The following is a 461,373-nucleotide window of genomic DNA, read 5'->3' as shown; positions in this document are numbered from 1 at the left end:
TGTGAGGTTACCTGATAGTGATGGTATAGAATTGTTAAAGCATATAAAGGCAACTTGTATTTCTACACAAGTAATTTTAATGACAGGGTATACTGAGATTAAAACAGCAGTTAACGCAATGAAATTAGGTGCTTTTGATTATGTTGCTAAACCTATTAATCCTGACGAGATCTTACTGACAATCAAACAGGCTTTAGATAAAAAGAACATTGTGGTGCACGATGTAAAAGATCTTTCACCTGATAATAACGCTAAGACTAAGGAAACAGTTACAAATGAAGATGAATATGTAAAAGGAAATAGCAAGGTTTCTAAACAATTGAATGAATATATTGAATTAGTTGCTCCAACCAATATGTCTGTACTAATTATTGGAGATAGTGGAACAGGGAAAGAGCATATAGCGCATTCTATACATTTAAAAAGTAAACGCAAAGACAAACCGTATATAGCAGTAGATTGTGGTGCGATTCCAAAAGATTTAGCTTCAAGTGAGTTTTTTGGTCATATCAAAGGATCATTTACAGGAGCTGTAACGGATAAAGTTGGACATTTTGAAGCTGCAAATGGTGGTACTATCTTTTTGGATGAAGTGGGTAATTTGTCCTATGAAGTACAAGTTCAATTACTGAGAGCACTTCAAGAAAGAAAGGTTAAGCCAGTAGGTAGTAGTACGGAGATTGACGTTGATATTAGAGTTATTGCAGCTACGAATGAGGATTTGCCTAAAGCAGTGAGAGAAGGTGAGTTTAGAGAGGATTTGTATCACAGATTAAATGAATTTGGTATCGTTGCTCCAAAGCTTGCAGATAGAGGAGAAGATATTTTGATGTTTGCAAATTACTTCTTGAAGAAATCAAATAGAGAGCTCGAAAAGAATGTAAACAAATTTTCTGGTGAAGTAGAACGTGTTTTCTTAACTTATGAATGGCCAGGAAACCTTAGAGAGATGAAGAATATAATTAAGCGTTCTGTATTGTTAACTCGTGGTGATGTGGTAGAAGAAAATGTGTTACCTGAAGAGATACTCAATCCTCGAATTAACACTCATTCGACAGATATTGTGTCTGCAGGACAGGAAGAAGATTTGAAGCTCTTTTCATCTCGCAATGAAGAACAAGCTATTCGAACAGCATTGGAAAAGGTTAAGTTTAATAAGACAAAAGCAGCTCAAGTACTTGGCATAGATAGAAAGACATTGTATAATAAGATGAAATTGTATAATATCGAATTATAGCATTAAAAAAGGCGTTTGAACCAAGTTCAAACGCCTTTTTTGCGTTAAAGTGTATAGTAATTATTGTAAAGGGTTTGTTTCATCAGCTATGCTAACTGTTTGCGAGGTCGTTTTGAACGATTTGTCAAACTCGAATAAAGCAATATCACTTGCTTTAGCTCCTCCTGCAAGTTTTAGTCTGTCTAATAACTCAAGAGCAAGTTTTTCTTCTTCTCTTTGTTCTGTTACTAACCATTGTAGAAAATTCCAAGTCGCCCAGTCTTTTTCTTCAAAAGCAAGTGTCACTATATTGTATATAGCATCTGTGTTTTTTACTTCTTGAGCATATACCATTTCGAAACATTCTAATACGTTTTTTGGCTCTTTTCCTGGAGCTCCAATAGCTTCTATTTTTACAGTAGATCCTCTTTCTTGTACATACTCAATTATTTTAGCCATATGTATTCTTTCTTCATGCGAATGTTTCATTAGAAAGTCTTTTACTCCTGCCATTTTTGCTTCATCTGCCCAACAAGCAAGCATTAAGTAAATTTGAGCAGACACTGCTTCTAAAGTAATTTGTTTGTTTAAAGCTTGTGTTAGTGCTGTAGATAATCGATTTGTTTTCATAATTCTTTCTTTTTCATTTTTAAATTATACTGTAAAGGTATAAAATATTAGTTTTTTTTATTCGTTAATGTGTTGATTTTTAGTTAGTTTTAATTCGTATTCATTAAAAATAAGTTTAATTAGATTTTTAGACCATTATTTCTTTTTTACCTTTGTGTAAATTCAAAACGTACTATGGATATAAAAACACTGATTCATCATAATTTAGATGAACTATTGTATTTGGCAGATAAGAAAGAAATTTTAAATACTGATCTTGTAGTTGAAATAGGAGCTTATGTTGGAGCTGCTGTTTTAAGAGGTAGATTCGCAGATAAAAAGGAGGTGACAGTCGATGAAATTAATGGTGTTTTTGGGATTATTGGGGATTTTTGTAAGATGAGTTTTGGTAGAAGCTTTACAGTTGTTCACTATAGAAAAATGACCAAATTAGCTAATGATTTACTTCAAGAAACTACTTTTGATGCAGATCTTGAAGATTTTATTAATCGCATAAGAAATTAAAGGATCGTAATCCTTTACATTATACTTTTATCAGAGCTTAGGGACGTTGTCTTTAGGCTCTTTTATTTTGTGCTAAACTATCATTATTTGTAATAGCTGAGTTTTAGAAGTGTTTTTTATTAAATATATAAGAGAAATATAGCTGTGTTGCTAATGTTTTACAGAAAATATGTAAACTTAAATAAGTAGATTTTTTTTTATAAATTGTGAGTAACCAAATACTTATAATTATGAAAATTAAAACCATACCGAGTGCAAGTAATGCGCATCATTACCAGCTACTGATAAAAGACCTTCTGGAAAACTCGTTAAGAGTCAATCCCAATCATGAAATTGTATACAAAGATCAGGAGAGGTTAAACTACTATCAATTGTATGATCGAATTAAACAATTGTGTAATATGTACGGTGTGCTGGGGCTTGATGGTGGAAGCGTTGTAGGAGTTATTGATTATGATAGTCATCGTTTTTTAATGAATTACTTCGCTGTGCCTATAACAGGAAACGTGTTACACACAGTGAATTGGCGTTTAGCACCTGAGCAGATTTTGTATACAATCAATCATGCCGAGGATGAGGTTTTAATTGTCCACGAAGATTTTTTACCTGTTGTTGAGACATTTTTTGATCGATTGGAAACGGTAAAAAAGATTATTGTCATTAAAGAAAAGGGAAGTAAGATAAATACGACTATTGTTATTGATGGTTTCTTTGATGAGTTACTATTAGAACAATCTACGATATATGAGTTTCCAGAGTTTAGTGAGGAAGCTATAGCGACCTTGTTTTATACCACTGGGACGACAGGGAATCCAAAAGCTGTTTACTTTTCACATCGACAGTTGGTATTGCATACGATGGTGGAGAGTAGTGTACTATCAATGATGAATGAAGCTTTCAAGATAAAATCATCAGATGTCTATTTGCCATTAACACCAATGTTTCATGTGCATGCTTGGGGTCTACCTTATTTAGCAACTACTTTAAGCCTAAAACAAGTGTATGTAGGTAAATTCGAACCTCAAAGCTTTATTGATATATTTAGAAGAGAAAAGCCTACAATTTCGCACTGCGTTCCTACAATCCTAAATATGTTGTTATCAAGTCCTGCTGCAAGAGATATTGACTTGTCGACTTGGAGTGTATTAATCGGAGGGTCGGCTCTAAGCAAACCTTTAGCTAAGCGAGCGTTAGATAGAGGAATTTCTGTTGTGACTGGATATGGAATGTCGGAAACTTGTCCTTTGTTAACTTCGTCATACTTGTCCTTAGTAACAATTAAAAATGATATAGAATCTCAGTTAGATATTCGTACAATGACGGGTAGAGCAGCTCTATTAGTCGATCTGAAAATAGTAGATGAGGAAGGTAGGGAAGTGCCTAAAGACGGAAAATCATTAGGGGAAATTATTGTACGTGCTCCTTATTTGACAATGGGGTACTACAAAGAAAAAGAGAAAGGAGAAGAACTTTGGCAAGGTGGTTATTTGCATACAGGTGATATTGCTTGGATAAATGAGAATAACGATATTAAGATTGTAGATCGTTCTAAGGATGTCATTAAAACAGGAGGGGAATGGATGTCTTCTTTGGCTTTAGAGGAAATGATTGGCAGTTACCAAGGAATTAATGATGTTGCTGTTATAGGAGTTCCTGATGTTAAATGGGGAGAACGACCTTTTGCTCTTGTTGTATGTAAAGAGGGCTTTACACTCAGCGAACAAGAGTTGAAAGACCATATGCAAAAGTTTGTAGATCAGAAGAAAATTAATAAATGGGCTATACCTGATCGATTTGTATTTGTAGAAGTAATTCCAAAGACAAGTGTTGGCAAAATAAGTAAAAAGAAAATTAGAGAAATGTACGCAAGTCACGAAATATAAGGATTTTTTGAAATGCTTGTAAAAATAAGGTATCTTTCAGCCGACAAAATAACTACCTTAAAAATGAAATTAAAACAAGAACAAAACAATCAATCAAAAAGGCAGACTAAGAAGTTTTTTAAACAACTTAGCTTTGCTTTATTAGCCTTTGGTTCTCTGTCAGTTCATGCACAGAAGAAGCCTTTAGATCACAGTGTATACGATAGTTGGGAATCTATTGGAACCAAACAGTTTTCCAATAATGGACAATGGATATTATATCAAGTAACTCCTCAAGAAGGTGATAAGACTTTATTTATCAAAACAACAGACGGTCAAAAAGAATTAAAAGTAGAAAGAGGTGAGAAACCTATCTTTACAGGAGATTCTAACTATGCACTATTTTCAATTAGACCTACTTATGCTGATCTAAAAGCTGTGAAAGTAAAGAAGAAGAAAGAAGATGAAATAGCAAAAGATTCGTTGGGTATTTTTAACTTAAAGTCAGGTGCTGTAGATAAAATAGCTAATATTAAGTCGTTTAAAACACCAGATAAAAAAGGTGATTTTGTAGCGTATTTACTAGAGAAAGTAAAAGATTCTGCTAATGCTAAAGATTCTAAAGCTCCTAAGAAAAAAACAAGTAAGGACGCTCCTTTAGATTTAGTTTTAAAGGACTTGGTAAATAACGATGATACCGTATTTACAGATGTTGTTGATTACTACTTTGATGATAATGGACAGTATTTGGTTATTGTAACAAAAGACCCAAAACAAAAGGAGAAAGAGGATAAGGCTAAGAAAGAGGTAGAATCTAAAGAGAAAGAGAATATTGAATCAAGCGATGTGGTAAAAGTGACTGAACAGACTTCTGAAGTCGAAGAAAGTAAAGGACCTTTTGGCGTATTTGTCGTTGATTTAAAGACGAAAAAGAAAACAACCTTATTAGAAGGTAAAGGAAAGTATACGCAGTTTAATTTTGATGAGAGTGGTAAACAATTGGCATTTGTAGCAAATGACGATGAAGAGAAAACACTTGTCAAAACATACAAGGTTTATTATTCTACGTTGCCTCGAGAAGCAAGTGAAATAGCTACTGATAAAACAACAGGTGTACCAAATAACTGGGTAATATCAGAAAATTATAAACCTCAGTTTAGTAAGAATGGAAAGCGTATGTTTCTTGGAATAGCACCTACTCCAGTAGCTAAGGACACTACTTTAATAGCAGAGGATCATGCGGTAGTTGATATCTGGCATTACAAAGAGGATTACATTCAGCCACAGCAATTAGTCAATTTAGAGAAAGATTTAAAAAAATCATATTTAGCGACAATTGATTTAACTCGTAATAAGGGAATTTTAGCTTTAGCGGATCAGACATTAGATAGAATGCAGTTAGTGGACGAGGGAAATAGCAATATTGTCTTTGGTTCTACTGATTTTGGTAAAAGAGTTGAGAGACAATGGAATATTTCTGGATCAGCCTCTTATTATATCGTAGATGTTAATACAGGTAAAAGAACAGAAGTTGTTAGTGATTTACCTGGTTTAGCGTGCATCTCGCCTAAAGGAACTGCTGTTGTTTATTATAATAGTGAAGAAGGTAATTGGTACGCTTATGATGTTAAAACGAAAATTACTAAACATTTGAATAAGCAATTGTCTGTATCTTTTGCAGATGAGCAGTTTGATATGCCTGATAATGCAAGTGCATACGGAATTAAAGGCTGGACAGATAATGATGAGTCAGTATTGATTGGAGATCGCTACGATATTTGGGAGTTTTTCTTAAATAGCAATAAGGCACCACGTATGGTTACCAATGGTTATGGTCGTGAACATAAAGTTAGTTTTGATATATTGAATTTAGATTCGGATAAGAAATCGTATAACCGATCAGAACATTTAATATTTGCTGCTTTTAACGAGTTGAATAAAGATGCAGGTTATTATAGCGGAGTGATTAAAGGTAATAAGATTCCTGAGAAGTTGTGGATGCAACCGTATAGTGGATTTAATTCTCTATTTAAAGCTAAAAATGCCAAAGTCTATGGTTATGTGAAAGGATCTTTTAAAGAATCGATTAATCTATACGTGACTAAAGATTTTAAAGAGGAAGTAAAGTTGAGTAATCTAAATGCGCAACAAGCTAATTATAATTGGGGAACAAATGAATTAATTCACTGGACAACTCCAAAAGGCTACGAGGCCACAGGTGTATTGTTTAAACCAGAGAATTTTGATCCAAATAAGAAGTACCCAATGATCGTGTATTTCTATGAGAAGTTGTCTGATAATTTGCATCGCTATGAAGCTCCTGCACCTACACCTTCAAGATTGAATATTCCATTTTATGTTAGTAATGAGTATTTGGTGTTTACACCAGATATTAGTTATGTAGATGGATATCCAGGTAAATCGGCAGAGGAGTTTATTAATTCAGGAGTAGAGTTTTTAAAGCAAAATTCTTGGGTTAATCCAGATAAAATTGCAATTCAAGGACAGAGTTGGGGAGGTTATCAAGTAGCACATTTAATTACAGTAACTGATATGTATGCTGCTGCTTGGTCTGGTGCTCCAGTTGTCAATATGACATCTGCTTATGGAGGTATCCGTTGGCAAAGTGGTATGAGTCGTCAATTTCAATATGAAAAAACACAAAGTAGAATAGGACAGACTCTTTGGGATGGATATGATTTGTATATTGAAAATTCACCATTATTCAATATGCCAGCTGTTACTACACCTGTGGCAATTATGCATAATGATAACGATGGAGCTGTGCCTTGGTACCAAGGAATAGAAATGTTTATGGCTTTGCGCCGTTTAGGTAAACCAGCTTGGTTACTTAACTACAATGGCGATGAGCATAACTTGATGAAACGTCAAAATCGAAAGGATATTCAAATTCGACAACAACAATTTTTTGATTACTATCTAAAAGATGCTAAAGCACCTGTATGGATGGTTAAAGGAATACCTGCAACAATGAAAGGTAAAGATTGGGGATTTGACCTTGTAGAGGATAAAGTGGAATAGTTATTTTAATTATAAAGTTTAAAAGAGCAATACTTCGAAAAGTATTGCTCTTTTACTTTTATATATTTAGGTGGTTTGGCGTATTTTTTTGAAAAGAAAAGTTTAATTGACTCTCAAGCCATATAAAAGTTGTTGAATCAGTTTTAAGCTCTCCCTCAAACCAATTGCACCAGGCCATTTCAATGTAAAGGTTGTTTTTTACTAATAAATAATAATCGTAATCAATTCCCTTGTCAAATGCCATTATGGGATATTGCTTTTTGATTTTCCACTTGTTCTTTTGTAAGAAGTCTACGATAGCATTCCAACTTGTTGTCGGTATATCCGTTACTATTTCCACTAATTGATTTTCTATGGTTAAGTTTTACAAATGTAATAGAAGTTATGAGTTTTTTAAAAAAGTAGTTATTTATAGATAACTTTTATGTTCACTTAAAAATCAAGTAAATTTGCTTTAAGCAAAAGATATAGTTTAAAATAGATATGAAAGAAATAGAAGGAATATACAAAGCGCAATTAGTTATACAAGAAATGTCTTTAGCACTTATAATGAAAGTGGCTTTAAAAGGTGATAATCTTGAAGTTAGTATAGATTTACCAGAACAGGGAGCTGTTGGTTTACAAGCTACCCAAGTATCTTTTGAGAATAGTACCCTTGTCTATCAAGTGAAAGAGATTGGAATGCTGTACCAAGGGATTTACAGTGAGCAAAAGTTTAAAGGAAGTGCTAAACTACAAGAACAAGAAATAGAAGTAGAATTTGAAAAAACGGAGATTAAATTGCCAGGGGATACAACTTTAGTGAGTACTGAGGATGAACTCAAAGAATTGGCTGCTCAAGAAAAAGGGGCGTTTAAGTATCAAGTTAAAGACTATTTTCAAAGACCTAAATCTTCTGGTTTTCAATTGTCTCCTAATGGTAAATATCTTTCTTACAGAGAAAAAGATGAGCGAAATAAACGTCACGTTTATGTGAAAGAGATTGAAACAGGTATTGTAACTCGTGTAATAGAAGAAGCAGGGGAGCTTGTACGTGGATATGGTTGGATAAATGATGATCGCTTGGCTTATGTGATGGATCAAGGAGGGAACGAAAATTATCATATTTACGCTGTAGATGTTGACGGTTCAAATAATATAGATCTAACGCCTTTTGATAATGTTCAAGCTGGTATTCTAAATATGCTGAAAGAGCAAAAGGATTATATCATTATTACAATGAATTTAGAAAATGCCCAAGTATTTGAACCTTATAAAATTAATATCAATACAGGAGAGTATGTAAAGTTATTTACAAATGATGATCCTACAAATCCTGTTGCAGACTACGATTTTGATAAAGATGGTGTGCTGAGAGGATATTCTAAAATGCTAAATGGGATTCAAACACAATACTTTTATAAAGCTATAGGGGAGAATGAGTTTACATTGTTCCATACTGTTAATTGGTCAGATACTTTCTCTTTGTTGGCTTTTAATTATGCTTCAGAGAATAAAGATGAGGCTTATGTGCTTACTAATTTAGATTCTGACAAACAGCGTATAATTCTCTATGATTTTAAAACTAAATCGATACTCAAGGAAGTTTATTCAAATTCTGAATATGATGCTTCTATTATAGGTCTTTCACGTAATAGAAATTGGGAAATTGACTATTTAGGTTACGAAGGTGATAAAGTTGTTATTGAGCCAGTCAGTGATACTTTTAAGAAAATCGACCAAGACCTACAAAACCATTTTGGAGGTTACGAATATTCTATTGTTGCCAAGACAAAGAAAGAAGATCGCTATCTGATTATTGTTCAAAGCGATAAATTGTATGGTAAATATTATAATTATGATAGAGATACTGGAGCAATCTCTTTATTGTATGATTTAATGCCTCAGTTAAAAGAACAAGATATGGCTGAGATGAGGCCTATTTCTTTTCTAAGTCGAGATGGAGTTAAGTTGCATGGCTATATTACCTTGCCTAAAGAAGTGCATCAAGGTCAACGTGTTCCATTAGTGGTTAATCCTCATGGAGGGCCACAGGGAATTAGAGATAGTTGGGGGTTCAATCCAGAAACACAATTATTTGCAAGTAGAGGATATGCAACTTTGCAAGTTAATTTTAGAATCTCCGGTGGATATGGAAAGGAATTCTTTACTTCAGGGTTTAAACAAATTGGGCGAAAAGTGATGGATGATGTAGAGGATGGTGTACATTATGTTATTACAAAAGGATGGATAGATGCTTCAAAAATTGCTATTTATGGTGCAAGTCATGGTGGATATGCAACATTAATGGGATTGGTCAAGACGCCCAACTTATATTGTTGTGGAGTTGACTATGTTGGTGTATCAAATATTTTTACTTTTTTTGAATCGTTCCCCGAATATTGGAAACCATACAAGGAAATGGTTAAAGAGATCTGGTATGATTTAGATAATGAACAGGAAAGAGAAATAGCTAAAGAAGTTTCACCTATTTTTCAATTAGACAGGATATCTAAACCGTTATTTGTCGTTCAAGGAGCAAATGATCCACGTGTAAAGATTGCAGAATCTGATCAAATAGTAAGTGCATTAAGAAAAAGAGGATTTGATGTTCCTTATATGGTAAAATATGATGAAGGACATGGGTTTGCTAAGGAAGAGAATAGTATTTCTTTTTATGAAACAATGATGGGGTTTTTGTCAATGCATTTAAAGTAAGTATAACGAGTGAAATTTAAAATTGTAAGGAGATTACGCAATAGAACATTGCTGTAATTATTTAGTTTTGAGTTTTATCAATTTGTTTTCTTAATAGAGGCTTTTTAGTAGATTAGATTCTAAAAATATAGAGTTATTATTTATAATGAATGTAAAGTATTAAAAACTATTATTTTTATTTAAAAAAAGTGATGTTGTAAAAAGTAGTAAAAAATATAGACTATAAAAATTTAATACAGTACGATTGATAAAAATATATTAATTGGTTTTGTTTATTGATATAACGCTAATTGGTGGTTATCATCTTAGCAACATATAAAATGGAGAATGTGGTTTTCCGTAAAAAGGTGTATATGAAAATTTTTAAATTTGTCTCAACATTCAAAAATGCTATGAAAAAGAGATTTCTTAGTTGATTTGAAGTTATTTTTTTCAAATTACTTAAGACTGAATTGATAGCTACTTAGTAGCTATAGAGTAAAAAAAGCTAACTCAAGAGTTAGCTTTTTTATCTACAATCTTATTGATTACTTTACAGGTAAGTATTTCTTTATAAACTCTACTGCAGTTTTATTTTCTTTTACTATGGCTTCTGTATGAGAAGCTCCTTCTACTAATAATAAAGTAACATTTTCAGATCCTTTTGCTTTTAGTCCTTCTACCATTTTTTCAGTAACAGTGTAAGGTACATTAGTATCAGCTTTACCTTGAATTACAAGAATAGGTTTGTCTATTTTCTTTGTTCCGGGTTGGCTTTCTAATAAGAACTTTTGAACAATTGGGTCATTTTTAAAGGCATCTTCGTTTAATCCTGGATAATCCATTACTTTATTGCCTTGTTTTTCATTCATGAATTTAATTATATCATCTTTGAACGCAGAGCGAATTTCATCAAGGCATTCTCCGTTGTTTCCCTCTGAAAGCAAAGCGAGGTCTTTAGCGCGTTCTTCAAATAGGTTTGTATAATCAAATTCTTGCTCATATGCCTTAATTCCGGCTCCTGCAAGCCCAGCATAGGATAACAAAGTCGCATAAGAACCAACGGAATTTCTTTTGTCTAATGGCACGTTATTTTTAATTTCAAGCTGTTCTATTTGCGCTAATGCTTTAGGGGCAACTTCTAAAATGATTTCTCCAAGACTTGAAGCTGGTGCTCCTGCAACTGCTCCCTTGAAAAAAGGGTCATCATTAGCAAACTCTGCTACTCCCAAAGAAGCTTGTCCTCCCTGTGATTGTCCTGCGGACATCCAACCACCTTGTAATTCGTCTTTGTATTGCTCTTTTATGGCATGGATAGCATAAATAGAGGACAGTGCTTCGCTTTTTAAATTTAGATATGGATGTATTCCTTTTGTACCTAATCCTTCGTAATCTGGGGCTACAATAATATAGCCTTCTTCAAGTAAACTTTTAGCCATTACTTTGAAATTGGCTCCTATCATGTTGTTGCTTGGAGCACACGCATCACCAACTCCTACAGTTCCATGAGCCCATACAACTACTCTCCATCCGTCTTTTGGTTTTTCTGTTTTTGGATAAAAAATTAAAGCAGTTGCCTGCGTTGGTTGACTTAATACATTAGGCATTGTATAAGTCATAATAGTTATCTGTGATGCCTCATCTAATTTATCTATTGCGTAAGCCTCTTCTTTTATGTAAGTTTTTATAACTGGATCAGTTATAATGATTGATTTATTGCTATCATCATTATTACAAGCCGTAAATAGGGGAATGCTCAATGTTGTAAGACAAAACATAGCAATCAAAAGATTCTTTCTTTTCATTTAATTATTGTTTAGGTTAGTTTTCATTATCTCAAATATAGAAATAAAGCGAAGTCTACAAAGTTTTATTGCATAGTATAATACATTTTTAACGTTATATGGAGATTCATTTATATTGATGATTTCTTGTCTGTTCAATTTTTCTGATGTTCTTTTGTAAAAAAAGATAATATGATATTTCCCGCAGAGCAACCGATTGTAACAATTGGAGATTTAAGGTTAAGACCTTTAAAAATAAATGATGATAAAGATTTATACGCGTATTTTTCAAAAGATGAGGTAACTGAGTTTTATGATTTGTTTACTTTTAAATCTACTGATGAAGCTACTCAATTAATCCAAACCTGGATTGAGCGAACTGTTTTAAAGCAAGGAATTCGTTGGGCAATAACGTATAAGGAAGAAGATAAGTTAGTAGGAACTTGTGGGTTTCACAATTTGTCTGAAGAAAATAATAGGGCAGAAATCGGGTATGATTTGCATCCTGATCTCTGGGGAAAAGGTTATATGACACAGATCGTTAGCTTCTTAATCGAATATGGGTTTAAGAATATGAATTTACATCGTGTAGAAGCTTTTATTGACCCAAGTCATCATGCTTCTCGTAAGGTTCTTACTAAGAATGGTATGCAAACAGAAGGAATTTTACGTGATTACTTCTTTGAAAAGGGGAGATTTGTTGACGCTGAGATGATAGCAATATTGAATAAATAAAAAAGCCAGCAATTTTGCTGGCCTTTTTTTTACTGACTATTTTGTAAAACCTGAGTATTTTAATAAAGCATCTATTGAAGGGTCTTTTCCTCTGAAATCTTTGTACATAACTTCAAGTGGCATTGAATTTCCTTTAGAAAATACTTTGTCTCTTAAGATTTGACCATTTTCTCTTGTCATTCCTCCATTTTGCTCTAACCACTGGTAAGCATCATAGTCTAACATTTCAGACCATTTATATGAATAGTAACCAGCTGCATATCCTCCAGCGAATATATGACTAAAGTAAGTTGATCTGTATCTTGGAGGTACAGTAGCTAAGTCTAAACCATATTTTTTAAGAGCTTCTTGTTCAAAAGCTATTGCATCAGTAATTTTGGTATTGCTATCAATGATGTGCCATTCCATATCAATAACTGAAGCACCTAACAATTCTGTTAAGCTATAACCTTTGTTGAAGTTAGAGGCTTTCTTTATTTTATTGACAAGCTCATCAGGAATTACTTCTCCTGTTTGATAGTGTTTTGCATAATTCTTTAAAATAGACGGTTCAAATGCAAAGTGTTCGTGGAACTGAGAAGGAAATTCTACAAAATCACGAGATACGCTTGTTCCTGATAAAGTAGGGTAAGTTTGATCTGCAAAAAATCCGTGTAAGGCATGACCAAATTCATGATACATAGTTATTACATTATCAAGCGATAGAAGTGTAGGTTGTCCTGCTGCTGGTTTTGGAAAGTTACCTACGTTATAAATCACAGGTAATTGATTTAATAACTTAGATTGTCCAACAATATTGTTCATCCAAGCTCCCCCACGTTTACTATTTCTTTGATAGTAATCAGCATAGAATAATCCTACTTGGCTTCCATCTTCATTAAATATTTCATAAACTTTCACGTCTTCTTGCCATACTGGAATATCTGTTCGCTCTTTAAATGACAAACCATAAAGTTGTTTAGCCATATAAAAAACACCGTTTTCCATCACAGAGTTCATTTCGAAATAGGGTTTTAAATCGTTTTGATTCAAAGCGTATTTTTCTTCCCTAATCTTTTCTGCATAATAGTTCCAATCTGCTGCAGTTAGAGTAAATGGATCGGCTTCTTTGTTTATTAAATCTTGGATTTCTTTTGCTTCTTCTTTTGCACTATTAACAGCAAAAGGACTTAAATCTTTTAATATCTTAATAGCATTATCAGGAGTTTGTGCCATCGTTCCTTGTAAGCTCCAAGCAGCATAGTTATCAAAACCTAATAATTTTGCTTTTTCAGCTCTTTTGTGTGCAAGCTCTATAAGAGTAGAACGAGTGTCATTTTCATCTCCTTTTTCAGCTCTAATCCATGCTTGTTCAAATAGTTTTTTACGAGTTTCTTTATTGGTTAACTTATCTAAGTCTGGTTGTTGAGTTGTATTATTTAGGTCTATTAGATAAGTTCCGTTTTCTTGTTTTATTGCGTCTAATTCACTAGTACTTAAGCCCGAAAGCTCTTCTTTTGTAAAAGATACTCCTCCTTGTTTAGTTGCAGCCAATAATTTATCTCCAAATTGATTATTTAATGTTGCAATAGTTTGATTTAGTTCTTTTAGTTTTTCTTTATCTGTTTGGCTTAAGTTTGCTCCAGCTTTTTCAAAGTTTTGATAATAAACCTCCACAAGGCGTTCTTGTTCCGAAGTAAGATTCAAATCTTTTAAATTATCATGTAATTTTTTAATGCGTTGAAATAAAGCATCATTTAAGTATATAGCATCATTATGGGCAGCAAATTTAGGAGCTAATTCATTGCTAACAGCCTTTAATTCATCGTTTGTATGTGCTCCTGTTAATAGATAAAATACAGAACTTACTCTATCCAATAATTCACTTGATTTTTCTAAAGCTACTAATGTATTATCAAAGGTTGCTTCATCAGTAGTGCTTGTGATTTTGTCAATTGCTTTAATTTGACGACGCATTCCTTCAAGTAATGCTGGTTTGAAATCTTTGTTTTTGATTTTGCTGAAATCTGCTGTTTGGTAAGGTAGCGTACTTGGATTATAGAAAGAATTGTTTTCGTTCCAATCTGTTACCTCTGTAGTGCCTTTTTTTGTGTTGTTACATGAGACTGAAAAAACAGAAGCTCCTACAACAACGCTTAAAATAGCTTGTTTTGCGTACATATTATTATAAGTTAATGTTAGTTATTGTCAAATATATTGAAATATTAGGTAAAAACAGGAAAACTGCTATTAAATGAGGTTGATTTGAAATGATAAAGTGAGAATATAGGTATGTATTTGTAATAATTATTGATAATAATTAGTAAAAGAACTGGAAAAAGATGAAATTTACATTTGAATTAGTGTATGACAGGTATGAGAATTGGTATAGGGATTTTATTATTAATGACAAGTAGTGTTTTTGGACAAAATACTGCCTTGAGAAGTGAGATTGGAAATAAGTATGATGGCGAAAAAGTAGATCTTTTTATTTCTACTTTAGATCAACAACATAAAAGTGATTCACTTTCTATTGTTCAATTTGAAGATTTGTATACTGCTGAAAAGAAAACGAATTTTACTCATTCTTTTACTTCTTTGCGCCGAATAGAGCAACAACAATTTCCGATTTATTATAAACTAGGGAATGTTGTAGCCAGACAAGTTAGTGGCGTGAATAGTTTGAATATGGATAGTCGCACAAGTAATTTGTTGGGAAACAATATGATAGTGGCTGTTGTTGATGGAGAAACTGCTTTAGCTAAACATATTGAATTTAAAGGGGATAAAGATGCTTGGCGTGTGGTGTTAGGGGAAGAACAAAATGATATTTATTCATTTGATAAAGCGATTCAAAAGAAAAGGGAATCGGCAAGGCTACACGCTACACATGTGACAGGTACTATATTAGCAAAGGGATTGAATCCTAAAGCAAAAGGTATGGCTCCGATGGCAAATGTGGTTTCTTTTGGTTGGGATAATGATATTCTTAAAATAACTGATTTAGCCAAACAAGGAGTATTGTTGTCTAATCACTCTTATGGTATCGCAGTAATAGATGATGATAAAAGGCCTCTATTACCTGTTAATTACTTTGGAACTTATAATATTGATGCGCATAATTTTGATAGAGTTTGTTATTTGTTTCCCTACTTTCAACCTGTAATTGCAGCTGGTAATGATTTAGGTGTGGCGGATATTGTTAATCCTACAAAGAATGGGGTGAATCTATTAGTTGGTTATTCTACTGCTAAGAATCCGATTGTTGTAGCTGCATTGGATCCTGGGGTTCCTGAACAGAATTTTCAAACAAATTTTAGTAGTACAGGGCCTACAAATGATTTTAGAGTAAAACCTGATATAACAGCTGATGGAGTGAATATTTTCTCTACTGCCTTTGTCAACCCTTTGGTTAAAGGTATTTCAATTCAAGATAATCTATATACTAATTTGAGTGGAACATCTATGGCTACACCTGTTGTTACTGGAGTATTGTCGCTTTGGCAACAATGGGCTATAGAAAAGAAAGGTTTTCCTCTAAAGGCGGCAACTCTAAAGGCTGTAATGATTCAATCCGCTCAAAAAATAGAACTTTACGATGGACCAAGTTACCGATATGGATGGGGATTGTTAAATGCTAAATCTGGAGTAGAATTACTTAATAATTCTCTATCTAAAGAAGCTTTAGTTTTGGAGAGTAATTTATTTCAAAATAGAGAGTTTAGAACTACAGTAAACTTAAATTCAGATAGCGAGAAAATGTTGTTTACATTAGTTTGGACGGATAAAGAAGGTGTTAATAAAATAGGTGTAAATAATGAATATTATGGAAGAGATTTGGTCAATGATTTGGATTTGCGCGTTTTTTATAATGGAGAAGAGTATTTACCTTGGATGTTAAACCAAGATTTTTTAAATCCAAAGGCGGTTAAGGGGGATAATTTAGTCGATAATGTTGAGAAAATAGAGATTGAAAATGCTTCCAAAGGAGAATATGAAATAGTAATTAGACATAAAGGTGCGTTGGTAGGTTCTGTACAAGACTTCTCTCTAGTGGTTAGTAATTCGTCTTTTAATGGGATTTCATATAATCAAAATAGTATCACACTTGATAATAGTATTGCTATTTGGCCTAATCCTGCAGAAGATTACTGCTATATTGAAATTGATCAGGCTTACGTCTTTGATAAACATACTGTAGAGTTGTATAGTATAAATGGACAACTATTAAAAGAACAAGAAATTGTTGGGTCTAATCGTGCTATAATTAACGTTTCTGATTTACCGAAAGGAATTTATCTGGTTTATGTAGAGATTGGTGGAGAACGATATCGTAAGAAATTAATTAAGAAGTAAAACGATTTTGAGTATAGTTAACAAAGGTTCTATTATAATAAATATAGTAGAACCTTTGTTGTTTTTAATATTGTACTTACGAGTAGGTGCTATACTATATATAGTATAAAGAATCTTGTTAAAGGAAGTAAATGCATTATTACTGGTGTAAGTAAGGTAGGAAAGGGGGTATGATATCATTAATCCAAAAAAAAGTTTCACTTGTAAAGTGTACCATAATAGGTAGTTATCGTTACTCCGAAAAAAACCTTTAAAAAAAGGCGTTATAAAGTTTGGAAGTAGCGTAAAAGATACTATTTTTGCATCCGCATTAGAGAAGTAATAACGACTCTAGAGGCAGACGCTCCTAAATATAAAGAAAGCAGCAAAGAAGAATTAATAACTTTGAAAAGCTTTAAAAACTTTAACAAAATAAAGTTTGGATAAGTAAAAGATAAGGTGTTATCTTTGCGGTCCGCTTCAGTAAATACTGTAGCTCGCAAGAAAAAAAGAAAAAGAAATTTTTCAAAAAAAAAGTTTTGGGAGATTAAAAAATAGTTTTACTTTTGCACTCGCTTTGAAACACAAGTGGAAAAAACAAGAAGAATACGTTCTAAGACATATTGGACAACAGCATACAAAAAGAGAGTAAGGCAAGTCGAAAGATTTGAATTAACGCGCTAATCGAAAATATAAAAAATATACGATGAAGAGTTTGATCCTGGCTCAGGATGAACGCTAGCGGCAGGCCTAACACATGCAAGTCGAGGGGTATAAGAAGCTTGCTTTTTAGAGACCGGCGCACGGGTGAGTAACGCGTATGCAACCTACCTTTTACAGGGGAATAGCCCGAAGAAATTCGGATTAATGCTCCATGGTTTATTTTGATGGCATCATTTGAATAATAAAGATTTATCGGTAAAAGATGGGCATGCGTGTCATTAGCTAGTTGGTATGGTAACGGCATACCAAGGCAACGATGACTAGGGGTCCTGAGAGGGAGATCCCCCACACTGGTACTGAGACACGGACCAGACTCCTACGGGAGGCAGCAGTGAGGAATATTGGTCAATGGAGGCAACTCTGAACCAGCCATGCCGCGTGCAGGATGACGGTCCTATGGATTGTAAACTGCTTTTGTACGGGAAGAAATGTGCCTACGAGTAGGTATTTGACGGTACCGTAAGAATAAGGATCGGCTAACTCCGTGCCAGCAGCCGCGGTAATACGGAGGATCCGAGCGTTATCCGGAATTATTGGGTTTAAAGGGTTCGTAGGCGGTCAGATAAGTCAGTGGTGAAATCTCATAGCTTAACTATGAAACTGCCGTTGATACTGTTTGACTTGAATAGTATGGAAGTAACTAGAATATGTAGTGTAGCGGTGAAATGCTTAGATATTACATGGAATACCAATTGCGAAGGCAGGTTACTACGTACTTATTGACGCTGATGAACGAAAGCGTGGGTAGCGAACAGGATTAGATACCCTGGTAGTCCACGCCGTAAACGATGGATACTAGCTGTTCGGTTTTCGGACTGAGTGGCTAAGCGAAAGTGATAAGTATCCCACCTGGGGAGTACGTTCGCAAGAATGAAACTCAAAGGAATTGACGGGGGCCCGCACAAGCGGTGGAGCATGTGGTTTAATTCGATGATACGCGAGGAACCTTACCAGGGCTTAAATGTAGATTGACAGGTTTGGAAACAGACTTTTCTTCGGACAATTTACAAGGTGCTGCATGGTTGTCGTCAGCTCGTGCCGTGAGGTGTCAGGTTAAGTCCTATAACGAGCGCAACCCCTATTGTTAGTTACCATCGCGTTAAGGCGGGGACTCTAGCAAGACTGCCGGTGCAAACCGAGAGGAAGGTGGGGATGACGTCAAATCATCACGGCCCTTACGTCCTGGGCTACACACGTGCTACAATGGCAAGTACAGAAAGCAGCTACCTGGCAACAGGATGCGAATCTCCAAAGCTTGTCTCAGTTCGGATTGGAGTCTGCAACTCGACTCTATGAAGCTGGAATCGCTAGTAATCGGATATCAGCCATGATCCGGTGAATACGTTCCCGGGCCTTGTACACACCGCCCGTCAAGCCATGGAAGCTGGGGGTACCTGAAGTCGGTGACCGCAAGGAGCTGCCTAGGGTAAAACTAGTGACTGGGGCTAAGTCGTAACAAGGTAGCCGTACCGGAAGGTGCGGCTGGAACACCTCCTTTCTAGAGAATTAGTTAAGTGTTAATTCTACTTACTCTCGCTGCTTGTTCAAAAAATAAAAAAAGGTATTATACAGAGTCTCGTAGCTCAGCTGGTTAGAGTACTACACTGATAATGTAGGGGTCGGCAGTTCGAGTCTGCCCGGGACTACTAAAATACACAGGAAATACTAGAGGTTAAACTAACCGCCTAAAAGTTACTGTTAACTGTAAGCTGTTAACCAAACACTAGAAACGGGGGATTAGCTCAGCTGGCTAGAGCGCCTGCCTTGCACGCAGGAGGTCATCGGTTCGACTCCGATATTCTCCACAAGGACTAAAGTCCAACCGTTCATTGACATATTGATAAAACTTAACTAACAAAACAGTTAGAAAGAACAAAAAATATAGAAATATATAGAAAGTACGATTCGAAAGAATTGTAAGCACATAAGCAAAATAAGGGCGTATGGGGAATGCCTAGGCTCTCAGAGGCGAAGAAGGACGTGATAAGCTGCGAAAAGCTACGGGGATTGGCACACACGAATTGATCCGTAGATATCCGAATGGGGCAACCCAATATGTTGAAGACATATTATCCTGTATAGGAGGCGAACCCGCTGAACTGAAACATCTAAGTAGGCGGAGGAGAAGAAAACAAAAGTGATTCCGTAAGTAGTGGCGAGCGAACGCGGAATAGCCCAAACCAAAGTTGTTACGGCAATTTTGGGGTTGTAGGACCACGACATTTCTTGCGGCTTGAATTAGAAATACCTGGAAAGGTATACCAAAGAGGGTGACAGTCCCGTATAAGTAAGAAAAGATAAGAATAGTGGTATCCTGAGTAGGTCGGGGCACGTGAAACCCTGATTGAAACTGGCGGGACCATCCGCTAAGGCTAAATACTCCTGAGAGACCGATAGTGAACCAGTACCGTGAGGGAAAGGTGAAAAGAACCGTGAATAACGGAGTGAAAAAGATCCTGAAACCATACGCCTACAAGCGGTCGGAGCCCCTTTGTGGGGTGACGGCGTGCCTTTTGCATAATGAGCCTACGAGTTACCGTTGCTGGCAAGGATAAGGACTTCAGGTCTGGATCCGTAGCGAAAGCGAGTCTGAATAGGGCGCTTTAGTCAGTAGTGGTAGACGCGAAACCGTGTGATCTACCCATGGGCAGGTTGAAGTTTAGGTAACACTAAATGGAGGACCGAACCGTTTAACGCTGAAAAGTTTTCGGATGACCTGTGGGTAGGGGTGAAAGGCCAATCAAACTCGGAAATAGCTCGTACTCCCCGAAATGCATTTAGGTGCAGCGATGATCATAGTTACTTAGAGGTAGAGCTACTGATTGGATGCGGGGGCTTCACCGCCTACCAATTCCTGACAAACTCCGAATGCTAATTAATGATAATCATCAGTGAGGGCATGGGTGCTAAGGTCCATGTCCGAGAGGGAAAGAACCCAGACCATCAGCTAAGGTCCCCAAATGTATGCTAAGTTGAAAAAACGCGGTTTGATTGCCCAGACAGCTAGGATGTTGGCTTGGAAGCAGCCATTCATTTAAAGAGTGCGTAACAGCTCACTAGTCGAGCGATCGAGCATGGATAATAATCGGGCATAAGTATACTACCGAAGCTATGGATTTACGTTTTATAACGTGAGTGGTAGGGGAGCATTCTATCGGCAGAGAAGGTGATTTGTGAGAATTGCTGGAGCTTATAGAAAAGAAAATGTAGGCATAAGTAACGATAAGGGGTGCGAGAAACACCCCCGCCGTAAGACTAAGGATTCCTGAGCTATGCTAATCAGCTTAGGGTTAGTCGGGACCTAAGGCACACCCGAAGGGGGACGTCGATGGCCAACGGGTTAATATTCCCGTACTACTTATAACAGTGATGGAGTGACACAGTGATGAAAGCACCGCGAACTGACGGAATAGTTCGTTGAAGCACGTACCTATAGGTTTGATAGTAAAATGCGTCAGACTTGGAGAAATGCGATAGTACTCAGCGTCTACGGACAAAGAGATAGTGTGCCTAAGGGCTGTCAAGAAAAGCTTCTAAACATAGGTTATAAGTACCCGTACCGTAAACCGACACAGGTAGTCGAGGAGAGTATCCTAAGGCGCTCGAGAGATTCATGGCTAAGGAACTAGGCAAAATAGACCTGTAACTTCGGGAGAAAGGTCGCCAGCGCAAGCTGGCCGCAGTGAAGAGGTCCAGGCGACTGTTTATCAAAAACACAGGGCTCTGCAAAATCGTAAGATGACGTATAGGGCCTGACACCTGCCCGGTGCTGGAAGGTTAAGAGGAGATGTTATCGATGAGTAATTGTTGAGAAGCATTGAATTGAAGCCCCAGTAAACGGCGGCCGTAACTATAACGGTCCTAAGGTAGCGAAATTCCTTGTCGGGTAAGTTCCGACCTGCACGAATGGTGTAACGATCTGGACACTGTCTCAGCCATGAGCTCGGTGAAATTGTAGTATCGGTGAAGATGCCGATTACCCGCAGTGGGACGAAAAGACCCTGTGCACCTTTACTATAGCTTAGTATTGTTCTCGGATAAGTGATGTGTAGGATAGGTGGGAGACTGTGAAATGGCGTCGCTAGGCGTTGTGGAGTCATTGTTGAAATACCACCCTTTGCTTATTTGAGATCTAACTCCGCAATTGTGGAGGACATTGCTTGGTGGGTAGTTTGACTGGGGTGGTCGCCTCCAAAAGAGTAACGGAGGCTTCTAAAGGTTCCCTCAGCACGCTTGGTAACCGTGCGTAGAGTGCAATGGTATAAGGGAGCTTGACTGAGAGACTAACAAGTCGACCAGGTACGAAAGTAGAGCATAGTGATCCGGTGGTTCCGCATGGAAGGGCCATCGCTCAAAGGATAAAAGGTACGCCGGGGATAACAGGCTGATCTCCCCCAAGAGCTCATATCGACGGGGGGGTTTGGCACCTCGATGTCGGCTCGTCACATCCTGGGGCTGGAGAAGGTCCCAAGGGTTGGGCTGTTCGCCCATTAAAGTGGCACGCGAGCTGGGTTCAGAACGTCGTGAGACAGTTCGGTCTCTATCTACTGTGGGCGTTAGAAATTTGAGTGGATCTGATTCTAGTACGAGAGGACCGAATTGGACCAACCTCTAGTGCATCTGTTGTCTCGCCAGGGGCATCGCAGAGTAGCTACGTTGGGCAGGGATAAGCGCTGAAAGCATATAAGTGCGAAACCCACCACAAGATGAGATTTCTTTAAAGGGCCGTGGGAGATTACCACGTTGATAGGCTATAGATGTAAAGGCAGTAATGTCATAGTCGAGTAGTACTAATAGCCCGTAAGCTTATGTGAATCTCCCCTTGTTTAAATACAAGGGGAGGGCAACTTTCTAAGTGATAGTTAAGTTACAATATCAATATAGTTAACAATATTAGTTACGTTAAAGTAACAACCGATTTAGGGTGGTTATTGCGGCGGGGCTCACCTCTTCCCATTTCGAACAGAGAAGTTAAGCCCGCTAGCGCAGATGGTACTGCTAACCAGTGGGAGAGTATGTCGTCGCCCTTCTTTTAAGAATCCCCAATCTCATATGAGGTTGGGGATTTTTTTGTTTATATACTTCATAAGAATATCGTTATATTAAGTTTGTCGGAATATAATTAACAGTATTTTTTTCTCTTGTATTTACTTATTAGTATTAATTTTTGTTTTTTTTTTAGTTCTAATGAGTTTTTGTTGAAGCTTTAAATTTTATTATGAGTTTTTTTTACTTTATCTTTGCTTTGGGAAAAGAAAAGGTTACAAGTGATGTTTTAATAATTGTAGTATGAATAATGCCTTAAGAAAGCAGTTGAAACGAGATACACCTCGTGGGATTGTTTTTTTTATCGACCTTCTAATAGTTTTGTTTACTTATTTAGTATCAAATTTATTTTTGACTAATTTTTTTGGTAACTTTTCTATGGAATTAATAATGAATAAACTCCCAATAGTTTTTATTTGTTATATCGTTAGTTTTTATATTTTCAAACCTTATCGTGGAATAATCAGGCAAACTAGTTTGAAAGATGTGGAGAATGTCTTTTTTACATGTCTGTTTGCATCTGTCTTGTTGACTATTTGTAGTTCTTTACAGCGTAATGGTGTTTTTAGCTATGAACTAGAAGATTATTTGCGATATTCTTATTCCTTTATTTTATTTCATTTATTGTTCACAAGTGTAATGATGATTTTGGCTCGCTTATTTTATAGTCAGTTTTATCATACTTATATTTTAGAGGTAAGAAATCAGCGAAGAATACTTATTTACGGAGCTGGTGATTCTGGTATTATAACTGTACGAGCTTTGCAATCTGATACCAAGATGCGTACTGAAATAATTGGTTTTATAGATGATAGTAAAGGGAAGATAGGTACTAGAATTTCTGGTTATAAAGTTTATAGTCCTGGAGATATTACCAAAGAGTTTATTCTGAAGAATAAGATTGATGATATTGTAATTTCAATTCAGAATATTTCGCGTCAACGTTTAAATGAAATATCTGAATGGTTAGAAACCCTTCCAGTTAGTATAAAGATAATTCCCGCTGCAAGTGATTGGCTTGAGGGTAAATATACTAATAAGCATATCAAAGAACTTAAAATTGAAGATCTATTAGGCCGTAAAAGTATAGAATTACATAATCCTATTATAGCCCAGGAAATTGATAGAAAGGTTGTGTTGATTACTGGGGCTGCGGGATCTATTGGTAGTGAGATAGCAAGGCAAGTTGCTAACTTTAATTTTAAGACTTTAATTTTAGTTGATCATGCTGAATCTGCTTTGTACGATGTTCAACAAACAATGAAATCTTGTAGATGTGAGGATATTTATTATATTGTAGCTAATATTAGAGATGAAAAGTCAATGCAAAAGCTGTTTGAATTTTATAAGCCTAATATGGTTTATCATGCAGCAGCATATAAGCATGTGCCTTTGATGGAAGCACTTCCTTATGAAGCTATACATACAAATGTAAAAGGTACAAAAGTTATAGCTGATTTATCTGTTAAGTATAAGGTAGGCAAGTTTGTTATGGTTTCCACTGATAAAGCTGTGAATCCTACAAATGTAATGGGTGCTACAAAACGTGCGGCAGAGATTTATGTATCTACTTTGGCAGGTAATGGTATAACAAATTTTATAGTAACTCGTTTTGGAAATGTCTTAGGGTCTAATGGTTCTGTTATACCTTTGTTTAAGCGACAAATTGATCAAGGAGGACCTTTAACTGTTACTCATCAAGATATTACTCGTTATTTTATGACAATTCCTGAAGCTTGTCAATTAGTTTTAGAAGCTTCAGTGATGGGTAAAGGTGGTGAGATATTTGTATTTGATATGGGACAATCAATGAAGATATTTGATCTTGCAAAGCGTATGATTCGATTAAGTGGCTTAAGTTACCCGGATGACATTGATATAAAAATTACTGGTCTTCGTCCAGGTGAGAAGATTTTTGAAGAGCTTTTAGCAAATGACGAAAATACTGTTAAAACTCATCACGATAAAATAATGATTGCTAAAGTTCGTTCTCAAGATCTATATAAGGCCAAAGGTCAAATAGAAGAATTGTGTCAGATTATATGTGATTATAATAGTGAGCAAGAGGCTTATATTTTAGTTAAGCATTTAAAAGATATTGTTCCTGAGTTTAAGTCTCAAAACTCTATATACGAGAGTCTAGATAATATAGTTGAAGAAAGTTCAGTTGTTTAATTGAATTTTTATTTTGAGTGTAATAGTTAAAGGCTGTCTATAAGACAGCCTCTTTAAATTATTTTCCAAAATAATGATTCATTAATTGCTTTGTTCTGAGTTGTTTTGTTTTTTCGAATTTGTTTTTCGCTTTGTCATTCATCGCTTTATTTGATAGACCAAGTGATCTGTTTTTGTTTATATCGTGATCAACAAATTGTAGTTTACTGCTGTAAGATGCCGTGATTTTGTTTTCTCTGTCGTCAATAGCATCGATTGTTATGGTATATGTGTCATTGTTTTTAGAAACTTTTACTTTACCAGTTTTTAGAGGAGCGTATTGATTCATATCTCCATTAAGAACGTTGTAGTACCATGTTCCCCAGTCAAGTCCAGGTTCTGAACCACCACCTTTGCCTATAAAGCCAACTTCTTCTTCCCCGATAGTAAATTCGCCAGTCGGAATATCAGTTGTCATACTTACATCTGTGTACATCGTTAAGCGTAGGTAATCTCCTGACCCTTCTATTTGCCAGTAATTTTCCGGGTAAGTTTTAAGCTTGTTGTTGAATAGAAATATATTCCAACGGTTCAACTCTTTACCTGTAATTGGTGACTTTCCTTTGTACTCTAAGTATCCAAAGTCTAATTGTTCAACTTGTTTATCACTTTTCAATGTTGTAACTGTGAACTCATCGCCTTGTCTAACATTTCCACTGTATTTACCAATGTGACGAGTACCATCTTCTAACTCTACATTGAAGCGTACTTCTTGCTTGCCATTTTTATCTAATACTTTAATACTACCATCTATGATATACAGTTCCGCCTTTATATTCTCTGCCTTGTTATTAACTTGAAGAGTAGCAACATTGTAAATTTGTTCCCCTTCTTTAAGTTCTTCTAATTCCTTTTTAGAGATAACTTTGAATGTTCCCTTTTCAAATTCGCTTGAAGATTTGAAGGTCTTGTTAGGTATTTTTGCCTCCCATGCTTTACTTGCCATTTCGTCAAAGAATGTAATTGTAATAGCATGTCCATCACCTTCTAAATCACCATATTTATCTTTTTCTCCAAAAGAGAAGAAACTTAAATATTCTCCAATCCCTGGATTGTCAAACGGGTTATCTCCCCAGTACCAACCATTTTGAAAATCGTAATTTACTTGATATACTGGTTCAATATCAATATCAGAGTTGTACTTAATGGTATAAGTTTGTTTATTGTTGTCCACTAAGTAACCTTCAATCGAATAGCTCTGATCATTGTTTTTAATGTCTAATTCTCCACTAAGTATTGTTAGCTTTTCATTTTTGTGTGTAATTGAGCTTTCTTGTGTTAGTGAATAAAGTGATTGGCTATCAGAAACCAGATACTTTTGTGAGGTTAATCTTGCATCTAATAAGTCTTTTTCTTCTACTTTGTTTGAGATTAAGTTTAAATTGACAGAGGTATCTTTTGCATCTAAAACGATATTGAATACTCCTGCTTCTTTATCTGTTTTTAAATAAGTTCCCTTGCTGTTTTCAATTGTTAAGTTAAGTGATTTGTCTTCTTCTGTTGGAACTTGAGGAGAAGAATCATCACTGCTACATGAAGTAGTCATGCTTCCTAAGCATAAGCAACTTGCCATAAAGATCAATTTTTTCATTTAGGTGTAATTTGGTTAGTTATAATTTTGTTAGTTCAAAATGTTAAAATGAATTAACGTTTAAATGAGGCTAAAATATAAAAATATTTGATTATTTGAAGTTTTATTGACAAAAAATGTCTTTTTTATATTTACATATTGTTATTTTCTGTTTTTAAAATGTTAAAATATGTACTTATTGAGAATATTTGCTTTTGTTTGTTTCGACTATTTCTACTTGAAACTCTATTTTTTATGTGACGTATTGAAAAAAAAATTAACAGAAATATTTTTATTACATAGTTATTTGACAAATTTGTGTGCGCGTTTACACAAGTAAAAATACCCTCAAACTATAACGTTGAGGGTATTGATATTGTGTATTTTTTAGTTGACTAATTATTGTCCCAAATAGCGATTAAGTACTCTTAAAGCTTTTTCTTGTTTATACTGCTCTAAGAAGTTTTTGGTGTTCTTGTTATACTTAGCTGAATGAATATCAAAATTTTTGTTTTTATCATTGTTCTTAAAGATCAATTCTCCTGTATATTTAGCCGTAATTATATTTTCTCTGTCGTCTTCAAATTCTACAGAAATAGTGTAGACATTGTTTTGGTTTGTAACAATTATTTTTCCACTCTTGGCTGGAGCCGCATCTTTAAAATCGCTATTTTTTAAATCAAAGTACCAAGTACCCCAATCAAAACCTGCTTCAAATCCCTCTCCAAAACCTGCCATATTTGGTGCTTCTGGTCCTATATTATAAGTACCTGATGGAATAGAAGTTTTTTGGTTTAATTCCGTATATAAAGCAATGCGCATATATTCCCCTGAGCCACCTACTGCCCAATAGTTATCAGGATCTGTTTTTAAGTCTTTATTGTACAAGTAAATATTCCATCTGTTATTCTGCAATCCATTAATAGGCGAAGCACCTTGAAATTCTAAATAACCAATATCTAAGTTGCCAACTGTCCTATTCTCTTTTAATGATGTTATAGTAGCTTCATCTCCTTGTCTAATAGGTCCATTGTATTTTCCTAAATGACGAGTTCCATCAGATAACTCAAGATTAAATCTCACCTCTTGACCTTTTGGTGTTTCTATGACTTTAATGAAAGAATTATCTCGTATATACACCTTTCGATTTATTTGTTTGTCGCTATCTCTGTGTTCAAAATAGGCATATCGGTACACAGGTTCTTCTTTTTCAATGTCTTTAGATGTTGCAATATAGAAGCTTCCCTTATCAAAAGTTGTAGAAGCTTGATACGTCTTATTAGGTATTTTTGCTTCCCATGCTTTAGGTGCTTTTTCGTCATAAAGAGATAGTGAAACGCGGTAGCCGTCCCCGTCAAGTTCACCATAGTTATTTGTTTTTCCAGCAGCAAAAAATGTCATGTACTGTCCGATATTGGGATGTTTGTATTCATCATCTCCCCAATACCAACCATTTTGCAAGGTATATTCGGTGTGATAAAGGGGCTGAATATCAATTGCATCATTAAATTTTACAGTGTAAGTTAATTGATTGCTATCGACAATTGTACCTGTAATACTGTATTTATTCTCTTGATTGATAATTTCTAACTCTGCAGATTGAATAGTTAGTTTTTCATTTTTATTGATTAGATTGCTTTCAGGTGATAAGGTGTAGAGTAGTTGATCTGTTGAGAGTATATATTTATGAGATTCAATGTTAGGTTCTAACAAATCTACACTCTCAATTTTTTTAGAAATTAAACTTAATTCAAGTTTAGTGTCCTCTCCACTTAAAGTTAGATTGAAAAAACCTTTGTCATCTAATGTCTTTAGGTAAGTTCCTTGACCTTTAGTTAGGGCCAATTCGTTTTTTGTTTCTTCTTCTTTCGAAGGAGTTGATGAGTCGTCATTACTACACGAGCTCGTAATACTTGCCATGGAAATAAAGCAAGCTAATACAAATAGTTTTTTCATTTTTCAAGTTTTTAGTTTTGGGTTAGTTTAATTGTTAATTTATTTAACAACACAATATTGCTAAAATATAAAAATATTTGATTGTTTTAAGTTTTATTGATAAAAAATGTCTTTTTTGTATTTTTGTTTAAATAATTGTTTTCGATGTAAGTGTCGAATACAAGATTTAGATCAAAAAATAGAATTGATTTGCCCAAAGAATAATGGGTGAAAATAGGAAGTAGGATGAGTATTCGGTAGAGAAGTGGGGGACGTTTTTGTTTTGATTTAACAAAGTAGAATAGAGGATAAAACAAAAAATCCCTTGAATTATATTCAAGGGATTAACAAAGGCAGTAAGTTACTGTATAAATTTATAATAACGAGCACCTATCAAATGAGGTATCTCTTGTTCTATCCTATCAAGTATGAATTCATTACAAGCTTGTTTTAATGGAGATTTTCTCTCTTTTTTGTGCAGTGCAATATAGGTGTCAAAATCGATTGCTTCAGATTCTTCAATCGCAGTGAAAATGGACTTTGAAGGCATTCCCTGCAACCATTCTGATTGTACTTCTCCCTCAAATACCTTTGATTTAGAGCCTGATCCATAAGCGACAAATCCAAGTTTCGAGTTTTCGATATTTTCACTTGTCTCAGCGAAGTGAGTCAGTGTTGACAAGAGTCCTAAAAAAATAGAGCCAGTATAGATATTTCCCACGTTTCCAGAAGCTATTTCTGAAGGGGCAATTTTGTCTTTGACCAATTCCATGTACTTTTCTGATTTGGCAAATGCTTTAATTTGATCTTTAGCATCTTCCGCTGTGATATCAATTAAATCAGGATTTTCCAACAATACAATTTCATGAAAAGTTCTACGGCCTTGGTAGCAGTAAGGTAGGTGCATTAAGATAGCCTTCCAGTGTTGATATACTTTTTCACTTTGTCTATTGTTTAATTCTTTAAAGTGGGTGTAGGCCTCTGTAATTCTATTGATATAACACTGATTTGAATACTGACCTTCAAATACAGGTTGATCTTTGTGCAAAGTTATTTCCCCTTCTTCAATACCGTGCCAAACTTGATTTGTATCCTTTCCTGTTATTAGCTTTTTCTCGAGTGTGCGATACGGTTTAAAGAAGTCAAATACACTCTCAGTGGCTACACCAGTTTGTGAGCTAAATGCAATCATACGTGGATTTGTACTAATAAGTAGGGCAATAGCACCAGCACCTTGTGTGTACTCTCCTGTAGAAGCTAAGTCATACTTGGCATAATCCGTAGCGATAACGATGGCTTTTTTTGTAGGATTTGCTTTGATGAAGTCTATCGCATTCTGCATAGCATCCACTGCTCCTATACAAGCAAAAGTATGATCAACAGCATCGCAGTTTCTAAAAGTTCCTTGTCCGTATACTTGTTCTAATAATCCCAGTGTATATGATGCAATAGGTTTAGAGTTATCTATCCCACTTTCTGTTCCAACATAAATCTTAGCTATTTCTTTCGGAAGTATATTTGGATTGTCTTTAAGTAGATTATGAGCGGCATTTGCAGCCATCGTCACTACATCTTGAAAAGTATCTAACAAAGCCATCTTTTGTAAACCTAAACCTTTGGTAAGTTTCAGAGGTTCAATATTTCTCGCTTTGGCTAAGGTCTCTATAGGCAAGTGAATTTTAGGGATAAAATATGCTAAACTATCTATTCCAACTTTCATTTTAATCATTGATTTTTGTGAATGGTAAAATTACAGGCTATTCGAATAAATAACTAAATTAATTGGATTAATTTTTTCTAATAATGCTATGTTAATGGTTTAGAGATGATAATAGTGCTGATTTTTATTGATGGGTTAAAGTACTAATCTCCTACTCGTAAATTAACATAGGTATGGTTTCTATTTATTTTAGTTTGTGTCTGTTTAGTTCTTTAAATAATCTAATTTTGTAGCAAATCTCAAGATAATGAAAGATAGCAAGAAAACACAAAAGAAACTACACCAACGCAACAAGCATCACAATTTATATGATTTTGATAAATTGAAACAAGTAGTACCTGAGTTAGGAAATTTCATTATTAAGAATCCCTCTGGTGTTGATACCATTGATTTCGCCATTCCAGAAGCAGTTCTTTTGTTGAATAAAGCGATATTGATGAAGGATTACAAGATAACATTTTGGGAAATGCCAAAGACAAATCTTTGTCCGCCAATACCTGGTCGTGCAGATTATATCCATTATATAGCAGATTTGTTAGCGGAAGGAAATCAAGGAAAGATTCCTACTGGTAAGAGTGTCAAAATATTAGATTTGGGAATAGGAGCTAATGTTATTTACCCTATTATAGGCGTAGCCGAATATGGATGGGAGTTTGTAGGTTCTGAGTTAGACGTTGTTTCTATCAAAACTGCGAGTCATATAGTAGAGCATAATCCCCACTTAAAAAGCCATGTTAGTATTAGACAACAAACATCAAAGCGAAATATTCTTAAAAACATTATAGGAGAGAAGGAGTACTTTGATGTTGTTATTTGCAATCCTCCTTTCTTTAAATCAAGAGCAGAAGTAATGGCAAAGACCACCCAAAAACTAAAGAATTTAGGAAAAGAAGTGGTTGGAAAACCTATTCAAAATTTTAGTGGACAGAATAACGAACTTTGGTGTGAAGGAGGAGAGAAAGCTTTTATAACGAATTATATCTACGAAAGTAAACACTTTAAAAGGCAAGCTGTATGGTTTACTACTCTTGTATCAAATAAGGATAATTTAAAGCCACTTGAGTCATTGCTTAAACGCTCAGAAGTAAAAGAGGTGCGTATTATCAATATGGAACAAGGAAATAAAGTAAGTCGTATCTTAGCTTGGAAGTATTAAGCTACTTCATAATTGTGATTTATGATATTAAAATATTTATCTTTAGTGTGTTAAAATTAACATACTATGCAAAATATTGAGCGAAAATTAAAAGAATACCTGGATTCTTCTTCGGTTACAATACAAGAGATTTTGATGGTTTCTAATATAGAACATCCAAAATGGGAGGACAACTCTCACATTATCAAATTAGCTATTGAGCAGATTTTACAACCTGTTGGGGCTCTCCCAGATGAGTATGTATATAGCTATGTTGGAATGCACTTGAAAATACCAGTTGTAGGTAAGCGCCATAGTATTGGTTTTATAGTAACAAATTTAAGAGTGTTGGTACAAGGTGATGTTTCATTTGTAGGAAGAAATACAGGGGCTTTGGGATATCAGTTTACTCAAAACCAAGATGCGAAGGAACTCTTTAACAAAGTATGGAATGACTTTACTGTAAAGTTTAAACTTGATATACCAAAAGAACAGCTGAAAGCCATGCAAGTAGCTTTGCGTGAAGTTATCCAAATCATTTTGCCTGAAATTCAGAGCCTTAATATTTTGCCTGACGAAGTTAAAAAAGCAACAACAATCAAGGGTAGGATAATGGAGTTGGGAATTAAAAGCGAATTAAAGCCATTTGAAGATAATAAGAAAAACTTTGTAAAGTTTATGGATAAGTACCATGTTGCAGATGTTTTGTACGGTGTAGTCATGAAGCCGCTTTTGGCCTCACCTTATGGATTGGTGATTACTCCTACAGGTATTACAAGTCGCGACTTAATGGAAGAATGCGTTTCGAGTACATGGGAAGAAATAAAGGATAACCCAGCCAGAATGGGGAGCAAAGAAGATATGATTCTCATTGGTGAAAAAGAACACTTTATAGCTAATGTCGAGAAGAGTACAACTCCAGCAATGGTTGTTTTGTTGAACGAAATAGCGAATAGTGAGATTGCGTTATAGAATAGTAATATAAAAACGATAAGCATGGGTTCAGTATCCATGCTTTTTTGTTTAGGAGTACAATATCGCTAATATTTATCTTGTAAATATGTCCTAATTTGCAAATTATGAAATGCCACTTAACCAGAAGATTTGTCAACTACATATTGTTGCACTTGACTTCTTGTTAGCTATTGCTTTTAACTTAGAGTGAATATTGAGTTAACTACATAAACAACAAGTTAGTTTGGAATGGTATCATTTCATGCTTATTGTAACTCTTTGATTTTGTTAATTGATTACTTCTAATTTTGCATTTGCTCTATTCTCTATGAGAGATAAATAAGATCCCTTTAGTTTAGTGTCGAAGGTTCCCTTGTAAACGTCTTATTGGAAGATTGTTCGGATATTGTTGGGTAAAAGCCCTGTTTTCCGCACTATATCCGAACAATCTCCGAACAAACCTCCTACAATCTTTGAACAACGTCCATATTTAGTGGCCTCAGAAGCTGTTTTGTAAAATGTCGAAATAAGTTGAATGTGTGTTAAGTTGGTGGTAATGAGGTGTTTTGTGTTTTTTAAGCAAAAGTAGGAGATATAGGTAATATTAGATCATAGATTTAGGGGAGATAGAAGTCGTGTGTTTAAGGTTTACTTAACTATAATTATCCTGGATTACGCATTAGCCAAATACTATAAAGCAATTCTATTTCATATCTCTTTCATTAGTTATAAAACCATACTATAGTATGCTTCACTCACTAATTCAGAGCTATTTTGTATAATTACTTTTCGTTTATATGTCTATCGCGTAATCTGGGATTAATATATAATTTCATAGATAAAGGGAGAATAGAAATACAGTTTCAGAAGTTAAATCTCAATGGAACACCTCCAAGAGTAAAACAAAAAAGAGAGAGTAAACTATTGGTTTTCTATGCGAAGTTTAGAGATTTTGTAACTACCTTTATCAAGGTCAGACACTGGATAGTGAAATGCTTCAGCATTCAACGACTCCTTAATTTAAAATAATAAAGAGGGAGTTAAACTGGACTGGCATATAACCGATTCCGTTACTACGACCCTGAGGATGGGAATTATATCTCACAAGACCCGATAGGTCTTGCAGGTGGTAACCCTACGCTGTATGGGTATGTAGTGGATCCGAATAATTGGTTAGATGTGTTTGGACTTAATTGTCAAGAGCCAACAACTGGTACACCTACAAATCAAGAAGTTAATACGGGGGCAAATGCACCTGAAGGAGGAGGAGTATATTCATTTAATGATAAGAATGGTAATACATATGGAGGTTCTACAAATGATTTTCAATCTAGAATGAATGATCATGTTGGAACAGGAATGCTTCCTGCAGGAAATACAGTTGAGTTTACACCAGTAAATACTGGTAATAGATCTGATAAAGGAGCAAGAAGATTCTTTGAACAGCAAAAAATTGGATTTGATGCAGACGGTGTTCCATTGGCTAATAAATCTACAAGAACTAGAGCAGTAAGTCCCCAAAAGTGGAAAAAGTATGCTCCAAATGGGAAAATAAATTTTAATGATAAATATTTTGATTAATGGTAACAATTTATAATGACTTTATTAAGAATCACACTAACTATGATTTCTTTGACCAAGAAAAGGTGAAAGAATTTCTAGACTTACCTATTATTTATTCACTTGATAGTATACTTCCTGCTTTTAGTAGAGAAATAGGGTATAATGAAATTATGAATATTAGAGTTATTTTAAATTATAAGTATAGAGAACAACGCAATAATCTATACCCTTATTTAGCTGCAAGTTTGGAGACAGTTGTTAGTGAGTTTTTTGTTAATTTATTTGGAGATAAATCAGAAATTATAGATTGTACTAAGCTTGAAGGAGACGTAAAAAAAATAAGTCTTGTAGCTTGTAGAAAATGTGAAAAAGTAATTACTAAGCCGAATTTAGAGATGCTTTTTATAGATACTATGCCAAAAATGACTGAGATAGAAGGGTTGTCTAAACTAATAGACCTAAAAGACTTAACTATATATAGAACACCAAAATTTAATAACTTTGATGATATTAAAGTATTGAAAAATTTATTGTTTTTGAATTTGGATAATAGCAAAACATTGGTAAATCTAGATTTTTTAACAGAAGAGCATAATTTGATATTTCTGGATGTTTCGTTTTGCCCTAACCTAAATATTATGAGCAGTATAGAAGTTTTAAAAAAATTAAAAAATCTAAAACAAGTAAATATAACGTTGAAAAAGAAGGAATTAGAACTTGTTTTAGAAGCTCTACCGAATGTTTACATTAATTCGAATAAATTTAAAAAAGAGAATTAATATTAGATAATATTTGTACATTGTTTTAATTTAAAAGGATTCGTTTTTTCGAGTTGCATGATTTTTACATTGGATGTAAAAAAAATAGAAGAGTTATGTTATGAATCAGAAATATATCCTATCAAAGAGTTTTTAGATGTATATTTAAAAACAAATGACAGCTTTGAAGTATTAATAATTATACAAAAAACCTAAGAGAGTTAATCTTTCTTAGGTTTTTTTGTATAAGGCTATTGCGGACGAAATTATCACTTGGGTATTTGAAGAAGGTAACTTCGCTCCAATGTATCCACCCTAGCAAGTACATCTTGTGAGGTATAAAAATTATTCTACAGCGTCAGAGATTGCCTTTTTATAGTTATGAGGATATAAATCTGTAATATTCTTATGATTGATAGATTGAATATTTTCTAGAACATATTTAAGCCATTGATATGGATTAACATCGTGTTTTTTGCAGTTAGCAAAAAAGGTATAAGCCATCGCTGCTCTTTGCGCTGCATCGTGTGATCCTGCGAACAAGTAATTTTTACGACCAAGCGCTACAGGTCTAATAGCGTTTTCTACAAGATTATTGTCAATCTGTAGATTTCCATCATATAAGTACGCACTAAGATTATCCCATCTAGTTTGAGAGTAAGCAAAGGCCTTGCCTATTTGACTTTTAGGAAGTGTAAGTTTCATTTGAACAAACATATATTTACCCAATTCATTGATGATAGGTAAACTCTCTTTTAGACGAAGCTCTTTGATTTGATCAGGTGTTAAGTTTTGTTCCTTCGCCTTTTTTTCCACAGCATATAGTTTCTGTATTTCTATAAGTACATGCTGTGCTTTTGTCTTATCATTGTCAAGAGCTCTTTCAAACTCACGACGAGCATGTGCCCAACAACCAAGATGCGTTACATCTGACTTAGCTCCATAGGCTTTGTATCCGCTATAACCATCGGTTTGCAGATATCCTTTGAAGTTTTCTAATACAGGTAGTGCAGCGCTACCACTACGTGTGGGACTGTAATTGAACATTACGAGTTTGGATATAGGTGCGTGATACACCCAATAATACCCAAGATGAGATTTATCTTTCTTTTTCTCATCTAAGACTTTGATGGTGGTTTCATCAACTTGAAGATATCCTTCATTTTTGATGTCCAGCAGAAGCTTTTCATATAGTGGTTTTAAAGCATCCATGCTTTGAGTTGCCCAGCCATCTATAGTAGAAGAAGCTATATCGATATTTTCTCTTGAAAAGCGTTGCTTCTGGCGATATAGTGGAAGGTGATCTACATACTTGTCAACAAGTATTGTAGATAATAATCCTTCTGAAGGTATTCCTTTATCTATAATTCGCTCTGGAAGCAATGCAATACTAATTTGAGTGTTGTCTTTATCTTTCGTGGCGTATTTATATCGGATGTACCGTTTGATTTTAAAGTAACCTGGAACATAATCTAACACATCTGTAGTTTCTTTACCAATGCAAATCTTATCAGATAAATCTCCCTCTGGGTAGATTTCTATTTCTTCTACTGGTAAATGATCAGGTAGTTTAGCTCTTCCTGGATGTTTTTTCTTCTGACGAGAATAAGTGATCTCTTGTTTGATTACTTCTTCTTGTTCTTCTAAGACTGCTTGCTGAACCTCTAAAGGTAACTGTGTTTGATTAGGGTCTTCGAAACGCTCGCGTTTTTGTCCAAATTGCATGCGTCGTAAAAGATCTACTAAGCGTTGGAGTTCTTGCTTTTCTTGTTCTAGCTTAGATGTCTTTTGCTCTAACTTAGATGTCTTTTGCTCTAACTTAGTATTTACTTTGTCTTGTTTGGAAATAGTCTTGGACTGCTTTTTTATAAGCGCCAAAAGTTGTTCTTTCGATAAGTTTTCTAAGTCTATTTCCATGAAGTAAAAATACGTCAAAAGCCTTAAATATACAAGGTTTTAACCTGTTTTACTTCAATGAAAAACGCCTTTTTTGGTTACTTTTGATAACCTGGATTCCCTCTACCATCAGTACTAAATCACTCCAACTTATTTGAGCTTTACTATGGGTGGGAAAAGCAAAAGTTCCTTGTTCTAAGCGTTTGTGGTATAGTACAAAGCCTCCTGCTTCCCAATGCAAGAGCTTCATTTGATTACAGCGTCTATTGATAAATATATAGACTCTCCCGTTATGAGCTACTTGATGAAGTTCATTCTGGACAAGTCCACAAAGGCTATCAAAACTCTTGCGCATATCACAAGCTTGTCTATACAAATGAAATTGATTAGAACTACTCAAACTAAACATTATACTAAGTTTACTAATGAATATAGTTCGCTAAGATTGTCTGTTTGTACACGTAGCTTTACACCATTGGGATATACGATTTCATATTCTTGACTATTGCTTACTTGGTCTTTTGTCACAGTTATAAAATTATTGTCTAATTGTGTTGACTCTGACTTTGCCTTATACTTAACCACCCAATAACTAAAGGTTGCTAATTTAATTCCTACACTTTCACAGTATCTTGATTGCGTTAATCCACTTGTTCTCCAATCCTCTACATGAGAATACATTATTTCTTGTTTGCTCATCTATTTATTATTTGAAACAAACTTACTACCTTAAGTTAGCTTATGAAATATGTGGTTGCTCGCGTGGATACTTACACTTGAGTATATGTGTGATGCTACAGGAGAGCTAGTTTGGCATGGTGTGTTAGATATCTACGAACGTATCGATATGAAACTTGACAAGCGGACAGACTGTCCGTTTCGATATCAGGGGCAGTACTATGGTAAGGAGACTCAGTTAGCCTATAACCGTTTTAGATATTATGACCCTAAGATAGGTATGTATATTTCACAAGACCCTATAGGTCTTTCTGGTGGTAACCCGACGTTGTATGGGTATGTACATGACATTAGTTTATGGATTGATCCTTTTGGGCTTGATGTAAAAACAGGGAAAGACAGAGCACATGTCACTTATAAGGGAACTAAAATTGTAGACGGAGTACCTAAACCTTATACAGGTTATGCAAGTGCACCGAAAGATATGAATTTGAAACCTGCAGAGATAATAGCATATCGTTATAATAATGATTTCAAGGATTTTGGAGGAGTTTCTCCTGTAGCTGAATATTATGGATTAGATGAAATTGGAAAAAATACGACACGAGGATTAGAACAACATTATTATGAAGTAGATTTAGCAAATAATGGTAATGATAAAACAAAAGTGGCAAATAAACAAAATCCTGTCGGTGAAGGAAACGGGAAAAAAAATGACTATAGAAAGGTAGCAGATACTCACTTACAAGAAAAACAGTCTGGCACAGGAGGTTGTTCAAAAATTAAAAAATAAAAATATGGCGAGAATAGTTTGGAAAGAAGGGAAGTTTATTAGTATAGAGACAAGGAAAGGACTTTATGTCTTAGCACAAATGACATTAAATATATATTTAGTAGTCTATAATAATTTTAGATTTGATGAGAACTGGGAAGAATCAGATTTATCAAATTTAGAAGTATTGTGCTGTGTACCTGTTACAAGACAGTTTATACAAAAGAGTACAATTACTAATTTAAAATTTAAAATAGAGCTTCCTTTAAACTTACCGAAATATTGGTTGATTTCTGATCATATTTCAAACAAAAGAATCATTTTTGAAAACACAAAAAATGAAATCGAAGTTCTTTTATTAGGATTAGGAGAAAATTTAATTTATGATGATATTAAAGATAGAAGTAATTTTGATAGACCTATTGTACAAAAGGTTGCCTTTAATGATAATGATATTATTGATAAATATGAAGTAACGAATATCAGAATATATGCTGAATTCAATGAACGTCTTTATTTATGTTATAAGATCGGAAAGAATGTAGATCCATTAAAAGATTTAATTTTTAATAGAGATATACCTATCGAGTATGAAGTGTATTTGAAAATAATTTCGGGAAAAATTACAGAAGAGGAATGGTTAGCATTACCAATATAAGTTAATATAGATTTGAACAAGGTGGCTTTGTGCCATGTACCAAGATAAAAAAAGCAAAAAAACATAGTATCTTAGTAGACCACTTAGGTACTCCTACTCAGATGTATGACGAGGAAGGACTAAGTACATGGTATGTAGAGTTATACAGCCTAGGTAAGGTCCGGTTAAAAAAATTTTAGAAATAGATCCAAGTCTAAAAGCCTTACCAGAAATGCATATTAATGAAAGTATGTTTAGAAAAAATAAAGAAGATATATGGCAAAAGTTCTAAAAGAAAGTATTGAAGATTTAAAATTATTATTAGAATCTTCCAAAGCACCTGAAAGAAGAAAAGCTGCTAAATTGATAGGTGATTTTGGAATAGTTGACCTTGGTGATTCATTATATCAAGCATATCTGAAAGAAAGTAAGAATTTAAAAGCTTGGGAAACACAGTGTATAATGATAAAAGCTTTGGGTAAAATTAAGTATAAAAACGTTTTACCTCATTTAGAGCGTATTCTAGAAGAAAACCAGGTAGATGATATGATTACGCATGAAGTAGCTTTAGCATATGTGAGAATTAATAGAAAATCTATTAAAGATATTTCTCCAATATTGAAATTATTAAAAGAAGGTAATTTATCTGTTCTTTCAGGAGCTTTAGCAGTATTGGCGTTTGACGATATTATTCCTGAAAAAGAAGATATGTATACACTTATTGATGCAGTTAATTTAAAAAAATCTCTTATAAAAGAACAGCATGAGGTTGGAAGTTTTGATCCAAGGGAGTATTTGTTATCTGCAATGTCTAAGTGGGATAGAAAAGATCCTAAAATTATTAATTTTATAGAAGAATGTTCTAAAGATGAGTATTTAGGAAAAAGACATAATCTAATTGAAAAAGTTAGAAAAGGTAAGAAAGTATATTCTGAGTAAGGTGAAGAATGGATTAATTACATAACAAAAGACTTAACTATTACAGTTAAGTCTTTTGTTTTATATATGCGATATAATAAATCAGATCCTAGTGGTTATATGACTAGTTATATTGCTGGTTTTGAATTACCAGGAGTAATCCCATTTAAATGGGAGGCTAACTAGTATAGTGACAGTTGCTTATAAAATATGCAGTTGCTTGGGGCATACGTACGAAGTAAATTCTTTTGTACCTTGTGGTAAGATTGTAGGTGGGGAGAGTTTTAGTATTGTATCAGATTACTTGGGCATTCCTACGTATGCTTATGATAAGGAAGATAAGGAAGTTTGGCATCGTGAACTGGATATCTATGGGAGATGTATTAAGGGTAATAATGATTTTGTACCATTTTTATACCAAGGTCAGTACTATGATAAGGAGACTCAGTTAGCGTATAACCGCTTTAGGTATTATGACCCTAAGATAGGTATGTATATTTCACAAGACCCTATTGGTATTATAGGAGGTATGGTACTATATGGGTATGTACATGATGTGAATGGATGGTTGGATGTTTTTGGGTTGGCTGGTGAAGGAAGAGGTTGGCTTAATTGGGCTAAAATGTGGCATGATAAAAGGGCAGATGAAATTTTTGGTGTAGAAAATAAGGGAAGGTCTATAGGAGGTAGAAATTATGATAAATATGTAGATGGTAAAGATATCGAATTTAAATCAGACAATTTTTCAAAAGGTCCTAGAACAAAAGAATCATTAGAAAGAATGAATAAACAATTAGATAAAGATATAGCAAATAAATTAAGTGGAAAAGCTAATCCTCATTGGCATTTTGATCATGATCCTACAGAAGCTCTTGATATGAAAGAGTTTTTAAAGAAAATGGATGATAATGGAATCACTAGAAGTCATGGTAAAAATTATCCACACTCACATTAAAAAAAATAAATATGTCAGATTTTCATAATGTTGTTAACGACTTTGACAACTTAATTAAAAAATATAATTTTAAATGCCCTAAAAAGTTGTGGTATAATGAATTGGTTGCACTAACAAAACACCTTGAAGATGATTTTTATTGTTATATCATTGCACGAATTCATAAAAATAATGGGGCATTAGAAACCACATTATGGGTAGGACCTATTGATCGACCAGATGATGGGCTAGATAGTTTATCCGCTCATATTGAAATTAAAATTGATTATAGTCAAATGCTTGATAAAAACTTCTTTTTGAATTGTCAAAAGAAAATTACTAATATTATAGAATCCGGAGTTTTAGAGTCTTTAGTTTATGCATCAAAAAAAGAACTAATAAATCCTTCTATATTAAATACTAGATATGATGTATATACTAGTTACATAATACCTTTTTATCATTTAGTTTTAGAGAGTATTAATTATGATAAAAGTATTCTAAAAGATAAAAAGAAATGTCAACCATTTATAGAAGCTTTATATAATAATATAACAAATGATGATATGAAATCTTTTTTTAATAGAATTGGTTTAAAAGAAACAATTAATATGATTTGGGATTTTTGTTATCTCTATTCTATGTAACAAAAGTTTTTATAAATAAAAGAGGGTGTACCTATGGACTGACTAGATACAGCCCTTTTTTGTTTACCTAAATGGATTTTATTTCTCTATCCATATTTGAGGATCAGTGACCTTTCAATTCATCTAATTTTAGCGGTATACCACAACTTTGGCAAAGATTCATATTTTTTATTTTAGCGTATTTAGATAGAAAGTTAGCACAATTGTAGGCTTCCCCATTTTAGGACACCTCTAAATTCGACAAATAATTCTTATTATGTTCAGATTTGATGAATAATTTTTATTCATATTTAAAGGATGTAAATATTTAGGTAGATATTTTTGGATTAAAAGGAGGGGAAATTAACGTCGGAGATGCTGGTTATCATGTCCCTTCTGTAGTAGGCTTACAAGACTAAAGATGAAATACAGTGTTTCATCTCTCTGTCGGCTACATATAAAATGATTATCGTTTTTATATGAATCTATGTATAGGATGTAAAATGTCTAACTGTGAGATACTTTGGTTTAGACTATAGAAAATACGAACAGCTAATTAATCGATATGATACAATCGGTATAGTTTTTGTAAATTTTGTTTACATTTACTTTTATTTTTTAGATTATTATCTACGATGAGGACTCGTTTTTTTATCTTATGTACAGCCTTATTTCTGACGTGTTCAGCATGGGCAAAATTTGAAGATACTGCACAAAGACAAGCGGTTGATACAATACATACAGACTCCTATACCATGGAGTATACTCCCGTTATTTCATATGGTGACACACTGTTTAATGTCTATGGAAATATTGGGTCTTTTACATCAAAACAACGCGCTCGATCAATTGAGCAAAAAATCGATATACTTGCTGATAACTATTTGTTTCAAGGTGATTCAATTAAATTAGTAGATACAGGTACTTATTTGAATCTTGTCTATAAGAAAGAAGTTATCATGAGTGTCGATACGCTCCAGGCTGCTCAAGAGCACAAGAGTAAATTGGAAGCTGCTGAGTTTTACAAGGCAAAAATTGTCTCCAGTGTAGAAATGAAGTTGCACAACACAAGTTGGCAACAGATATTAATGCAAGTAGCAGGAGCAATTCTAATTGTAGTCATTGAGTATTTTATTTTAAAAGGAATACGCTATGTTTACCGCAGATCTCGTGTTGCTATCTGGAGACAGAGAGGAAAGAAGATAAAAGGACTTTTTGGCATCATAGACGATCAAAGAGCTATGCTCACAACAATGTCTATAGCAAAAGCTGTAAAAATATTAATTGTATTGATATTTCTATACTTTGGATTATTGGCAGTATTTAAATTATTTCCATATACTAAGCACCTATCAGATCAGCTTTTAGATTACGTCTTATCTCCACTAAGTGTAGCAGGAAAGAGTGTAATATCTTATATGCCAAAACTATTTACGATATTAGTTATCGTAGTTATTTTTAGATATATACAGAAATTTGTAAGGTCATTAGCTGACAAGATAGCTCATAATAAGATTACGATCAAAGGATTTTATCCCGATTGGGCATTTCCGACTTATAACTTAGTAAGTGGACTATTGTTCATTTTTATGTTTATCTTGATTTTTCCGTATTTACCTAATTCAGATTCTCAGATATTCCAGGGGGTTTCGGTATTTGCTGGTATTATGTTATCACTGGGGTCTACTTCAGTTATTGGAAACTTGGTAGCAGGATTAGTCATAACTTATATGAGACCTTTTAAGTTAGGAGATCGTATTAAATTAGGGGAATTTACAGGGGATGTATTAGAAAAAACGGCATTAGTAACGAGAATCAAAACGCCAAAGAATGAGGTTATTACTATACCTAATTCGAATATAATGACTGCTCAAACAGTGAATTACTCTCAGTCAGCTAAAGAACACGGTTTGATTTTATACTTGACCATTGGAGCGGGTTATCACGTGCCTTGGCAAAAGGTACACGAGATGCTATACGAGGTAGCTAATAGAACTGAAAACGTCTTGAAACGTCAGAAGCCTTTTATATTACAGGATCAATTCAGAGACTTTTATGTCGATTATCAATTGAATGTGTATATCAGAGAGGCTAAGTTATCAGCAAAGGTATATTCTGATTTGCGTCAGCATGCACAAGATGTATTTGCAGAGAATAATATCGAAATGGTAGCTCCTCACTATAGCTTTAATAGAATTGTAGATGGAGAAGATTCAACTGTTCCTCCGAAGTATGTGAAGGAACAACCCGAAACGAAATAGAAGGATATACTGATTATAAATGCAAAAGCACTGTTATATACTATAGCAGTGCTTTTTTTATTTCATTATCGGCCTATTGTATCACATAGTTCTTGTAAGGTGTTTATGAATTTGGCTACGTGTAAGCCATCACAAGTAGCATGGTGCACTTGAATGGAGATAGGCATTAGGATTTTTGAATTGTCAGTGTAGTATTTTCCTAAGGTAAAAATAGGAGCAAAGTAATCTCCGAGGTCAGGTAGGTTTAAATTAAAACCATCAAAACTAACCCAAGGTAGCATAGAGATATTAAAAGTGTTTTCGAGACGCTGTTGAGCAAACATATTATAATTCCCTTTGTTTTCGAGTTCTACTGAGTTGTAGTGTTCCATGAAAGTGTTGAGATCATCGCAATACAACGAAGTAAACTCAGAAAAGGTTTCTGTCTCTGGGTGGAGTACTGTGTAACTTGGATTCAATGTCTCCCAAAGAATCAATTCACCATCTTTAATTGCAAATCTGAATTCAGGATGAGTGTTTACTGCTTTGGCTAGTAAGTGAATAATTACGGGGTAAAACTTGTGTTGTTTACTTTTGGTAAAAGAGATTAGCTCAGTGATATTAATTTTTGTACTTAAACTAAAACTACACCTTACTTGATTTTTGTAAAAATTATAGTGCTCTTTTCTATTCCAAGTGCTTATGTCGAATACTTTATAACTCATTTTAATAGTGTTTGATAGCAGCAAAGATAAGGTTATTCACTATAGAAAAGAGCAGTCCTAATTCAACTGTAGTTCCTGTAACGTTTGTGGATGTCATATTAATGTAGAACCTGTATAAACTGATGAGTCAAGGTGATTAATTTACTTATGTTAAAGGAGAAAAAGGTTAGATGTTGTATCTTGTTTTTTTGAATATTGACCTCAGTTATACAATCGTATTTATGCTTTTCAAGTTGTTTTATTTATTTACTAAAATAGGAGTTTTTACCATAGGCGGAGGATATGCCGTTATCCCTTTAATAGAAAAGGACATTGTTTCAAGACAGTGGTTGAGTCAAGATGAGTTTTATGAGCTTCTGGCTATTACAGAATCATTGCCTGGCGTTTTTGCCACTAATATTGCTGCTTTAGTAGGTTTTAAAATAGCGGGAATAAAAGGTGGACTATTAGCCGCCTTAGGTACAATATTGGCTCCTTTTGTAATTATATTACTCATAGCTGTTTTCTTTAGTCGTTTTCAGGAGAATATCTATGTTGCTAAAGCTTTTAAAGCCTTAAGACCTGTAGTAGTCGCACTGATAGCAGCACCGTGTTATACGGCAATAAAGATGAATAAAATGACAGTGAAGACACTTATTTTGCCCACTATAGCCTTATTGTTAATGTGGGTGGGAGGTGTATCTCCAGTTTGGATTATCATTATGGGATGTGTAGCAGGTATTTTGTATCACCAAAGTATAAAGAGTTAGGTATGATATTTTTGAAGATTTTTTGGGTATTTATCAAGATCGGTACTTTTGGATTTGGAGGGGGATATGCCATGCTATCTTTTATACAAGAAGAAGTAGTCGATAAGAATCAATGGATTTCGAAGAGTGAATTTACGGATTTGGTAGCTGTTTCACAGATGACTCCTGGTCCGATAGGTATAAACTCGGCGACATACGTGGGCTATAGTGCTTTGATTAATCAAGGATATTCGACGCCACTTGCTGTTTTAGGAGCGGTAGTGGCTACAATAGCGCTGTGTTTACCTTCCTTTATAATGATTTGTTTTATCTCTTATTTCTACTTTAAATTTCGTACGAATAGATATTTCTCCTACGCTCTTTTAGGGATCAAACCGTTGAGTATTTCACTGATTGCTTTGGCTGCTTTAACGCTTGTCAATAAAGAGAATTTCATAGATTATATCAGTATAATTCTCTTTGTACTGACACTTATTTGCTCGATACGATTTAAAATACATCCAATTTTGATTTTGTTTGCAGCTGCTCTTTTAGGAATGTTTATTTATTAGGTAGCGCAATACACACGCTCCTTAGTTGAGGAAGTGTATTGAGGTCAGTACTATGCTTATTTTTATGGTGTTTGTTGGTTGATATTGTGTTTTGAGTAAGCTTATCTTCTTTAAACTTTTTTAATTTATACTGATCGAATATTTAGTTCTTCTATCAGTTAATTGCATTTGTAATTTGTTTTAATGCTTGTCTTGTCTTTGTATCTTAGCCATTTGGTAAATACTCAAAACAGCAAGAATTATGATCGCGATAATCGGAGCAGGTATAGCAGGGTTAACTATGGCAATTGCCCTTAAAAGAGCAAATATTCCATTTGTCGTTTATGAATCGACAAAGGAGATTAAGCCTGTCGGTGCTGGAATTGCTATTGCTAATAATGCCATGCAGGTTTATCGCCACTTGGGAGTATCTGATCTCCTAAGTGAGAAGGGAACCCGTATCTCTACTGTTATGCTTAGTGATATGGATCTAAATGTATTGACGAAATCAGACTTAGCTCCATTCGAAGATAAATATCAGTTGGCCAATATCGCTATTCACAGAAGTGATTTGCACAAAGTACTCGTGGATGAGGTAGGAATGAAACATATTCTACTGAACAAGCGTCTTGCACATCTTGAGAAAAACAGTGATGCTCAGTATACATTATCGTTTACAGATGGAAGTACCACAACTCATGAATATGTAATAGGTGCTGATGGGATTCACTCACAAGTTCGCTCAGGTTTATTTGGCCACTATCCATTGCGCGATGCCAGACAGGTGTGTTGGCGTGGTGTGTTAGATTATGATCTCTCAGACGATTATAATAATATCGCTTTAGAAGGTTGGGGGAGAGGAGAGCGTTTTGGATTCGTTAAGTTAGAAGGCAGACAGGTTTATTGGTATTTCTTAGTTAATGAGCATAAATACTTAAAGCATAAAGAGCTAACTGCCTTAATACAGGATTGTAATCCTTTGGTAAGGGATATGATTGTACAGACAGCAGATGATGATATCTATTTGAACAAGATCTATGATTTGCCTCTTATTAAGGAGTGGTCTAAAGGCAGGGTTTGTTTAATAGGTGATGCTGCACATGCTACCACGCCTAATTTGGGACAAGGAGCTTGTCAGGCGATTGAGGATGTGTATATAATCAGTGAATTATTAGAGAAATATTCTATTGAAGAATCTTTTCAGCGATTTACTTCTATTCGACGCAAGAAGGTGTCTCAGATTGTTCGAGATAGTTGGCGCATGGGGCAAGTAGCTCAGTTGAGTAATCCCTTGATTACTTCTGTTCGAAATTTGGCTTTTCGCTTAGCTCCTTCTTTTTTAAAGGATAAGCAAATTAGTATGATGTTTGAATTGCAAAAGGTGTAAGCTTAGCAAGTCTTTCATTCCCCCTTATTTTCTGCGTTTTATTTGGGAATGATATCCTGTTATTTAAGTGATGTACTGTTCAGATAAGAGTGGAGATATAATGCATAGCCACAAGCTGTTTTATCTTGTACCTCAGTTGCTCCAAGTTTCTTTTTGACCTACATCTTAGTTTATCAGAAGATGAGGTAATAAAGTACTTAGATGTAGTTCTTGGGTGAAGTTTCTTTTTTAATAGGGAGATAAAATTTTAATTAATCAATATATCCCTTTGCTTAAAGAAACAAAAGTAAGCTTATTCCATTTTGATAAGCTTACTTCTGTCAAACACAATGCAATTTGTATAACAGTCTATAAGGATGGCAAGTCGCTTACACAGACTGTATTGGTTATTTTTCCGATGCCATCTACTTCTAATTCTACGATGTCACCGTGGCTCAGTTTCTTTCCTAATTCTAAACCACACCCAGTTCCCACAGTTCCCGAACTCCAAACTTCTCCTGCGTGTATTGTTCTTCCTTTACTTATTCCAACGATAATTTGTTTAAAAGATTGTGTATGTTCACTCGTATTTCCCATAGACCACAGTTGCCCATTTACATAGGCTTTCATCGTGCAGTTGTTTAGATCTATTTCGTCTTTTGTCACAATGCACGGTCCTAAAGTCACTGACTGATCAAAATCTTTGGCATTATCTGCCCAACCTTTTCCACTTAAAATATTTTTGATCTGTAAATCTCTTAAGGTCCAATCATTAAAGATGGTGTATCCAAATAGGTAATCGGTAGCATGCTCTATTGCAATATCCTTTCCTGTCTTACCGATGACACATCCTATTTCCAATTCGTAATCTAATTCTCTTGTACCTAATGGTGTAGCTATAGTTTCTCCAGTATGTGAAATATAAGTGTGATCGCGCAGTTCGTAGAGCGTTTCTGTACTATTTTTAATTCGCATAGTCATTTTGTTGAACTGCTCGGTCAAGGCACTGCTATCCATATTGGTCTCTTGAGTGATGCGCTCAACAAGTCTTTTGGAAGCAGTTGCAAGATGGTTATCGGGGTTCATAAACATAGTTCCCAGTATTCGCTTAGGGAAAATAGGAGCCAGTAATTGAACAGTGTGAAGAGGAATACTTTTATATTCTTCTTCATTAGAAAGTATCGTTCTAACAGTTTCTAATCCCTCATCACCCGATTCTATCAGGTGTTGCATAGAATTAAAAGCGACATTATACGGGGCTATAGATTTTAGATCTAAGATAGCGGTATTTGAGGTGTTTATCACGCCAAGTCTTGCTTGGTTGTTGTTTTGGTAAGTTACGAACTTCATGGATTATAGATTTAAAAGTTTAAGTGACTCAGACCATGAGCTATAAGGATCCCATGTCGGAATGCTGTTGTTGTATTTTTGATCAAAATGTATTTTCATCTCTTTTAATACAGCAGGGATATCGTTCCACTGTGGGATAAAGTGCCCTTCTTCTTTACTTTTTACCACAGCCAGAATACTCATATAAACGCGCTCAGGTTGTATCCAATGCAAGTATTTAGCTATGTCAATTTTTCGTGTGATTTCCTCAGCAGTAATCCCTTTGGTATAGTATTTATCTACTTGTTCTAAGATGAAAGTCAAGTATTGTTTTTGCTCCTCAACAAAGTCCACAGTGCACAAACTACCATGACCAGGAACGACTAATTTAGGTTTTAGATCCTTTATGATATAGTCTAATACCTTCACCCAGTTGTGAATGCCCTGTTCACTATATGCTGTACATCCATTGAACACAACATCGCCAGCAAATAAGATTCTCTCTTTCTCTAACCACAATAGGACATCACTATTCGAATGAGAAGGAGCTACGTCTATAAGTTGTACTTCTGTAGTGTCTAAATGAATAGTGGTATTGCTACTAATCTCTATATCCGGAGTGATCCATTCTACACCAGTTAAGTCAAAACCTTCAAATTCGTTTGCAAAGAATCGCTCACCAGCTGTTGATTCAGTAGAGTCTTTTCCTCTTTTAATAACAGCGTCCATCCATTGTATATTTTCGGTCAAACGCTCTTGTTTGGCATTGTGATGCATGATAATACACGAATCCTTAAACACTTTATTTCCCCATGTATGATCACTGTTGTAGTGGGAGTTTACAACATATTGTGGCAGCTCTTGATTACTCACTTGCGTGTAAATATCTTTTAACTCCGATGCGTGGAATAAGTTAAAAAACGTATCGTAAACCAATCCTTTACCTCGATTTATAAAGGCTGCATTTGCCCAGCTAATTCCGCGATAAGGCGAAAGGGCGGCAAATACATTATGATCAATTTCGATTACTTTAAGACGTTTAGAAGTATAAATTCTATTCTTGTTCATGGCAAATGTTTTAATTATTAATAGTGTAAAGGTATTTATAAAGCACTTTTTGATTGTAAACAAATAAAAGTAATAGATGTTCATTTCTTAAGATTATTTATTTTTGTAAGAAAGATTTGTTATGAAGGCAAAACAGCATACAATAGAATCTATAGTGCAGGATAGGGGATTAGATTTAAATCAAGCAATCTATATTTCAAGAGATGCTAAGGAAATAGTAGATTACTTTGCCAAATATCCTCATAGCATTAATGCTTTTGTGATAGGACTTTGTGTAAAAGGGAATGCGAGGATTAAGATAGACTTAAAAGAATATAGTATTCAGTCGGGAAGTTTAATCAGTCTGATACCTAATTCGCTTGTATCCCCAATAGAAGTTTCTGAAGATATCGAAATCTACTCATTGATGTTTTCGTTTGATTTTATAACAAGATCAGCTTCTTTTTTTAAGATTGAATTGTTAGAGGCTTTAAGGGATCTATTTGTCATTCAATTAGGAACTTCTCAAATGGCTTTATTACAGGAGTTGTTTGCAGTAGCAAGTCGGTATAATTACTCAGAGAACCCCAGTTCAGAGGTACGTACTCATTTGTTTAGTGCGCTATTGTTAGAAATCCAAAGGATTTATCTACACAAAAGTGTAGAGGATAGGGTAGAGTCGCGTTATGAATACTTGACAAGAAGTTTTTTTAAGCTTTTGTACAACCACTTTAAGACAGAGCGCTCTCTACAATTCTACGCCGACGCGCTCTGTGTCACTCCTCAACATCTATCTACTGTCATTCGAAGTGTCACCCAGCATACTATTTCGCATTGGATTAGTGAATTAGTCATTCTCTATAGCAAATCTCAGTTGAAAAATACTAATTCAACAACGAAAGAGATTGCTTTAGCCTTAAATTTTACAGAGCCTACTTTGTTCTGTCGCTATTTTAAAAAGAACACAGGTATGACACCTATAGAATATCGCAAGAGTTAGGTTGTACTTAGCTTTAGAGTAGTGAAGGATTGATAGTTTAAACAAGTTTTTAGAAAAAGCATAGAGCTTCCTGGTTAAGTTGATCTTTGTTAAAAATCAACAAATAGTTGTGAGGATGTATATTTCACTAATCACGATGGAAAAATCTGTTATCTTTGAGATCGATAAATACGGTGGTTTAGTGGATTATGTGATTCCAATAACAAATTAAATATGAAAAAATTAAAAGATAGATGGAATGATGTGGAGTTTACTACTACTTTACAGAAGGAAATAGAATCACTACACTATAAAAATGTAACAGATTTAAAAGATATCGATTTAGCAGGTATTCACTTAGGTAATAAAATAAAGCTACTGGAACACTCATCATTGTCTAAATCGAAGTTGTATAATGTTAACTTATCTTATTCCTTTATAGACGTTGATGCTCATGAAAGTGTATGGGAATTAAGTAATTTTACTAAAGCAAAGCTCAATCGAAGTGTTTTAAGTAAATCTATAATCAAACAGTGTAATTTTCAGCAAGCTAAATTGGTATTTAAAGCTGATGACACTGTTTTTGAAGATTGTTCTTTTGTTGGTGCTAAAATAGGTATAGGAACATACGGGTATGAGTATGGAGGTAGGAGAACGAAGTTTTATAATTGCGATTTTACTGATGCACAATTTGTTCGAGTAGAATTTAGGGCTTCAAGATTCTATAATTGTAATTTTACAAATACTGCATTTGTTGCATGTGATTTTAGAGGGGTGAAAATGGAAGGTTGTTTTCTTCCAAAGTTATCTCAATTTTCGGACATGGATATACCTGATTATATAGAAGAGTAGGAGATGTAGAAATAAAAAGCCTTATTATGACACCTTTAGGTGACATAAAATTGAGAATAGAAAAGAATCAACCAATATTTACTGGAGTATTATTTTATAACAACCACACTGATGTATCTATTCTATTAAAGCAAATAATTAATCTACTTGATGAAATTCAACTGTCTTATTCATTTTATGAGTTAGATGAAGAAGTAATAGAATTAGATGAAAATCAAAAAATCACTAAGCATGTATTATTTAGAATTCTAAATAGTCAAGATCAAGAAATTTAAAGACAATAAAATACTAATTTCTAAAAAGAAATAGGTAACATTGTAAGGTTTGGTAGTATCTTACATATCTATTAAAGAGTTTATGTTTGGCTATCCGCCATTAGAAAGACGAAAAGTACTTCTTGCTAGTATATAAAAATATGTGTGAATATGGCTTTATTTATAACCCTTGATAATGTTTATAGTCTATATGATCTTGATTCGGCTAGGAAAATAGATGGTATTGTTGTCTTTCATCAACACAGTAAGGCAAATCAAAACTATAAGAAACATAGTCGTTTGTTTGAGGGACTGTTATTAGGTGTTGTATTAAAAGGGACAATGAAAACCCAAATTCATTTTTCTGAGTATGAAGTCAAAAATGGAGATATAGCTGTTGTTCCTCCACAGGTTATGATAGAGACAAAGTCTTTAAGTGAAGATGCAGAAATAGTAACTATTGGTCTTTCATTAGACTATATTTCAACTTTTCCCATATTAAGAGAATTTGTAATGAATGATCAGATTCGTTGGCAACCGATTATAAGATTGGATCCCGAAGAGCTTCTTTTACAACAGGAGTTAATCAGGCTTATTGAGAAAGTATACAATAAGAGGCAAAGCTCTAATAAAATAGAAATGCTCAAGCACCTTGTTATGGCATTGATTAATTTGATTATAGAAAAGTATCAAGATGTGCCTAATACTAAAAGCCAAACAAAGAATCGAACACACGAAATTATCGATAACTTTTACTCTTTGGTTTCTAAATATGCTCATAAGCAAAGAAATGTACAGTTTTATGCAGATGAACTACATTTAAGTACGCAGTACCTCTCGTCGTTTCTAAAACAAAATACAGGTAAGTCTACTTTGCAATGGATTGATCATGTACTCATTTTACACGCTAAAACACTACTTAAATCATCAAGTTTATCAGTAAAAGAAATTAGTAATGAGCTGGAGTTTACAGATACTAGTGTGTTTTGTAGATATTTTAAACGAAATACTGGGATGTCTCCTAAGTTATATCGAGAGGAAGAGTAATCATCAAGAAGGCTTAGAAATAGTACTTAAAACCTCTTAAATCGTCAATATCTCATTCTGGCACTCTGTTTACTTTTACCACATGAAAAAAATAGATAAAAAAGCTGCAGTAGGGTTTATCTTTCTTACTCTATTGCTAGATATAACAGGGTGGGGTATTATACTTCCTGTCGTTCCGAAACTGATTGGTGAGCTTATTCAAGGTGATATTAGTGAAGCTGCTACGTATGGTGGATGGCTTGGTTTTGCCTATGCATTTACACAGTTTGTATTTTCACCTGTAGTAGGTAATCTTAGTGATAAGTATGGTAGAAGACCTATTTTACTTATTTCTCTTTTTGGCTTTTCGATAGATTATATTTTATTAGCTCTCGCACCTTCTATAGGATGGTTATTTGTAGGTCGTATCATAGCTGGACTGACAGGAGCTAGTATTTCTACGGCAAGTGCTTATATTGCTGATATATCTACTGATGAGAACAGAACAAAGAATTTCGGAGTAATAGGAGCTGCTTTTGGTCTAGGGTTTATAATAGGACCTGTTTTGGGAGGTTTATTAGGACATTATGGAGCGCGAGTACCTTTTTATGTAGCAGCTGTGTTATGTCTTCTGAATTTCCTTTACGGGTACTTTATGCTTCCAGAGAGTTTAGATAAAAGTAAGAGAAGATCATTTGAGTGGAAACGTGCTAATCCGATAGGTTCTTTTCAGTTTTTATTTAAACATCCTAAAGTTTCCAATTTAGTATTTGCTTTAGTGTTCGTCTATATTGGGCTACATGCAGTTCAGAGTAATTGGCATTTCTTTACGATGTATAAGTTTAGTTGGACGGAAAGGCTAGTGGGGATCTCATTAGGGATATTGGGATTATTAATAGGATTGGTACAAGGAGTATTAATAAGATGGAGTGTGCCTAAATTAGGAGAACAAAAAAGCATCTATTTAGGACTTTTGTTTTATGCATTAGGACTATTATTGTTTGCTTTTGCAAATCAGGGATGGATGATGTTAGTCTTTTTAATACCGTATTCTTTAGGGGGTATTTGCGGCCCTTCTCTTCAGTCTTTAATTAGTAAGAGTATACCTTCTGATCAACAAGGTGAATTACAAGGTGCTTTAACAAGTTTAGTAAGTGTTACTTCTATTATTGGACCACCTATTATGACTAACTTATTCTATTATTTTTCCCATGAGAGTGCACCTTTTGAGTTCTCGGGAGCTCCGTTTTTATTAGCGTCGCTATTGATGTTTATCAGTGCTGTGTTTATCTATTATGGTTTTAGAAGAAAAAACAGATGATTATTTTTTTATAACTTACTCACTTTGTTTTATCAACTAAATTAAAAGAACTATTACCATATTGTTTAATTGTAGAGCAAATAATTTTGTATACTTTCTTATAGCTTAAAACTAGAGCTTACCTGTTCAAATTAGTGTTTCAAAATATGTTTTTGACTATTAAAGTAATAGTACAAAGGGCAATACTTCTTTGTTTTTTAGGTATTCTTCTTTTAATAATTTAGTTAAATCTTCACTTTGTAGCATCTGTATAAACAATGCTCCTTGAGCACGAAGTAACATTTCCTTTTTATCAATTCCTAAGTTAAGCTTATAGATTTCCTTTACTGCATTTATAAAATATGGATAAACATCATACTTTTTATTTTTAAGGTTCTTCATTAAAGTATTAAAGGCAAAAGCTTCTAAAAAAGGTTTGCGATTAGCTTCTGTACTTTTAAGATCGTTAGACCCCACACATACCTTTACAGAATACATCCCTTCTTGTGTAACTTTGTCTATACTAAAAAATTTTACAGCTATGTTTAGTAACTCGTCAATAGATACCTGATCTTTACTTTTAGTTTTTGAAAATGCCTTAGAGATATAATCTGATACAATTGGCGTTAAAATCTCATCTTTGCTTATGTATGATACATAAGTATCTTGTAAGGCAATTGTATCTTTGACTTTTTCTAAAGGTGTATACTTAATCTGGTCTGTATAATTAGTAAGCAAATAATCCCAAAACAATATTTGGTTATTTATATACTCGGCACCCTTTATATTTACATCGACATAAGTAATCTGATGCACTAATAACTTTGTTTTATTAGGTAGTTCTATATATCTAATTTTCAGAAAATCTTTGTATGCAACAAAGGTGTCTTCTTGAGCAATTGCTTGATTTAAGTTTAATATAAAGAGAGATATTATCAAAGTAAAATACTTTAGTACATGGGAGTAGGTAGCGTTAAGGTATATCATTGTAAGCTATTTTAATTTGATTGGTAAAGTGAACTTAGAGGGAACTGATTCTCCATTGTGTTTAGCTGGTGACCAGGGAGGTAAATTCTCTAATATAGATATTACTTGATCTCCAATGCCTAATGGATCTTTTAATATATTAAAGTCTTCAAGAGTACCCTCTCTTGTTATTGTAAATTGGACTATAATCATTGAATTTTCAATTCTATTGCTATGTAATTGTTTAGGAACTTCTAGTCGACTAACAAAATCTTGTACAAATTGATTTATACCCCCTTTATAGGTAGCAGGAATTTCTGTTGCTGTATATATTTGTTGTTTATTAATTACTTTCTGGGGTGAAGGTGCTGCTTGCGTGTTGATTGTAAATACTCCAATACCAAGAAATAAAGTACTAGATAATGCAATTGCTGCTAAATCATACATTGGTTTTTTATCTTTAGTTATCATCACAAAGCGTTTTTTAGTCAAATTAAAGTTGAATGAACTTATAATATTAGTTTCTATTTTCTTACAAGTTTGGTTTAATAGTAATTCTAAATATGCATTAGTTTCTTCTTTAGAAGCGATACTACCTTTATCAGCTAAAAACTCATGATTAAGTGCAATACAGGTTTTGTAATAGTAAAATAATGGATGAAACCAGAACACCACTTTTACTATTTCAATAAACAAAATATCCAATGTATGATACTGTACTATATGAGTTTTTTCATGTAAGAGTATCTTATTTGTTAGGCTTAATTCTTGAGATAGTGGTAAGTAAATGTGTTTTCCAAAAGAAAAAGTATTGTTTAACTTATCTAAAAGTATTATTGTCATACCTTCAAACTCTACTTTTGTTCCTTTTCTCTTTAACTTTTCTATTTGATATACTTCTGCTATCAAGAATGTAAAACTAGTAATAACCCCTATTGTATAAATGGCAATCAGTAAGCTTTGCCAGTCATATGAAGCTAATTTTTGAGTATTAGGTAAGACAATAATAGTTTCACTGAATGTTGTTAGAGTATCATTTACGACAGTTGGTCCTAATGGGACAGATAAAGTAATTAGTGGTAGTGTAAAGGATATCACTAAGCCAACTAATAAATAGTATCTTTTAAAATGATGAGCCATTGTATTCTCTAAAATTAACTTATAGATTAATAAGGCAACTGCTAGAATAATTGTAAGTTTGGTTAGGTATAGTAACATAATCTATTATTTTTGGAGTTGTTCATCTACAATTTTCTTAAGCTCTTCTAGTTCCTCCTTACTCATCTTGCTATTTTTAGTAAAAAAAGAAGCAAAACGCAAAGCTGAATTATCAAAGAAGTTCTCAATCATATTATTGATATGTTTTTCAAAATAATCATCTTTTTTTACCAAAGGATAATATTCTCTCGAATTCCCATATAATTTGTAGTTTATAAAGTTCTTTTCAGTCAATCTCTTTAATAGAGTAGCTAAAGTAGTCTGAGCAGGTTTAGGATCAGGGTATTTATCCATTAAATTTTTAGTGAAAGCCTTCTTCATTTCCCATATATACTCCATTAATTGTTCTTCTGTTTGTGGTAATTTTATCATTTTTTTACAGTTACAATATGTTCTAATATTCCTTTGTTATAATGTTTTACTTGTATTAACTTCCCTTTTATATCATATATAAACCAAGACCCTGTATAGTAATAATGTAATCCTTCGTTGTTCTCGATAAAAACAGTCTTTCCAAAAGATTCAATTTTACTATTAGGATAATAGTAAGTAGTAAAGGATACTGAATCATGAAATTCCTCTTTTTTATATAGTTTACCATTGCGTTTATATCTCCAAGTTCCTTTCTGAAAACCATCTTTATTGAATCGGCCTTTGTGAATCTCCACTTGCCCTTCTACGGTATTTTTAAATATCCATCGACCTACTTTTTCACCGCCTACTTTTTGATTAGTCTTACAAGAATTAAAAATAAAGACTAAAGTAAATATGGTAATCAATTGAATATATTTCATTTGTTCTATGTTTGAAGAAGTTGTTCTACAAATATAGAATAAAATAAAAACAAATGACTACTTTATTTAAAAATGTCTAAAAACTAAGTAATCTCCATTTCTTTTTGAAACTCTTCTAGAAACTGAATCAAGTTAAAAAAATTGGTTTGAAAGGAGAGCTTTAAAGTGGAATATGCTGGGGTATCAAATATATCATGAGGAAATGTGATGATAAACTCAATATCTTCTTCAAAAAGAGGGGAAAACATACTGTTGATTTCATCATAGGGCATATCGATAATTTCTCCATTTTCATTGCTTACTTTTATCGATGTATTGCTTCTTGTAAGGAAAGCGTATTCAAAATGATCTGTTCATTGGGAATAGTTTCAGAAACCCCATTTAATTCAGCTAATGCTTTGTTAGCTGCTATTCCTTTTTTTAACACTTTTTTAGTTTCTAAGTCAGTAGCTAAAGGCAAAGGTGGAATTATATAATTAGTCATGTTTTTTGTTTTTAATATATCTTGAGCTACTTAGAAATGAATGGAAACTGTTTTGTCTTTTCCACGCTAATTTCTTTGTTGTGCATTTAGATTACTATAAAAATAGGGTAAAGGAATGAGATAGTAACTTTTAATTGATTAAAAATTAATTAAATCGCATAGTAAATAGCTTCTCTTTTTATAATTCAATAATCAGTTCTTTATCAAACCCATTATCTCTTTCATCTAAATAGCCATGTGGATTACAAATAATTTCTGTTTCGCCAATTTTATACTGGCAAGGTGTATGAATATGACCGTGAATCCAAAAGGTGGGTTGATGTTCTAAAATAAAATCGTCCAAGTTGGAAGCATAAGCGGCGGTTACAGGATCATTTTTATAGCTTTCGGGAATGGATAAAATACTAGGAGCATGATGAGTGATAACTACATTTTTTTTAGCAGTAGACTCTTTTAAACTTTGATTTAACCAAGCTCTTGATTTTTGATGGATTTGATAAACATCAATTGTTCTCAATTTGGAATAGGAGGGATCTCGTTTAATTTGCTTGTAGTCGTTCATTTTGCTTTGGCAAATCATTCCATATTCTATTGGGCTACCAAAAATTGAAAAATCCGTCCATAAGGTACAGCCGTGAAAGCGAATATCTTCTATATCAATAAAACTATTTTCAAGTACGTGAATGTTTGTATCTTTTGCGGCATCGATTATTTTGTTTAAAGTCTTTGGGTATGAACCCTTATAATACTCGTGATTGCCCAATAAGTACAGCACTTTTTTATTGGGAATGTATTTTTTAATCCACTCGATTCCCTTGCTACCCAAATGGGTATCTCCAGCTAATATAATCAGATCAGCCTTGTCAAAAGACAAAGTGGCACTACTGCCAAATTCTAAATGTAAATCACTGATTATCTGTGTTTTCATGGTGAAAAAAAAGGAGTTAAAAAAAAGTTTAGTAAAGGTACGAGTTTTATGCTAGGTATGAAGGTTAATATAAAACAAAGTTAGTTTTCCATTCTTTATAGAAGTAAGAAGCGATGGATCTACTAAAAACCGCAACCTCAATTAAATAATGACATCAGCTACCATTCTTTTTTATTTACACTCAAAGTAGAAAGAGTCCCATAAAAAATACTTTGGTATATTTACAAATGAGTAAAAAACTATTTTAAAAAGTGTAAATAGATGCCATTTCCAATTGAACTTAAATATATTGTACAAACCGAAGACGAATTAGGTGTTTTGTTTCCTACGCGTTTTAAAGAGAAGATGATACAAGAGAATGGGGGAGAGTTAACAACCAAAGAGGATGATTGGCAGTTGTATCCTTTTTTTGATCGATCTGATAGAAAAAGAATGAGTCGCACGTGTAATCATATTGGTTTAGAAACGAAACAAGCCAAAGAATGGCGTAATTTTCCTGCTAATGCAATAGCGATTGCTTCCAATGGGAGCGGCGATCATTTAATTCTACTACCAGAAAATGATAATGAAAAACAACTGAGTGAGGTTATTTATGCATGGTGGCATGAGGAGGGAATTCCTAATAAAGTGGCGGATAGTATTGAGGATTTATTGAATCAATAAAAGATATTATACTTAGGGTTTTAAAGGTCTCCTATATATCTGTTTTTGTTATGAGGTGCTTGACATTGACAATTGATCTGATCAAGAGTATATAGCTAAACAGATAATGATAGTTATAAAACTACTATTGTAAAATGAAAAGATTAAAAAAAATTAATAGGAGGACTATCACTTTTGCTAACTTCTTGTTTTTTTACATAAGGAGTATTGTGATAGGATGACAAAAATCACTAATGAAGAAGATTATCAAATTATATTAAGTGGATATCCTTATAAAAGTTCTAAAGGTGGTGAGTTTCATTATCTCTTGCAAGGAAAAGACTTACAAACATCAAATGATACTTTGATTAAACTACTAAATCATCGTTGGACAGAGTCTTTCAATTTTTTTGGTCAGTATGAGATACAATTATAAAACATAACGATTCTATGATTACCGAAATTCATTCAAAAGATACTATATATTATATGAAGTGGGATTGTGATAATCGTTTAATAAATGGAATGACAATAGATCAGGTAACACAGACTCTACCTTTTTTAAAATTAAAAGAAGACTATTATAAGAGAACTAGGTAAGATAAATTTTGCTGATAAGGTCTTAGTGTAATAAAAAAAGGTTGAAAAAAGAAATATTTATAGTTTGTTTTGAAAGTCTTGTCATATTATTTTATCAATTCTCTTAGTACTTAATACTGTGTAAAAAAACAAACAAGTATGCAAATTTATAAAGCTAAACTAGATTATTCAGTTATTCTCTTTCTTGTGATAGGTATTTCAGTTATAGGATACTTTATAGACATGGAAGCCCTTAATATTATTATCTTAAATATAGTAGTTCTAGGGCTACTAGGTATTTCAAATTTTATTTATTCAGATATTGAGTTTATTATAGACTCAAGTAACCAAACAGTTAGTTATAGTTTTGCAAGATTCGGCAAAGTTATTAAAAATACTTATAAAGTAGCGGAATTAGAATATAGATATAAAAATGTGGTAACAAGCTCTGGTAAGTTTAATAAATTTAGTTTGCTTCAAAATGGAAAAACTATAGTTAAAACACGACCAAACATATATTCTTTGACAGAGAATCAAATTCAAGATATAATTAAAAGTTTAAGTGACTTACAGGTTAAAGATAGTATTTAGTGGTCTGCATATTAAAAACTAAGTCACAAAAAATGAAAGATAAACATTACTTGCTGTTTTTGAGTTTCCTTATAATTAGTGGATGTAATAATTATAAGTAGATTGTGAGTGATTAACTAGTGATGAGTTAAAGACAGAGTGTATAGTAATAGTTAAAAAACTTCCTATTCAAAAAGGACGCCACTATTTTATAGTAGAGGGGGACAGATCCATATACTAATGTAGATAAAACTATTACTGATCCAGGAAGAAGATGGAGTCAGTATGTACAAAACATCGAAATAGGTGATACTTTGATTAAAAGAACAGGTGAGCTCACTGCTTATATTCATAAAATAAGGACAAATCCTTATTTTTCAATAGAAATGTGGTGGTAAGGTGTGTCAAGATTAAGTTGGGAAAAATAGACCAAGAGGATTAGAACAATATTATTATGAAGTAAATGTAACTGATAATGTAACTGATAAGATCAAAGTAGCAAATAAACAAAATCCTGTTTGTAGTCTGATCATTCACACCATTACACAACGATGCTAATTCTTATGTTGATGGTGCAACTCAAGCGGTTTCAGTAAGATCAAAGTATACTTCGGTTAAATTGTAGATTAGAATTATGACAAAAGAGTTAGTAAAAAAATGTAGAAAAAATAAAGAAGATATATGGCAAAAGTTCTAAAAGAAAGTATTGAAGATTTAAAATTATTATTAGAATCTTCCAAAGCACCTGAAAGAAGAAAAGCAGCTAAATTGATAGGTGATTTTGGAATAGTTGACCTTGGTGATTCATTATACCAAGCATATCTGAAAGAAAGTAAGAATCTAAAAGCATGGGAAACACAATGTATAATGATAAAAGCTTTAGGTAAAATTAAGTATAAGAATGTTCTTCAAGAGTTATCTATTATCATAGAGAATAATATAATACATGACATGATAACTAATGAGGCAACTTTAGCATTTATAAGAATAAAAAGGGAAAATAAAAATGATATAATTCCTATTCTGGAATTATTGAAAGAAGGCAATTTATCAGTACTTAATGGAGCATTAAAATCGTTGGCATTTGATGATGTTGTCCCTGAAATAAAAGATATTTATAAACTTATAGATGCAGTTAATTTAAAAAAATCTCTTATAAAAGAACAACATAAGGTTGGAGTTTTTGACCCAAGAGAGTATTTGTTATCTGCAATGTCTAAGTGGGATAGAAAAGACCCTAAAATTAGTAGTTTTATAGAAGAATGTTCTAAAGATGAGTATTTAGGAAAAAGACATAATCTAATTGAAAAAGTTAGAAAAGGTAAGAAAGTATACGCAGAGTAAGCTTTGAATCCTTTCTTTGTATAGTAAGGCTGCGTATCAAACTAGGTTTACTGTTTTTTGCTTACTTTTATAAAAAAGAAAAACAAAGGACGAGTTCACTTGTCTTTTTTGCTTGCTGTTATGAAACAAGAAGAAGAAATATCCATCTGTATCCAATTAATCAATTGGATGCAAGACTATACCTTGTCCAATGAAGTGGTTATATCGTGTATTGATACCCAAGACTTTCTGGCTAAAGCCCTTATTCTCGATCAACAAAGAAAGGGAAAAATGTTAGGAAAATCCTTACAACAGCTCGTTAGACAAGCACTTGAAGCGCTTGAGCAGGCGGATCCAACACTTGAGGTACACAATCAACGGTATCCGTATTCCTTTCTCGATGTGGTCTATCACTTGTTGCAAGTCTGTGAAAATGAGAACGTATCTACCCAGTCTTTACAAGGCTATATAGAAGCGGCAACAGATGAAATTTTGCAGAGTCGATTGGTCAATTTTACCATTGAAAAACTAGTGTTGGAGGACAATATTGAAACAAGTCTAGCTCTAATTCCTAAAATAAAGGACAAGGCGTATCACTACCGCAGTTATCGATTACTCGCACACTATTATGCTAGTCGTGGAGATAAAGCAAATTTTCTTCAGGTCTTAAAAAAATGTGATGCCCGAAAAGATATTGATGACTTAGAGGAAATCAAGACCATTTTTATCGAAACCTCTGCTACTCAACATCCTTTAGAGGAGGTAATGGCGTTAGTTCAAAACAAACCCTTTGGACCTGCATATTATGTCGCCGCTTTCTTGCCTTTAGTGAAAAAGGAATCGTTTAATGCTATTCAAACACTATTGAATGCTCTAGCGTTTGAAGCTCCTAATTTGTACGTGCAGGAAATAATTCTGGCCAATGCTTTTCGCTATAACAAAGCCAATCAAACACATGAGAACTTTGCCTACTTACAACAACTGTTGGATGCAATTCCAGCTAGGGTGAGATGGGCTCCGTCAGACTTTAGTTTAAAAGATAATTTGTGGTCCTTTATAGCTGATGCGTTACTAGCCAATCAACAGCTTGATTTTACTGCTGAATTACTGTATTGCAGCAAGAAAATTAGTGCTAAAATAATCAAAGATAGTCTCAAACGACAACTGAAAACTTACCGTAAAGAAGAAGAAAATGAATGAGTTTTTTCCTTGTATTTTACTAGAGTACTCCACGTGTTTTCTCCATCATTTACACGAATTTTCACTACTTTGATTCCTATTTTGGTAAAAAAGGCGCGGTGGATATTCTGTTGAGCAATTGGCAAGAAAATTGGCAAAAGAACATCAGTTGACTCGCGACATTACCTTTGATAGTGAAGTCGGCGTTTAGTGCGTCAGCGTCTAATCAGGCTGTTCTGTTGAAATTGAGACTGCTTTTGAGCGAGATAACTAGGGGAGAAGAACAACATAAGAGTTGTGATAGTTTAATGCCTAGCATAGCGCTAAAGAAAGGAGAAGAACTCTTGTTGGCTGGTTTTGTATTGATCGTAGATGAACATAAACAAACGCAATTTAATTGACAAGTACCTTACCCCGCACTAACACCTATACACCGCCAATACATCCAAGCGATGATTTCGTATGTAAAACCTAGAGGGTAAAACAAGAGTATTGACCAAAGATAGGTCTAAATAGAGATTTACATTTAATAGTATAATAATGAAACAAAGACTTTTTTTTCAAAGATAAACCAAGGTAATGTTTTAACCTTAGAGGAAAAATTGATTACTTCATCAAGTGTCTATATCAGTAATAAAGAGTTTGATAGTAAATGCTTGAGCATGTTAAATGAACTGCTTGTCAATTATTCTGACTTATTAGTACTGTACGAAATAACAACAGAAAAACTTTTAGAAGAAGGCGATTTAAGCGCATTACAATACCTAAGTAATGTTCGAAATTTAAGTATTATAGTTACTATGGGAATAATAAGTTCCCTTGATCCACTTAAAAATATTAATGTAGGCTTCCCCATTTTAGGACACCTCTAAATTCGACAAATAATTCTTATTATGTTCAGATTTGATGAAGAATTTAAATTCTTTATCAAATCTGGGCTTATATTCTTTAGGCGATTTATTCCCTAATGCTTTATGAGGATGGTGAAAATTGTAATCCTCTCTCCATTTATCAGCCAATCTTTGTAACTGGTAGATATCATTGAAGTAAAAAGCATCTAATATATCCTCTCTAAAAAATCGATTAAAACGTTCTATATATCCATTCTGCATTGGTTTGCCAGGCTGGGTATATTTAATTTCTATAAAATTATTCTCACACCAATTTACAAAGGTTTTAGAGATAAATTCAGGGCCGTTATCACATCTAATGTACTTTGGAGTACCTATTTCTTGTTTTAAGTTTTCTAATGTTTCTATTACCGCCCTTGCAGGATAACTTAATCCAGCTTCAATAGCTATTGCTTCTCTATTACAGTCATCTAATACATTAAAAACTCGTACTTTTCTGCCATCTGTAAGTAAGTCACTCATAAAGTCCATACTCCAACACTCATTGAGTACTTGTGGTGTTTCTAAAGGCTGTTTAACTCTTGTTATTAAACGTTTCTTATGTTTTCTTCTTAGACTTAGTTTCATTAAGCGATAAACGCGTAGAACTCTTTTTCTGTTCCATATAAGTCCTTCTCTGCGTATCTTATTGTAGTACTCATCAAAGCCGCGAGTAGGATATTGTTCTGCTAATTCGCTTAGTTTATCAATAACCTGTGTATCATCTTTTTTACTTTGATAATACCACATTGATCGGCATAATCCAACTAATAAACAAATACGAACAATGGATAACTTATATTGCTCTAACAGATACTTTGCTCTTTCTATTTTATCTGCTGAGCTTAGAACTTTTTTGACAGAATATCTTTGAGCATTTTATTGTCTAAACTAACATCTGCATACATCTGTTTAAGCTTGCGATTTTCTTCTTCAAGTTCTTTTAAACGTTTCAACTCTTGTTTTTCCATTCCACCATACTTCTTTCTCCAATAGTAGAATGTACTCTTATCAATACCTAATTCTCGAGAGATTTCACTTACTGATCTTCCCTGTTCATTTTCTTTGAGAGCTTTAATGATTTGGCTCTCACTAAAATTACTTGTTTTCATACTTGACAGTTTTGTTTAAAGTTAATAATTTCGAATTAACAACTGTCCCATTTTTAGGGAAGCCTACAACTTATTTGTTTTAGCTTAGTCAAAAGATGGAATTTTTCAGTTAGAAATTTTTTAGTCAACTGCAATATTTCATTTATAAGTCAAAGTATTGACTCAATGGAAACATTCAATTTCGAATTATAGATGGAGGAAATGTAACTGTTTGGTTTAAAAGCCAAGTGCGCCTAATTCAGATGAAATCAATTATTGTCTTTTCTAAGTTATAATGTTTGCTAACAATTTGTCTGTTCTTTGTAATATAATATCAGTATACAGGCGGACCTTTATCTGCTTTTGTTTAAAAACTAAAGTAGGATATGTTCAGTTAGATTTAGCCTTAAATACAAGACTATAGAATGTCTTTACATTAAGAGCTTCATTCAGTTCGAAATTTTCTTCATTCTCAAAAGCAGGTAGTCTGCGTCAATATTTTTTTCTAAATGTAAATTTTCAACATCTTTAACCAGTCATTAACCCTTACCACCAAAGTCCTTTAACTTTCTGCCTCAACATTTAAAACCTCAAAAATCAATCTAAAATTCCTTCTTTTTCAAGACATATTCGCGTGCTTTTGTCTGAATTTGATCATCAGATAAATACTTGTTTTTTAGCAGCCACTCATTGATTTCAGATTTCTGAAAGAACAAGTAATTACCATTCGGTTTAGAGTAGGGGATTTTACTGTAGTGAACCAGGTGATAGATATACGATTTTTTAAAACCAGTATATTTTTCTAGTTCTTCCACAGATAGGATTTCTTTGTGATTAGCAATGATGAGTTGCTCTAAGTAGTCAAGTTTTTCTAGAATAAGTGTGATAGTTTCCATAGTCAATTACTTTTAGATTTAGAAGCAAACTACAGTTAACTAGTCAAGAATGTATATCAAGTGTAATTTAGGGTAGTACTTGGCCTATTTGGGATGCTTTCAGAACTTTTAGATCATACCACGTATTTCGAGTAAAACAAGCGACTAGATTTTCGAGTATAATTAGCAGAGGAAGTTAAGTATAAAAAGGTAACTTTGAAACAGAACGAAACGGCAAATGACAAGGAGTCAACATAAAAAAATACGACAAAACGATGAAAACAACGGAAGACCTAGCCTTACAGCTATTTGCAACTAGATTAATGACGAGTGAGGAAGAAGTGGAACAATTTGAAGAAGCCTTAGCCCTCTTGTATCAACAAGAAAAAATAGAGTATCTCCCGTTATTTCTAAGCGTATTAGATGATCGAACACAACAGGAAGAAGTCATGTATGGCGTACTCCATGCGATCGAATCCTATGTAAGCACTTTAGGGTTTTCCAAGTATATTGAGCTTATTTTAGCCGCTATGGATTCGTTTCAGGAACAGGCTGAAGAATGGAAAGAACTGATTTTTCTTCGAATGATCAATAGCGAGGCGTGTTTTGATGATTTATTGCGCATTGTCAGCCACCAACATAAGGATGAACTAAATGAGGAATTACGACTCATTTTCTTGCGAATTATACAAAGAGATGACGCTAAATTTGGTTTACCATGTCGCTTGCTGTTAAGTGCATTAGGCTATTCGAACTAAGGTTCTTTTATAGAAGTACACACGGCAAACCTTGAATTTTTTGATTCCAAAGTAAGATAAAAGCTTACCTTGGTTATCCACGGGGACGGTTGTTAAAGTGCCAGAACTACTTGATAATTAGTATTTTTTAATCCAACTAGATGTTTCGATAAACGGTTAAAAAAAGTATATTTGAGTAAGGACCCAATAAAATAGTTTGATTCCTTGTCTGACTATTTCTCTGATTCTAAAAACCGAAGTAGAAAACCCTTTACTCTCTAGCTATGAAGTTTACGCTTAAATCGTTTCACTATACCGTATTCCTATTCTTTATTCTGGTCAAAATGACTGCACAACCCAAGGTAGTTTCTACCTATGATAGCCTTATTGCTGAATCTTATCAAAAGGATCAACAAATCAGAGTGGAATTGGATTCCTTATTGGCAAATGAAAATAGGAGTAATCAAGAATTAGTAGACCATTTTGCTAAGGCTGAGAAAATTGATCTAGACAATCAACGTATCGTACTGCCTATTTTGGATCAATATATAGCCAAGGAAATTAAACTAACGGATGTTTCACTAGCTCAGCTGTACTATATCATTCAACATGCCGATGGAAAAATTCAAAGTAAGTATGCCTCTTTTATAACAACATTGTTTGATAAAGAATTAATTAGCAATCAAGAGTTCGCTTGGTTTAGCGATCGCTTGGCTGTTAGAAAAAACAACTTTATAACTAGTTTATTGTTCACAACATTGGTGTGCTTAGACACTCATTTCTACTCCTCTTTGATCCATGTCCAATTAATTCCATAGTTAATAGCGTTCTATACTCATCCCATCTTGTCACTCATTCTCCCTTTTAATTAACAGGTTTTCCTTCACTTTTGCTCGAAAGGCTGCTTCGGATAGCTGTAAATCAGCAGACTTAAATAGCTCATAATGCATTAGGTTGTTATCTTGTGCGATTTCATAGGCATAGGAGATTTTTCTCATATCTTCCAGCGAATCACACAGGTTTTTACGCTTTACTTTTTTAGTAATACCAAATTTTTCATCCGTTAGATGAATACCTTTTTTAGTTATTTTGAAGGTAATACTATCCTGTTTGTGTATGTCGCTTAGAGGAATGGATACATTTCGCAATTGCGCATAGGATCTGGAATACCAGTGATTAAATAGTTCGTATTTCAAGGTGTCATTTTGAACCGTTATGGTGATATCGTAATGACCAGGTAAAAATTTGGGACCTTTACGAGAGGTAAAAACCTGTTCTTGCGCCTGTAGCGTAAATGTACCAAGTAGGGTTAGAAGTAAAATGTAGTTTTTCAATGGTGAGGGTAATGAGGTTTAGTATAGGTTAATTTACTAAAGTTCGCTAGGATTCACAAGAACGATAGGGATCATTTACAGCGATAATTTTCTCTACTACATCCCGAAACGTCAGTATAGATCCCGTCTCTAATGCAACTGGAGTGAAGGGTAAATTTAAAAAGGATTTATCCAAATGCGCTGCTGAAGTAAAATCCTATATTTCAAAGACCTTATTTCCTCGAGCTAGGATTCCGATTTGTTCAATCATAGCAGAAAAATCAGTATGGAGATAAGGGGCAATAGTGGTGGAGGGCTTTAGTTCATCCACTTGAACTCCTCTGCGCGCTAAATATTTTTTTAGGGTGATAAAAACAGATGCACTTAAACAGGAATTTTCCAGTAATTGAACGGGAGTAACCGAGGTAAAAGTACAATGCTGAGCAATTAATTCACATACGTCTCTCAACGTTCTTTTTCGGGCAGGGGTAAGAACCGCTTTCCACTGTTGTTCGGATACGGTGAGATTAAATTCGACATTCAAAAAACGAGACAGTGGTCTCCAAGGCATGAGGTCTCTAGCACATCTCCAATCGCTGATTGTGGTATTAAAGTTTAAAATAAAACTTACATCGGCTTCAAAGTCTAAAGGACTACAAATGCGATGTTCCTCTATAAAAATGTTAAGGATATCGAGCGCATTCAATTGTTGAGGTAGGGTGTTCATGACCAAGTTTACCATATAGATTATAGGCTAAGATAATCAATAGTTATTTCAATAAAAACAGAGTTTATAAAAATAGGAGCTAGTAGATCGAACCATGATACATACTCCTTTCGATATGCTAAAACGTATAGTCCTCTGGAAGTTTAAAACCGAATTTCTTTGCACTGACCCATAGCGGAGGAAGAAAGATAGCTTTTCTTCTTTCATCGACTTTTTTGATATCTTGAATCGAAGAAATTTGTTTTGGCGTATTTCTATACTTTTCAATATTCCCATCAAAGGCTACGGGATCCGTGATTGTTCCATAGCGTTGAGGATTGCCCAATCTTCGCTCAACATCATCGATGATTGTGGCATATTGGTAAGGGGATAAGTTGCCCAATTTCACCATGTCAAATAAGAATGTTTGATATTCTTCTTTTTTATAGGTTGGGGTTTGGGCTGAGTGAATAAGGCAATTTAGAAATAGATCATCATTCCAAGTATCGGTTTGTTGTCTGCTGATATCCTGTCCCGCGTGATATAGATTTAAAAACAGGTCTTTGGTACTACTCCATAAGGTATTTTGTAGATATTCTCCCTGAGATTGATTTGCAGTAGCGTTAGCGTATTTTCGGGTGTAGGTAATTAAAAATTCGTGTGACTTAAACATCGACAGGTATTGATCTTTTGCAAAATCAACGTTTTTGAGGTAGGCTTGTCGATGGAGTGGATAAATAGTATCCAACTCGTCTTGATACTCGGGAATAGCTAAATAGGTGTCTCTGCGATGTTTAAAATACTGCTGATCTTCTTCGAGGTATACTGCAATTTCATTGTCTTTTTTATAACCACTTAAAACCAATAATTTCAAGAGTTGCTCAACTTCAGCTTTGTTGTTTAGTTTTCCGTTTAATTTGATGGCATCTATAATATCGTCCGGAAAAGGAAAAGCCGTTTCAAAGGCGCTGTTGTAGGCTTGAGTAGCACGCTTATTTTGTTGCTCTGCAGCTAACTGTTTGGCCTTATTGATCGCCGTGTAATAATCGGTATAGGTTGTGTTTTGTGCAACTACAGCAGGGGCTAAAAGTAGAAGGAGAAAGGGTAAAAAAACAAGAGTGTATTTTGCTTGATTTTTCATATAACTTAGTTGTTTGGGTTAGGTTTTGTTGCTTGGTGCTTTCTTTCTTGATGTGCCAAGAGAACGACGTAGAACGAACAAAGCGTGCTGCAGGATAAGACGTGTGTAAATGAAAAAGTTACAACATGCTGAAAAAAAATAGAAAAATAGCGGTGATTTCGGTTTGCTAAAAAAAGCGGAGGAATCGCCTATTTGCTAGTTTGTCAGTTTGTTTCTCTACTTACATTCAACTGTGTTCAGAGCCGTATTAAACGGAAACACTATGTTAAAATAAACATAACCCTGTTACTTGTTAAGATGTAATTAACTAAGTTTATTTCCCTATTAAGTGAAATATATACAAATCAAATAAAATAAATAACTATGAAGATGAGAACTCTCGGGGCTTTTCTTTTACTAACGCCCCTTTGTTTTGGACAAAATGTAAAAACTCCATACGAATCCTTTATCACTAAAAAGAACAACTATTCTTTTTCCACGATCAATTTTAATGTGCCTGCCTTTGATTATAAACAAAAAGTGGACAGTGTGTCTTTTGAAGGGAGTTTAATTCTTCCCAAAGATGGTTTTGATCAAGTGGTGATTATTAAACCCGGAACGGGTTATAATACGCGCAATACCCATAGTCCTTTAGCGGAAGCTTTATTGGATAATCACATTGCTGTGTTTCGATATGATGAACGTGAAATGGGAAATTCTAAAGGAGAAGGAGGAGGTAATATGCTTTACACGGCGACAATGATGGGGGAAGAGTTGGCTAGTGCGTTTAACATGCTAAAGAAACATCCAGACCTACAGGGTAAAAAAATAGGAATTATTGGTCATAGTCTAGGGGGTGTAGCGGTTATGGATGCCTTAGAACACGAGATTAATCCGGACTTTTTAGTGCTTTTAGCTGCTCCCGTTGTTACAGGTAAACAACTATTCCTCTATCAATTACAAAACAGTGAAAATATATTTAATGATTACTTTCTCTACGATACACGCGAAGAAAAAGAGAATATATGTTCGGAGTTAATTGATTTTGCCATTGCCCATCAAGAAGAAAAAAGGTTTTGGAAAGTGTATAGAAAAGAAGTAAAGAGAGTCGGTTACACAAAGAAAAGACATGCTACTCGTTTCCCTTTTTTACTTGGCTATCTGGAGCGTGATTTAGTGGCAAAAGACCGTATTGATGTATTGAAAAACACCAACATCCCCGTTTTTTATATGATTGGTTCAGAGGATGTGATTGTTGATCCGGTAGCGAATATCAATCGTTTAAATAGCCTCGAGAATCCTGCGATAGCTGCGATAGTAGTAGAGGGTGAAAACCACTTTTTCTCGGATGGAGAAAGTACGCCTTATGACATTCACCAACAACCGAAACAACAAATGGTAGATTGGATTAAAAGACAATAGGATGTCAATCTTCTACCATTTAACTTAGTAACAATCAAATCACTTATATTACGTATGATCAAAAGTATTACGACCTCTTTGCTTGTAGGTACTGCCTTGTTTTCAAGCGCTCAAGAGGCAACTGTCGAAAAGCAAATAGCTTCTTATATGATTCCATTCGAGCAAGTGGATCAAGCTTCGTTTGAAGCAATTGCCCACCGCATTGGGGATAGCGAAATTGTTATCTTAGGAGAAGCGGGGCACGGAGATGGTAAAACCTATGAGGTTAAAGCGGAACTTGTTCAATATTTGATGAAAGAAAAAGGATTTAATACACTAGCTTTAGAAGGGGAGGGATTTATTGATTTAGAATTAAAAAATAATGCCTACCCCGATCTTTTTCCCACTGCTGATTTAAGTAAATGGAAGCCACATTGGGGAGATGTGGTGCAGACCAAGGGGATGGTACTCGATATTTTACACAATGAGGACCTCAATTGGAAGTACATCGGCATTGAAGGATATAATCGCAATGTTCCCGTGGAAGATTTCCTTTATACCGCTTTAGAAAAAGTGGATATTGATGCAACTACCAAGAAACAGTTTAAGGAAACCTATGAAAAAATGAATCGGTTTGACGAAGAGATAACCGTGGAAGAAATGGATTTTATCTTACAAATAATAACGGCTATTATTGAAAAAGGAAAAGATGAAACTAAAAATGGATTTACTACCCAGGCTTTAGTCAATATTAAAGGAGGGATAGAGGATTATAAATACAGTCTTGTTTTAGGTGGATATGAAGGTGAAAATCAATATGTTAATATTCGAGATAAACGCATGGCTGAAAATGTTATTTGGCATAAAAAGAACAATCCAGGCGCGAAGATTATTGTTTGGATTGCCAATTTTCACGGAGCAAAACACGTACAAAACGTGCGCTATAGAGAAGAGGATCCGACGTTGTATCAAAACTTTAAGTTGTTTGCGGAATATTTAGTCGATGCGTTTCAGGATAAGGTCTACAGCATGGCTTTTATATCTTCTTCAGGAGAGGTAAAGGATATCTTAACAACGAGTGAGCTGCATCAAATTTACACCCCTGAGAACTCCTTAGAACATTATTTACATCAGAGTAATACGCCCTTTGGTTATCTCGATTTTAATGAAATAAAAAACAAAGAACCTACACTTAAGCAAACCACATTTGCTAGTATGATACTCGGTTATGACAATAAACCGGGTACGTGGTTGGATGTCTTTGATGGCGTTTTTTACATTAAAACGAATGAGCCTTTAAAAATGGCTGAGTATAAAATCTGGTAAGAGACAGGTTGATATAAAACGAATTAATACCCTTGTATCATCTACTTCATCCTGTAATTTTGTGATAAAATAAGTATGAAATATAGAATAACCTTAAATAATAATTACCCAAATAAAATGCATGGAATGCTTTTATGTGAAGAAAGCCCATTACACTATGTGTTTTTTATTAAACCTGATCCGTTAGAGCTAACTATGCGTATAGATTTTTTAGATTTTCATACAATTGAAAAGAAATGGGATTGTATTCCAACAGACAAAGTAAATATATATTTAATTAATCAAAAAGTAATAGATTTACTTCACTTACATTATCAAAATGCCTTTGAATTATTAGATGCTTCAATATATTCAAATAATGTTTTTGTTGAAACGGAATATAAACTATTACATATTTTAAATCATATAGATCAGGATAAAATTAGTTATAAAGATGGTATTTGGGTAGATCAAGATTTTAGTAAAGCCTATAAGAAACACAAACTCAAAGGTTGGGTTTTTGATCGTGTAGATGAATGAAGTTTTATAGATAATAAATCAAATATACCGACGATTTCTCGCTTGAAATAGCTAGTAATTAGGGGAGGGAATCTAAATAGGACTTATTGCTCAATCAAAAAAAGCCAAGGGATGCTTTTATCCTTGGCTTTGGTGTAATTATTTAATAATCAAAACTTCAGTTTAACGCTCAAATCAAAGTTCTGGAATGCGAACAGAAGTAACATTATAAAATGAATGTGACAAATACTAAGATTTATTGCATTGTATTCAAAATACGATGAACTACTTCCTTGTTAACTCCCAATTTTCCACGCCAAGCTGAAAGAGGAAAATTGACTTCTGTTCGGTGATTTGGCGCTTCTTGATGGAGTTGTTTCTCCCAAGAAAGTAATTGATGGTAGGGCGTAAAACCATTGAGCATACTGTAATCCTCAACGAGCTTATTGTGTAAAATACCCAAAGCAGCTAAAATACGCAATAACCAAGTTCGGGAGGTATTGTTGCTATTTGGGAGTATCTTTGCTTTTGAAATTCGGTTTAATAGATCTGTAGGTGTTTCATTTTCATTGGCTTGCTCGATACAGGCTATAAGATTTTTAAATACCTCTATATCATTTTTATTCGCTTTAATTGGAGCTAGTGTTGAGATTTCTCTTAAATCTAAAAGGATTTCTGTATAACCACCAATACGACAATAGCCGATGTATAAATCATGGCTGTTCTTGCCATCATTCTCCCAGTTTTCTTTGGGCAATCCACATATTTTACAAGGATTTCGAAAAGTGTCTTCTTTAAAAGGTTCGAAAATATGATCGGGTAGATGCTTGGCGTAGGCATAGCTAATGATGGGCTGTAAACCGCGGTGAAGTCCTGTGCCAATAGCCTTGATAAATAAATGATAGATTTTATGTTCTAATCCTTCTTGATTGACGATTGTTCTTAAATCCTGTACAACTTGATTGTGCTGATAATGTTCAATTTGATTGATTGAATACCCACTAGCAGTCAATAAAGAAAGATCTTTTTCTTTTATATTATCAGGTTGTAGTTGATAGGTATAGAACTTTTTATCGCTATCATAAGCTACTGTATTTTGATGTAAATAAACTTTAGATAGAATCTTGGTTAGTTTTGGATCGATCATGATAGTTGGTTTGTACTAGAATAGTGCTAAGGTATTTAAAATTTCACTTGCTCTACTTTTTAATCCGATCATTTCTGCTGAATCATTTTGTTTGTAGCTATTTGCTCCATTCTAAATTTAACCGCTTCAATTGGATTTGGTAAATCCATAGGAAAATGTTCTTTTTCATATTTTTCAATCAACATGCCCAAAATCTCCAATTCATAACTGTCTTCTGTTCCAGGAAGTGCATCAAAAATCAACGCTAGTCGTTCTAAAGCTGCTTTGTAATCTTGTTCTGATTTTATAGGTTTCAATTTCATAATTTAAATGGTTTATACAGAGTTACAATTTATTTTTCAATTTGTGGACTTTCTTTTAATACTTTATTGAATCACTTACTAAGAAAAAGAAAGTATAAGTATTGTGGTAATATATTCACCTGGTATTTGTTCAATAACTGGTTTAGTTTGCTGTTAAAGTATAAGTATTGTGGTAATATATTCACCCCTAATTTATCTAAATTTCAATAATGAGTTCAAGATTAAACTCTATTCTTTTGAGTAATATTTTTCTTTTTCTGTAAGAATAAAGCGTTATGAAATTAAACACTAGGATAAAATCAAAGTTAAGTGTACTTTCAAGTACTACTTGGCTTTATTGTAATTATAATCAGTAATTAAAGTTTAGTTTAAAACCCAAACTTAAGTTCCGGAATAAGCTCAGATGCTTCTTTCATTTTCTCATCTACTATCTTAGCATAGATAGCAGTAGTGTATCCACGCGAGCAACCACATATTTCATAAGCTAACTTAAGGTAGTAAGTTTGTTTCAAATAATAAATAGATGAGCAAACAAGAAATAATGTATTCTCATGTAGAGGATTGGAGAACAAGTGGATTAACGCAATCAAGATACTGTGAAAGTGTAGGAATTAAATTAGCAACCTTTAGTTATTGGGTGGTTAAGTATAAGGCAAAGTCAGAGTCAACACAATTAGACAATAATTTTATAACTGTGACAAAAGACCAAGTAAGCAATAGTCAAGAATATGAAATCGTATATCCCAATGGTGTAAAGCTACGTGTACAAACAGACAATCTTAGCGAACTATATTCATTAGTAAACTTAGTATAATGTTTAGTTTGAGTAGTTCTAATCAATTTCATTTGTATAGACAAGCTTGTGATATGCGCAAGAGTTTTGATAGCCTTTGTGGACTTGTCCAGAATGAACTTCATCAAGTAGCTCATAACGGGAGTGTCTATATATTTATCAATAGACGCTGTAATCAAATGAAGCTCTTGCATTGGGAAGCAGGAGGCTTTGTACTATACCACAAACGCTTAGAACAAGGAACTTTTGCTTTTCCCACGCATAGTAAAGCTCAAATAAGTTGGAGTGATTTAGTACTGATGGTAGAGGGAATCCAGGTTATCAAAAGTAACCAAAAAAGGCGTTTTTCATTGAAGTAAAACAGGTTAAAACCTTGTATATTTAAGGCTTTTGACGTATTTTTACTTCATGGAAATAGACTTAGAAAACTTATCGAAAGAACAACTTTTGGCGCTTATAAAAAAGCAGTCCAAGACTATTTCCAAACAAGACAAAATAAATACTAAGTTAGAGCAAAAGACATCTAAGTTAGAGCAAAAGACATCTAAGCTAGAACAAAAGACATCTAAGCTAGAACAAGAAAAGCAAGAACTCCAACGCTTAGTAGATCTTTTACGACGCATGCAATTTGGACAAAAACGCGAGCGTTTCGAAGACCCTAATCAAACACAGTTGCCTTTAGAGGTTCAGCAAGCAGTCTTGGAAGAACAAGAAGAAGTAATCAAACAAGAGATCACTTATTCTCGTCAGAAGAAAAAACATCCAGGAAGAGCTAAACTACCTGATCATTTACCAGTAGAAGAAATAGAAATCTACCCAGAGGGAGATTTATCTGATAAGATTTGTATTGGTAAAGAAACTACAGATGTGTTAGATTATGTTCCAGGTTACTTTAAAATCAAACGGTACATCCGATATAAATACGCCACGAAAGATAAAGACAACACTCAAATTAGTATTGCATTGCTTCCAGAGCGAATTATAGATAAAGGAATACCTTCAGAAGGATTATTATCTACAATACTTGTTGACAAGTATGTAGATCACCTTCCACTATATCGCCAGAAGCAACGCTTTTCAAGAGAAAATATCGATATAGCTTCTTCTACTATAGATGGCTGGGCAACTCAAAGCATGGATGCTTTAAAACCACTATATGAAAAGCTTCTGCTGGACATCAAAAATGAAGGATATCTTCAAGTTGATGAAACCACCATCAAAGTCTTAGATGAGAAAAAGAAAGATAAATCTCATCTTGGGTATTATTGGGTGTATCACGCACCTATATCCAAACTCGTAATGTTCAATTACAGTCCCACACGTAGTGGTAGCGCTGCACTACCTGTATTAGAAAACTTCAAAGGATATCTGCAAACCGATGGTTATAGCGGATACAAAGCCTATGGAGCTAAGTCAGATGTAACGCATCTTGGTTGTTGGGCACATGCTCGTCGTGAGTTTGAAAGAGCTCTTGACAATGATAAGACAAAAGCACAGCATGTACTTATAGAAATACAGAAACTATATGCTGTGGAAAAAAAGGCGAAGGAACAAAACTTAACACCTGATCAAATCAAAGAGCTTCGTCTAAAAGAGAGTTTACCTATCATCAATGAACTTGGTAAGTATATGTTTGTTCAAATGAAACTTACACTTCCTAAAAGTCAAATAGGCAAGGCCTTTGCTTACTCTCAAACTAGATGGGATAATCTTAGTGCGTACTTATATGATGGAAATCTACAGATTGACAATAATCTTGTAGAAAACGCTATTAGACCTGTAGCGCTTGGTCGTAAAAATTACTTGTTCGCAGGATCACACGATGCAGCGCAAAGAGCAGCGATGGCTTATACCTTTTTTGCTAACTGCAAAAAACACGATGTTAATCCATATCAATGGCTTAAATATGTTCTAGAAAATATTCAATCTATCAATCATAAGAATATTACAGATTTATATCCTCATAACTATAAAAAGGCAATCTCTGACGCTGTAGAATAATTTTTATACCTCACAAGATGTACTTGCTAGGGTGGATACGCAGTAGTGCGGATTTCACGATGTCCCCTACGTTTAGAAACCGTGTAAATATCAGCCCCATTCTCCAGGAGTAGTTCCGTATTGGTATGTCTCGCACTATGGAAGATAATATGCTTGTAAGTATCCGTAATCTTTACTAAGCCAAAGACAAAAGACTACAACTCAAGGCGACGCAGTAAAAAACAAAAAACCAAGGGTACTATAATATACACCTTGGTTTTAGTTAAATATAATTTGAAGTAAGTAGAGATCTACTTTCCGATACAATAATTCAGATCCTAGCATTCATAGGGGTTCATTGTCAATTTGCATGTTTTTGTACAACACTTTTTTCAAAATAATTCAAACGAAAATCAACTGTTTCTTTTTAACAGATTTATCGGAGGGAATAGGGGAGTTTGGTGAGGAATTAGTAATTGGGGAATCGTCTATTTTTGAATGTAAAGAAGTTAGACAAGGTTATTAATTGTTCGTTTTTTTATAGTTATTATTTAAGGTTGATATTTAGAGTAGATTAAAAAACTATTTAGTAGTTGGATACTTTATATCAAGTTACTTTTTTCTATTTAGTCATAAAATAAATTTAAAATTAAATACTTTTTATTGCTTTTACTCAAAATAGTAGCTAGTTCACATGTTTTCTGCAGTATCTTACATTATCTTATAGTATCTTTATTTGTTATACGGACTAATATTAATGATGTGTTTTTTCGTTGTAATTTTAATGTTTGACTCATTCTCATGAGAACAATCAAATGAGGTATATTTTGCTATGATTGAGTCTAGCAAGAATAATTAATAAGAATAAGGCATAAATTAGTAGAGGATATCATAGCTGAATTGAAGGGATTTGTAGGTAAATAACCAAGAGCTCACTCTACTACAATTGTTGTTGTAAAGCCGATTTGAGAGGTTAGGACAAATATAACTAATAAAAACAATTATAAAACTTAGAAAATAATGGAAAGACAAAGAGTATCATCATGTAATACCAGATCTATTGGATATAATAACTCAATTTTAGAAGTAGAATTTAATAAAAGAAGAGTTAACCAATATAATAATACTCCTCAAAATATTTATCATGGAATAGTGAATACATCTTCTCATGATTCTTATTTAGTTTCAAATATTGTTAATAAATTTAAATATCAAGAATTGTAATGTATTTAGAAGAGATAGTAATTATCAATTACAAAAGCTGTAAAGTAGTCGATTTCAAATTAAAAGAAAATAACCCTAATATTTTTATTGGATTAAACGATTGTGGAAAATCTACTTTGTTAAAAGGAATAGAGTTATTATTTAATAGAGTTAATTGTTCATTTAGTCAAGAAGGAAATAATAAAAGTGATTTATCTAATTCTACATTAGCTCTGGAAGAATTTGAATCTATTTTCCAAGAAAGGAATTTACCTTGTTTTGACGAATATGATAATACTAGTATCTACGTATTAGGTAAATTAAGATTACAAGAAAATGAGTTAGATTCATTTGAAAATATAGATTTTTCTAATAGTTTAAGTTGGATGTTAGAAAATTTGATTGATAATTCCATTTGGTTGATCAAGAAAATTAATGCTAATACTGTAACTGGATATTTAGCTCAAAATTCAAATATAGAATACAAACATATATACACTGAGACAGCGGCAAAATTAAATACAATAAAAAAAGAGTTGAATATTACTTCTGATGATATTATTAATTCTAATGCTACGGGAAGATTTTCTAATTTGGAGTTAATAAGAGCTATTAATAGTAAAATAGAATTAGAAAGATTATGGATTGAATATAAACCTGCAAAAAAGGATTCTGATATTTTTCCTGAGTATAAATATTTTGATTGGAATTGTTCTATGGAAGAAGTTATTTCTATAGCAACGGGTTTAATGAAAGACAAAATTGAGGAATTCATTCAACCAATTAAAACAACTGCTCAAGAAAAAGCACATTTAGCAGAGGAAGCAATAAATGAAGAATTTAACCGAATTCAAAAAATTATATCTTCGGTAGCACCAGAGATTCAGTCAATCACTAGTAAAATTCATTTTGAGGTAAAAGAAAAGGTTTCTGATATAATGGTACAGAAACTACAAAGTGATGGATTGATTCATTTAGATAATCAAGGAGAGGGTTTAAAAAGAAAAATATGGTTTTCTTTAATAAAAGCAAAAGCAGAAAGCACAGATCAATTAGGTATTAAAAAGCATATTTGGGCATTTGATGAACCAGAAACACATTTGTACCCTGGTGCACAAAGAGAGTTTTTTGATATTTTAAAAGGATTGTCTCGTGGAAATGTTCAAACTTTAATAAGTACCCATTCAACCATATTTATTGATAAAGCTAATACTAACGATATTTTAAATACATACAAATTAGAGTCTGGATATACAAATTTATCAAGTTGTGATAGTGTAGAAAGTATTTTTGAAAGTTTAAAAGTTAAAAATTCGGATTTTTTATTTCACGATAAGTTCTTAATCGTTGAAGGAGATACTGAACAATATATAATACCAGCATTATATAAAATATATACAGGAAGAACTTTTATTGAAGATAATATTCAATTAATTAATATCGAAGGTAAGGACAAGTGGAGATTAAATAAAGGAGTATTAAAATCAATAACTCAAGGGTTTAACAAGATTGAGGATTCAATGATACTTCTTTTTGATAATGATATGAGTTTTGAAATGGATGCTATTGATAAAACAGAGAATGTTTTTTTCGTAGGAAAACAAGATATTGAAGATTCGATTGCCGTTAATTTATGGACTGATATAGTTAATCAATTTTACGATGGATTGTTTGAAGTTGATGAAGCATTTATTCAAAAGGTTTTTGATTCTATTCCCGAAGGAGCAGGCATACAGAGTAATAAAAAGTTCTTTAAAAAATTATCATCATCATTAAAAACAAAATGGATGGAGGATGGAAATGAAATTGATGATTTTATTTCAATTCCAGATAAAGGTAATGAATCTTCTGATTTTATTTTAAAAGTAGTGAATCATCGCGACCATATTCCTTCAAAGATTAAAGAAGCGTTTGATAAACTTATAGCTTTAAACTAACACATAAATTTACCGAATACCACTTATGACAGACTTTTATACATCTTCTGGATACAAATGGTATCGCTATGTTAAATGAGAAGATAAGGATAACTTGCTATTTCTACAATATTATTTATTTCATTTACAGCTATCACTTTAAATTTTCTTGGTCTCTACTTTTAAAAGGTTTAATTTGCAAAGCTGAGAAAGAGTTTGATGTTTTTGTTGTTTTGCGGAAGGATTTGACTACTGAGTTTTTGTTTGATAAGTAAGATGTAATACGTTTTAAATCAGTTTGTTATGTTGTGTTTTATGATGGGGGTTCTTTATCTTTGTATTACTTAAGTAATACAAAGATAAAGAACCCCCACGCGATAAACAAATATTTTGATTAACTGAAAGAGATATTTGTCACAAATATTGATTAAATTTGTGACAAATGTAAATCTTTTTTTATGAATGAATCTATTAGTAATCAGATAGTAGAGAAGATTTCTAAATCTAAGCGTGGAGAAATTTTTTTCGCTAATGATTTTGTTAAATATGGCACATCTGACAATATTCGCCAAGTACTCTCTCGTTTAGAAAAAGAAAATCTTATTGAACGATTAGCCCATGGTATTTATATAAAACCAAAGCAAGATTCTTTATTAGGAACAATTTATCCTAGTATAGAGGAAATTGCAAATGAGATTGCAAAAAGAGATAAGGTGCGTATAGCGCCAACTGGTGTATTAGCGTTGTATTTATTAGGACTAACAACCCAGATCCCCTTGAAGACTGTTTATTTGACTGAAGGGTCTCAAAGAGAGATTAAGGTTGGAAATAGGAAGATTAATTTTAAGAGGACTGTCCCTAAAAATCTTATGATAAAAGATAATCTGTTACATTTAGTAGTACAGGCTTTTAAAGAGAAGGGGCAAAAAGAAATTACAGATTCTTTTTTAAATACTATTAAATTAACTATTGATAAAATAGATCAACAAGTGATAGAATCTCAATTGAAATTTGCTCCAGTTTGGATTCAAAAAGAAATTAGAAAACTTTATTATAAACAGGATTATGTGGGTTAATTTATCTGAAGAACAAAAAGTTACTGTATTAAAACAAGCTGAAGCTGTTTATGGACTACCAGCTTTTGTAATAGAGAAAGATTGGTGGGTTTGTATTCTTTTAAAGGCAATCTTTCAATCTGAGTATGCAGGTTCTATTATATTTAAAGGAGGAACTTCTCTGAGTAAGGCTTATAATTTAATACAGCGATTTTCAGAAGATATTGATTTGATTATTGACAGAAGTTTACTGGGGTTTGGTGAGCTTGATTCTAAAACACAAATTAAAAAACTTAGAAAGGCTTCTGGTGGATTTATTATTAATGAATTTAGAGAAGAGTTAATACATCAATTAACTGAGTTGGGAGTAGATCCGAGTTTATATGAAATTAAGTATAATGACCATGTTGACGACACAAGTGATCCCAATACGTTAGAGGTTTATTATCAATCATGTGTACCTGTTACTAATGAATATATTCAACAGCGTGTTTTACTTGAAATGGGAGCTAGATCGTTAACTGAGCCAGCTGAGTCAAAACCTATTATTTCATATATTGATTCGGAATTTTCAAAATCGACTTTTGCTATGCCTGAATTTAATGTAGAAGTTGTTGTTCCTACTCGTACTTTAATTGAGAAAGTATTGTTATTGCACGAAGAATTCTCAAAGCCAATTGAAAATATTAGGACTGATCGACTAACTAGGCATTTTTATGACATAAGTAAAATTATGGATTCAGAATTTGGTGAACTAGCAATAGTTGATGATAATTTGTTTACTAGTATTGTTGATCATCGAAAAAAAGTAACGCCTTTAAGAGGGATAGATTACTCAAATCATAAAAAAGGTAAATTGAGTATTTTACCTCCGGAGGAAGTACTTGAAAAATGGGAAGAAGACTATAAAACAATGCAAGAGCATATGATTATTGGTGATAGTTTAAACTGGACTGATTTACTGAATTGTTTGAAAGAGATAGAAAATAAATTTAATATGATTTAAAATCAACTTAGCTTTGTTAAGACAGTAATGAAAAGCAATATTTTAAATAGAAGTATATCAAGTGGATTAAGAGTTTTTAGGTAATTCGATTATGTGTGGGTTCCTAATTTTTTTGTTATTAGAGTAATAATAATCGTGTATATCTCTACAAAATTTAGAATAGGCTTTGTCGTTAAAATTTGAAGGTAGAAAACGAACATTAAATTCTTTTTCATACCATTGTACATAACTATCTTCTATTTTTAAATTCCTTGTGAGTATTTTAAGATATTTATTTATGTGGTTTATATTGGAATAAGTTGCATTTAATGTTTTTAGAATTCTACTTGCTAAATATTGTTGATCATCGTGTTTTGAACGTATTTTAAATACATTGAGATTTCCTTCTTTACCTTTTTCAACTAAAGGTTCATTAGTGCCATTTATTTTTTTATATAGGTCAGTTTTTTTATTTTCAGAAATATTCAATTGAATTTTATTTACTTCATAGGAAGTGTTCAATCCAATAGGTTCAAAATTGATAGATTCAGTGTAACCAGATAAATAAGGGTTAAGGTGGTATTCATCAGTAAATAAAATATCTTTTTTGTTTATTGCATTGCAAGTTTGATCACTTGGTATTAAATTGAAAAGACTATAAGATAGCAGAGGGAATTTTGCTTTGTCATAAAAATGATCTAATTGAAATGACTCTACAATTTCTTTTGAAGAGTTAGTTTTTTGATGAGCTTTTTTAGTATTGCAGTAAGGGCAAATCTCCACAAATTTTTTTTCTATAAAGTACTTTCTAATTTTAGAAGAGATGTTTTTTTCAAATCTTTTATAATCAAAAGCCAGTTTTATTATCGCCAAATGATTATTGGAATTTAAGTCATAATCGTGGATTATTTTATTGTTTAGAAATATTAATTTAGAAGGTTCACAAGTCAATAATTTAGCTAGTTTTTTGTTGTTATCTGCTAGTAAATCTTTACAAAAATTAATTAATGATTTAATATTTATGGTCATTAAGTTGTTGTTTTTACCAATATAATCTTGAATTGCTTTTATATATTCTTGTTGACCATTTTGTATATTAATAGAACCTCCTGTAATTTTCACTATATCTTTTGTTATTGCTTTAAAACTTGTAACTGGGGCTGAATTAAAATCAATGGACTCTCCATTTAAATGAGATAACGATGCTTGTAAAATTTTAATTCTATTTGCTACTAAATGAGCTATCGAATTAATAAATTCTTTTTTTGTGTCTTGGAGATTATTTATCTGAATTTTTATCATGTTTATTACTATATAGTTCTATACTTGTTTTTAAAAATGTATCACCTATTAGCTGCAACAATAGTTTATCATTTTTTGTGATATTTTGGTTTTTAATATTGTTTATTAATTCCATAATTTTTTTGTCAGCAAGGTTTCCAATTAACGGCCCTGTTAAGAAAAAATTGTTAGCTAATAGATCATGAATATTTGCTCCAAAAGATTGTTGTTTACGTTTAATCATTTTACTCTTACCTGTTTTCTTATCAATTGTCATTTGTATGGTATTTTGACTAGGTATATCAGAGAGAATAAAGGGAGAATGTGTCAAGAAAATTATATTTATATTTTCAATAAATTTAAAGTTAGAGATTCGAATTAAATCAAGTAAGCTATGAATAGTTTCTTTTTGATATTGTGGATGATAATACAATTCTACTTCATCAAAAATTAAATTGATTGATTGATATGAAGAAACATTGTTTATTAAGTTTCGTGTTTTATTTTTATTAATAGAGTCTAAGTTTCTCAAATGATAAATAATGGAGTTAAGTGAGTAAATTTTTTGTTTCTCACCTGAACTTAAATCATCGAAATAGCTTCCATCATTAAATTTTATTTTACTTATCAAAAATGGAGGAGGAAGATAATCAAGAGGGTCTGTAAACCACTCTTGTTGCCTTAATTGATTCATTTTTTTTACAACTGATTTTATGTCAAATTTATTTGCTGAAAAATCTTGAAAAGAGAGATCATATAGATCTTCCCTAAGGAAGTTTAATGTCTGTCTTACTTTTAATGTTATATGACTTTTATCTTCACAAAGTTCTTCTACAAAAGCATTTGCTAATTTTTCGGTTATTTTATAATTGTTTATACGTTCTTTATCTTTCTCAATTCTTTTATCAAAGGCTTCAAAAGTTTTATATTTTGTTGGAATTGTAATAATCTTATTTATAAGATAAATTTCCGCTAATTCTTTTATTTGAGTGTCTATTTTAGGGTACTGGAAATTGCCTTTAAACATGTAGTTAAATAGTGGAGACAGAATGGAGTACCTAAATTTATCAATAAAATTTTGGCTGAATCTTTTTTTTCCGTTTGATAAGAAATTGTTATATTTTTCTTGATTAATATACAATTCAATATTTTTAATTGGTGATTTGTAATTAATCTTTTTATAATTTGGAATACTTAAAATATTTGATAGTAATCTAGAATTCGTTAATAGAGTTTCTGTATTTATATCTACTTTACCTTGGTCTCTAAAAGGATTGATTACTAATGGCATTTGGTAACCATCATTTTTGTGAAAAAAGGATTTAAGCCAAATACCACTATGGTTAGAATTATATGCGTAGAATGAATAATTTACGATTATTGAATAGAAAAAATTATTTACTGCGTTATAATCTTGTACTGTGATTTTATCAGGTTTAAAACTAGCTTTTTTTTCTAAACTAGAAAATGACTCTAAAATTGAATTGCCATCATTAATACTTAGTTTATAATAGTTATTATTTAACAAGTAATAGATGTCAACTTTTAATCCTTTTTTTAGTTGATTTAAATCTTTTTCATATCTTTTTCTTTCGTACTGTGCTTGTTCTTGATCTTCAGATTCAATGAATTTATCTGTGTCTACTAAGCTTAAGTTATCAGATACAATAAATAGGGTATATAACAATAATTCGATTAAGCTACTTTTTCCTGCTCCATTTTTACCAACAACTGCAGATATATTTATATTAATATTCTTTTTTGCTGTTTGAATTGTGTATAGGTTATCAGGAACGGTCTGTTTGTATTTGATTGTAAAAACTTGATCATTATATAAAGCAGGTTTTAATTCAGAGTTTAAAAACTTGTAATCATTGCAAAAACTGTAGATTTCACCTTCGGTAAGATTTCTTAAAAATGTTTGGTCTATATCAACGCAAGGTCTTATTGCTAGTAATTTAAAGCTCATGATTTATTTGTAATTAAATGAGATATAAACATAAAGAAGTATTTCTTATTATTTATATGAAAATAGGTAAACTATTTCAAATTTTGAGTGAAGGGATACTTGGGTGATATTAAATAGCCTTAGTTATTTTTTGTAGTCTTAAAGTTATAAAAGCATCATAAGACGCCTTGATCTGCAAAAGAGTAATAATTCTCAGAAGTTATTATTAAATGATCTAAAAGAGCGATATCTAGTATTTGGCTTGCTTGTTTAATCTTCTGCGTGATTTGTCTATCTGCATCACTTGGTTGTAATTTTCCAGAAGGATGATTATGGACTAAGATAAAAGCTGTGCTTTTAGATTTTAGTAAAGCTGCAAATATCAATCGAAGATCAACGATTGTTCCAGTAATACCACCTGATGATATTTCAAGTACACCAAGTACTTTATTATTGTTTGAAAGCATAAGTACTTTAAATTGCTCTAATAATTCAATCTGATTCTCATCCCATGCTTTTAAAGCTACTTCAAAAGCGGAGTAAGAAGAGTCAATTCTAGGTCTTTCAGACGCTTTAACTTTAGATTTGTAGATTAGCTCTATCTCTGATGCCACTAACCAATTGCTGTTTAAATCTTTAGATTCCATACTATTATATTTTTAAATTAATTATGGAGTAGCTATAGGCAATGCTTTAGCAAGCGCAAAAAGCAATTCCTTAATAGTCATTGGTGTTTTTGAATGATAATATCCTTTAGAGGCATGAAAGTAGTGGTAACACATTATAAATAAAATTAGAAGGTTTACTAGCCCGTTTTTCAATCGTTTCATGGAGTAAAATATTATACCTCGTGACACAATAATTCAGATCCAAGCATTCATGGGGGAGCCTATTTGTGTGATTTTTCAATAATAATTCAAAGGAAAATCAACTGATAAATTTTAACAGATTTATCTGGAGAAATGGGGGAATGTATGAGGAATTGGTAAATCGTCTATTTTTGAGGTAAAGAAATTTAAAAAAAACTATTTAGTAGATGTATACTTTATATCAAGTTACTTTTTTCTATTTAACCATAAAATAAATTTGAAATTAAATGTTATTTATTTCTTTTACTCAAAATAGTAGTTACTTCACATGTTTACTGTAGTATCTTAGATTATCCTATAGTATCTTTATTGGTTATATGGACTAATATTTAATGATATGTTTTTTTCGTTGTGAGTTTAATGTTTGACTCATTCTCATGAGAACAACCTCGAGGCATATCATTGGAATATATTTTGCTATTACTGAATCTATCAGGAATAATTAATAAGAATAAAGTAAATGAATCAAGATGTATATAAAGATTGCTTTTTACAGCAGTTAGATCAGATCAATACAGGGTATAATTTATCTAACTATAATCAGTTTAATATCTTTCGTGTGATGTTTAAGTTACATGACGAGAAGTATCTACATTCTCGACTCATTTCTTTTTTGTTAGACCCTAATGGTTCACATGGACAAGGGACAAAGTTTTTAACATTGTTTCTGGAAGTAATTGGAGTATCAAACTATAGTTTAGAAGAGGTAACTGTTAATCCTAATGAGAGAAGCAGAGGAGAGATACACAATATAGATATTCTGATTAACAATAAGTGTAAGCAAGCTATTATAATAGAGAATAAAGTATTTGCTAAAGATCAGACTAAACCAGATGAAAAAGATCCATACTTAAAATATCAATTGCCAAGGTATTATCATAAGTTAGTTATTGAACCAACAAATGATAAACACGAAGTGGTGAGTATGATATACTTAACCATTAATGGTAAGGATCCTGAGGGTTATGAGCATTTTCGACCAGAGGTGAAAAGACTGCTTAATAAAAAAGATCATCTCTCAGATATTGCGAAGTGGTTGGATATGTGCTTAAATAGTTTATTAGAAGATAGTGATCTAAAAAGAAGTATAGAACACTATAAACAAGCGCGATTTGAGTTCTTAAATGATGTGAAATTAGCTTTGGAGTTAAAAAAGACCACATTAAAGAACTATGAATACGCTAAAGTATTTTGGCAAGCAGAGTATAAAGATATAGATGTAAAGTATCATAGGATTAAAGATCAATTCATACATCTCAAATGGCATACTGTCTATGAGTTTTATGCCAAGCTAAAAGAAGTGATAGAAGTTACTTTTGGTGCTAAGGTAGGTGATATTGATAAAGAACAGATAACTAAGCTAACTCATGGTAGCAAAAATAGAGTTATAACAGTTCTGGTGTTTGAAGTAGATAATATTCCATATTATGTGTGTAATGATGCCAATGGTTTTAGTATTGGTAGAAATGTAAAAGAGAAAAGTAGTACTGATTTTAAACTACTTTTTCAAAAAAATAGATATGAGTACTTCGACTTTTCAGAAGATACTGTCTTTGAATTAATCAAACCTGAAAAAAGAGATGAATTGGTAGGGGGTATTGTTGATGAGTTGAAGGGGATACATAAACATTCTATGTAAATAAACTGAACAAAAAAACTAACTCAAGAAAAATAACTGTTAAGTAAAATAGGAATTATGTCATATATAAGAATTCAAAGATTGTCAATTGAAAATTATCGATCGTTTGGGGATATTCAAGAATTTGAATTCCCTAATACAGATTATCTAAAGCCAGTTTCTATTATTGGTTATAATAATGCTGGTAAAAGCAATTTATTAAATTCTTTACTTTATGGGATTGGTGAGAAATTCGTTAGTGCAAAGACTTTTGAGTTATTAGATCTTCATAATTTAAGTTATGATAATAATGTTCATATCCGAACAAGTATTGAAAGTTCAGATTTTGCTCAACCAAATCAATGGGGATGTTTTGACCCCTATAAACCTAGAGTATTTTTAAATTTTTAAAGTATAATGTTTTAGGCTACTTTTTCTCTGCTACAAATCAAGTGTTTGTCCTTTTCCCATTTCTCCATTGGAGTGATTTTTCCAAGCAAGCCATGTAGTCTTTTGTTATTATAAAATACTACGTACTTCTTTAATATTTGTTCTATTTGTCCAAAAGTAAAGTATTCAAATTTAGTAAAAACCTCTCTTTTTAAAGTACCGTGATAGGCTTCTATGTGAGCATTTTCCTCTGGTGTTGCTACGTGTGTAAATTCTTGTGATACACCTACTAAGGAAAGATATTTTCTTACATTCTTGGCAATAAATTGACTACCATTATCCGATCTAATAACCACATTTTTAGGGTAATCTAACTCTTCAAAAAGCCCTGACAATAATTCTATTACCTGCTTCTGCTTAATATTAAAGCTGAAGTAGTCTTTTAATATTCTACGACTGTGTACATCAATTACAGAAAGTAAATAAGCATTTTTACCTTTTTGTGGTATCCATACCATCTTAATATCCATTTCAATACACTCTAAGGGTCTCGTAGTCTTTACTTTACGATGCTTAACGTACTTCTTATCCGAATGATCTCTAGTTATACGAGTTTGTAAAAGCTTGGCGTTTTTCATGATACGATATACTTTTTTATGGTTAATGGTGTACCCTTCGCGTTTAAGATACTCGCTCATCATACGGTAGCCACAATCCATAAAATCACCCCTTAAAAGCTCTTTAATTGACTCTACAACAGTTTGTTCATTAACCCAACCTTGGGTTTTATGATAGGTTAATAAAGTAGCTTTATTACCTTTTGACTTGCCAGAACCCTTGAAGTAGTACGTGCTTTCACTTAAGCCAACCCAATGTATTAGTTTAGCTTTACTTTTTTGATATTTACTATAAAAGTATTCTACCAGATCTTTTTTGGATCGGATGTCCCAAACTTTTTTTTTAGAAGTTCACGTTGAACTTCTAATTCTATTTCTTTATCACTTAGTAGTTTACGGAGAATCTTATTCTCTTCTTCTGCTTTTTTAAGTTCTTTTGATTTGTCAGAAACAGCAGGTCTTAATCCTGATTCTCCTTGAGAATCGAATTTCTTCTTCCATGAGTAGAAAGTACCTGTACTTAAACTGTGTTTACGACAAGTTTCTATTACCCCATTTTCTTCTGCTTCTTCTAAAATTGATAGCTTCTCAGATAAGCTCCATTTCTTGTATTTCATAAGTCCAAAGTTATGTAATTAATTTACTAGTTTCACTCCAGCTTATTTAGGGGCTAAGATAGGGGACATAGGCAAGCTATAGCAGGAGATTATCACATTTATACAAGTATTGAAAATGAAGATTTAAAAAGTAATTGTGAACCTTCTTTTTTTGGAAAAGGAAAGTATTATAATATTTTTTATATTAACTTCCATAATATCAAGGAGGAAATTTCCACGCAAAAAACAAGTTGGGGGAATTTGAAATCTTTTTTAGCGAAACATATTCAGAAATTAGTGGATTTAGATGCTGTTATGAAAGCCAAAAAGGCAGATTTCCAAAATGAGGTTAAACAGTCAACAGATAAGGTATTGAATGATTCACAATTAAAGCATTTTATTGAATCTATCGAAAAAAATTATCATCAAAATCTTAGAAATAATAGTTGTCATGTAGAGTTTGGTTTACCTCATTATGAAGATATTTTTTTAAAAATGATGTTTAAAGTAGGCTTAAACGGTGATTCTAAAAATCTTATTCCAATAGATCATTTTGGAGATGGTTTCATTTCTATGTTTGTGATGGCTGTTATTCAAGCTATTGCTGAAACAAATATTGAAGATAGGTGTTTGTTTTTATTTGAAGAACCAGAGAGTTTTTTACATGAGAATCATCAAGAGTATTTCTATAAAATGGTTTTGTGTACACTGGCAGAAAGAGGGCATCAAGTAATATATACTACTCATTCAGATAGAATGATAGATGCTTTTGATACAAAAGGGATTATTAGATTAGATACAGATGAAAATAATCAAACTATTAAAGCATATAATAACGTTGGGAATTTTACAAATCCTTTTAATGACTTGGATCCTAATGATTTTGAAGAACCGATAAATGTAACTCGTTTTAATGAATATATTAAGACCGTAGAGCCTAATTTAAATAGAATGCTTTTCAGCAAGAAAGTAATTCTTGTTGAAGGACCTAATGATGTATTAGTTTATAAAGAAGTAATTCGAAGAAAAGTCTTTGAATCAATAGCTGAAAGGGATGATATTATTGATAAACTTAAATTTGCAGATACTTATCTCAATTTTGAAAATATCTCTTTTGTTTGCCATCATGGTAAAGCTACAGCTTTGTACATTGTTGAATTATGTAAACATTTTCAAATAGATTATTTTCTAATTAATGATTGGGATTTTGATTTAGCTGATGTATCTATTGAACAAATACGAGGTTTTGCAGATTTAGCAAGCCTTAAAGCAAATGTGATTTATACAGGAGGGGGTAGAATAAAAAAAGGTATGCTTACTACAAATAGGAATTTAATTGATAGTACAGCTATAGAAAAAATACACTTCAACGTAAAGAAATTGGAAGAAGTTATTGGTTACAATAGTGATGATAAATGTGGTTTGAAAATATGGAATATAATACAGAACCAAAATTTCGTTATCTCAAATCTGTTGTTTCCTGATAACTTAGCTGAATTTATTGGTTTAAATAGTTTAATAGTTGCAGGATAAAGTAGGGGCGAATTGCAATTCGTCTGTATGTAATGTTACCACATTTTAGAAGTCAAAAATATTTTAATTAACCAAAATAGCAATAAAATTATGGCAAGATGTACAGCACCAGTTAATGGTCATCGCACAGAAAGTGCAAGACAAAATTGTCCTGCATGTGGAGGAAGTTCAAGAGGTTACAGTTCATACTCTTCTTATAGTTCTTCCTCGTATGGAAGTAGTACAAGTGGAAGTAGTAGTACTGGACAAAATAAAGTTAAAGCAAAATGGTCTCCAGTTTCATCAAGTATTTATTATACACCAACAGAAATAAGAACACTTACACCTGTTCGTGAAAATATTGAGAAACGTTCAGGTGTTCCTGATTTAAGAGATGTCTTTCTATGTCATGCGTGGGATGATAGAAAAGAAGTAGCAAAGGAATTACACGATTTATTGGAATCGAAAGGGGTGACAGTTTGGTTTAGTGAAAAAGATGTCTTGTTAGGATCATCACTATTACGTGAAATTGATAAAGGTCTTGCAAAATCTCGTGTTGGAATTGTATTAGTTACTCCAAATTTTCTAAAACGAATTCAGGGAGAGGGTATTGCGGATAAAGAACTTTCTGCTCTTTTATCTCGTGATCAACTTGTTCCTATTGTGCATAATACAACATTTGATAATTTGCGTGATGTGAGTCCATTACTTGGGTCGAGAAGTGGTTTAAGCACTGGTGAAGATACTATGTTAAACATAGTATCTAAATTAGCAGAATTAGTATCACTTGAGGAGTAAAATTCTAAGTATTGGTGGAAATAAAATGATATAAGCTAAAATCTACATCTTAACCTAAAACTACTATCTCTATGAATCACTTTGATCCCGATAAGAATAAGCGTCGTTTTATATGATTAGAAGGGTATGATAATAGCCAAGCTGAGTTGTACTTTATTACGATTTGTTGTCAAGGTGGAGCACATTTGTTTGGAGAAGTGTTTAAGAGCAAAATGCGATTGAATATATTTGAAGAGATTGCATTGGAAGAATGGCTGAATACAACTAATGTGAGAGATAATATCCGACTGTATGAGTGTATAGTTAAGCTAAATCATATTCATGGTATTGTGGAGATTCTATTTAAAAAGAGAGAGAATATACAAGGAAGTTTTAAATCTTTAAGTCAGTCTATAAGAGCAGTAGTGAGGAGATATAGAAATGCAGCGATAAAAAGAATAAAAGTAGGGGGCGAATTGCAATTCGCCCCTACAAGATGAATCTGATAGAAAAAGATGTAATTCTTTTTTAATTGAAATTATCCAATCGTTAGATTATAAAATATGACAATGTAATTATTATGATTATATGATAAGAGATGAAAAAGCCTATCAGGATATATCAAATTATACCATCAATAATCCATCTCGATGGCATAATGATAAATGTAATAGGTAGAAGACTTAGCAAGGTTTGCAAAGAAAATACATGTTACAAAAACGCTTAAAATGTAATACGTTGTTATTTCATGTTGCAAAAAGCGAAAAAAACTTGAATTAGCAGTAGGGTATTATTATAGCAAAATATGTAATAGTTTAAATATAGGAAGAATCATAACCCTTAGTGATACTGGAGAAAAGAGAGAAATTGATGTGGAAGCAAATTTCGAAGATAAAATAATTTTTCGCGAATGTAAAGCTTATAAAAATATGGTTTCTAAGGATATAGTTGAAGAGAGGTTCTCTAAAAAAGTCTCTAAGATTTTTAAAAATCATCATCAAAATAATTATGATAATAAAAGATGTGTTTTTGAATTTTGGTCAGTGTCAGGTTTTACAGAACAAGCCCTATCTTTTTTAAAAGAAAAAAAAGGAAATACAAAAAAGTACGATATTGAATTTTATTCTGAAAAGGAAATTATGCAGAAAGCAAAAGATTCAAGAGCAAAGAAAATTACGAATATAATGAGAGATTATTTTTCAGATGGTGTGTAGTTTTTTAGATAAAACGTATAATGTATTAGGATTTGAGAAAATTACTTAAACAAGGGTGATTACTTAAAAAATATTCCACTGAATTAGTATGTCATATTAATTCGGTGGAATATTTTTTCATATTATGTTTTATCCATATACTCCTCTAATACTTCTTTTAACTTATCCAAATAACAAGTCTTGGATTTAGCTCTTGTTTTCATACGGTGAAAAGCATGATGTATATCTAAGAGTTTTATACCAAATAACTGCTGAAACAGTATTGCTATCTTCCGTATTTCTCCCTTACCATTATTAATAGATCCTGATAGGTAAAGAGCGTAGATAAGCTCTATGAGTGCATTTTGAGATTCTGACCACACTAAGTTAGATGATGATATTGAATTGTTACCAATATCATATTCCTGTATTTTCTCATGAAGATAATTCTGAAGTAAGTCATGAGCTATTATACGAGCTATTTTATAATCATAATAGGTGGAGAAAAGAGCGTCTAATTCAAAGATAAAGCTGTTTATACCAATGAGTAAATCAGTTTTTCCAAGGGTAAAGTACTCGATGTCTTTATCTATTCGTTTGGCATTATAGTATTTATAAAATTCATTGTAAGCAAAATACTTCTTATACTCAAGGTTTAATTCTTCCAAATGCTTATGATAGTATTTATTCTTAACAACAATATCTATTGGGCAACTTGTTTCTATAGAATAGAGTTTGTTGTAAAAGATTAGTTTGCCTAAGACTTGAGGCTTAATTACTTTAAAAAATTCAATCTCATCTATTTGATTTTTGAATCCCACTTGAAGTATTTCTTGCTTTAGGTTCATAAGTAGAAGTCTTAAAAATTGAATCATTTCATAAGCCTTTGAAATAGAAGTTGAGTCAAGTAAGTTTAGTTCAATTTCCTTGTATCCACGCGAGCAACCACATATTTCATAAGCTAACTTAAGGTAGTAAGTTTGTTTCAAATAATAAATAGATGAGCAAACAAGAAATAATGTATTCTCATGTAGAGGATTGGAGAACAAGTGGATTAACGCAATCAAGATACTGTGAAAGTGTCGGAATTAAGTTAGCAACCTTTAGTTATTGGGTAGTTAAGCATAAGTCAGAGTCAACACAATTAGACAATAATTTTATAACTGTAACAAAAGGCCAAGTAAGCAAAACTCAAGAATATGAAATCGTATATCCCAATGGTGTAAAGTTACGTCTACAAACGGATAATCTTAGTGAACTATATTCATTAGTAAACTTAGTGTAATGTTTAGTTTGAGTAGTTCTAATCAATTTCATTTGTATAGACAAGCTTGTGATATGCGCAAGAGTTTTGATAGCCTTTGTGGACTTGTCCAAAATGAACTTCATCAAGTAGCTCATAACGGGAGTGTCTATATATTTATCAATAGACGCTGTAATCAAATGAAGCTCTTGCATTGGGAAGCAGGAGGCTTTGTACTATACCACAAACGCTTAGAACAAGGAACTTTTGCTTTTCCCACGCATAGTAAAGCTCAAATAAGTTGGAGTGATTTAGTACTGATGATAGAGGGAATCCAGGTTATCAAAAGTAACCAAAAAAGGCGTTTTTCATTGAAGTAAAACAGGTTAAAACCTTGTATATTTAAGGCTTTTGACGTATTTTTACTTCATGGAAATAGACTTAGAAAACTTATCGAAAGAACAACTTTTGGCGCTTATAAAAAAGCAGTCCAAGACTATTTCCAAACAAGACAAAGTAAATACTAAGTTAGAGCAAAAGACATCTAAGCTAGAACAAGAAAAGCAAGAACTCCAACGCTTAGTAGATCTTTTACGACGCATGCAATTTGGACAAAAACGCGAGCGTTTCGAAGACCCTAATCAAACACAGTTACCTTTAGAGGTTCAGCAAGCAGTCTTAGAAGAACAAGAAGAAGTAATCAAACAAGAGATCACTTATTCTCGTCAGAAGAAAAAACATCCAGGAAGAGCTAAACTACCTGATCATTTACCAGTAGAAGAAATAGAAATCTACCCAGAGGGAGATTTATCTGATAAGATTTGCATTGGTAAAGAAACTACAGATGTGTTAGATTATGTTCCAGGTTACTTTAAAATCAAACGGTACATCCGATATAAATACGCCACGAAAGATAAAGACAACACTCAAATTAGTATTGCATTGCTTCCAGAGCGAATTATAGATAAAGGAATACCTTCAGAAGGATTATTATCTACAATACTTGTTGACAAGTATGTAGATCACCTTCCACTATATCGCCAGAAGCAACGCTTTTCAAGAGAAAATATCGATATAGCTTCTTCTACTATAGATGGCTGGGCAACTCAAAGCATGGATGCTTTAAAACCACTATATGAAAAGCTTCTGCTGGACATCAAAAATGAAGGATATCTTCAAGTTGATGAAACCACCATCAAAGTCTTAGATGAGAAAAAGAAAGATAAATCTCATCTTGGGTATTATTGGGTGTATCACGCACCTATATCCAAACTCGTAATGTTCAATTACAGTCCCACACGTAGTGGCAGCGCTGCACTACCTGTATTAGAAAACTTCAAAGGATATCTGCAAACCGATGGTTATAGCGGATACAAAGCCTATGGAGCTAAGTCAGATGTAACGCATCTTGGTTGTTGGGCACATGCTCGTCGTGAGTTTGAAAGAGCTCTTGACAATGATAAGACAAAAGCACAGCATGTACTTATAGAAATACAGAAACTATATGCTGTGGAAAAAAAGGCGAAGGAACAAAACTTAACAGCTGATCAAATCAAAGAGCTTCGTCTAAAAGAGAGTTTACCTATCATCAATGAATTGGGTAAATATATGTTTGTTCAAATGAAACTTACACTTCCTAAAAGTCAAATAGGCAAGGCCTTTGCTTACTCTCAAACTAGATGGGATAATCTTAGTGCGTACTTATATGATGGAAATCTACAGATTGACAATAATCTTGTAGAAAACGCTATTAGACCTGTAGCGCTTGGTCGTAAAAATTACTTGTTCGCAGGATCACACGATGCAGCGCAAAGAGCAGCGATGGCTTATACCTTTTTTGCTAACTGCAAAAAACACGATGTTAATCCATATCAATGGCTTAAATATGTTCTAGAAAATATTCAATCTATCAATCATAAGAATATTACAGATTTATATCCTCATAACTATAAAAAGGCAATCTCTGACGCTGTAGAATAATTTTTATACCTCACAAGATGTACTTGCTAGGGTGGATACATTTCCTTTGATTCAATTGTTTTGAATACACTTGTGTAAAGAGCATTTTGTGTCATAATTATTGAGTTTTGGTTGGTTAATTATTGACACGTTTAACCCCAATATTTTTTTGATTTATTGCCTTTTTAAAATAAAGCAAAGCCTCTTTAAAAATCAATACGTCTATTCTGAATAAATATGCGGAAAACACGTATTGTTTATTGTTTGAAAATTATAAACATTTACATAATTAACTTTTAAATGTTTAGTTTTATGGAAATTAACAAAAATTCAGGCACGATAATTAGCCTTGAAAAGGCAGTTGAGCTGACGTATTCTTATCAAGAACAAAACAGTGAAAAACCGAATAGTTATTTTGTTGGACTTGATAAGTTAGATGAGTTATTAGAGCAAAAAGGATGCGTAGGATTACGTGTTTATCCTGGTCTAAATGTGAAAACAAATCAAAGTAATGTTGTTTTAGTTGGAGTTGATGAAAGTGGAGAAGATTTAACTAGTGGAATCATGCTTGATGAACTAGTGACTTGTCCGCATTTATGTCCAAAGAAAAGTCAATTAGTTAGAAAAATAGAGTGATATACAGTCTGATATTATATATAGCCTTATTTGCGGGAGTAATTCCAATGCTGCTTTTTCTTGTTATGAGAAAGGATATTGTATGTAATAAATCCATTATACCAATTATAGCATTAATTGCATTTTCGTCTGTGTATGAATATGTTGTAATTATTCAACTCCAAATGAAAGTGACACATTGGTATCAGATACACTCTTTATTCGAATTCTTGGCTGTATTTTATCTATTTAAGAATCTAATTACACAAAGACCTAAGTGGTTTTTTACAATTAGCTTAGGTCTTTTTCTAGTAGTTTACATTTTATCATTTATCTATTTAAACAATGAAATGATTCTTGTGTCGAAGAGCCTTAATAAATCTTATATGACTTTATTTGTTATCAGTTGTAGCTTTCTTTGGGTAAAGCAAGTGTTTGATCAAAAGCTAATCTTACGATTATATCAAGAAAGTACTTTTTTTATTGTTATAGGACTTTTCTTCTATTATAGCACAACAATTTCTTTGTTTGTATTGTCTAATTATTTGTATAAGAGCGAATTGTTTTTTTATGATTATTGGCTTGTTAATGTTATTGCCAGTTTAATATTAAGAATTTTATTATCTATAGGCGTATGGAAAATGAATTAAAAATACTTTTTTGGCTGGGAACTTTTATTATGATCTCACTTTGTATGATGGTGGTAATATTAGTTATTGTCTATCAGAAGAATCTAAATAAATACCGCAATGAACAACTTGCCGAGCAGCTCCGTACTAATTTACTAGTAGAGCATAAAGAAAGAGCGAGAATTGCAAAAGAATTACATGATGGACTTTGTGGTGATTTAGCCACTTTGAAAAACTTTGTTAGTGTTCTGAAGTTGATAAAAGATAAGGATTTAGTTGCTACAACGATTATAGATATTCAAGAAAGTGTTTCTCAATGTTATGACGAGGTATTGAGAATTAGTTATAATTTATCTCCACCGCTAATTAAGGATAATCCAATCAACTTAATTCTAAGTAGTTATTTAATTAGAATATCCAGAGTTACATCTATAGATATAACTTTTACTTCAGATCATCAGACTTTTAATCTTAGTGAGCTTGAACGATTAGAAATCTATCGAATCGTACAAGAATTGATTCAGAATATTATAAAACACAGTCAGGCTACTTATGCAGAAGTCTCTTTACAATGGCATGAACAGTACATGATATTATCAATTAAAGATAACGGTATAAAATACGATTTTAATGCTGATTTAAAAAGACAAGATGTAGGTTTAGGACTAAGTAATATTAAGACAAGAATACAACAAATAAAGGCTGAGTTTATTAATCAATCCAATGATTCCAATAATATTATTCAATTAAAAGTTAAGAGGAAAGATGGCAATTAAAATAGGTGTTATAGATGATCATAAGCTTTTTAGAAAGAGCTTTTCTTTTCTTCTTTCTCAGATAGAGGGTGTTGAAGTAGTTTTTCAATGTGCCAATGGTATTGAGTTGTTTGAATCATTGAAAGCTAAGAAGGTGGATATTTTATTCTTAGATATTCAGATGCCTGTTATGGATGGTTTCCAAATTGCACATCGATTAAATGAAAAATATCCTGATTTAAGAGTTCTTATACTTAGTAGTTTTAATGATTCCTACAGTATTGAAAGGATGCTTAGGTACAATATTTCGGGGTATTTAACTAAGAATATTGAGATTGCTCAGTTAGAAAAAGCGATACATTCTGTTTTTAACGGAGGTGTATATTATGATAAACAAATCAGAGAACTAGTAAAACATTTACAGACTCAACAGCAGACCAAAGATGTTACTATCACAGATAAAGAAGTAGAGATTATTAGACTATTTGCTAATCAATACAATGGTCGAGAGATTGCAAAAAAGTTAAACGTTAGTATTCGTACTATTGAGAAACACAAGGAAATACTCATGCAAAAGACAGGTGCAAGTAATTTCATTGGTGTAATCATCTTTGCCATCACTAGACACTATATTACTGAGGATGATTTGTTTTAGTAGTGTATCTACTATCAATACGTAAAAACACGTATTTTTTAAGTGTTTACCATGTGGTAGTTTGGCCTTGTTTAATATTATTAACCAATCAAAACTATTTTTATGAAAACACTTAAAAATGTTACAGGAGAGAATTTAGTTGTAGGCTCATTCTCAGAAGAATTAGCTAGCAACAAATTATCGTTTCAAGATTTTCAACAAAGACTTGCGACTTTAGATTTCAATGATGCAGAAGCATTACAGAAAGAAACTGCTAGATGTAGTAATAGATGTAATGGCAATGATGTAGATGTTGAGTTAAAAACGATTCAAACATTAGAGCCAATGAATCCAAAAGTTGGAGATGTGGCACAATCATTTAGGTTGCAATTTAGAATTGAAAACTAGTTGTTAATTATTCCTCCAAGGATAGTATTATGATAGTAGTTCTTTGGAGGAATTTTTTGTTTTTTAAAGATGGTATATATAGTAGCCAAGTGTATTAGTTTTCAGATTTTAGAGAAAGAAGTTATTGTAGAAAATAAGATAACTCTTAAAAGATGCGCTTTAAATTTTGAATCATATTCAATGATTAGTGCTTTAAAAAAAATAGGTTTTACTTATGAAGATTTTTGTAATCTAAATAGTAGCACAATAGAAGAGAAGCAATCTTTTTGGAGTTTTTTACTTAACAATCAGATAATTATTTCGAAGGACAACTATAAAACAGAACCATTAATGCGCCTTTATAACCAAAATTATTTTGGACTTCAAGCTCAAGAATATATAGAAGTAAGGAATAAAATATGTTTGATGGGTATTCCTTATGCTATGGGAAACATCAATTCATTAAGTATAGAAAAAGCACCTTCATATCTAAGGGCAATTTCATCTCGATTTAATCTGTCTCATTTAAATACAAATCTGCTGGGACAATTATTAGGAATGGATAAACAGCTTTTAGAATCTAATAAAGAAGCTTTGATTGATAATACAACAGATATTGGGGATTTGTTTTATTATTTGACAGAATCACCAAGTAATTATTTCAATAAAATAGATAGGTTGATTAGCCAGTTGGTAAAGAATCAGAATATTCCTTTTTCAATAGGAGGAGATCATTCAATAAGTTATCCGATAATAAAGGCAGTAAGTGAAAATCATGATATAGGAGTAATTCATTTTGATGCACATTCGGATACTTATTTCAGTGAAATTGACGAGTTCTATGGAGATATTACGGTAAATCATCATGGTAATTTTTTAACTAAGGTATTAGAACTTGACAGAATAAAACAGGTAATTACACTTGGTCCCAGGGGTTTGAAAGGTTGTCAACTAACAGGAGAATTAAATAAGAAACATATGTTTTTTAGTTCATTTGAGATTCAACAAAATAATGATTGGCTAAGTGCTATTAATCCTGATTTATCATATTATCTAACTTTTGATGTTGATGTATTTGATCCTAGTTTATTAGCGGGTGTTTCAGATCCAATTAGTAATGGCCTTTCTTTTAATAAGGTTATATCTATGCTTGATATCTTATTTAAAAAACTAAACATAGCAGGTATAGACCTTGTCGAAGTTGATCCACAAAGAGACCAAACAGGTGTAACAGGAGACATAGTGTTACAACTAATACTGCATCTCTTAACCAGAGCAGTAAATAACAAATACAAGAATTAAGATGGACAAGAATATATCAGAATTTAAGCTGCCTTATAGTTATTACGAGTGGGTTATAGGTGCACGTTCATACTTTATGGAAACTGATTTTAAGAGCAATCCAACATTAATGCAATACTTCTATCAGATAGATCAGAATTTAAACAAAATCTCTTTTACTGTAGAAAGTCATGAGAACTTTGCAAGAGAGGTTAAGTATTTTCAAAGTTGGGCAAGTTTTGATCAAAAATATGTAGAGCTATTAGATACAATTGATGTAGTATATGATAAAAATAGTAAAGAGCTGTTAGATAATAAACAGTCAACAATCTATTGTACTTATCATGTCGGTTCTTATCGAATACTTAATATGTATTTACTTTCAAAACAAATACCTTTTGTCTTAATTACAGATAAGCAATATATTGAAAAACAGGGTGATGAAACCTATCAGGATATAGAAAAACTAAATAACCAAATAAATAAAGGAACATTTAATTTTGATTTTCAAATTATAAATGCGGAGAATAGGAATTCAATTTTACAGATTAGAGACTATATAAAAAGAGGATATTCTTTAGTTTTTTATATCGATGGAAATTCTGGTGTACCACTTCGCGATAATAAGAATTTAGAAGAGGTTGTATTTTTAGATAGGATTATACTGGCAAGAAAAGGAATAGCCTATATTTCATCTCGTTTTGAATTGCCAATTATTCCAGTTGTTGCTCCAAGAGAAGACTGGGGAAAAATAAAGCTGATATTTAAAGCTCCAATTTTACAAGTAGATCAAGATTCTACATCTTACATAAAACAGACAACTAAAAAACTGTTTTTGATCTTGGAGCATTATATCAAGAAATCTCCTTCGCAGTGGGAAGGATGGCTATATTTAGAAAAGTTTTTACCTCAAGAAAAAATAGAAAACAAAGATTTAAAACCAAAAGAGAATTCTTTGTCATTTAATTTTCAGCGTTATCATATTTTAAAATTCAATACGGTTAATGTTCTATTTGATAAATTAACCTTAGCAAGTATTGAAATGTCAAAAGAGCTCTTCACATTATTAACCTATATCCAAAACAACCAAGTGAAAGTCATGGATAGCTATTGTATTGATAATATTACGTATCAACAAAAAGCAATCGATGACCTATTAGAAAACCAAATTATACTAAAGTAAACCAATTATGAAATTTAAAATCTATATGAGAAGTCTTTTTTTACTTTTTTTCTCATCAATTACAGGATGCACAAAGGCTAATGAAACACAAGAGTGGCCTACAACGTTAAAAATGAAAGATATTGGTGTTGTACAAACCCATTTTGATTTTTCATTTAATAAACAAGAGAATACTTTTTTTGCTGAGAGCCCAAAAGGAAGTGATAAACTTATTTTAGGGGGGATGAAAGCAGGTGTGGCTCGTCTGTTTAATAAAAAGTTAGAGGGAGGAAGTTTAATAAAGATTCAAAAGGGAGAGATTAAGGGGGACTCTTTGAAAGGAGTTATGACCACAATGTTTGGTAATTTCTATTTTAGAGCTATTAAAACAAATGATAGGATAGAGGGAAAATTACTCAATGGAAAAAAAGAAACAGTTGGTTTATTTAATTCAGATTTGAATCTAAAGATTAAAAAGAAAGATTATAAAACAATTTGGAATGATATAGAAAAAATAACTCAAGATAAGATATATAATAGATCTGTTTTAGATTCCAAGAAATGGCAGTCCTTCAAAAAACAGATGGATAATTCTTGTGAGAAGTTCAGAGATGATTTAGAATTTTTAATGGGGTTTTATTATTTCAGCAATGATTTAGGTTTTTCGCACTACAGTGCTTTTATTGCGTGGGAAGATTGGGATAAATATATAAAATATCAAACTACAGATTTTCCACATAAGTTCTTAGATAGTGATACGTATTACGTAAAAATAAGCTCTTTTTCGGGCACTTCAGAAGATATGAATAAGGTTTTAGATCAAGTAGCTCAAAAACAGTTTAAAAACCTTGTAATTGACTTAAGAGATAATTCCGGAGGAAGTATTGAGGCAGGAATGACTTTCGCAGAACGACTTGTGAAACAGGATATAGTAGGAGGGGTGTTTCTTACAAGAAAATACTACAATACAAAAAACAGTTTACCAACAAAGCAAGAACTGAATCAATATGATGTTTTTAGCAAAGCAAATTATGAGTTACTCTTAAAGGGAATTTCAGAAAAAGAAGGTATTGTTTTAAAGGTTGAAGCTAAAAATACAATACCTTATCAAAAGCTTTATTTTTTGGTAAATCAAAAAACAGCAAGTACTTGTGAGCCTATTCTACAAGGCTTTAAAGAAAATAAAATGGCTATAATCATTGGCGAGAAATCAGCTGGTAAAATGCTAAATGCAGAGGAATTTAAAATCAGAGATGGTTATACACTTTTTTTACCCACTGCAATGTATGTTACAAGTCAAGGAAAAGTACTTGATCAAATAGGTGTTGAACCTAATATTTTGGTTAAAGAAGAGCTTTCAGAAGATATCATACTAAAGTATATTAAAAATTAGGTAAAAACACGTATTGTTTTGGTATTTAGCTATTTGTAGGTTTGGGTATCCCAAAATGCCAATACTATGAAAGCCAAATACACTCTTATTATACAATATTTCTTTGTATTACTTTTTGTCTATGCAGCCATAAGTAAACTCATTACATTTGAAGCATTTCAAGTTCAACTTACTCAGTCCCCACTATTAAGCGCTTATGCTAATATAATAGCCTATTTGGTTATTATTGTTGAACTTGTTATTGCTTTACTCTTAGCATTAAAACAAACGAAGACTTTAGGATTGTATCTCAGTTATGGCTTAATGGTAGCTTTTACTATTTATATCTACTTGATATTAAACTACAGTGATTTTATTCCTTGTTCTTGTGGAGGTATACTTGAAAAGATGGGATGGAGTGAACATTTTTGGTTTAATATTATCGTATGTGTTGTGGGATTACTGGCCATCTATTTTCAGGAAGGGAAAAACAAAAAAAGATTCATCCTATCTTCTGTATTGCTAACTGTATTAAGCACAGGTATTGTTGTTCTACTTTTTATTTCTTCAGAATACATCATCAAAAAAGAAAATCCTTTTGTAAGAAGATATTTGCCTCATGGAGTAATAGAGGATCAAACTCTTGATTTACAGGTTAACTCTTTCTACTTTTCAGGATACTATAACGATACTCTATATCTGGGGAATCATACATCACCACTTCGTTACATTTCTATTGATCAAAATCTTCAAAGACAAGATTTTCAGATACAGATTGATTCTTTGCATTTGCCTTATTCTCAACTAAAATTCAAAACACATTATCCTAATTTCTATTTAGCTGATGGAACTCTGGCTATGGTGTTTAATGGTAGAGTGGATAATTCAAAAGAACAAAAAGTAACAAAAGTATGGAGTTACAAACAAGCTTATTTTTCGGACTTTATTCCAATAGATTCAACTACTATTGTCTTTAAGGGACAAAGTAGTAAGAACTTCCAAAATGTACTTGGAGTAATTGATCAAAAAAGTACTACGAAAGTAAAACTCAATTCTGATCTACTACAAAGTGATTCAGATGGAGTGTTTGATACAGATGGAATACTCACTTATAGCAAAGAAAAACAGCAACTAATCTATACTTACTACTATAAAAATCAGTTTATTCAAACTGATAATCATCTTACTTTATTAAGCAGACAAAACACTATAGATACAACTAAAACCCAAGGTATCAATTCAGCTAAATTATCAACAGGAGAAAATAAAATGACTTCTCCTATAAAAGCTATTAATTCAAAGGTGATAGCTCATCGCAATCTCTTGTTTATAGTATCAAACTCAATGGGGCAAAACGAGTCTCAAAAGATGTGGAAACAAGCCAGTATTGTAGATGTCTATGACTTTACAAGTAGCAGTTATATAGGAAGCTTTTACATCAACCACCTAGGGGAAGATAAGTTATCTGATTTAATTGTTACAGACCATTATCTCTATGGTCTATTTGACAAGAACCTTGTTCGTTACAAAATGGCCATATCACTAACAAGCAAGTTTCAGTAAGGTTTAGCTCAACCTTAAAAAAAGCTAACTAACTAAATAAAAACATTAAAGTCATGAGAAAATTTTTAAAATCAGCAGGTTTGCCAATCGGAGTATTCGCGCTTGCTATCGGTAGTGCATTTGCTACAAATGCTTTTAAGAATCTAAACCCAAATGATAGAGTAGGGTATTATTTTGATGCACAAGCACCTATTCAATGTATGCCTAAAGTGGACTGTACAATTGAAAATACTGGTGAGATATGTACTTGGTCTGAGACTCCATTGTTACAGCACCAGGTTTACGAACTTAATGGAACTTCTGAATGTAGTGGAATACTATACAAGAAAACAAATTAATCATAGAAGTGGACGCCCTCTTTAGGGCGTCTTTTTATAATCCTTCATTTATCCAATCACAATCTTTATTGTCTTTTAAAAAATAATCAAACCAGTTAATGATTCTGAAAGTAAGATCCTTTGATGAGTCTTTATTTGCAATTGCATGTCCATCATTTTTATAAAATAAAGCAATTTGCTTTTTGTTATATCGTTTTAAAGCAGTGTAGAAATGTCTTGTGTTTTCCCAATGTACATTATGATCTTTAAGTCCTGTAAATAATAACACTGGCGTTTGAACGTTTTGAGCGTATAAAATTGGATTGTTTTTGATGTATAGGGAAGGGTTGTCTTGTAATGATATATTGAATCCATATTGACCATTTTCATATTTGTAGTAAGACGGCTTAGGAAAGTTATAATTATAAGAATAGTAATCCCATACTATATCGCTGATTGCTACACCACTAATGGCTGTAGAAAAAATATTTGTTTGAGTAATTATATAATTGACCAAATACCCACCATAAGAATTTCCAATAATACCTATTTTGTCTTTGGCAATACTTTTCTCTTTGTTAAGGACTATACGAATAGCGTTTTCTACACAATTAAGAGCAGAGACTCCTGGACCTTGTTGATTAATTTTTGTGTCAGGAAGGAAAACAAAATATCCTAACGAAGTTAATAAAGGAATATTAAACCCAGTACTTTCATTTATTGAAGGAACATAAAATGTATTTTGTTTAAAAAATTGACTTTCATAAACATTAACTACCATAGGATATGATTTTTTAGAATCATAGTTTTTCGGATAGTATAGAATACCTTTTAGATCATTACCTAATTCATCTTTGAATTCAATTATTTTTTGCTTACGCCAATTGTAAAGTTTTTTTGGCATTGGATTTTCGAAGATTGTACTTGTTTTTTTGTTTTTGATAAGCTTTATTTTTGGAGGACTATTAAAGTTTTCTTCAGAGAAGGTTATAGTATTTAGCGTATCATTCCATATTATTTGAGTTATTTTCCTTGTAGTGGAGTATAAAGTTGAGGTTTTATCACCCTGTATCAGAATCAAGCTATTAGTATTATCCTTTAAGTTTATTGTTTTAAAGAGCATTCCTTTTTTAGAATCTATGTAATAAGGTATTAACCCGTCTCCTTGATTTATTGCTATGGAGTTGCTATGTTTATTTAGTAATTGAATAGTAGTAGCATCTTTTGTTTTGAGTAGTTGTTTTATTGAGAAATCTTTTAAATCTAATTGTAATATTTCCTTATTAGAAATTAGATAAGCAGTTAGAGAATCAGTGTTCCAAATAATTTCAATAGCTGTTTTAAAAACACCTATTTCTTTTGTTAGGTGAAAATAACTATCATAGATATAAAGTTTATTCTCTTTAGTATAAGATAGATACCTTCCATCTAAACTGAAAGATAGATATTTGTTGAAAAAGGGAAGAGAGTCTACTATTGGTTTGATTGATTGTGTTGATATATCATATATTGAAAGTTCAATGTTAGGAACATAAGTAGTATAATCTTTATATTTTATATCATCATATATTAAAATGGAGTTTGGATTTCTTGTGTATAATGTCTTTAAGCTATTTGGAATATCAATAGGCGTAACTTGCTTGCGAGTCCTATTAAATAGATAACCTTTTTGTATTGTTTTACTGTTTTTTGTTCTTTCTGTTTTGTTTTCTAAGGTCTTACTATTTCCATTCCAAATATCAAGGTAATCATCAAACTGTTTATGAGTATTGTTATCAAGAACTTGATTCACTACAATGATAAGATTACCATTGTTTAAGAAGATAGGGTGTACTAAGGTATTTTGCTTAAGTTTATAATCTAAAGGTATTTTAATCTCAGTTGATTTTGAAAGAATATAATCAATAAGTACCAAGTGTGCATTTTCAAGGCTTAGAATAATGTCTTTGTTATCACCCCAGAAAAGTATCCACCCGACCAAGCCCATATTTCATAAGCTAACGTAAGGTAGTAAGTTTGCTTGAAATAATAAAGAGATGAGCAAACAAGAAATAATGTACTCTCATGTAGAGGATTGGAAAACAAGTGGATTAACGCAATCAAGATACTGTGAAAGTGTCGGAATTAAATTAGCAACCTTTAGTTATTGGGTGGTTAAGTATAAGGCAAAGTCAGAGTCAACGCAATTAGACAATAATTTTATAACTGTAACAAAAGGTCAAGTCATCAATACTCAGGAATATGAGATAGTATATCCCAATGGTGTAAAGTTACGTCTACAAACGGATAATCTTAGTGAACTATATTCATTAGTAAACTTAGTGTAATGTTTAGTTTGAGTAGTTCTAATCAATTTCATTTGTATAGACAAGCTTGTGATATGCGCAAGAGTTTTGATAGCCTTTGTGGACTTGTCCAAAATGAACTTCATCAAGTAGCTCATAACGGGAGTGTCTATATATTTATCAATAGACGCTGTAATCAAATGAAGCTCTTGCATTGGGAAGCAGGAGGCTTTGTACTATACCACAAACGCTTAGAACAAGGAACTTTTGCTTTTCCCACGCATAGTAAAGCTCAAATAAGTTGGAGTGATTTAGTACTGATGATAGAGGGAATCCAGGTTATCAAAAGTAACCAAAAAAGGCGTTTTTCATTGAAGTAAAACAGGTTAAAACCTTGTATATTTAAGGCTTTTGACGTATTTTTACTTCATGGAAATAGACTTAGAAAACTTATCGAAAGAACAACTTTTGGCGCTTATAAAAAAGCAGTCCAAGACTATTTCCAAACAAGACAAAGTAAATACTAAGTTAGAGCAAAAGACATCTAAGCTAGAACAAGAAAAGCAAGAACTCCAACGCTTAGTAGATCTTTTACGACGCATGCAATTTGGACAAAAACGCGAGCGTTTCGAAGACCCTAATCAAACACAGTTACCTTTAGAGGTTCAGCAAGCAGTCTTAGAAGAACAAGAAGAAGTAATCAAACAAGAGATCACTTATTCTCGTCAGAAGAAAAAACATCCAGGAAGAGCTAAACTACCTGATCATTTACCAGTAGAAGAAATAGAAATCTACCCAGAGGGAGATTTATCTGATAAGATTTGCATTGGTAAAGAAACTACAGATGTGTTAGATTATGTTCCAGGTTACTTTAAAATCAAACGGTACATCCGATATAAATACGCCACGAAAGATAAAGACAACACTCAAATTAGTATTGCATTGCTTCCAGAGCGAATTATAGATAAAGGAATACCTTCAGAAGGATTATTATCTACAATACTTGTTGACAAGTATGTAGATCACCTTCCACTATATCGCCAGAAGCAACGCTTTTCAAGAGAAAATATCGATATAGCTTCTTCTACTATAGATGGCTGGGCAACTCAAAGCATGGATGCTTTAAAACCACTATATGAAAAGCTTCTGCTGGACATCAAAAATGAAGGATATCTTCAAGTTGATGAAACCACCATCAAAGTCTTAGATGAGAAAAAGAAAGATAAATCTCATCTTGGGTATTATTGGGTGTATCACGCACCTATATCCAAACTCGTAATGTTCAATTACAGTCCCACACGTAGTGGTAGCGCTGCACTACCTGTATTAGAAAACTTCAAAGGATATCTGCAAACCGATGGTTATAGCGGATACAAAGCCTATGGAGCTAAGTCAGATGTAACGCATCTTGGTTGTTGGGCACATGCTCGTCGTGAGTTTGAAAGAGCTCTTGACAACAAAATCGCAAAAGCACAGCATGTACTTATAGAAATACAGAAACTATATGCTGTGGAAAAAAAGGCGAAGGAACAAAACTTAACACCTGATCAAATCAAAGAGCTTCGTCTAAAAGAGAGTTTACCTATCATCAATGAACTTGGTAAGTATATGTTTGTTCAAATGAAACTTACACTTCCTAAAAGTCAAATAGGCAAGGCCTTTGCTTACTCTCAAACTAGATGGGATAATCTTAGTGCGTACTTATATGATGGAAATCTACAGATTGACAATAATCTTGTAGAAAACGCTATTAGACCTGTAGCGCTTGGTCGTAAAAATTACTTGTTCGCAGGATCACACGATGCAGCGCAAAGAGCAGCGATGGCTTATACCTTTTTTGCTAACTGCAAAAAACACGATGTTAATCCATATCAATGGCTTAAATATGTTCTAGAAAATATTCAATCTATCAATCATAAGAATATTACAGATTTATATCCTCATAACTATAAAAAGGCAATCTCTGACGCTGTAGAATAATTTTTATACCTCACAAGATGTACTTGCTAGGGTGGATACGTTGCTCGGGTGCATACAAACTTACTATCTTACATCATCTTATGAAATATGTGGTTGCTCGGGTGCATACTTTCTAAACGTAACTTCACTCCATTAGGATACACGATTTCATATTCTTTACCTTCTGTTTTTGATGTTTTACTTATTGCTATAAAGTTACTTGAATATTCCACTGAAAGTGAACAGCCTATTCCGGTGTGAAAGTGAACAGTGTATTCCAGTGTGAAAGTGGACAGTTCTTCGCCTTGTTTTTTAGTAGTATAAATATAGCTAAAAAGAGTTATTATTTTTTGATTATTTTTCTGAGAGATTCTCCTTCTAATTCAAAGCGAATAGCAGAGTGAATTATTCTATCTAAAAACGCATCTGCAATTGTTTTTTCTGAAAATAAATCATGCCATGCTTTTACAGGTAATTGTGAGCAAAAGATAGTTGTCTTATGATGATTACGATCCTCAATAATATCCATTAGTATAAGTTGCTTATCACCAGTAATGGGTTGTAATCCAAAATCATCTAAAATAAGTACATCAGTGGCGCTTAATTTTAGCAATTCTTTTAAATAACTACCATCAGCTTTAGTCATAGCCAAACGATGTAATAATTTACCTAAATTGTAGTATTTTACTTTATAACCAGCTACACAGCTTTGGAAGCCTAGTGCAGTAGCTAAGTAGCTTTTCCCTGTTCCAGTACAACCAGTAATAATGATATTTTGATTTCGATCAATAAAACTACAATCAGATAATCTTATAAAAGTGTTTTTATCTAAGTTTCTCTCAGCAGTAAACTTTACCTCTTGTAAACTAGCTTGATAGTGGAATCTAGCATTTTTTATAAGCCGCTGAGTCTTATCATTATTTCTTTGGTTATCTTCTGCCTCAACTAACCAGGCTATAAACTCGTCATTGGTAAAAGAGTCTATAGCTTTAGTTTCTAAGGATGATTCATAGGCTCTTTTCATACCATTAAGCCTAAGTTTTTGCATTTTTTCAATTGTTGCATTAACATTCATAAACATAAAGATTTAGTTAAAATAATTATTCCCTCTGATATTCTCATGTTGGGGTATAGCTTGTAAGTTTTGTTCTAATTCCTGTTGATCTAATCCGTTTTTTAAAATATTTTCAATAGCCTTATAGCTTATATGTTCATAAGCTAACGCTCGTTTACAAGCTAAGTTTAGTCTAGAATTCCCTACTTTACTAGCAAAGGACAAAACAGCTATACATGATTTAAAGCTCTGTTCTACAAAGGTTTGTTTGTGCAGTATTTTCCCAATAAAAGCTTTTGTTTCAGGGCCTATTTTATTGGCCCAACTAATAAAATACTCTTCACTCCAACCTGCATTATATTGACTTTTTGGCGGTAAATGCTCCTTTAAGGTTGAGTATCCACTAGTTCTCCTATTACGAGGATGAACAGCAATGCGTTGATAGTTATGATAGATTTCAACAATATTTTGATCTACAATAAGAGTTACTTTCTTTCCTAAGTACTGATATGGAACACTGTAGTGGTGTTTATCCTCTCTAAAATCAACGTGATAGTTTTTTAATACAGTAGCTGTTTTATAAGTTTTAATTGGATATAAATCGATTGGTAAAGCTTTAAGAGCTTGTTTTTCAAAATCCAAGAACATCTCTGTTCGGCTGCTTTGTTTCTTCTGAAAAGGATAGTCATTGTAAGGCTTTAAAAGTTTTTTAATAGCTGTGTTTAGCTGATTTATACTGAAAAATATCTGACCATGTAGTTTGGTGTAGATTCGGCTATAGGTAATATTAACTGCCATTTCCACTGGAGATTTATCCTTAGGTTTTCTGACCCTAGCAGGCATTATAGTGGTATCATAATGCATGGCAAATTTTAATAGTTGCTGATTTAATTCTGGTTCAATACGGTGTGGTTTAATTACTGCTGACTTTAGGTTATCTGGTACAATACAATTAGGTACACCACCAAAATAGTGTAATGCATTTTCAATACTTTTTATAAAATCAGGGGCTTTTTGACTTGCACAAGCCTCTACATAAGTATATTGACTAGCGCCTAGAGTGGCTACAAAAACTTCTACTTTACTAATATTTCCTGTTTGTGGGCATACAATTTCTAATTTTTTGCCAGCATAGTCAATGAATAGCTTTTCACCTGCTTTATGTTCAATAGGTACATAACCTTTTCCTTGAGCACACCAATTACTATAAGCCTCACAAAACCTACTATATTGGACCCCTTCAGGGTATTTCTCTTTGTATTGCTCCCATAGTATTAATCTTGTAAAACCTACTTGTGGTAACATTCTATCTACATAGGGAAAATACTCTAGTAGATCTGTAGTAACCTTATCGTTTTTGATTTCTGTCAGCAGATTAGGAGTATGGAATAAATCTGCTAAATCTTTTTCACTTAATTTGTCTAATTCACCAAAACTAAGCCCTGATTTACAAATATTATCTACATATTTAATCAATGTAGTTCTTGAAATTCCTAAACTAGATGCGATTCTAGAATTAGAAATTTCTTTGATTTTCATCTTAATGATACTTTTTATCATGGTCGTTGAGATAGGTTTATTAGCCATAACTTTGTGATTTTTAATCACAATTTACACTAAAAAACTAAGCTCAGAACTGTTCAGTTTGCACCGGAATCATCTGTTCAGTTTGCACCGGAAATACCTGTTCAGTTTGCACCGGAATTACCTGTTCAGTTTAGACCGGAATTACCTGTTCAGTTTAGGCCGGAATTACCTGTTCAGTTTGCACCGGAATTACCTGTTCAGTTTAAACTGGAATTACCTGTTCAGTTTAAACCGGAATTACCTGTTCAGTTTAGACCGGAATACCCATTACTTGAGCCTTCTTGCTCTGTTTCACCCTTAAACTTTACTACCCAATAACTAAATGTCGCTAGCTTAATTCCAACACTTTCACAATACTTTGATTGTGTTAATCCACTTGTTTTCCAATCCTCTACATGAGAGTACATAATTTCTTGTTTGCTCATCTCTTTATTATTTGAGGCAAACTTACTATCTTACATCATCTTATGAAATATGTGGTTGCTCGGGTGCATACACTACAAACTCATTACAAGAATTTAAAGCTGAGCTTTTAGATCATGGAATAAACGTTGTTTTATTCCAAAACAAAGACAATCGTATCTATGGCGTAACTTTTATCGATCACAATTCAAAAAGTGTTTATAAAGGCTCTGATTTAGGTAAAGAGTTATCAGCTAATATATTGAATCAAAAATGGAGTAGTACAGAAGATTATCCTCGTTCAATTTTAATACCTTCTCAACAGGCTAATACCAATGAATCAGACGAGTTACATCCAATGTTTGAGCACTTATATTCTGATACTTCCAATTTTAATAATGATGAGTTTTTATCATTGTTTAATCTTTTAAACAATAACCAAGAGATAGATTATGAGGAGTTAAGTTTTGAGAAAAGGATCAAAAGAAGAAAAAAAAGATCTTTCTGATACAGTGCACCTAATTAGACATTCATATTATGAGCACTTTTAAAACAAATAACTATTTAAGTCAAATAGAAAAGCCTACAAAAATAATTAATTTGCAGGCTTTTGTTATGTTTTGAATTCTTTATAAGGTAATAATTCTATTTATATTGTGGAGAAAGAGGGTTAGCCTCTTTTACTTCGTATGCTTTATATATAGGGATGTTCACTTTTTTCAATTGTAGCGAGCACCTTATTCCGAAAGTTTTGGACTATGATTGGAATCATTTGATTCTATATCAAATATACAAAAATTATAAATATTCTATTAGTATAATCCTATTATATAGTTTTATACTGTTTCTAAAATTTTATAAGTATCTAAAATCAATTCTGATTTAGAATTATCATTATTTTGTAATAATGCTTTTTCTTCTGTACCATTTCCTATACAAATCATATAAGCATTATCCTTAAAGATATTTTTTTTATATTGTTCAATCCGTGAATCAATATTCTTATCATCTGCTATTGAAAGAATTGTTTGCGTATCTTTTGGAAAATTTGAATTAATAAAATTTAAAATCTTTTCTTTATTTCCCCCTTCAATATCCTCTTTAAATATACTATCTAAAATAAATGGTAATCTATGAATTTCTTGAGTTTTAGTTAAAAGTTCATTGAAAGCAAAATGATAACTTAATAAAGCTAAATGTAGTTGAACTCCTTGAAAAGGAAAACTAGAAATATCATATACTTTATTAAATCTATCTTCTTCTAACAATGGAACACCTAAACTAGTATTGTTTCTATTATATATTAATTTAAATGAACGATTCTTCTTATCTCTCTCCTTGTAAATATCCTCTTCAGTCTTAAATTCTTTTAAATTCTCTTTTACTTCTTCAATATCTAATTTTAATTTACCTATCTGATTAATTAAATTATTATATAATTGAATATTAGCTTTATTATTAATCAAGTTTTCTATTGAAACATTGCTTTCAGTGTAATGGGAAAAAATTTGATACTCTTTATTAATCTCCTTTTGTATTTGCTCTATTTGCTTATTTAAAGAGTTAATTCTAGACTGTGATTTTTTTATTTTTTCTTTTAATTCGCTCTGCAAAGAAACAGTATCATTTTCTTCTTGATAAAAGTCATAAATACTATTAATATCTACAGGTAATAATTGAGTACACGTCGGACAAGCATCTTCTCCGGGGACTTGTCTATCATGATTTCTTTTAACTTTAGAAACAACAGATAATCTTTGACTATAAAAAGTTAATTTATTAGATTCATTCACATAGTCTTTTTCTAAAGTAGTTAATGAATCTTTATGTGAAGATAGAGTTATCATTAATTCATTTGCCTTACCTAACAATGAATCATTTATAATTTGTGATATTTCTAGTTCTTCATTTTCTCTTTCAACATCAGAAAAGAATTTTATTTGTTGTTGCAAACTTCTTAATTCATTTTCCAACCTTCTCTTTTCTTCTCTATCTATTACATTTTCAATACCTAAATAATAATCTAAAAAATCTTCTTTAAAATTTTTATAGAAATGTAAGTTGCTAAAAGATTTACGTAAGTAAACCCACCCTACATCTTGTGAAATATAATATGGTAAAAATAGGGTCTCTATTGGAGCCTCAGTAATTCCACTGTTAGATTCTAAAAGAAGCCTGAAATTAAATAGGTGATTAAAATATTTTTTTAATTTAATATGCTCGGCAGATTGATCACTTCCAATTCCATTGAAACGAATTATTTTAGATTCATTATTTTTTATAAAAAGAGTATCATCTTGTCTTACAAAAGTAAATTTATGTGTTTTATGATCTTTAGTTATTATACAATCTAATCTAATAAATATTTCTTCTCGTAAAATTTCAGAAAGTTTAATTTTATTATCGTTTATTCCAAAAGCAAAAAGAATGAGTTGAATTAAAGTACTTTTCCCTGCTGTATTTTTTCCATATACTACATTTATCTTATTACCGAAATAAGTATGAAAAAATTTATTATTTTTTTCGCTATAAATTAATATCTCTTTTATATCTAATTTAACATTCATAATGTATTATTTATTTCTACAAAAGCAGCTGATATTACAGCTTTTAATTGCAAATCTCTAAAAGTTGTTGTGGTTTGTTTATTAAATTCTTCGATAAATTCCATGATGCAATCTTTTTCATCAAAATGCTTGCCCATTATTGTTTTATTAGATAGTACAAAATCATATATTTTTTTATGCTCACTTTCTTTTAAGTCTTTGAAATTATCAAAACTATTTAAATAATGAAGTTTAAAATTAGTTCTATCTAGAAAACTTATTTTTAAGTGTTTACAAATATCTGCTTCTTTTTCTCTCCAAAAATCATAAGCCAACTTTTTTGTTGTGAGTATATTAAAAATTTGATTAATTTCAGCTGATTCTATTCTTTTTGTAACATCGCCTAGAAGTGCGATTCCGCCTTGATTAAATTTTGAATCAATGGTATCTAAATATTTTAATAAAGTATCTATACTTGCTTTGTGGTCCTGTATTGTTTCTCCAAATACAACTTTAGATTTCCCATATAAATGTTCAATTTGACTTTTAGGTGTTCTGGCTAAATCAACAAATTGTAACGTGAGAGTTTCTAAATTTACTTTATCTAAATCACTGAAAGTAATATTAGTATTACCTTCTAAGATTTTGTTTTTTATATTAGAATCTAAATCTGAATATTTAACACTTATATTCGTTTCGTTAATTACTTCTTTATAAGTTTTTCCACTTATTTTGTTGCTTTTCAATTCAATCGTATTGTTAGTAGCAAAATAATTTGTTTGGAAAAAAGTTGATGATTTAGGAAGTGGATCTTCTAAAATTGTTTGACTCACTTCTGCTATTTTCTTTAATATTTCTAATATCTTATTTAAAGACCATTTGTTTGTAGATTTTTTGGCTTGAAATGTTTCTATTTCAGTTAATAAATTCTTTTCATCTAAATAACCAAAAATAATGTCCTCTAAATGTTCTAAAATAATAAAGTATTTTCTTTCTTTGATTGAATGATAGTTCTCTAATAATAGATACAATGTACAATGCTTTTGGAATCCCATTCCAACATTATTCTCTACACCTGAATTAATTGCTGTATTATTTTTTTTTGCCATTCTATTATACGTTTCTTTGATATTATCAGAAGAGAACCCTTCTTAATATAATCAAACATAATAAACTTTTCTTTTAATAAGTTTCAAAATATGCGAAATGGTTGTTTTTTTATCAACTTTGCTGATTTTTAAGTAATCCTAGATTTCATTCATGCTGAATATAGAAACTTTCGATTAAATCTAATATCAAATCTGAGGGTTGTTCACCTCGTTCCTGCATAATTAACATCTCCTTTAATTGATCTTTAGTAATAAACAATATAACCTTCTGCTCTTGAGAATAAACTGAATTTCTTTGTAAATGTGCCGATTCATTAGGTATTTTACTACAAATCATAATTGCTAAACGTCCCATAGGAGTACTCATATAGTTTCTTGTTTGATTTACTTCATCCTTACCTATATCTGTTTTATCATAGTTTTTAAACTCAAAAAGAATCATCCTAGCTCCTAGTTCTAAAAAAAGGTGATACCAATTTTTACAGTTAAGGTTGTTTGTTGCAACTATATTTCTATTAGGTAGAATTGCATCACGTCTATTTATTCCTGAATGAGTTCTTGCTTGACGTTGTATGGTACTTAATGGTGGTATAAATAGGAATTCTAAAATTTCACAACACAAATCTTCAAACTGACTCCATCCAGTATTTCCTAGAGGACAAGAATCTAATCTTTGAATAAAATTATTGACTTGATTCATTTTGAAAATATTTATTAAACAATTTTGTTTTTTTAACAATTAGTTTCTTTAGTAATATACCATCTATAACATTAATTTCAATTGGATATGTCTGTTTTAAATTTTCAATATAATCCTCAATTACTGAATTAAATTGACTGTTAGTTATTAAAAGAATTTTAGCATTTTTGTTATTATTTCTTTCGTACATATTAACTATTTGATTAATAGATTTTATATCAAATCTTGAGTGTGAGTAAAACTTAACCTCTATTAACCAAGTTTCCTTGTTTTTTTGTCCAAAAGGATTTGTAGAAAAATAATTAGCTTGAAAGTCAAAACCTCTATCTATAAGTTCTTGTTCTCGTATAATACTTTTAAATTGATAATTAACTAGAAGATCATATATTAAATTTTCAAATTTTAATGGAGTATAATTATCGAATGTTATTTCAGGAATTCCATTAATACGTTTTAATATTTTATCGAATTCTTTGTCGGAATTTTTTACTATATCAAAAACTTCATACTCTAAGAATATATTAGGTATATCTATATCACATTTTTCTATTTTTGTAAATAATAAGCTGATTTTTCGTTGTTTAATTGAATGAAAAAAATCTAAGTAACTTTCTTGATTGCTAATAAATGAATCAAAAAAATTTTGTGTCAAAAGGATTAATATAAAATCCCCAGTTTGAATTGAATATTTCATATTTTCAAACTGATTATGTAGAGATATATTAACAACTTGTAAATTTTTATCCAATAATTTATATTTAACTAAATTTACTTTCTGCTGATCTTCATTTACATATGAAAGAAATACTTTGTTTCGAGGATGTTTCATTTTTTATACTAAAATATATTATTTGTCAAATTCTTTTAGATATTTTATGATATCCGAATTTAGTTTGTTCTTTGTTGTCATTCTAATAAAAGTATCAGGTTGTCTAAGCAGCAAAAATTCAATCATAAACCAATAGTTATTCAAATGAATTGGTTTTAAATCATTCATTAAATCACAAGGACAAGAGTGATTAGTCTTAAAAACCTTATTATAAACTTCTTTATAGTATTCCAAGCTAACATTGTTTTCATCTTCCATTTCTGGCACAGAGATATTTGTTTTTATTTTTTCATCAATAAAAATAGCAATTTGCTTATTCATTGAATAAGCAATCATAATTTCTGTTATAGTTCCAAACTGTTCATTATCTTCTAAATAAGCAATGAGGATATCTGATTGAGCTATCATCCTAAAATCTGACTGGACAGTTTCAGATAGATAAATTCCAGTATGATCGCACCCAGCAAATTCTGGGTGATAAAAACCAAATTTACTGCCTAATATAGAAGAGCCAATTTCTAGGTTATTTCTCCATTCTGTTATTTCCCCTCTAATTGCATTTGAAGGCATTTTTCCTGCTGTATAAATTTGTAATTGAGTATTGTTTTTAATTGAATAAATCACTTCATTTCTAGAAATGTTTTCAAAATAATATTTATACAAACTTGGCTCTCTTCTTAGCTGATTTTCCAACCAATCAATATCATTTATTAATATTTTAAAGGAATAATCTTTTCTAACTCCATCAATCCAATCTACTAAATTAGATTTTAATGTATTACTTAAAATTAATAAATAGTAATCCACCTTATGCATTCTAACTTTATTTAACTCTGATGACAAATCATCTATAGTTAAATTAGATTTAACTAGTCTTTTACATTGAATTATCCAATTCTGTATTTCATTTGAACCAAAAAACAACTGAGTTTGCTTTTGAGCAATAATATCTCTTCCTCTATCTCCACTACCTCCCATTCTTCTAATATTGTAAAAACCTTCATTTCTTATAATTTCAGTGCATAATTGTTCAAATCTCTCTGGTGAAATTTTATTCCAGTCTATATTCATTAGTAAGAACTTTAACTTTATTAATAATAATTATATTTACTTTTTTTAAAAAAAATAAATCAAACATATTAAAACTTTCTCTAATTCTAATACGGAAATCCGTAAACCACACAATATTTTGAGTCTACCTACTATTTCCACAAAAAAACTAGCGACTTCGGAGTAGTTTTCTAGCCCTCTGCAAGAGCAAGTTGTTTTGATGGCTCGAACCTTATTTCGAGTGCCTCAAAACATAACTTGCTGTTACTTTTCGGTAACTAAATCTATCAATTTTACAAAGTAAAACTTATAGTGATTTCATATTAGTAAATCACCCACTATTTGACACTAAAGTGCCAAGTACAACCATAAAATTCCATTTAAAGTTTTCAATCTGTATATATACTTTCTTTGTCGTAAGATAGTAAAGTAAGTTTTGCAATTGTCTTTTAAATAGCGCTTTAAAGCTTTTTTATAGTGATTTTTTAGTAAAAAATTAAAAGCGTAAAGTTTGAAAACGATAAAACAGTTTTTACAGTTTATGCTTTTTAATAGAACCTGTTTACAAGGTTGTAAAAAAACGAAGAAGCTAAAGCTTAAAGTAAAAATTGTTTTTGTAAAGTAAGAGGTATCATTTTGAATAAGCTCAGTTAATTGATAAATATTGTTTATTTAAAACAAGGTTTACAATATTACTGTAACGAAACAGTGAATCAAGTATTACTTAGTAAAAACAAAACGCTATGTTTTAAACGATCTAAAACTTACAACTATCCATAATGTAAAACGTAAACCATTAAAAATGTACAATATGGAAACAGTAAAACAACCTTTAAAAATTAGCTTTTATACACAAAAAGGCGGAGTAGGTAAATCTACTTTAACAACACTCTTAGCTAGTCAGCTTCATTATCGATTAGGCTATAATGTTCTTGTTATGGATTGTGATTTTCCTCAGAACAGTTTGGTTAATATGAGAGAGCGTGACAAGGATAGTATCATGCAAAATGAATATTACAAACAAGCTGCTATTAAGCAGTTTCAAACATTAAAAAGAAAAGCATACTCGATTATCAAATGCAAGGTTGAAGAAGCCTTAGAAGTTGCTGAGGCTACTATGAAAGAATTAGATCAAACTTTTGATGTGGTACTCTTTGATTTACCTGGGACAGCTAACACTAAAGGAGTATTATCCACCTTAAATCAAATGAATTACATCTTTAGTCCAATTATCGCAGATCGATTAGTTGTAGAGAGCACGTTAGGTTTTACTAAAGCTTTTGCGGAATTACCAAAAAGTAAAGAGAACTCGATTAAACAACAGCTCTGGCTTTTTTGGAATCAAGTAGATGGAAGGGAGAAGACTGAATTATATAATAGCTATGAGGCTGTGATTAAACAATTGGATCTTCCTATTATGAAGGCGAGAATAAAAGACAGTAAACGCTTTAGAAAAGAAACAGAAGCTAAAGGTAAATATGTGTTTCGATCAAGTCTATTACCTGCGGATAACAGCCTTATGAAGGCTACGAATTTATCGGAGTTTGCCGATGAGTTTTTACGTATTACTAATCTTTAAATCTAGCATGTAATGAAAGAGCAAAACACATCAAAAAAGGGGACTCAAAATGAATTACTCGATGAAGACTACCTAATGAATATTATGAGTGGTGATATAGAAGTTAAGTCTGCAAAACAAGTTAAACCTATTGTAGAGGAAAAAGAAGAACCAGTAACCCAAAAACAAGTACCACAGAAAAAAGAGAAGAAACCAAAGAAAGAAGTAGCAATTACTAAATATCAAGAACTCTTTTTGATTAATGACTTCCTATCAACAAGAGCTGGCAAGGTGGTTTATATAAGGCCAGAGTATCATGAAATACTGCTTCGTATAACGCAATTAGCTAAAGAAGAGAAAACAACGCTGTATTCATATTTAGACAATATTTTAAAGCAACATCTACAAGATTACAGCCAAGAGATTACCCAATATTTTAATGACAAATTCAAACCTATTTTATAATGAGAAAATTTAAACACTTTAGGAAAGCAGCTCAAGTACAAACAACTAAGAGCAAAGAGAATTATGTTGATACTTTTTTAAAAGAAACATCAACCAGAGCCAGAGATGGAAAAACGGTTTACATCCGACCAGAGTTTCATGAAAAACTCACTCGTATTGTTCAAGTCATAGGAGAGGACAAAGTTTCTATTTATGCATACTTAGATAATCTGCTTGATAATCACTTTGAGGAGTTTTCACAGACGATTGTAGAAAAGTTTAACCAAAAGTATAAACCTATTTTTTAACCCATGAAAATAGTTATAATAATCAGTCTGGTTCTTGTAATTGCTCTTTTGTTATTAGATAAAAATAAAACCATTAAACAAGAGAACCATTCTAAAACAGAAGAGCCACCTTTTAAACAAGATGTACCCATCAGCATTATAGGAGAAAGTAAACCAGTCATCCTAAAGCAATCGCTAATGAGTCAAACAGAAGAGAAGCTTGACTTAGAAGAGGAAGAAAAAGAACTAAGTGAGAGTTTACAACCTGTAGATCATGAATTTACTCAAAGTGTTAGTATGGATGAGCTTAATAGGTTTGTGAACTCTATTGAACAAGAGTTAATCAGTGAGACTACAGTAAAGACAGCTAAAAAAATAGAAGGCTCAGAGTTATTGGAATTACTTCAACAGGCGATACCTGATTCTGCTGCAACCATAGCAAAGTTATTAGATCAATCATTAAACGAAAAATCACCAAAAAAAGAAGAAGAAGTAATCGATAATGAAGATTTTAATATCAATGATTTTATATAACAAAGAGAGTGTTTAGTTTTAAAAATTAAACACTCTCTTTGTTTATTACCAACTTCTTATGTAGATTTAAAAGACATTTATTCCTCTACCATTTCACACTATCATAATCAAATGTATCATCATCCAATTCCAGGTTCGGAGCTATGGTATTTAATTTTTTCGCGTCTTTTTCTAATTCAGTTTTGTATGCTAAATATTCAGATGTTCCAAAACAAGCTTTCTTTAATAGTTCAGGTAATTGTCTAAAGGCTTTTTTACCTCCATTTAATAAGAAATAATCGAGGTTAATCCTTCTCATGTAGATATACAAGCAATCATTAGAAGCGTCAATACCACCTGTTATGTAATGAGACAAGTTAACTGCTCCATTAGGATCATAACTATACATCGCTTTTTCTAACCAATATTCTAATTGCAATAGATTTGATAATTGAAGTTTATTGATGTTAAAATAACGTGCGTTGTATCGAACAGCATGCAGAAAGAACAGTCCATGTATCCAAGATATTCGACATCCAAAATAAGATGTATCATTAAAATGGAAATGAGTGCCTGTACGCTTTAATCTATTGCCTTGAAAAGCCTTTCGGATTTCATATAGCATACTTGTTATAATAGATTCTCTTGAGTTAAAATCTGGCTGATCTAAGTACTCTTCATTATTCCATAATCCATCAAAGGAATTATATAAAGAAGATAAATCTTCATAAGATCCCCACAATTCAAAACCAATACCGTTTTTGGTTGCTAATAGATAAAACATATTACACCCTTAGTTTAAAAATAAATACCCCACTTGTTGCTTGTTCTCTTACAATGACTACATCAATCCTTATACCTGTTGCTGAAAAAACAGCATTATTCTTTTTGTAATTAAAACAAAGTAAGTGATAAACAAACCTACAAAAAAAGATTGACCTGTAATTATAGGACTACCTAAAAGCCAAACATAACCCCAAACTTCCACAATCAATCCCTCAAACAGTTTTCCAAAGACATTTACCAAAGTATCATGCAAAGGGCATGATTATAACTTACTAAATGTCATTCTTATGAAAACAAAAACAATCAAACAAAGGCTTTTCTTATTACTTATCGTACTAAGTAGTCTGCCACTCTTAGCTCAAGGAAACGGAGCTGCAGGAATCACAGAAGCTACCCAAATGGTTACTTCTTACTTTGATCCAGCCACCAAGCTTATCTATGCTATTGGAGCGGTAGTAGGGCTTATTGGAGGAGTGAAGGTATACAACAAATTCTCAAGTGGTGATCCCGATACAAGCAAAACAGCTGCAAGCTGGTTTGGAGCTTGTATCTTCTTAATTGTAGCCGCTACCATTTTACGTTCATTTTTCCTTTAAAAGCTACGCTTATGAAAAAGTATAGTATCAATAAAGGTATTGGAGCCAGCGTAGAATTTAAAGGACTCAAGGCGCAGTACCTGTTTTATTTTGCAGGTGGACTTTTGGGGAATCTTATTCTTGTTATGGTGATGTATATGGCTGGGGTAAACAATCTTATTTGTTTAGCCTTTGGCCTTAGTACATCAGGCTATCTGATCTACAAAGTATTTTCACTAAGCAAAAAATACGGTCAGTACGGGCTTATGAAACTTCAGGCAAGAAAATACTTTCCAAAATATATCATCTCAAGAAAAAAGGTAAAAGGGTATTTCAATAGAAACTTAAAACTAAGAAACTATGAGAAATACAGCTAAGACAAACACCCTTGAGCGGATGTTTCCGATTCTATCGGTAGAGAACAACTGTATTGTTTCCAAACAGGGAGATATAACGGTTTGTTATAAGGTAATCTTACCAGAGATATTCACTATCTCAGATAAAGAATATGAGACCATTCACAGTGTATGGCATAAGGCGATTAAAACATTACCCGAGTTTACTGTGATACACAAACAGGATTGGTTTGTAAAAGAAAGCTATGAGGCTGATTTTAAAGATGAACAGCAGAGCTATTTAAGTAGAAGCTTTGAAAGGCATTTTAACGAGCGTCCCTATCTGAATCACAGCTGTTATTTGTTTATCACAAAGACTACCAAAGAGCGAATTAAAAGTCAGAGTAACTTTTCTTCTCTTACAAGAGGGGAGCTCATTCCAAAAGAAATCAGAGATAAAGACATCATTCAGAGCTTTTTAGAGGCTACTACACAATTGGGGAAAATTGTCAATGATAGTGGACTGATTCACCTAACTAAATTATCGGAAGAGGATATCATTGGCTCAGAGGATAAAAGCGGACTCTTGGAACAGTACCTGACTCTTAACTCAACTAAAAGAGGAAGCCTTCAGGATATTGCCATCAGCGCTGAGGAGGTTAGAGTAGGAGATAATAAACTCTCTTTACATACCCTTTCAAGTACAGATGACTTGCCTACTGAGGTGTCTTATTTATCTCGTTATGAAAAACTATCAACCGATAAAAGTAGTATGGCTTTATCGTTTGCCTCGCCTGTTGGACTCTTGCTTAATTGTAATCACATTTATAATCAGTATTTGTTTATAGAGGATAGTGATTCTAATTTAAAGCAGTTTGAGAAGTCAGCCAAGAATATGCATTCCCTTGCCAGATATAGCAGAGCTAATCAAATAAACAAGCAGTGGATAGAAGAGTATCTAAATGAAGCTCATAGTAAAGGATTAACATCCATTAAGGCTCACTTTAATGTAATGGCATGGTCAGATAATCTAAGTGAGCTTAAACAGCTTAAAAACGACACAGGAAGTGCAATTGCTTCTATGGAGTGTGTGCCAAGACACAATACAGCGGATGCTCCCACACTTTACTGGGCAGGTATGCCAGGGAATAGCGGGGATTTTCCAAGTGAAGAAAGCTTTTATACGTTCATTGAACCAGCACTTTGTTTTTTTTCGTGGGAGACTAATTATCAAAACTCCTCATCGCCTTTTGGAATAAAGATGGCGGATCGCTTAACTGGTAAACCGATTCATTTAGATATTTCGGATCTCCCCATGAAAAAGGGAATTATCACTAATCGCAACAAGTTTATCTTGGGACCATCGGGAAGTGGTAAGAGCTTTTTTACCAATCACATGGTAAGGCAGTATTATGAGCAAAATGCGCATGTCTTGCTTGTTGATACGGGAAACTCCTATCAAGGTTTATGTGAATTAATTAAAGGCAAAACAAAAGGGGAGGATGGAGTGTACTTTACCTACACCGAAGAAAATCCAATTGCTTTTAATCCTTTCTACACAGATGATGGGGTGTTTGATATTGAAAAAAGAGAGAGTATTAAAACGCTAATTTTAACGCTTTGGAAACGTGATGACCAGCCGCCCTCACGAGCTGAGGAAGTAGCGCTTTCAAACGCAGTTAGTGGATACATCCAAAAGCTTCAAACAAGCCACATAAAACCAAGCTTCAACACTTTCTATGAGTATATCAAAACAGATTACAAAGCTGAGTTAGAAAACAAACAAGTTAGAGAAAAAGACTTTGATCTGGCGAACTTTTTAAATGTGCTTGAACCCTACTATACAGGAGGTGAATATGACTATTTATTAAACTCCGAAAGCGAGCTTGATTTACTTAACAAACGCTTTATCGTCTTTGAAATTGATAGCATCAAGGATCACAAAATTCTGTTTCCCATAGTTACTATTATCATTATGGAAGTGTTTATAAATAAGATGCGTAGACTTAAAGGTCAGCGCAAATTAATCTTAATTGAAGAGGCTTGGAAAGCCATAGCCAAAGAGGGGATGGCATCGTACATTAAATATCTTTGTGCGCCCGTCAAGGTGGCTTAGTAAATATCTCTTTGGCAAGAGATTAGGTTAGTGTTCTTTGGAAAACCTATCATCAACCGACTTATCTGAAAGGGAAACTGGACAGGGAGTGAAGCATGTCGGTAAAGTCATAAGTCAGTCAGCTATCAAACTGCTACTGAATGGCGAGATGAAAAGATGGATATGAGGATAAAATCCGAATTGATTAAACGATAGTCCAAGCGATTCCACTTGAAGTTATGGCGTAAGATAGCTATCAATCGTCATACTGTAATACTCCACCAGTGAATTGGTATGGTTGGAGCTTGAACTTATTACAGCGCAGTCGCAGTAAGCGTACAAAGGACGGAAGTCGTATCCGACAATCCATCGTGCCAATAGTTATTAAGTCGCAAACGGGGATTACCTAAATCGGAATGCCGAAAGGCTATGAAAGTTAAGTTTTCTGAATATCCGACATGGTAACGGAGCTTCCGTAGTAGTTTGAGCAAGGGAAAGCCTTGTACATGGCCAAGGGAAGCAGCTAATTTTTATTAATACAATTAAAGGAAAATGTGAGAGACATTATGAGAAATCCAGAAAGAGTATTAAACAGTCTAGTGGAACACAGTAAAACTTCAAGCTATAGGTTTGAAAGGCTTTACAGAATTCTGTTTAATGACGAGATGTTCTATGTTGCCTATCAGCGCATTTATGCAAAAGAAGGTAATATGACAGAAGGCTCAGACGGTCAAAGTATTGACAATATGAGCTTGTCACGCATTGAGAAACTGATAGCTTCATTGAGAGATGAAAGCTATCAGCCCCAACCATCGAGGAGAATTTACATACCGAAAAAAAACGGTAAGGTTAGACCTCTTGGCATACCTGCTTTCGATGACAAGCTGGTGCAGGAAGTGATAAGAATGATTTTAGAAGCTATTTATGAAGAGAGTTTTGAATATTCTTCACATGGTTTTCGTCCAAATCGTAGTTGCCATACTGCACTAGCTCAAATCAAGAAATCGTTTAACGGAGCTAAATGGTTTATCGAAGGAGATATAAAAGGATTCTTTGATAATATTGGTCATGATATATTGATAAGTATCCTTAAAGAACGTATCTCTGACGATAGATTCATAAGGCTAATTAGAAAGTTTCTTAAAGCAGGTTATATCGAGGATTGGAAATTTCATAAAACGTACAGCGGAACGCCGCAAGGAGGTATTGTAAGCCCAATATTAGCAAATATTTACCTCGACAGATTAGACAAATACATGAAAGAATACATCACAAACTTCGATAAAGGGAAAAAACGCAGACCAAGTAGAGTTCGTATGGACTTTGACAATGCAAGAAAGAGAACTGTGAGAAAACTAAAGTCGGTAGAAGACGAAAGTGAAAGAACAATTTTAATCCAAAGGATTAAGGCAGAGGATAAGCAGCGTGCAATGTTTCCAAGCTGTGACGAAATGGACACGGAATACAAAAGATTGAAATACGTCAGATATGCAGATGATTTTCTAATCGGGATAATTGGTAGTAAGCAAGATGCGAAAGAAGTTAAGGAAGATATTAAAAATTTCCTTGACCAAAAGCTCAAACTGGAACTGTCAGATGAGAAAACACTCATTACCCACACGGAAGATTCGGCACATTTTCTCGGCTATGAAATCTTTGTGAGAAAGTCAAACGCACAGAGAAGAGATATTGCAGGTCGTTTGAGAAGAACCTATGGTAAAAGGGTATATCTTAAATTGAGTACGGAAACGATAAGGAACAAATTACTTGACTATGGTGTATTGGAATTCCGATACCAAAACGGAAAGGAAATTTGGAAACCGAAATGCAGATCTGGACTTATATTCAATGACGATCTTGAAATTCTTGACCGATACAATCGGGAAATAAGAGGATTCTACAATTACTTTTCTATTGCTAATAACTGTTCTGAATTGCACAACTTCAAATTTATCATGGAGTACAGTATGTACAAAACCTTTGCTGGGAAATACAAAAGTTCAACGAGAAAGATAAATTCCAAGTATCGTAGAAATGGAAAATTCACAGTAAGGTTTACCACTAAATCTGGAGCGGTCAAAGAAAGATACTTCTATGACTTGGGGTTTAGGAGAAAGAACCCAATGACAGACGCAGGCTTTGACATTATGCCTTACTCCATCTTTGATGCAAGTAGGACAAGTCTTGTAGATAGGCTCAAAGCTGAAAAGTGTGAAATGTGCGGAGCTACGGAAAAGCTTGTCATGCATCATGTACGAAAACTCAAAAACCTAGAAGGTAAAAAGAGTTGGGAAAGACATATGATTGCAAGAAGAAGAAAAACTGTCGCTGTATGCCATAGCTGTCATCAGAAAATCCATAATGGAACATTAGACTGACAAGATTAGTGGAGAGCCGGATACGCGGAGACGTGTAAGTCCGGTTCGGGGGCGAGCATTTGGAAACCTACCATAGAAATATGATAAGGCGCTGGGTGCTTAGCCTACTTAAAACCGTTAGAAAGTTTTTTGGAGAAGCCATTATTGTAACCCAAGAGGTGGATGATATTATTCAATCTCCTATTGTAAAGGAGAGTATTATCAATAATTCAGATTGTAAAATCTTACTTGATCAGCGCAAGTACATGAACAAGTTTGATGATATACAGGCGATGCTTGGCCTAACCGATAAAGAAAAAGCCCAGATACTGTCTATCAACTTAAACAACAATCCAAAGCGTCTTTACAAAGAAGTGTGGATTGGTCTTGGAGGAACTCACTCAGGGGTGTATGCTACAGAGGTGAGCTATTCAGAATACCTCGCCTATACCACAGAGGAGACTGAAAAACTACAAGTCATGAACTTGGCTAAAGAACTTGATGGTAATGTAGAGATGGCCATAAAACGTCTGGTGCAAGAAAGACAGAAAGAATAATACAAAATAGTACTCTAATTCAACTTCTATAAGGATAAAAAAGAGTAATAAAACAATCATTAAAAACATATTATAATGAAAAAACTATTACAGGTAGTTGTGGTGGCTATGCTATTTATTCTACCATTACAGATGAATGCTCAGTGGGTGGTAACGGATCCCACTAATTTGGCATCAGGCATATTAAATAGTGCCAATGAGATTATCCAGACTTCTTCAACAGTAAGTAATGTCATTAAAAATTTTAAAGAAGTAGAGAAGGTCTATAAACAAGGGAAGGAGTATTACGATAAGCTCCAAGCAGTAAACAATCTTGTCAAGGATGCGAGGAAAGTACAACATACAGTGCTTTTAGTAGGAGAAGTATCAGAGTTCTATGTCAAGAACTTTGGTAAAATGCTCAATGATCCAAATTTCTCTGCTCAAGAACTTGTTGCTATTGCCAATGGTTACGCCATTCTTTTAAATGAGAGTACAGAGCTTTTAAAAGAACTTAGGCAGATTATAAGCGCTTCGAGTCTTTCCTTAAATGACAAAGAGCGAATGGATGTAATAGACAGAGTTTACAAAGAAGTAAAGGACTATCACAATCTGGTTAGTTACTACACTAGAAAAAATATAGGTATTAGCATCTTAAGAGCAAAAAAGAAAAATAATACTCAGAGAGTACTTGATCTCTATGGAACCTCAAATCAAAAATACTGGTAGCTATGGAAGATAGCAATTTACATGAGGTACTTCAGAATCTCTACTACGATATGATGCCACTTTCGGCTGAGATGGCAGGAGTGGCTAAAAGCTTAGCAGGTCTTGGCGCTCTATTTTACATTGGCATTAAAGTATGGCAAGCCTTAGCCAGAGCAGAACCCATCGATGTGTATCCAATGCTCAGACCATTTGCTTTGGGCATATGTATTATGTTTTTTCCAACCCTTGTTCTTGGAACATTAAATACCGTTTTAAGTCCTGTAGTTAAGGGAACACATCAGATACTAGAAAATCAAGTAATTGATATGACTTCTTTACAGCAGAAAAAAGATGTTTTAGAAAAAGAGGCAATGCTACGAAATCCAGAGACCGCTTATTTAGTTTCAAAAGAGGAGTTTGACAAAAAAATCGATGAGCTTGGATGGTCTCCTTCAGATTTAGCTACCATGAGCGGGATGTACATAGAAAAGGGAATTTATGAAACGCAGAAAGTAATTAGAGATGCTTTTAGGGATTTCTTAGAAATGGTCTTTCAAGCCGCCGCCCTTGTTATTGATACCATTCGTACGTTCTTTTTAGTGGTGCTTTCTATACTTGGTCCCATTGCCTTTGCAATTTCAATATGGAGTGGTTTTGAATCTACACTTACCCAGTGGCTCACAAGGTACATAAGCGTGTATCTCTGGCTTCCAGTAGCAGATCTATTTAGTGCGATGCTTGCTAAGATTCAATCACTAATTATCGAAAGAGATATGCAGATGCTTTCAGATCCCAGTTTTATTCCCGATACCTCTAATACCGTTTATGTCATATTTATGATTATTGGCATTGTAGGATACTTTACGATTCCAACGGTAACAGGTTGGGTTATTCAAGCCGGTGGAGCCGGAAACTTTATGCGCAACATGAATCAAACGGTGATGAAAACAGGAAATATGGCAACAGCAGGCGCAGGTGCAGCAGTTGGCAATATTGCAGGTAAACTCATGAAGAAATAGACACAATAAATTATTAAAACTAATAAAAACCATGGAATTTAAATCACTTCGAAATATAGAAAATAGCTTTAAACAGATTCGGCTTTATGCCATTGTATTTGCTACAGTTTGTTTGCTAATTGTAGGACTCTCTATTTACAAAAGCTATGACTTTGCTAATGAGCAACGAGAGAAAATCTATGTTCTTGACAAGGGGAAATCCCTTATGCTTGCCCTATCTCAAGATGCGAGTATAAATAGACCAGTAGAGGCAAGAGAACACGTAAGACGTTTTCACGAGCTTTTCTTTACCCTTTCACCTGAAAAAGCTGCTATTGAGAGCAATATGCAACGAGCGTTTAATCTCTCTGATAAAACTGCCTTTGATTACTACAAAGATCTACTTGAAAAAGGGTATTACAGTAGGGTTATCTCAGGAAATATTCAACAGCGAATTGAGGTAGATAGTATTAAAATAGATTTTAATGCCTATCCCTATAAAACAACGACCTATGCGACTCAGTACATCATCAGGTCAAGTAATCTAACCAAAAGAAACCTTGTCACAAGTAGTCAGCTCATATCTGCTGTTCGGTCAGATAATAACCCTCAGGGGTTTATTATCGAAAAGTTCACTGTTGTAGAGAACAAAGACTTAGAAGTTGTTAAACGCTAAAAAAACATGACTATGAATAAGCTACAATTTTTAAGACATAGTTATTCCAGTAGGTTACAGATCTATTGGAATAACCTCTCAGTAAAAAGGCAGCGAGTTTTATTACTTACTGTATTTACATTCTACAGCCTTGTTTGCCTTTTAATTGTAAAGACAAGTTTTATAAGAAACAGCTCAAACAATCAAGAAAGACAAAGCAATATAAAACCCGTAAAGTATTTGCTTGAGAGGCAAAAGATAGAATCAAAATCAACTATTAAAACCAAAAATTATGAATCACAATCAATCAGATAAAACCCATCAGATAGAAAAAATACCCAAAGAAAATAAGGTATTCCAAGGCATCATTGAAAAACACAAAAAACATATTGTTTTTGCTTTAATGGGGATTGTGTTTTTAGGGGCCATGTATCTTTTGTTTAAACCAAAAGACAAAGCGCTTATCACTCACAATGATTCAGTTCCTGAAGCGATAACACAAGGGATGCCCACAGACAAGGTCAAAGCCTATGAAAAAGAATTATGGGAACAAAAGCAGCAAGAAAATGAAAACCAGATGCACTCCTTAGCGGATTATTGGAATGATTCTCAAGAAGAGTCTAATAATAGTTATACTCATCAAGATTATAATGTAGAGCCTACATATGCACCTTATGAGAGGTCTTATCAGAACTATAAGCAAAGCCAAGATGTACTGAATAGTTTTTATGATAATACAGAAAATAAAGAAACCGATAAGCTTAAAAAACAGATTGAAGAGTTAGAGCAAAGATTAGAAGAAAAAGATACGCCAACTGCTCTTACCATGGATAATCAATTAGAGCTTATGGAAAAGTCGTTTCAGATGGCAGCAAAGTATTTACCAGGTGGTCAAAACCAAACTGAATTACCACCTTCAAATGAGACTACAAATACCAAAACTATCGCAAGTAAAAAGCAGACTATAACAGCGCTTGATAAAACAAGTAAAGAGATTGTCTCCTCACTTGTAAAACCAATGAGTTTACAGGATTTTTTGCCTATCAATCTAGAAAATAATTCAACTTTTTATACAGCCGAAGGAGAACGTAAAACACAAACTCATAAAAATAGCATACGAGTTAGTATCAAAGAAGATCAGGTTATTATAAATGAAGGTTACATCAAACTAAGACTCTTAGAGAGCATCGTTATAAACGGAGCTCTGTTACCTGAAGCAAGTACGCTGATTGCTAAAGTCAAAGTAAGTAACGCTAGATTAGAGCTTAGTGTAAACTCTATTAAAATTGACGATAGCATCATTGATACAGAGCTTATCGGTTATGATAACTATGGGCAGAAAGGACTTGAGGTATTAGACCTTCAAGAAATAAGCGCCTCAAAAGAAATCATCGCTAATATGGGACAAACAGCAGGAACGAGTATCTCGATGAGTAGATCAGCTTCTGATCAAATCGCAGGGGATCTAACTAAAGGACTCATTCAAGGGGTATCAGGATACTTTTCAAAGAAAGTAAAAGCCCAACGAGTAACTTTAAAACAAGGACAAGAACTGTTTCTTGTTTCGAAAGAATAACAACTAAACACATAAAGCAAATCATTATGAAAACAATTATTAAATATATGTTACTATGCTTACTAACAGTAAACACAGTAACCGCCCAAAATAATACCAAGTCTATCAACTTATCTAATGCTGAGGTAACGCCATATGAAATTGAGCTTACCCATAACAAAACGACTCATATTCTGCTTCCAAGTAGTATTGAATACGTGGATTTAGGTAGTAGTGAAATTATAGCCAATAAAGTAGAAGCTACATCAAATGTACTTCGATTAAAAACCGTAAAAGAAGATATTTCATCAACGAATTTTACAGTAATTACAAACGATGGCAAGTACTATAGTTTCAATGCTACTTACAAAGAGCAGCCAATACAACTAAGTTATGACTTAACCAAGTTTGACAAACAGAATAGTAAACAGCAAAGCGAAGTATTATTTAAAAACTTAGGAAACACTAGTCCAAGTTTAGTTGATCTTTTTATGAAAGCTATTATCAAAAAGAATAAGAAAGAGCTAAACATTAAAAGCAAAAACTACGGGGTAGAAGCAAGGTTGAAAAGTATTTATATCCAAGATGGTAAACTCTACTTTCATATCTCTATTAATAACAAAAGCAATTTACCTTATACAGTTGACTACGTCAGTTTTAAAATTAAAGACAGAAGAACCTCAAAACGAATGACAATTCAGGAAATGAGTTTAAAACCAATTAGAAGTTATTCTGACTATCAAACGATAAATAGCCAAAGTAAGCAAGATAATGTTTTTATGTTTGATCAGTTTACTTTGTCTGATAAGCAAGTACTTCTAATTGAAGTTATTGAGAAGAGTGGTATTCGAAATCAAGTACTAAAAATTAAAGGAACTATAATATTAAAAAGTAAGCAAATAAGAAAAATTCATTTTGAATTAAGATAAAAAGTAGTATGTTTATTAAACAACAGAAGAGGTCTTTAAATGAGAACATTTCTGTTGTTTTTTTATATAAAAGACTTAGTTATGAAAATTAATGATTTAAAAAAAGGAGATGTATTGTCAAACGTGGAATTAATGCAACTTTTTGAATGTGATAATAGTAAGGGGATAAGATATGTGAAGGAACGCAATCATATAGTATTAATAAGTAATCACACCTCAGATATTGTTAATAATCCTTATCAAGATAAATGGGAGGACGATTTATTGTATTATACAGGCGAAGGAAAATTAGGAGATCAAAAATTAGAAAAAGCAAATTTAAGGTTATTGAAATCTAAAAACGAGAGAACTAAAATCTACTATTTTGAAGTCTTTGAACCTTTAAAGTATACTTATTTTGGACGACTAAAACTTGCAGATACCAAACCTATTGAATCTACACAAAAAGATGTTGAGAATAATGATAGACGTGTTATTATTTTTAAGTTAAAAGAAATAGTGTAAAGTACTTAATTAATTATATATGTCACAGGATTTAGTAGATTTATCAGAAGATGATTTAAGGACTAAAATTGTTTATCCTTGGTTAAGAGAAAATGGAATATCAGATAAGGATATAAGAGTAGAACATTCTATAAATATTCAACTAGGAAAAGGTATAAGAAATATTAATTCTAGAGCAGACGTTTTAGTTAAGAATTCTCAAGGTCAAAATTTATTTATTATTGAGGTAAAGAGACCAAAACACAAATTAAATGATGAAGATAAAACGCAAGCTATTTCGTATGCAAGGTCATTATCTGATTCAGATGGAGGAATAGCTCCCTTCTCAGTTTTGACCAATGGAATAGAATCAAAGATTTTTGATTCTATTTCAGGAGAAAGAATTGATGGAGACATTGTAATTAGTAATCATCCTTATCTTAAGGAGGGTTTTAAGATATCTGCGGATGCTATAAAAGAAAAAGCGGCAGAAGCATTAGAGTATTTAATATCAGTTTGCCCTGAGAATCTTTATGTTTTTTGCAAAGCACAAGTAGATGATAAAATGCAATTATTAAAAAGTGATGATATCTATAGTGGGAGAAAATATATCCCTGAACTTTATGTACAAAGGGAAAAAAATAACCAAGAATTAGATAATAGAATTTCTGATAAACTAGATAACCCTAATGTTGTCTTAGTTAATGGAAGTCCTCAACAAGGCAAAACATGTTTTGTATGTAACCGTGTTGAGTATTATCTTTCAAAAGGATATTTTGTTATGTTTTATCCTGCAATATCTTTGAAAAAGGGATTGCTTTATGAGATCTTGGAGGATTTTCAATGGGAATTTAAACAAGAATTTACTGCGCAGTCTATTATTAACAAGATTACTAAAATTGTTAAGCAAACAGGAAAAAAAGCTATTTTGTTTATAGATGGTTGGAATGAAATGTCTCAAAATGCTATAGAGCTTAATAATGAATGTAAACGTATTGATAGTAAGGAAATTAAAATTGTATTAAGTACTACCTCTAGTTCATTAGATCGCTTGTTGATAGATCAAGCAGATAATATTACTCATATAGGAACTTCGGTTAATCTGAATCATGCTGCGATCGAAAAAGTAGCTTCACGTTTGTTGGTTGAGACAAGTAAGTATAATATTGTGCAGATCGGAGAATTTGAAGAAGATGAAGCTATTAGAGTAATAGAATTATATGAAAAAGCTTATAATACCAAACTTAAGCGAACTTTTGATTGGGCAAAAAATCCATTTTATATACGTTTGGCTGCTGAATTAAATGCTAATAAGCAAGATATTGAAAGTGTTACGCAAAGCAAGTTAATAGAGAAGAGTTTAATAAGAAAAGCAAAAAGAAGAAATATTGATGATATTACTTTATTTACAACTTTAAAAAAGGTAGCAAATATAATTATAGAGCACGATACACCTTTTAACTGTACAGAATTACCAAGTAGTTTAATGATTGATGAGAAGATGCAGGCATGGATAGAGAGTGCTATTTTAATTAAAATAAAGGAGGATGAGATTCCCAAAATAGATTTTTACTATACACATGATAAAAATTATTCTCTAGCTATTTTGAAATTGAAATTGAATGAAGTATTATCAAATAGCGAAAACAAGAATATTAAAAAAACTTTGAGTTTAATTTTAGAAACTGAAAGTGGACAAAATGCTTTTCGCTGGTTTTCACAATGTGAAGAATATCATCAAATGATGCTGAATTCAGTTAAGTTTTGCATTAAAAATGATTTTTATAATCAGGATTTACTATCCGTATTAGCAGTGTTTATATTCAAACAATCAGAATTAGATCCAAGTTTTTATATGAAAGACTTAGAAAAGATTGTTGAATATATTATTAAGAATAAATATTTTGATGGGGGTAAATATAAAACAACTTTAGGTAATTTGTTGCTTTCATTTGTTTATAATGACTCTGATGTGTTTAAAAAAGATGATACGTTTGAATTTTGGATGCGATTGCTAGTTAAATATGATTCTAATATTGTTGATTTAGATGTCAGAGAATCTTTAGTGATTGAGTACTTTGGTATAGAAGAGTATTCTGAAATAATACCTAGTAATTTCGATAAGACTCTTTTTGATAGGTTTATTTTAGATAAAGACATTGACGTAGCTACTAATGCTGCAACAATTTTAGCATATGTTTTACCTGATTATTATTTAAAACAGATACCAAGTTATTATAATTATTATACTCAGTTTAATATGCCAAGCTTTGAAAATGTAATTGATTTAGGATGTAAGAATATATTAAGAAATCTAAGTTATTCTTATTACGGCGAAATGTGTCCTGGTTGGTTAATGGATAAAAGAAAAGGAGATTTGGAAGTAGTGGATGAATTTGAAACACAATATATTAAGTGGAAACCAATTACTGTGTTATTATCATCAGAATCAGAGTTGCTAGATAGGATCAAAGAAATGCTAGATAGTTTGTACGAATATTTAGAAGAGAAAGATAAAAAACATATAGAAAAAATAAAGTACTTTAATGATCCAGATCAGTTAAAATTAGATTTATAATTTACTTGCTTTTTATTATTCTCGCTTTACTAATAAAATATAGAGATTTTCTTGTTTATGTTTTCTTGCTCAATAAAGTTTCCCTAATTTAGGAGAGATAAAAAAGACCTTTAAAACTTAGTGTTTTTCAATTTAAAAAGAAGATATATGGAAAACCGTAAAAGAGTTTGATATTATACCATTATTTTTGTTTATAGAGTCTTGAATTAGGTTTTTGGCCGTGTTTTAAGATAAAATGTATTTGAGATTTTAAGTCTTTAAAAATCAAGAAAGGATAGAAGCAAATGAATTATTTAGATAATGCTGCTACAACAAAAGTCTCTGTTGAAGTTTTAAATGAAATGTTACCTGTGTTTATGGATGAGTTCTATAATGCATCGAGTAACTATGAAAAGAGTAAGATAATTAGTGAAAAGATTAAAACAGCGCGTGAGAATTGTGCTAAAATTATTGGTGCTAAGAGTGAAGAAATTATCTTTACTTCAGGATCCACAGAATCCATTAATTATGCGCTTAAAGGCTACCTTGAAGAGAATTTTGAACAAGGAAATCATATTATTACTACCAAAACAGAACATAAGGCCATTTTAGCAACCTTAGAGTATTTAGAATCTAGAGGTGTTGATGTCACATATCTTGATGTGAATAAAGAAGGTCTTATTGATTTAGAACAGTTACATAAGAGTATTTTACCTTCAACTTGTTTGATTGCAATTATGTTAGTCAATAATGAGACAGGGGTAGTACAGAATCTAAAGAAGATAGGAGAGATTGCTAGAGTAAATAAGATTAAGGTCTTTTGTGATGCCACCCAAGGAATTGGTAAAATGCCAATTGATGTTGAAGAATTAGGAATTGATATGTTATGTGCAAGTGCGCATAAATTATACGGACCTAAAGGTGTCGGCTTTTTATATAAAAGGAAAGATATTCAGTTAACTCCTTTACTTCATGGAGGTAGTCAAGAAAAAGGACAAAGGGGAGGGACTTATAATTCACCGCTCATTATAGGTTTTGGAAAAGCTTGTGAGCTGGCTTTAGGCCGTTTAGATAAACATTTGGCCTACGTGAAGGAATTAAATAAGTATGCTAGAGAGCAACTTAGTAAAAGAGCTGATATTCATATTATTTCAAAAAATGAAATCTCTACTCCTTATATATTAAATTTTGCAGTTGATAATTTTGACGCCAATATTTTTATAGACAAAAACAAAGATTTAGCCGTTAGTAACGGTTCTGCTTGTACATCTAGAATTATTGAACCTTCACATGTGTTATTAGCTATGGGATATGACAAAAATCAATGCCAAGGAGCAATTAGGATATCATTTAGTTATGAGAATACTAAAGCAGATATTGATGATTTGTTGAATTTGATAGACGTTAGATAGATTCTATTTTATTATAGATCAATAGTTAAATGAAGTTTAATAGTATGCATTATGTATATATGGAGTTTACTTAAAAATAAAATTTAAATAGTAAATGGTTATAAAAAAAATATAAAAAATTTATGTTAGAAATTGATCAGGCCTTTAATACGACAGGAACAAGTGTTTATGAGTTTTTTCAAAGACCAGGAATAGGTTTGTATATTCCTCTTTATCAGAGAGAGTATAGTTGGGATAATGATAATGTGGAACAATTACTCGATGATATTACAAGAGGAATTGAACGTTTAACAGAGGTAAATAGTGATGATGAAATTAGATTCTTAGGTACTATTATATCTGTTACTGAAAAAAATAAAAGTAATATTGAACCTGTTGACCATCGAGGGCTTCCTACTGCGATAGAGAAGATTATTGATGGACAACAACGTTTGTCTACAATATGTTTATTTGCTACTCAATTATATAAAAATATAGATGATTTAAATAAAAAAATTACTGCTAAAAGTGATTATAAAGATGAAGTTGATGAAATTTGTAAATCTTGGAAAGAGAAATTACTAGATATTTTTTCATTAGATTTAAAAAGAGGTATACCAGAGAGAAAACCACAGATAATTAGAGGACATGATGACAAGTGGATTAAAGATGGAAATTTAGAAGAAGCTTATAAGTCTGATTTAGCAAATTATTTAGCATTATTTATTAATTATATCTATATAGATGGAGCAGAATTACCTAAACCAAATAAAGCAAATGTAGGTAGAAATACAAAAGATATAAATAAATGGTTAGAGACTAAAGTTGTAAAAGCCAATCAGAATGAAAATGATGATTTTCCATCTGCTCTAACTTTAATAAGTAAAATCAAAGAGTCTGATATTTGGCAATATGAGAGACCTGAGCTTAAGGAATTGATAATAAATAGTAATGAAGACAATAAACATGAAAGTGGTATTGTATCTTCTTTAGTGCGATTGTTTACAGTGTGTCATTATTTATTAGATAGATGTTGTTTTACCTTAATCCAACCTTTAAATGATGATTGGGCTTTTGATATGTTTCAATCATTAAATGCATCAGGTACTCCTTTAACTGCTATAGAAACCTTTAAACCATTAGTTGTTAATACTACAAACTTAAATGAAACTAAAACAACTTTTAAAGGAAGTTCATCAGATTTAAGTTTTGAAAAAATTGATAAACTTTTTGAAAAAATTAATAGTGCAGCTCAGAAAAGCAAGTTAACTAATGACTTTTTAACTTCGCTGGCTATTGTTATTGAAGGATATAAATTAACAAGTCATTTTAGTCAACAACGTAAATGGTTAGATCGTATTTATGAAGATTTAGGTGAATATGAACTAAAGAAAAAGTATATAAACTTTGTTGGTAATTATGCGGTTTTTTATAAAGATGTATGGCTTGATTATGAAGGTAAGGATAATCAGGTTTCGTTATTGATTTCTTCTAATTCAGATGCTGAGTTAGCATCTGTTATTTTACTTTATTTGAAAAAAAGTAATCATAAAATGGCTGTAACTATTTTAGGGCCTTTTTATAATGCCGTTCTAGAAGGTAAAGAAGATTCTATTAAAAACTTTGTAGATGCATGTAAAGCTATTGGTGCTTTTTATACAATTTGGAGAGCAGCACAAAGTAATGCAGGCTTAGATACTGTTTATAGACAGTTTTTTAAAGGTGAACCTAATGTAATAGATCCCAAAAACTGGTTAAACAATAAAGAGTTTTGTATTAATGATTTAAAATCTTATTTAAAAGATGTATTAAAAAATAATGATCTTTATGATAAAGATACATGGATAAAAAAATCAGGGAAATTTTTAAATTATAAATCAAAATCACTAATCCAATTTTTACTTATTTTAACAGCGCATGATACTATAGCAGATCCAAACAAACCTGGTTTAATGAAAGCTTCTACAAAAGGTGTTTCGAATTATTTGAATCTTGAAAAATGGAATAGTAAAGGAGTCGCTACTATAGAACATATAGCACCTCAAACTAAAGATGGCTCGTGGGATGACAATTTATATGACGAAAATGACCTGTATCAATCAATAGGGAACTTGACATTGTTGCCTACAGAAGTAAATTCTTCAGCGAGTAATAAAGGTTGGAAGGAAAAGTTACTTTACTATAAGCATTTAAGTGAACAAGATCCAGATAAACTTAAAGAGTTAAAGACAAAAGCAGACAATGAAGGTATTTCTTTAAATCAAGATACTATTCAATTATTAGTATCTGCTAAGTATAATGATCACATTAAATCATTAGTCACTGTTGGAGAGGATAGTGAGTGGAATTCTGCTCTTGTGAGTCAAAGAACAGAACGAATTCTTTCTATCGCTTGGGATAGATTGGAGGAGTGGTTATAAAAAAACAAGAGGTTGAATAAATTTATTCAACCTCTTGTTTTTTTATATTTTGAATACATACTAAATTCTATTAACAGTATGCTTTTATATGAACCATAATTTTTCAAAGTCTTTTATTCTTCTGTTTATATAAGGAATCTTTTCTCGAAAATTGCTTTTTTCAATTTTTGTTAGTAATTCCTTCCAATCTTTATTCTTTATTAATAACTTCTCAAAGTCTGGATTATTTTTTATATTATCTATTTTATCATTAGTGTCGCTATCAAGATTACTTAAGACATCTATTAAATTTGTAAGTATAATTTTTTGCTTGCTTGTCAAATCATCTGAAAAATTATGGCTATAACTTCTTAGTTTGGTTAGTAATATACTCACATCTTTATTATAAAGGTATTTGAGTGAATGACAATATTTTATTAAATCATTTTTAGTGATATATTCTTTTATAAAAAAAACAGTCATTAAGTCAATAGAATTGAGTATTTGACCTATAACATTAATATGATAGAAGTGATTAAAATCATCTTGTGCTGGAGTATCATCTGTTATGAAATGTGTTTTTAGTAGAAAATCACCAAGATCATTACCTTCAAATCGACTAGTATTTAGAGTGTAACTAACAGAGTGTGATTCTCCATTTTCTTTAAAACAACTAGCATTATGCTTCTTTGTGAAATCTAAAAAATCTGAACCTTTTGTATTGTCAATATATTTTGGTATTTGTTTAAAAATTATTTCATCTAATGCTAATTTGTTAGAGTCATTTATAACATTAGTGAATCTATTAGCTCTTAATTCTTCAAAAACTATTGGCGCTAGTCTAACTTCTTTAAATGATTTTTCAAGGTATTTAATATAGAGATCATCATAATTAATTTGAAGTAGATTAAGAATAGTACAGGTGTCCAAATAAGCTATCATAATTAATTTTCGAATGAAGGAATTTCATCCTTTATAGATTCAATGAATTTAATATCAATTTCATCATTGTCCGTCAGCATTGCTAACTCAATTATTAAGGAAAATACTTCATTTATTTTTCTAACAGATAAATTTCCAATGCCTGTTAGAACATGTTTTATTACATCTATATCCTTAAAAGGACCATATGTGTTTGATGGATCTTCTAGTTGAGAAGAAATTAGTTCTTCTAGGTACTGAATTGCATCATCAATAGAAGGTGGTTCAAAAGAAATTCGAATTTTAGCTCTTGTAGACAATGCTTCACCTAAAACAATTGATAAATCTTCAATGTTAAAGAAGGTTTTAGGTGTAAAGTTTAAAAATAGTAAAAAATTGTTAGGTGTTTTATCGAATAGTTGTCTTAAAAAAGTTGTAACCCTATCTTGACTTTGTTTATTTAAAGTATCAATATCTTCAAATTCATCAAGCCAAATAATAAAAGTCGAAAAGCATCTCTTTTCAAAAGTTATACTATTTATATAAGTACTTAAAAAATTTACAATTTGTTCATCGTCTTTTAGTCCAAAAGGTAATCCTAATTTTCCTAAAGTAGTTTTTGTTGAATCTCCAAATAGATATGTTTCAATGTCTTGGAATTTATTAGGGTCATCAGCTTTTATTATTAATTTAAATAAATCAGAAATGATGATATCATTTGAATTTACCTCAATAATAGCTTCTATTGTTTCATCAGCGGTTAAGGTGTTTTTTAGCAAATCAAAATCAGCTTTAATATCGGATAAACTAATTTGCCCTAGAAAGCTTCTAAAAAAAGCTTGTACAGGATCTTTTGAAGTACGAGGTAAGTTTATTTTTACACTTTTTACCGGTTTAGCTGCTAAATCTATACTAAGATCATCTATTCTACTTGTTTTAGTATAAAAATTAGCCGCATGCGTTTTTCCGCTACCATATCTGCCCCAGTTTAATACTATTCTAGAAGGTGACGTCTTCATAGAGAAGTTTATACGTTCTTCTATTTTTTCTTTTAAAACAGGAAAACCTGCCCAGATCAAATCTTTAGGATTGATTGAAGGACCAGTTCTAAAAGGATTTTCTTTAAGCTTTAAATCTGATAATTCCATAATTGTATTTATTTTTTTAAATATAGAGCTCCATCATTTTCTGTTCTAAACCAATCCATTGAAAAATTGTTATTAAAACCTTGTAAGTGTTTTTTTATGTCTTCAAATTCAAGAATTAAGTTGTCTTTTAAAAATGAATTAAAACACACATAATCGATAGCTTGAGATGCTGCTATTCTATTCGGAGCTTCAGTTTTAAATATCTGAAAAGCTTCCAAAAGATACTCATCTATCTTATTAATATTTAAATTTGATTTCACTTTATTAAGATCAAAGGTACTATTAAAAATTAAAAAGTAGTTGTTATTTAGAATAGATTCAATAACTAAGCTTTTGTTTAAATTTTTATCTGAGATTTCAGATAAAATATTGACGAAATTAAACCCAAAACTTGAGAGACAATATTTTTTTTCTTTAGTGTCTAATTTTATTTCTAAAATACCTAAATCTACTAACCAATTTATTCTTGGTTCGATAATGTGTTCAAGATAAGTTATTGGTTTTTTCCAAGATAAAATTCTGATTTTTAATTCCATTATTTTTCTCTTAGTGACATTGTTGTCTGTATTTTGTTGATTTAAATCTAATTCTTTTATTATGTAAGCAACAAATTGTTCTTTAATCTTTATTGTACTTAAAGGTTGTTGCGAAGTATAGATAATATTAAGAATTCCTAAAATGTATAATGAATCGACCTTTAGTATTTGTCTTAAGAAGAACAATTTGTCTAATGTATTAAGTTTAAATATGTTATCATTCTGAGTCACTGTTTTATTTAGATGAAAGTATATTTTACTTTGCTTTGTCAATATATAAGAATGATTTATTTGAGTTAATAGATTCAATTGTTCTAATAATTCGATATAGGGTTTTGCTGACGATCCATTAGATGTTAATTTGATTAGACCTTTATCATCACCTTTTTTTGTTCCATAATCTTTAAGTTCATCAATATATTTAAAACAGATGTTTTCAACATGCCTATTTAAGTACGTTGTTGGATAGTAATTCGATGTTTCAAATAACTCAATAATTATTTTTAAATAACCTAACCTTCTAGTTTTAGTATTAGTTTGTAATATTGATATGTTATTACTTTCTAGGTACTTTAATTCCATAGTGAGTATATATCTATATAAAACAACTAGCACAACCTTCTGCTTCTGCGGCTAGAATTTGATCTTTCCAAGAGGTAGCTTGATTTGCTTTTTGTTTGTTGGTTCTTAAGTAATGTTCTTTTTTAATAGCATTGACTCTTTCAGGCTTTTTAAGTTCAATAAGAGATTCTTCCATCCAGGTATAACCTTCTTTTTCATACTTAATGGCTTCTTCGTATAATTCTGGATGCTGTTCTAATAACCATACCCATTCAATGTTTTGTTGATAAAAACAAAAGAAACAACCTGATCTACTTCGGTAATAAGTCCCTTGGTGAATTTCTCCATCTATTTCAACCTGGTATTGTATTGGATTGTAATAAGCTGGAATACCTACTCCTGAGTCTTCTAAAATTTGGAAGATATCATTGATATCTAAATTATCATCATTATCTAAAAGAGGAAATTCATCTAGTTGACCAACTGGGTATTCTGTTGTTTTAAGCCAAGCAAACACAACGTGATTAAACACTTTGGTATTTGCGTCTAATAGAGAATTAAGTTTCTGTTTTTGAGTGTATCGAAGCGATATAGGCTGAGATACATATTCTAAGATAAGCTCTAGATTATCAGGATTTAAGTCTTTGTATACTTGTGTTATAAAATCAATATTAGCATTGTTTAAAAACTTTCTAATTACATCTTCACTCCAGATATTCTTTCTAAAAGGAAATATAGTTTGTATATTTTCTTTAGTTGATATATACCCGTCACGATTTTCGTCTCCTCTAATACCTACATAGGAAATAGTAGGCGCTGTACCTACATGTTGTTCAAAAGGTTCAAGTTTCATTTTAGCAGTACACCATCTAGCTGTAGCAGAGGGCAGGTACCCTCCGTACATTTCTAAAAAGTGATCAAATGGATTTTTCATTGGAGAATTTTCCTCATCCATTGATTTATATAACTTTATGTCTTTTCCTAAAACAGAGTTCAGCTTATTAATTAAATCATAGGTCTCTTGTAGTTCTTTACCTGTATCACAAGTATAATACTCAATATCTAACTCAGGATGTCTTTGACTCATATAGATAGATAGTGCAGCACTGTCTTTTCCTCCTGAGATTCCTAAAAGATGATTTACTTTTGACATATTATTTTAATTTAATTCGTTTTCTAGCAATTCATATAGTAATTGCATTTTTTCTTGCTTTTCTAAGTTACTAATTAAATTGGTAACTTCTTGTTTTGTAGGATTAAGTTTATCACTTAATTTTTTATCTACAATTATCGTCTCTCCTAAAGGAATAGATGATTTATACATGATATTTATGGATACCATTTCTTTATTTTCCTCTTCAAATTGATGAAGATCAACAACAGATAGTATATTACTAGAATACTTTTCTAAATTCGACAATAGAATACTTTCTTCATTGTCAATCATTCGATTAATATCTTTGTTTAAAGCAACATCTGCTACTGATTTTAACCATGAATCTCTATCAGGTATTGCAGAGGTTAATCGTCTATAGAAGATAGCACTTTGTTTTTCAAGTAATTCTACTTTAACTCCTTTGAGTCTATTTAGAATAATGTCTTTATATACAGGGAATTCTTCTTCACAACTAAAGCTTAATTTTAGTTTTGTTTCAATTCTATTTAAAAGTTCATCATAAGCCCCTCTAAGCTGCTTGATAGCATCCTGAATATGGAATATATATGCTTCTAGTTTTTCTTCATCTTTTTCGAAATCAATACTAGTAAAGCCTAAAGCTTGAGGAAATAGATTAAACAGAGCGTCTTCTGGGTCTTTTGCATTGTCAATAGATTCTCTAAAGGCAATTGCTTTAGTGCTAATATTCTTGGTTTTCTTACTAAAGTCATTAAGCGAATTATAGAATCTTAAAAAGCTCGCAAATACTGTTAAGAAAGATGATTTTGCCCCTAGGTTATCATCGTTGCTTACTTGAATAAGATCCTTATAACTTTCTAATAAGTTAAGTTTTAACCCTTCTATTTTATAATGTTTAATACTAAATTTACTTGGGTTTTTGTGAACTAGTTCAAGTATCTCTTCATCTATATATGGGATAAATCCTGATTGTTCGTGAAACAAAGCATAATCTTCTTTTTTAATGATTAAAAAAGCAGGTATCCATATGTCTCTAAAACCTTTTTTAAGTTTATAAGGAGCCTCGCTTAATACATCATATAATTCAGCAAGATTTCTCCTTGAGTTAGTTGCACTTGTAAGGAAACTTTCACATTCTTGCCATAGTGTAGTAAACTTCTTGTTAGTGGTCTCACTGCCTTGTGTTTCTTTTGGTGTATAGTACTGAAAATACCCTAAATTAGAATCTAATCTATGTATACCAGTATCTTTAAAAAGAGATAAATAGATTGCCTTTTCTGGGGGGAACTTATTTTCCTCAAATCCAAGATCTTTTTCTGTACTATTGTTTAGTAATGCCTTAATTAATCTTTTTCTTGCAGTAGAGATTTGTGAACTAATAAACTCTCTATTGATTAGCTCATTCTTAAGTATAGGTTCCTTGCTAAAAACCTCAGTACAAATATCTGATAGTTGCTTGTTTAATGCTTTTTTATCTTTGATGCTAATTTGCTTACCATTGAAGAACCATTGATTATTATTTTGTGTTTCAAATAGGTTATTTAATACTAAATTCTCTAATTGATTAATATAGTATTGTATTTCTTGATCGATAATTTTTTTAGCTGTAAAATCTTCTTTTTTCTTGATTTTAATAGCTTGCAGTTTTTTTAAAGTAAAAAGATTTTCATGTATCTTTTTAGTGTTATGGTAGTAAACAAATAGATTAGCTCCTGTATTTTCAGAAGTTTCTTTAATATGCTTTTGAGCAATTTTCTCATCAAAAATTAGGTTGATGTAACCATCAATTGCTCCTTGAGCAGCACTAATCTCATTTAAGTTATTTAAAACTCTAAATTCAAAATATCTATTAGATCCATGTATAAAGGAGTATCTCTTAGCAGATAGTACTGGGAAGCTAATGTTATTTACTATTTCTTGTTCTATTTTAAAATTTGGGTTAACCTCTTTTGAGATATCACTTAATTCTTGGTCAATATCTAAATCAGTACCTTCTAAAAAGTTTAATTTCCCACTGTGGTTGAAAAATCTAATTACTGCGGCTTTATGAAGTTTTTCTATACAAAATTCTATAGCAGAATTAGAGTAAGAATTATTTGTCTTAGAGATATATAGAGTTAGAATGTCTTTGTCTAAATTACTGTTAGTTACAGCAAATAGGTTTAATAAGCATATTGTTTTGATACATTTACTTGCAATTTCAAAATCAAGTTTGTTTTCAAATAGTAATTCAGCTCTATCAAGTGCTCTAAAGGCAATTTGCCATTGTACTCTATGAGGATTTTTATAACTGTGTATTTCAGTAGCTAAGTTTTTAATTAAATAATCAAAGACTACATCTACTGAGTAAAAAGTGTGTTTTTTTTCTGTATTAAGATCAGATAGAAATGTGAACAATGATCTTTCATTTTGTCCATATCGCTGAAGGCTACTAACAAGTGTATTAATTGATAAATAGTCTAGAGGATAGATTGAATCTAATAATTGATCTATAGTCTGATCTTTGTACTTAAAAAGGTTAGTCGTCTTAATAAAGCGATTTAGTTTTTTTGCTTTTACACTGTTTTCTTTGCTAATAGTAATGCTTTTTAAAGCTTCACTAGCAAAGAATATAAGCTGTTCTATAGGCTCATTAAAAACAAGCTCTTTAAACCTTCCTTTTACTTTTTCCCATTCTCTTTTCTCTAGTTGAGATAGATTGTTACTGTATTCAGAAAAGTTCTGGTGTAACGTAATAATAAAGAAAACATTTTTTCTTTCGTCATTAGCCCACTCAGCAATTAACTGAATAAGGTATAAATCATCTGCATTTCCGGTTTTATTTATTTGTTCTAAGAATTTACCAAACTCATCTATTACAACAATAAGCTCTTTTCCTTTTTTGCTTGATTTAAGACGTAGAGACTCAAGTGATTTCATAATTGATTTATGATCACTTTCTTCTATGTTTAAGCTTGTAGAAATACTTTGACAAATAGATGTGCTTTCCCCCACAATTTTAAAGAAATCGTAACCGTTAATATTAGCAGGAGTAGGCGTAAAATAAAAAGTTTTTTTTTCTAAATTTCTCTCAACAGCCCATAAAAAAGTTGATTTACCAGTTCCGTAGTTTCCAACTATAGTGAATGACTTTGTAACTGAGTTTTGTTTATGAAATATATTATTGAATATTTCAACGGCGTTTTGAGTAACAATATAGTTTAGATCTTTATCTTGATCTCTAAGTATATTAGTTGAGATATTATTGTATTTCATAATAGTTGTTTAAAAGTGATTTTTTTAAATCTTCTGAGTTGTTTTTGATTGAAACATTGCTATTGCCAGCTGTGTCGCTATATGTCATTGAAAGCTCTTTAATTGCGTTTAATCCAATAAGATGATCTTGCAATGATTCATTAGTCATACAAAAGTAATTAGCAATTGTATTTTGAATATCATTAATATCTATAACATTCTTGTCTAGTGATGTAGCAAGCTCTGAGATACAGTATGCTAAAATTGGTAAAGGAATTTCTCTTTCAGTTTTATTTATTCTGTATAGGTCGCTTTTGCTATCTACTTTTTCTACTAAATTTAGTTCAAGTAGAGGAGAGTTAAGATCATCTTCTATGTTTTTTGCATCTTTTTTAGTAGCAATATAAGATCTAATAAAAACTTTGAAATCAGTAGATAATGTGTTTTCACTTGTTCTTCTTACATTTCTATCATCTCCAAACTTGTTAATGAAACTTATTACTTTTTCTTCATTAAATTCATAAGAAGCCTTGTCTATAAAATACTCTGTAAATATTAAGTTATAGATACTAGCATGTTTAAAATGACAAATATAAAATTGCAATAACCATAAAGTTCCTTCATCCTCTAGGTATCTATCTACCCCATCTTTTTCAGAAAATATGTAATCAGCAAATTCAGTTAGAAGCCCATCTTTAGTTATATTAAAGGCATCTAACCAATACTTTAAAGAAGAAACCATATTTCGACCAATACCTAAAAGTTTTATTGCTTTTTCTGTTTGATTAAACTCTTTATATCCTTGATTTTCAGTGAATTCGTAACCTTTTAATAACCATTGTTGCTTACAATGAAACGTATCGTGACCTGAAAATTTTAGTGTCATAGTTGTATATTTTTGTATATTTTGCTAAATTAAGGAATAAATGGATAGATTCATCCATTTATAATACTAAAAACCGAATTTGCTAATATTTAGGGCAGTAAAGACTAATTGTTAATTTTATTTTTATGTTTAAATTCCTGAATAACAAGTGTTTGTATTTAAGTTTATTTGCTTTTATAATTAGCTTATAGTGCACTAATAAATAGTATGGTTTCACTAAATTCTATAATTGAGTGTATTTGGTTTTCACTAAATTTGTTTGAAACACACAGTTAGACATTTTAGTAAGAAAAATTATGGATAGCAATAATAAGCGATTAGGGATAATTGAAATTGTATTACCTAAGATTGATTATCGGAATTACATTTCAGGATGGATCAAGACATGTAATAATGAAAAAATATATTTTCATGAGAATTCTTTTTTAGAAGAGGGAGCAAATAATAAAAAGATAGAGAAAGGTATTTTTGTAAGGTTTGTAGATAAAATATCAAATACAAAAAAAGGAGAAAGAAATGACGCTACTTGTGGTTTTTTATTATTTGAAGACACCCTGATTAGTGAAATTGTTGAGTATACAAAGGAGGAAATTGAATTTATCTATAATAATGCTAGCTTAAGTTTAAAGAAAAGAATTGATGCTTTGGGTATAGAGACTCTATCATTAACTAATAGAATAAGTGACAAACAAAAAGATGTTGGAGATAAAAAATGTATAAAGAGTTTTATTGAAGAAAAATCTTTTTTAGAAAATCTTTTTAATGCAAATTCTGATGAGTATAATGAAATACTATTTAAAACTATAATTAATGGTATCCATAAAATTGATTCAAAGGAGGTATTTACACAATGTGAGTATTTACTACAGATAAATAGGGGTAAAATAGAAAATAGTTTAAAGGATTTAAATTCGGTTTTTTATAATATAGCTAGTGATGAATATAAGTTTCTTTTTTGGTTTAAAGGTTATGTAGAGTATTGTTCTACAGATATATTAAGAAGATTCTTTGAAGATTCTGATTTGAGTCTTAAACAGGATATAATAAAGAGATGTAACGGTGATGATTTTGGATTTTTAGTATATAGTGTCAAGAATATTAAGTCAAATGTAGTTGAAGAAGTATATTTTAAAGGAATTGAAGCAAAGTTGTTAGAAGAGTTAGAACTTGCTGAAAAAAGTATTTCTATTGCGGTTGCCTGGTTTACTAAGGATAGTTTATTTAATATTCTTTGTGAGAAATTAAAGAGTGGTGTGAAAGTGGAGTTGATTATTATAAATGATTATATTAATAATTGGGAACTAGGATTACCATTTCAAGAATTTATAGATTTAGGAGGAAGATTATATCTAAGTGAATTACCATATGTGATGCATCATAAATTTTGTATCATAGACAATAATGTAATTTTTAATGGATCATATAATTGGACCTATTTTGCTGAAAAGTATAATGATGAAAATGTTATGTTCTTTAAAGGAAATGAAATATTAGTTGGTAAGTTTAATGAAGAATTTGAATTATTGAAATCTAAATTGTAAATCGTCAGCAAAAAGTGGACAATTAAGATACTATAAATAAGATAGTGTTTTCAAAAAATGATAACTTTATAATTATGGGAAGAGTCAGTAAGAAAACACCAGAAAGTATGGTAAAAGATATCCGTAAAAATACGCGTAGACTATTTACCTCAGAACAGAAAGTATTGATTGTAATAGAAGGATTACGAGCAGAGCTATCTGTATCAGAACTATGTAGAAAATACTCCATTAGTCAAACTCAGTTCTATAAATGGAATAAAGAGTTTTTAGAGGCAGGTAAAAAACGATTATCAGGAGATATTACAAGAGAGGCTACCAGTGATGAAGTAGCAGAGTTACGCAAAGAAAATGCAAAACTAAAAGAGGTAGTTGCAGATTTGGTATTGCGTTACGATATTGTAAAAAAAACCTTAGACATGCTGGAATAAATGAATTATATCGCAAGTATATGAGACTAACAGCAGCAGAGAAATATGAGCTAATCCAAAGTGTAACCACAAGTGAATTGGGAGTTAAAAAGACTCTTGAAGAGTTTGGTATTCCTAAAAGCAGCTTTTATAAATGGTATAAACGTTACTTAGAAAAAGGATATGATGGATTAGAAAAAAGTAAGCGAATAAGTAATAGGCAATGGAATAGTATTCCTGAGAGTCAACAGAACTTAGTTGTTGAGATAGCTTTAGAATATCCTGAATTATCTTCACGAGAATTAGCTTATAAAATTACAGATGAACAAGGTATCTATATCTCAGAGTCCAGTGTTTATAGAATATTAAAGAAGAGAGATTTAATACCCGCTCCAAATCATATTCTAATAGAAGCATCTAATGAATTTAAAGATAAAACACAGTTTGTACATCAAATGTGGCAAACAGACTTCACGTACTTTAAAATTATTGGATGGGGTTGGTATTATTTAAGTACGATTTTAGACGATTACAGCCGTTATATTATTCATTGGGAACTATGTGACTCTATGGAAGCTAATGATGTAAAAAGAACCGTAGAAACAGCTATAAACAAGGCAAAACTCAAATCAAAAGCAAAACCTAAGTTGTTATCTGATAACGGACCTTGCTACATCGCAAAAGATTTAAAGATCTTTTTAGAGAAGGATATGAAAATGAAGCAAGTACATGGGAGACCTCTACATCCTCAAACACAAGGAAAAATTGAGAGATATCATAGAACAATGAAAAATGTTGTAAAACTTAATAATTACTATCATCCTGAAGAGCTAATAGATGCTATTGAGGTTTTTGTAGAAAACTACAATAATAACAGATATCACGAGGCAATTGGAAACTTAACTCCTAAGGACGTATATTATGGAAAATCAGATAAAATATTAGAAAAAAGAGCTGTTTTAAAACAAGAAACTTTAACTAAAAGAAGACAGTTGTATAATCAACAAAAATTAATAAATTTATAACTAAAACACTATCTTATGCTTACGTCCTAAAAGTCTACATTAGTTTGAAGACATACAATAACAAAGTCTCTTCTAATTCGATAATTAGTTTTGAAAGTGCAATTTTTAAGCAATCCTTGGATATATCAAGAGCAAATTTTTGGTGTAAACTTACTTTTTGGAACTCAGAAATAGAGAATACTATACCTAAAGAAATAGGATTGTATTGTACTGATGATATCGAGAAAGTATCTGTATTAGAACCTAAAAAGGAGGCTTATAAAAAAATACGAGAATCTTATCGTATAATAAAGAATGAATTTACAAAAGAAGGAAATGCGATTGACTCATTAGATTTTTTTAATTATGAAATGATTGCTTATAAAGAAGAAAAAAGAAGAGATATTGAGAGAGAAGAAAAAAGAAGAGATATTGAGAAAAAATTAAGTGAATTTTTTATTTGGTTAAGATTTACTAATGATAGATTCTTAATTTGGCTCAATAAAATTTCAAATGATAATGGAACTAATTGGTTTAGAGGAATCTGTTTTACATTAATTATCACTTTGATTTTTTATCTTATTTTTTTATTGACTATATCAGGTGAATTAATGTTTTCTACATCTAAGCTAGCGTTAAAATCGACTTTGAAACATTTCGTGGAATTTTTAAATGTCTCAAAATGGGATATTAAACCTTTTGGTATAGATAGTTATGACTATGGATACGTTGTACTATTTATCGGGAGACTATTTATTGCATATGGATATTATCAAACGATACAGGCTTTTAGGAAGTATGGTAAGAAGTAATTTTTTTGCCTATTTAATATGAAAGTCGCTATTTATAAGACATACGGAGTAGGGGTTAAAACGCTCTTTAATATAGACTTGAAAACCGATAGCTCATGCTATCGGTTTTTTTATGTTTACAATATTCTACTTTTTTACAACTCTGTGCTAACATTTTTTTTCAAATGTAAATTTCAGATGTACTACATTCTCCGCTACTCCTCACCACTAAAGACCCATAACTTTTTGTACCGACATTTTAATTCAAGAAAAACCACCTAAATATTCCTCTTTTTCAAAACATATTCACGCGCTTTTTCCTGAATTTGATCATCAGATAAAGACTTGTTTTTTAGTAACCATTCATCAATTTCAGACTTCTGAAAGAATAAGTATTTACCATTAGGTTTAGAGTAGGGGATTTTACTGTAGTGAACCAAATGATAGATATACGATTTTTTAAAACCAGTATACTTCTCTAGTTCTTCCACAGATAGTATTTCCTTGTGATTAGAGATAATAAGTTGCTCTAAATAATTAAGTTTTTCCAGTATAAGTTTAATAGTTTCCATAATCAATTATTTTTAGATTTAGAAGCAAACTACAGTTATATCATAAACGACTAAAGCCAAGTGTACTTTCAAGTACCACTTGGCTTTAGCATAATTATAATCTGTAATTAATCCTTAGTTTAAAATCCAAATTTAAGCTCTGGGATAAGCTCAGAGGCTTCTTTCATTTTACTATCTATGATCTTAGCATAGATTTGAGTAGTTCTAATTTCACGATGTCCCAAACGTTTAGAAACCGTGTAAATATCGGCGCCATTCTCTAGGAGTAGCACCGCATTGGTATGTCTCGCACTATGGAAGGTAATATGCTTGTGAATACCCGCTCGGTTACACCAACGGACAATTTCATTATTGTAAATAGCAGAATATTTAAGATTAGTAAAAACGAGTTGATTTAGTGATTCTCTTTCTCCTAAGAGTTCTCTTGCTTGTTTGGAGATATAAAGATATTCAACACCTTCTGTTTTTTCTTGTCTATAGATGACTCTACAAACATCATCTTCGTCTCTTACCTCAGACCAAACAAGTTTGTTAATATCCGACCAGCGTAGACCAGTTAAACAAGAGAATAAAAAGGCACGTTTAAGTACTTCGTATTTACAATCTGTTTTTACAAGTCTTTGAACTTCATTAAAAGTAAGATACTCTCTTTGACTTTCTGCCTGTTTGAAACTCTTTACCTTTTGAGCATAGTTAATTGTTAGATACCCCTCTTCAAAGGCTAATCGAAGAGCTGCTCTAAATTTATTGAGATAGGAGTATTTTGAGTTTAATGAAAGCGGAAGTTTACTTTTAGTAAGGGCCTTTGTATCAAAGTAATGTCTGACCTTTTTTAAAAAGTCATCATCTACTTCATCAAAAGTAAAAGTAGTAGAGATACATTTTTTTAAGTGAAGGAAACTAGCAGTCCAGTTTCCATAGTTTTTAGGACTTTCGTATTTCTCTTCCATTTTTTCGTGAAAGAAGTCTAGGAAGCAACGTTGTCCTTTATGTTTGTTTTTAATTCCGTATTTACCTCGAAGGTCTTCACTTTGTCTGATGGCTAAGATATTCTCAGCCATTTGTAGCGCTTCTTTGTTTTCCTTTCTCTCCTTTGGGCTATTAGGAGCGCCATGTAGGAAGAGTTTGAGGTTTTCGAATTCTCTGATATGTTTCCTTTTACCATCAGCCAGAACTTCAGTTCCTTTGAGGTATTCTATATGGAGACTAATCTTACCACTTGGTAATTTTCGTTGTTTAAGTGTGATTCTCATAATTTTCTATATTAGGTTAGGGAGACTCAATTTGTACAACATTTGTACAACACTTTTTAATTATGTTGTACAAATGCGGTACTAAATATAGAAAATAAGGACATCTTATAAAAATATTTAACACTCAACTATTTGATTTTCAAATCATTTCAAACAAAATAAAAGTATTAAAAAGACAGGTTATTTACCGATACAAAAGTTCGCAAAAATATTACCTAACAATTCGTCATTCGTAACTTGCCCTGTTATTTCACCGAAGAAATATAAAGCCTGACGAATATCAATAGCCATTAAGTCTGCAGGTAAATTAGTCTGAAGTCCCCATTTCACTTTTTCGATTTCCTCCAAAGCTTTTAGAAGAGAATCGTAGTGACGCGTATTGGTTACGATTGTTTCATTATTGCGTAGAGCACCAGTATTAACAAAGCCTAATAGAGCCTCTTTTAGCTCCTCTACACCTACATTCTCCTTTGCAGACATCAACATCAGATTATCAATGTTTGCATGATATAAAGCGATTTGTTCTTCTGATAATAAATCCTTTTTATTACAAACTACAAGTAGTGGTTTTAGTGGATACTTGTTTTTGAGTTTTTCTAACTCAACTTTTATTTCATCTAAAGAACTACTGTTTAATTTAGCTCCATCGATTAGGTATATAACAACTTGAGCCGCTTCAATCTTCTCAAACGTCTTTTGGATACCAATGCTTTCTACCACATCTTTTGTTTCGCGGATACCAGCGGTGTCTATAAATCTAAAACCAATACCATCGATTACTAATTCATCCTCAATCGTATCACGGGTTGTCCCTGCAATATCAGAGACGATAGCGCGCTCTTCATTTAGTAAAGCATTTAATAAAGTTGATTTCCCTACGTTAGGTTCTCCAACGATAGCTACAGGGATTCCATTCTTAATTACATTACCTACTGCGAAAGAGTCGATAAGGCGTTTTAGCACAAATTCTATGCGGTCGATTAGTTCTTTAAACTGCGTACGATCTGCAAATTCCACATCTTCCTCTGAGAAATCAAGTTCTAATTCAATCAACGAGGCAAAGTTCAACAACTGCTCGCGTAGTTTAGCAATCTCACTTGAGAATCCCCCGCGCATTTGCTGCATTGCGATTTGATGACTTGCTTCGTTATCAGAAGCGATTAAGTCAGCGACAGCCTCGGCTTGTGATAAATCTAACTTACCGTTTAAGAAGGCACGCATGGTAAACTCCCCAGCTTGGGCCATCTTAGCACCTTTGCGCAGACACAATTGGATTATTTGTTGCTGGATGAAGGTAGAACCGTGGCAAGATATCTCTACTGTATTCTCTCCTGTATAGGAATTAGGACCTTTAAAAATAGAGATTAACACCTGATCCAAAACGCGATCTCCATCTACGATATGCCCCAAGTGTAGCGTATGTGTTTTTTGTTTTGTCAGGTCTTTGTTTTTAATCGATTTAAAGATACCGTTTACTAATGTGATAGCATCTTTACCCGAAACTCTTATGATGGCAATAGCACCTGCACCAGATGGGGTTGCCAATGCTACTATTGTATCTTGTAATATCATATATGCTGAATTATCTGGCAAAGATAATATTAATTCAGTAAACTAAAATTAGCTGTAGATCACTGCAAGGCTCGCTACTATTTATTTGTATATTTGAGTATTAAGATAAAAGGCAAAATGAGAATAGTAGCAACAATAGTTTGTTTGTGTATGTGTTTTTGGGGACAAGCTCAGACATTTCGAATGACTGAGAAGGAACAAACTCAAGTAAAAAAGACTTCCAATAAAGCCCTTCCTTATTTATTGAAAATTGAGCAGGTATTAGATAATAATGCCATATTGTTACAACAGCAAGATCCCAATATTCAGAATCCTGCTATTAATGAGCTTGTCAAGCAAAGTTTGACAATGGCTACGACAGAGAACCAAATTCGCTTAAAGAAAATTATATGTATTGCCTGTTATAAGGAGGAGTGGCTGAATCAAATTACTGCAGCTGAATTATTACTTGATGTTGACATAGAGGGGAGAGAAGGTATTTCTTTAGCCCAAGAGACCAATCAAAATCAGGCAGTTTACAGTACGGAAAACACTCAACAAAGAAATGGACAGGTTCCAATTGAAAGCAATAGGGAACTGACTGCTCAAGAAAAGTCAAAACGGGGATATGACAATCTTGCTAATGCTCTTAAGGGGCATTTTGGTCAAGATTATTTTACCGTTTTTCGAAATCTTGATTACAATTTTGTGACAATGAATTTTACTTCCTTCTTACAAGGACAAATGCGCATGGCTTACAAAGAACAGCTAAGACAAAAAAGTAAAATTATCGAAAAATACGTACCAGGGATTTCAACGCGTCAAGGTGAGTATTTAAACGTTACTTATCACATAAAGCGAGATAATAACATCTACGGTGCGTATTCAGAAGGCGCAACCCTTGTTCAATCAGTTGAAATCGTTGGGAATTCTGATCTTGTGGCAAACTTGTTTACAGCGTATTGGCAGGTAACGCCCAAATTAGAGGGATATAAGAAAGGAGAAGTCATTTCAAAGCAATTTTGGAATGACTACGTAGTGTTAGAGGTTCTCTCCTTAAGAGAGAGTAAAATTACAATTAAAAAAGGAAATTTTACCTTGGATTATGAAGCTATCTTTGGCTTACATCCCCAAGTGGAATCTAAATAGTAAACAACAACAATCAAACGCAGAATCTTGAAAAAATAGAATAAACTTATGACAAACAACAATTTTAACCCCACCTTGGACTATGCTAAGTCACTTGATGAAAATGACTCTTTAAGTAGTTTTAAGAAGCGATTCTACCCACTTGAGAACAATCAGATTTACATGGATGGCAATTCATTAGGCCTTGCCTCGATTGATGCAGAAAAGGCCTTGTTAAGAGTCATGGAGGTATGGAAGAAACAAGGAATATTGATTTGGAATACAGATGAAGGTTACTATTTTAATTACGGCAAAAAGTTAGGTGCTCGATTGGCAAAACTGATAAAGGCAAATAGTGATGAAGTAATTGTTACGGCTAATACAACTTTGAATATTCATCAGATAATAGCAACATTTTGGAAACCAACCAAACAGCGCTATAAGATATTAGTAGACGATTTAAATTTTCCAACTGATCGTTACGCGATTGATAGTCAGATTAAGCTAAAAGGGATGCAGGTCGAAGATGTGATTAAAGTTGTAAGTAGTAAAGACGGGATGTTTTTAGACGAGCAAAGTATCATTGATGCCATGACAGAAGATGTAGCGATTGTTTTGTTGCCTTCTGTTCTCTATCGCAGTGCACAGCTTTTGGACCTTGATAAGTTGACAAAAGAGGCTCATCGAAGGGGAATTATCATTGGTTTTGACTTGTGTCATTCTATTGGAGCTGTAGAACATGACTTCAATTTAGTCCAACCTGATTTTGCGATCTGGTGCAATTACAAATATCTTTCAGCTGGTCCTGGTGCGACAGCTGGTATTTATGTAAATAGGAAGCACTTTGGAAGAGAAATAGGACTTGCTGGTTGGTTTGGAAATAGCGATGAGACTCAGTTTGAGCTGAAACACAATTTTGAACAAGCTGCTGATATCAAAGCTTTTCAAACAGGAACACCTAATATGTTTTCAATGGCACCCTTGGAAGGCATATTGGATATTTACCAAGAGGCAGGTATGGATCGCATACGCAAGAAATCGCTTATGTTAACCGCCTATTTGATGTATTTGATAGACCACAAGTTAAGTCAGTGGGGCTACAGTTACATTAGTCAACAGCAGGATGAATGTAGAGGAGGACATGTTGCTTTGGTGCATAAACAAGCCTATAGAATCTGCCTGGCTTTAAAAGAACGCAATTTTATTCCTGATTACAGAGAGCCAGATATTATTAGGTTGGCCCCTGTTGCCTTGTACAATACCTTTGAAGAGGTTTACTTGTTGGTGGAAGAATTGGCGCTAATTGCCCAAGATCAAGTGTGGGAAAAGTACAGTACACACAAGTCAATCGTTACTTAATCATTTCATTCCATAAATCGAAAAGCAAGCTAAGAAAGAATCTTTATTAGCTTGCTTTTTTGTATGTGCTACAGTGAAATCTCAAATAAACTGACTATAGCATTGTCGTAATGCTTGGGTAAACCTTCCGTGTCATTTAGTTTGGATAAGCCTAAGAAAGCAAATCCGCATCGTTGGTAGTAAGTTATAAGATTGGTGTTTTCTCCTACGGTATCCATTCGGATGTAGGCTTTGTCATTTGCCGAAGCATAGTCTTTGGCCCAATTTACGATGTGTTGTACTAACTGCCTACCTCTGAAATTGGGATGAGTCGCAATTCGGTGGATATAAACAGCAGGATCGCTATTTTTCTCTTGCCATATTTGAGGATCGCTAAAAGTCGTTGCCCAAATACAAGCTATTTGCCCATCTATCACAAGTTTCCATTGTCTGTTTTGCTTAATTTCACTTTCGATGAGGCTGTCTTTAAAAATAGGCCAATGTACAGTATATCGCTCTTTCTGAAAGTTAGTAGCCAGTTCGTATAACTTGAAGATCTCCTCTTTGTCATTTAGATTGCTATTTTGTATCATCATTTTATTGTGGTTTGGTTTGAAAGCTAAAAATAAGGTAAAGCTTTCTCAATTAAAGTTTCCACTGTGATTGATCCAGAGTATCTATAGAGTTTATACGACAAGAGCATATTGCATTGACAATTCGTCCATTGACACTGAAGCAACTGTGTGGTATGCTTGTGTGATAGCGAATGCCTAATCTGAGCTCATTGTTTTGAGTTAACCAAACTTTTTACTCCCAGCTACACATAGAATAACACCTAATGTTACTAAGATCATACTGGAGCTTACGTGTTCGTTCAGAAGATAAGCAGCTAAAGCTAATCCGAAGAAAGGCTGTAACAACTGCAATTGACCTACAGAAGCGATTCCTCCCTGTGCCAACCCTTTATACCAAAAGATAAAACCTACAAACATGCTAAATACTCCTAAATAAGCAACTCCTATCCAGGCATCTATGCTGATGAACTCTGGCGTGGCAGGTGCTGTAATAAACATAATTGGCAGTGAGATAGGTAGTGAAAGCACCACAGCCCATGAAATTACTTGCCATCCACCAAGGGATTTGGATAATTTAGCTCCTTCAGCGTAGCTAAGACCACACAGTAGAATAGCGATAATCATGAGTATGTTTCCAAGGGGCGAACTTGTTCCTCCTTGCAGAACTGCAAAGCCAATGACTAACAGACTACCCAATATGGAGAATAACCAAAAGATGCCTTTGGGCTTTTCTCCTCCTCTAATTACTGCAAAAACCGCTGTACACATAGGTAAGATCCCTAAGTAAACCAGAGAATGCGCTGAGGTGATATACTGTAGTGCTAAAGCCGATAGTAAGGGGAAGCCAATCACCCCGCCGATTGCTACAATACCCAAGGGAAGAAGTTGTGCTTTAGTTGGCTTTATTTCTTTGAAAATCAAAAGACAGATCAGAGCTAAAACACCAGCAATACCCGCACGGGAAGCCGTTACAAATAGCGGGTCCATTTCTATGACAGCTACCTTTGTTGCGGGCATAGACCCACTAAATAAGAATACTCCTATGAATCCATTGATCCACCCGTTAGTTGAATTTGAAGAAGGCGTAATATCTATTACTGTTGTCGTTTTCATTTCTATGTTTTATTTACCAGACAAAAATCCGTTGAATCTTTAATAAGTACAGTATCAATTTTGTAAATTTACACGGGTACAGTTAAGATAGTTATGGAACACAGTTATATTTATGTCACGATTGCTGATGCGATTGCCAGTCAGATTCGAAGTAGTGTATTACAAGAAGGAGATCGTTTACCTTCTATTCGCGCACTTTGTAGTGAGTACAAAATTAGCATGAATACAGCCAAGCGAATTTATCAAGAGTTAGAAGCAAATGCCTTAATCGAAGTAAAGCCTCAATCAGGCTATTTTGTGAGTAATTTGTTTTATGCAGAAGTCCCTATACCTGAGGTTAGCAAGCCTGTACTGTTAGCCAATAATAAGGAACCTAAGGAAATTATCCGAAAAGTTTACTCTAATATGGGAAACAGAGATTTTACGCTATTTTCGTATAGTACTTTATACGACGGTTTTTTACCTTCTTCTAAGATGAAAAAGGAAATAGTAGCAGCCTCGCGTTTACTTGTTGATGGGGGAATAGAATATGATTCTGTACAGGGCAATTTGCACTTGAGAAGAATGATCGCACATAGAGCAATGACTTGGGGAGGTACGTTGAAGGAAGAAGATATCATTACCACTAATGGCAGTATGAGTGCGATTTCGCTGTGTATGTTAGCTTTGGGAAAACCAGGGGATACTATAGCAATTGAAAGTCCGTGTTATCCAGGTATATTCCAATTAGCCATTGACTTAGGCTTCAAAGTATTAGAACTTCCAACTGATCCAATCACGGGAATAAAGGTAGAGGCATTAGAAGAAGCAGTTGAGTATATCGACTTGTGTTTACTGATTTCTAATTACAATACGCCATTGGGAAGCTGTATGCCAGAGGAAAATAAAAGGGCAATTGTAGCCCTATTGGACAAACACAATATTCCTCTGATTGAAGATGATGTGTATGGGGATCTTTATTTTGGCAATCATCGCCCCAATTGCTGTAAAGCTTTTGACAAGACAGGTAATGTGCTTTGGTGTAGTTCTGTATCAAAGACTTTAGCTCCTGGTTATCGTGTAGGATGGGTCTGTCCTGGAAAATACAAGGATAAGATTCTCCATCAAAAATTAGTTCACGCGATATCTACGCCGGGGCTAATGCAAGAGGCAGTCGCCAGCTTTATGAAATCCGGCAACTACGATAAGCATTTGAGAAAACTAAGACAAAACTTGTATAGTAACTACCAAAAATACCTCAATACAATCATCACAAGTTTTCCCATTGGTACTAAAGTAAACCGACCACAAGGAGGCTTATCACTTTGGATTGAGTTTGACCAAAGAGTGCAAGCAATGAAACTTTATGACTTAGCTATTGCTGAAAAGATAAGTATTGCACCAGGACGCATGTTTACGGTTCAAGAGCAATTCGAAAACTGTATTCGCCTGTGTATAGGCTTGCCGTGGTCTACTGAAGTAGAAGACAAACTTGTGAGAATTGGTGAGTTGAGCAAGCAACTTTTACAGGAATCAAGATAGAAGGCACCTAAAAACGAGAGGTGCTCATTCTTATCGATATCAGGAGCTAATTGAGCTACTATTGGGGATTTTCTTGAATATACTTGATGTATTTTAAGACTTGATTAGCCTCTGATGTATTGACTTCCAATTCCAATTGTTTTCCCAAATAAAGTTGCAACTCATAGAAATAAGTCGTCATAACGGTCAGTGCATCCCAAGTGCGTTGCACATTAGCATTGCTATATGTGCGTAGGACGCGATTGTAATCTTCAGCACTGAGATATTGTTTGATAAACTTTCCCGATTTTCCAATGGATACTTCAAAATTGTGTTCACAGCCAATTTTCCAAGAAAGCAATTCTGTAAACATGGGGCGGACGACAGTTTCCATCATATCTTTAGCGTAGAGTCTTTCTTCTCTTGCCAAGCCTTTTGCAACATTAGTTGTGCACCACCAAAATTCATTACACACTTCTGTAAAAGCTCTTTGAGTTGGTCGATTTACGTGGTAGTCACGGTCTGACGGCTGAGGTATATCATCAAACAAATGGTCTTTATCTAACCACACTACAGATAGACTATCTCGCTTGTATTTGGCCAGTTCTCCTATGGGAAATAAAGTCAAGTCTATTCTGCTGTAGTCTTCGAAGATCATAAGGTAAGTGTACGAAATAGGAGTGTTGCCAATCTCGTTGCCTAATTCCATATCGTCAGGACGTTGTTCTATAATTGGTTCGCCAAAGGCTTGGTGAATGACTTCTTCTATCTTTACAGTTTCAATATCTGTGACAAAGTACACAATATCGTAGTCTTGATATTTATCTGGTTTAACTAAAGAATTAGCTCTCGACCCGTTGAGAATTACTGCTCGGATTCGATCGTCTTTTTCAGCTGTTTTTACAATTGTAGTTTGGTAGTTTACGTGCATAAGGTGTTGTTTGAATGTTAGAACAATATAATAAAATTAACCAAACCTATCCTTAGATATGGTTTATTGTATAGGAAATTATACGAAAATATTTTAATAGTATAACTTTTGAAAAGCGACTCTCTCTTTGGTGATTTGTGTAGTGGATTACAAGGTGTCGATCTCAATGATTCTCTTATTCTGCAAATACAAGAGTTGTCCATAGGACTTAATCGATATCGAACAGGTTAATTAGAGATAGTCTATAATGTGTTTAAAATTAGTTTTTTACAAGTGTAAGGTGTACTTTGGATGAGCATGTTAAAAAAAATAAGCTACGACTATAAAATAGTAAAAAAAGTAAGCGTTTTTAGTTTATTTTTGCGCCTTTAATTTTTATTTGCTTTATAACAAAATGCCACAAGAATTACAGTTACAAGTTCTTCCAGAAGTAGCAGCAAAAGCTGATCTATTGACACAGTACGTTGCGAACCACGTGAAGTGTTCTCCTAAGGATATTAAGCATATTACTATCCTAAAGCGATCTATCGATGCCAGACAGCGCACCGTGAAGATCAATTTAAAAGTTGCTGTTTTCTATGCAGATGATGATGTTGTACACAGAAAAATTGATTTCCCTGAGTATAAGAACGTAAGAGATGCCGAGCGAGTAATTGTTGTCGGAGCAGGTCCTGCAGGGTACTTTGCTGCTTTGCAATTAATCGAATTAGGAGTAAAGCCAATCGTATTAGAAAGAGGAAAAGATGTAAGAGGTCGTCGTCGTGATTTGAAGGCAATTAACAGAGATCACATTGTGAACCCTGATTCTAACTACTGTTTTGGAGAAGGAGGAGCAGGTACCTATTCTGATGGTAAATTATATACGCGTTCTAAAAAACGCGGAGATGTCAACCGCATCTTAGAGTTGTTAGTCGCTTTTGGTGCTACTCAAGATATTTTAGTAGAGGCTCATCCACATATTGGAACTAATAAGTTGCCAAAGATTATGCAGGATATGCGCGAGAAGATCATTGAGTTTGGAGGAGAGGTCTTGTTTGAAACACGCGTAGAAGACTTTGTAATCAAAAGCAGTGCAATCCAAGGAGTTGTTGTAAATGGGGGTGATATTATTGAAGCAAAAAAAGTCATTTTAGCCACAGGGCACTCCGCTCGTGATATATACGAATTATTAGATCGCAAACAGATATTGATAGAGGCAAAACCGTTTGCCTTAGGGGTACGAGCAGAGCATCCCCAATCTCTTATCGACAAGATACAATACTCTTGTGACTACAGAGGTGAATTTTTGCCGCCAGCACCTTATTCTATCGTGAAGCAGGTCAATGGACGCGGAATGTATTCATTCTGTATGTGTCCTGGAGGGGTTATTGCGCCTTGTGCTACTGCACCAGGGGAAGTAGTAACGAATGGATGGTCGCCGTCTAAACGCGATCAGCCAACAGCCAACTCTGGTATCGTAGTAGAGTTGCGCTTAGAAGATTTTAAACCTTTTGAGAAATTTGGTGCCTTGGCGGGTATGGAATTTCAAAAGGCAATTGAACAAAGGGCCTTTTTATTAGCAGGAGAGACACAAGCTGTACCAGCACAGCGCATGGTGGACTTCTCACAGTCTAAAGTATCTGAATCGATCCCTAAGACTTCTTATGTGCCCGGAACGACTTCTGTTGAGTTAGGAGAAGTATTCCCAGGGTTCTTAACCCAAATTATGAGAGAAGGTTTTCAAGAGTTTGGCAAGTCGATGAAAGGGTATTTTACCAACGAAGCTATCCTTCATGCACCAGAGAGTAGAACATCATCACCAGTGCGCATTCCACGCGAAGATTTGACGTTAGAACACCCACAGATTAAAGGATTGTATCCATGTGGAGAAGGAGCAGGTTATGCAGGAGGTATCATCTCTGCAGCAATAGATGGAGAAAAATGCGCCATCATGTGCGTAGAAAGTTTACTGTAGGGGTGAATTGCAATTCGCCCGTTTGCTATTTGAGCGAATTGCAATTCGCCCATAATTTTTTTAAAAAAATAGTCAATATATATAAGCCTAATTACAAGAGTAGTTAGGCTTTTGTGTATCTTTAACTGCAAAAATGATATGATTAAGAAGATAATCTTTGCAGTTCTTTTCTTGATGAGCTTTGTTCTCTCAGCACAAGAAGGTAGTTATAGTACTCAAGTTGAAGAGCGTTTGACCAGTCAAATAAAACCTTATTCATCTAAGGACTTGACTCCTTATTATGACAAGAAATCCCAAAAATGGGGTTATATGCATAGAATCTCAAAAAAGAAATTATCCCAACCTTTTATCGCATTTCCTATATTCTTTTGCCCAGATTTGGACTTACATGTCTATCAGATGACCAGAAATGACTTTGGACTTTATGGAAAGATTAAAGGGAGTTATGCTGGATATGATTCGCGTTTTTTTGATCAAATAGCATTTTTAGAACCCGAAATTGGCGTGTATAATCCTATGGAGTATAGCTATTTAATAGATACTACAATCAAGGGGTTTCGCGTCAATCACTTGGGAGAGCTCACGGGAATTAGTCCTACACTTTACGACGAAGTTTCCAAGAGAGCTAAGGTATTTACTCCCTTCTCGTATCGCGATCAGTTTTATGCAGTCATAGTCAATGGGGATCACGCTGAAAGGAACTATGCTATCATTCATCAAAATGGAGCAGTTGTAGAGGGATTTGCTGATAGCAAAGAATATCCTGATATCTTGCAAAAGTACAGTTCACAGTCAGACTTGTGGGTTGTTGTAGGCGTAGACAAAGAAAGGTATCGCATAAAAGGTTTGTTATCTGGAAAGACTATTAGTGAAGTTGATACGCAAATTATCCATCAGCTTCCCGAATTAGCTTACGGTATTGTCAGTCAAGATGGAGAAAAGGGAATTTGGGATTTTTTGACGATGCAATGGGTGATTACCCCTTCAAAGAAGAATGACTTTATCAGTTTGTACTATAGTTCTTCTGAAGAAGTAGATACATTTGAAAATGTAGAAGTAATCGATGCTGACCTGGTAAAGGAGAATAGGGATAAAGTGTATCTTTATATCCTCAATAGTAAAAATACTTTTTACGACCTAAGTAAGAAAGAATACAAACCCAAAGGAGATCGTTTTTTTTAAAAGGATCCTGTTATTCTTGATAAAAATGACTCTTTATTTTGTGCGTTTGTAGTCTTTAATAAAGGTGCTTATCCAAAAATAAATGATGTGAATTGCCGTTGTACAATTACCAAGAGTATTGTTTTGGTCCCTATTTAAAGCCAATCTTAGCGGAGTAGTATTGTAGAGATAGCTATTTTGACAAAAAGGATTTAAGCTCATGGATTGGCAAATTAAATCAAGTTTAATGCGTCTATTCGCTTTAGTTAAAGAAAAGCAATAGCCTATCAAATTATAGAATTACAAGATATGAAAAGAATTTTGTGCTTATTACTTTTTTCCATTGTATCAATGAATTGTACAAGTCAAGAGAAAGAAGTTAATTTTAAAAACCTTCAAGAAAGAGGAGGAGTGTTTTATGAGGTCAATTCTGATAAAGGATTTACAGGTATCGCAAAGAGTTATTATGGCAATGGCCAATTAGAAGTAGAAGATAGTTATGTGGATGGCGTGCTACATGGAATGACTAAGGGGTATTACGAGAGTGGAATAGTAAAGGCTGAAGCTGTTTATAAGGAAGGGAAATTAGAGGGTATACTGAAAGAATATAGCCAAGAGGGGAAGATTATCTCTGAAACAAGTTATAAAAACGGAAAGATAGAGGGGGTTAAAAAGAGTTATTCTGCAAAAGGACATCTTGTAACGGAAGCAGACTATAAGGATGGGGTACTGCATGGACAGATTAAGGGGTACTACGAGAATGGGCAGTTATCTGGCGAAGCAAGTTATGAGAATGGATTAGAAAATGGGATAGTGAAAGGATATTATGAAGATGGGCAAGTGCAAGTAGAGGCAAATTATGAAAGTGGGGTATTAGATGGCGTGGTTAAGGAGTATGACAAGAACGGACAACTAAAAAAGGAAGCAAACTATGAGCACGGGTTACTTCACGGACTTACCAAAGAGTATGATGACAAGGGAAAACTGATAATAGAAACGGAATACAAGTACGGAGAATTGAAAGGATAGGTCAAACGGTATTAGATATGCGCCATGCCAATCATTTTTCTTCATGTATGATCTATAGTGTATAATCATATACAAGCCTAATTACAAATGTAGTTAGGCTTTTTTTGTGCGGTATATTCAGGCAATTGATCGGTAAGTGATAACAAGGTGGTCGCATAGTGGTCGCATGAATTTGACTGTAAAGTATGCGACCACTATGCGATCACTATGCGACCACAAGCCGACCACCCCCTTTTAGGTCTGTCTCGTCCTAATATAGCTGTACAGTTATTGTTTATAATCCTGCTTTTAACTGTACAGTGTTTTTAGGGAGGGGCAGGTAGTCTAACAAAAAGGTTTAAATCTTTTTGACCATTGGAGCTTAACTTTTGACAAATGTAGTTGAAGAAAGGAATGTTTAGAATAGAAAATGACACACAAATGAATAGAATATTTTTCCTTGTTGTAAGGACAAGAATTTTAGACTCAAGCTAAAGGATAAAACTGATTTTTTATTGATTGCACTCTTTGATATTTGGGTTGCTAATGAAGATAGAAACCTCAATAATTATAATCTCTTACTAAATACATCTAAAGGCAGTAGTTTTTTCTTTTATACAATTGATCATGAAACTATATTTAATTCGTGCTTTTTAGAAAGAGAACTTGTGGAAATAACAGAAAATGAGTCAATTATAAATACAGAGATTGCCAAGATATTGTTTGCTAAGAACAAGAAAATAAATGAGATAGTAGATGAGTTGATTGGAAATTTTTATCTTTGTACCGGACAATGCGAAGATCAATCAAATAAACATTAGAATGTAAAAAAATAAGTCCCGTTCTAAAAAGTAAGGGACTTATCTTTTTTTTAAAACTAATATACTTCAAAGTAACCATATTGTCTAAAACCTGTCTTACGATTAAAGATAATATATTGGTCTAAGTTGCATGATTTTAGTGATGTCTGCAATTCAGGAAAAATCTGTTCTCCTATTTGCATAAAAATGAATATATCATCAGCAGTTAATTCTGATAATTGATTTGATTCAATAATCGCAACCTGCTTACCTCCCAAAAAAAGTTGATTTGCATTGTTTCTGGAAGTGTATGTCTTCAAACTAATGTAGACTTTTAGGACGTAAGCATAAGATAGTGTTTTAGTTATAAATTTATTAATTTTTGTTGATTATACAACTGTCTTCTTTTAGTTAAAGTTTCTTGTTTTAAAACAGCTCTTTTTTCTAATATTTTATCTGATTTTCCATAATATACGTCCTTAGGAGTTAAGTTTCCAATTGCCTCGTGATATCTGTTATTATTGTAGTTTTCTACAAAAACCTCAATAGCATCTATTAGCTCTTCAGGATGATAGTAATTATTAAGTTTTACAACATTTTTCATTGTTCTATGATATCTCTCAATTTTTCCTTGTGTTTGAGGATGTAGAGGTCTCCCATGTACTTGCTTCATTTTCATATCCTTCTCTAAAAAGATCTTTAAATCTTTTGCGATGTAGCAAGGTCCGTTATCAGATAACAACTTAGGTTTTGCTTTTGATTTGAGTTTTGCCTTGTTTATAGCTGTTTCTACGGTTCTTTTTACATCATTAGCTTCCATAGAGTCACATAGTTCCCAATGAATAATATAACGGCTGTAATCGTCTAAAATCGTACTTAAATAATACCAACCCCATCCAATAATTTTAAAGTACGTGAAGTCTGTTTGCCACATTTGATGTACAAACTGTGTTTTATCTTTAAATTCATTAGATGCTTCTATTAGAATATGATTTGGAGCGGGTATTAAATCTCTCTTCTTTAATATTCTATAAACACTGGACTCTGAGATATAGATACCTTGTTCATCTGTAATTTTATAAGCTAATTCTCGTGAAGATAATTCAGGATATTCTAAAGCTATCTCAACAACTAAGTTCTGTTGACTCTCAGGAATACTATTCCATTGCCTATTACTTATTCGCTTACTTTTTTCTAATCCATCATATCCTTTTTCTAAGTAACGTTTATACCATTTATAAAAGCTGCTTTTAGGAATACCAAACTCTTCAAGAGTCTTTTTAACTCCCAATTCACTTGTGGTTACACTTTGGATTAGCTCATATTTCTCTGCTGCTGTTAGTCTCATATACTTGCGATATAATTCATTTATTCCAGCATGTCTAAGGTTTTTTTTACAATATCGTAACGCAATACCAAATCTGCAACTACCTCTTTTAGTTTTGCATTTTCTTTGCGTAACTCTGCTACTTCATCACTGGTAGCCTCTCTTGTAATATCTCCTGATAATCGTTTTTTACCTGCCTCTAAAAACTCTTTATTCCATTTATAGAACTGAGTTTGACTAATGGAGTATTTTCTACATAGTTCTGATACAGATAGCTCTGCTCGTAATCCTTCTATTACAATCAATACTTTCTGTTCTGAGGTAAATAGCCTACGTGTATTTTTACGGATATCTTTTACCATACTTTCTGGTGTTTTCTTACTGACTCTTCCCATAATTATAAAGTTATCATTTTTTGAAAACACTATCTTATTTATAGTATCTTAATTGTCCACTTTTTGCTGACGATTTACAGTTATGTCTAAGTACGTGTTTTCTGTTTTCGCAAGTAAAAATATTGAAACACAAATAGACATTTTTACCAATCCAGATAAGTCTAAATTTGGTTATAAATATATAGAGCGTTGGAGAGAATTTTATACAGAAGAAGGAGGAATGGACACAAATAGACTTAATGGGATAGAAGAAACTCAATTTTTATAACAATGTTAATTAACGCAACACATATCAACCTATATCACGTATGTAAACGCGAATTATGGCTACACTTTCACGGTGTGCGTATGGAATTCAATTCAGATCTTGTAGCCGATGGTAAATTGATAGGAGAAACATCTTATAAAGATAGGTCAGAAAAATATACCGAACTACAATTAGGTAACATAAAAATAGACTTCTATGATGCAAGAAATCATGTAGTACACGAAGTAAAGAGGTCAGACAAGGTAGAGCATGCTTATACGGCGCAGGTTAAATATTATTTGTATAGATTGTTGTTAGCAGGGATAGATGATGCTACAGGTATAATTGAATATCCTACTTTAAGGCAACGTGAACAAGTACTATTAAGTAAAGAAGATATTGATGATATAAAAATGTGGGAAGAGGATATACAACAGATTTGCGAAAGTGAAGAATGTCCAAAAGTGATAAATGCAAAGATATGTAAGTCTTGTAGTTATTGTGATTTTTGCTATATAAAGGAAGAGTATTAAACTATAAACGACTATGAAAAAGACTTATTATTTATTCAATCCAGGACGCTTAAGTAGAAAGGATAATACCCTAAAGTTTACCCCTACAGATGCAAATGGTAATGAGGGTACACCAAAGTATATTCCCATAGAAGGAATTGCTGACTTGTTTTGTTTTGGAAGTTTAGACGCTAATAGTGCTTTATATACTTTTCTTGGCAAGCAAGGTATTGCGGTTCATTTTTTTGATTATTATGAGCATTATTCAGGTTCTTTTATGCCTAAAGAATACCTTTTGGCAGGTAAGATGCAAATAGAACAAACTAAGAATTATATAGATAACAAGAAAAGATTGATTTTAGCAAGGAAGTTTGTGTCAGGAGCCTCATTTAATATGGTTAAGAATCTTCGTTATTATATTAACAGAGATAGAGATTTGCAAGATATTCAAGATGCAATAGAGAGATATAATTCACTTATCGAAAGCAGTAATGAAGTGGATGAGTTGATGGGAGTAGAGGGGAATATTAGACAAATGTACTATTCCGCGTTTAATGATATCATTACTTCTGATTTCACAATGGATACTCGTAGTAAGCGACCTCCACAAAATGAGATAAACGCATTGATCTCGTTTGGCAATATGATGTGTTATAGCCTTTGTTTAAGCCAGATTTATCATACACAGCTTAATCCTACAATAAGCTTTCTTCATGAACCAGGTTATAGACGTTATTCTTTAGCTCTTGATTTAGCAGAGATATTTAAACCACTTTTAGTAGACCGTTTAATATTTAGATTGTTAAATAAGAAAGAGATACAAGCGAAAGATTTTGATCATCAGTTAAATAGTTGTGTTTTAAAGGAATCAGGGAGAAAGATCTTCGTAAAAGCGTGGGAAGAGAAAGTAACAGAAACTTTTAAACACCCAGTCCTAAAACGCAGTGTTAGCTATAAGCATTTAATAAAGTTAGAATGTTATAAGTTGAGTAAACACATTTTAGGAATAGAAGAGTATAAACCTTTTAAATCACGTTGGTAATGTATGTAATATTGGTCTATGATATTGGTGACAAGAAAGTAGGAAAGATGCTTAAGCTGTGTAGAAAATACCTGAATTGGATACAAAATTCAGTATTTGAAGGAGAGATTACTGAAGTAAAATTAAAAGAACTATTGTCAGAAGCTAAATTAATTATAGATAAAGAAAAAGACAGTATTATTATATTTAAAAGTAGACAAGAGAAATGGCTTGAAAAACAAGTAGTAGGGAAAGAGAAAAATGAGTTGGATAATTTCTTATAGTCGTCGATAGCGCTACTTTTAGATGGTTCGTTCTTTGAAATATTGTAATAACGTAAATTAGGTGTTGATTTTCAGATAATTATAGGGTAGTCGAACCTAAGAGGAAAATCGGTTATTATAGGTCGACTAATTTTGGTAATCAAAAAGGAATAAATATATTTGCTTAGCCTTCAAAAAAGGCTTTTTTATGTCGTGCAATTCACGGCTTTTAACCGCACCATATAGGTATTGAAATAGCTGTTAGAGATACTGTGATTGATATTTTGAACGACCTTTTAACCGCACCATATAGGTATTGAAATGTAACAAAGTATAAGTTAAGTGAGATTAAGCCTTTCTTTTAACCGCACCATATAGGTATTGAAATTGCTGAAGAAGATGTATTACGACAAGAACGTGAACTTTTAACCGCACCATATAGGTGTTGAAATCGGATATGGAAATATTGAATCGACTTTAGATTATTTCTTTTAACCGCACCATATAGGTATTGAAATTGATTCTATTGGAACTATTAATAAAGATGTAGTAAACTTTTAACCGCACCATATAGGTATTGAAATGGGTTATTACTCGCCCCTGCGTATTCCCCCATTAATCTTTTAACCGCACCATATAGGTATTGAAATACAACTAATAAAGTCGCAAGCTAATAAGGAAGCACAGCTTTTAACCGCACCATATAGGTATTGAAATACAACTAATAAAGTCGCAAGCTAATAAGGAAGCACAGCTTTTAACCGCACCATATAGGTATTGAAATGCATTATCTGCAACTATTAAATCGTTAGGCCTATCCTTTTAACCGCACCATATAGGTATTGAAATCCCACTTTGATATGCACAGCCTTAGGTAGCTTTGCAACTTTTAACCGCACCATATAGGTATTGAAATGTATTTCTTTCTCTTTCTCTGTTAATCTATACTTCTTTTAACCGCACCATATAGGTATTGAAATTAAGTATAGATAGACCTTTCTTAGCAAGATAACTTGCTTTTAACCGTACCATATAGGTATTGAAATCACGAATATCTCACGATCTCTGGAGATACTTGAATACTTCTAAACACACCATAGTGGAACTAAAAACATTTAGGGCCTCGACTATATTCGGGGCATTTTTTTTGCACTAATATTTCGCAAACTAATTGTAGGGTGTATTGGAAAATAAAATACCTTTCTACCTGTAAATTAATGTGTGATGAAAGATATACTACTCGATATACGTCAGACCTTACAAGACTTTGCTGAGCCTGCTCTGGTCTCTGCTTCTGCGCGTTTCTTTAAAGAAGGAGAGCAACCCAGAGAATATGGAGTTTCTAAGGAAATACTAGCTAAGATAGGTAAAGAGTTGTTCAACGATGTAAAGGAGAAACCAAAGGAGGAAGTGTATTTTTTGTGCGAGGAGCTATGGAAGTCCTTGTATTTTGAAGAAGCTTATATTGCTTGTATAATAACCAAACGCTTGCACCGTCATTATACTGCGAAAGATGTCAATCTGTTTGAACATTGGTTAGCTAATTATGTCAGTAATTGGGCGAGTTGTGATACTTTGTGTACTTCTACTGTTGGGCCAATTCTCATGCAATTTCCTCAAGAGGTAGATCGATTAAGTCAATGGGCAATATCAACTAATAGGTGGATGCGCAGAGGGGCAGCAGTTAGTCTTGTCGTACCTGCTAAAAAGGGATTGTATTTAGCTCAAGTTTTTACAATTGCGCGATTACTAATGCAAGATAAAGATGATTTAGTGCAGAAAGGCGTTGGTTGGATGCTAAAGGAAGCAAGTCGATTGCATCAAGAGAAAGTGTTTGACTTTATTCTTCAGCACAAAACTGTTTTGTCGCGAACCACGTTGCGATATGCCATTGAGAAAATGCCTTTAAATTTAAAAAGAGAGGCTATGTTGAGGTAAATAGTGCCGTTTCTACCTTTTGCTTCTATGCTTATTTTAATTCTATTTCAATTGTCGAAATATGGCGATAAATCCTGTCATGGCATGTGTTCATTGGTTTGTGGATTATTCAAAAAGGCATTAAGTGACTTTTGGTAAATTAGAGTGAACTATATTTCATTGTAGAAGTACTTAGGTGTGTTAAAATTTTAATATATTTACTCTCGAAATGTCAAAAAATAGAAATAAAATGTCTACAAAAGGTATTACCTATAAACAAAGAAACAAGGCAAAAGGAGTTTTGTTTGGAATCAGTTACGTTGTAATAGCTATTGGAATACTTACTTATTTTTTCAGTATTATTGACATTGTCAAATATGTGAACGACCAGATGTATATGGCCGTTATTTATGCTTTTTTAGGAGCAATTCCTCTTTTTTTAATGAAACCTCTTTATAGTGATTCGGCATCGATTACCTATTCCAATGATGTGATGTATGTAAAGATTGGCAGCAGAAGTTATACTGTGAGGTATAGTGAGATAGACAAGATGATACATGATCAAGGAGTCAAACAATGTCTTGATTTTTACAATCAAAGAGGAGAGAAAATTTTGACAATTGCCCCTGTTGTAAGTAAAGAGTCTACTGACGATTTTTACGATGGAGTGATTGATCACATTTACACGAAGAAGGACTTCGAGGCTTCTGAGAAGTGGTATACGATCAAGCGTCAAAAGGTGTGTATTGTTACTTATAAATCAAAATAATATGATTGTATCAGAGAATACTTTTTACATCATTATAGGTGTATTAGTTTTAATAGCTATTGGCGTTTATTTGTATTTTCGCTGGAAAGGCAAAAGTGTAAGTGGCAGTTGGATTACATTGATTATGCTGATGGTGGTGTTTTTTGTCTACCTCTATACTCCGAGAAAATTAGTGGTTGAATCTTGTGAGAATTATACTGTAGAGGTAATCTTGTTACCTACGCAAATAGAAGACGTAAATACTTCTTATGGCTACAAGAGTTATGTGGTTAATAATACTTCAAATACACTGAGTTTTGAATATGTTTATTATGGGAATAATGTTCCAAAAGACAACGAAGTTTCTGTTTTTATTGAGCCTGGAGAAGTTAAGTCCGTTCGAGGTTCGAAAATAGATTATATATTGTCAAACCCCGATAGTAATATTCGAGTTAAAGGCAAAGGGGCTACAAAGACAGTCTTGTCCTGTGATGTAGAACAATAATATAAAGAAAGCAATAGTAAGTACTATTGCTTTTTTCTTTTTAGGGAAGTTTCTTTTTTTTCTTTTTGAAAGTTCAGTCAAATAAAGTGGTAGAATTGAAGAGAATATTTTTTTACCTTGCTGAAAAGTGGATAGGTAACAAAACAGAGCTGATTTGATTAAGTGCATTTAGTGTTTTTGTACGCTAATAGATAGATTATGAGTGCTTTGATTTTCGTGCTATATCCTGTTTTAAACAAACTGAATAATGAAAAGACTATATTTTAGACCTCTTGTCATAGAGGATAAAGAACAACTGCTGTATATCTACTCTGACAAAGAGGCAATGAAGCACAGAGCCAGTAAACCATTAGAAACTCTGGAAGATGCAGAGAATATGGTGAAGCAAGCTCATCGTGAATGGGAGAGCAAAACGAAAGTAAGGTTGGCTGTTGTTCAACAAGAAAATGATGTGCTAATCGGTACAGCGATGTACTTTTTCGAATCGCCTACAGTTGTCGAGATAGGTTTTTCTATCGGTAAAGACTTCTGGAAGTACGGCTATGGACAAGAGGGAACAGAAGGATTAATGGAGTATATTAAAGCTAATGAGCCCAATGTCACTACCATAGTAGGAATTGCCCGCAGTGCCAATGACAAGTCTATTAAGATGATGCAAAACATCGGTTTTACAGAAATAATGGATTACGATGGGGAAGACAAAAGAAGATTTGAATTTATAGTTAACGGTTAACAGTTAACAGTTAACAGTTAACAGTTTTTGTATTCAACTATTGGGATGACATATCACACAATAGAGATTATATGTTGTGCGAAGTCGATTGATTTCGTATCTATCCTATTGTAATGGTAGATAGCCCATTTTTACATGATTAATAAAAACACCTTACCTTTACCACCACAATAAAATACACCCCAATGAAGTATTACTGGAAAGATATTGTAGATGATAACCAACAGTGGAAAGCACTAGAACTAACAGTAGAAGGTTTAACTAAGCCAACTATGCAGTTGTTAAGTGGTCATAATTTGAAAACTAAATTAGTTTATAATCAAATACCTCTTTTTTGGGCAAAAAACAAACAGTACTATTATGTGGATATTATTCGGACTTTTAGTAATGATAGCCGTTTATTAGGCAGTATAACCTCTCAAGATATAGAACAACGTAAAGACCTAAATAATGCAAATTACTTTAAATCATGGATTGTTTATTTTATAGAGAGAATGCTTGCTACTAATACACATTTCTTTAATAATTCATTGTGGCAGTTTAAAGGATATTCAAAGTTTATATCTCATTCCTGCTATTGTGAATCTATTGTAAAAAGTAGTTCCTTTAGTATTTATGATAAAGTGTATTGGGGAAATGATTTGATTTATTCACGTCAAGTCGATGAATACTCAGGACGCTTCAAGTGGTGGCGAAAGAAAGCCATAGAAGGAACTTTACCACCTGTATTTGCGTGGTATATCCCTTCGTTAGGTGGGTACTGGATTATAGACGGTAACTATAGACTAAGAGCTGCTATCTTAGAAAAGAAAGAAATTTCAGTAGTTTTAGCCTATTCAGGTGAATATAGAGAAACTGTCGTTTATGAGGAATTTCAAAAGGAAATACTTTCTACTTTCGATATAATAAAGAAAAATAAAGGAGAAGTAAGCTATTCTACTGCATTAGCACTAAATCAAAGATTAGCAGAAGCCTTTGATGATAGACCTTATTTTAAGAATCAGACTTTTGCTCGTGCCAATATTAAATCAGATCAATCGTGGTTAGATGAAATAGATAATTATCTAAAGAGTATTAATTATAGTGAAAGAGAAGAGCTTATTGAGCAGTTTAGAGATGAATTGTCAGGAGAACATTATACCTTGATGGGAGAATAAAGTTTTTTTCGTTAAACTAAATTGTCATATATAAACTAATACCTTTACCACCACAATAAAATACACCCCATGAAATACTACTGGAAAGATGTTGTGACAGATAATCAACAATGGAAAGCATTAGAGTTAAAGGTAGAAGGTTTAACCCCTCCGGCGATGCAGCTGTTAAGTGGTTCGAATTGGAAGATGAAGTTGGTCTGTGAAGATAAACCAGTGATGTGGGGACTGATCAGTAGAGACTTCTGTGATATAGGATTAGTAAGAACCTTTGAGGAAGACAGTAGGCTGATTAAGAATATCAATTCACAAGAAGTAGAGAAACGCAAGGGCTTATCCAGTGAAGAAAGACTAAAGTCGTGGTCTCGCTATTTTGCAGAAGAGATGGTACAGGCTAATAAGCACTTCTTTTATGATTCTATCTGGTTATTCGAGGGGTATAAGGACTTCGCATCCCCTCCTAATTATGGAACTACTGTAGCCGCAGAAGATGATTTTGACGCCTTTACTTATGCACATTGGGATAGAGAACTATTGTACTCACGCAGAGTAGATGAGTATTCTGGTCGTCTAAAATGGTGGCGTAAGAAAGCGATAGAGGGATCACTACCACCTGTATTTGCCTGGTATATTCCCTCACTTGGAGGGTACTGGATTATCGACGGAAATTACAGACTAAGAGCGGCTATCTTAGAAAGGAAAGAGATACCTGTGGTGTTGGCATATTCAGGAGAATACAAAGAAGCCATTATGAATCCAGATTTTCAGAGGGGAATCTTACACTCATTAGCAAAAGCTGAGGGACAACCTGTGAGTCCTAAGACAGCGGATTCGATGAATCAACACTTGGTAGCTGCTTTTGACGATAGACCGTACTTTCAAGGAAAGACGGTGGCTCGCGTGAAGATAAAGTCTAATGAAGAGTGGTTAGCAGAAGTAACAGATTACCTTACGACTATTGATTATCCCGAAAGAGAGAAGTATATTAAGCAATTGAAGGATGAGTTGTGATTTGAAGTAAGGATTGTGCCTTAGGCAATGGTTTATATCTGACGAACTACCTTGCGATTTATTGATATACAATTGCTACACAGTACATTTCTTTTACTTTATAAAGAGAGCTTATTTGTATTCTGGTGATTATTAAAAAAACGAAGTAGAACAATTTTATTATCTTCAATGAAGATATAGTAGAGTGTAATTTGCTTTACAATAGTAATTTGGTAAGTGTTTTTATAACCAGTTGACTTGAATGTTACTTGGCCCTGTTTTAGTAGTTCAATAGTCTTCTCAACTGCATTGATAAAGCGAATACTTTCTCTTTTTGTCCATCTTCGCAATAAGAAATCAATATTATCCCAATAATCATCTTGAGCAGTTTGTGACCAAACAATACTATTCATCTTTTACTTCTGAAATAGATGAGGGAACTTTAATTTGGTTTGTTCCATTACAGTATCATGTGACTCAAGAACTTCTGTATCTATAGAAACAAGTGCTTCATCAATGGCTTTTTTTTGAGCAAAGGATAAGTCCTCTTTCTGAATTGTATTCATCATAGATTTAAGTCTTGCAATTACAGTATAGTCATCCAATTCATTTATCCAATGAATTAGATCTAATTTGTCATTTTGTAATTTATGTGTGCTCATAATCTATTGGTTTGTCTATAAAATAGGAGGGCTGTTTATTAATAAAAAGGTACAGCATAATTTCTATTTTAATCAAAATTAAACTATTACGACTGTTCTTGCAATAGATTAAGGAATTTTTAATTGTAACTATTCAATTTGTTTTATCTTGATTTTATCAATCTTAGTTCAAGATATTTCACATTATCAGAGTCTATTAATGCGGTAGTCAAATACAGAATAACAAAAATAGTACTACATTTATCACTTGTTAATCCAATGTTTTCTATGCGGTTACACCTTGTAATTTTAGGGTTGCTATTCTTATCCTTGTTCTCTTGCCAACAAGATAAGTATGAGCATGACTATGTTATTTATCACTGTGATCCCACTAAGGAGCATATCAAGATGTATTGGAAGGATGAACAAGGAGAGAGAATACGCAGTTTAGGAAAGCTAAAAGAAGTATCAGAAAACAGAGGAGAAGAGTTAGTCTTCGCGATGAATGGTGGAATGTTTGAACCGAATTATACTCCTAAAGGCTTATACATCGAAAACTATCAATTACTTCAATCTTTAGATACTTTAAAAGAAGGTAAAGGTAACTTCTACCTGCAACCTAATGGTGTGTTTTATCTTACTCGTGATAATCAAGCGAAAGTAGTATCAACATCAGCATATAGTCATAATACCCCGATTAAGTATGCTACACAGTCAGGGCCTATTTTACTATTAAATAGTGAGATTAATACAGTCTTTACACCAGGCTCTGTGAATCTCAATATCCGCAATGGCGTAGGTGTAAAAGAGAACGGAGAAGTAGTCTTCGCGATGTCTAAAGAGAAAGTAAATTTCTACGACTTCGCTAAGCTATTTAAAGAACTAGGGTGTACAGACGCACTGTATTTAGACGGTTTCGTGTCAAGAGCATATCTCCCTTCTAAGGAGTGGGAGCAGACTGATGGTGACTTTGGAGTGATAATAGCCGTTTCACGGTACCCTTCGAGGAATTAAGAAAAAGGAATATGTGCCTTCGGCGATAGGTTATATCTGACGAACTACCTTGTGGTTTATTGATTTCCACAGCATTTTTTTTCATTAAAATCCCTTGATTCCATTATTTGTCATAAGTTGTAAAATTGTATCTTTCGGTTTTAAAACAAACAACAAAACCACACAAGAGCCATCATGAGTAAAGATATATTTTATACTGAGTTAGAACAGTTAGTAGAAGCTGGGAATTCGGCGGGAGTACTTGCATTACTTAAAAATACACCATTAGAGGAACGAGTGAAATACACGAAGAAGATCTCTAAGTTAGGAAAGTATTATCAAGAGTACATATTAGAAGAAGGTCACCGAAATGTATATGGATATAGAGGGAGTGATGAACAGCGATTAGCAGTGAACTTGGCGGTACTGACGAGTTGTACGTATAAAGACTTTACGGGAATATGGGGAATAGGAGAAAAGGAGTTTAAGCAAGTATTAGATTGGTATGTGCCAGATTGGTTAGGGGATTATGTTAATGATACAGCCAGAGAAGGATGGATAAGAGCGCCTTTTAACGAGATTAGCTTTGTCTATGAGTTAAATGAAAAAGGAGGGTTTAAGACTCCATTGACTGAGGCTACTTGGGCGACTATTATGGTGAGCTTTAGTACTGTAGAGATATTCGATCAATACCCTGCGTTGTTAGAGCAGCAGTTTTGGTATCTATTTGATCACGAGGTGAGTATTAATTACAATCCTTGGGATGAGGTTATCGTTACCTTAATAGAACAAGGGCGATTAGATAAACAGCGTATTGTGCAGATTGCAGTACAGAGTGCCTTAACACATACAAATCAAGCATTGAGTGGGTGGCATGCTAACTTACTGAGTAAACTTCCCTTGACGGAGCAAGAGCTATTAAGTTTTCAAGAGGAGCTATTCCAACTACTGAATAGCCCTATCTCGAAAGTGGTCAATACAGCTTTGGATATCTTGTTTAAGATAGCGAAAGATAAGGCCTTCCAGGCAGAGACTTTTGTTAATCATCTTCCTATATTGATGAGTAGTACAGTGAAAGCGACTATTAATAAGGTGTTGCGTATCGTGGCTGTATTTGATAAGGCACATCCTGCATATAAGGAATCTAGTGCAATGGCTATCGTAGGGACTTTTCACATTCAAGATCAAGCATTGCAAACGAAGGTAGGAAAGCAGATTATCAAATATGTGAAACCGAATGAGGAGCTCACAGCACAGTTGTCAGCGTACCAAGATATGCTGATGAGTGAGACAAAGACTTTGTTAGCAGACTATATTACTGTGGAGAATATCACTTTGGGAGAGGTAGTAGAAGAAGGCGAAGTAGAGCTTATGCCTATTGCTTCTATTGATACCGTAGAAGACTTGATATTCTATTTGTCGGCTTGGAAGAATGCAGAGAGTCACTATGCCTTTGAGCAAATGATAGACGCGATTATCAGACTTCAAGGAGAGCTACAAGCAGCTCATATTGAGCAATTACTACCTGCTTTTGACAAGGTGTTTAAGACTTTTAAAGATTTGTGGTCAACGACAACAGTACAGAACGCTATGGCTTTTTGGCTGTTGGAATGGGCGCGTATGTTGATTGCAGAGGAAAATATAGAAACTAAGGAATTAGAAAAATTATATAACAAATATGCTAAGGCTGAACTATATACTAATAGTGGTATTACCTTAGGAGAGGTAAAGTTAGAGGCGAGTAATCGCTTTAGTTATTACTATGCTGCTCTACGTCCATATTTGACACTGTATTACTATAGCTTACAATTGGTACTGGAAAAACGTGTCTTGCCTATCTTGAGTTTGCCTACACACAATCCTTTTTATATAGATAGTACTGTATTGGTAAACCGATTAGTAGCGTATCAAGAGCAAGGAGAATTAGTAGATGCATTAGATTTACAGATTGCATTAGCACGTATAGATAAAAATACAGAAGAAGCAGGATTAGCTTTAGCTCAGAAACATCTGAAAGGAGAGATGCTTTCTATCATTGAATTTTACTTAGGCAAGGGTGAGGTGAAGGAAGCGTCAGTAGATTATTATGACGTATGGAGAGGAGCGGCAGCGTTAAAGTACCCTCATCATCCTTTAGAAAGTTTGACTAATGATCGTTATACTAAAGAACAACAAGAATACTGTGCGGGTTGGTTAGGCAATTGGGAAGTGATAGAAGAATCTCATACGTATAAGGATTGGGATCACAAGACAAAAAAACAAATAGACAAGGTGTTTACGCATAAGAAGTTAAAGTTAAAACAGATACCTTATGATATTAATTCGTCTTTAATCTTTAGCCGTGTCAATAAAGCGATGCCTAAGACAGCGATAGGTGCTCGCATGGGATCAGTGAATTTAATGGAATTGATGAAGTATCAAATTATCGATACAAAGGTAAATGTAAGTGAATCACTGTTGGCTCTTAATCCAAGACAGGCTGATGCTATCTATATGGCGGTAGTGGAGAAGTGTCTGCATTATGGCGGTAGTGCGACGTTCGAAGTTGCTGAGAAGAGATTGTTGCAAGGAATGTTTACGTACTTATTACAGATGAACAATGTGGTGTTTTCAGAGCAATTTTACTTGTTCTTTGGGTTGGCATTGATATGTGATGACAAGGTAAGTCGTGCTTTCGTAGCGGAGTATTGGATCAAGGAGGCGCTTCGTTTAGATCAACAAAAGGTAGGTAATATAATAGGTAAGGCAGAGGCTAAGGAGTATGTGACGATTAAGCGTTTGACAGACTCTATACAAGGGTTTATGATGAATGTAAGTGTACAACACAACCGAGCGTTGCAATTGCTAATCGAGGGGATATTAGAACAGTTAGAGCCTATTCCTATTAAGGGATTGAAGACTTTGTTAGAGCAGTATGTAGAGGTGCTTCATACTAATAATGCTAAGGTGACGAATTCTGCTGTTATCGCCTTAATAGAGGAGTGGAGTAAGGTGAGCGCTACTAAGAAAATAGCAGTGACGCTACGCTCTTTTAATTAAGAATTGTTTGCCTTCAGTATGGGGTATACACGGCACAGATTACAAATCTGCGCCAACGCAGTAGAGGCATTGTTTGCCTTCAGTATGGGGTGTAGACGGCACAGATTACAAATCTGCGCCAACGCAGTAGAGACGTCAATATTTTGCGTCTCAGTATAAAATGAATGATATGAGTTTAAGAAGTGAAATAGCTCCTCAAATGAAGGTAGCAGAAGAGCGTTACCCCATAGTATTAAAGGCTGTATTAGGATATACTGACTTCTGTGATGAGTATGGAGATGATGATCTTATAGAGTATAAAAGAGTAGAAGAAGAGTTACATCAGTTGACAGGGAAAGATATGTCTAGGTATGACTTATGGGAGTATTGGGAAGGAGAAGGGGCAGAAGTACTTAGCTTTAGAATAGCATTACCTGATCCTTTAGTGGTAAAGGATATTAGTAGACAAGAGATAACTGAGATAGTGACTATTCTCAAGGTATTGGATGTTTCTGAAGAGATAGAAGGTACTACTTTTAAACAACAGTTTAAGTGGTATTTAAGTGATTATTATTACTCTTTTTTGAAGCTAAACTGCCCTAAGTATTCTAATAAGTTCTTTATGCGTAATAAAAATAAGCTAGGAGAGTATTTTGAATATTCTATAGAAGATACTGTAAATGAATTAATGAAGAAATAAACTAAAGCCTCAAATACTTGAGGCTTTTTTCTTTTACAAGAATTGGTTACTTTAGAAAGGTTAAACTAATGACTATGGCTATAATTATATTTGAAGCACTAATGCAATTAGGAGCATTACTTCCCCTTATGATCTTGTTTATGAAAGACAGGGGGAAAAAAGATTTTATGCGTATTGGCATATTTTGCTTTGTATTTGTGCTTTATAGTTTTGCATTAAGGTTAGCTCATGTGTTTGATAGCTTTTATATAATTAAAGGGAATTGGAATTGGAATGGGAAACTATACGGTGTATTATGTGGGGGAGTTTGTTATTTTGCTTTTCGCTCTTACTTTAAACAACACAATTTCTTTACACTGAGGCAAGCACCTGATAGTCAAAAGGGAGTTAGGATAGCTACTTTTAGTATTGCCTTATTGGCTGTATTAGTGTGGTGGTATGCAGGTAATGGAGGAGAGTGGAATGTAGAAACATTGGCATTTCAGTTGACCTTGCCAGGTATAGATGAAGAGATAATGTTTAGAGGGGTATTAATGGGATTGTTGTTGTCATCTTTAAAGTCAAATGTGAAGTATATAGGTAATCCAAGTAATTTAATTATAGCTATGCTGTTTGGTTTTGTTCACGCTTTTGTATTATCTAGAGAGTATGCGGTGTCTTTCGATATTGTTTATTTCATACAGACTGGTTTTGCAGGTTATATTTATGGATGGATAGCGATAAAGAGCAAGAGTATCTTGTTTCCTATAGTAGCACATAATGGGAGTTGGATATCCAAACGAAATCTGGACAATTAGTTAAGCAGCTTTATTACTATTTATTATTTGATTAAATTCGTTGATTGTCTGGTAGTTTAAGTAGGAGTGTCTGCGTCTTTTATTATACCACATTTCGATATATTCAAAGACTTTAGACTCCATTTTCTTTGTACTTAGTTGTAAATTTCCATAAACCATCTCCACTTTTAAGGATTTAAAGAAGCTTTCCGCTACGGCATTATCCCAACAATTTGCTTTTCTACTCATACTTCTAACAACCTTAAATGACTTCAGGTAGTTGGCAAATTTGTAGTTTGCATATTGTACTCCTTGGTCAGAATGGAAAATTAGTCCTTCTTCAAAAGCTCTGTTCTTTTTAGCCATTTTAAAGGCTGCTAAGGTGGTGTTTTCTGTTGACATATCTTTACTCAAACTCCATCCAATAACCTTTCTATCATATAAATCTATTATTGTAGTTAGGTAAATAAACCCTTCTTTAACAGCGATATAAGTAATGTCAGACACCCAGGCTTTCCCTGGTTCAGTTTGTTTAAATTGTCTATCTAAAATATTATCAACCACTAAATAATTGTGTTCAGAGTCTGTGGTTATTCTATATCGTCGAGCTACTTTACTACGTAATCCTAACTCTTTCATATACTTAGCAACGGTAGGTTTTGATATCTTATATCCTCGTGCATTGAGTTCTATTGTAAGACGAGGACTGCCATAACGCTGTTTAAATTCTAGATAAACTTCTGTAATAACACGTTTTAGATTTGCTTTGGCTTGTTGTCTTTTATTAACAGGAGACCGTTTCCAATGATAATAACCACTTCTACTTACCTCTAAAACCTTACACATAATCCCAATCGGAAATTCATGTTCATGATCAAATATGAACATGTAAATCATTTGCCGGTCTTTGAGAAAATGCCGATTGCTTTTTTTAATATTTCATGCTCTAATTCGACAGCTGCTAACTTCTTCTCTAACTCTTTAATTCTTGCTTGTTCTGGAGTAAGTTTTTGTTTCCCATTGCCTGGAAAACTAGCATCGCCTAACTCTTGAGCTTCTTTACACCATTTATACAATAATGTAGGTCTGATTCCAAGCTCACGAGCCAATTCTGATTTGTTTGTTCTTTCCTTAGCCAGTTCAACGGCTTGCTGCTTAAATGCAGCATCGTAGGCCTTTCTAATTCTTTTCATAATTCAAAGATAAGTTTTTATGCTTAACTTAATGTCCAGGCTAAGTTACCAAGTCCAAGTAACTTTTTTGGGACATTGACGATGATGCTGAAGTAGGTATAGATTTAATAATTATTTAATTGGGCTTTGACTTGATAAGTGGAATTTGTGTTGTATTTTGTCATTGTTATATAGACAAAATAAAATATGGAAAAAGTAGCTTGTAGAATATGTGGAAATATGGTTTTACCAACAACTTCACAGAAAAATGATGGTTGTTGTGCTTTATGTGTTAGGGGAATTTTCGCAGAGCAATGTGATGTATGTCAAAAGGCTGTGAATGGTGTGAGTAAGATGCCTGATGGAACAAAGATGTGTATTCGATGTAATATTGAAAGTAGTAAGCAGATGAGTAAACAATGGAGGGAACTGTGTCAACAAACTTTAGAGAGAATAGATATTACTACTTTAAAAGTAAAGCTGTTCCCAGCGTATAACGAAGTGTTTGTCAATAATCAATGTCAAGGGTTTTACTATCCGTTATGCAGTTTGAAGTTTTGCAATGTAGGTAATGAAGTAGAGGAAACTGTTCACATTGTTTCTCATAATGGTTTGTGGTTTGCACAAGAAGGAGAACCTAATAATCCTTATGAATCTTTTACTGTTTTTGAGAAAGTGAAAGACAAGTATAAGTTTCACGGTTCACTTACTAACTTTAGTGGATGGAAATACGTTCAGTTGCTATTTCAGTATTTGGAAGAACACTATACTTCATTGATTAACGGTTGCAATTCTTCTGATGCTTTTTTACAAAAGGTATTAAACGAGTATAAAGGTAAATTAGGTGATTTTGATAAAGAATATTACATCACCACCTATTATGAGTTTAAGAAAAAGAGAAGTAAGCTAAAGAGTGATCAATTTGTGCCCTATACGAGTATTTCTTCAGAGGTCTTTGCTCCATTTACGGATACTAACTTTATTAGTGTAGGAGAGGAAATTGTAGATTATAGACAAGAAAGAGGAATAGACTGGCCTATTGGTGTATGTTGGTCAGAATCTTTTTTTGGTGATGGCAATCACGTTTTTCTGTTTTTAGATGAACAGCAAGAAAGAGCTTATTTAGTAAATCAATATTCTTAGTTATGAGAAAGCTTGCTTTTTTTTTAATGTTTATTGCCTCTGTACAAGTTATAGGCCAGACAAAGGATACTTGGACTACTTTCTACAATGAGAGTGAAGAACTATTAGGGTATAAAAATAGTCAAGGTGAAGTAATGATTACTCCTCGTTTTACCCCATATATGACTGCTTATCGATTTGATGATATTGCTGGTGTAAATGAGTTGGTTAATGAAAGCTATGAGAGTTATTACCTGCTTAAGGACGGGACAAAAATAGGTCAGGATTCCTTATATATATTTGATAATACTTTTGATTGTGAACAGGAGGGACTAATCCGATTTGTAAACAAAGAGACTAATTTAGTAGGAATGTTTGATGCGAAAGGAAATGTGGCTATTCCTGCTGTTTACAGTGCGTTAAGTAAGAGCAATAATAGCTTGATTATCGGGTTAAAGAATGCTACACGAGAGTATTGGGATGAAGGAAATCACAGTGGATGTAATCACTATAGCTTAGTAGGAGGCGAGACTGTACTGCTGACTAAAGAGAATAAAGTGTTAATAGAAAACTTCGATATTGGCGATAAGTCTATCGATTTATATAACTATAAGGTGAGTGAAAACCCTGAGGAGCACAAGAATACAATTATGTTTCAGGGAACAGATGGTCAGTATTATTACTTTACGGATTTAGAAGCTGCTTTTGACGATTTTGTGCATCAGGAGTTGTTAGATGATCCTACTATTGAGAATCTATTGAAGCACAGTTATCTTTCTTATTACAGCTACGATTACAATAAGCAAATGCCTAATTCATTGGTTCCTACAGCATTTTTAAAAAGTAATAAGAAGACTATAGAGAAATACCTTAAAACGATCAATGGTGCAAAAAAAGAGGACTATTATATTAGGTCAGAAAGTAGTGCTCCCTTTAGTTTCGCTGAGGTCAAGGAGTTAGAGCAGTACTTTAATAACTGTAATGAGTGGCGTATGGCAAAGTATCCAATTTTGGTATTAGGGATAGACTCTGCCTCTGCGTTGAATAAAAAATGGAGAAATAAGAATCTGACGTTTATTTATCTCAATGGTCAATTCCACTTGATACAAGTGATTTTATAGATCTATTTTATTCTCTAATTAGCTGCTTGAATACCTTTAGGGGGATGAATAGATGAAACGGCTAAATTTTATCACCGTAATTTGGTGATGTATTCTAATTTAAATCAGATCCCACTGACGAAAGATGATCGCGTATTTATCTTAATGGGAGGAACGCATACGGCCTTCTTTAATATGTGGTTAGAGCGCAGTCCTAAATACCAACTAATGAATACACTGGATTATATAGAGGAGTTTAAGTAATAAGTATTCTATTGAAGTTAAGGTAAACATTAGGATTGGCAACAGAATATCAACAGTACACAGGGAGTTTAGAAGGTCAAGATATTTGACTTTTTAAACTCTTTGTGTATATAGAGATTGCGATAAAGTGAATAGTAAAGGAGGATAATCGTATAATAATTGCTTTTTTTATCTATTTCTTAATGATTTGGTAACATTGGTTATTGATGGATAGCCTATGTTTGCATCCGCTTTAATTAAATAATAAACAAATGTCATTAAACAATATTTTTCAGTTTTTAGTTCCTAAGGACAAAACATTTTATCCTTTGTTTGAAAAGGCAGCTAATAAGATTAAAAAGCTTTCACAGACTCTTCATGAGGCTGTAAATGCACCAGCCAAAGAAAGAGAGAAGCTTTTGAAGGAAGTTGAAGTTATCAAGCAAGAGATTGAGGTAATTGCTCAGACGACTCGTGTTGAATTAGGTAAAAATTTCATTACTCCTTTTGATAGAGAAGATATTCACAATTTGATAACAGCAGTGGATGCCATTGCAGATAATTTATCAGATGCTGCTTCGCGTATGCGTTTATATCACATTGATAAAATTACAAAGCCTTTACATAAATTGACAGAGGCAAACTTGGAAGCGTGTAATGAAGTAGCTAAGGGATTGTACACACTGGAGAACATGAAAAATCTTGAAGTATTATCTGGTGTATGTAAAAATATCTCGAGATTAGAACGCAAAGCAGATAAGGTATTTGACAAAGCTGTTGCAGATATTTTTGAAAATGAAAATAATGCCATAGAAATTATTAAATATAAAGAGGTAATGACTGCTTTAGAATCGGCAACGGATAGCTGCCGTGATGTTGCTAATGTATTAGAGGCAATCACGGTGAAGTACTCTTAATAAATATAATGGTTTAACTATGGAGTTTTTATCAGAGTTACTGAGTAATCAAGCTGGGATAATGCTGATTATCATTATCATTTTGGCACTTGGTTTTGATTTTATTAATGGGTTTCACGATGCTGCTAATTCAATTGCTACAATTGTTGTAACACGTGTGTTAACCCCATTTCAAGCTGTCCTTTGGGCTGCGTTTTTTAACTTTGCTGCCTATTTTATTTCCTTATACATTGTAGGTGAGTTCAAGATAGGTAATACAATTGCTAAATCTGTAAATGAAGATTTTATAACATTAGAAGTTATCTTCTCTGGATTGATTGCGGCTATTATATGGAATTTATTGACGTGGAAGTTAGGTATTCCTTCTTCTTCATCTCATACTTTGATTGGAGGTTTTATAGGTGCAGCTTTAGCACATGCAGGAAGTTTTGCACCAGGAGGGATAGATGTAATTGTGTACTCAAAAGTAATTCCAATATTCTTATTTATTTTTGGAGCTCCTTTTCTGGGAATGTTCTTGGCTTATTTCATTACGATTGCCATATTGTGGATTTGTAGAAAAATGAATCACCACAAATGCGAGGTGTGGTTTAAGCGTTTACAACTTGTTTCTTCAGCTTTGTTTTCTTTAGGACACGGAGGAAATGACGCTCAGAAAGTAATGGGAATTATAGGTGCCGCTGTTATATTCTATCACGTGCACATTGATATGGATCCTGCTTATACTGTAGAAGGAGTAAATACTTTCTCTGTGTTCGTTGAACATTGGTGGTGGGTCCCTTTAGCATCTTTTATTTTCATTGGTTTGGGAACCTTATCAGGAGGATGGAAGATCGTCAAGACTATGGGGTCAAAGATTACAAAAGTTACTCCATTAGAAGGAGTGGCAGCTGAAACGGCAGGAGCTATGGCTCTATATGTTTCAGAACACATGGGAATTCCCGTGTCAACTACGCATACTATTACTGGTTCAATAATAGGTGTTGGTATTACTAAACGCGTTTCTGCAGTTCGCTGGGGAGTAACAATTAATTTGTTGTGGGCGTGGATATTGACTATTCCTGTTTCAGCTGTAATGGCAATGCTTGTGTATTACTTAGTTTCATTATTTACATAAAAACATTACCTTACTAATGTTTTAGGCCACATAGAAATATGTGGCTTTTTTTGTGTCTTATGCTCATAGTATAATTCCTTGAATAAAGACTTATTAATTAAAAAAAGGAGATGAGTTAAAAACTTATATTGTTTTTAACTCATCTCCTTTTTAGTTTTCTATTTATTAGCTAAGGTGATTGTTGTCCCTTTGTTTATTTTAGATATGATCTTAAAGTCCGCTTTTATCGCTTGTGCTCTTTCTTTCATACTGTTTAAACCTAAACCATTAATTCGGTTTCCTTTAATTCCTATGCCATTGTCTTTTACTTCAAAGACAATCTTGTCATTTGTTGAGGTCACATTGATTTGACATTTTGTAGCATAGGAGTGTTTGTTTATATTTTGGAGTGTCTCTTGTAGGATATGGTAAATATTTACTTTTTGCAAAGTAGTTAAATGCTCAAAAGACAAGTCATCCTCTAAGGTAATGGTAAATACAGTCTTAAAGTTATTACTCTGTTTATTCACCAACTCAACCAATAGATTCTCAAAACTTTTATTCTTTAAAAGGCTACTTTTCGCTAAAGAGTGAGAAATATCCCTTACTGTTTGTTCAAGGTTTACTATTTCTTTAATCAACAATTGTTGCATCTCTTTATTGGCAGAGTCCATTTGTTGAAGATTAAATCTCAGCGTAAAAAGACTATTAATTACTCCGTCGTGTAAATCTTTTGATATTCTATTTCTCTCTTTTTGTATTGATTTGTGTTCGATATTATTGTTCTCGATTAAAAGATTTAGAATTTTCTCATTCTTAGATTTCTGAATATTGAGATTAAAAAGCTCTTTGTTTTTGTTTTTCAACCTAAAATAAAAGATAATAAAAGCTAAACCGATGGTAACCACTGTCGAAATCGCTAAAATAACAGCAATTTTCTGTCTTAAGGATTGGTTCTCCTTCACTAACAGAAAGGTTTCATATTCAATCTTGGCAAACTTTTCTCTCGTTTCTTTTTGTTCAACTTCCAGTACTTTATTTAAGTCGATAAGCTCTTTTACTAATGCTGGAGTAGGATAATCTTTATCGTTTAATAAAATGAGTTCGATTGCTTCTTTTTGCTTCTTAAAGAATTTGTCTTTCTTGGCAAGATTATAAGAAGTCCATGCCCATTTTAGAGAGTTACTTTTATCTCCTAACTCACTATATATATTAGAAATAATCTTTGCAGTATCTGCTTGAAAAAAGATGTGCTTTAGCTTGTCAAATAAATTATACGAAATAAGTAAACCACCAATTACATCGGGGTTAGTGCCATTATAGTGCTGTGCAAGTTGATGTTCTAAATTGATGAAGGCAAAACCTAAATCAGTATAGTTATATTGTATGTATTCGATTCCCTTTGTGGAGTATTCTACTGCTTTGCTATATTCTTTCGTTTCAATGTATAAAAAAGATATGTTGGCATACAATGCTGAATATGCTAAATAAAACTTATCACGGGGTAGCACTTCGAATTTTCCTTCATCATCTTGAAGTATTTTCTCGGCCTTTTTTAAGTTAATTAATGCTTTGTCAAATTCCCCGTGTTCTATATTGTATAAAGACATTAATTGATAAGCTTCAATTAATAATGGGTTTTTAGGGAAATCTTGTAGTATTTTAAGTGATTTAGAAAGTTTAACTTCAGACTCCATTTGAAGTCCCAGTTCATATAATAACCGTGATTGATAAAAATTGTTTTCTGCAACAGGTAAACTATCTCCATTTTTTTTAAAGATGTTTTCTGCTTTCAGATAGTAATAATATACACTGTCTAATTGGCCTTCATCGTGGTAGAAAACGGCTAAGTCGTGGTAAGTATTCGCTAACCTTGTTTGATCGTTTTGTTGTATTGCATCGTCATGAGCAATACTATTCAATTTTAGAAAGGCTTTCTTTTCATTGGTCCAACGTAAAACATCTATAACACTGTCAATTAATTGGGCGTCTTTCTTTGTATTTTTCGAATTTAACGCTCGCTTTGTCTTGTCTTGAATGGATTGTGCAATCGAATCTTTATCTTGTATGTCGCGTTTGATAGCATACAGATTATCTATATCCGTTTTGTATACAGTGTGCTTTTCATGACAACTTATTACAGTGAACAAGATTAGAAATGTAATAGGATAATAAATAAAATTGCGAATTTTATTTGCCATTAGTTTTTCGAAACGATTAAAATGAAATACAAAAATACTATATATTATTTATATACTAAAAAGTTCTTAATAGTTGTATAATCTTGAGTTACTTATCTTTATTGCTTTCTATTAACAAGAATTGGTTAAAAAGAAAAGAGAAGATATTTATTATTAAACAACTTCTCTTTTCTTTGCATTTTATTCATTAAAGTATTTGTTGAATATTTTTATACTATCAATGGGATCTGGCATGCCCATTGGCGCGTTTTCTCTTTCGTAATGTTCAATAAGTATGTTTAATACTTCTAACTCATCAGCTTCAGGAGTATCACTTTTAGCATCTTCTAAAAGCTTTATCCTAATTAATGCCATATGGTAATCTTCTTCAGTTCGAATCGGTTTTATTGTCATAATTGAATTAATTTGGATATAATTTGTACTTGCCTCTGTTGAAGGAGGTTCTATAAAGCTACTAATAAAATTGCGACTTAGACGTCTTTTTACAAAAAAAAGAATATTACATACGTCTTATTGTTTAGGTTAGGTTTTGGAGTCAAGTGAACTTTTTACAGTATAAATTGCTTTGAAGTCTTATAAATAGTGATTTTGGAAGTATATTTTTTTGTTAAAAACAGGTTTTGTGTTCTTATTCTTCTAATTTTGTGTTTATAAAAATTAAAGTAAAAAATACCATGAAAGAATTATTAGAAAAAATCTCTGCTGAGTACGACGCATTCCAAAAAGATGCAGCATTACAAATTGAAAACGGAAATAAAGCTGCTGGAACAAGAGCTCGTAAAGCTTCTTTATCTTTAGAAAAGTTAATGAAAGAATTTAGAAAAGCTTCTTTAGAAGATTCAAAAAAATAATTTTATAGCATATATTGCTTCATTAGAAGTCTTACCATTAATTTGGTAAGACTTTTTTGTTTGTATAGCTGTTAAAATAAGTATCTTTGATATGTAAAAAATATATTATGAAAAAGAAATTATTTGTATTGAGTTTAGCTGCTATGTTGACATTTTCATGTTCAAAGAGCACTAATTATAATGAAACAGTTGTAAATACCTATGAAGCTTATACATCCGAAATGGGAACGATAATGGATGCTGTAGTGAGTAAGGATGAGAAATCTAAAGCAGAAGTTGGCAAGTCAATTGAAAGATTGGAGTTCTTGACAGATAGCTGTTCTACGGTGATGAGTAAGTTAGAACCAAGTGATGCAGCTAAAGAATTTCACGGGGCAGTAGTTGATTTATATAGTACTGTAAAAACTGATTTTATACCAGTATTTAAAGAATTGATGAGTTTAGACGAAAAGAACTTAAATGACGATCAAATTATTCAGTACAACGATCTTGCTGATAAAGTTAATGTTGTTTTTGATAAAATTGACAAGTTAGAGGATAAAGCAATTAGCGCTCAAGAGAAGTTTGCTAAAAGTGAAAACTTAGAACTGAGAAGATAGTAAGATTAAAGCCTTGTATTTCACAAGGCTTTTTTATTGAATATCTTGTTGAACTAATTGTGGTATAGTGTTTAGAAGATTTAGTCGATCTACGGCCGTCATTGTATTTAATGGACCAATGAAAGATTTGCTTATCGGAGCTATTCCACAGTATTCAAGAATACCTTTTTCTAATTGAACGATACCGCTGCTCTTGTATACAGTTTCGTATACAGAAAAGCTAAGATCTCCAGCAGTGTTGATTATCCTTGCACTTTTTCCTTGTAATAATCCTTCTGAAGTGGTCGCAGAGGTGTGTTTAAATGTTATACTCGGTAGAAATGCTCTATCAAAAAATCCCTTTAGTATGGCCGGCATACTTAACCACCATATAGGATGAATAATAACTAAATGATCACACCATTTAATGTCATGGATAGCTTGCAGTAAATCTGGTTCCAGCTCCATTCTTTTTCGGTATCCATTCTTTAAATTAGGGTTGAAATCCAATTCTCTAATAGCAATTAATTTTACCTCGCATTTTTCTGCTAAGGCCTGCGCTTTGTATGTATTTGTTATGGCTTGATTAAAGTTTTCATAATCTGGATGCCCATTTATTATTGTTATTTTGTTCATCTTATTTAATTATTTCTTTGAATAATGATATTTGTAAGTCGAAGTAGTTTTGTGTTAATTGACAATCAAAAAAGTCAAAGGCATGTACTGCACCTTTAACTTCAATTAACTGTGTCTTGATTTCTTGGCTTTGCAGTTTTTTTGCATAGTTAATAGCTTCATCTTTAAAAGGGTCTAATTCACAATATACAATTGTAGTATTGGGTATTCCTTGAAAATGAGTGTGATTTAAGGGAGATGCCTTCTCTTTTTTACGACTATTCTTGGTGTAATTCTCCCACATATAAACAGCTGATTGTTTGCTTTGCATTGGTGCATTTGCAAGTTGTAACATAGACTCTGTTGACAAATCATCACTTAAAGGGGGATATAGCAGATATTGATGAGTAATGCGTTTGCTCAGGTTATATGGAAGGTGTAAGCATATACTCGTCGCAATAGTTGCACCAGCGCTACTACCTCCTATAATCACTTTATCTTTATCGATATTTAATGTTATACAGTTATCTAAGAGGTAATTTAAAACGTCAATTCCATCGTTTATAGCTGCTGGATAAGGATGCTCAGGAGAAAGGCGATAATCTACATTGACAACCGTAATATTTAGTTTGTTAACTAAATTTATTAACTGTGAGTCGTATTGTTCAGGGGAACCAAATATAAATGCGCCACCGTGAAAGAATAAGTAGACAGGTTGCCTTTCGGTTACAGCATTATTGTGGTAGGTTCTTATTCTGATCGATCTGTCTTTCTCACGAGAGGGAATCCATGCGTTTTTGATTGTGAGATTGGGGCTTTCTAATTCGCTGCTATCTTCTTCAAATAAGGTTTTCTCTATTGCTCTAATTTGTTTGGGATTATCTTTCAATAGCGTTTCATAGTCTATGCTATTCCAATTATTTTCATGCATGCTAATCTGCAGGTCAGAGGCCATTAGTTCAAATATTTGTTGCGTAGTCTTCATATCTTTATATTACTTTTGTGCAAAATTATACTGATAAATAGGATGTTTGTAGGTATAATTAAAGTATAAAAAAGTAAAATTGCATTATGGTAAGAGAAAACATATACCGTGACTTAGAAGTTTTTTATGAACAAATAGGAGCGTGTCCAAGTAGAAACAGAACGTTTAACTTTTTTGAATTGGTCTATGTTATTTCTGGAAAAGGGGTTTACGTAGTAAATGAGAATAAGATAGCTTTTAAATCGGGTGATTTATTTATCACTTCTCCGAAAGACACTCATGAATTTGATTTAGAAGGAATTTGTGAGTTTATTGTTGTTCAGTTTACACGTACATTCATCTGTGATTACGAATCAAAGTCAATCAACCATTTAGAGTGTTTGCTATATCACGCGAGTCATTTGTCTGGTACTTTAATACAAAATAAAAGCGATCAAGGTATTCTGGAGCGTTTAATGACAATAATACAGGAATGTATAAATGAAGATAAAGTATATCAAAGTGATTTGCTAAGACAGTTAATAAACTCAGTTATTGTTTTAGCTGCACGCAATATTGCATTTAATCGACCTTTGAATGAACAAATGTCAAAAGAAGATAGAATTTTGAATATTATATCCTATATACAAGAGCATATACAGTATCCAGGGCTTTTGAAAATAGCTGTCATAGCAAATAAATTTGGTATTTCTTCCACGTATTTAGGTGCCTATTTTAAAAAGCAATGTGGAGAGAGTATTCAAGATTTTATATCAAAGTACAGGCTTCGCTTAATAGAGCATAGACTTCTTTTTAGCGCTAAGCGAGTTAGCGAGATTGCGGATGAGTTTGGTTTTATAGATGAGAGTCATATTAATAAGTTTTTTAAGCGACACAAGGGAGTAACTTTAAGTGAGTTTCGAAAAAAATAATATGAAATATCGTTTTTTATTAAATTAAATAATTAATTTAACCTTATCTAAAAGTTAAAATTGGTAAACTTTTATTAGGAAACGCTTTTTTAAGTGAATAAGTCATAGTTTTGTTCGCTTTTTTAAATAGCGGCAAGTAATATATTTCTTAGTATGGGATCACAAAAGGATATAAACCTTTCAGTTTCAAAGTATTTACCTTTTTTGGGCGCATTAGTTATTTTTATGCAGTCCTTAGATGGTACGATTTTGAATACAGCGCTATCTACTATAGCCAGAGATTTTGGTGAATCTCCTTTAGAAATGCAAAGTATAATCGTTTCTTATACTTTGACTGTTGCACTTCTTATTCCTGTTAGTGGTTGGTTAACTGCAAAGTATGGAACAAAGAGGGTGTTTATAAGTGCTATTGTGCTTTTTACCTTAGGGTCTTTATTTTGCGCCTTATCGTTTTCTTTGAATCAACTTATTTTATCTCGTATATTTCAAGCTTTTGGCGGGGCTTTAATGGTTCCTGTAGTTCGCTTAACTCTTTTGTATACTTATCCTAAAGCGCAAATTCTAAAAGTGATAAATTATATTACTATTCCTGCCTTAATTGGTCCAATGCTTGGTCCAACAGTAGGTGGTTTTTTAGTTGAACAGTTAAGTTGGCATTGGATTTTTATTTTGAACATTCCTATAGGGTTAGCAGCAATCGTAATGGCTAAGCGAATTATCCCTAATTTCACCAGTGAAGTTGGTCGATTTGATATCATGGGATGGTTGTATATAAGCGTAGGGTTAACGGCAATAACTTTAGTGATAGAGAAATGGAATAATCCGCACTTTACACTTTTGGGACTTTTTGCTATGCTGGTGCTGGGAGCCTTATCTTTAGCAATCTATATTTTACATGCAAAAAGGAAAACATACCCTTTGATTAATTTGGGTATTTTTTCTTTAGTTAGTCTTAGGGTGGGTGTAGTAGGTAATCTTATTTCAAGACTGGGTACTGGTGGCATGCCCCTAATGATTCCGCTGATGCTACAAGTAGGATTTGGTTATTCTGCGTTTCATGCTGGTTTAATGATGATACCTCAAGCTTTAGCAAATATATTTTCGCGTACACTTGTATTGCCAATAGTGCGAACGTATGGATATCGAACAACTCTGATTTTTAGTACGATTTTGACAGGTCTTATCATTGGTAATTTCTTTTTCATAACCTTAGCCACATCGTATATTACGGTAATTTTATTAATGGTTTCTTTAGGAGCAGTAACAGCTATACAATCTACAGCTATGAATACCATCACAATGGCTGACTTAAATGAAGAAACGTCAAGTGATGAGAATAGTTTGATCTCTGTGACACAACAGCTTGCTGTTAGTTTGGGAATTTCACTTGCCTCGATGTTGTTGTTGCTTTTTGAGAATAAAGAATTCATTCAAACGAATAATCAAATCGACGCATTTCGATATGCATTTTTAGTAATGGGAATACTAACGGTACTGTCGAGTTATACCTTTACTTTCTTAGATTCAAATGCAGGAACAAGTATTACGGGTAAGGTAATGGTGGACGAGGACGCTTAAGTAGTATCACATTAACTCAAATACTGTTTATAATTAATTAAATGTTAATTAGGCTTTTGTTGTTGAATCTATAACCACAACAACTGTATCTTTAAATTTAGTAATGAAAAAATAGTTTTATGCGTATAGCTCTGTGGGTTTATATAAGTCTTGTTTTAGTAGGAAGTTTGATTACTTTCATACCTTCAATCATGTCATTAGGTTCACCAAGTTTTGGTTATGCAACTAAAAAAGAAAAGATTAAAGTAAGAGTTTCAAAAACGTTCTTAATTGGAGCCTTAGTGTATCCTATAGTGTTTATTATCTCTTTATTTATAAAGCATTTTTTTGATATTGATGTATTGTATTTCTTGACGGGATATGCCACAGTTTTAATTGCGTTATTGGCATTTTGGTTTTTTAGTGAATAGCGGTTTAAAGGTATTTGTACAAAGTGTATTTTAGTTCATTTTGACGTATACTTATTGTATTACTAATCGTACATTATCACCTTGCTTTTATACAATAATAGTTTTAGTAAATACCTGTTTTGTCAAGTAAAAACATTAAATATTTCGGTTGTTTTGTATTGTTTTTTTACATTTTATAATTGAATTGGCACAGTGTTGATAATCTTGTGAAAATCCACTTTACTTTTCTATAAATATCTTATCTTGCTACTATAACTGATTTACAAATTATGAAGAAATTTATTTTTCTGTTTTTACTTGTCATATCTTCTTCGATTAGTCATGGGCAAGGAATTGAAAAGGATATTTTTGAAGACCTAAAGTACCGTTCACAGGGGTATTCAGCTACTTTTAAAAAGAATATATTCGATGATTTAGTTTTTTCTGACAATCAAAAGAATAAAATAGAATTTACGAAGAAGTATTTAGACCTACAGTTTCCAGGTATTCACGATAGTGAAGGAAAGAAGATTTCTTTATTCGAACAACTTCTTTTAACGCATCAAAAAGATAATGGGTATGTAGCAACATATAAAGTTGATATTTTCGATACTGTTATTTTTGAGGATAATAGAGGGAATAAGACTGAAATGGGAAAAGATATTCACGGAAACTCTACCTTTAAAGAGAATAGAGGAGGTAAGAGCTCTTCTATTAGTACTAATTTTAGAGGAGAAGTGGAATACTCATCAGGTGGGGTTAAGGCAACTTTAAAGAAAACATTTAAAGGTACTTGGATGTATGAAGATACAGACAAGAATACAATAGAATTTAGCAGTAAGGCTTGGGACAAAATGTTAGAAAAATTTGGTAGGAAAGAAGATGTTTTATTTTTCTTTGTACAGGAATTTTTATACTAACAGTTATAATACAAGAAGGCTTTGGAATACTCCAAAGCCTTTTCTTTTAATATTTTTTAGCAAAAAATAATGTTTTAGGTGTAGCTACTATAGTGTCCATTGTTTTTAAATTGTAGTAGTCGTAAACAATTTTAACTAAGTAATGTTTATAGTCATATGTTTTCACCGTTTCTTTTATTTTGAGATTAATAGGGTTTAAATCACTTTGTGGAAAACTATCTTTGAATAGATCTTCATATTTGAAAACAAGTTCTTCGTTCTGAGACAGAAACTCTAAGTTTGATCCAGAATAGAAAAGCATGTGATCAATGTTAGAGTAAGCGACATTTTCATCTTTTAAGGGATTGTGATAGGCCACAAAAGTAGCATCACTTTCATCATCTATTCTACTCCATCCTGTACTAACACTGAGCAAATATTCCAAAAGATTATTTTTGTCTATATCGTTATTACTTAATATTTCCAAATCTTGAAAAGTAATTAACCTGTTTTCAATCTTTTTGAATCTTTTTATATCACTCTCTAATATAATTGGTTTAAGCATATTAGGATTTGTTTTTGAATAGATAATTTCAATAGTTTGATCCTTATATACGCTTTCAAAGACTTCTTGCGGTACTTCAACTTGGGTATTTATATCGCGTTGGGATAATGTTTCATGAAAGCTAACTTGTAGTGTAAAAGTATTGTTTTTTACCCCTCGATGGATTGAATTTGCTATATGTGTACCATTTAATACTTTAGCTGAGGCTATGATTCCATTTGTTTCAAATTCACTATCTACTCTTTTTTGTTGAATAGTAAAAAAGAGTACCCCCATAATCAAACCATATAAAATAGCTAATAGCATTTTTCCGAAATCACTTGCATCTTTGTCTTGATTTTTAGACTGTGTGAGAAGTTCTCCTACATCATAAGTAGATGTAATGTTAGTTAAAGAGAATAAAGCTGTGATAGCGCAAGCAATTCCTGTTACAAAAGTAGTTAGATAAGGATTGAAGAAATAGTTCTCTAAAGAAATAAAGTAAAGGAGTACGGTGAATATTATTACACTAATAACACCCCAAAGTATTTGTCCTTTTTTCATATTAATTTTTTGTTAAAAATAATATAATTACTGATGTAAACGGATTATAATCTTAGTTTTATTTATAATTGTAAAATATGTAAGCGGCTGCCAATATGGAAATTAAATATTTTACCCCTTGTACTTCACTTGAGAAGTATATCAAAAAGTTTTGGTATGGAGATGTGTTATCTGAAGCTGATTCTATTTCAAAATACAAGATTCTTGCCGCAGGTTCAACAGGTTTAATTATTCAACATTGTCGAGGAAAGTCTAATTTGTTTAATTATACTGATCAAAGGCAATTGCCAATTGCTTTTCTCTATGGCCAAAAAAGTGATGAACCTTGTGTAAACTATTTTAAAACACATGGATCAATTATTGGCATTGATTTTCACGCATCTGCTTTTAAGAAGATATTTAACGTTAATACAAATGAACTCACAAATACATTAATAGAAGCCCAAGAGTTAATCCCTATCTCTATAATCGAACAAGTAGTTTATTCTTCTTCTATCTTATCAGCGGTCTCTATTTTAGAAGATTATTTTATACAAAAGATACAATTGAGTTATTCAAATACTTTTATTGTAGATCAAGGTTTGATGTTGTTGAATCAGGATTTTTTGCACACTGATTCTCGAACAATTGCCTGTGATTTGCATATTTCACAGCGACAAGTACAAAGGAAGTTCCGAGAAGATATCGGTTTGTCAATTGAAGAGTATAAAAGAGTGGTAAAGTTTCAACACGCCTGTAATGCTATTTACAAAGGAGACTTTACCAAATTGAGTGATTTAGCTTATAACTACGGTTATGCTGATCAATCCCATTTTATCCGTGAGTTTAAAATGTTTTCGGGAAGTACTCCAAAGGACTTTTTGAATCACTGTATTGCTTTTGATACAGAACAAACGGTAGAACAACCAATGCGTATCGTAGGGGTTCGATAAGACTTTATGTCGTTAGCGTTCTATTTTTAGTGCGTGATAAAGTTGAATTTTGTATTTTAAATTAGATAGATTATGTTGGAAATACATCATTTAAATTGTGTAGATATCGATGCTCCTACTGGAGATCATGCTATAGGACATTGTGTTGTTCTTAAAGTAAATGAAAGTCTTGTACTGATTGACTCAGGTATTGGGGTGGTTGATTGTCTTTCACCAGAACTAAGATTGGGCAAAGAGCTAATTGAGATGGTCGGTTTTAACCTCCATGTGGAAGATACAGTGTATAAGCAGTTAAAAAGATTGGGACTCGATCCCAACTGTGTTACTGACATTGTAGTTTCTCACTTAGACTGTGATCATATAGGAGGTGCAAGTGATTTTCCTAAAGCAAGACTTCATGTTGGGTTGGAGGAATATCACAATTATTTATCAGATAATCCTCGCTATCTTCGAAATTTGTTAGATCATAAACCAGTTGTAAAGTTATATGAATCAGCATCAGAACAATTATTTGGTTTAGAAGTCAGAAAAGTAGATATAGAAGGCGATTTGAAAGTTTACCTTACTCCATTATTTGGCCATACTCTTGGGCATTGTGGCGTTTTATATCAAGTAGCTAATCAGTGGTATTTTTATATAGGAGATGCTTATTATTTAAAAGCAGAACTATTCGATGACAATCATTCGGTTAGTCAGCTTACACAAGCAAGAGCAGATGATAATGATTTGCGCTTAAAATCTATGGATATAATAAAAGGGTTTATGAAGGAATATCCAGATGTGAAAGTATATAGTTATCACGATTTGGAGGAGTATAATTCTGTTGTTTAGCGTCTGTATTCACATTTCGTAGTTTGTATCAATGTGGCTTCGTGTTTAGTTGATAGGCTATTCTCTTTAGTGATGTTGTTCTCATGATGAATGGGAAGTATCTTGTTTTGTGGGATCTTCTTGACACAGAATATTCAATGTAGCCCTTGACTATTTTATAAAGTACTCTTTTCTTTTAATGTGTTTTATTTATCAATAACAATATTGAGTTCCTCCTGTATTTCTTGTCTTTAGTAATTGAAGTACTCTCATTACGACTATTTATTCTCAAGATAGAAGTGCTGCCAGTTTATTTTTGTGGTAGTATTTGTCCTATATAAGAATAGGTTTACACTAAGTAAACTTATTAGTGAAAGATAGGTAAAACACAAGGAAAAGGTGTCGTCAACTTAATTATACTTTAGGCGATAAATCATAAGCTGTATGCGAAGTAAAATAAAAACATATAAAAAAGTGAAGTAACATACAATAAAATGAGGTTTTCAAAACAAGGCAAATAGAGGAACTATTTTTTAACCAAATTTACAGGTGATTTATCAATCGCTTTGCATCCATTTGATAGGGGGTTGCTTGAGTTTTTCTTGCACCTTTCTTGCACCTTTCTTCGAGAAAACCGTGCTTTTGACAAGGAAACCCCCAGAAAAGTGCAAGCATTCCCCAAGGAAGTGCAAGAAAAGCCCTCTAATAGAACAGTCGAATATGCTTTTCAGAATTTGTCAATTTCAGTATTTTGTCAAGAGATTATATAGAAGTGTTTTTGGATCATGTAGTTGTGAATTGATCCCTAAGTAGCAGTAGTATTTTTCTTTTTATTATTCAAAACTGAAGTAGGAGTAGTGAGCAAACCATACTTAGATCACTTTGTTTTTTTATTTTTAGGGTTGTTTAGTTGCTTTGTAATGTCGATATTTAAGCCTTAAACCAAGAAAAACCATTATGAAAAAGCCAATACAGGATTTGTATCCGGAGAATCTTGCACACTGTTATGGTTGTGGAAAGAATAATACACAAGGTCACCAATTAAAAACCTATTTAGAAGGAGAAGAAACGATTAGTAGATTTACGCCAGATTTAAAGTATACTGCAATTCCAGGAAGTGTGTATGGAGGATTAATAGCTTCGTTATTAGACTGTCATGGTACGGCTTCGGCTGCTGCATTTGCTTGTGTAGCAGAAGGTATTAGTTTAGAACAAGCACAAATTCCAGTTCGCTGCGTGACAGGTAACCTCAATGTGAATTTCAAAGCGATGACCCCTCAAGGAAAGGAATTAGTAATTATGGGTAAGTTGAAGCACATAGAGGGACGCAAAATCACAGTAGAAATGACCTTATCGGCAGATAATGTTGTCTGTGCTACAGGAGAGATTTTGGCAATTAAGTTGCGAGAGTAAATGAATTTGTAATAATTATTGCAATACAAGAAAAGTATAAAAGCAAGAAAGAGAGTGATTTTATCACTCTCTTTCTTGTTATAGTTGAAAAGTCATTGACTATTTTTCTATTCCTTGATAAACTTTTAAAGCCTCTTTTAGGATTTGGGCAGAGCGAAGTAAATCTTCTTTTTTCAATACATAAGCCATACGAGCTTCGTCTAATCCTACACCAGGAGTAGAATAGAAACCAGCTGCAGGAGCAATCATGACTGTTTCGCCATTTAAGTCATAGTCTTCCAATAGCCATTTTGCAAAATCATCTGCATTTTTCACAGGGAATTTTGCTACACAGTAAAAAGATCCATGAGGTGCTGTTACTTGTACTCCATCAATTTCTTGTAGTGCTTTTATAAATACATCTCTTCTTTCTCTGTATTCCGTTATAACTTCATCAAAATAAGATTCAGGTGTATCTAAAGCAGCTTCAGAGGCAATTTGTGCAAATGTTGGAGGAGAAAGACGAGCTTGGGCAAATTTCATCGCTGCTGTCATTAACTCTTTATTCTTAGAAACAATACACCCAATACGAGCACCGCACATACTATATCTTTTAGATACAGAATCCACCATAATAGCGTGATTAGCTAAGGCAGGGATACTCATTACAGAGATATGTTTAAAGCCATCATATGCAAATTCGCGATATACTTCATCTGCGATAAGGAATAAATCGTGTTTAACAACAAGGTCCGTCAGTTGTTGCATTTCTTGTTCAGAATACAAATAACCAGTAGGATTACCAGGGTTACAGATTAGAATAGCTTTCGTTTTAGGAGTGATTAATTTCTCAAATTCACTGATAGAAGGCAATGCAAACCCATTATCTATAGATGACATTACAGGTACAATTTTTACTCCATTTGAGATAGAAAACCCATTGTAATTAGCGTAAAAAGGTTCTGGAATAATAATTTCATCATCTGGGTCTAAAGTACTTCCCAAGGCAAACATTAAGGCTTCAGAACCTCCAGTAGTAATGATGATATCTGAGAAGTCAACGTTTAAATGATGTCCTTGATAGTAGGTAGCAAGTTTCTTTCTATAGCTTTCAAAACCGGCTGAGTGGCTATACTCTAATACCTCAAAGTTGGCATCTTTAACCGCTTGTAAAGCTCCTTGAGGAGTTTTAATATCTGGTTGACCAATATTTAAGTGATAAACATGATGACCTTTGCTTTTAGCTTTTTCAGCATATGGTACCAATTTTCTAATTGGTGACTCAGGCATATTAATCCCTTTTTGAGAAATTTTTGGCATAATTTATATATTTTAATCTTTAATAATTGACCAAATCAGACAAATAATTATTGTAAGCTGAATCAATTGGGTAGTGTAGTGCAAATGTATATTTTTTTGGGAATATACTGTGGGAAAATCATTACTAAATAATAAGTTAAATATACTGAATTAGTGGGCTTTTTGGTTATTTTTGTTGAATTGTAAAACAACGTATTAACAACTCATGGACAAAAAAATAATTTCTTTTTTTTCTTCGACACGGTTAATGGCTGTACTTTTTATTGTTTACGCAATTGCATTAGCAGCTGGAACCTTTATTGAAGACCGTTATAACACTACAACAGCGCGCATAATTATTTATAACACCAAGTGGTTTGAATTAATTATGTTTTTCTTCTTAGTAAACTTTATTGGAAATATTAAAAGATACCGTTTACTTACTAAAGAAAAATGGGCAACATTTATCATACATGCCTCTTTTATACTGATAATGATAGGAGCTTTCATTACTCGTTATATCAGTTTTGAAGGGATGATGCCTATTAGAGAAGGAGAAACAGCTGATTTGATTTTATCAGATAAAACCTTCTTAACAGTGATGACTGACGGAGACTATCAAGGAGAGGTTCGAAGAAGAACATTCGAAGAGCCTTTATTGTTTTCTCAAGTAACCAATAACAATTTTAAGCTTAAGGAAGAGTTTAATGGAATTCCTTTTGAAGTAGTTTATAAAGACTTCATCATGGGAGCTACAGAAACCATTCAGGAAGATCCAGATGGAATTAAGCTATTGAAACTTGTTGAGTCAGGTGATGGAGATAGACACGAACACTTTTTGAAAGAAGGTGAAGTAGCGAGTATCCACAATGTATTATTTGCTTACAATAAAGCGACAGAAGGAGCAATTAATATTATTGAAGAAGATGGAGAGTTTTTTATAGATACTCCTTTTTCAGGTACTTATATGGTAATGGCTACTCAGGCTACGGGTGATGTTACTCCTAATGAGAAACAACCGTTAAATCTGAGATCGCTTTATAATATGGCTGGGACTCAGTTTGTCTTGCCAGAAATGCCGATTAAAGGAAAGATTGTATTGGCATCAGATGGTGATTTTAAAAGTAGAATGAGCACAGATGCTTTAACAGTGACTGTCAAATCGCAAGGTTTAGAGCAAGATGTTACTCTTATGGGGAAAGGTGGTAGAATTGGAGAACCTCAATCGATTAAATTAGGAGATTTAGAGTTTACACTTATGTACGGAAGTAAAGGTTATACAACCCCTTTCCAAGTAAAATTAAATAAGTTTATTGCAGAGAAATACCCAGGAACAGAAACAAGTTATTCTTCTTTTGAAAGTCAAGTGACCGTAATTGATGGTCAAGAAAGTTTTGATGCGAGAATTTACATGAACAATATCTTAGATTATAAAGGCTATAGATTTTTCCAAGCAGAGTTTGACCGCGATGAAAAGGGAACTATTTTATCAGTTAACCATGACTTCTGGGGAACTTGGATAACCTATATTGGATATTTTTTATTGTATGTAGGTTTATTGGCTATCTTATTTGATAAGAATACACGTTTTTACGATTTGAGAAAAAAATTAGACAAAATAAGAGAAAAGAAAGCGACAATGATGACTATTTTAGTCTTGTTGTTTTCTACCGTTGGATTTGCACAGCACAATCACAGTAGCAATCCTTCTCAAAAACCAGATGCAGCTTTAATAGATTCGCTTGTTCAAGCGACGGCTGTAAGTAAAGAGCACGCTGCTAAGTTTGGTACTTTGGTTATTCAAGACTATGGTGGTCGTATGAAGCCTATCAATACTTTTGCTTCAGAATTGGTGCGTAAAGTTTATAAAAAGGAAACTTACAAAGGCTTGACTCCTGATCAGGTGTTTTTATCGATGACGCAGTTTACGGTAGCTCAACAAATGCAAGGAGCTCCAAACTTTTGGTATTATGCTGACATTATTGCTCTTCCAAGAGGTAATGATAAAATTACGGAATTACTTGGTTTAGAGAAGGGAACAAAATATGCAAGTTTAATTGACTTTTTTGATGCTGAAGGTAATTATATTTTAGCTAAGGAAGTAGATGATGCCAATCACTCTACTATAAAGAATAAGTTCCAAACAGACTTTTTAGATTTAGATGGGAAATTAGCCTTGTTAAATGCTGCATTTACCAGTGGTATTTTAACTGTATTCCCTATCCCTGGGCACGATAATGACAAATGGGTATCTCCATTGGAATTAAATGAATCTGATATAACAGGAATGGATTCTGTTTTTACAAAAAGTATTTTACCACGTATGTATGTTCCAGCATTATTTGGAGCAAAAGAAACTGGTGATTATACTAAAGCAGATGAGTATCTTGCACATTTAAAAACATATCAGTCTCAGTATGGAAAATCTGTAATTCCAAGTGAGAAAAAGATTGAATTTGAAATTTTGTACAATAAGTATGATATTTTCAAAACACTTTATAGTTACTATATGTTAAGTGCTATATTGATGTTTATCTTTATTGTAGCTGGAATTATTAAAGAGTCTAAAGTTAGTACTTGGGTTGTAAAAATAGGAGGATGGCTTACGATTTTATTGTTTGCTATACACACTATTGGTTTAGGAATTCGCTGGTACGTTTCAGGCCATGCTCCATGGAGTGATGCTTATGAATCTGTAATTTATGTGGCATGGGCTACTGCCTTGTTCGGTATATACTTTGGTCGAAAGTCAGAATTAACTGTTGCATCTACTGCATTCGTTACAGGTATGGTACTTTGGGGAGCACACTTAAATTATATGGATCCTGCTATTTCTAATTTACAACCAGTTCTTAACTCATATTGGTTAATTATTCACGTAGCTGTAATTGTAGCAAGTTATGGTCCATTCACATTAGGAATGATGCTTGGAGTGGTAACCTTAGTTCTTATGATCTTGACAAATGAAAAGAATAAGAAGAAGATGGACATGAATATTAAAGAACTTACTTACATTAACGAAATGGCGTTAACTGTTGGATTAGTTCTTTTAACTATTGGGAACTTCCTTGGAGGACAATGGGCAAACGAAAGTTGGGGACGCTATTGGGGATGGGATCCAAAAGAAACTTGGGCACTTATTAGTATTATGATTTATGCTTTTGTTATTCATGCCAGATTAGTTCCAGCTATGCGTGGTACATGGATATATAATGTATTTAGCGTAGTAGCATACTATTCTATTATGATGACTTACTTTGGAGTGAATTTCTATTTAAGTGGGTTACATTCATATGCTTCAGGAGAGAAAGTAATCACACCAACAATCATATGGTGGTCACTTGCTTTTGTATTTATCATAAGTGTTTTATCTTTTATAAAGTATAAGAAGTACTTGAAGAAATAGTATTTTAATTTTTTATATATTTTCAATTTAAAACAAAAGGTTAGTATTTTTAATACTAACCTTTTGTTTTTTTTATGAATTATTCTAAAAGCTTCTAATTATATTTTGTGTTTTATTCAATATAAAGTGTGCTTTTTATTGTTTTCTTTATGTTTGTGTGTATTATTTGTTTAATTAAGTTAATTAAAATTATGTTTGCTTGTTTATTGTATAATAATGTGTGTAATTTTTATTAATTTAATTATTAATTATTGTTTTTACTAATTTTGTATTAGTAAAAGTAAAAGTTATGAAAAAGAGAATTATACCAATTGCTCTATTGTTGAGTGGTATGGTTTCTTATGCCCAAGTTGGTATAGGAGTAAAGGAACCAGATAAATCTGCAATTTTAGAATTACATGCAAAAGACAAGGGGCTTTTGATTCCAAAAATTGCTTTGGTTAGTCTATTAGATAATAATTCAATTCATGGAGGAAATCCTAAAGAAGGGTTATTAGTTTTTAATACAACTAATAATGGAAATGATTTACTACCAGGATATTATTTTTGGGGAATAGATTACAACGATAAGATAGTACCTAATAAGTTTAGATGGATAAAAATTGGGGATGTTCTTTCTGATCAAGTAAACAATAAAATGTTGTCTTATGGTATTGGTGATAATGCTCAAGGACAGAAGGTGTTTACCTTAACCGATGCTCACGGACATTCAATTGATGTACCGTTAATTAACTTGCAACTATTGACTAAAATTGAGAAGTCAAAAACTAAGCAGGGGACTTATGTTTATACGAATGAGGAAGGTAAAGAGTTTGTTATAGATGTGTTGTCAGATGTGATAAATCACTTTGGTGATATTATCAATAATGAAGAAGTCGTAAAGAATATTGTTAACAAATTAAAGGGGAAATTTGGTAATGTTTATTACGATGGAACCAATTTCTATACATTAGATCCAGATACAGGTGATAAAACTCCAATCTTGTGGAGTGATTTAGATACAACTAATGAGAGCTTTACTTTAGTTCCAGAGAATGGAGTTGATTATTTAGTAATCACAGACAGCAAAGGCGGCAAAGTAAAATTAGATGTTGTAGAAATCGCTAAGAGTGATAAGTTCATCACTGAGCTTTCTGAAAATAAAAACTTCATCGATAAGATTACCAATAACAACGAGTTTGTTGATCAAATCATCAATAAGTTAAAAGGTAAGTATGGTAACGTTTATTACGATGGAACCAATTTCTATACATTAGATCCAGATACCGGTGCTAAAACTCCAATCTTGTGGAGTGATTTAGATACAACCAATGAGAGCTTTACTTTAGTTCCAGAGAATGGAGTTGATTATTTAGTGATCACAGACAGTAAAGGAGGCAAAGTAAAATTAGATGTTGTAGAAATCGCTAAGAGTGATAAGTTCATCACTGAGCTTTCTGAAAATAAAAACTTCATCGATAAGATTACCAATAACAACGAGTTTGTTGATCAAATCATCAATAAGTTAAAAGGTAAATACGGTAACGTTTATTACGATGGAACCAATTTCTATACATTAGATCCAGATACCGGTGCTAAAACTCCAATCTTGTGGAGTGATTTAGATACAACCAATGAGAGCTTTACTTTAGTTCCAGAGAACGGTGTTGATTATTTAGTAATCACAGACAGTAAAGGAGGTAAAGTAAAATTAGACGTTGTAGAAATCGCTAAGAGTGATAAGTTCATCACTGAGCTTTCTGAAAATAAAAACTTCATCGATAAGATTACCAATAACAATGAGTTTGTCGATCAAATCATCAATAAGTTAAAAGGTAAGTATGGTAATGTTTATTACGATGGAACCAATTTCTATACATTAGATCCAGATACAGGTGATAAAACTCCAATCTTGTGGAGTGATTTAGATACAACTAATGAGAGCTTTACTTTAGTTCCAGAGAACGGTGTTGATTATTTAGTAATCACAGATAGCAAAGGAGGTAAAGTAAAATTAGACGTTGTAGAAATCGCTAAGAGTGATAAGTTCATCACTGAGTTAACTGAAAATAAAAACTTCATCGATAAGATTACCAATAACAATGAGTTTGTCGATCAAATCATCAATAAGTTAAAAGGTAAGTATGGTAATGTTTATTACGATGGAACCAATTTCTATACATTAGATCCAGATACAGGTGATAAAACTCCAATCTTGTGGAGTGATTTAGATACAACTAATGAGAGCTTTACTTTAGTTCCAGAGAATGGAGTTGATTATTTAGTAATCACAGATAGCAAAGGCGGCAAAGTAAAATTAGATGTTGTAGAAATCGCTAAGAGTGATAAGTTTATCACTGAGCTTTCTGAAAATAAAAACTTCATCGATAAGATTACCAATAATAACGAGTTTGTTGATCAAATCATCAATAAATTAAAAGGTAAATATGGGAATGTTATCTATGAGAATAAGAAATTCTATAGTGTTGACCCAACCACAGGTGACAAAACACCAATAGACTGGAGTGATTTAGATACAACCAATGAGAGCTTTACTTTAGTTCCGGAGAACGATGTTGATTATTTAGTAATCACAGATAGCAAAGGAGGTAAAGTAAAATTAGACGTTGTAGAAATCGCTAAGAGTGATAAGTTCATCACTGAGTTAACTGAAAATAAAAACTTCATCGATAAGATTACCAATAACAATGAGTTTGTCGATCAAATCATCAATAAGTTAAAAGGTAAGTATGGTAATGTTTATTACGATGGAACCAATTTCTATACATTAGATCCAGATACAGGTGATAAAACTCCAATCTTGTGGAGTGATTTAGATACAACTAATGAGAGCTTTACTTTAGTTCCAGAGAATGGAGTTGATTATTTAGTAATCACAGATAGCAAAGGCGGCAAAGTAAAATTAGATGTTGTAGAAATCGCTAAGAGTGATAAGTTTATCACTGAGCTTTCTGAAAATAAAAACTTCATCGATAAGATTACCAATAATAACGAGTTTGTTGATCAAATCATCAATAAATTAAAAGGTAAATACGGGAATGTTATCTATGAGAATAAGAAATTCTATAGTGTTGACCCAACCACAGGTGACAAAACACCAATAGACTGGAGTGATTTAGATACAACCAATGAGAGCTTTACTTTAGTTCCGGAGAACGATGTTGATTATTTAGTAATCACAGACAGTAAAGGAGGTAAAGTAAAATTAGATGTTGTAGAAATCGCTAAGAGTGATAAGTTCATCACTGAGCTTTCTGAAAATAAAAACTTCATCGATAAGATTACCAATAATAACGAGTTTGTTGATCAAATCATCAATAAGTTAAAAGGTAAATACGGGAATGTTATCTATGAGAATAAGAAATTCTATAGTGTTGACCCAACCACAGGTAACAAAACACCAATAGACTGGAGTGATTTAGATACAACCAATGAGAGCTTTACTTTAGTTCCAGAGAACGATGTTGATTATTTAGTAATCACAGACAGTAAGGGAGGCACAGTAAAATTAGACGTTGTAGAAATCGCTAAGAGTGATAAGTTCATCACTGAGCTTTCCGAAAATAAAAAATTCATCGATAAGATTACCAATAACAACGAGTTTATTGATCAAATCATCAATAAGTTAAAAGGTAAATATGGGAATGTTATCTATGAGAATAAAAAATTCTATAGTGTTGACCCAACCACAGGTGACAAAACACCAATAGACTGGAGTGATTTAGATACAACCAATGCCAGTTTTACTTTAGTTCCGGAGAACGATGTTGATTATTTAGTGATCACAGACAGTAAAGGAGGCACAGTAAAATTAGACGTTGTAGAAATCGCTAAGAGTGATAAGTTCATCACTGAGCTTTCTGAAAATAAAAACTTCATCGATAAGATTACCAATAACAATGAGTTTGTTGATCAAATCATCAATAAGTTAAAAGGTAAATATGGGAATGTTATCTATGAGAATAAAAAATTCTATAGTGTTGACCCAACCACAGGTGACAAAACACCAATAGACTGGAGTGATTTAGATACAACCAATGCCAGTTTTACTTTAGTTCCGGAGAACGATGTTGATTATTTAGTGATCACAGACAGCAAAGGAGGCACAGTAAAATTAGACGTTGTAGAAATCGCTAAGAGTGATAAGTTCATCACTGAGCTTTCCGAGAATAAAAAATTCATCGATAAGATTACCAACAACAACGAGTTTATTGATCAAATCATCAATAAATTAAAAGGTAAATATGGGAATGTTATCTATGAAAATAAGAAATTCTATAGTGTTGACCCAACCACAGGTAACAAAACACCAATAGACTGGAGTGATTTAGATACAACCAATGCCAGTTTTACTTTAGTTCCGGAGAACGATGTTGATTATTTAGTGATCACTGATAGCAAAGGAGGCACAGTAAAATTAGACGTTGTAGAAATCGCTAAGAGTGATAAGTTCATCACTGAGCTTTCCGAGAATAAAAAATTCATCGATAAGATTACCAATAACAACGAGTTTATTGATCAAATCATCAATAAGTTAAAAGGTAAATATGGGAATGTTATCTATGAGAATAAAAAATTCTATAGTGTTGACCCAACCACAGGTGATAAAACACCAATAGACTGGAGTGATTTAGATACAACCAATGCCAGTTTTACTTTAGTTCCAGAGAACGATGTTGATTATTTAGTGATCACAGACAGCAAAGGTGGAACAGTAAAATTAAGTGTAAAAGATATAGCAGCAAGTCAAACATTTATTGATGAAATTACTAATAATCCTAAGTTTATTACCAATATTAAAAGCTTACAGGCTTATGGAGAACTTATTGATCAAACTTCTACAGAAAATGTATCTAAAGTTAAGTTAGCTAAGAAGTTTAATAATGGTAAAGAAAACAATGCAGCTGTATTATTTGCAGAGACTCTAACAGCATTAAACCGTGGTACAGACAATGCAAACAATAAATTGATTGCATATAATTATGTTGATGAAACAGGTAATATTGCTTCGACTCAAATCACTGTGTCTAGTGATGTAATTAATAATTTTGACGAGATTATAAAATCTGACAACGTTAAAAAAGAATTGAACAAATTCATTACAAACGCAACAGGTAGTGTATCAGTAAGTAAGGATAGCGCGACAGGTAATATTACAATCTCTTATAAAAATGGTGAGAATCCAGAATCTTTAGATTTAACTAATGAAGTAAAACGCGTTCAAAACTATGGAAGAGTAACTAGTACACCAGCTGATATGGCTTCTAAAAAAGGAGCAGGATTTACATATAACAACGGTAAATTGGCAGCAGGTGATTATAGTGAAACGGTAACTGATTTACTTAAAAAAACAGTTGAAGTTAATCTACCTGATGCTACAAAAGGTAAATCTATCTCTTATGATTATAAAGATGAATCAGGAAACGTTCATACAATAACACTTACACAAGATGTTGCAGATACCTTTAAGACAATTATTAATCAAGGTGATAATAAAACTTACCTTGAAGACATTGTTAAGAAAGTAGTAATTAGTCAAGGTAGTAAAGTTACTGTTGAAAAAAGAGGTACAGAGGTATTTTTGATTGTTGTTAATGGTACAGATAGACAAGAAATTAATTTATCTCAAGAGATTAAAAATAGTGCATACTTAGCATCTTTAACTTTAAAAACAACTGGAAATCTTTCAGATGTTAAAGCAGGTTTTGTCTTTAAAGATGGTAAAAACCCTCAAGAGGTTACCTTCTCTGAGACATTAACTCCAATAGAACGTATAGCACCTGCAGGTAGTACACCAATTACTACACCAAATGGGGATTTAACTTATTACGTATATAAAGATGAAACAGGTACTGCTAAAAACATTACAGTTTCACAAGACGTAAGTAATGATTTTGAAACTATTATTAATCAAGGGAACAATAAAACATTTATTGAAAATATATCAAAAGGTGGAAACTTATACTCAACTGCCAAAGAGACAATAGTGGGGAAATACAATGATAAGGATATCATGAGATATGTTGTTGAATTAACTCAAGCAACGTCTTTTACTTCATTAGAATTGCCAAAAGCAATTGAAGGTATGGTTATAGAGGCTACTTTGATTAATAAAGGTACTAATGCAATTGTGCGAGGTGTGATTGGTAAACAAGTAGTTGCTGGTAAAACAACTATAGCAATAGGTACTGTTGGTACAATAATAACAAGTAATCCAGCAGGAGAGTATTGTGTAGTTATTGAATATGTGAAAAAATAGAGACAAAAAGTCGAAATATTATAATAACAATTTAAATTATTGGATATGTTTAAATATATATATAGATTTTTAGTTCTTCTATTGATCTTTTTTAATCCATCTGAGCTGTTGGCTCAGGTGGATTACCCCGGAGGGGTTTATGGTGTTCAAGTTTGGTTGAAACCTGATCATTCTATTAAAATGTATGGTCAAACCACACAAGTTGATGGTTGGGCTAATGCTTCTGTTGCACTGCAGAGAAATGCTAATTTTAGTTTTAGTAATCTAACCGGAACAAATAGTAATAGTAAACCTCAGAAAAGACCTTCTTTTGTTAAAGGGAGTTATAAGATGAATTTTAATAGTGCATTAGTCTTCGATGGAGCTCATTTCTTAGCATCCAATACAGGTGTGCCTACAACAGGTGAGTTAACCGTTTTTGCTGTATACATTGCTCTAAAAGAAGCAGGTAGTACAAGGATGTATTATGTCGGTTTTGGAGGAACTGATCCAAGAGGTTCTTCTACAAGAAAACCTCCATTAGGATTTAGTCCAGAGAAGAAAGATGCTAAAGGTGGAGGAAGAACTTTTGGGCCTGGATATATTGATGGTGAAGGAGGATATGTTAAAAATACCACAGCATTACAAACTTCATTATTGAAAGAGAAAGACTATACGAAGTTTAGATTCAATGGTGCAGATTTTTCAGAAGATAAAAAAGGAAAAAGTTTGCCTGGACCTACTAGTACGTATTTTAAAACTGATGGAGGTATGACTCTTGGTGGAGCCAGTATTCACGATAGTGGTGGTGGACCTATGGGAGGACAATTAGGAGAGTTAATTGTTTATAATAGAATTCTTACTGCAAGTGAAATAAATAAGATTGAGAGTTACTTAGGAACAAAATATGGTATTACACTAGATGGGGTTGCATATACTTCCTCTACAGGTAATGTATTTTGGCCTTTTGGTAGAACAGGAATTGGTTATCACAATAACGTGGCAGGTATTTTTAGGGATGATAATAATACAAGTATAAGTGTTTCAAGGTCTACTGCGGCTGGAGCTGTATTGACTGTAAATACTATAGGAACAGAGTTTGAAGCGGGAGTTGGTGTTATTCATGAAGTAGAACTTCCTGATGATAATACAGCTATTTATTGGGGAAGTAACCAAGATGATGGTGGTGTTTCAGTTCCTATTAATGAACCAGGTTGTGATTTTAACTTTGCCTTGAAAGATAAGTTTTGGAAATTTAAAAAAACAGGACTTCCTAAAACAACTGTTGAAGTACGTGCCGGTGGTGAATCCTTTGCCTATCAAGGACCAGGATATGAAGTCAGAATGCTTGTAGCTAAAACAGAAGCAGATGCTTATGCTGGAAGATGGTTGGCTGTGATTCCAGGAACTTATGTAGGAGGTGAACTTGAAGAGCATTTGTTTAATCTGCCTTTAGATCAAGATGAACTCTATATTACTTTTGGGGCAAAACCTTCACCTGGATTTTGTGTTGGATGTTCCACTAATATAGCAGGAAATTATAAGTTTAGTTCCCAAACTTGGAAAAGTGGAAGTAAATCAGTTACAAATTTAAAAGCAACAAATGGTATTCGTTTTGATGTAGATTTTAAGACTTTTAGTAACGGGACTGAAAATGGATCAATGCAAATGAGTGGATATCCAAGAGTATCAAATGGAACATTACTTGAGTCTAGATTCAAAGGGGTTAAAGGAAGTGATGATAATTCAGCCGTAACAACAATTAGATTTAAAGATGGAGCTACTTTTGCTAAATTTAATATCTATGGAATAGATAAAACCACTCTTATAGCAGATGAAGTTGAAGTAATTGGTTATTGTGGTGATATTGCTTACAATGCTATACTTTCATTCAATACAAAAGATCCAAGTAAGCAAACTTTTACGATTGGAGGTAGAAAAGCAAATGGTACTAAACGATCAAGTATTACTAATAAAAATGCAGCTGCAATAGTGGAGTTTCCTCATGAGGTAAATAGAATTGTAATAAAACATAACTTACATTATCGTACAAGCTCAAGAGGATATCAGAATATAGCTATTGGCGATTTTGAATTCAATTGTCCTCGTCCTGCTAATCCGAACCCTGATGGTATAGAGTATACATTACAAGCACCTGCAAAGGTGGTGTCTTGTACAGATTTTCTTTACACATTCAAAGTTTGGAATTATGCTTGTGAGGCTCGTTATGTAAAAATTGATGATGAATTACCAGAAGGCATGACATGGGTTAATGAAGGAGTAACTTCTTCTCAGTTTGCTTTTAATGAAGCCAAGTTCAATAATTACGGCGGTACAAGAGTTTTGAGTATAGATAAAGTTAGACTATCACCTGGTACTTTTACTACGATTACAGCAAGGGTTAGGTTTGACGATAATGCGGTACCGAAAATTTATGAGAATAGAGGTAAACTAACTTATGAAAGTCTTAATGAAGGTAAGGAGATTACGATAGAGAGTTGTGACTATAATAATTTTACGGAATGTGTATCAACTAAAGTTGAAATGATTCATCAAGATAGGGTTTTGTCTCCTAAAATTAAACTTATTCCAGTATCGAGAAGATGTTATAAAGACAAAGGGATAATTACTGTTAAAGCTTCCATTGAAAATCCAAATCCATCTATAGACTTTACAGATTTGAACTTTACATTTACTTATAATGATGATTTTATCTTTAAGTCATTTAGTTCAAATTTCGGAAATGGAACAGAAGTCAAAGAGGACGGAATTCATATTGTGGAAGGATTAAGTATTAATGGAGGAAAAACACTTGAGTTGACTTATGAAGTACAAGCTCTAGATTTTCTGGCACTAATTGAAGTGGCAACAGGTAACAAATATACCAAACCACGCGATGTACCAGATGAGGATATTGCAAAGGTAGTAGAATTTGGTGCACAACTCGAGTTAGTTGGTAATTCTGAAGATGAATGTATCAATGCTAGTTTAGAGGATGCGTATGTTAATTTGGATCCAACAATTCCATTTTGTGGTAGGGATCTATCATGTTACTATCCTCCTGTTTCAGGACAAATTACTAAAAAGAACAGTGATTTTGTCATGATGACTACTTTAGATCGCAGTAAAGGGGAATCAATATCTACCAGTGATATTAATGCATGGTTATACTTAGAATCTAAAACGAAAGGTTTCGTTCCTACTCGTTTGAGTGAAGCACAGATTGGAGCTATTGTTGATCCTGTGGCAGGTATGTTGGTTTATGATACAACAAACAAGTGTTTGAAGTTTTATGATGGAACAAAATGGGCATGTATTTTACAGTCTTGTCCAGATAATTAAAAAGGGATTATTATGAGAAAGATTTTATTACTATTTGTTTTTTTGTTTAGTTTATTTATGACTTCACAAAAGACTTTTAGTCAACAGGCTATTATTGGTACTAAAGCAAATTATATTTCTTCGAGTTCTATTTTAGAATTTCCAGATAATGATACGAGAGGTGTGGTCTTGCCTAAGGTAGATAGTAGTGTAGTTGTAGGTGCAGTCGAAGGGACTTTAATATTTGATGTTTTAGATAAAAAAGTAAAATATTGTACGGGTAATGGTATGTGGGAAGATTTGTCTATCAACGAAGGGGTTGTTGACACGGCTATGCAAGATGGATTAAGTGAGGTAAGTGGTGCTCGTACCCTTATTGGTAATGACGCCAATATTAGTACTGAAGGTGTACTGGTTTTAGATAGTACAAATCAAGCACTTGTGTTACCACGAGTAGAGAGCCCTCACTTAAAAATGATTTCTCCAAGTTCAGGTACTATTGTTTATGATACAAAATCAAATATGATTTGCATATTTAATGGAAAAGAATGGGCTTTTTGGGGTAATGAATAAGTTTTTTATTTGATTGAATTATACTTAGGAAAGGGATAGCTTTTTAAAGAGCTATCCCTTTTTTTATTTTCCTTTTTGCATAAGTAAAGTCAGTGATTTTCTATTATTACACTACACGTTTTAGTACTATTTGTGATTGTTTTTTAACAATAGTTTTATGTTGTAAATAGTTGTGGTTTTAATTAGTTGTGGTTTTTTTTGTATAAATTATGTTTGTAATAATTTGATTTTTGAACTTTTATTGTGATTTATATCGTAATTTTCGTTAAATTTGAATTAAGTGTAAAAGTAAAAGTTATGAAAAAAAGAATTATACCTATCGCATTCTTGCTTAGTGGTATGGTTTCTTATGCTCAAGTTGGGATAGGAGTTAAGGAACCAGATAAATCAGCAATCTTAGAATTACAAGCAAAAGACAAAGGTCTTTTAATACCAAAAATTGCATTAACAGGTTTATTTGATACTCAATCAATCTATGGTAATAACCCCAAAGAAGGCTTGTTAGTTTATAATACTACCAACAATGGAGACGCATTACTTCCTGGTTATTATTTTTGGGGAATTGACTATAATGATAAAGAAAATCCAAATCGACCTCAGTGGGTTAAAATTGGAGATAACTTATCTGATAAAGTAAATAATAAAATGATGAGTTATGGTATAGAAGATAATGCTGCTGGGCAAAAAGTTTTCTCAATTACTGATGCTCATGGTCATACTATTGATGTGCCTCTTATTGATTTACAATTAGTAGCAACATTAGAAAAATCTAAAACTAATAAAGCAGCTTATGTTTATACTAACGAACATGGGCATGAATTTGTTATTGATGTTTTGGCTGATGTAATAAATCATTTTGGAGATATTATTAATAATGATCAGGTAGTTCAAAATATTGTAAATAAACTAAAAGGTAAGTTTGGAAATGTCATCTTTGAAGGCGACAAGTTCTATACTGTTAATCCAGAAACAGGAGATAAGACAGAGATAGACTGGAGTGATTTCAATACAGTTAATAAAACGTTTGAATTAAAAGACGTTGAAGGAGTAGCAAGTTTAGTAGTTACAGACAGTGACGGTAACTCTGTACATATGGCTGTAGCTGATATAGCTAAGAATGAAACCTTTGTAGAGGAACTTACTAAGAATGAGAAATTCGTTACCGAGTTAACGAACAATCAGAAGTTCATCGACCAAGTAATCAACAACTTAAAAGGCAAATACGGAAATGTCATCTTTGAAGGCGACAAGTTCTATACTGTTAATCCAGAAACAGGAGATAAGACAGAGATAGATTGGAGTGATTTCAATACAGTTAATAAAACGTTTGAATTAAAAGACGTTGAAGGAGTAGCAAGCTTAGTAGTTACAGACAGTGACGGTAACTCTGTACATATGGCTGTAGCTGATATAGCTAAGAATGAAACCTTTGTAGAGGAACTTACTAAGAATGAGAAATTCGTTACCGAGTTAACGAACAATCAGAAGTTCATCGACCAAGTAATCAACAACTTAAAAGGCAAATACGGAAATGTCATCTTTGAAGGCGACAAGTTCTATACTGTTGATCCAGAAACAGGAGATAAGACAGAGATAGACTGGAGTAGTTTAAATACAGTTAATAAAACGTTTGAATTAAAAGACGTTGAAGGAGTAGCAAGCTTAGTAGTTACAGACAGTGACGGTAACTCTGTACATATGGCAGTAGCGGATATAGCTAAGAATGAAACCTTTGTAGAGGAACTTACTAAGAATGAGAAATTCGTTACTGAGTTAACGAACAATCAGAAGTTCATCGATCAAGTAATCAACAACTTAAAAGGCAAATACGGAAATGTCATCTTTGAAGGCGACAAGTTCTATACTGTTAATCCAGAAACAGGAGATAAGACAGAGATAGATTGGAGTGATTTCAATACAGTTAATAAAACGTTTGAATTAAAAGACGTTGAAGGAGTAGCAAGCTTAGTAATTATAGACAGTGACGGTAACTCTGTACATATGGCTGTAGCGGATATAGCTAAGAATGAAACATTCCTTACAGAGCTTACTGAGAATCAGGATTTTGTTGATAAGATCTTTAATAATAATGAGTTTATAACAAAAATTAAGAATGTACAAGCTTATAGTAGTTTAACAGATCAATCAGCTACAGAAAACACATCTGAGGTTAAGTTGGCTAAGAAATTTAAAGACGGTAAAGAAGGCAATGCAGAAGTTCTCTTTGCAGAGACTTTGACATCATTGGCCAGAGGTACAGACAATGCAAACAATAAGTTGATTGCTTATAATTATGTAGATGAGACAGGAAAAATCTCTGCGACTCAAATAACCGTATCTAGTGATGTAATCAATAACTTCGAAGAGATTCTTAAAGACGAAAGCGTTAAGAAGGAATTGAACAAATTTATTACTCAAGCTACAGGTAGTGTAGTTGTTTCTAAAGATGCTACAACTGGAAATATCACAATTTCTTATAAAGATGGAGATAAAACAGAAGCATTAGATTTGACTACAGAAATTCAACGTGTTCAAAATTATGGTAGTATAACCAATACGACAGCTATTAAAGCAGATAAAAAAGGTGCTGGTTTTACTTTTAATAATGGAAAAGCTGAGGCAGGTACATTCTTAGAAACTGTAACAGATATATTGTCAGAGACTGTAACAGTAACATTAGATGACACTACTCAAGGAGATGCTGTTGTTTATAAATATACTGATGAGTCAACCAATACGCATTCATTAAATGTTACAGAAGATATTTCTAAGACATTTAAGACAGTTTTGAATAAAGATGGAAATAAACAGTTGATTGAGAATATTGTGAACCAACAAGCTCCATTAGCAAGTATAACTAATACTGCAGCTAGTAAAGTAGATAAAAAAGGTGTTGGATTTACGTTTAATAATGGAAAAGCTGAGGCGGGTACATTCTTAGAAACCGTAACTGGTTTAACCAAGAATACTACTGAAGTAACATTACCAGATAATACTAAAGGAAATGTAATTGATTACGATTATGTTGATGAGTCTGGTAATACACATAAAATAGCTGTTACTCAAGATGTTGCAGATACATTTAAAACAATCATTAATCAAGGGGATAATTATAGTTTACTTGAAGAAATTATCAAGAACACTATGAAGACGGAAGGTAGTAAAGTTACAGTGATTGATGATGCGGGTGATGTTGTTTTAGTTGTTGTAAATGATGAAGATGAAAAGAGGGTTAATATTACACAAATGATAGCAAATGATGCGAAGAATCCTTGGTTAGTACAAGGATCTGCAAATATAGCTAAACTTGACAGTGATAATATTGCTCATACAGGTACAGTTGCAATTGGTGGGAATACTTTATTAACTAATCCGAAATCAACTAAGACTAAGTTGTCTGTTGATGGAGATGTGGTAATTTCAGGTAAGTTCTTCTCAGGAAGTTCTATTTATGCGGATTACGTATTTGAAAAGTACTTTACAGGTGCATCTGATTTGAATTTGACCTATGAGTTTAAATCTCTTGATTACGTTAAAGAATTTGTTGAAAAATACAATCACTTACCAGGTGTTACAAAAATATCGGAAGTAACTAAATCAGAAGATGGTAAGTATATGATTGATTTTACTGAGTTGTCAATTCAACAGTTAGAAAAAATTGAAGAGCTGTACTTACACACAATTGAACAACAAGAGCAAATTAATAGTTTGCAGAATCAAGTTGATCAAATGGAAGCAAGATTAAAAGCTCTGGAAGGTAAATTATCAAAATAGTAACTTAGTTATTCACTCTATTTATTAGTAAAGCGACATCTAATTTAATTAGATGTCGCTTTTTTTTATTCTCATTGGTAAAGATCGTAAAGTACGAGAGATCTTCATAGAGAGATATGACTTTTAAAGTTTTAGTTTTCAAGTACTTTTTTCTTTGATGTAATAGAATAATGGCTTAGTATTTATTATTAATTATAGGATCTTTGGTCTTTTTATGGAGAATAGATGCTCGACCAATGGTACTTAAGGGCTTAGTTAGATTTACTTATAATAACTTGAGTTCGATATAAGTATAGAATGAAATAGAATGAGTGTTTTTTAGGTAATAATTTACCAATATTCAATCCTAAAATATATCGATGTTACTTATCACTAAATCACTGATGTTGAAGACCAAGTTAAAAGGAAGGAAAGTTTAATTGATGTTTTATTAAGTGTCTTAGCTTGCACTTTGTTCGGGTTTGCTGGGGGATTCTTGGGGGTTTCCTTGCCAAGAAGGCACTTTTCTCGAAGAAAGGTGCAAGAAAGGTGCAAGAAAATCTCAAGCAACTCCCTATTAAATTGGAATAGAGTAAAGGGTTGGTTATAGATAGAAATGGGTAATCAATAGTTTTTTTTAAGTAACTATTTTTGACAATGATATTTTATGATTCTGTTTTTCCAATTTTTTTATGTGCTTTTACTTTACTTATTAGATTATTACAAGAAAGCTAAGTTCACGTAAGTTTGATTATTAGAATAAAACGTTCGCCAAGAGCGTTCATTAAGTATTAAAGTCAAGAAAACGCAATGAACTCACAGATTTTATTACTTGCTAATCTATATTAGAAGAAAAATGTGATTGCTAAAAGATTAAAGGGGTGAACTGAATTGTTTGTGCCAAGTTAAACATACAAAACAAAAGCTCTAAACGTATTGTATTTACAATATTTTTGATGAAAATAGACTACTGGCTTAAGTTGAATTCATATTATATTAATTTGAATAATATAATCGAAACTTTGAGCTTTAATCATAAGATAAAAAAAGTCGATGGTAAATTTTTACTATCGACTTCTATATTTTACTGAAGAAATAAGTTAGATAAAATAGGCGGCAATCACACCTAAGATAATTGCAACTAATTTATTTATATTAAACTTATGATCTTCATTGCTTTCAAAAATAATTGTAGAAGATATATGGAATAGGATACCAACTACAATTGCTGATATTTCAGCATAATAATGAGTCAATAAGGTAATTTCACCTGATATTAAAGTACCCAAAGGTGTCATCGCAGCAAAAACAAGCATAAAGAATAAAATAGACTTTTTATTCATTTCACCATTAATAAAAAAGGCAGTAAGTATTACCGCAATTGGCAAGTGATGTATCGCTATTCCCCAAGCTAATTCATGATGTTGACTCACTGGCATTCCTTCAAATAGAGCATGTATGCACAAACTGATAAACAATAACCAAGGGATCTTGTCTAATTTGTCGTGTGCATGTACATGTCCGTGTTCAGCTCCTTTCGAAAAGTATTCTAATACAATTTGAAATACAATACCAATCATAATGAAAAAGCCGATTGTCGTATTGCCATTGTGGGCATGTCCATGCCCATGTGCATCAGCTAAATGCTGATGAGCTTGATCTTCTATTCCATAGCTGTAAACGTCAGGAAGTAGATGTGTTACAGTCAACGTCAATAGAAATGAACCACTAAAAGCCATAAGTAGCTTTAGGTGCTTTTTGTTTTTGGGCTGTAGGAGAACCGCTATTAGGTATCCTACAATGACCGCTATAAAGGGTACTATAAAAACCATTGGCTTATTTGAAAATCATAATTAAACGATCTGACTCTTTTTTATAGAATTTTTTAAGTTTGTAATCTCCAAATACATCAAGAAGGTAAATATCATTTTCTTCCATCATTTTTTCAAAATCTTCAAGTCGTAATGCCTTTACTTTTTCTGTGTATTGATGATGTTGTCCATCTGCATCAAATTCTATATTTTTTATGATGAAACCATCTTCGTATTTTCTTTTAATGTCAAAAGTGATACCATCTACCTCTTTTGTCTCTTGAGGAATCAAATTTGGGATTACTTTATCGACATTCATAAAATCTATTACAGCTAATCCATAATCTGTTAAACTGTTTTGAATCGCTTTTAAAGCTTTAGCGTTGTCTTTTTCATCCGCAAAATAACCAAAGCTTGTAAATAAGTTTAATATAGCATCGTACTTTTGAGTGAGATCTTCTCTCATATCATGCACACTGAAATGAAGTTTTTCATTTTCAAATTCTTTTGCTGCATTAATACTATTTTCTGAAAGATCTACTCCTGTTACATCGTATCCTAATTTGTTTAAGTAAATAGAATGTCTTCCTTTACCACATGCTAAATCAAGTACTTTTGCATCCTCTGGTAAGTTTAAGTAATGTGCCAGATTATCAATTAATAATTGCGCCTCTTCATAATCTCTATCTTTGTATAAAGTATGATAATACTCCGTGTCAAACCAAGAAGCATACCAAGCTTTGTTCTCTTTAGACATAGTTTTAGTTTAAATTTTTTATTAGCCTACAAATTTACTTTATTTTTGTGGATTAATTAGAGTAAACAAATTATTCCTAAATATAAATTCAAGATGGGAAATTTTAAAATGGTAGCTAAGACTTTCTTTGGTTTCGAAGAAACTTTAGCTAAAGAATTACAGTTATTAGGTGCAATGAATGTTCAACAAGGAGTGAGAATGGTAAGCTTTGTTGGTGATAAAGGCTTTATGTATAAAGCCAATTTGGCCTTGCGAACTGCCTTAAAGATATTAAAGCCTATAAAACAATTTGCTGTCTATAACGAAGCTAATTTATATAAGGGAATACAAAGTATCGACTGGAGTGAATACCTTAGTGCAAATCAAACTTTTGTAATTGATTCAACTGTGTTTTCTGACAATTTTAATAACTCATTATTTGTAGCTTTAAAATCAAAAGATGCTATCGTTGATCAATTTAGAAATGAGTTTGGCAAACGCCCAAGTATCGACAAAGATTTTCCTGACTTGAGAATTAACGTTCACATTCAAAAAGATATGTGTACTGTTTCTCTTGATTCTTCTGGAGCTTCTTTGCACCAAAGAGGATATAAAACAGCAACGAATATTGCTCCGATTAATGAAGTTTTAGCTGCTGGAATGCTATTGATGTCAGGATGGGATGGTAGAACAGATTTCATTGATCCGATGTGTGGATCAGGTACTATATTGACAGAAGCTGCAATGATTGCTTGTAATATCCCTGCCAATATCAATAGAAAAGAGTTTGCATTTGAACGTTGGAATGATTGGGATGCTGATTTATTTGATAAGGTTCAAGAGTCTTTGCTCAAAAGAGTGAGAGAGTTTCACTATACAATAAAAGGCTATGATAAAGCACCTTCTGCTGTAATGAAAGCAAAAGACAACGTTAGAAATGCTAATTTAGAAGAATATATAGACATCAAAGAGGAGAACTTCTTTGACACGAAAAAAGAGACAGAAGGACCTTTACACATGGTCTTTAATCCTCCTTATGGTGAGCGTCTTGATATTAATTTGGAACGCTTTTACAGAGAAATAGGAGATACTTTAAAACAAGGATACCCTGGAACAGAGGCTTGGTTTATTACTGGAAATATAGAAGCATTGAAATATGTTGGTCTAAGACCTTCGAGAAAGATTAAATTATTTAATGGTAAATTAGAGTCTCGCTTGGTAAAGTATGAATTATATGAAGGAAGTAAAAAAGGGAAGTATATTAATGATAAATAAAAAAACATGGGAGTAGGTACTAAAACCATTTTATTACAGTTCGTTAGTTTTGCAATTCTGTTTGTTTTGGCAAGACTTGGATTGTCTTATTTTACTGATTTGCAAGGGCTATGGTTGCCTGTGATTAGTGCAGTTGTAGCAACCATTTTAGCTCCGCAGTTTAAAGTATTCAAAACAGATCAAGGAGATAAAATCTGTGTACGTTGGATCTTTTTAAAGAAAATTAAAGTTTTAAATTAAAACAGACACCCGATAAGTAATGCTTATCGGGTGTTTTTTTATTATTTTTTGTAATTGTAGTTTGTTAAACGTAAGTCGAACTTACCATCTCGAAATATAACTTCGCCATTTGTTGCTTCCTTTGGTATATTAAACTCTACAGATGTAGTTGTTACCCTATAGATTACCGCATCTACGGTTTCAAAGCTGTTATCTGGAGGTAATGCTCTGGTGGATAGCTTAGGTGCTGTTGTTTGCTTTCTAAAAATAATTTTATACTTGCTTTCTTGTTCAGGGTCAAGTCCTTTTCCTTCAAGAATAACGGTTTCTCCTGGAGCTTTATCATTGAAGTTTACGTTAGAGAAAGAGATATTAGAATGCTCTGTTTCTCCTTTGTTATCATCAGACGAGCAGCTTGTCAAACTTATTGCTGTCAATAGAAATAAGGTTAAGACTTTTTTCATGTTTATTAAAGTTAGTTGATTAGTAAAATCTAAAATACAAAAAATAAGTAAAGCACAAAGTAATTCACAGCAGATTAATAAAAGCATGAACACCTGTACTCGCTTTTTCAGCGATAACTGTAATGTGATGCCTAAAGGAGTTTGTCATTGCTGGATTGGGATCAATATAATATACTTTGGCATTTTCGTTGGCGTAATTAATTAAAGAAGCAGCAGGATAAACTTGAAGAGAGGTACCTATGATAAGGATAATATCTGCTTGTTCAACAATTGGTATTGCTCGTTCTAATTCTGGGACCATTTCTCCAAACCAAACAATATGGGGTCTTAATTTATGTCCTTTGTCATTTTGGTCTGAAGCCAATAGATCTCCTGTCCAAGGATATACTAATGTTTCATCTTCTTCACTGCGAACTTTGAGCAATTCGCCGTGTAAATGTAAAACATCTTTACTACCAGCTCTTTCATGTAAGTCATCGACATTTTGAGTAATGATAGATACATTGTAATCTTTTTCTAACTCAACTAATAGCTGGTGTGCTTGATTAGGTTGACAACTCAAAAGTTGTCGTCTTCGGTCGTTATAGAATTTTAATACGAGTTCTTTATTGCGAATCCACCCTTGTGGGGATGCAACATCCATTACGTCATGCCCTTCCCATAATCCATCAGCATCTCTAAAAGTTTTTATGCCGCTCTCAGCGCTAATTCCCGCTCCACTAAGTACTACTAATCGTTTTTGCATAATATTATTACCTTTGTGTTTCAAAAAAATAAAAATAGAATGAATATTTCAAAAAAGCTATTTCAGGATCTTGAATATTTAGAATACTTAGAGTCTTTCTTGACTGAAAGTAGAGTAGAGCGATTCAAGGAAGTTCTTGTCAATAGAACCAAACATATTACAGTAGTCGCGGAGGATGTATATCAGTTACACAATACGAGTGCAGTAATGCGTAGTTGCGAAGTTTTTGGAGTACAAGAATTAAGAGTTATAGAGCAAAAGTTTGGAAAGAGAATAGATAAAGAAATTGCTTTAGGAGCAGAAAAATGGGTAGACATTCACAGGTATAGTACAGTTCAAAGTAGTATCGATGATGTAAAGTCAAAAGGATATCAGATTGTAGCTACTACACCCCATGTTGAGGCAAATCACTTAGAAGATTTCGATATCACTAAGCCCTCAGCTATCTTTTTTGGTACTGAGAAAACTGGATTATCTCCAGAAATAATTGAACAAGCAGATGCGTATATTAAAATACCAATGGTTGGTTTTACAGAGAGTTTAAATATCTCTGTTTCGGCAGCTGTTATTATTCAAAATCTTACCACTCGTATTCGTCAGTCAAATGTCAGTTGGCAATTGACCGAAGCAGAGTTAATTGAGAAGAGAATAGATTGGGCACGAAAATCAATTAAAGACATCGATTTCGTTACAGCGCGTTTCTTAGAACAAAAACAAGAATTATAGTATAAATAAAGGGAGGTAGTGAAAACTACCTCCCTTTGATATTATGTTGTTTTTCTTCTAATTTTCATATTAATAAATTCCACTACAAGTGAGAATGCAATTGCAAAGTACAAATATCCCTTAGGAACGGCTCCAACTTCCTGGCCAGCTAAGACAGCATGAGAGATATGCATACTCTCTGTTGTTAACATAAAGCCTATTAGAATCAAAAAGGATAATGCGAGTATTTGTATAGAAGGGTTTCTATTAACAAAATTACCTACTGGTACTGCGAAGATCATCATTACTGCAACGGATACAATTACAGCAGCAATCATAATGTACAAAGCTCCTTGTATTCCATTGGTCATACCAACAGCAGTCAAGATACTATCTATAGAGAAGATAATATCAATCATTAGGATTTGAATTAAAATATTTCCAAAACTTTTTACAGCTATTTTCTTTGCTGAATCTTTTTCATCTACAGGTTCATTGTGTTGTACATGGCTAACTTTCTCATGTATTTCTTTAGTTGACTTATAGATTAAGAAAATACCCCCTAATAAAAGAATAAGGGCTTGACCATTGAAACTGGCACTAAACCATCCCCAGTCAATGGAGAAAAGAGGTTTTTTCATTGCGATAAGCCATGATACACCAAATAGTAAAGCGATACGCATGAACATTGCTAAAAATAACCCTATTTGCGTTGCTTTTTTTCTTTGATTTTCAGGTAACTTACCTGTAACAATCGAAATAAATATTACGTTGTCAATCCCTAAGACTATCTCTAAGAATGTTAGGGTAATAAAGGCGACTATAGCATCAGCTGTAAAAAGTACTTCCATTTCTATTTTATATGTGAATTAGCAATTATAATTCTCCTACTTTGACAAGAGTTCCTCTCTCTTTTCTTGCATCACCTACTATTCCATACTCAAATACACATGAGTTGCCATCTGTAGTAATGATTTTCATAGTCACTGCCTTTTTCTCAGCCATGTTTTTTGGGTGTAGCTTTTGCAATATATACTCACAATCATTGACCCAACGAATACTTGAAGTATCTGTCTTTCCTTCAAAGGTTTCTATTTCGTACTCTTGCGTGCGAATAAACGTAGATGTTTTCTTTTCACCATCTACTTCTGCAGTAAATTCAAATTTACCTGTTTTAAAGTCTTTGCAATTGCGTTCTTGTTTATAACAAGAAGTTGCAACAATTGCTGTTAATGGTAAAATAAAGTAGATTAATTTTGATTTCATATTGTTGTTATTTTCCAAATAGTGATTTCATTATTGTTTGCAAACCTTTAAAAAACAATAGCATAGACCCTACGCATACAAGGCATCCTAACCCAAAAACTAAGTAGAAATATGGGTGATCTTGATTTTTTAAAGATGTATTAATTAGAACAGGACCAATAAAGAACATTGGGAAGGTAGCTGCCAAGTATTTGACGCCTTTAAAGAGTAATTTACGGTCAGTGTGTTTTTGTTCCATTATATTATTTTTTGTATTGAATGATTGCCTTTCGGACATTTTGGTGTTTTTCTAATAGACTTTTAGCCTCTTGTTCGGAAACCTGTAGTTCTTCAACAAGCATTTGTATTCCCCTTTGGATAAGCTTAGCATTCGTCATTTTCATATCTACCATTTTGTTTCCTTTTACTTTTCCCAATTGAATCATTGTAGTAGTAGAAATCATATTTAATACTAATTTCTGGGCTGTGCCTGCTTTCATTCTTGAACTTCCTGTGATTACTTCGGGTCCAACAATCACTTCAATAGGGAATTTTGAACTTTGACTAAGTGGGCTATTGGGATTACAAGAAATACTTACCGTGGGAATATCATGAGTATTACACATCTTTAAAGCATTAATAACATAAGGGGTAGTACCTGATGCTGCAATGCCAACTACAATGTCGTTATTGTTTATTTGATGAGATTGAAGATCTAACCAACCTTGGTTAAGATTGTCTTCTGCATTTTCAACTGCATGACGAATAGCATAATCTCCACCAGCTATGATTCCAATTACTAAATCTGGAGAAACGCCATAAGTGGGAGGGCATTCGGAAGCGTCTAAAATACCAAGTCGACCAGAAGTTCCTGCTCCAATATAAAATAGTCTTCCTCCTTTTTTTAGTTGGAATACGACTTGCTTAATTGCATTTTCAATTTGAGGTAATGCTTTTTTTATTGCCATAGGTACGCTGTGATCTTCTTCATTGATGATGTGTAAAAGCTCACTTATTGACTTTTTTTCTAAGTCATTATGCACAGATGCTTGTTCTGTTATTTTTGTAAATTCCACTTTAGATTTTAAAATGATTTAAGCAAAAATACTTAAAATACTTTTATATCGCAGATTAAAAAATAGTTATCAAAAATGAAAATGAGCAGAAATCATAGAACAAGAGATAGTTGCGATTGTTTACTGTGTAATTATAAGTGAAAGAGAGTATTGTATAATAAATCTCTATTGATTAAAACTTGCTTTGACAAAGGTTTAACGAAAAGTACAAGTAAAAAAAGATATAGTATAGCTGTTATGTTAAATAAAATAGTACTTTTGCCGACTTATGCAGACTGCCTTATCGTCGGCTTTATTATAAAGCGGGAGGAAAGTCCGGACACCACAGGGTAGCATAATGGGTAACACCCATCCGTAGCTTTGCTATGAGGACAAGTGCAACAGAAAGTATGTACAGGTAATGCTGTAGTGAAACCAGGTAAACTCTATGCGGTGAAATGCCATGTATATTTAGCGTTTGAGGGCGACTCGTCCGATGCTTTAGGGGTAGGCAGATGGAGCCATTGAGTAATTGATGGCCTAGATAAATGATAAGGGGATACTTTTTTGAGTATTTACAGAATCCGGCTTATAGGTCTGCATTTTTTTTAAAAGAAATCCGTTTAGTAAACAGGCGGATGTATTATAAAGAAGAGAGTTAACATTTATAATCTGTTAGCTCTCTTTTTTGTATTATAAGTTAGGGTAAACTATTCTTCTTCTCTATCCCAAGTATCTTCTTCGTCATATTCACTCTCATCCTCGTCATCTTCTATTTCTTCTTGTTCAAATTCAAAGAATGTGAAAACTGAACCTCCATAACTTTTCTCAAATGAGAAGTGTGGCAAGTGTTCCAATTTAGTGAATTTAGAGTGTTCTATTATTAGCATTCCATCTTCACTTATTAATTCCAAATTCAAGATATCTGTGACTATTTTCTCGAATTGTTCTTGTGTGAAGTCATATGGAGGATCAGCAAATACAATATCGTAAGAGGTTTTGTGTTTTTCAATAAACTTGAATACATCTGCTTTAAAAGGAACTATATTTAAATCAAATTCTTTTGCTGTTTTCTTGATGAAATTGACACAGCCATAGTCACCATCTACACTCACAATAGATTCGGCTCCTCGTGAGGCGAACTCATAACTGATATTACCAGTACCAGCAAATAAATCTAAGATAGTTAATTCACTAAAATTGAAATGGTGATTTAGGATATTAAATAAGGCTTCTTTCGACATATCAGTTGTAGGTCGAACAGGTAGGTTTTTAGGAGGATTAATTCGTCTTCCTTTTAATTTTCCGGATATAATTCTCATGAATGGAATAATATATAATGTTGTTTAGGTACTTGATAATGTAGAAGTAGGCCTTCTGCAATAAATGCGTGTTCATTTATCACGTGGACTTCTTTGATGAAAGTATAAGCTTGCTGGTATACATGATCGTCTTGATCGACTCTTCCAAGCAAGTAAATAGGAATTAGATTTGGATCAAGATTCAATTGTTCATAGGTAAATAAAACGTAGTAAATAAAATCTTCAGGGCTATTGTACTGAAAAGAGTTAAACAACAGTAGTTTGTTGTTTTTGGCAACGACAATTTCAAAGCGATCCTTTTTTAAATATGTATAAACAGCGGTCGTTGTTTCCTTTTTACTTTTAGGTAGTAAAAGTTGAACAAGTCCTGTATTTATATTTTGATATGTAAATGTACCATATTTGTCTAATAAGAAGTTATTCAGATCGATAAAGGGAATATATACGTTGTTAAAATCGTAATTACTCACTTCATCAAATGCAAAGAAGTCTGTGGTGAATACTTTGGTATTGTACTGTAGATAGGCACCCATCAATTCTTCTTTAAATAGCGATTTAGGTACAAAGGTGTTGAGAGTACTGTCGTGAAGAACAAGTACTTCGTCGTATTTTTCTGATAATTGATCATACTTCTCAAAAAAGCGTTCAAGTTGCTCTTCAAAGCTTTTCTTATGGGTAATTGCTTCAGAAGCAAAATAAGTAATCTCATGAGATAATAGATTCTTAATAACAAATGAAAATTTGTTTAAAGAAGCTTGTATCACTAATTTCTGATTATTTCTTGCCATCGCGATTGATTATGATGTATGATTATAAAAAAGCAAATTTAAGCATTTAAGATGAAATGAGGTTTATACTTTACAAATTTGAAGGCTTACTTTATTTGAATGTTTTAAAGTACATTATAGCTCTTGCTATGGAGTTTTTTAGGTGAAATTTAGTTTGTCCCTAAAAAGCATGGTATCTTTACAGGCAATACAGAAAAAGCTTTAACTATGATTGGACAACAGTTTTACCGACTGCTTCGCGATAGATTTCCTTATGAATTAACCTTAAAACAAGATGTCTTTTTGCAAAAGATAGCTGAGTTTGTTACAAATGACAAAGATGATCAATTGTTTGTCTTGAAAGGGTATGCTGGGACAGGTAAGACTACTTTATTGTCAAGTGTAGTAAATGAGCTCAAGATGATCAATAAGTTTGCGGTGATGCTTGCACCAACTGGTAGGGCTGCTAAGGTAATAAGCAACTATTCGCAAAGACCAGCCTTTACTATTCACAAGCACATCTACTACCCAAAGCCAAGTAATAGCGGTGGCGGTATGAGATACACCATGCGAAATAATCGACACAAAAACACCATATTTATTGTTGATGAAGCCTCTATGATTGGAGATATGAGCGCTTCTGATAGTAATATGTATCCTCATGGTTCTCTCTTGGATGATTTAATCTATTATGTGTATTCAGGTATAAACTGTAAGTTGATTCTCATTGGAGATTCCGCTCAGTTGCCCCCAGTGAACATGCAAGTAAGTCCTGCTTTGGATATCGATCAATTGGGGTTTCAGTTTAATATGGATGTACAGTATATTGAATTAGATGAAGTAATGCGTCAAGAGGAGGATTCAGGTATTTTGTATAATGCTACAGAGTTGCGATCACTATTAGATACTGCTTTTTTTGATACTTTTCAGTTTGATGTAAAAGGCTTTAAAGATATCGTTAGATTAGTCGATGGTTACGATATTCAAGATGCTATTTATTCCTCGTATTCAAATAGTGGGCCAGAAGAAACTGCTTTTATTGTGAGATCTAATAAGCGTGCAAATGCCTATAATCAACAGATAAGAGCTCGGATTTTGGATAAAGAAAGTGAAATTTCCAGTGGTGATTTGCTCATGGTTGTTAAGAATAATTATTATTGGCTAAAGGATTCAACGATAACAGATTTTATAGCCAATGGAGATATTATTGAAGTGCTCGAAATATATAAGACGATAGAACTATATGGGTTTAGGTTTGCCAATGTTCGCGTACGAATGATTGATTATCCTGATATGAAGAGTTTTGATACGATCGTTTTGTTAGATACTTTAACAAGTGAATCTCCTGCCTTAACTTACGAACAGCAAAACTACTTTTATCAGCAAGTAATGTTAGACTATCAAGATGAAATTTCTAAGTATAAAATGGTTCAGAAGGTAAAGGAAAACGAGTATTTCAATGCATTACAGGTAAAGTTTTCCTATGCTATCACTTGCCATAAGTCACAAGGTGGTCAATGGGAAACTGTTTTTATAGAACAGCCCTATTTGCCAGATGGAATCTCACCAGAGTATATTCGTTGGCTATATACAGCTATGACTCGTGCAAAGGATAAATTGTATTTAATAGGGTTTAAGGATGAGTTCTTCATAGGAGAATAGTTCTTTGTGTAATCTTTTGAACTTCTATAGGTAATTGAAAATACAGGCAATAAATATTCTAAACAGTACTTATAGTAAGTGATCAGTTTTACAAATTCTACAATTGATAAAAAATTGCTTATATAGTTATTTCAATGAATTTTAATGAGGTGCTTTTTCTTACCTTTGGAAGGTAAACAAGAATAATAGAAATGAAAATTATAGCCGTAATTCCAGCAAGATATGCTTCAACGCGTTTCCCGGCCAAATTGATGCAAGATTTGTGTGGGAAAACAGTGATTAGAAGAACATATGAAGCAACAATACACACTAATTTGTTTGATGATGTTTTTGTTGCAACAGATTCAGAGCTTATTTATAATGAGATAGTTAATAATGGGGGAAAGGCTGTTATGAGTATCAAGCAGCATGAGAGTGGTAGTGATCGAATAGCCGAAGCTGTAAAGGATATTGATGCAGATATTATCATCAATGTACAAGGAGACGAACCCTTTATCAATAAAAGCAATTTAGAGAGTTTGATTGCTATTTTTAAAGAAGACAAGCAGAAACAAGTCGATTTAGCTTCTTTAATGACTCCAATTGATGACTGGCAGGTAATAGAGAACCCAAATAACGTCAAAGTGGTCGTAGATGAATCTAATACAGCCCTTTATTTCTCAAGATCTGTAATTCCATATCCAAGAGAAAAGAATGCGGGTGTACAATATTATCAACATATCGGGATTTACGCCTTTAGAAAACAAGCTTTGCTTGAGTTTACTACTTTGCCAATGAAGTTCTTAGAAGCCTCTGAAAAATTAGAGCAATTGCGTTATTTAGAGTATGGTAAACGCATCAAAATGGCTAAGACAAATCACGTTGGAATTGGAATTGATACTTTTGAAGATTTAGAAAAAGCTATAAAAATGTTGAAAGATAATCCAAGTTTAGGATATTAAGCAACGATAGGAAGAATAGACAAAAAGGGATAGTTATAAAAAAATAACTATCCCTTTTTGTATGATATACTTTGTTTTAATAAGCCGTATTAATATTTTCAGGAGCTTTAACAACAGGTGTTTTAATAACTGTTTTCCATTGAGCAGGGAAACGCGTATCAATAACTGAATTTTCTAAGAAGATAATTAAGTTTTTAGAACGATCTCTGTTGTAGTCGAGTTTGTTTAATTCCACATTAGTTTTGAGAAATACTTCTCCTAAGTGTGAATAATACCCTTCTAAACTCGTATCAAAGTAGTCTTGAGATTGAAGAACTCCAAATTTAAAAAGATCATTCTCTGTCAGGAATAACGTTTCTTTAATGGGAATAGCAAATTCGTAAGTCAGGTGATCTCTGTTGATGTCTTTTTGTAATATTAAGAATGGTTTATCTACAACTTCAATGTTGTTTTGGTCTAAAAAATGCTTAATATTAGTATAAGCCTTATTGATATCAATATTTAGTGTTCCTAAAGTAGATTCTTTATAGAAAGATATATAATTAGTGTTCTTAATCCTTTTTTTACCTCTTACTTCGATTTTGTAATCTTTGTATTGTTTCAAAAAGTAAACAATGAGATTATTTATGTTCTTTTCAATAGAAGAAGAAACAACTTGATTTGGGTTTCCTTGAAAGAAAGTAATTAATTTTGTCTTTAAATCCAGACGACCTTGAAAGGTAAAATTAATATCTGTTTTATTCTTGTTGTTTTTAAATGACCAAAAGATATTGGAAATTTTATCATCGTATAAAATATCTTGGGACAAACTGTCATAGGGATGTTTATATTCTTCTTTGATAGGGAAACTTCCAATATTGTCAATAGATATATCATATATACCATTACCTTGTTTTTGAATGTCAATCCAGTCAGACCATAAATCTAAATTTTCTATATATTCATATACTACTTCTTTGGGGGCATCTACAGTAAACTTTTGTTCTACTTTGAAAGTAGGACTTTGAGTTAAAATAAATACTGTAAGTGAAATTGCACCAAGTAAGATTAACAATAAGAAGTATTTGAATATTTTCATGACTGTTTCATTTAAAAAGCATTGATTTTATTTTAATACGTTTTTAAGTAAGAATAATGAGCCTATAAAAGCAAAAAAAGCAAGTAGTACCCATAATCTATTCTTATAATAAACTTTATGCAGTTTTAGATCTTTGCGATAGACAATGATTAAAACAATGGCAAAGGTTACAATGAAAAAGATTGCGAATTTAATTTGACCTTCAGTAAACATAATTAGTAATTTTTACAAAAATAGGGAAAAGCATGTAATATTAGATATAAAAAACGGCAGAAAGTTCTGCCGTTTTGAAATACTGTATTTATTGAGAAAAATTAGATAGTTTCAGTCCATCCAAATGTATCCTCAATGTGTTTTTGTTGAATTCCTTGTAATGCTGTTTTTAATTGAATAGCATAAGAATTTTCATTTGCAATTTCTGGTAATTGGTAGTATTTGTCTTGGTAAGCAAATCCTTCAATTTGACCAACAGTTACAGCTGTTCCAGCTCCAAAAATTTCTTTTAATTCTCCTTTTGCTTGAGCATCTAATAAGTCTTGAACTACAATTGACTTCACTTCAACTTTAATTCCTTTGCTTTCAGCAATAGCAATTAAACTTTTTCTAGTCACACCATCCAAGATTCTTTCACTAGTAGGAGCTGTGATTAAAGTATCTCCAATTCTGAAGAATACGTTCATAGTACCAGCTTCTTCTAATTTTGTATGTGTAGTGTCATCTGTCCAAATAACTTGTTGGTACCCTGCTTCTTGAGCCAATTTTGTTGGGTAGAATTGTCCAGCATAGTTTCCAGAGCATTTTGTTGATCCTACTCCACCATTTGCAGCACGGCTATAGTGTTCAGCGATTTGAACTTTTACTTTACCTGAATAATATGTACGTGCAGGCGAAAGGATGATACAGAACATAAATTCTGAAGATGGTCCTGCTACTACACCTGGGTGTGTTCCTATCATAAAAGGACGAATATAAAGAGCATTTCCTTCTCCTTTTCTTACCCATTCTTGATCTAATTGCAATAAAGCTTTCAATCCATCAACAAAACGAGCTTCATCAATTTGAGGCATTGCTAAACGCTCTGCTGATTTGTTAAAACGAGCCCAGTTTTCTCTTGGTCTAAATAACCAAACTTTATCATTTTCATCTTTGTAAGCTTTCATTCCTTCAAAGATAGCTTGTCCATAGTGGAATACATTAACTGATGGCTCAAATGACATTGGTCCATAAGGTTTGATTTCTACTTGTCCCCATTTACCATCTTTGTAGTGGCAAACTAACATGTGGTCTGTGAATACTGAACCGAATTTTACGTTTTCAAAGTCGATTGAACCTATTTTAGACTTTTCTACTTTTTGGATAGAAATGCCAGCAGTTGTTTCTAAACTCATTATTTTAATGTTTTACGATTGTCTATTTCTGGTTATGTCATGCAATTTATAAAAATAAGCAAGACATTGCAAATTTATCAAAAATATAAAGGATTATTCGTGTCTTGTTGAACTTTATCTAAAATGATGTAGTAATTATTGTTTAATTAGAATTATTTACTGAAATTATAATAATATGTGAGTTTTGTGTAGCGTATTGAATTGTTTTTAATTTATTTTTTTGAAGTACTTTTGTCTTATGTCTATTTAATAAGGTATAAAATATGAAAAAATTAGCTTTTTTAGTTTTAATTGGTGCAACTGTTTTTACGGCGTGTAAGGGAAAAGTTGAAACACCTGAAACAGCAGTTGTTTTAAACGAAAATGACTTTGCCTTTTTTGGAGAAAAGTTTGCTCTTACTGATGAGTTGAAAGATAAAGAATACATTTATTCTCAATATCAAACAATGCAGAAAGGCGATACAGTTCAGGTGAAGTTTGCTTCTAATATTAATGAAGTTTGTCAGAAAAAAGGATGTTGGATTAGCCTTGACCTGGGTCATGATAAAAAGAGCTTCGTCAAGTTTAAAGATTATGGGTTCTTTGCTCCAATGAATGCAAGTGGACATGAAGTTGTTGTGAATGGAAAAGCTTTTGTTTCGATTATATCTGTTGACGAGTTAAAACACTATGCAAAGGATGCTGGAAAAACGGAAGAAGATATTGCAAAGATCGTGGAACCTAAAATTACTTATGGCTTTTTAGCTGATGGTATTGCTATTAAAAACGAGAAGCCAAATGTGGAATAAGTATTTATCTTTTTTGTGTTTTATGCTACTTTTGATTAGTTGTAATGACAAAAAGGAAGTAGAAAACGGCCCATCAAAGCAAGCTTCAGTAGAGAAAACTAAATTTGAGATGTATAATTTATCTCCTATGGCGGCCTTAATGGAGCAGATGTATGGACAAATGAATCAAGTGAAGCAAATTATAAAAGAAGGTGGAGATTCATTGGATTTGGGTGATTTTCCCGAACTACACAATGATTTACTAACAGCCGAGCTTACTGACCCCACTGACAAGGATTTCTTTTTTATAGAACAAGCAGAACAGTTTTTAAAATTGGAACGTGTATTATTTCAAAGTAACAGAGCCAATGCTGTTGAAAACTTTAATGCAGTTGTTAACTCTTGTTTAACTTGTCACAAGAAGAAATGTGGAGGACCTATTCCGCGTATTCAAAAGTTATTGATTAAATGAAGCGAAAAGTTATAACAACAGAGGATGGTTCAACTTCAATCCAGATGGAAGATTGGGGTGAAACTTATCACTCTATATACGGAGCAGTACAGGAAGCAAAGCACGTCTATATAAAGCACGGATTACAAAAAGTAATAGATAAGGAGCAGGTTGCTATTTTAGAAATGGGATTTGGTACTGGGTTAAATGCTTATTTGACTTATTTAGAAGCGAAAGGCAAAGCAAAGGTTGCTTACCATACTATTGAGGCTTTTCCAGTTTCCGATACAGAATTGGAGGCGTTGAATTACTTTTCTTTAGCAGAACAAGCAGAAGATAAAGTTGTTTATCGAAAGCTTCATGAGGTATCTTGGGATATTGAGCAGATTATTACTCCTGATTTCACGTTGTTTAAAATGCTTAATAAATTCGAACTTCAAGAACTTGAAAGCAATAGATATGATCTCATTTACTTTGATGCATTTGGCTATCCTTATCAACCAGATCTGTGGTCCGAAGAAATTTTTGCAAAAATGTATGCTTGTCTTAAAATAGGAGGTGTATTGACGACTTATGCTTGTAGGGGAGTTATTAATCGAACAATGAAGAAAGTTGGGTTTGAGATTGAGAAAGTACCTGGTCCACCAGGTAAGAGAGAAATGGTAATTGCCTATAAGCGATAAAGAATATTAAAGAAGGTATAGAGACGTTGAGTCTTCAGTAGAAAGGTAGGTTTTAATCGAATCTACCTTTTTTTATGCAACAAATTCTTTTGGAAACTTGCCTTGCAAACGGTCTTTTATTAGATGATATTCTAAGATGCTTTGCTATCGTCATTTTATGACGTAGACAAAAGAGTTTTAAATGTGTGTATTCATGTATAGAATTTACGTGATAGTTAATATATAGTGTATTATATGTTATAATAGTGAAATTGATTTATAAAAATCGCAATATTTAACTTTTTACTTTTTATTTGTTGATTTAATATGTTAATGTGTATATATTTGTCATGTTATAGTTTTTTAAATAAAAGTAGTTATGGAAGTTGAGTTGAATTATGTCAAAACAGTATTACACAATGTGAGTTTTGATTCAACCCTATTTAATAAGGAGTTAAAAAAGGCAACAACGACGTTATTGCCTTATGATTTAGAAAGATTACATCAATGGGTAGGAGAGTATGTCGAGATGAAACCAGAGTTGAAGGAATCAATTGAATTTAGTTTATAGTTTGGAAAGGCTTATTTCTTTTTTGGAAATAAGCCTTTTTTTATGCGTTAGCTGTTTTGTTCTACTTTATAGTTTGTGTATTTTTACGAGGTTTAAATTTTAGAAGTAATAAAGAATGAATAAAGTTATAGTAGGAGTAATAGCCACTGCTTCTGTTTTTTTTGCAAGTTGTAAGACAGAACATAAAAATGAAGCTAAAGTTGCTGAAGATTTAATCGAAGAAACTCTTGTGCAAGAAGAATTGACTACAGATGAGTTAGAAGATATTGTTACATTATTTATCGCAAGTGAAAAAGCAGATTGTGCAGGTGTAGCTGAGATGAAGTGCCTTTTGGTTAGAGAAACGGAGGATATGCCGTGGGAATTGATGTACGATCCAATAGAAGGTTTTACTTATGAGCCAGGGTATGAATATAGTTTAGAAATTAAAAGAGAAACTGTAGCTAATCCCCCTGCAGATGGTTCATCCATACGCTATATTTTAGTGAGAGAAATTTCTAAAATAAAAAAGAATTAACCATGACGCCTTCGATAATCCTCAGTGATGATCGGGTTCTCTTACGACCATTAGAGCAACATGATGTAGATAATTTATTGGTTTTTTCGGAGAATGAACCAGAAATATGGGATTATTCACCTACAACTGGTGCGGGCAGAGAGAATCTCGAAAAGTATATTGGTCAGGCTTTAAAAGATAGAGAGCATAAGCTTTCTTTACCTTTCATCGTTTATGATAAGAATATAGATGAGTATATTGGTAGTACGCGTTTATACAATATTAATCCTGTTCAAAAAACACTGCTTATTGGCTATAGTTGGTACGGTAAGAAATATCGTGGCACTGGGGTAAATAAGCATTGTAAATACGTTTTATTAAAGTATGCTTTTGAGGTATTGGAGATGGAAAGAGTAGAGTTTCGTGCGGACTTTTCAAATCAAAGAAGTATTGCTGCGATGAAAAGCATAGGTTGTACTTTGGAGGGAGTGTTGAGATCGGATACTCTAATGAGAGATGGACGCAGACGAGATACTGCAGTATTGAGTATTTTGAAATCGGAGTGGTTTGAAACTGTCAGGGAGAAGTTAGAGCATAAATTATAATATAAAAAAAAGCGATTTTAATCGCTTTTTTTTATGCTATAATTTATCAATAAGTTTTCTTCTTTGATCACCTGTGGTTTTAAAGTGGGTGGGTGTGAGTCCTGTTACTTTCTTGAATTGTTTGCTTAGATGTGCAACACTGCTATAATTAAGTAAGTAAGCGATCTCTTTTAAGCTTATCTCATCATAGACTAACAGTTCTTTTACGCGTTCAATTTTCAAAATAATGAAGTACTGTTCGATAGTTGTCGACTCTAATGAGGAGAAAAGCGTACTAAGAGCATGGTAATCTTGATTCATTTGCTCACTAATGTAATTTGAAAGAGGTGTTTCTAAATAGGCATTGTTTTTTTGCACTAACTCTATTAGTAAGCTTTTGATTTTTGTGACAATTTTACTTTTGCGATCGTCTAATAATTCAAAACCAATAGCTTCAAGACGATCTTTTATTTCTCCTAATTGAGTGTCACTTAGAGACTCTTTAATTTCTACTTCGCCTAAATCAATATTGATAACTGTATATTTTAACTCTGTAAACAAGCTTTCTACTGCCATTTTACATCGAGTACAAACCATATTTTTAATATAAATATTCATTATTTCACTATTAGTAATTGTCAAAGATACTAAATCACATTCGAACATAAACGAGTAGTAGAAATATAGTTATTCGGCATAAGTACTCTTTTACTTATATTATTAAACCGAATTTGTAAACAATAGTTTTTGTTTTACTATTATCTGTATCATGCTAAATGTGTAATAATAAGTATAACCGTATTTAGAAAATTCGGTTATAAAAAAACGGCATAGAATATACTCTATGCCGTTTAGCTTATTATAAGTGATGATATCTTGAAAATAAAAAATTAATTTATTTCGTTACTTCATCGATTAGATAGAATATAGACTTAAAGTTTACTCCTCCATATTCTGTTAGGCCAATTTCACAAGTTCTACTTGTTGAAAAACCATCGTTACAATCTTTTATCAATTGTTCTTTGAGATGTCTATTTCCGTGCTTGTTTAATTCAGGAAGTGTAAACCCTCTATCTCCGGCAAATCCACAACAATTACTATCGATGTAATTTACTTTTTCAGCACACATCTTTGTTAATTCTAATAACTTAGCTTCAAGTCCCACTTTTTTTACTGAACACACAGGGAATACATTAATTTGCTTTCTTGGTGTTTTAATTGGCAAATGTGGCATAACGAAATCTAACATAAATTCTATCGGATCGTACATTTTTAGTTTACCTCCTTGATGTGCTTCGTGGAAAGTATAGAAACAAGGGCTCATATCGAATAGTACAGGATACTTGCCGTCTTCTGTTGCTTTGAGTAAAGCCAGTTCTAATTCAGAAGATTTTGTATGTCCTTCTTCTTTCATTCCTTTGCTACTAAATGGCATACCACAGCACATATTATTTACATTTTCGGGATAAATAATAGTATAGCCAGCGCGTTTTAATAGTTCTTCTGTTTTTGCAGTTAGATCTACATCGGATTTAGGGTAATCCTGAGATTTTCCCATTGTTCTGTTGATACAAGATGGGAAGTAAACAACTTTTCGGTCTTGTCCTGGATTGATTGTCGATTCTGTTATTTTGTGTTTATTGCCTTTAGGCATAGCCACATTCCATTGCGGAATTTTGTTTGCAGATATTTTGCGCATTCCACTGGATACGCTTGTCATGATCTTGTTACCTAAGATATTCTGGAACACGCCAACCGTGTTTAGTGCTTTTCTACCCATAGCAGTTACGCGATCCATATTTTCTACAAAATACTCCGCATTCTTTCTATCTTTTTCAGTGATTTCGCTATGACGAATATCTTTAATATACTTTCCTGTATCAATTTTTACGGGGCAAGCTAAGGCACACAATCCGTCTGTCGCACAAGTTTCATCAGCATAGTAATGTGCACTGTTTACTAAATTCTCAAGTTCTTCTGTATTTTTACCCAAATTCTTTAATCTGGCAATCTCTCTACCAACTACGATACGTTGTCTTGGAGACAGAGTCAAGCCTTCAGATACACAGTGTGATTCACAGAATCCACATTCGATACACTTGTCCACAATCTCATTCGTAGCAGGAGAAGCTTTAAAGTTCTCTAAGTGTACATGAGGATTTGCGTTGATAATAACACCAGGGTTGACTAAGCTGTGTGGGTCAAAGATAGCTTTGACTTTTAGCATAATGTCATACGCCTGCTCACCCCATTCCTTTTCTACGAATGGCGCCATATTACGACCAGTACCATGCTCTGCTTTTAGAGACCCATCGAAGCGGTCTACGACTATCTCTACCAAGTCGTCCATTAGCTTCGCATAGCGATCTATTTCTTCTTGTGTAGAAAAGTCCTGAGAAAATACTAAGTGTAAATTTCCTTCTAAGGCATGTCCAAATAAGACAGCATCGTCGTATTTTAACTCCGCGAACAACTTCTTCATAGCGATGCAGGCATCTGCCAATTTCTCTACAGGGAATGCTACGTCTTCGATGATACAAGTAGTACCTGTTTCTCTCAAAGCTCCAGTTGTTGGTAATAGACCATTTCTGGCTTTCCAATTAAAGGCATATTGTTGAGGTTCTGAAGTGAACTCAAAAGGTTTATAAGTAGGAGTAGGCGTGATGGCCTCTCTAATTTGTTGTTGTTTAATAGCCATGTCTTCTGCATTCTCAGCTTGTGCTTCTACAAGTAGGATACAGGCTGTATCTGGCAGTGTTTTAAAGTATTCAGGAGCCAATGGCTCGTCTTCTATAGACTTGATACTGTTTCTGTCTAACAATTCTACGGCGGCTACAGGACTCTTTTTAAGATACGGAACAGCTTGACACGCTTTTTCTATAGTCTCAAATATCATCAGTGTACAAGCCTTGTGCTTGAAGTTTACGACTGTATTATAAGTAATATCAGAGATGAAAGCAAGAGTTCCCTCAGATCCTATCATAATGTGTTTGATGATTTCGTAAGGATCGTGGTAATCAATAAAAGCGTTAAGGCTATAACCTGTAGTGTTTTTGATTTTAAACTTTCGTTCTATTCTTTCGTATAATGTGCGGTCTGTATGAATAGCATCTCTAAGGCGTTCGATTTCTTGGATAATTTCGGGATGCTTCAGTGCAAACTCTTTTTTACTTTCTTCACTGGAAGTATTTAATACCGTACCATCGTATAGTACGATGGTGATATCAGCAATGGTGTTGTAAGAGTTCTGAGACGTACCACAGCACATCCCACTGGCATTGTTAGCTGCGATACCTCCGATCATAGCAGCATTGATAGAACCAGGATCTGGTCCGATTTTACGGCCATAAGGAGCCAAAATAATATTAGCTCTACCACCGATAATACCTGGTTGAAACTTAGCTTGTAAGCCGTTATTTAAAATTTCGTAATTTTTCCACTTATGTGTTGCTACCATCAGTACAGAGTCTGTTACAGCCTGTCCTGATAGACTCGTTCCCGCTGCGCGATAAGTTACTGGAACATGACACGCTGTTGCTGTTTTTAGTGTAGCGACAGCCTCCTCGTGATTGTGAACTTGAACAACTATCTTGGGAACTAATTTGTAAAAACTTGCATCTGTACCATAAGCTAACAATTGTATAGGATTAGTGATAATCCTATCTGCTTCAATGTAGTTAGCTAATTCGTCTTTAAATTTCTGATATTCTAATGGTAACATATTTTGTGATTTTATAAGCGTACAATTTACAAAACATCTAAAAAAGATAAGAGAGAAGAGCTTTGTTTATACTCGGTATAAATAAGTTGCTTGAAGAGATAGAGTTTATTGGTCGCAGACTGTAGTTAAAACTATGCACTTTAGTGCATTTAGCTTTCAGCTTCTAAAAATGTTTACCTTTGATATATGGAATATCAACGAACCGGAGGACATAGTGTATCACGTTTAACCGCCCATATAGTATGGGTGACTAAATATCGTTATCCAGTATTGGAAGGAGATATTCAGATACGTTGTCGTAGTCTGATCATTCAGATTTGTGAAGCAGAAGATATTCAAATTTTAAAAGGTGTAGTATCAAAGGATCATGTTCATCTTCATATAGAATATCGACCATCTCAAAACATAAGTAATATTGTCAAACTCTTCAAGGGTCGTACCTCAAGGAAACTCCAAATAGAATTTCCTGAGTTGAAGCACAGATACTGGGGACGTCACTTTTGGGCAATAGGCTTTGGTTGTTGGAGTACAGGAAATATTACTGATGAAATGCTAAATCAATATCTTGAACACCATCGTAAACCAAATGATAACGGAGGTAACTTTATACTTGAGTAAGTAGCTCCACCCAGGCAGACTTTAGTCTGCTTTAACAAACTATGGACTTTCAGTCCATAGTGGTTTATTCTTGAAACCTGTTTTATAAGATAATTATCTGACTAAAAATCTAACTAAAACAGAATTGACCTTGAATAGGTTTGATTAAGTGATTCTTTTTGGATGCGTTTAGTAGGGAGTTTTAAGGTGGTTTCTAGGGGGATGCTTGCACCTTTCTTCGAGAAAAAGGCCTTCTGGGCAAGAAAACCCCAAGAAAACCCCAAGAAAACCCCAAGAAAACCCCAAGAAACCTCCAAGGAAGTGCAAGGAAAATACGATATGGTTTGTATAGAGTGCTTATTAAAGCTTAGTGAAGAGAGGAGATGTGTAAACTGTTTTATCCTATATGGTTAGGTATGTGAATAACTGTTAGGTTATCTATCCACGTCTAAATTGGGGTAAATCAAAAAGTTGAGATTATGAAGGTTGATTGAAAGTTTTGTTAGTAGTAAATGTAGATTTAGAAAAGTGTTGGCAAGCGGTTTATAGGTTTTATAGATTTAGTTATGCTTTATTGTTGGAGTTTGCTATTATACTCAAATTAAACAGTTATAGATTACAAGCTATGATTTACTGTATTAAAATAGAAAAAGCCTATTTAAATCATTTAAATAGGCTTTTCTATTTTAGAGAAGAGTATTATATTACAGCATAGGTGTAAAGATACCTGCATTTTCAATTAAATCATATTCTACTTGATAAAGAGGTTGTGTATACTTCTCTCGATCTTCTTTCTTAGTTAAGTCGTTTTTTCCTGCATATTTTCTAACATGTACTCCTTTTTTTACAAATGGATCTCTTACCTCCACAGCATCTTGAGATATCTGAGGACGATGATCATTAAAATAAATTGTCCCCCCTTTAAAGAATCTAAATGTTACTGTTACTCTATTTTGATCATCGTGTTCAGGTCTGTGTTCTGGCCAATACCAAGAAGCTCTAGTTTGGAATTGAAATTCTCGATTGTTTTTAAGTTAATATGTCTTTAGTAAGTGTATTCATATGTAATAAAGCATATTCGGTTCTTGTTGAACCCTTATGAGTTCCAGAACTATATAAGAAAGGAACTTTCTTATTAGGGGCTGCGTTAGTACTGGCAGAACGAGACTCTACGTATTCAATATCGTATAATCTCTTTTTTCGATAACCAACAAATTGATCATCTACTTCTTCGTTTCCTGTTCCTCTAAGTTCAGAAGAAATGCAAATATGTATGTACTGGTTATTACTCCAATTAGGATCACCATCTTCCGCATAAACACTTAATAGGATATAATCAAAATCAGGCAAACGTACAAACTCTGAGTTTTGTCTAACTGTTATGGTACCTGTAAGATTATGGTCATCAACATGGGCCACTGTAATCTGTCCATCTACGTTTCCTTCCTCTTTAGCAGTACCTAATTGGAAGATTAGCTTTCCATCTTCCAATTTCGGTGGTATATCCCAATTAAAAACATCTTTAGAGTAACTCAATATTTCCCATTTCTCTTGTCCTCCATAAACAGACACAGCGTTCTTAGAGGTAACTAAACCATCCTCTGGACCTACACCAACTTTTAAAAGAGGACTATTAATCACTAACTCAAGGTTGGCTACTTGTAGTTCGGTAGCTCTATCAGGGTTGTTTTTTAAGGTAAAGGTATATGTCTTATTCCCAAAAACTGTATTTGAACGATTAAAGGTCATCGTTGTCGTATTTCCACTCGAGCTTGAGGTCATGGTAGAAGAATCTTCTAAACCAGACACTGTTTCGTCCCATTGAAGTCCTGGTTCACTTGGCGTTATTTCGGCTGTCCCACTAGTTTTGTTTTTAGTTAAATAGACGGTCTTTGGATAGATATTTATGGTGCGAGGAATTAAACCTAAACCACTCCACTTACGGCCATTCCAATGATAAACTCCATTACCATCTCCATTAAAGAGATTGTCGTTAGTATTAAATACTATTAGTCCCGAATGGGCAGAATCTAATTCGGTTTTGTCATATCCAGTCGAAAACATAGGATATAGGTTGTTTACATCCGTTAAGAAAACCCTTGGAAGTAACAATCCTTTATTGGCATTTTCTAAATCAGTTTGATTTGTCTCTAAGTTTTGTAATTGTAATATTGATCCTGGTGCAGGTATGCCCGGCTCGCCTATGATGACCTGTCCGCTGACAGTATCTATAGATAAGAAAAGGCTTAATAGCACTAATATTGCAGTATATTTTTTTTTCATAGTATTGATTTGTATTTTATACATGCCAGTATAAGAACAGCATGTATGTATGCTTACTAAGTTTAATTCCGTGAATTGGTTACATTAGATTAGAAGCGAAAACTCTATATCGGTGTTTTCTCTTGACTAACGTGAGTTCGATATAAGAAAAAGCAAAAAAAAGCTATAAAAAAAGAGATAGGATTAGTATATTTAAGGTTCTGAATCACAAATATTTAACTAAAACTATCTCTATGTTATCTACAGACAAAATTACTGAAATTTATTATGAAGTCGATGAATTTTTTAAAGCATATTCAAATGTTTTGCAATCTCATAGTATTGAATCAGATAGTACAAAGAAAAAACGTAATCGAAAGTCAACACTTAATGCAAGTGAAGTAATGACTATTTTGATTTTATTTCATGATAGTGGTTTTAGATGTTTAAAACATTATTATATTGATTATGTAAAAGTTCATATGCAAAAGGAATTTCCTAAAACTGTTTCTTATAATCGCTTTGTAGAACTACAAAAAACGGTTATTGTACCTTTAGGAATCTTCTTAAAATCTAATAGATTAGGCAAATGTACAGGAGTTTCATTTATAGATTCTACTCCTTTAAGAGTGTCACACATTAAAAGAGAAAAGCAGCATAAAACATTTAAGAATATAGCAACAAAAGGTCAGTGTTCTATTGGTTGGTTTATGGGGTTTAAACTTCATTTAATTATAAATGATAAAGGTGAAATACTTGATTTCTTATTAACTCCAGCCAATGTTGATGATAGAAAACCTTTAAAAGAATTGAATTTTCATAAACGTATTTTTGGTAAACTCTTTGGAGATAAAGGATATATCAGTAAAGATCTTTTTGAACAAATGTTCGTTGATGGAGTACATTTAGTTACTAAAATCAAAAAAAACATGAAGAACTCAATGATGCTACTTGCCGATAAAATACATTTAAAGAAAAGAGCACTTATTGAAACTGTAAATGATGAATTAAAGAATATGTGTCAAGTAGAACATACAAGACACAGATCCTTTAATAATTTTATAGCAAATATGTTAGCTGCTTTGATTACATATTCATACTTCCCGAAAAAGCCTTCTATTAATAATATTAACGACATTATTGATCAAAATAGACTAATAGCTTAAGTCGAACTCACGTTGACTAAGGTATTTGCCCAAAGTGAATAGTAATCTAATTTACTCCTTCCATCGGTAAGAATAATCCCGCTTTTTCCACGAAGTCATACTCTATTTCATACAGTGGCTGCGTTAAACGATCTCTAACAGCAGGGTCAGTTACATCCTCTTCACCAGATGCCTTTCGAACGTTTATGTCTTTTTTGGAGAATTGATCTACGAGAATTCCTCCTACAATTTTAGGGAAATCTTGATCTTCATCCCAAACTAACCTACCTCCTTTGTAGAATGTGTAACTTACTGTAGCTTTATTTAGTGAGTCGTCCGTAGCATTTGGTGTTGGCCAAAACCAAGCAGCTCTACTCTGGAACTTGAATTCTCTATTGTGTTCAGATGTTAAAATTTCGTTAGCCAATAAAGACATGTTTAATACAGCATATTTGGGAAGACTATAACTTTCTCTGTGTCGAGAGGTACTTAAGAACTCCACTTTTTTAGAAGGTTGTTTATTTGTATTTGCGTAGCGTTCCATTATAATAACAGGTTCGTTTAAATCGGGATGTTCTTGTTGGTATCCTACGAATTGATAGTCAACTTCTGGATGTCCTGTGCCGCGAACTTCACTCGTTAAACACAATAAAACATATTGAGGATTCATACCTCCATCTTGAGCATAGAGTTCAGCTACAATATAATCGAAATCCGGTAGTCTTTTGAACTCAGAGTTTTGTCTAACAGTAATTTTTCCAGTTAAGGATTTGTCGTCTATATGCGCTACTATAATTTCGCCTTCTATGTTTCCTGCCATCTTAGCCTCACCTAGTTGAAAAGTTAACTTTCCATCTTCTAGTTTCGGAGGTATATCCCAGTTAAAAACGTCTTTAGAATAACTAATTACTTCCCATTTTTCTTGTCCTCCATGAGCTGTAACAGCGTTGCTTGATTGTACAATTCCATTTTTATCTCCTACACCAACTTTAAAAAGAGGAGTGTTAATCACTAACTCAAGGTTGGCAACTTGCAGTTCGGTAGCTCTATCAGGGTTGTTTTTTAAGGTAAAGGTATATGTCTTATTCCCAAAAACTGTATTTGAGCGATTAAAGGTCATCTTCTTTATATCTCCATTTGAATCAAGAGTCATAGTAGAAGAGTCCTCTATACCAGACACTGTTTCTTCCCATTGAAGACCTGGTATACTTGGAGCTATTTCGGCTGTCCCAGTAAGTTTGTTTTTAGATAAGTATACTATTTTTGGTGAGACATTAATGGAACGAGGAGTTAACCCTATACCATTCCACTTCTTACCACTCCAACTGTAAACACCTTTTCCGTCCCCATTAAAGTGGTCCTCATTAACGTTAAAAACAAGTAAGCCTGCATGAGCAAGATCTTGTTCTGTTTTATCATACCCTGGTGCGAACATAGGGTAAAGATTGTTTATATCGGTAAGCTTAACTCGAGGTAATAGCAATCCCTTGTTTGCGTTGATTAAGTTCGTAGCGTTTGACTCGAGATTCTGTAGTTGTAATATAGAGCCTGGCATCGGTACTCCCGATTCTCCCATAGTAACCTGCCCCACAGAAACATCTATTCTGAAGAAGAGAATTAATAGGAGAAAGGTAATCAAGTATTTATTTTTCATAGCAAAAGTTTTCTTTGTTTTTTAATGTTATTACAGCAGAATAACATGATACACTTTTTAATTATAGATTAAGATCTAGATTGGTCCACTTAGATCCGTCCCAAACGTAAATTCCGATACCTTTTCCGTTAACTAAGTTTTCATTGACATTAAAAACGAGTAACCCTATATGTATTGGATCTAATACACTTTTGTTATACCCTGTTGCAAACATTGGGTATAGGTTGTTTATGTCTGTCAGACTAACACGTGGTAATAACAGTCCTTTATTGGAATTAGTTAAGTCGTTTGGTTGATCAGGTAAGTTCTGAATTTGTAATAGTGTACCTTGCTTTGGTAACACTTTTTCTCCAATGACTATTTGTGAAAATGACGTATATGAATACAGAACAAAACACAAAAGTAAGAAGGGGATATAATATTTGTTTTTCATAAAATTTTATTTTTATTTTTTAATAAATATACGTATTTAATAATTTTAATAGTAATTAATGTATGTTTTTTAAATAAGTTATGTTAAAATTGTTTGTTTTTTTAATATTATTTAACATGTGCTGCTCTGTTTATTAAGGAGGGACTAAAGAGGAGGAAAGTTCTATGGACTTAGATATTATAGTAGTTTTAGTTTAAGTAAGATTATAGAAGGAAGGATTTTATAGTGGAAAGATAGCTTGTATAATGTTTATTGAAAGTTGTTATATAAAAGTGAAAATGTGGATTTGTTTCCTTATTCAGATGTGCAAAGGAGATGTAAAGACAGAAGTGAAGTTAGTCATATAGTGTTTTCTTAGTAAATCACTTATTTTTTTCGGAAAGTGAGGTTGTTTTTAACTTAGTAAGGAGGGATGAAAAACAAAAAAATAGCTATATGAAATTAAAGGTTAAAAGACTACCTTTGCACCAAATTACACACAACAACACAAAGTACTTTAGCACATGTATAAAAGCATAATAAAGCCTATTCTTTTTAGGTTTGACCCGGAGAAGGTACACCATTTTACTTTTGGTGCTCTTAAATTTTTTAATGCCATTCCAGGTATATCCGCGCTGATTCGCGCCAATTGTCAGGTTAATGATCCTCGATTAGAACGAGAAGTTTTTGGACTAAAGTTTAAGAATCCTGTGGGACTTGCAGCGGGATTAGATAAAGATGCGAAATTGTATAGTGAGTTAGAGAATTTTGGTTTTGGTTTTATTGAAATAGGAACGTTGACTCCCAAAGGGCAACCTGGAAATCCTACTAAGCGATTATTTCGACTAAAAGAGGATGGAGGTCTGATTAATAGGATGGGATTTAATAACGGAGGGATAGAAGAGGCAATAGAACGTCTAAAGAAGAACAAAGGAACGCTGATAGGAGGGAACATTGGTAAGAATAAAGTGACCCCAAATGAACAAGCAAATGAAGATTATGAGATCTGTTTTGAGGCGTTGTTTCCTTATGTAGATTATTTTGTTGTGAATGTGAGTTCTCCTAATACACCTAATTTACGTGCCTTACAGGATAAAGAACCACTGAAGGCACTACTTCATGGCTTACAAGTTAAAAATAATCAGAAAGAGGCTCCTAAGCCTATTTTATTAAAAATAGCACCAGACTTAACAGATGATCAGTTATTAGACATTATAGAGATTGTCACAGAAACAAAAATAGCTGGAGTAATTGCAACAAATACGACTATTGGAAGAGAGAATCTAAAGTCTGTAAACCAATCAGAAACAGGTGGTCTAAGTGGAAAGCCTTTGACTAAACGAAGTACTGAGGTTATCCGCTTTTTATCAGAAAAGAGCAATCGCGCTTTTCCTATTATAGGAGTAGGAGGGATTCACTCGGCTGAGGATGCTATAGAAAAATTAGAAGCAGGTGCAAGTCTGATTCAATTGTATACTGGTTTTATTTATGAGGGACCAAGTTTGATCAAGAAAATCAATAAAAAAATATTATCGCAATCATAACAAACTAAATACATCAAAAACAAACTATGTCAACAGAAGTTCTTTATACTTTTTTTATAACTTGTTTTTTATTGATAATTACGCCTGGACCAGACTTACTTTATGTTGTTTCTCAAAGTATCACAAGGGGGAAGAAATACGGTTATGCTGTAGTTATTGGTCAAATGGGAGGATTATTATTTCATTTATCTCTATTTGCCTTTGGAGTTTCAGCTTTGATTATTAATTCAGCTTTTGCTTTAAAAGCAGTTAAGATATTTGGAGCTCTTTATTTATTTTGGTTGTCTTATAAGGTGTACCAAGAAGAAAATGTTATTACGATAGATGATAGCCCTACAACTAAGAGTGATAAGAGTTTTATGGGGTTTGTGAGAAAGGGGTTATTTATGAATATTCTTAACCCAAAGGTCATGATGTTCTTTTTAGCTCTATTTCCAGGATTTATTAGTGAAGCTGCTGGAAATATAAAGCAACAGGTATTTGTACTGGGGAGCGTATTTATAACAGAGGCATTAGTTATCTTTTTGATCATTTGTACGATTGCTGCTCAGTTGACAGAGTTTATGAAGAACAACAAGATTATAAATGTCTTTTTGAAATGGTTACAAATTATAATTTTCTCGGGATTAGGAGTTTTTCTACTTGTGAGTTAGTTTTGAAAATAATAAAAAAGAGGCTCGTTATTCTAAATAACGAGCCTCTTTTTTATTTATCTATTTCAAATTCAGTTAACTAATGAAGTAAATTATTTGTATTCAATTTCAAATAATTCATTTTGTGAATTATCAAGTTTTCATCTATATTTGAAACACTATGAAACCAAAAGTAAAAATAATAGAATGTCCTCGTGATGCCATGCAAGGTATCAAGATGTTTATTCCGACTGAGAAAAAAGCACAATATATTCAAGCTCTTCTTAGAGTTGGATACGATACGATTGATTTTGGAAGCTTTGTTTCGCCTAAAGCGATTCCACAGATGCAAGATACTGCGGAATTATTAGGTCAATTGGATTTGAGTAGGACACAGAGTAAGCTTTTGGCTATCATAGCAAATACAAGAGGTGCTGAACAAGCAGCTCAATTCAATGAAATACAGTATTTAGGTTTTCCGTTTTCTATTTCGGAGAACTTTCAGATGCGAAATACGCATAAGACAATAGCAGAATCTATTGTGACTTTAGATGAGATATTAAATGTAGCGACCAAGAGCAATAAAGAAGTAGTAGCTTACTTGTCTATGGGATTTGGAAATCCTTATGGAGATCCGTGGAATGTAGAGATTGTTGGAGAATGGACAGAAAGATTGGCAAAGATGGGAGTGAAAATACTCTCTTTATCTGATACTGTAGGGAGCTCAACTCCAGAGGTGATAGATTATTTGTTTAGTAATTTGATTAAAGCATATCCTGATATTGAATTTGGAGCTCACTTACACACGACCTTAGATTCATGGTATGAGAAGGTAGATGCTGCTTATAAGGCAGGATGTTTGCGTTTTGACGGAGCAATTAAAGGATATGGAGGATGTCCAATGGCAAAAGATGATTTGACAGGGAATATGCCTACAGAGCGATTGCTAAGTTATTTTACAGCTAATAAGGTAGATACGAATTTGAGTGCTATGTCATTTGAGAGCGCTTACAACGAAGCGTTAAAAATATTTAATTTTTACCATTAAGTTTTTTAGTTTAATCAAAAAAAGCTAAATTCGCGTGCAATTCAATTACAATTGCACATGAAAGCACACACAACTAAAATCATCGGTCAAGGTTTAACTTACGATGACGTATTATTAGTTCCCAACTATTCTGAAGTATTACCTCGCGAGGTAAGTTTAAAATCAAAATTTTCAAGAAACATTACTTTAAACGTTCCTGTAGTGTCTGCGGCTATGGATACTGTAACGGAAAGTGAAATGGCTATCGCTATGGCTCGTGAAGGAGGAATCGGAGTGATTCACAAGAACATGACAGCGGAAGAACAGGCAAAAGAAGTAAGAAAGGTAAAAAGAGCAGAGTCTGGTATGATTATCGATCCTGTAACCCTTCCTATGTCTGCTACTGTAGGTGATGCGAAAAAAGCTATGGCTGAATTTGGTATTGGAGGTATTCCAATCGTTGATTCAGAAGGGTATCTAAAGGGAATTATAACTAATAGAGATATGCGTTTCGAGAAACAAAACGAACGCGCTATCACTGAGGTTATGACAAAAGAAAATCTTGTAACTGCAGCAGAAGGGACAACATTGGCTCAAGCAGAAGAAATTCTTCAAGAGAAAAAGATTGAGAAATTACCAGTTGTTAATGCTGATAATAAATTAGTAGGTTTAATCACTTTTAGAGATATCACTAAACTTACTTTAAAGCCTAATGCGAACAAAGATAAGTTTGGTAGACTACGTGTAGCTGCTGCTTTAGGAGTAACTGCTGATGCTGTAGACAGAGCTAAATTGTTGGTACAGGCAGGTGTAGATGCTTTAATCATTGATACGGCTCACGGACACTCACAAGGAGTAGTAGGGGTATTAAAAGAAGTTAAGAAAGCTTTTCCAGAAATAGATGTTGTGGTAGGTAATATTGCGACGCCAGAAGCTGCTTTATTTTTAGTTGAGGCAGGTGCTGATGCTGTGAAAGTGGGAATAGGACCTGGGTCTATTTGTACAACTCGCGTTGTTGCAGGTGTTGGGTTTCCTCAGTTTTCTGCGATTATGGAAGTAGCAGCAGCTCTAAAGGGAACTGGAATTCCTGTTATTGGGGATGGTGGACTTCGCTATACAGGTGATATTCCTAAGGCAATTGGTGCAGGAGCAGACTGTGTAATGTTAGGATCTATGTTGGCAGGTACTAAAGAGTCTCCTGGAGAAACAATTATTTTCGAAGGAAGAAAGTTCAAAGCCTACCGCGGAATGGGATCTGTTGCTGCAATGAAACAAGGTTCTAAAGACAGATATTTCCAAGATGTGGAAGACGATGTAAAAAAACTTGTACCTGAAGGAATCGAAGGTAGAGTGCCTTATAAAGGAGAATTAAACGAGAGTATGTTACAGTTCATAGGAGGTCTAAGAGCAGGGATGGGCTACTGTGGAGCAAAGGATATACCTACCTTGCAAGAGGTAGCGAGATTTGTTCAGTTAACAGCTTCTGGTATTGGAGAGAGTCACCCTCACAATATCACGATTACTAAATCTGCACCTAACTATTCTAGATAATAATTAGTTTACAGTTGATGGTTCACTGTTAACAGTAGAAATAATAAAATAACAAAAGGCTATTTCGAGAGAAATAGCCTTTTGTTATTTTATATAAGTTCTGCTTACCTCATGACGTAAGCGCAGAGTCATAATTCTTAATTAAAAATTATGCTTTTACAGCATCAACTAAACGTCTGATTTTAATATTTAATACCACATAAGTAAGAGATACAAATGGGGAAATGATATTAAAGAATGCATAAGGCGCATAAGTCATTGTATCAATACCTAATACCCCTGAGTGATAAGCTCCACAGGTATTCCATGGAATTAGCACCGATGTCACTGTCCCTGAATCTTCTAAAGTTCTACTTAAGTTCTCAGGTGCAAGTCCTTTATCTTTATAAGCTTTAGAGAACATTTTTCCAGGGATTACTAATGATAGGTATTGCTCAGAAGCAGTTAGGTTTACCACTACACAGCTTGTCATTGTACTTGCGAATAGCCCAAAAACTGACTTAGCTATACTTAATAATGTTTGTGTTATTTTCTTTAAAGCTCCGATAGCTTCCATTGCTCCACCAAAGAACATTGCACAGATAATTAACCATACTGTATTTAACATACTTTTCATTCCTCCTGCTTCAAATAAGCTATTTAAGCTTTCCATGGGAGATAGAATAGCAATATCTGTAGTAATGGCATTCATAATTCCTTTATAGGCTGTAACTGGTGTTAATGTAGTTCCTTCTCCTACAAAGGCTACTATATCTGGCTGGAAGAATAGAGCAAATACAGCACCTAGTAAGGTTCCCAGTAATAAAGCAAGGATTGGTTTCATCTTTTTTAATATTGCTCCAATTACAATCACAGGAACTAAGAATAACCAAGGTGTGATATTGAATGTTTGATCAATGGCTTGCAATGAAGCAGACATATCTATTGTATCAGGTACATCAAGATTAAAGCTGATGATGATAAATATAATTAGTGTTACTACATAGGTAGGGATAGTGGTGAACATCATGTACCTTATATGAGTAAATAAATCTGTACCAGCCATAGCAGATGCTAAATTAGTAGTGTCTGATAGGGGAGATAATTTATCTCCAAAGTATGCTCCTGAGATTACAGCACCTCCAATTAGTGCAAGTTCTATTCCCATTGCATTACCTATACCTACTAGTGCAATACCTACAGTGGCAGATGTGGTCCAAGAGCTACCAGTTGCTAAGGCAATAATGGAACAGATAATCACTGTTGCAGGGAGAAAGATATGTGGCTCGAGGATTTGTAATCCATAGTATATCATCGTAGGGATAATACCACTTAATAACCAAGTACCCGATAAGGCTCCTACCAGCAATAGAATATAGATTGCTCGTGTGGTTTCTCTTACGTTCTTGGTTATTTTTTTGATAATATCTTCGTAATCAACTTTGTTGTATAATCCTACTCCAATTGCTATTAATCCTCCGATTAATAATACAAATTGGTTTGATCCAGCGAGAGCCGAGCTTCCAAAGACAAAAACGTTGATACCTAAGAGAATGATAAGTATTACCATTGGGATTAACGATTGCAGGAGTGTAACTGGTTTTCCCTTGGATTTTTTATGTGATTTCATATATTGTTGTGGGTTATAATTTTTTTCAATATATGAAAATATGTTAAGTAACTTCTTATTTGGAAACGTTAAAATAAGGAATGAGTAGTGTTTGGTCGTTTATGATGAAGAATGTGTATTTTATAGGTGTTTGATTTTTAATGCATTGTGTTGCTAATTGCTTTTGTAGTACATGTTTTTTTGATTGTGTCATTTGTAATTGATTTTGTAAATTGATAAAATGGAATAATAAGAAAGGGGGACTATGCAGTCCCCCTTTTCATTATTTTAATCTTAGAAGAAGTTACTTCTTAAGGTATTTTACTGTTAAAATGCCATAAGCATTTTTCATTTTATCCATACTTAAGTCCATTCTATAGCTAAGTGTCATTGTAGTCTTGGTAACATTTACTATTGTTCTATCGTGGTATTTTTCATTGTCAAGCACGATTGTTGTCTTGTTAATTAGTTCACCTTCAACAATAGTTTCTTTATTAGATTTTGCAATATCTTTTAATGTTGCCTTATTACCTTCAATGATGAATGTTTCTTCTTTAGTCGGATCTTCTCCAAAAGGGATTTTATCATATGTGTATTCCACACCTTCAGGACTTGCGTGAAAAGGCTTTCCATTTTCATCAAAAGCAGCATAAGTCAATGTAGAAGATTCCCAAGTACCTTCTGGTGATTCCATTTCAGATCTTACAGGTGTGTTGTCATCACTCGAACAAGCTGTAAAAGCGATTGAAGTACTTACAAATAGTACTAAAGCCATTATTTTCTTCATGTAAATTGAATTTGTTATTAATTTATATTGTTGATAGAGTATGTCTTAAAAGCCTTTTACGCTTTTATTATAGATTTTATCTTTGTCTTCTTTAGAAAGGTCTTTTCTGTATTGGAATAATGCCGCTTCCCAATCTCCATAACCAGTATTTGGTAATACGATGAATTTTTTACCAAACTGCTCTCTATTGTTTTTTACATTTTCAATGCGTTCAGCTTGTGGTTTTTTATCCCAAAGAGTTGAGAAGTCAGATAAGTTATCACCTAAAAGCATTACGATCTCATGTGTTTCACTTAACTTTTGACGTCTTGTTTCTTTACTTGACTCAGCAGTTCTAACGATTACGTGTTCTTCATCTGCAAAAGGGTAATTGTATTTCACCAAGTTTTTCATTGTACCTGGTTTGTCATTTTGATTTCTATTTGTAATATAGAAAATCTCAACTCCTTTTGAAGCAGCATAGTTAAAGAATTCTTGACTACCTAATAAAGGAATAGCCACCCCTTTAGAAGTCCAATCAGTCCAAGTTGTTTGGTCATAAGATTTTCCTTCACGAGCAGTTTTTACAGCATAAGGAGAGTTGTCTAAGAAAGTTTCATCAATATCTGTTACAATAGCAATAGGTTTGTCGTGATTCTCTTGTAAAATTAAATCTAATTGTAAGGTAGCAATGTTAAATGCTTGTGCGCAAAGAGCTTGATATTCAGCAGCATTTTGTTGAAAAACAGCAGCATATAATTTTCCATTTACTTCGATGTTGTTTAGTACATTGTCGTTTGTAGCTACAACTGATTGAGGAACTGATTTACAAGCTGTTAATGTTGCGAATGCTAGTCCTGCGATTAGGAAAGATCTTTTAAGCATAATTCTATGTTTTAACTGTTATAAGTATACAAAATTACAACTTTATATTTGATTAGAGCTATTCTGTTTGATATAGAACTTTTTAGTATAAGTATATAAAGATAAAAGCCATCTATTAATCATAGATGGCTTTTATTTTATTGATAATGAATTATTTAATCTCAGCTACTTTCTCGTCAAATAAGTCTGCTACCGACCAATATCTTTCTCCTGTATCATAATTAAACGTCAAAATAGTAGCACCTTTTTCTATTTCTGGTAATTTTTTGGCAATAGCTGCCAATGAAGTTCCCGTTGAAACACCAGCCAAAATACCTTCTTGACTTGCTATTTTGTTGGTGTATTCGTATGCTTCTTCTTTGTCGATTGTAATGATACCATCAAAAAGAGTAGTATTGACTACTTTTGGAATAAATCCAGCTCCAATTCCCTGTAATGGGTGAGGACCAGGCTGACCTCCACTTAAGACAGGAGAGTTAGCAGGCTCTACGGCAAATACCTTCATTTTAGGAAACTTCTCCTTTAATACTTCTGCTACCCCAGTAATATGTCCACCAGTACCAACACCTGTAATCAGATAATCAATTCCTTCAGGGAAATCATTAGCAATTTCTAAAGCTGTAGTGCGTTTGTGAATTTCAGGGTTCGCTAAGTTATTGAATTGCTGAGGTACCCAAGCATTGTCTATTTGTTCTGCCAATTCAGTTGCTTTTGAAACTGATCCTGCTGTACCTAATTCTTTAGGTGTTAAGACAAATTTGGCACCATAAGCAGCCATTAACTTACGTCTTTCTATACTCATTGATTCAGGCATAACTAAGATCAGTTTATACCCTTTTACAGCACAAACCATGGCAAGTCCCACACCTGTATTTCCAGAGGTAGGTTCGATGATTGTGGTATTTTTATTTATCAATCCTTTTTGTTCGGCGTCTTCAATCATAGCTAAAGCGATACGATCTTTTAAGCTTCCACCAGGATTTTGTTTTTCTAGTTTAATCCAAACATTTACATCATTGGGAAACAGTTTGTTGATTTTAATGTGGGGAGTGTTTCCAATCGCCTCCAATACGCTGTTTATTTTCATATTCTATTTTTTTTAGGTTATATTACAAAATTGATAGGTTCTGGGTATATATCTTGGTCTTTAGAATAGCTCTTACTTTTACTGTAGATAATTGAATTAGGTTTAACGCTCTTGGTTAACCAAACGTTACCTCCAATAACAGTATCGTGTCCGATAGTTGTTTCTCCCCCAAGGATAGTTGCCCCAGAATAAATAATGACATTATCTTCGATATAAGGATGTCTACGTGTATTAGCTTTGTCTTTAGATACAGAAATAGCTCCTAAAGTTACTCCTTGGTATATTTTGACATTATTGCCAATAACACATGTTTCTCCAATCACAATGCCAGTTCCATGATCTATACAAAAACTACTGCCTATTGATGCAGCAGGGTGAATGTCAATACCTGTTTTGTTATGAGCATATTCTGTCCAAATACGAGGTAATAACTTAACCTGTTGTCTATGGAGCTGATGTGCAAAGCGATAAATCGCAATAGCATAAAAACCTGGATAAGCTATGTATACTTCTTGTAAGCAAGTAGCAGCTGGGTCGTTATTTAAAATTGCCTGAGCATCTGTTCGAAGAACAAAATAGATACTTGGCAATGCTTCAAAGAAATCACTGGCTATCTTATTAGATTTATCGATATCGTTATTTATATTAAATACAATAGAAATCAGTTCATTCTTTAGGATAGTTAATCGGATATTGATAGCTTGCTCTGAAGTATATTTTTTATCTTCTAATTGAAATAAAAAGTGAAAAAGTGAATCCGTAAATTGTTCAATTCGCTTTTTATCTAAGAAAGATTGAGAACTCTCATTCTGATGTAGTAATTCTTTTATAAAGTTTGTTTGCATTAAAAATTATTGAATTAATCTTTTCTGTTTATGTTACTTGTTGACTTATTCTATATTTAGAATATAAATCAAATATTAATCATGAAGTGTAAAATTAAAAATATAATAAGTGTTATGCGGCTTTTTAACATTCAATAACACAAAAATACCATGAATATGGTAGTTTGTAAAATTCTCATTTTGGAGGTGAATGTCTGATTAGATATCAAGCGGCTTCTATAGTAGCTCTTGTTTTGTTTTGTTTTTAAATTGTTAAAAATAAATAAACAGGTATTATTTGAATAATATAAAATTGATGTGTTTTTATTAAAAAATCAGCAAATACAAGGGGCTTAATAGTTTCGGAGGTTTATTGTAAATGTTTGTCATTGAGATACTTGATGTAGGAGTATCTATTTTGGATAACAATTGTTAAAAAAAGTAAGCTTCTTGTTGAATGTACGTCAAATATTGTACATTTGTCATGACTATTAAATACGAAGGCGAAGTATTATTAGTTCAACACAGTGCAAAATGTGTAGTTTTCAGGAATAGATTTTTTATTTTCAATTTCTTTTGAGCTGGCTACTTATAAGGGATTTGGTTTTGTTGTTTTGTTGTTCTATTTCATGAATTAAAAAACGAATCACATATTTTTGCTAAAAAATTAAAGGTCACTAGTTTTTAAATTAGTGACCTTTTATTTTATATGTAATTTACTTTTTTAGGGTAATATTAGTCAATCCTATATGATTTCAAGTTTCTTCTGTAGTTGTCCATCAAATCGGACTTAGCTATATAACCAATGTATTTTTTGTCTTTTTGGACAATTAAAAAGCTGAGTTTATTAGAGTCAAAGGCATCCATAAAAATCTTTGTGCTATCTTGATAAGACATCACTACTGCTGGTTCAATAAGGTCATTGATTGGGGTGAACTTAGTCTGAAAAGTACTGAAGATAATAGGTCTTACCTTGTCTAACTGAATAATTCCAATAACCTTTTCTTCACTGTCAAGTATGGGAATAAAAGTTTGGTTTGTAGATGAGAAAACAGAAACTATATCACTTGTTTGATGAGCTGTAGTTAAGGTTTTTATATCGTCTTTAATTAGGTTCTGAGGATTAATTGTTGTTAGGATATTGAAATCTTTATCAGACGTAAATACTAAACCACTAGTAGCAATTGACTTAATATCCATAGAGTATTTTTCCATGTGTTTTGAGATTGCAAAACTGATAGAAGATACTATCAGTAAAGGAACCATTAGTCCGTATCCTCCAGTAATCTCTGCAATCAAGAAAATTGCAGTTAGCGGAGCGTGAAATAAGCCACTAATTACTGCAGCCATTCCAACTACTGTAAAGTTTTGAATCGGAATATCTTTCATCCCCATCATTACTAAAAGTTTTGATAAAGCAAAACCCAAATAAGATCCAACAAATAGTGATGGAGCAAAGTTTCCTCCATTACCACCACTCCCCATAGTTAAACCTACGGCAAAAGTTTTGACTAATGCAGCACCAGCTACAAATAGTAATAAAACCCATTCGCTACTGCTAAAGCCGCTTAATAAGGTATTGTTTAGGATATCTTGTGGTGTATCACTTGTTAGTATTTTAATACTGTTGTATCCTTCTCCAAAAAGAGTTGGAAAAAGAAAAATAAGGCAAGCTAATAAACAAGCGCCAAATAAGGCCCTCCTATAGATGTGATTACTCCACTTCGAGATATACTTTTCTGTTTTTCTAAACATTCTCGCATGATACACACAGAAAAAGCCTGATAATATACCTAATAGAACATAATAGAATGTGTTTCCTGTATCAAAGACTAATTGGTTTTTGAAAGAAAGTAAAATGTCTTCTTTTATGATTAAGTTCGAAACAATTGTTCCAGTTGCAGAAGCAATCATAATAGGAATAAAAGCAGTAACTGATAAATCTACGATGATGATTTCAATTGCAAATAATACACCAGCAATTGGAGCATTAAATGCCGCTGATATCCCAGCAGCTACTCCACAGGCAAGTAATAGTGTTCTATCTTTGTAATTTAGCTTGTAGTTTTGAGCATAGTTTGAACCAAATGCTGCTCCAGTGATGGCAATAGGGGATTCTAATCCTAATGAACCACCCATACCTACAGTAAGTGAACTGGTAATTATCTGAGAATACATTTGCTTACGTGGCATTATTCCCGATTTTTTTGCTACAGCTATCATAATCTGGTAAGTCCCTTTCTCTATACTACCATTCAAGAATTTCTTGATGACAAATACAGTTAGTAATATCCCGATAATAGGTAAAATACTATTTGTATAAGGCAGGTGTGAAATATTGTCAATATAGGTCGCAAATTCAAGTACTGTGTGAGCAAAGTATTTTAGTATTATCACTGCAATAGCTGAAGAAGCTCCTACAATAACACAAGATAAATACATAAACTGTCTTTCAGAAAGTATAGACTTTAAAAAGAATAAAATGCCTTCGGCATATTTAAAACTTTGGTGTAAATAATACTTTATGCGACGCTTGTTGATTAGTTTCATAATGCAAAAATAATTCAAAAATCAAACTATTATCAAAAAAGATACTAAAAATAAAAGAATATCCTAAGTAAGTAGAGGGTTATTATTTTGTTGTGAGATTTACTTGAATGGCGTATTCTGTAATATGTTGCTGTAGTTCTTCAAAAAAAGCAGTAAACTGTTGTTGAAAAATGTCATAGTTATCCACTAATTCTTCAGTAGCATAGCTCATTTGTGATATTCCTTTTGTCCTTCTGTCCATCTGAGTCAAAATATACTTTAAACCGTCAATTGTCTTATATTTTAAAAGCCAATTTTCTCTGATCATAATTGGTAAGAAATTTTGTACTCGAGTTGGTAGTACATCGAAATTCTGTTCTAATAATTGGTAGAAATCATTTGCGTAAGTTTCTAAAGGAGTAGTGTGATATACATCCCAGTTTAAAGCTAAGAAGTGATCGTAATACATATCGATAAGCACTGCTGCATAGTGATTGTATCTCGGAACTACAATTCGCTTGCTCGTTCTCCATATCGGATGAAAATCTGTAAATTCATCAATCTCTCTGTGAAGTAGTATTCCCTTTTGAATTGGGATAGGGTAATCTAAATAAGATTTACCTCTAACACTATCAGCTATAAAATTACCTATTTTTAAAAAATCATTATCAAGTGATAAATATATATGCGCTAAAAAATTCATAAGTGCTTTTTTATACAAACAAGAAGGCTTTTAAAGAGTAATAAAAGAGGTCTTTTTTGTTATTTATTCTATCTTTGCGGTAAACAAAAATAGGAAACTTATGACTTTAATAAAATCTATTTCTGGTATTAGAGGTACAATAGGAGGAAAAGTTGGTGATAATTTAACGCCAATCGATGCAGTTAAGTTTGCCTCAGCGTATGGAACGTTTTTAAAGAAGAATTCAAATAAAGAAAAATTAACTGTTGTTATTGGTAGAGATGCTCGAATCTCTGGACCAATGATTCACAATTTGGTGACACATACATTGATTGGACTTGGAATTGATGTAATTGATTTGGGACTTTCTACAACGCCTACAGTAGAAGTAGCAGTACCTTTAGAAAAGGCTGATGGAGGTATTATCCTAACAGCTTCTCATAATCCTAAACAGTGGAATGCACTGAAGTTATTGAATGCAAAAGGTGAATTTTTGAATGGTGAAGAGGGTGCTTTAATCATTGAATTAGCAGAGAAAGAAACTTATGACTTTGCAGATGTAGATAGTTTAGGAACAATTACTCCAAAAGAGGGGTATATGGATATCCACATTGATGAAGTGTTGAAATTGAAATTAGTCGATGTTGAGGCGATTAAAAAACGCAAGTTTAAAGTTGTAGTAGACGCTGTTAATTCGTCAGGAGGAATTATTGTTCCTGCACTTTTAGAAAGATTAGGTGTTGAAGTAGTAAAGTTATATTGCGAACCAAATGGACATTTTCCTCATAACCCTGAACCATTAAAAGAGCACTTAACTGATATTTGTGAATTAGTAAAGAAAGAGAAAGCAGATTTCGGTGTTGTTGTTGATCCAGATGTAGATAGATTAGCTTTTATTTCTAATGATGGAGAAATGTTTGGAGAGGAATATACGCTTGTTGCAGTAGCTGATTATGTGTTAAGTCAAACGCCAGGAAATACAGTTTCAAATTTATCTTCTTCTCGCGCTTTGAGAGATGTGACTAAGGCAAGAGGAGGGCAATATGCCGCTTCAGCAGTAGGTGAAGTAAATGTTGTAGCTTTGATGAAAGAAACAAGTGCAGTGATTGGAGGCGAAGGAAATGGAGGTATTATTTATCCTGAAATTCACTATGGACGTGACTCAATTGTAGGGGTAGCTTTATTTTTAACGCATTTGGCTAAAATGGATAAAACTGTAGCTGAGTTAAGAGCGTCTTACCCATCTTATTTTATGAGTAAAAATAAGATAGAATTAACTCCAAAGTTGAATGTGGATATGATCCTTGAACAAATCGCAGAGAACTATAGTAATCAGGAAATATCAACAGTAGATGGAGTGAAGATTGACTTTCCAACAAGCTGGGTACACTTGAGAAAATCAAATACAGAACCTATTATACGCATTTATACTGAGGCACCAACCCAAGAGGATGCAGATGGATTAGCAATGCGCATGATGGAAGAATTAAAAGTAATAGCAGGGATTTAGTTCCTTTGCTTATAGATACAAAAGAAGGGAATTACAAGTCTGTAATTCCCTTTTTGTATTTCCTAAGTAAGCACTATTCATATTTTCTGAATATTCCCTCTTGAAATGCTGTCCAATAACAGCTTTTCATCTTGGCTTTTTTAAGTCCCTTATTCGCCCATGTATTGCAAGTGTTCAAGAAACTATATTTTCCATTAGCAACATAGAAAGAGTCGTTTTGTCCGTATACTTTATCTGTAACAATTACAATCGGCCTACTGGTATCTTTATCTATCTTAGTTGACGATAAAATGAAGTCGATCAAGTGTTTATACTGTTCCTCTGATATCTTAATTTCTCTTGTATGTTCTCCTATTTGAATGGAGTTATAATATGTGATGTGTATTGCTGTTGAACCTAATCCAAAAGCGGCATTTAAGGCTATTTTTGGTTTGACATTATTCCAATCTTCAACATCGAGAAAGAAACCTTTATCACCCCAGCCTATGGCGATGTAATTTTGGTTGTGATTTTGTCCTTTCGTATCCGTAATTGGATATATCTGATTCCAATCGATTTGCTTTGATTTAATTGGAAAAACATAATCAGTATGCATGCCATTTGTGTGAATATACATTGTTATACTTTTTGTGCCACTTTGTTCTTTATTCACTGTAATGCTTGATAGTAATCTTGCAAATAATAAGTACAATAGGACAATGCAAATGAATCCCATTAAAAAATAGGCGATATACTTTAAACTTAATTTCAGATATTTCATCTTCTTGTTTGTATAGGAGCTAAAAAAAGCTGTTTACAAGTATAAATAAACAGCTTTTTTTTAATATTTGAATATGTAATCTTTTAATTACTTTATGTTTTTCGGTTTTTTACCTTGGTGTTTCCATCTTTTATGAGTCCAGAAGTAATAAGCAGGTGCTTTTCGAATAGTTTGCTCTACTTTACCTAAAAAGCGATGCATAATTTCATAGTTAGGAACATCTTTAATGTTTTCACCCTCTTCTAACAGCGGAATGAATGTGGCTTGATAATGTCCTCTTTTGATATATTCAACTTCAAGATACATGGGGATCATATTGAATTTTTTGCACAGAGCTTCACCTCCAGTATAGATAGGAACTTCAATACCCATAAATTCTTGCCAACAGTTTGTTTGACTAATCATAGGCGATTGATCACTTATAAAGGCATATACTCCGTGGTTCTTATCTAATTCGTTTTTGCGTGTCACTTTTATTGTCTCCTTCATTTCGATAAGGACTGTGTCAAATCGCATACGAATCTTCTTGATAAGTTTGTTGAAGTAGGGATTGTTTATTTTCTTATAAACGGCGTACCCTTGGAATTTTATGAATTTATCTAAGATGATTATCCATTCCCAATTAGCATAATGCGCACAAAAAAGCATAATACTTCTACCTTGTTTTTCTATTTCTAAGATTGTATCAAGATTTGTAAAAGAGAAGCGTTTCTTAAGCTCTTTCTCGGAAATAGTAAATGTCTTTATCATTTCTAAGAAAATATCACAAAGGTGTCTAAAAGACTCTTTTTCTACTTGTTTTACTTCTTTATCACTTAGCTCTGGCATAGTCATTTTGATGTTTGCACGTACTGTTTTTTTGCGATATCCCACGATTCTATAAAGTAGAATATAAAAACAGTCAGATACAAAATAAAAAACAGGAAAAGGCAACTTTGAAATTAACCAAAGTAGGGGATAAGCTATAATGTATATAAAGAATTTCATATTTGAATATTTATGCAAAGATACTTCTTTCGTCTATTTTCGGCAAAAAATGATTGCGCTTACAAAAGTATGTTTATTTTTATCTCAAATTTTACTTTTTCAAAATATGATGGATATTTCACCAGTAGTTTTAGCTATAATGGCTATTACGGGTATAGTCACTTACAAGGGGCTAAATGATTTTAATTTCTTTTACAAGTATTGTTTTGACATAGATGCAGTACGTGCAGGCGAAAAGCAGAGGATACTGACTTCGGGTTTTTTACATGTAGACTGGATGCACTTTATATTCAATATGATGACACTCTACTTTTTTGGTGATTATTTAATGCAGAATGTAGGTGTTGTGTTTTTTATATTAATCTATTTTGTAAGTATGATAGTAGGAAATCTCATAACATATCAAATGTATCAACACAAGGCGGGCTATCGTGCTGTAGGTGCTTCAGGAGCTATCATGGGGGTACTATATGCCAGTATTATGATTAACCCAGATATGATGTTAGGTATCTTTTTTATCATTCCTATACCAAGTTATTTGTTTGCTATTTTGTATTTGTTATACTCTGTTTATGGGATGAGACAGCAAAACGACAACATTGGGCATTCTGCTCATATTGGAGGAGCAATAGCAGGTCTGCTATTGATATTGTTAAAGTTTCCGATCTTAATTCAACAAAACTTATTGCTAATAGGTTTGATGTTAGTTCCTATAATACTGTTGTTTATCTTGTTTAAGAAGGGAAAACTATAGCCTAATAGATGTTAATTTTCAATAGGAGAAACTCGTAAATAGAAAGCTTTTAAATATATTTGTTTATATCAGAAAAAGAAAAAATATGAAAAGAGTATCAATATTATTAGGTGCAGCATTGTTAGCTACAACAGCTACATTTGCACAGACAAGTTATACATCTCCAATAACTCCGCAAATACAGGTAAACGGAACAGGTAAAGTATCTGTAGTTCCAGATAAGGCAGTGATACGTTTGGGTGTTGAGAATAAATCAAGCGATGCAGCTTCAGTTAAGAAAATTAACGATCAGAGTATTGCTAAAGTTTTGAAGTATCTTAAAAGCTTGAAAATTGAAGACAAGTATATTCAAACACAACGTGTAAGTTTATATCAGTCAAGAGATTATGAGGAGAAAAAAGATTACTATAATGCCAGTCAAGTGATCAGTATCACTTTAACTGATATTACAAAATACGAGGAGTTAATCGTAGGGGTAATGGAAGCAGGTGTGAACAAGATTGAAGGGGTAGAGTTTCAATCCTCTAAAATTGCTACTTATGAAGCAGAAGCAAGAGCTTTAGCAGTAAAAGAAGCAAAACAAAAAGCTACTGATTATGCGAATGCATTAGGACAGAAAGTAGGTAAAGCTATTTTAGTGTCAGATGGAGGAGGTTATGCTCCACCAGTTGTAAGACCAATGTATTTAATGAAAGGTACTGCCGACTCAATGGATCAAACTTTAGCAGTTGGTGAAATTGAAGTCACATCAGGTGTTTCTATTAGTTTTTCTTTAGATTAAAAAGAATAGAAGTTATAAAGTGAAAGGAGGGTGTCCCAAAAGGTCACCCTCTTTTGTATTATATAAAACGTTACTTTTCTCTTAGATTAAAAGTTCTTGCAATTAAAACGAGTTTTAGACTTATAATTTGTCATTTTTCGTTTATCAGTCTCTTTTTTAGGATGAAAATTGTTGTTTAAAGTCGATTTTTCTCTATTCTTAGTAAGTTTTCTTAAATTATGTGCAAGAGCCATCAGTCCAAATTCAATTTCGACCATTTCTAATCCTCTTAGAGTAAACCTAGTAAATTTGTTGTTGCTTTTTAGTTGTCCAAAAACAGCTTCTACTTCTACAGGTCTTTTACTTCTATGATATTTACCGCGTTCAGAGTTGAGTAATTCTCTAATATGTTGTTTTATTTGAACCAATCTATGATTCATAGAGACTGTTCTGTTTTCTGCTGCTTTATTACATAGCTCTTTTAACGAGCATTTCAAGCAGTTAGAAGCTTGATACAGATGTATTTTTGACGCAAAACCAGTGGTGGTGTATTTAGTACTACTTCCAATATTAGGTAGCTTTTCTCCATTTGGACATAAGATGTAATCAAACAATTTATTGTAGTAAAGATTGTGTTGTAGAAAAGGGTTGTTCTTCCAAGCTCTTTTCTGTTCCATATGAAAATAATTAAATTTCACATAGGGCGTTATTTCTCTTTCAAGTAAATACAGATAATTCTCTTCGCTACCATACCCAGCATCTGCTACAACTTCTTTACTTTGTTGTGCATAGGTTTGTTCAAAAGTCTCTAGATGATTGATTAAGGTAGTGGTGTCAGTTGATTTTTGTGCAATAGTATAATGTGTAATAAATTGATTTTCAGTACTTATTTGAGTATTGTAGGCAGGTTTAAGTTGCCCGTTTTTCATGTGATCTTCTTTCATTCGCATAAAAGTAGCATCTGGATCTGTTTTACTATAACTATTTCGAGTACCTAAAGTTTCTAGTTGTTGTTCGTATTTTTGCAAGCGAGGTAAATGCTCGTCTTCTAACTGTTTGAGCTGTTTAGCTGTAGGTTTGGGTAGGTCTGCCCTATGTTTATTTAACTGAGTCACTTTTTCTTTAAGCTCTAAACTATCAATATTTTTGGAACAGTGTTCTTTTGCGAGTTCACTTTGATCCTGTTTGATTTGACCCTCTATTTCTGTGAGAACATCTTGAATTTTTGTTTCTAATTTAGCCTTGTTTTTCTCCACTGAACCACGCCATACAAAGGTGTATCGGTTAGAGCTAGATTCAATTTTTGTTCCATCAATATATTGAACTTGTAAACTAACATATTGTAATTCTTGTAACAGACGAACCACATCTGCAAAAAGCTGATGGATTTGACCTTTCAATCGCTTAGCGCGAAAATAATTAATCGTGCGATGATCAGGCAAGCTATTACCAGATAACCACATAAAATAAATGTTCTCCGTCAAAGCCCGTTCAATCTTACGCGATGAATAAATATTATTGAAATAGGCGTAGAATAAGACTTTTATCATCATACGGGGATGATAACTGGTGGTCCCTCCTCCTTTGTATTGACTTAAAATAGAACTAATATCTAACTCATCAACAACAGCATTGATAAGACGAACAGGATGGTCTAGAGGAATTTTAGAAAAAATATCTTCAGGAAATAGACTCGGCGATTTTAAACTTTCAGATTTGAACATTATATTTGTCTTTCTTATTGTTTGGTTGCACCTTGAAGATAATTATTTTTGAGGACAAACAATGAAAAAACCCCGCCTTTTTTAGACGGGGTTTTGTTTTTTAGGCTTTTTAGACAGCCTCTTTTTTTTTATGGGGAGAAACTATTCAGTTCTTTATTTAGTATAATCAAATTCAAGTGGAACCTCTTGTTTTTTAGCGATGCGCTCAGCTTGTAGCGCTCTAAGTTCAACCCTTTTTATCTTACCGCTAATCGTCTTTGGTAATTCCGTTACAAATTCAATTTTTCTCGGCATTTTATAAGGTGCTAAGTGTTCTCTACAATAAGCAAAGATCTCTTTAGCTAATTCAGCAGATGCCTTTGTGTGGTCATTGAGAATAACGAATGCTTTGACCTCAAATCCCTTGACTGCATGTGGACTTCCCACTACTGCTGATTCGACAATTAAATCGTGTTCAAGCAATACACTTTCTACCTCAAAAGGACCTATTCTATAATCAGACGCTTTGATAACATCGTCATCTCTACCAATGAACCAAATATACCCATCTTCATCTTTATATGCTTTATCTCCAGTAAAATATACACCGTTTCTAAATACCTGTGCTTGTTTTTCTTTATCGTATAGGTATTCTTTAAATATGCCATTAAGTTGATCAGTACCTGTTTTGACACATATATTTCCTTCTTCATTAATTGGAACTTCTTTTCCGTTGTCATCAGCGATGATGATATCATATAAGAATGTAGGTTTACCCATTGAACCATATTTTACTTTAGCAGTAGGGTAATTGGCAACCATACAAGTACTTTCGGTTTGTCCAAAGCCATCCCTGACAAGTAGTCCCGTACCCTCTTTCCATTCCTCAATTATTTCAGGATTCAGCGGTTCGCCCGCTGCGACACACTGTCTTAAGCTAAAATTGTACTTCTTTAAATCTTCTTGGATGAAAAAACGTAGAACAGTTGGTGGGGCACACAATGTAGTTACTTTGTGTTTCTCAATTAATTCAAGTGTGGTTGCTGCACTAAATCGCTCTTTGGTATGGAAAGCAAAAATAGTAGCACCTACATTCCAGGGAGCGAATAAACTACTCCATGCAAATTTTGCCCATCCTGGTTGAGAGATATTATAGTGAATGTCATCTTTGGTAATTCCAATCCACGCTGTAGTTGTTAAGTGACCAAGGGGTTGACTCAATTGTGTATGACAAACAATCTTAGGCATACCTGTAGTACCTGAAGTAAAGAACATAAATAAAACATCATCTGGTTTCGTATGTGCACTTTCTGCTTCGGTTGACTGCTCATCTAATACCGCAAGAGGATACCAACCCTCTCGTTGGCCGTCAACAATAATTTTAACAGGAATATGAATACCAGCTAATTTTTCTGCCGCATCAATTTTCTCGACATTGTCTTGATCTGCTAAAATAACTTTAGGAGTAATTTTCTCAAAGCGATAGGCTAAGTCTTTTACGCCTAAAATACTTGCTGCTGGTGAAAGCTTATATCCCGCTTTAATCGTTGCCAAATGAGTTACCCAGTTAATGCGCTGTAACATCATCTGTGTCAGAATCACATCTCCCTGTTGGATGCCTTTGGAACGCAAAAAATTAATTAACTGATTATAGCGATTACACAGTGTCAAGAAGGTATAGTGATGTGTTACTTTTCCATCTGTCCAAAGTAATGCTGTTTTATCTGGTGTTTCTTTGACGTGTATATCTTCAAAAATCTCCTTCACCCAATTAAAGTGTTCAGGTTTGTCGATTTTAAGATCGTGTAAGGCACGATAGTCCTGATCGATGAGTAACTCACCGATTTTCTTATACAATTCTCTCATTTTTTAGTTTTTTGGTTGTAGAAATATACATAAAAGATTGAATAACTGAAAAATATGAGCTGTAAATTTAATAGTGAATAACAAATAAAGATTGACAAAATCTCAATGAAATACAGAGAAAAGTATTAGATTGGTAATATAATGACTTTTGCTATCCCTCATTTTATTTTTTCATTTGTAAAAAGCATAAACTGTTGTAAAATATATAATATGCAATTTTCTTTAGCTATCTAAGTCAGTGATAGGGAAAGTTATAGAATAAATTTGGGTTGCCTTGTGACGTTTAAGAAACGGGGATATATATTTTTTGTAGTAATTCTTCATACTCTTTTCTCGGATCACTTGCGTAAGTTATCCCACCTCCACTTTTGTAGTAAAAGTTATCACCTTGTTTTTCTATAAAGCGAATTAAAACTCCACTGTCTAGATTCTCTCCATCATATATACCTGCAATGCCAGTGTAGAAATTTCTATTATAACTTTCTGCTTGATTGATAATTTCAATTGTCTTTTCTTTTGGCGATCCCGTAATCGATCCCGCAGGTAAAATTTTTTGAAATAAATCTCCAATGTGTTGATGCCAATTCTCATTTAAATCGCCACTAATTTGTGAACTCATTTGCAGAATGGAACCTTTAGAGGTATGAATTTTATCTAAGTATTTGAATCGATCTACTTTTACGCGTTTAGCAACTATGTTTAGATCATTGCGAATTAAGTCAACAATCGTATAGTGCTCAGCATTTTCTTTGGCATCGTTTAACAGTATTTCTTTGGCATGAAGGAGATTGGCATCAATTGTCCCTTTCATTGGAAAAGAATAGATTCTATTGTCTTTTATTTTGACAAATATTTCAGGTGAAAAACAAGTGAATTTCCCTTTGACTAAAAGTTTGTACTTGGCTGAAACAGAATGAAATATTTCCTCTAATGAACAGTTTAGCTCTATCGGTGTTTGAATTGTAAGGTTTAACAAATAAGAATTACCCTTTTGGATATTGTCTTTTACTATTTCGAATTGGGTTAAATACTCTTGATAAGAAATAGGGTAGGCGCTGAGTTCAGGCTTTATTTTTACAGGACAAGAAGTGGTATTAGTGATATGGTTAAAGTCGTATTGCACTTGATTCTTGTCTATTTCTGCTAAAGGGGAGATAAAGCTATTTTGTTCCTCAAAGTCGATGATAAAGAGAAAGGGAATTCTTTGACTTCCCAATTCGTTCATTTTAGCTATAGTTGTATCTTTGAGATTCATTTCAACGTTTTAATTCGCTTTCAAAATTACGAATACTTTATGAGCCAGAAGAAACAAATTATCATTATTGATAATCACGATTCCTTTACCTATAACTTGTACCAATTATTTGACGAGCACCCAGACTGTGATGTTACTGTTGTTCAAAATGACCAGATTAATCTTGACGCTATTTCATCTTTTGATCAGATTGTCTTTTCTCCAGGACCTGATATTCCACAAAAAAGCCCTATCATGTATCAAGTTTTAGAGAAGTATAAAGAGACCAAACCTATTTTGGGTATTTGTTTGGGACATCAAGCCATAGGAGATTACTTTGGTGCGACTTTATTTAATTTGCCAGATGTCTTACACGGTCAACAACGATCACTGTGTATTCTGGATTCTGGCGAATTGTTATTTAGAGGGGTGGCTAATAATTCCACCGTAGGTTTATACCACTCTTGGGCATTAGCTGCTGAAAGTATTCCACCCGAGCTTATTGTTACAGCAGTAAGTACTGATGGAATAATTATGGGGATAAGACATCAGGAGTACAATATCAGGGGGATTCAATTTCATCCGGAGTCTTTTATGACAGAACAAGGGGCAATGATGATAAAAAATTGGATTGAACAGTAAGAATTATGACTGTTGAGTAAAATGGATTGAAAAATTGAAATAACAGAAATAAATTCATGGTTTATGTAGTTTACGTTGATTAAAATGTTGTTTAATCTATTAAATCGTGAAAATGAGTTAAAAGTAAATTGGATTATATGTCGTATCTTTGTCCTGTTTCTGAGAAGTATTAGAAGTTTAACAACTAATAATAATCGCAAGAAACGAATGAAAAAGGAAGTAGTAGAAATAAAAATGTTCTCAAGAGCTCAAACATTGTTTATTTTTATTAGAATGTTTTACTACATATGATTTTAATATAGATCTGTATTAGCTAATCATATAAAAATTGCTGTGAATTTATGAAAGCGGGTGTAATCAAAGATCCAAAAATCCAAAAATATTTACCATGGTTAGGCGCATTAGCAATCTTTATGCAGGCTTTAGATGCGACTATTTTAAATACAGGTTTACCTTCTATTGCGAAAAGCTTGGGAGAGTCGCCTTTACAGATGCAGAGTGTGATTGTATCCTATACTTTAACTGTTGCATTACTTATTCCTCTCAGCGGTTGGTTAGCAGACCGTTTTGGTACAAAAAAGATTTTTATTTTAGCAGTAACTTTGTTTACGTTAGGTTCTCTTTTTTGTTCAGTTTCCCGAAACTTAGATGAGTTGATATTATCGAGGATTTTCCAAGCCATTGGAGGGTCAATGATGGTGCCAGTAGCTCGTTTAACGTTGATTTACGCTTATCCAAAAGATAAATTGCTAAAGGTGATTAACTTTATTACTATTCCAGCTCTTATCGGTCCGATGTTGGGGCCTACAGTTGGTGGTTTCTTGGTAGAGAAACTCTCTTGGCATTGGATATTTTTAATCAATTTACCAGTTGGTATTATAGCTGTATTGTTTGCAAGGACAATTGTACCAGATTTTACAAATGAAGTTAAGCGTTTTGATTTATGGGGATGGTTGCTATTGAGTGGAGGGTTAACCATGATTACAATTGTGATTGAACGTTGGGATTCTCCGAGTATATCAGTATTCAATCTAATAGCATTTGGCTTATTGGCGATATTGTGTATTGTAGGTTATGTTTATTATGCGAAACGCACGCCCTTTCCTTTAATCAAACTTAGCTTATTTAAGATAGATACTCTAAAAATAGGATTAATAGGCAACTTGGTTACTCGTCTTGGCATAGGAGGAATGCCTTTAATGATTCCTCTTTTATTACAAGTAGGGTATGGTTATTCTGCTTTTTATGCGGGGTTAATGATGATCCCACAAGCTTTATCTAATTTGATTTCGAGAAATTTTGTTGTGCCGATTGTTAAGAAATACGGTTATAGAAAAACATTGATTTCCAATACTATTTTGACAGGGTTATTGATCTCGATGTTCTTTTTTATTGATAGAAATACGCCTTATTGGGTTGTGATTTTATTAATGATAGGCAACGGGGCATTTAATGCTGTACAATTTACTTCAATGAATACAATCTCACTTGCTGATTTAGATAATGAGACTTCAAGTGAAGGAAATAGCCTCTTGTCCGTAACACAACAACTGGCAATCAGTCTTGGAATCTCAGTTTCTGCAATGTTCTTGTTGATTTTCAAAAAGAGTTTTGTAGGAGACACAGGAGATAGTATTGATGTTTTTCGCTATACGTTCTTGGTAATGGGATTGCTTACCGTAATCTCCAGTTATGTCTTTACCAAATTAGATAGCAATTCTGGAGCAAGCATGGCTGGAAATAGAGTGTATAGCAATAAGGATGAAGCAAAGTAAAGGTAAATGAGTTTCAGCGTGATAAATGAGTGATATGAGAATTAGGCAATTGAAAGTAGAAGATGCTTGTGTGGTAGGAGATTTATTACAGCAAATGGAATATCTTGATACATAAGGATTTTCTCTTAAGTGCATAAGGGTTTTGCTCGCTAATGAGGAAGATGGATTATTAATAGTAGAAAGTGTGATAGGATAGAACTACATAGTCATAACAGAAGGACACACAAACATCGCTTCTATTTCAGACAAGGGTGTGAGGAAGCACCTAAGTAGCTGATCAAATATTTAAAATAGAACCTCAGTCTTAGAGGACTAAGACAAAAGATATATAGAATGAAGCAGTGGTAGACTTTGGTTTACTACTGTTTTTTTTTGTTTTTATTAGTTTTAAGATCATTTTTAAGCTTTCTTTTTTAGCACGAAAATATCTTTTACCATTTATCTGTGTTCTTTTATTCTTTATGATGAGTGAATAATGAGACTTTGCAGGAGTTTTTGGTAAAAATCTTCTATTAGACTAAAGACAGTTATATCTAAAGATACTATGAAGTATAAGGATGTCAAGCTCCACAAAAGCTATAGATGAGGTGAATTCGAATCAAGGTATTAGTTTATAGTTTTTCCATACTTACTAGACAATCTATTAAAAGCTTTGTAGCGATATACAAGGGCATTGCTTGCGGTTTTCTTGCACCTTTCTTCGAGAAAAGCACGCTCTGGGCAAGAAAACCCCAAGAAAGGTGCAAGAAAACCCGAAGGAAGTGCAAGAAAACCCCTCACATAAAGTATGTTAATCTGTTTTTTAAAATTCGTCAACTTGATTATTAATTTTAGTGTTTTCATCACTAAATAAGATAGTGCTCGTCTTGTAGAGGGAATAAATGCATATCAATTGGTAAGCGTAGAGCTACAATATTTTTTGTTTTATTATATTTAATTTGCGTTAAATAGGTTATCTATTGTGTATATTTAGATTAATAATTTGAAAAAAATGAAAAGAAGATCGCTTTTTAGACGTTATTGCTTTTTGATACTGGGATTATTTATGGTTATAGGTCTCTCTGGTTGTAAAGCATTTCGCTCTAACAATTATCAAAATGAGAAACTTGAATTACCACAATATTTTAATCGCGTTTATATTGACAAAAGCAAAAAATGCAAAACCAAGCTAAGCGGTACAGACGAATGTTGGTATGTAATCGTGAATAAAGAACTTGATTCTATGCGTTTGCACGTATTTTTATTTTGGGAAAGAGATCCTAATTATTTAATAGGGAAGTTAACAGGAAGGCATGCGCGGTTGACTAATGAAAAGGGAGAGTATTTAGACTTAACTTTTGCAAGCGACAGTACAATAAGGCTTAAAGGATATTATAATAACCAAGCTGTAAATAAAAAACTTGGAAGAGGTTTAGGAAGTAGCGAAATAGAGGTTAAATCTTTTACTAACGAATATGCAAAGACTGTCTTGGTGAGTAATGAAAACGAAGATTCTTATGTATTTACTCAGAAAGTATATAGGTTCAAGAGATTATTTGTAGAGCTAAAAAATGCAGCAGTAACCAAAAGACTAAATGAGCAGATAAATCATATTTTACTGCAAAAATTTGACGTAACAACTTTTGATGAATTTGCTCAAAAGTACAACAAGCAATATACGGCATCGGGTGATATTGTTCAATTCTTGGATCGAGATTTAAAAGAAGAAATTAGATGTGAATTAGTTTCTTTTGAAGGTGATGTGTTGATTATTAGTGTAGAAACAGGAGAGTTTGATGCAAACGGTAACTGTTTGAATAATTTAAAGATGAAATACAAGTTTGATGTAACAACTGGGGACTATGAAGAATGTGATTCTATTTTGATTGAGGTATCTAATCAATAGGATAAAAACGACTATAAAACCTCAATAAGCAATTGTAGATAAAAGCATACAGTTTTAAAAAGGTACACGTTTTTATTTATAATAGTTCTATAATATCGGAATCTTAAAAAACTAAGTTGAAATATTTATTTATGTTAAGGAAAAGCAATAATTTTAAGTTTGATGACTGAATAAGGTCTTGAGTTTTTATTTGAAATGTTAAAATACGAATGCTGTTAGGCAAAAGACATTTATTGTGATAATTGTCATTTTAACGGTACTATTTGAATCTTATTTTTACATAATCAAGATAGATTAGCTCAATAAATATTTAATTATTTTAAACATTTACAAAAATGAACACACTCTCACGCAAGATTGTAATGGCAGCGACAGGGTTATTTTTGTGTTTATTCCTATTAATACACTGTTTAGGGAATACACAATTATTTCTGGAACCAGAACAAGCAAAATTAAGTTTTAATGCTTATTCGCATTTTATGACAACTAATCCTATTGTAAAGATTATATCCTATGTTCTTTACTTGTCTATTATCGGGCACGTTGTTTATGCATTAATCATCACTTTGAAAAACAGAAAAGCAGGTGGTTTGTATAAACGTGATAATAGAGGAAGAGCGAGCAAATGGTATAGTAGAAATATGGGATTATTAGGGACTATAGTTTTAGTTTTTTTAGTTACACACTTTGCTAATTTTTGGTATATCTATCGTTTTGGAGAGTTTACGGCTGTGGATGCTAATGGAAATAAGGATTTATTCTTGTTAGTACAAGAGACTTTTACTAATCTGTGGATTGTAATACTTTATGTAGTAGCGATGATTGCATTGTGTTATCATTTGATTCACGGTATCAATAGTGGGGTTCGCTCATTAGGATTATTTCATCCAAAGTTTGTTCGTTGGATTAACGTAATTGGAATTATTTATTCTGTAGTATTATGTGTAGGCTTTGCTTTAATGCCTTTATATATGTATTTCACCCAAAATTAAGATGTTGTAATGAAATTAGATGCAAAAATACCTCAAGGACCATTAGAAGATAAATGGTCTAACTATAAAAAAACTGCTCGCTTGGTGAATCCAGCGAATAGAAAGAAATTAGATATCATAGTAATTGGTACTGGATTAGCAGGAAGTTCTGTAGCGGCATCTCTTGGAGAGATGGGTTATAATGTAAAGTCATTTTGCTTTCAAGATACTCCACGTAGAGCGCACTCTGTTGCTGCTCAAGGAGGGGTGAATGCTGCTAAAAATTATAAGAATGACGGAGATAGTATCTACCGTATGTTTGTAGATACGCTTAAAGGAGGGGATTTCCGAGCACGTGAAGCGAATGTTTACCGTTTAGCTGAGTGTTCTGTAAACTTGATAGATCAAGCAGTAGCTCAAGGTGTGCCATTTGGCCGTGAGTACGGTGGGTATTTGAATAACCGATCTTTTGGAGGAGTTCAAGTTAGTAGAACGTTTTATGCAAGAGGACAAACAGGACAACAATTGCTTTTAGGAACATATCAAGCATTGATGCGTCAAGTAGATAAGAAGACAGTTCAGCTGTATTCTTCTCACGAAATGTTAGATTTGGTTACTATTGATGGTAAGGCAAGAGGAGTTATTGTTAGAAATTTAGAGACAGGTGAGATAGAAAGACATGCAGCACATGCTGTTGTATTGGCAACCGGAGGATTTGGTAAAATTTACTATTTGTCTACATTGGCAATGGGATGTAATGGTTCTGCAATTTGGAGAGCGCATAAAAAAGGAGCATTCTTTGCCTCACCAAGTTGGACTCAAATACACCCAACTTCACTACCTCAATCTGGCGGGTATCAATCTAAACTGACCTTGATGTCAGAATCATTGAGAAATGATGGACGTATTTGGGTTCCCAAAAAAGCGGATGAAACAAGAGTTGCGAATGATATACCAGAAGATGAAAGGGATTACTACTTAGAACGCCGTTATCCTGCTTTTGGAAACTTAGCTCCGAGAGATATTTCATCTCGTGCAGCCAAAGAGAGAATAGATGCAGGGCATGGAGTAGGAGCATTAAAGAATGCTGTTTATTTGGATTTTTCTAAGGCAATTCGCGAGCAAGGACAAGCAAAAATTGCTGAGAAATATGGAAACTTATTTACCATGTATGAAAAGATTACTGGTATTAATGCCTATAAAGAGCCGATGATGATTTCGCCTGCAGCTCACTTCTCTATGGGAGGATTGTGGGTAGATTATGAATTAATGACAACTGTTCCAGGGTTGTTTGCTTTAGGGGAGGCTAATTTTGCGGATCACGGAGCAAATCGCTTAGGAGCAAATTCATTGTTACAAGCATCTGTAGACGGTTATTTCATTGCTCCATATACAATTGCAAACTATTTAGCAGATCAGATTAGAGTAGGAGCTATTTCAACGGATCATCCTGAGTTTGAAAAAACGGAAAAAGAGGTAAGAGAGAAGTTAGATAACCTATTGAATATCAAAGGAACAAAAACAGTCGATTATTTCCATAAGAAATTAGGAAAGCTATTATATGACTATTGTGGGTTAGCAAGAACAAAAGAGGGATTAGAATACGCTATTGTAGAAATCAAGAAGTTAAGAGAAGAATTTTACAAAGATGTTCGCATTCCTGGTGAATCTAAGACAATGAACTCCGAGTTAGAAAAAGCAGGTCGTGTAGCAGACTATTTGGAAATAGGTGTATTAATGTGTTACGATGCTTTAACTCGAGAGGAGTCATGTGGAGCTCACTTTAGAGAAGAATACCAAACGGAAGATGGAGAAGCAAAACGAAATGATGAACAGTATCAATTTATTTCTGCTTGGGAATGGCCTGGCGGTTTAGATCAGGAGCCAATCTTGAATAAAGAAGAGTTAGTATTTGAATTTGTTAAACCAACTATCCGTAGTTATAAATAATATATATAGTCTATGAAATTACATTTAAAAATATGGAGACAAAAAGACCGTAAATCTGAAGGTAAGCTTGTAGATTATACGCTCGATAATGTCAATACTCACATGTCTTTTTTAGAGATGTTAGATACTTTGAACGAGGAGTTGATCTTAAAGAATGAAGAACCAGTAGAGTTTGATCACGATTGTCGTGAAGGGATTTGTGGTCAATGTGGTGTTGTGATTAATGGAAATGCGCATGGTCCTTTAAAGAATACAACTACTTGTCAATTGCATATGCGAGAGTTTAAAGATGGAGAAACGATTTTGATAGAGCCTTTTAGAGCTGCGGGATTCCCAGTAAAAAAGGATCTGAAAGTAGATCGTTCTGCATTTGATAGAATTATATCTTCTGGAGGATATGTGTCTGTGAATACAGGTCAAGCACCAGAAGCAAATACAATTCCCGTGTCACATGAAGTAGCAGAAGCGGCATTTGATTCTGCAGCCTGTTTAGGATGTGGAGCCTGTGTGGCTACTTGTAAAAATGGTAGTGCGGCATTGTTTACTGCTGCAAAAATTACACAATTAGCTATTTTACCACAGTCAAAAGAAGAACGAAAACAACGAGCACTGCGCATGATATGGCAAATGGATCAAGAGGGATTCGGTCACTGTTCAAATACTGAAGCGTGTGAAGTAGAATGTCCTCAGGGAATCTCAGTACTTAATATTGCACGTATGAACTATGAGTATAATCGAGCAAGCTTTTTGAAGTTTAAAAAGAAATAATCTATGAACAATTTGTTTAGATCAATTCAGAGAAAAGGGATTGCACTTGGGATTTTGTGTTGCAGTGTATCACTTTTTGCTCAAGAAAAAATAGTGACTGACACCATTCAAGTTTTTGAAGAAAAAATTATTCTAAATCCTGTAGAGACAACTTATCCTAAGTTTAAAGTTGGAGGTGTGTTTCAAGGTAGATATTTGAATAATTTTAAAAATGGTGTTGATATTGACGGTCTGCATCATAGTGATGGAGAAGGAACGAGTAATTCATTTGACTTAAAGAGGATGAGGGTTTCCTTAAATGCAACTGTCATGGAGAACCTTGAGGTAGTCGCATTGGTTAATTTAGCTGATTTTAAGCAAGATCCTAAACACAAAGTTTTGGAGAATGCTTATGCTAAATACACCTTTAGTCGCTACTTACAAGTTCAAATTGGGCAATTTAGACCTTTGTTTGGATTAGAAGAAACCTATCCAGCAGATGTTCTGAAATCGATTGACTATTCAAATTCATATTATTTGTATTCAAGTAATGGTTGGACGAGTTTCCAGGTAGGTGCTGCTTTAACTGGTAGTGTAGATTTAGGTAAAGTACCGATGAGTTATGGACTATCAGTGACCAATGGAAATGGAAGGAATAAAACCGATTCAGATAATGGAAAACACTATTCTTCAAGACTATTGTTCAGTTTAGATAAAGAACATGAATTGAATGTTGGAGTTAGTGGAGGAGTGGGAGAAGTTCAAAAAGAGACAATCTATGCCGTTGGTTTAGAAGTTAGTGCCAAGTTGCCAATAAATGATCGTTGGTGTTTTGATTTTCAAAGTGAGGCAAAACAAGGAACCAACCACAATTTGTATTATAGCACTGCACCAGAAATGCGCTTTGGGGAACTTAATGATTATGTCATGAAAAGTTTTTACATCTTGCCTAATATACGCTATGAAATCGGTAAGAAGCACTTCGAAGCAGTTGAATTTGCCTGTCGTTATGAATATTTAGATGAAAACTCAAAAGTAAACTCTAATGGTAGACAAACTTGGGTACCTATGCTTAGTTTGGAGTTTCTAAAAAATTATGCCGCAAGAATACAAGTTGGAATGCAAATAGATAATTTTAAACAGAGTGTAAAAGATAGCAAGGCATATAATTCAAATCTTGCTTTCATACAGTTCCAATGTAGATTTTAAGAGGTTTAAGTTGGACGAAAAGATTGAATAATTCATTATAAAGTTAAATAGGTCGTTTATATTACTGGGTATTAGTAGTGTGTATTTCAATAATTAAAACAGCTGAACAACTTATTAATAATTGTTTTTTATTAAATTTAAACTCATTATCCTTTCTGGGGTAATGAGTTTTTTTTATTGTTTGCATTATGGAAAGAAAAGAGAAGGTAGTTGTTTTTTGGTTTAGGAGAGATCTGCGAATAGAAGATAATGTAGGTTTGTATTTCGCTTTAAATTCAGGTTATCGCGTACTGCCGTTATTTATTTTTGACAAAAGTATTCTCGCTCGCTTTTCTCGTCGAGATGATGCTCGAGTGGATTATATTCATCAGGCGATTAACTCTCTAAATAACACTTTAAAAGATTATCATACTTCTGTCATGTGTTTGCATACAACAGCGAGTGAAGCTTATGATAAACTATTTGAACAATACGATATAGCGGCAATTTATTGTAATGAAGATTATGAACCAACGTCTATTGACAGAGATAATTTGATTGCAAAGAAGGCGTCATCTCGCAATATTTCCTTTTTTCAGTATAAAGATCACGTTATTTTTAAAGGAGGTGAAATATTGAAGAGTGATGGAACTCCCTATCAGATCTATACTCCTTATGCTAAAATGTGGAGAGTAAAATTAGATGATCGAGCGTTATTTGACTATACGACTATACTTTGTCAAGAGAGTTTTGTTTCCGTAGAAAATGACTTGCCTACTTTGGAAGAATTGGGGTTTGAAAGGTCAAGTTTAGATTATACTCACCCTATTTTAGATGAAGGGATTATCAGTAACTATGATAAGAATAGAGATTATCCAGCTATTGAGGGTACTACTCGCTTGGGCATAGCTTTGCGATTTGGAACGATTTCGATTAGAAAATGTGTGAATTTCGCTTTACATCACAATGAAGTTTGGCTAAAGGAGTTGATTTGGCGAGATTTTTTTAGTCAAATTATGTATTTGTTTCCACAGGTAGTTAACTCTTGTTTTAAAGATAAATACGAGCGAATTAATTGGAGAAATAACGAAGAAGAATTTGACTTATGGTGTAAAGGGCAAACTGGATATCCATTAGTTGATGCAGGGATGCGAGAGTTAAATGAAACGGGGTTTATGCATAACCGTGTAAGAATGGTAGTAGCGAGTTTTTTGACTAAGCACTTGTTGATAGATTGGAGGTGGGGAGAAGCTTATTTTGCACAGTATTTATTAGATTATGATTTAGCATCTAATAATGGAAATTGGCAGTGGGCTGCTGGATGTGGCTGTGATGCAGCTCCGTATTTTAGAATATTCAATCCACTGGAACAACAGAAAAAGTTTGATAAAACGGGAGTTTATATTCGAAAATGGGTGCAAGAATTTGATTCTTTAGACTATAAAAATCCTATAGTAGATAATAAAGAAGCAAGGATACGTGCGATTGAAACGTATAAAAAAGCTTTGATTTGATAAAAAAACAGGTGAAAATCGGTTATTGGTGTAATAATTGCTTATTTTTAAGAAACTAAAACTAGTATAGAATATGAAAACAATTCAACGCAAGATTGCCAAAGTATTATTAGTAGGAGCGATTGCCTTAATAGCTAATGACGCTTTAGCATGTACTCGAGTAATGTATAAAGGGCCAAACAATACGATATTAACAGCTCGTTCAATGGATTGGAAAGAGGAAATCATGCCTAATATTTGGGTATTTCCAAGAGGGATAGAAAGAGTAGGAGAGGTAGGAAAAGCCTCTGCGAAATGGACAGCAAAGTACGGAAGTGTGGTAACCTCAGCATTTGATTTAGCTACGACAGATGGGATGAATGAAAAAGGATTAGTAGCAAATATCCTATGGTTAGTTGAATCTCAATACCCAGAATATAACCCAAATGGTAAAGATAAAGGAATAAGCTTGGCAATGTGGGCACAGTATGCCTTAGATAACTATGCTACTGTTGCTGAAGCAGTAGTCGATTTACAAAAGAACCCATTGGTAGTAGTAACTGCAAATACACCGGGTCGTACTACATTAGCAACAGTTCACTTAACAGTATCTGATGCAACTGGAGATAACGCTGTGTTTGAGTATATTGATGGAAAGTTAAATGTATACCATGATCCTTCGTATACAGTGGTAACTAATTCACCAACTTTTGAAAAACAATTAGCTATTAATAATTATTTGAGCTTTTTGCCAGGAAATAAGAATTTGCCAGGAACAGGAAGATCAGAGGATCGCTTTGCCAGAGCGAAGTACTATGCAACAGCGGTAGAACAAAGTGATGATGAGAAATTGTCTGTAGGGGCTATTTTCAGTGTTATTCGCAATTGTTCGGTACCTTTTGGAGTACATATTGACGGTGAGCCAAATTTATCTTCAACAAGATGGAGAACAGTTTCTGATCAAAAGAATTTAGTTTATTACTATGAAGATCCTATTTCTTTATCACCTATGTGGTTAGATTTAAAAACACTTGATTTTAGTAAAGGACAGTCTGTTAAAAAATTGCAAGTAGCTAATGGTGAGCAATATTTTGGATTAGCAAATGCACAATTGAAAGATAGTAAGCCATTCCAGTTTTTGGGAATTTAAGGACAATATTGGTTGTAAAGGTTAACCTAAACTACGCATGAGCTAAATACTGAAATGCAATTCTACTTCATAGCTCCTTTATTAGTTCTTAAGCTATCCTATTGTATGCTTATATCGCTAATTTAGACCTATTTTGTAGCAGTACTTTTCGTATCTGTGGCTTTCGCGTATGTTGCGAATTACTTATCTTGATTTTAATCTTAGCCTATCTCGTATAGGAGATGGGAGAGTAATGAATATATTGTAAAAGAGACTATCTTTTTTGATAGTCTCTTTCTTTTTTACCACAATCCAAAAGATTGGGAATCATTTTGGCTAATCTCTTTAGCATTTACTTTGTCAAGTATATCGATGATTTTTTTAAATGTCATTGTCTGCTCATATATTAATTCTTTATCTAATTTATCGATATCTCCATTGGGCATTTCTTTGCATAAATAGTCTGGTGCAGGAACTAAAGATATGGTTGGAATACCTACTTGATACAATGGTTGGCCTTCTCCGAAATAGAATGTATTATGTGGGCGAAGAGTCATTGTTCGAACCTTGTTTCTTGCCTCAAGAGCTTTTAAATAAATTGCATCCATTGTTTTATTGGAAGTGTAAACTAATTCTAAATCAATAGGATTTGTTTTTGAATAAGCAGTGTGTTGATTGTTATCCTTCCATTCAGAACTTCCCAGATGCTCTATTGTCAAACCTGCAATAGCTTTTTTGTGACTATCTACTCCATCCCATAAGTAAGGGTGATCTTTGAGCCATTTTGACGTTGCTTGCCTGTGGTTTATACCAAACTGGGGTAGCTGAAAATGTCCAGTAGCGAATACAAAGATTAGCGTTCGATTTCGCTTTTCTTTTGGTAAAGCACTATAGTATTTGGCAAGCTCAATTAAGGCTATTGCTCCGTTTTCTTCTATAGCATTGGGGCCATCGGTATGTGTGTTTATTATAATTGCCTCTTGTGAGTTTTTTCCTTCTATTATTCCATACAAAGTAGAGGATTCACTATCAGGGGTAATATCAGCTTCTAAAACTAAGTTAATTGATTTATTTTGTTTGGCTAATTCTTTTAATCTTTCCCCTTGTTCTTGATTAACCCATAATGTAGGACAGTGAAACAAAGGAGTAGTGAAAGGCAAGTATTGGTTAAGTGCATTTTCACCAGAGAGGTTCTTCCAAACACAGATTATACCTAATACATCGTTATCATGAGCTTCTTGTAAATCAGGGCCATTCAAAACTGATGCAATAACTGTATTTTCTATTAGAGTAGGGAGATGAGTATCTGTTGGATATAAACTTCTTTTACGAAAGAGCATGGATCTTGGAACAGGAGGTATGCTTACTTCAAAAATGGCAATTTTACCCTTTGCATTTTTCAATTTAGATTTACTATTCCCTACGTATTCTAAGGGGGCAGTGATTCCTTTAGCCTCTGTTGAACCCGAATAGGGATAGTAAAATGAGGTAGGGATAATTTCTTTGTTATTGAGGGAATCTATAGTTTGTAATTGCCATTTTTTAGCTTCCCATTTAGTAAAGTTTATTTTATCTTCAAATACTTCAATATTACATTGGTCAAATTTAGTGCGAATATACTCAACGAAATGAGCATGAGCAGCATTACCTGTATAACGAGGACCTAAGTTGTTTAACTCTTCCAAATGCTTCCACAAAGAATCTCTATTAGGCAATACTTCTGAATATTTCTGTTCAAGTAAAGTATCAGCTTTAAAATCATAGTTATATACCTTTGTGTTTGACGAGCAATTGATTAAAATGTAATTGATGCCAATGATAAGTAAGATACTTAAAACTATTAATTTGAAAATTCGCTTCCCTTTTTTCTTAGTCATATCACGTTAATTTTAGCGAAAAATGTTGTTGCTGTGAAAGATATAAAAATAATGATTAATACTGAGTTTAAGTGAATTATTGGGTTGTGAACATAAAATAAAAGATAATTAATTCTCTTTTGGCAGTATTTTATCCGTATTTATAAAGAAGCTTTTTTAAACGAGTTTATTTATTAGATACTAAAAGGGATGAACAATCTGCTCATCCCCTTTGTATTTTACTTTTTAAACCATTTTCCAAGAAGTTTGCTAAGATAGTTTTTGTCTTGGTATTCTTCGGGCAGTTCCATCTTGTTTTCTTTTAAAAGATTGAGGTAGTAAGCTAACTTTTCTTGATCGATAGCATCGCCTTCATGGGCATATATATGTATCAGGTCATAAATGGCATTCGTACAATTATTTTGAATAGCTTTCTCCAAGAGAGGGATTGCTTTTCTTACATCTTTTGTTACTCCATAACCATAGCAATGCATTCTACCTAATAGGAGTGATCCCAGTCGATCCTCTTGCTTGATGTCTTTTTTAATGTGTCTCAGAGCATTATTGTACTCGCCTAAAAGGTAGTAACAATCGGCTATATAGTCCTCAATATAGTTGTCGTTGTTCTTGATTCTTTTAAAGTAATATAGGGCTTTATTGAAATCATTCTCAATGTTGCCCTGTCCAAAATAGTAGATAATAGCAGCATTATATTTAGCTGTTTCATTACCTAATTCTGCTCCTTTCTCATAGTATTCTAAAGCTTTTTTAATGTCTATTTCAGTTCCTAAACCATATTCGTACATATATCCAATATTGGTAATAGAGTAAGGATTGTTGTGTTGTTCTGCTATGTGAAATAACTTTAGAGCCTTGTTGTAATCGAGGTAATCAGGCTCAGTTAAGTATTTGTATCCTAAGTCTTGGAGTAGGTCGCTGTGATTTAATTCTTCTGCAAAAAACAAGAGTTGATCATATAAAGCGATTTCCTCTTTTTCAAGAAACTTTTCTCTGATCCAATTTATTTTAAAGTGTGAGATAGGTTGGTAATCAGCAATAGTGATACTTGATTTTACACGTTGAAAATAGTTGTTGAATAGGGCATATTCTTGGTCCGTGTCATACGTTAGAATGCTGTATAAAAGTAACATGACACTATTGGAGATGGAGTGGTATTGATTGTTTTTATAACTATATACCGTGTCATCTTTGTAGATAATAATAACTTCTTGTTCTTCAAATATTTTGTGAAGAGTAATAAAATTACAATCGTAAACGAAAGTGTCAACTTGTTGATCGAAATCAATTAGAGCCCATTTTTCATTTAACTTGACAGTAGCTTTGTTGTTGTTTAGTACTTTAATGTAATCAAAGTTCTCATAAGGCACAACCCACCTTTGGCTTTGACTATCGTAAATTCCCTTTTTCTTACCATGAGAAAAGTAGAGTTGGTGTTGTTGTAAATTGATGTCATAAAAAGTGTACTGTTCAACTTTACACCTAAAAGGTTCAAGTGTGTATTGTTTTGACTTTAAGTTAAAGATACCTTTCTCTGCCCCTTTATTAACAAGGATGTTTTGGTCAGTTAATTGAGAAACACTAACTAAGTCATCTAAGATCACATTTGCACTGTAATCAATAAGTGTTTTCTTTTTTGGATAGTTTAAGGATGGTATTAACAGGGTATCTTTGACGTAACTTTCTTCAACGTCAGCGTAGTTAAATTCTCCTAAGTAATTAAAGGTAGGGCTATAAAAGCTATACTTTTCTCCTTTCTGTGAGCAAAAATGACTGTAGTGGTATTCAAATAATGAGGAACTTGTAAAGTTAGTACACTGTTTGCCTTTTTCATCGAAAATAGCATATTTACTTCCATTAAACACATTGTAGTAAGTTGCATTTATTAACTCAATGTCTTTGTGTTGCGATGGTATAATGTAGCTTTGAGTTTCTATATTGATTAGTCCCCAATGTTCATTTGTACAGACAGGAGCTAAATACTCCTCTATGTGAGTATCTTGATTGTCTTGATCAAAAATATAGTTAATGTGAGGAGATCTAACATCATCAAATTTTGCTGGTATGATTATGTTTCCTTTTTTATCAATAAAACCATATAAGTTGTTTTCTTGATAAATAGTAATCTTAGCGCCTTCTTCAAAGTCGTTTATATATTCATAAATAGGAGGGGTGATGATCTCTCCTTTATAATTTTTTAGGCCAAATAATCCATTGTCTTCAAAGACAAAACAATCAAGATCGAGTTGACTTTGGTCTTTTTCAAGCCAATCCCAACCGTAGTTTGCATAATCGTTATTGATGTGTTCTACTAAAGAAGCACCAGTTCCAAAGTGATAAGTGTAAGCAGCTGTGTTTTCAATATATTCTTTGCCATAAGCGTAATTAAAAGTAGTTACAAACTCATGGATAAGTTCATCAATGCTTAAACTTAGTTCTTCGGACTGCTTTTTGTGACTGCCAACTTGCATATTATAAACATCTGAAGCATCTAACAGTATGTAGTCATAAGGTAGATTCTCAAAGTAGTGCAATTGCTTTTCATACGCAGTTTGATATTCTTCTAATTTGGAAGGATATACAATGTGTTCTTCTACGAGCCATTGGTGAAACTCTTTAAATAGAGGAAGTGCTTTCTTAATATTAAAATATAAGTCTTTATTCTTGCGGATACCGAAGTTTTTTAATTCCTCTTTAGTTATGGGATTACTAAATAGAGGAAAAAAGAAAATGGGAATTACATAGTTCCATTCTCCTATTAGTTGAGTGTCGTAAAAATCTTTGTCTAAAGATACGTTGTAAACATATAAGCGATGTGCCATTGAGTGCTCTTATTTAAAAAGCTAAAGTACATAAAACGGAGATAAATGTTCTCCATGAAAAAAGCGATATTTCGTAAGAAATACCGCTTTTCGTAATAGAGTTTTAAAAAAAATTATTATGAATTCATGTGTTTGCTTATATCAAAATTAAGACCTTGTGCAATACGTGTACCTAACTCTACATCTGCTCTAAACCAATGACAAAGTTGTCTACCTATAATTTCATTGCGTTTAGGACCTTCAACACCGCTCATAGAAGCTACAATATTGTTAATTGTATTTTGCTTTTCTTGGTCAGTCATAATGCGATATAGGTTACCTGGTTGGCTAAAGTGATCATTTTCTCCTTCAGCATTTCTGTCAAATCGATCAGCTACCTCACCGTATATTCTTTGTGCTGGTTCAGCGTAACTTTGATCAACAACTATATCATCAAAACTATTAGGGAAATAATTTGGTGAATCTTCTCCATTTCCATCTACACGCATGTATCCATCACGTTGATAGTTGTTAGTCATAAAAGGACAGCGATTTACAGGGATTTGCTCGTAGTTAGTTCCTAATCTATAACGCTGTGCATCTGGATAAGAAAGAATACGCCCTTGTAACATTTTATCAGGTGAAAAACCAATACCGTCTACAATATGAGTCGGAGCAAAAGCTGCTTGTTCAACATCTTGGAAGTAGTTGCGTGGCATTCTGTTCAATTCCATAACCCCAACATCGATTAGTGGATAGTCAGAATGAGGCCATACTTTCGTAACATCAAAAGGGTTAACAACAGCTTCATTCGCTTGTTGTTCTGTCATTACTTGAATTTTTAAATTCCATTTAGGGAAATTTCCTTCTGAGATATTTTGATATAAATCGCGTTGAGCATAATCCATATCCGTCGCTCTCATTTGATCTGCTTCTGGACCTGTTAAGTTTTTAATTCCCTGTGCAGTTTTGAAATGGAATTTTACATAAACTCTCTCATTGTCGCTGTTTATCATTGAGAAAGTATGACTTCCATAACCATTCATATGTCTAAATCCAAAAGGAGTCCCTCGATCAGACATTAAAATCAAAACTTGGTGTAAACTTTCAGGGTTTAATGACCAAAAATCCCACACCATTGTAGGTGACTTTAAGTTAGTTGCTGGATGTCTTTTTTGAGTGTGAATAAAGTCTGGGAATTTCTTAGCATCTTTGATAAAGAATACAGGAGTATTGTTACCCACTAAGTCCCAATTCCCATCTTCAGTGTAAAACTTTACTGCAAATCCTCTTGGATCTCTTTCAGAATCAGCAGATCCTTTTTCACCACCTACAGTTGAAAAACGTACAAATACATCCGTTTGTTTTCCTACTTCTGCAAATAGTTTAGCTTTAGTATATTTTGTAATATCATTAGTAACGGTAAAAGTACCATAAGCTCCAGAACCTTTAGCGTGAACAATTCGCTCAGGAATTCGCTCTCTGTTGAAATGAGCTAATTTCTCGTGTAAAATGTAATCCTCTAATAAAACAGGACCTCTTGCGCCTGCTGTTAATGAATCTTCATGATCTACATATGGTCTTCCCGAAGCCGTAGTTAATTTTTTATTTTCCATAATCTATTTGTTAGAAGTTTATATCTTTTTTCTTGGTACAAACTTAGCGCGATAAGTTGTTGAATTATAGTCTATTTGATATTATGAATCGATACTGTTATAAGTAAAACTTATAATTAAATATTTAATAATAGTTTTATCTTATTTAATAGAATCAAATAATAAATACAATAATTAAGCCATTAATGATTAGATGTGTTTGATTTTTTTATTTATTAAAGGAATATATCTTGTAGGGGAAATACTTTGAAATATTTATCTTTAGGCCTATTAAAAAGGTATGTTTTTATTTAATCGATTTTGATACATACAAGAGAATAGATATTCTTTTATTAGAACGACTCAAACTGAATCTCCTCAGTTTGACTTGTTATTAGAGAAGGTAGATGCCTTAAATGTGTGGCCAGAATATATTTTAAATGACCGCATAAATATGGAGTATTGGGAAAGGATTTATTATGAGTTTCCTTTGTTTCAATTTTTTCTAATGGATGGTGATGTTTTAGTAGCCAATGGCAATTGCGTACCCTTGTATTTGACCAAATCTGAGCGCCAGAATTTATCCGATAGGGGATGGGATTGGGCTTTAGAAAAGGCTTTTATTGACAAGGATAAACAGTCAAAGGTTAATACACTTTGTGCACTTCAAATAGCGGTCAACAAGAATTATCAAGGTCAGGGGATAAGTAAATTGCTTTTGAGATTCATGAAAGCAATAGCGAGAGAACAAAAGTTGAAAGATTTTATTTTGCCAATTCGCCCAAGTATGAAGCACTTGTACCCATTGCAAAGAATGGAAGATTATATGCAGTGGATTAATGAAAAAGGGCAACCTTACGACTCTTGGATCAGAACTCATTTGAACAATGGAGCTAAGATAGTTAAAGTTTGTAAGGAGTCTATGTTCGTTGATGGTACTGTAAAACAATGGGAAGAATGGACGGGGTATACTTTTCAATCGTCAGGAAAATATATTATTCCCTTTGCATTAAACCCTATAGAAATAAGTATTGAAACAAATAGAGGAGTTTATATAGAGCCTAATGTATGGATGCAATATAATTTGGACGATTAATTGTGTATGAGCATTAAAACTATTGTAGTTTTTAGGTGGTTGTGCTAACATATATTCAGTAAAACGTCAATTAGAAATAACATATGTGAAAACGCAAAGAGCTATACTTTAATTAAGTATTTAGAGTACTGCTTTAGGGCTTTTGCGTTATTTAAGCTATAGAATATCAATGCGCCACAAAAATACATGACACAGTCAATCCAGTCCCCAGTATATCTTTCGTTGTTTTGAGGCAAATACCATTCAAAATAGAAACAGTAATAGAATGTAGTAATTAATATAAAACTCAAGGGCAATTGCAAAGTTTTATTGCGTTTGACCTTTCTGTATGTGAATAGGCAAATGCTAAGGACAAGGGGTATCGTTAAAAAATCATTTACATAATTATTTATCCATAACGGAAGAGTGATATCTGCTTTTTGTAGTCCATAGATTATTGCTGCTATGCAACAACTGATATAAAAAAGTTTTGTTTTCATTTAAAAGGATAAAACGACTCCTGCTTGCTTTATAGCAAAGGAGTCGTTTAGGAACTGATTAAATATAATAAACTCAAATTTGCTTTTTTTTGTTAAGCTGCGATAAAGCCAATGATATAAGCAATACCAGCCATAATAGAAACTCCAACAATCCAAATAGAGTGGATAATTAGGGCTGTGATGCGTATCAAAGGATTCTGGTGTTTTAACATCTTACGAGTAAACTTTTCAAATTTTGTAGGTTCAGCATTTATTTCTTTTTGAATTCTTTCTTCAGTAACTTTTTGTTGTTCCAATTGACGTCGTAAAACAAGGTTGATGACTTCCCCACAGTTTACGCAATAATCGCTATTAAGATTTTCAGTTTTACACTTTTGACAAGTAATATAATGCTTACTCATTATTAGTTTTTTTAGAGATTAATTCTTGTTGTTGTTTGACTTAGCAAAGTTCAATGTAATAAAAGTGTAAAAAAAGACCTCTTTTTGCTCAAAACTGGTCTAAAGCAATCCTTTTCTGTATAATCGGGGTGAACAACCTACTTTTCTTTTAAAAAACTTTCCGAAAAAAGAAGTGGAATTAAATTGAAGAATATCTGATACTTCAGAAATACTCAGCGATGTATTGCTCAATAGTAATTGAGCTTCTACAATAATAGCATCATCAATTATTTGTCCTATGGTTTTACTTGTTATTTCTTTAACGACTTTAGACAAGTAGCTTTCAGATACACAAAGGGAACTTGCATAGTAACTTATTAATCGCTCGGTTTTGAAGTGTTTTTGCAGTAATTCAAGAAACTTTATGGTCAGAATTTCTTTTCTTGATAGATTTCTTTTTAGCGTGTTATAATTGTACTGACTTGTATCGAGGAGTTCTAATAAAAGTAGTGAAAACAAGTGCTTTATCGCTACTTGTCGATTCGTAAGGTGGCTTTTTTGATTGTTTTTACGATCGATTAAGGTACAAAGGTTGTGTATATTGTTTTTTTGCTCTTGATTTAAAGAAAGCTTATTAACCGTATTGGGAGCTAAGAGGATAAATGTGCTTTTTTCGTTTTGTGAATGTGTGTTTTCAAAAGCAAAAGACTTGTCAAAGCTAATAGCAGTAAAGTTTATATTGTCACTAAACTGTCTAAAGTGAATAACCATTTGAGGAGGAATAATCGTTATTGTGTTTTCTAATAAAGTATACTTTATCAGGTTAATTTCTAAATTTATTTGTCCTTGGTTAATTAAAAGCAATGTAAAATTATTACTTCGATAGGGATATTTTAAGGGGTTTTCGCTAAAGGAGCTGTGAAAATCTATATAAATACCACTTTCTTGGTAGTCTCGTCCCAAGATATCAAGTAACTCTTTTATAGAGTAATTGTTTATATTGTCTACAGGAGTCATCTTTTTTTTGCAAAAATAGGCAAAAGCTTTTTTACACAGCGTTTTCTTTGATGAGGTATTGCTTAAGTGGTTTTTCACAAGTAAATAAATACACTTTTGGGTTATTATGCTTATTTTTGAAATAAAGGTTTTAGTATGGAAATAAAGAAGGTGTTTAGCGTTGTTTTTTTACTTGTATTGACTTTGCAAGGGTGCTCATACAAAACAACTTATCAACCAATCGAATATTCATCAATGGTTAATGATAAACCTCGCATCGTTGAGCAAAGCAACAAATATATCGGTGTTTTTGATAAAGGAGATAGAATCATAGATCCTACGCCACTAAATATTACGGAAGATAAAGTCAACTTTACCCATACAGATCGAAAGTTTTTTACTGTTGTTCACAAAGAGGATACCTTAGTTGTATCAAATCGAGAGATTGATTTTAGAAAGGTTCACAATTTTAGAGATTTAGGTGGTATTCCTACGAGTGAAGGTCGTTATACTAAATGGGGAAAGATATACAGAAGTGGTCACTTGCATAAATTAAACAGTAAAGAAAAAGAGAAAGTAGTTTCATTGGGAATTACTACTATTATTGATTTAAGAACAGACAAAGAAATAGGAAAGAAACCTGACAAGACTCCAAATTCTCTAACATATCACAATTATCAAGCATATGATGATTCTGAAGATATGTTTAGCAAAACAAAGAAAGATGTTTTAAAAGGAAAGTTGACACCAAGTCAAGCAGATAGCTTAGTTGTGGAGTTTTACAGTTTGTATCCAACACACGATATCAAAAAGGTAAGGGAGATAGTTTTAACTATTTTAGATAACACAGAGTCGACCTTGTTTCATTGTTCTGCAGGAAAAGATCGAACGGGAATGATTGGAGCTATTTTATTGAGTATTTTAAAGGTAGAGCAACAAGTAATTATAGATGAGTATCTCCTTTCTAATAATTACCGTGTCGAAGAGGTAAGCAGTCGTATGAAATTGGCTAAGTTTGGCAAGTTTTTATATCCAAAGATAAATTATCAAGTAATAGAGAATTTCTCCTGGATAAAACCTATGTATATTCAAGCAATGTTTGATGGTATTGCTAAGGAATACGGTTCGATGGAAAACTATATTTTGAATGGATTGCAAATTGATAAGGAAAAGCAAAGAGAATATATAGAAAAATACACGCAATAAATTATTAATTGGGTATGATATGTGTATCTATATTGGACAAAATTTATTATTATGAGAAATAGAATAATTACTTTGATATTTTTGTGTTTATCTCAATGGATGAGTGCACAGAGCTTTAGCGAAAAGATAGGCACTCTTATGCAACTGGTAACAGAAAATGAGGTTGATACTCTTGCAGTGAAAGAGCTTGTCAAGACCATGGTTCCCAATGGAAAAGAGTTTAAGGAGAATCCTATGAACTACAGTATGTATGATCGATTAGAAGGAGATATGTTATACTATACTTCTTATAAAACAGCAGATGAAGATAGGATGTCAATTGAAAAATTGAAAATGAATGATAAGCCTTATTACAGTATCCGATTTTTAGTAAGTAGTTCATATACCATTGAGAAGGATGGTAGTATTAAATATGATCAACCAGATTATGAATACAATAGTGATTACGAATCAGTGAAGAAGTATTGTACACGTGCAATGAGTTATAAAAACGGTAAAGGAAATGCAGAGGATGCACCATTGTTAAGTTGTATTTATACAAATCCTGAGAGTAAACGCAGTTTAATGTATTGGGTAGTTTTTGATAACGCAGTGAATGATAAAAAGGGAAATAGAATAAAAGAGTTTAAAATTCAGGATGTTGAACTTTGGAGATAAGTAAATGGATAAAATAACACATAGAATAAATCAATTAGTTAAGTTTTCATCTTTTTTACTGCTTGTCGATGTATATGCCTTATTGAACTTTACAATCATGGATAGCATTGTGGTGAGTAACGTCTTAAAGGGGATTCATTACAAGCGCTCTGATTTAGTGCATTTAGAAACAATTAGTGTTTATTTGAATCAGTTTCACCTTGTTGTAGGTGTCTTTTTTGTAGTAACCTTTTTAGCCTGGTTTTTTAATGCATTCAAGAATTTGCAAAAACTGGACACGGTGTTTTATGAATCTAAGTACTGGACTATTTTAGCTTGGATAGTTCCCGTGTTTAATTTGTTTTTGCCCTTTACTATTTTAGCGAAGATGTGTAGACGTAGCTATTTGTATTTGAGAAAGAATCAAATTAGTTACGGAAAGAAGTACCCATTTAGTCTATTTGTATTATGGTGGTTTATTTACGTTGTTTTCATTTTGATTAACTTGTTTCGAAATGTTCTGTTAATGTATGGTGGATTCAAGTTTTTGTCTGATTTGAATGTTTATATGCACCTACTAAATTTTATAGGGGTTTTAATCTGTTTTAATTTTGTGCGTCATTTTATTCGACTACAGTGTTTGATGAGCAGTGTTCTACCTGAAAATGAAGAAATAGCAGAATAAAGAAACAGGTTGTTAAAAAAACTATTTTACTTTTATAAACAATGGCTGTAAAACAAGATTTTTTACAATTAATAGCATCTTTAGGACAGGACTACGTAGAGCAAGGTTTTGTTAGTTCTCAAAAAGGGCAAATGCTCAAAAAGAGATCTAAAGACAGTGAATTGGAATTACAGATAAGATTTCAACCTGTCGTATTAGAAAAAAGTGGTGATATTCAAGTTAATTGCTTTTTTGCAGTGCAAAGCGAGAGATTACAACAATGGCGATTTAATAAGTATAGAAGTAAGGATAATGCAATAGCTACACTTTTGCTTGTTTCTGTAGTAGATTTACTTCCTCCTGACGCAAAGGTAAATACGTGGGTTCTCACTAGTGTTAATAAAGAAAATCTCTATTTAGAAATTAAAGAAATGTTATCTAAATATTTAGCCCCTTTACTTTTCATTTTTGAAGAAACATTACTTGCCGTTGAATTAATTTCAGAGAAAGGATGGAGGTTAACTGATGATATGAATATACAGCAGTTAGCTTTTCCTATTGATTTTTTATTGTGTTATACAGATATAAAAACAGTTGAAAGGGTTTTTAATTTATATTTGCAGAGAGAAGGTTTAGTATCGCATGCCAAACGAGTTTACAAAGAAATGCGATCTTCAAAATACATGGGATTTATTGAGAGTACTAAAAAAGAGAATAAAGTTTTTCAATTGGCTTTTCTCAATGGATTGCATATTTATAATTAACTTGATTTATGAAACATAAACGTTTTTTAGTATACGGGGTAAGTAAAGGTTTGGGTAATGCTATTATAAATAGCATACCAGAAGATGATGATAAAGTATTTGGTGTTTCCAGAAGTAAACCTTTACAAACCAAAGGCGACTTTGTTTGGATTCCAGCGGATTTATCTAAACCTGAAGAAGCTGTCTTGAAGATTAAAGAAACCATTCACGATACAACTTTAGACTGTATTATTTATAATGTTGGAATATGGGAACAAACAGCGTTTTCTGAGGAGTATGATTTCGAAGGATGTTCTTTTAAGGAAATAGATTCAATTGTACAAACAAATATTACGGCTTGTATCATGGGTTTACAGGCGTTTATTGCTAACTTAAGACTATCGAGTAATGCTAAAATTATTTTGATAGGATCTACTTGGGGATTAGAAAACCACAAGGGAAGTGAAGTTGCTTTTTCTGCAACTAAATTTGCTTTAAGAGGAATCGTACACAGTTTAAGAGAATCACTGCGCAAAGATAAAATAGGTATTACGATTTTAAACCTTGGCTATCTTGCAACTGAGTTTGATATAAGTGTACCTACTGAAGAAGTTATAGAAGAAACGCAAGGAGCTCTAATCCCTCTTTCTGATGTCATATCAGCAATTAAGTTTGTACTTAGTACTACTAATGCCAGTTGTGTAAAGGAGATTACCATACCAGCCATGCTTGACGAAAACGTGTAAGACTCTACCAAAAAGACTGGTAGTTCTACAATTTAATCAATCAGATAGGCAAAACAAATCTCTTAGAAATTTACTGCTACTATCGAATTTAAAGCTGATTGACACTATGGTGTAGAATACTTAAAACTATTTCTATTTCGTCTTTGTCAAGATGTCCAAAGCCAAGGCGTGTAGCCCTAATGTCTTTATTTTGGTATAAGAGTGTTTTAGGGATACTCAGATTGTTATTGAGTGCAATTTTCATCAGATTGTATAGGTTAATTTCTTTATTCCAATTTACCCAGACAGCCAATCCTCCAGACGGTTTATTGAATGAGATTTGATCTGGAAAATATTCATTGAGTAATTTACAAAAGTAATTGCGTCTTTCCTGATATACTTTGGTGGCCTTTTTTAAATATCTACTTATTTCACCTTCTTCAATTAATTCTGCTAAGACCTGTTGCATCAGAATATCTCCTTGTGGATTTATTACGTTTAAGTGCTTTTGCATTTCGTGTATCACATCCTTTGGGGCAACTATAAAACCCAATTTAAAACCAGGGATAAGTGAATGGCCAAATGAACCTGTATAGACAACCATTCCATTTTTATCAGAACTTGCAAGGGGAACAATTGGGCTCTTGTCATAGTGAAACTCATAGTCATAATCATCTTCTAATATGACAAAACCATATTTGTTTGCTAAGTGAAGTAGTTGAACTCTTCGTTGAGGGCTAAGTGTAACTGTTGTGGGATAGTGGTGATGAGGTGTAATGTAAAGTAGTCTGATCTTGTGTTTTTTACATAAATTCTCAACGTGTTGAATAATAATACCTTCCTCGTCAACTCCAGCAGTAAGTACTTTTGCACCTTTGTTTTGAAAAGTCATATTACTTGAAAAATAGCTTAAGTCGGTTACTATGATTTTATCCTCTTTGCTTAGTAATGTCTCTGCTGCAATATAGAGACTCATCTCACTGCTATTGGTGATTAGTATATTTTGAGTATTGATTTGTAATCCTCGAGATAAGTTGAGATAATTTGCCATATTTTTTAGAAAAAAGGCATTGTTCTCATAACTGCTATTGTTTAATTTCTTCTTATTGGTCTTTCTTTTTATGCTGGCACTGTAAAATGACGATAATTGATTGATTTGAACTAATCTATTGTCAGGAGTACCATCTGTAAAATAGTATTTTGTTGTTATTTTCTCATAAGGGCTATCTAATATATTAGATTGTTTAAAAGCAAAGCCAGCTTTATCTGGATAAATAGATGAATATTGCTCAAAAGAGTTTTTTAATTTGACAGGAGTATTCTTCGTTTTCTCTATAACGAAGGTTCCTTTATTGGCTTTACTTTCAATCCAGCCTTGAGCCTGTAACTCATCATAAGCAGCAATAACTGTATTTCTATTGATTTGCAGTAGTTCTGATAGCTTTCTTGTACCCGGTAGTTTAGTTCCTTTCAATAAATAGTTTCTCTGTATAGCATTGCTAAATTGATTGGCGATTTGCATATAAAGAGGAGTATTCGATTTTTTATCAATCTGGATAAAACTCAAAAAAGGTATTTTGGTTGGACTACTCATGTTTAGATTTAAAATAGAATTGACAATGGTGGAAATTTACGAAGTTATTTTGGTTATTGCTTTAAAAGTGATTTGTCTTTTGTAAATTGAAGTAAATGACATACTAAAAAATCCCGATATAATTTTTAACCTATGTAAAAAAAAGTAGGTGAATATAAGCGAAATTTGCACCGAATTTTAAAAGCATAAAATGAATTGGTTATTATTGATTATCGGTGGGTTATTTGAAGTAGGCTTTACTTTCTGTTTAGGAAAAGCAAAAGAATCAACAGGTAATGAAGCAATCGGGTGGTATATTGGCTTTTTTATAGCAATGACACTAAGTATGGGCTTTTTAATTAAAGCAACACAATCCTTGCCTTTAGGTACAGCATATGCTGTTTGGACAGGTATCGGCGCAGTAGGAACTGTTATTGTGGGAATTTTGTTTTTTAAAGATCCTGCTACATTTTGGAGGTTGTTTTTTATCACAACTTTAATTGGGTCGATTATAGGATTAAAGTTTGTTTCTAATTAAAAAAAGATGGGATAATTCGGATTTTAATTGTTCAAACTGTACTATTTATTGGGTTTTTTATGTTAACTTAGTGATTATTGAAATAGCAATTATTAAATAGCAGAAACTATGCAAAATAGTAAATTAGATATCTTTGATTCGAACACTACAATAGATATCAATGAGAAATTTCTGATTAAGCCAATTATTGAAGAATTTATTGATCAAGAAGCACTTTTGTATGAGCATAATTGTAGAACCTCTGGAGTAAAAGAACAGTTTCCGGAGTTTTATGCGGCAGATCAATTAGAAGCTAAAGAGCGGTTGTTACATTTTATAGGAAAGGCAAAAAAGAGAGAAAGTATTTTATACTGTATTAGATTCAAAGACTTTCTTGCGCCTATTGGCTATATATACTTGGGAGCTCCTCAAAATAAGAATGATAATTGGCAGGCTAAAGTTTGGGTTAACGGGAGTATGCAGAAAAAGGGAATTATGTCCAATGCTTTGAAAAGCCTTGTTCCATTATTGCACAATTTTGATATTTCTTGTTTAGAGTATTCTGTTCCTCGTTTACATGACTCAGGACAGAAGATTTTTGAAAAGATAGGATTTAAGCTCGTTAATCAAGATAATGGAATGAATAATTATCATTATACAGTAGAATAGTATTACAACTATACACTAAAAAAGTCTTTACTGCGATAGCAGTAAAGACTTTTTTATTTTCTATAAACAATAAAAGGCATAAATATTGTTTATTTGCGCTCTAATAAGTTTAGAAGTAACATGGATAAAAGACAGAGGATATTAGACTTTTTTCTTAATCATATAAAAGAGAGTGTCAATCTGACCCAAGATGAAGTTGAATTATTATATGAATCTATAGATATAGTTGAATTAAAACGCAAAGAGTGCGTCCTTCAGCCTGGTCAAGTTTCTAAACACATGCGATTTGTTGTAACAGGAAGTATGAGGTGTTACTATTTGGATTTAGATAGTCAAGAACACACTCTTCAAATTGGCATAGAAGGATGGTGGATCAATGATTTGTATTCCTACTTAAGTGGTAAGGAGTCACAAATGTTTGTTCAAGCTATTGAAAAGACAACCCTTGTACAAATCAATAGTGAAGCATTGGAGAGGTTGTATGTCAAAATTCCCGCACTATCAACTTTTTTTAGGATAAAGATTCAAAATGCATATGTTTCACTTCAAGAGCGTATGCTGGAACAAATGAGTATTCAAGTTTTTGATCGCTATCAGAAATTTATTAAAGAATATAGAAATATCGAACAGAGAGTACCTCAATATATGATCGCATCTTATTTGGGGGTAACACCTGAATTTTTAAGCTATCTAAAGAAAAAACACAGTATGTAAGTTTTTAGTTAGTAAATCCTTAGTACCCTTCTAATAAGGTTGTCTTTTTTTTAAAATGGTTGTTTTTACTTTTTTTATAGTTGTTTTTATTTCTTAAGATATCTTAATCTTTAGGAATCTCAATGACAATACATTTGCCTTACAAACAACAATAATAGGCAATGAAACAACTTATATTCGTAATTGTGCTTTTATTCTCCATCGTCATGAGAGGGCAGCAATTATCTTTTTCACCAGAAGTGATGGTGGGAAATAGGTCATACTTTTACACACACACACAGTATCTTATCAAGTTAATGACAAATGGAAATTATCAAATTTGATATTGTTCGATACAGAGTATACAGAAGATACTCATAATATTCTTTTTATTCGAAATACAGTTAGCTATAAGATTAGTGATCGTTTTAGCCTTCACAATGGGTTTGGAGTGAAAAACCCAGGAGCTTTTTTTCTGAGTTATCTTCAGTATCAATATAAGAATAAGCAAAATACTTTGAATATATCATATTCTGCTGGAGCAACTTACCAAGCAGGATTTACATTAGAACAATCTTTTTTAATCGAGTATACCCCTAAGTTAACTCAAAAGTTAAATGCTTTCTTTAGACTATCAGCAGTTGGAAATACTGATTTTAACGAGTATACAAGAGGATTTCAACATATTAGAATAGGGCTAAAGGATGAAAAGTTAATGTATGGTTTAGCTTTTAATGCAGAACAGTTTAATATCTCATGGGATCACTTGGAGAATTTAGGTGTGTTTGTGAAGTATAATTTTTAAAATTTTAATATATGAATATAGATAGAAATTTAGGAGTAGGTCTATTATTAGCACGTATTTCAGTAGGGTTACCAATGTTGTTTTATGGAATTGGTAAGGTAATTAACGGAATTACTTTTATTCAAGGTATGTTGGTAGATAAAGGATTACCTGGTTTTTTGGGTTATGGAGTCTACGCAGGCGAAGTTGTTGCACCTATAATGATTTTACTGGGTTTTCGCACGAGAATAGCTGGGCTCGTTTTTGCAATTAATTGTTTTACAGCTATGATGCTTGCGCAGTCAACGCAGTTGTTTACTTTGAACGACAATGGTGGATTAACGGTGGAGTTATTGTTAATATACCTTTTGGTATCTTTAAGTTTATTCTTTACTGGCAGTGGTAAATTTGCTTTATCTACCTCAAGTAAATGGGATTAACAAAATGAGTATTTACTGTACTTTAAGTATGTTAAAACAAAGGCCTTTCTAAAGTTGTAGAAAGGCCTTTGTTTTTGATTAAGCTAAAGATTGAGTTCACTTAGTGTTTTTGTAAATAATTTGTCTACACCATAAAGAAATATTGTCAGATGTCCAATATCATATAGAGGTTCTTTATTGTGTATTTTTTAATGTTTGGTTTATTTCTTTTGGGAATAACGGAGGTATTTGTCGTGTGATATTATTTTTAGATCAGTGCAATTTTGGTTGGACATTCTTCGAGTATTTGCGCACATTCTTAGGGGTTTTGCTCGGAGAACACGCTCTTTTAGCATGAGAACCCCAAGGATAGTCGAAGAAAACGCAAAGAAAGTCGCACAAAAGGACAATTACTTCGTTCACTTACTGAGTTCAGAATCAATTTAAAAATGTTGAAAATTAACATTTAGATGAATTCAACAGAAAATAGTATTTATTAACATAATGTGTTTATTATAGTTTTGGTGTTTTGTAATTTGAATTGTTATTTTTATGTATTTAATATTATATATTTTGTTTTATTTTGTGTTTATTATTTCTATAGTAGTTAAAGTGCTAAATGTTTTATATTAGTTTGAATTTGTTAATTAAATACTTGATGGAAGTAGCTTGTAATATGCTGATTTATAATACTTTTTGTTTATTGTTTAATCTATTATGTTAAATTTGTATTGTATATATAAACAAAAGCTATGAAAAAAAATATTATACCATTGTTGGCATTGTTTGGAACAATGACTGTTTATGCTCAAACAGGAATCGGTACACCACTACCAAATGCTAGTGCTGAGCTAGAAATAGGCTCCAAAAATAAAGGGGTTTTGATACCACGAGTTGAGTTAAAGAGTAGTTTAGATTTAACTACTATTGTTAAAGATGGAGATTATCCAGAAAGTTTATTAGTTTACAATACAGGAAGTACAACCCTTGAAGCAGGATTTTACTTTTGGTCAAATGCTAAGTGGAATGCTTTGGTTTCAAATAGTACATTATATACTTATATTAAAGAAACAGCTCAAGATGGCAATGTATCAATTACTAATGAAGGTGATAATAATTTTACTTTTAAATGGATTGATAAATCAACTAAAGAGGAGAAAGAGGTTTCTATCAGTGATTTAGTAAAAGAGTTTGAAACAGTGACTACTTTAGCTCCTGGTACAGGTACTGAAAAGGCTATTTTAGTTTATAAAAATGAGGATAGCACAACACCTGATACAGAAATAGATCTTACAAAACTACTTAAAGATAGTAAAGAGTTTAATGAGTTTTTGAAAGTATTCGTTAGTTCTGCAAGTATCACTGAAACAGAAACAAGTATAATTGCTGTGATGAATGGTACTAAAAAGACAGGTGTCTATAAGTACTATAACGAAAAGAGAGCAGATTCGAATTATGAGCCTGTAGAGATAACAGTAGTGGGTGACGTAATGAATAACTTCGAAGATATTATCAACAATGAAGATGTTAAGAAGATATTTAATGATTACTTCACAACTAATCCGCCAGCAGGAGGAACAGTTACATATACCTTTGAGAATGACAAACACATCTTTAATTATACAGATAAGGATGGTAAGCCTCAGACTTTAGATATGTCTAAGGTAGTTAAGGACTACGAAACTTTAACTACGATAGTATCAGATACTAAAGGTACCTATACATATAAGAATGAGGCAGGAACAGATGTTAAGATAACAGTAGTAGATGATGTAGCGAATAACTTTGATACGATTGTTAAGAATCAAAAGTTCAAGGATGTAATTAATAATTATTTAAAAGATAACGCAGAAGGAAATGTTACTTATGAAGGCGGTAAGTTCTATTTTGTGAAGAATGATGGAAATACTATCACCAAAGAATTAATCGACTTAAGTACGCTAATAGAAGAGACAGATACGCCTATTACTGCTACTTTAAAGGATGTAGGAGGAAAAGATGTTCGTACAGGGGAATATAAATACAAGTCTGAAAAAGGTACAGAAATTACCATTAATGTAACAGAGGATGTAGCGAATAACTTCGGAGATGTTATTAATAATGAAGATGTTAAGAAGATATTTAATGATTACTTTACAGCTAATCCACCAGCAGGAGGAACTGTGACATATAAATTAGATGGTGGTAATCATATCTTTAATTATACAGATAAGGATGGTAAGCCTCAGACTTTAGATATGTCTAAGGTAGTTAAGGATTACGAAACTTTAACTACGATAGTATCAGATGCTAAAGGTACCTATACATATAAGAATGAGGCAGGAACAGATGTTAAGATAACAGTAGTAGATGATGTAGCGAATAACTTTGATACGATTGTTAAGAATCAAAAGTTCAAGGATGTAATTAATAATTATTTAAAAGATAACGCAGAAGGAAATGTTACTTATGAAGGCGGTAAGTTCTATTTTGTGAAGAATGATGGAAATACTATCACCAAAGAATTAATCGACTTAAGTACGCTAATAGAAGAGACAGATACGCCTATTACTGCTACTTTAAAGGATGTAGGAGGAAAAGATGTTCGTACAGGGGAATATAAATACAAGTCTGAAAAAGGTACAGAAATTACCATTAATGTAACAGAGGATGTAGCGAATAACTTCGGAGATGTTATTAATAATGAAGATGTTAAGAAGATATTTAATGATTACTTTACAGCTAATCCACCAGCAGGAGGAACTGTGACATATAAATTAGATGGTGGTAATCATATCTTTAATTATACAGATAAGGATGGTAAGCCTCAAGTTTTAAATATGTCTAAGGTAGTTAAGGACTACGAAACTTTAACTACGATAGTATCAGATGCTAAAGGTACCTATACATATAAGAATGAGGCAGGAACAGATGTTAAGATAACAGTAGTAGATGATGTAGCGAATAACTTTGATACGATTGTTAAGAATCAAAAGTTCAAGGATGTAATTAATAATTATTTAAAAGATAACGCAGAAGGAAATGTTACTTATGAAGGCGGTAAGTTCTATTTTGTGAAGAATGATGGAAATACTATCACCAAAGAATTAATCGACTTAAGTACGCTAATAGAAGAGACAGATACGCCTATTACTGCTACTTTAAAGGATGTAGGAGGAAAAGATGTTCGTACAGGGGAATATAAATACAAGTCTGAAAAAGGTACAGAAATTACCATTAATGTAACAGAGGATGTAGCGAATAACTTCGGAGATGTTATTAATAATGAAGATGTTAAGAAGATATTTAATGATTACTTTACAGCTAATCCACCAGCAGGAGGAACTGTGACATATAAATTAGAAAATAAGAATCATATCTTTAATTATACAGATAAGGATGGTAACCCTCAGACTTTAGATATGTCTAGTATAGTAAAAGAGTATGAAACAAAAACTGCTGTAACAAAATTTGATGCTACAGGAGCTCAAGTTGAGAATTCAGCTAAACCTGCAGATGGCTTTACTTATTATAAGTACGATAATGAAACACCAGAAGCTAGATATATATCAGTTTCAGAAGATGTAAGTAATGACTTTGCCACAATTGTTAATACAGGTACGAATAAAACAATTATCGAGAATATCGCTAAAGATGTTGCAGGTCCAGGTGCCGTTTCAAATTTGAAAGTAACACCTGCTGCAGAGAATGCAGATGAAGTGAAAGCTGGTTTTACTTTTAATAATGGGAAAGCAGGAGAAGCAGATGTTAAATTTGCGGAGACATTGACTAGTATTACTTTACAAGGTTATGAGGTATGGGTCTACAAGAAGTTTGATCCTGTATTGGGAGTAGATGTTTATACTTATTCTGATGGAGAAATAGATGATGCGGATTTAGATGGAAGAATTTTACATCAAACATATCCTAGTAAAAAAATAGTTTATACAAATGAAAAAGGAGATATTGTTGAGGTAAAAGGATCTGATATTTTACGTTCTAATGATGATAATGGTGGGCAACCTGGAAGTATTGAAACTATAACTTCTTTAAGATTTATTGATGACTATCAAGGCAATGGACCTAGTTTAGTATATACAGACGAGGAAAAATCAGAAAGTTTTATTCCAATGTCAAAGATGTTTCAAAAATCTGAAACAACTACGACTTTAGAGTTTTCAAAACCTAATAGAGAATTGGTTTATACAAATGAGTTAATATCACATGAGGATCAAGCTCAAAAAGATAAAGCAGTTGTTAAAATCCCATTAGATGATTTAGTTCAGGAACCTTGGTATGTTGCAAAAGAAGGAAACCAAACTATAGATAAACAAGCTACTAGCAATGATCAAGATATCTACACACAAGGTTGGGTAGGAATAGGCTATGATAAAAAATCACCAAATGCTGATAATATCAAAGAGAAACTACGTGTTAATGGTAGTATAACTGCAACAAATAGTTACTATGCCGATTACGTTTTTGAAAGCTACTTTGAAGGATATTCTACTTTGAAGTACGATTATAAGTTTAATGATTTAAGTAGTGTGAGCGACTTTATTGCTTCAAATAGACACTTACCAGGTATTACACCAATAAGTGATTTGGAAAAAACAGAAACAGGTTATTCGTTTAACGTTTCTGAGTTATCGATCCAATTACTGGAAAAAACAGAAGAGTTGTTCTTACATGTAATTGAACAACAAAAAGAGTTAGATGCAAAAGAGGGGCGTATAGAGGAGTTAGAATCAGAAATGTCTGACATGGCTAAGCGTTTAGAAGCATTAGAAGCATTATTAACCAAGTAATAATTATTAAATTTTGTATTGATGAAAAGTAACTATATAAATATAAAACCGTTTCATTCGATTCTGTTGATAGTAATTACGTTGTTAATGAATGTAACGCTATCATTTGGACAGAATCCGGTTAAAACTACTAAGATTACAGATGGTAGTATTGGAAGTGGTATAAATCAACCCGCTGTTGATTTTGCAATCTTAGAGTTAGAGAGTAATACTAAGGGTTTTTTGTTGCCGCGTATGACTACAACAGAACGCGATGCATTAACCGCTAAAATAACAGACAAAGACCGTGGAAATGGTTTAGCTATCTATAATATTACAGATGATTGTATTAATTATTGGAGCAAGACTGCTGGTGCGAAAAAGCCTGATGGATCTTTTGAGGGAAAATGGCTAAGCGTTTGTGGAGCACTACCTCCAGCTACAGTAGAAATGAATAATTGTAATGCTAGCTTGAATGCTAGTGGACAAAAAGAGCTAACACAAGGACGTAGTTTACGTGATACTGATATTTTATATGTATCAGTTAATGTGATACATTCTGGTTCTTACACAATTAGTGCTGTATCTTCCAATGGTTATTCTTTTAGTAAATCTGGAGTGTTTGAAACCTCGGGTGTGTATTCAGTCGCATTAGAAGGATTTGGAACACCTATGGAGGCAAGTAGTGGAGCTGGGGATAGAGTATTGTTTACGATTAATGGTAAGAAAGACCCTAATTGTGAAGGAACAGATATTAAAGTTAAATCTTCAGTGATAGACTATACTGTTTTAAGTGCTACTTCTATAAATTGGAAAGCATATAAAGGTATAGCTTTAACAGGAGATGACAATAGAATAGAATTAAGCGTGAATGTGCTTACAGCTGGTTTTTGGAGAATACAAAGTACAGATTCTCAAAATGGAATTAGTTTTAGTGGAGCAGGTCAATTCACACAAGATGATGTGGGAGGAGAGCCTAAGAAAATTTATTTATATGGACAAGGAACGCCCGAAAAAACAGGGACAAATACATTTAAATTTCAAACTAACTCTGCAAGCAATAAATTACCTAATACTACGGTTGTAGTTGAAACTTTAGAAGCTTCATTTGAGTTAGCTTGTAGTGAAATGACAAATAGTTTTGAGTATAGAGGAGAGTATCAAGAAGGTATAACTTTAACTAGAGGAAATTCTATAACTATACCTGTAAAGGTTATTAATCCAGGACCAATAGATGTAGAGTTAATAGGTTCTTTTACTGGTTCTAATTCAGGTGAATCTGTAAAATTTAATGCATCTAGTTTGTTTTTGGGTAAAAAAGGTGAAATACAGAATATTACATTAAGTGTTGCAGATTTAACAAAGATACCTTCAAATACTACAGCGATAACTTTTACGTCAATGAAGCCTGAATCTGTAGCATTGTGTCAAAATATGCCTACAGTACCAGTGAAAGAACGTTCAAAGGTTTATACATTTAATTGTTCTTATATTTCAGCAACTGGTGGATCACTAAGAACAAATACTCCTTTAACTAAGGGACGTGATGGAATTCAAGTGTCTGTTGATGTTGGTTACGCAGATACATATTCTATTAAAACAAATACAATCAATGGAGTGACTTTTGAGAAATCAGGAACATTTAGTGATGCTGATAGGGAAAGAGGAAGAGTTGATTTAGTTATTGATGGAAGTGGTACTCCACTAGAGTCAGGAAGTTTTAATTTCGATATTACAGCAACAGATAGTAAAGGTGCCGTAGTTCACTCTTGTACAGCTTCAGTTAATTTTAGAGGACCAGATATTAATGTTCTAGCTATTGGTAATGCTTCTTATGTTCCTTATGGTTGGACTAATTATGCTCCAACGGATATTATTACAAATCCTCAATTATTTGGGCCAAATGGTAAAGTGAAAGTTAATAGTATTAAATTGTTTAATAATTCTCCTTATTATAAATTTCCTAAGAATTTATCTAGTTATTTAGAGAGTAATAATATTGATATTGTTATCGTAGGATATCCTACAACATATGGTCCTGAAGAAAGAATTGCTTTAGAAGAATTTATCAAGGTTAAAAAAGGAGTAGTTATTATGACGGACGAAAGTAATCTAGATACAAGACCTTCAGGTAATGTAGGGACTACAAATCACTTAATTGCTAATTTAAGTAATGGAACTTATATGGCAGGTTTTAATGGTGGACCTCGCAATGATGCTAGTCATCCTTATACCATGATTAATAAAGTATCAGGACCTTCAGAAGATCCGATTATAAAATCTGATTTCTGGGATTTGAATGGTAAGTTATTAGGAAATGACGCAAGTGGTAATATTTGGTATTTTAGAAATTTACCTTCTGATTATATACCTATTGCGACAAGTTATGTTGATCCTTCTTATGTTTGGATTTTTAGACATAGAACGCTTGGATTTATATTCATGGGAGATGGAGGTATTTTCTCAGGAAGAGTAAATCATAATAGTGGAACTATTTGGCCTGTTGCTTTTGATAATAGTGGTAATTTATTTGGAAAAGAATATTACTATAAAGGTGATAAAAATTTCCAAGTTTATAACAGTTATCTTTATGCTAATACGCTTAAGTGGGCAATTGATTATGTCATAAAAAATAGATAATTGAATTTATAAGCTAGGGTTTTACCCTAGCTTATTTAATACAAAGTGATTTATGAAAAAATATAGTAAGTTAAATTATATAATGAAAGGCTTGTTTGCAGTTATCTTCTTTTTTGGGATGATTTTTAATGATGTATATGCACAAGAAGTTACTCAAGAGACTGCTAAGGGAACACAAATATCCGATGATTCAACGCCTAATTCTTTAGATCCTCTTACTTTTAGTTTATTGGATTTGAGCTCTACAGAACGTGGTTTTTTGATGCCTCGACTAACCACAGGACAAAGAGATAATATTCCTAAACAAAGCTTAACAGCTGGTTTAGTTATCTACAATACAACAATTGGATGTATAGAGTTTTACAATATCAATAGACAGTTGTGGATGAATATGTGTGGTGATGTTGAACCAGCTGTTTTTACTATTCCTTTAGATAAGTGTGGACAAATTGGTGATAATATTAGTGGTGATTATGTTCAAGGGATGCTATTGGATGAAAGAAAAAATCTAATATCTGTGGAAGTGAATGTTAGTTCACCAGGTACTTTTGAAGTAGAAGCAATTGCTTATAATACTACTGGTGCTGAGAATGGTTATAGCTTTACAGCAAGAGGAGTATTTCCCTCAAGTGGTAGCTTTCTTTTAGTGCTAAAAGGCAGTGGTACTCCCAAAGTAGGTAGTGCTGATACAAATGTAAAAGATACAATCAAATTTTTCTTAAACAAAAAGCAAGTGACTTGTGAAGTTAAAAATCACGTAAAACCTGACTTTGAGCCTTTAGAAGCTAGATTTGATTGTACCACACCTGTTGTCGCAGAAGGTACTTATAAAGAAAAAGTTGCTTTAACCTCCGCTAATAGATTAATTGTTTCATTAGTAGTAACTAAACCAGGTAGAGGTAAGATATATGGAGAAATTCTATCTGCAACAGGAAAAAATGAATTGATACAATATGAATCTGAAACTATTGATTTTAGAGTAACTGATGTAAATCAGGTTCAAACAGTAGCACTTTTACCATTACCAGGGACAGGAAAGCCTCTTACAGGTGGAACATTTTCAGGTAAACTTAAACTTGTATCTAAAGGTAAAAAGGAGTATGACCCTTTTGCAGAAGAGACTTTACAAACAATACCAGGATGTGATTTTAATATTAATGTAGCAAGCGATGGACCTAAATATAGTATAGGTACAATTGAATTAGAAAGTAAGTTTGTCTCTCAAATTGGAACTAAGAATAAAACGGGTGGAAATGTACCGTATGGAACACCTTATATTACTCCTAAAACTGACATGGGACCTAATGGAAGTTTAGATTTTCAAGCTGTAGTGACTATAGGTCCTAAAGCTGCAGGTCAATATGTGATTAAATCAGAGAAAGTTAATGGAATTTGGTTTGAAGGAGTAGGTACGATTTCTGATGATGATGTAAAGGAAGGTATTAAAACGATAGAATTACGAGCTTATGGAAAATCTGAGTCAGATTTGCCTATTGCTTTAGGTAGATTTGACTTTACTGGAAATAATCTAGATCCAGCCCTTAGCAATACAGGTACTATGTTTGTGGATTTTGTATATAGACCTATGAAAATGTATTCTATTGGAGGGCCAAATTTACAAGCATGGCATCCTGGTGGGCGAAATAATAATGTTTGGAGTGCAGGACCTCGTGTAGTTCGTCAGTATAAACATTTTAGTTGGGACGGCACAGTACGTATTGCAGGATTAGAAATTATTGAAATTAATAATTTTATTGAGCAGGGGTTAGGGCTTGATAATACTAAAGATTTATCTGATGCGGGTAAAGCAGGAGATTTTCAAAGTAAGTTGTTTAGAAGTGATATGATTTTTATTGGTGGTTATGGTGTGCCAAATAATTTCAAAAAGGACAATCAACAATTAAGAATATTAGCTGATGCTGTGAAAAGTAAGAAAATAGCTTTAGTTTATGGAGAAGGACAGGAGGCTTATATGAATGCATTTTTGAATTATTTGGGTGATAGTGGCAGTGCCTCTGATTTAAATAATGTTGGACCATTTACTGTAACATCGAGTAACCAATTAGTAAGTGCTTTAATTGTTGGAAGACCTAATACTTATTTTAGTAAAGGTGAAGCTCCAGCAGGGTTAGGTAATTTAAAAATAGCATCACATGATAAAGCAAGTACCACTGTAACAAATTTATCAGGAACTAATAAGTATGTTGTTTTAGCTGGTAGTCAATCTTCTGCGTTTGCATTTGTTCATAAAACATATGGCTTTGTTGGAGTTGGTAGCGGAGGTTTTATGGGTGGATGGTTTAGTGGTCAACCTAAAGATAGTTACCCAGTAGCGTCTAAGGAAGATGGTACTCCTATTAAAAGGAATTATACAGGTGGTGATGTTTATAATTCATTTTTCTTATTGAATCTTGTTCACTGGGCGATAGACTATGCTCAAGAGCATCAAAAGAATGAAGTAAAAAACTAAAAGTTTATTCTTTGTATTAGAATTAAATAACTATCAAAGAAAATTATTATAGTAAGGAAGCTTTATCAATTGATAAAGCTTCTTTTTTTATATCATATACTTGGACTTTATTTCTTTTTTTGGGTAAATAAGTGAAGCTTTTTTTGCACTCTATTGTCTTTTTAAGGTTTTTCTTAATGTAAATTAAGTGTTTGTTAGGGTGAGAGTATCTAATTTTATAGTACTTTAATCAAATAAATAGTAATATTATGTCAATAGTAGATTTAGTTATAGAAGAAAGAGCAGCGAGCATTGGTAATTTTATGGTAGGAAGGCTTATCCCTTTTCGTCAAAAGAGAACAGTTGGCCCCTTTGCTTTTATTGATCACATGGGCCCGATTGCCGTTAAAGATCACGATAATTTAGATGTTGATCCACATCCCCATATTGGCCTATCGACATTGACGTATTTGTTTGAAGGGGAGATTATGCACAGAGATAGCATAGGAAGTGTGGAGCGTATTACTCCAGGTGCAGTGAATTGGATGACTGCAGGCAAGGGAGTTGTACATTCAGAGCGTATGCCTGAGGATATTAGACAAGAGAAGCCTGATTCTATTTTACACGGATTGCAGATTTGGATTGCTTTGCCGAAAAATTTGCAAGAAGTTGAACCTTCATTTGTTCATATTGAAGCTAAGGATTTGCCTTCTTGGCAAGAAGATGGTGTATCATATAAGCTTATTGCCGGAGAAGCATTAGGTAGAAAATCACCTGTTCCTGTATATAGTCCTTTGTACTTTATTGAGATAAAGTCTACAAAGCGCCAGAAGATTTCTATTGGAAGTGGTTTGTTTGGTGAGGCTGCTATGTATATCTTAGACGGTGCAGTGTACTCAGAAGGACATTCTTATGAACCTAAACACATATTGATAGCGAATGACAGTAAGCTTTGTGAGTTTGAATTGGAAGCAAATTCTACTGTTTATATTTTTGGAGGAGAACCTCTGCCAGAAGAGCGCTATATTCTTTGGAATTTTGTGTCTGATGACATCCAGAGGTTAGAACAAGCTAAGCAAGATTGGATTAATCAAAATCACGAGGCTTTTCCTCTCATTCCACAAGATGATAAGTCTTATGTACCCTTTCCAGAAGGGATGAAATCATTTAAAAATAAAGAAAGAAAATAACGAGAATTATGGATGTAAAGGTAAAAGCAGTTTTAGGTAAGGAATTATATTATACTGAAGTTGTAGCAGGTAACAACCAACTGATAACTGATGAACCCAAAGAATTAGGGGGTGGAGATAAGGGATTTAATCCTTTTGAGTTATTAGCTACCTCTTTGGCAAGCTGTACGGCTGCTACATTGAGAATGTATGCCGATCGCAAAGCTTGGGATTTAGGCAATATTGAAATAGAGGTCAATCTTCAACAGCTTAAAGAACAGAATAAAACACTTCTGGTAAGAACTGTTCGTTTTGGCAATGCTGATTTGGATGTAGACCAACTGAAAAGACTGGATATTATTGCAAACAAATGCCCCGTACACAAGGCACTTGAAGGAGAAATAGAAATTCAAACAATTGTAAAATAAGAGATTATGGAAATCAAACATACTGCATTAGAGAGTAAAGGTGTTTTTACTGCTTTTATAGATGGGAAAAAAGCCGGTGAAATGACTTATTCTGTTGCTGGAATAGATAAGATTATTGTTGACCATACAGGGGTGGAAGAAGGCTATAATGGATTGGGAGTAGGGAAGAAACTTGTTATCGATGGAGTTGTACCCTATGCAAGAGAGAACGGTATTAAGGTGATTCCACTTTGTCCTTTTGCAAAATCTGTTTTCGACAAAAATGAGTCTTTAAGAGATGTATTGGCGTAAATAGGTTGTCGCTTTTAATAGAAGGTTTTAGCACCACAGAATCACAAGAAAATACTGTGGTAACTTTAGTTTGATACCGTTAAGATTTATACCTTTGTAGAAAATTAAATATTAGGGTTTATGGATCAACAGACATCTTTTGGATTAATTTCAACTATTGAAGTACCTACAGCATTGAGTATAAAAGGTAGTTGTTGGACCAAAGAGGGATTGTTATTGGCAAATTATATTTGGGACGAGTTAGAATCTGAGAGTTACAAATTGTGTTATACTGTTCTAAGTAAGGATGGTAAACAGGATAGTATAGTGGAAGATAATGGTATTCTACCTACTTTGTTCGTCAATCCTTATGGTGATAATTACGTTTCTTTGGTTCCTTCAGAGGAATCTGAGACTACTTTATCTTTATCTATATTTAATCAAGAGGTGAAGCCATTTAAAGGAACAAAATCATTTAATGGTAGATTTGTAGGCTGTACAGCGCATTCTTCTGTATTTTATGATGTGGATATCTGGGATGAGAAAAAAGCAGATGTAATGTTTGTTTTGAATTTTGACAACAATCAAATTAAAGAGGAAAGAAAGGTCGCTATTCCATTTCCTAAAGGGAATAAAGTGAGTATTTCAGACGGCAAGATAAATTTGATTACAGAAGTAGAAGATGGTTGGTTGCATCGTGAGATTGATGAAGAAGGAAATGAATTGAGAAGTAGGATCTTAGAGTTTGATTTTCCTTTTGTACATGAAGCGCTTAGCTTATCGTTTGATAAGAAATCGTATTTATTGTGTGAAGAGAATGGCGAAATTGGAATAGTTGAGATAGATGAAAATGGAGATTGCTTATATGGTGAGCTGTTTAACTTAGGAGATGAGTTTTTTGGAACCTGGCACCCACAAGTGATTAATGAAACAACTGCGGCTGTTCAATTCACCACAGAGTTTGGCAATGGTTGGCTTGTAATCAAAGAAGATGAGTTAGTAGAGCTTTTTTATAATAAGAATAAGAAGGGATATAAGAACTTGATTACACAAGAAGTTTTGAGTATAGATAATAATGATTTAGCTGTATCTGGTATCAGTACTGTTGGTGGACAGAAAGATACAATAGGAATTGTTTTTTATCCTCGAAAGCCAAGAAAGCAAGCTTATAATAAAGTTTTCGTATTACAGCATTCTATTTAAAAGAATCCATTATAAAATATAAAAGAGAATTAGCTAATTAGAGTTAATTCTCTTTTTTTGTCAATTTATGCCGCTGCTTTCATCGAGGATATTATTAATCGTAGGCCTCTTAGTTTTACTTGTTTTATGTGAAGTAAGTTTGCTGTTGCTTTCAAACAAGTGTATGTTATTTATGTGTTGTAAATGGATTGTGAGTGTATTTAGGTTAGATAGATTGCATGTTAAATCACGTATACTTACTTATATTGTCTTTGTTGTGGTGTTATAGAGCAATTGTAGATTAGTTAGTGTTTTCTGCTATTAGAAGTGGAGTGTGTGTAGAGTATCTAATTTAGTAGTATGTTTATTATAGGGAATAATTGTGAATGACTTTCGCAAATACCTCATGAGATTGGTATGTAATCTAACTCAAAAAAGCAATGCACTGATTGAGATAAAAAAAACTTGTTAATCAGCACAATATATGTCGAATGGCGTAGTTATATAAGTATGTGTTTTTGTAAATATTTTGTTAAAATGAAAAAAAATGTCTTTGTATTATTGTTTAGTGGAATTGCCTTGGTTGGATGTAACACAAAACAAAAGTCTACAGTGGATGAGGTAAAGGAAGTAGTTAAGCAAACAGAGCAAATTAGCTTTACTTTAGGTAAAAGCTATTTTGTCAAGAATACATTTGAGAATAAACAAGTTGAAAGTTTAAAGATTGAAACTCAAGAGGCATTTGACAAAGTATTTAGTCCTGCAGCTGTTATGGGTAACAGTAAAGAGCTTACCAAGATTGATTTTAATACTTCCTTTGTTTTAGCCGTAATTGGTGTTGAGGTTAATAAAAGTACTGATTTCTACGTGGTAAGTTTGAAGGATAGAGGGGAGTATTTAGAATTTATTTATAGTTACAAAGAGGGAGATGAAGAACTTACTTTTACTACTCATCCTTTTTTCTTTATTGTAGTAGATAAAGAGCACAATAAGGATGTTAGATTTCTTACGGAATAATTTTCTATAATAATGTTGTTTTACAAGCCTTTGAGTTTATCTTAGAGGCTTTATTTTTTGCTATGAATCGCATTACAATCATCAAAAGGGGAGAACTACAGACCTCAAATTGGTCAGGAGGAAAAACAACGGAATATTTTATTTACCCTAAGGGAGCAAACTATGCAAGTAGGTCATTCACCTTTCGCATAAGCAGTGCTCTTATAGAGGAAATCCCTTCAGTTTTTACAAATTTTAAAGGCTTTCGCAGATATCTTGTCATGCTTGATAATACTTTAGATGTTTTACACCAAGAGAAAAGAAAGAAGTTTGCTAAAGGTGAAATATTTCAATTTGATTCGAGTGATAGAGTTGTATCGTACAGTAAGGGAAATGATTTTAATTTAATGATTGGAGCAGGTGTTCAAGAAGAAGTAATAGTGCACTGTGGTGAAATAGAAAGTACCTCCTCTTTTATTTTCATTTTTAGTATTGAGTTATCTGTCTTAGAAATTGGAGATAAGGTTTACCATTTAGAGAAAAATGATCTATTGCTGATAGAGAATTACGATATGGTAAAAGTCAATGTTAAGTGTTTTTCTGTTTGTGTTATTTGTTTTATTGGATAATGGAAATAAATTATATTAAAATTATAATTACTGTATTGTTTTTGTGGTAAAAGCTTAACGATAGCTTAATGATTTATTAAAATAGACTTCTTTTATCTATATAGAATTGTTTGTACTTTAGAATTAATTAAAATAACAAACAAATGGAAGTTACCTATATTATGATTCCTGTTGTAGAAGGACAAGAAAAAATATTCAATGAGGAGCTGGAAAGATTGTTTCCCTTAGCAGTTTTAAAGTACTTGTATGTTGGCTCTCAATTACTGTTAATTTTATATATAAATGTAGGTCACTATTTCAAAATGGGAAAACACAAAGAAGAAGAGCTTTATAGTGCGGAAGACGATATATTTGTATTTACTCGAAAGAAACCTTACTTAAAATGTGTGTTCTTACACATGATATGCGCTGGGAGCAATTGCTATTTTGAAGGCTTCGTTGCAAGAAATAAATCAAAATTGGCTGAGGATTGCGGGACAAGTGGAGTTTATCAACGACTACTAAGAGAGATTATATCCGAAGATGTGCAAGATCAAATATTATACGCTTTTTCACGATCATTTTTAAGTAATCCTTTATAGTATTTTACATTCTAAGAAATAACAACATCTAAAAGAAATTATTTCTATCTAAAATAAGTGAAAACAATATCTTTACTTTGAGTAGAATATTTAATCACTTTGAATCAAGTTTATGGGGATAGTAAAATACGACGATTACGCATGGCATCACTCAGGAGAGTTTCCAGTTGATTTAGCTTATGAGAGAGGAGCTACACATATTGGTTTCTTCTTTACCTGGTGTGTGATCAACCATTTAGTGAGCGAAGAGCCTTTTGTTGCTTTTAAAGAAGATTTAGAAGCAGTGAGAAAAAAAAGGTTATCAGGTGCATCATTTTTATTAGATCATTTTAATGGTCGATTACTTTCTGTATTTTTTAACGAAATGGGAAATAACTTCATTGAAGATTACTATGAGGATACAGGTGTATTTGCTAAGCGAGTTTCTAATTATTTAGATGATTACATACAGACTTTTCATTTAAAACACCCTGATCGAGTTTACTATATAGAAGATTGCTGGGAGAATTATTACGATGTGGAGGAAACCTTAGATCATCGATTTGAACAGTGGCAAAAAACAAGAATATAAAATTTTGTATACAAGTGATTGAGTTAAAGTAGTTTCTCAAGGAATAGCTTCAAACATCGTTTGAGTTTTTCATTACCTAAAGTATCAAATAGTTAGTCCTTGTTTCTGACAAAAGAATAGTTTATTCTACAATTTTTTCAGATTGAAAGATAGTTTGTTTGGGAGAGTACTTGGTTTGATAGTCTTGGATTTTCAGTGGAGGAAACTGAATATTTATAGCGTACTTAGTTGATTTCTTATCAGTTGTTCACTTACCTAATACAAGAGTTAGAATTACTATATCAATAGTTCGTATAGGTAGTATCTCAGGAGAAGAATGAAGACATATTTACTATACAATATGTTATTTCACATGAGAATTACGAGATATTTGCAATCTAACTGTGTCGTATCATGAAGTTGTTGAAATAGAATATAAGTTTTAAGCAAGTAAGTATTGGTAAACAATACCGTAGTTTACACCACAAGAATGAATTTAAATTTTCATACATGAACCAACTAAAAAGAATTAAAGAGAAGTTTATTTTAGCTAAGCAAAGAGATATTACTTTGCAAGTATTTGGATCAGAGTCTCATCGATATGACTTAGGGAAGCCTATTTCAAGAGCGGTAGTAGATGAGTTTGAGAAAGCGAATAATTTAAGTCTTCCAGAAGCGTACAAGTTATTTGTAACTGAAATCGGCAATGGCACTGAGGACAACGATGGTTATCTTCATTCTGGAGCAGGTCCTTATTATGGAATATTACCTTTTGGCAAAGGGTTGAATGAGGTGTTGTATAGTGATAATCCAGAAGAATTTTTGAGTCATCCTTGTCAGTTAACTGAGGAAATGACTGAAGAAGAATGGAAAATACTATATAGTGTATCGGATAATGATCAGTTATCAGATGAGGAGTATAATTATTTGCAGGGGACTGTATTTGGTGGTTTGCTGCCCTTGGGGTCACAGGGTTGTACTATTACATCTAATCTTATTCTCAATGGACCGTTAAAAGGAAGAATTGCCTATACCAATGAAGACCAAAAGCCAATACTTGCTTTTGAAAGCAATTTTCTGGACTGGTATGAACGATGGTTGGATGAGGTTATTTCGGGAGATTTAATAGGTGACTCAGCCGGATGGTTTGGGTATCATAGAGGAGGAACAGTTGAGGAGCTGTGGAATGGAGTATTGCAGCATGACTCAGCACTGAGAAAGATTGAGTACATAGATGGATTGATAAAAAAGAACACTATTGCTGATGATGTACTTTGTAAAATTGAAGAATACTTACCTCAATGTGATGGAGAAGTATATTTAAAATTGAGTAGATTGTTAGCTAAACACGATTATAATAAGGCAAAGATACACTTACAAGAATGTAAGGATATTGACTTCTGTTATTGCATTCAAACTGTTTATTGGTATGCAAAAGAGCATGCAAATGAATGGGTAGAAGATCTTGTTAATTACCTTAAAACGATAAGCGATGCTGAGACTTTACGATTCTGTATTTATTTGTTGAAAGAAGCGAAGGTAGATTATGGTGATTATTTATTCAAATCATTGCAATCAAAGGATGAAAGCATTAGAAGTTTAGCTTATTATGCATTAGGCCAATTAGATGATAAGGTAAAGTATTTACCGCAGTTTATGACGGGATTACAAGATCAAGATGAATCTGTGTTGATATCCGTTTTACAGGCGTTGCAAGAGGTGAAAGAAGATTCTTTATTGCCTTATTATAAAAATATTGCTGTAAAGTATATCGATAGAGAAGATACTTATGTAAATAGTAATTTAGATTATAGATTAAAAGAGTACAATTTAACAAGAGTAAGTTTGTTAAAAGCATAATACACTTTAATAATGGATGAAAAAAAGAAAAAGGCGATAGGTAAATTTATTAGTTTAATTTTAAGACATGAACCGAGTCAGATAGGAATCGTATTAGATAATGAAGGTTGGGCAAATGTTGAAGAATTGATAGCTAAATCTGCAATGAAAGGAGTTTGTTTTTCAAAGGAAGAATTAGACGAGATAGTTAGTACAAATGACAAAAAGAGATATACGTATAACGAAGACGGTTTAAAAATTAGAGCCAATCAAGGACATTCACTTAATGTTGACTTGGGATTGGTTGAAAAAGAACCGCCAATGTTTCTATATCACGGTACATCAGAGCGTTTTGTTCAGTCAATTTTGAATACTGGAATCTCGAAAATGCAAAGGCAACACGTGCACTTGAGTAAAGATAAAGAAACTGCTATTCAAGTTGGATCGAGAAGGGGGAAGGCAAAAGTGTTTACTGTTTTAGCAGGACAAATGTATCAAGATGGATTCAAGTTTTACCAATCAGAGAATGGGGTTTGGCTAACAGATATAGTGGATAAAAAGTATTTGTCAAAATAAAGGTGTTTTGAAAAAAAGAAAGCAACAAATAGAGAAGACAACTGTCGTTGTACCACTGTTAATGGTAGGTCTGATGTGGTTCATTTTTTTGATCCAAAAAACAGGTTTATTTAATCAGTGTTATGGCGTTATTCCTTGGAAAATGGAAGGACTTAGGGGAATTGTTTTGAGTCCTCTGTTTCACGGAAACTTAGAGCATATTATGAGTAATTCTATTCCTATGCTAATTTTGAGTTTTGTCTTGTTTTTGTTTTATAACAAACAGGCCTACTTCGTCATTATTTCATCGTGGATTCTGACGGGTTTAGCTACATGGTTATTGCCTGACTTTAGTTATTTTCAAAGTGGTATATACAGTTGTCATATTGGTGCCAGCGGAGTGATTTATGCCTTAGCTTTTTTCTTGTTTTTTAGTGGTGTATTCAGTAAAAAGTTGCTATTATTGGTTGTCTCAATTGTTGTTTTTCTTGTCTATGGATCAATCGTCTACGGTATACTTCCAAGTCAAGTAGATCAAGGAGTTTCTTGGCAAGGACATTTAATGGGAGCAATTGTGGGAAGTGTTATAGCTTATAAATTAAATAAAAGATAAAATAAACAAACTATTATGGAAGATAATAAAGTATTTTTTGCTTCAGGAGAAGATCAGATTATGATAGATGCTTTTGCGAAAGCACAAGAAACTTTCAAGTATTTTTGGAGAGAACTATATTGGGAAAGTAGAAGAATTATTCCTGCATTGGATATGGCAAGTGTGAAGGTGGCATTTACACAAGAGTTTGAAGATGACAAAGGGGAAACATATGTAGAAGTAGAGCATATGTGGATTGGTGATATTTACTTTGATGGAATGTATATCTATGGAGAACTTCTAAATGAACCTAATATCTTGACTAATATAGAAGAAGGAGAATCAATTGGTGTTACTGTAGATCAAATAAGTGATTGGATGTTTTTGACTGAAGGTAAATCATACGGAGGGTTTACTGTACAAGCTATGCGCTCACAAATGTCAGAAGAAGAGTTGAAAGAACACGATACGGCATGGGGGCTTGATTTTGGAGACTTTAATAATATCTTAGTAGCTTATAATCAAGAAGAACACCCAGAAAATCTCATTGAACACCCTATGAGTAAGAATATGAAAGAAAGTTTAATCGAATTTTTAGATAAGAACCCGGAGGAGATCACCTTAGTGGATCCAGATGGCTTTACTTTTTTACACAGAGAGGCTATAGCTGGAAATCTAAGTACTATTGAGATTTTACTGGCAAAAGGGGCAGACAAGCATATTAAATCTGAAGATGGAAAAACTGCTTTAGAGTATGCTCAATACTTGAAATGGGATCATATTATTCCAGTTTTGTCATAGTAAAAGTGAATTGTTAAGTAAATAAGGTTACAACTTGTAAAAGCACAACAAGAAATTGTTGTGCTTTTCTTGTATGAAGAATTATTCTCAAGAGGATAGAAACGATAAATTGTCCATTAAAAAGTGGTTAATTGTTTGACTTTATAGAATTGACAGCCTTCTTTAAAGTGCTTTTACTTCTGGCTATTACAAAAGTAAAGTAAGTAGTTGTAGGTACTATTTGTTACTGCCATATGAAGTATTAGAAAGTAAAGTATATGAGAATTAAGTGAGAAAGTTTGTACTGTATTGAAATAGTTGAGTTATTTTGCGGGTACAAATAAAATTAGACTATACATGATGCAAAAGACATTGAATATCCAAGATCAGCCCTTTCAGCTTTCACTTTTAGATGAGGGTGATCAATATCCATATGAGTTGTTATTATTGGCAGATGAAACAAAGGAAGCTATCGATAAATATTTATTTCACTGTGATGTTTATATTTTGACCCGTGAACGTAAAGTATATGCGGTCTTTTGTCTATTTAAAGAATCGGATAATGTCGTAGAACTTAAAAATATTGCTGTAGATGAATCTTTACAGGGAAAAGGTGTTGGTAGTATCCTTATTAAAGAAATTGTCTCTATTGTCAAAAAAAGCAATGTAAAGACTTTGATTGTTGGGACAGCAGATTGTGGAGATGCACAAATACGTTTTTACGAGCGAAATGGCTTTGTTAAGTATGGTGTTCGAAAGAATTTTTTTATTGAAAATTATACTTTGCCTATTGTTGAAAATGGGGTTCAATTAGTTGATATGGTCATGTTGAAAATGGAGTTATAAAGGATACTACTGCTCAACAATCTCCTTGCAGTAGAATTAGATCTCTTTGCTCAATTAAAAGATTGTCTGAAATTTATACTTAGTTCCCAACTTTTGCTCCTGATCCAACTTTTGTAGGATCAATCTCAAAAGTTGTGTGTGAATTAAAAACTACAGATCTTTGTAATAATAAATAATAACCGTGGAAAACTATATTGAGTTTGTAAAAATGATTTTACCTGAGTTTTTAGTAGAACATTTTGATTTAGTAAAAACGATAAAACAAGGTGAAACAATGCACCTATATTTTGAAGAATTTAATAGAGTCCCGGATGAAGCAAAAGACCGTATTCTTATAGGTCATGGATTTCATAATGAAACCACAATACAAGATTTTCCTTTACGAGGAAATAGTGTTTATCTTCATGTCAAGCGTCGTCGTTGGTTAGATAAAACTACTCGCGAATTAGTACAGAGAGATTGGAATCTAGTAGCAAAAGGCACTCGTTTAACTGATGAGTTTGCCTCTTTTTTAAAAGAAATTAATAGATACTAAGGCAAGTGATTGCCATACAATAGGAGGTTTCTTTAATATTGATGCAATAGCGTCCTAAATAAATTTAGTACATAGAATATCCTCCCACTTTAGTAGGATACGAGTATATATATGATGATTTTTAAAACAGAACCCCCTGTTGTAATTTAGGAGGTGGTTTTTCTACTTCATTTAGCGGATTATCGAGCCATAATTTCAGCTGAATCTTCACAAAGAGATTTAATCTTATAAAAGCGACTAAATTGGATAAATGCCACTTGAATTTAGACTGTGCTCGCAATGCTTTTAGTATTAAAATGGTAATTAACGCCGTCCAAATTTGTATCATCACAGCGTTTTCAGATGTTCCTATAAAAGATTTGATATGCAGTAACTGCTTTAAATCTCTAAAGAATATTTCTACCATCCATCTACTTTTATACAATTCACTTATAGTATTTGCAGTCCAATTAAATTGATTGGTAATGAGTTCAATGACCTGATTATTTTGCTCATCCCACACTGCTACACGCCTTAATTTTTTCGGATATATCTGCTTTGACCTTGTATTAGTTAAGCTAATTAACTCATCTTTTAAGATGTTTTGATGTCTGTTCTCTGGAAGCTCTAATTCCTTAATAGTTTCAAATTTCAAATTGTCTTTATGTCTAATCACAAAGAATACTTGTTTGCTGTCCCAAACATTTAAAAGGCTAAAATCATTGTAGAATCGATCAGCAACTATAACACTGCCTTTGAGTAATGGGATATCATAAGCTCCTTTATTATCAGCCGTTTTACCATTTGTAATATTAATATAGGCTGGTAAATTCCCATCAAAATCAAGGAGTGTATGCATTTTAACAGCACCTTTATTGGTCTTGTATTTTGCCCAATCAAAGATGCTCAAACACAGAGATATGGTTGTGGAGTCTAATAACAGGATTTTTGACTTGATTCGGAACTTCACCTGCTTAAACTTGGGATGCTGTCCTAAACTTTCGAGCAAAGTAAAATAGTACTCTTTAAAGAGCTCATGGGATCTTTTTTTATTCTGATAACTGATTGATGATTTAGATGGGGCTATAGTTAAACCTAAATGATTTAAGTTTCCAGTAGCAGAGCGAAGGCCATTACTAATATCACGAACAGATTTACTACGGGCAAAATGGCAAAATAGCATAGATACTAAATGACTCCAACTATCAAAACCCTTGTTGTGTTTATCTGTTTGCCTTTCCTTTACTATTTTCTTAAACTTTGAACGATCTAGTTTTTGGATTATTTGAGAAAATAAAGTTACATTTGTCATAGAGAGAGTGTTTTTTGGTGTGCAACTCAAAGATAATTTGAGATCCTTAATTTACTCTCTTTTTTTGTACCTTTTTTTTAAACGTTTAGGACGTTATTGATATTGATGGTAAAAAATTACAACGCCAATACAAAGATTCACTAAGTGATTTTCAAGCTTGGGAACATAAAGAACACGCTAAAGACTATCTTCTTTTTCCTGAAAACATAGGTCCTAAACTATCAATAGACGAAACAGCTTTGTCAAAAGGTGAGCTCTATACAATTATTACAAACAAATATAGTAGAGGAAAGCAAGGAAGTATAGTAGCAATTTTTTCTGGCACTAAAGTAGAGCCTATTATAGAGAAGCTTCTTACAATCTCCTCTAAGACAAGATCTAAAGTTAAGGAGATAACACTTGATATGGCAAATTCTATGAAAAAAATTGTTACGAAGTGCTTTGTTAATGCAACACAAGTAACAGATCGTTTTCATGTACAGAAACTAGTAAATGAAGCATTACAAGATATTAGAATACAAGAACGTTGGAATGCTTCAGATATTGAAAACAACTTAATCCTACAAGCTAAAAAAGAAGGTAAACAATTTATTCCAATAGAATTTGATAATGGAGATACAGCTAAGCAACTACTTATAAGAAGTAGATATCTACTAACTATGGATCCAAGTAAATGGACTACTAATCAAATGCAAAGAGCAGATATATTATTTAATCAATATCCTTTGATTAAACAAGCTTATAATGTAGCGCAAAACTTAAGAATAATATATAACACAACCACAGTAAAAGAAGTAGCTTATACTAAACTGGCTCATTGGTACAATGATGTTATGAAGATTAATTTAAAACAATTCGGCACTGTTATCAATACAATGCAAATCAATTATAAAACAATTCTTAACTATTTTGATAATAGAAGTACCAATGCCTCTGCTGAATCTTTTAATGCAAAAATTAAAGCATTCAGAGCTCAGTTTAGAGGTGTAAGAGATATTGATTTCTTTTTATACAGATTGACTAAGCTTTATGCCTAAACACAACTTTTGAGATTGATCCATTTTGAAATCCACTCTTTAAATTAGATAAGAATGTAAACAAAAAAAGCCCCAACATTTGTTGAGGCTTTTTTGTGATCCAGTCAGGATTCGAACCTGAGACCTACTGCTTAGAAGGCAGTTGCTCTATCCAGCTGAGCTACTGGACCGTCCTTAAACTTAGTGTTTAATTAGGCGTCTGTAATGAGTCTAACACTGTGTGTGTCTCATTTTGACGTTGCAAATATATTGCTTTTTAAATATACGAAACAAGTAAAAAATAATGTTTTTTTCGATGTTTTCAACAACTCTTTGAGAAGTAAATAGTTATCGGGTATATTTTTTTACTTTTATATAAAAATAATCCTATGTCTCTCTCTAAGCTTGTGTTTATTCAACAATAGATTTGATTTGTTGCGAGAATAAACCTTAAAGGTGATACCGACTTTTATAGCGTTTAATAGTGAAACAAGTAGATAGGAGCCTATAATTCAACTTTCTTAATTGGAATTTTAAATCCTATTAATTTTTGAATATTCATTAGATCCTTTTTTTCTGTTTCATCACAAAATGAAATAGCAACTCCATTTGCACCAGCTCTTCCTGTACGTCCAATGCGATGTACATAAGTTTCGGAAATGTTGGGAAGTTCGTAATTAACTACACAAGGGAGCTCATCTATATCGATACCACGTGCAGCAATATCAGTGGCAATTAACACATTGATTGTATTCGTTTTGAAGTTCTCAAGGGCGCGCTGTCTTGCATTTTGAGATTTGTTTCCGTGTATTGCAGCTGACTGTATCCCTGCCTTTAAAAGCTTTTTGACTAATTTATCCGCTCCATACTTTGTACGGGTAAATACCAATATACGCTCTTTTGGTTTGTCTTTAAGCAAGTGAATTAGCAATTCTTGCTTGTTTTCTTTATCGACAAAGTAAACAGATTGTTCAATGGTCTTTGCTGTCGATGAAACAGGTGTCACATTTACTTCTGTTGGTTTATATAAAATAGATTGGGCAAACTTTCTAATTTCAGTAGGCATTGTAGCCGAGAAAAATAATGTTTGTTTTTTCTTAGGTAGCTTGGTTAGTATCTTTTTGATGTCGTGTATGAAACCACTATCGAGCATTCGGTCGGCTTCGTCCAAAACAAATAGTTCGATTTGATTCAATTTAACAACGTTTTGATTGATTAAATCCAGCAGTCTACCTGGTGTAGCGATTAATATATCACAACCTCTTCTTACTTGATTAATTTGCTTTTCAGCAGATACGCCCCCGAAGATCGTTGTATGTTTCAAAGAAAGGTTTTGACCATACAGTTTAAAATTGTCGCTGATTTGTATTGCAAGTTCTCTTGTAGGGGTGAGAATTAAAGCTTTAATTCCCTTATTAGCATGCTCGTTATTGTGCAATATTTGTAAAATCGGTATGGCAAAAGAAGCTGTTTTACCTGTTCCTGTTTGGGCACATCCGATAATATCTTTTCTATCAAGCACAATAGGGATTGCTTGTTTTTGAATAGGTGTTGGTGCAGTATAACCTACTTGTTCGATAGCATCGAGTATTGGCGTAATGATATTGAGATCTTTAAAGTTCATTTTGTTGTTTTATATTTTTTCATTTTTCACAATGGAATTTAAACAGTTTATAGGTAATAAACTGTAATTTTCTATTATGTGTAATGAGTTTTTTAATTGAAATACAGCAAAGGAGGTAAAACCACTTTTAAATGTATTATTTTCTCTTGCCTCTATGAGATTGAACCTCTTACAATATATAGGCAACTGAAAAAACAAAAAATCAAAAGACGTTGATATAAAGTTATTTCAGAGAAATGATTGTAGTAGCTTTCTTAATTGAGCGCGAACAAATATAGATATATTATATGCTTATTTAATACTTTTTATTTATTATCTTCTTCTGTAGAGGATTGTTTAAAAGGGGTGTTTTATTTTCTACTTATCTTTGCTACCACAAATTCACACAAAAAAATGATAAAAGTAGTTCCCCTGAAAGAAGGAGATTTTTATGAAGATGAGGTAAAGAACTTTTTGCCAATTGGAGATAAGGTATTAACAACGGAAATACAGTTAGCTGTACAGCCTTTTCTTATCATAACGGATCATCACAAGACTTTATTAGATGCTGGTTTAGGATATCAAGAGAATGGAGCCTATATCATAGATCAGTTGCTTGAAAAAGAGGGATTAACTCCTTTAGATATTGATAGAGTCCTGATGTCGCATTTACACAAGGATCATGTTAATGGTCTTGTTGAAGATACAGAAAAGGGATATAAAGGGCGTTTTCCCAACGCAGATATTTATATTCAGCGTAGGGAAGTTGCTTTTGCAGAACTTTCTATGGATGATATATCTTTTGATTATGATATTTTAGAGGAGGTCTTAGCCTTGCCTAATATTATATGGATGAATGGAGATAGAGGGAATATAGATGACTGTATTTCGTATGAAGTAGTAGGAGGCCACACGCCTTATATGCAAGTATTTTGGATAAAAGACGATGAGCAGATTATCTTTTATGGAGCTGATAACTTACCTAAGTATAATTATCTGGAATTTAATATGGCTTTTAAAAGCGACTATGATGGAAAGTTGGCGATGAAGTGGCGTGGGGACTGGAAGGTACAGGCAGAAGCAGAGCACTGGACAATGCTGTTTTATCACGATATGGATAAAGTAATGTATATATGTGAATAAATGGTAGTGTCGAATCTATTTTGTGATTAATTAATGTTTATTGGTCGCAGACTGTAGTTAAAACTATGCACTTTAGTGCATTTAGCTTTCAGCTTCTAAAAATGTTTACCTTTGATATATGGAATATCAACGAACCGGAGGACATAGTGTATCACGTTTAACCGCCCATATAGTATGGGTGACTAAATATCGTTATCCAGTATTGGAAGGAGATATTCAGATACGTTGTCGTAGTCTGATCATTCAGATTTGTGAAGCAGAAGATATTCAAATTTTAAAAGGTGTAGTATCAAAGGATCATGTTCATCTTCATATAGAATATCGACCATCTCAAAACATAAGTAATATTGTCAAACTCTTCAAGGGTCGTACCTCAAGGAAACTCCAAATAGAATTTCCTGAGTTGAAGCACAGATACTGGGGACGTCACTTTTGGGCAATAGGCTTTGGTTGTTGGAGTACAGGAAATATTACTGATGAAATGCTAAATCAATATCTTGAACACCATCGTAAACCAAATGATAACGGAGGTAACTTTATACTTGAGTAAGTAGCTCCACCCAGGCAGACTTTAGTCTGCTTTAACAAACTATGGACTTTCAGTCCATAGTGGTTTATTTTTGTTAATATAATTAATAATTATAGGATAAAATGAGTAAGTTCTACTTAAATATATTTTTCTTAGCTTTTGTGACAACGTTCTCTATGTACGCTCAACCTGGTTTTACAGGTCAAGAGATGAGAGGTATCGTAGGAAGCATTTCTAAGCGAATTGCCGAAGATTCTTTGAATGTAGGCTTGAGAATTAGCCGTTTAGATTTGACATTTAATTCAGCTATTGATTTGCATACAAAAGGTAATGTGCGTGACGAAAATGGAGAGAAGCTGTATAGTAAAATGTCCTATCTAGGGCTGTCTTTTGAAGAATTGATGGACGATATTAATTTCTTAATTCACGCTGAACAGAATGGCTTAGATGGTATTAAAGGAGTGAAGTATATTTTGCGTCGTGGGTTAATGAACTTTTATTTAGGAAACTATGAAAATGCCTTAGATGATTATATGAAGGCATTAGTACAAGTAGAAAAAGATCCGACTTTGAAAGATAGTAAAGAAAGTGTTTATAAGCATTTGGCTATATACTATTATAATTTAGCAAAACACGAATCAGTAGCTGTTGAACAAAATTTAGAACAGTCTTTAGAGTATGTTGAAAAGTTGAGTACAATTGAGTTGAACTATAAGGCAACCGAGATGAGTAAACAGTATATGGATAGATACGAAACTTGGAAAGAAGAACTATTGACTACCTTTCATTACGATGAGAGATTGGAAGCGTATTATAAAGTATTACTAAAAGAACAGTATCGATTTTTTACTTACCGGTATAAGTATTATTTAAAATACTATAATAAAGATACAGATACAGACTCAGATAGATATCAAAGTAATAGATTCTTTAAGTACACATTAAATTATGCTAATAAGTTAGCGATTTTGTACATTAAACAGAATAGACTTTCGGAAGCAGAGTATATTGTCAATCAATGTTTAAAGTATTTTCCTCAGACAAAGTCAGGTTATATTTTAGATGGTTATTCAGTTAATCCTTTTTACTATACTTTGAGTTCTGTCTATAGGACAGATTCTCGTTTTGATGAAGAACTGGATGCTTTGATTAATGCCTTTAGTATGGCTGGTGGTAGGATACAGTTCGATTTAATCGAGTTAGAAAACTATCTAAATGAAAAGTTAGTTGACCATCCTAAGGAACCTCGCTTGTATTTACTTTTAGCTAATTGTAAAGTGAATTACAGTATATCTAATCATTTAGAGTATCGAGAAGATGAAATACTCAATTTGTTAACTAAAGCCGAGAAACTTGGGTATAAGAAAGCTCCGTTATATTATCTCAGAGGCACGATATACCTTCATTCGAAGGATAGTCAATATAAAAAAGGTTTGATAGCAATAGAAAAAGCTTTGAAATTAGATAGTGCCAATCCAAGTTTACAACTTTTAAAGTACTATATTGTTAGAAGGTTGCCTTCACTTACAAAACAACACAACCAGTTTTAACAATGTTCAATAATTATGATCAGCCAGAAATTATAAATAATCCTGATATAAGTGATTTCATTAATAAGATAACAGAAAACTAATCTGATTATTTTTTAAGATGTTGTATATTAAAGTTTTATATTTTATATAATGTAAAATAGCTATGAGTAAAAGAGATTTGTTTGTTGCATTAGTAAAGTTAATAGGATTCTACTTATTCCTTACCTATTTCTTGTCTCTATTGAGTACTTTGTACTATTGGATTAGTGTTGAAGAAAATACTTTAAGTGATTTAATGTCAGATATAGGTCAACATATCTTTTTGCTAATAGGATTCACTGTGGTTATGTTGTATGGAGATAAGATAGTGAACCTTTTTCGTTTGGGTAAAGGTTATGAATCTGATAAAATAGAGATCAGTAATTTGACAACTGTAGATATTGTTAAGGTGGGAGTGTTTATTATTGGAGCAATGCTTATTGTGAATAATCTACCTTATATGATTACGTGGGTAATACAGCGATTTACTGCAGCTGTAAGAAATGAAAATATGCCTTCCTATAATCAATATGCTGCTTTTACTGCTTTTGCTAATTTAGTTTTGGGATTCATACTGTTGACAAATTTTAGTAGGATAGGAAAATGGTTTGTCAAATGGAATAAAGAGAATTAGTTTTTCTTTTTATTCTTCATGAGTTTTTAGTATGTTTTGTTGTTGACAAAAAGTATTTAAACTTAGATTATCATATTTTTTCTTTTTTGTAAGCTCACACTTTGATTTTATCATGAATTCCTTAGCTACTTTTGTATCTAAAAATCTTTATATTATCTTTTTGTTTTGGTTTTTTTATCTGACTTTTATTTATTAATATATCGTTATATGTGATTATAGTTGTTTATTTATTGTACTTTATTGCTTAATAAATGAATAATTCGTATTATTTAAGTTATCCTATTAGGATGGATATTCTTAATTAAAAGTTAATTTGTTAAAATCTCTCTAGCTGTAAGACTGCCTTTTTATCATATAAAACCACTTCGATATAGTTAAAATATATAGTAATGTGTTTTTTTGTTATATATTTTCTTTTTATTTAGCTATTTTGTTAATCTTGTTTTTTAATGTTTGATTTGTTTATGGTATATCTGTAAAATTTTAACTTAATTTTACTTATTAAAATATGGTTAATGAAAAGAAGGATATTATCTGTTACATTTCTTTTGGGGGTTATAACAGGATACAGCCAGACAAGTATAGGTACGAAATTGCCTGATAAATCTGCGATGCTTGAGGTTAGTTCTGATCGCAAGGGAGTATTAATTCCTCGGTTATTACTTAAATCAGTGAGTGATCAATCCACAGTAGCAGGGTATCCTTATCCTGAGGGCTTATTAGTTTATCACAGCGGAAATTCATCTCTACCTGCAGGGTTTTATTATTGGGAAAATAAGCGTTGGAATATTCTTGTAACCAACGAAAATATCAAAGATTACATTACTGAAGTGGTTCCCAGTGAAGGACTGCAAATTGTAAAGGTAGGGGATGATTATGTATTTAAATGGAAAGATCAGTTTAATGCTGCTCAAGAGTTTTCTATAAGTGATGTTGTCAAAGCTTTAGAACAAGTCACCTCTTTGACATCTACTAATAAAGAAGGGGGAGTAGCACTGATCTATAAGGATGAGGAGGCTCAGAATACGACCATTGATTTAGCACCCTTGTTAACAGGTAGTTCAGAATTTCAAAATTATATTAAGTCTTTTATACAGCAAGAAGCTATTAAAGAGATTACAACAGACATTGTATCTACTTATGATGCAAAGTATAAATTCTATAATGAGAATCGCCTGTCTTTAAATTACACTCCATTAGAAATCGATGTAATTAAGGATTTGGAGAACAATTTTAGTAGTTTTCTCAATAATGAAAATGTTAAACGAGGTTTTGAAGAACTTGCTCTTTCTGCAGAGGATAAGAAATTGACCTTTGAGAATGGCAAGTTTTGGGTTACTACTTTAACAGATAAAAAACTAGAAAAGAAAGAGGTCGATTATAAAGAGTTGTTTGATTTTAAGGAAACAGTAACGAGTATACGCTCACTTAAAGATGAACAGGGAAAAGATACTATTGGATTTGAATATATAGAAGAGAATAACCTCTCTTATAAGATCCATGTCTTAGGTGATATTGTCAATAGAAGTGAGGAAATATTTGATAATGAGTATACTCGTGAAATAGTAAAGAATGCTCGGAAAAATAATGCCCCAATAACAGTAGAAGTTGTAAATGGTAGTGATATTAAGTTTACTTGGAAAGATAGTAATAATCAGATAAAGACTTTTTTGCTATCAAATATAGTAGATAACGAACCTACATTAACAAAGTTAGAATCAACTGGAATTGGATGGGATACTTCAAATTATTATAATTTAAAGTATTTGGATGAAAAGAAGAATACTAATTTTATTTATTTTAGTGATGAGATCATTGAAGCGAAAGATTACTCTACTTACTTACAGGGGGTAGGAAAAGACCCCTTGCTTGTGGTACAGTACGAAAAGTTTTTAAAGATGATACCAAATTCATCTTACTTTTATTATAGAGATCCTACTAAACCATACGTGCCATATAAGTTTAAAAATTGGTCACTTGATAGTATGAATGATAACACCATAATGGATGTACTCAAGGATTTTACAAATAATTCAGAGGTGGTCTTCGATGACGCTAAAGTGCAGAGCCTTCTTTCAGATTTTTTTTCAAAACTAACAGTTCTACCTGAGAACTTAGTGTTATTTAAAGATGATAGTTTTAAATATTATGTAATAGAAGATAATAAAGATGTCTTTCTACCAGTCAATATGAATATGTTAGGACAAAACCAGACTTTCTTTAGAAAAGAAGAAACGAATAATTATCCTGTAGACTATGTTTATGTAAATGAGAAAAAGAAAGAATATCCACTAAGATCTCGTGATGCTGTAAAGTCTTCTATAGATAGAATATTGAGTGTTCCTAAAGTCTTAACTGCTATTGAAAGTGGTGTTGACGGCATAGAAAGGCGACCAAAATTCTTTGTGGAGAATGGAGAAATAGGGTATGAGTGGATAACTATGGATGAGTATAGTGAAGATATTAGTTTTATCACTAAACGAAGACTTTTAAAAGAAGTTTACCAAATGTACAGAAAGGTAAAAATGCTTAGCGCTCATCAAGGGATATTGTATTTGGATAGTGAAAGCTTGGCCTATAATCAAGGAGAATTGGCAAAAAAATTGACGGAAAACGAAACCTTACGCGAACAAATTCAAGGATATATTGATCAAGCAAAAGCGAAGTTAAAGACGACTAATGTTGATCAGCATCGAGAGAGTGCTAAACTAGTTAATCAGTCATTAGATGAGTATTTGTTGGATGGAGAAAGTTATGTGGGAGAGATCAATAACCAGCAGAGATTTAGGTATATGGAGAGAGTGGTAAAGCAAAGTGATACTGATGACTTGATTTTAGCTAATTGGAAAGACGGCTTGCCATTAGAAGTAAAAATAATCAATGAAGATTCTAATTTGATTTACAATAAAATAGAGTTAATAAGTAGTTCAGGAGATAAGACTAAGTTTTTTTTAAAAAACGCAAAAGACTCTGATAATACAATACCCAAAGGTAATTATTATGTGATAATAGATTATCTAAAAAAACAATAGATATTAAAGGTTGATACGTATGAAGTTAAATATATTACCAATGTTGTTCTTGTTGGGAACAATAACAACACAAGCTCAAATTGGAATAGGGACAGAATTGCCCCATCCGAGTGTTCAGTTAGAAGTACAATCTACGAAAAAAGGGGTCTTAATACCGAGAGTCACACTGAGTTCAGATACAGATATTACAACGATAGATGGAGCTCCATATCCTGAGAGTTTAATTGTCTATCATTTAGGGACGCCTTCATTGGATGCAGGGTTTTATTGTTGGGAAGGTAAGAAGTGGAACACTCTCGTGTCAAATGCAACTATTCAAAAATATATTGCATCCTCAAAAACACGAGCTATTAGAAGTAATAGTGCTTCAGGAGAAGTGAGAGTAGAGCAAAATGGAGATGATTATATTTTTCATTGGAAAGACGAGAATAACTTAGATCAGCATTTTAGTATTTCTTCAATTGTGAATAATCTCCAAAATTTGACTTCGTTATCTAGTTCGGCTGAGGAAGGAAAAGCTCAAATTATTTATAAAGATGAAAAAGGAGATAAGACAACAATTGATTTAACGGACATTCTCAAAAAAAGTACTGTTTTTGAAAAGTATATTATAGATTACGTTAATCAGGTATCTAAAGAAGAAACCATTACTGAAATTGTACCTGATGTAGTGGATAATGTTAGAACAGGAGTGTATTACTATTATAATGAAAAAAGAGATAGTGATCCCACTTACGTACCCACAAAGCTTAATGTGATCGGAGATGTAGCAACTAATTTTGGAAAGCTGTTGGAAGTTCCAAATGTAAAGAGTCAGTTTGATCAATATTTTAAAAGAAATCAAGAAGATGCTGTAACTTATTTTGGAGGTAAGTTCTACGTGACCAAAAAAGATAACAACAATTACCAAGATTTTTTAATTATTGCTTCTGATATTGAGGATTTAAAGGAGACTAATACAGAGTTGTCAGCCATTGTTGATCGAGATGGAAAGTACACAGGTCGCTATAAATATGTTAATGAAGAAAAGGAGGTATTTACTTTTGATATCGTACAAGATGTGATAGAGAATAGTAAAACAATTTTTGAACAGAAATTAGTTAAAGATGAAATTATCAAGTTGATTGAAAAAGAAGAAGGTGAAGTTTCTATTAAAGAAGAAAAGGGTAAAGTGTACATAACTTGGAAAAGCGATAGTGGAGAAATTGAACAAATTAACTTGACGGATATTGTTACGGGATCTGAGACTTTGACCTCTTTGAAGGTTGTAGGTCAAGAGGATGGTGTGATACTTACTTATAAAGATGAAGATAGTAATGAATCGAAGTTTAATTTGACAGAGATGTTCTTTAAAAATCCTCGCTTTAAGGAAAGTATGATGGAGGAAATGGGAGCTTTTGCCTCTTTAGATCTGATTGTATCGAAATTAGAACCTGAGTTAAATGATGATGGTGAACATTCAGGGGTATATAATTTTTACAATAAGAAAGATGAAGATGGAGAAGGGGTACCCACTGTAATAACTGTTGTAGAAGATGTTAAGAATAATTTTCAAGACGTTTTAAAAGATAATAAGGTACAAGAACAATTAAAGAAGTTTACTTCTCAGAATACTGAATGGGTAGAGAATAGTATTGTTTATAAGGATGATACTTTTTATGAGGTCGTTAGAAAACAAGGTAATTTAGAATTAAAAGAGATTAAAATTAATAATCTTGTCGAAACAGATACGAGTATAGAAGAAATACGTGAGAATGGTGAATTTACAGGGAAGTATAATTATATAAGTGAAAGTGGTAAAAAGTATGAGATAGACTTGGTACAGTCTTTTATAGATGGGAGCTATGAAGTTTTTACGGCACCCCCTATGAAAAGTTTATTGGAGTATATAGTGTCTGATATTGAAGAAAAGAAATTAGAACAAGAGGGATATGTGAAAGCTTATGTAAGGAGTGGTGAATTAGGTTTTATATGGAAGGGAGAAAATGGTCTTCAGGAAAGTAAGTTCTTACCTACATGGATAAGGGAAATGGAAACGGTAACTGCAATAGATGTGTTTAATACACCAGATAAAAAGACTACTAAGCTTACCTTTAAAGATGAAAATGCTGATGTTCACGAATTTGATTTGTCTAAACTAATTGCAGAAAGTTATGACTTTCAAGATTATATCAAGGAGTTAATCGACGGAACTTTTAATCCGAATGATGATCATCTGAGGAGTGCAAATACCTTTGGTGTTAATGAGAAGATTCAAGAGGATGAGGTAGTAGGTAAGTGGATAGATAAAGATCTACTGAGATATGCAAAGCGCCTAAACGTTGCTACTGATTTTAATGTAGTAGAATTTGAAAAAGAAATAGGAGGTTTAATTGTTAATTTTCAACTGATTAACGAAACAACTAATGCTGTTACAAGAGATTTGTTACATAAGAAGGTGAATAATGGCAAGACGTATATCACAGTGAATGATATTGATAGTCAGAAGTTACCTGCGGGGAGTTATTACGTTGTCATTGATTACGTGAAGTAATAACTCTTAAAAGGATAAGATAGAATGGGAATCACGGTGTACTACTGTGATTCCTTTTTTTGTTTTATTTTTTTCAATAAAATGTATTTGGTTTTTGTCCTTTTTGTATTTAAAATTATTGGTAATTGTAAATAATGTAGTATTTATATATATTGGATGCAATAAGTTGTTTTTTTATTCGTTTTATTTGTATAAACAATTGGAAACTTATTTAAAATTATGAAATCTTACTCGCTGAATGAATTAAATGATGTGTTGAACGGTGTTGTCGTTGGAGATACATTAAGGCAAATTACTGCTGCTGAACAATTAGAAAAAGCAAAGGAATGCCAAATCTCTTTTATTGGTAACAAAAAGTACGAACGCCTATGGAGTGAGTCAAAAGCTCCAATTGCTATAGTGAATAAAGATATATCTATCTTACCAGGTGTAGATAGAGCTTTTATAAAAGTGGATAATGTTGATTTAGCTTTAGCTCAACTTCTTACGTTATTCGCTCCTAAGATGCCTGTATTTAAAACAGATATTCATCCTAATGCTACGATTGATTGTACAGCTGTTATTAATGAAGGAGCACAGATAGCTGCTGGTTGTGTCATTGGTGCAAATGTGGTTATTGGAAAGAATGTCAAACTATATCCTAATGTCACGGTGTTGGACGATAGCACAATAGGAGATCACACTATTTTGTGGTCTGGTGTGGTGGTGCGTGAGCGAAGTCATATTGGGCAATTCTGTATTTTACATCCCAACGCTGTAATTGGTGCAGATGGTTTTGGTTTTACTCCTTCTCCTGAGTTTGGCTTGGTCAAGATTCCTCAAATTGGCAATGTAGTCATAGGAAATTATGTTGAAATAGGAGCAAACTCTTGTGTAGATAGAGGGAAATTTAGTGCTACAATTATCGGTGATGGATGTAAGATTGATAATCTTGTGCAGATTGGACATAATTGTGAACTTGGTAAATTCTGTATTATGGCAGGTAATAGTGGTTTAGCCGGATCAGTTACTTTAAAAGATTTTGTAGTCATCGGGGGGAGTGCTTCGATTAAAGATCACGTTACTATCGGACAAGGTGCTGTCGTAGGTGCTGGATCTGGAGTGACTGGTGATGTAGAAGCAGGTAAGACAGTACTGGGATATCCTGCACAAGAAGCAAAGACAACCTTGAGACAATGGGCAGCTTTAAAACAATTGGTAACTAATAGAACGAAGAATTAATTCTCTGTCATGAGATAATAAATATAAGCGACTAATCAAGATTAGTCGCTTTTTTATTAAGTAAAAAGGCACTGTACTTTATTAGGTCTGTTTATTTTATTACTTATCGAGATACTCCGTATTAGTGAAATTGTGAATAGCCCTTCTCCGTACTGCTTTTTGAATAGTAAAGTAATCAAGGGAGGAGTATTGAATCATTATCTTTCAGATTTGGGTTTAAGTGAGTATTCATAGTCTGGAGTAAATAGTAGGACTGAGGTAGTTTTGCTTGAAAGTAGTAGTATATCTACTTTTTTATAGCAAAATTAACAACCTGCTTCCTTGTTTTTTTTTGAAAAAAACTATTTTTGTTCCTATGAAATATGTGTCACTAATTGTATTAATTTTCTTTGTCAACTTCTTGGCTACACCCACTATTGCGGTGATGGCTGGTATTGAATTAGAGATTCCTGCAGTAACTATTTCAGAAGAAAATAAGAAACCTATTACAAGTGCAGAAGAGGAAAACCATGGACATCCTTGGACATTATCTACTAACCAAAATCTAAATCTATTAGAGACAAACGAAAAGTTAGAGACTATCTTCGCACAATCTAAATTAGTGTACGAATCACAAGAATTCGACATCTTATTACCCCCTCCCGAACGTTTTGTTTAAAAAGTAGTCTATACTTTGGACTTTATTGAGACATTTATTGATGTAGTAAAATTATCTAGCTAAGATAGTATTGCTATGCTGTGTTGTAGCGTAGTGCACTTGATTAGCAGTACCTATTATCTATTTTCGTCTCCTAAAATGTATCTGTATTTGCTTCCGCAAAGTTTGTTAATTGTCAGCGATTAAGCATATAGTGCATTGAATCTTTTTTAACTAGTCCACATGATTTTATGCGACAGTTTTAGTCGATTTTTCAGTAAAGAGAGATCGATAGGATATGTATTGCTTTAATTCATCAGGACAAGCTGTTTATTAAACAAAACGTAAAATTAATAATGACAAATAATATGAGTTTTGCGGCACTTAAGAAAAGTGTTGCACCAGGCCTTGTGGTCTTTTTAGTCGCACTTCCACTCTGTTTAGGAATTGCGTTAGCTTCTGGAGCTCCACCTATTGCGGGGATTATATCTGGAGTTATAGGAGGTGTAGTAGTAGGATTGTTAAGTAACTCTAACATTAGTGTGAGTGGTCCAGCAGCAGGATTAGCAGCTATTATTTTAGGAGCAATTACAGAGTTAGGTTCTTTCCAACTTTTATTGACGGCAGGAGTAATAGCAGGAGTAATCCAACTTGTTTTAGGATTTCTAAAGTCAGGGACTATCGCTAACTATTTTCCATCAAGTGTAATAGAAGGAATGTTAGCGGGTATTGGGTTAGTAATTCTGATTAAGCAATTGCCTTTAGTATTCGGAGTAAGCGCCTTAGGCGATATTACATCATTCGCATCTATTCAGCTTGGTACAGTTATCATCACAGCAATATCTTTAGCAATATTACTCTTGTGGAATAAAATGGCATGGACCAAAAAAGTTTCTTTTTTACCAGCAGCCTTAATAGTGGTAGTAGTAGGTATTTTGATTAACCAATTTTGGTTATCTACAGGGAGTTCATTAGCGATAGAATCATCGAGATTAGTATCTATCCCTCTATTTGATAGCCTATCAGATATCAGTTCTATTCTGGTCTTTCCAGATTGGGCAGGATTTACGAACCCTGCGGTGTGGATGATTGGCGGAACCATTGCCATTGTAGCTTCTATTGAGACCCTGTTGTGTATAGAGGCGACAGATCGCTTAGATCCATTAAAGCGTCATACAGATACGAATAGAGAATTAAAAGTACAAGGTATCGGAAATGTATTGAGTTCTCTATTGGGTGGTTTACCTATGACCTCAGTAGTCGTACGATCATCAGCTAATGTCAATGCTGGCGGACTGTATAAAGCATCGGCTGTCATTCATGGAATATTCCTATTAGTAGCCGTGGTCACTCTGCCATTAGTATTAAACATGATTCCACTGGCTTCTTTAGCAGCAGTGCTAATTTTAGTGGGGTACAACTTAGCTAAACCAGCTATCGTTATGCATTTTTGGCACAAAGGATATACACAATTTATCCCTTTTATAATTACGTTTATTATGGTAGTAGCAACTGATTTATTAGTCGGAGTGATGATCGGTATGGGAGTAAGTGTATTGTTCTTATTAATAGGAAATGTAAGAAAGGCCTTCTCTATGCAACGTCAGATAAAACAAGAACAAGTAGTCTATACCTTGACTTTAGCAGAAGAAGTATCTTTTTTAAACAAAACAGCTATTAAAAACAGGCTTTATCAATTGCCAGATAATTGTTATTTGGCTATAGATGCAAAGCGTATGGGGTATATCCATGTAGATGTCTTAGAGCTTATAGAAAACTTTATAAACGAAAAGGCAAAAGAGAAAAACATACTCATTACAACAACAGGTTTTCACAAAGAAGTGAAAGTATCAGGAAATCAACAGAATATTATTTTATCACACAGAAAAACTATTTAATTATGAATTCATTTACAAAAGAAATATTAGCAAACACAACACCTGCACAAAGTTTAGAACTATTATTAGAAGGAAATAACCGATTCGTAAACAACCTAAAGTTTAACCGTAACTTCTTACACCAATTACAAGAGACGAAAGACGGACAACATCCCCATGCTGTTATTTTGAGTTGTATGGATAGTAGAGCTCCATTAGAGCACGTATTAGACCAGGGTATTGGTGATATATTCAGCTTGAGAATAGCGGGTAACGTACTAACGGATGAAGTAATCGGAAGTATGGAATACGCGTGTAATGTAGTGGGAAGTAAGTTGATCATGGTGTTGGGACACAGTAGATGTGGTGCGGTAACAGGAGCGTGTAACCATACTACATTAGGAAAGTTAGACACAATTTTAGAACATATACACCCAGTAGTAGATAAAGTAAAAGCTAAACACGCAGGAGAAGATTTATCCTCTGCCGAATTAGTAGAGTTGGTAACTATAGAAAATGTAAGATCCATAGTGGCTCAATTACAAGAAGTGAGTCCATCATTGACTAAGCTGATCGAAGAAGAGAAGATAGGAGTAGTAGGAGCTTATTATGATGTGGTAAGCGGTAAGGTAGAACTGATCTGCTAAGGCAATTTGATTAAAGTGAAAGGAGGGTGTCCCAAAAGGTCACCCTCTTTTGTATTATATAAAACGTTACTTTTCTCTTAGATTAAAAGTTCTTGCAATTAAAACGAGTTTTAGACTTATAATTTGTCATTTTTCGTTTATCAGTCTCTTTTTTAGGATGAAAATTGTTGTTTAAAGTCGATTTTTCTCTATTCTTAGTAAGTTTTCTTAAATTATGTGCAAGAGCCATCAGTCCAAATTCAATTTCGACCATTTCTAATCCTCTTAGAGTAAACCTAGTAAATTTGTTGTTGCTTTTTAGTTGTCCAAAAACAGCTTCTACTTCTACAGGTCTTTTACTTCTATGATATTTACCGCGTTCAGAGTTGAGTAATTCTCTAATATGTTGTTTTATTTGAACCAATCTATGATTCATAGAGACTGTTCTGTTTTCTGCTGCTTTATTACATAGCTCTTTTAACGAGCATTTCAAGCAGTTAGAAGCTTGATACAGATGTATTTTTGACGCAAAACCAGTGGTGGTGTATTTAGTACTACTTCCAATATTAGGTAGCTTTTCTCCATTTGGACATAAGATGTAATCAAACAATTTATTGTAGTAAAGATTGTGTTGTAGAAAAGGGTTGTTCTTCCAAGCTCTTTTCTGTTCCATATGAAAATAATTAAATTTCACATAGGGCGTTATTTCTCTTTCAAGTAAATACAGATAATTCTCTTCGCTACCATACCCAGCATCTGCTACAACTTCTTTACTTTGTTGTGCATAGGTTTGTTCAAAAGTCTCTAGATGATTGATTAAGGTAGTGGTGTCAGTTGATTTTTGTGCAATAGTATAATGTGTAATAAATTGATTTTCAGTACTTATTTGAGTATTGTAGGCAGGTTTAAGTTGCCCGTTTTTCATGTGATCTTCTTTCATTCGCATAAAAGTAGCATCTGGATCTGTTTTACTATAACTATTTCGAGTACCTAAAGTTTCTAGTTGTTGTTCGTATTTTTGCAAGCGAGGTAAATGCTCGTCTTCTAACTGTTTGAGCTGTTTAGCTGTAGGTTTGGGTAGGTCTGCCCTATGTTTATTTAACTGAGTCACTTTTTCTTTAAGCTCTAAACTATCAATATTTTTGGAACAGTGTTCTTTTGCGAGTTCACTTTGATCCTGTTTGATTTGACCCTCTATTTCTGTGAGAACATCTTGAATTTTTGTTTCTAATTTAGCCTTGTTTTTCTCCACTGAACCACGCCATACAAAGGTGTATCGGTTAGAGCTAGATTCAATTTTTGTTCCATCAATATATTGAACTTGTAAACTAACATATTGTAATTCTTGTAACAGACGAACCACATCTGCAAAAAGCTGATGGATTTGACCTTTCAATCGCTTAGCGCGAAAATAATTAATCGTGCGATGATCAGGCAAGCTATTACCAGATAACCACATAAAATAAATGTTCTCCGTCAAAGCCCGTTCAATCTTACGCGATGAATAAATATTATTGAAATAGGCGTAGAATAAGACTTTTATCATCATACGGGGATGATAACTGGTGGTCCCTCCTCCTTTGTATTGACTTAAAATAGAACTAATATCTAACTCATCAACAACAGCATTGATAAGACGAACAGGATGGTCTAGAGGAATTTTAGAAAAAATATCTTCAGGAAATAGACTCGGCGATTTTAAACTTTCAGATTTGAACATTATATTTGTCTTTCTTATTGTTTGGTTGCACCTTGAAGATAATTATTTTTGAGGACAAACAATGAAAAAACCCCGCCTTTTTTAGACGGGGTTTTGTTTTTTAGGCTTTTTAGACAGCCTCCTTTGTGTTTTTGATTATTTTTCTTGTGCCAACATAAGCCAAATTATTGGCAAAGGGTAATTATTGTCTTAAGGGTTAAATATCAACATCGCGAACACTGCAAACAAAACTAAGTGCATTACTCCCATAATAGGAGTGGTACGCTTACCTAAGAAGGTCATTAAACTGAGTAGTAAAGTGATGACAAATAGAATTGTTTCTGTACTATTCATTCCAAAGAGTACTGTTTTTCCAGTTATAAGGCCTACTATTAAGACCGATGGCACTGTTAAACCTACTGTAGAAACGAATGCGCCATGGCATAAGTTAATTGCGCGCTGAAACTCATTGTTTAAAGCGGCTTTAACTGCTGTCATCGATTCTGGTGTAAATACAATTATTGCAACTAATACTCCTCCTAAAAGGGTTGGAAGATTTGCTGATTGTATGCCGTAATCGACAACGACAGCCATATTATGTGACAGTAATACGATAGGTAGTATCATGCCGAGTAAGATAATTGAGCGCAACCATATCTCCTTGTTAGCTTTTGTTGTCGTTTTTTCAGAAATCACTTCTGTTGCTTGGTTTTGTTCTTGTAGTAATCTGTCTTTGTAGAGAATTTCCATAGACCCCGTTTTGGGCTGTACATAGAGGTGTTTGTATCCTTTCATTTGAAAAAACAAGAAGATACCGTATAAGAAAATAATAAACAAAGCCAATAGAATAGCTTGAGTATCACTAAACCTTCCTCCTCCAGCTCCTTGAATAAAATTAGGTAGCATCAATCCAATGCCTCCCAACATAATAATCATGGCGATATAGGACATGGTTCCTTGTGCGTTGTATTCTTGTTCACCATATTTTAACCCTCCCAATAGTATACATAAGCCGATTACTAAATTCATTATGATCATCATCACGGAGAAAATAGAATCTTTTCCGATAGTAGGATTTTCGCCAGGTCCTAACATTACAGCTGAAATAAGAATTACTTCTATGGAGACAATAGAGAGTGTTAGAATTAAAGTTCCATAGGGTTCTCCTAACTTGTGAGCTAATTCATCTGCTTCTTTAACTACTCCAAACGCTGCTCCTACAATGGTAAATAAAAGCACTAAAAACAGTGTGCTCGCTAACCAAGGCGTTAAGCTTTCTCCTGTTATAGTGTTTCCGTAAAACAAGAATATAAATACAATTAACCAAATAGTTGCTAAGCGTACTTTAGTTTTCGTTGGAAAAATACTTGTTGAGTTTGCGTTTTTCATTGCATTATAATATTAAATAAATTTGGGTTTAGAACAGGTCAAAAGTATTACTTCTCATTATTTATGTACTTATCCTATGATAAATATTCTTTAGAAATAAGTGAAGGTGATTTTCTATTAATTTATTAGAAAGAGTAGATAAAAGCGAGCATTGTAAAAATATCAATATTTTGATAATACTCCAAGAGCTTAATTAGGAGACGGTTCAATAGAGTTAGGGGGGGAGGTGAGAAGTTTTCCTATACAGATTAGCTAAACTTTTTGCGTAGTCCCCAACTTTTGTTACTGATCCCTAACTTTCGCAATAAATTCCTTTTGAATACAAAAAATCCGTAAACACATAATATTTACGGATTCTATATTTTTCTATTATCGGGGTGGCAGGATTCGAACCACTCCTTGTAAATATCTTTAAATCAATCTATTGGCTTGTTTGTAAAAAACCAACTCACCTAATAGCTCACCTTAGTAAATTAGGTTAAAATCAAATATAATGATTTTAAATGTATTAAAAAAGTACTAAAAAGTTAAATAATCACCTGTTTTTTTGATTGATGGAAGCGAATATTTTAGTAAAAATATTAGTTTTAGCCTTTGTTTGTTTTTGTTTTATTTTTCGGTGTATTGTTGTGTTTATTTTATATTATTAGTTAACTAATTTAATTTGATGTATTTTGTTATGAAATGATATACTAGTTATGGTATTATTGTGTTGTCGGGGTGTATATTTAGCTTTAATTATGTGTTTTTAGATTGAAATAAATAGACTTTTGTCTATTACAAAACATTTTTTTACTATGAATGTTTAGGTAATTGATTCTTATATCTTTACTTTATGTATTTTATGTTCAAATAATTGTTTTCTTATATTATAAATATTAATAAAGTTTTTATCTCCCTTATATTCCTCATTGCCATTTGCAAAACCTTCTTCTGTAATTTCATCTGGATAACAATTAATTACAGGTATAATAGAAGACTTAAACATATATTTTACGTGATCTATTAAATTGATGTCATTAATTTTTAATATTTTAAATAGTAAATCAATTTCTTTAGGATTAAATTGAAAATTGCCCATAGGAAATAAATGAATCGTGAAATAAGCACTATTAAAAGAGTGTTGTGATTTTTCTTCTTCTTGTTCCAGTTCCTTAAGCTCTTTTTGCATTACTAGTATCTTATTTGTGCTATCATCAATTTTCTCTTTTTCTTTAATGATCCATTCAACAAAGGTTCCTTCTTCTTTAGTGTAATTAATTTTTTTGATTAAAATTATAATTATCATATTGTTCTATGTAGGTGTCAAGAAGATTTAAAACTTCTAATATCTTTTCTTGATTTTTTATATTTTGATAGTATTCAAGTAAAACAGTTAGTGTAAATAATACATTTTCAGTGTGTTTATTGATTTAAAGTAAGATAATGTATCATTCACATTGTTTAAGACATTTGATAAAAATGTATCAGAAAGCTTTAAGTTTGTGATTCTGCGTACTAGGCAATCAAAGTGTATAATGAAACGACAGTATTTTATAGTACATATGTGATACGAAAAGTTTGAATTACCTTGTTTTGTCTGATGGCAAAGCTCTTCATATTGTTTACTAATTTCACCAAACTGCTGTTCTGCATATTCTACTTGATTTTGAACAAAAATGAATTAAACTTACTTTTAAAAAATTAATATATTTCTAATATTTCCCAAAAAAACACGTTGATTTAAAAATCTTATAGTATTATTTTTAATTTTATATCCTAGTCCAAATGAATAACCAAAATCTTCGTTAAAATCAAATATTTGAAGAACTATAGCTGTAATTTCACCATCTTTAAACTCTATATAATCATTATAAACAAAAATAGCAGTTTCTTCCTCAATATCTTCTTCTATAATTTCATGTGCAGTTTCTATTGCTTCTTCTAAGTCATCTGTAATTATTTTTTTCAACTTATTTCCTTCAGTATAAATATATGGACTAAAATCATTATTCTCTTGAATACTTTTAATCGCATATTCTTCTGCATCAACAACCATTTGTTGTAAATCTTTTCTAAGATCAGTAAAATTCATATTATTATTTTTTATTTTAATAGGAGGAGGTGTTTTTAATGCGTTTTCTAACGCTTTATTTGGTCCTTTACCTTTAAACACCCATTCTACATCCCAACCTTGTTCGGCAAGCTTTTTATCAAAATCAACCTCGTTTTTAATTTTTCAACTATAAGGTACTTCTTTAGACAAATAATCTTTGACTTCTATGGCTTTTTTATTACTAATATCTCCGATATCAAGTTTTCTTTCAAGAATACCAGATTCACTTCTTACTGCATTTCCTTTTGAATCAAGTTTCATAGGAAGTTCACGTTCTCCAAAACCAATCATTTTGTGATAATCATCAGCCATCTTATTACCTCTATTGGCATTTTTCATATTTGCATCATACTTATTACTCCATTTGTCATAATCTAATTTTCTTCCTTTTTTTGATATCTATCCCATCTGTTAGCTTTATGCCCAGGAGTACCAGGTTTTAATTTATTTTCAACCTTCGCATCTTTATCACTATGTGTTTCATTTCCATCAGGTTTCTTTTCTTTTGGTTTTTCTGCCTTAGGCTTAGTTTTAGGTGTAGGTTCATCAACATGACCTCCTTTGTTATCTGGTGAAACTGCTTTATGTCCAGGATCAGCAGGTTTAGTATGAACTCCTTCTGTAGCGTGATTTTTATTCTGAGTTGTTTTTCCACTACTATGAGGTTCATTAACAACATGATTTTTACCTGTTCCCTTACTTTTTCCACCTCCTAACAAAAGCATTCCTAAAGCACAGTAATCTTGCGTAGTTCCACCTGTAGTATAAATATTCTCTATAGCATTAATATCCGTAAAGGTAGATTTTTTTACACCTTTTTTAAAATCATCTAAAGAGGCTTCTCCTGTTGTTCCATAGGTATCTAAATAAGCTGTAGTACCATCTAATACTTTATAGGTATTTCTACCAGTAATTCCAAGCCTTAAATTAGTTAAAAGGCTTCTAGGAGCTACTTTAACTAAATTGAGTGTTCCTTGTAGAAAACCTCTTCCACCTCCTGCAAATAGAGATCTAAAACCACCACCTGAAATTAATCCTCCACTCATTGCGATCATTCCACCTACCATAGCACCTTCTGCTACTCCTTTTATAAAATTAGATATACCTATAGCATAAGCTTGCGTCCACGTTTTTATATTAGGATTAAAAGAAATCTCGTCACCGAAAATTGGGCAAATCATGGTGTGATCTCCTGTTATGGTATCAATTCCAAATATAGTAAAATTACTTTTTGAGTCTTTCCATTTTTCTTACTTTAGCCACTAATTGCCCACAAAGTAAGCTTCCTATGACCGCTCCAAATGCCGCTCCAGCTATTGCGCCAATAAGTACTAAAGCTGCTCTACCAGTAGCTACTACAGCTACAGTTATTATTGCAGCTAAAATAGCTGCCACTAGCATTAATTTTTTACAACTAAAATCATCAAAGCTACTTGTAGCGGTGTTACTCTTAAGGATATATTTCTCACCCTTTTTATTTTTAACTTTTTCTTGAGTAGATTGATATTGAGCAGGCATTAATCCCCCAGTACACTCCCAAAAGTCTTTTTCTGTTATTGTTTTATTTCCCATAGTAACTATTCTATACGTGTCTGTACGATATCACGTTTATACCAATATAGTCTACAGCGATATTTTGAATATATAATCAAAGCTAATCCTAGCTGACGAGTAACTTTATCATCTCCAACTCTAATAGCTTTTTTTAATAGAAATGTATATTTACAACTATAAGTTTTTAATACTTGTCTCATATCAGTCTATTATTAATGAATTACTTGATCTTGGCGGTTGTTTTTGCTGCTCTAATGTACTGTTTAGTAAAACATTTCCTAAGGTTTGGTAGCTATCCTCAACCATTTCTAAATCATACTAATACTTTGCATACAAGAAGTTAGTATCTACTATTTCTGATTTAATGATTTTTCCTAATAGCACTTGATTCTTATCTCCTAAGTGGTATTGAGCTTCATCTTTTAGAATAGCTTTTTTATTTTCTAAATCAATATGCATAAAATTTTCATAAGCCTTATTAAACCATTTTTTATATAAAGATTCAGCTAATTTACCCTCTTGTTTTACTATCTTGGTTTTATCTTTTAATTCATTTAAACTTAAGTGATTGGATATCCAAAGTAACTTATCACAATAATGCTATGCTATATGGAGAGTATCTGGTTAGTGAGATGGATATAATAATAGGAGAGAACATAATACTTTTTTAAGAGCTCTAGTACAGGAATAATGTTTTTAGGTAAAAAATAATTATAATCTCTTTTATATTTATTTAATTAATTTTTTTTGTAATTTTATTTTAAAATGGCATAATATTTGAATATTTATAACAATAAAAAGTAAATCTATTTTTTTTAACTCTTAAAAAATAATTCATCTTAAAGGATAATAAAATTCTTTAGAAGAATAAGAAAAAAGACAACAACCTTAAAAAGACTAGTTAATGAAAAGAAAATTATTACCACTATCATTTCTGTTTGTCTCAAGCTTAGCTATGGCACAGGTAGGAATAGGTACAAAAAATCCGGATAAATCAGCGATGCTTGAAGTAGTAGCGTCGACTAATGACTTAAAAGGTATTTTAATACCAAGAATACCTTTAAAAACTCTTACAGATAGTTCTTTTGTCAATAAGGGTAATGTAACAAATAGTTTATTGGTTTTTAATATTACTGAAAATGATGAGCTTAGACCAGGGTACTACTATTGGTTTGAGACAGGTTGGTTACGTATAATTACAGATCAAGATGAAGCTTATAGAGATATTCTTAAAAATGAGGAATTTGCGGTGAATGATAATGAGCAAAATCTTTACTTAAAAGACTCTAAAGGTAATATTGTATCGGTTCCTTTAAAAGATGTAAATATATTAACATCTTTGATAAGTCAGAGTAATGGACAGTATGTATATACTGCAGAAGATGGTAGTCAAACTACTATAGATGTTATCGGAGATGTAACAAATAACTTTGAAGATATTATTAATAATGAAGATGTTCAAGAGATTTTAAATCAGTATTTCAATAATGCTCTTCCCTTAGGTAACGTAACTTATGTTGAGGAAGAGGGTAGCTTTGTTTTTAAATATTTAGATGCGTCAGGAGCAAATCAACTCATAGACATTTCATCATTAGTAAAATCTTTTGAGACAATAACTACTATTACTCCAGAACAATCAAATGGAGTAAATACAGGTACTTATGTATATAAAAATGAAGCGCTTGATGAAGTAACTATAGATGTTATCGGAGATGTAACAAATAACTTTGAAGATATTATTAATAATGAAGATGTTCAAGAGATTTTAAATCAGCATTTCAATAATGCTCTTCCCTTAGGTAACGTAACTTATGTTGAGGAAGAGGGTAGTTTTGTTTTTAAATATTTAGATGAGTCAGGAGCAAATCAACTCATAGACATTTCATCATTAGTAAAATCTTTTGAGACAATAACTACTATTACTCCAGAACAATCAAATGGAGTAAATACAGGTACTTATGTATATAAAAATGAAGCGCTTGATGAAGTAACTATAGATGTTATCGGAGATGTAACAAATAACTTTGAAGATATTATTAATAATGAAGATGTTCAAGAGATTTTAAATCAGCATTTCAATAATGCTCTTCCCTTAGGTAACGTAACTTATGTTGAGGAAGAGGGTAGTTTTGTTTTTAAATATTTAGATGAGTCAGGAGCAAATCAACTCATAGACATTTCATCATTAGTAAAATCTTTTGAGACAATAACTACTATTACTCCAGAACAATCAAATGGAGTAAATACAGGTACTTATGTATATAAAAACGAAGCACTTGATGAAGTCACTATAGATGTTATCGGAGATGTAACAAATAACTTTGAAGATATTATTAATAATGAAGATGTTCAAGAGATTTTAAATCAGCATTTCAATAATGCTCTTCCCTTAGGTAACGTAACTTATGTTGAGGAAGAGGGTAGCTTTGTTTTTAAATATTTAGATGAGTCAGGAGCAAATCAACTCATAGACATTTCATCATTAGTAAAATCTTTTGAGACAATAACTACTATTACTCCAGAACAATCAAATGGAGTAAATACAGGTACTTATGTATATAAAAATGAAGCGCTTGATGAAGTAACTATAGATGTTATCGGAGATGTAACAAATAACTTTGAAGATATTATTAATAATGAAGATGTTCAAGAGATTTTAAATCAGCATTTCAATAATGCTCTTCCCTTAGGTAACGTAACTTATGTTGAGGAAGAGGGTAGCTTTGTTTTTAAATATTTAGATGAGTCAGGAGCGAATCAACTCATAGACATTTCATCATTAGTAAAATCTTTTGAGACAATAACTACTATTACTCCAGAACAATCAAATGGAGTAAATACAGGTACTTATGTATATAAAAATGAAGCGCTTGATGAAGTCACTATAGATGTTATCGGAGATGTAACAAATAACTTTGAAGACATTATTAATAATGAAGATGTTCAAGAGATTTTAAATCAGTATTTCAATAATGCTCTTCCCTTAGGTAACGTAACTTATGTTGAGGAAGAGGGTAGCTTTGTTTTTAAATATTTAGATGAAACAGGAGCGAATCAGCTCATAGATATTTCATCATTAGTAAAATCTTTTGAGACAATAACTACTATTACTCCAGAACAATCAAATGGAGTAAATACAGGTACTTATGTATATAAAAACGAAGCACTTGATGAAGTCACTATAGATGTTATCGGAGATGTAACAAATAACTTTGAAGACATTATTAATAATGAAGATGTTCAAAATAATATATATGAAATAATAGAAACAAAAGGAAAAGCATTATTATCAGATACTTCTATTAAAGTAACATATGGAGAAAAGGCATTGCTAAATGAAACAAGTATTGAAATAGCTAAAAAAGGAGTCGATGCAGAACACTTAAAAGATAATGCAATACTTACTTCTAAAATAAAAGATGGAGCTGTAAGTGAGAGTAAGTTATGGGCAGGTCAAGGAAAGAACAATTTTGTTGCTATAGCCCAAAACGATGGTACTGTAAAATACCAAGAGTTAGATACAGTATTACAAGGAGAGGCCTTATCTGTTGATAATTCTTTAGAGATAGAAGGTGATGCCTCGGCATCTCTTCTTAAGGGGGTTAAAGTCCAGGTTGCAACCAGTGGAATTGTAACTAAACATATAGAAGATAAAAGTGTTACTTCTGAAAAGATAGGCTCTGAAAATATGCCGAATGGTGCGGTTTTAATAGCTAATGGAATTGGAGGAGCTCTATTTACGCCCTTGAAAGAAGCTTTAATATATGCTGTCAATGGAGATATTGTAGGAGATGTAGAACAGACTATTTTGGTTAAAGGAGGTGAGAATGTATTAATTGGAGAACAAGGTAAAGAAGTGGAGATTGAACTTAATGTTTCTGGAGTCAAAGAAAAACATATCGCCAATAGAGCTGTTACGGCGTCTAAATTAAACGCAGAAAATGCTAATGAAGGATCGGTAGCTATAGTTGGTACAGGAGGTACTGTAAGTTATCAACCTTTAACATCTGATATGCTGACAGAAAAAGGATCTATTATACCAGGAGAAACAATCACCGCAATACAAGGCGCAGATGGGGCAGTACTTCAAAACGTAATTTTAGAGGTCAATGATAAATCTATTACTGCCTCTAAGCTTATTGCTAGAGAAGAGGAACAAGGATATGTAGCTATAGTTGGAGACCAAGGAATAGTTAATTATCAACCTTTAACTTCAAGTGTTTTACAGAATAAAGGAGCAATAACTACTGATGACATTATTATAGCATCTGATAATGGAGTAAATAAAGTGTTAGAAGATGTGAATTTAAGTATTAGAGAAAAGAGTATAAACACCGAACAATTGGCTGACAATGCGGTTAAAACAGCTCAAATATCAGAATTAGCAGTAACTAATGATAAGATTACTTCTGGTAATGTAGGGAAAGGTAGGGTATTGCTAAGTGATGATCAAGGAAGAACAGTTTGGGGAGAAATGGATAAAATTTATGACTCTGTAGCTGGTAATTTATTAACAGATAATATTATTACCATCATGCCTGACCAACACGGTGCAACTGTCACAGGAGATAAGGCCTTGTTAAAGGATATTAGATTAGGTATTAAAGAGCAAAGTATTACTAATCAACAAATAGCTGAACAAACAATTCAGATTAATAAATTAAGTAGTACAGGTTCGGATGAAGGAATGGTAATGGTAACAAATAGTGATGGTGGATTTAATTATGTGGATAGAGCGAGTATTGTACAAGAAGCGAAAGATTTACAGCTAGAAGATGGTTTGCACTTTGTTAATGGTAATGGAATATCTGCTGTTTTAGCTAATACAACAGTAGGAATACAAGATCAAGGTATTGTTACAGCAAAATTACAAGATAAGGCTGTAACAGCAGCTAAAATATCTTCAGAAGGAGCAGTTTTAAATGCAGTACTAACAGCAGATGGTTATGGAGCTGTAAATTATCAAGAAATAAACGAAAATATTTTTTCTGGTAAAGGAGAAAGCTTATTATCTGATACCTCAATTAGTGTTACCGCTGAAAATAAAGCTCTTCTACAGCAAACAAGTATCGCAGTTGCTGAGCAAGGAGTGGATACAAAACATATAAAAGATACTGCTGTTACCACAACTAAAATTAGTTCCAAAATAGGAGATGAGTTAATAGGTGAGGGAGCATTTTTAGTAACGAATGGTCAAGGAAGTACAACCTTTTCTTTTATGGATGAAATTGCCTCAAAAAGTGGAAAGGAATTAAAAGCAGATACTTCAATCTCTGTTGTTGGAGGAGATCATGCACTTTTAAAACAGGCAACTATTCAAATAGCTCCATCAGGAATTCAAGAACAACATTTAAGTGATAAATCTGTCACTCCTCAGAAAATTAATGCAGATGGTGAAACTAAAGGATTAGTGCTACTTACAGATGGTGAAGGTGGAGCGAGTTTTGAAACAGTTACAGCAGCTATAGCTGATGCGGGTAAAACTTTGTATGCTGGTGATGCTATCGAGGTTACAGGAGGAAATCAAGCACTTTTAAAGGATGTGAGTATTAGTGTTAAGGATAAAGGTATTAGAAATGGAAAAATAGCAGACAAAACAATTCAGGCAATAAAAATAGATGCAGATCAAGCAGATCAGGGAACTGTTTTAACTTCTTTAGGAGATGGAGAGGCAAAGTTTTTATCTTTGAATAGTTATGGTAAGCAATTAAATAGTGATAGTTCTATTACAGTGTCTAGTAGGGAAGGTGTTTTATTAGCACCTGCGTCTATTAAAGTTAGTGATGCAGGTATTACAACAGAGCATTTGGGAGAAAAAACAGTGACGATAAATAAACTTTCATCCGTAGAAGGTGGTCAAAGTGCTACATCTAATCAAATTTTGTTAACTGATGGAGAAGGAGGATATAGTTTTGGAAAAGTTGATCAGGTAATAACTAAGGCTAATATCGCTGGAGGAGAAACAATTTCTGCTACTTCAGGATCAATAGGATCAGTTTTAAGAGAGGTTGTATTAGAAGTAAATAACTTATCAATTGATAGTAAACATTTAAAAAACAATGCAGTAATTACAGAAAAGATTGCAAATGATGCAGTAACCTATGCGAAGTTAAGAGCTGCTTCAGTATATGGGACAGTAGTAAAAGATAAAGGAGTGACAGCTGCAAAAATATCGTCTCAGCAAGCAATTGAAGGAGAGTTATTGGTAGCTGATGGTGATGGAGGAGCTGCTTTTAGACAGGTTACTTTTAATGGAGTTGACTATAGTCAAGATGAGCAAATTAAAGATATAAAATGGTTAGATACAGATAAAAAAGTAGCTCAGAAAGTTTTCGAAATAGAATTAACTCAACCAGACAATAAAATAACACTAGATGGTGATTTTGCGTCAATTATTCTAGATGCTAGATTGATCAATCAAGCAACTAATTCTTCTACTCGTGATTTAATAAAAAAGGAAGTTGTTAATGGGAAAACGGTCTTAACACTTGGAACACCAGGTACAGTAACTGTAAAACATCCTAAAGGCAAGTATTACCTTATTTTAGAGTATGTAAAGAAATAATTTTCGATAGTATATTACTTATTAATATCAAATAATTAACATGAGAACATAATGAAACAACTAGTTTTTACAATAATAGGATTACTCTACTCTTGTATAATGGTGGCACAGATTGGAATAGGTACAGAAAACCCATCGAGTGGTATTGAAATAGAAGGTAGTATACGATTTCGAAATTTACAAGAGGGGGATTTACAACAGTTTAATAGAGAGGTTTTGATGGATAATCAAGGAAGGTTAGGATATTTAGAAATTGAAAGTGAGCGATCTTATTTTGTTAAGATGATTTCTGATGAAATGGAGGATAAAGTAGTTTTAAATCAAACAGATCAAAGTAAGGATTTATTTTTAGAGATAGAACTAGAATTACTACCGCGTACAATTTCAATTTTTGAAATTCACTATAATGTACCTGTCTCTTTCGAAACAGAGGACTATTCAGCTTTTAGCGATACACCTTTAGTTAGTGAAATTGGTGTTAGATTAATGAAAAAAGAAGATCAAGATAGTGATTATAGCAATGTAGCGGAAGGTAATCGATCATTATCAATACCTAGTGAATATGAAAAAACGGCACCAAATTTAGAGGTTAGACGTTCATTTGTTGAAGGAATGAATATTCAAGAAGTACTTAATAATGATGTTTATAGCAAAAAAATAACCTATAAATTAATGAGTTACACTAAGGATAATCATGGAATAGTTCAATATGGTTCACAGATGTCTGATAACAGAGGAAATGTAGGTATGCTACTAATTAAAGTTTATCACAAACCTTATTATGGAGAAACAATTAGCGAGTAAGAAAATGAAACAAATTATAAGTGCAATTTTACTGTTTCAAAGTGTCATTTGTATGGCTCAAGTTGGAATTGGTATAGAGAGTCCTAAGGCTGCCATACATATTGGTAAAGATGTAAAATTAAAAGATGTTATTCATGTGGAGGAATCTATGATGGATTACCCCAAACATTTAATTTCTGATGCAAAAGGAAATTTAGCTGTATTTACCGGATTACCAACTAATTTAATGTTTAAAAATGTTTTGACAGCTAAGATGAATAAAAATATTTACATTCCAAATGACAGCACACCAGATAGGAATGTTACTTATGAAGAGGAGTCACTAAACTTGAATAGCAAAATTGTGGTACCTCCCAATGAAACTTATGTATTAGAAATAGCTTATAGTATCCCTGCATTGTATGGAGCAACAGGAAATCCTAAAGGAGATTTTGGTGTTTTCTTGAAAAAGAAACAAGGAGATGGAGAATTTGAGAAAATAAATACTTCTGTGCGTGTTTTTTCTCCAAGTCTATCCAATGCTAATGCTGTAACGGCCATAGGTAGAGCAATTTCTTGCACTTATGTAGATATAGTAAAAAATGATACAGATGTTCCGTTGGAGATTGTATATGATGTATACGGTTTTACAGATCATATTAATCTGCGTAATTATACTATTACATTTGGTTCATATGATGATAGGACCAGTTATCAGAATTATAACTGGGGAAGAGGTGTTTTTGTTATAACAATTAATGAGTTAGTAGAATAGAAATGAAGCAGAGAGTTAACATATTGTTTTTTATTTTGTTCAGCATTAAAATGATTGGACAGGTTGGGATTGGAGTTGAAAATCCAGTGGTAAATTTTGATATAAATCCTAAGGGGATTCAAGTTGAAAATCCTGAGGATAGATATATTCGTTTAGAGGGATTAGGACGTAAACCTGAGTATTTGCGTAAAATAGTATTAAATCAAGATGGAGATCTTGCTACAATGGACTATAGTTCAGATAATTTTAATTTGAAAACTATTAAATATGTTAAGAGTAAAAGGACCGTTCATACAGGTAAAAGTGCTAATGTAATGGATCCTTCTAAAGATCAAATTACTTTAGAAATGGATTTAGAAGTTACTTTATCTCCCAATACAGATAATATCCTTTTTTTAGAGTATGACGTGCCTATTTATATATATAATAATAAAGAAAATAATCTTATAGTTGTTGGTTATGTTGGAGTTACTTTAACTAAAGTTGAGGAAGATACTACATTAGTAGAATTAGATCAAGGATCAAGAAAACTAACCAACTATGAAAGTAAAATAAACTCGGAAGGAGATGTTTTTTTGGGAGTATCGATAACAGGTAAAGCAATAGACCAAATAAGTAATACTGAAACAGTGAATAAGGTAGTAAAATATAAATTGTATGGTTATGTTGAAAAAGGACGTTATGATAATATTGATAAAGAGGTTTATTTTGGTAATGCAAATGGTGAAATAGAATCATTAGGAATAGGCGTCTTTAATGGGATTATATATGAAAAGATAATTTCGACATATTGAGTAAGAACTGACAAATTACAATTATCAAATAAATTGAACAATCTTAATTATTACAAAAGGAATGATTAAAGTTGAGAATGTTTTTTAGTGATATAGTGATTGATATTCGTTTAGAACTTATTGTTGCCTTACCCATAAAAAAAGGTGGTTTAGTTATTTTACTAAACCACCTTTTTTTATGGGTAAGCTTTCTGTTAATCAATTTTAGAGGACTTCTAATATTATAATCTGAAGTTTTCAAATTATAAAAAGATTGCGAGTATTTCAGCTACTGAAATGATTAATAAATTAAAGTATCCTTTTTGGATAAAAAAAGTTAAAACTATTAATTTGTCTTTTATAATGTAAATTAAGTCTCTATTTTTGATTTTTATTTGATAAAATAGCAAAAAAATAAAGGTTTTTTAGAGCTATAAAACACTTTTTTTATTGTCAGAATGAAATGTAGTAATATATTAAGGTGTTCTTCAATTTCATTAGTAAAAAGCAATATATGTAAATTAAATATTCTCTAATGTTAATACTAGATCAACAGTTTGACTATTGGAGATGAAAATGAATTCATTGTTTTTTATCATGATATTTATGATAAAAAGTTGTAAAAATATCGATAATTTATAAGAAAATATTTGTGTTTGTTTTTTTATTTGTTTAAATTAGGATGGAATTATTTAGGTTTTTTGTAAAAATACATCTAAGAAAAATAGTAAGTAATCAAAAAAATAAAATCGTGTATGAATCAGAACTGTTTAAAAATAATTTTGCTGCTATTTTGCAATGTTTATTATGTATCTCATGCTCAAGTAGAAGCAGATAAAATTGAATTAGTAAATACAGGTGTATTTTCTGTTTCTCCAGGAACTATTGTTGCTACAGAGTTTGACTTTATTAATACGTCTAAAGGAAAATTTACCAACGATGGGGATATTTATTTTTATAAAGACTTTACCAACGACGGAATTTATGGTATGTCATCTATACATAAGACATCTTCTGCTTATTTTGTTTTAAATGATGAAACAAATGCTAAGCTGATTAAAGGTAAAGGTCTGTCATCTTTTTATAACATTGTATTTGATAGTAAATTAGATGGTATTGCTTTCGATTTGAAGAATAATATAGATATCCAAGGACTAGCTTCTTTCAAAAATGGAATTATTAAAGTAGATGCCTCAAAAAAGTCAGAAGAGCCTTTGTCGATGGGTATGGTGAGTTTTTTGCCTAACTCGAAACATGTGTAAATCGTCAGCAAAAAGTGGACAATTAAGATACTATAAATAAGATAGTGTTTTCAAAAAATGATAACTTTATAATTATGGGAAGAGTCAGTAAGAAAACACCAGAAAGTATGGTAAAAGATATCCGTAAAAATACGCGTAGACTATTTACCTCAGAACAGAAAGTATTGATTGTAATAGAAGGATTACGAGCAGAGCTATCTGTATCAGAACTATGTAGAAAATACTCCATTAGTCAAACTCAGTTCTATAAATGGAATAAAGAGTTTTTAGAGGCAGGTAAAAAACGATTATCAGGAGATATTACAAGAGAGGCTACCAGTGATGAAGTAGCAGAGTTACGCAAAGAAAATGCAAAACTAAAAGAGGTAGTTGCAGATTTGGTATTGCGTTACGATATTGTAAAAAAAACCTTAGACATGCTGGAATAAATGAATTATATCGCAAGTATATGAGACTAACAGCAGCAGAGAAATATGAGCTAATCCAAAGTGTAACCACAAGTGAATTGGGAGTTAAAAAGACTCTTGAAGAGTTTGGTATTCCTAAAAGCAGCTTTTATAAATGGTATAAACGTTACTTAGAAAAAGGATATGATGGATTAGAAAAAAGTAAGCGAATAAGTAATAGGCAATGGAATAGTATTCCTGAGAGTCAACAGAACTTAGTTGTTGAGATAGCTTTAGAATATCCTGAATTATCTTCACGAGAATTAGCTTATAAAATTACAGATGAACAAGGTATCTATATCTCAGAGTCCAGTGTTTATAGAATATTAAAGAAGAGAGATTTAATACCCGCTCCAAATCATATTCTAATAGAAGCATCTAATGAATTTAAAGATAAAACACAGTTTGTACATCAAATGTGGCAAACAGACTTCACGTACTTTAAAATTATTGGATGGGGTTGGTATTATTTAAGTACGATTTTAGACGATTACAGCCGTTATATTATTCATTGGGAACTATGTGACTCTATGGAAGCTAATGATGTAAAAAGAACCGTAGAAACAGCTATAAACAAGGCAAAACTCAAATCAAAAGCAAAACCTAAGTTGTTATCTGATAACGGACCTTGCTACATCGCAAAAGATTTAAAGATCTTTTTAGAGAAGGATATGAAAATGAAGCAAGTACATGGGAGACCTCTACATCCTCAAACACAAGGAAAAATTGAGAGATATCATAGAACAATGAAAAATGTTGTAAAACTTAATAATTACTATCATCCTGAAGAGCTAATAGATGCTATTGAGGTTTTTGTAGAAAACTACAATAATAACAGATATCACGAGGCAATTGGAAACTTAACTCCTAAGGACGTATATTATGGAAAATCAGATAAAATATTAGAAAAAAGAGCTGTTTTAAAACAAGAAACTTTAACTAAAAGAAGACAGTTGTATAATCAACAAAAATTAATAAATTTATAACTAAAACACTATCTTATGCTTACGTCCTAAAAGTCTACATTAGTTTGAAGACATACAATAATCATTACAAAATATCTTGGATCGAAATGAATATAAGACTTAAAAATAATTTTTCTAATATTAAAAAATAGAATAAAAATTTTGTAAAGGCATTAAAGCAATAGGATGAGAAGGAGTGGGGACCTGTAGAGTAATTAGAGTATAGTTAACGATGATTACAATACATCTCATCCTGCTTTAAGGCCTAACTATTGAAATTTACATTCTAAATAGCAAAAAAGATATGTTTCTAAAAGCACAAAATAGGATATAAATGTCATAAAATAAAACACTTTAAGTATAATAAAAATAGCTAGTTAAATGAAAAAAAGATGGATTTTACTCAGTGCTTTTTGCGCAAGCGCAATAAGTCACGCTCAAGTTGGAATAGGGACTGCAACCCCTAATCCATCATCTCAACTTGAGATATCTTCTGATAAGCGAGGGATTTTAATTCCACAGGTTAGATTGAAGAATCTTACAGATAATAAAACAATAAGCAACGGAAATGTAGAAAGTTTATTGGTATATAATACAGCAGCTAGTGAACAATTACAGCCAGGATATTATTTTTGGAAACAAAATACTTGGACTCGTTTATTGACTGAAATTGATGACAAAGTAGTAGATTTTCCGATTATTAGTAAGTTTGTAGTGGAAGAAGAACTATTGAAATTATATGATACACATAATAATTTTGTAGTTATAGATTTAGAAAAATTAAATGTAATAACTACTTTAGTTAAGGATGCCTCGGGCAATGGGAAGTATACGTATAAAAACGAGGCAGGGGCAGAAGTTGTAATTGATGTTCAGGCGGATGTTATCAGCAATTTTGAGACTATAATCAACAATACAGATGTCCAGGATATCATCAACAATATCATCAAAACAGTAGGCGGAAATGTTTACTACGATGGCAGCTCTTTTACTTATATCACTGAAGATGGTGATACAGTTAGTTTGGATATTTCTTCTGTTGTAAAAGCCAATGAAACGCTAACTACTTTAGTAAAAGATGCTTCAGGTAATGGACAATACACTTATACCAATGAGGCAGGAACACCTGTAGTTATCGATGTAAAGGCAGATGTTATCAGCAATTTTGAGACTATCATCAACACTACAGAGGTTCAGGATATCATCAACAACATCATCAAAACAGTAGGGGGAAATGTTTACTATGATGGTAGTTCTTTTACTTATATCAATGAAGATGGTGATACAGTTAGTTTGGATATTTCTTCTGTTGTAAAAGCCAATGAAACGCTAACTACTTTAGTAAAAGATGCTTCAGGTAATGGACAATACACTTATACCAATGAGGCAGGAACACCTGTAGTTATCGATGTAAAGGCAGATGTTATCAGCAATTTTGAGACTATCATCAACACTACAGAGGTTCAGGATATCATCAACAACATCATCAAAACAGTAGGGGGAAATGTTTACTATGATGGTAGTTCTTTTACTTATATCAATGAAGATGGTGATACAGTTAGTTTGGATATTTCTTCTGTTGTAAAAGCCAATGAAACGCTAACGACTTTAGTAAAAGATGCTTCAGGTAATGGACAATACACTTATACCAATGAGGCAGGAACACCTGTAGTTATCGATGTAAAGGCAGATGTTATCAGCAATTTTGAGACTATCATCAACACTACAGAGGTTCAGGATATCATCAACAACATCATCAAAACAGTAGGGGGAAATGTTTACTATGATGGCAGCTCTTTTACTTATATCAATGAAGATGGTGATACAGTTAGTTTGGATATTTCTTCTGTTGTAAAAGCCAATGAAACGCTAACTACTTTAGTAAAAGATGCTTCAGGTAATGGACAATACACTTATACCAATGAGGCAGGAACACCTGTAGTTATCGATGTAAAGGCAGATGTTATCAGCAATTTTGAGACTATCATCAACACTACAGAGGTTCAGGATATCATCAACAACATCATCAAAACAGTAGGGGGAAATGTTTACTATGATGGCAGCTCTTTTACTTATATCAATGAAGATGGTGATACAGTTAGTTTGGATATTTCTTCTGTTGTAAAAGCCAATGAAACGCTAACTACTTTAGTAAAAGATGCTTCAGGTAATGGACAATACACTTATACCAATGAGGCAGGAACACCTGTAGTTATCGATGTAAAGGCAGATGTTATCAGCAATTTTGAGACTATCATCAACACTACAGAGGTTCAGGATATCATCAACAACATCATCAAAACAGTAGGGGGAAATGTTTACTATGATGGTAGTTCTTTTACTTATATCAATGAAGATGGTGATACAGTTAGTTTGGATATTTCTTCTGTTGTAAAAGCCAATGAAACGCTAACTACTTTAGTAAAAGATGCTTCAGGTAATGGACAATACACTTATACCAATGAGGCAGGAACACCTGTAGTTATCGATGTAAAGGCAGATGTTATCAGCAATTTTGAGACTATCATCAACACTACAGAGGTTCAGGATATCATCAACAACATCATCAAAACAGTAGGGGGAAATGTTTACTATGATGGTAGTTCTTTTACTTATATCAATGAAGATGGTGATACAGTTAGTTTGGATATTTCTTCTGTTGTAAAAGCCAATGAAACGCTAACTACTTTAGTAAAAGATGCTTCAGGTAATGGACAATACACTTATACCAATGAGGCAGGAACACCTGTAGTTATCGATGTAAAGGCAGATGTTATCAGCAATTTTGAGACTATTATCAACACTACAGAGGTTCAGGATATCATCAACAACATCATCAAAACAGTAGGGGGAAATGTTTACTATGATGGTAGTTCTTTTACTTATATCAATGAAGATGGTGATACAGTTAGTTTGGATATTTCTTCTGTTGTAAAAGCCAATGAAACGCTAACGACTTTAGTAAAAGATGCTTCAGGTAATGGACAATACACTTATACCAATGAGGCAGGAACACCTGTAGTTATCGATGTAAAGGCAGATGTTATCAGCAATTTTGAGACTATCATCAACACTACAGAGGTTCAGGATATCATCAACAACATCATCAAAACAGTAGGGGGAAATGTTTACTATGATGGCAGCTCTTTTACTTATATCAATGAAGATGGTGATACAGTTAGTTTGGATATTTCTTCTGTTGTAAAAGCCAATGAAACGCTAACTACTTTAGTAAAAGATGCTTCAGGTAATGGACAATACACTTATACCAATGAGGCAGGAACACCTGTAGTTATCGATGTAAAGGCAGATGTTATCAGCAATTTTGAGACTATCATCAACACTACAGAGGTTCAGGATATCATCAACAACATCATCAAAACAGTAGGGGGAAATGTTTACTATGATGGTAGTTCTTTTACTTATATCAATGAAGATGGTGATACAGTTAGTTTGGATATTTCTTCTGTTGTAAAAGCCAATGAAACGCTAACTACTTTAGTAAAAGATGCTTCAGGTAATGGACAATACACTTATACCAATGAGGCAGGAACACCTGTAGTTATCGATGTAAAGGCAGATGTTATCAGCAATTTTGAGACTATCATCAACACTACAGAGGTTCAGGATATCATCAACAACATCATCAAAACAGTAGGGGGAAATGTTTACTATGATGGTAGTTCTTTTACTTATATCAATGAAGATGGTGATACAGTTAGTTTGGATATTTCTTCTGTTGTAAAAGCCAATGAAACGCTAACTACTTTAGTAAAAGATGCTTCAGGTAATGGACAATACACTTATACCAATGAGGCAGGAACACCTGTAGTTATCGATGTAAAGGCAGATGTTATCAGCAATTTTGAGACTATCATCAACACTACAGAGGTTCAGGATATCATCAACAACATCATCAAAACAGTAGGGGGAAATGTTTACTATGATGGTAGTTCTTTTACTTATATCAATGAAGATGGTGATACAGTTAGTTTGGATATTTCTTCTGTTGTAAAAGCCAATGAAACGCTAACTACTTTAGTAAAAGATGCTTCAGGTAATGGACAATACACTTATACCAATGAGGCAGGAACACCTGTAGTTATCGATGTAAAGGCAGATGTTATCAGCAATTTTGAGACTATTATCAACACTACAGAGGTTCAGGATATCATCAACAACATCATCAAAACAGTAGGGGGAAATGTTTACTATGATGGTAGTTCTTTTACTTATATCAATGAAGATGGTGATACAGTTAGTTTGGATATTTCTTCTGTTGTAAAAGCCAATGAAACGCTAACGACTTTAGTAAAAGATGCTTCAGGTAATGGACAATACACTTATACCAATGAGGCAGGAACACCTGTAGTTATCGATGTAAAGGCAGATGTTATCAGCAATTTTGAGACTATCATCAACACTACAGAGGTTCAGGATATCATCAACAACATCATCAAAACAGTAGGGGGAAATGTTTACTATGATGGCAGCTCTTTTACTTATATCAATGAAGATGGTGATACAGTTAGTTTGGATATTTCTTCTGTTGTAAAAGCCAATGAAACGCTAACGACTTTAGTTAATGTTAACGATGTGTTTACTTATACAAGTGAAAATAGCACAGCAACAGAAATTAATATTCCGAGTCTAGTAAAAGGTCATGAAACTTTGACAACATTAGAAAATGTAAAAACACAGGAGACAGAAGAAAGTGGTGAAGTTATTGATATTTATACCTTAACATATAAAGATGAAAATGGGAATTTAAACCCTATCGATATAAAAGTATTGGTGAAGGGAAGTGAAACACTTACAACTTTAGTTTATGATCCTATAGCTCATGTTCTAACTTATACTAATGAAAAGGGAGAAGAAACTATCTTAAAATTAACTGATTTAGTTGGAGATGGGGAATCATTAACTAAGTTAGAATTTGATGCAAGTACAAATTCTCTATTGTATACTGATGAAAAACAAATCATTCATACAATTGATTTAGAGACAATAAATAAACATCCTTGGTATGATTCTGCAACACAAAAAGTAGCAACATCTAATACATCTGATATTTATACAAGAGGTTGGGTAGGAATTGGTTTTACAGAACCTTCTAATGCACCAAATGAAAAGTTGAGAGTTAATGGAAGTATAACTGCAGTTAATAGTTATTATGCTGATTATGTTTTTGAAAATTATTTTGATGGTTACTCTGCACTTAAATATGATTATAAGTTTAAGGAATTAGATGATATTGCTGATTTTATTAGAGAAAATCGTCATTTACCTGGTATTACACCAATCCATGAATTGAAGAAAACAGAAGAAGGGTATGCAATTAATGTTTCGGAACTTTCTGTCCAACTTCTAGAGAAAACGGAAGAGTTGTATTTACATATGATTGAACAAAATAATGAGTTAGAGCAGAAAGAAGCTAGGATAAAAGAATTAGAAACTTTAAATCGTGAAGTATTAAAAAAGATTAATCTTTTAGAGGAAAAAGAAACTAAAATAAATGAATTGGAAATGATAAATAAAATGTTTTATCAAAAATTAGAGCAATTAGAGCAAGAATTGTTAGAGTTAAAAAGTAAAAACTAAACTTTTAAATTATGAGTTATAATACCACTACATATAAGTATATGAAATATAAGTTTTCATTATTATTGATACTTCTTTTTACGGCTTTTTCTAGTTTGGCTCAAACCCATATGACTAAAATTAAAGATGGAACAATATCGGGTACAAGTGCCACTCCGAATCCTGGAGTTATATTAGAATTAGAAAGTGTTAATAAAGGTTTTTTAGCCCCTCGTTTAACAACGCAACAAAGGGATGCTATAGCTATAGAGAATCGAACAGATGGTTTATTGATTTACAATAGTACAACAGGGTGTTTCAATTATTGGAGTACGATTCAAGATACTTGGTTGAGTTTATGTGGAACACCACCGCCTGCTGTATTTGAAATCACTAATCTACAATGTAGTTCAGTACAGTCAAATGGGAACTTTAAACAAGGTGAATTTTTAAATTCTTCAAACTTTTTAACTATTCCAGTTACTGTAACTCAAGCAGGTACCTATGAATTAACTGCTACAACAGATAATGGATATTATTTTACAACTAAAGGAACATTTCCTACCGCAGGTGCATATACGCTTTTTGTCCCAGGAATAGGTACACCGAATAACGGGTATGATTCAGGTGCTCAAGGTGATAGATTGACTATTTTACTGAATAATAGAGAAAGTAATTGTGAAAAATATATTTTTGTAGAAAGAGCTAATGTTAATTATAGTATCGTATGTCCAGACACTTCTATTGAAGGAGCCTATATGATTGGACAAACTTTGACAAATACACATAAAATAGTTTTAAAAGTTAATGTTATTTCTGTTGGATATTGGAGTATAACAACCAATACAAGTAATGGGTATTCTTTTAGAGGAACTGGTAATTTTAGTCAAGCAGGTGAGCAGACCGTAGAGTTGTTAGGAACGGGAACACCTATTAGTTCAGGGACTAATTCGTTTACTTTTACAACCAACTCAGATCAGATGTCAGCTGCTTGTACAGCTGAAATTATTGTACAACCAATTAAATATACAGTAGATTGCTCTCAAGCGACTATAGCAGGTGTTTATAAGCAGGATGAGGCTATGACTGCCTCAAATACTGTAACTATTAAAGTTGATGTTCAAGCCACTGGTGAGACTAATATTAGCACTAATCCTGTTGCTGGAATTCATTTTACTTCTGGACCTTTATCTTTTGATAGTATTGGAGAAAGAAATGTTGTATTAACAGCAGTTGGTACGCCGACTACTCCAGGGGATCATACTTTTACTTTAAATGCAGCTAGTGGAATGATATCACCTTGTTCTTTTGATGTTACAGTAACAGCTCAACCAGTAGCTTATAATTTAATATGTTCATCTATTCAATTAGAGGGCTCATATGCGCCCAATATTGCAATGACTACTGAAAATAAAATGATATTAAATGTTAATGTTCAATATCCAGGTGCTTATTCTATTTCTACCAATACGGTAAATGGAGTAACATTTTCAGCAAGTGGTACTTTTACAATAACAGGTACACAAGAAGTTACCTTGACTGCTACGGGAACTCCAGTTACAGGAGGAATTCATCGCTACACTATAACAACAAATAGTTCTATAGGAGCTAATACATGTAATAGAAATATCGAATATTTATATCGAAAAATGAATATATTAGGTCTTGGTGGAGGCGCCTATCAACTTGGATCAGCTTCTGGATCTGAAGCATCAAGAGCAATTCCACAAGCTGGGAGTAATTTTGGTCCTAATGGAACTGTAAAGATGGAAGGTATAACGATTTTTAATGGAAACTATATACAAGGAAATACTTTAAAGAACAGTATTAATAGTAATAAAATTGACGTAGTTGTTATTGGATATAATTATCAACCTGATGCAAATTCTATAGTGATTTTAGCAGATTTTGTTAAGAATAAAAAAGGAGTATTGATTCATTCACAAGAAAATGGTGCAACTTCTACAGAAAACATGATTAACGCTATTGCGTATTCAGCAAATACAACCGTATCAGGAACTGGTCAGACTTATATAAATCCAGTACTAAATTTAGATGATCCAATTTTAAATGGACCATTTGGGGATTTAAGAGGTAAAAATACAGGAAGTGATGTAAATAATTCTTACTATGTTACGGGCTACTCAAGTGAATTAAAGAGTTTCGTTCATCAACAAGGTAATACAGATCGTTCATGGTTTTTAAAGCATAATTCTTTAGGATATGTATATATTGGTGATTCAGGATGGACAGCAGGAAGTGCTAGTAATAACTCGACTACAATTTGGCCAGCTGCTATAACATCAGGTGGGGCACCAATCTCTAAAACTTACAACGGAGGTACAATTGTATTTAATAGTATTATGTATGCCAATACATTGACTTGGGCAATAATATATGTTCAAGAGAATACAGATGTAAATTATCAAATTCCTTAAAATAAATAATGAATAAGAACAAGGCTACTTAGAATCGAACTAAGTAGCCTTTTTTATTATAATTAAAAATCTTATAATTCTATAGAATAAATCAAAAAAAAATTATATTTATTATGTGTGTTTATTTCTGTTAATAGATAATCTTTATTGTTTGTTTGTTTAAATTTATTGTTTTATACTTTGTTTTTAACGAAATAAAATAATAGTATTGTATGATGTTATGACCTATAAATATAGAGTATAAATGTTTGTATATGGAATCTAAGCTTTTAAAATTTAATTTAATCTTATTTTTAGTTTTTTTTGTTAGTTGTGATAATAAGGTAATACCTGAAAAAGCAACCGTAGTTGAAAATTTTGAAATTAAATCCTACTTAGGTACTTGGTATGAAATCGCAAGATTTGATCTTTATTTTGAAAAAGATTTAGATAATACATCTGCACATTACTCTTTAAATGAAGATGGAACAATTCAAGTAGTAAATATTGGTTTTAATCAAAAGACAAAAAAATGGAAAAAAATTGATGGTAAAGCCAGATTTAGAAATAATGAAGATCAAGGAGCGTTGGAAGTAAGTTTTTTTGGACCTTTTTATTCAGGATACAATATAGTTGCACTTGATAAGGATTATAAATATGCTTTAGTTGTAGGGAAGGATTTAAATTATTTATGGATGTTGTCTCGAGAAAAATTTATCCCTGATAATATAAAATTAGATTTTGTAAACAAGGCGCAACAAATTGGATATAATACCTCTCGTTTAATTTGGGTTAAACACGATAAACTGCATAATCCTTACTTTTAGATGATATATGCATTTTTTTAACGATTAATATTACTATATATGAAATAAAAAGGGAGCTAATATAAGCTCCCTTTTAGTTATTAACTAATTGTAAATTAGAAAACCAATCTAAGTATATTTAGATACTAATACAGTTGCGTTAAATATTAGATCTAATTACTTTCATTAAAATTTACATATTAGAAATATAACAGTTGTTTATGAATTGCAAATGTAATTAAAAAAATGAATATAATATGTTTTTTATTTTCATTTTTTATACCATATTTTCCTAAAAGATTAATATAAAAATATTTATTATCAGAATTGTAAAGATTTAAACTAAAAATGGTTATTCAGTCTTTTTTAATAATTTATCTATTGTATCTGTATAGGATTTTTTATCATTACTATGATCTTTTAAAAATAAATACAAAGTTTCTACATGAGAACCCATATCATTGACAGATTTTATATTATTTTCTATACTATATAATTGCACATAATTTGAAATAGTGCTCATAACAACATTTAGTTGTTTTTCATCCTTAAATTTAACTTTCATATTGAATTTTTATACAAAAAAAATTATAATCTTTGTAAATGGTTTAAAATTAATTATTTTTAACATTTTTGATATTAAAAGTGTTAAATAATGGGAGATGTTTATTATTAATCAGCTTACTTATCTCTAAAAATAAGCCGTTAATCTGAGCCCTGTCGAAAGATAGTGTAAGTCAGCCTTATTGGACTCAAATTTATTATTTGAAGAATTAAGCTGAGGATTTCCTGGTGTATATCTAATGGTAGGCTTAGTAGTAGAATAATCTGCGTATAAAGATAATCCTAATTGATCGGTTATATTGTAGGTAAAAGCTGTACCTGTTGACCAACGAAAAGAACTATGAGGTTTATAAGAGCTAATAGTCATGTCATCTAGAATGTTAACTGGTAGAAATATATCTGTGTCATTTTGTTTGGCTTCAATTTTACCAGAGGCCCCAAAAGAATACCCTATTGTAGCTTTTAACATCATATTAAATTTAGAAGAAAAATGAAACGCATAATAGGGACCAATACCAGCATTCATGAAACCAAGTGCAGAATTTACGGTAGAAAGATTATACTGTTCAAAAGTATCAGAAGCTTCCAGTTTGTTTGTATTATTTTGTGCTAAAGGATATCCTGATATGGTAAACTCTCCTCCAATCCCTATTGATTTTGTGAAAAAATAAGCGCCTTCAAAGCCTGCTTCCCAACCAATTTTAGCCTCAGGTCCATCGTTATGAAATTTAAGTATGTTATTACTATTAAAACTAGCTCCTAATCTAACTGCTAAGAAAGAAGGGGTTTCATTGCCTTCAATTTTAGATAAGAAACTCAGATTATCTCCTTTATTACCATATATTTTATCAATGAAAAAGTAAGCCAAATTAGTGGAAAGAATTCCAAAACCAGCACCTGCTAGAATATCAGGTGACCAGTGTCTATTATTCATGCTACGACCTACCCCTGTCATGATGGCCATTCCGTAACCTGTGATAGAATAAGAAGGATTAACCAATCCATATTCTTTATCTAAAAATGCAGCATTGGCAAAGTATCCACCCGACCAAGCCCATATTTCATAAGCTAACGTAAGGTAGTAAGTTTGCTTGAAATAATAAAGAGATGAGCAAACAAGAAATAATGTACTCTCATGTAGAGGATTGGAAAACAAGTGGATTAACGCAATCAAGATACTGTGAAAGTGTCGGAATTAAATTAGCAACCTTTAGTTATTGGGTGGTTAAGTATAAGGCAAAGTCAGAGTCAACGCAATTAGACAATAATTTTATAACTGTAACAAAAGGTCAAGTCATCAATACTCAGGAATATGAGATAGTATATCCCAATGGTGTAAAGTTACGTCTACAAACGGATAATCTTAGTGAACTATATTCATTAGTAAACTTAGTGTAATGTTTAGTTTGAGTAGTTCTAATCAATTTCATTTGTATAGACAAGCTTGTGATATGCGCAAGAGTTTTGATAGCCTTTGTGGACTTGTCCAGAATGAACTTAATCAAGTAGCTCATAGTGGAAGTGTCTATATATTTATCAATAGACGCTGTAATCAAATGAAGCTCTTGCATTGGGAAGCAGGAGGCTTTGTACTATACCACAAGCGCTTAGAACAAGGAACTTTTGCTTTTCCCACGCATAGTAAAGCTCAAATAAGTTGGACTGATTTAGTACTGATGATAGAGGGAATCCAGGTTATCAAAAGTAACCAAAAAAGGCGTTTTTTATTGAAGTAAAACAGGTTAAAACCTTGTATATTCTGGGCTTTTGACGTATTTTTACTTCATGGAAATAGACTTAGAAAACTTATCGAAAGAACAACTTTTGGCGCTTATAAAAAAGCAGTCTAAGACTATTTCCAAACAAGACAAAATAAATACTAAGTTAGAGCAAAAGACATCTAAGTTAGAGCAAAAGACATCTCAGCTAGAACAAGAAAAGCAAGAACTCCAACGCTTAGTAGATCTTTTACGACGCATGCAATTTGGACAAAAACGCGAGCGTTTCGAAGACCCTAATCAAACACAGTTACCTTTAGAGGTTCAGCAAGCAGTCCTGGAAGAACAAGAAGAAGTAATCAAACAAGAGATCACTTATTCTCGTCAGAAGAAAAAACATCCAGGAAGAGCTAAACTACCCGATCATTTACCTGTAGAAGAAATAGAAATCTACCCAGAGGGAGATTTATCTGATAAGATTTGCATTGGTAAAGAAACTACAGATGTCTTAGATTATGTTCCAGGTTACTTTAAAATAAAACGTTACATCCGATATAAATACGCCACGAAAGACAAAGACAATACGCAAATCAGTATTGCACTGCTTCCAGAGCGAATTATAGATAAAGGAATACCTTCTGAAGGATTATTATCTACAATACTTGTTGACAAATACGTAGATCACCTTCCGCTATATAGACAGAAGCAACGCTTTTCAAGAGAAAATATCGATATAGCTTCTTCTACTATAGATGGCTGGGCAGCTCAATGTATGGATGCTTTAAAACCACTATATGAAAAGCTTCTGCTGGACATCAAAAATGAAGGATATCTTCAAGTTGATGAAACCACCATCAAAGTCTTAGATGAGAAAAAGAAAGATAAATCTCATCTTGGGTATTATTGGGTGTATCACGCACCTATATCCAAACTCGTAATGTTCAATTACAGTCCCACACGTAGTGGTAGCGCTGCACTACCTGTATTAGAAAACTTCAAAGGATATCTGCAAACCGATGGTTATAGCGGATACAAAGCCTATGGAGCTAAGTCTGGTGTAGTTCATCTGGGCTGTTGGGCACACGCTCGTCGTGAGTTTGAAAGAGCTCTTGACAATGATAAGACAAAAGCACAGCATGTACTTGTAGAAATACAAAAACTATATGCTGTAGAAAGAAAAGCAAAAGAACAAAACTTAACCCCAGAGCAAATTAAAGAACTTCGATTAGAACAAAGCTTACCAATCATCAATGAACTGGGTAAATATATGTTTGTTCAAATGAAACTCGTACTTCCTAAAAGTCAAATAGGTAAAGCTTTTGCTTACTCACAAACTAGATGGGATAATCTTAGTGCGTACTTATATGATGGAAACTTACAGATAGACAATAATCTCATTGAAAATGTAATTAGACCAGTAGCTATTGGACGTAAAAACTATCTCTTTGCAGGATCACACGATGCAGCTCAAAGGGCGGCTATGGCGTATACGTTTTTTGCTAACTGCAAAAAGCACGATATTAATCCATACCAATGGCTTAAATATGTTCTAGAAAATATTCAATCTATCAACCACAAGAACATTACAGATTTATATCCTCATAACTATAAAACATTAAACTCAAACGTTGTAGAAGAATAATTATATCTCACAAGATGTACTTGCTCGGGTGCATACTTGGCAAAAGCAGTTGCTGCATGACCAGATGGCCATGAATTAGTAGTACTACCATCGGGTCTCATTACTTTGGTTGAGTATTTTAAACTGTTTACAAAAATTCCAGTAATTAGCATGCTTCCAGCATAATTGTACACGCTTCGCCTTATATTATTTCTACCTTTAACCCCAGATGCTTTTAAACCAAAAGCTAAAGCTCCAGGAGCATATTGTAGATAATCATCAAAAGTATTGGCAAATTCGGGAATATATTTATTTCTAGTCTCAAGAATATGCTCTCTGCCATTCCAGGTTATAGCTGTCGAGCCAAAAAAAATAGTTGGAACGAAAGTTATTTTAACAGATTCACTATTCCAAAATGATTTTGGAAAGATAGAATCAGATACTTTATAGTTAGTATAATTCTTCTTATAGGCAGAACCAAGATCCTCTTGAAAAGCATGGGCTATTGAAGTTGTGAATAGAAGTGATAAAAAATACAAGGCTTTTATTTTTTTCATATCGAATTCATTTTTGTTTGTATAGGATTATAATTATGTTTTTATATGAATATACACTTATAGTTATGTTTAAAGCTTACTCATTTTTTGTCAAGTATTTTTTTGTTAAGGTGTATCCATTGCTATTATTTATTACAAGGAAATGGATATTATAAAAGTATGTGTTTTATAATATCCTTTTAGGATAATAAATGTTAAAAAAGAGGTTTTTTTTATTGTAGTAATGTTTTTAGTGTTTATTTTTGGTTCAAATTAATTAAAACATTAATAATAATAAAAGATGAAAAGAAGTTTATTAAAATTTTTAGCAGTAGGTTTTTTGGTATCGTTGTCAATTGCAAGTTTTTCTTGTTCTAGTGATGATTCTAAAAACGAAATTATTACAAAGAAAGAATCAGGGGCTAAAATATTATCAAATCACGTATGGATTACCTCAAAAATAGTGGATAATAAAGGTAACGATATTAGCTTAGATATTATGCCAGGTGCTATGTATGCAGGATATGCTTATTATAACACCAATGGAACTTTTAGAATTGTGGATTTTAACGATGGTCATAAAATGTTTGGTTTATGGAGTTTAACGGATAATGATTCTAAACGCAATTTAAAGGCGTATAACTCAAAAAATGAAATAGCTTTTGAACGTTCCGTAGATATAATAGAATTGAATAATAAAAAGTTTACCTACTCGATTGCAGATGTAAATAGTCCAGATATTATTTATAGTGTTGAACATATTCCTGTTACTAATCACCCTGAACCAAATACTCCAGCTGAAATTTTATCAAGTGTAGAATGGAAAACTACTAAGGTTTTGGATATTACAAACGGGATAGATAAAGCTATAGAGTTAGATAGAACTGTGCCTCCAGCCTCAAATTTTTCTGGCGATGCATATTATATAAATAATAGTGGCAGAGCATATTTTCCGAAAAACAAGGATAATAAGTATGTTAATGGTAGTTTTCTAATAACAGCTTATGGGGATAAATCAGCTGTTCGCTCTCAAGGTGATTGGTATGTTTCATTAGATGGTAAGACTAGAACTTTAATTGGGAGAGCAGCAGATGGATCTATTACATTTGAAAGAACAGTAGATATTTTTGAATTAACAAATGATAAATTCACCTATGATATACAAGTTGAACAAACTTTGTTAAGGGTGGAGCATGAGCCTATCAATTAATTAGTTATTTGTATTTTTTCCAATTAAGCAAAAAGACGTCCTCAACTATTATTAACTTGTTGGGGATGTCTGCTTTTTTTGGCGTATTCGTTTTAAATTGATTCTGCTAAAATAGATAATAATAGCGTTGTTCCTTTATTCGATTCAGATTCAATTTTTAACTTAGCTGATATATTGTCTGCTCTTTCTTTTATATTTTTAAGTCCAATACCATGATTGGAATTATACTTCATGCCTAAACCATTATCTTTAATACTAAAAATAATGTAGTTATTTTCAAAAGCAACATGGAGTTTACATTTACTAGCATTAGCGTGTTTATTCACATTTTGAAAACACTCTTGAATAATTAGATAAATATTAATTTTTTGATGGTTAGTTAAATATTCAAGATTAATATTGCACTCAAAACTATAGTCAGTTTTATTTTCATTATTTTGTTTGTTGACTAATTCATTTAGAAGCTTTTCAAATGATTTGTTTTGCAAAACATCGTGGTATGCGAATGAATGAGATATATTTCGTATAACATGTTCTAGATGTATAAGTTCTTTAATTAAACTATTTTTTAATTCTTCATTAGGAATTTGTAATAGTTGTGTATTAAAGCGAAGAGTAAAAATGCTATTAACCACTCCATCATGTAAATCTCTAGCAATACGATTACGTTCTTTTAAAATAGTCTGATTCTCAATGTTTTCTTTTTCTAGTATTAAATTTAAGATTTGTTCATTTTTTTGTTGTTTATCATTAGCATAAATTAATTCCCTATTTTTAATTCGCAGTCTCACTACAATGAAAATAAAAATAAAACTAATTATAACACTTGTTATGATGAAATACAATAAAATAACGCGTTGTTTTAGTATTGAGTTTTCTTGTTCTAATATAAAAGTGTCAAATTCAATTTTTGTAAAACTTTTTACTATTTTATTCTGTTGCTCTTCCATAAAGTAAGATGTATTAACTAGTTCAGCAATTAATTCCTGTGTTTCATAGGTAGGATGAGCTTCTAACAATTGTTGTATTACTTCTTTTTTTTGTTTGTAAAACTTATTTTTATCTGCTAATTCATAAGCCTTTAGTAACCAGTTCAAGGATTGATAAGTTTGGTTTTGTTCTCTGTATAATTCTGCTATATAAGTGGATAATGATATGGCGTAAAAAGGATGGTTTAATTCTATGTATGTGTTATAAGAGTCTATTAAATCATTTACAATATTTTTCTGCAATCCTTGTTGATATAATATTTTGTGGTAAGACCAGTTTAAATGCGCTTGTATTTGATTTGCTTTTATATTTTTAGCGTTGTCTAATCCTTCTAAACAAAAATCCTTAGCCTTTGATAATTGACCTAAATCAATATAGTTTAAAGCTATGTTTAAACACAAATTAGCAAATGCAAGATTGAATTTTTCTTTTGGTAAAATAGTATATATTCCTTTATCCTTTTTTAATTGATAATAGATTTGTTCTAATACAATTAACCCCTGTATTATATCTTTATCTGTTTCTTTTTTGTAAAATGTTTTTAGCTGATTCGCTTCTATATTTATTGGGTTTTTTGGATCTTTTTTTAAAATATTTAATGCGAAATCAAGCTTCGATTCTGATTCCTGATACAAATCTACTTCATAGAGTAAACGAGCTTGATAATAAATATTTTCAGCTAAGGCTATACTATCTTTACTTTCTTTATATAAATGTTCTGCCTTAAGATAATAGGTATAAACACTATCTAATTGTTGTTCATCATGATAATAAACGGCCATATTTTCATAAAGGTGTGCCAATCTAGAAATATCATATTGTTCTTTAGCTTGTTGTTCGGCAGTTTTTACTAGTTTAAAAAAGAGTTCTGTATTACTACTCCAACGTAACTTTGAAATTAAGCTATCTATTTGTTTATTCTTTTTCTTACTTTGGTCTGATTGTAGAATTTCGTAACCTGCTTTACTGTATTTATTGGCAATACTATCTTTTTGAATTTGAGTACGTTTGTATGCATATAGATTATCTAGGTCTGTTTGATGTATAGTTTGTTTACGATTGCATCCAAATAGAAAAAAGAAAATAAATACAATAGGTAATATATATATGAATGATGGTTTCGCTTTATGTATAAACATTAATGTGAAGCTAGAAAGTTTCGAAAATGTACAGTATATAAACGAAAGACTAAAAAAGAAGAATAAATGCTCCATCATTATGTAAATAAATTGGCTAAAATAAAGAAACAAATATAAAGGTTTTCATTTGTATCCTCCTTAGATAAAATTAAAGGATTATGATGATAAAAAAACAGACGCTATCCATTCTATAAAATACAGAACAACTTTCCAACGCAAACATACTTAATCAATACAATAAACAATTTAGTATTTTAAATGTTGAATTAATTGCAAATTCCAATAGTGAATCAATTAAAAAATCAGAAGATGTATTTATCAATCAATTGAATACATTATTAACGAATCACAATTAAATCATAGCCTAGGAATATACTAGTGATCAACTAGAAAGAACTACTTAACTGTTTTTTAGTTGAATCAATGAATACTATTTGTTTTTTATAGAAGAAGGAGAAAATCCAAAATGTTTCTTGAATACCTTGCTAAAGTAAACAGCATCTTCAAAACCAACTGCCCAAGCAACATCAGCAACACTTCCTCCATTTTTCAACAATGCACAAGCCTTTTCAAGGCGAATATTTCGAATGTAATCCGCAGGCGTTTTTCCCGTGATGGTTTTCAGTTTACGAGTGAGTTGACTAACGGATAGAAATATACCTTCTGCTAAAGTATTTACGCTAAATTGCGGATTAGAAATATTGGTTTCTACCATTACAGTTACATCGTCAACGAATTTTCGATCGCGGCTATTCAATTCGGGTGTTTCTTCTGCTGTTGGAAGATTATTTCCATTGAATTTCTTTCGAAGTAATGCTTTAAAAGCTAAAATGTTTTTTACACGGAGTTTGAGTTCCTGGAGTGAAAACGGTTTGGTTAGGTAATCATCTGCTCCAGTTTCTAACCCAATTAGCTTGTCTTTTTGTTCTGCTTTTGCCGTAAGCAACATAATTGGAATATGAGAAGTGGCTATATTGTTTTTGAGTGTTTCACACAATTCAAGTCCATCTGTATCTGGCATCATCACATCACTAATAATTAAATCGGGAAGTAATTCTTTTGCGAGTCTTATTCCATCCGTACCATTTGACGCTTCCTCATAGCGGTATTGGCTACCTAGATTCTGAACGATGAAAGAACGAAGTTCTGGTTGATCTTCTATAATAAGCAATAAGTGTAAATCGTCAGCAAAAAGTGGACAATTAAGATACTATAAATAAGATAGTGTTTTCAAAAAATGATAACTTTATAATTATGGGAAGAGTCAGTAAGAAAACACCAGAAAGTATGGTAAAAGATATCCGTAAAAATACGCGTAGACTATTTACCTCAGAACAGAAAGTATTGATTGTAATAGAAGGATTACGAGCAGAGCTATCTGTATCAGAACTATGTAGAAAATACTCCATTAGTCAAACTCAGTTCTATAAATGGAATAAAGAGTTTTTAGAGGCAGGTAAAAAACGATTATCAGGAGATATTACAAGAGAGGCTACCAGTGATGAAGTAGCAGAGTTACGCAAAGAAAATGCAAAACTAAAAGAGGTAGTTGCAGATTTGGTATTGCGTTACGATATTGTAAAAAAAACCTTAGACATGCTGGAATAAATGAATTATATCGCAAGTATATGAGACTAACAGCAGCAGAGAAATATGAGCTAATCCAAAGTGTAACCACAAGTGAATTGGGAGTTAAAAAGACTCTTGAAGAGTTTGGTATTCCTAAAAGCAGCTTTTATAAATGGTATAAACGTTACTTAGAAAAAGGATATGATGGATTAGAAAAAAGTAAGCGAATAAGTAATAGGCAATGTGTAAATCGTCAGCAAAAAGTGGACAATTAAGATACTATAAATAAGATAGTGTTTTCAAAAAATGATAACTTTATAATTATGGGAAGAGTCAGTAAGAAAACACCAGAAAGTATGGTAAAAGATATCCGTAAAAATACGCGTAGACTATTTACCTCAGAACAGAAAGTATTGATTGTAATAGAAGGATTACGAGCAGAGCTATCTGTATCAGAACTATGTAGAAAATACTCCATTAGTCAAACTCAGTTCTATAAATGGAATAAAGAGTTTTTAGAGGCAGGTAAAAAACGATTATCAGGAGATATTACAAGAGAGGCTACCAGTGATGAAGTAGCAGAGTTACGCAAAGAAAATGCAAAACTAAAAGAGGTAGTTGCAGATTTGGTATTGCGTTACGATATTGTAAAAAAAACCTTAGACATGCTGGAATAAATGAATTATATCGCAAGTATATGAGACTAACAGCAGCAGAGAAATATGAGCTAATCCAAAGTGTAACCACAAGTGAATTGGGAGTTAAAAAGACTCTTGAAGAGTTTGGTATTCCTAAAAGCAGCTTTTATAAATGGTATAAACGTTACTTAGAAAAAGGATATGATGGATTAGAAAAAAGTAAGCGAATAAGTAATAGGCAATGGAATAGTATTCCTGAGAGTCAACAGAACTTAGTTGTTGAGATAGCTTTAGAATATCCTGAATTATCTTCACGAGAATTAGCTTATAAAATTACAGATGAACAAGGTATCTATATCTCAGAGTCCAGTGTTTATAGAATATTAAAGAAGAGAGATTTAATACCCGCTCCAAATCATATTCTAATAGAAGCATCTAATGAATTTAAAGATAAAACACAGTTTGTACATCAAATGTGGCAAACAGACTTCACGTACTTTAAAATTATTGGATGGGGTTGGTATTATTTAAGTACGATTTTAGACGATTACAGCCGTTATATTATTCATTGGGAACTATGTGACTCTATGGAAGCTAATGATGTAAAAAGAACCGTAGAAACAGCTATAAACAAGGCAAAACTCAAATCAAAAGCAAAACCTAAGTTGTTATCTGATAACGGACCTTGCTACATCGCAAAAGATTTAAAGATCTTTTTAGAGAAGGATATGAAAATGAAGCAAGTACATGGGAGACCTCTACATCCTCAAACACAAGGAAAAATTGAGAGATATCATAGAACAATGAAAAATGTTGTAAAACTTAATAATTACTATCATCCTGAAGAGCTAATAGATGCTATTGAGGTTTTTGTAGAAAACTACAATAATAACAGATATCACGAGGCAATTGGAAACTTAACTCCTAAGGACGTATATTATGGAAAATCAGATAAAATATTAGAAAAAAGAGCTGTTTTAAAACAAGAAACTTTAACTAAAAGAAGACAGTTGTATAATCAACAAAAATTAATAAATTTATAACTAAAACACTATCTTATGCTTACGTCCTAAAAGTCTACATTAGTTTGAAGACATACAACTATACTGAATACTCCCTGATAGTATAGGTTGAACTCTTTCTTTTGTATCTTGTATTACTTGTTTTATACCAAGCATAGCAGATTGTTCATTTATAAGATTAGTTTTCAACTCCTTTTTTAAGGACTTTAAAAACTTAGTATTTCTTTTGTAATGCTTAGCAAACCATTTAGAAATATATTTTTCAAAATCATTTTCTTTATGCTTGGATTGATGCAAACTAAACAAAGGTTCGGCATCAAGTAAAGAACCATAAGTGAGATTTTCTTTTTGGAAATTTAATGTTGAATGCATTATATTCTGAAAAGAATCAGATTGATAAAAATCTTTGATACATAAGCAATAAATATTTACTTGGTAGTGATTAATTCCCTTAGTGATCCATTTGCATTTACGAATATTATTTAATTCATCAATATCGTAAAAACAAAGGGTAATAATAGGATGATTGAGCAAGTTATTCTGTGAATAAAAAACAAAACCCACTAATTTTTTTTTGATTAATTCTTCAAGTTCATGTTTTAGTTCGCTTGATAATTTTAAGCTTTCAAGCTTGTTAATGAAGGATTTCATAATTACAGTATTTAAGGTTAACAACTGCAATTTCTTAACTTGATTCAAGGTAATCTATTCAATTAAAAGATATTATAGTTTGTGATGCGAATAGTATATCTTCTACAAAAAGTTCATTTTTATGAATCTAAAAAATTATAAAGAAACTATTATTTGGTTTGGGATGATACGCATATTCATCGATTTAATGACTTGCATTGTTGAACTAAAAACTGATCAAGATAATACTCAGGCTGATTAAATGTATATTTTATCCCTGATATAGAATAGTTTACCAATATGTAAGAAGGTACTTTTATATAAACCTTAAATAACTTGAATTATGAAAGCAATCAAAATCCCCTTAGAATCACATTTGTGGACTAAAAGAGGCATCAAATGCCCTTATAAAATTATTAAAGAAATGTTTTCTTCCTACAGCTTAGAAAGCTATAAGACATTTTTAAATGAGTATTCATATTATGTATTAGAAATAAAAAAACGGTATAAAGGAACTGCTGGAGATATAGTATATAGATTTTTCATACTCCATTCTGTGTTTAGAGCATGCTATACTATTTTTAAAAAGCCTAAAGGGTTTGAGAAACGAAATTTAACTATCCCTAAAACAGAAGATTTTAATGATTTCTACTTAGGCTCTCTCACATTAGAAGAATACTTAAATCCTTATATGACCTTTAAGAATATTTTTACAATGGTTAGCCTAGAAGATTTAGATTATTTTTCAGCTGATTATATACAAGATGCTTTAAAAGAAAACCGAATTTTTGAAGTACACTACCAAATTCCTCCTATCTATTTATATAAGCTACTAGATGCTTGTTGGTTAATTTATAAACGAAGTTCTTATCCACAACGAAATGACATTTAAATCATCGAGATGTGTCTTTGTCCTTACAAATTGAAAATTTGAACCGGAACAAAGATCACTCGTTTTTCTCCCGAAGGTCGCAAAATTGGTAAGACGATGAAAAGAGAACACAAGATAGAATTTAGAGTTACCCTAACGGAATCTCTGCTTATAAAAAACAAAGCAGATAAAATTGGTTGTAGCGTTTCTGAGTACCTGCGTAGTACTGCACTTGGGTACGCACTTAGCTACAAACTAACACAAGATGAAATTGAAGTTTACAAACTCCTAAACAAGTTTGCTGATAACTTTAGAAGAATTGGTAACCTGTTTAAATTTGGTGATACCACAGGCGTAAAAGAAGTTACTATTGAAACTGCAAACTTAATTAGAGATCATCTTCAAAAACTAAAGTAATATGATAGCTAAAGCAAAAACGTGTATTGGAGGAACAGCTCTTTTTAATTATGTGATTAATCCAAAAAAAGGTTATGAACTTGTTAGAAACAATCTTTCGGGGGAAACTCCGAAAGATATGTTTCAAACTATGCAGATTCTACAAAATCAAAACTCACGCTGTAAGAACAATACAATCTCCGTTGTTATCTCACCTACTATTGAAGATAGTAAGAAGATGACAGATAAAGATTTAAACAATCTTGTTCATGATTTTTTAGTTGGTTTAAAGCTAGATCCCAAAAATGCGCAATACATTGCTTTTGTTCACACTGAAAAAGAGCACAAGCACATTCACATACTGGCTAATCGTATTGATGAAAATGCAAAGGCATTAAAGGATAATTATATCGGATTTCAAGCCCAACGTATTGCTCATGAAATAGCTTTAAAATATGGTTGGACCTCTATGAGACAAGAAAACGAAAACAAAAAAGAACAAGTAAAAGCTAATCAGAAACAAATAGCCCAAGAGATTAAAAAAGCGCACTACCATGTTTTAAAAGAGCAACCTAAAAGCTTACAACAGTATATTGATATGATGCGTATGCATCAAATAGAAGTAAAACCAAGTGTAAACAAACAAGGCAATATTCAAGGATACCGGTTTATTCACTTATCCACTAACACAAATCTAAAAGCAAGTGAGGTTGATCGCAATCTAAAACTAAATGAACTGTTTGAAAATAATACTCCCAAACATAGTGATGATTTATTTTACACTGTTCTACTTAAAGATCAAGACAAGCACATATCATTTGAGAAATGGAACACCAATACAGTAAGTCTGTTTAGTTTTCTAAACTCCTACGGAAATTACTATGAGGACTATACTCCTGATATCAATAAAAAGAAAAAACGAACGATAAGACGATAGTTATGGCAAAGCAGCAACCAACACTTACAGAACTCACTGAGCTACTTTTTAAACAAGTAGTTTACTTGCAAGAAACAATGAAACATAACATAGCTCAGCAAGTTGAGCTATCTAAAAGAATAAAGAATATTGAAGTTAAAGTAAACGTGTCTGAACTTAAAAAAGTAGAGGAAGAGCAAACAGAACGACTTCACTCTTATCTGAATCATTTTTGCGTTAGATTACAAGCAATTAATGAACAGCATTACAAAGTAAATAGGTCTATTAACTCAAAGAAGATTCTATACCTAGTATTACTTAATATCTTCTTTTTCTTGGTTGCCTGTTTGTGCATATACAAACTGAAATAGCAACATTGTTAGGTGAAGTATTTCAAATATTAGTTTTTTGTGTAACTTTACGATTCAATCTTTTTTAAATCAATGGCTTTATCTTATGAGCCTTCTTAACTCAGCTATTAATTATGGAACATAAAATACACCAAGGAAGAAATGTAAAGCGTTTTAGAGAAATGCTTGGAATCAAACAAGAGGTTCTTGCTTTTGATTTGGGAGAGGATTGGAATCAAAAGAAGATATCAGTATTGGAACAAAAAGAAGTAATTGATAATTCATTACTGCAACAGATTTCTAAGGTACTTAAGATACCTGTTGAAGCAATTGAAAATTTTGATGAACAGCAGGCGATTAATATAATATCAAGTACATTTAATGATATTAATTATAATCCTATTTTCAATAATAGTTCTATTGATGCAATTGTGAAGCTTCATGAAGAAAAGATTGCTTTGTATGAGCGTATGCTTAAAGAGAAAGAAGAAATGATGAATCGTTTAGAAAAGTTGATTCAAAGTAAATAGACATTAGATTATATCGTATATAATAAAAAAAGGTCGAACTACTATGAAGGGTATTCTACCTTTTTTGTTTTTAGGTAATTAGTCGAACCTTAAAAAGTCATTTTAAACATTTTATTCCAAAATAGTAAGTAGGTTATTGTATGAAAAGCTTCTTTAAAAAAGAGCCAAAAAGATGATTTACATTTGTTAATCACTCTTTTAAAATTAAATGCAGCTGCTGCTAACATAATATTGATATTATCTCCTACAATCCCTTTATAGAAGTTACGATTTAATCTATGATCTGTTTTAAGGTGACCTATTACAGGTTCTATTGCTGCTCTTTTTTTGTGAGCATTACTCAATATTCTTACGTTTGTAATAACTATCTGATTTTTTAGGTGTTGATGGAATCAGAATTTCTGTTTCTCCTACCTGTTTTTTACCTTTATAATCACGATCAACTTTTGCGATTTTAGGAGCTTTACCTGTTAGTTTTTTTACCTGCTCTAATACAGCTTCTAAGGTGTGACCATCATATTCATTACGGAATCCCAGTGCTCCTACTATTACTCCTGAGTCTGTTTTGACAAATGAGGTCTTATTGCCAAATTCATACTTCTTATGTTCTTTGCCTTTTCAGATACAGCATACTGCTTGTTCATGTAAGGAGTAAATTTTGTTCTTTGAACTCCTAGTTTGGGACAGCACTTGTTGATACATTTCTAATTCTTTATGATGTACTGAATCAGGCGCTAATTTTCTCTGAAGTTCTCTTACAAGTCGTCCTGCTATTGTTTTTACTTTCCTGTCAGCTTTCCTTGCTTTTACACTATTTTTAGGGTGATTTCTAAAACGCTGAGATATGGATAACTTCTTTAAATTTCGGGTATAAGTCTGTCTGACTTCTATTTTTTCTCGTTCTGTTATTGACTTACATTTTTTTATAATTTTTCTATGAAGCTTAGCATCTGTGGGTATCCACCCTAGCAAGTACATCTTGTGAGGTATAAAAATTATTCTACAGCGTCAGAGATTGCCTTTTTATAGTTATGAGGATATAAATCTGTAATATTCTTATGATTGATAGATTGAATATTTTCTAGAACATATTTAAGCCATTGATATGGATTAACATCGTGTTTTTTGCAGTTAGCAAAAAAGGTATAAGCCATCGCTGCTCTTTGCGCTGCATCGTGTGATCCTGCGAACAAGTAATTTTTACGACCAAGCGCTACAGGTCTAATAGCGTTTTCTACAAGATTATTGTCAATCTGTAGATTTCCATCATATAAGTACGCACTCAGATTATCCCATCTAGTTTGAGAGTAAGCAAAGGCCTTGCCTATTTGACTTTTAGGAAGTGTAAGTTTCATTTGAACAAACATATACTTACCAAGTTCATTGATGATAGGTAAACTCTCTTTTAGACGAAGCTCTTTGATTTGATCAGGTGTTAAGTTTTGTTCCTTCGCCTTTTTTTCCACAGCATATAGTTTCTGTATTTCTATAAGTACATGCTGTGCTTTTGCGATTTTGTTGTCAAGAGCTCTTTCAAACTCACGACGAGCATGTGCCCAACAACCAAGATGCGTTACATCTGACTTAGCTCCATAGGCTTTGTATCCGCTATAACCATCGGTTTGCAGATATCCTTTGAAGTTTTCTAATACAGGTAGTGCAGCGCTACCACTACGTGTGGGACTGTAATTGAACATTACGAGTTTGGATATAGGTGCGTGATACACCCAATAATACCCAAGATGAGATTTATCTTTCTTTTTCTCATCTAAGACTTTGATGGTGGTTTCATCAACTTGAAGATATCCTTCATTTTTGATGTCCAGCAGAAGCTTTTCATATAGTGGTTTTAAAGCATCCATGCTTTGAGTTGCCCAGCCATCTATAGTAGAAGAAGCTATATCGATATTTTCTCTTGAAAAGCGTTGCTTCTGGCGATATAGTGGAAGGTGATCTACATACTTGTCAACAAGTATTGTAGATAATAATCCTTCTGAAGGTATTCCTTTATCTATAATTCGCTCTGGAAGCAATGCAATACTAATTTGAGTGTTGTCTTTATCTTTCGTGGCGTATTTATATCGGATGTACCGTTTGATTTTAAAGTAACCTGGAACATAATCTAACACATCTGTAGTTTCTTTACCAATACAAATCTTATCAGATAAATCTCCCTCTGGGTAGATTTCTATTTCTTCTACTGGTAAATGATCAGGTAGTTTAGCTCTTCCTGGATGTTTTTTCTTCTGACGAGAATAAGTGATCTCTTGTTTGATTACTTCTTCTTGTTCTTCCAAGACTGCTTGCTGAACCTCTAAAGGCAACTGTGTTTGATTAGGGTCTTCGAAACGCTCGCGTTTTTGTCCAAATTGCATGCGTCGTAAAAGATCTACTAAGCGTTGGAGTTCTTGCTTTTCTTGTTCTAGCTTAGATGTCTTTTGTTCTAGCTTAGATGTCTTTTGCTCTAACTTAGATGTCTTTTGCTCTAACTTAGTATTTATTTTGTCTTGTTTGGAAATAGTCTTGGACTGCTTTTTTATAAGCGCCAAAAGTTGTTCTTTCGATAAGTTTTCTAAGTCTATTTCCATGAAGTAAAAATACGTCAAAAGCCTTAAATATACAAGGTTTTAACCTGTTTTACTTCAATGAAAAACGCCTTTTTTGGTTACTTTTGATAACCTGGATTCCCTCTACCATCAGTACTAAATCACTCCAACTTATTTGAGCTTTACTATGCGTGGGAAAAGCAAAAGTTCCTTGTTCTAAGCGTTTGTGGTATAGTACAAAGCCTCCTGCTTCCCAATGCAAGAGCTTCATTTGATTACAGCGTCTATTGATAAATATATAGACACTCCCGTTATGAGCTACTTGATGAAGTTCATTCTGGACAAGTCCACAAAGGCTATCAAAACTCTTGCGCATATCACAAGCTTGTCTATACAAATGAAATTGATTAGAACTACTCAAACTAAACATTATACTAAGTTTACTAATGAATATAGTTCGCTAAGATTGTCTGTTTGTACACGTAGCTTTACACCATTGGGATATACGATTTCATATTCTTGACTATTGCTTACTTGGTCTTTTGTCACAGTTATAAAATTATTGTCTAATTGTGTTGACTCTGACTTTGCCTTATACTTAACCACCCAATAACTAAAGGTTGCTAATTTAATTCCTACACTTTCACAGTATCTTGATTGCGTTAATCCACTTGTTCTCCAATCCTCTACATGAGAATACATTATTTCTTGTTTGCTCATCTATTTATTATTTGAAACAAACTTACTACCTTAAGTTAGCTTATGAAATATGTGGTTGCTCGCGTGGATACATCTGTGGGGTAGGTGATGTTTTTTCTTGAACGGTGGTATCTATATTTACATTGTCATCATCTTTATCTTCTTCATTTACACGAATACTTTCTTTTAAGATTAATTCCACTCCAGATTCTCCTATTCTATTTCGAAAATGAACTAACTCCGAAGCTTCACATGGTTTTCCTGTAGCGAAAGATTTTTCCCCACAAAAATATTGGTAATAGTTGTTTTCGCTCCATTGAGCCACTACAACTTCATCTGATACATTGCGAAGATGTTTTAAAATTAAAAGTCCAACCATTAATCTAATTAGTTTGGCTGGACGACCTTTTCCACTAATATATAACGGCGAAAAAGCTTGTTCAAAAACGTTCCAATCTATTTTATTAGCCAACTTATATAAGCCGTGTTTTCGATCTAAGATCTCTTCAAAAGTTGATAAAAAACTCACTTGATTTGGGATTTTATTGTGTGCTAACATTGTAAATAATTTGCAAGGTTTAGACTCGAAAGATACTAGATCTTGCAATGTTTTTCATTAAAAAACAATCATATTACAATGATTAACAATAAGATGGGGTGTTTTTAAGGACTGACTATTTATAGATAAGTGGTTTTATCTCTTTGCTGAATGAGTTTACAAGCATCCAACATTTTATGAAAGTTCAGCATTGAAACATTACAACAATAGTCTTTATGATATAAACTATTAGCCATTGTGGCTAAAATTAAGTCAAAGAATGATTTACTTATTTGTTCAATGGTAAATCGATTAAAGACATTCACAAATACTATGTAGAGATTCTTATATTCATCATTATTAAGATACTTCGATTTTCTTAATTCTTTCTCAGATACTTTCGAAACAGTAAGTCCTTTTTTATTCATTCTATAACCTATTTTATTAATGTGGTTAAGAGTAAGATTGAACCAAAAATTAGCAGGAGTATAGCATAGAGATAAACGGGTGGATTGTTTTTTCGTTTTCTTGCTTTTTCCATTTTAGCTAAGGCTTTAAAATAGGATTCAGACAATTCGCCTTGCGTATCTAAAGCCTTCATCTGATCCATAAAGTGTAGTACGAAACTAAAATACACCTCTGCTTCTTGTTTTCCTTCTTCATTGTTTTTGGATAGTAGATCATAAGTTATTAAAATATTATTTTTCAAACGAATCCTTAGTCCCGGAGCAGGATTATCCCAATTCAACCAAGTGAACTTCAAGTCTATCCAATAGGAGTGAATTTTTGCATAGGGAATATCTCCAAATACTTTGGATTGTATTCCTGATGAAGTAAGGCTTACGGTTTCGCGTCCTTGGCGTGTAGATTGAATAATCTTAAAAACACAATACCCACAAATCATTACTATCAAAAGGATAATAAAAAAAGTAGCTAACTCAATATAATTAGAGTTTTTAATCAAGAAAAAACTTTCAATAAGGAGTAGGGATATAAGCAGTGCAAATCCTCCTATAATAGCACCAAGTAGTCTGTAAATGTATTTGACTTTGATCAATCTAAATTTAAAACTTGCTTTTTCCATCTGTTTTTAATTTTTCATAGTTCTATTTCCATGTATTTCTGTACTATTTGCTTCGTATAGGATCCAGGAATCGGAAGTTCTGTTACAGCCAATTTTATTGGATAGTTTCCAATCTGTATTATCATTTGTGGTCTATCTAATTTGATGATTCCTTTGTATTTAACTTTCAATCCTACCTCAAAAACAAAGGCAAAAGTAATTGTTCCGGATACTGTTACCTGTTTTTGTGTTCCCTGCATTAATTCCTGCTTTTGTTCCGAGAGCTGGATATAACGCACTCCATAACACAGCAGAGAGTGAGGGAGTCTAGTGATTTCTACTTCAGCATTTGTCAATATAGCTGAATTGATTATCCTATATCCTCCAGAAATGAGATAACTAAAATCAACGGAAACTTCCTCACCATTATCAAACTTGAAACTGAATCCTTGCCTGCGTCCACCTACTCCGACCAGCTGCCCTCGGATCACTTCTTTTTTAGAGTGTATTTTATCTTTTTCAAACAATATTGCTTTCTTGCGATATGCCAAGAACATCCATCGAAAAGCAAATATCGTAATCCATACCGTGAAGATAGCAAGCGTGCCAAAAATTAATACTACTAATCCTAAATCAATGATCTCCGCATCTTTTATGCTGTAACGATTTGACCGTATTTCATCATAAACCAAACGAATAAGGAGGTAGCTTAAGTAAGTTAAACAACCAGTAAGTATCAGACCTACCCACTTATTTGCTTGCGCAGAACGATAACGCATGATTAAGTCTTTTCTTTCTTTTTTGCTAAGTGTTTGTTTGTTTCTAATCATTTTTTATCTATTTTCAACTCAAATGTAAACTCACAGTCTCTACCTTCAGGATGAATTATCCGAATGTATTTCTTTTGAGATTCTTCATCCACCTCAAAATAAACTATACTGTTTTTAGCTATCGATTGTCCATTAAGTTTTGTGTTCTCGGCAATATGTGCCTGAATTGGCTTTCCCTCTTTGCTGAGAACAATTTCTCCACACACGGGCAACTCTGCTATATATTGGACATCCAGCAGATGACCTCTTATAGTTTCTTCCCTTAGATACACACTCCAATCTTTATCAAAAACAAACCCAAAAAAATCTGTAGATTCTGAAAGTGTTACCCACCAAATATCGTCTAAAGTAGCGTGTTCTTTTTTCTTAACATCAAATCTATTGCGCCATCTTATGCGTGTCCCTTTGGGTAAAGAAAGCCTAGGAAAGTCTAAATCTGTATCCAACACCGTGTTTTGTGTACGCTCTAGCTTACGATCATTGAGTTCCGCCCGCCATTTATAAAACACCTGATTGTCTAAATAAACGTAAGCACCATATATTCCTAGCATCAGGATTAATCCACCTATAAAGATTAGGAAGCCACTTCCTATCTTACCGCCTAAAGAAGTAGTGACTATAAACCACCTTTTAGCTAAGAATAGTAACAGCCCTCCTATTAAGAGGTAAACATACCAGAGCGTAATGGCAAAGTAATAGATCAAGTATAATATTCCTACCATAGTTTTCTTAATTCAGCTTATTCAATTTTTTTTAAATATTACAAATCCCTGTGAGGGGATGCTCTCAAAAAGCACGATATAAGTTTGAGGAAGCACAACGTCTTTAATTCTATCAAATTTAATATCTTCATACAAAAACCAAGACTGCTCTTGATAGGGTACAGATATGCCTTCTGCTTGTGGGAAGTTTTGTGTGAAGTATCGACTGCTCCAATCTGCAGAAGAGGTTGTAAGTTTTTTGTCACTCTGTTTGTCAAACACATGGAATCTTACGGTTTGTATTTCGGAGTCATCTGTTTCAGGCTCTACAGTCAACTTGATATAATATTCTTCCAAAAAATCATCTAATATAAAGCTGGTTTGCGCTTTTGCCAACTTAAGCATACCTAATACGATAATTAAAGTTGTTAACCAATGGGAACCTATATATAGTGTTTGTTTTCTCATTCGAATACTTATTGATTTTTATGTGATGTCCCTTTAATACGTTTTCTTATTTCTATTGCCTCTTGCAATTCTTTTATTGAAGAGTCTGTGATTTCCTCTGGGGGAGTTTCAACTGGATCCCCATTTCCGTTATGCTTATACAGATGAAATGAAAAAGTAATATCTTGATCATTATTTAAAAATTCGACAATAGTTTTTGAGGCTATTTGAAAACTTTCTAGATCCATTCCTTCACTTTCCATAGCTATAAGATACCATTTCGGTTGAGAAGCCTGTAGCTGTTTAGAATGGCTGCGATTGTTAAACATGGGTGCATGTCGATACAGCTGCTTTTTAAGTTCTGCTTCGGATTCGAAAATAAAATGTCCAACAAATTGTAAACCTAAGTTTGAGGCAGTCTCTTTTTCCTCGCTATTGTCCAATAGAAACTTGATAGATTTAGATTCTTTTGGGTTTCCTATTCCAGAGCTTTTAAGTTGTTTCCAAACTCCATTTTCATTTTCTAGAGACAGATAGAAGTTTCTCTCTTTCGGATGAGTCAAAAAGTTCAGGATCTGCGTATCTGTATTCAGTGCGTTCAACTGATCTAGCTCCTCAATTTTTGTACTCTTGATATAGGGAACTAAGTGAAGCTTGGCTAAGCTATCGTTGGTGTACATATATATTGCGCCCTCCTTCGCAATTGCATTTCTTAACAATACGGGATACTGGTCCATACGTTGCTGAGAATATGTCATCATATCTCTCATAGGTTTTGTCTTGTAATATTCGATTATTTTACCGCCAAAAAATCGAGCAAACAAGACAAAACCAATAATAAAGCTGAAAGGGATCACAATATTCTTTCGTAGTTTTTTCTTCCGAGCTTTAGCAATTGCCCGAATTGCTGTCTCATATTCGTTTTCCTGCGGTGAAAGAGAAGGAGAGGAGATTGTCTTTTTTGAAGAAAAACTAGTTTCTTTATTCAAATTCTGTTTATAAACCTCCCAATACCTAGTGAAATCAGATAAGAATTTTAAGTACTCTTCCAGTTCGGTGTTGTTTTGGTCAGGCTTGGGGTGAAACCGAATGACTTTTTCGTTCTGTAATTTTATTTTTAGAGTTGGAGAAGCCATATTCCAATTTATCCATGGTAAGCTTTGCCTTATGCTGTAGCTATTGATGTCCTCAAATCGGATAATACCGAAGTATTGGGAATTGAAACGATTTGTTCTTAGAATTATCTTTTCAGGTTCTGCATATTTTGCACGAACTTTCCGCCATTTCCAAACACTGTAAATTATATTGCCTGTCATTGACATTAGTACAAAGCCTATTAAGTATAAGATGTAAATAGATTGACCTTGATACTTCAGTAAAAAGATGACAGGGACAACAATCATCAGTAACAAACCTCCAAACAGACTCAGCAAAAAAAAGTAGGTTGGTTGAAGTTGTGTGATATAGAAGCGATATGTTTTTAAGTTTTGCATCCCTTGACTTAGTCGTTTGTTCATACCTCAACTACCATTGTGATGATGTGGTATTAACTAATTAATATGAGCAAAAATATGTTAATAAATAGATATTCTTATTATATGAAGCGTCTACAAAGTATCTACATATAAGTTTAATTATTGATTGTTAGTCTTTTACAAGTGTTAAATCGAAGGTCTATTTTTTGTTCTATATTTGACAACAATCAGAAATAGAATGAGAAGAACTTGTTTTTTTTATATATGTTTAATACAGTTCCTATACGTTGTATGGACGCCTTCGTTTGCTCAAAAAGCAATAAGTGATTCGCTGGAGGTATTGCTGTCCAATTCTCAGTTAGACACCCAAACTCGAATTTTAAGCTTGTGTCAATTGGCAAATAGCATTTCATTAGCCCACCTTGATAAGGCTATTCAAACTAATAAAAAAGCCATTGTACTAGGCCAAAAACACCAATATACAGACGGTCTCTGTCTCGCATGGTCACAGCAAGTGCAGTTTGAAATGATCCAAAGGGATGGCATAGCTGCTCAGAAAGCTGCTGACAGTATGTTCTACTATGCACAAAATGCATCTAAACTTTATAAAGGAATTGCCTATTTCAGAATGGGCTATTTGCAAAATTTACAAAACAAACCTGAAGATGCATTTGAGAGTTGGGAAAAAGCTATTCCCCTACTGGAAGAGAATAAAGGACAAAAGTACTTGTCAAATATTTATTACCTAAAGTTCGGAATATATTCGGAGCGTGAAAATCAAAACGACGCAGCAAGATATGTCTGTTTAGCACTGGAAACTGCACAAAAAAGCAAAGATATAGATGCGCAGATCAAAGCTTGGCAGATTAACGGTACCCATGAAGTAGATTTATTTGAACGAAAAAGGGACACTTCTCGTCTTCAGACTGCAGAAAATGCTTTTGAACAATCCATTTCACTATACAAGCAACATGAGACTTCTATTAAGAATCCAAGTGTTGTGGCTCTTTCTGCACTGTATCTGGCGAACTTGTACCTGGAATATGATTCTTCTTTAAAGAAAAAAGAGATAATAGAATACGTGAATCTTGCTTTACGAACTTCGAAAGAAGTCAACAATATTGAGATGCAGGCTAACGGATATGCAATACTCGGCAAAATCCATATGCAGGCTTCAGATTGGTCTAAAGCCGAAAAAGCACTACTAACACAAAAGGCCTTAGCTAACTCACTGCCTTCGTCTAATTATTATTTAGAGTTGAATAACTTGGAATTGTTGGCTAACCTGTATGAAAAAAAGGGAAATACGCAAAAAGCTTTAGACTATTATCAAAAATATATAACGACTTATAAAAAAGTATTCGACTCGAAACAGACCGAAATTATTCAACAGCTGGAAGCTCAATATGAGAATGACAAAAAGAGTAAAGAATTGGAATTGCTACACCAAAAAAATGCTTTTCAAAAAAGACAGACTTGGCTGTATAGTGCCATAGCACTTATTACTATAACAGGATTATTGTTTTTGTTTGTAGCGTATAGGTTTAAACTAAAATATGCTTTGGAACGGGAAAAGCTTCAAATTGAGGAAGCGGCAAGATTAAAAGCTGAACAAACTTTAATCGCACAGGAGAAAGAACAATTGCAAAAGGAATTGATGGTCGGGATGCTGCAAATAGAACGTGGTGCCGAATCGCTCAAGGAATTAAAAGAAAAAATAGAAACTGCCAAAAGCCAACATCCCCAGCTCAATCAATTTATCAAAGAAGAACTGAGAATCAACAATGATTTTGACCTGATCCGCTCAGAAATACAAGATATTCACCCAGATTTTTTCAAGCAATTACAGGATAAAGCCTCTGAAAAACTAACCCAAACCGATCTGCGCTATTGTGCTTATTTTTCCCTCCAATTTTCCACTAAGCAAATAGCCGAACTCTTAAATGTTGCACCCAAAAGTGTCCGCATGGCAAAATATCGTTTGAAACAAAAATTTGAATTGGATAAGGAAGATGATTTCGATGCTTTTCTTCAGGGTTTGTCGTAATTCATCAATTAACTTCCTTAATTTCAATTTCTTTAAGCGCTCTTTTGTTGAAGGAATAATATCATCATATTCTTCATAATTTTCAATCACACTCTCCAACATATTCTTTGCCAGCAGTTTATTGCCTTTGGTAGCATACGTGTCCGCAATCAAGATGAAACTCTTGGCCACACCCAGTAATCATGCTCCTCCATATTATTGACCAGATCAAAGACCATTTCCTGAGCTTTGTCCTACTGTTTGTTTTTATACTGTAGTCGTCCTATACAATAACGTGCCTCTGCATCAATAACTGTCTTGCTTATCATTGTCGCCAATTCTGTTTTACTTCATAACAAACGCTTTATCTCCTTTCTTTAGCAATGCCTGTGCACTGTACAAATGTGCCCTAGCTATATCTTCCTCAGATAGTCGATCAGAATTCTCTATCAAATACACATACTTCTCCACTTGATCCAAGTCTCCTATATGTAGGTAATATTTCTTCAAGTTCTGATGTAATCTCCAGTTTTTAGAGGTGCACAATCGCTTCATTATATTCCTCCAAGCTCATGTATAACGCAGCTGCCGTCAGCAAGGTATTCTCTGTATATTTGCTCGTCCAGTCATTCAGAATAATGTTAAGATTCTTTTAGCCATTTTAAAGGCTGCTAAAGTGGTGTTTTCTGTTGACATATCTTTACTCAAACTCCATCCAATAACCTTTCTATCATATAAATCTATTACTGTATGTAGTTAGATAAATAACCCCTTCTTTAACAGCGATATAAGTAATGTCAGACACCCAGGCTTTCCCTGGTTCAGTTTGTGTAAATTGTCTATCTAAAATATTATCAACCACTAAATAATTGTGTTCAGAGTCTGTGGTTATTCTATATCTACGAGTTAATTTACTACGTAATCCTAACTCTTTCATGTACTTAGCAATAGTTAGTTTAGATATGTTACTAATATCGATTTGGATTTTTTTATACAAATAAATTTGAATCGAAAGAACATTATTTTTACGTTTATAATCAATTACTAATGTGGTTGTTATGCAAAGGTGCTAATTACTCTACTGACAATAAATATTTTAAAGGAATTAGTCGATTAGATGAACTGTTTGAACGTGCATGTTACTATCAATTATTTGATACATTTGTTGAACTAGGTTTTACTCCTATCATTGATGATAATATAAATTTTCTGAATGAAGCTAACATTTATGAAAAAGTAGTGTTTGAAAAAAACAGCTTTAAAATTACTTTATATTATCAGAGCTTACCTATAAATTTAACAACAATTAAAAAGCATACAAATAATTTAAGACCTGATTTTATTATTGAGTTTGATGATTTATCTTATGTTATTTTAGACGCAAAATATAAAAAACTAAATAATATAGAAAAGTATGATTATGAAAATTTAGCTTTAAAATATTTACATAGAATTGGGCCTAAAGAAGGAGGATATCTGAAAGCAATCGCTTTGTTAAGGATCAATCTCAAAAGTTGTGTGTGAATTAAAAACTACAGATCTTTGTAATAATAAATAATAACCGTGGAAAACTATATTGAGTTTGTAAAAATGATTTTACCTGAGTTTTTAGTAGAACATTTTGATTTAGTAAAAACGATAAAACAAGGTGAAACAATGCACCTATATTTTGAAGAATTTAATAGAGTCCCGGATGAAGCAAAAGACCGTATTCTTATAGGTCATGGATTTCATAATGAAACCACAATACAAGATTTTCCTTTACGAGGAAATAGTGTTTATCTTCATGTCAAGCGTCGTCGTTGGTTAGATAAAACTACTCGCGAATTAGTACAGAGAGATTGGAATCTAGTAGCAAAAGGCACTCGTTTAACTGATGAGTTTGCCTCTTTTTTAAAAGAAATTAATAGATACTAAGGCAAGTGATTGCCATACAATAGGAGGTTTCTTTAATATTGATGGTAAAAAATTACAACGCCAATACAAAGATTCACTAAGTGATTTTCAAGCTTGGGAACATAAAGAACACGCTAAAGACTATCTTCTTTTTCCTGAAAACATAGGTCCTAAACTATCAATAGACGAAACAGCTTTGTCAAAAGGTGAGCTCTATACAATTATTACAAACAAATATAGTAGAGGAAAGCAAGGAAGTATAGTAGCAATTTTTTCTGGCACTAAAGTAGAGCCTATTATAGAGAAGCTTCTTACAATCTCCTCTAAGACAAGATCTAAAGTTAAGGAGATAACACTTGATATGGCAAATTCTATGAAAAAAATTGTTACGAAGTGCTTTGTTAATGCAACACAAGTAACAGATCGTTTTCATGTACAGAAACTAGTAAATGAAGCATTACAAGATATTAGAATACAAGAACGTTGGAATGCTTCAGATATTGAAAACAACTTAATCCTACAAGCTAAAAAAGAAGGTAAACAATTTATTCCAATAGAATTTGATAATGGAGATACAGCTAAGCAACTACTTATAAGAAGTAGATATCTACTAACTATGGATCCAAGTAAATGGACTACTAATCAAATGCAAAGAGCAGATATATTATTTAATCAATATCCTTTGATTAAACAAGCTTATAATGTAGCGCAAAACTTAAGAATAATATATAACACAACCACAGTAAAAGAAGTAGCTTATACTAAACTGGCTCATTGGTACAATGATGTTATGAAGATTAATTTAAAACAATTCGGCACTGTTATCAATACAATGCAAATCAATTATAAAACAATTCTTAACTATTTTGATAATAGAAGTACCAATGCCTCTGCTGAATCTTTTAATGCAAAAATTAAAGCATTCAGAGCTCAGTTTAGAGGTGTAAGAGATATTGATTTCTTTTTATACAGATTGACTAAGCTTTATGCCTAAACACAACTTTTGAGATTGATCCCATTTAGATTGATTTACAATGGATTATTATGATATATTTAAAAATAAAAAAATCCGTAAGTAATTGATACTTACGGATTTAGGCACATTCTGATACCCTAAAAGTCGGGGTGGCAGGATTCGAACCTGCGACCTCCTGGTCCCAAACCAGGCGCGATGACCGGGCTACGCTACACCCCGAAAACTTAGCGGAGAGACAGGGACTCGAACCCTGGCATCGGTTACCCGATGACAGATTAGCAATCTGCTCCGTTACCACTCCGGCACCTCTCCGTTGCTTAGATAATTACTTCTCTAATGCGGATGCAAACATACTGCGACTTTTTGATTTCTGCAAATAGATTATTGGAAAAATATCAACCTTTTTTGCGTATAATCTTTATCGTGTTCGTTATTAGTAAGATATGTTTTTGTTAAAAATAAGATTTTTACTCTACTTGTTTTAATTAGGATCTTGGTAGTCGTAAATATTGGATTAAACCTTGTGAAAATAAGATGAGGTTAGTTCTAAAAGGAAAGGGTACGCTAACTGCATTAGCCCAAATTGACTGTTTTGTGAAATGTCTATATTCTTAGAAATATGCTATCAGTGGATTATCTTTATTTACATTCGAGAAGGAGAAAAGCCTTTATGTTTTATTTTGCTTTTATAATTGACTCCTTATATTTTGGATTCATTACTTTTGTATTTCTATTACGTAATTTTTTATGGATAAAGTAAAAGAACACTGGGAAGGTGTTTACAATACAAAAACTGCGGACCAAGTGAGTTGGACGCAAGTTAAGCCTGTTCATTCACTCAAGTTGATAACTGATTTTAATCTACCCAAAGATGTTAAGATAATCGACATTGGTGGGGGGGATAGTAACCTTGTTGATCATTTGATAGAAGCAGGTTATACAGATATTACTGTTTTAGATATTTCTAAGTCAGCCCTTGAACGTGCAAAGAAAAGGTTAGGGGACAAAGCTCATCAAGTAACTTGGATAGAAAGTAATATTACGGACTTTCATCCAAGTGAGAAGTATGCTATTTGGCATGACAGAGCCGTTTTTCATTTCTTAACTGCACAAGAGGCAAAACAGTATAGCGAATTGGTAAGTAGTGCAGTAGAAGGAGGAATTATTATGGCAACATTTTCAAAACAAGGTCCTTTAAAATGCAGTGGGTTAGAAATTATACAGTATAATGCAGAAGATATTAGCAACCTATTTGAAGGACATTTTAGTCTGCAGGACTACTTCTATAGTGATCACATGACTCCATTTGAGACTACACAGAACTTCGTTTATTGTCGTTTTTTAAAAAATAAATAATATAATATATGGGATTTAGTAAAGATATTGCTTTCGATACCGATCGTTTGCATTTTGAGATAGTAAGTGAAAAGTATAAACAAGATATTTTTGATGCTTTGACACCTGTGGTAGCAAAGTTTCTTCCTTTTGTACCGACGGGGAAACTCGAAGATACACAGGGCTTTATCGATTATAGCTTAGGTCAATTAGAAAAAGGACTTGATATCACATTGGTAGCAAGCAATAAAGCGACAGGTGAGTTTATCGGTTGTTGTGGTTTACACGATATTAACGATGAGTCAATTTCACTTGGAATATGGTTGAAAGAAGCTGCTTTCGGCAAGGGATATGGTACTGAATTGATTAAGGGGTTGGAAGATTACACTAAGTATAATTTAGATGTAGATTACTTAATCTACAATGTTGAAAAAGACAATAGTGGAAGTATAAAAATAGCTGAGAAGTTAGGATATGTGTATCACAATTCATTTGTTAGAAACATCAGTGAGGAGAAAGTATTGAATATGTTACAGTATCGAAAACCCAATGCGAAAAAATAGATTGATTTACTTTTAAATCAAGGATGTGTTATTTAAAAAGAATAGAGAGTTGAATAGAAGTAAGATTGATTTTAATCAAATTCCCTGGGATAGGTTAGTTCATTGGGAAGGTAGAGCCCATAATATTCCCGCATTAATACAAGTAATCGAAAGGGGAAGTACTCACGAACAACGCATGGCGCTTGTTACTTTAGCTAATCAAATTGAACAAAAAGGTGGTTTAGTTATTTCTACTCCTATCGTTGTGGCATATTTACTTGAGCGTTTGACCGTGGATAGCAATAATCAAGATTTGATTTTGCGTGTATTGTTGAAAGTAGCAAAAGCCATTGGATTGCAGTGGGAAGTTTTTATCAATACGACTGAGTTTGATGGGTTGAGTTTTGGAGAAGATATATGGAGTCAACATTCAAAATATTTGTGGCCTCCATATCTTAGTCAGGTAGAAGATGATGCGCTGTGGGCTTCTTTAGATCCTGTATTGTTTTACGATCACGCTTGGTTTTATACAAGGGAATTATTGATTGCAAACAAGGAGTCAATCTTTGGGGTAAGGGCTAAGGATGGAATTGAACAATGTTTAATTTACGATTTAGAAACCATTATAAACATGGTTAAAGATCAACAGAGAAATATTGTGTCTATTGAAGACTTTAGTTACGAAATAGACCATTTGAAGTTTGTGCCAATATCTAATGACTTTCTCTATGATATCTATGATAATTTAACTGAAGAAGTGTCTAAGTACTTAAGTTTTGACCCTGTAAAGAACATTGAGTTTACAAAAGAATATATAAGAAGTTCTCGAGTAGAATTTGAACGAGGAGCTGCAATGGTGCTAGTTGTTTTAGATACAAAGAATAATGAATTTGTTGGTAGTTGTGGTATTCACGATATAAACGATGAAACTGTTGAGCTGGGGTTATGGCTAAAAGAATCTAAACAAGGAAAGGGACTTGGGACAATTATTGTCCAAGCGATGTTGAATATTGTTAAAGAAAATATCAAAACGAGGACTATTATTTATTCTGTAGAAGAAGCAAATGAATATAGTTCGCGTTTGCCAATTAAATTTGGCTTTCAATATGTCTATGATTTTATAGTAGAACCATCAGTTTTAAAGAATAGATTGAGACGAATGCAGCAGTTTCGCTTGCAATTATAATTAAAATTGACATACTGAAAAAAGCAATTTGCCACTGTGCATTCTGTTATTGTCTATGCAAAAGGACGCTTTGAAAGAAAGGTTTTGTTTAACCACTTTTAAAGCGTCTTTTTTGTTTTATTAGCTATAATATTTTTGGTTTTTAATACTTAATATATTTGTGAGACTGATGTTGACTTATAGTGTATTTAAATAATTTTCACCTTGCAAGTAAGTATTTTAATCAGTCTGAAAACGGAATATCCATGTGGTAAAATAGAAGTTTGTACGGGGAAACTTTAAAAAGTTATCGAATTAAATTAAAAAAGCTTATCCAGATCATTTGTTTTTTATCGGAAATAGGTGACTTTGTTAAGTTCTTCATTGTGTTTTTTAGAGTTTTAAGATGCTCTCTATCAAAAGGCTTACTTTTTTGTTGTGAAAACTTGTCAACGCTATGTCGTGTATTTTTCAATACTTTAATGAATTGTTTTTTGTATATGTAAATTTGGATAATTTTTTGTAAACAATTGTTATGGTTTCAAGAGGTTGTTTTGCGAATTATGAATATACTTTACTTTAATGATTAGTAATAGTTTAAGGAATGTTGTTTTTTATGAAAATAAAACTCATATTTTGAATATTTTTATTGTCAGTTTTTAAAAAGGTACTATTTTTACAAAATAAATACTTACTTGCTTTTGGACGAGTGACGGGTAGTGTTTTTTTTAGTATAAATAGATTAACAATTTCTCATTGTGTAATTATTGTTTAGGTAGTTATTACATGGTGCGCTTTGTTGGTTTTAAATTTAAAACACAAATGAATAGTCATAAGATTCAAAAGAATTATTACCACTTACTTTGGTTTTTATTTAAGAGGTTTGATTTGCTTAGGAGGATTGATGTTGCGAATGCTCAAGAGACGGTCAATTTTATAATTATAGTTAACTTCTTGAATGTTTATTGGCAAATCCTTAAAGAAAAAAAAGTAAGCAGCAAGAGTAAACCTTTGTGTTTACCCTTATTCTTTTTGTTAGATCACGAGAATAAAGCTCATGCTATGTCTAATGAGTTAGCGGAGTTATTGCCCATTAGTAAAGGGTTTGATTTTAGCGATATCCTTAATAAAGATAAAGAGTATTTTGAGAAAATGCCTAGTCATTATCGCTATATTGAGTTTGATTTAGTCGATAAGTTTAGCAATAGTTACAAGGCACTAGTCTTACGTGTTTCTATGAATACTGATTTTGATATTTTACAAGGATTTGCTTTGCCTTTTAATGAAATACAAAGTGCTTTTCCAATTGATTCCCATTTACACAACGCATCAAATGGATTTGAAAATAGTATAATTCAAGCACATGACATTGTTCTACGCATAGATAGTGCAATGGATTTTGATGTAAATCAGAAGTACCCTACACCAGTAGAGATAGCAAATAAAGTTGGTTTAACTTTGAACCAGTTGCAGATAGGATATAGGAAAATATACAATACAAATTTTTTGAGTTTTTACAATGAGAATAAGAATATATATGCTTTTTACTTTATCGTATCCTCTACTTTGAGTTTAAAAGAAATCGCGTTCAAGTGCAATTACAACGATTATAACACATTTTACAAATCATTTAAAAAACAATTTGATTTATCTCCAAGTGAAGTTAGGGAACTTCAAGTAAAATAAGTGCGTTAATTCAATGTATTAAGTGTTTTATTCAATGTGTCATTTCGATAAAAGTTACGTACTTTACTCCCCTGCTAAATTAGTACATAATGCGTTATTTTGATAATTGTAAATTACTTTTTAGTATAGAAAATAGATAAGATAAAGTGAGTAATAAAAAAATTTCATAAACAACAAAACAGCTTTTCATTTATAATTTATTATTCATTTATTTTTCTTACTACAGAGGTTGATTTCGATTGACTTTTTAAGTTATTATACTCGTCCTATTTAATAATGACATAAAATAGTAGTAAGAAATATGATTTTAATTAAAAAGAACGATTTAGTTTTAGCCAATTTGAAAAACTTTATCCCCACAAAACATCTTTTTGATTAATGTCAATAAAGAGGTCAAAGTAATTCTTTGGCCTTTTTTGCTTTAATTTATCGCAACTTTTTTTCTGATTCCCTATTTGTTTATCTGTAATATTGTCCTTTAAAATGTTGATATGGATTTATTTACACAGTTTGTGGATGAGGAAAGGGACAATCTGTTGCCTTTTGATGGAGAAGTACTTTTACATGGCTTTGCTTTAACTGTCGAAGAAAGTCTTTATTATTATTCCAGGTTATTGGATGAAATCGCTTGGAAACACGATGAAGCAGTAGTGAACGGGAAGAGAATAAGTACAAAGAGGAAAATAGCTTGGTATGGAGATGAAAGATTTGCTTATACGTACTCTAATGTTACTAAATATGCTTTGCCTTGGACGGAGAGTTTATTGGTGTTGAAAACAATTGTAGAGGCAAAAACGGGAGAGACTTATAACTCTTGTTTGTTAAATTATTATGCCACAGGAGAGGAAGGGATGGCTTGGCATAGTGATGGAGAGATAGATCTGAAAAAGAATGGATCGATTGCCTCTTTGAGTTTTGGAGCTACAAGAATATTTAGCTTCAAACACAAAGAGTTGAATCAAAAGAGAGATGTCGTTTTAGAAACAGGGAGTTTGATTGAAATGAAAGGAGTAACACAAGATTATTGGTTACACCGTTTACCTCCATGTAAGAAAGTAAGAAAAGGCCGAATTAATCTGACTTTTAGAACAATAGAAAAAGAGTCGCAGAACTTTAGTGAATAGATTATGAAGTTAACAAATTGACTTATAGATATTTGAATATTTTTTAAAATACTTGATTAGAAATGCATAGTAAATGATAGTTTTTCATTTATTTTTCTTAAATTTAGTTCAATCTCTTTAAGGTTATTCTTGTTATTTAAGGAGACTTGTTTTTTTAATTAAAACTACGGTTATGGTCGAAAAGTATTTATATCAGTATGTTGGCCTTCATTTGAAAGGTAGAAAGAAGAATATAATCTACGGTATAATAGTAGACTATAATGAGGAATGGGTATTGATTAAACGCAATGTAATTGAGTATATGATCGACGGTTATGAACTAATAAATCGAAGTAAGATCGCTCAAGTCTTTAAAGATGATCATCTCAAGTTTAAAGAAGATATTTTCAAGGCTAAGTACATTGATTTCACTTATACGCCTTTTGATTTAAGTGAAGACTTCTTTACTATATTGAAGCAAATCAATCAGAAGTATGGTGCATTTTCTTTAAGATTAAAGCATAGTAACGATTGGCGTATTGGTAGATTTCTGGAAAAAGATGGTGAGTGTGTTTTCGCTATTGAAGAACTATCAGAAACTGGAGAATGGTTAGATACGATTGATGAGTTAAGTGTTGATGAAGTTTACGGTATAGGCTTTGACTGTGATTATGTACAATCTTTATTGTTGTTTGCGAATAAAAAAATGGGAATAAGGTAGTTATCACTTTCTAAAACTCTAAATTCTTTCAATTGAAAGACTATGTTTAGCATAAACAAGTGAATATTTATATGATTTATATCATATTTTACCTCTTTTTAAATTGTATTTTCTTATCATATAAATATCATTGATTATTATGTATTAATAAAACGTGTTTATTTATTCATTATTAGTACTTAAGGGTATAGATGTATCAATTATTGTGAATTGTTATACGCCTTATTGGTAGTAAATGTGTAATGTTATAAATTGCGCTGTTTTATTTTATTAGCTTTTTAACATAAAATATATTTGTATTAATAGCCAATTACAAATATTTCGGTACAGTTGTTGTTAATTAGTATAATGAGGTAAGACAATATTTTCAATTATTATAATAAAGCCAAGTAAAAGGTAGTTGAAAATAAGAAGAACAGTATAAAACAACAAAACAAAACATTATGGAGAAAGTAGCCTTTAATAACAAAGGGTTTGAAGCCAAAAAAGCTCAATTATTTGGTTTGCAAACAGAAGAATTACAAAATGAATTATTTAACCTTGTATATAATACAAAGGAATGGGTTAAATCTAATTTCATTTTGAGTAATGAGCAGGTTGTCAAATTAGATGAGCAACCAAGAGAATTTTTGAGAGCTTTAAATTTTGCTCCTACAGAGTTCTGTTATAATTAAGATTTAAATTATTATTACCATATAAGCCTTGAGAAGTATTTCTCAAGGCTTTTTATTTTCTCATACTTTACGGCAATGTGAAATTTTTGTTGAAGGGAGTTCAAACAGAAGGTTAAAAGAAAGTTATCTTGTATTTATATAGAATGATTTTAATTAATTTTGCCAGAGTTATTACAGAATTTATGGATTACACTTTTACAAAAGATAAAGAGATTGTTTTTTCTCGCGATAGCAAGCATTTAATAGTATCTTCTCCTAAGAAAATGGATTACTATATTGTGGTGCTTGGAATAAAAGGGAGTATGAAACTAAGAGTTGGGTACCATAGTTTTGTAATAGATGCAGGAACGATTTCTATTATTTCACCTGACGTAATATACAGTACTAAGTCTGTTTCTGAAGATTTTGAGGTTATGCAGATCTTCTTTCACAAATCGTTTTTGTATAAGTTATTTCTAAAGGAGAACATTATTGATGAACTCCTATATTTAAATGCTGATTATCCGCCATTGTATAGATTAGAAGATCGCTATAATGAAGTGCATTCCTTATTTAGCAGTATTGAAATAGAGTTGCAAGAGAAATATGCCTACCACCTTGATATGATACGCTTAAAGGTTATTGCTTTATTGGTCGCAGACTGTAGTTAAAACTATGCACTTTAGTGCATTTAGCTTTCAGCTTCTAAAAATGTTTACCTTTGATATATGGAATATCAACGAACCGGAGGACATAGTGTATCACGTTTAACCGCCCATATAGTATGGGTGACTAAATATCGTTATCCAGTATTGGAAGGAGATATTCAGATACGTTGTCGTAGTCTGATCATTCAGATTTGTGAAGCAGAAGATATTCAAATTTTAAAAGGTGTAGTATCAAAGGATCATGTTCATCTTCATATAGAATATCGACCATCTCAAAACATAAGTAATATTGTCAAACTCTTCAAGGGTCGTACCTCAAGGAAACTCCAAATAGAATTTCCTGAGTTGAAGCACAGATACTGGGGACGTCACTTTTGGGCAATAGGCTTTGGTTGTTGGAGTACAGGAAATATTACTGATGAAATGCTAAATCAATATCTTGAACACCATCGTAAACCAAATGATAACGGAGGTAACTTTATACTTGAGTAAGTAGCTCCACCCAGGCAGACTTTAGTCTGCTTTAACAAACTATGGACTTTCAGTCCATAGTGGTTTATTGGTCGCAGACTGTAGTTAAAACTATGCACTTTAGTGCATTTAGCTTTCAGCTTCTAAAAATGTTTACCTTTGATATATGGAATATCAACGAACCGGAGGACATAGTGTATCACGTTTAACCGCCCATATAGTATGGGTGACTAAATATCGTTATCCAGTATTGGAAGGAGATATTCAGATACGTTGTCGTAGTCTGATCATTCAGATTTGTGAAGCAGAAGATATTCAAATTTTAAAAGGTGTAGTATCAAAGGATCATGTTCATCTTCATATAGAATATCGACCATCTCAAAACATAAGTAATATTGTCAAACTCTTCAAGGGTCGTACCTCAAGGAAACTCCAAATAGAATTTCCTGAGTTGAAGCACAGATACTGGGGACGTCACTTTTGGGCAATAGGCTTTGGTTGTTGGAGTACAGGAAATATTACTGATGAAATGCTAAATCAATATCTTGAACACCATCGTAAACCAAATGATAACGGAGGTAACTTTATACTTGAGTAAGTAGCTCCACCCAGGCAGACTTTAGTCTGCTTTAACAAACTATGGACTTTCAGTCCATAGTGGTTTATTATATGAGTATAACAGAGCTTGTGAGTACTGCCTTCTTGGTTTTCGAAAGAATATGAACAGACAGTATCAATTGACTTATCAGTTTAAACAATTGGTTGATGAAAAGTATAAAGATCTGAAAAGCGTACAGGAGTATGCATCATTATTGGGGATTACAGCTAAGCATTTAACGGAAGTTATCAAGGAAGAAATAGGAGATACAGCATTACACCTTATTCACGAACGCATTATACTCGAAGCGCAGTACTTACTCAAACACAGTGGCTTTTCTATCAAGGAATGTGCATACGAATTAGGGTATAATGATGTATCCTATTTTAGTAGATTCTTTAAGACTTATGTGGGGGTCACCCCAAGTCAGTTTAAGTGTAAAAGTATTTAGTTAATTGTCCTGGTCGAACGTATCACTTATTTTTTCAAAGTCCCCAAAAGGAAAGTGAAGGTTTCTCAGTTTTTTTAAGTTCTTCTTCTTTAATATACATAGATATACGAAATCATCAGCTTTATTTAGCGAACCTATAGTGTAGTCCTTATGCAGTGTTTTCTTCAGCTTTTGAAGGGTGTATTGATTTAATTCTAAGGGTAGGAAATCTTTTTTTCGATAAACGTTTTTAATTTTCTTGTGTAGGGTATTGATGTCTTTAGAAAACTCCATATCTAATTCAAAAGCTCTTTGAACAATGAAATCTATTAATGCTGTTTCTTGGTGTTTCTCATTTAGGTTCAGTTTAAAGAAAAAGTCATTACCTAAAAGATAATGGAGTAGTTTGTCATCTTCAACTTTATCTCGCATTTCGTTGAGAATAGCATTGTGTTCTTCTGGAGATAAAAGAGATTGCAATAAGATTATTTTTTCAGTTTTCATAGTTGTTGTTTTTTGTGGTTATATACTTTAAACGTAGATTTTTTATAAAAAATTGCTTTAATAATGTTAAGAAATTATTATTTATTGCCGCTATACAAACCATGATTTTGCATCGCATTTCATAGGCTGCTATGTGAATTTGTCAATCATTTTTTTGTATTTGTTGTAAAATAATCTTTAAAAGGAACTGTTAATTTACAATTATATATTGATTTTCAGGTTTGTTTTGTCAGAAATTCAATATGTGATTCATTGATGAAATTTGATATTCGTATTTGAATATTTAAAGTTTGTAGGTATTACTTAATGTATATTTGAGTAGTGGTTATAATGATGACCTCGTCGTCGTCATAGATAGATTTTTATAAAACCGGTCACATAGTGATCGGTTTTTTTATGTAATATTGTAAGTACTTTTTTAGATAGATTATTGATAAGATAATTTAGTAGAGTAAATGTGTTATTTGTGTTTTTTCGAATTTTAATATGAAGATAATTATAGGAGGTAATAAGATTATATGCTTTGTTCTTCTGATACTGAGTTTTTCTTGTCAACAGAAAACAGAAAAGGGAAGCGAACAACGGCAAGCAGTTGAAAATAATCAATTAATTAATCAAGGGGAAGCAAATGTCTTAAATGTCAATTATGTCAATATGGATAGAGATACCTTGTTTATCTCTTATGACAACATAAATAATTGGGCACTTATTAAGCTTAATAAGAAGGAAGTTATCTTGCCTAAATTAGTTATTAATGGAGATACAATCTATAAAGATGATAATTTCTCTTTAGGTTTTTGTAGTAAGAAAATTTGTTTAAAAGATAAAAAGAAAATTATTTTCGAAGGAACTATTGTTAAATAATAAAAAACTTGCTAATTTAGATAAGTCAAGTGTTTTGTATAATTAATGTTAAGGCAGTTTTCTAAATGGTGAAGAAAACTGCTTTTTCTTTTTAATCTATTGATATAAAAAAATAGTCGAATAAAGGCAACTAATTTTGTTTTGTCGCGTTATGCTTTAATAAGGGATAATATTATAGTAAATTTGATTTAGTAAAAAAAGAAGAATAAACATGATTGGAAGATATATTGTCAAGTATGGGATGCTGGTAGTAATGTGTTTCGCTTTTAATGTGGATGTACTTGCAAAGAAAAAACCAAGCCTTAAACGCGCTGACAAATATTATAAGAATACTGAATATACAAAAGCTGCTGAGGAATATAAACGCTTAGATAGAGGCAGCCGAAATACAGATGCGTATGTTTACTTGCAACTGGCTAACTGTTATGATAAGTTAGATCGCGTTATCGAGGCATCTACTTATTATGGTAAAGCCATTGCCAAGGACAAAGATATAGATCCAGAGGTGTTGTACCGCTACGCAAAGATTCTACAGAAAAGTGGTCGTTATGAGGTAGCTCGAGATATGATGGATGACTTTTCAGAGCTAAAACCTACCGACAGTAGAGCAAAAGACTTTTTACAAGATCCTGATGCTTATTATAATCTATCAAAGTTGAAAGAGCGATTTTCTTACCAAGAATCAGGAATGAATGATCGATACTATGACGATTTTGGTGCGTTAATGACTTCAAATGATACAATATACTTTGTGTCGAATCGCACGAAACAAGAAAAGAAAATAGCCCGAAAGCTATTTGAAGTTCGCGACAAGTATAAGAGATTGCCTAACTACGATATCTACCAAGCGGAGTTTAAATCACCTTCCGACCCCATTTTTAAAGCAACGAGATTAAAGGGAACTATCAATAAGCGTTTTAACGATGGGAGAGCTACACTCGCTCCAGACGGAGAGCGCATTTTCTTTGCTTCCGAATCGTATAGACATCGTCGCTTTAGAAAGAATCCAATCGTAAAAAGCAGAGACCGAATAATGAATCTCTTTGTAGCACAACGAAAAGGAACAAAGTGGAGAAAAGTAAAGAAGCTACCTTTTACCAAGCCTCATTACACTTACCAGAGTCCAGCTATGAGCGCAGATGGTAAATATTTGTATTTTGCATCTAATATGGAGGGGAGTCATGGTGAGCTTGATATTTGGCGTGTTGAATTGTTAGAAGATGAAGATTACGGCGAACCTGAGAACTTAGGAAGTGTTATTAATTCTGGGACAATCAACGACGATCCTTTTGTAAGCGAAGAAAATATATTGTATTTCTCATCAGATCGATGGGGTGGATTTGGAGGAATGGATATTTATATGGTTGACTTAGATAGTAAAAATGCTAAACCTATTAATGTAGGTCCACCTATTAATACCGCATTGGATGACTATTCTTTTTCATTTTATCCCAGTAAGAATATAGGGTTCTTTTCTTCCAATAGAATTGGTCGTAATGACATTTATAAAGTACTTCCAGTATGTAAACGCGATGTTGAAATTACAGTAAAAAACAAGAAATTTGACAAAGTTATTCCAAATGCTTTAGTGCAGTTTACAAATAGTAAGCGAATGACTGAGGCTGAAGCTGTGACAAGAGAAGATGGTAAAGTAGAGGGATATATTACTTGTGGCGAAACGTATAAAGTAGAGATTAATCACGCCGATTATATCAACGAAGAATTAGAGGTTTCAATTGGCAAGGATCAAGAAAGGGAGTCAATAGTTGTTTACTTAAGACCTTTAGAGGAATTAATGATTGAAGAAGACCGCATTACGCTTGCGCCAATTCACTTTGCTTTTGATCAGAAGGAAATCACGTTAGAAAGTAAGCACGAATTAGATAAATTAGTAAAAGTAATGAAACGCTATCCTACTATGCGTGTAAAAGTGGCATCACATACAGATAGTAAAGGTAAAGCAGAATACAATTTGAAATTGTCTGAGAATAGGGCTCAAGCAACTGTTGAATACTTAGTTAGTCAAGGAGTAGCTGAGGATAGATTAGAGTATGAAGGTTACGGATCTAAGGATCTAAAGATAAAATGTAATCCATGTGATGAGGCACAAGATGCTCAGAATAGGCGTTCAGAGTTCTTGATTTTGAATAAATAGCAATTTATATATATCAAAAAGAGGGTGTCCCAAAAGGTCACCCTCTTTTGTATTATATAAAACGTTACTTTTCTCTTAGATTAAAAGTTCTTGCAATTAAAACGAGTTTTAGACTTATAATTTGTCATTTTTCGTTTATCAGTCTCTTTTTTAGGATGAAAATTGTTGTTTAAAGTCGATTTTTCTCTATTCTTAGTAAGTTTTCTTAAATTATGTGCAAGAGCCATCAGTCCAAATTCAATTTCGACCATTTCTAATCCTCTTAGAGTAAACCTAGTAAATTTGTTGTTGCTTTTTAGTTGTCCAAAAACAGCTTCTACTTCTACAGGTCTTTTACTTCTATGATATTTACCGCGTTCAGAGTTGAGTAATTCTCTAATATGTTGTTTTATTTGAACCAATCTATGATTCATAGAGACTGTTCTGTTTTCTGCTGCTTTATTACATAGCTCTTTTAACGAGCATTTCAAGCAGTTAGAAGCTTGATACAGATGTATTTTTGACGCAAAACCAGTGGTGGTGTATTTAGTACTACTTCCAATATTAGGTAGCTTTTCTCCATTTGGACATAAGATGTAATCAAACAATTTATTGTAGTAAAGATTGTGTTGTAGAAAAGGGTTGTTCTTCCAAGCTCTTTTCTGTTCCATATGAAAATAATTAAATTTCACATAGGGCGTTATTTCTCTTTCAAGTAAATACAGATAATTCTCTTCGCTACCATACCCAGCATCTGCTACAACTTCTTTACTTTGTTGTGCATAGGTTTGTTCAAAAGTCTCTAGATGATTGATTAAGGTAGTGGTGTCAGTTGATTTTTGTGCAATAGTATAATGTGTAATAAATTGATTTTCAGTACTTATTTGAGTATTGTAGGCAGGTTTAAGTTGCCCGTTTTTCATGTGATCTTCTTTCATTCGCATAAAAGTAGCATCTGGATCTGTTTTACTATAACTATTTCGAGTACCTAAAGTTTCTAGTTGTTGTTCGTATTTTTGCAAGCGAGGTAAATGCTCGTCTTCTAACTGTTTGAGCTGTTTAGCTGTAGGTTTGGGTAGGTCTGCCCTATGTTTATTTAACTGAGTCACTTTTTCTTTAAGCTCTAAACTATCAATATTTTTGGAACAGTGTTCTTTTGCGAGTTCACTTTGATCCTGTTTGATTTGACCCTCTATTTCTGTGAGAACATCTTGAATTTTTGTTTCTAATTTAGCCTTGTTTTTCTCCACTGAACCACGCCATACAAAGGTGTATCGGTTAGAGCTAGATTCAATTTTTGTTCCATCAATATATTGAACTTGTAAACTAACATATTGTAATTCTTGTAACAGACGAACCACATCTGCAAAAAGCTGATGGATTTGACCTTTCAATCGCTTAGCGCGAAAATAATTAATCGTGCGATGATCAGGCAAGCTATTACCAGATAACCACATAAAATAAATGTTCTCCGTCAAAGCCCGTTCAATCTTACGCGATGAATAAATATTATTGAAATAGGCGTAGAATAAGACTTTTATCATCATACGGGGATGATAACTGGTGGTCCCTCCTCCTTTGTATTGACTTAAAATAGAACTAATATCTAACTCATCAACAACAGCATTGATAAGACGAACAGGATGGTCTAGAGGAATTTTAGAAAAAATATCTTCAGGAAATAGACTCGGCGATTTTAAACTTTCAGATTTGAACATTATATTTGTCTTTCTTATTGTTTGGTTGCACCTTGAAGATAATTATTTTTGAGGACAAACAATGAAAAAACCCCGCCTTTTTTAGACGGGGTTTTGTTTTTTAGGCTTTTTAGACAGCCTCTCTTTATTTTTTATTGCTTACTTTGAATTAACAATTCAGTCAACATATTCATTTTGTTTTTATACATTTCTGATATGTCATTGTTTTCATATAAATCCATATTGCTGATAGGAATAGAATAAGGTAGTGACCAAGCTCTTAATGCCTTCGCGATATTGTCTAAGGACTGTATCCCTTGCATCGCTTGATTTCCTGCCGACCAGCAAGTAAATCCTACTACTTTATTTGTCAAATAAGCTGGTGTGTCTTTTGACGTGATTTCCAGCCAATCTATCGCATTTTTCATTACGCCAGTTAAACTTCCATGATATAGAGGAGTTAACCAAATCATGATGTCTGCCGAACGGAAAGCGTTTGCAAAGTCCAAAACATCATCAGGGATATCCTGCATGAGTTTTGCTTGAAATATAGGGATCTGATAATCAGATAAGTGAATTTGCTGGACTTCAACATTAGCTTTTATGAATTGATCTGCGTAGTATTGTGCTATACGTCTCGATGTACGAAATGATTCTTCATCTAAAGAACCATTAAAAATTAAAGCTTTCATAAAACTATTTTGAATATTTTACGGACTAAGGTATGACAATTATTTGAGAGAATAAGTTTATGCAAAATGCTTTGTACAGTGCGTCTACATTTGTCAAAAATTAAAAATAATAAAAATAAAATGCTTAATTATTAATTTGTAATTGATTTTATAATTTCTTTCTCAATAATGCCAAACATTAAAATAATTTTATTGTTTTCATATAAATTCAATGTTTGCTCAGCTATATCAAAATAATATGTTTTGTTTGAAAGCAATGAAATGAAATTCTGACTTTGCTTATCAATTGTGTGAATGTTTTTAAGTAAAAAGACATCGTAAAAGGTGATTTTCGTTTTCTTTTTATTAATCGAAAACTTTACTTCGAAATAAGCATTCTTATTATAACCCGTTACCGTTTGTTTTTGGAAGTCAAAGATTAAATATTCAGAAAAGTCTTTGTCGCTATCTCCTTTGTATTGAATCAGTTTCCATGCGTATTTTCCCATATACTTTAACATGGGGTTTTCGTCTTCTCTTACAAAGGATAGCTCTGTTTTATCTTTAGTTAAGAGTGTTAGCTCATCGTTATTTTGTTTTGATATCGTAAACTTTGCCTTTGTTAGTAAGGAGAGAATATCACAGTCTTTAGTAAAAAGTGAATCAACACATTTGTGATTTGTAGCAATTGATTTTCTTGTTTTTATTTTGATGGGGTTATGATTGAATTTCTTTAGCGATTTTATGCTAATTTGAAAAATGTTACACCCGTTGTTGCCGTGGATTTTGAAATTGCTATCGTCTATGCGTATATAAATCGGTTGTTCGGAATTGACTTCTTGGTTATTTATCTTTTGTAAAACCCATTTTGTGCGATAGATATCATTTGTTTTTTCTTCAATATGGCTGGCAATACTGTTTTTATCTATTTGTGCAAATACACTTGGTGGTGTTGAACACAACAAGGCGAATAAGATTAAAAAGTGTTTCATAGTCAATTGATTTTGAAAATATAATATAAGTAAAAACTTGCGATAGTCTTTAAGTAAAAATACATAAACTTGACTTCTATAGCCAATAAAAACAACTGTTTTTATTCAATTTGTTAGAGATAATTCTAAAATTGAAGTGTAAAAACAATAATTAATTGTACTTTTACTCCCCAAACACAACTCTTTTTTATATGAATCCAAAAGTATTACTTACTTCAAAAGAGATTGATATTATTCTACATCGTTTGGCTTGTCAATTAGTAGAAAATCATTTAGATTTTTCAAATACTCTTCTTATTGGTATTCAACCACGTGGTAAGTTCTTAGCAGAGCGAATTAAAGCTATTATTGAAAAAGAATATAACATATCTGATATTCCCTTGGGATTTTTAGATATTACTTTCTTTCGCGATGACTTTAGAAGAAATCAAAAACCTCTTGAAGCGAATAAAACACAGATTGATTTTCTTGTTGAAGACAAGAAAGTCGTTTTTATTGATGATGTATTGTTTACAGGGCGAAGTATTCGTTCTGCATTGACTGCAATACAATCTTTTGGTCGTCCAGCTGAAGTAGAACTACTGGTTTTAATTGACAGAAGATTTAGTCGCCATTTGCCAATTCAGCCTGATTATAGAGGTCGTCAAGTAGATGCCTTTAATGAGGAGTCAGTGCGTGTACATTGGTCAGAAGACGGAATGTCAGATAGTGTTTATATACAGCAAAGTTTATCAATCTAACTATTAAATTTACTTACTTAAGCAATGAAAGAATTAAGTGTAAATCACCTTTTAGGTATCAAATATATAACTAAGAACGATATTGATTTAATCTTTGAAACAGCAGATCATTTTAAAGAAGTCATTAATCGACCTATTAAAAAAGTTCCTTCTTTAAGGGATATTACAATTGCAAATATCTTTTTTGAGAATAGTACACGTACAAAACTATCTTTTGAATTAGCACAAAAGCGTCTTTCTGCGGATGTGATTAGTTTTTCAGCGGCCCAATCTTCTGTGAAAAAGGGAGAAACGCTAATCGATACGGTGAACAATATCTTGGCAATGAAAGTGGATATGGTCGTGATGCGTCATAACAATCCTGGTGCAGCTTATTTTTTGTCTAAAAATGTCAATGCAAGTATAATTAATGCTGGAGATGGTGCCCATGAGCATCCAACCCAAGCTTTGTTAGACAGTTACTCTATTCGCGAAAAGTTGGGTGACGTAGCAGGTAAGAAAGTTGTTATTGTAGGAGATATTCTACATTCACGTGTGGCATTGTCTAATATTTTCGCTTTGCAGATGCAAGGGGCTGAGGTAAGAGTATGTGGTCCAAAAACATTAATTCCTAAGCATATTGAAAGCCTTGGTGTTAAGGTAGAGTCTAACTTGAGAAAAGCTTTAGGATGGTGTGACGTTGCTAATATGCTTCGCGTTCAAAATGAGCGCTTAGATTTTAGTTACTTTCCCAATACAAGAGAGTACGCACAACAATATGGATTGACTAAAGAAATTTTGGACTCCCTGGATAAAGAGATTGTAGTGATGCATCCAGGCCCTATTAATAGAGGAGTTGAGATTACTTCAGATGTAGCAGATTCACAGCAATCAGTGATTTTAGATCAAGTGGAGAATGGAGTTGCAGTGCGTATGGCTGTTATCTATTTATTAGCATCAAAAATTAAATAATTAAAGCCAGCCATTTTGTTGGCTTATTTTATACCTATAGAGCACGGCATACAGCACAATATTCACTGTGCTGTATGCCGTGTTTTTCTATATTTTATTATTTGGTAGGGGTATGGTTAACCTATTAAACTTATCATTCTCGAAGTATATTTCGTCAAAAGTAATATGGCAACTTTTGTCTTTATTACTTATCTCCGACGTCACGTATTCTCAGAAGATAGAACAAGTCCTTTTGGACAAAAGAAATAAGAATAAGGCATGTCATACGAAAACCTTTCCTGTCTATTTGCTATGAAGGAGTGTTGAGTCTTATTATTCGGTTTTGAAGGAAGAGTAAGAGCGATATTGTAAGAAACAAATCTAATTGTACGGGCGGCTAAAAGTGGTACGGTAATCATCGTTCCATTTCTTTAAGCTGAAGTGCTTTCGCTTGGATTAGAAAAGAGGTGTAACACTATATTAGGTCAAATTATAGAAGATGTAAGGGGGAAACACGAGCTTAGGGATCAGTGTCTTTGCGTAGGGTAATTTTTGATTGACGGATAAACGAATGAGTAGAGGAGTTGGCCCATGCAAATGCTATAGAAAGTTTAGATTTTCTCTGTGAATTAGCACGCTTAGGTCATGATCAAGTAGGTTTTATCACTGTATCGAATAAAGGGTTTCTTGCGTATCCCCAGTTGTGTCATCTACTTACTTGGTCGGTTGTGAATACTTGTGAATTGGTTTAAAGATTATTCAGCAGTAAATAATAATAAAAATGTATATTTGTGTTGTACTTCATTGTTAGTCAATTATTTTGATTGGTTTAATTGGTTTGAGAAGTAAACGAATCAAAGTACATAACCTTCTTTTTATTTTGTAAAAAACACCATTTTAAAGCAAATCTATTCTTCGCATTTTGCATTCTTTTTTTTGATGATTATTAAAAGTTCGTACCCTGTAATCCCTGTGTTTTTGGGCTTTTTCTCGGTGTTTGTTCGGTATCTCTTCGGAAAAAGCCTTGTTTTTCGAACATCTTCCGAAGAATCTCCGAACAAAGGTTCTGTAAACCTCGATGAAGTATTGATTTTATTGGGTTTAAGAACTGATTTGAGCTGCTTTAATCTACTTTTTTAGCTATTTTTATAGTTCATTTTGAGAGGAGTAAAAAATACTATCTATGGACTGTCTGTATATCTATGAATGATATAAATCAAATATTTTACTCTATTGATAAACATCGTTATTTGTTACTACATCGTGATAAGCATCTATAGGTTACCTCTGCGATTGTGATTAATGAAGATATTTTTGCTCTACTATATGATAGTATTTATATTCGTTTTATATTAGCTAAATCAAATTAAGACTTATACTATGAAATTAAAAGAAAAAGGTCATACTATCATTGTTTCAAGTAATGAAGTAACAATAGAGGAGTTTGTCAAGAAGGTGGAAGCGCAGTACAGTGATAGTTTTAAAAAAGCGAATATAATTATTGATTTGAGTCATAATAAGGATATTGTAGAGGAGGAATCTTTAGTTTTATTTGAGGATTTAGCAATCTCACATATGGAAGAGGCTAATAAATCATTCGTCATTGTAGTACCTGATATTGATTTTAATGATTTTGATGGAGATTTAATAGTTGTGCGTACACTACAAGAGGCACATGACTTAATTGAAATGGACGAAATTCAAAGAGATTTAGGATTCTAAATAAAGTAAATAATATATGAAAAGGCTTAAGTAATTAAGCCTTTTCTTTTTGTAATCTGTGGGCTATTTTTGTAAATTACAACCTGAAATAGTAAAAATACAATATATTGAAACTTACCATATTAGGCTGTTATGCAGCTACTCCTCGAACAATAACAAATCCTACTTCTCAAGTTTTAGAGATGAATGGGCATATGTTTTTGATAGATGCAGGTGAAGGAACTCAAGTACAGCTAAGACGCAGAAAGCTTAAGTTTCAGCGTATTAATCATATTTTTATATCCCATTTGCACGGGGATCACTTTTACGGATTGATAGGGCTTGTTTCCACTTTTATGTTGCTTAATAGACAGGCAGATCTACATATTTATGGACCAAAGGGGATAAAAGAGGTGATACTGTTACAACTTCGCTTGTCAAATTCTTTTACGGGATACAAATTGTTCTTCCATGAATTGACCAGTAAGGAAAGTGAAGTCGTTTTTGAAGATGATAAAGTAGTTGTAAGGACGATTCCATTAGATCATCGCGTGTATACCAACGGTTACTTGTTTGAATCAAAACCAGGTGATCGTCGTCTGAGAATTGGTGCCATTGAGGATTTGGGGATTGATAGATGTTACTATCAAAAAATAAAAAATGGTGGAGATATTACTTTAGAAGATGGTACAGTAGTGAAAAATAGCGATATAACCTATGATCCGGATCCAACTGAGAGTTATGCTTTTTGTTCAGATACTTGTTATTCAGAGCAGATAGTACCTATCATCAAGGATGTAAAAGTGTTGTATCACGAGAGTACTTTTTTAGATTCAGAAGAGCATTATACGGAGAAAACCAAGCATTGTACCGCTAAGGAAGCAGCTAAGATTGCTACACTGGCTAATGCAGGAACTTTGATATTAGGGCATTATTCTACGCGTTATAGTGACATTACACTCTTTAAGAAAGAAGCAGAAACTGTCTTTAAAGGCAATATTCTAAATGGTGATGATGGAGCTGTTTTTAACTTATAAATGTATTTACTTATGAGTGATTTAAAAGATTATAGAAAATCATATGAAAAAAATGTGCTTTTAGAAAGTACAATAGATGAGAATCCAATGATGCAATTCCGCAAGTGGTTTTGCGAAGTGGAAGACTTTGGTGGAGTAGACGAGGTAAATGCGATGACTGTTTCTTCGATTGGCTTAGATGGTTTTCCAAAGTCAAGGGTTGTTCTGCTAAAGTCTTATGACGAGAATGGTTTTGTTTTTTATACGAATTACAATTCAGAAAAAGGCAAAGCGATCTTGGCTAATCCACATATATGTTTGTCTTTTTTCTGGGCTTCTATGGAAAGACAAGTTATTATAAAAGGTATAGCTACTAAAGCTTCTGATATTCAGTCAGACAATTACTTTGATTCTCGTCCTTTAGGAAGTCGTATTGGTGCGATTGTATCTAATCAAAGTGAAGTGATTTCTTCTCACGAAGTTTTGGAAAGAGAAATGGAGCGTGTAGAGAAAGAGGTTGCCCTACAGGGAATCAAACGACCAAGTAATTGGGGAGGGTTTGTAGTGAAGCCAATTTCTATTGAGTTTTGGCAAGGTAGACCAAATCGTCTACACGATAGAATACGCTATACTTTGACTGAGGATGAATTAGACTGGAAGATTGAGCGATTGGCTCCATAAATACGATTGGTGTATGAAGAGAGTAATGAAGATTATTTTTGTTGTTGTAACCTTAGGGGTTATGGGATGGGCATTTTTTGAGCAGACAAAAGAGCAACCTAATGTATGGATACAAATAGTGGCAGTGATTTTGTTTTTTGCTGCAATGTCGCGTTTAACTCGTAGGACAGCAAGTAATTCAACTATCGAAAGTCCTGCTGAAAGAGAGTTTAATACTGGAATTAAAAAAGATTTGATTGAATTAGATAAAGAAGATCAAAAGGATGCTAAATAAAGGAGATTATGTACATGTTCTTGATGAGAATGAAGAAGGTACAGTGATAAAGGTTCAGGGAGATTTAATTACCATTGAGACAAAAGATGGTTTTGTATTGAACTATAGTAAGAGAGAACTCTTAAAGGTCAACCGCGAAGCAGTTGATGAAATAAGTTCAGCAACGAGTAGAGGAATGATAGAAGATGCCTTACAAGACAAGGTAGGTCCTAAAAAGCGTTCTTTTACGAAAGAAAAGCGATCTCGAAAAGATGAATTTGTACTCGAAGTAGATTTGCACATCGAAAAATTGACTAAAGATTACGCTCGTTTAGAAAAGTACGATATGTTAACACTGCAGTTAGATGCTGCAAGAGGGCAGTTAGAGTTCGCTATTCGAAATAGAATACCGAGAATCGTCTTTATTCACGGTGTAGGTGAGGGGATATTAAAAGCAGAGTTAGAGTACCTGTTTAGTCGATATCCAGAAGTGGTAGCAGAAGATGCAAATTATCAAAAGTATGGCTTAGGTGCAACTCAAATTTACATCAAGCAAAACCCAAGATAAGCATATATTTAAAAAGGGCATTTTTAATTTATAAAAATGCCCTTTTCTATTTTAATTAATGCTGTATTAGCAACATTCTACTATTGTACAGAAATCGTCTGCAATTAAAGCAGCTCCTCCTATAAGTCCACCATCTACATCTGGTTTGGAAAATATCTCTTTAGCATTTGATGCCTTAACACTTCCTCCATATAAAATTGAAGTGTTTTCAGCTACTGTTTTATCGTATTTTCTTTCAATTTCTTGACGAATAAAAGCGTGTATTTCTTGCGCTTGATCAGGAGATGCTGTCATACCTGTACCAATAGCCCATACAGGCTCATAAGCAATGACAATATTCTTCCATTGTTCTTTTGACAAATGGAAAAGCCCATCTTTGAGTTGATTAAAAATTACATTCAAGTATTGTTTACTTTCTCTGTCTTTTAATTCTTCTCCGATACAGTAGATTACGCGCATATCGTGTCTTAAAGCTGTATTAACCTTATCAGCTAAGATAGCATCAGTTTCATGAAAATACTGTCTTCTCTCAGAGTGTCCTAAGATTACGATATCTACTCCTACACTTTTTAGCATTTGAGCAGATATTTCCCCAGTAAATGCACCTCCTTCAGCTTGGTGCATGTTTTGTGCTGCAACTTGAATATTTGTTCCTTCAAGGTGAGCAACAGCACTACCTAAATTAGTAAACGTTGGAGCAACAATAACTTCAACTTCTTTTCCAGCTGGTAACTTTTCGATTAACTCATCCAAAAGTTTATGTGTTTCTGCATAAGTTTTATGCATTTTCCAGTTTCCGGCAACGATAGCATGTCTCATAATTACTGTATTTTTTTTAATGTTTCTTTTATTTCGTCAAAGCTTTTTTCAGTCGCATTGTAAAGCGCGATCTTTGATTCTTTGTCTACTACTATATACCTTGGTATCCAATTGAGATCAAGTGATTTTCCAAAATCACCTTTCATTCCCTTTCCTTCTGTAGAGAAGTATTGTTCACCGTCGATTCCGTATTTTTCGATAGCTTCTTTCCAAGCTTGTTCTGTTTTGTCCAAAGATAGATTTACAAAAACAGTTTCCGTGTATTCTGCTTTAATTTCTTTTAAGGCAGGAATTGCTTTAATACAATCAGGGCACCATGCAGCCCAGATATCGATTAATATAGCTTTTCCTTTATACTTAGCTAAGATTTGTTCTAAAGTGATTGTATTGCCTTCTAAATCGATAAAATCTTGTTCTAATGCTCTTGTAGCAAAAGTTGTATTGTCTTTCTTTATCTCTTGTGTTTCTTCTTGCTTAGCAGAAACTTCAGTTTGGGGTGTTTCTGTATTGTTGTTTTTTTGATTACACGCAGTAAATGCGAAAGCAACCAAGGCTATTGTGAAAAGAAGTTTTTTCATTAATAAAATATATTAGTTTAACTTAATTCTTGGGTCTAAATAAGCGTATATCAAATCTACTAAAATTGTTATGATTACGAAAGTACTTGCGATAATTAAAACAGCTCCCATAATCACAGGTAAGTCAAGGGTGTTTAAGGCTTGGACAATTTCTTTTCCCAGGCCATTCCAGCCAAATATATATTCTACAAAGACTGCTCCTGCAAGCATTGAAGCAAACCATCCTGAGAGTGTTGTTACAACTGGGTTAAGAGAGTTTCGGATTGCGTGTCGTTTAATTATCTTAGACATTGGCAATCCTTTGGCTTTGGCTGTTCGAATGTAATCTTGATTTAGTGTTTCCAATAGGGAGTTTCTCATTAATTGAGTAACTACAGCCAAGGGTCTTATTCCTAATACGATAGCTGGGAGTATGCAATTCTTTAAGGCAAGGGTTTTTCCTTCTCCAAAGTCATCTATTTCATATAGACTACCTATCATTGGCAGTCCTGTGTATTCATGGAGGATGAAGCCAAATATCCAGGCAAATAGTATTGCGCTAAAAAAAGAAGGTAAACTCATGCCAAATGTACTTACTAATGCAATCAATCGATCCACCCAAGTGTTTTTAAAAAGTGCAGAAATAACACCTAATAATACACCTGCAAAAAGGGCAAGACTAATGGCTAAAAACGATAATATAACTGTGTTTGGCAGTGTTTCTCCGATAATTGTACTTACTTTTTTGTCTGTTTTTTGGAAGCTTTCTCTCAGATAAGGAAACTTTATTTTCAGAGCAATCTCTTTGGTACGCATAATCTGCATACTGGTGTATTTGCCATTGTCATAAGTGAAATCTCCTTCGGTAGTACTGTGAAGCGAAATAGGAGATAGGTCATTTAAGTACAATAAATATTGTGTTGTGAGTGACTTATCAAATCCATATTTTTTCTTAACAGCTAACAGTTGTTCAGGGTTTTCGTTTTGGTCTAACATCATTCTGGCCGGATCGCCAGGCAGAATATTGAATAGTAAAAAAACAACAGTGACTACCCCAAATAGGGTAGCCATTGCATATATAATTTTTTTTATAAAATAACTTAACAAGGAAAACTGTTATTATAAGTTGACATTTTTTCTATCATTCCAGTGTTTTTTCTCAACGATAACACCTTTGTTTAATACTACTATACTTGGGTTTGCTCTTTCAATTGTTTTTAGAGTTGTTCCGTCGCATGTATAATACTCAAAAGGCAATTGGAAATCCTTTATAGTCTTGTCAATTTTCTCTTGAGAAGAAGCAGTCATACCAATTACTTTATAATTATTGACAATTGCTTTATTGGCAAAGTCTTTCATGTGTTTTAATCCTTCAGTATCTGCTTTATCTAAGTCATAACTGATAATTAACACCAATTTAGGTTCTGCCATTAATTCAGCTGTGTGATCTTCTCCGTCCTTATCCATACTAAAGTCGTGAATTGGGGGAATGTAGCCTGCTGAAATTTGGAAATCTTCTCTGCGGATAAACTTAGAACCTTCAGGAATATTGCCTAACTCCTTATCTGTAAATTTCTTTTCTTCACCATCTACTTCGTAATAAAAGTTCATTTCATATTTAGCTCTTGGCGCATCTTCAGGTATTTCCATCCCTTTCATAATATCTGTACCTACTTTGTATGCTCTAAAGTCTTTCAACGGCAAGTGGTTCAATACCCAATATCCCATAAAAGAACACAGTAAAAGAACAACGAGCATTATGATATTGTTAGTAGAGCGCTTAAAGAGAGGGGTGATATATTCTCCTCCTTTTAAAAGGATTAGAATGAATATCAGTAGTATAATATCCTTTGTAAACGATCCCCAAGGGGTAAGGGGAACAGCATCACCAAAACATCCACAGTCAGTCACTTTGTTGAAAAAAGCAGAATAGAACGTCAAGAATGTGAAAAATAGAATCATTAAGAAAAGTGACCATAGTGTCAATTTTCGCTTATAGCCAATTAATAGAGCGGCACCTAATAAAACTTCTGCAATGACGATTATAACGGCTAATGCTAAAGCATAAGGTATTAGAAAAGGAAGGTCTAATACTTCTGTAGAAAAGTACTCCTCCAGCTTAAAAGAGAACCCCGAAGGGTCATTTAATTTTACTAATCCGGAGAGTATAAATAAGACTCCTACAAAAAGTCGCGATAATTGAGTTAGTACTTTCATAACAATTTATTTTGTGGTAAGGTTTGTATTATTTAGTGTTGACAAGGTCTAAGTGAATTAAAGCAAATACAGAGTAGTTCAACATATCATGATAGTTGGCATCTATTCCTTCAGAAACAATTGTTTTTCCTTTGTTTCCTTCAATTGATTTGACACGTAAGAGTTTCTGTAAGATCAAATCCGTTAAAGAGCTCACTCTTAGATCTCTCCAAGCTTCGCCATAATCGTGGTTTTTGTTTTCCATTAAAGCCTTGCAAATTGCAACTTGTTTGTCATATAATGAGATGGCTTCTTCTGCAGTTAAATCAGGTAGATTTGCTACGCCTTTTTCAAGGTTGATTAGTGCCATAATACAGTAATTAATAATCCCAATAAACTCAGGTATTTCACCTTCATCTACTTTGCGGACTTCATTTTCTTGAATACTTCTTATGCGTTGTGCTTTGATATAGATTTGGTCAGTTAGTGAAGGTAAGCGCATTATTCTCCATGCACATCCATAATCTGTCATCTTTTTTGTATATAAATCTTTGCATATCGCAATTACTTGGTCAAATTGGTCAGAAGTCGTATTCATTTGGATTATATTTGTATTATATTTTTCCAAAAATACTAATTATACCTCCTCTTTGAAAGTATAAAATTGTAATTTGGACTAAATATTCACATAAAATTACTAAAAAGTTAGTTACAATACACAATGACAATTAATTGTAAAGGAGAAATCATCGATTTATCCTCTCCAAAGATTATGGGAATATTAAATGTAACTCCCAATTCTTTCTTTGATGGAGGAAAGTATAAGACAGATTCAGCTTTTCTTAAACAAGCTGAAAAAATGATTAAAGAAGGTGCTGATTTTATCGATATTGGAGCTTATTCGAGTAAACCAAGTGCAGATTACTTAAGTGAATACGAGGAGATTAGTCGGCTTATTCCTGTTATTGATCTCTTATTGAGAGAATTTCCTAAACTGTATTTATCTATCGATACTTTTAGAGCTAAAGTGGCAAAAGAGAGTGTTGTAGCAGGAGCTGCCATTATCAATGATATTGCTGCAGGATTCTTAGATGAACAAATGATGAAGGTGGTGGGTGAGTTAAGAGTTCCTTACATTATGATGCATATGAGAGGTAATCCACAAACCATGCAATCACTAACGTCGTATGAGGATCTTGTAAAAGATATTAGATCTTATTTCGCAGAGCGAATCGCCAAAGCAAGAGAATGTAAGATCAATGATATTATTTTAGATCCGGGATTTGGCTTCGCAAAGACCTTGCCTCAAAATTATGAGTTGATGGCAAAATTAGAGTTGTTTGATGTTTTTGAATTGCCTATTTTAGTAGGGATTTCTAGAAAGTCAATGATCTATAAATTATTAGAATCCTCTCCTTCTGAAGCACTGAATGGTACAACGGTTTTGAACACAATTGCTTTGCAAAAAGGTGCAAAAATCTTGCGTGTGCACGATGTAAAAGAAGCAGTAGAGAGCAGAGAAATATTAAAACAATTAGCTATATGAAAAAATTACTGTTATTCTTACTTCCAGCTTTGTTAGTTTTGGGGAGTTGTAATAGAAAACAAATGTTGCTTACAAGGGCTTCACATACTGTTCTGGAAGGTGTAGATGATCATTCCTATATTTATATAGAGTATGACGAAGATACAAAAGGTGCTTATTTGAATGAAACTAATAGAATTGCAGGTACAAATTATTTATTTGCTATTGAGCGAGAACTCAATCTCTTAGATGTAGCTAAGATGGTAAAAAAGGTTAAGGATCACAAGTATGATCAAGAAAATATGCACAGTGATGAGAAAGGCGTATTCTACATCTATGTCGATTCTCTACACAAGAACAGAGCTTGGTTTCCATTTAAAGATATAAATTTCGCATTTACTGGTCCAACAGCATTAGAAAATGTTGTTTACGTTGAGGGTGCAAATGATTTTATCTTCGAAGGAAATAAAATGAATAGAGAAGAATTGATGACTTCTATTCAACAACGAGATAGTATTCAACTGGGTTTTAATAAAGAACTTAGCTTTGAAACTTATCTTCAAGTTCGCGTATTATTAGAGGAAAAAGAAATTAGCGCTAAATTCCAACAAAGTGATTTAGTATATTAAACTATTGAATAATTGAATATTAAGAGACGCAACTATGTATTGTGTCTCTTTGTGTTTTTATGTGCAATTTTTAAAAAGTGATTTGTAATAATCGATTGCAAAAATCGTTATAGAAATATGCATAAGCATTAAAAGTATGAGTATTTGTAAATTGTTGAGCTTATTTTCATTTGTTTTAGTCGGGGTGGGGGTGCATGCGCAAAGAGGAAATGCTGCTCAGGTGTATATTGAATATGCAAAAGGATACAATGGCAGTGATATCATGACAGAATTGCGAATGAAAAGCATAGATACCACGATTACTAAATATTATCAAGCTGTTATACCTGTTTCGGATAAGGATCCATGGACCAATAAGGTTGTCTATTCTACAAAAAAAGAAAAGGATAAGTTTATTATCAATCGAATTGTCTATAGTAAAGAGATTGAAGGTTCGTCTAATCGCGTAAATATGAGTTCTAAGAGTGTATATACGAATGGCTATGGAAAAAACAGTCTATTTACAATAAAGACAAGCACGTATTTAGAGAACGGATGGATGAGTTACTACGAGATAGGCGATAGCAAGAGTGTAATCTCTTGTTATGATTCAACAGGTAAGTTATTAAGTAAAACTTCAGGCTGTTTAGATACCGAAGAAGATTTTTTTGAGTCAATGGATTTAGCACAAAGTGTTGCTTTTCTTTTGAAGCTTACGGAGCAACGTATTCTGAAAGAAATTGCGTTTAAACAAGATACTCCACTGGTAATGGTTTTTACAATAGACCCTGTTTCCAAAAAGAAGAATCTGTACTTTAGTGACTTAGTACCTTATGGGATATCAAAAGAGAAAATCGAATTAATCCAAACAGCTTATAAAAGTTTGTTCTTTCAATTAGACATGGATTTGTTTACTTATCCACGCTATTTGAACGGGCAAAAAGCAGTATTGAGATATCCAATCCCCGTTAGTTTTAAAGCGTCACAAGGGGTTAGTAAGCACTAAGTGAGCGCCAAATGGAGGTGATTAAATAGTAAGCTTACTGATGGTGATAAGGTTCATTTTTCAAAATCGTAAAACCTCGATAAATTTGCTCAATGATAAATAAGCGAATCATTTGATGTGAAAAAGTCATACGCGAGAGGGAGATTTTTCCCTTTGCACTTGCGTATACGCTTTCTGAAAACCCATAAGGCCCTCCTATGACAAAAACTAAAGTTTTGATTCCTGTATTCATTCTTTTTTGCAATTCCTCAGAGAATCCCATACTGGAAAATTCCTTTCCATTCTCGTCCAATAATACTAAGTAATCTGTAGGAGATATCTTAGATAAAATCAACTCACCTTCTTTTTGTTTTTGTTGGGCTTCAGATAAGTTTTTTACATTCTTAATGTCAGGGATAATTTCTAAATCAAACTTGATATAAAAAGACAGTCTTTTGGTATATTCGTCAATCAATATTTGTAGAGGTTTACTATCTGTCTTTCCTATAGCGATTAGCTTGATGTTCATGTTTTGTTTTTTTGCAAAAGTAATTTTTTATTTTCTAAAATCAGAATTGATTTTGAGAAAGTATGTACTCCGTTTTTAGACAGAAAACTTACTGACTATTTCCAGTATTTACCTTTTTTAGAAATAAGGTGTTGTTTTTAAATAAGTTACTGCTTGTCTTTTGGTTTTATTGCTCTGTGCTACTTTGCATGGATCGAATAACAAAGTGAATTTACTTTAAAGTGTAATTAAGTAAAGGGAATACAAGTAAGATGAGGAAATAAAAAAATCTGTTTGGGATGACTCCAAAACAGATTTTTAATATTTGACCGTTATCGATGTACTATCTCTTCACTATGCAATGTTATTTGAAAAAAGTATAGTCTTATCGGATAAATTATTGTTCTTCAACTTGTCCAACATCAAAGCTTTTCATCACTTGTATGTCTTCGTATTGGTCTTTTTGTAAAAGGATATCGACAACAGATACTTTGTGTACGAGTTTTCTTTCTCCTTCAACAGGGTTTGTCCAGCGTGATTCAATTTGTATTTTACCGTTCCTTGCAACCCATAGTTCCAATAATGTATTGGTATTGGCCTCACTTGATCCTGGTATATCTCCTTTGTATTTACATACTTGATCAATATTGATACCAGCTCTTTTGTAATGTTTAAAACTTACTTTTCTATTTTCGTTTAAGTCAATGGTTTTAACTGTTTCGTCAGTAGGGAAATCTTCCGGTTTAAGGTCTAAAATAATAGCTTCTCTATCTGATAAACCAATATATTGATCATTACATGTATTGATGTTCTTCAGCGAATTATCACTGTTGTTGAAATTGAAAGAAAGAGTTCTATTTTCATAGGTATTCGTTCCAAAATACATTTTATCATACTTGATATTCGTGTTTGCATCTACAAAGTTAATGTTCAAAAGCGTAAAGGAATACTGATAGGTAAGTGTAGTCGTATTGCTTGTACTCGATTCGTTGTTTTTGACGTGAATCATGCGCTCAATTCTAACTGTACCTCCTGGTGAAGTCGGAATACTCTGCGTGACATTTGGAAATGCGGGAGCAGGGATATTGCAAATGTTAGATTGGTCAAGTTTAGCACTGTATTTTCTGTATTCTAATGAAGTAGAAGTACCATCAATATTTACATCGACTAATCTCTGTCCTGGATCTGACATAATAGTATTCGTGTCAAGAATCATAATCAGCGCTTCAGTTTCTTGAATCTTGTAATATATTTTTTCGGCACCAATATTAGTACATTTACTTACAGTGGTGTTTTTGCTGAAGTCTATGTCCTTGTATACAACATCTCCATCATCGCAAGAGCTTAAAAATGTTAGAGATATTAAGCTTAGTGCACAAATAATTTTTTTCATAATATGGTCTAATGAATCATAAAGAGCAAAAATAGTTTTTTCTTTGTATATAACATCATTTTTAAGTGTTTAATAGCATATTTAGTTATCTTTGAAAATGTTAAATTTAATGTAAATACATTGTGCCTTATGAGCTCATCTTCTATCAAAACAAATTATCCTGCGCTGTACACTTTAGTTACAGTTTTTTTCTTTTGGGGATTTTTTGCAGCGGGTAATAGCATTTTTATACCCTTTTGTAAAGCCTTTTTTCACTTAGATCAGTTTCAATCTCAATTGATTGATTTCTCATTTTATACAGCTTATTATCTTGGGGCTTTAATATTGTTTTTAATCAGCTCTTATAGACAGAAAGATGTTGTAAGTAGTTGGGGGTTTAAGCGATCTATTGTATATGGACTTTTATTCTCAACCATAGGGGCTGCGGCGATGATTTGGGCTGTTGAGGTAAGTGTATATGTTGCTTTGTTAGTAGGACTTTTTGTTGTGGCATTGGGTTTTTCCCTACAGCAGATTGCAGCAAATCCTTTGGCTATTGCTTTAGGTGATCCCAAAACAGGTACAAGTAGAGTGAGTTTAGGAGGTGGTATTAATTCATTGGGGACGACTATAGGTCCACTTTTAATGGCGTATGCGCTGTTTGGGACAACTAAGAGCTTGACAGATGATCAAATTCAACATTTGAGTTTGGATAAGATGGTGTTTTTATATGCCGCTGTAGGTGGTTTATTCTTACTCGCTGCTGCAATGTTTTACTTTTCTAAGAAAATTCCCGAGGGAATAAGCAATGAGAAGATTGAGCCAGCAAAGAAAGCTATTCGATTATTACTGGTAATGACTGCTTTATTAATAGCGTTGTTTATTCCGGTGTTTAGTTCTTATAATAGCGAAGATTTTTTGAAAGTTGAAAGTTTAGAGTTGGAGTATAAAGAGATAGCGTCCAAGGCGGAGAGTGAACAGCTATCTGTAGAAGCAGTAAGTGAGCAGTTGGATAGATTGCACAATCAAATTGTCGAACTCAAAGAACCTATAGAGAATAAGCGTATTATGCTATTATCTGGCGTATTGTTAGTGATCTCCGGAAGTGTTTTATTGGCTTATTTTAAAAGTAGAAAAAGTAAAGAGGGATGGGGAGCAATGCAATATCCGCAGCTATTGCTGGGAATGTTAGGTATTTTTGCATATGTAGGAGTAGAAGTAGGAATTGGTAGTAATTTGGGCGAATTGCTTAAACTTGAAGAATTTGGTTCTCTCCAATCTTCTGAAATAGCACCTTATCTATCTATGTATTGGGGAAGCTTGATGATCGGTCGTTGGGCAGGAGCTGTGAGCGTTTTTAACTTAGATAAGAGCAAGAGGTTATTCGCTTTGATTGTGGTTCCCTTTGTCGCTTATGGCGTAGTGTTGTTAGCTAATAAAATGGCTGGAAATGAAATAGAGCATTTATACTATTACAGTATTTGTGTTGCTATTCAGGTTTTGTTCTCGTTTTGGAGTAAGAATAAATCTGCGCGAACAATGATATTGTTTAGTTTGTTTGGATTGGTTTCGATGATTGTTGGACTTTTCTCCAGTGGAATGATAGCTGTATATGCATTTTTAGCAGGAGGTTTGGCGTGCAGTGTGTTATGGCCAGCCATTTTTAATATTTCGATTATGGGACTTGGCAAGTATACAGCTCAAGGTTCGTCTTTTTTAATCATGATGATTTTAGGTGGGGGAATTATACCGCCAATTCAAGGCAAAGTAGCAGATATAATTGGCATTCACCAGTCATACATCGTATGTGTGATGTGTTTTGTTTACCTTTTGGCTTTCGGTTTAATCGCCAAAAGAGTTTTAAAAGAGCAAAATATAGAAATAGACAGAATAGAATAGTAAATATAGACGAATCAAAGTTTTAAATTTTGAAAATAGAGCGGACTATTTTTTTGAGATTTACTACATTTGCGTATCGCGAAAAAAAATAATCAATAATATAATACTTCCTAACTTAGGAAAAATAATAAACCAACTAATAATGAAACAAGTATATCTTGATAATGCTGCTACAACATCCGTTCGCCCAGAGGTAATCGAAGAAATGGTGAAAGTGTTGAGAAATGATTATGGTAATCCTTCTTCTACTTATGCAATCGGAAGACATGCAAAATCATTAATAGAGAATGCTCGAAAAGTAATCGCAAAACAGTTTAATGCGACATCTTCAGAAATTATTTTTACATCATGTGGTACAGAAGCAAACAATTGGATTTTGCGTTCATGTGTGCGTGATTTAGGAGTTAAGCGAGTTATAACGACTAAATTAGAACACCATGCAGTTTTAAATACGGTAAAACAATTAAGTGCAGAGTATGGTGTAGAAGTGGTGTTTTTAAATATATTGCCAACAAGTGAAATAGATTATAATCAGTTAGAAGATTTGCTTAAGGATGAAAGTCAACCAACACTTGTTACTTTAATGCACGTGAATAATGAAGTTGGAACAGAACTTGACTTGAAGAGAGTTTCTGCGTTATGTGTTGAACACAAGGCTTTGTTTCACTGTGATACAGTACAGTCAATTGGTAAAACTCGAATTAACTTAGAGGAGTTGCCTATCGACTTTATTGTGGCAAGTGCTCATAAATTTCATGGGCCTAAGGGAATTGGTTTTGCTTTTATTAGAAAAAAGAATGTTTTGAAACCCGTTATTTTTGGAGGAGAGCAAGAAAAGGGAATGCGTGCGGGTACAGAAGGTGTTCACCAAGTAGTTGGGATGGCAAAAGCATTAGAAATGGCTTATGAGTTGTTAGATGAGGAAAGAAAGCACATCAGTGAGATAAAAGAGTATTGTAAAGAACGCTTGAGTGAAGTGTATCCAGATGTGAAGTTCAACGGAAATAATGTCGGTTTTTACAATATATTGAACGTGTTACTGCCTTTGTCGCAAGAGAAAGCAGCTATGATGTTGTTTCAATTGGATATGAAGGGAATAGCTGTGTCAAGAGGTAGTGCTTGCCAATCTGGAAGTCAAAAACCATCACATGTATTGTCTCAGTTTTTATGTGAAGAAGATTTAAAACGCCCAAGTTTAAGATTGTCTTTTAGCCATGAAAATACAAAAGAAGAAATAGATACTTTGATTGAGGTTCTTCAAGTAATCTAAGTCGAGTAAACAAATAAAAAAATCTACTATAAACCATAGTGGATTTTTTTTGTTAAATAAAGAGCCTAAAAAAAGAAATGTGTGTTTTGGAGTAAAATAACATTGTTTTACAAAAACATTAGCATTAAATTTGCGCGCAAACAACAACACACTAAATATGAGTTCAAATAATAGATACGCTTTAAGGGGAGTGTCTGCAGAAAAGGAAGATGTTCACAATGCTATAAAGAACATTGATAAAGGATTATTTCCAAAAGCGTTTTGTAAGATTATACCAGATCACTTAACGGGTGATAGTGATTATTGCTTAATAATGCATGCGGATGGAGCTGGAACAAAATCTTCATTAGCGTATATGTATTGGAAAGAAACAGGAGATTTGTCTGTTTGGAAAGGGATCGCACAAGATGCATTAATTATGAATATTGATGATCTATTGTGTGTTGGTGCAACAGATAATATTTTGTTGTCAAGTACGATAGGACGCAATAAGAACCTTGTATCAGGAGAAGTGATTTCTGCTATTATTAATGGAACGGAGGAGCTAATTAACGAATTAAAGCAATATGGTGTTACTATATACTCTACAGGGGGAGAAACTGCTGATGTGGGTGATTTAGTTCGCACTATTATCGTTGATTCTACAGTGACTGCGCGTATGAAACGCAGTGATGTAATAGATAATGCAAATATAAAAGCTGGAGATGTTATTGTAGGTTTAGAATCATTTGGTCAAGCAACCTATGAGAAGCAGTATAATGGAGGAATGGGAAGTAATGGGTTAACTTCGGCAAGACATGATGTATTTGATCATTCTTTGGCTGCTAAGTATCCGGAAAGCTATGACTCTTCTGTGCCTGAAGAATTAGTGTATTCAGGAAAAGTAAATTTAACGGATGCAGTTGAAAATTCGCCAATTGATGCTGGTAAGTTAGTGTTATCTCCAACTCGTACATATGCTCCAATTATCAAAGCTATTTTGAATAAGTACAATGCCGAACAAATTCACGGTATGGTGCACTGTAGTGGAGGAGCGCAAACTAAGATTTTACATTTTATTGATAATTTACATATTGTAAAAGATAATCTATTTGATGTACCACCTTTATTTAAACTTATACAAGAACAATCTAAGACAGATTGGCGCGAAATGTATCAAGTGTTTAACTGTGGGCATAGAATGGAATTGTATGTAAGTCAAGAAGTGGCTAATGATATTATAGCCATTTCAGAATCATTTAATGTGAAAGCAAAAATTATAGGGCGTGTTGAAGCTTCTGATAAGAAGCAATTAACTATTAGCTCGGAACACGGAACATTCATTTATTAAAAATACAAATACAAATGGCAAGGTTACTTTCGATTGATTTCGGAAAAAAACGTACTGGAATTGCTGTCACAGATGACTTTCAAATTATAGCATCTGGTTTAACAACAGTGGATACTAGTAAATTAATGGACTTTTTAAAAGATTACTTCAGCAAGGAGAAAGTTGAAAAAGTCATTATAGGCGAACCTAAACGCTTAAATAACGAACCTTCGGAGATAACCCCACTATTGAATGAATTTATAGATAAGTTTCACAAGCAGTTTCCCAATATGCCTGTTGAAAGAATAGATGAGCGTTTTACTTCAAAAATAGCTTTTCAAACGATGATTGATAGCGGTCTTAAGAAAAAACAAAGGCAAAACAAAGCCTTGATTGATGAGATTGCTGCCACAATCATTCTTCAAGATTATATGAATCAATAATTTGAGTGAATTGATTTATAATAATTTAAGAAAATTTTACCCTTTCTTAGTCTAAATATGAAGTAATTTTGTAGAGAAAATTAAATTAATAATAATGTCAAGTATACAAAAATCAGAGGCTGATGTTGTTTTGATAGGTGCTGGAATTATGAGTGCTACTCTAGGTGTCCTATTAAAAGAGCTGAAACCAAATTTAAAAATAGAGGTTATTGAGCGTCTCGACAGTACAGCTGCCGAAAGTTCCGATGCAATGAATAATGCTGGAACAGGACACTCTGCGTTTTGTGAATTAAATTATACGCCTGAAAGAGCAGATGGTACCATCGACGCTACAAAGGCTATCAATATTGTTGAGCAGTTTGAAGTTTCTCGACAATTTTGGACATACCTATTAAATAAAAATGTTTTAAAGAATCCACAGAGTTTTATCCATACTGTACCTCATATGAGTTTTGTTTGGGGAAAAAATAATGTAAATTTCTTGAGAAAACGTTACGAAGAATTACAAAAGTATCCATTGTTCCACGGTATGGAGTTTTCAGATAATCCTGAAAAAATCAAGGAATGGGCTCCATTATTAATGGAAAAGAGAGAGCTTAAAGAGAATTATGCTGCTACTTATATGCCTCTTGGAACAGATATGAATTTTGGTGATTTGACACGCCAAATGTTTCAACATTTGGAAGAAACAGATGGAGTAAATGTGACTTTTAATACTCATGTAAAGGATATTACAAGAAATGGTAAAAAGTGGCAAGTATCTTCAGTAGATAGAAAAACAGGAAGTAAGAGTGAAGTTTCGGCAGATTTTGTATTTGTAGGTGCTGGAGGTGGAGCTATTTTATTACTTCAAAAAGCAGATATTCCAGAAAGTAAAGGTTTTGGAGGTTTCCCTGTTGGAGGAGAATGGTTGGTATGTCGCAATCAAGAGATTGTTCAAAAACACTTAGCTAAAGTATATGGATTAGCTTCAGTAGGTGCGCCACCAATGTCTGTACCACACTTAGATACTCGTTTTATTGATGGTAAGCAGTGCTTGCTGTTTGGTCCTTATGCTGGTTTTTCAACTAAGTTCCTGAAAAAAGGTTCTTATTGGGACTTGCTAAAATCTTTAGAGTTTAATAATATAGGTCCTATGTTAGGAGCTGGATTGAGAAATATGGATTTGACTCGCTATTTAATTGGTGAAGTATTACAATCTAATAAATCAAGACATGAATCTCTTAGAGAATACTTTCCTGATGCGAAAGATGAAGACTGGACATTGGAACAAGCAGGTCAACGTGTACAAGTAATTAAAAAAGATGCTAAAGGTAGAGGTATCTTGCAGTTTGGTACTGAAGTTGTCGCAGCAGGTGATGGTAGTATAGCAGCATTATTAGGTGCTTCTCCAGGTGCTTCAACAGCAACTTCTATTATGGTAAAACTTCTTTCTAAGTGCTTCAAAGATGAATTTGAATCTCCAGAATGGCAAGCTAAGTTCAAAGAAATGATTCCTTCTTTTGGAATGAGTTTGAATGAACATCCAGAATTAGTGGCTCAGGTAAGAGAAAACTGTTCAAAAGCTTTAAAGGTATATCCTCATAATAAGTAATCTATTTTCAATAGCTATATAGAAGCCCTTGTGATAACAAGGGCTTTTTTTATGGGTATAACTTCCAGATCGCTATTAACCCGGATTACGCATTAGCCAAATACGACAAAGCAATTCTAGTTCATATCTTTTCATTAGTTCTAAAACCATACTATCGTATGCTTCACTTAATCATTCAGAGCTATTTTGTATAATTACTTTTCGTTTATATCTCTATCGCCTAATTTGGGATTAATTAAAACAGATGACATAGATTCTACTTTATCACTGCTTCATTTACTCTATTCCCCATGCTGTAGGATGCTTTTATCTCCCACCCAGAGCTATGTAGTATAGTTACTCTTGCTTAGTTAGCAACTGTAACTTTGAAGAAAAAAAAGCAGTTAATTAATTAACTGCTTTTGCTTCTAAAAGAAAGTGAACAAGTTCTTTTAAAAGAGTATATATATTTGGAAATATTTTACCAATTGTTCGCTATGAGGTTGATTTTGTTGTTTTTATATCTTCTGCTGGGAGTGGAACTCCAATCTTTATGCAAATTTGTTACTTTATGATTAAAGCAATAGAAGTATTTGATATGTGCGAAATCAAGTTTAATTCTTTCAATAAGCTTTGTGATTAAATCTGTACACATTAATTTCTCCTCGTTGTTAATGACAAGGTACATTATTGGAAGTTTGTTATTTGGCTTACTTGAATTTAATGTGATCTGATTTGTAGTAATCTGTCCTAAGAGCTTTTTGTTTTCGTAAATCGAGTATATGCAAAAACTTGTTCCAAAATCTTTCTTATCCGAAATTAGCTTATCGGAAAAATAAAACGGATATAGGATACCTTGGCTATTTTCATTATTAAGACTACGCTCTTTATATAGAGTGTATAATTTATTTGAATAGACAAAATCTTCTTTTTTCATTTTTGCACAATTTAAAGATACGTTTAAAGGGGATATTTATAATCCCCATTATATCTTTGTTTTAATACATCAAAGATAGTTTTAGAATTTATATTTAATATGTACCTTTAAGCTTCAATTATGTGCAATATGTTTGTTTTGTCTTAAATATTACTTAATGAAACGCGATAAGTTAACTGTACAGGCTATTCAGTCAATGTTTAACCTTTATGATCACCAAAGGGTAGAAGGGGTTTTTATTACTAATGATATGAATCAGTTGAGAAAGCATTTTTCTGGAAATCAACATTTATTTGATGGATTGATGATAGGAATGTGTTTTGATGGAAGTAATAGAATAAAAGTCAATCATTCAGAGTATTTTGGAGAAAAAGGAGATTTAATGATTCTCCTTCCGCATACCTTGATAGAATCTGAATTGATAAGTCCCGATTTTCGTACGATTACCATTGTTATTTCATTAGATTTTATTGTCTCCTATCCAATTCTACGTGATTTTATATCGAATGAATTTGTTCGCAATAATCCGATTGTCAAGCTAAGTGACTTGCAGTATTCTTTAATGATGGATTATATGAGCTTTTTACAACGATATTATTATGAGGCATTGATAACAGATAAAGAGGAGGTTTTGAGGCATTTGATATTTGCCTTAATAAGTTCAATCTCGAAAGTATATAGAACTCTACCAGAATCTTCTCGAAAATTTAAAGATCGTAAAGACAAGATTGTAGATGATTTTTATGTGTTGCTATCCCAGAACTACAAAAAAGAACGAGCGGTTTCTTTTTATGCAGATAAACTGTATTTAACGCCAAAGTATTTGACTACTGTGATTCGCGAGCGCACAGGTAAATCGATATTGGCTTGGATTAATGAAGCAGTGATTATATATGCCAAGTTTTTATTAAAAAGTACAACAATGACTATTAATGAAATAAGCCAAGAGTTGCAGTTTAGTGATGCATCTGTATTTTGTCGTTTCTTCAAGCGATATGCTCAGAAGACACCCAATGAGTATCGATTATCATCGTAGTTTTACTTAAAATAAAGCTAAATAGCAATTGTTTAATTCTAAAAAGAGGTATTTTTATACTAACAAAAAAGATATAACTATGGAAAATAAGTTTGATAACAAAGAAGGAAAGGATAGAGCAAATATATTGGATGATTTGTTTGATATGGCTAAAGAGGTAGCTGGAGATCTTTCAAAAGGCCTAAAAGAATTAGGAAATAATGCTGATAAGATAGAACAATTCTTGAAAGAGGGCATTGATACTGCTAAAGGAGAGGCTTCTGAAATTTATAGTAAAGCTAAAGAAGAAGGTGCTCAAGCTTGGTCTGAATTTAAAGGGGAATACAGTGAGGCTAAAGTGAAAGCGAAAGTAGTATATGAAAAAGCGAAAGAGGAAGGATTTAGTACATGGGAGGAGTTTAAAGAGGGCTTTAAGAATGTAAGAGAAGACGTTAAGAAAGAGAGTGAGGAAGTGGTTAATCATGTGAAAAACATGTATGAGAAAAGAAAAAATGGCGGATTTGATAGTTATGAAGATGTGACAGATCATCATCAAGAAGAAGAAAAAGATACAAGATTAGAGCATGGTGATACTAACGCTAAGAAAGAGCAATAGTATTTAGTCTACTAATAGCATTGAATAGTTTTATTAAGTGTTATTTTTATTTGTTTTTTGAATGATAATTAGTGAAGGTACTTGCAGTAAGCTATATGTTTATTTGAAAAATAATTGTAAATTAAACATATAATTAAGTAAAAAATGAGTTAGCTATGATAATGATTTATTTCCATGGGTATGGTTCGGATAAAACTTCTCGTAAATATGAAGATTGTAAAAGACTTTTTAAAAACTCCTCTAGTTTTTGTGTCGAATGGAATCCAGAATCAGATATTAAGAGTATTTTAAATGTTGTTGATGCAGAGTTATCTGAACAAGAGCAGGTAATTTTAATAGGGGATTCGACTGGAGCTAATTTAGCTTATCAACTGAGAGAAAAGAGGAAGGAAAAGGGATTGAAGTCTATATTAATTATGCTAAGTCCTTTGTTAGATTTAGATTCAAGACTCAATAGTAAATTGATATTTAGCGATAATCTCAGAGAGAGTATTCTAAAAATTAATAATCCTGAAGATGCTTTTATTATTGTGGGAAAACAAGATGAAGTATTAGACTTTGTTGATTTACAGGATAAGATTACTTACAATAGTGAAATTCTATTTGTAGAGGACTCTCATAGATTGCCGAAGTTTAGAGACTATTTAGGATATATTAATCATTATGTACAGCGAAAATTAAAGTACGAGTATTTTTAAGTAAAACACTTAAAAAAAGAATAAGTAAAAGGGAATGAGGTGTTTGACTTGTTCCCTTTTTTATAGGGAATTATTTATAGCTTACTATTTTTAGACATGTATACTGAAGAAGTCTTAAAAAAATAGTAAACTTGTAGGAAATACAGAATATTATGGCAGGTAATACTTTTGGTAATCGTTTTCGAGTTACAACTTTTGGCGAGTCTCACGGAGATGCAATAGGAGGAGTGATTGACGGTTGCCCAGCTGGAATTGAATTAGACTTGGTGGCAGTTCAACGCGAACTTGATCGTCGAAAACCAGGGCAATCAAAGATTGTGACACAAAGAAAGGAAGCAGATGAAGTACGTTTTTTGTCTGGAATTTTCGAAGGGAAAACCACAGGAACTCCAATTGGTTTTATAATTGAAAATACAAATTCTAAGTCAAAGGATTACGATCACATTAAGGATATATATCGTCCAAGCCATGCAGACTATGTTTATGATAAGAAGTATGGACATAGAGATCACAGAGGTGGAGGAAGAAGTTCTGCGAGAGAAACAGCTTGTCGTGTTGTCGCTGGTGCGATCGCTAAACAGGTACTTGGCAAATTAAGTATTACAGCCTTTGTTTCTTCTGTTGGGGAGATTAAGGTTACTGCGCCATATACTGAATTAGATTTTAATGAAATTGAGAATAATCCAGTACGTTGTGCAGATCCTTTGATTGCTAAACAAATGGAGCAGCTTATCAAAGAAGTAAAGAAAGACGGGGATTCGATAGGAGGAACTATTACTTGTGTGATTCAAGGGGTACCAGTAGGACTTGGGGAGCCTGTATTTGATCGATTGGATGCAGAGTTAGCCAAAGCAATGATTGGCATTAATGCGGTAAAAGGAGTAGAGTTCGGATTAGGATTTGAGGCTACTAGGATGAAGGGGAGCGAACACAATGATGAAATACTTCCTAATGGGCTTACAAAGACAAATAATGCAGGAGGAATAGTTGGAGGTATTAGCAATGGAATGGACATCTATTTTAGAGTAGCGTTTAAACCTACTGCAACTTTAATGAAAGATCAATTATCTATTAATACACAAAATGAAGTTGTGACAGTCCAAGGGAAAGGTAGGCATGATGCTTGCGTATTGCCAAGAGCTGTTCCGATTGTTGAAGCAATGGCAGCTATTGTTATGTTAGATATGTATATTGAGCAATATGGTAAACTGAAAATGTAAAACAGGCACTGTCTCTTAAAGTGTGTAAGTTCAAAAATAAAGCTTGGGTTAGGTTTTACATTAAAGTCTAACCCTTTCTTGATATAGGATTAAGAATTGATCAATAATCACACCCCAGTTTCTCACTGGCATTGACCATTTTTTAGTTGCTTCTCTTACAGCCAAATATACTGATTTCATCACAGCTTCATCTGTAGGGAAGGATAATTTATTCTTAGTATATTTCCTGATTTTACCGTTTAGGTTTTCAATTAAATTGGTAGTGTAAATGATTTTCCTAATATCTACGGGGAATTCAAAGAATATCGTAAGATCTTCCCAATTGTTTTTCCAGCTTTGGATTGCATAGGAATATTTATGTTCCCATTTAGCAGCAAAGTCGTTTAGTGCAGCTTCAGCCGCTTGTTTAGTTGGAGCATTATAAATCTCTTTCATATCTGCAGTAAATTGCTTTTGTCCTTCCAAACAACGTATTTACAAGCATTTCTTATTTGATGTACAACACAGATTTGTGTTTTAGATTCAGGGAATACAGTACGTATAGTGTCAGTAAAACCGTTTAAATTATCAGTTGCTGTAATTAAAATGTCTTCGGTTCCTCTGGCTTTCATATCAGTTAAAACACTCATCCAAAAAGAAGATGATTCATTTTTACCTAACCATAGACCTAAAACTTCTTTGCGTCCATCGCGTTTTAGTCCAACTGCTATATAAATGGTTTTATTAATTACTTTAGAACCTTCTCTAACTTTAAATACAATACCATCCATCCATACGATTAAATAAACAGGCTCTAATGGGCGATTTTGCCAAGCTACAATATCAGAAGTTATAGCATCAGTTATACGAGAAATGGTCGATTGAGAAACGTCAAAATTATAAACTTCTCTGATTTGTTCTTCAATATCAGAAACGGACATTCCTTTGGCATAAAGTGACACAATAACGTTTTCCAAGCCTTCTACCATGCTTTTTCGCTTGGGAATAATCATAGGGTTAAAACTAGCATCACGATCCCTAGGAACCTTTATTTCTTCTTCGCCGTAACTGGTCTTTATCTTTTTGCTAGAATAACCATTACGTGTATTATCTCCCTTTCTTGAATCATGCTTATCGTAATCTAGGTGAGCATCTAGCTCGCCTTCTAGCATTTTTTCAATTCCTCGCTTTTGTATGTCTTTTAGGAAGTTTTGAAGGTCATCCCCAGTTTTAAACTGTTTGAAAAACTCATCCGGAAATAGGTCTTTTGTTTCCATAACTATGTAAATATTAAATATATAAAAAAATTCTGCTCGGTTTTAACCCAAGCAGAATTTTATACTTACACAGTTTTTGGTACAGTGTCGTAAAACATTAGTTTGTTTACATCTACGATATATGAAAAGTTTATTAGTGTTCTTACTTTGTGTGGAATATTAGTAGACTTTTTTATTTTGTGATTCTTTAGTGGAGTTGTAGTCTATACTTTTTTAAATGATGTATAGATTAACTGCGTTTGTTTTTAGAATAAGAGGGTTATACAAGTACCTTCACCTGCTTTTGATTGTATGTCAACTTCTATATTGTGCTGTTCGAAAATGCGCAATGCCAGAGATAGACCTATACCATGCCCTTTAATATCGCCTACATTTTTGCCTCTGTAAAACGTTTGTCTAACAAGAGGAAGGTCATCTTGTTCGATGCCTCTCCCATAGTCTTTAACAATGAGTTTTAATCGATTGTTATCTGTAAGTAGGGAGATGTCGATAGGTTTTTTCTGCGAATACTTAACGGCGTTTTCGATGATATTGTAAAGTGCTAAGTGTATTAAGGTATGGTTTCCGTATATCTTTAGAATATTGAAATCTTTAACTTCAAACTGTAAGTTGAGTTGTGTGTTTAGCTTGTTCACTTTTGGTTGAAGTGCATCAAAAATATCCCAGACAACTTCGTCAATTCTAATTTCTTCTTTTGTATTCTCTTTATTGTTTAGTCCTGACAATAGGAGTAGATTACTCAATATGCTTTCAATACGATAGACATTTTCTAAAGCGTCATTTGCCACTTTTTTGTATTCTTCAGGTGTTCTGTCTTTTTGGGCAAATACTTCAAGATTACCACTTATGGCAGTTAGTGGCGTTTTAAATTCATGAGAGGCATAGTTTATAAAGTTCTTTTGTATGATAATACCTTCTGAAAGTCTGTGTAATAGTTTGTTATAAGTTGTGATTAATTCTGCTAATTCATCCTTTGTGTCAGGAACTTCAATACCTTCTTGAAAGTTATTGAAGTTTATTGAATTAACTTGATCTATAACCTTTTTGAAAGGTTTATAAGCGACATTTGATAGGTATTTGCTTAAAAAGTAAATGCTGATAATCCCCAAAGTGAAGACACTGAGAAGGATAAGTACCAAGCTGCTTAGCTGTTCGTTAAAATCTTCTTTTGATTCTTTTATAAAGACGACAAAATCTCCTTGATTATCAGGGTAAAAGATACCGTGATAGAAATAGTCTTTTGTAGTGAAGTAGTATTCTTTATTATTTCGAACAAGTTCCAATATAGCGGATGTTATATTTTCGTCCCCCAATAAGTGCCCGTACTCGACTTTATTCTTGTTGTTGAATATTGCAACATTTACACTTTGTATTGTCGCTCTAAACTCTTCTTTTATAGCTGAGTGTTCATAAGAAGGAAGTTCATCTTGCTCAAGGTAATAAATACCAGAGAGTAGGGTTGTGTTTTTTAATTGGGAAATTGTAGAGTACATCGTCTTTTGGTAAAAGGCGATAAAAATGACTAAGGAAGTAATGAAAAACACTATTCCAAATGTAAATGTACTATAAAGGGTTAAGCGCTTGCGAAGTTTCATAACCTAATTTAGTCTTGTAACATATATCCTGTTCCTTTAATGGTGTGTATGAGTTTACCTTTGGATTCATCCAATTTACTTCGGAGATAAGAAATGTAAACATCGACAACATTTGTATTGGTGTCATATTGAATGCCCCAAACACGCTCGAGGATCTGGGTTCTTGAAACTACTTTGTCTTTGTTTTCTAAAAGGTATAATAGCAGTTTATACTCTCTTGGCGAAAGATCTACTTGCTTCCCATTTTGTGTTACCAAATGCTTCTCAGGTTCAAGTTTAATATCCCTACAGATAAAAAATACTTCTCTGTTTTCGTAGTTAAACTTTGTTCTACGCGTTAATGCATTTATGCGAGAAAGTAACTCATTGAAGTGAAAAGGCTTTGTTAAGTAGTCATCTGCACCATTGTCGAGGGCTTCTATTTTATCATTAGTATCACTTAAAGCACTTAATATTAGTATAGGGGTGTAGTTTTTCTTAAAGCGAATCATTTTTGTCAATTGTATACCGTCAATTCCAGGAAGCATAATATCCATTAATATTAAGTCCCAATCATTTTGCATAATGAGTTCTCTTGCTTTTTCTCCAGTAGAGGCAAGTTGTACGCGCATTCCATTTTCTTCCAAACCCTTAATGATGAACTCGCTTATTCTACTGTCATCTTCTACTAATAATATATTCACAATTATATTTTTTCTGAGTTTGATTTAATAAAATCAGTTACTAAATAAGCTATTAATTTGCCAACTAAATGGTTGTTTGTAGGAAAATCTAAAGATGGAGCTCCTTCACATATATGTAAATAAGTTACATTTTTTGACTTCCCAAAAAAGTGTATAAACTGGCGCAATTTTTCTGAAGAGAAACCAGCAGGAGATATAGCACTACTCGCCACTAAAGGAATAGCATCTAAATCTATTTCTATTCCATAAGGAGCATACTCAATGTGTTTTTGTGCTGTGACTAACTCAGTTTCAAATGATTTCTCTTTTCGAATCCTTATTTGTTCAAAAGTGTTGTACTTTACTCTTTCTGCATGTGCTTTGATCTCAGAGAAAACAGATTTAGAGGTATAGTTTTCGTGTAACCCAAAGATGAAATAGTTTTTCAAAAAACCTTCTTCAAAGGCATAAGAAAAACCATTACCACTGTGTCTACCTTCTAACGGTCTAAAGTCTGTATGTGCGTCAAAGTTAATAGCGTTGATAGCTTTTCCTTTTGCCAAGGCACTACCTTTTATATTGCCATAAGCATTATTGTGACCACCACCTATGACAATAGGAATTTTATTTGCGGCTACAATCTTGCTGATGATGTGTGAAACTTCTTTGTCGATTATTTGTACTAATTCAAATAATCGTTTACGTTGCTCTTTAATACTTGCATCTAATAATGCAGCTTCCTTTAGTTCTTGTTCAAAATTTAAATGACCAAGAATAGTAATCCAGCTCCCTTTACAAAAGCGATTGTGTTGAATGTTTAAAAAGGAACTTAAGAAGGTTTGCCAAGCTGAGTCAGCACCAGGTCTACCAAGATTTGCTTTGACACCAATATCTTCAGGGATTCCAAGAACTACGTATTTGCTTTCATGCGTTTTTAGCTCTTCTTCCCAACAACTTGGAGATTCTAATAAGCGAATGCGTTCACCGAATTTAATTTCACCATTTCTAAAATTAGTAAGTGAAATTAATTCGCTTTTAGAGAGAAGTTTTAGTTTTGTACTTGACATAAAATTGTGTCTTAGTTATTTTGTTTAAACAATTGCGTTTTTCCTTTTAAGATCACTTGATCAATTAGATTTGAACCAAATGCATATGGCAATTCATAGAATGAATTTAGTGGCTTGGTGATTATTAAGCTTGCTTTTTTTCCCTTGGTAATACTTCCGTAATCTCTTTCTACTCCCATAGCATACGCTCCATTAATTGTAGCTGCATTAATAGCTTCTTCAGGTGTCATCTTCATTTTTATACAAGCAGTTGAAACAACGAAATTCATATTTCCGGAAGGAGTCGTCCCAGGATTGGAATCTGAAGCTAATGCCAGTGGTAGGCCTGCATCAATCATTTTACGTGCTGGGGTATAAGGAATAGATATAAAGAATGAACAGGTCGGAAGTGCGACAGGCATTGTTTTGCTATCTTTTAAAATAGCGATATCTTCATCCGTTACAATTTCCAAGTGATCAACAGATAATGCATTATTCTCTACACAGGTTTTAATTCCTCCAATTGCAGTAAATTGATTTACGTGTACTTTGGCTACCATACCATATTCTTTACCCACTTGAATAATTTTTTCAGTTTCTTCCGGTGAAAAATAACCAGTTTCTAAGAAAGCGTCAATGAAATCAGCCAGTTTTTCTTTTGCTATTGCTGGGATCATTTCGTTAATCATTAAATCAATGTATCCTTGGTGGTTCTCTTTGTATTCAGCTGGAAAAGCATGAGCTCCTAAGAATGTAGCTCTAATTTCAATAGGGTAGTTCTCTTTTAGTTTTTTTATTACTCTAAGCATTTTTAGCTCAGATTCAAGTGTTAATCCATAACCTGATTTAATTTCAACTGCACCAGTACCTAACTGAATAATTTCTTCTAATCGCTTTTTGGATTGGTTATACAAATCTTCTTCTGAAGTTTCTTGTAATTTTTTAGCAGAATTTAGTATTCCGCCACCTCTGTTAAAAATTTCTTCATAACTCAAGCCATTTATCCTGTCTACAAACTCAAGTTCTCTGTTTCCAGCGTAAACTATGTGTGTATGACTATCCACCCAACTTGGTAAAACGGTCTTACCAGTTGCATCTATGATTTGGTCAAAGACTACATTTTGAGGTAAATCTGCCATAGGACCATAGTCAATGATATCTTCATCTTTAACAATAAGATAAGCATTCTCAAGCTTAGGAAGTGTTTTCATCTGCTCTCCTGCTAATTTATCTACATGTTGTTCTCTGATTTGAAGTAATTCTTTTATATTTTTGATTAATAGTTTCATTTGCTATTGTATCTCTAAGAAGTTATTTATAGTTCGTGAAGTTAATTATCATAAACCTTTTAAACAAAATTAATATTGTGGGACGAGTTAAATATAAGAAAATAAGAAAACTTCAACCAAATTCTCTTGAATATTCTGGTGCTTTTCCTGAAGTACCAATTAGTATGCAGTTATTCGTATATGATGAGGATAGTTTTGAAGAATACAATGACTTGAGCTTGAGTGAAATTGAAGAGGTGCTTAAAAAATCGAATCCCAATGCAATTAAGTGGTTTAACTTACATGGATTACACGATATTGACTTGTTAAAAGAAGTGGGTAGTTTCTTTGCTATTGAAAATTATATCATGGCAGAAATTTTAAACTTTGCGCGTAGAACAAGAGTTGAGGAGCTTGATGAGACGATGTTTTTTAGTGTCAAAGCAATTTTGCCTTATACTGTAGATGATGTTTATGTTAATGTCGAGCAGATAAGTTTTATCCTAAAAGAAAATATCCTTTTGTCTTTCCAAGAGAAAAAGGGAGATTTTTTTAATTTAATTCGCGAGCGTATTCGACTGAAAATTGGTCAAGTTAGAAAAAGAGATGCAGGCTATTTACTATATGGGTTAATGGATTCATTGATGGATAGCTTTTTGGTTACTCTTGATATGGTTGAAGACAATGTAGAGAAGGTTTTAGTAGAAGCTCGTGTGCAATATCAGAAAGAGATAATCATACGAATTGAGGAGTATACGCAAGAGTTGAATGATATTAAGCGCGCAGTAATTCCCTTGAGAGAGGTTCTGTATAATTTAAGAACACAGCATGAAAAAAGCTCTGGAAAAGCAATTATAAGCAGATCGAGTATCGCCTTTTTTGAGCGTTTACAATATAAATCGAATGAAATCTTAGATCAGATTGAATACAATTTGAATAAGTTAGATAGTGCCACGAATTACTTTTTTTCTTCGCAGAGTAATCGAATGAACGAAATCATGAAAGTCTTGACTATCGTCTCTGTTATATTTATTCCTCTAACTTTTATTGTAGGAGTGTATGGGATGAATTTTGAGAATATGCCAGAGCTCAAAGATCCAAATGGATATTACTTTACTTTGTTAGCCATGCTTGTTATCGTCATCTTAATGATTGGGTATATTAAATGGCGAAAGTGGTTTTAGTTAAAAGTAAAAAGATGCAATAGTGTTTAATTATTGCATCTTTTTATTTATACCATTATTTACTTTCATTCCAATAGTAACTATCTGGGTAGATTCTCTGCCCAAAAATAGCAGTTCCAACGCGAATAATTGTCGCTCCTTCCTCTATAGCTATTTCCAAGTCGTTGCTCATTCCCATTGAGAGTTCGTTGACTTTTACGTCGGGAATATGGAGTTCGTTAATTTGCATTTGAATTTTCTTTAAAAGTTTAAAACAAACCCTTACTTTTTCATCCTCAGCACTAAATAATCCAATTGTCATTAAGCCCTTTATCTTCAAAGTGTCAAATTGTGCTACTTGCTTTGTAAATTCGACAGCATCTTCTGGTGAAATACCGAATTTACTCTCTTCATTAGAAGTATTCACTTGTATGAATACATCTATTGTTTTATTCTCTTTAGATAGACGTTGATGTAGCTTTTCTGCCAAATCAATGCGGTCTAAGGATTGTATACAGTTAACATCGTATTTGAGGATATCCTTGATTTTATTTGTTTGCAAGTGACCGATAAAATGCTTTTGATGCTCTACTGTCGAAAGGATTTCGAACTTTTCTTTTACTTCTTGAACTTTGTTTTCTCCAATTAAGTGGAAGCCTGCTTCAATAGCTATTTTAATGTCTTCAGCGCGAACAGTTTTTGTTGCTAATAACAATTTAACATCTCGGGGATCTCTATTTGATTTTAGACAAGCAAGTTGAATTCTATTCGATATGGCTTTTAAATTATTGAGAATATTTTCTTTCATCGTAGTTTGATTTTTACATTGTGTGTAGCAATAGAATAAAGATACGCTATCACTGTGAGATTATCTCCACCAATGGTAGTAATTGTGTCCCTCGTCGTGTAAAAATCCACATTTTGGGTATAGCGTATTCCCAATGTGGTTTGTTTTTTCTGTTTCCAGCATTAGACCACAAGCACCTGTTTCTATACACCATTCTTTACTGCGATCTATTAATCCTATGGAAATCCCTTTTCCTCTATATTCGGGTTGTACATAGAGATCACTTAATAACCATTGCTTCTCTAATTTGATGTAGTGGAATAATTTGTATAGTTGAACAAAGCCAACTACTTTGTCTTCAACAAGAGCAATAAATACATCTGATTCATTATTTAGTAGTCGATTCTTTATGAACTCCATACTGCGCTCAAGGTTGCTTACTTGACGATAAAAAACTCTGTACTCATTGAACAGTTGACTTAGTTCTTGCAAATCTTCAAGATTAGCTTTTCGGATTTTAAAATTCATGTTATTAAATGTTGAATAATTGATTATACTACGCAAAAGTATTTTATATTTGGACCACTATAATGATACAGTTTTAATATAAATAAGTAGTCCAGATGTTAAGACCTTGGAAATTGAATATTGAAATAGATGGTACCTTAGATAAACCTATTTACCTTCAAATAGCAGATGCTATCATACAGGACATAACCTTAGGTAGATTAAAATCAGGTACGGCTTTGCCAGGAAGTCGAGTTCTTGCAGCAGAGATTGGAGTTAACCGAAATACGGTTGTAGAAGCACTGAATGTCCTGATTGCAGAAAAATGGTTAGATAGTAAAGAAAGGAGAGGCACATTTGTAGCTGAAGAACTCCCTGTTTTAGATCCCTTTAAAAAAGAAAAGAATTCAGATATAATAAAAAATTTAGAAGATAAATCATATTGGATTAATTTTAATGATGGTCATTCAGATAGTCGCTTAGCACCAGTAGACGAGTTAGCAAGGGCGTATCGAAAAATATTTAAAAGAAAAGCCAAGTGGCAATTAATGGGATATGCGGATACTTATGGACAACGTGATTTTCGTCAGGCTATAGCAGATATGCTTAATCATCAAAGGAGTATGTATGTTCAAGCAGATCACATTTGTATTACAAGAGGCAGCCAAATGGCGTTATACTTATTAGCTCATTGTCTGTGGAAAAAGGGAGATATTGTCATTGTCGAAGATTTGGGGTATAAGCCAGCATGGCAAGCATTCGAGACTGTTGGAGTAACTCTTTTGAGTGTTGGTGTTGATAAAGAGGGTTTGAAGGTGGATGAGGTGTCTCAAATTTTGAATAAGTACAAAGGTGTTAAAGCAGTATATACCACTCCACACCACCAATATCCAACTACTGTAGTTATGAGTACAAAAAGGCGATTAGAGTTAATAGCTTTGAGTAATGAGCATAATTTTACAATTATAGAGGATGATTATGATAATGAGTTTCACTATGGGTATCGACCTGTAATGCCCCTTTGTAGTAATAAGGGATTGAGAGATTATATCTATATAGGAACATTGAGCAAAGTAGTTGCACCTGCATTGAGAATTGGGTATTTGGTAACAAAGAATCAAGAGCTATTGAGGCAAATAGGCAACCTTCGCAAATTAATTGATGTGCAAGGAGATGTTATCATGGAGCAAGCTGTATTGCAATTGATTCAAGAAGGCACGATTAAGAAACACTTGAGAAAGGTCTCTCAAATATACAATCAGAGAAGGGATACAATGAAAGACTTAATAGAGCGCTACTTGAAAGACTATGTGAATTATAGTGTACCTGAAGGTGGACTGGCTTTCTGGTTGGAATATAAAACAGGATTTAATCACAAGGTGTTTGAACAAAGTGTTTTTGATAAGGGTATAAAATTAATTTCTTCAATAAGTTATAGTTTTGACAATAAGTCTGTTGGTTTTAGATTGAGCTTTGGTAATCTCGAGGAGGAAGAAATGAAGTTGGGGATAATAGCATTAGCGAATTGTTTTAAAGAGACAATACCTGACAATGGATAAGGAGAAGGTTTTTCCTTAGTTAGCGACTTGTTGAGTGTATCTTATTTTTAATTTGTTTCGTAACAATTTTGTAATGTTAGTTTGCAATCACTATCCGAACAAGATATTCAATTTTGCCAATTTTTAAATAAGGAAAGATTAAATAGCATTAGTAAGCTTGTTTGATAGGTTGGAAATAGAGTACTAAAAAATAGTAGAAAACTTGTGTTTCTACAAATACGTCAAAATGATTTCTCTTTGGTTGGGCTTTTTTTTCAAAAAAGAGGTTTTTTGTTGGAAAAAAAGAATTGAAAAATATTGAATTTTAGTTGATTTAAGTATAAAAGTAATGACGTATATGATAAAAAATAGTTGGTGATTTTTTACTATAGGATGGAAGATTCTTGTGAATAAAAGAGAAAAGTAAATAGAGGTATTACAATAGTTTAAATCTCAAGAGATAAAATTGTAAAATAGATAATTTATTCGGGATTAAAAGAGAATAAATAAGTCTGAAAATTGTCATAATATTAATATAAAGTATTATATACTTTTTTATTATAGTCGTATCTTTGCAACGTTTTTTTAAGAAGGTAAAGTTAGGAATAATGCAGTTTTAGGAGGTAAATGTTAACTTAAAAAATGTTAATTAGTCGATAATGTATTTTTTTGGTATAGCCTTTGATTCTTAAAGTTGTAAATAAAAGGGAAATTATGATTTTGGCGTTGACAGTTTCTCTGTTTCCATCTTGTGGGATGGAGCAGTCAAGAGAAAAAAATAGTAAGGACAGTACATCTAAACAAATGGATTTACTGAATAAGAATGATTTGGATGGAACATTTTTTAAAGCTGTAGCTCAAGATTCATTGCAAGCCATTGCAATAAGTAAAAAAGGTATAGTATATTCAAGTTCTAAGCCCAATCAAAAGATTATCTTTCCATTTGTTGAACCTTTGATAGAGGGAGAGAGCCGTGTTTATAAGTCTTCAACAAAACACGAGGAAATAGAAATTGTGATCTATGAAGACGAGACAGCTCGTGATTTTCTAGATGGACGTTTTGATCATTCAGTAGCTGTAAGTTTAGTGAAAAAGCAAGAATTGCAAGATGACTCTGTTGACTTCGCTTGTTTTGGTCATTATTTGTATGACAATTCACTTTCGGGTAACTGGATTTTTCAGTCATACGAAGGAAAGAGAGTGGAAGAATTGGGTATAAATCAGATACCGTTGATTTGCATTGATATTAATACAAGAAGTTTTTCAGGCAGTGGCGGTAATCATATGATTTATGGGGATTTAAGATGTGAAGGTGATTCTGTTTTTTTTAAAATAATCTTATCGCCAGAATATGTAACTGAGATGTATCAAAAAGAGAAAGAGTTACTCGCTGTATTGGATAATTGTGATCGCTATGAGATAAAAGGCGATTATTTAATGTTGTATGAAGGGGCAGTTCAAAAATTGACTTTTTTACGCGATGTTTATGGGATGTAATTAAAGCCTTTAATAGGGTGATGAAATACAAAATAAAAGGGAGACTTATTAAGTTTCCCTTTTTTGTATTTTACTGTTTTGTTTCCATCTTCTTTAGTTCTTCAAAAGACATTTGATCTGGTCTTTCTTCACTTTTTCTATAGGCATCGACAATCTTTTTCACTAAGCGATGTCTGACAATGTCCTTGTCGTCTAAGTACAAAATCCCTATGCCCTCGACGTCTTTTAGAATGTATAACGCCTCTTTTAACCCAGACGATACTTTTCTCGGTAAGTCGATTTGACCAGGATCTCCAGTGATGATGAATTTAGCACTTTTTCCCATTCGAGTTAAAAACATTTTCATTTGTGAGTGCGTAGTGTTTTGAGCTTCATCTAAGATAACAAAAGCATTGTCTAATGTACGGCCACGCATAAAAGCTAATGGAGCAATTTGAATTACGCCTTTGAGTATGTAATCATCTAAGGTTTGAGGAGGAAGCATGTCTCGTAATGCATCATAAAGGGGTTGCATATAAGGATCAAGCTTATCTTTCATGTCACCAGGTAAGAAACCTAAGTTTTCTCCAGCTTCTACAGCAGGGCGAGTTAGAATAATTCGCTTTACTTCTTTGTTTTTTAGGGCTCTTACGGCAAGAGCGACACCTGTATAGGTTTTTCCTGTACCAGCAGGTCCAATGGCAAATACCATGTCATTTTTCTCTACAAACTTGACGAGTTTTTGTTGATTAGGGGTTAACGCTTTGATTAGCTTGCCTGATACACCATGAACTAAGATGTCATCAGCAGGATTCATAATCTGTGGTCCATTGTCCATGACGATTCGTTCAATTGCATTTTCATCAATTCTATTGTATCTTGCAAAATACTTGATGAGTCTGTCAAATCGCTTTTCAAATTCATCTAAAATTTCTGGGTCTCCAAATATTTTTATGATTCCGCCACGAGCAACTATTTTGATTTTTGGATAGAGCTTTTTAAGTAAGTCTAAATGAATATCTTGTGGCCCCCAAAAGTCTTTTGGGCTAAATTCTGTAAGTTCAATTACTCTTTCGTTCAATACCTATGAGAATTAATTAAAAAAAATAACATAATTTTGTATCTCAAAGCTACTATAAAAATTCGACTCTTCTAAAAATTATACTAAAAATTTACAATGCAAAAGATAATTACATTGACGACTGATTTTGGATACAAAGATTATTATGTTGGCGCATTGAAGGGAAAGATTTATTCAAATATTTCTAATTGTAATATAGTAGATATATCACATGGAATAACTAGTTATAATATAGAAGAAGCTGGTTTTGTTATTGCTGCCACTTATAATAATTTTCCAAAAGGAACAATTCACATTGTTGCTGTAGATGCTTTTATTTCTGAAAGTACGCCCGCGGTGTGTATGAAATACAATGGGCATTATTTTATTACAGTAGACAATGGTGTCTTAACCCAATTGCTATCTTCTGATGGATTTGAAAGTGCTGTTTACATTCACAATGATGGAAGTTTGAGATCAAATGATTTATTTGTGTATTGTGCTTATCAGTTATCTGAAGGAAGAAAGCTTAAAAGTTTAGGGGTTGAGGTTGAGAGCTTAACTAAATTAAATCGAATTAGTGATTCTTTAATTTTAGAGGATAATAGAATCTCAGGTAAAATTGTCTATGAAGACACCTATGGCAATTTGATTACTAATATCACCAAGGAAGCATTTGATAAAATTGGCCGAGGAAAAGACTTTGTTATTCGCGTTAAGAGCAATAGCATATCGCGACTAAATAAATACTATGCAGATTTTAAAGTCACAGAGAGTATGACGCTCAAAGATAGAGCGGGTGATTTATTAGCTGTTTTTAATGACCTTGATTTACTTGTGATTACAATCTTTTATTCTAGGCCTAATAATCCGGGTGGATCTCCAAGAACATTATTAAGTCTTCAACTACATGACAATATATCAATAGAATTTGCCGTTGAACCTATTACATAACAAAATAATTAAGGATGTTTATTAGAATCGTAAAGCTTACTTTTCACGAAGATAAGGTAGAGGAATTCGTGAATTACTTTGAAGAAATAAAGAGTGTTGTGAGGAATCAACCAGGTTGTACTTTCTTGGAGTTGTATCAGGACAAGCATATAAAGAATATTTTTTTTACATATAGCTACTGGGATACAGAGCAAGATTTAGATACTTACAGGCATTCAAGTACTTTTAAAGAAGTTTGGCCTTTTGTCAAAACGCTTTTTAGTGAAAAAGCAGAAGCTTGGAGTGTAGATAGATTAGTAACAGTTAAATAAGATATTAAGAATGAAAGCCATCTGTTTAATGGAAATCCGCTCTTTTTTAAGTAGTTTGACAGGGTATTTAGTTATCATCGTATTTTTATTGATCAATGGCTTAATGCTTTGGTTTTTTGATGGAACTTACAATATATTGCAAAGTAATTTTGCGGATTTAGCTCCGTTTTTTTATTTAGCTCCTTTGGTCTTAACTTTTTTAATTCCAGCTGTTTCAATGAAAAGTTTGTCAGAGGAAATAAAGCAGGGGACAATAGAGTTGTTACTAACTAAACCCCTTTCTGTTTGGCAAATTGTTTTAGGCAAGTATTTTGGAATATTGTTTTTGATTTTCTTGTCGATATTACCTACTGTTATAAATGTCTACTTTTTAGAGAGTTATCTCTTGCCTGGGCAAGAATTTGATATGGGAAGTGTACTTGGATCTTATTTTGGATTATTGTTTCTCTCTGCTGCGTATGGAGCGATGGGAATATTTGCTTCTGCCTTATCAGAAAACCAAATAGTTTCTTTTATATTAGGAGTGGGGTTGTGTCTGTTTTTCTCTTTGGGAATAGATGCTTTAGCAGGCTTAATGCAGAGTACATTCGTAGAGAAATTTGGAGTACAATATCATTTTAGAAGTATTTCTAGGGGGGTGATAGATACAAGAGATTTAATATACTTTGTTTCAATCGCTTTTTTATTTTTAAGTATGACAGTTTCTAAAATAAAAACATTGCGCAAATAATGAAAAGTAATTTAAGTAAAAATCTAAAAGTACTGTTGCAATGTATTGTTGTGATTGTGTTGCTCAATTTGATAGGAGGTCTTGTTTACAAGCGATTCGATTTAACACAAGATAAACGGTATACCTTGTCAGAAGCAACAGTGAAATTATTAGAACAGGTTGAAAACCCCATTATAATTGATGTTTTTTTAGAAGGAAAATTTCCAGGTGAGTTTAGAAGGTTACAATTAGAAACGCGTCAACTATTAGAGGAGTTTGAACTTGTAAATTCGAATGTAAAGTTTCAATTTGTAAACCCTTTAGATGAGGCTAATGGTAGTGAGGAGGTTTTGAATGAACTTGTTCAGTATGGAATTAAACCTGTTTCTATCACGGTAAATGATAAAGGGACTCAAACCCAGCAAGTGGTTTTACCGTGGGCGATTGTCTCGAGGGGAGAAAAGGCATCCAAAGTTCAGTTGTTGAAAAATATGTTAGGAGCGAATACGGAAGAAAAAGTATTGACTTCTGTTCAGCACTTGGAATATGCTTTTATTGATGCAATACAAAAGGTAATAAAAGAGAAGCAAAAGAAAATAGCTGTTTTAAGAGGAAATGACGAATTAGAAGATGTATATATTGCAGATTTATTATTATCTTTAAAAGAGAGTTATTATATAGCTCCTTTTACTTTAGATTCAGTTGCAAGTAATCCAGTAAAGACTTTAAATGAGCTGAAGGAATATGATTTAACTTTAATAGCAAAGCCTCATAAAAATTTCACAGACAAACAAATTCAAGTAGTTGATCAATATATTGTCAGTGGAGGTAAGGCTATTTTTATGTTAGATCAAGTTCAAGCAGATTTTGATAGTTTGCGTGCTACAGGTAATATGTTAGCTTATGCTAAAGACCAAAGTTTAGGGGAAATGTTGTTTAAATATGGTGTTAGAATAAACCCTGTCTTGGTTAAAGATGAAATAGGTGCTCCAATTAAATTAGCAATAGGAAAACAAGGAAGTGAGACGCAGTATGGGGATTTTATTTGGAAATTTTCTCCTTTTGTTTATCCAGAGGGGAAACATCCAATAATAAAAAATATAGAAGGAGTTAAGTTTGATTTCGTATCGCCAATAGATACTTTAAAAAACAACATTGCTAAGACAGTTTTATTGCAATCTTCAAAATACTCGTCAACCGTAGGAACTCCTATTGAGATAAGTCTTGATGTTTTAAACGAACAGGTAGGACCAGAGGTATATGAAGGAAAAGGAAACTATATTTTAGGAGTCTTATTAGAAGGAGATTTTAGATCTGTTTTTCAGAATAGAGTATTGCCTTTTCAAATGAGTGATTTCAAAGAGAAGGGGCTACAAAATAAAATAATTGTCTTCTCAGATGGTAATTTAGCAAAGAATCAATTGGATCAGAGAGGTGCTCCCATGGAGTTAGGATATGATAAATGGACTAATAAATTATATGGGAATAAGGAGTTATTGATGAATTCAGTTGATTTCTTATTAGATGATAGTGGGTTGATACAGCTTCGTACCAAAGAAGTTAGATTCCCAATGATGGACAAAGTTAAAGTGTATCAGAATTATACAAAAATTCAAATGTTAGCTTTAATCTTACCAATACTGATTGTTGTCATTTTTTCAATTGTTTTTTTAGTTTTGAAAAAACGCATTTTTGAGAAAAAGTAAGACAAAATCACTTTTATTATTAATAATAATCCGATATATTTGTAGCTATAAAGCACTTTGCGGAGTTAAATAATTGTAATATGAAATTTATAGTATCGAGTTCCTACTTGTTAAAACAGCTACAGGTTTTGGGTAGTGTTATCAATAGTAGTAATACCTTACATATTTTAGATAATTTTTTATTTGAATTAGATAATAATATATTAAAGGTTTCTGCTTCTGATTTAGAGACAACAATGTCAGCTACATTAGAGATTGAATCAACAAGTCAAGGAAGTATAGCTGTACCAGCTAAGTTGTTGTTAGAGACGTTAAAAACGTTTCCAGAGCAACCATTGACTTTCTCAGTGAAGGAAAACAATACAATTGAAATAAGTTCAGATGTTGGTAAATATGTATTGGCTTATGCTCAAGGAGAGGAGTTTCCAAAAGCTGAGTCTTTAGAAGATCCTTCAAAAACGGAGGTGCCAGCAGGAGTTTTAGCAACTGCGATTAGCAAAACTATATTTGCTGCAGGTAATGATGATTTGCGTCCAGTAATGTCAGGAGTATTCTTTCAGTTTTCTCCTTCTGGATTAATATTTGTTGCTACTGATGCTCATAAATTGGTGAAATATTCAAGATCTGATATTTCTTCTTCAAATGAAGCAAGTTTCATTATGCCTAAAAAGCCATTGACTATATTAAAGAATATTTTAATGTCTTCTGGAGCAGATGTAACGATCGAGTTTAATGAATCTAATGCACAGTTTTACTTTGATAATTATTCATTGACTTGTCGATTAATAGATGGTAAGTATCCAAATTACGAAGCAGTAATACCAAAGGAAAATCCAAATAAACTATTAATTAATAGAGTACAATTTTTAAATTCAGTTCGTCGTGTTTCTATTTATGCTAATAAGACTACACATCAAATTAGATTAAAAGTAGCAGGTACAGAATTAAACATTTCTGCTGAAGATATCGATTATTCAAACAAGGCTGATGAGCGATTGACATGTGATTATCAAGGTGATGATATGCAGATTGGGTTTAATTCACGTTTTCTTGTTGAGATGTTGAACAATCTTCAATCAGACGATATTCTCTTAGAAATGTCTTTGCCAAATAGAGCGGGAATCTTAACACCTGTTGATGGATTAGAAGATGGAGAATCTGTTACAATGTTAGTAATGCCAGTTATGTTGAATAACTAGAAAAATAAGAATATATAAAAGGGTTTACAAATCGTAAACCCTTTTTTTGGTACTATGAAAATCATTCTAATTGTTTAGGATGATTTTTTTATTGTAGTACGTTGAGTTGTATGGTTGTATTATAGTGTGTTTTTTTACAGAAAGGTATAAAATACTATAGGGCTGCTGTTTGTTGGTTTACGTTGAAGAATACGGGGGATAGATGAGGTGGAAGCTATGAATTATGCAATGCTGATGTATGAACTTATATCACAGTGTTGTATTTGGATTACTTGTAGGTTTTATAGGCGAATGGAGCTGATGCTTTTTTAAGGTGAGAATTCTGTTTTAGTACTTGTTTGCGAAATGTCTTAAGGTGTTCTAATCTGCTTTTTGACTAAATATCAATTGGATTTATTGACTATTGGTCTTGTTTTCTTGTAATCACCAATATTGAGAGAGAAACAGGATTGCTAATAGGCTATAAGTGAGAGAGAATTTAATGTTGGCTCATGGTATTATAGTTTACCCTCATTTGTATCACATAAATTGGTAAGAGTCGTTTAAGGTGCAAAGTAAGTGCGGAAAGTGTAAAGAAGGAACTTTGTTCGATGATGGACAGTAAAGTAATATTGACTATAGGTTTATCAGTGTATTTCGTTGAGTACTTTAATACAGCAAACACAAAAGCATTGTTGACAAAATTATAGCTCTACTTTTAAGGGAAGAATGATTGTGGAAATCCATATCTGTCAATGCGGCTATCTGTTAGTGCGCTTTTTGGAGCTATAGCTCTCAACTACTTTTATTAACGATGTGAACAGGTGCTGTTTTGGTCGCACTTTCTTAGGGGATTCTAGGGGGATACTAGGGGTTTTCTTCGAGAAACACCCCTTTTTGTGGACAAAAGTGCAAGGATACCGCAAGAAAAGTGCAAGAAAGCCCAAGGAAAGTACTATTTTTTATTCTGCTATTTAAACACTGATTTCCTTTAGCTAAATACTATAAAGCAATTCTACTTCATATCTCTTTCATTCGCTCTAAAACATAAGTATAAGGGCTACTATTTTTAGAAAGAGATATCATCTCTAAATGAATTCTGGAATAGTGATGGTTGAACTTTATCTATAGTTCTAAATTTGTGCATAAGAGCTGATGTGAAAGTTTTCTTGTTCAAGTATAGATAAAAAAAATTGAACTCGTCAAGTGTTGAGAGTTCAATTTAATGTTTTAGGAAACCATAGTTTTAATTGTAGTAAAAGTAATAGTTATTTGTATTTTTCTGATTTCCTATAGCTAATGTAGGATATTTTATTTAATTATATGTTGTTATTTCTTTAAATTAACATTAGTTATCTTAAATGGATAATTCAAATATCTTATTTGGATAAAATGTTAAAAAATGAGAGTCTTTTATATTTTTATAAATCTAATCTAAAGGTTTTTCGTTCTTTGTGAATGATTGGATTTAAGTTTTTCCATAACAATTGAATTTTATTGTTTTCAATTAAAAGAGGATTGGTTTCTATGAATTCAATATTGTGTTTTTTGAAACAGTCATATATTTCTCTAAATATAACTGCAGTAATTCCCTTACTTCTGTATTCTGGATCTACTCCTATAAGATAAAACTCTGCATGATTGTTCTTTCTTATGGCTTTAAGTAAATGTAAAAAACCGAATGGGAATAATTTGCCATTTGCTTTTTGAAATGCTTTAGAGAATGACGGCATAGTGATGGCAAATGCAATCATCTTATTGTTTTCATCCATGATACAAGAGATGAAATCGGGGTGGATGAATTGAAGGTATTTTTCTTTATAATGCTCAATTTGAAAATCTTGTATAGGAACAAAACTTTGTAGGTCAGCATATGTTTTGTTTAAAAGAGCGAACATTTCATTCACATAAGGCATTAGCTCTTTTGTCGTTTTGAATTCAAGTGCTTTTACATTATAGCGACTTTCTATCAAACTGGCCATCTTAGTTAATTTTCCTTCGTTATAGAGTGTCTTGTCTAATTTGTATTCTATCCATTCAGCTTCAGGTTTAAAGCCTAATTGTTCAAGGTGTATAGGGTAGTATTCAGGATTGTATATCCCGATCATGGTAGCAATATAGTCAAACCCCTTTGTTAGCATTCCTGCTTTATCCATATTAGAAAATCCCATAGGGCCTTCTATATAGTTCATTTTATGGGTTTTTCCGAACTCTTTAACGACTTGAATTAACGCTTTAGTAACTTCGATATCATCAATCATCTCAAGCCATCCAAATCTGACTTTGCTCTTGTGTAAATCGTTTACTTCTGTCCAGTTAATACAACAAGCAACACGGCCTACAATTTCGTTGTTTTTATACGCTAAGAAGAATTTTACATCAACACTTTTGAATATGTCATTTTTCAGATCGAAACTCTTTATTTCTTCTTTTATGATGGGAGGGACCCAATAAGGATTGTTCTTATAAAGTTTAAAAGGGAATTTGACAAAATCAGCTATTTCCTTTTTGCTTTGAGCTTCTATAATCTTTATCATTTTGTAAGTCTTATCATCTGTTAGATTTACAAAGATAATTATTTGTGAGTGTATTAAAACTTTATTACCTAAGCTTTTTGATTGTAATTAGTTCATTGTGTGTTTGGCTTTTCGGATATATGCGAGTGGAGTACATCTCTTTTTCAAACATCTGCAAAAAGGCGTTATTTCTTTTTCTGTGATGTTCGTCTAATATGATAGTGTTGAATAATATAAAACCATTAACTGATAATAATTCCTTTAGGTGAGATACAAAATAGTCCTCGAATAGAAAACTTGGCATCGTGTAATCTTGAAAGATGTCGATGACAATCAAGTCAAAGGTTTCTTGACTTCTAAGAACATATTCGAAAGCATCCATTTCAACGATAGTGTGCTTATGAGTTAGCTTTTTTAAATTGAAGTACTTCTTTCCTAAATGGATAACTATAGGATCAATTTCAACGCTAATAATGTTCTCTTGGTAGTTAATATAATTTCTTAAAGTATCGACTATGCTACCTGCTCCTAATCCTAAAACCAAGATATGATTCATCTCTTTTATTTTATGACTGCCAATAAATTTTAGTCCATCTCGAAGTACTTTTTCAAGATTTCCATAGGAGTAGTTTGTATTTGTAGAATCTAAATTTAATTCTCCTTTATGCCATGTAACTTCTAATTGATTGTTGATTTTAGAGTTTGTTTTTTTTATGGTAATTGGAAAAAAATAGCTTAGAAATTTAGTTATCATTTAAACGTTTTTAATTGCAAAGATAGTGCATTACTTTATTGAAATAGGACATGGATTATTATTCTTTTATTTAGGTTTGAAGTTGCTAAAAGTTCCGTCTTTATAAAAAATAATAATTTGGTCTATGTCGCTATTTGAATTAAAAGACTGTGCGATTGGAGCTAAATTTGTCAAGCTTTTACTTTCAATATTTTCCTCTTTTTTTGTTAAAATATTATTTTCTTTTTCTCGTTTATCTTCATCAAATAGAGTAGGGGAAATAGGTGTGTTGGTTAAAGAAGGGATGTCTTTTTGTATGTTTATTTCCTGATTATCGAGGTTGTTAAAATTGCCTTTTCCCTTGAGTAACCACAAGAGATTAATGTCGGGAAAGGTGTCATTTATTTTTAGAATGAAATCTAAACTTGGTTTGTTTCTACCCGATAGAAGGTGAGATAAACTCGATCTTTGTACTCCAATTTTATCGGCAAAAGCGGAAGCAGTATAGTCTAATGTTTCCAGTAAAAATTCTAATCTGTTTACAAAATTGTCCATAGGTATTTGTTTAAAAATGTAAATACATACAAAATATATAACTGTTTACAAATGTAATTATTTATTGTATATATCCAATGTTTACAACTGTATATATGTAAACTATGTTAACGTATTGGTTTAATATATAGTACTTAAATAGTTGATTTATTATGTTTTGTGTTTTTATTTTGTTTGAAATGATTTATTTGCAAGTAACAGTATGAATGTATACTAATGTAAATTACAATTGTAAACTATGATTTTAATTTAACTGTTTACAGATGTAAAAAAATATCTGTTTACATTTGTAATACTAATGAAAAGTAACTCAAGCAATGGAGGTAGATAATATTGTAAAGACCAATACTTATAGTAAAATTAAGGGTAGGTATATCACTAATAAAAGTATCGAGGATTTTTTACGAGACTTAAAGTATAGCTTTAAGTTAAATATAGAAGGAGAATCTGTTTTGGGAAAAGAGATTAAAAGTATTACTTGGGGGAATGGTAGTATAAGAATTTTGATGTGGTCTCAGATGCATGGTAACGAATCAACCACAACAAAAGCAGTGATAGATTTGTTAAATTACCTCTCTGATGATACTCAGGTAGAAGTGTTAAAATGGAGGGATATTTTTACTTTAAGAATCATACCTATATTGAATCCTGATGGTGCTGAATTTTATACAAGAGTAAATGCTAATGGAATAGATTTGAATCGAGATTCAATAGATTTGAAAGAACCAGAAAGTAGAATTCTTCGAAAAAGTATAGAGGATTTCAAACCTAATTTTGCATTTAATCTACATGATCAAAGAACTATTTTTGGAGTGGGTTCAAGTAATCTACCAGCTACTATTTCTTTCTTGTCACCAGCATATAATTTTGAGCGCGATATTAATTCATATAGGGAAGTAGCTATGAAGTTGATTGCTGCTGTCAAAGATAAATTAGAAAGAGATCTTCCTGGTCAGGTAGGTAGATTTGATGATAGTTTTAATATTAATTGCATAGGTGATTATTGTCAGACACTCAATATACCAACTGTGTTATTTGAAGCAGGGCATTATCAAGGAGATTATGATCGAGAGCAAACGAGAATGTTTGTATTTAAATCTTTGTTGTATATGCTTGATGGAATAGCTACTCAATCATATTTTAACTATACTATTGAAGATTATTTTCAAATCCCAGAAAATGAGAAAAACTTTTGTGATGTAGCTTTAACCAATGTAGTCTTTAGTGATTCTGGTGAAAGTTATATTGTGAATATTCAATTTTTAGAAGAATTAGAGGAGGAAAAAGTTAAATTTTGCCCCATTGTTGTGGATATTAATAAAAAACAAAGTAAATTTGTGCATCTTTCAATAAATAAAGTTTTTTACTTTAAAAAAAGTAGTAGATTTATGATAGAGATGTTGAATAAAAATTTGTCAGATGTTGTAAATATTGAAGATGTCGAGGTTAAAAAACTATTAAAAAAATAATAAAATTTAAGGTTTTTTGAATAAAGATGATTTTTATTTAGTATTATTGTACAGAATTATAGATTTAGAATTAAGATAAATAATTGATTTATGAGTAAATTTCGTTTAGATGAAATCGATCACCAAATATTAGATATGTTGATTGATAATACGAGAGTTCCTTTTACAGATATTGCAAAAAAACTTTTAATCTCGGCAGGTACTGTTCACGTACGCGTTAAGAAAATGGAAGATGCAGGTATTATCCAAGGTTCTTCATTAACATTAGATTATGAGAAATTAGGTTATGCTTTCATTGCTTACATTGGAATATTTCTTCATAATACTTCTCAAACTAAATTCGTTTTAGAGAGAATTAATGAAATACCATTTGTTACAGTGGCTCACGTTACAACAGGTAAATTTAATGTGTTCTGCAAAATTAGAGCTAAGAATACACGTCATGCAAAAGAAGTTATTTATATGATTGATGACATTGAAGGAGTTTACAGAACTGAATCAATGATTTCTTTAGAAGAAAGTATCAATGATAAAAAACGTTTAATGCATACTATTTTTAAAGAATTATAGTATTCATAATACTTATAGAACAAAAAAGAAAACTGCTATATGGCAGTTTTTTTTGTATAATTACCATTGATAATAAATAGAGTAGTATGGATTCATTGACTCAGATTGTTTTAGGAGGGGCTATAGGAAATGCTGTAGCGGGAAAGAAACTAAAGAATAGAGCTGTTCTGTATGGTGCTATCGCTGGAACTATACCGGATTTAGATGTTGTTGTTGGTTGGATGACTGATCCTTTGACCGCCTTGGAAATCCACAGAGGCGTGAGTCATTCTATATTATTTGCAATTTTCGCTTCTTTTCTTCTAGGGTTTGTAGTGTATAAGATTGAGAAAAAAAATGGGCTAACTTACGAAGAAGGATATTGGTTGTTTTTCTGGGGCTTGTTTACGCATTCTATTTTAGATGTATTTACCTCATGGGGAACACGTGTATTGTGGCCTTTTGATTATATGTTTGCCTTTAAATCTATTTTTGTAATAGATCCTCTTTATACCTTGCCCTTCATTTACTTTTTAATTAGGTCCATGCGCGAGAAGAATAATTTAAGAAAGCGAATGAGGTTTAATAATTTAGGATTGATTGTTAGTTCTTCATATTTAGCTTTGACTTTACTTTTGAAGGCATTGGCTTTTTATAAGTTTACTGATGCTCTTGATAGAGTAAATGTTAGTTATAGTGCTCTTTCTGTAAAGCCTACTGCGATGAATGTTGTGTTGTGGAATGGAATTGTCGAAACAAAGGATAGTTTTTTAATAGGGGAGTATTCTTTTTTTGATACTTCAGAAATAAAGTTTCAGACATTCCCTAAGAATCACGAGTATCAAGAACATTTAGAAAATCATGTTTTATTAAAAAGGCTTATAAAGGTGTCTGAGGGACAGTATACTTTTACGGAAGATAATGATAAAATATTTTTTAATGATTTGAGATTTGGTCTTTTGAAAAATGATGAAGAAGATATTCAATTTGCTTTTAGTTATGATTTTTATGTTGATGATGATGGACAATTATCAGTCAGAGAGGTGAAGAAAGAAAAGCGAGATGGTGTTAAACTATTGAGAAAACTTTGGAAAAGGATGGGTGGTGTATAGTTAGTTCTATGAAAATAAATTGATAACTACTATATTTGGATAAATAAAAAATGACACTATGAAAATTTTAATATCACCTGCTAAAAGTTTAGATTATACGACGAGTATACCTGTTGATATTGTGACAAAACCTCAATTTTTAAAAGAATCAAAAACAATTAATGAAGTTCTTAAATCCAAAACTCCAATGGATTTAATGGACTTAATGAAGATATCTAATGCACTTGCTGATTTGAACTGGAAAAGAAATCAGGAAAGAAATTACCAAAAGTCAGAGAAGAACAAGCAAGATTTTAGACAAGCTATTTTTGCTTTTAATGGAGATGTTTATGTTGGGCTTGATGCGTATTCTCTTAAAGATGAGAAATATGATCAGCTTCAAGATAAAGTAAGGATTTTGTCTGGACTTTATGGTATTTTAAGACCGTTCGATGAGATTGAGCCTTATCGATTAGAAATGGGAACTAAATTGGCGATTAACGAGTTTGGAAACTTATATGAATTCTGGAAGCCTGTGCTGGCTTCTGCTTTGAATAAGGAATTGAAACAAGATGAGTTGGTGGTCAATTTAGCGAGTAATGAGTATTTTAGTTCAATCGATACTAAGGTTTTAAAAGGAAAATTAGTTATACCTGAGTTTAAAGAGTTGCGTGATGGCAAATTAAAGACAATTAGTTTTTATGCTAAAAAAGCAAGGGGAATGATGGTTAGATATATTTTGGATAACAATGTGGAAGATATTGATGGATTAAAAAAATTCAATATTGATGGATATGCTTTGAGTGAAAGTGAATCTAAAGGAAATAAGTTAGTTTTTACAAGATAAATAAATAAGTTAGCCAATTATTTTATGGAAATGATACATTATATCAGCTCGGATATTTTTACGATTGAAAAGCTAAATGAGATTTTAACTCAAAATCAGAAGATACAGTTGTCTGAAGAAGCAAGGGCAAATATTGTAAACTGCCGTGATTATTTAGATAAAAAAATGGATACTCAAGCGGATCCTATATATGGAATAAATACGGGGTTTGGTTCTTTGTGTAATGTGAAGATAGACAATAGTAACTTGTCAAGATTACAAGAAAATCTTATGAAATCACATGCCTGTGGGACTGGGGACTTAGTGCCTGAGGAGATTGTGAAAATCATGTTGCTGTTGAAAGTGAAATCTTTGAGCTTCGGTCATTCTGGTGTTCAGTTGGAAACTGTAGAGCGATTGATTGATTTTTACAATAACGATATATTACCTGTTGTGTATACACAAGGTTCTTTGGGAGCATCAGGGGACTTGGCGCCATTGGCTCACTTATCACTCCCTCTGATTGGTGAAGGAGAGGTGTACTGTGAGGGATTTAGACAACCTGCTTCTAAGGTTTTAGAGAAGTATGGTTGGGAACCAATTGTCTTGAAATCAAAAGAAGGCCTGGCGTTGTTAAATGGTACGCAATTTATGAGTGCTTATGGTTGTTATGCGTTGTTAAAGTCAAAAAAGCTTTCTTATTTAGCTGATTTGATAGGTGCGGTGTCACTTGAGGCATTTGACGGGCGAATAGAGCCTTTTAATGAATTGATTCACTACGTTCGTCCTCATAAAGGACAAATTTTGACTGCTCAGTTTTTTAATGAAGTTTTAGAAGGGTCTGAATTGATTAGTAGGGAAAAAGAGCATGTACAAGATCCTTATTCTTTTAGATGTATACCGCAAGTTCACGGTGCTTCAAAGGATGCAATTGACTATGTTGATCGCGTATTTAAAACTGAGATTAACTCTGTTACGGATAACCCTAATATCTTTCATAAAGATGACTTGATTGTTTCGGGAGGTAA

General features: G+C 32.8%; 417 protein-coding genes, 5 tRNA genes, 3 rRNA genes, 1 other RNA gene, 7 pseudogenes and 1 CRISPR repeat array (2 of these 434 running past the window's edge). Of the genes and pseudogenes, 272 read left to right on the top strand and 161 right to left on the bottom strand.

Features of this window, described 5'->3' with window-relative positions; translation table 11 throughout:
- A protein-coding gene (locus NWE55_RS02450; RefSeq protein ID WP_155093102.1) for a sigma-54-dependent transcriptional regulator crosses the window boundary here: on the top strand, positions 1–1,237 show its 3' portion. Its footprint begins 158 nt before the window's first position; only the last 1,237 of its 1,395 coding nucleotides appear in the window; the start codon falls outside the window, past its left edge; the stop codon is at positions 1,235–1,237.
- Between the two features lie 60 nt (positions 1,238–1,297).
- Here the strand turns inward: NWE55_RS02450 and NWE55_RS02445 are convergent, their stop codons facing one another.
- Positions 1,298–1,846: a ferritin gene (locus tag NWE55_RS02445; RefSeq protein ID WP_155093101.1), complete on the bottom strand. Its 549-nt coding sequence runs from the start codon at positions 1,844–1,846 to the stop codon at positions 1,298–1,300.
- 174 nt (positions 1,847–2,020) lie between these two features.
- Here NWE55_RS02445 and NWE55_RS02440 point away from each other — a divergent pair, with 174 nt between their 5' ends.
- The 3 genes from NWE55_RS02440 (at position 2,021) to NWE55_RS02430 (ending at position 7,254) form a co-directional block, all read left to right on the top strand.
- Positions 2,021–2,350, top strand: a complete 330-nt coding sequence (locus NWE55_RS02440; protein WP_155093100.1) for a hypothetical protein — start codon at positions 2,021–2,023, stop codon at positions 2,348–2,350.
- Between the two features lie 230 nt (positions 2,351–2,580).
- On the top strand, positions 2,581–4,233 hold the full coding sequence (locus tag NWE55_RS02435) for a fatty acid--CoA ligase (protein ID WP_160339059.1): 1,653 nt from the start codon (positions 2,581–2,583) through the stop codon (positions 4,231–4,233).
- A 63-nt stretch (positions 4,234–4,296) separates the two neighbouring features.
- The gene (locus NWE55_RS02430) at positions 4,297–7,254 is read left to right on the top strand and encodes an alpha/beta hydrolase family protein (RefSeq protein ID WP_258204589.1); all 2,958 of its coding nucleotides are present in this window, start codon (positions 4,297–4,299) and stop codon (positions 7,252–7,254) included.
- A 58-nt stretch (positions 7,255–7,312) separates the two neighbouring features.
- Here NWE55_RS02430 and NWE55_RS02425 read toward each other — a convergent pair whose 3' ends face one another.
- Positions 7,313–7,594 carry a hypothetical protein gene (locus tag NWE55_RS02425; RefSeq protein WP_155093097.1) on the bottom strand — a complete coding sequence of 94 codons (282 nt, stop codon included), beginning with the start codon at positions 7,592–7,594 and terminating at the stop codon, positions 7,313–7,315.
- A gap of 341 nt (positions 7,595–7,935) precedes the next feature.
- Here NWE55_RS02425 and NWE55_RS02420 point away from each other — a divergent pair, with 341 nt between their 5' ends.
- Positions 7,936–9,951, top strand: coding sequence for a S9 family peptidase (locus NWE55_RS02420; protein ID WP_373425577.1), 2,016 nt, complete (start codon positions 7,936–7,938; stop codon positions 9,949–9,951).
- A 527-nt stretch (positions 9,952–10,478) separates the two neighbouring features.
- Here NWE55_RS02420 and NWE55_RS02415 read toward each other — a convergent pair.
- Positions 10,479–11,735: an alpha/beta hydrolase family protein gene (locus tag NWE55_RS02415; protein WP_160340115.1), complete on the bottom strand. Its 1,257-nt coding sequence runs from the start codon at positions 11,733–11,735 to the stop codon at positions 10,479–10,481.
- A gap of 171 nt (positions 11,736–11,906) precedes the next feature.
- Here NWE55_RS02415 and NWE55_RS02410 point away from each other — a divergent pair, with 171 nt between their 5' ends.
- On the top strand, positions 11,907–12,449 hold the full coding sequence (locus NWE55_RS02410; protein ID WP_155093391.1) for a GNAT family N-acetyltransferase: 543 nt from the start codon (positions 11,907–11,909) through the stop codon (positions 12,447–12,449).
- A gap of 36 nt (positions 12,450–12,485) precedes the next feature.
- On the opposite strand, the gene NWE55_RS02405 is transcribed toward NWE55_RS02410, so the two are convergent.
- Positions 12,486–14,609 carry a M3 family metallopeptidase gene (locus NWE55_RS02405; protein ID WP_258204587.1) on the bottom strand — a complete coding sequence of 708 codons (2,124 nt, stop codon included), beginning with the start codon at positions 14,607–14,609 and terminating at the stop codon, positions 12,486–12,488.
- A gap of 195 nt (positions 14,610–14,804) precedes the next feature.
- On the opposite strand from NWE55_RS02405, the gene NWE55_RS02400 reads away from it, so the two are divergent.
- From NWE55_RS02400 to NWE55_RS02370, 7 genes are all read left to right on the top strand, one after another.
- Positions 14,805–16,784 carry a S8/S53 family peptidase gene (locus NWE55_RS02400; protein ID WP_160340116.1) on the top strand — a complete coding sequence of 660 codons (1,980 nt, stop codon included), beginning with the start codon at positions 14,805–14,807 and terminating at the stop codon, positions 16,782–16,784.
- Positions 16,785–17,466: 682 nt separating this feature from the next.
- Positions 17,467–18,984 (top strand): 16S ribosomal RNA (locus tag NWE55_RS02395).
- A gap of 74 nt (positions 18,985–19,058) precedes the next feature.
- A tRNA-Ile gene (locus NWE55_RS02390) sits at positions 19,059–19,132 on the top strand.
- 85 nt (positions 19,133–19,217) lie between these two features.
- Positions 19,218–19,291 (top strand) — tRNA-Ala (locus NWE55_RS02385).
- Positions 19,292–19,408: 117 nt separating this feature from the next.
- Positions 19,409–22,300: ribosomal RNA gene (locus NWE55_RS02380) — 23S ribosomal RNA — on the top strand.
- 106 nt (positions 22,301–22,406) lie between these two features.
- Positions 22,407–22,516 (top strand): 5S ribosomal RNA (rrf, locus tag NWE55_RS02375).
- The 16S, 23S and 5S rRNA genes sit together here with 2 tRNA genes alongside, the layout of an rRNA operon.
- A gap of 259 nt (positions 22,517–22,775) precedes the next feature.
- Positions 22,776–24,707, top strand: a complete 1,932-nt coding sequence (locus NWE55_RS02370) for a polysaccharide biosynthesis protein (RefSeq protein ID WP_155093473.1) — start codon at positions 22,776–22,778, stop codon at positions 24,705–24,707.
- A gap of 58 nt (positions 24,708–24,765) precedes the next feature.
- Here NWE55_RS02370 and NWE55_RS02365 read toward each other — a convergent pair whose 3' ends face one another.
- From NWE55_RS02365 to NWE55_RS02355, 3 genes are all read right to left on the bottom strand, one after another.
- Entirely contained in the window at positions 24,766–26,337 is a 1,572-nt protein-coding gene (locus tag NWE55_RS02365; RefSeq protein WP_258204586.1) for a hypothetical protein, read from the bottom strand.
- 378 nt (positions 26,338–26,715) lie between these two features.
- On the bottom strand, positions 26,716–28,272 hold the full coding sequence (locus NWE55_RS02360; RefSeq protein ID WP_258204585.1) for a hypothetical protein: 1,557 nt from the start codon (positions 28,270–28,272) through the stop codon (positions 26,716–26,718).
- Between the two features lie 340 nt (positions 28,273–28,612).
- A complete protein-coding gene (locus NWE55_RS02355) occupies positions 28,613–29,971 on the bottom strand; it encodes a hydroxymethylglutaryl-CoA synthase family protein (RefSeq protein WP_155093295.1) in 1,359 nt (452 codons plus the stop codon).
- A gap of 247 nt (positions 29,972–30,218) precedes the next feature.
- On the opposite strand from NWE55_RS02355, the gene rlmF reads away from it, so the two are divergent.
- The 4 genes from rlmF to NWE55_RS02335 all read left to right on the top strand — a co-directional run bounded on the left by rlmF (position 30,219) and on the right by NWE55_RS02335 (position 34,402).
- Entirely contained in the window at positions 30,219–31,127 is a 909-nt protein-coding gene (gene rlmF / locus NWE55_RS02350; RefSeq protein ID WP_155093294.1) for a 23S rRNA (adenine(1618)-N(6))-methyltransferase RlmF, read from the top strand.
- Between the two features lie 66 nt (positions 31,128–31,193).
- On the top strand, positions 31,194–32,078 hold the full coding sequence (locus NWE55_RS02345; RefSeq protein WP_155093293.1) for a hypothetical protein: 885 nt from the start codon (positions 31,194–31,196) through the stop codon (positions 32,076–32,078).
- A gap of 1,032 nt (positions 32,079–33,110) precedes the next feature.
- Positions 33,111–33,641 (top strand): RHS repeat-associated core domain-containing protein, encoded by a 531-nt coding sequence (locus NWE55_RS02340; RefSeq protein ID WP_230381573.1) that lies wholly within the window; start codon positions 33,111–33,113, stop codon positions 33,639–33,641.
- Positions 33,641–34,402, top strand: coding sequence for a hypothetical protein (locus tag NWE55_RS02335; RefSeq protein ID WP_155093292.1), 762 nt, complete (start codon positions 33,641–33,643; stop codon positions 34,400–34,402). The genes NWE55_RS02340 and NWE55_RS02335 overlap by 1 nt, the downstream gene beginning before the upstream one ends.
- A 324-nt stretch (positions 34,403–34,726) precedes the next feature.
- Here NWE55_RS02335 and tnpC (NWE55_RS02330) read toward each other — a convergent pair whose 3' ends face one another.
- Genes tnpC (NWE55_RS02330) through tnpA (NWE55_RS02320) form a run of 3 tightly spaced genes read right to left on the bottom strand, consistent with a single transcriptional unit; the run spans position 34,727 to position 36,976 of the window.
- The gene (tnpC, locus tag NWE55_RS02330; protein ID WP_258204584.1) at positions 34,727–36,298 is read right to left on the bottom strand and encodes an IS66 family transposase; all 1,572 of its coding nucleotides are present in this window, start codon (positions 36,296–36,298) and stop codon (positions 34,727–34,729) included.
- A 49-nt stretch (positions 36,299–36,347) separates the two neighbouring features.
- Complete coding sequence (gene tnpB / locus NWE55_RS02325; protein ID WP_258204378.1) at positions 36,348–36,686, bottom strand: IS66 family insertion sequence element accessory protein TnpB; 339 nt, start codon at positions 36,684–36,686, stop codon at positions 36,348–36,350.
- Positions 36,686–36,976, bottom strand: a complete 291-nt coding sequence (gene tnpA / locus NWE55_RS02320) for an IS66 family insertion sequence element accessory protein TnpA (RefSeq protein WP_258204220.1) — start codon at positions 36,974–36,976, stop codon at positions 36,686–36,688. Before tnpA (NWE55_RS02320) ends, tnpB (NWE55_RS02325) begins: the two co-directional genes overlap by 1 nt.
- 49 nt (positions 36,977–37,025) lie before the next feature.
- Between tnpA (NWE55_RS02320) and NWE55_RS02315 the strand changes: the two genes are divergently transcribed.
- From NWE55_RS02315 to NWE55_RS02290, 7 genes are all read left to right on the top strand, one after another.
- A complete protein-coding gene (locus tag NWE55_RS02315; protein ID WP_258204583.1) occupies positions 37,026–37,748 on the top strand; it encodes an RHS repeat-associated core domain-containing protein in 723 nt (240 codons plus the stop codon).
- A gap of 4 nt (positions 37,749–37,752) precedes the next feature.
- Positions 37,753–38,385 (top strand): DUF8309 domain-containing protein, encoded by a 633-nt coding sequence (locus NWE55_RS02310; RefSeq protein WP_258204582.1) that lies wholly within the window; start codon positions 37,753–37,755, stop codon positions 38,383–38,385.
- Between the two features lie 29 nt (positions 38,386–38,414).
- Complete coding sequence (locus tag NWE55_RS17085; RefSeq protein ID WP_506737388.1) at positions 38,415–38,564, top strand: RHS domain-containing protein; 150 nt, start codon at positions 38,415–38,417, stop codon at positions 38,562–38,564.
- Positions 38,565–38,640: 76 nt separating this feature from the next.
- A complete protein-coding gene (locus NWE55_RS02305; RefSeq protein WP_258204581.1) occupies positions 38,641–39,303 on the top strand; it encodes a HEAT repeat domain-containing protein in 663 nt (220 codons plus the stop codon).
- Positions 39,304–39,502: 199 nt separating this feature from the next.
- Positions 39,503–40,237, top strand: a complete 735-nt coding sequence (locus tag NWE55_RS02300; RefSeq protein ID WP_308860532.1) for an RHS repeat domain-containing protein — start codon at positions 39,503–39,505, stop codon at positions 40,235–40,237.
- A gap of 11 nt (positions 40,238–40,248) precedes the next feature.
- Positions 40,249–40,863 carry an Imm25 family immunity protein gene (locus NWE55_RS02295; protein WP_258204579.1) on the top strand — a complete coding sequence of 205 codons (615 nt, stop codon included), beginning with the start codon at positions 40,249–40,251 and terminating at the stop codon, positions 40,861–40,863.
- A 614-nt stretch (positions 40,864–41,477) separates the two neighbouring features.
- Positions 41,478–43,103: a mechanosensitive ion channel family protein gene (locus NWE55_RS02290; RefSeq protein ID WP_258204578.1), complete on the top strand. Its 1,626-nt coding sequence runs from the start codon at positions 41,478–41,480 to the stop codon at positions 43,101–43,103.
- Between the two features lie 65 nt (positions 43,104–43,168).
- Here the strand turns inward: NWE55_RS02290 and NWE55_RS02285 are convergent, their stop codons facing one another.
- Positions 43,169–43,807, bottom strand: coding sequence for a CatA-like O-acetyltransferase (locus NWE55_RS02285; protein WP_258204577.1), 639 nt, complete (start codon positions 43,805–43,807; stop codon positions 43,169–43,171).
- A gap of 170 nt (positions 43,808–43,977) precedes the next feature.
- Between NWE55_RS02285 and NWE55_RS02280 the strand changes: the two genes are divergently transcribed.
- From NWE55_RS02280 to NWE55_RS02270, 3 genes are all read left to right on the top strand, one after another.
- Positions 43,978–44,556, top strand: coding sequence for a chromate transporter (locus NWE55_RS02280; protein WP_258204576.1), 579 nt, complete (start codon positions 43,978–43,980; stop codon positions 44,554–44,556).
- Positions 44,557–44,558: 2 nt separating this feature from the next.
- Complete coding sequence (locus NWE55_RS02275) at positions 44,559–45,107, top strand: chromate transporter (RefSeq protein WP_258204575.1); 549 nt, start codon at positions 44,559–44,561, stop codon at positions 45,105–45,107.
- Positions 45,108–45,348: 241 nt separating this feature from the next.
- Positions 45,349–46,473, top strand: a complete 1,125-nt coding sequence (locus tag NWE55_RS02270; RefSeq protein ID WP_258204574.1) for an FAD-dependent monooxygenase — start codon at positions 45,349–45,351, stop codon at positions 46,471–46,473.
- A gap of 348 nt (positions 46,474–46,821) precedes the next feature.
- Here NWE55_RS02270 and NWE55_RS02265 read toward each other — a convergent pair whose 3' ends face one another.
- Entirely contained in the window at positions 46,822–47,802 is a 981-nt protein-coding gene (locus NWE55_RS02265) for a fumarylacetoacetate hydrolase family protein (RefSeq protein WP_258204573.1), read from the bottom strand.
- Between the two features lie 3 nt (positions 47,803–47,805).
- Entirely contained in the window at positions 47,806–48,849 is a 1,044-nt protein-coding gene (locus NWE55_RS02260; protein WP_258204572.1) for an MBL fold metallo-hydrolase, read from the bottom strand.
- Positions 48,850–48,970: 121 nt separating this feature from the next.
- Between NWE55_RS02260 and NWE55_RS02255 the strand changes: the two genes are divergently transcribed.
- The 5 genes from NWE55_RS02255 to NWE55_RS02235 all read left to right on the top strand — a co-directional run bounded on the left by NWE55_RS02255 (position 48,971) and on the right by NWE55_RS02235 (position 53,260).
- A complete protein-coding gene (locus NWE55_RS02255) occupies positions 48,971–49,828 on the top strand; it encodes a helix-turn-helix domain-containing protein (protein WP_258204571.1) in 858 nt (285 codons plus the stop codon).
- Between the two features lie 213 nt (positions 49,829–50,041).
- Positions 50,042–50,659: a pentapeptide repeat-containing protein gene (locus NWE55_RS02250; protein ID WP_258204570.1), complete on the top strand. Its 618-nt coding sequence runs from the start codon at positions 50,042–50,044 to the stop codon at positions 50,657–50,659.
- A gap of 26 nt (positions 50,660–50,685) precedes the next feature.
- Positions 50,686–50,934 (top strand): hypothetical protein, encoded by a 249-nt coding sequence (locus NWE55_RS02245; RefSeq protein WP_258204569.1) that lies wholly within the window; start codon positions 50,686–50,688, stop codon positions 50,932–50,934.
- A 150-nt stretch (positions 50,935–51,084) separates the two neighbouring features.
- Positions 51,085–51,960, top strand: coding sequence for a helix-turn-helix domain-containing protein (locus NWE55_RS02240; RefSeq protein WP_258204568.1), 876 nt, complete (start codon positions 51,085–51,087; stop codon positions 51,958–51,960).
- A gap of 82 nt (positions 51,961–52,042) precedes the next feature.
- Positions 52,043–53,260, top strand: a complete 1,218-nt coding sequence (locus NWE55_RS02235; RefSeq protein ID WP_258204567.1) for a TCR/Tet family MFS transporter — start codon at positions 52,043–52,045, stop codon at positions 53,258–53,260.
- 159 nt (positions 53,261–53,419) lie between these two features.
- Here NWE55_RS02235 and NWE55_RS02230 read toward each other — a convergent pair whose 3' ends face one another.
- The 6 genes from NWE55_RS02230 to NWE55_RS02205 form a co-directional block, all read right to left on the bottom strand.
- The gene (locus NWE55_RS02230) at positions 53,420–54,226 is read right to left on the bottom strand and encodes a hypothetical protein (RefSeq protein ID WP_258204566.1); all 807 of its coding nucleotides are present in this window, start codon (positions 54,224–54,226) and stop codon (positions 53,420–53,422) included.
- Between the two features lie 6 nt (positions 54,227–54,232).
- Entirely contained in the window at positions 54,233–55,423 is a 1,191-nt protein-coding gene (locus tag NWE55_RS02225; RefSeq protein WP_258204565.1) for a M56 family metallopeptidase, read from the bottom strand.
- A 6-nt stretch (positions 55,424–55,429) separates the two neighbouring features.
- Positions 55,430–55,795: a BlaI/MecI/CopY family transcriptional regulator gene (locus NWE55_RS02220; RefSeq protein ID WP_258204564.1), complete on the bottom strand. Its 366-nt coding sequence runs from the start codon at positions 55,793–55,795 to the stop codon at positions 55,430–55,432.
- Complete coding sequence (locus NWE55_RS02215; protein WP_258204563.1) at positions 55,792–56,217, bottom strand: hypothetical protein; 426 nt, start codon at positions 56,215–56,217, stop codon at positions 55,792–55,794. The genes NWE55_RS02220 and NWE55_RS02215 overlap by 4 nt, the downstream gene beginning before the upstream one ends.
- 304 nt (positions 56,218–56,521) lie before the next feature.
- Entirely contained in the window at positions 56,522–56,701 is a 180-nt protein-coding gene (locus NWE55_RS02210; protein ID WP_258204562.1) for a Fic/DOC family N-terminal domain-containing protein, read from the bottom strand.
- Between the two features lie 178 nt (positions 56,702–56,879).
- On the bottom strand, positions 56,880–57,629 hold the full coding sequence (locus NWE55_RS02205; protein WP_258204561.1) for a metallophosphoesterase: 750 nt from the start codon (positions 57,627–57,629) through the stop codon (positions 56,880–56,882).
- A gap of 261 nt (positions 57,630–57,890) precedes the next feature.
- Here NWE55_RS02205 and NWE55_RS02200 point away from each other — a divergent pair, with 261 nt between their 5' ends.
- From NWE55_RS02200 to NWE55_RS02180, 5 genes are all read left to right on the top strand, one after another.
- Positions 57,891–58,292: an SMI1/KNR4 family protein gene (locus tag NWE55_RS02200; RefSeq protein ID WP_258204560.1), complete on the top strand. Its 402-nt coding sequence runs from the start codon at positions 57,891–57,893 to the stop codon at positions 58,290–58,292.
- 217 nt (positions 58,293–58,509) lie between these two features.
- Entirely contained in the window at positions 58,510–58,707 is a 198-nt protein-coding gene (locus NWE55_RS02195) for a hypothetical protein (protein WP_258204559.1), read from the top strand.
- A 302-nt stretch (positions 58,708–59,009) separates the two neighbouring features.
- Positions 59,010–59,441: a hypothetical protein gene (locus tag NWE55_RS02190; RefSeq protein WP_258204558.1), complete on the top strand. Its 432-nt coding sequence runs from the start codon at positions 59,010–59,012 to the stop codon at positions 59,439–59,441.
- A 660-nt stretch (positions 59,442–60,101) separates the two neighbouring features.
- Positions 60,102–60,764 carry a HEAT repeat domain-containing protein gene (locus NWE55_RS02185; protein WP_258204557.1) on the top strand — a complete coding sequence of 221 codons (663 nt, stop codon included), beginning with the start codon at positions 60,102–60,104 and terminating at the stop codon, positions 60,762–60,764.
- 120 nt (positions 60,765–60,884) lie between these two features.
- Entirely contained in the window at positions 60,885–61,943 is a 1,059-nt protein-coding gene (locus NWE55_RS02180) for a hypothetical protein (RefSeq protein ID WP_258204556.1), read from the top strand.
- 836 nt (positions 61,944–62,779) lie between these two features.
- On the opposite strand, the gene NWE55_RS02175 is transcribed toward NWE55_RS02180, so the two are convergent.
- From NWE55_RS02175 to NWE55_RS02165, 3 genes and pseudogenes are all read right to left on the bottom strand, one after another.
- Complete coding sequence (locus NWE55_RS02175; RefSeq protein WP_258204714.1) at positions 62,780–63,625, bottom strand: IS3 family transposase; 846 nt, start codon at positions 63,623–63,625, stop codon at positions 62,780–62,782.
- Positions 63,626–63,663: 38 nt separating this feature from the next.
- A pseudogene (locus tag NWE55_RS02170) lies at positions 63,664–63,924 on the bottom strand (transposase); the annotation flags it as partial.
- Positions 63,925–64,505: 581 nt separating this feature from the next.
- Positions 64,506–64,799 (bottom strand): helix-turn-helix transcriptional regulator, encoded by a 294-nt coding sequence (locus NWE55_RS02165; protein ID WP_258204555.1) that lies wholly within the window; start codon positions 64,797–64,799, stop codon positions 64,506–64,508.
- A gap of 254 nt (positions 64,800–65,053) precedes the next feature.
- On the opposite strand from NWE55_RS02165, the gene NWE55_RS02160 reads away from it, so the two are divergent.
- Both NWE55_RS02160 and NWE55_RS02155 read left to right on the top strand, forming a co-directional pair.
- Complete coding sequence (locus NWE55_RS02160; protein ID WP_258204554.1) at positions 65,054–65,536, top strand: Imm30 family immunity protein; 483 nt, start codon at positions 65,054–65,056, stop codon at positions 65,534–65,536.
- A gap of 263 nt (positions 65,537–65,799) precedes the next feature.
- Positions 65,800–66,333, top strand: coding sequence for a hypothetical protein (locus tag NWE55_RS02155; protein WP_258204553.1), 534 nt, complete (start codon positions 65,800–65,802; stop codon positions 66,331–66,333).
- A 30-nt stretch (positions 66,334–66,363) separates the two neighbouring features.
- Here the strand turns inward: NWE55_RS02155 and NWE55_RS02150 are convergent, their stop codons facing one another.
- The 3 genes from NWE55_RS02150 to NWE55_RS02140 form a co-directional block, all read right to left on the bottom strand.
- The gene (locus NWE55_RS02150) at positions 66,364–66,849 is read right to left on the bottom strand and encodes a hypothetical protein (RefSeq protein ID WP_258204552.1); all 486 of its coding nucleotides are present in this window, start codon (positions 66,847–66,849) and stop codon (positions 66,364–66,366) included.
- 196 nt (positions 66,850–67,045) lie between these two features.
- The gene (locus NWE55_RS02145) at positions 67,046–67,555 is read right to left on the bottom strand and encodes a hypothetical protein (RefSeq protein ID WP_258204551.1); all 510 of its coding nucleotides are present in this window, start codon (positions 67,553–67,555) and stop codon (positions 67,046–67,048) included.
- A gap of 118 nt (positions 67,556–67,673) precedes the next feature.
- A complete protein-coding gene (locus NWE55_RS02140; protein ID WP_258204550.1) occupies positions 67,674–68,675 on the bottom strand; it encodes a hypothetical protein in 1,002 nt (333 codons plus the stop codon).
- Between the two features lie 363 nt (positions 68,676–69,038).
- Here NWE55_RS02140 and NWE55_RS02135 point away from each other — a divergent pair, with 363 nt between their 5' ends.
- The 3 genes from NWE55_RS02135 to NWE55_RS02125 all read left to right on the top strand — a co-directional run bounded on the left by NWE55_RS02135 (position 69,039) and on the right by NWE55_RS02125 (position 71,900).
- Complete coding sequence (locus tag NWE55_RS02135; RefSeq protein WP_258204549.1) at positions 69,039–70,076, top strand: alpha/beta hydrolase; 1,038 nt, start codon at positions 69,039–69,041, stop codon at positions 70,074–70,076.
- 54 nt (positions 70,077–70,130) lie between these two features.
- A complete protein-coding gene (locus NWE55_RS02130; protein ID WP_258204548.1) occupies positions 70,131–71,381 on the top strand; it encodes an erythromycin esterase family protein in 1,251 nt (416 codons plus the stop codon).
- A gap of 75 nt (positions 71,382–71,456) precedes the next feature.
- Entirely contained in the window at positions 71,457–71,900 is a 444-nt protein-coding gene (locus tag NWE55_RS02125; protein ID WP_258204547.1) for a hypothetical protein, read from the top strand.
- Between the two features lie 235 nt (positions 71,901–72,135).
- Here NWE55_RS02125 and NWE55_RS02120 read toward each other — a convergent pair whose 3' ends face one another.
- The 3 genes from NWE55_RS02120 to NWE55_RS02110 all read right to left on the bottom strand — a co-directional run bounded on the left by NWE55_RS02120 (position 72,136) and on the right by NWE55_RS02110 (position 73,840).
- Positions 72,136–73,026 (bottom strand): hypothetical protein, encoded by an 891-nt coding sequence (locus NWE55_RS02120; RefSeq protein ID WP_258204546.1) that lies wholly within the window; start codon positions 73,024–73,026, stop codon positions 72,136–72,138.
- A 68-nt stretch (positions 73,027–73,094) separates the two neighbouring features.
- Complete coding sequence (locus NWE55_RS02115) at positions 73,095–73,328, bottom strand: helix-turn-helix domain-containing protein (protein ID WP_258204545.1); 234 nt, start codon at positions 73,326–73,328, stop codon at positions 73,095–73,097.
- Positions 73,329–73,696: 368 nt separating this feature from the next.
- Positions 73,697–73,840, bottom strand: a complete 144-nt coding sequence (locus NWE55_RS02110; RefSeq protein ID WP_258204544.1) for a hypothetical protein — start codon at positions 73,838–73,840, stop codon at positions 73,697–73,699.
- 11 nt (positions 73,841–73,851) lie between these two features.
- Between NWE55_RS02110 and tnpA (NWE55_RS02105) the strand changes: the two genes are divergently transcribed.
- The 3 genes from tnpA (NWE55_RS02105) to tnpC (NWE55_RS02095) are packed head-to-tail and all read left to right on the top strand — an operon-like array spanning position 73,852 to position 76,122.
- A complete protein-coding gene (gene tnpA, locus NWE55_RS02105) occupies positions 73,852–74,142 on the top strand; it encodes an IS66 family insertion sequence element accessory protein TnpA (RefSeq protein WP_258204220.1) in 291 nt (96 codons plus the stop codon).
- Positions 74,142–74,480, top strand: coding sequence for an IS66 family insertion sequence element accessory protein TnpB (gene tnpB / locus NWE55_RS02100; RefSeq protein WP_258204221.1), 339 nt, complete (start codon positions 74,142–74,144; stop codon positions 74,478–74,480). Before tnpA (NWE55_RS02105) ends, tnpB (NWE55_RS02100) begins: the two co-directional genes overlap by 1 nt.
- Positions 74,481–74,529: 49 nt before the next feature.
- On the top strand, positions 74,530–76,122 hold the full coding sequence (tnpC, locus tag NWE55_RS02095) for an IS66 family transposase (RefSeq protein WP_258204543.1): 1,593 nt from the start codon (positions 74,530–74,532) through the stop codon (positions 76,120–76,122).
- 26 nt (positions 76,123–76,148) lie between these two features.
- Here tnpC (NWE55_RS02095) and NWE55_RS02090 read toward each other — a convergent pair whose 3' ends face one another.
- Positions 76,149–76,292 carry a tyrosine-type recombinase/integrase gene (locus NWE55_RS02090; protein ID WP_444850888.1) on the bottom strand — a complete coding sequence of 48 codons (144 nt, stop codon included), beginning with the start codon at positions 76,290–76,292 and terminating at the stop codon, positions 76,149–76,151.
- A gap of 829 nt (positions 76,293–77,121) precedes the next feature.
- Here NWE55_RS02090 and NWE55_RS17045 point away from each other — a divergent pair.
- The 4 genes from NWE55_RS17045 to NWE55_RS02075 all read left to right on the top strand — a co-directional run bounded on the left by NWE55_RS17045 (position 77,122) and on the right by NWE55_RS02075 (position 81,281).
- Entirely contained in the window at positions 77,122–77,325 is a 204-nt protein-coding gene (locus NWE55_RS17045) for a KTSC domain-containing protein (RefSeq protein WP_373425573.1), read from the top strand.
- On the top strand, positions 77,325–79,241 hold the full coding sequence (locus NWE55_RS02085; RefSeq protein WP_258204542.1) for an AAA family ATPase: 1,917 nt from the start codon (positions 77,325–77,327) through the stop codon (positions 79,239–79,241). The genes NWE55_RS17045 and NWE55_RS02085 overlap by 1 nt, the downstream gene beginning before the upstream one ends.
- A gap of 437 nt (positions 79,242–79,678) precedes the next feature.
- Positions 79,679–80,296, top strand: coding sequence for a DUF6088 family protein (locus NWE55_RS02080; protein WP_258204541.1), 618 nt, complete (start codon positions 79,679–79,681; stop codon positions 80,294–80,296).
- Entirely contained in the window at positions 80,286–81,281 is a 996-nt protein-coding gene (locus NWE55_RS02075; RefSeq protein ID WP_258204540.1) for a nucleotidyl transferase AbiEii/AbiGii toxin family protein, read from the top strand. Before NWE55_RS02080 ends, NWE55_RS02075 begins: the two co-directional genes overlap by 11 nt.
- A gap of 66 nt (positions 81,282–81,347) precedes the next feature.
- On the opposite strand, the gene NWE55_RS02070 is transcribed toward NWE55_RS02075, so the two are convergent.
- The 3 genes from NWE55_RS02070 to NWE55_RS02060 all read right to left on the bottom strand — a co-directional run bounded on the left by NWE55_RS02070 (position 81,348) and on the right by NWE55_RS02060 (position 85,136).
- A complete protein-coding gene (locus NWE55_RS02070) occupies positions 81,348–82,562 on the bottom strand; it encodes a hypothetical protein (RefSeq protein WP_258204539.1) in 1,215 nt (404 codons plus the stop codon).
- On the bottom strand, positions 82,540–84,510 hold the full coding sequence (locus NWE55_RS02065) for a P-loop NTPase family protein (RefSeq protein ID WP_258204538.1): 1,971 nt from the start codon (positions 84,508–84,510) through the stop codon (positions 82,540–82,542). Before NWE55_RS02065 ends, NWE55_RS02070 begins: the two co-directional genes overlap by 23 nt.
- Positions 84,511–84,665: 155 nt before the next feature.
- Positions 84,666–85,136: a JAB domain-containing protein gene (locus NWE55_RS02060; RefSeq protein WP_258204537.1), complete on the bottom strand. Its 471-nt coding sequence runs from the start codon at positions 85,134–85,136 to the stop codon at positions 84,666–84,668.
- 682 nt (positions 85,137–85,818) lie between these two features.
- On the opposite strand from NWE55_RS02060, the gene NWE55_RS02055 reads away from it, so the two are divergent.
- Both NWE55_RS02055 and NWE55_RS02050 read left to right on the top strand, forming a co-directional pair.
- On the top strand, positions 85,819–86,997 hold the full coding sequence (locus tag NWE55_RS02055; protein WP_258204536.1) for a PDDEXK-like family protein: 1,179 nt from the start codon (positions 85,819–85,821) through the stop codon (positions 86,995–86,997).
- 57 nt (positions 86,998–87,054) lie between these two features.
- On the top strand, positions 87,055–87,387 hold the full coding sequence (locus NWE55_RS02050) for an AAA family ATPase (protein ID WP_258204535.1): 333 nt from the start codon (positions 87,055–87,057) through the stop codon (positions 87,385–87,387).
- 11 nt (positions 87,388–87,398) lie between these two features.
- Here the strand turns inward: NWE55_RS02050 and NWE55_RS02045 are convergent, their stop codons facing one another.
- Positions 87,399–88,292: an IS3 family transposase gene (locus NWE55_RS02045; RefSeq protein WP_258204713.1), complete on the bottom strand. Its 894-nt coding sequence runs from the start codon at positions 88,290–88,292 to the stop codon at positions 87,399–87,401.
- Complete coding sequence (locus NWE55_RS02040) at positions 88,286–88,600, bottom strand: transposase (protein ID WP_155093491.1); 315 nt, start codon at positions 88,598–88,600, stop codon at positions 88,286–88,288. Before NWE55_RS02040 ends, NWE55_RS02045 begins: the two co-directional genes overlap by 7 nt.
- Before the next feature lie 240 nt (positions 88,601–88,840).
- Between NWE55_RS02040 and NWE55_RS02035 the strand changes: the two genes are divergently transcribed.
- The 4 genes from NWE55_RS02035 (at position 88,841) to NWE55_RS02020 (ending at position 92,082) form a co-directional block, all read left to right on the top strand.
- Positions 88,841–90,112: an ATP-dependent nuclease gene (locus NWE55_RS02035; RefSeq protein ID WP_258204534.1), complete on the top strand. Its 1,272-nt coding sequence runs from the start codon at positions 88,841–88,843 to the stop codon at positions 90,110–90,112.
- A 90-nt stretch (positions 90,113–90,202) separates the two neighbouring features.
- Positions 90,203–90,889, top strand: a complete 687-nt coding sequence (locus NWE55_RS02030; protein ID WP_258204533.1) for a toll/interleukin-1 receptor domain-containing protein — start codon at positions 90,203–90,205, stop codon at positions 90,887–90,889.
- 146 nt (positions 90,890–91,035) lie between these two features.
- Positions 91,036–91,368 carry a transposase gene (locus tag NWE55_RS02025; protein WP_258204532.1) on the top strand — a complete coding sequence of 111 codons (333 nt, stop codon included), beginning with the start codon at positions 91,036–91,038 and terminating at the stop codon, positions 91,366–91,368.
- Positions 91,369–91,740: 372 nt separating this feature from the next.
- Positions 91,741–92,082, top strand: a complete 342-nt coding sequence (locus NWE55_RS02020) for a hypothetical protein (RefSeq protein WP_258204531.1) — start codon at positions 91,741–91,743, stop codon at positions 92,080–92,082.
- 122 nt (positions 92,083–92,204) lie between these two features.
- Here NWE55_RS02020 and NWE55_RS02015 read toward each other — a convergent pair whose 3' ends face one another.
- A complete protein-coding gene (locus NWE55_RS02015; protein WP_258204530.1) occupies positions 92,205–93,050 on the bottom strand; it encodes an RteC domain-containing protein in 846 nt (281 codons plus the stop codon).
- An 11-nt stretch (positions 93,051–93,061) separates the two neighbouring features.
- Between NWE55_RS02015 and tnpA (NWE55_RS02010) the strand changes: the two genes are divergently transcribed.
- The 12 genes from tnpA (NWE55_RS02010) (at position 93,062) to NWE55_RS01955 (ending at position 103,999) form a co-directional block, all read left to right on the top strand.
- Positions 93,062–93,346, top strand: coding sequence for an IS66 family insertion sequence element accessory protein TnpA (tnpA, locus tag NWE55_RS02010; RefSeq protein ID WP_160338907.1), 285 nt, complete (start codon positions 93,062–93,064; stop codon positions 93,344–93,346).
- The gene (tnpB, locus tag NWE55_RS02005) at positions 93,346–93,684 is read left to right on the top strand and encodes an IS66 family insertion sequence element accessory protein TnpB (protein WP_258204226.1); all 339 of its coding nucleotides are present in this window, start codon (positions 93,346–93,348) and stop codon (positions 93,682–93,684) included. The genes tnpA (NWE55_RS02010) and tnpB (NWE55_RS02005) overlap by 1 nt, the downstream gene beginning before the upstream one ends.
- Positions 93,685–93,733: 49 nt before the next feature.
- Positions 93,734–95,284, top strand: a complete 1,551-nt coding sequence (gene tnpC / locus NWE55_RS02000; protein WP_258204529.1) for an IS66 family transposase — start codon at positions 93,734–93,736, stop codon at positions 95,282–95,284.
- Positions 95,285–95,575: 291 nt separating this feature from the next.
- The gene (locus tag NWE55_RS01995) at positions 95,576–95,899 is read left to right on the top strand and encodes a hypothetical protein (RefSeq protein ID WP_258204528.1); all 324 of its coding nucleotides are present in this window, start codon (positions 95,576–95,578) and stop codon (positions 95,897–95,899) included.
- A gap of 613 nt (positions 95,900–96,512) precedes the next feature.
- Entirely contained in the window at positions 96,513–97,283 is a 771-nt protein-coding gene (locus tag NWE55_RS01990; protein WP_258204527.1) for a sensor histidine kinase, read from the top strand.
- A complete protein-coding gene (locus tag NWE55_RS01985) occupies positions 97,273–97,917 on the top strand; it encodes a response regulator transcription factor (RefSeq protein ID WP_258204526.1) in 645 nt (214 codons plus the stop codon). Before NWE55_RS01990 ends, NWE55_RS01985 begins: the two co-directional genes overlap by 11 nt.
- A 102-nt stretch (positions 97,918–98,019) precedes the next feature.
- The gene (locus NWE55_RS01980) at positions 98,020–98,304 is read left to right on the top strand and encodes a hypothetical protein (RefSeq protein WP_258204525.1); all 285 of its coding nucleotides are present in this window, start codon (positions 98,020–98,022) and stop codon (positions 98,302–98,304) included.
- Positions 98,305–98,373: 69 nt separating this feature from the next.
- Positions 98,374–99,585, top strand: coding sequence for an arginase family protein (locus tag NWE55_RS01975; protein WP_258204524.1), 1,212 nt, complete (start codon positions 98,374–98,376; stop codon positions 99,583–99,585).
- 1 nt (position 99,586) lies between these two features.
- Positions 99,587–100,747 carry an LpxL/LpxP family acyltransferase gene (locus tag NWE55_RS01970; protein ID WP_258204523.1) on the top strand — a complete coding sequence of 387 codons (1,161 nt, stop codon included), beginning with the start codon at positions 99,587–99,589 and terminating at the stop codon, positions 100,745–100,747.
- A 7-nt stretch (positions 100,748–100,754) separates the two neighbouring features.
- A complete protein-coding gene (locus NWE55_RS01965; protein WP_258204522.1) occupies positions 100,755–102,119 on the top strand; it encodes a S41 family peptidase in 1,365 nt (454 codons plus the stop codon).
- 66 nt (positions 102,120–102,185) lie between these two features.
- On the top strand, positions 102,186–103,661 hold the full coding sequence (locus tag NWE55_RS01960) for a DoxX family protein (protein WP_258204521.1): 1,476 nt from the start codon (positions 102,186–102,188) through the stop codon (positions 103,659–103,661).
- A gap of 53 nt (positions 103,662–103,714) precedes the next feature.
- Complete coding sequence (locus NWE55_RS01955; RefSeq protein WP_258204520.1) at positions 103,715–103,999, top strand: DUF6520 family protein; 285 nt, start codon at positions 103,715–103,717, stop codon at positions 103,997–103,999.
- A 34-nt stretch (positions 104,000–104,033) separates the two neighbouring features.
- Here NWE55_RS01955 and NWE55_RS01950 read toward each other — a convergent pair whose 3' ends face one another.
- Positions 104,034–105,965 carry an alpha/beta hydrolase family protein gene (locus NWE55_RS01950; RefSeq protein ID WP_258204519.1) on the bottom strand — a complete coding sequence of 644 codons (1,932 nt, stop codon included), beginning with the start codon at positions 105,963–105,965 and terminating at the stop codon, positions 104,034–104,036.
- Between the two features lie 49 nt (positions 105,966–106,014).
- On the opposite strand from NWE55_RS01950, the gene tnpA (NWE55_RS01945) reads away from it, so the two are divergent.
- Genes tnpA (NWE55_RS01945) through tnpC (NWE55_RS01935) form a run of 3 tightly spaced genes read left to right on the top strand, consistent with a single transcriptional unit; the run spans position 106,015 to position 108,243 of the window.
- Positions 106,015–106,305 carry an IS66 family insertion sequence element accessory protein TnpA gene (tnpA, locus tag NWE55_RS01945; RefSeq protein ID WP_058699130.1) on the top strand — a complete coding sequence of 97 codons (291 nt, stop codon included), beginning with the start codon at positions 106,015–106,017 and terminating at the stop codon, positions 106,303–106,305.
- The gene (tnpB, locus tag NWE55_RS01940) at positions 106,305–106,643 is read left to right on the top strand and encodes an IS66 family insertion sequence element accessory protein TnpB (RefSeq protein WP_258204226.1); all 339 of its coding nucleotides are present in this window, start codon (positions 106,305–106,307) and stop codon (positions 106,641–106,643) included. The genes tnpA (NWE55_RS01945) and tnpB (NWE55_RS01940) overlap by 1 nt, the downstream gene beginning before the upstream one ends.
- A 49-nt stretch (positions 106,644–106,692) precedes the next feature.
- Positions 106,693–108,243 (top strand): IS66 family transposase, encoded by a 1,551-nt coding sequence (gene tnpC / locus NWE55_RS01935; RefSeq protein WP_258204227.1) that lies wholly within the window; start codon positions 106,693–106,695, stop codon positions 108,241–108,243.
- Positions 108,244–108,565: 322 nt separating this feature from the next.
- On the opposite strand, the gene istB is transcribed toward tnpC (NWE55_RS01935), so the two are convergent.
- The 3 genes from istB to tnpA (NWE55_RS01920) form a co-directional block, all read right to left on the bottom strand.
- Entirely contained in the window at positions 108,566–109,297 is a 732-nt protein-coding gene (gene istB / locus NWE55_RS01930; RefSeq protein ID WP_016649259.1) for an IS21-like element helper ATPase IstB, read from the bottom strand.
- A 12-nt stretch (positions 109,298–109,309) separates the two neighbouring features.
- On the bottom strand, positions 109,310–110,863 hold the full coding sequence (istA, locus tag NWE55_RS01925; protein ID WP_038988475.1) for an IS21 family transposase: 1,554 nt from the start codon (positions 110,861–110,863) through the stop codon (positions 109,310–109,312).
- A gap of 245 nt (positions 110,864–111,108) precedes the next feature.
- Positions 111,109–111,288 (bottom strand): IS66 family insertion sequence element accessory protein TnpA, encoded by a 180-nt coding sequence (tnpA, locus tag NWE55_RS01920; protein ID WP_258204518.1) that lies wholly within the window; start codon positions 111,286–111,288, stop codon positions 111,109–111,111.
- A gap of 11 nt (positions 111,289–111,299) precedes the next feature.
- Here tnpA (NWE55_RS01920) and NWE55_RS01915 point away from each other — a divergent pair, with 11 nt between their 5' ends.
- Positions 111,300–111,773: a hypothetical protein gene (locus NWE55_RS01915; RefSeq protein ID WP_258204517.1), complete on the top strand. Its 474-nt coding sequence runs from the start codon at positions 111,300–111,302 to the stop codon at positions 111,771–111,773.
- A gap of 328 nt (positions 111,774–112,101) precedes the next feature.
- Here the strand turns inward: NWE55_RS01915 and NWE55_RS01910 are convergent, their stop codons facing one another.
- From NWE55_RS01910 to NWE55_RS01890, 5 genes are all read right to left on the bottom strand, one after another.
- Positions 112,102–113,832 (bottom strand): hypothetical protein, encoded by a 1,731-nt coding sequence (locus NWE55_RS01910; protein WP_258204516.1) that lies wholly within the window; start codon positions 113,830–113,832, stop codon positions 112,102–112,104.
- On the bottom strand, positions 113,829–114,920 hold the full coding sequence (locus tag NWE55_RS01905; protein ID WP_258204515.1) for a hypothetical protein: 1,092 nt from the start codon (positions 114,918–114,920) through the stop codon (positions 113,829–113,831). Before NWE55_RS01905 ends, NWE55_RS01910 begins: the two co-directional genes overlap by 4 nt.
- A 145-nt stretch (positions 114,921–115,065) precedes the next feature.
- The gene (locus NWE55_RS01900) at positions 115,066–115,620 is read right to left on the bottom strand and encodes a hypothetical protein (protein ID WP_258204514.1); all 555 of its coding nucleotides are present in this window, start codon (positions 115,618–115,620) and stop codon (positions 115,066–115,068) included.
- A complete protein-coding gene (locus NWE55_RS01895; protein ID WP_258204513.1) occupies positions 115,604–116,449 on the bottom strand; it encodes a restriction endonuclease in 846 nt (281 codons plus the stop codon). The genes NWE55_RS01900 and NWE55_RS01895 overlap by 17 nt, the downstream gene beginning before the upstream one ends.
- A gap of 18 nt (positions 116,450–116,467) precedes the next feature.
- Positions 116,468–117,520 (bottom strand): restriction endonuclease, encoded by a 1,053-nt coding sequence (locus NWE55_RS01890; protein WP_258204512.1) that lies wholly within the window; start codon positions 117,518–117,520, stop codon positions 116,468–116,470.
- Between the two features lie 790 nt (positions 117,521–118,310).
- Between NWE55_RS01890 and NWE55_RS01885 the strand changes: the two genes are divergently transcribed.
- Genes NWE55_RS01885 through NWE55_RS01870 form a run of 4 tightly spaced genes read left to right on the top strand, consistent with a single transcriptional unit; the run spans position 118,311 to position 120,322 of the window.
- Entirely contained in the window at positions 118,311–119,078 is a 768-nt protein-coding gene (locus tag NWE55_RS01885; protein ID WP_258204511.1) for a ParA family protein, read from the top strand.
- Positions 119,079–119,090: 12 nt separating this feature from the next.
- The gene (locus NWE55_RS01880) at positions 119,091–119,522 is read left to right on the top strand and encodes a DUF3408 domain-containing protein (RefSeq protein WP_258204510.1); all 432 of its coding nucleotides are present in this window, start codon (positions 119,091–119,093) and stop codon (positions 119,520–119,522) included.
- Positions 119,522–119,809 carry a DUF3408 domain-containing protein gene (locus NWE55_RS01875; RefSeq protein WP_058699395.1) on the top strand — a complete coding sequence of 96 codons (288 nt, stop codon included), beginning with the start codon at positions 119,522–119,524 and terminating at the stop codon, positions 119,807–119,809. Before NWE55_RS01880 ends, NWE55_RS01875 begins: the two co-directional genes overlap by 1 nt.
- A gap of 3 nt (positions 119,810–119,812) precedes the next feature.
- Positions 119,813–120,322: a hypothetical protein gene (locus NWE55_RS01870; RefSeq protein WP_258204509.1), complete on the top strand. Its 510-nt coding sequence runs from the start codon at positions 119,813–119,815 to the stop codon at positions 120,320–120,322.
- Positions 120,323–120,407: 85 nt separating this feature from the next.
- On the opposite strand, the gene NWE55_RS01865 is transcribed toward NWE55_RS01870, so the two are convergent.
- Positions 120,408–121,085 carry a DUF6904 family protein gene (locus NWE55_RS01865; RefSeq protein WP_258204508.1) on the bottom strand — a complete coding sequence of 226 codons (678 nt, stop codon included), beginning with the start codon at positions 121,083–121,085 and terminating at the stop codon, positions 120,408–120,410.
- Between the two features lie 289 nt (positions 121,086–121,374).
- On the opposite strand from NWE55_RS01865, the gene NWE55_RS01860 reads away from it, so the two are divergent.
- From NWE55_RS01860 to NWE55_RS01790, 15 genes and pseudogenes are all read left to right on the top strand, one after another.
- Entirely contained in the window at positions 121,375–121,683 is a 309-nt protein-coding gene (locus NWE55_RS01860; protein ID WP_058699398.1) for a DUF4134 domain-containing protein, read from the top strand.
- An 11-nt stretch (positions 121,684–121,694) separates the two neighbouring features.
- Complete coding sequence (locus NWE55_RS01855; RefSeq protein WP_258204507.1) at positions 121,695–122,039, top strand: DUF4133 domain-containing protein; 345 nt, start codon at positions 121,695–121,697, stop codon at positions 122,037–122,039.
- Positions 122,023–124,104, top strand: a pseudogene (locus NWE55_RS01850) (TraG family conjugative transposon ATPase); the annotation flags it as partial. The gene NWE55_RS01855 and the pseudogene NWE55_RS01850, both read left to right, overlap by 17 nt.
- Before the next feature lie 653 nt (positions 124,105–124,757).
- Positions 124,758–126,470: a reverse transcriptase domain-containing protein gene (locus tag NWE55_RS01845; protein WP_258204185.1), complete on the top strand. Its 1,713-nt coding sequence runs from the start codon at positions 124,758–124,760 to the stop codon at positions 126,468–126,470.
- 95 nt (positions 126,471–126,565) lie between these two features.
- On the top strand, positions 126,566–127,006 hold the full coding sequence (locus tag NWE55_RS01840) for a TraG/VirB4 family ATPase (protein WP_258204712.1): 441 nt from the start codon (positions 126,566–126,568) through the stop codon (positions 127,004–127,006).
- 75 nt (positions 127,007–127,081) lie between these two features.
- Positions 127,082–127,714, top strand: a complete 633-nt coding sequence (locus tag NWE55_RS01835; RefSeq protein ID WP_258204506.1) for a DUF4141 domain-containing protein — start codon at positions 127,082–127,084, stop codon at positions 127,712–127,714.
- 2 nt (positions 127,715–127,716) lie between these two features.
- On the top strand, positions 127,717–128,712 hold the full coding sequence (gene traJ / locus NWE55_RS01830; RefSeq protein WP_258204505.1) for a conjugative transposon protein TraJ: 996 nt from the start codon (positions 127,717–127,719) through the stop codon (positions 128,710–128,712).
- A 31-nt stretch (positions 128,713–128,743) separates the two neighbouring features.
- Positions 128,744–129,367, top strand: a complete 624-nt coding sequence (traK, locus tag NWE55_RS01825; RefSeq protein ID WP_258204504.1) for a conjugative transposon protein TraK — start codon at positions 128,744–128,746, stop codon at positions 129,365–129,367.
- A gap of 12 nt (positions 129,368–129,379) precedes the next feature.
- Positions 129,380–129,661: a hypothetical protein gene (locus NWE55_RS01820; RefSeq protein WP_258204503.1), complete on the top strand. Its 282-nt coding sequence runs from the start codon at positions 129,380–129,382 to the stop codon at positions 129,659–129,661.
- A complete protein-coding gene (gene traM, locus NWE55_RS01815) occupies positions 129,639–130,922 on the top strand; it encodes a conjugative transposon protein TraM (RefSeq protein ID WP_258204502.1) in 1,284 nt (427 codons plus the stop codon). The genes NWE55_RS01820 and traM overlap by 23 nt, the downstream gene beginning before the upstream one ends.
- 26 nt (positions 130,923–130,948) lie before the next feature.
- Positions 130,949–131,830 (top strand): conjugative transposon protein TraN, encoded by an 882-nt coding sequence (traN, locus tag NWE55_RS01810; RefSeq protein ID WP_258204501.1) that lies wholly within the window; start codon positions 130,949–130,951, stop codon positions 131,828–131,830.
- A gap of 81 nt (positions 131,831–131,911) precedes the next feature.
- Positions 131,912–132,334 carry an SRA domain-containing endonuclease gene (locus NWE55_RS01805; protein WP_258204500.1) on the top strand — a complete coding sequence of 141 codons (423 nt, stop codon included), beginning with the start codon at positions 131,912–131,914 and terminating at the stop codon, positions 132,332–132,334.
- Between the two features lie 19 nt (positions 132,335–132,353).
- Positions 132,354–134,891, top strand: coding sequence for a type I restriction enzyme HsdR N-terminal domain-containing protein (locus NWE55_RS01800; protein WP_258204499.1), 2,538 nt, complete (start codon positions 132,354–132,356; stop codon positions 134,889–134,891).
- A 284-nt stretch (positions 134,892–135,175) separates the two neighbouring features.
- Complete coding sequence (locus NWE55_RS01795; RefSeq protein WP_258204498.1) at positions 135,176–136,282, top strand: cysteine desulfurase family protein; 1,107 nt, start codon at positions 135,176–135,178, stop codon at positions 136,280–136,282.
- A gap of 122 nt (positions 136,283–136,404) precedes the next feature.
- Positions 136,405–138,681: a DUF262 domain-containing protein gene (locus tag NWE55_RS01790; RefSeq protein ID WP_258204497.1), complete on the top strand. Its 2,277-nt coding sequence runs from the start codon at positions 136,405–136,407 to the stop codon at positions 138,679–138,681.
- An 84-nt stretch (positions 138,682–138,765) separates the two neighbouring features.
- Here NWE55_RS01790 and NWE55_RS01785 read toward each other — a convergent pair whose 3' ends face one another.
- From NWE55_RS01785 to NWE55_RS01760, 6 genes are read right to left on the bottom strand one after another with little or no spacing between them, the layout of a single operon-like run.
- Complete coding sequence (locus NWE55_RS01785; RefSeq protein WP_258204496.1) at positions 138,766–139,602, bottom strand: hypothetical protein; 837 nt, start codon at positions 139,600–139,602, stop codon at positions 138,766–138,768.
- Between the two features lie 2 nt (positions 139,603–139,604).
- The gene (locus tag NWE55_RS01780) at positions 139,605–140,729 is read right to left on the bottom strand and encodes a hypothetical protein (protein WP_258204495.1); all 1,125 of its coding nucleotides are present in this window, start codon (positions 140,727–140,729) and stop codon (positions 139,605–139,607) included.
- An 8-nt stretch (positions 140,730–140,737) separates the two neighbouring features.
- Complete coding sequence (locus NWE55_RS01775; protein WP_258204494.1) at positions 140,738–141,847, bottom strand: hypothetical protein; 1,110 nt, start codon at positions 141,845–141,847, stop codon at positions 140,738–140,740.
- 13 nt (positions 141,848–141,860) lie between these two features.
- A complete protein-coding gene (locus NWE55_RS01770; protein ID WP_258204493.1) occupies positions 141,861–142,979 on the bottom strand; it encodes a phosphoadenosine phosphosulfate reductase family protein in 1,119 nt (372 codons plus the stop codon).
- 6 nt (positions 142,980–142,985) lie between these two features.
- Positions 142,986–146,216, bottom strand: coding sequence for a hypothetical protein (locus NWE55_RS01765; protein ID WP_258204492.1), 3,231 nt, complete (start codon positions 146,214–146,216; stop codon positions 142,986–142,988).
- Complete coding sequence (locus NWE55_RS01760; RefSeq protein ID WP_258204491.1) at positions 146,203–147,081, bottom strand: DUF4007 family protein; 879 nt, start codon at positions 147,079–147,081, stop codon at positions 146,203–146,205. Before NWE55_RS01760 ends, NWE55_RS01765 begins: the two co-directional genes overlap by 14 nt.
- A gap of 296 nt (positions 147,082–147,377) precedes the next feature.
- Here NWE55_RS01760 and NWE55_RS01755 point away from each other — a divergent pair, with 296 nt between their 5' ends.
- From NWE55_RS01755 to NWE55_RS01745, 3 genes are all read left to right on the top strand, one after another.
- Entirely contained in the window at positions 147,378–148,622 is a 1,245-nt protein-coding gene (locus NWE55_RS01755) for a phospholipase D-like domain-containing protein (RefSeq protein ID WP_258204490.1), read from the top strand.
- 74 nt (positions 148,623–148,696) lie between these two features.
- A protein-coding gene (locus tag NWE55_RS01750; RefSeq protein ID WP_373425571.1) for an IS3 family transposase occupies positions 148,697–150,054 on the top strand; the annotation gives its coding sequence in 2 pieces (ribosomal slippage) (positions 148,697–149,012 and positions 149,012–150,054; 1,359 coding nt in all).
- Positions 150,055–150,098: 44 nt separating this feature from the next.
- The gene (locus NWE55_RS01745) at positions 150,099–150,845 is read left to right on the top strand and encodes a hypothetical protein (RefSeq protein WP_258204489.1); all 747 of its coding nucleotides are present in this window, start codon (positions 150,099–150,101) and stop codon (positions 150,843–150,845) included.
- A gap of 257 nt (positions 150,846–151,102) precedes the next feature.
- Here NWE55_RS01745 and NWE55_RS01740 read toward each other — a convergent pair whose 3' ends face one another.
- From NWE55_RS01740 to mnmE, 3 genes are all read right to left on the bottom strand, one after another.
- Positions 151,103–151,396: a helix-turn-helix transcriptional regulator gene (locus NWE55_RS01740; protein WP_258204488.1), complete on the bottom strand. Its 294-nt coding sequence runs from the start codon at positions 151,394–151,396 to the stop codon at positions 151,103–151,105.
- A 119-nt stretch (positions 151,397–151,515) separates the two neighbouring features.
- Positions 151,516–152,649: a site-specific integrase gene (locus NWE55_RS01735; protein ID WP_258204487.1), complete on the bottom strand. Its 1,134-nt coding sequence runs from the start codon at positions 152,647–152,649 to the stop codon at positions 151,516–151,518.
- 180 nt (positions 152,650–152,829) lie between these two features.
- Entirely contained in the window at positions 152,830–154,221 is a 1,392-nt protein-coding gene (gene mnmE, locus NWE55_RS01730; RefSeq protein WP_258204486.1) for a tRNA uridine-5-carboxymethylaminomethyl(34) synthesis GTPase MnmE, read from the bottom strand.
- Positions 154,222–154,338: 117 nt separating this feature from the next.
- On the opposite strand from mnmE, the gene NWE55_RS01725 reads away from it, so the two are divergent.
- Together NWE55_RS01725 and kynU are read left to right on the top strand one after the other, a co-directional pair.
- Positions 154,339–155,349 (top strand): hypothetical protein, encoded by a 1,011-nt coding sequence (locus NWE55_RS01725; protein WP_155093415.1) that lies wholly within the window; start codon positions 154,339–154,341, stop codon positions 155,347–155,349.
- Positions 155,350–155,397: 48 nt separating this feature from the next.
- Positions 155,398–156,687 carry a kynureninase gene (gene kynU / locus NWE55_RS01720; protein ID WP_155093416.1) on the top strand — a complete coding sequence of 430 codons (1,290 nt, stop codon included), beginning with the start codon at positions 155,398–155,400 and terminating at the stop codon, positions 156,685–156,687.
- A 68-nt stretch (positions 156,688–156,755) separates the two neighbouring features.
- Here the strand turns inward: kynU and NWE55_RS01715 are convergent, their stop codons facing one another.
- Positions 156,756–157,262, bottom strand: a complete 507-nt coding sequence (locus tag NWE55_RS01715; RefSeq protein WP_258204485.1) for a GNAT family N-acetyltransferase — start codon at positions 157,260–157,262, stop codon at positions 156,756–156,758.
- 198 nt (positions 157,263–157,460) lie between these two features.
- On the bottom strand, positions 157,461–158,354 hold the full coding sequence (locus tag NWE55_RS01710) for a DMT family transporter (protein ID WP_155093320.1): 894 nt from the start codon (positions 158,352–158,354) through the stop codon (positions 157,461–157,463).
- Positions 158,355–158,447: 93 nt separating this feature from the next.
- Here NWE55_RS01710 and NWE55_RS01705 point away from each other — a divergent pair, with 93 nt between their 5' ends.
- Positions 158,448–159,875, top strand: a complete 1,428-nt coding sequence (locus NWE55_RS01705) for an aminotransferase-like domain-containing protein (RefSeq protein ID WP_155093319.1) — start codon at positions 158,448–158,450, stop codon at positions 159,873–159,875.
- Between the two features lie 58 nt (positions 159,876–159,933).
- On the opposite strand, the gene NWE55_RS01700 is transcribed toward NWE55_RS01705, so the two are convergent.
- The gene (locus NWE55_RS01700; protein WP_155093318.1) at positions 159,934–160,785 is read right to left on the bottom strand and encodes an aminoglycoside 6-adenylyltransferase; all 852 of its coding nucleotides are present in this window, start codon (positions 160,783–160,785) and stop codon (positions 159,934–159,936) included.
- A 394-nt stretch (positions 160,786–161,179) separates the two neighbouring features.
- Here NWE55_RS01700 and NWE55_RS01695 point away from each other — a divergent pair, with 394 nt between their 5' ends.
- The 4 genes from NWE55_RS01695 to NWE55_RS01680 all read left to right on the top strand — a co-directional run bounded on the left by NWE55_RS01695 (position 161,180) and on the right by NWE55_RS01680 (position 165,729).
- A complete protein-coding gene (locus NWE55_RS01695) occupies positions 161,180–162,739 on the top strand; it encodes an NAD(P)/FAD-dependent oxidoreductase (protein ID WP_155093317.1) in 1,560 nt (519 codons plus the stop codon).
- 138 nt (positions 162,740–162,877) lie between these two features.
- A complete protein-coding gene (locus NWE55_RS01690; protein ID WP_155093316.1) occupies positions 162,878–163,921 on the top strand; it encodes a hypothetical protein in 1,044 nt (347 codons plus the stop codon).
- Positions 163,922–164,209: 288 nt separating this feature from the next.
- Positions 164,210–164,929 (top strand): toxin-antitoxin system YwqK family antitoxin, encoded by a 720-nt coding sequence (locus NWE55_RS01685; RefSeq protein WP_155093315.1) that lies wholly within the window; start codon positions 164,210–164,212, stop codon positions 164,927–164,929.
- Positions 164,930–165,423: 494 nt separating this feature from the next.
- On the top strand, positions 165,424–165,729 hold the full coding sequence (locus NWE55_RS01680; protein ID WP_155093314.1) for a HipA family kinase: 306 nt from the start codon (positions 165,424–165,426) through the stop codon (positions 165,727–165,729).
- 56 nt (positions 165,730–165,785) lie between these two features.
- Here NWE55_RS01680 and NWE55_RS01675 read toward each other — a convergent pair whose 3' ends face one another.
- Both NWE55_RS01675 and NWE55_RS01670 read right to left on the bottom strand, forming a co-directional pair.
- The gene (locus NWE55_RS01675; protein WP_155093313.1) at positions 165,786–166,028 is read right to left on the bottom strand and encodes a hypothetical protein; all 243 of its coding nucleotides are present in this window, start codon (positions 166,026–166,028) and stop codon (positions 165,786–165,788) included.
- A gap of 44 nt (positions 166,029–166,072) precedes the next feature.
- Positions 166,073–167,430, bottom strand: a protein-coding gene (locus NWE55_RS01670; protein ID WP_373425571.1) for an IS3 family transposase whose coding sequence is annotated in 2 segments (ribosomal slippage) — positions 166,073–167,115 and positions 167,115–167,430 — 1,359 coding nt in all. Because the reading frame shifts where the segments join, the coding sequence is not laid out codon by codon here.
- An 82-nt stretch (positions 167,431–167,512) separates the two neighbouring features.
- Here NWE55_RS01670 and NWE55_RS01665 point away from each other — a divergent pair.
- The 10 genes from NWE55_RS01665 to NWE55_RS01620 all read left to right on the top strand — a co-directional run bounded on the left by NWE55_RS01665 (position 167,513) and on the right by NWE55_RS01620 (position 175,541).
- The gene (locus tag NWE55_RS01665) at positions 167,513–167,698 is read left to right on the top strand and encodes a hypothetical protein (RefSeq protein WP_155092948.1); all 186 of its coding nucleotides are present in this window, start codon (positions 167,513–167,515) and stop codon (positions 167,696–167,698) included.
- A gap of 2 nt (positions 167,699–167,700) precedes the next feature.
- Complete coding sequence (locus NWE55_RS01660; RefSeq protein WP_155092947.1) at positions 167,701–168,210, top strand: CRISPR-associated protein Cas4; 510 nt, start codon at positions 167,701–167,703, stop codon at positions 168,208–168,210.
- 13 nt (positions 168,211–168,223) lie between these two features.
- Positions 168,224–169,231 (top strand): type I-B CRISPR-associated endonuclease Cas1b, encoded by a 1,008-nt coding sequence (gene cas1b, locus NWE55_RS01655; RefSeq protein WP_155092946.1) that lies wholly within the window; start codon positions 168,224–168,226, stop codon positions 169,229–169,231.
- The gene (cas2, locus tag NWE55_RS01650) at positions 169,231–169,494 is read left to right on the top strand and encodes a CRISPR-associated endonuclease Cas2 (protein ID WP_155092945.1); all 264 of its coding nucleotides are present in this window, start codon (positions 169,231–169,233) and stop codon (positions 169,492–169,494) included. The genes cas1b and cas2 overlap by 1 nt, the downstream gene beginning before the upstream one ends.
- A gap of 205 nt (positions 169,495–169,699) precedes the next feature.
- A CRISPR array of direct repeats spans positions 169,700–170,519; the repeat unit is 30 nt; unit sequence CTTTTAACCGCACCATATAGGTATTGAAAT.
- Positions 170,520–170,697: 178 nt separating this feature from the next.
- Positions 170,698–171,411 carry a DNA alkylation repair protein gene (locus NWE55_RS01645; protein WP_155092944.1) on the top strand — a complete coding sequence of 238 codons (714 nt, stop codon included), beginning with the start codon at positions 170,698–170,700 and terminating at the stop codon, positions 171,409–171,411.
- Positions 171,412–171,640: 229 nt separating this feature from the next.
- Positions 171,641–172,159, top strand: a complete 519-nt coding sequence (locus tag NWE55_RS01640; RefSeq protein ID WP_155092943.1) for a hypothetical protein — start codon at positions 171,641–171,643, stop codon at positions 172,157–172,159.
- Between the two features lies 1 nt (position 172,160).
- A complete protein-coding gene (locus NWE55_RS01635) occupies positions 172,161–172,643 on the top strand; it encodes a hypothetical protein (RefSeq protein WP_155092942.1) in 483 nt (160 codons plus the stop codon).
- A 247-nt stretch (positions 172,644–172,890) separates the two neighbouring features.
- Complete coding sequence (locus NWE55_RS01630; protein ID WP_155092941.1) at positions 172,891–173,376, top strand: GNAT family N-acetyltransferase; 486 nt, start codon at positions 172,891–172,893, stop codon at positions 173,374–173,376.
- Positions 173,377–173,561: 185 nt separating this feature from the next.
- A complete protein-coding gene (locus NWE55_RS01625; RefSeq protein WP_155092940.1) occupies positions 173,562–174,533 on the top strand; it encodes a ParB/Srx family N-terminal domain-containing protein in 972 nt (323 codons plus the stop codon).
- Between the two features lie 69 nt (positions 174,534–174,602).
- Complete coding sequence (locus NWE55_RS01620; RefSeq protein ID WP_155092939.1) at positions 174,603–175,541, top strand: ParB/Srx family N-terminal domain-containing protein; 939 nt, start codon at positions 174,603–174,605, stop codon at positions 175,539–175,541.
- A gap of 98 nt (positions 175,542–175,639) precedes the next feature.
- Here NWE55_RS01620 and NWE55_RS01615 read toward each other — a convergent pair whose 3' ends face one another.
- Positions 175,640–175,933 (bottom strand): type II toxin-antitoxin system RelE/ParE family toxin, encoded by a 294-nt coding sequence (locus NWE55_RS01615; RefSeq protein WP_155092938.1) that lies wholly within the window; start codon positions 175,931–175,933, stop codon positions 175,640–175,642.
- A 3-nt stretch (positions 175,934–175,936) separates the two neighbouring features.
- Positions 175,937–176,182 carry a hypothetical protein gene (locus tag NWE55_RS01610; RefSeq protein WP_155092937.1) on the bottom strand — a complete coding sequence of 82 codons (246 nt, stop codon included), beginning with the start codon at positions 176,180–176,182 and terminating at the stop codon, positions 175,937–175,939.
- A gap of 267 nt (positions 176,183–176,449) precedes the next feature.
- Here NWE55_RS01610 and NWE55_RS01605 point away from each other — a divergent pair, with 267 nt between their 5' ends.
- The 4 genes from NWE55_RS01605 (at position 176,450) to NWE55_RS01590 (ending at position 181,669) form a co-directional block, all read left to right on the top strand.
- Positions 176,450–177,175, top strand: a complete 726-nt coding sequence (locus tag NWE55_RS01605; RefSeq protein WP_155092936.1) for a phosphodiester glycosidase family protein — start codon at positions 176,450–176,452, stop codon at positions 177,173–177,175.
- 174 nt (positions 177,176–177,349) lie between these two features.
- Complete coding sequence (locus tag NWE55_RS01600) at positions 177,350–180,193, top strand: DUF6493 family protein (RefSeq protein WP_155092935.1); 2,844 nt, start codon at positions 177,350–177,352, stop codon at positions 180,191–180,193.
- 169 nt (positions 180,194–180,362) lie between these two features.
- On the top strand, positions 180,363–180,872 hold the full coding sequence (locus tag NWE55_RS01595; protein ID WP_155092934.1) for a hypothetical protein: 510 nt from the start codon (positions 180,363–180,365) through the stop codon (positions 180,870–180,872).
- Between the two features lie 74 nt (positions 180,873–180,946).
- Positions 180,947–181,669, top strand: a complete 723-nt coding sequence (locus NWE55_RS01590; RefSeq protein ID WP_258204484.1) for a CPBP family intramembrane glutamic endopeptidase — start codon at positions 180,947–180,949, stop codon at positions 181,667–181,669.
- On the opposite strand, the gene NWE55_RS01585 is transcribed toward NWE55_RS01590, so the two are convergent.
- Both NWE55_RS01585 and NWE55_RS01580 read right to left on the bottom strand, forming a co-directional pair.
- Positions 181,670–182,536 (bottom strand): IS3 family transposase, encoded by an 867-nt coding sequence (locus NWE55_RS01585; protein ID WP_258204062.1) that lies wholly within the window; start codon positions 182,534–182,536, stop codon positions 181,670–181,672. It lies immediately after the preceding gene.
- Positions 182,537–182,541: 5 nt separating this feature from the next.
- Complete coding sequence (locus NWE55_RS01580) at positions 182,542–182,841, bottom strand: transposase (protein ID WP_240142878.1); 300 nt, start codon at positions 182,839–182,841, stop codon at positions 182,542–182,544.
- A 186-nt stretch (positions 182,842–183,027) separates the two neighbouring features.
- Here NWE55_RS01580 and NWE55_RS01575 point away from each other — a divergent pair, with 186 nt between their 5' ends.
- From NWE55_RS01575 to NWE55_RS01555, 5 genes and pseudogenes are all read left to right on the top strand, one after another.
- Positions 183,028–183,963, top strand: a complete 936-nt coding sequence (locus NWE55_RS01575; protein ID WP_155092932.1) for a hypothetical protein — start codon at positions 183,028–183,030, stop codon at positions 183,961–183,963.
- Between the two features lie 2 nt (positions 183,964–183,965).
- A complete protein-coding gene (locus NWE55_RS01570; RefSeq protein WP_155092931.1) occupies positions 183,966–185,063 on the top strand; it encodes a hypothetical protein in 1,098 nt (365 codons plus the stop codon).
- A gap of 51 nt (positions 185,064–185,114) precedes the next feature.
- A pseudogene (locus NWE55_RS01565) lies at positions 185,115–185,306 on the top strand (DUF5694 domain-containing protein); the annotation flags it as partial.
- Positions 185,307–185,557: 251 nt separating this feature from the next.
- The gene (locus NWE55_RS01560; RefSeq protein WP_155092930.1) at positions 185,558–186,202 is read left to right on the top strand and encodes a DUF47 domain-containing protein; all 645 of its coding nucleotides are present in this window, start codon (positions 185,558–185,560) and stop codon (positions 186,200–186,202) included.
- A gap of 19 nt (positions 186,203–186,221) precedes the next feature.
- Positions 186,222–187,319, top strand: a complete 1,098-nt coding sequence (locus tag NWE55_RS01555; protein ID WP_155092929.1) for an inorganic phosphate transporter — start codon at positions 186,222–186,224, stop codon at positions 187,317–187,319.
- 158 nt (positions 187,320–187,477) lie between these two features.
- On the opposite strand, the gene NWE55_RS01550 is transcribed toward NWE55_RS01555, so the two are convergent.
- Together NWE55_RS01550 and NWE55_RS01545 are read right to left on the bottom strand one after the other, a co-directional pair.
- A complete protein-coding gene (locus tag NWE55_RS01550) occupies positions 187,478–189,499 on the bottom strand; it encodes a tetratricopeptide repeat-containing sensor histidine kinase (protein ID WP_155092928.1) in 2,022 nt (673 codons plus the stop codon).
- 180 nt (positions 189,500–189,679) lie between these two features.
- On the bottom strand, positions 189,680–189,892 hold the full coding sequence (locus NWE55_RS01545) for a hypothetical protein (protein WP_155092927.1): 213 nt from the start codon (positions 189,890–189,892) through the stop codon (positions 189,680–189,682).
- Positions 189,893–190,173: 281 nt separating this feature from the next.
- On the opposite strand from NWE55_RS01545, the gene NWE55_RS01540 reads away from it, so the two are divergent.
- Both NWE55_RS01540 and NWE55_RS01535 read left to right on the top strand, forming a co-directional pair.
- Complete coding sequence (locus tag NWE55_RS01540; RefSeq protein WP_155092926.1) at positions 190,174–190,350, top strand: BF3379 family histone-like protein; 177 nt, start codon at positions 190,174–190,176, stop codon at positions 190,348–190,350.
- A gap of 107 nt (positions 190,351–190,457) precedes the next feature.
- The gene (locus NWE55_RS01535; protein WP_155092925.1) at positions 190,458–190,949 is read left to right on the top strand and encodes a hypothetical protein; all 492 of its coding nucleotides are present in this window, start codon (positions 190,458–190,460) and stop codon (positions 190,947–190,949) included.
- A gap of 33 nt (positions 190,950–190,982) precedes the next feature.
- Here the strand turns inward: NWE55_RS01535 and NWE55_RS01530 are convergent, their stop codons facing one another.
- Positions 190,983–191,564 (bottom strand): NAD(P)H-dependent oxidoreductase, encoded by a 582-nt coding sequence (locus NWE55_RS01530; protein WP_258204483.1) that lies wholly within the window; start codon positions 191,562–191,564, stop codon positions 190,983–190,985.
- 1 nt (position 191,565) lies between these two features.
- The gene (locus NWE55_RS01525) at positions 191,566–192,528 is read right to left on the bottom strand and encodes an alpha/beta hydrolase (protein WP_155092923.1); all 963 of its coding nucleotides are present in this window, start codon (positions 192,526–192,528) and stop codon (positions 191,566–191,568) included.
- An 86-nt stretch (positions 192,529–192,614) separates the two neighbouring features.
- On the opposite strand from NWE55_RS01525, the gene NWE55_RS01520 reads away from it, so the two are divergent.
- The 4 genes from NWE55_RS01520 to NWE55_RS01505 all read left to right on the top strand — a co-directional run bounded on the left by NWE55_RS01520 (position 192,615) and on the right by NWE55_RS01505 (position 196,326).
- On the top strand, positions 192,615–193,439 hold the full coding sequence (locus NWE55_RS01520) for a helix-turn-helix domain-containing protein (protein ID WP_258204482.1): 825 nt from the start codon (positions 192,615–192,617) through the stop codon (positions 193,437–193,439).
- 153 nt (positions 193,440–193,592) lie between these two features.
- A complete protein-coding gene (locus NWE55_RS01515; protein ID WP_155092921.1) occupies positions 193,593–195,017 on the top strand; it encodes a DHA2 family efflux MFS transporter permease subunit in 1,425 nt (474 codons plus the stop codon).
- 119 nt (positions 195,018–195,136) lie between these two features.
- Entirely contained in the window at positions 195,137–195,427 is a 291-nt protein-coding gene (locus NWE55_RS01510) for a hypothetical protein (protein WP_155092920.1), read from the top strand.
- 269 nt (positions 195,428–195,696) lie between these two features.
- Positions 195,697–196,326: a hypothetical protein gene (locus tag NWE55_RS01505; protein ID WP_155092919.1), complete on the top strand. Its 630-nt coding sequence runs from the start codon at positions 195,697–195,699 to the stop codon at positions 196,324–196,326.
- A gap of 46 nt (positions 196,327–196,372) precedes the next feature.
- Here the strand turns inward: NWE55_RS01505 and NWE55_RS01500 are convergent, their stop codons facing one another.
- Complete coding sequence (locus NWE55_RS01500) at positions 196,373–197,413, bottom strand: hypothetical protein (RefSeq protein ID WP_258204481.1); 1,041 nt, start codon at positions 197,411–197,413, stop codon at positions 196,373–196,375.
- A 95-nt stretch (positions 197,414–197,508) separates the two neighbouring features.
- Here NWE55_RS01500 and NWE55_RS01495 point away from each other — a divergent pair, with 95 nt between their 5' ends.
- The 3 genes from NWE55_RS01495 (at position 197,509) to NWE55_RS01485 (ending at position 200,568) form a co-directional block, all read left to right on the top strand.
- Positions 197,509–198,345 carry a helix-turn-helix domain-containing protein gene (locus NWE55_RS01495; protein WP_155093303.1) on the top strand — a complete coding sequence of 279 codons (837 nt, stop codon included), beginning with the start codon at positions 197,509–197,511 and terminating at the stop codon, positions 198,343–198,345.
- 72 nt (positions 198,346–198,417) lie between these two features.
- On the top strand, positions 198,418–199,176 hold the full coding sequence (locus NWE55_RS01490) for an MBL fold metallo-hydrolase (protein WP_155093302.1): 759 nt from the start codon (positions 198,418–198,420) through the stop codon (positions 199,174–199,176).
- Positions 199,177–200,112: 936 nt separating this feature from the next.
- Positions 200,113–200,568, top strand: a complete 456-nt coding sequence (locus tag NWE55_RS01485; protein ID WP_155093301.1) for a PaaI family thioesterase — start codon at positions 200,113–200,115, stop codon at positions 200,566–200,568.
- A 99-nt stretch (positions 200,569–200,667) separates the two neighbouring features.
- On the opposite strand, the gene NWE55_RS01480 is transcribed toward NWE55_RS01485, so the two are convergent.
- Entirely contained in the window at positions 200,668–201,867 is a 1,200-nt protein-coding gene (locus NWE55_RS01480) for a pyridoxal phosphate-dependent aminotransferase (RefSeq protein WP_155093300.1), read from the bottom strand.
- Between the two features lie 205 nt (positions 201,868–202,072).
- On the opposite strand from NWE55_RS01480, the gene NWE55_RS01475 reads away from it, so the two are divergent.
- The 5 genes from NWE55_RS01475 (at position 202,073) to NWE55_RS01455 (ending at position 219,158) form a co-directional block, all read left to right on the top strand.
- On the top strand, positions 202,073–205,252 hold the full coding sequence (locus NWE55_RS01475; protein ID WP_155093299.1) for a cytochrome c biogenesis protein CcsA: 3,180 nt from the start codon (positions 202,073–202,075) through the stop codon (positions 205,250–205,252).
- 289 nt (positions 205,253–205,541) lie between these two features.
- Complete coding sequence (locus tag NWE55_RS01470) at positions 205,542–211,511, top strand: phage tail-like protein (RefSeq protein ID WP_258204480.1); 5,970 nt, start codon at positions 205,542–205,544, stop codon at positions 211,509–211,511.
- 45 nt (positions 211,512–211,556) lie between these two features.
- The gene (locus tag NWE55_RS01465; RefSeq protein ID WP_155093374.1) at positions 211,557–214,832 is read left to right on the top strand and encodes a DUF8202 domain-containing protein; all 3,276 of its coding nucleotides are present in this window, start codon (positions 211,557–211,559) and stop codon (positions 214,830–214,832) included.
- Between the two features lie 12 nt (positions 214,833–214,844).
- Positions 214,845–215,384, top strand: a complete 540-nt coding sequence (locus NWE55_RS01460) for a phage tail-like protein (RefSeq protein ID WP_155093375.1) — start codon at positions 214,845–214,847, stop codon at positions 215,382–215,384.
- 297 nt (positions 215,385–215,681) lie between these two features.
- Positions 215,682–219,158, top strand: coding sequence for a phage tail-like protein (locus tag NWE55_RS01455; RefSeq protein WP_258204479.1), 3,477 nt, complete (start codon positions 215,682–215,684; stop codon positions 219,156–219,158).
- 1,079 nt (positions 219,159–220,237) lie between these two features.
- On the opposite strand, the gene NWE55_RS01450 is transcribed toward NWE55_RS01455, so the two are convergent.
- Positions 220,238–220,969 carry a ZIP family metal transporter gene (locus tag NWE55_RS01450; RefSeq protein ID WP_258204478.1) on the bottom strand — a complete coding sequence of 244 codons (732 nt, stop codon included), beginning with the start codon at positions 220,967–220,969 and terminating at the stop codon, positions 220,238–220,240.
- A 4-nt stretch (positions 220,970–220,973) separates the two neighbouring features.
- The gene (locus NWE55_RS01445) at positions 220,974–221,705 is read right to left on the bottom strand and encodes a class I SAM-dependent DNA methyltransferase (RefSeq protein ID WP_155092635.1); all 732 of its coding nucleotides are present in this window, start codon (positions 221,703–221,705) and stop codon (positions 220,974–220,976) included.
- Between the two features lie 108 nt (positions 221,706–221,813).
- On the opposite strand from NWE55_RS01445, the gene NWE55_RS01440 reads away from it, so the two are divergent.
- The gene (locus NWE55_RS01440) at positions 221,814–222,959 is read left to right on the top strand and encodes a THUMP domain-containing class I SAM-dependent RNA methyltransferase (RefSeq protein ID WP_160339474.1); all 1,146 of its coding nucleotides are present in this window, start codon (positions 221,814–221,816) and stop codon (positions 222,957–222,959) included.
- A 6-nt stretch (positions 222,960–222,965) separates the two neighbouring features.
- Positions 222,966–223,199, top strand: coding sequence for a hypothetical protein (locus NWE55_RS01435; protein ID WP_155092633.1), 234 nt, complete (start codon positions 222,966–222,968; stop codon positions 223,197–223,199).
- Positions 223,200–223,240: 41 nt separating this feature from the next.
- On the opposite strand, the gene NWE55_RS01430 is transcribed toward NWE55_RS01435, so the two are convergent.
- Together NWE55_RS01430 and NWE55_RS01425 are read right to left on the bottom strand one after the other, a co-directional pair.
- The gene (locus NWE55_RS01430; protein ID WP_155092632.1) at positions 223,241–223,642 is read right to left on the bottom strand and encodes a hypothetical protein; all 402 of its coding nucleotides are present in this window, start codon (positions 223,640–223,642) and stop codon (positions 223,241–223,243) included.
- A 64-nt stretch (positions 223,643–223,706) separates the two neighbouring features.
- Positions 223,707–224,387: an SIR2 family NAD-dependent protein deacylase gene (locus tag NWE55_RS01425; protein WP_155092631.1), complete on the bottom strand. Its 681-nt coding sequence runs from the start codon at positions 224,385–224,387 to the stop codon at positions 223,707–223,709.
- Between the two features lie 39 nt (positions 224,388–224,426).
- Here NWE55_RS01425 and NWE55_RS01420 point away from each other — a divergent pair, with 39 nt between their 5' ends.
- On the top strand, positions 224,427–225,113 hold the full coding sequence (locus NWE55_RS01420; protein ID WP_155092630.1) for a TrmH family RNA methyltransferase: 687 nt from the start codon (positions 224,427–224,429) through the stop codon (positions 225,111–225,113).
- Positions 225,114–225,154: 41 nt separating this feature from the next.
- Here the strand turns inward: NWE55_RS01420 and NWE55_RS01415 are convergent, their stop codons facing one another.
- The 4 genes from NWE55_RS01415 to murQ are packed head-to-tail and all read right to left on the bottom strand — an operon-like array spanning position 225,155 to position 227,413.
- Positions 225,155–225,943 carry a TerC family protein gene (locus NWE55_RS01415; protein WP_155092629.1) on the bottom strand — a complete coding sequence of 263 codons (789 nt, stop codon included), beginning with the start codon at positions 225,941–225,943 and terminating at the stop codon, positions 225,155–225,157.
- A gap of 25 nt (positions 225,944–225,968) precedes the next feature.
- The gene (locus NWE55_RS01410) at positions 225,969–226,358 is read right to left on the bottom strand and encodes a DNA topoisomerase IV (RefSeq protein WP_155092628.1); all 390 of its coding nucleotides are present in this window, start codon (positions 226,356–226,358) and stop codon (positions 225,969–225,971) included.
- A gap of 7 nt (positions 226,359–226,365) precedes the next feature.
- Positions 226,366–226,596: a DUF6095 family protein gene (locus NWE55_RS01405; RefSeq protein ID WP_155092627.1), complete on the bottom strand. Its 231-nt coding sequence runs from the start codon at positions 226,594–226,596 to the stop codon at positions 226,366–226,368.
- A gap of 4 nt (positions 226,597–226,600) precedes the next feature.
- Positions 226,601–227,413: an N-acetylmuramic acid 6-phosphate etherase gene (murQ, locus tag NWE55_RS01400; protein ID WP_160339472.1), complete on the bottom strand. Its 813-nt coding sequence runs from the start codon at positions 227,411–227,413 to the stop codon at positions 226,601–226,603.
- Between the two features lie 267 nt (positions 227,414–227,680).
- Between murQ and rnpB the strand changes: the two genes are divergently transcribed.
- Positions 227,681–228,000, top strand: an RNA gene (gene rnpB / locus NWE55_RS01395) — RNase P RNA component class A.
- A 102-nt stretch (positions 228,001–228,102) separates the two neighbouring features.
- Here rnpB and NWE55_RS01390 read toward each other — a convergent pair.
- Both NWE55_RS01390 and NWE55_RS01385 read right to left on the bottom strand, forming a co-directional pair.
- Positions 228,103–228,714: an RsmD family RNA methyltransferase gene (locus NWE55_RS01390; protein ID WP_155092626.1), complete on the bottom strand. Its 612-nt coding sequence runs from the start codon at positions 228,712–228,714 to the stop codon at positions 228,103–228,105.
- Positions 228,711–229,502: a DUF3822 family protein gene (locus NWE55_RS01385; protein WP_155092625.1), complete on the bottom strand. Its 792-nt coding sequence runs from the start codon at positions 229,500–229,502 to the stop codon at positions 228,711–228,713. The genes NWE55_RS01390 and NWE55_RS01385 overlap by 4 nt, the downstream gene beginning before the upstream one ends.
- 207 nt (positions 229,503–229,709) lie before the next feature.
- Between NWE55_RS01385 and NWE55_RS01380 the strand changes: the two genes are divergently transcribed.
- Positions 229,710–231,143: an ATP-dependent DNA helicase gene (locus tag NWE55_RS01380; RefSeq protein ID WP_155092624.1), complete on the top strand. Its 1,434-nt coding sequence runs from the start codon at positions 229,710–229,712 to the stop codon at positions 231,141–231,143.
- 191 nt (positions 231,144–231,334) lie between these two features.
- Positions 231,335–232,084, top strand: a complete 750-nt coding sequence (gene kdsB / locus NWE55_RS01375) for a 3-deoxy-manno-octulosonate cytidylyltransferase (protein ID WP_155092623.1) — start codon at positions 231,335–231,337, stop codon at positions 232,082–232,084.
- Between the two features lie 76 nt (positions 232,085–232,160).
- Here the strand turns inward: kdsB and NWE55_RS01370 are convergent, their stop codons facing one another.
- The 3 genes from NWE55_RS01370 to NWE55_RS01360 form a co-directional block, all read right to left on the bottom strand.
- Positions 232,161–233,162 carry an SRPBCC family protein gene (locus tag NWE55_RS01370; protein WP_155092622.1) on the bottom strand — a complete coding sequence of 334 codons (1,002 nt, stop codon included), beginning with the start codon at positions 233,160–233,162 and terminating at the stop codon, positions 232,161–232,163.
- 27 nt (positions 233,163–233,189) lie between these two features.
- Positions 233,190–233,375, bottom strand: coding sequence for a hypothetical protein (locus NWE55_RS01365; RefSeq protein WP_155092621.1), 186 nt, complete (start codon positions 233,373–233,375; stop codon positions 233,190–233,192).
- A 101-nt stretch (positions 233,376–233,476) separates the two neighbouring features.
- Positions 233,477–234,550, bottom strand: a complete 1,074-nt coding sequence (locus NWE55_RS01360) for a branched-chain amino acid aminotransferase (protein ID WP_155092620.1) — start codon at positions 234,548–234,550, stop codon at positions 233,477–233,479.
- Positions 234,551–234,813: 263 nt separating this feature from the next.
- Here NWE55_RS01360 and NWE55_RS01355 point away from each other — a divergent pair, with 263 nt between their 5' ends.
- From NWE55_RS01355 to NWE55_RS01330, 6 genes are all read left to right on the top strand, one after another.
- Positions 234,814–235,338: a DUF4920 domain-containing protein gene (locus NWE55_RS01355; protein ID WP_155092619.1), complete on the top strand. Its 525-nt coding sequence runs from the start codon at positions 234,814–234,816 to the stop codon at positions 235,336–235,338.
- A complete protein-coding gene (locus tag NWE55_RS01350) occupies positions 235,328–235,789 on the top strand; it encodes a hypothetical protein (protein ID WP_230381536.1) in 462 nt (153 codons plus the stop codon). Before NWE55_RS01355 ends, NWE55_RS01350 begins: the two co-directional genes overlap by 11 nt.
- On the top strand, positions 235,786–236,451 hold the full coding sequence (gene mnmC2, locus NWE55_RS01345) for a tRNA (5-methylaminomethyl-2-thiouridine)(34)-methyltransferase MnmC2 (RefSeq protein WP_155092618.1): 666 nt from the start codon (positions 235,786–235,788) through the stop codon (positions 236,449–236,451). Before NWE55_RS01350 ends, mnmC2 begins: the two co-directional genes overlap by 4 nt.
- Before the next feature lie 358 nt (positions 236,452–236,809).
- Positions 236,810–237,001, top strand: coding sequence for a hypothetical protein (locus tag NWE55_RS01340; protein ID WP_155092617.1), 192 nt, complete (start codon positions 236,810–236,812; stop codon positions 236,999–237,001).
- Between the two features lie 115 nt (positions 237,002–237,116).
- Positions 237,117–237,518, top strand: coding sequence for a DUF4377 domain-containing protein (locus NWE55_RS01335; protein WP_155092616.1), 402 nt, complete (start codon positions 237,117–237,119; stop codon positions 237,516–237,518).
- Positions 237,519–237,520: 2 nt separating this feature from the next.
- A complete protein-coding gene (locus tag NWE55_RS01330; protein ID WP_155092615.1) occupies positions 237,521–238,102 on the top strand; it encodes a GNAT family N-acetyltransferase in 582 nt (193 codons plus the stop codon).
- 36 nt (positions 238,103–238,138) lie between these two features.
- Here NWE55_RS01330 and NWE55_RS01325 read toward each other — a convergent pair whose 3' ends face one another.
- Positions 238,139–238,699: a helix-turn-helix domain-containing protein gene (locus NWE55_RS01325; RefSeq protein WP_155092614.1), complete on the bottom strand. Its 561-nt coding sequence runs from the start codon at positions 238,697–238,699 to the stop codon at positions 238,139–238,141.
- 277 nt (positions 238,700–238,976) lie between these two features.
- Positions 238,977–241,802, bottom strand: a complete 2,826-nt coding sequence (locus NWE55_RS01320) for an FAD-binding and (Fe-S)-binding domain-containing protein (protein ID WP_258204477.1) — start codon at positions 241,800–241,802, stop codon at positions 238,977–238,979.
- A 186-nt stretch (positions 241,803–241,988) separates the two neighbouring features.
- Here NWE55_RS01320 and tnpA (NWE55_RS01315) point away from each other — a divergent pair, with 186 nt between their 5' ends.
- Positions 241,989–242,420 carry an IS200/IS605 family transposase gene (tnpA, locus tag NWE55_RS01315; protein WP_155093506.1) on the top strand — a complete coding sequence of 144 codons (432 nt, stop codon included), beginning with the start codon at positions 241,989–241,991 and terminating at the stop codon, positions 242,418–242,420.
- A 683-nt stretch (positions 242,421–243,103) separates the two neighbouring features.
- Here the strand turns inward: tnpA (NWE55_RS01315) and NWE55_RS01310 are convergent.
- Positions 243,104–243,268 carry a hypothetical protein gene (locus NWE55_RS01310; RefSeq protein WP_258204476.1) on the bottom strand — a complete coding sequence of 55 codons (165 nt, stop codon included), beginning with the start codon at positions 243,266–243,268 and terminating at the stop codon, positions 243,104–243,106.
- Between the two features lie 160 nt (positions 243,269–243,428).
- On the bottom strand, positions 243,429–244,682 hold the full coding sequence (locus NWE55_RS01305; protein WP_258204475.1) for a phage tail-like protein: 1,254 nt from the start codon (positions 244,680–244,682) through the stop codon (positions 243,429–243,431).
- A gap of 233 nt (positions 244,683–244,915) precedes the next feature.
- On the opposite strand from NWE55_RS01305, the gene NWE55_RS01300 reads away from it, so the two are divergent.
- Positions 244,916–245,827, top strand: a complete 912-nt coding sequence (locus tag NWE55_RS01300) for an IS982 family transposase (RefSeq protein WP_155093499.1) — start codon at positions 244,916–244,918, stop codon at positions 245,825–245,827.
- 46 nt (positions 245,828–245,873) lie between these two features.
- On the opposite strand, the gene NWE55_RS01295 is transcribed toward NWE55_RS01300, so the two are convergent.
- Together NWE55_RS01295 and NWE55_RS01290 are read right to left on the bottom strand one after the other, a co-directional pair.
- Entirely contained in the window at positions 245,874–247,460 is a 1,587-nt protein-coding gene (locus NWE55_RS01295; RefSeq protein WP_258204474.1) for a phage tail-like protein, read from the bottom strand.
- Positions 247,461–247,521: 61 nt separating this feature from the next.
- Positions 247,522–247,893 carry a phage tail-like protein gene (locus tag NWE55_RS01290; protein ID WP_155092610.1) on the bottom strand — a complete coding sequence of 124 codons (372 nt, stop codon included), beginning with the start codon at positions 247,891–247,893 and terminating at the stop codon, positions 247,522–247,524.
- Positions 247,894–248,396: 503 nt separating this feature from the next.
- Between NWE55_RS01290 and NWE55_RS01285 the strand changes: the two genes are divergently transcribed.
- From NWE55_RS01285 to guaB, 4 genes are all read left to right on the top strand, one after another.
- Positions 248,397–249,416, top strand: coding sequence for a quinone-dependent dihydroorotate dehydrogenase (locus tag NWE55_RS01285; RefSeq protein ID WP_155092609.1), 1,020 nt, complete (start codon positions 248,397–248,399; stop codon positions 249,414–249,416).
- 26 nt (positions 249,417–249,442) lie between these two features.
- Positions 249,443–250,069, top strand: a complete 627-nt coding sequence (locus NWE55_RS01280) for a LysE family translocator (RefSeq protein WP_155092608.1) — start codon at positions 249,443–249,445, stop codon at positions 250,067–250,069.
- A gap of 160 nt (positions 250,070–250,229) precedes the next feature.
- Positions 250,230–251,096, top strand: coding sequence for a hydroxymethylglutaryl-CoA lyase (locus tag NWE55_RS01275; RefSeq protein WP_155092607.1), 867 nt, complete (start codon positions 250,230–250,232; stop codon positions 251,094–251,096).
- Between the two features lie 57 nt (positions 251,097–251,153).
- Positions 251,154–252,626 carry an IMP dehydrogenase gene (gene guaB, locus NWE55_RS01270; protein ID WP_155092606.1) on the top strand — a complete coding sequence of 491 codons (1,473 nt, stop codon included), beginning with the start codon at positions 251,154–251,156 and terminating at the stop codon, positions 252,624–252,626.
- Between the two features lie 148 nt (positions 252,627–252,774).
- Here the strand turns inward: guaB and nhaC are convergent, their stop codons facing one another.
- The 7 genes from nhaC to NWE55_RS01235 all read right to left on the bottom strand — a co-directional run bounded on the left by nhaC (position 252,775) and on the right by NWE55_RS01235 (position 261,008).
- Complete coding sequence (gene nhaC / locus NWE55_RS01265; protein ID WP_258204473.1) at positions 252,775–254,235, bottom strand: Na+/H+ antiporter NhaC; 1,461 nt, start codon at positions 254,233–254,235, stop codon at positions 252,775–252,777.
- A gap of 283 nt (positions 254,236–254,518) precedes the next feature.
- Positions 254,519–255,001 carry a hypothetical protein gene (locus NWE55_RS01260; protein WP_155092604.1) on the bottom strand — a complete coding sequence of 161 codons (483 nt, stop codon included), beginning with the start codon at positions 254,999–255,001 and terminating at the stop codon, positions 254,519–254,521.
- A gap of 45 nt (positions 255,002–255,046) precedes the next feature.
- A complete protein-coding gene (locus NWE55_RS01255) occupies positions 255,047–255,865 on the bottom strand; it encodes a 5'-nucleotidase, lipoprotein e(P4) family (protein WP_258204472.1) in 819 nt (272 codons plus the stop codon).
- 151 nt (positions 255,866–256,016) lie between these two features.
- Positions 256,017–256,952 carry a cysteine synthase A gene (gene cysK / locus NWE55_RS01250; RefSeq protein ID WP_155092602.1) on the bottom strand — a complete coding sequence of 312 codons (936 nt, stop codon included), beginning with the start codon at positions 256,950–256,952 and terminating at the stop codon, positions 256,017–256,019.
- 17 nt (positions 256,953–256,969) lie between these two features.
- Positions 256,970–257,797: a serine O-acetyltransferase gene (locus NWE55_RS01245; protein ID WP_155092601.1), complete on the bottom strand. Its 828-nt coding sequence runs from the start codon at positions 257,795–257,797 to the stop codon at positions 256,970–256,972.
- Between the two features lie 714 nt (positions 257,798–258,511).
- Positions 258,512–260,326, bottom strand: a complete 1,815-nt coding sequence (locus NWE55_RS01240) for a chloride channel protein (protein ID WP_155092600.1) — start codon at positions 260,324–260,326, stop codon at positions 258,512–258,514.
- Between the two features lie 82 nt (positions 260,327–260,408).
- Complete coding sequence (locus tag NWE55_RS01235; RefSeq protein ID WP_155092599.1) at positions 260,409–261,008, bottom strand: acyl carrier protein phosphodiesterase; 600 nt, start codon at positions 261,006–261,008, stop codon at positions 260,409–260,411.
- A gap of 100 nt (positions 261,009–261,108) precedes the next feature.
- Between NWE55_RS01235 and glmM the strand changes: the two genes are divergently transcribed.
- Positions 261,109–262,497 carry a phosphoglucosamine mutase gene (gene glmM, locus NWE55_RS01230; RefSeq protein ID WP_155092598.1) on the top strand — a complete coding sequence of 463 codons (1,389 nt, stop codon included), beginning with the start codon at positions 261,109–261,111 and terminating at the stop codon, positions 262,495–262,497.
- Between the two features lie 73 nt (positions 262,498–262,570).
- On the opposite strand, the gene NWE55_RS01225 is transcribed toward glmM, so the two are convergent.
- Positions 262,571–263,257, bottom strand: a complete 687-nt coding sequence (locus NWE55_RS01225) for a TIGR02117 family protein (protein WP_155092597.1) — start codon at positions 263,255–263,257, stop codon at positions 262,571–262,573.
- Positions 263,258–263,344: 87 nt separating this feature from the next.
- Positions 263,345–264,244, bottom strand: a complete 900-nt coding sequence (locus tag NWE55_RS01220) for a lysophospholipid acyltransferase family protein (protein WP_155092596.1) — start codon at positions 264,242–264,244, stop codon at positions 263,345–263,347.
- Positions 264,245–264,353: 109 nt separating this feature from the next.
- On the opposite strand from NWE55_RS01220, the gene NWE55_RS01215 reads away from it, so the two are divergent.
- Together NWE55_RS01215 and NWE55_RS01210 are read left to right on the top strand one after the other, a co-directional pair.
- A complete protein-coding gene (locus tag NWE55_RS01215) occupies positions 264,354–264,998 on the top strand; it encodes a rhomboid family intramembrane serine protease (RefSeq protein WP_155092637.1) in 645 nt (214 codons plus the stop codon).
- A gap of 85 nt (positions 264,999–265,083) precedes the next feature.
- Positions 265,084–265,779 carry an SIMPL domain-containing protein gene (locus tag NWE55_RS01210; RefSeq protein WP_155092595.1) on the top strand — a complete coding sequence of 232 codons (696 nt, stop codon included), beginning with the start codon at positions 265,084–265,086 and terminating at the stop codon, positions 265,777–265,779.
- A gap of 86 nt (positions 265,780–265,865) precedes the next feature.
- Here the strand turns inward: NWE55_RS01210 and NWE55_RS01205 are convergent, their stop codons facing one another.
- The 3 genes from NWE55_RS01205 to NWE55_RS01195 form a co-directional block, all read right to left on the bottom strand.
- On the bottom strand, positions 265,866–267,482 hold the full coding sequence (locus NWE55_RS01205) for an IS1182 family transposase (RefSeq protein ID WP_258204053.1): 1,617 nt from the start codon (positions 267,480–267,482) through the stop codon (positions 265,866–265,868).
- A gap of 153 nt (positions 267,483–267,635) precedes the next feature.
- Complete coding sequence (locus NWE55_RS01200; RefSeq protein WP_155092767.1) at positions 267,636–269,327, bottom strand: acetate--CoA ligase; 1,692 nt, start codon at positions 269,325–269,327, stop codon at positions 267,636–267,638.
- A 283-nt stretch (positions 269,328–269,610) separates the two neighbouring features.
- On the bottom strand, positions 269,611–270,582 hold the full coding sequence (locus tag NWE55_RS01195; protein ID WP_155092768.1) for an aminodeoxychorismate synthase component I: 972 nt from the start codon (positions 270,580–270,582) through the stop codon (positions 269,611–269,613).
- Positions 270,583–270,621: 39 nt separating this feature from the next.
- Here NWE55_RS01195 and NWE55_RS01190 point away from each other — a divergent pair, with 39 nt between their 5' ends.
- From NWE55_RS01190 to NWE55_RS01150, 9 genes are all read left to right on the top strand, one after another.
- Entirely contained in the window at positions 270,622–271,203 is a 582-nt protein-coding gene (locus tag NWE55_RS01190; RefSeq protein WP_155092769.1) for an anthranilate synthase component II, read from the top strand.
- Between the two features lie 341 nt (positions 271,204–271,544).
- Positions 271,545–272,978: a multidrug transporter subunit MdtD gene (gene mdtD, locus NWE55_RS01185; protein WP_155092770.1), complete on the top strand. Its 1,434-nt coding sequence runs from the start codon at positions 271,545–271,547 to the stop codon at positions 272,976–272,978.
- Positions 272,979–273,969: 991 nt separating this feature from the next.
- Positions 273,970–274,863: a hypothetical protein gene (locus tag NWE55_RS01180; RefSeq protein WP_155092771.1), complete on the top strand. Its 894-nt coding sequence runs from the start codon at positions 273,970–273,972 to the stop codon at positions 274,861–274,863.
- A 335-nt stretch (positions 274,864–275,198) separates the two neighbouring features.
- The gene (locus NWE55_RS01175; protein WP_155092772.1) at positions 275,199–275,855 is read left to right on the top strand and encodes a succinate dehydrogenase cytochrome b subunit; all 657 of its coding nucleotides are present in this window, start codon (positions 275,199–275,201) and stop codon (positions 275,853–275,855) included.
- Positions 275,856–275,864: 9 nt separating this feature from the next.
- The gene (locus NWE55_RS01170) at positions 275,865–277,784 is read left to right on the top strand and encodes a fumarate reductase/succinate dehydrogenase flavoprotein subunit (RefSeq protein WP_155092773.1); all 1,920 of its coding nucleotides are present in this window, start codon (positions 275,865–275,867) and stop codon (positions 277,782–277,784) included.
- A gap of 12 nt (positions 277,785–277,796) precedes the next feature.
- Entirely contained in the window at positions 277,797–278,552 is a 756-nt protein-coding gene (locus tag NWE55_RS01165; RefSeq protein WP_155092774.1) for a succinate dehydrogenase/fumarate reductase iron-sulfur subunit, read from the top strand.
- A 3-nt stretch (positions 278,553–278,555) separates the two neighbouring features.
- Positions 278,556–279,740: a porin gene (locus NWE55_RS01160; RefSeq protein WP_155092775.1), complete on the top strand. Its 1,185-nt coding sequence runs from the start codon at positions 278,556–278,558 to the stop codon at positions 279,738–279,740.
- A gap of 188 nt (positions 279,741–279,928) precedes the next feature.
- Positions 279,929–281,233, top strand: a complete 1,305-nt coding sequence (locus tag NWE55_RS01155) for a cryptochrome/photolyase family protein (RefSeq protein WP_155092776.1) — start codon at positions 279,929–279,931, stop codon at positions 281,231–281,233.
- Between the two features lie 73 nt (positions 281,234–281,306).
- A complete protein-coding gene (locus NWE55_RS01150; protein ID WP_155092777.1) occupies positions 281,307–282,362 on the top strand; it encodes a linear amide C-N hydrolase in 1,056 nt (351 codons plus the stop codon).
- A 281-nt stretch (positions 282,363–282,643) separates the two neighbouring features.
- Here NWE55_RS01150 and NWE55_RS01145 read toward each other — a convergent pair whose 3' ends face one another.
- The 3 genes from NWE55_RS01145 to NWE55_RS01135 form a co-directional block, all read right to left on the bottom strand.
- Positions 282,644–284,218, bottom strand: coding sequence for a zinc-binding metallopeptidase family protein (locus tag NWE55_RS01145; protein WP_155092778.1), 1,575 nt, complete (start codon positions 284,216–284,218; stop codon positions 282,644–282,646).
- A gap of 218 nt (positions 284,219–284,436) precedes the next feature.
- Complete coding sequence (locus tag NWE55_RS01140; RefSeq protein ID WP_258204471.1) at positions 284,437–287,037, bottom strand: SEL1-like repeat protein; 2,601 nt, start codon at positions 287,035–287,037, stop codon at positions 284,437–284,439.
- 116 nt (positions 287,038–287,153) lie between these two features.
- Positions 287,154–288,632, bottom strand: a complete 1,479-nt coding sequence (locus tag NWE55_RS01135) for a catalase (RefSeq protein ID WP_258204470.1) — start codon at positions 288,630–288,632, stop codon at positions 287,154–287,156.
- A 367-nt stretch (positions 288,633–288,999) separates the two neighbouring features.
- Between NWE55_RS01135 and NWE55_RS01130 the strand changes: the two genes are divergently transcribed.
- A complete protein-coding gene (locus NWE55_RS01130) occupies positions 289,000–289,707 on the top strand; it encodes a GNAT family N-acetyltransferase (RefSeq protein WP_196216226.1) in 708 nt (235 codons plus the stop codon).
- Positions 289,708–290,278: 571 nt separating this feature from the next.
- Here the strand turns inward: NWE55_RS01130 and NWE55_RS01125 are convergent.
- Positions 290,279–290,587: a hypothetical protein gene (locus NWE55_RS01125; RefSeq protein WP_155092781.1), complete on the bottom strand. Its 309-nt coding sequence runs from the start codon at positions 290,585–290,587 to the stop codon at positions 290,279–290,281.
- 99 nt (positions 290,588–290,686) lie between these two features.
- On the bottom strand, positions 290,687–291,583 hold the full coding sequence (locus NWE55_RS01120; protein WP_155092782.1) for a helix-turn-helix domain-containing protein: 897 nt from the start codon (positions 291,581–291,583) through the stop codon (positions 290,687–290,689).
- Between the two features lie 135 nt (positions 291,584–291,718).
- Here NWE55_RS01120 and NWE55_RS01115 point away from each other — a divergent pair, with 135 nt between their 5' ends.
- The 5 genes from NWE55_RS01115 to NWE55_RS01095 are packed head-to-tail and all read left to right on the top strand — an operon-like array spanning position 291,719 to position 295,557.
- Complete coding sequence (locus NWE55_RS01115; RefSeq protein ID WP_155092783.1) at positions 291,719–292,768, top strand: tyrosine-protein phosphatase; 1,050 nt, start codon at positions 291,719–291,721, stop codon at positions 292,766–292,768.
- A gap of 51 nt (positions 292,769–292,819) precedes the next feature.
- The gene (locus NWE55_RS01110; RefSeq protein ID WP_155092784.1) at positions 292,820–293,425 is read left to right on the top strand and encodes a hypothetical protein; all 606 of its coding nucleotides are present in this window, start codon (positions 292,820–292,822) and stop codon (positions 293,423–293,425) included.
- Between the two features lie 4 nt (positions 293,426–293,429).
- Positions 293,430–294,089, top strand: a complete 660-nt coding sequence (locus NWE55_RS01105; protein WP_155092785.1) for a DUF4328 domain-containing protein — start codon at positions 293,430–293,432, stop codon at positions 294,087–294,089.
- 41 nt (positions 294,090–294,130) lie between these two features.
- Positions 294,131–294,832: a hypothetical protein gene (locus NWE55_RS01100; protein ID WP_155092786.1), complete on the top strand. Its 702-nt coding sequence runs from the start codon at positions 294,131–294,133 to the stop codon at positions 294,830–294,832.
- 8 nt (positions 294,833–294,840) lie between these two features.
- Positions 294,841–295,557: an SDR family NAD(P)-dependent oxidoreductase gene (locus NWE55_RS01095; protein ID WP_258204469.1), complete on the top strand. Its 717-nt coding sequence runs from the start codon at positions 294,841–294,843 to the stop codon at positions 295,555–295,557.
- Positions 295,558–295,645: 88 nt separating this feature from the next.
- Here the strand turns inward: NWE55_RS01095 and pdxR (NWE55_RS01090) are convergent, their stop codons facing one another.
- Complete coding sequence (pdxR, locus tag NWE55_RS01090) at positions 295,646–297,130, bottom strand: MocR-like pyridoxine biosynthesis transcription factor PdxR (protein WP_155092788.1); 1,485 nt, start codon at positions 297,128–297,130, stop codon at positions 295,646–295,648.
- A gap of 190 nt (positions 297,131–297,320) precedes the next feature.
- On the opposite strand from pdxR (NWE55_RS01090), the gene NWE55_RS01085 reads away from it, so the two are divergent.
- The 22 genes from NWE55_RS01085 (at position 297,321) to NWE55_RS00980 (ending at position 320,998) form a co-directional block, all read left to right on the top strand.
- A complete protein-coding gene (locus NWE55_RS01085; RefSeq protein ID WP_155092789.1) occupies positions 297,321–297,647 on the top strand; it encodes a DMT family transporter in 327 nt (108 codons plus the stop codon).
- Between the two features lie 108 nt (positions 297,648–297,755).
- Positions 297,756–298,295 (top strand): GNAT family N-acetyltransferase, encoded by a 540-nt coding sequence (locus tag NWE55_RS01080; RefSeq protein ID WP_155092790.1) that lies wholly within the window; start codon positions 297,756–297,758, stop codon positions 298,293–298,295.
- Between the two features lie 120 nt (positions 298,296–298,415).
- Complete coding sequence (locus NWE55_RS01075) at positions 298,416–299,009, top strand: Crp/Fnr family transcriptional regulator (RefSeq protein WP_258204468.1); 594 nt, start codon at positions 298,416–298,418, stop codon at positions 299,007–299,009.
- Between the two features lie 325 nt (positions 299,010–299,334).
- Positions 299,335–299,793 carry a hypothetical protein gene (locus NWE55_RS01070; RefSeq protein WP_258204467.1) on the top strand — a complete coding sequence of 153 codons (459 nt, stop codon included), beginning with the start codon at positions 299,335–299,337 and terminating at the stop codon, positions 299,791–299,793.
- 11 nt (positions 299,794–299,804) lie between these two features.
- Positions 299,805–300,212, top strand: coding sequence for a DoxX family protein (locus tag NWE55_RS01065; protein WP_155092793.1), 408 nt, complete (start codon positions 299,805–299,807; stop codon positions 300,210–300,212).
- A 731-nt stretch (positions 300,213–300,943) separates the two neighbouring features.
- A complete protein-coding gene (locus tag NWE55_RS01060; RefSeq protein ID WP_258204466.1) occupies positions 300,944–304,978 on the top strand; it encodes a phage tail-like protein in 4,035 nt (1,344 codons plus the stop codon).
- Positions 304,979–304,999: 21 nt separating this feature from the next.
- Positions 305,000–307,597, top strand: coding sequence for a phage tail-like protein (locus NWE55_RS01055; protein ID WP_258204465.1), 2,598 nt, complete (start codon positions 305,000–305,002; stop codon positions 307,595–307,597).
- Between the two features lie 52 nt (positions 307,598–307,649).
- Positions 307,650–310,067, top strand: coding sequence for a phage tail-like protein (locus NWE55_RS01050; protein WP_155093150.1), 2,418 nt, complete (start codon positions 307,650–307,652; stop codon positions 310,065–310,067).
- 248 nt (positions 310,068–310,315) lie between these two features.
- A complete protein-coding gene (locus tag NWE55_RS01045; protein WP_155093149.1) occupies positions 310,316–311,236 on the top strand; it encodes a pirin family protein in 921 nt (306 codons plus the stop codon).
- An 8-nt stretch (positions 311,237–311,244) separates the two neighbouring features.
- The gene (locus tag NWE55_RS01040; RefSeq protein ID WP_155093148.1) at positions 311,245–311,643 is read left to right on the top strand and encodes an OsmC family protein; all 399 of its coding nucleotides are present in this window, start codon (positions 311,245–311,247) and stop codon (positions 311,641–311,643) included.
- A gap of 6 nt (positions 311,644–311,649) precedes the next feature.
- Positions 311,650–311,934 (top strand): GNAT family N-acetyltransferase, encoded by a 285-nt coding sequence (locus tag NWE55_RS01035; RefSeq protein WP_155093147.1) that lies wholly within the window; start codon positions 311,650–311,652, stop codon positions 311,932–311,934.
- A 120-nt stretch (positions 311,935–312,054) separates the two neighbouring features.
- Positions 312,055–313,116 (top strand): hypothetical protein, encoded by a 1,062-nt coding sequence (locus NWE55_RS01030; RefSeq protein ID WP_155093146.1) that lies wholly within the window; start codon positions 312,055–312,057, stop codon positions 313,114–313,116.
- A 516-nt stretch (positions 313,117–313,632) separates the two neighbouring features.
- On the top strand, positions 313,633–314,112 hold the full coding sequence (locus NWE55_RS01025; RefSeq protein ID WP_155093145.1) for a hypothetical protein: 480 nt from the start codon (positions 313,633–313,635) through the stop codon (positions 314,110–314,112).
- A 62-nt stretch (positions 314,113–314,174) separates the two neighbouring features.
- On the top strand, positions 314,175–314,720 hold the full coding sequence (locus NWE55_RS01020; RefSeq protein WP_155093144.1) for a HutD family protein: 546 nt from the start codon (positions 314,175–314,177) through the stop codon (positions 314,718–314,720).
- Between the two features lie 143 nt (positions 314,721–314,863).
- A complete protein-coding gene (locus NWE55_RS01015) occupies positions 314,864–315,301 on the top strand; it encodes a hypothetical protein (protein WP_160339911.1) in 438 nt (145 codons plus the stop codon).
- A gap of 112 nt (positions 315,302–315,413) precedes the next feature.
- Positions 315,414–315,872: a DUF7832 domain-containing protein gene (locus tag NWE55_RS01010; protein WP_155093142.1), complete on the top strand. Its 459-nt coding sequence runs from the start codon at positions 315,414–315,416 to the stop codon at positions 315,870–315,872.
- A gap of 489 nt (positions 315,873–316,361) precedes the next feature.
- Positions 316,362–317,711 carry a HEAT repeat domain-containing protein gene (locus NWE55_RS01005; protein ID WP_155093141.1) on the top strand — a complete coding sequence of 450 codons (1,350 nt, stop codon included), beginning with the start codon at positions 316,362–316,364 and terminating at the stop codon, positions 317,709–317,711.
- Between the two features lie 12 nt (positions 317,712–317,723).
- Positions 317,724–318,266: an RNA 2'-phosphotransferase gene (locus tag NWE55_RS01000; protein WP_155093140.1), complete on the top strand. Its 543-nt coding sequence runs from the start codon at positions 317,724–317,726 to the stop codon at positions 318,264–318,266.
- 7 nt (positions 318,267–318,273) lie between these two features.
- Positions 318,274–318,858, top strand: coding sequence for a rhomboid family intramembrane serine protease (locus tag NWE55_RS00995; protein WP_230381563.1), 585 nt, complete (start codon positions 318,274–318,276; stop codon positions 318,856–318,858).
- 15 nt (positions 318,859–318,873) lie between these two features.
- Positions 318,874–319,638, top strand: coding sequence for a DUF2314 domain-containing protein (locus tag NWE55_RS00990; protein ID WP_155093139.1), 765 nt, complete (start codon positions 318,874–318,876; stop codon positions 319,636–319,638).
- Between the two features lie 336 nt (positions 319,639–319,974).
- Positions 319,975–320,463, top strand: coding sequence for a GNAT family N-acetyltransferase (locus NWE55_RS00985; protein WP_230381562.1), 489 nt, complete (start codon positions 319,975–319,977; stop codon positions 320,461–320,463).
- A gap of 181 nt (positions 320,464–320,644) precedes the next feature.
- Positions 320,645–320,998 carry an ISAon1 family transposase N-terminal region protein gene (locus NWE55_RS00980; RefSeq protein WP_160339156.1) on the top strand — a complete coding sequence of 118 codons (354 nt, stop codon included), beginning with the start codon at positions 320,645–320,647 and terminating at the stop codon, positions 320,996–320,998.
- Between the two features lie 121 nt (positions 320,999–321,119).
- Here NWE55_RS00980 and NWE55_RS00975 read toward each other — a convergent pair whose 3' ends face one another.
- Positions 321,120–322,289: an IS4 family transposase gene (locus NWE55_RS00975; protein ID WP_160339887.1), complete on the bottom strand. Its 1,170-nt coding sequence runs from the start codon at positions 322,287–322,289 to the stop codon at positions 321,120–321,122.
- A gap of 95 nt (positions 322,290–322,384) precedes the next feature.
- Here NWE55_RS00975 and NWE55_RS00970 point away from each other — a divergent pair, with 95 nt between their 5' ends.
- The gene (locus NWE55_RS00970) at positions 322,385–323,326 is read left to right on the top strand and encodes an ISAon1 family transposase (protein WP_444850892.1); all 942 of its coding nucleotides are present in this window, start codon (positions 322,385–322,387) and stop codon (positions 323,324–323,326) included.
- Between the two features lie 96 nt (positions 323,327–323,422).
- Here NWE55_RS00970 and NWE55_RS00965 read toward each other — a convergent pair.
- Positions 323,423–323,496: transfer RNA gene (locus NWE55_RS00965), tRNA-Arg, on the bottom strand.
- 314 nt (positions 323,497–323,810) lie between these two features.
- Positions 323,811–324,929 (bottom strand): DEAD/DEAH box helicase, encoded by a 1,119-nt coding sequence (locus NWE55_RS00960; protein WP_155093458.1) that lies wholly within the window; start codon positions 324,927–324,929, stop codon positions 323,811–323,813.
- Between the two features lie 393 nt (positions 324,930–325,322).
- Here NWE55_RS00960 and NWE55_RS00955 point away from each other — a divergent pair, with 393 nt between their 5' ends.
- From NWE55_RS00955 to NWE55_RS00910, 10 genes are all read left to right on the top strand, one after another.
- Complete coding sequence (locus NWE55_RS00955) at positions 325,323–326,051, top strand: MBL fold metallo-hydrolase (RefSeq protein WP_155093459.1); 729 nt, start codon at positions 325,323–325,325, stop codon at positions 326,049–326,051.
- Positions 326,052–326,169: 118 nt separating this feature from the next.
- The gene (gene tnpA / locus NWE55_RS00950) at positions 326,170–326,601 is read left to right on the top strand and encodes an IS200/IS605 family transposase (protein ID WP_155093506.1); all 432 of its coding nucleotides are present in this window, start codon (positions 326,170–326,172) and stop codon (positions 326,599–326,601) included.
- A 101-nt stretch (positions 326,602–326,702) separates the two neighbouring features.
- Entirely contained in the window at positions 326,703–328,130 is a 1,428-nt protein-coding gene (locus tag NWE55_RS00945) for a hypothetical protein (RefSeq protein ID WP_258204464.1), read from the top strand.
- Positions 328,131–328,275: 145 nt separating this feature from the next.
- Entirely contained in the window at positions 328,276–328,785 is a 510-nt protein-coding gene (locus tag NWE55_RS00940) for a hypothetical protein (protein ID WP_258204463.1), read from the top strand.
- 515 nt (positions 328,786–329,300) lie between these two features.
- Entirely contained in the window at positions 329,301–331,817 is a 2,517-nt protein-coding gene (locus NWE55_RS00935) for a phage tail-like protein (protein WP_258204462.1), read from the top strand.
- Between the two features lie 19 nt (positions 331,818–331,836).
- Entirely contained in the window at positions 331,837–334,350 is a 2,514-nt protein-coding gene (locus tag NWE55_RS00930) for a phage tail-like protein (protein ID WP_155093183.1), read from the top strand.
- A gap of 219 nt (positions 334,351–334,569) precedes the next feature.
- The gene (lpxD, locus tag NWE55_RS00925) at positions 334,570–335,571 is read left to right on the top strand and encodes a UDP-3-O-(3-hydroxymyristoyl)glucosamine N-acyltransferase (protein WP_155093184.1); all 1,002 of its coding nucleotides are present in this window, start codon (positions 334,570–334,572) and stop codon (positions 335,569–335,571) included.
- Between the two features lie 355 nt (positions 335,572–335,926).
- Positions 335,927–336,229, top strand: a complete 303-nt coding sequence (locus tag NWE55_RS00920) for a hypothetical protein (RefSeq protein ID WP_155093185.1) — start codon at positions 335,927–335,929, stop codon at positions 336,227–336,229.
- 335 nt (positions 336,230–336,564) lie between these two features.
- Positions 336,565–338,106, top strand: coding sequence for a SulP family inorganic anion transporter (locus NWE55_RS00915; RefSeq protein WP_155093186.1), 1,542 nt, complete (start codon positions 336,565–336,567; stop codon positions 338,104–338,106).
- A gap of 2 nt (positions 338,107–338,108) precedes the next feature.
- Positions 338,109–338,732, top strand: a complete 624-nt coding sequence (locus tag NWE55_RS00910) for a carbonic anhydrase (RefSeq protein ID WP_155093187.1) — start codon at positions 338,109–338,111, stop codon at positions 338,730–338,732.
- Positions 338,733–338,814: 82 nt separating this feature from the next.
- Here the strand turns inward: NWE55_RS00910 and NWE55_RS00905 are convergent, their stop codons facing one another.
- The 8 genes from NWE55_RS00905 to NWE55_RS00870 form a co-directional block, all read right to left on the bottom strand.
- The gene (locus NWE55_RS00905) at positions 338,815–340,431 is read right to left on the bottom strand and encodes an IS1182 family transposase (RefSeq protein ID WP_258204053.1); all 1,617 of its coding nucleotides are present in this window, start codon (positions 340,429–340,431) and stop codon (positions 338,815–338,817) included.
- 189 nt (positions 340,432–340,620) lie between these two features.
- Positions 340,621–341,799: a calcium:cation antiporter gene (locus tag NWE55_RS00900; RefSeq protein WP_155093188.1), complete on the bottom strand. Its 1,179-nt coding sequence runs from the start codon at positions 341,797–341,799 to the stop codon at positions 340,621–340,623.
- An 820-nt stretch (positions 341,800–342,619) separates the two neighbouring features.
- Entirely contained in the window at positions 342,620–343,087 is a 468-nt protein-coding gene (locus tag NWE55_RS00895; protein ID WP_230381564.1) for a hypothetical protein, read from the bottom strand.
- Between the two features lie 387 nt (positions 343,088–343,474).
- The gene (locus NWE55_RS00890) at positions 343,475–343,954 is read right to left on the bottom strand and encodes a hypothetical protein (protein WP_258204461.1); all 480 of its coding nucleotides are present in this window, start codon (positions 343,952–343,954) and stop codon (positions 343,475–343,477) included.
- A gap of 63 nt (positions 343,955–344,017) precedes the next feature.
- Positions 344,018–344,233: a hypothetical protein gene (locus NWE55_RS00885; protein WP_155093190.1), complete on the bottom strand. Its 216-nt coding sequence runs from the start codon at positions 344,231–344,233 to the stop codon at positions 344,018–344,020.
- A gap of 35 nt (positions 344,234–344,268) precedes the next feature.
- The gene (locus NWE55_RS00880; protein WP_258204460.1) at positions 344,269–345,075 is read right to left on the bottom strand and encodes a hypothetical protein; all 807 of its coding nucleotides are present in this window, start codon (positions 345,073–345,075) and stop codon (positions 344,269–344,271) included.
- Between the two features lie 43 nt (positions 345,076–345,118).
- Entirely contained in the window at positions 345,119–345,466 is a 348-nt protein-coding gene (locus NWE55_RS00875; RefSeq protein ID WP_155093193.1) for a hypothetical protein, read from the bottom strand.
- A 300-nt stretch (positions 345,467–345,766) separates the two neighbouring features.
- Positions 345,767–345,907 carry a hypothetical protein gene (locus NWE55_RS00870; protein WP_155093194.1) on the bottom strand — a complete coding sequence of 47 codons (141 nt, stop codon included), beginning with the start codon at positions 345,905–345,907 and terminating at the stop codon, positions 345,767–345,769.
- A gap of 445 nt (positions 345,908–346,352) precedes the next feature.
- Here NWE55_RS00870 and NWE55_RS00865 point away from each other — a divergent pair, with 445 nt between their 5' ends.
- From NWE55_RS00865 to NWE55_RS00825, 9 genes and pseudogenes are all read left to right on the top strand, one after another.
- The gene (locus NWE55_RS00865) at positions 346,353–352,013 is read left to right on the top strand and encodes a phage tail-like protein (protein ID WP_258204459.1); all 5,661 of its coding nucleotides are present in this window, start codon (positions 346,353–346,355) and stop codon (positions 352,011–352,013) included.
- 51 nt (positions 352,014–352,064) lie between these two features.
- Positions 352,065–352,817 (top strand): hypothetical protein, encoded by a 753-nt coding sequence (locus tag NWE55_RS00860; RefSeq protein WP_155093376.1) that lies wholly within the window; start codon positions 352,065–352,067, stop codon positions 352,815–352,817.
- Complete coding sequence (locus NWE55_RS00855; protein WP_155093377.1) at positions 352,795–353,571, top strand: hypothetical protein; 777 nt, start codon at positions 352,795–352,797, stop codon at positions 353,569–353,571. The genes NWE55_RS00860 and NWE55_RS00855 overlap by 23 nt, the downstream gene beginning before the upstream one ends.
- Positions 353,572–353,573: 2 nt before the next feature.
- Positions 353,574–354,365: a hypothetical protein gene (locus NWE55_RS00850; protein WP_258204458.1), complete on the top strand. Its 792-nt coding sequence runs from the start codon at positions 353,574–353,576 to the stop codon at positions 354,363–354,365.
- A gap of 734 nt (positions 354,366–355,099) precedes the next feature.
- Positions 355,100–355,606, top strand: a complete 507-nt coding sequence (locus NWE55_RS00845; RefSeq protein ID WP_155093379.1) for a hypothetical protein — start codon at positions 355,100–355,102, stop codon at positions 355,604–355,606.
- A gap of 74 nt (positions 355,607–355,680) precedes the next feature.
- A pseudogene (locus tag NWE55_RS00840) lies at positions 355,681–357,038 on the top strand (IS3 family transposase).
- 360 nt (positions 357,039–357,398) lie between these two features.
- Positions 357,399–362,618: a beta strand repeat-containing protein gene (locus NWE55_RS00835; RefSeq protein WP_258204457.1), complete on the top strand. Its 5,220-nt coding sequence runs from the start codon at positions 357,399–357,401 to the stop codon at positions 362,616–362,618.
- Positions 362,619–362,629: 11 nt separating this feature from the next.
- Positions 362,630–365,035, top strand: coding sequence for a phage tail-like protein (locus NWE55_RS00830; protein ID WP_258204456.1), 2,406 nt, complete (start codon positions 362,630–362,632; stop codon positions 365,033–365,035).
- A 254-nt stretch (positions 365,036–365,289) separates the two neighbouring features.
- A complete protein-coding gene (locus NWE55_RS00825; protein WP_155093418.1) occupies positions 365,290–365,841 on the top strand; it encodes a lipocalin family protein in 552 nt (183 codons plus the stop codon).
- A gap of 331 nt (positions 365,842–366,172) precedes the next feature.
- On the opposite strand, the gene NWE55_RS00820 is transcribed toward NWE55_RS00825, so the two are convergent.
- Positions 366,173–366,385: a hypothetical protein gene (locus NWE55_RS00820; RefSeq protein WP_155093388.1), complete on the bottom strand. Its 213-nt coding sequence runs from the start codon at positions 366,383–366,385 to the stop codon at positions 366,173–366,175.
- A gap of 126 nt (positions 366,386–366,511) precedes the next feature.
- Positions 366,512–367,384, bottom strand: coding sequence for a phosphatase PAP2 family protein (locus tag NWE55_RS00815; protein ID WP_258204455.1), 873 nt, complete (start codon positions 367,382–367,384; stop codon positions 366,512–366,514).
- A 107-nt stretch (positions 367,385–367,491) separates the two neighbouring features.
- On the opposite strand from NWE55_RS00815, the gene tnpA (NWE55_RS00810) reads away from it, so the two are divergent.
- Genes tnpA (NWE55_RS00810) through tnpC (NWE55_RS00800) form a run of 3 tightly spaced genes read left to right on the top strand, consistent with a single transcriptional unit; the run spans position 367,492 to position 369,744 of the window.
- Entirely contained in the window at positions 367,492–367,782 is a 291-nt protein-coding gene (tnpA, locus tag NWE55_RS00810; RefSeq protein ID WP_058699130.1) for an IS66 family insertion sequence element accessory protein TnpA, read from the top strand.
- Positions 367,782–368,120, top strand: coding sequence for an IS66 family insertion sequence element accessory protein TnpB (gene tnpB, locus NWE55_RS00805; protein ID WP_081048718.1), 339 nt, complete (start codon positions 367,782–367,784; stop codon positions 368,118–368,120). Before tnpA (NWE55_RS00810) ends, tnpB (NWE55_RS00805) begins: the two co-directional genes overlap by 1 nt.
- 49 nt (positions 368,121–368,169) lie before the next feature.
- Positions 368,170–369,744, top strand: a complete 1,575-nt coding sequence (tnpC, locus tag NWE55_RS00800) for an IS66 family transposase (protein ID WP_058699129.1) — start codon at positions 368,170–368,172, stop codon at positions 369,742–369,744.
- On the opposite strand, the gene NWE55_RS00795 is transcribed toward tnpC (NWE55_RS00800), so the two are convergent.
- On the bottom strand, positions 369,708–370,280 hold the full coding sequence (locus NWE55_RS00795; RefSeq protein ID WP_258204454.1) for a phosphatase PAP2 family protein: 573 nt from the start codon (positions 370,278–370,280) through the stop codon (positions 369,708–369,710). The genes tnpC (NWE55_RS00800) and NWE55_RS00795 overlap by 37 nt on opposite strands.
- Before the next feature lie 280 nt (positions 370,281–370,560).
- Here NWE55_RS00795 and NWE55_RS00790 point away from each other — a divergent pair, with 280 nt between their 5' ends.
- Positions 370,561–371,469, top strand: coding sequence for a DUF4822 domain-containing protein (locus NWE55_RS00790; RefSeq protein WP_155093386.1), 909 nt, complete (start codon positions 370,561–370,563; stop codon positions 371,467–371,469).
- A gap of 92 nt (positions 371,470–371,561) precedes the next feature.
- Here NWE55_RS00790 and NWE55_RS00785 read toward each other — a convergent pair whose 3' ends face one another.
- Together NWE55_RS00785 and NWE55_RS00780 are read right to left on the bottom strand one after the other, a co-directional pair.
- Positions 371,562–373,598 carry a sensor histidine kinase gene (locus tag NWE55_RS00785; RefSeq protein WP_196216242.1) on the bottom strand — a complete coding sequence of 679 codons (2,037 nt, stop codon included), beginning with the start codon at positions 373,596–373,598 and terminating at the stop codon, positions 371,562–371,564.
- 430 nt (positions 373,599–374,028) lie between these two features.
- A complete protein-coding gene (locus NWE55_RS00780) occupies positions 374,029–374,769 on the bottom strand; it encodes a response regulator transcription factor (protein WP_258204453.1) in 741 nt (246 codons plus the stop codon).
- A gap of 83 nt (positions 374,770–374,852) precedes the next feature.
- On the opposite strand from NWE55_RS00780, the gene NWE55_RS00775 reads away from it, so the two are divergent.
- From NWE55_RS00775 to NWE55_RS00765, 3 genes are all read left to right on the top strand, one after another.
- Positions 374,853–375,206, top strand: coding sequence for a transposase (locus tag NWE55_RS00775; RefSeq protein WP_160339549.1), 354 nt, complete (start codon positions 374,853–374,855; stop codon positions 375,204–375,206).
- A 20-nt stretch (positions 375,207–375,226) separates the two neighbouring features.
- Entirely contained in the window at positions 375,227–375,442 is a 216-nt protein-coding gene (locus tag NWE55_RS00770; RefSeq protein WP_258204452.1) for a helix-turn-helix domain-containing protein, read from the top strand.
- A 48-nt stretch (positions 375,443–375,490) separates the two neighbouring features.
- Positions 375,491–376,848 (top strand): IS3 family transposase gene (locus NWE55_RS00765; RefSeq protein ID WP_373425571.1). Its coding sequence is split into 2 segments (ribosomal slippage): positions 375,491–375,806 and positions 375,806–376,848, totalling 1,359 coding nucleotides; the frame shifts between segments, so codons are not numbered across the junction.
- A gap of 39 nt (positions 376,849–376,887) precedes the next feature.
- Here the strand turns inward: NWE55_RS00765 and NWE55_RS00760 are convergent.
- A complete protein-coding gene (locus NWE55_RS00760; RefSeq protein WP_230381565.1) occupies positions 376,888–377,478 on the bottom strand; it encodes a hypothetical protein in 591 nt (196 codons plus the stop codon).
- A 322-nt stretch (positions 377,479–377,800) separates the two neighbouring features.
- Between NWE55_RS00760 and NWE55_RS00755 the strand changes: the two genes are divergently transcribed.
- The 5 genes from NWE55_RS00755 to NWE55_RS00735 all read left to right on the top strand — a co-directional run bounded on the left by NWE55_RS00755 (position 377,801) and on the right by NWE55_RS00735 (position 380,520).
- A complete protein-coding gene (locus tag NWE55_RS00755) occupies positions 377,801–378,349 on the top strand; it encodes a hypothetical protein (RefSeq protein WP_155093249.1) in 549 nt (182 codons plus the stop codon).
- A 96-nt stretch (positions 378,350–378,445) separates the two neighbouring features.
- The gene (locus NWE55_RS00750; protein WP_155093250.1) at positions 378,446–378,745 is read left to right on the top strand and encodes a plasmid mobilization protein; all 300 of its coding nucleotides are present in this window, start codon (positions 378,446–378,448) and stop codon (positions 378,743–378,745) included.
- Position 378,746: 1 nt separating this feature from the next.
- Positions 378,747–379,661: a relaxase/mobilization nuclease domain-containing protein gene (locus NWE55_RS00745; RefSeq protein WP_155093251.1), complete on the top strand. Its 915-nt coding sequence runs from the start codon at positions 378,747–378,749 to the stop codon at positions 379,659–379,661.
- A gap of 2 nt (positions 379,662–379,663) precedes the next feature.
- The gene (locus tag NWE55_RS00740; protein ID WP_155093252.1) at positions 379,664–380,011 is read left to right on the top strand and encodes a hypothetical protein; all 348 of its coding nucleotides are present in this window, start codon (positions 379,664–379,666) and stop codon (positions 380,009–380,011) included.
- A gap of 113 nt (positions 380,012–380,124) precedes the next feature.
- Positions 380,125–380,520, top strand: a complete 396-nt coding sequence (locus NWE55_RS00735; protein ID WP_155093253.1) for a helix-turn-helix domain-containing protein — start codon at positions 380,125–380,127, stop codon at positions 380,518–380,520.
- Between the two features lie 89 nt (positions 380,521–380,609).
- On the opposite strand, the pseudogene NWE55_RS00730 reads toward NWE55_RS00735, so the two are convergent.
- From NWE55_RS00730 to NWE55_RS00680, 11 genes and pseudogenes are all read right to left on the bottom strand, one after another.
- Positions 380,610–381,477: pseudogene (locus NWE55_RS00730) on the bottom strand (transposase); the annotation flags it as partial.
- Positions 381,478–381,515: 38 nt separating this feature from the next.
- The gene (gene tnpC / locus NWE55_RS00725) at positions 381,516–383,108 is read right to left on the bottom strand and encodes an IS66 family transposase (protein ID WP_258204451.1); all 1,593 of its coding nucleotides are present in this window, start codon (positions 383,106–383,108) and stop codon (positions 381,516–381,518) included.
- A 49-nt stretch (positions 383,109–383,157) separates the two neighbouring features.
- A complete protein-coding gene (gene tnpB, locus NWE55_RS00720) occupies positions 383,158–383,496 on the bottom strand; it encodes an IS66 family insertion sequence element accessory protein TnpB (protein ID WP_258204221.1) in 339 nt (112 codons plus the stop codon).
- Positions 383,496–383,786 carry an IS66 family insertion sequence element accessory protein TnpA gene (gene tnpA / locus NWE55_RS00715; protein ID WP_258204220.1) on the bottom strand — a complete coding sequence of 97 codons (291 nt, stop codon included), beginning with the start codon at positions 383,784–383,786 and terminating at the stop codon, positions 383,496–383,498. The genes tnpB (NWE55_RS00720) and tnpA (NWE55_RS00715) overlap by 1 nt, the downstream gene beginning before the upstream one ends.
- Positions 383,787–383,857: 71 nt before the next feature.
- Positions 383,858–384,324, bottom strand: a pseudogene (locus NWE55_RS00710) (transposase); the annotation flags it as partial.
- Positions 384,325–384,443: 119 nt separating this feature from the next.
- Positions 384,444–384,731, bottom strand: a complete 288-nt coding sequence (locus NWE55_RS00705) for a hypothetical protein (protein ID WP_230381566.1) — start codon at positions 384,729–384,731, stop codon at positions 384,444–384,446.
- An 8-nt stretch (positions 384,732–384,739) separates the two neighbouring features.
- Complete coding sequence (locus NWE55_RS00700) at positions 384,740–385,387, bottom strand: hypothetical protein (protein WP_155093254.1); 648 nt, start codon at positions 385,385–385,387, stop codon at positions 384,740–384,742.
- Positions 385,388–385,401: 14 nt separating this feature from the next.
- Entirely contained in the window at positions 385,402–386,196 is a 795-nt protein-coding gene (locus NWE55_RS00695; protein ID WP_133711962.1) for a hypothetical protein, read from the bottom strand.
- Positions 386,193–386,918: a hypothetical protein gene (locus NWE55_RS00690; protein ID WP_155093255.1), complete on the bottom strand. Its 726-nt coding sequence runs from the start codon at positions 386,916–386,918 to the stop codon at positions 386,193–386,195. The genes NWE55_RS00695 and NWE55_RS00690 overlap by 4 nt, the downstream gene beginning before the upstream one ends.
- Before the next feature lie 21 nt (positions 386,919–386,939).
- Entirely contained in the window at positions 386,940–387,365 is a 426-nt protein-coding gene (locus NWE55_RS00685) for a hypothetical protein (protein WP_155093256.1), read from the bottom strand.
- Between the two features lie 8 nt (positions 387,366–387,373).
- On the bottom strand, positions 387,374–388,861 hold the full coding sequence (locus tag NWE55_RS00680) for a hypothetical protein (protein WP_258204450.1): 1,488 nt from the start codon (positions 388,859–388,861) through the stop codon (positions 387,374–387,376).
- Positions 388,862–389,213: 352 nt separating this feature from the next.
- Here NWE55_RS00680 and NWE55_RS00675 point away from each other — a divergent pair, with 352 nt between their 5' ends.
- Positions 389,214–390,866 (top strand): helix-turn-helix transcriptional regulator, encoded by a 1,653-nt coding sequence (locus NWE55_RS00675; RefSeq protein WP_196216234.1) that lies wholly within the window; start codon positions 389,214–389,216, stop codon positions 390,864–390,866.
- 324 nt (positions 390,867–391,190) lie between these two features.
- On the opposite strand, the gene NWE55_RS00670 is transcribed toward NWE55_RS00675, so the two are convergent.
- Both NWE55_RS00670 and NWE55_RS00665 read right to left on the bottom strand, forming a co-directional pair.
- Entirely contained in the window at positions 391,191–391,400 is a 210-nt protein-coding gene (locus tag NWE55_RS00670; protein WP_155093259.1) for a hypothetical protein, read from the bottom strand.
- A 175-nt stretch (positions 391,401–391,575) separates the two neighbouring features.
- Positions 391,576–391,782: a hypothetical protein gene (locus NWE55_RS00665; protein ID WP_258204449.1), complete on the bottom strand. Its 207-nt coding sequence runs from the start codon at positions 391,780–391,782 to the stop codon at positions 391,576–391,578.
- Between the two features lie 110 nt (positions 391,783–391,892).
- On the opposite strand from NWE55_RS00665, the gene NWE55_RS00660 reads away from it, so the two are divergent.
- The 3 genes from NWE55_RS00660 to NWE55_RS00650 are packed head-to-tail and all read left to right on the top strand — an operon-like array spanning position 391,893 to position 393,735.
- The gene (locus NWE55_RS00660; protein ID WP_258204448.1) at positions 391,893–392,369 is read left to right on the top strand and encodes an McrC family protein; all 477 of its coding nucleotides are present in this window, start codon (positions 391,893–391,895) and stop codon (positions 392,367–392,369) included.
- Positions 392,370–392,408: 39 nt separating this feature from the next.
- On the top strand, positions 392,409–392,762 hold the full coding sequence (locus NWE55_RS00655; protein WP_160339156.1) for an ISAon1 family transposase N-terminal region protein: 354 nt from the start codon (positions 392,409–392,411) through the stop codon (positions 392,760–392,762).
- Positions 392,752–393,735, top strand: coding sequence for an ISAon1 family transposase (locus NWE55_RS00650; protein WP_444850889.1), 984 nt, complete (start codon positions 392,752–392,754; stop codon positions 393,733–393,735). The genes NWE55_RS00655 and NWE55_RS00650 overlap by 11 nt, the downstream gene beginning before the upstream one ends.
- A gap of 126 nt (positions 393,736–393,861) precedes the next feature.
- On the opposite strand, the gene NWE55_RS00645 is transcribed toward NWE55_RS00650, so the two are convergent.
- Both NWE55_RS00645 and NWE55_RS00640 read right to left on the bottom strand, forming a co-directional pair.
- Positions 393,862–393,936, bottom strand: a tRNA-Pro gene (locus NWE55_RS00645).
- A gap of 9 nt (positions 393,937–393,945) precedes the next feature.
- Positions 393,946–394,029: transfer RNA gene (locus tag NWE55_RS00640), tRNA-Ser, on the bottom strand.
- Between the two features lie 435 nt (positions 394,030–394,464).
- Here NWE55_RS00640 and NWE55_RS00635 point away from each other — a divergent pair.
- The 11 genes from NWE55_RS00635 to NWE55_RS00585 all read left to right on the top strand — a co-directional run bounded on the left by NWE55_RS00635 (position 394,465) and on the right by NWE55_RS00585 (position 403,110).
- The gene (locus NWE55_RS00635) at positions 394,465–395,073 is read left to right on the top strand and encodes a class I SAM-dependent methyltransferase (protein ID WP_155093279.1); all 609 of its coding nucleotides are present in this window, start codon (positions 394,465–394,467) and stop codon (positions 395,071–395,073) included.
- A gap of 8 nt (positions 395,074–395,081) precedes the next feature.
- Positions 395,082–395,615, top strand: coding sequence for a GNAT family N-acetyltransferase (locus tag NWE55_RS00630; protein WP_155093280.1), 534 nt, complete (start codon positions 395,082–395,084; stop codon positions 395,613–395,615).
- Between the two features lie 25 nt (positions 395,616–395,640).
- Entirely contained in the window at positions 395,641–396,780 is a 1,140-nt protein-coding gene (locus tag NWE55_RS00625) for a GNAT family N-acetyltransferase (RefSeq protein WP_258204447.1), read from the top strand.
- 801 nt (positions 396,781–397,581) lie between these two features.
- Positions 397,582–398,445 (top strand): helix-turn-helix domain-containing protein, encoded by an 864-nt coding sequence (locus NWE55_RS00620; RefSeq protein WP_196216237.1) that lies wholly within the window; start codon positions 397,582–397,584, stop codon positions 398,443–398,445.
- Positions 398,446–398,936: 491 nt separating this feature from the next.
- Positions 398,937–399,569: an alpha-ketoglutarate-dependent dioxygenase AlkB family protein gene (locus tag NWE55_RS00615; RefSeq protein WP_155093283.1), complete on the top strand. Its 633-nt coding sequence runs from the start codon at positions 398,937–398,939 to the stop codon at positions 399,567–399,569.
- A gap of 172 nt (positions 399,570–399,741) precedes the next feature.
- A complete protein-coding gene (locus NWE55_RS00610; RefSeq protein WP_155093284.1) occupies positions 399,742–400,269 on the top strand; it encodes a hypothetical protein in 528 nt (175 codons plus the stop codon).
- A gap of 443 nt (positions 400,270–400,712) precedes the next feature.
- Entirely contained in the window at positions 400,713–400,943 is a 231-nt protein-coding gene (locus NWE55_RS00605) for a hypothetical protein (RefSeq protein ID WP_155093285.1), read from the top strand.
- A gap of 143 nt (positions 400,944–401,086) precedes the next feature.
- Positions 401,087–401,593, top strand: a complete 507-nt coding sequence (locus tag NWE55_RS00600) for a hypothetical protein (protein ID WP_258204446.1) — start codon at positions 401,087–401,089, stop codon at positions 401,591–401,593.
- Positions 401,594–401,650: 57 nt separating this feature from the next.
- Complete coding sequence (tnpA, locus tag NWE55_RS00595; protein WP_155093506.1) at positions 401,651–402,082, top strand: IS200/IS605 family transposase; 432 nt, start codon at positions 401,651–401,653, stop codon at positions 402,080–402,082.
- A gap of 145 nt (positions 402,083–402,227) precedes the next feature.
- Positions 402,228–402,659 carry an IS200/IS605 family transposase gene (tnpA, locus tag NWE55_RS00590; RefSeq protein WP_155093506.1) on the top strand — a complete coding sequence of 144 codons (432 nt, stop codon included), beginning with the start codon at positions 402,228–402,230 and terminating at the stop codon, positions 402,657–402,659.
- 121 nt (positions 402,660–402,780) lie between these two features.
- On the top strand, positions 402,781–403,110 hold the full coding sequence (locus NWE55_RS00585; protein ID WP_258204445.1) for a helix-turn-helix domain-containing protein: 330 nt from the start codon (positions 402,781–402,783) through the stop codon (positions 403,108–403,110).
- Here the strand turns inward: NWE55_RS00585 and NWE55_RS00580 are convergent, their stop codons facing one another.
- Entirely contained in the window at positions 403,111–403,593 is a 483-nt protein-coding gene (locus tag NWE55_RS00580; protein ID WP_155093286.1) for a hypothetical protein, read from the bottom strand.
- A gap of 486 nt (positions 403,594–404,079) precedes the next feature.
- Here NWE55_RS00580 and NWE55_RS00575 point away from each other — a divergent pair, with 486 nt between their 5' ends.
- Positions 404,080–404,457, top strand: coding sequence for a hypothetical protein (locus NWE55_RS00575; protein WP_155093287.1), 378 nt, complete (start codon positions 404,080–404,082; stop codon positions 404,455–404,457).
- A 211-nt stretch (positions 404,458–404,668) separates the two neighbouring features.
- Positions 404,669–406,612, top strand: coding sequence for an OmpA family protein (locus NWE55_RS00570; RefSeq protein ID WP_155093288.1), 1,944 nt, complete (start codon positions 404,669–404,671; stop codon positions 406,610–406,612).
- Positions 406,613–406,692: 80 nt separating this feature from the next.
- Here NWE55_RS00570 and NWE55_RS00565 read toward each other — a convergent pair whose 3' ends face one another.
- The 3 genes from NWE55_RS00565 to NWE55_RS00555 all read right to left on the bottom strand — a co-directional run bounded on the left by NWE55_RS00565 (position 406,693) and on the right by NWE55_RS00555 (position 409,951).
- The gene (locus NWE55_RS00565; protein ID WP_258204053.1) at positions 406,693–408,309 is read right to left on the bottom strand and encodes an IS1182 family transposase; all 1,617 of its coding nucleotides are present in this window, start codon (positions 408,307–408,309) and stop codon (positions 406,693–406,695) included.
- A gap of 131 nt (positions 408,310–408,440) precedes the next feature.
- Positions 408,441–408,980: an NADPH-dependent FMN reductase gene (locus NWE55_RS00560; RefSeq protein WP_155091903.1), complete on the bottom strand. Its 540-nt coding sequence runs from the start codon at positions 408,978–408,980 to the stop codon at positions 408,441–408,443.
- 131 nt (positions 408,981–409,111) lie between these two features.
- Complete coding sequence (locus tag NWE55_RS00555) at positions 409,112–409,951, bottom strand: META domain-containing protein (protein WP_155091902.1); 840 nt, start codon at positions 409,949–409,951, stop codon at positions 409,112–409,114.
- Between the two features lie 191 nt (positions 409,952–410,142).
- Between NWE55_RS00555 and pyrR the strand changes: the two genes are divergently transcribed.
- From pyrR to NWE55_RS00520, 7 genes are all read left to right on the top strand, one after another.
- Positions 410,143–410,691: a bifunctional pyr operon transcriptional regulator/uracil phosphoribosyltransferase PyrR gene (gene pyrR / locus NWE55_RS00550; RefSeq protein WP_155091901.1), complete on the top strand. Its 549-nt coding sequence runs from the start codon at positions 410,143–410,145 to the stop codon at positions 410,689–410,691.
- A 24-nt stretch (positions 410,692–410,715) separates the two neighbouring features.
- The gene (locus tag NWE55_RS00545; RefSeq protein WP_155091900.1) at positions 410,716–411,642 is read left to right on the top strand and encodes an aspartate carbamoyltransferase catalytic subunit; all 927 of its coding nucleotides are present in this window, start codon (positions 410,716–410,718) and stop codon (positions 411,640–411,642) included.
- 1,359 nt (positions 411,643–413,001) lie between these two features.
- Positions 413,002–413,343 carry a ribonuclease Z gene (locus NWE55_RS00540; protein WP_155091898.1) on the top strand — a complete coding sequence of 114 codons (342 nt, stop codon included), beginning with the start codon at positions 413,002–413,004 and terminating at the stop codon, positions 413,341–413,343.
- A gap of 107 nt (positions 413,344–413,450) precedes the next feature.
- On the top strand, positions 413,451–414,359 hold the full coding sequence (locus NWE55_RS00535) for a ribonuclease Z (RefSeq protein WP_155091897.1): 909 nt from the start codon (positions 413,451–413,453) through the stop codon (positions 414,357–414,359).
- Between the two features lie 12 nt (positions 414,360–414,371).
- Entirely contained in the window at positions 414,372–415,019 is a 648-nt protein-coding gene (gene pdxH / locus NWE55_RS00530) for a pyridoxamine 5'-phosphate oxidase (RefSeq protein WP_155091896.1), read from the top strand.
- Positions 415,020–415,032: 13 nt separating this feature from the next.
- Positions 415,033–415,293: a hypothetical protein gene (locus NWE55_RS00525; protein WP_155091895.1), complete on the top strand. Its 261-nt coding sequence runs from the start codon at positions 415,033–415,035 to the stop codon at positions 415,291–415,293.
- A complete protein-coding gene (locus tag NWE55_RS00520; RefSeq protein WP_258204444.1) occupies positions 415,283–415,840 on the top strand; it encodes a DUF8465 domain-containing protein in 558 nt (185 codons plus the stop codon). The genes NWE55_RS00525 and NWE55_RS00520 overlap by 11 nt, the downstream gene beginning before the upstream one ends.
- Positions 415,841–415,906: 66 nt before the next feature.
- Here the strand turns inward: NWE55_RS00520 and tpiA are convergent, their stop codons facing one another.
- From tpiA to NWE55_RS00495, 5 genes are read right to left on the bottom strand one after another with little or no spacing between them, the layout of a single operon-like run.
- On the bottom strand, positions 415,907–416,659 hold the full coding sequence (tpiA, locus tag NWE55_RS00515) for a triose-phosphate isomerase (RefSeq protein ID WP_155091893.1): 753 nt from the start codon (positions 416,657–416,659) through the stop codon (positions 415,907–415,909).
- Between the two features lie 2 nt (positions 416,660–416,661).
- Positions 416,662–417,237, bottom strand: coding sequence for a TlpA disulfide reductase family protein (locus NWE55_RS00510; RefSeq protein ID WP_155091892.1), 576 nt, complete (start codon positions 417,235–417,237; stop codon positions 416,662–416,664).
- 12 nt (positions 417,238–417,249) lie between these two features.
- On the bottom strand, positions 417,250–418,323 hold the full coding sequence (locus NWE55_RS00505; protein WP_155091891.1) for an ABC transporter permease: 1,074 nt from the start codon (positions 418,321–418,323) through the stop codon (positions 417,250–417,252).
- Positions 418,324–418,335: 12 nt separating this feature from the next.
- Positions 418,336–419,433, bottom strand: a complete 1,098-nt coding sequence (locus NWE55_RS00500; RefSeq protein ID WP_155091890.1) for a BT_3928 family protein — start codon at positions 419,431–419,433, stop codon at positions 418,336–418,338.
- A gap of 28 nt (positions 419,434–419,461) precedes the next feature.
- Complete coding sequence (locus NWE55_RS00495; RefSeq protein WP_155091889.1) at positions 419,462–420,010, bottom strand: DUF1599 domain-containing protein; 549 nt, start codon at positions 420,008–420,010, stop codon at positions 419,462–419,464.
- Positions 420,011–420,133: 123 nt separating this feature from the next.
- Between NWE55_RS00495 and folP the strand changes: the two genes are divergently transcribed.
- From folP to NWE55_RS00480, 3 genes are all read left to right on the top strand, one after another.
- Complete coding sequence (folP, locus tag NWE55_RS00490; protein WP_155091888.1) at positions 420,134–420,958, top strand: dihydropteroate synthase; 825 nt, start codon at positions 420,134–420,136, stop codon at positions 420,956–420,958.
- Positions 420,955–421,566, top strand: coding sequence for a hypothetical protein (locus tag NWE55_RS00485; RefSeq protein ID WP_155091887.1), 612 nt, complete (start codon positions 420,955–420,957; stop codon positions 421,564–421,566). The genes folP and NWE55_RS00485 overlap by 4 nt, the downstream gene beginning before the upstream one ends.
- Before the next feature lie 136 nt (positions 421,567–421,702).
- On the top strand, positions 421,703–422,551 hold the full coding sequence (locus tag NWE55_RS00480; RefSeq protein ID WP_160339518.1) for a hypothetical protein: 849 nt from the start codon (positions 421,703–421,705) through the stop codon (positions 422,549–422,551).
- 34 nt (positions 422,552–422,585) lie between these two features.
- Here NWE55_RS00480 and rlmH read toward each other — a convergent pair whose 3' ends face one another.
- Together rlmH and NWE55_RS00470 are read right to left on the bottom strand one after the other, a co-directional pair.
- Positions 422,586–423,059, bottom strand: coding sequence for a 23S rRNA (pseudouridine(1915)-N(3))-methyltransferase RlmH (gene rlmH / locus NWE55_RS00475; protein ID WP_155091885.1), 474 nt, complete (start codon positions 423,057–423,059; stop codon positions 422,586–422,588).
- Between the two features lie 376 nt (positions 423,060–423,435).
- Positions 423,436–424,431, bottom strand: coding sequence for a hypothetical protein (locus tag NWE55_RS00470; protein ID WP_155091884.1), 996 nt, complete (start codon positions 424,429–424,431; stop codon positions 423,436–423,438).
- A gap of 129 nt (positions 424,432–424,560) precedes the next feature.
- Here NWE55_RS00470 and NWE55_RS00465 point away from each other — a divergent pair, with 129 nt between their 5' ends.
- From NWE55_RS00465 to mqo, 5 genes are all read left to right on the top strand, one after another.
- Positions 424,561–426,309 carry an MFS transporter gene (locus NWE55_RS00465; protein WP_155091883.1) on the top strand — a complete coding sequence of 583 codons (1,749 nt, stop codon included), beginning with the start codon at positions 424,561–424,563 and terminating at the stop codon, positions 426,307–426,309.
- Between the two features lie 142 nt (positions 426,310–426,451).
- Positions 426,452–427,579 (top strand): cysteine desulfurase family protein, encoded by a 1,128-nt coding sequence (locus NWE55_RS00460; protein ID WP_160339517.1) that lies wholly within the window; start codon positions 426,452–426,454, stop codon positions 427,577–427,579.
- A gap of 157 nt (positions 427,580–427,736) precedes the next feature.
- The gene (locus tag NWE55_RS00455; RefSeq protein WP_155091881.1) at positions 427,737–428,909 is read left to right on the top strand and encodes an AIR synthase related protein; all 1,173 of its coding nucleotides are present in this window, start codon (positions 427,737–427,739) and stop codon (positions 428,907–428,909) included.
- A gap of 14 nt (positions 428,910–428,923) precedes the next feature.
- Positions 428,924–429,331 carry a Holliday junction resolvase RuvX gene (gene ruvX / locus NWE55_RS00450; protein ID WP_155091880.1) on the top strand — a complete coding sequence of 136 codons (408 nt, stop codon included), beginning with the start codon at positions 428,924–428,926 and terminating at the stop codon, positions 429,329–429,331.
- Positions 429,332–429,425: 94 nt separating this feature from the next.
- Complete coding sequence (gene mqo / locus NWE55_RS00445) at positions 429,426–430,925, top strand: malate dehydrogenase (quinone) (protein ID WP_160339516.1); 1,500 nt, start codon at positions 429,426–429,428, stop codon at positions 430,923–430,925.
- 460 nt (positions 430,926–431,385) lie between these two features.
- On the opposite strand, the gene NWE55_RS00440 is transcribed toward mqo, so the two are convergent.
- Positions 431,386–431,841 carry a hypothetical protein gene (locus tag NWE55_RS00440; RefSeq protein ID WP_155091878.1) on the bottom strand — a complete coding sequence of 152 codons (456 nt, stop codon included), beginning with the start codon at positions 431,839–431,841 and terminating at the stop codon, positions 431,386–431,388.
- A 157-nt stretch (positions 431,842–431,998) separates the two neighbouring features.
- Here NWE55_RS00440 and NWE55_RS00435 point away from each other — a divergent pair, with 157 nt between their 5' ends.
- The 4 genes from NWE55_RS00435 to aroC all read left to right on the top strand — a co-directional run bounded on the left by NWE55_RS00435 (position 431,999) and on the right by aroC (position 435,390).
- Positions 431,999–432,877, top strand: a complete 879-nt coding sequence (locus tag NWE55_RS00435) for a helix-turn-helix domain-containing protein (protein WP_155091877.1) — start codon at positions 431,999–432,001, stop codon at positions 432,875–432,877.
- A gap of 79 nt (positions 432,878–432,956) precedes the next feature.
- Positions 432,957–433,472: a hypothetical protein gene (locus tag NWE55_RS00430; protein ID WP_155091876.1), complete on the top strand. Its 516-nt coding sequence runs from the start codon at positions 432,957–432,959 to the stop codon at positions 433,470–433,472.
- A gap of 155 nt (positions 433,473–433,627) precedes the next feature.
- Positions 433,628–434,170, top strand: coding sequence for a YqiA/YcfP family alpha/beta fold hydrolase (locus NWE55_RS00425; RefSeq protein ID WP_155091875.1), 543 nt, complete (start codon positions 433,628–433,630; stop codon positions 434,168–434,170).
- Positions 434,171–434,322: 152 nt separating this feature from the next.
- Positions 434,323–435,390, top strand: a complete 1,068-nt coding sequence (gene aroC, locus NWE55_RS00420) for a chorismate synthase (RefSeq protein ID WP_155091874.1) — start codon at positions 434,323–434,325, stop codon at positions 435,388–435,390.
- Positions 435,391–435,450: 60 nt separating this feature from the next.
- On the opposite strand, the pseudogene NWE55_RS00415 reads toward aroC, so the two are convergent.
- The 5 genes and pseudogenes from NWE55_RS00415 to hutI form a co-directional block, all read right to left on the bottom strand.
- Positions 435,451–436,646, bottom strand: a pseudogene (locus NWE55_RS00415) (IS256 family transposase).
- 245 nt (positions 436,647–436,891) lie between these two features.
- Positions 436,892–438,241 (bottom strand): sensor histidine kinase, encoded by a 1,350-nt coding sequence (locus tag NWE55_RS00410; RefSeq protein WP_155091873.1) that lies wholly within the window; start codon positions 438,239–438,241, stop codon positions 436,892–436,894.
- Positions 438,242–438,249: 8 nt separating this feature from the next.
- A complete protein-coding gene (locus NWE55_RS00405) occupies positions 438,250–438,924 on the bottom strand; it encodes a response regulator transcription factor (RefSeq protein WP_160339514.1) in 675 nt (224 codons plus the stop codon).
- Positions 438,925–438,926: 2 nt separating this feature from the next.
- Positions 438,927–439,970: a formimidoylglutamase gene (locus tag NWE55_RS00400; protein ID WP_258204443.1), complete on the bottom strand. Its 1,044-nt coding sequence runs from the start codon at positions 439,968–439,970 to the stop codon at positions 438,927–438,929.
- 11 nt (positions 439,971–439,981) lie between these two features.
- Positions 439,982–441,238, bottom strand: coding sequence for an imidazolonepropionase (gene hutI, locus NWE55_RS00395; RefSeq protein ID WP_155091871.1), 1,257 nt, complete (start codon positions 441,236–441,238; stop codon positions 439,982–439,984).
- 77 nt (positions 441,239–441,315) lie between these two features.
- Between hutI and corA the strand changes: the two genes are divergently transcribed.
- Positions 441,316–442,401, top strand: coding sequence for a magnesium/cobalt transporter CorA (gene corA / locus NWE55_RS00390; RefSeq protein WP_160339513.1), 1,086 nt, complete (start codon positions 441,316–441,318; stop codon positions 442,399–442,401).
- A 55-nt stretch (positions 442,402–442,456) separates the two neighbouring features.
- On the opposite strand, the gene NWE55_RS00385 is transcribed toward corA, so the two are convergent.
- Together NWE55_RS00385 and NWE55_RS00380 are read right to left on the bottom strand one after the other, a co-directional pair.
- On the bottom strand, positions 442,457–443,188 hold the full coding sequence (locus NWE55_RS00385; RefSeq protein WP_155091870.1) for a YggS family pyridoxal phosphate-dependent enzyme: 732 nt from the start codon (positions 443,186–443,188) through the stop codon (positions 442,457–442,459).
- A 60-nt stretch (positions 443,189–443,248) separates the two neighbouring features.
- A complete protein-coding gene (locus NWE55_RS00380; protein ID WP_155091869.1) occupies positions 443,249–443,695 on the bottom strand; it encodes a GNAT family N-acetyltransferase in 447 nt (148 codons plus the stop codon).
- Between the two features lie 95 nt (positions 443,696–443,790).
- Here NWE55_RS00380 and pdxR (NWE55_RS00375) point away from each other — a divergent pair, with 95 nt between their 5' ends.
- Together pdxR (NWE55_RS00375) and NWE55_RS00370 are read left to right on the top strand one after the other, a co-directional pair.
- On the top strand, positions 443,791–445,233 hold the full coding sequence (gene pdxR / locus NWE55_RS00375; protein WP_155091868.1) for a MocR-like pyridoxine biosynthesis transcription factor PdxR: 1,443 nt from the start codon (positions 443,791–443,793) through the stop codon (positions 445,231–445,233).
- A 693-nt stretch (positions 445,234–445,926) separates the two neighbouring features.
- Positions 445,927–446,709 (top strand): META domain-containing protein, encoded by a 783-nt coding sequence (locus NWE55_RS00370; RefSeq protein ID WP_155091867.1) that lies wholly within the window; start codon positions 445,927–445,929, stop codon positions 446,707–446,709.
- A 70-nt stretch (positions 446,710–446,779) separates the two neighbouring features.
- Here the strand turns inward: NWE55_RS00370 and NWE55_RS00365 are convergent, their stop codons facing one another.
- Positions 446,780–447,769 carry a PhoH family protein gene (locus tag NWE55_RS00365; RefSeq protein ID WP_155091866.1) on the bottom strand — a complete coding sequence of 330 codons (990 nt, stop codon included), beginning with the start codon at positions 447,767–447,769 and terminating at the stop codon, positions 446,780–446,782.
- 96 nt (positions 447,770–447,865) lie between these two features.
- Between NWE55_RS00365 and NWE55_RS00360 the strand changes: the two genes are divergently transcribed.
- From NWE55_RS00360 to dnaN, 5 genes are all read left to right on the top strand, one after another.
- Positions 447,866–448,702: an SAM hydrolase/SAM-dependent halogenase family protein gene (locus NWE55_RS00360; RefSeq protein WP_155091865.1), complete on the top strand. Its 837-nt coding sequence runs from the start codon at positions 447,866–447,868 to the stop codon at positions 448,700–448,702.
- 14 nt (positions 448,703–448,716) lie between these two features.
- A complete protein-coding gene (locus tag NWE55_RS00355; protein WP_155091864.1) occupies positions 448,717–449,013 on the top strand; it encodes a putative quinol monooxygenase in 297 nt (98 codons plus the stop codon).
- Positions 449,014–449,023: 10 nt separating this feature from the next.
- The gene (locus NWE55_RS00350; RefSeq protein WP_258204442.1) at positions 449,024–449,743 is read left to right on the top strand and encodes an ABC transporter permease subunit; all 720 of its coding nucleotides are present in this window, start codon (positions 449,024–449,026) and stop codon (positions 449,741–449,743) included.
- The gene (gene gldG / locus NWE55_RS00345) at positions 449,743–451,428 is read left to right on the top strand and encodes a gliding motility-associated ABC transporter substrate-binding protein GldG (protein WP_155091862.1); all 1,686 of its coding nucleotides are present in this window, start codon (positions 449,743–449,745) and stop codon (positions 451,426–451,428) included. Before NWE55_RS00350 ends, gldG begins: the two co-directional genes overlap by 1 nt.
- An 80-nt stretch (positions 451,429–451,508) precedes the next feature.
- Positions 451,509–452,627 carry a DNA polymerase III subunit beta gene (gene dnaN, locus NWE55_RS00340; RefSeq protein ID WP_155091861.1) on the top strand — a complete coding sequence of 373 codons (1,119 nt, stop codon included), beginning with the start codon at positions 451,509–451,511 and terminating at the stop codon, positions 452,625–452,627.
- Positions 452,628–454,027: 1,400 nt separating this feature from the next.
- Here dnaN and NWE55_RS00335 read toward each other — a convergent pair.
- From NWE55_RS00335 to NWE55_RS00325, 3 genes are all read right to left on the bottom strand, one after another.
- Complete coding sequence (locus NWE55_RS00335) at positions 454,028–455,143, bottom strand: GNAT family N-acetyltransferase (protein ID WP_155091860.1); 1,116 nt, start codon at positions 455,141–455,143, stop codon at positions 454,028–454,030.
- Positions 455,144–455,207: 64 nt separating this feature from the next.
- On the bottom strand, positions 455,208–455,876 hold the full coding sequence (locus NWE55_RS00330; RefSeq protein ID WP_155091859.1) for a spermidine synthase: 669 nt from the start codon (positions 455,874–455,876) through the stop codon (positions 455,208–455,210).
- Between the two features lie 66 nt (positions 455,877–455,942).
- The gene (locus NWE55_RS00325) at positions 455,943–456,410 is read right to left on the bottom strand and encodes a helix-turn-helix domain-containing protein (protein ID WP_155091858.1); all 468 of its coding nucleotides are present in this window, start codon (positions 456,408–456,410) and stop codon (positions 455,943–455,945) included.
- A gap of 317 nt (positions 456,411–456,727) precedes the next feature.
- Here NWE55_RS00325 and NWE55_RS00320 point away from each other — a divergent pair, with 317 nt between their 5' ends.
- The 5 genes from NWE55_RS00320 to hutH form a co-directional block, all read left to right on the top strand.
- Complete coding sequence (locus NWE55_RS00320; RefSeq protein ID WP_155091857.1) at positions 456,728–457,879, top strand: M14 family metallopeptidase; 1,152 nt, start codon at positions 456,728–456,730, stop codon at positions 457,877–457,879.
- Between the two features lie 90 nt (positions 457,880–457,969).
- Positions 457,970–458,449 (top strand): Lrp/AsnC family transcriptional regulator, encoded by a 480-nt coding sequence (locus NWE55_RS00315; protein WP_006258948.1) that lies wholly within the window; start codon positions 457,970–457,972, stop codon positions 458,447–458,449.
- An 86-nt stretch (positions 458,450–458,535) separates the two neighbouring features.
- The gene (locus NWE55_RS00310) at positions 458,536–459,540 is read left to right on the top strand and encodes a metal-dependent hydrolase (protein WP_155091856.1); all 1,005 of its coding nucleotides are present in this window, start codon (positions 458,536–458,538) and stop codon (positions 459,538–459,540) included.
- A 58-nt stretch (positions 459,541–459,598) separates the two neighbouring features.
- Positions 459,599–460,366, top strand: coding sequence for a peroxide stress protein YaaA (gene yaaA, locus NWE55_RS00305; RefSeq protein ID WP_155091855.1), 768 nt, complete (start codon positions 459,599–459,601; stop codon positions 460,364–460,366).
- 24 nt (positions 460,367–460,390) lie between these two features.
- On the top strand, positions 460,391–461,373 hold the 5' portion of the coding sequence (gene hutH / locus NWE55_RS00300; RefSeq protein WP_155091854.1) for a histidine ammonia-lyase. Its footprint extends 520 nt past the window's final position; only the first 983 of its 1,503 coding nucleotides appear in the window; it begins with the start codon at positions 460,391–460,393; its stop codon lies beyond the right edge, outside the window.

Source organism: Myroides albus (assembly GCF_024722315.1).
GTDB classification, from domain to species: Bacteria; Bacteroidota; Bacteroidia; order Flavobacteriales; family Flavobacteriaceae; genus Flavobacterium; species Flavobacterium album_A.
The sequence above is the reverse complement of the archived record's forward strand: the minus strand, read 5'-3'. Positions and strand labels throughout refer to the sequence as shown.

Coding starts and splice junctions, on each gene's coding strand:
- NWE55_RS02445 (WP_155093101.1), bottom strand. CDS start 1,846: ATGAAAACAAATCGATTATCTACAGCACTAACACAAGCTTTAAACAAA.
- NWE55_RS02440 (WP_155093100.1), top strand. CDS start 2,021: ATGGATATAAAAACACTGATTCATCATAATTTAGATGAACTATTGTAT.
- NWE55_RS02435 (WP_160339059.1), top strand. CDS start 2,581: ATGAAAATTAAAACCATACCGAGTGCAAGTAATGCGCATCATTACCAG.
- NWE55_RS02430 (WP_258204589.1), top strand. CDS start 4,297: ATGAAATTAAAACAAGAACAAAACAATCAATCAAAAAGGCAGACTAAG.
- NWE55_RS02420 (WP_373425577.1), top strand. CDS start 7,936: ATGCTGTACCAAGGGATTTACAGTGAGCAAAAGTTTAAAGGAAGTGCT.
- NWE55_RS02415 (WP_160340115.1), bottom strand. CDS start 11,735: ATGAAAAGAAAGAATCTTTTGATTGCTATGTTTTGTCTTACAACATTG.
- NWE55_RS02410 (WP_155093391.1), top strand. CDS start 11,907: ATGATATTTCCCGCAGAGCAACCGATTGTAACAATTGGAGATTTAAGG.
- NWE55_RS02405 (WP_258204587.1), bottom strand. CDS start 14,609: ATGTACGCAAAACAAGCTATTTTAAGCGTTGTTGTAGGAGCTTCTGTT.
- NWE55_RS02400 (WP_160340116.1), top strand. CDS start 14,805: ATGAGAATTGGTATAGGGATTTTATTATTAATGACAAGTAGTGTTTTT.
- NWE55_RS02370 (WP_155093473.1), top strand. CDS start 22,776: ATGAATAATGCCTTAAGAAAGCAGTTGAAACGAGATACACCTCGTGGG.
- NWE55_RS02365 (WP_258204586.1), bottom strand. CDS start 26,337: ATGAAAAAATTGATCTTTATGGCAAGTTGCTTATGCTTAGGAAGCATG.
- NWE55_RS02360 (WP_258204585.1), bottom strand. CDS start 28,272: ATGAAAAAACTATTTGTATTAGCTTGCTTTATTTCCATGGCAAGTATT.
- NWE55_RS02355 (WP_155093295.1), bottom strand. CDS start 29,971: ATGAAAGTTGGAATAGATAGTTTAGCATATTTTATCCCTAAAATTCAC.
- rlmF (WP_155093294.1), top strand. CDS start 30,219: ATGAAAGATAGCAAGAAAACACAAAAGAAACTACACCAACGCAACAAG.
- NWE55_RS02345 (WP_155093293.1), top strand. CDS start 31,194: ATGCAAAATATTGAGCGAAAATTAAAAGAATACCTGGATTCTTCTTCG.
- NWE55_RS02335 (WP_155093292.1), top strand. CDS start 33,641: ATGGTAACAATTTATAATGACTTTATTAAGAATCACACTAACTATGAT.
- tnpC (WP_258204584.1), bottom strand. CDS start 36,298: ATGGAAATAGACTTAGAAAACTTATCGAAAGAACAACTTTTGGCGCTT.
- tnpB (WP_258204378.1), bottom strand. CDS start 36,686: ATGTTTAGTTTGAGTAGTTCTAATCAATTTCATTTGTATAGACAAGCT.
- tnpA (WP_258204220.1), bottom strand. CDS start 36,976: ATGAGCAAACAAGAAATAATGTATTCTCATGTAGAGGATTGGAGAACA.
- NWE55_RS02315 (WP_258204583.1), top strand. CDS start 37,026: ATGTGGTTGCTCGCGTGGATACTTACACTTGAGTATATGTGTGATGCT.
- NWE55_RS02310 (WP_258204582.1), top strand. CDS start 37,753: ATGGCGAGAATAGTTTGGAAAGAAGGGAAGTTTATTAGTATAGAGACA.
- NWE55_RS02305 (WP_258204581.1), top strand. CDS start 38,641: ATGGCAAAAGTTCTAAAAGAAAGTATTGAAGATTTAAAATTATTATTA.
- NWE55_RS02295 (WP_258204579.1), top strand. CDS start 40,249: ATGTCAGATTTTCATAATGTTGTTAACGACTTTGACAACTTAATTAAA.
- NWE55_RS02290 (WP_258204578.1), top strand. CDS start 41,478: ATGAGGACTCGTTTTTTTATCTTATGTACAGCCTTATTTCTGACGTGT.
- NWE55_RS02285 (WP_258204577.1), bottom strand. CDS start 43,807: ATGAGTTATAAAGTATTCGACATAAGCACTTGGAATAGAAAAGAGCAC.
- NWE55_RS02280 (WP_258204576.1), top strand. CDS start 43,978: ATGTTGTATCTTGTTTTTTTGAATATTGACCTCAGTTATACAATCGTA.
- NWE55_RS02275 (WP_258204575.1), top strand. CDS start 44,559: ATGATATTTTTGAAGATTTTTTGGGTATTTATCAAGATCGGTACTTTT.
- NWE55_RS02270 (WP_258204574.1), top strand. CDS start 45,349: ATGATCGCGATAATCGGAGCAGGTATAGCAGGGTTAACTATGGCAATT.
- NWE55_RS02265 (WP_258204573.1), bottom strand. CDS start 47,802: ATGAAGTTCGTAACTTACCAAAACAACAACCAAGCAAGACTTGGCGTG.
- NWE55_RS02260 (WP_258204572.1), bottom strand. CDS start 48,849: ATGAACAAGAATAGAATTTATACTTCTAAACGTCTTAAAGTAATCGAA.
- NWE55_RS02255 (WP_258204571.1), top strand. CDS start 48,971: ATGAAGGCAAAACAGCATACAATAGAATCTATAGTGCAGGATAGGGGA.
- NWE55_RS02250 (WP_258204570.1), top strand. CDS start 50,042: ATGAAAAAATTAAAAGATAGATGGAATGATGTGGAGTTTACTACTACT.
- NWE55_RS02245 (WP_258204569.1), top strand. CDS start 50,686: ATGACACCTTTAGGTGACATAAAATTGAGAATAGAAAAGAATCAACCA.
- NWE55_RS02240 (WP_258204568.1), top strand. CDS start 51,085: ATGGCTTTATTTATAACCCTTGATAATGTTTATAGTCTATATGATCTT.
- NWE55_RS02235 (WP_258204567.1), top strand. CDS start 52,043: ATGAAAAAAATAGATAAAAAAGCTGCAGTAGGGTTTATCTTTCTTACT.
- NWE55_RS02230 (WP_258204566.1), bottom strand. CDS start 54,226: ATGATATACCTTAACGCTACCTACTCCCATGTACTAAAGTATTTTACT.
- NWE55_RS02225 (WP_258204565.1), bottom strand. CDS start 55,423: ATGTTACTATACCTAACCAAACTTACAATTATTCTAGCAGTTGCCTTA.
- NWE55_RS02220 (WP_258204564.1), bottom strand. CDS start 55,795: ATGATAAAATTACCACAAACAGAAGAACAATTAATGGAGTATATATGG.
- NWE55_RS02215 (WP_258204563.1), bottom strand. CDS start 56,217: ATGAAATATATTCAATTGATTACCATATTTACTTTAGTCTTTATTTTT.
- NWE55_RS02210 (WP_258204562.1), bottom strand. CDS start 56,701: ATGACTAATTATATAATTCCACCTTTGCCTTTAGCTACTGACTTAGAA.
- NWE55_RS02205 (WP_258204561.1), bottom strand. CDS start 57,629: ATGAAAACACAGATAATCAGTGATTTACATTTAGAATTTGGCAGTAGT.
- NWE55_RS02200 (WP_258204560.1), top strand. CDS start 57,891: ATGCCATTTCCAATTGAACTTAAATATATTGTACAAACCGAAGACGAA.
- NWE55_RS02195 (WP_258204559.1), top strand. CDS start 58,510: ATGACAAAAATCACTAATGAAGAAGATTATCAAATTATATTAAGTGGA.
- NWE55_RS02190 (WP_258204558.1), top strand. CDS start 59,010: ATGCAAATTTATAAAGCTAAACTAGATTATTCAGTTATTCTCTTTCTT.
- NWE55_RS02185 (WP_258204557.1), top strand. CDS start 60,102: ATGGCAAAAGTTCTAAAAGAAAGTATTGAAGATTTAAAATTATTATTA.
- NWE55_RS02180 (WP_258204556.1), top strand. CDS start 60,885: ATGAAACAAGAAGAAGAAATATCCATCTGTATCCAATTAATCAATTGG.
- NWE55_RS02165 (WP_258204555.1), bottom strand. CDS start 64,799: ATGGAAACTATCACACTTATTCTAGAAAAACTTGACTACTTAGAGCAA.
- NWE55_RS02160 (WP_258204554.1), top strand. CDS start 65,054: ATGAAAACAACGGAAGACCTAGCCTTACAGCTATTTGCAACTAGATTA.
- NWE55_RS02155 (WP_258204553.1), top strand. CDS start 65,800: ATGAAGTTTACGCTTAAATCGTTTCACTATACCGTATTCCTATTCTTT.
- NWE55_RS02145 (WP_258204551.1), bottom strand. CDS start 67,555: ATGAACACCCTACCTCAACAATTGAATGCGCTCGATATCCTTAACATT.
- NWE55_RS02140 (WP_258204550.1), bottom strand. CDS start 68,675: ATGAAAAATCAAGCAAAATACACTCTTGTTTTTTTACCCTTTCTCCTT.
- NWE55_RS02135 (WP_258204549.1), top strand. CDS start 69,039: ATGAAGATGAGAACTCTCGGGGCTTTTCTTTTACTAACGCCCCTTTGT.
- NWE55_RS02130 (WP_258204548.1), top strand. CDS start 70,131: ATGATCAAAAGTATTACGACCTCTTTGCTTGTAGGTACTGCCTTGTTT.
- NWE55_RS02125 (WP_258204547.1), top strand. CDS start 71,457: ATGAAATATAGAATAACCTTAAATAATAATTACCCAAATAAAATGCAT.
- NWE55_RS02120 (WP_258204546.1), bottom strand. CDS start 73,026: ATGATCGATCCAAAACTAACCAAGATTCTATCTAAAGTTTATTTACAT.
- NWE55_RS02115 (WP_258204545.1), bottom strand. CDS start 73,328: ATGAAATTGAAACCTATAAAATCAGAACAAGATTACAAAGCAGCTTTA.
- tnpA (WP_258204220.1), top strand. CDS start 73,852: ATGAGCAAACAAGAAATAATGTATTCTCATGTAGAGGATTGGAGAACA.
- tnpB (WP_258204221.1), top strand. CDS start 74,142: ATGTTTAGTTTGAGTAGTTCTAATCAATTTCATTTGTATAGACAAGCT.
- tnpC (WP_258204543.1), top strand. CDS start 74,530: ATGGAAATAGACTTAGAAAACTTATCGAAAGAACAACTTTTGGCGCTT.
- NWE55_RS17045 (WP_373425573.1), top strand. CDS start 77,122: ATGGAAAGACAAAGAGTATCATCATGTAATACCAGATCTATTGGATAT.
- NWE55_RS02085 (WP_258204542.1), top strand. CDS start 77,325: ATGTATTTAGAAGAGATAGTAATTATCAATTACAAAAGCTGTAAAGTA.
- NWE55_RS02080 (WP_258204541.1), top strand. CDS start 79,679: ATGAATGAATCTATTAGTAATCAGATAGTAGAGAAGATTTCTAAATCT.
- NWE55_RS02075 (WP_258204540.1), top strand. CDS start 80,286: ATGTGGGTTAATTTATCTGAAGAACAAAAAGTTACTGTATTAAAACAA.
- NWE55_RS02070 (WP_258204539.1), bottom strand. CDS start 82,562: ATGATAAAAATTCAGATAAATAATCTCCAAGACACAAAAAAAGAATTT.
- NWE55_RS02065 (WP_258204538.1), bottom strand. CDS start 84,510: ATGAGCTTTAAATTACTAGCAATAAGACCTTGCGTTGATATAGACCAA.
- NWE55_RS02060 (WP_258204537.1), bottom strand. CDS start 85,136: ATGGAATCTAAAGATTTAAACAGCAATTGGTTAGTGGCATCAGAGATA.
- NWE55_RS02055 (WP_258204536.1), top strand. CDS start 85,819: ATGAATCAAGATGTATATAAAGATTGCTTTTTACAGCAGTTAGATCAG.
- NWE55_RS02050 (WP_258204535.1), top strand. CDS start 87,055: ATGTCATATATAAGAATTCAAAGATTGTCAATTGAAAATTATCGATCG.
- NWE55_RS02040 (WP_155093491.1), bottom strand. CDS start 88,600: ATGAAATACAAGAAATGGAGCTTATCTGAGAAGCTATCAATTTTAGAA.
- NWE55_RS02030 (WP_258204533.1), top strand. CDS start 90,203: ATGGCAAGATGTACAGCACCAGTTAATGGTCATCGCACAGAAAGTGCA.
- tnpA (WP_160338907.1), top strand. CDS start 93,062: ATGAGCAAACAAGAAATAATGTATTCTCATGTAGAGGATTGGAGAACA.
- tnpB (WP_258204226.1), top strand. CDS start 93,346: ATGTTTAGTTTGAGTAGTTCTAATCAATTTCATTTGTATAGACAAGCT.
- tnpC (WP_258204529.1), top strand. CDS start 93,734: ATGGAAATAGACTTAGAAAACTTATCGAAAGAACAACTTTTGGCGCTT.
- NWE55_RS01995 (WP_258204528.1), top strand. CDS start 95,576: ATGGAAATTAACAAAAATTCAGGCACGATAATTAGCCTTGAAAAGGCA.
- NWE55_RS01990 (WP_258204527.1), top strand. CDS start 96,513: ATGGAAAATGAATTAAAAATACTTTTTTGGCTGGGAACTTTTATTATG.
- NWE55_RS01985 (WP_258204526.1), top strand. CDS start 97,273: ATGGCAATTAAAATAGGTGTTATAGATGATCATAAGCTTTTTAGAAAG.
- NWE55_RS01980 (WP_258204525.1), top strand. CDS start 98,020: ATGAAAACACTTAAAAATGTTACAGGAGAGAATTTAGTTGTAGGCTCA.
- NWE55_RS01975 (WP_258204524.1), top strand. CDS start 98,374: ATGGTATATATAGTAGCCAAGTGTATTAGTTTTCAGATTTTAGAGAAA.
- NWE55_RS01970 (WP_258204523.1), top strand. CDS start 99,587: ATGGACAAGAATATATCAGAATTTAAGCTGCCTTATAGTTATTACGAG.
- NWE55_RS01965 (WP_258204522.1), top strand. CDS start 100,755: ATGAAATTTAAAATCTATATGAGAAGTCTTTTTTTACTTTTTTTCTCA.
- NWE55_RS01960 (WP_258204521.1), top strand. CDS start 102,186: ATGAAAGCCAAATACACTCTTATTATACAATATTTCTTTGTATTACTT.
- NWE55_RS01955 (WP_258204520.1), top strand. CDS start 103,715: ATGAGAAAATTTTTAAAATCAGCAGGTTTGCCAATCGGAGTATTCGCG.
- NWE55_RS01950 (WP_258204519.1), bottom strand. CDS start 105,965: ATGGGCTTGGTCGGGTGGATACTTTTCTGGGGTGATAACAAAGACATT.
- tnpA (WP_058699130.1), top strand. CDS start 106,015: ATGAGCAAACAAGAAATAATGTACTCTCATGTAGAGGATTGGAAAACA.
- tnpB (WP_258204226.1), top strand. CDS start 106,305: ATGTTTAGTTTGAGTAGTTCTAATCAATTTCATTTGTATAGACAAGCT.
- tnpC (WP_258204227.1), top strand. CDS start 106,693: ATGGAAATAGACTTAGAAAACTTATCGAAAGAACAACTTTTGGCGCTT.
- istB (WP_016649259.1), bottom strand. CDS start 109,297: ATGAATGTTAATGCAACAATTGAAAAAATGCAAAAACTTAGGCTTAAT.
- istA (WP_038988475.1), bottom strand. CDS start 110,863: ATGGCTAATAAACCTATCTCAACGACCATGATAAAAAGTATCATTAAG.
- tnpA (WP_258204518.1), bottom strand. CDS start 111,288: ATGAGCAAACAAGAAATTATGTACTCTCATGTAGAGGATTGGAAAACA.
- NWE55_RS01910 (WP_258204516.1), bottom strand. CDS start 113,832: ATGAATGTTAAATTAGATATAAAAGAGATATTAATTTATAGCGAAAAA.
- NWE55_RS01905 (WP_258204515.1), bottom strand. CDS start 114,920: ATGGCAAAAAAAAATAATACAGCAATTAATTCAGGTGTAGAGAATAAT.
- NWE55_RS01900 (WP_258204514.1), bottom strand. CDS start 115,620: ATGAATCAAGTCAATAATTTTATTCAAAGATTAGATTCTTGTCCTCTA.
- NWE55_RS01895 (WP_258204513.1), bottom strand. CDS start 116,449: ATGAAACATCCTCGAAACAAAGTATTTCTTTCATATGTAAATGAAGAT.
- NWE55_RS01890 (WP_258204512.1), bottom strand. CDS start 117,520: ATGAATATAGACTGGAATAAAATTTCACCAGAGAGATTTGAACAATTA.
- NWE55_RS01885 (WP_258204511.1), top strand. CDS start 118,311: ATGGAAACAGTAAAACAACCTTTAAAAATTAGCTTTTATACACAAAAA.
- NWE55_RS01880 (WP_258204510.1), top strand. CDS start 119,091: ATGAAAGAGCAAAACACATCAAAAAAGGGGACTCAAAATGAATTACTC.
- NWE55_RS01875 (WP_058699395.1), top strand. CDS start 119,522: ATGAGAAAATTTAAACACTTTAGGAAAGCAGCTCAAGTACAAACAACT.
- NWE55_RS01870 (WP_258204509.1), top strand. CDS start 119,813: ATGAAAATAGTTATAATAATCAGTCTGGTTCTTGTAATTGCTCTTTTG.
- NWE55_RS01865 (WP_258204508.1), bottom strand. CDS start 121,085: ATGTTTTATCTATTAGCAACCAAAAACGGTATTGGTTTTGAATTGTGG.
- NWE55_RS01860 (WP_058699398.1), top strand. CDS start 121,375: ATGAAAACAAAAACAATCAAACAAAGGCTTTTCTTATTACTTATCGTA.
- NWE55_RS01855 (WP_258204507.1), top strand. CDS start 121,695: ATGAAAAAGTATAGTATCAATAAAGGTATTGGAGCCAGCGTAGAATTT.
- NWE55_RS01845 (WP_258204185.1), top strand. CDS start 124,758: ATGTTCTATGTTGCCTATCAGCGCATTTATGCAAAAGAAGGTAATATG.
- NWE55_RS01835 (WP_258204506.1), top strand. CDS start 127,082: ATGAAAAAACTATTACAGGTAGTTGTGGTGGCTATGCTATTTATTCTA.
- traJ (WP_258204505.1), top strand. CDS start 127,717: ATGGAAGATAGCAATTTACATGAGGTACTTCAGAATCTCTACTACGAT.
- traK (WP_258204504.1), top strand. CDS start 128,744: ATGGAATTTAAATCACTTCGAAATATAGAAAATAGCTTTAAACAGATT.
- NWE55_RS01820 (WP_258204503.1), top strand. CDS start 129,380: ATGAATAAGCTACAATTTTTAAGACATAGTTATTCCAGTAGGTTACAG.
- traM (WP_258204502.1), top strand. CDS start 129,639: ATGAATCACAATCAATCAGATAAAACCCATCAGATAGAAAAAATACCC.
- traN (WP_258204501.1), top strand. CDS start 130,949: ATGAAAACAATTATTAAATATATGTTACTATGCTTACTAACAGTAAAC.
- NWE55_RS01805 (WP_258204500.1), top strand. CDS start 131,912: ATGAAAATTAATGATTTAAAAAAAGGAGATGTATTGTCAAACGTGGAA.
- NWE55_RS01800 (WP_258204499.1), top strand. CDS start 132,354: ATGTCACAGGATTTAGTAGATTTATCAGAAGATGATTTAAGGACTAAA.
- NWE55_RS01795 (WP_258204498.1), top strand. CDS start 135,176: ATGAATTATTTAGATAATGCTGCTACAACAAAAGTCTCTGTTGAAGTT.
- NWE55_RS01790 (WP_258204497.1), top strand. CDS start 136,405: ATGTTAGAAATTGATCAGGCCTTTAATACGACAGGAACAAGTGTTTAT.
- NWE55_RS01785 (WP_258204496.1), bottom strand. CDS start 139,602: ATGATAGCTTATTTGGACACCTGTACTATTCTTAATCTACTTCAAATT.
- NWE55_RS01780 (WP_258204495.1), bottom strand. CDS start 140,729: ATGGAATTATCAGATTTAAAGCTTAAAGAAAATCCTTTTAGAACTGGT.
- NWE55_RS01775 (WP_258204494.1), bottom strand. CDS start 141,847: ATGGAATTAAAGTACCTAGAAAGTAATAACATATCAATATTACAAACT.
- NWE55_RS01770 (WP_258204493.1), bottom strand. CDS start 142,979: ATGTCAAAAGTAAATCATCTTTTAGGAATCTCAGGAGGAAAAGACAGT.
- NWE55_RS01765 (WP_258204492.1), bottom strand. CDS start 146,216: ATGAAATACAATAATATCTCAACTAATATACTTAGAGATCAAGATAAA.
- NWE55_RS01760 (WP_258204491.1), bottom strand. CDS start 147,081: ATGACACTAAAATTTTCAGGTCACGATACGTTTCATTGTAAGCAACAA.
- NWE55_RS01755 (WP_258204490.1), top strand. CDS start 147,378: ATGGATAGCAATAATAAGCGATTAGGGATAATTGAAATTGTATTACCT.
- NWE55_RS01740 (WP_258204488.1), bottom strand. CDS start 151,396: ATGGAAACTATTAAACTTATACTGGAAAAACTTAATTATTTAGAGCAA.
- NWE55_RS01735 (WP_258204487.1), bottom strand. CDS start 152,649: ATGAGAATCACACTTAAACAACGAAAATTACCAAGTGGTAAGATTAGT.
- mnmE (WP_258204486.1), bottom strand. CDS start 154,221: ATGATATTACAAGATACAATAGTAGCATTGGCAACCCCATCTGGTGCA.
- NWE55_RS01725 (WP_155093415.1), top strand. CDS start 154,339: ATGAGAATAGTAGCAACAATAGTTTGTTTGTGTATGTGTTTTTGGGGA.
- kynU (WP_155093416.1), top strand. CDS start 155,398: ATGACAAACAACAATTTTAACCCCACCTTGGACTATGCTAAGTCACTT.
- NWE55_RS01715 (WP_258204485.1), bottom strand. CDS start 157,262: ATGATGATACAAAATAGCAATCTAAATGACAAAGAGGAGATCTTCAAG.
- NWE55_RS01710 (WP_155093320.1), bottom strand. CDS start 158,354: ATGAAAACGACAACAGTAATAGATATTACGCCTTCTTCAAATTCAACT.
- NWE55_RS01705 (WP_155093319.1), top strand. CDS start 158,448: ATGGAACACAGTTATATTTATGTCACGATTGCTGATGCGATTGCCAGT.
- NWE55_RS01700 (WP_155093318.1), bottom strand. CDS start 160,785: ATGCACGTAAACTACCAAACTACAATTGTAAAAACAGCTGAAAAAGAC.
- NWE55_RS01695 (WP_155093317.1), top strand. CDS start 161,180: ATGCCACAAGAATTACAGTTACAAGTTCTTCCAGAAGTAGCAGCAAAA.
- NWE55_RS01690 (WP_155093316.1), top strand. CDS start 162,878: ATGATTAAGAAGATAATCTTTGCAGTTCTTTTCTTGATGAGCTTTGTT.
- NWE55_RS01685 (WP_155093315.1), top strand. CDS start 164,210: ATGAAAAGAATTTTGTGCTTATTACTTTTTTCCATTGTATCAATGAAT.
- NWE55_RS01665 (WP_155092948.1), top strand. CDS start 167,513: ATGTCTAAGTACGTGTTTTCTGTTTTCGCAAGTAAAAATATTGAAACA.
- NWE55_RS01660 (WP_155092947.1), top strand. CDS start 167,701: ATGTTAATTAACGCAACACATATCAACCTATATCACGTATGTAAACGC.
- cas1b (WP_155092946.1), top strand. CDS start 168,224: ATGAAAAAGACTTATTATTTATTCAATCCAGGACGCTTAAGTAGAAAG.
- cas2 (WP_155092945.1), top strand. CDS start 169,231: ATGTATGTAATATTGGTCTATGATATTGGTGACAAGAAAGTAGGAAAG.
- NWE55_RS01645 (WP_155092944.1), top strand. CDS start 170,698: ATGAAAGATATACTACTCGATATACGTCAGACCTTACAAGACTTTGCT.
- NWE55_RS01640 (WP_155092943.1), top strand. CDS start 171,641: ATGTCTACAAAAGGTATTACCTATAAACAAAGAAACAAGGCAAAAGGA.
- NWE55_RS01635 (WP_155092942.1), top strand. CDS start 172,161: ATGATTGTATCAGAGAATACTTTTTACATCATTATAGGTGTATTAGTT.
- NWE55_RS01630 (WP_155092941.1), top strand. CDS start 172,891: ATGAAAAGACTATATTTTAGACCTCTTGTCATAGAGGATAAAGAACAA.
- NWE55_RS01625 (WP_155092940.1), top strand. CDS start 173,562: ATGAAGTATTACTGGAAAGATATTGTAGATGATAACCAACAGTGGAAA.
- NWE55_RS01620 (WP_155092939.1), top strand. CDS start 174,603: ATGAAATACTACTGGAAAGATGTTGTGACAGATAATCAACAATGGAAA.
- NWE55_RS01615 (WP_155092938.1), bottom strand. CDS start 175,933: ATGAATAGTATTGTTTGGTCACAAACTGCTCAAGATGATTATTGGGAT.
- NWE55_RS01610 (WP_155092937.1), bottom strand. CDS start 176,182: ATGAGCACACATAAATTACAAAATGACAAATTAGATCTAATTCATTGG.
- NWE55_RS01605 (WP_155092936.1), top strand. CDS start 176,450: ATGCGGTTACACCTTGTAATTTTAGGGTTGCTATTCTTATCCTTGTTC.
- NWE55_RS01600 (WP_155092935.1), top strand. CDS start 177,350: ATGAGTAAAGATATATTTTATACTGAGTTAGAACAGTTAGTAGAAGCT.
- NWE55_RS01595 (WP_155092934.1), top strand. CDS start 180,363: ATGAGTTTAAGAAGTGAAATAGCTCCTCAAATGAAGGTAGCAGAAGAG.
- NWE55_RS01590 (WP_258204484.1), top strand. CDS start 180,947: ATGGCTATAATTATATTTGAAGCACTAATGCAATTAGGAGCATTACTT.
- NWE55_RS01585 (WP_258204062.1), bottom strand. CDS start 182,536: ATGTTCATATTTGATCATGAACATGAATTTCCGATTGGGATTATGTGT.
- NWE55_RS01580 (WP_240142878.1), bottom strand. CDS start 182,841: ATGAAAAGAATTAGAAAGGCCTACGATGCTGCATTTAAGCAGCAAGCC.
- NWE55_RS01575 (WP_155092932.1), top strand. CDS start 183,028: ATGGAAAAAGTAGCTTGTAGAATATGTGGAAATATGGTTTTACCAACA.
- NWE55_RS01570 (WP_155092931.1), top strand. CDS start 183,966: ATGAGAAAGCTTGCTTTTTTTTTAATGTTTATTGCCTCTGTACAAGTT.
- NWE55_RS01560 (WP_155092930.1), top strand. CDS start 185,558: ATGTCATTAAACAATATTTTTCAGTTTTTAGTTCCTAAGGACAAAACA.
- NWE55_RS01555 (WP_155092929.1), top strand. CDS start 186,222: ATGGAGTTTTTATCAGAGTTACTGAGTAATCAAGCTGGGATAATGCTG.
- NWE55_RS01550 (WP_155092928.1), bottom strand. CDS start 189,499: ATGGCAAATAAAATTCGCAATTTTATTTATTATCCTATTACATTTCTA.
- NWE55_RS01545 (WP_155092927.1), bottom strand. CDS start 189,892: ATGACAATAAAACCGATTCGAACTGAAGAAGATTACCATATGGCATTA.
- NWE55_RS01540 (WP_155092926.1), top strand. CDS start 190,174: ATGAAAGAATTATTAGAAAAAATCTCTGCTGAGTACGACGCATTCCAA.
- NWE55_RS01535 (WP_155092925.1), top strand. CDS start 190,458: ATGAAAAAGAAATTATTTGTATTGAGTTTAGCTGCTATGTTGACATTT.
- NWE55_RS01530 (WP_258204483.1), bottom strand. CDS start 191,564: ATGAACAAAATAACAATAATAAATGGGCATCCAGATTATGAAAACTTT.
- NWE55_RS01525 (WP_155092923.1), bottom strand. CDS start 192,528: ATGAAGACTACGCAACAAATATTTGAACTAATGGCCTCTGACCTGCAG.
- NWE55_RS01520 (WP_258204482.1), top strand. CDS start 192,615: ATGGTAAGAGAAAACATATACCGTGACTTAGAAGTTTTTTATGAACAA.
- NWE55_RS01515 (WP_155092921.1), top strand. CDS start 193,593: ATGGGATCACAAAAGGATATAAACCTTTCAGTTTCAAAGTATTTACCT.
- NWE55_RS01510 (WP_155092920.1), top strand. CDS start 195,137: ATGCGTATAGCTCTGTGGGTTTATATAAGTCTTGTTTTAGTAGGAAGT.
- NWE55_RS01505 (WP_155092919.1), top strand. CDS start 195,697: ATGAAGAAATTTATTTTTCTGTTTTTACTTGTCATATCTTCTTCGATT.
- NWE55_RS01500 (WP_258204481.1), bottom strand. CDS start 197,413: ATGAAAAAAGGACAAATACTTTGGGGTGTTATTAGTGTAATAATATTC.
- NWE55_RS01495 (WP_155093303.1), top strand. CDS start 197,509: ATGGAAATTAAATATTTTACCCCTTGTACTTCACTTGAGAAGTATATC.
- NWE55_RS01490 (WP_155093302.1), top strand. CDS start 198,418: ATGTTGGAAATACATCATTTAAATTGTGTAGATATCGATGCTCCTACT.
- NWE55_RS01485 (WP_155093301.1), top strand. CDS start 200,113: ATGAAAAAGCCAATACAGGATTTGTATCCGGAGAATCTTGCACACTGT.
- NWE55_RS01480 (WP_155093300.1), bottom strand. CDS start 201,867: ATGCCAAAAATTTCTCAAAAAGGGATTAATATGCCTGAGTCACCAATT.
- NWE55_RS01475 (WP_155093299.1), top strand. CDS start 202,073: ATGGACAAAAAAATAATTTCTTTTTTTTCTTCGACACGGTTAATGGCT.
- NWE55_RS01470 (WP_258204480.1), top strand. CDS start 205,542: ATGAAAAAGAGAATTATACCAATTGCTCTATTGTTGAGTGGTATGGTT.
- NWE55_RS01465 (WP_155093374.1), top strand. CDS start 211,557: ATGTTTAAATATATATATAGATTTTTAGTTCTTCTATTGATCTTTTTT.
- NWE55_RS01460 (WP_155093375.1), top strand. CDS start 214,845: ATGAGAAAGATTTTATTACTATTTGTTTTTTTGTTTAGTTTATTTATG.
- NWE55_RS01455 (WP_258204479.1), top strand. CDS start 215,682: ATGAAAAAAAGAATTATACCTATCGCATTCTTGCTTAGTGGTATGGTT.
- NWE55_RS01450 (WP_258204478.1), bottom strand. CDS start 220,969: ATGGTTTTTATAGTACCCTTTATAGCGGTCATTGTAGGATACCTAATA.
- NWE55_RS01445 (WP_155092635.1), bottom strand. CDS start 221,705: ATGTCTAAAGAGAACAAAGCTTGGTATGCTTCTTGGTTTGACACGGAG.
- NWE55_RS01440 (WP_160339474.1), top strand. CDS start 221,814: ATGGTAGCTAAGACTTTCTTTGGTTTCGAAGAAACTTTAGCTAAAGAA.
- NWE55_RS01435 (WP_155092633.1), top strand. CDS start 222,966: ATGGGAGTAGGTACTAAAACCATTTTATTACAGTTCGTTAGTTTTGCA.
- NWE55_RS01430 (WP_155092632.1), bottom strand. CDS start 223,642: ATGAAAAAAGTCTTAACCTTATTTCTATTGACAGCAATAAGTTTGACA.
- NWE55_RS01425 (WP_155092631.1), bottom strand. CDS start 224,387: ATGCAAAAACGATTAGTAGTACTTAGTGGAGCGGGAATTAGCGCTGAG.
- NWE55_RS01420 (WP_155092630.1), top strand. CDS start 224,427: ATGAATATTTCAAAAAAGCTATTTCAGGATCTTGAATATTTAGAATAC.
- NWE55_RS01415 (WP_155092629.1), bottom strand. CDS start 225,943: ATGGAAGTACTTTTTACAGCTGATGCTATAGTCGCCTTTATTACCCTA.
- NWE55_RS01410 (WP_155092628.1), bottom strand. CDS start 226,358: ATGAAATCAAAATTAATCTACTTTATTTTACCATTAACAGCAATTGTT.
- NWE55_RS01405 (WP_155092627.1), bottom strand. CDS start 226,596: ATGGAACAAAAACACACTGACCGTAAATTACTCTTTAAAGGCGTCAAA.
- NWE55_RS01390 (WP_155092626.1), bottom strand. CDS start 228,714: ATGAGAATTATATCCGGAAAATTAAAAGGAAGACGAATTAATCCTCCT.
- NWE55_RS01385 (WP_155092625.1), bottom strand. CDS start 229,502: ATGGCAAGAAATAATCAGAAATTAGTGATACAAGCTTCTTTAAACAAA.
- NWE55_RS01380 (WP_155092624.1), top strand. CDS start 229,710: ATGATTGGACAACAGTTTTACCGACTGCTTCGCGATAGATTTCCTTAT.
- kdsB (WP_155092623.1), top strand. CDS start 231,335: ATGAAAATTATAGCCGTAATTCCAGCAAGATATGCTTCAACGCGTTTC.
- NWE55_RS01370 (WP_155092622.1), bottom strand. CDS start 233,162: ATGAAAATATTCAAATACTTCTTATTGTTAATCTTACTTGGTGCAATT.
- NWE55_RS01365 (WP_155092621.1), bottom strand. CDS start 233,375: ATGTTTACTGAAGGTCAAATTAAATTCGCAATCTTTTTCATTGTAACC.
- NWE55_RS01360 (WP_155092620.1), bottom strand. CDS start 234,550: ATGAGTTTAGAAACAACTGCTGGCATTTCTATCCAAAAAGTAGAAAAG.
- NWE55_RS01355 (WP_155092619.1), top strand. CDS start 234,814: ATGAAAAAATTAGCTTTTTTAGTTTTAATTGGTGCAACTGTTTTTACG.
- NWE55_RS01350 (WP_230381536.1), top strand. CDS start 235,328: ATGTGGAATAAGTATTTATCTTTTTTGTGTTTTATGCTACTTTTGATT.
- mnmC2 (WP_155092618.1), top strand. CDS start 235,786: ATGAAGCGAAAAGTTATAACAACAGAGGATGGTTCAACTTCAATCCAG.
- NWE55_RS01340 (WP_155092617.1), top strand. CDS start 236,810: ATGGAAGTTGAGTTGAATTATGTCAAAACAGTATTACACAATGTGAGT.
- NWE55_RS01335 (WP_155092616.1), top strand. CDS start 237,117: ATGAATAAAGTTATAGTAGGAGTAATAGCCACTGCTTCTGTTTTTTTT.
- NWE55_RS01330 (WP_155092615.1), top strand. CDS start 237,521: ATGACGCCTTCGATAATCCTCAGTGATGATCGGGTTCTCTTACGACCA.
- NWE55_RS01325 (WP_155092614.1), bottom strand. CDS start 238,699: ATGAATATTTATATTAAAAATATGGTTTGTACTCGATGTAAAATGGCA.
- NWE55_RS01320 (WP_258204477.1), bottom strand. CDS start 241,802: ATGTTACCATTAGAATATCAGAAATTTAAAGACGAATTAGCTAACTAC.
- tnpA (WP_155093506.1), top strand. CDS start 241,989: ATGGAATATCAACGAACCGGAGGACATAGTGTATCACGTTTAACCGCC.
- NWE55_RS01305 (WP_258204475.1), bottom strand. CDS start 244,682: ATGAAAAAAAAATATACTGCAATATTAGTGCTATTAAGCCTTTTCTTA.
- NWE55_RS01300 (WP_155093499.1), top strand. CDS start 244,916: ATGTTATCTACAGACAAAATTACTGAAATTTATTATGAAGTCGATGAA.
- NWE55_RS01295 (WP_258204474.1), bottom strand. CDS start 247,460: ATGAAAAATAAATACTTGATTACCTTTCTCCTATTAATTCTCTTCTTC.
- NWE55_RS01290 (WP_155092610.1), bottom strand. CDS start 247,893: ATGAAAAACAAATATTATATCCCCTTCTTACTTTTGTGTTTTGTTCTG.
- NWE55_RS01285 (WP_155092609.1), top strand. CDS start 248,397: ATGTATAAAAGCATAATAAAGCCTATTCTTTTTAGGTTTGACCCGGAG.
- NWE55_RS01280 (WP_155092608.1), top strand. CDS start 249,443: ATGTCAACAGAAGTTCTTTATACTTTTTTTATAACTTGTTTTTTATTG.
- NWE55_RS01275 (WP_155092607.1), top strand. CDS start 250,230: ATGAAACCAAAAGTAAAAATAATAGAATGTCCTCGTGATGCCATGCAA.
- guaB (WP_155092606.1), top strand. CDS start 251,154: ATGAAAGCACACACAACTAAAATCATCGGTCAAGGTTTAACTTACGAT.
- nhaC (WP_258204473.1), bottom strand. CDS start 254,235: ATGAAATCACATAAAAAATCCAAGGGAAAACCAGTTACACTCCTGCAA.
- NWE55_RS01260 (WP_155092604.1), bottom strand. CDS start 255,001: ATGAAGAAAATAATGGCTTTAGTACTATTTGTAAGTACTTCAATCGCT.
- NWE55_RS01255 (WP_258204472.1), bottom strand. CDS start 255,865: ATGCTTAAAAGATCTTTCCTAATCGCAGGACTAGCATTCGCAACATTA.
- cysK (WP_155092602.1), bottom strand. CDS start 256,952: ATGAAAATAAACAGCGTATTGGAGGCGATTGGAAACACTCCCCACATT.
- NWE55_RS01245 (WP_155092601.1), bottom strand. CDS start 257,797: ATGCAAACAAACTTTATAAAAGAATTACTACATCAGAATGAGAGTTCT.
- NWE55_RS01240 (WP_155092600.1), bottom strand. CDS start 260,326: ATGAAACTAATCAACAAGCGTCGCATAAAGTATTATTTACACCAAAGT.
- NWE55_RS01235 (WP_155092599.1), bottom strand. CDS start 261,008: ATGAATTTTTTAGCGCATATATATTTATCACTTGATAATGATTTTTTA.
- glmM (WP_155092598.1), top strand. CDS start 261,109: ATGACTTTAATAAAATCTATTTCTGGTATTAGAGGTACAATAGGAGGA.
- NWE55_RS01225 (WP_155092597.1), bottom strand. CDS start 263,257: ATGAAATATCTGAAATTAAGTTTAAAGTATATCGCCTATTTTTTAATG.
- NWE55_RS01220 (WP_155092596.1), bottom strand. CDS start 264,244: ATGAAATTCTTTATATACATTATAGCTTATCCCCTACTTTGGTTAATT.
- NWE55_RS01215 (WP_155092637.1), top strand. CDS start 264,354: ATGGATATTTCACCAGTAGTTTTAGCTATAATGGCTATTACGGGTATA.
- NWE55_RS01210 (WP_155092595.1), top strand. CDS start 265,084: ATGAAAAGAGTATCAATATTATTAGGTGCAGCATTGTTAGCTACAACA.
- NWE55_RS01205 (WP_258204053.1), bottom strand. CDS start 267,482: ATGTTCAAATCTGAAAGTTTAAAATCGCCGAGTCTATTTCCTGAAGAT.
- NWE55_RS01200 (WP_155092767.1), bottom strand. CDS start 269,327: ATGAGAGAATTGTATAAGAAAATCGGTGAGTTACTCATCGATCAGGAC.
- NWE55_RS01195 (WP_155092768.1), bottom strand. CDS start 270,582: ATGAATCTCAAAGATACAACTATAGCTAAAATGAACGAATTGGGAAGT.
- NWE55_RS01190 (WP_155092769.1), top strand. CDS start 270,622: ATGAGCCAGAAGAAACAAATTATCATTATTGATAATCACGATTCCTTT.
- mdtD (WP_155092770.1), top strand. CDS start 271,545: ATGAAAGCGGGTGTAATCAAAGATCCAAAAATCCAAAAATATTTACCA.
- NWE55_RS01180 (WP_155092771.1), top strand. CDS start 273,970: ATGAAAAGAAGATCGCTTTTTAGACGTTATTGCTTTTTGATACTGGGA.
- NWE55_RS01175 (WP_155092772.1), top strand. CDS start 275,199: ATGAACACACTCTCACGCAAGATTGTAATGGCAGCGACAGGGTTATTT.
- NWE55_RS01170 (WP_155092773.1), top strand. CDS start 275,865: ATGAAATTAGATGCAAAAATACCTCAAGGACCATTAGAAGATAAATGG.
- NWE55_RS01165 (WP_155092774.1), top strand. CDS start 277,797: ATGAAATTACATTTAAAAATATGGAGACAAAAAGACCGTAAATCTGAA.
- NWE55_RS01160 (WP_155092775.1), top strand. CDS start 278,556: ATGAACAATTTGTTTAGATCAATTCAGAGAAAAGGGATTGCACTTGGG.
- NWE55_RS01155 (WP_155092776.1), top strand. CDS start 279,929: ATGGAAAGAAAAGAGAAGGTAGTTGTTTTTTGGTTTAGGAGAGATCTG.
- NWE55_RS01150 (WP_155092777.1), top strand. CDS start 281,307: ATGAAAACAATTCAACGCAAGATTGCCAAAGTATTATTAGTAGGAGCG.
- NWE55_RS01145 (WP_155092778.1), bottom strand. CDS start 284,218: ATGACTAAGAAAAAAGGGAAGCGAATTTTCAAATTAATAGTTTTAAGT.
- NWE55_RS01140 (WP_258204471.1), bottom strand. CDS start 287,037: ATGGCACATCGCTTATATGTTTACAACGTATCTTTAGACAAAGATTTT.
- NWE55_RS01135 (WP_258204470.1), bottom strand. CDS start 288,632: ATGGAAAATAAAAAATTAACTACGGCTTCGGGAAGACCATATGTAGAT.
- NWE55_RS01125 (WP_155092781.1), bottom strand. CDS start 290,587: ATGAGTAAGCATTATATTACTTGTCAAAAGTGTAAAACTGAAAATCTT.
- NWE55_RS01120 (WP_155092782.1), bottom strand. CDS start 291,583: ATGACTCCTGTAGACAATATAAACAATTACTCTATAAAAGAGTTACTT.
- NWE55_RS01115 (WP_155092783.1), top strand. CDS start 291,719: ATGGAAATAAAGAAGGTGTTTAGCGTTGTTTTTTTACTTGTATTGACT.
- NWE55_RS01110 (WP_155092784.1), top strand. CDS start 292,820: ATGAGAAATAGAATAATTACTTTGATATTTTTGTGTTTATCTCAATGG.
- NWE55_RS01105 (WP_155092785.1), top strand. CDS start 293,430: ATGGATAAAATAACACATAGAATAAATCAATTAGTTAAGTTTTCATCT.
- NWE55_RS01100 (WP_155092786.1), top strand. CDS start 294,131: ATGGCTGTAAAACAAGATTTTTTACAATTAATAGCATCTTTAGGACAG.
- NWE55_RS01095 (WP_258204469.1), top strand. CDS start 294,841: ATGAAACATAAACGTTTTTTAGTATACGGGGTAAGTAAAGGTTTGGGT.
- pdxR (WP_155092788.1), bottom strand. CDS start 297,130: ATGAGTAGTCCAACCAAAATACCTTTTTTGAGTTTTATCCAGATTGAT.
- NWE55_RS01085 (WP_155092789.1), top strand. CDS start 297,321: ATGAATTGGTTATTATTGATTATCGGTGGGTTATTTGAAGTAGGCTTT.
- NWE55_RS01080 (WP_155092790.1), top strand. CDS start 297,756: ATGCAAAATAGTAAATTAGATATCTTTGATTCGAACACTACAATAGAT.
- NWE55_RS01075 (WP_258204468.1), top strand. CDS start 298,416: ATGGATAAAAGACAGAGGATATTAGACTTTTTTCTTAATCATATAAAA.
- NWE55_RS01065 (WP_155092793.1), top strand. CDS start 299,805: ATGAATATAGATAGAAATTTAGGAGTAGGTCTATTATTAGCACGTATT.
- NWE55_RS01060 (WP_258204466.1), top strand. CDS start 300,944: ATGAAAAAAAATATTATACCATTGTTGGCATTGTTTGGAACAATGACT.
- NWE55_RS01055 (WP_258204465.1), top strand. CDS start 305,000: ATGAAAAGTAACTATATAAATATAAAACCGTTTCATTCGATTCTGTTG.
- NWE55_RS01050 (WP_155093150.1), top strand. CDS start 307,650: ATGAAAAAATATAGTAAGTTAAATTATATAATGAAAGGCTTGTTTGCA.
- NWE55_RS01045 (WP_155093149.1), top strand. CDS start 310,316: ATGTCAATAGTAGATTTAGTTATAGAAGAAAGAGCAGCGAGCATTGGT.
- NWE55_RS01040 (WP_155093148.1), top strand. CDS start 311,245: ATGGATGTAAAGGTAAAAGCAGTTTTAGGTAAGGAATTATATTATACT.
- NWE55_RS01035 (WP_155093147.1), top strand. CDS start 311,650: ATGGAAATCAAACATACTGCATTAGAGAGTAAAGGTGTTTTTACTGCT.
- NWE55_RS01030 (WP_155093146.1), top strand. CDS start 312,055: ATGGATCAACAGACATCTTTTGGATTAATTTCAACTATTGAAGTACCT.
- NWE55_RS01025 (WP_155093145.1), top strand. CDS start 313,633: ATGAAAAAAAATGTCTTTGTATTATTGTTTAGTGGAATTGCCTTGGTT.
- NWE55_RS01020 (WP_155093144.1), top strand. CDS start 314,175: ATGAATCGCATTACAATCATCAAAAGGGGAGAACTACAGACCTCAAAT.
- NWE55_RS01015 (WP_160339911.1), top strand. CDS start 314,864: ATGGAAGTTACCTATATTATGATTCCTGTTGTAGAAGGACAAGAAAAA.
- NWE55_RS01010 (WP_155093142.1), top strand. CDS start 315,414: ATGGGGATAGTAAAATACGACGATTACGCATGGCATCACTCAGGAGAG.
- NWE55_RS01005 (WP_155093141.1), top strand. CDS start 316,362: ATGAACCAACTAAAAAGAATTAAAGAGAAGTTTATTTTAGCTAAGCAA.
- NWE55_RS01000 (WP_155093140.1), top strand. CDS start 317,724: ATGGATGAAAAAAAGAAAAAGGCGATAGGTAAATTTATTAGTTTAATT.
- NWE55_RS00990 (WP_155093139.1), top strand. CDS start 318,874: ATGGAAGATAATAAAGTATTTTTTGCTTCAGGAGAAGATCAGATTATG.
- NWE55_RS00985 (WP_230381562.1), top strand. CDS start 319,975: ATGATGCAAAAGACATTGAATATCCAAGATCAGCCCTTTCAGCTTTCA.
- NWE55_RS00975 (WP_160339887.1), bottom strand. CDS start 322,289: ATGACAAATGTAACTTTATTTTCTCAAATAATCCAAAAACTAGATCGT.
- NWE55_RS00960 (WP_155093458.1), bottom strand. CDS start 324,929: ATGAACTTTAAAGATCTCAATATCATTACGCCAATACTCGATGCTATC.
- NWE55_RS00955 (WP_155093459.1), top strand. CDS start 325,323: ATGATAAAAGTAGTTCCCCTGAAAGAAGGAGATTTTTATGAAGATGAG.
- tnpA (WP_155093506.1), top strand. CDS start 326,170: ATGGAATATCAACGAACCGGAGGACATAGTGTATCACGTTTAACCGCC.
- NWE55_RS00945 (WP_258204464.1), top strand. CDS start 326,703: ATGAGTAAGTTCTACTTAAATATATTTTTCTTAGCTTTTGTGACAACG.
- NWE55_RS00940 (WP_258204463.1), top strand. CDS start 328,276: ATGAGTAAAAGAGATTTGTTTGTTGCATTAGTAAAGTTAATAGGATTC.
- NWE55_RS00935 (WP_258204462.1), top strand. CDS start 329,301: ATGAAAAGAAGGATATTATCTGTTACATTTCTTTTGGGGGTTATAACA.
- NWE55_RS00930 (WP_155093183.1), top strand. CDS start 331,837: ATGAAGTTAAATATATTACCAATGTTGTTCTTGTTGGGAACAATAACA.
- lpxD (WP_155093184.1), top strand. CDS start 334,570: ATGAAATCTTACTCGCTGAATGAATTAAATGATGTGTTGAACGGTGTT.
- NWE55_RS00920 (WP_155093185.1), top strand. CDS start 335,927: ATGAAATATGTGTCACTAATTGTATTAATTTTCTTTGTCAACTTCTTG.
- NWE55_RS00915 (WP_155093186.1), top strand. CDS start 336,565: ATGACAAATAATATGAGTTTTGCGGCACTTAAGAAAAGTGTTGCACCA.
- NWE55_RS00910 (WP_155093187.1), top strand. CDS start 338,109: ATGAATTCATTTACAAAAGAAATATTAGCAAACACAACACCTGCACAA.
- NWE55_RS00905 (WP_258204053.1), bottom strand. CDS start 340,431: ATGTTCAAATCTGAAAGTTTAAAATCGCCGAGTCTATTTCCTGAAGAT.
- NWE55_RS00900 (WP_155093188.1), bottom strand. CDS start 341,799: ATGAAAAACGCAAACTCAACAAGTATTTTTCCAACGAAAACTAAAGTA.
- NWE55_RS00895 (WP_230381564.1), bottom strand. CDS start 343,087: ATGATAATTATAATTTTAATCAAAAAAATTAATTACACTAAAGAAGAA.
- NWE55_RS00885 (WP_155093190.1), bottom strand. CDS start 344,233: ATGAAAAATGCCAATAGAGGTAATAAGATGGCTGATGATTATCACAAA.
- NWE55_RS00880 (WP_258204460.1), bottom strand. CDS start 345,075: ATGATTTGCCCAATTTTCGGTGACGAGATTTCTTTTAATCCTAATATA.
- NWE55_RS00875 (WP_155093193.1), bottom strand. CDS start 345,466: ATGGGAAATAAAACAATAACAGAAAAAGACTTTTGGGAGTGTACTGGG.
- NWE55_RS00870 (WP_155093194.1), bottom strand. CDS start 345,907: ATGCATATTGATTTAGAAAATAAAAAAGCTATTCTAAAAGATGAAGCT.
- NWE55_RS00865 (WP_258204459.1), top strand. CDS start 346,353: ATGAAAAGAAAATTATTACCACTATCATTTCTGTTTGTCTCAAGCTTA.
- NWE55_RS00860 (WP_155093376.1), top strand. CDS start 352,065: ATGAAACAACTAGTTTTTACAATAATAGGATTACTCTACTCTTGTATA.
- NWE55_RS00855 (WP_155093377.1), top strand. CDS start 352,795: ATGGAGAAACAATTAGCGAGTAAGAAAATGAAACAAATTATAAGTGCA.
- NWE55_RS00850 (WP_258204458.1), top strand. CDS start 353,574: ATGAAGCAGAGAGTTAACATATTGTTTTTTATTTTGTTCAGCATTAAA.
- NWE55_RS00845 (WP_155093379.1), top strand. CDS start 355,100: ATGAATCAGAACTGTTTAAAAATAATTTTGCTGCTATTTTGCAATGTT.
- NWE55_RS00835 (WP_258204457.1), top strand. CDS start 357,399: ATGAAAAAAAGATGGATTTTACTCAGTGCTTTTTGCGCAAGCGCAATA.
- NWE55_RS00830 (WP_258204456.1), top strand. CDS start 362,630: ATGAGTTATAATACCACTACATATAAGTATATGAAATATAAGTTTTCA.
- NWE55_RS00825 (WP_155093418.1), top strand. CDS start 365,290: ATGGAATCTAAGCTTTTAAAATTTAATTTAATCTTATTTTTAGTTTTT.
- NWE55_RS00820 (WP_155093388.1), bottom strand. CDS start 366,385: ATGAAAGTTAAATTTAAGGATGAAAAACAACTAAATGTTGTTATGAGC.
- tnpA (WP_058699130.1), top strand. CDS start 367,492: ATGAGCAAACAAGAAATAATGTACTCTCATGTAGAGGATTGGAAAACA.
- tnpB (WP_081048718.1), top strand. CDS start 367,782: ATGTTTAGTTTGAGTAGTTCTAATCAATTTCATTTGTATAGACAAGCT.
- tnpC (WP_058699129.1), top strand. CDS start 368,170: ATGGAAATAGACTTAGAAAACTTATCGAAAGAACAACTTTTGGCGCTT.
- NWE55_RS00795 (WP_258204454.1), bottom strand. CDS start 370,280: ATGAAAAAAATAAAAGCCTTGTATTTTTTATCACTTCTATTCACAACT.
- NWE55_RS00790 (WP_155093386.1), top strand. CDS start 370,561: ATGAAAAGAAGTTTATTAAAATTTTTAGCAGTAGGTTTTTTGGTATCG.
- NWE55_RS00785 (WP_196216242.1), bottom strand. CDS start 373,598: ATGTTTATACATAAAGCGAAACCATCATTCATATATATATTACCTATT.
- NWE55_RS00775 (WP_160339549.1), top strand. CDS start 374,853: ATGGGAAGAGTCAGTAAGAAAACACCAGAAAGTATGGTAAAAGATATC.
- NWE55_RS00770 (WP_258204452.1), top strand. CDS start 375,227: ATGAGACTAACAGCAGCAGAGAAATATGAGCTAATCCAAAGTGTAACC.
- NWE55_RS00760 (WP_230381565.1), bottom strand. CDS start 377,478: ATGAAATCCTTCATTAACAAGCTTGAAAGCTTAAAATTATCAAGCGAA.
- NWE55_RS00755 (WP_155093249.1), top strand. CDS start 377,801: ATGAAAGCAATCAAAATCCCCTTAGAATCACATTTGTGGACTAAAAGA.
- NWE55_RS00750 (WP_155093250.1), top strand. CDS start 378,446: ATGAAAAGAGAACACAAGATAGAATTTAGAGTTACCCTAACGGAATCT.
- NWE55_RS00745 (WP_155093251.1), top strand. CDS start 378,747: ATGATAGCTAAAGCAAAAACGTGTATTGGAGGAACAGCTCTTTTTAAT.
- NWE55_RS00740 (WP_155093252.1), top strand. CDS start 379,664: ATGGCAAAGCAGCAACCAACACTTACAGAACTCACTGAGCTACTTTTT.
- NWE55_RS00735 (WP_155093253.1), top strand. CDS start 380,125: ATGGAACATAAAATACACCAAGGAAGAAATGTAAAGCGTTTTAGAGAA.
- tnpC (WP_258204451.1), bottom strand. CDS start 383,108: ATGGAAATAGACTTAGAAAACTTATCGAAAGAACAACTTTTGGCGCTT.
- tnpB (WP_258204221.1), bottom strand. CDS start 383,496: ATGTTTAGTTTGAGTAGTTCTAATCAATTTCATTTGTATAGACAAGCT.
- tnpA (WP_258204220.1), bottom strand. CDS start 383,786: ATGAGCAAACAAGAAATAATGTATTCTCATGTAGAGGATTGGAGAACA.
- NWE55_RS00705 (WP_230381566.1), bottom strand. CDS start 384,731: ATGAATAAAAAAGGACTTACTGTTTCGAAAGTATCTGAGAAAGAATTA.
- NWE55_RS00700 (WP_155093254.1), bottom strand. CDS start 385,387: ATGGAAAAAGCAAGTTTTAAATTTAGATTGATCAAAGTCAAATACATT.
- NWE55_RS00695 (WP_133711962.1), bottom strand. CDS start 386,196: ATGATTAGAAACAAACAAACACTTAGCAAAAAAGAAAGAAAAGACTTA.
- NWE55_RS00690 (WP_155093255.1), bottom strand. CDS start 386,918: ATGGTAGGAATATTATACTTGATCTATTACTTTGCCATTACGCTCTGG.
- NWE55_RS00685 (WP_155093256.1), bottom strand. CDS start 387,365: ATGAGAAAACAAACACTATATATAGGTTCCCATTGGTTAACAACTTTA.
- NWE55_RS00680 (WP_258204450.1), bottom strand. CDS start 388,861: ATGAACAAACGACTAAGTCAAGGGATGCAAAACTTAAAAACATATCGC.
- NWE55_RS00670 (WP_155093259.1), bottom strand. CDS start 391,400: ATGAAGCGATTGTGCACCTCTAAAAACTGGAGATTACATCAGAACTTG.
- NWE55_RS00665 (WP_258204449.1), bottom strand. CDS start 391,782: ATGAAAGAGTTAGGATTACGTAGTAAATTAACTCGTAGATATAGAATA.
- NWE55_RS00660 (WP_258204448.1), top strand. CDS start 391,893: ATGTGGTTGTTATGCAAAGGTGCTAATTACTCTACTGACAATAAATAT.
- NWE55_RS00635 (WP_155093279.1), top strand. CDS start 394,465: ATGGATAAAGTAAAAGAACACTGGGAAGGTGTTTACAATACAAAAACT.
- NWE55_RS00630 (WP_155093280.1), top strand. CDS start 395,082: ATGGGATTTAGTAAAGATATTGCTTTCGATACCGATCGTTTGCATTTT.
- NWE55_RS00620 (WP_196216237.1), top strand. CDS start 397,582: ATGAATAGTCATAAGATTCAAAAGAATTATTACCACTTACTTTGGTTT.
- NWE55_RS00615 (WP_155093283.1), top strand. CDS start 398,937: ATGGATTTATTTACACAGTTTGTGGATGAGGAAAGGGACAATCTGTTG.
- NWE55_RS00610 (WP_155093284.1), top strand. CDS start 399,742: ATGGTCGAAAAGTATTTATATCAGTATGTTGGCCTTCATTTGAAAGGT.
- NWE55_RS00605 (WP_155093285.1), top strand. CDS start 400,713: ATGGAGAAAGTAGCCTTTAATAACAAAGGGTTTGAAGCCAAAAAAGCT.
- NWE55_RS00600 (WP_258204446.1), top strand. CDS start 401,087: ATGATTTTAATTAATTTTGCCAGAGTTATTACAGAATTTATGGATTAC.
- tnpA (WP_155093506.1), top strand. CDS start 401,651: ATGGAATATCAACGAACCGGAGGACATAGTGTATCACGTTTAACCGCC.
- tnpA (WP_155093506.1), top strand. CDS start 402,228: ATGGAATATCAACGAACCGGAGGACATAGTGTATCACGTTTAACCGCC.
- NWE55_RS00585 (WP_258204445.1), top strand. CDS start 402,781: ATGAACAGACAGTATCAATTGACTTATCAGTTTAAACAATTGGTTGAT.
- NWE55_RS00580 (WP_155093286.1), bottom strand. CDS start 403,593: ATGAAAACTGAAAAAATAATCTTATTGCAATCTCTTTTATCTCCAGAA.
- NWE55_RS00575 (WP_155093287.1), top strand. CDS start 404,080: ATGAAGATAATTATAGGAGGTAATAAGATTATATGCTTTGTTCTTCTG.
- NWE55_RS00570 (WP_155093288.1), top strand. CDS start 404,669: ATGATTGGAAGATATATTGTCAAGTATGGGATGCTGGTAGTAATGTGT.
- NWE55_RS00565 (WP_258204053.1), bottom strand. CDS start 408,309: ATGTTCAAATCTGAAAGTTTAAAATCGCCGAGTCTATTTCCTGAAGAT.
- NWE55_RS00560 (WP_155091903.1), bottom strand. CDS start 408,980: ATGAAAGCTTTAATTTTTAATGGTTCTTTAGATGAAGAATCATTTCGT.
- NWE55_RS00555 (WP_155091902.1), bottom strand. CDS start 409,951: ATGAAACACTTTTTAATCTTATTCGCCTTGTTGTGTTCAACACCACCA.
- pyrR (WP_155091901.1), top strand. CDS start 410,143: ATGAATCCAAAAGTATTACTTACTTCAAAAGAGATTGATATTATTCTA.
- NWE55_RS00545 (WP_155091900.1), top strand. CDS start 410,716: ATGAAAGAATTAAGTGTAAATCACCTTTTAGGTATCAAATATATAACT.
- NWE55_RS00540 (WP_155091898.1), top strand. CDS start 413,002: ATGAAATTAAAAGAAAAAGGTCATACTATCATTGTTTCAAGTAATGAA.
- pdxH (WP_155091896.1), top strand. CDS start 414,372: ATGAGTGATTTAAAAGATTATAGAAAATCATATGAAAAAAATGTGCTT.
- NWE55_RS00525 (WP_155091895.1), top strand. CDS start 415,033: ATGAAGAGAGTAATGAAGATTATTTTTGTTGTTGTAACCTTAGGGGTT.
- NWE55_RS00520 (WP_258204444.1), top strand. CDS start 415,283: ATGCTAAATAAAGGAGATTATGTACATGTTCTTGATGAGAATGAAGAA.
- tpiA (WP_155091893.1), bottom strand. CDS start 416,659: ATGAGACATGCTATCGTTGCCGGAAACTGGAAAATGCATAAAACTTAT.
- NWE55_RS00510 (WP_155091892.1), bottom strand. CDS start 417,237: ATGAAAAAACTTCTTTTCACAATAGCCTTGGTTGCTTTCGCATTTACT.
- NWE55_RS00500 (WP_155091890.1), bottom strand. CDS start 419,433: ATGAAAGTACTAACTCAATTATCGCGACTTTTTGTAGGAGTCTTATTT.
- NWE55_RS00495 (WP_155091889.1), bottom strand. CDS start 420,010: ATGAATACGACTTCTGACCAATTTGACCAAGTAATTGCGATATGCAAA.
- folP (WP_155091888.1), top strand. CDS start 420,134: ATGACAATTAATTGTAAAGGAGAAATCATCGATTTATCCTCTCCAAAG.
- NWE55_RS00485 (WP_155091887.1), top strand. CDS start 420,955: ATGAAAAAATTACTGTTATTCTTACTTCCAGCTTTGTTAGTTTTGGGG.
- NWE55_RS00480 (WP_160339518.1), top strand. CDS start 421,703: ATGAGTATTTGTAAATTGTTGAGCTTATTTTCATTTGTTTTAGTCGGG.
- rlmH (WP_155091885.1), bottom strand. CDS start 423,059: ATGAACATCAAGCTAATCGCTATAGGAAAGACAGATAGTAAACCTCTA.
- NWE55_RS00470 (WP_155091884.1), bottom strand. CDS start 424,431: ATGAAAAAAATTATTTGTGCACTAAGCTTAATATCTCTAACATTTTTA.
- NWE55_RS00465 (WP_155091883.1), top strand. CDS start 424,561: ATGAGCTCATCTTCTATCAAAACAAATTATCCTGCGCTGTACACTTTA.
- NWE55_RS00460 (WP_160339517.1), top strand. CDS start 426,452: ATGAAACAAGTATATCTTGATAATGCTGCTACAACATCCGTTCGCCCA.
- NWE55_RS00455 (WP_155091881.1), top strand. CDS start 427,737: ATGAGTTCAAATAATAGATACGCTTTAAGGGGAGTGTCTGCAGAAAAG.
- ruvX (WP_155091880.1), top strand. CDS start 428,924: ATGGCAAGGTTACTTTCGATTGATTTCGGAAAAAAACGTACTGGAATT.
- mqo (WP_160339516.1), top strand. CDS start 429,426: ATGTCAAGTATACAAAAATCAGAGGCTGATGTTGTTTTGATAGGTGCT.
- NWE55_RS00440 (WP_155091878.1), bottom strand. CDS start 431,841: ATGAAAAAAGAAGATTTTGTCTATTCAAATAAATTATACACTCTATAT.
- NWE55_RS00435 (WP_155091877.1), top strand. CDS start 431,999: ATGAAACGCGATAAGTTAACTGTACAGGCTATTCAGTCAATGTTTAAC.
- NWE55_RS00430 (WP_155091876.1), top strand. CDS start 432,957: ATGGAAAATAAGTTTGATAACAAAGAAGGAAAGGATAGAGCAAATATA.
- NWE55_RS00425 (WP_155091875.1), top strand. CDS start 433,628: ATGATAATGATTTATTTCCATGGGTATGGTTCGGATAAAACTTCTCGT.
- aroC (WP_155091874.1), top strand. CDS start 434,323: ATGGCAGGTAATACTTTTGGTAATCGTTTTCGAGTTACAACTTTTGGC.
- NWE55_RS00410 (WP_155091873.1), bottom strand. CDS start 438,241: ATGAAACTTCGCAAGCGCTTAACCCTTTATAGTACATTTACATTTGGA.
- NWE55_RS00400 (WP_258204443.1), bottom strand. CDS start 439,970: ATGTCAAGTACAAAACTAAAACTTCTCTCTAAAAGCGAATTAATTTCA.
- hutI (WP_155091871.1), bottom strand. CDS start 441,238: ATGAAACTATTAATCAAAAATATAAAAGAATTACTTCAAATCAGAGAA.
- NWE55_RS00385 (WP_155091870.1), bottom strand. CDS start 443,188: ATGAAAGAAAATATTCTCAATAATTTAAAAGCCATATCGAATAGAATT.
- NWE55_RS00380 (WP_155091869.1), bottom strand. CDS start 443,695: ATGAATTTTAAAATCCGAAAAGCTAATCTTGAAGATTTGCAAGAACTA.
- pdxR (WP_155091868.1), top strand. CDS start 443,791: ATGTTAAGACCTTGGAAATTGAATATTGAAATAGATGGTACCTTAGAT.
- NWE55_RS00370 (WP_155091867.1), top strand. CDS start 445,927: ATGATTTTGGCGTTGACAGTTTCTCTGTTTCCATCTTGTGGGATGGAG.
- NWE55_RS00360 (WP_155091865.1), top strand. CDS start 447,866: ATGCAAAAGATAATTACATTGACGACTGATTTTGGATACAAAGATTAT.
- NWE55_RS00355 (WP_155091864.1), top strand. CDS start 448,717: ATGTTTATTAGAATCGTAAAGCTTACTTTTCACGAAGATAAGGTAGAG.
- NWE55_RS00350 (WP_258204442.1), top strand. CDS start 449,024: ATGAAAGCCATCTGTTTAATGGAAATCCGCTCTTTTTTAAGTAGTTTG.
- gldG (WP_155091862.1), top strand. CDS start 449,743: ATGAAAAGTAATTTAAGTAAAAATCTAAAAGTACTGTTGCAATGTATT.
- dnaN (WP_155091861.1), top strand. CDS start 451,509: ATGAAATTTATAGTATCGAGTTCCTACTTGTTAAAACAGCTACAGGTT.
- NWE55_RS00335 (WP_155091860.1), bottom strand. CDS start 455,143: ATGATAAAGATTATAGAAGCTCAAAGCAAAAAGGAAATAGCTGATTTT.
- NWE55_RS00330 (WP_155091859.1), bottom strand. CDS start 455,876: ATGATAACTAAATTTCTAAGCTATTTTTTTCCAATTACCATAAAAAAA.
- NWE55_RS00325 (WP_155091858.1), bottom strand. CDS start 456,410: ATGGACAATTTTGTAAACAGATTAGAATTTTTACTGGAAACATTAGAC.
- NWE55_RS00320 (WP_155091857.1), top strand. CDS start 456,728: ATGGAGGTAGATAATATTGTAAAGACCAATACTTATAGTAAAATTAAG.
- NWE55_RS00315 (WP_006258948.1), top strand. CDS start 457,970: ATGAGTAAATTTCGTTTAGATGAAATCGATCACCAAATATTAGATATG.
- NWE55_RS00310 (WP_155091856.1), top strand. CDS start 458,536: ATGGATTCATTGACTCAGATTGTTTTAGGAGGGGCTATAGGAAATGCT.
- yaaA (WP_155091855.1), top strand. CDS start 459,599: ATGAAAATTTTAATATCACCTGCTAAAAGTTTAGATTATACGACGAGT.